Raw genomic sequence first — 461,373 nt, 5'->3', positions numbered from 1 at the left:
TGAGGTGGCGCCGTTGACGCCGGATACGCCGATCTCCTGGAGCGGCGGCATATACTCCTTGTCGTGATGCTCGGAGCCGTTGAACATCAGATGCTCGAACAGATGGGCGAAGCCCGACTTGCCGGCGGGCTCGTTCATCGAGCCGACGTGATACCAGACCGCAACCGCGACCTTGGGCGTCTTGTGGTCCTCATGGACGACGACGCGCAGGCCGTTGGGCAGCGTGAACTGCTGATAGGGAACGAGCTCCTGCGCGCTGGCGGGAAGCGCCGCGGCAATGGCGAACGTCGCCGCGGCAAGGAGCAACCTTGTGGCCTTCATGGGGATATCCTCGAGCAGAAGAGAGCCGGCTCCCCGCGCACGAGGGAGCCGGCAGGAGCGTGCAGTCGTCAGAAGATCGCGGCGGCGCCGATCTTGAACTTGCGGCCGCCCAGATAGGTGGCGCGGGTATAGGTGCCGTAGATCAGCTGCTGGACATCGGGAGTCTCGGTGCCCTTGAGCAGGTCCGAACCTTCGATGTAGATTCGGTACTTCCGGCCCTTGTCGATGTAATATTCGCCGCGCAGGTCGAGCGTCCGGACGCCCTGATTGTAGACCGACAGGCCGCGCGGGTAGAAATTGTCCAGCGACTTCGACTGGAAGCTATAGGCCAGCGTGCCGTCGAAGCCGTATTTCTGATAGGTCAGCGCGACGGTGCCCGAATGCTTGGGCTGCTGGTTGAACGGCAGGCCGCCGAATTCATAGACTGCGTCCTGGCCGGCCGGCGCATAGGCCCAGCTGTAGCGCTGATAGCGGCTGCTCTTGGTGTAGGTATAGTTGGCGATGATGCCGAGGCCGGCCAGTGCGCCGGGGAGGAATTCGAACTGCCGTTCGAAGCGGCCTTCCACGCCCCAGATAGTGGCGGCGTGGGGGCTGTTGATCGGCGATCCGCCGGTGATGAAGTAATTCTCCGGATGCGCCGGATCGAAATAGGGCGCGCCCTGGAAATAGGGGTGATTGGGCAGCGTGACATTGGCCAGGTTGGCCGGGCCATCGGTCCGGTTGGACTGGAGCAGGTTGTCGATCCGCTTGTAGAAGCCGCCCAGCTTGATGATGCCGATCTTGTGATAATATTCGGCGCTCAGGTCGAAGTTGTGCGTGGTCGCCTGCTTCAGGTTAGGATTGCCCGAATCGATCTGCAGTCGCGGCTGTATGCCATTGGGCCCCGGGATCGGCAGGTTGATGAAGGCGATCCGGGTCTGCGACGAGAGTTCGCCGATCTGCGGCCGTGCGACCGACAGGAAATAGCCGCCGCGGAAGATCAGATTGTCGCTCTGGCGGAAGTTGAACAGCACGCGCGGCAGGAAATCCTCGGACTTGGCCGTTTCCGTCACCAGCTTGCTGAACGCGTTCTGAAACGGAACGTCGGCGCCGATGATGCCGCTGTTCAGCAACGGGCCGACATAGGTCGGGAACACCAGGTTGCTGGCGCGCAGGTCGGTGCGATTGTAGCGCACGCCGCCGATCACCTCGAGCTTGCCGAACTGCAGCCGGCTCTGGACATAGGCGGCGTAATTGTCCTCGCGCGTGCCCTGCTTGTCCTGGCCGATCGCCGGGGCGATGGGCGCAAGGGTGAACTGCGGATATTTGGCGAGATAATCGCGCATGTTGTTGAAGAAGCCGATCGCCGTGCCTTCGCTCATCGCCGTGAAGTTGGCGCCGGTGACGCCCACCCGGGTCAGGTCGGTAGGCGAGAAGGGCAGGCCAAGGTCCTTGATCGACGCGCTGCCGCCGAACTGGGTGCGCAGCAGGTTGCTGCTGAACTCGGTGCGCTCGTAGCGGGCGCCTACCTGGACATATTTCAGGAAGCCCCAGTCCATGTCCCAGCGCAGGCTGACATCGCCGGTATAGCGATTGTTGCTGCCGGTGGTGGTGTCGATCCCCCCGGTCCCCACGGTGATGGTGTAGCGTGACGGATCGTTGATCAGCGCCCAGCCGGCGCTGCTCAGCAGCGGGATCGGGATGTCGCGGCCGCTGCGCCGGCCGAACGGCGTGACGATATAGCCGAGCTTGGCATCGGTGGCGCCGGGCTGGAACAGTGCCGCGGTCGCATCGCTGTCCGGCATGCGCAGGTCGAGCGTGGTGTTGCGCTCGTGGTTCTCGCTGCCATGGGCATAGCCGGCGAGATAATTGAAGGTCAGCTTGCCCGCCGTGCTCTTGCCCGAGAAGCTGTAGGTGTCGGTGATCGTCTTGGCGTTCGGGTCATAGCTGTACTGCTGCTCGCGCTGGATCGCGGCATTGCCGGGCGCGAGGCTCAGATTCAGCGCGGAGACGGCGTCGCCGCCGGGCACGTCGGAATATTTGCTGAGCCCGCCGAAGATGTCGGTTATCGAATAATAGGTGCGGTCGCTCTCGGCGTGCTGGAAGTCGAACTTCAGGTTGGTGTGGTTGCCGATGTTCCATTCGGCCGAGACCGTCGCCGCCAGCGTGGTCTGCTTCACGTGATTGAAGCTCGCGAAGAGCTGGGTGACATAGGCGCCGTCGTCGCCCGGCACGTAGGGAAAGCTGGTGTGCGGATCCACCGCGTCGGGCGAGGTCAGCGTCGGCGTGCCGTTGGCGGCGTTGGGCAGGAGCGCGCCGAACTTGGTCACCGTGTTGTACGAGATGTTGCGCACCGAGTTGCGGCGATACTGGACCGAGGCGCTCAGGCCGAAATTGTCCTGCGCGCCGAAACGCCCGGCGACGGTGCCGGAGACCAGAAAGTCCTTGCTGAAGTCCTTGCCGCTCAGTCCGCCTTCAACCTGGAGGCTGGCATAGCGATGCGGCCGGTTGAGCGGTGACAGCGTCTCGATTTCGATCAGGCCGCCGGTGCCGGCGCTGTCCTGGCTGGGGAGCAGGCTCTTGCTGATCGTGATCTTGCCGACCGAATCCGCGAGCAGGTTGCTGAGGTCGGCCGACCGGCCGGTGCCGTTGCCGACGGGCAGCTGCAGGCCGTTGAGCTTGACGTTGTTCATGTCCGGATCGAGGCCGCGGACGATCACGTTGGTGCCGTCGCCGGTCACGCTGTCGCGCTGGAACGAGACGCCGGCGGTGCGGCGCAGCGCATCGGAAAAGGTGGTGCCGGTGAAATTGCCGAGGTCGTCGGCGGAGACGACTTCGGTGTTGTTCTCGGCCGAGCGCTGCAGGTTGAGCGCATTGGCGCGGGCGCTGCGCGTGCCATAGACGACGATCGGCACGCCTTCCTCAGCGCCCTCGTTCAGCGCGAGGTCGACGGTCGATGCGTTTCCCGATCCGACCGCCACCAACTGGGTGCGGGTCTCGAAGCCGAGAAAGGAGATCTCCACTGTGTACTGGCCGGGCGCGATGCTCGGAAAGTTGAAGTCGCCATTGTCGTCGGCGGTGGTGGTTTGGCCGGTCTCGACGATGCGGACCAAGGCGCCGGCCAGGGCGCGTCCACCCTCGTCGCGGGTCAGGTGCCCGGAGATCGACCCTTTGTCGCCGCTGGTGCGGCTCTGCACGGCGGGTGCGACGACGATGTACGATCCGCCCTGGGTGACGTTGAGCGACAGGCCCGAGCCCTGGAGCAGCGCCTGGAAGGCGTCACGTGCGGTGAATTCCCCGTGCAGCGCCGGCGCGGCGCGGCCGCGCAGCGACGGGCCGTCGAAGATGATGTTGGTCGAGGTACGCGTGGCGACCGAGCGGAGCGCGGCTTCGAGCGGCTGTGCCGCCATGTCGAAGCTGTAGCGCGTCTGCGCCTGGGCGGCCGGGACGACGAAGACGCAGCTGCTGGCTGCGAGCATGGCAAGCGTGAGTTTGGACGGCATTGCTTTCCCCCCGGGAGCGCGACCCCTTCGCTTGCTCCCTCATGGGTCTAGACGATGCTGCGTTGCGAAACCGACATGGCAAAGAAACAAAAATGTCACTGCATGCGAAATCAGCGCACGATGTGCATAGTCTGGCCATTCTGCTCGACCCGCAGCCCGTGGAGCGCGGCGACGGCGCGGGCGAATTCCGCTGTGTCGTTGGTGGCGAACACGCCGGAGACGCGCAGCCCGGCAAGGCGGGGATCGTCGACGACGAGGCGCGGCCCGCCATAGCGGTTGAGCTCGGTCACCGCGTCTCCCAGCGGCGTGTCTGCGAACATCGCCTGGCCGCGGCGCCAGGCGGTGGCGGCGTCGGCGGTCTGCGCGTCGATCCGCGCCGGGCCTTCCACCGGTGCGCGCAGCCGGTCGCCGGGGTTGAGATAGGTGGGGGGCAGCTTGACCGGCGCGGGCCGGATGTCGGTCACCGCCACCTTGCCCTGGAGCAGGGTGACGATCACTTCGCCGCGGTCCCGCCGCACCACGAAGCTGGTGCCGACCGCGCGGATCTGCTTGTCGCCGGCGCGCACGATAAACGGGCGGGCGCTGTTGTGCGCGACCTCGAACATCGCCTCGCCGCGGTCCAGCTCGACGAGCCGCTGGGCGGGATCGTAGCGCACCTCGACGCTGCTGTCGGTATTGAGCGCGATGCGGCTGCCGTCCTCAAGCGTCGCGACCTTCTGCTCGCCCATGGTGGTGGAGTAAGCCGAGGGCTCGGACAGCCAGAAGAAGGAACCGATCCCGATCGCGAGCAGCAGCGAGGCGGCAAGGGCCAACTCGCGGATGGGCAGATGCCGCCGCGCGGGCAGGGGCCGAGGCGCGGGCCGTTCGTCGAGCAGCGCCGCGGCGCCGGGCAGGTCGGCCCAGATGTCGGTAGCCTGCTCGAACGCCTTCTGGTTCGCGGGGTCGGCGCGCAGCCAGTCCTTGAACGCCGCTTCGCGCGCGGCGGTGCGCGCATCGCCCTGAAGGCGGGCGAGCCAGGCGGCGGCTTCGGCCGAGGCACGGGGAGGGGACTGGCTCACCAGCCGTCCATCCATTGCATCAGCTGGAGCGTCGCACGCGCCACCTGCTTCTCCACCGCCGCCACACTCATCCCCTCGTCCGCCGCGATCTCGGCGTAGCTGCTTCCCTCGAGCCGCCGCCGCAGCAATATGCGGCGGGTTCGTTCCGGCAGTGTTTCCAGACCCGCCTTGGCATGCTCGAGCCGCTTTTGCTGCTCCATGATCTGCGCCGGGTTCGGTGTCGAGTCGGCAATGTTGGCGAGGTCGCTGACATCGGCGAAGGGCGCGCGCGCGTCGCGCCTCCGGCGGTCGATCGAGAGGTTGACCGCGGCCGTCACCAGCAGCGCCTCGCGTGAGCGGGCGGTCTGGTCGCGCTCGTAGCGCTCGATCCTTAGAAACGCCTCCTGCACCAGCTCGTCCGCATCCTGTTCGGCGATGCCACGCCGCACGACCGCGCGCTTTGCCTTGGCGAGCATGTTCGCAAGGTCCCGCACGGGCTTCCCGGCTAGCTAGACGTGTGAGAGGTGGAAACCCGACAAGGAGATCGGGCCAGATTGGGAGAATCCATCATTTTGCAATTTGTGGACCGGCGCCGCGCCGATGCCAAGTCCCGAACGCAAGCGGCGGCCGGCCACCCGGGGAGGGCGACCGGCCGTGCCGGATCAGAAGGCGAGGCGCAGGCCGCCGGTGCCCTTCAGGCTGTAGCTCTTGCCGAAGTCGCGCAGCGCGGTGTCCGCCGAGACCTGGCTGTACAGCGTCACCCTGCCGAGCTGCACGCTGCCGCCCAGCCCGAGCTCGCCCCATAGCCGTTCGTTGCTGCGCGCGATCGGCGTGCCGGAGACCTGGGTGACCGTGCCGTCCAGCCACTCATAGCTGAGGTTCGCCACGGCATAGAGATGGCTGCCGGCATCCTGGCGATCGAGCGAGATGCCCCAGCGCGTCTTCAGGCTGTCGCCGAGGCGCGAGGAGACTTCCGCCCCGTTCGGATCGGTGAAGCGATCGAAGCCGACGGTCGAATAGGCCATCTGGATCTGCGGCGTCACCGACAGCTTGCTCGAGAGCGGCGAACGCTTGCCGACCTCGACGCTATAGGCCTGGCCGGTGCCGTCATTGCCGTCGGCCAGCTTGCCGAGCACGCTCGACTTCAGCTTGCTGTCGAACCAGGTGAACTGCGCCCGGCTGTCGACATAGAAGCCCTGCCCGAACCAGCTGAGCGTCGCGCCCGCGCCATAGCCGCGCGTCCTGATGCTGCCATTGCCGAAGGGCGAGGCGATGCTCGCCCGCGCCTCGCCATAGCTGCCCAGCACGCCGACCACGAGCGTCGAGCCGTCGCTACGGGTGCTGACGGCCTGGTCGACGCCGAGTTCGACCTTCCAGCTGTCGACATTCACGTCGGACAGGCTGGTCGACTGGACGGCGTTGGGACGCGAGCGGGCGCTCTCCATCCGGCCCCAGATGCCCGAGATACCGTCGCTGCCCGAGGACCAGCGGCGATTGCCGACGCGCTCCTGCATCGTGCCGATCGCATTGAGCGTGGCCAGCGTCTGGCCATAGGCCTCATAGACCGGCACGCCCGGCTGGTAGAGCGGGGTGGCCGGCGGCGCGACCGGGCTGAGCAGGGCGGAGCGGAGATACCAGTCGCCATCGGTCGGGTTGGCGACGCCGTTCTTGTAAAGCCGGTAGCCATAGGCGCCGGCGATAAGCGCCGGGGCGCCTTCGAAGACATAGTCGCCTTCGAGCGTGAACACGCCGTTCGAGGCGCCCGCCACATCGACGATCTTGATGCCTTCCACGGTCGGCGCGCCGGTGCCGCCCAAGTTGGTCACCTTGACCAGCGTGGTGCCTGCCGTCGAACCGCCCACCACCAGCCGGTCGGAACGCGCACCGTCGCCGCCCAGCTCCGCCTCGATCTCCAGCGTACCGTTGGCGCCGGTATAGCTGCCGGTGAGGGTGAGCGTGCCGACCCCGGAGAGGCCGGGCGCGATCGTGCCGGAATTGGTGACATTGCCCACCGAGCCGGTGCCCTCGAGGAGGCCCGCCGTATCGACATTGACCGAGCCGCCCAGCACGCCGGTCACCGCCAGCGTGCCTGCCGCGATCCGGGCCACACCGGCATAGCCGGCGCTGGCACCGCTCAGCACCAGCGTGCCGGTGCCGGCCTTGGTGAGGTTGCCCGTGCCCGAAAGCACGCCGCCCAGCGTGAAGCTCGTGCCGGTTGCGGTCGAGAGGGTGCCCGCGCCCTGCAGGACCAGGTTCCGCGTGCTGGACAGCGTCGCGGTGGTGGTGAGGGTGCCCCCGTCGAGCGTGAGCCCGCCCGAAGCCGCACCCAGATTGGCGTCGCTCGCGATCTGCACCGTGCCGCCGGTAACCAGCGTGCCGCCGGTGTAGCTGTTGGTGCCGCCGAGGATCAGCGTGCCCGCATCGGTCTTGACCAGCTGGCTCGCACCGGTGAGCGCTGCGTTGATCGTCGCGGTATAGCCCGCGCCCGCGATGCTGCCGTCGCCGACCCGGATCACCGCCTGCGCGCCGGCAAGCGCGATCGACCCGCCGGTGACGGTGTAGCCGCCGACAGCGAACTGCATGCCCGAAGCGGCGACCTGGCCGGGACCGTTGTCGACCGTGACCGTGCCTGCCGTACCGCCGAACACTGCGAAGGCGCCGTCGCTATAGGCGGCGTTGATCGCCCCCGAGGCGTCGGACCAGTTGTCGTTGCCGGTGCCGTTCTGCCAGATGCCGGTGCCGCCGTTGATCGTGCCATTGTTCTTCGGGCCGGCGGCCCCGTCCCAGAAGTTCAGCGTGAGGCCGGCGAAGTTGACCAGGTTGACCTGGCCGGCGACCGAGGTCTGCACGGCCACGTTGCTTCCCGCCGGCAGCGCCCCGAGGGTCAGGCCATTGTCGGTGAGCGTGCCGCCATAGTTGAACACGCGGTAGATGCCGGCGCTGAAGGCGCCCCCGGCCGGTACCGACACGTTGATCGTGCCGTCCAGCACCAGGTTGCCGCCGACATTGACCAGGTCGTTGAGCGCGCCGCCGGCGACGTTCGCCGAGCCGAATTCATAGGCGAGCGTCGCACCCTGGGCGATCGACAGATTTCCGCCGATCGTCAGCGTGCCGGCGCCGCCGGCGCCCGGCGACAGCGTGCCGTTCAGCGTCACATTGCCGCCGATCGTGCCGGTGCCGCCAAGGGTCGCGCCCGCCGCGACGGTGGTGACGCCGGTGGCCGCGGCGAAGTTGCCGTTCACCAGCAGCGTGCCCTGGGCGACCTGGGTGCCGCCGGTGAAGCTGCCGGTGCCGCCGAGCGCCAGCGTGCCGGTGCCGGTCTTGGCGAGGTTGCCCGCGCCGGTGATCGCGCCGCTCAGGGTCAGCGTCGTCCCCGCATCGGTCGAGAACACGCCCTGGCCGTCGAGCGTGACGGCGCGTGCCGACCCGATGTCGGCGGTGGTGTTGAGCGTGCCGCCATTGAAGCTGAGGCCGCCCGCAGCGGCACCCAGATTGGCGTCGCTGGCGATCTGGACCACGCCGCCGTTGATCGCCGTGCCGCCGGTATAGCTGTTGGTGCCCGAAAGGATGAGGCGACCGATATCGGTCTTCACCAACTGGGTCGTGCCCGTGATCGCCGACTGGATGTCGGCGATATAGCCGGCGCCCGCGGCGCTGCCGTCACCGACGCGGATAACGGATTGCGGCCCCGTGAGCGTCAGCGCGCCGCCCTGGAGGACATAGGTGCCGTTGGCCGCGAACTGCAGGCCCGCAGCGGTCACCTGGCCCTGGCTGTTGTCGATCGTCACCGTCCCGGCCGAACCGGCGAAGATCGCGATGGCGCCATTGTCGAACGCCGAATTCACCGCGCCGCTGACGTCGGTCCAGTTGTCGGTGCCCGTCGCCTGCCACACGCCATTGCCGCCGGCGATCGCGCCGTCGAACTTCGGACCCGTGTTTCCGTCCCAGAAGTTGAGCACGGCCGAGCCGGTGTTGACCAGATTGACCTGGCCCGCGATCGAAGTCTGCACGGTCAGCTCGGCACCCGCCGGCATCGTGCCGATGGCGAGGCCGTTATTGGTGAGCGTGCCGCCATAATTGGCGATCCGGTACAGGCCGATGTCGAACGTGCCACCGGCCGAGACCGAGACGTTGATCGTGCCGTCGAGCACCAGGTTGCCGCCGACATTGACCAGGTCGTTGAGCGGGCTGCCGACCGAATTGGCCGCGCCGAACTCATAGGCGAGGGTCGAGCCAGCCGACAGGGTCAGCCCACCATTGATGGTGAGCGTGCCCGGGCTGTTGCCCGGCGACAGCGTGCCGCCATTCGCGATCAGCACGTCGCCACCGAGGATGCCCGATCCGCCCAGCGTCGCGCCGTTGCCGACGGTGGTGAGGCCGGTCGCCGCCGACTGGTCGCCATTGACCAGCAGCGTGCCGCCCGTGACGCTGGTCGTGCCGGTATAGCTGTTGGCGCCGGTCAGGGTGAAGCTGCCCGTGCCGGACTTCACCAGCCCGCCGCTGCCGGCGATCGTGCCGGTGAAGCTGGTGCTGTCGGCGGTGCCGAAGCTTAGCGTCTTGCCGCCCAGCGCGACCGCGCCGGCGCCCGACAAGTCTCCGATCGTGGTGCCGGAGCCGGCCAGGCCGCTGATGTCGAATACCGTGCCCGCATTCACCGTCACCGCGCCACCCGCATAGAGCGCACCATTGCCGACCAGCGCCAGCGTGCCGCCACTCACGGTGGTGCCGCCGGTGTAGCTCTGGGCCTCGAGGAAGCGCACCGCACCGCTCGGCGCCTGGATCACCACGCTGCCGCCGGTACCGCCGCCGATGCCACCATCGGCGATGCTGCCCGACCAGTCGGAGAAGGAGAGGGTGGCGCCCAGCGTCAGCACCTTCGAGCCGAGCGCGATCGTGCCCGCCGCGCCGCTGTTCAGCTGGATCACCCGTGCGCCGGCATTGGTCTGCGAGATGTCGAACACCGTACCCGCGCCGACGATCAGATTACCCGCGCCGATCGTGCCGTTGCCCGCCAGCGCGAGGGTGCCGGCGGCGATCAGGGTGCGGTTCGAATAGCTGTTGGCGCCGCTCAGAGTCAGCGTGCCGGTGCCGAGCTTGTCGAGGAAGTTCCCCGGCATGTTGCCCGCGCCGTTGCCGATCACGCCGCTGAGCGTGACGTCGAAGCCCTGGGTGTCGATGCGGTTCGAGGTGGCGCTGCCGAGCGTGATCGCACGGCTGGAGCTGAACGAGGCACCTGCCTGGAGCGTGCCGCCCTGGAGCGCCAGCACGCCGGCCGCGTTGCCGAGGTTGGCGTCGCTTGAGATCTGCAGGATGCTCGCGCCGGTGACGGTGGTGCCGCCGACATAGCTATTCGCCCCGCCCAGGATCAGCGTGCCGCCGCCCGCCTGGGTCAGCGTGCCGCTGCCCGAAATCGCGCCGCCCAGCGTCAGCGTGCCGGTGCGGTTCACCACCAGCGCGGCGTTGTTCACCACGTCGCCGATGATGCTGCCGCCATTGCCGATCTGGAGCGTGCCGCCCTCGATCCGCGTGCCGCCGGTATAGGCATTGGCGCCGGTCAGCACGAGCGTGCCGAGGTCGGTCTTCACCAGCTGGCTCGCGCCGGTCAGCGCGCTCGCGATGGTCGCGGTATAGCCTGCGCCTGCCGCGGTGCCGTCGCCGACGCGGATCACCGCCTGCGTACCGGTCAGCGTCACCGCGTCGCCGGTGATCGCATAGCCGTTGGTGGCGAACTGCATGCCCGACACGGTGACCGCACCCAGGCTGTTGTCGACCGTCACCGTGCCCGCAGCACCGGTGAAGATCGCGATCGCGCCGTCCGAGAAGCCTGCGTTGAGCGCGCCGCTCAGGTCGGTCCAATTGTCGTTGCCGGTGTGCGCCTGCCAGATGCCGGTGCCGCCGGCGATTGCGCCGTCGAACTTCGGTCCGGCGGCGCCGTCCCAGAAGTTCAGCGTCAGCCCGCCGATATTGACCAGGTTGACCTGCCCGGCGACCGAGGTCTGGACGAAGGCTTCCGCCCCCGCCGGCTGGGTGCCCACCACCAGCCCGTTGTTGGTGAGTGCGCCGGCATAGTTGAGCAGCCGGTAGATGCCGACATCGAAGCTGCCGCCCGCCGAGGTGGTCACGTCGACCGTGCCGTCGAGCGTGAGGTTGCCGCCGACATCGACCAGGTCGTTTAGCGGCCCGCCCACCGTATAGGCCTGGCCCAGTTCGAAGCCGAGATGCGAGCCAGCGCCGAGCGTCAGATTGCCGTTGATCGTCAGCGTGCCGACGCCGTTCGAGCCCGCCGCCAGCGTGCCGCCGGCGCTCATGTCGACATTGCCGCCGATGATGCCGGTGCCGCCGAGTGTGCCCGCCGCACCTATGGTGGTGAGCCCGGTCGCCGCCGACTGGTCGCCGTTGATCAGCAGCGTGCCGCCGGTGACGTTGGTGGCACCGCTATAGCTGTTCGCGGCGCTCAGGATCGTCGTGCCGGCGGTCTGGTTGAGGCTGCCCGTGCCGCTGATCAGCGCAGCGAAGGCATAGGCCGGGTTCGTATGGTTGAAGTTGATCCGCGAGGTCGCGCTGCCCAGGTTCAGCGCGGGCAGGGTGAACAGGCCGGCGGCTGCTGCCGCCGCGCCCTCGGCGCCACCGATGTTGAGCACGCCGGTCGCCCCGGCATTGTCGGCCAGGGTGAAGGTGCCGCCCACTGCGATGCTGCCGCCATCGGCCAAAGTGAGCACGCCGGTGCCTCCACCGGTGCCGATGGTCAGGTCGCCGCTCGTCGTGAAGACTGACGCCGGCCCCGAGACCAGCAGCGCGGCCGGCCGCGTGGTCGCCGATCCGATCACCGCCGAGGCGAAGCTCGCGCCGCCGCCATTAAGGAGCGAGAAGCTGCCATTGGTCATCGCCAGCGTGCCGGTGCTGGTCCAGTTCGAGCCTGCGCCGGTGATCGTCAGGGTGGGGGCGGTGACGTTGCCGACCGCGGCACCCATCTGGTTAGCGCCGGTCGAACGCAGCGTGCCGCCGCCGCTGATCGTGACGTTCGCGATCGACGTCCCAGCGGTGCTGGCGATGGCGAGCGGGCCGAGCAGGTCGGCCAGCGAGCCCGCGCCGGTCACGTTCAGGTTCGCCGCGGCGAGGGGCGCCGTGGGGCCGGAGCGGAGCGCCAGCCCGCTCGCCGTGGTTCGCAGCACGCCGCCATTCTCGACATTGATCGTCGCTGCCGCGCCGCTCGTGCCCGATGCGGTGATGAACCCGGTCGTGAAGGTCGATCCGATGCCGGAGACGGTCAGGGTGCCGCCATTGCTCAAGCTGGTCTGATTCGCCGCGGTGACCGTGTTGCCGCTGGCGATGCGAAGCTCACCCTGCTGGATCTGCGCCGAACCGGCCCAATTGCTGTTGCCGGTCAGGTTGAGCTGCCCGGCGCCCGCCTTGCTGAAACTGCCCGAGCCGCTGATCGAGCCGGCAAAGGTGGAGGCATCCGAGCGGTCGAAGCGGATATTGGCGTTGTTGACGATGTTGCCCGCGATCGTGCCGCTGGTGCCGCCATTGCCGATCAGCAGCGTGCCGATGCCGGTGATCGTGGTGCCGCCGCTGTGCGTGGCATCGCCGGTCAGCGTCACGGTGTTGCTGGTGTTGATCGTGAGCGCGCCGGCGCCGCCGATGTCGCCGCCCAGCACCCAGTCCGAGCCCGCGGTGGTGGTGACGGTGGCCGCGCCCGCCAGCACCATGTCGCGGTTCGAGGTCATGTCGCCGGTGATCCGCAGCGTGCCGTTGTTGAAGCTCAGCCCGCCCGCGGCGTCGCCCAGATTGGCGTCGCTCGCCACCTGCAGCACGCCGCCGTTGATCGCGGTGCCGCCGGTGTAGCTGTTGGTGCCGGTCAGCACGAGCGTGCCGAGATCGGTCTTCACCAGCTGGCCCGATCCGCCCAGCGCGCTGGCGATCGTCGCGCTGTAGCCGGCGCCCGCCGCGGTGCCGTCGCCCACGCGGATGATCGACTGCGGCGCGCTCAGCCCGATCGTGCCGCCGGTGATCACATAGCCGCTGCGCGCGAACTGCATGCCCGAGGCGTTGATCGCGCCCAGGCTGTTGTCGACCGTCACCGTGCCGGCCGCGCCCATGAAGATCGCGAAATTGCCGTCGGTGTAGGGGCTGTTGATCGAGCCGTCGAACAGCGTCCAGTTGTCGTTGCCCGTCGCTGCCTGCCAGGTACCGGTGCCGCCCGTGATCGTGCCGTCGCCGCGCCCGCCGTTGCCGTCCCAGAAATTGAGCGCCGCGCCGGCATAGTTGACCAGGTTGACCTGCCCGCCCACCGCGGTCTGGACCTGGACGATGCTCCCCGGCGTCGTGCCGAGCGCCAGGCCCTGGTCGTCCAGGGTCCCGCCATAGCTGAGCACCCTGTAGACACCGACGCCGAACTCGCCGCCCGGCGTGACGGTCACGTTGATCGTCCCGTCGAGCCGCAGGTCGCCGCCCACTTCGATCAGGTCGTTCATCGGGCCGCCGACCACGTCCGACTGGCCGAACTCATAGTCGAGCAGCGAATTGGTACCGAGCGTGAGATTGCCCGCGATGGTGAGCGTGCCCGGGCTGTTGCCCGGCGCGATGGTGCCGTCGGCGACGATCACGCTGCCGCCGATCGTGCCGGCGCCGCCCAGCCTGCCGCCGTTCAGCACATTGACCACGCTTGCAGCATTGCCCAGCGTGCCGTTCACCCGCAGCGTGCCGCCCGTGACGTTCGCCACGCCCGCGAAGGCGCTGCTGGTGCCGGTCAGGTTGGTGGTGCCCGCCACCTGGTTGATCGCCCCCGCGCCCGAGATCGCGGCGGCGAACAGATAGTCGCTGTCGGTATGGTTGAAGTTGAGGCGCGAGGTGCCGCTGCCCAGCGTGACCGTCGGCGCGGTGAACGCGCCCGTCGCGGCATCGGCCTGCCCCTCGGCACCGCCGATGCTGAGGATGCCGGTCGCGGTGCCGGCATCGGCCAGGACCAGCGATCCGGCAAGGTTCACCGCGCCGCCATTGCTGAGCACGAGCTCGCCGGTGCCCGCGCCGCTGCCGATCACCAGGTCGCCGCCGGTGGTGGCGAAGCGCGAGTCGGCGCCCGAGACGGACAGCACCGCCTTGAACGCTGGCGAGACGGTGCCGAAGATGGCGCTGGCGAAGCTCGCCGCGCCGCCCTGCTGCACGGTGAAATTGCCATTGGTCGCCAGCAGCGTGCTGGTGCTCGTCCAGTTGGAGCCGGCGCCGGTGATGGTCACGTCGAGCAGGCGGGTGGTGCCGTTCTGGGTATTGCCCGCCGCCGCGCCGATCGTGCTGGCGGCCGCGGTGCGGATCGCGCCGCCACCGCTGATCGTGAAGGCGCCGCCGGTATTGGCCGCGCCGGCGAGGGTCAGCCCGCCGGTCATGTCGAACAGCGAGCCCGCGCCGTCGATGTTGAGCCGCGCCGTGCCGAGCAGGGTGCGCAGCGAAAGGCCGCCCGCCGTCAGCCTGAGCAGGCCGCCATTGGTGACGTTGACGACCATCACCCGGCCGGTGCTTCCTGCCACGTTCATCGAGGCGGTAGTGAAGGCGGAGCCCGTGCCGTCGATGGTGAGCGTGGCGTTGTTCGACGTAATCGCCGTCGCGCCGCCGGAAGTCATCGTGCTGCCGGCGTTGACGAGAAGCTGGCCGGCCGAAACGGCCGTCGCGCCGCCATAGGCGATGTCGGCCCCGCCGGTTACGAGAAGCCCGCCGGTGCCGCTGACGGTGGTCGTCCCGCCATAATTGCTGTCCGCCGTCAGGGTCAGCAGGCCAGTGCCGGCGGCGTTGAGGCTGCCGGTGCCGGTGATCAGCCCGGCATAGCCATAGGTGGTGGAATTGCCGAAGATCAGCGTGCCGTTGTCCAGCACATCGCCCAGGATCGAGCCGTTGACCCGCAGCGTGCCGGCCGTGATCACCGTGCCGCCGGCATAGCTGTTGTCGCCGCTCAGGATGAGCGTACCTGTCCCCGACTTGGTCAGTGCACCGCCACCGAGCAGCGGCTGGGCTAGGGTCAGCGAGGTGCCGGTGACCTCGATCTCGGCGCCGCTCGCCGCCCAGTTGATCGAACGGGCGATGTTGCCGTTGCCGCTCCACTGGAACTTGCCGCCGGTGATCGTGAACGCGCCCGACCCGAGCGCTTGCTCGGTGCCGATCGAAAGCGTGCCGGAGGCGAGCGTCGTGCCCAGGCTATGATTGTTCGTCGTCAGGACAGTCGTGCCCAGCCCGTTCTGCAGGACCGATATGGCGCCGTTGAGGCTCCCGACCGACAGGGTGCTGTCCTGCCGGAAGATCAGCGCGGCATTGTCGCTGCCGCCGTTGATCATAGCCGGGATGGCGCCGGCAGCGGTGTTCCTGTCGAACAGCAGCGTGCCCTGCTGGAGGTTCCAGGGGCTCGTCGGCATGCCGGCGACATCACCCGTCAGGGTCCAAATGCTGGTGCCGGTCTTCAGGATGCGATTGAAGCCCCGATACTGCGCCGTCAGCCCGACCAGCGACATGTCGAAGCTGGTATCGGTATCGCCGCCAAACTGCAGCGTCTGGGCAAAGGTGGCACCGGCATTGGCGATCACCTGGCCGGTGATGCTGTACCCCGCCCGCAGCTCGACCACGGTGAGCTGCGACGTGCTCGCGTCGATCGCGACCGTGCCGCCGGCGCCGGCCCGGATGATGCCGTCGTTGACGATGCTGAGGTTCGGGCCGCTCTTGATCGCCATCGCGCCATTGCCGCCTTCGATCAGGCCGTGATTGACGATCGGCACGGAGATCGTCTTGACCTCGATGGCGACGCCGCCCAGCGCGCCGCCGGTGCCGTCGCCGCCCCGGACGACGCCCGTCGCATTGTTGGTGAAGGTCTGCGCGGCGCTGGGGCTGACGCCGATGAACGCGCCGGTGCCGCCGGTCACGCCCAGGCCGGTACCGCCCTGGATCGTGCCGTTGTTGATCACCGTGGCGGTGCGGGTGACCTGCATGCCATTGCCACCATGGGTGGACGCCGGCCCGCCGGAGCTTCCTCCGGTGATCGTGCCGTTGTTGGTCAGGGTTCCGTCCTGAAGATCTACCCCCAATCCCGTGTTGCTCGCGCCGGTGCCATCGCCGCCGGTGATGGTCGCGTTGTTGGTGACCGTCGTCGTCGCGATGCCGGTCATGGTCAGGCCGGCCTGCCCGTTGCCGCCCGCCACATCGTTGCTGCCCGTGATCGTGCCGGCCAGCGTCACGATACCCTGCGGGGTGACGCCGTTGGTCGCAAAGCCGGCGGTGTTGATGATCAGCGTCTTGGTGCTGGTCGGCAGCGCGGCGACGATGGCGATGTTGCCGGTCAGTGTGATCGTCGAGGTCGCATCGCCGTCCGCATTCGCGTCGAGGATCGCCTGGCGCAGCTCCGCCTCGGTGCTCACCGTATAGTCATGCGCCCAGGCGGCCGAGGGGAGGGCGAGCGCCAGTGCCAGCGCGGCGCCGCCCGCGCCAGCCCGCAGCTTGCGGCGGCGGCCAGCGGCGGCATGGTCGATCTCGTGGCCCGGCTTCGCGTTCGTGATCATGATAAGCTTACTCCCCGACGGCATGCGGACGTGACGAAACACCCCACCGAACGGCAGAGTGCGCAGGAATCTGACGAACCTATCGATGGTACGAAGTCGGATTGCGGCCCCTGGATACCGCCCCCTTGCACTCCTCGTGACTCAGGCGAAACGTTCGGGTCTCGCGGTGCAGCAGGGCGCGTTAACGATTCGTTACCGGGGCGTATCCAAAAGCATTTCCGCTACGTTTCCCGTGGTTTTTGGGCGGTATCTCATAGATTTGCGGCCGCCGGAAAATGCAACAAAGCCCCCGGCCCGCGGGCCAGGGGCTTTGCAATTGGTGTGTAGGAAGGGTGGGTTCAGCGACCGGTCGAGGGCGTAGCCTGGACGGCGCATTTCGCGCGCACGGGCAGCGCGGTCTTGCCGGCCTGGTGATGGCTCTGCACCGGCTGGCATGCCGGGCGGTCGCGCAGGCGCCAATGGGCGCCGGGCGTCTTGCCCGACGGCGCCCAGACGAGCTGGTGGGTCTCGTGCAGCGACTGGGCTTGGACGGCGGGGGCGGCGAGCAGGCAGGCGGCGGCTGCGATCGGGAGGATGAACTTCATGGGGAATCTCCTTTTGCAGCCCGAAATAAAGCGCGCGTCCGATCGGCGCTTTGCGCGGCTGTAAGGAAGCTTTTCCCGTGCGTTACGAAGCGCTGCTCTCGTGTGACAAAGCATTGCCCGACAGGGGCTCTCTTGAGCAGAAAGGGCAGGAGCCCTAAGTGCCAGCCATGAATGCATGCGAGACCATGAAATGACCGCGCCCGTCATCGTTCTGGTCGAGGACGACCCCGCGCTCCGCACCCTCACCGCCCGCGCCCTTCAGGAAAACGGCTATTCGGTCCGCCTGGCCTCGACTGCGCCCGAGATGTGGGTGGCGTTCGACAATGGTCCGGTCGACCTCGTCCTGCTCGACATCATGCTGCCCGGCACCAGCGGCATCGACCTTTGCCGCGAGGTGCGGCGCAAGAGCGACGTGCCGATCATCTTCATCAGCGCGCGCGGCAACGAGCATGATCGCGTGCTCGGCCTCGAGCTGGGCGCCGACGATTATCTCGCCAAGCCGTTCAGCACCCGGGAGCTGATCGCCCGGATCCGCGCGGTGCTCCGCCGCGGCGGGCTCGAGCGGATGGCGGGCGGCGACCGCGAGACCCAGGCGCATTTCGACGGCTGGACGGTCAATTTTCCCCGCCGCGAAGTGAAGTCGCCGAGCGGCGCGGTGGTCGAACTGACCGGCGCTGAGTTCGACCTGCTCGCCGCCTTTCTCGGCCAGCCCCAGCGGGTGATCGCCCGCGAGCGCCTCGTCGAGCTGTCCCGCGTCCGCCTCGGCGACAGCTCGGACCGCAGCGTCGACGTGCTGGTCAGCCGGTTGCGGCGCAAGATCTCCGCCGCCGGGCACGAGCCGCCGATCGGCACGGTGCGCGGCATCGGCTATATCTTCCGGGCGGAGGTAACCCGCTCCTGAGCCTGTTGCCGCGCCATCCATTGGGGCTGCTCGGCAGGATCCTGCTCATCCTGCTGCTCACCGTCGCGATCGAGTTCGGGGCGAGCACCTTCCTGTACGAGCGTGCCTCGCGCTACTCGATCGAGGAAAGCGACGCGCACCGGCTCGCCGAGCATCTGGTGATCGCCGAGAAGCTGCTCTCCGAACGCCCGCCCGCCGCCCGGGCCGAGGCGGCGCAGGAGCTGACCACCGACCGCTATATCGTCCGCTGGTCGCCCTCCATCCCCCAGCGTCCCGCCTTTCCGCCGCGCCAGAAGCGGATGGAGGCGCAGGTGACCAATTGGGAGAAGGCACTGAAGGAAGCGCATCTCCAGCTCCGCCTGGCGCCTAGCGCGCACGGCCAGGTCGTCGCCGGCGAGATGCGCATGCCCGATGGCAGCTGGATCGTGTTCAAGACGCGTGAGGCGGTGCAGGTCTGGCAGTTCGCGATCGAGCGCACCTTTGTCGCGCTCGTGCCGGCGCTGCTGCTGCTCACGCTCGGCGCGCTGCTGATCCGCAGCACGCTGTTGCCACTGCGCAAGCTGATCCATGCGATCGGCCATGTCGGCTCGGGCAAGCGCGTGACGGTGGAGGAAGAGGGGACCGCCGAGATCCGCGGGCTGATCCACGCCTTCAACGGCATGCAGCGCCGCATCCACGAGCTGATCGAGAACCGTACCCAGGCACTTGCCGCGGTGGGGCATGATCTGCGCACCCCGCTCGCGCGGCTCCAGCTGCGGCTCGAGGATGTGCGCGACGAGGAGAGCCGCCGCGCGATGCTCGACGATATCGGCGAGATGGACGACATGATCGCCTCGCTGCTCACCTTCCTCAAGGGGGAGGACGATCCCGAGCCGGCGGTGGCGGTGGACATCGCGGTGATGGCGGCGACTCTGGTCGAGGACGCGACCGATCGCGGGCGCGATGCGGCCTATACGGGGCCGCCCCATCTCGAATGGGTGGTGCGTCCCTCGATGCTCCGCCGGGCGCTGAGCAACCTGATCGAAAACGCGCTGCATTACGGCAAATCAGTGCAGGTCCATGTGGCGCAGGAGGAAGGCGAGCTGGTGCTCTGCGTGGCCGATGACGGCCCCGGCATTCCGCCCGGGAAGATCGAGGAGGCGCTGCAGCCTTTCGTCCGCCTCGACGTCGAACGGGGCCGCAATACCAAGGGCATGGGGCTTGGCCTTGCCATCGTTCAACAGGCCGTCGCGCTGGAGAAGGGGCGGCTCAGCCTCACCAATGCAAGCCCCCCGAACACGGGACTCATCGCGGAAATCCGTCTGCCCGGCTGACGGCAACACTTCCTCACAGTAGCGCTGCGCTGCGGCAAGATTGACCCATTAGGTTGCACTCCGAGTAAAAAGGAGTTGCAACCGTGAACGAGTTGATTGGCCGGGTCTTCAGCTTCGAGAAGACCGTCTTCCCGAACCAGAGCGACCTCTACGGCAAGCTCGCTACCCAGGGGCAGAGCCCCAAGGCGCTGATGATCTCCTGCGCCGATTCGCGCGTCGTGCCCGAGCACATCATGCAGGCACAGCCCGGCGACCTGTTCGTCTGCCGCAACGCCGGCAACATCGTGCCCCCCTTCGCGCAGAAGATCGGCGGCGTATCGGCGACGGTCGAATATGCCGTGATGGCGCTCGGCGTGCGCGACATCATCGTCTGCGGGCATTCGGACTGCGGCGCGATGAAGGCGGTCGCCCATCCCGAGATGGTCGCCGCCATGCCGAACGTCGCCGTGTGGCTGAACCATTCGGATGCCGCGCAGAAGGTCGTCGCCGACGCCTATCCGGGCCTCGACGAGAACGCCCGCGTCCGCGCGATCAGCCTTGAGAACGTCGTGGCGCAGCTCGCCCATCTCCGCACCCACCCCTCGGTCGCCTCGGGGATCGCGCGCGGCGAGATCGCGCTGCACGGCTGGTTCGTCGACATCCATGCCGGCCAGATCCTGGCGCTGGATGGCGAGACGAACCGCTTCGTCGTCGTCCGTGACGATACGCCGCTCCCCGTCGCGGTGAAGTCGGCCCAGCGCCGCGCTGCCGATTTCGAGCTGGTGGAAGCCGCCGAATGAGCACGTCCGCGCTCCCCAAGGGGTGGGTGGTCCGTGACTTCACGGCCTCCATCGTGGTCTTCCTCGTCGCGATGCCGCTCTGCATGGGCATCGCCGTCGCCTCGGGCATGCCGCCCGAAAAGGGCCTGCTGACCGGCATCATCGGTGGTGTCGTCGTCGGCCTGATCGCCGGCTCGCCGCTCCAGGTGAGCGGCCCGGCGGCAGGCCTCGCCGTGATCGTCTTCGAGCTGGTGCGCGAGCATGGCCTCGCCGCGCTCGGCGCGATCCTCGTGCTCGCCGGCGCCCTCCAGGTGCTGGCCGGCGTGGTCAAGGTCGGCGGCTGGTTCCGCGCGATCTCGCCCGCGGTAGTGCACGGCATGCTCGCGGGCATCGGCGCGCTGATCGTGGTCGGCCAGTTCCATACGTTGTTCGACGCCAAGCCGCTCTCCAGCGGCCTTGGGAACCTCGCGGCGCTGCCGGGCCGGCTGTTCGGCCTCGAGCCGACCAACATCGCAGGCACCGAGCTGGCGCTGGCGCTCGGCGTGCTGACGATCGTGCTGATGATCGGCTGGGACAAGCTCAAGCCCACTGCGCTCAAGTTGATCCCGGGCGCGCTGGTCGGCGTGGTCGGCGCGACCCTGGTCGCCTTCGGCTTCGGGCTCGACGTGGTCCGCGTCGCGGTGCCGGATTCGCTCGCCTCGGCGGTGACGCTGCCGGGCAACGACTTCCTGGGCTCGTTCCTCAGCCCGACGATCATCATTGCCGCGGTTGCGGTGGCGTTCATCGCCAGCGCCGAGACCTTGCTCTCGGCCGCCGCGGTCGACCGCATGCATGACGGCGTGCGCACCGACTACAACAAGGAACTGCGCGCGCAGGGCGTGGGCAATCTGCTCTGCGGCATCGCCGGCGCGCTGCCGATGACCGGCGTGATCGTCCGCAGCTCGGCCAACGTCCAGGCGGGTGCGATCACCCGCATGTCGGCGGTGCTGCACGGCGCCTGGCTGCTCGGCTTCGCCGCGCTGCTGCCCTGGCTGCTGCGCGAGATCCCGATGGCGGCACTGGGTGGGGTACTGGTCGTCACTGGCTGGAAGCTCGTCAGCGTGAGTCATGTTCGCCATCTTTTCCACCATTACGGCCTGCTGCCGGCGGCGATCTGGGCGGTGACCTTCGTGCTGGTGATCGCGACCGACCTGCTGACCGGCGTGCTGGTCGGCCTGGCGCTCTCGGTGCTGGAACTGCTGCCGCACTTCCGCCGCCTGCGCCTCAAGGTCGATGCCGAGCATGGCGAGGACGCGCACCGTATCAACCTCGACGGCGCGGCGACCTTCGTCACGCTGCCGAAGCTGAACAGCGCGCTCGACGCGGTGCCCGGCGACAAGCCGGTCCATCTCGACTTCGAGAAGGTGCCGGCGATCGACCACACCAGCGCCGAAACCCTCCGCGACTGGGTGCAGCGCCGCCGGGCACGGGGCCTCAAGGTGGAGCTGAGCGGGAACCCCGATCAGCTTCGCAAGCTCCAGCCGGCCTGACGTCCAGCAACACTTCCTTACGAAGGAGCAACCCGCCGGCCTGACTGGGCCGGCATGTTGAAGGTCGGAAAGCAGCGTCCCCCGTCCACTCCATCCCGGATGAGAGGGCCGCACTTTCCGACCGCAGGCGGGAACATTCTCAAGTTGAAGGGGAATGCCCGCATGAAACAGTACCTGATCGCGGCCGTGCTTTGCTGCACGGCCGCTCCGGCTTTCGCTCAGGAAGAAGCACCGCCCAAGCCGGTAACCGTTTCCGGAAACATCGCTCTCGTATCCGACTATCGCTTCCGCGGCGTCTCGCAGAGCGACAAGGGCATCGCCGTCCAAGGCGGAATCACCGTCAGCCATGAAAGCGGCCTCTATGGCGGCGTCTGGGCCTCCAACCTTGCCGGCTGGGGCACGTTCGGCGGCTCCAACACCGAGCTGGACCTGATCGCCGGCTACAAGAGGGAACTGACCGACGGCCTGACGGTCGATGTCGGCCTGACCTGGTACATGTACCCCTCGGGCGCGGACAAGACCGACTTCGCCGAGCCCTATGTGAAGCTCAGCAGCTCGCTCGGCCCGGTCTCGGTGCTCGCCGGCGTCGCCTATGCGCCCTCGCAGGAGGCGTTGGGTAACTGGAGCAACACGCCTGAGAGCAAGGCCGGCGACAAGGAGGACAATCTCTATCTCTGGGCCGACATCAGCAGCGGCATCCCGAAGACCCCGATCACGCTCAAGGCGCATCTGGGCTATTCGGAAGGCAATCCGGGCCTTGGCCCGAACGGCACCAGCGTCGCGCCCACCGGCAGGTATCTCGACTGGCTGATCGGCGCCGACGCCGCCGTCGGCCCGCTGACGCTCGGCATCGCCTATGTCGACACCGACATCAGCGCGGCCGATTCCGCCTATATCCAGCCGAACTTCTCGCGGGTGAAGGACGGCAAGTCGATTGCGGACGGCGCGGTGGTATTCTCGGTCAGCGCGGCTTTCTGAGGCAGGCGCAGACCTGCAGGAGGGGGTGATTTCACCGGAGCGGCTGGTCCGCTCCGGTGATCCCCTCGCGGAAGAAATGCATTTCAAGGATCGGCGCGGCGCGCTAATCCCGGGCTTCGAACCAAGCGAGAAGCCCGATGCCTGCACCCAGCGACGCGATTTCCTCCAAGGCAGGCGGCACACGGCGCGTCCGCTCCGTCGTCGTCCTGGGCGGCGGCACGGCAGGCTGGATGACCGCCACTGCGCTGGCCAGCCAGTTCGGGCGGACGCTGGACATCACGCTGCTCGAATCCGAGGAGATCGGCATCGTCGGCGTCGGCGAGGCGACGATCCCGACGATCCACTGGTTCAACCAGCTGATCGGCCTCGACGAAGGCGCCTTCCTCCGCGAGACCAAGGCGAGCTTCAAGCTGGGCATCGAGTTCGTCGATTGGGTTCGCCCGGGCTATCGCTATTTCCATCCGTTCGGCACGTTCGGCGTGCCCTTTCCGGGCGTCGCCTTCCATCATCGCTGGATCAAGGCGCGGGCCGAGGGGCTCGACCTGCCGCTCTCCGCCTTCTCGCTCGCCGAAGAACTGGCGAAGCAGGGCCGCTTCGCCATGCCGACGGGCGATGCCCGCTCGATCCTCTCGACGCTCGGCTATGCCTATCATTTCGACGCCAGCCTCTATGCCCGCCACCTGCGCCGGCTGGCCGAGGCGGCGGGCGTTACCCGCGTCGAGGGCAAGCTGCAGGATGTCGAGCGCGACGCCGCGACCGGCAACGTCACTGCGCTTACCACCCAGCGCGGCGACCGGCTGGAAGGCGACCTGTTCATCGACTGCTCGGGCTTCCGCGCGCTGTTGATCGACGGGGCGATGCAGAGTGGCTTCGAGGACTGGTCGCACTGGCTGCCTTGCGACCGCGCGGTGGCGGTGCCCTGCGAGAGGGTAGAGCATACCACGCCCTTCACCCGCTCCACCGCGCGCCCGGCGGGCTGGCAGTGGCGCATCCCCCTCCAGCACCGGATCGGCAACGGCCATGTCTTCTCCAGCCGCTTCATGAGCGAGGACGAGGCGACCGGCATCCTCATGGCCAATCTCGACGACGAGGCGCTGGCCGAGCCGCGCACGTTGCGCTTCAAGGCAGGCACGCGGCGCAAGGCGTGGGTGGGCAATGTCGTGGCGCTTGGCCTGTCCTCGGGCTTCCTCGAGCCGCTGGAATCGACTTCGATCCACCTGATCCAGAGTGGCATCGCCAAGCTGCTGACCCTGTTCCCGGACCGTGACATGGACCCCGCGCTGGCCGATCGGTACAACGCGCTCCTCAATGCCGACATGGACAACATCAAGGACTTCCTGATCCTGCATTATCACGCCAATCCCGGCCGGACGGAGCCGTTCTGGGTCGAGCGGCGCGAGATGGCACTGCCCGAGAGCCTGATGGCGCGCGAGGACCAGTATCGCCGATCGGGCCGGCTGATGCTGGGCAGCGAGGAGCTGTTCCGTGACGCGAGCTGGCTGGCGGTGCTCAATGGGCAGGAGATCGTGGCGGAGGACTACAACCCGCTCGCCGATGTGCTCGACGGCGCGGCCAGTGCCGCCCAACTCCGCCAGCTTGCCGAAGTGATCCAGCGCGCCGCGCCGACCCTGCCGCTGCACGACGCGGCATTGGCGGTGGCGATGGGGCAGGGGTGATCAAGCCCGACATCGTCGCGCGGCGGATCGGGGCGGAAGGCCAGCCGATCGCGATCGTCGACGGTTTCCATCCCGATCCGGATTCGCTGCGGGCAGCCGCGCTGGCGGCGGCGTTCGAGCCAGGGCGTCACCATTATCCGGGCATTCGTGCTGCTCTCCCCGCGGACTATTTCGCCAAGGTACGCCCGGCGCTGGCGCCGGTGCTGCGCGAGGTGCTGGGCGCGGCGAACCGAGTCGAGCTGCTCGACGCCAGCTTCTCGATCGTGACGACACCGCCGGCCGAGCTGGCCATTGAACAGCGCCTGCCGCATGTCGATGCGGTGCAGCCGGGGCGGATCGCCCTGGTCCATTATCTCTCGGAAGGCGACGGCACCGCCTTTTTCCGCCACCGCGCGACGGGCTTCGAGACAATCGATGCAGTGCGCTCGGCTGGCTATCTGGCGGCGCTGAATGCCGAGCTGCAGGCCGATCCGCCGGCGGCGGCCTATCCGTTCGGGGATACGGCACTGTTCGAGCGGATCGCCGGTGTCGAAGCGCGCTATAATCGCGCGGTGATCTATCGCAGCGCGCTGCTCCACAGCGGCGCGATATCGCCCGGGGCTGTGCTGGATAGCGATCCGGCGACCGGGCGGCTGACCGTGACGGCGTTTCTGTCGGCCAGCTGAAAAATTGCCCGCCATCCCGGGGAGGAATGGCGGGCGAGTGGGGTGTTGGGTTAGCGCTTACGCTTCGCCGGTGCCCCCTTTGGTGGCTGGACCGCGAGATAGACGGTGCTCCACAGCTGCGCGGCGTTGGACTCGTCGACGTCGGCCTTGCCGGCGCCGAAGGCGACGACCTTGTAGCGGCCATTCTCGAAGGCCCAGGACCAGAGCTCGGAGCTCTGCGTCGCCCGGGTCGCCTGGATGGCGCGCCACAGCTTCGCCTGCGCGTCCTTCAGCACCGCGCGGGTGGCGGGGGGCAGGTCGGTGCGGGCGAGCTGGCGCTCCAGGCCGGCGGCGAACAGGGCCTGTTGCCACGACCAGACCACCGCGCCGTGATAGGCGGCCGGGGTGAAGCGGTCCTGGACCTCGGTGCCGGCCAGCGCAGGATTGGCCACCAGCAGCCCGATATCGGTCATTAGCCCGGCCGGGAAGGGCCGCGCCAGCGCGCCGACATAGGCTTGGAGATCGGCCGGATCGGGATGGCCGAACAGCAGGCTAAACCCTTCATCCGAATTGATAATCGGTACCGGCTTGCCGTGATCGTCGAGTGCGATCGCATGGTAGCGCAGCGCCTGGCCCTTGAGCGCGGCAAGGGCCGGGGCGGCGGGGACGCCGACACGGGCGGCATAGGCGCGGACCTGGGCCGCGGCCTCGGGGCCGGGGGTCTCGACGGCGAACAGGCCGGGGGCCTTGCTGCGCCAGGTGGCGGCCATGGCGTGGGCACGCTCCAGCGCGGCACGGTCATCCGGGGTCAGGAAGCGGTCGAGCAGGCCGGCGCGGAGCAGCTTGTCGGCGGCCTCGAGCGCGGCGGGGACAAAAACCGCATTCACATCATAGGGATAGCGACCACGGCCAAGCCCTTCCTCGCTGTCGCGCCACTCGCCGGTGAGGCGGCCCTTGTGGATCGCGACGAGGTTGCTCCAGCGCGGATCCTCGGCGAACGGCCTCACTTGATCGATAACGTAGCGAAGGTTGCGCACCAGGAGCGTTCCGGCCGCCTCGGCTTCAGCCGGATTCGCTTCGCTGCGGATCCTTTTTGCCAGGAAAGTTTGCGCGTCCGCACGCGTGGCCGAACCGAGCAGATAATCGGCGGAGACGGGGCCGAGCATGTAATCGTCGTCGATCATACCATAATCGAGCGTCGCAGCGGCACCGCCCGGCTGCTTGTGCTGGGCATGGTCGATCAGCGCGAATTCGGAGAGCCCCTCCTCATGCGCGACTTCGCCATCGCGGTCGAGCCGGGCGAGCACCGCACCCAGGCCTGCTTCCACCGCAGCGCCCTTGAGCGCAGGCATCAGCAGGCGAACCGACATCAGCGTGTCGCGACCGAAATAGGTGTCGAAGCGCCACGAGCCGGCCAGGAACTTCTCGCGGTAGCTGAGGAAAGCGAGCGCGTTGCGCGCCGCCGGATCGGCGGCTGCTTTGCTATTGAGCAGCTCGGCCTTGCTGAGGCCGGTCAGCGGCGTGTCGCCGGTCGCTGCAACGATCCGCACCTGGATGCGTCCATTCGCGCCAGCGACGATCGCGCCATTGTCGATCCGGCCGCTCAGCACCTGGATCTCCAGGCTATAGCCCGGCGCGCCGTCTACCCGGTCGCGGGCGTAGAGGATGCGGTTGCCTTCGATGCGGACCGGGGCCGCCACTTCGGCCGGGAAGCGGCCGACCGACTGATGGTCGCGCAGGAAGCGGACATTGGAGAGCACGGCCTGTTTTGGTGTTAGCCGAGGCGCGTCGATCGTCGCGATGCTCTCGATGCCGTGGAGCGGGCGCCCCTTGCCGTCGGCGAAATTCACCGGGCGCGGCGCCTGGTCGAGCCGCCAGGTGGCGGGCCGTTCGAGAGGCTGGAACCACAGGCCGACGCCGCTGTTGCCGGCGGGGAAGGCGACGAGGATGCGCGGATCGCTGCCGTTGCGCAGCAGCAGATGCGCCGCGACCTTGCCCTCGCGCACGAACGCGTTGAGATTCTGCCCCTCGGTCAGGCTGTAGGCCAGCTCCGGCGCCCTGGTGGCGCGCTTCTGCGCCAGCGCTGCCGTGCTCGTGCCCGCGAGCAGCAGCCCGCCCACCAGCAGCAACCGCATCGAACCTCGCATCCGTCTCTCCTCTAGTCTTGGGCGAACCTATGTCCTCCCTCTCCCCATCGGGGAGAGGGCCGGGGAGAGGGGGCAGTCGCCGACTACCGCTTCTGCCCCTCTCCCTTCCGCCGACTTCGTCGGCTCCCTCCCTCTCCCCTGAGGGGAGAGGGACTGATTGATATGGAAAGGCGCGGCCAACCTTTCAGCTGCCGCGCCCTCCCTTTGCGACCCTTGCGGGGTATCAGAACTTGAACGTCACCGAGCCGCCATAGGTAGCGCCGACGATGCCGCGGGCATAGAAATAGCCGTCGGTGATCGCCTGCGTCTGGCCCTGGCGGGGATTACCCTCGGTCAGGCCGATGACGTTGAAGATGTTGTCCGCGTTCACGCTCACCTGCAGCTGCTTGCTGAGGTTGAACGAGGCACCCACGCTGGTCACGCCATAGCTGGGCAGCGCCACGCCGTTGCCGGCATCGGCGTAGATCTTGCCGATATATTTGTAGCGGCCATAGATCTCGCCGAGACCGTTCGGCAGCTTGTAGCTCGGCGTGATGGTGAACAGCCGCGCCGGGGTGCGCTCGGGGCGGTTGCCCTCGAAGCCGGCCTGGTTGGCGCCGTTGATCGCCAGGTTGACGAGCTTGGGATCCTGGAACACGCCCTGGAAGTCGATGCTGAAGGCATTGACCGGACGGAGGTTCAGGTTGAGCTCGACGCCGTTGGTGCGCAGGTCGGCATTGATGTTGCTCTGCACCGACGGGTTCACGGGATCGGCGAAATTGTAGTTCTGGTTGCGGAAGTTGGTGCGGAACACCGTTGCCGAAGCCGAGAGCAGGCGACCCATCTGGTAACGCAGGCCGGCTTCGTACAGCTCGATCCCAGTGATGGGATCGACATTGTTCATCTGGAAGCCGTTGGCGTAGCGCGCATAGATCGAGAAGTTCGGCGTGATCAGGTAGTTCGCGCCGACGGTGTAGGCCACCGCCTTCTTGTTCGCCTTGCGCACCGTGTAGGTGCCGTCCCAGGTCGAGCCGACCGTGGTGAGCACGCCGCCGGTGCCCGGCTGGACCGGCTGGTTCACCGCGGCCTGGTTGCCGTCCCACGCCGTCGCGCTGTCATGCTCCCAGCGCACGCCGGCGTCGACGTGCAGGTCGCCGATCGAGAATTCGTCGTTCACATAGAGCGACAGGCTCGAATCCTGGCGGCTGCGGATACCCGCACCCCAGTCGCCGTACGAGACCAGGCCGTTGTCCGACAGGGTGCCGATCACCTGGTTCGAGCCGTTGAGCGCGACGATGTCATAGACGTCGCTGTTGGTGCGCACGTCGTTGACCACGCTGGCGGTGGCCGACTGGTCCTGGTCGCGCTTGGTCTTGTAGTACATCACGCCCGCGGTGAGCGAGTTCTTGAAGCTGCCGCTCTCGAAGTTCCAGCGGCCGCCGACGTTGAAGCCCAGGTCATGGGCGTCGATGGCGTCGTGGTTGAGCGTGGTGCGCTGCAGGAAGCCGTTGCCGTTCAGCGCGTTGAGCAGCGCGGTCTGGTCCGCGCCGATCACCTGGCCGGTGCGCAGGTTCTTGATGCCGTAGCGCACGGTGGTCGGGAAGGCGGCCTGGCCGAGCGTCAGCAGGTCGTTGATCGGCGAAACGGCCGGCACCCCGTTGGGCGTGTAGGTCAGATAGTTCACCGCGCTGGTCAGGCCGGCATTGCCGGTACCCGAGCCCGGGAACAGGCCGTTGAAGTCGTAGCTATAGTCGAGATAGCGGCCATGGCCGAACAGCGTGACCGAGTCCGACACGGGCTTCTCGAAGTCGAGGCGGGCCTGCCAGGTCTTCGAGACGATGCCGTCGTCATAGTTGAATTCGCGGAAGCCGCTCGAATGCGCGAAGGTCGAAACCGGCACGGCGATGTTCGAGAAGCTGCGGCCGCCGACATTGCCGAACTGCGTGTCGAGGCTGGGAACGCTGCCCGGCTCGCCGTCGGTGAACTTGTACGGCTGGTCGGCATAATAGGCGTTCTTCAGGTTGCCGCCCTTGCCCGACAGGCGGATGTAACCGCCGTCGTCGAACTTGTACTCGAGCGCGCCCTTCAACCGCCAGCCGGTATAGTCGTTGGTGTTCTTGCGAACGCCCGGGCTCGACTGGAAATAGCCGCCGATGCTGAAGGCGAGCTTGTCGGTGATCGGCTGCGAATAATAGCCGTCGGCGCGCTTCAGGCCGTAGTTATAGCCGGTGAAGCGGACTGCGCCCTCGGCCTGCTCGTGGTTCACGGCCTTCGAGATGAAGTTGATCGTCGCACCCGCGCCGTTGACGGTGAGCACGCCCGACGAGCCGCCCTTGACCGCTTCGAGGCGATCGATGGTCAGGTCCTGGTCGAAGAAGAAGTCGGCGCCGCCGCCGCCATAGAGGATCGGCATGCCGTCCTCTTCGAGCTGGACGAAGCGCTGGCCGCCGCCCTGCAGGCCGCGGACCGAATAGTTGTTCGAGACCGCACCGGCGGTCGCCTCGACGAAGATGCCCGGGACCATCTCGAGCAGGTCGGCGGTCGAGCGCGGGGCCTTCTGGTCGATCAGCTCGCGATTGGCGAGCGTGATGTCGGCCGAGGCGGTGATCAGCGGGCGGTTCGGCGTGGTCTGGCCGGTGACGACGATCTGGCCTTCATCGGCGGCAGCATCGTCCTGCGCGGCCGGTGCGGGCGTTTCGGCGGCCGTGGTCTGCGCCTGGGCGGCGAACGGCAGCAGCGCGGCGCTGGCCAGAAGCGCGGCGCGAACGCCAGCGCGAGCGGAAAGCAACATATATCCTCCCCAACCGAGTTATGCCGGACTGTCCGGCGGGTTGATCCCGCTCGACTAGTCGCGACGGGGGCATAATGAAATCGTTTTCTGCAACTGTCACGAAAATTCTGTGGGGGCTGGTGCCAGGGCGCAACACTGCCTGATTCCGCGGTTTTCAGCGGGCCTTGCCATGTGTATCCGTTGAAAAGGATTGCATCAGCGGGTCGGCTTCGCCGGCGACGCATGAAAAGGCAGAGAGGATCCCTATGAAGCGCGCAGCCTGGGCGGTGCCCGCCCTGATCACCAGCTACGCCCTGCTCGGGCTGCTGATGAACAGCGTCGGCACGGTGATCCTCCAGTCGATCGCCCATTACGGCGTCACCAAGACGCATGCCGCGACGCTGGAGGCCTGCAAGGACCTCTCGGTCGTCCTCGCTTCCTTCCTGTTCGCGACCAATTTGCCGCGCTTCGGCTTCCGGCGCGCGCAGATCGGGGTGATGCTCGCGGTGGCGGCGGGCGCGCTTGCCATCTCCTTCGCCAACAGCTTCGTCGCGATGCAGGGTTTCTTCGTGCTGGTCGGCCTGTGCTTCGGCGTCGCCAAGGTGGCGACCTACAGCTCGATCGGCCTGGTCCGCCCCGATCCGGCGCGCCATGCCAGCCTGACCTCGCTGATCGAGGGCGTGTTCATGGTCGGCATCCTGGCCGGCATCTGGCTGTTCGGCTGGTTCATCGGCGAGGATGCGACGGGCCATGACTGGCTGGGCGTCTACCGCGTCGTCGCGGTGCTTGCACTGGCCACGGCCGTGCTCTGGTGGTTCGCCGATCTCGACGAGGGTGCGGCAAAGGCCGTCGAAGGTCGGCCGAGTGCCGGCTATCGCGACGCGCTGGCGCTGCTCGTGCTGCCCTCGACCATCGCCTTCCTCACCGCGATCTTCCTCTATGTGCTGATCGAGCAGGGCGTCGGCACCTGGCTGCCGACCTTCAACAACCAGGTGCTGCATCTGCCGGGCGCGATGAGCGTGCAGGCATCGAGCATCTTCATCGCGGCGCTGGCGGTGGGCCGGCTGAGCGCCAGTGGGCTGGTTGCCCGGCTCGGCTGGCTCAGGCTGCTGCTCGGCTGCCTGGCGCTGATCGCGGTGCTGGTGCTGCTCACCCTGCCGACCACCCGGGGGCTGCAGCCGCGCGCCGAGATGGGCTGGTTCGACGCGCCGATCGCCGCGTACATCTTCCCGCTGATCGGGGTGTTCATGGCGCCGATCTACCCGATCGTATCCTCGGTGGTGCTGAGCGCGCTGCCTCGCGAGCGCCATGCCTCGATGGTCGGGCTGATGGTGATCTTCTCGGCGCTGGGCGGCACGATCGGATCGTTCATCACCGGCTTCACCTTCGACCGCTTCTCGGGCCAGACGGCGTTCTATCTCGTGCTGGTGCCGCTGGTGCTGATCGCGGCGGCGCTGGTGCGGCTGGAGCGGCTGACGCGGGGGTGAGTCCCGTTCCCCTCCCTGGAAGGGAGGGGCTAGGGGTGGGTGGAGGCTTGGCGATACTGTAGCCGATGTTCCCAGTCTCACCGTATCGCGTGCAAGGACCCACCCCCAACCCCTCCCTTCCAGGGAGGGGAGCTAGAAGGGGTAGTTGCGTAGATCGAAATCCGCGATCGCCGGGATGATCCAGTCGGCATCGGGCAGCGCGGCGCGGTCGCCGACGCCGAGCGCCTTCATCCCGGCCGCATGGATCGCCTGCACGCCCGCAGGGGCATCCTCGACCCCCAGCATCGCCGACGGATCGACGTTCAGCGCCTTGGCGGCGGCGAGGAAGATGTCCGGCGCGGGCTTGCCGGCGGCGAGGCTGGCCGGGTCGATGATCGTGTCGAACAGCTCGGCCACCTGCATCCGCGCGATCAGCAGCGGGGCGTTGCGGCTGGCCGAGGCAAGCGCGATGCCCAGCCCGGCGGCGCGGCACTGCTCGAGCGCCTCGCGGGCGCCGGGGAACAGGTCGCGGGGGCCGAAATGGGCGATTTCCTCGAGATACCAGTCGTTCTTCAGCGTCGCGAGACGGATGCGCTCGGCATCGTCATAGCCGGGGCGGTCGCCGAGGATCAGCGCGAGGCTGCCCATCCGGTCGACGCCCTTCAGCGCCTCGTTTGCTGCCTCGTCGAACGGGATCGCGAGGCTGTCGGCGAGCTGCTTCCAGGCGCGGTAATGGGCGCGGGCGGTGTCGGTCAGCACCCCGTCGAGGTCGAAGGCGACGCCCCTGAAACTCATGCGGCCAGCGCTCCGGTCCAGCTTGCGCCGGGGGCGAGGCGGATCTCGCTGTCGTGGTGGCCGATCACGATGTCGGGCCCGGAGACGGCGCGATAGGTGACCTGGTCGCCCGCCACTTCGACGCGCACCAAAGTGCCGCGCCAGCTGAGGCCGAAGGCGTAGCCTTGCCAGTCGGCAGGGCGGGTCGGGCGGAAGCGGAGCTGCGGGCCATGAGGACGGAAACCCGCGAACCCCCAGACCAGTGCCAGCCAGGAGCCGGCGAGCGCCGCCATATGGACGCCGTGGCCGGTATTGCCGTGGCGGTCGTCGATGTCGACCAGGCTGGTCTCGGCGAAGAACTTCAGCGCCTGCGCCTCGTGCCCGACCTCGTTCGCCAGGATCGCGAAGGTCGAGGCGGAGAGGGTGGAATCGTGCGTGGTGATCGGCTCGTAATGGTCGAACACCCGGCGCTTGCGCTCCGGCGAGACCTCCTCGCCGCCCAGCACCATGGCAAGGACGATGTCGGCCTGCTTCGACACCTGGTGCCGGTAGAGCGTCATCGGGTGATAGTGGAGCAGCAGCGGGAATTCGCTGGCGGGCGTGCCGGCGACGTCCCAGCGCGGCTTGTCGAGGAAGCTGGCATCCTGCGCGTCGAGGTCGCGGGCGGCGTCGAAGGGCAGGTGCAGGGCGTCGGCGGTGCGGGCGAACTCGGCGAGCTCCGCCGGGGCGAGTTCCATTTCGGCAGCGAGCCAGCCCCAGGCCTCGGGGTCGATCCCGGCGACGCGCTCGGCGGCCGAGACGGCGAGGCGGAGATGCTTCTGCGCCATCCGGTTGGTGTACCAATTGTCGTCGACCAGCGCGGTATATTCGTCCGGGCCGGTGACGCCGCGCAGGTGGAACTGCCCGTCGGCCCAGTCGCCCAGCGCCAGCCAGATCCGCGCGGTCTCGACCAGCATGCGCGCACCATGCTCGACCAGGAAGCCCTCGTCGCCGGTGGCGTCGACATAGGCGCCGATCGCGAAGGCGATGGCCGAATTGATGTGGTACTGCGCCGAGCCGCTCGGATAATGGGCCGAGCATTCGCGGCCCTCGATCGTGCGCCAGGCGTAGAGCGCGCCCTGTTTGTGGTCGAGCGCGCGGGCATTGGCGAAGGCGGCGTCGAGCGTGCCGGCGCGGTAGACCAGCATCGCGCGGGCGATGTCGGGTGCCAGCACCGAGAGCACCGGCAGCATGAACGCCTCGGTGTCCCAGAAATAATGGCCCTCATAGCCTTCGCCGGTCAGCCCCTTGGCCGCGGCGCTCGATCGGCCGTCGCGGCCGGCCGAGGCGAAGAGGTGGAAGAGGTTGGCGCGCAGCGTCGCGGCGAGGCGCGGCTCGCCGGCGATGGTCAGGTCGGCAGCGGCCCAGAAGCGGTCGAGCAGGGTGCGCTGGGCGGTGGCGGCGGCATCGAAGCCTTCGGAGAGCGCGGTGCCGGCAAGGGCGCCGGCGTCGGCGGCCAGCGTCTCCGAAGCGTCGTGGCCCGCGGCATAGCCGGTCGCGACGAGCAGCCAGCCGTCTTCCTCGCGGGTGCGCTGGACGGCGGCGACGCCGATGCCGCTGCCCGGCAGGCGCTCGACGACCTGCGCGTCGCTTGCCTGCTCGGTGGCGAAGCCGCGCGAGGCGAGGTTCACGCCGATGCGCGGGTCGTCGGACTGGGTGGCGCCGCTCGGGGCGGGGGCGAGGCGGGGGTGGAGGGTGATGCTGCCCTCGCCGTCGAGTTCGGCCTGGAAGCGGCGGAGCAGCAGGGTGCTGCCGTCGAGCGGCACGATGCGCTCGCTGCGGATGCGGAGCAGGCGGCCGTCGGGGAAGGACCAGCGCGTCTCGCGGCGGAGCATCCCGGCGCGCAGGTCGAGCGTGCGGCGGGTGGCCGAGCGGAGCTGCGTGAAATCGATTGCTTCGCCGTCGAGGCGGACTTCCAGCCCCAAAGCCTCGGCCACCGGCACGCGCGAGTCGGAGCGGGTGGCGAAGCCCTTGAGCTTCTCGTGGTAATGGATCTCCGCCTGCTCATAGGTATGGGCGAGGAAGGTGCTGGCCTGGGCCCGCTCCTCGATCGCCCCGCGCACACCCAGCGCGCCGTTGGAGAGGGCGAGAATCGTCGCGGCCCAGCCTTCGCGCGCGGGGTCGTCGCCGATCACATCGAGCGACCAGCCATCCTCCGCGAAGAGCACCCCATCGTCCGCGCCGTTCAATAGTCGAGCCAACACCCGCTCCCCAAACTCATGGAAAGTTGCGTTACAGGCTCTTTGATATCGTTTTCAAGAACAAAGGCATCGACCCATCCCGTCATCCCGGCGAAAGCCGGGATCTCAGGCGGAGCCGCGGGGAAGGGGCCGCACGAGATCCCGACTTTCGTCGGGATGACGGGGAGGGACGGGATGGCGGCTTGGGGCGGGCGGATGCGCCTCAGGTATCCCGGACGACGATCTCGGTCGGCAGGGTAGTCGAGCGGGCGCGGCCGCCGTCGACCTGCTGCATCAGCTTCTCGACGAGCAGCGCGCCGGCGACGTCGGTCTTCTGGTTGATCGTGGTGATCGCCGGGCTGAAATGCGCGGCCGGCGGGATGTTGTTGTAGCCGACCAGCGCATAGTCGCGCGGGGCGGTGAGGCCGCGCTCCTTGAACGCGCCGGTCACCGCCATCGCCGCGGTGTCGGAGAAGGCGAAGACCGCATCCGGGAGTCGCCCGGCCGCGAGATAGGCGGTCACCGTGTCGGCAGTGGCGTGGAAGGCCATCGAGGCGATCGGCAGGAAGTCGACCGTGACGTCGTCCTGCTCTTTCGCCGCCGCGCACAGCCCCTCGTAGCGCAGGCGGAGCTCCTCGTGGCGGATGTCGCCGACGAACAGCCAGTGCTTGCGCTGCTTTGCCAGGAAGTGCCGCCCGGCCAGCTCGCCGCCGAGGAAATTGTCGCTGCCGATCGCACAATAGCCGGCGTCCGGGGCGACCGCACCCCACACCACGAGCGGTACATCAGCACGGCCCAGCTCGCGCAGCATCGCGTCGCGTGTGCCCTGGCCGAGCACGATGAATCCGTCCGCCCCGCGCGCCTGGTAGAAGTCGCGGAAGGCGCGGACGTCCTCCAGGCCGGGCGGAGACAGCAGCAGGTCCTGGTTGCGGATCGACAGCGCCTCGGACACGCCGGCGAGCAGCTCGAAGATGAACGGATCGCCGATCGCGCCATGCCGGTGCGAGCCGAAATCGAGCATCACCGCCACGGTATTGGTCCGCGTGTGGCGCAGCTTGGCGGCGTTGCGGTTGACCGCATAGCCATGCGCCTGCGCCACCGCCATCACCCGCTCGCGCGTCTCCTCGGTCACCAGCGGGCTGCCGTTCAGCACGCGCGACACGGTCGGCGTCGAGACCTGCGCCAGACGCGCGATGTCCTGCATGGTGAGCCGGGCACCGGGCTTGGGCGAGCGTTCCTTGGCGGTCTTCTTCGTCATCGGCTGCTTTATGGTCAGACAAGGGGGGCGCAGTAAACCGCAAGAGGCCCATGCGGCTCGCCTTTCTCACTCCCCTCCCTGAAAGGGAGGGGCCGGGGGTGGGTTGCGAGCGTAGCGAGCCCAACGAGCCGTTGGCCGAAAACAGAAAAGGCCGGGCATCGAGCCCGACCTTTTCTAACCCACCCCTAGCCCCTCCCTTGCAGGGAGGGGAACAGAGGCGCCTAGCTCGTCCTGCGCACAACCAACTTCGGCGGCAGCAGCTGGATCTCCGACGAATGGTTGCCGATCTCGCCGATCAGCGTGTCGACCAGCATCTCGCCCGCCGCGTTATAGTCCTGGGCGACGGTGGTGAGCGGCGGGTGGGTCAGGCTGGCGGCCGGGATGTCGTCGAAGCCGACCACCGAGACGTCGCCCGGCACCGACTTGCCCGCTTCCTGCAGCGCCCGCAGCGCGCCGATCGCGATCAGGTCCGATGCGGCGAAGATCGCGTCGAACGGCACGCCGCCCAACAGCAGCTCCTGCGCCGCGACATAGCCCGATTCCTCGATCGACAGCGCGCCGATCTGCAACCGCGGATCGGGCTCGATCCCGGCGGCGAGCTGGGTGTCGCAAAAGCCGTGATAGCGGTCGCGGAACTCGGGATAATGGCTGGTCGCGTCGCCGATGAACGCCAGCCGCCGCCGGCCGCGCTCGAGCAGATGCTCCGCCGCCAGCCGCCCGCCCAGCATGTTGTCACAGCCGATCGTGGTGCCGAGCCCGTTGAGCTCGACCGATCCCCAGCGGACGAAATGCGTGCCCTGGCGCACCAGATCCTGCAGCCGGGCGCGGTACAGCTCGTAATCGCCATAGCCGAGCAGGATCAGCCCGTCGGCCTTGCGCGCGTCCTCATAATCCTTGTGCCAGTTGGACGAGAGCTGCTGGAACGAGGTGAGCAGGTCGTAGCCGCGCTTGGCGCAGGTGCGCAGGATCGATCCGAGCATGGCGAGGAAGAAGGGGTTGATCGCGGTGCCGTCGGGCAGCGGATCCTCGAAGAACAGCAGGGCGAGCGTGCTGCTCTGCCCGCGCCGCAGCGACGATGCGTTCTTGTCGACCTTGTAGCCCAGCTGCGCGGCGATCGCTTCGATCCGCTTGCGCGTGCCTTCGTTGACGGTGGGGTCGCCGCGCAGGGCACGGCTCACCGTCGGCTGCGAGACTCCCGCCAGTGCCGCGATGTCGAACGATGTCGGCTTGTCCGGCGAGGCCATGCCGTTTCCGTCTCCCGTGCCGCGCAATGTCTGCGCGTTCCCCTGAACTACCCTGCCTGTCCCCAAATCGGAAGTCGCTGCTGAATACGTATGCGCTTGCCTTCCCTTGTCCGCCGCATGCGCCGAATTGGGGGAGGCTTAGAAAAACCGTCGCCAGTGAAGGCGATGCGGATATTGGGGAGGTTGAAGATGGCTTTGTCCAATCACGCAGCGATTCTGCGTATGCTTTCGATGGGTGCCAGCACCCGCACGCTCGGCGCCGCGCTGCTGATGCTGGGCGCGACCCCGGCTTTCGCGCAGGACGCCAATCCGGCGCCGGCCCCGGCCGACCAGCCGGCGGGCGACGAAGCCCAGCTGGTCGTCACCGGCATCCGCGCCTCGCTGGCCTCGTCGGCGAACATCAAGCGCAACAACGTCACCATCGTCGACTCGGTCTCCTCGGAAGACATCGGCAAGCTGCCCGACGTCTCGATCGCCGACTCGCTGGCCCGCATCCCGGGCGTCACCGCGCAGCGCCTCGAAGGGCGCGACCAGCGCCTGTCGATCCGCGGCCTGGGCCCCGACTTCTCGACCACGCTGCTCAACGGCCGCGAGCAGGTCACCGTCGGCGACAATCGGGGCGTCGAATATGACCAGTATCCGTCCGAGTTCTTCAAGAACGTCAATGTCTACAAGTCGGCCGACGCCTCGCTGATCGCCGCGGGCATCGCCGGCACCGTCGACCTGCGCATGCTGCGCCCGCTCGACCAGAAGAAGAACACCTTCGTCGTCTCCGCCCGCGGCCAGATGAACGAGACCGACAAGCTCAACCCGGACGGCACCCGCTTCGGCTATAAGGCTTCCGCTACGTACGTCGGCAAGTTCGCCAACGACACGCTGGGCATCGCCATTGGCCTGTCGGCGCAGAACACGCCCACCCAGATCGAGCGCTATGCCGCCTGGGGCTTCCCGAACGATCCGGCGGTCGGCGGCAACCTGCTGCTCGGCGGCGCCAAGCCCTATGTCCAGTCGAACCTGCTGAAGCGCTATGGCGGCGTCGCGACGATCGAATGGGCGCCGAGCGACAATTTCCACTCGACCTTCGACGCGCTCTATTCGAACTTCAAGGAAACCCAGCACCTGCGCGGCATCGAGTTCGGCATCGCGCCGACCTGGGGCTCGAGCGGCGTGATCGCGCCGGGCTATACCGTGCAGAACGGGCTGGTCACCGATGCGACGATCAGCAACCTGGTCAACGTCCAGCGCAACGACCTGAACGAGCGCAAGGCCGAGAACATCTCGCTCGGCTGGAACAACGACTTCAAGCTGAGCGACACGATCCACTTCAACGTGGACGCCAGCTGGAGCCGCGCCACCCGCACCGACTTCCTGCTCGAGACCTATTCGGGCACCGGCTACAATTCGTCCGGCGTCAAGGACACGGTGAAGATCCACCAGAACAGCGACGGCACCTTCAACATCGTGCCGACGCTCGACTATTCGAACACCAGCATCATCAGCCTGACCGATCCGCGCGGCTGGGGCTATAACGGCACCACCGCGGTGGTGCAGGCCGGCTTCCTCAACCGGCCCGACTTCACCGACGACCTCAAGTCGCTGCGCGCCAGCTTCAAGGGCGAGATCAGTGGCAGCGTGCTGAGCGCCTGGGAAGTCGGCGGCAATTTCAGCCGGCGCGAGAAGCAGAGCAAGTACACCAGCTATTTCCTCTGCCCCAAGGGCGGCGGCACGGGCTGCACCGTCGCCAGCGGCACGCCGACCAGCTTCGCGGTGCCCAACGACGTGCTGCTCGGCGAGAAGGTGAGCCTCGACTATCTGGGCGTTCCCCAGATGCTGACCGTCGATCCGATGAAGGTCTACGGCCTGCTCAACTCGGTGTTCGACAACCGTCCGGACTCGCTGGTCCGCGACAATACCGTCACCGAGGACGTGCTGACCGGCTATGCCAAGCTGACCATCGACGGCACGGTGGGCGGCAAGGCGCTGCGCGGCTCGCTCGGCCTGCAGGTGGTCCACACCAAGCAGGGCGGTGACGGCCAGATCGCCGCGCTGAACGGCGGCGTGGTGACGATCTCTCCGGTGAACAGCTCGGAGAGCTACACCAACTTCCTGCCCTCGGCCTCGTTCAGCCTCGAGCTCCAGCCGAACTTCTTCATCAAGCTGGGCGCCGCCCAGACGATGGTGCGCCCGCGTCTCGACCAGGAGCGCGTGACCCAGGCGGTGTCGATCGACATCTCGAAGATCGGCCAGGGCAGCCTGCCGCAGAACAGCCCGTTCAGCTCGAACGGCGGCAATGCGCGGCTGCGTCCCTATCAGTCGACCAATATCGACATCTCGTTCGAGAAGTATCTCGGCAACAGCGGCGGCTATCTGGCGCTGACCGGCTTCTTCAAGCACCTGACCGACTTCGTCGATCCGAACAACTCGGTGCTGTACGACTTCTCGGCGCTGCTCCCGGCGCTCACCCCGGCGCAGCAGGCGATCGTCCGCGGCCAGAACGCGCAGTTCGGCCTGGTCAGCTCGCCGGCGAACACCGGCCGGGGCGACATCCTGGGCGTGGAAGCCACGGCCTCGCTGCCCTTCACCGTGTTCAGCAGCGCGCTCGACGGCTTCGGCGTCTTCGCCAGCGGCACCTATGTCGACAGCAAGATCCGCTACGCCAACAACGTGAACCCGATCACGCTGCCCGGCCAGTCCAAGTGGGTTGCCACCGGTACGGCCTATTTCGAGAAGAACGGCTTCCAGGCGCGTGCCACCTATCGCTGGCGTGACAGCTTCCTGGCGGAACTGGCGGGTCTCTCGGCCAACCCGGAATATCGCCAGGGCCGTGCGGAAGGCGTGCTCGACGCGCAGATCGGCTATGAGTTCAAGAGCGGTCCTCTGGCCGGCCTCTCGATCCTCGCCCAGGCGAAGAACATCACCGATCAGCCCTTCGTCACCACCGAGGCGACCGATCCTCGCCTGGTGCGCGAATATCAGCGCTACGGCCGCGACTATTATCTCGGCCTGACCTACAAGTTCTGATCCCCCCGAGCTGTGGCCCGGCTTCCCGGCCGGGCCACCTGTTTTTTAGAGGGCGCCGACGTGCAGACTGAGCAGCCGATCCGGATCGTGATCGCCGGCGGCGGCACCGCGGGCTGGATGGCCGCGGCGGCCTTCGCGCGCTTCCTGGGCAAGAGCCACCGCATCACCCTGGTCGAATCCGAGGAGATCGGCACGGTCGGGGTGGGCGAGGCGACGATCCCCCAGCTCCGCCTGTTCAACGCTGGGCTCGGCATCGACGAGAACCGGTTCATGGCCGCCACCCAGGCGAGCTTCAAGCTGGCGATCGAGTTCGTCGGCTGGACGAAGGGCGGGCGCTACATGCATGCGTTCGGCGATGTCGGGCGCGAGAACGGCCTGCTCGCCTTCCAGCACAGCTGGCTGCGCGGGAAGGCGGAAGGCGTGGCCAAGCCGCTCGCTGCCTATTCGCTGAACAACCAGGCGGCGCTGGCCAACCGGATGCAGCGCGGCCCGGCGCGGACGGCGAAGCTGCTGCCCGAAATGCCCTATGCCTTTCACTTCGACGCCGGGCTCTATGCGCGCTTCCTGCGGGGGCTTGCCGAGAGTGGCGGCGTGGAGCGGATCGAGGGGCGGATCGTCTCGGTCGATCGCGACGGCGAGAGCGGGGACGTCACTGCGCTGAAGCTCGACGGCGAGCGGGAGGTGGCGGGCGACCTGTTCATCGACTGCACGGGCTTCCGCGCGCTGCTGCTCGGCGAGACGCTGGGCGCCGGGTTCGAGGCGTGGAGCGACCTGCTCCCCTGCGACCGTGCGATGGCGGTGCCGTCCGAGCGCGCCCGCGACTTCACCCCCTATACCCGCGCCACCGCGCACGGCGCCGGCTGGCAGTGGCGCATCCCGCTCCAGCACCGCACCGGCAACGGCATCGTCTATTCCAGCGCGCATCTGTCGGACGACGAGGCGGCGGCGCGGCTGCTCGCCGGGCTGGACGAGAAGCCGCTGGGCGATCCGCGACCGCTGCGCTTCACCGCGGGCAAGCGGACGGGCTTCTGGAAGCACAATGTCATCGCGCTGGGGCTCGCCAGCGGGTTCCTCGAGCCGCTGGAATCGACCAGCATCCACATGATCCAGTCGGGCATCGAGCGGATCCTCAAGCTGCTGCCTGGCCGGCATGTCTCGCAGGTCCAGCGCGACGAATATGATCGCCAGGCGCATCTCGAATATGACCGCATCCGCGACTTCCTGGTGCTGCATTACTGGGCGAACGACCGCGACGAGCCCTTCTGGGCCGAGCGGCGCACGGCAGCGCTGCCGGAGAGCCTGAAGCACAAGATCGCGCTGTGGCGCGCCTCGGGCGGGATCGTCCGTGGCGAGGCGGACCTGTTCAGCGAAGTTGCCTGGTTCCAGGTGCTGGCGGGGCAGGGGATTACGGCGGAGGGGTATCACCCGCTGGCCGATGCGCCTTCGCATGAAGAGATGGCGGAATATCTCGAGCTGATCGAGCTGCTTGGCGCCCGCGAAGTCGCGCAGATGCAGGATCACGCGGCGTTCATCGCCCAGCATTGCGCGGGGGCGGCGGCATGAAAACCCCATCGACTTCCCCCAAATTCCCATCGTCATCCCCGCGGAGGCGGGGATCCAGAGTCGCCAAGGGAAGCGCTCTGCCACCCTGGATCCCCGCCTTCGCGGGGATGACGGGGGTATGTGGAAAGCTGGGGGCCCTTGCCCTCCTCGCCGCAACTCCCGCTGCCGCGCAGGACTTCCGCGCCCGCCTGCCCCAGGACGAAGTGATATACTTCGTCCTCCCCGACCGCTTCGCCAATGGCGATCCCTCGAACGACCGTGGTGGCCTCACCGGCGACCGCAGCAGAACCGGCTTCGATCCCAGCGACGCCCGCTATTATCATGGCGGCGACCTCAAGGGCCTGACCCAGAAGCTCCCCTATCTCCAGAAGCTCGGCATCACTGCGATCTGGGTCGCGCCGATCTTCGTGAACAAGCCGGTGCAGGGCGGGCCGGGCCAGCAGAGCGCCGGCTATCACGGCTATTGGATCACCGACTTCACCCATGTCGATCCGCATCTCGGCACCGACGCGGATTTCGCCGCTCTGGTCGCAGCGGCGCATGCGAGGGGCATGAAAGTCTACATGGACATCGTCGTGAACCACACGGCCGACGTTATCCAGTATCGCGAATGCGGCACCTGCGCCTATCGCGGCCGGGCGGACTATCCGTACCAGCGCCGAGGCGGGATGGGCGGCGCACCGATCAACCCGGGCTTCGCCGGCGACGATGTCGCCACTGCGGAGAACTTCGCCAGGCTGACCGATCCGAGCTACGCCTACACCCCCTTCGTCCCCGAGGGCGAGAAGGCGATCAAGCACCCGGCCTGGCTCAACGACCCGATCTACTACCACAATCGCGGCGACTCGACCTTCGCCGGCGAGAGCTCGCTGATGGGCGATTTCGTCGGGCTCGACGACCTGATGACCGAGCATCCGCGCGTGCTCGAGGGGATGGTCGAGATCTATGGCGGCTGGATCGACCGGTTCAAGGTCGACGGCTTCCGTATCGACACCGCAAGGCACGTGAATCCGGAGTTCTGGGCCGCGTTCGTGCCCAAAATGCGCGAACGTGCCGAGGCGAACCGTATCCCGCATTTTCACATCTTCGGCGAAGTCGCCGATCCGGCCGCCCAGGCCGCGCACACGATCACCGCGAAACTGCCCTCGGTCCTCGACTTCGCCTTCCGCCAGGCGCTGCTCGACAGCGTCGCAGGGACCAGGGGCACCGACGTGTTCGAGAAGCTGTTCGACGGCGATGTGCTCTACGCGCAAGGCACTGATACGGCGGCGATTCTGCCGACCTTCTCGGGCAATCACGACAATGGCCGCTTCGCCTTCTTCGTGCGCAAGGCGTTCCCGGAGGCAAGCGAGGCGGAGGTATTGCGGCGCGTGCTGCTCTCCAACGCCCTGCTGCTGACCCTGCGCGGCGTGCCGACCATCTATGCCGGAGACGAGCAGGGATTTTCCGGCGGTTCCAATGACATAGATGCGCGCGAGGACCAGTTCGGCAGCAAGGTCGCGCAGTACAATGCTCGCAAGCTGGTCGGCAGCGACGCTACCACCGCCGCCCCGCGCTTCGACGAGAATGGGCCCATCTTCAAGGAGATAGCGGCACTCGCCCGGCTGCGCACCGCGACGCCCGCACTCACGCGTGGTCGCCAGCTGCTCCGCGCCCGCGAGGACAAGCCCGGCCTGCTCGCCTTCTCGCGCTTCGATCCCGCCACCGGCGCCGAAGTGCTGCTCGCCTTCAACACCTCGACCGAGCCGCTGACCCGTCAGGTGCAAGTCGAAGTGAAATCAATGAATTTCCGTTCCCTCGCCGGAAGCTGCGCGCCTCGCGCCAGCGCCCCCGGCTCCCTGACCATCACCCTGCCACCGCTCGGTTATGCGGTGTGCGCGGCGGAGACCCAGAAGTGACCCAGCTTGCCGCGAAAGCGGAACCCCGTGATGCCCAACCCTGGTGGAAGGGCGCCTCGATCTACCAGATCTACCCGCGCAGCTTCTTCGATTCCAACGGCGACGGCATCGGCGACCTGCCGGGGATTACCCAGCGTCTCGACTATGTCGCGAGCCTGGGCGTCGATGCGATCTGGCTTTCGCCTTTCTTCAAGTCGCCCATGGCCGATTTCGGCTATGACGTGGCGGACTATCGCGACGTCGATCCGATCTTCGGCACGCTCGCCGACTTCGACGCGCTGATCGCCCGCGCCCATGCGCTCGGGCTGCGGGTGCTGATCGACCAGGTCTGGGCCCACACCAGCGACCAGCATCCTTGGTTCGTCGAGAGCCGAGCCAGCCGCGACAATCCCAAGGCCGACTGGTATGTCTGGCACGACGCCAGGCCCGATGGCTCGCCGCCGACCAACTGGCAGTCGGTGTTCGGCGGCCCGGCCTGGACCTGGGACGCGCGCCGCGGCCAATATTACATGCACAATTTCCTCAAGGAGCAGCCGCAGCTCAACTGCCACCTGCCGGAAGTGCAGGAAGAGCTGCTCGCGATCACGCGCTTCTGGCTCGATCGCGGGGTGGACGGCTTCCGCATCGATGCGATCAACTTCTCGATGCACGACCCGGAATTTCGTGACAATCCGCCGGCGCCGGATTCGAACACGCCTCGTACGCGGCCGTTCGACTTCCAGTTGCATATCTACAACCAGAGCCATGCGGACATTCCGCCGTTCCTCGAGCGGCTGCGCGAGGTGTTCGACGAATATCCCGATCGCTTCACCGTCGCCGAAGTGGGCGGTGCGGATGCGGACCGCGAGATGAAGCTGTTCACCGCCGGCAACAACCGGCTCAACACCGCCTATGGCTTCGACTTCCTCTACGCGTCGCAACTGACTGGATCGGCGGTGCGCGAGGCACTGGAGAACTGGCCCTCGGGCGGCAGCTGGCCGAGCTGGGCGTTCGAGAACCATGACGCCCCGCGCGCCGTCTCGCGCTGGGCCGCGCCCGAGCAGGCCGATGCATTCGCGCGGATGAAGATGCTGCTGCTCGCGGCGCTGCGCGGCAATATCTTCCTCTACTATGGCGAGGAACTGGGCCTCGACCAGGTCGATATCCCGTTCGAGGACCTGCAGGATCCCGAGGCGATCGCCAACTGGCCGCGCACCCTCTCCCGCGACGGCGCCCGCACGCCGATGCCCTGGGAAGCGGACGCGCCGCAGCTCGGCTTCACCAGTGGCAAGCCCTGGCTGCCGGTCGGCCCCAACCACGCCCGGCTGGCGATCGATGCGCAGAATGCCGATGCCGGCTCGCTGCTCGCCTGGACCCGCCAGGTGCTGGCGCTCCGCAACGGCTCGCCCGCGCTGCGGACCGGCGACATCGCCTTTCTCGACACGCCGGGCGGACTGCTCGCCTTCGAGCGCGAAGGCGAGGGCGAGCGCTTGCTCTGCCTGTTCAATCTGGGCGACACTGCGCAGCAATTCACGCCGGCGGATGCCGGGCAGTGGCGCCCGCTGCTCTCGACCGGCGAGGTCTCCGACTGGACCTTCGCCCCCTATTCCGGGTTGATCGCCCGCACCGAAGCTTGAGGAGTACCCCATGAAACTCGCCCCCCTCGCGCTGGCGCTCGCCACCTTCAGCTTCGTACCGCCCGCGCTGGCGCAGGACGACCTGTCGCAGAAGCTGGAAGGCAATGCGGTTGCCCGTGCGGCGTCGCCCGACGGCAAGATCTCCGTCACGATCAGCATCGATGGCGAGGGCAGGGCGAGCTACGCCGTCCAGCGCGCGGGCAAGCCGCTGCTCACCGACAGCCGCCTCGGCTTCCTGTTCACCGATGCCCCGAAGCTGGACCGGGGCATGCGCGTGGTCGAAGTGAAGCGCGACAAGTCGGATACGACATGGGCGCAGCCCTTCGGTGAATGGTCGACGATCCGCGACAACCACACCGAGATGACGATCCGCCTGCAGGAGAAGTCCGATCTCAAGCGCGAGATGGACGTCACCTTCCGGATCTTCGACGACGGCGTCGGCTTCCGCTACACGCTGCCGGCCCAGGCCAATCTCAAGCACGCCAACATCGCCGACGAGCTGACCGAGTTCGCCTTTGCCGGGCCGGGCACCGCCTGGTGGAAGCCGGCCTATCTGTGGAACCGCGAGGAATATCTCTACAACAAGACCCCGCTCGACGCGGTCGGCACCGCGCAGACGGTGATGACGGTCAAGCTCGCCGACGGCACCCATGTCGCGCTGCACGAGGCGGCGCTGGTCGACTATGCCGCGATGAACCTGCAGCGGGCCGAGGGGAACAGCTTCAAGGCCTCGCTCACCCCGGGCGCCGGCGCTCCCAAGGTCTCGCGCGATGCAGGCTTCTCGACGCCGTGGCGCACCATCGCGATCGCCGATGACGCTGCTGGCCTCTACGCCGCCAGCCGGATGACACTGAACCTCAACGAGCCGAACAAGCTCGGCGATGTCTCCTGGATCAAGCCGGGCAAGTTCGTCGGCGTGTGGTGGAACATGATCAAGGGCGAATGGACCTGGTCGCGTGGGCCCAAGCACGGCGCCACCACCGCGCATGTGAAGCAGTATATCGATTTCGCCGCCGCCAATGGCATCCCCGGTGTGCTGGTCGAGGGCTGGAATGTCGGTTGGGACGGCAACTGGTTCGGCAACGGCAAGGACATGAACTTCGACCAGCCGACCGAGGATTTCGACGCCGCCGAGCTGGCGCGCTATTCCAAGGCCAAGGGCGTGTACCTGATCGGCCATAACGAGACCGGCGGCTCCGCCAGCCATTATGACGGCCAGCTCGACCGTGCGTTCAAATATGCGCAGGATCATGGAATCCCGGTGGTGAAGACCGGCTATGTCACCGATGCCGGCCAGATCGAGCGCGTCGACCCGGACGGCTCGCAGCACCGCGAATGGCATGAGAGCCAGTGGATGGTGAACCACCATCTGCGTGTGGTGGAGACCGCCGCCAAGTACCATGTCTCGATCGACAGCCACGAGCCGGTCAAGGACACGGGTCTCCGCCGCACCTACCCGAACTGGGTGGCACGCGAGGGCGGCCGCGGCATGGAATACAACGCCTGGGAGGGCGGCAAGAACCCGCCCGAGCATGAGGCCAACATGGTCTTCACCCAGTTGCTCGGCGGCCCGATGGACTTCACCCCGGGCGTGCTGAGCCTCAGCGGCTCGAACGGGTCGGCGATCAAGTCGACCATCGCCAAGCAGCTCGGCCTGTACGTCGTGCTCTACTCGCCAGTGGTGATGGCTGCCGATACGCCCGAGAACTACGCCAAGTATCCGCGCGAGATGAAGTTCATCCGCGACGTGCCGACCGACTGGAGCGACACCCGCGTGCTGAACGGCGAAGTCGGCGACTATGCGACGATCGTCCGCAAGGCCAAGGGCAGCGACGACTGGTATCTCGGCGCCGTCGGTGACGAGGAGGCACGCAGCTCGACCGTGACGCTCGACTTCCTCGACGCGGGCAAGACCTACACCGCCGAGATCTATCGCGACGGCCCGGGTGCCGATTACCGCACCGATGCGCGTCACTCGATCACGATCGAGACGAAGCAGGTGAAGAAAGGCGACACGCTCAGCATCGCGCTGGCGCCGGGTGGCGGCGAGGCGATCCGCTTCGTCGCCCCGGGCAAGAAGGCTCGCCGCCGGTGAGCAAGGCAGGGGGGCGACCACGCCAGGGATTTGCCGGGCTGTGGAACATCAGCTTCGGCTTCCTGGGCATCCAGATCGGTTTCGCGCTGCAGAACGCGAACATGAGCCGCGTCTTCCAGTCGCTGGGCGAGAGCATCGACAATCTCCCCCTGCTGTGGATCGCCGCCCCGCTGACCGGCCTGCTCGTCCAGCCGGTCATCGGCCATTATTCGGACCGGACCTGGGGCCGGTTCGGTAGGCGGCGCCCCTATTTCCTCGCCGGTGCGGTGCTGGCGACGCTGGCGCTGATCGGCATGCCCAATGCGCCGGTGCTGCTTGTCGCGGCGCTGCTGCTCTGGGTGCTCGACGCTTCGCTCAACGTCTCGATGGAGCCGTTCCGCGCATTCGTCGGCGACATGCTCGACAAGGAGCAGCACACGGCGGGCTATGCGATCCAGACCGCCTTCATCGGCGCGGGCGCGGTTATCGGGTCGGCGACGCCGTTCCTGCTCGACCATTTCGGCGTGTCGAACGTCGCGCCGAATGGCGGCCTGCCCGATACGGTGCGCTGGAGCTTCTACCTGGGCGGCGCGGCGCTGCTGCTGGCGGTGCTGTGGACGGTGTTCACCACCCGCGAATATTCGCCGGAGGAGATCGCGGCGTTCGATGGCCCTGTCGAAGCGCTGCCCCCGCCGCCGCCGGCCACCATCGGCGCGGGCGTGCCCTGGCTGATCGCCGGCATCGCACTCTGTACGCTGGTCTTCGCTACCGGGCTCGAGAAAGAGCTGTACCTGCTCGCCGGCCTGCTTGCCGCATTCGGTATTGCCCGGATGATCACGGCGGTGACCCATGCCGGCATCCTCGGCGACCTGATGGGCGATTTCTCCGGGATGCCGCCGCTGATGAAGCGGCTTGCGCTCGTCCAGTTCTTCAGCTGGTCGGCGCTGTTCATCATGTGGGTCTATACCACGCCGGTGGTCGCCCAATATGTCTTCCACGCGCCGGACACCACCGGTGCCCTTTACAATGAAGCCGGTAACTGGGTCGGCATCCTCCTCGCCGCCCAGAACGCCGTCGCGACCCTGGCGGCGCTGTTCCTGCTGCGCCCGCTCGCTCGCCGCTTCGGCAAGACGCGGACCCATGCGATTGCGCTGGGGCTCGGCGCGCTCGGCTATGCGAGCTTCCTGGTGATCCGTGACGCCAATGCGCTGCTGCTCGCCGAGATCGGCATCGGCATTGCCTGGGCCTCGATCCTCGCCATGCCCTATGCGATCCTCGCCTCGTCGCTGCCCCAGGCCAAGCTCGGCGTATATATGGGCCTGTTCAACGTCTTCATCGTCATCCCGCAGCTGCTGGTGGCGACGGTGATCGGCACGGTGATGCGGCACGTCTTCCCGGGCCAGCCGATCTGGACGATGGCGATTGCTGCGGCGGTGATGGCGCTGGCGGCGCTGGCTACGCTGCGGGTGCGGGAAGCTTAACTTAACATCCCCGCGAAGGCGGGGATCCAGAGTCAGGAAGGACGTCGCTCCGTTACCCTGGATCCCCGCCTTCGCGGGGATGACGGGAGTGTTTGGGGAGAGGGCTTTTAGTGCGGCTGCCGGTGCGTGAACTGGATCAGCACCGCCACCGCCGCGAACGCCGCGCCGAGCGCCGACACCGCGCTCCAGCCGCCGACCGACCAGGCCCAGGTCGCCGCGCCCGAGCCGGCCGCGCCGCCGACGAACATCGCGCCCATGAAGATGGTGTTGAGCCGGGCCCGCGCCTCGGGCCGCAGCGCGAAGACGATGTGCTGGTGCGAAACCAGCGCGCCCTGCACGCCGAAGTCGAGCAGGATCACGCCGATCACCATGCCGGCGATCGAGGCCCAGAGCCCGGTGAAGGCCCAGCCCACGAGGACGCAGACCGCGCCGAGCAGGATTACCGGCCGCGGTCCCTTTCGGTCGGCGATGCGGCCGGCAATGGGCGCGGCGAGCACGCCCACCGCGCCGATCACGCCGAACAGGCCGGCCACCTCGGAGCCGAGCCCGAAGGCCGGCTCCTGCAGCCGCAGCGCCAGGATCGTCCAGAAGCCGCTGAACGCCGCGAACAGCAGGCCCTGGGTGATCGCCGCGTGGCGGAGCGCGCCGAACTCGCGCCACAGCCCGCCGAGCGAGCGGAGCAGCTGGGGATAGCGCAGCTCCGAGTCCGGAGCGCTGTGCGGCAGCATCAGCGCCATTACGCCGCCCGCGGCGAGCGCCAGCGGCACGCCCAGCCAGAACATCTCGCGCCAGCCGGCATGGGCGGCGACGAAGCCCGCCAGCGTCCTGCTGAGCAGGATGCCGCAGAGCAGGCCGGCCATGACGGTGCCGACCACGGCGCCGCGCTTCTCGGGCGGGGCGAGGTGCGCGGCCAGCGGCACGATCTGCTGCGCCACCGTCGCGGCGAAGCCCACCGCGACCGATGCCGCGATGATCATCGCCGCGCTCGGCGCGATGGCGCCCAGCGCCAGCGCGCCTGCCAGCACGACGAACTGGATCGCGATCAGCCGCTTGCGTTCGACCAGGTCGCCGAGCGGCACCAGCAGGAACAGGCCCAGCGCATAGCCGATCTGGGTCGCGGTCGGCACCAGCACCGTGGCGTTGCCGGGCAGGTCGCGCTGCATCACGCCCAGCATCGGCTGGTTGTAGTAGATGTTGGCGACCGCGATGCCCGCCGCGGCGGCCATGGCGAAGATCAGCGGACGGCCGAGCGCGTCCGGTGCCGCGGTAGCGGCCTGGGGGGCGGTGCTGCTCATGAATGTCTCCGAGGGGATCAATAGTAGCGCGGGATCGGCCCCAGCTGGGGTGTCTGGTCGGGCAGATCAACCACCACTTCGTCGACATAGCACCAGCCCCAGCCCTCGGGCGGGTCATAGCCTTCGATGATCGGGTGGCGCGTCGCGTGGAAATGCGCGGTGGCATGGCGGTGCGGGCTCTGGTCGCAGCAGCCGACATGGCCGCAGGCGCGGCACAGGCGGAGGTGGAGCCATTCGCTGCCGATCTTCAGGCATTCCTCGCAGCCGCGGGCGCTGGGCGTGACTTCGTTGACGGTCATCACGTGCCGGCATTCCATGGTCGCGCCCTTTCGATATGTCCCACCGCTTTCTCGCAGCTGCGAAGGCGGCGGCCAATCATACGAAGATGTTGTGCCCAGGTCTGTCCCCAAGGGACCAAACCATGGTTTGGGTTGGCGCGCCCGCGGCACCTCCCGATCTCCCGCTCGACTTCCAAGGAGACCGGAAATGACCTTCATCACCGCCGCCGAGCGCAAGCTGGGCACGCTGACCGACCTCGGCGAGAGCGCCACCCGCGACATCTCGGCCGGGCTCAAGAAGCTGCTCGCCGACGTGTTCGCGCTCTATCTCAAGACCAAGAACTTCCACTGGCACATGAGCGGCCCGAACTTCCGCGACTATCACCTGATGCTCGACGAGCAGGGCGACCAGATCTTCGCGATGACCGATGTGATCGCCGAGCGTGCCCGCAAGATCGGCGGCACCACGATCCGCTCGATCTCGGACATCGCCGGCAACCAGCGGCTGCTCGACAACAACGAGGCCTATGTCGATCCGCAGGACATGCTCGCCGAGCTGCATGGCGACAACAAGCAGCTGGTCGCCGCGCTGCGCCGCGTGCACGAGCTGTGCGACGCCTATTCGGACGTCGCGACGACGAGCCTGCTCGAAGTGTGGATAGACGAGAGCGAACGCCGCGCCTGGTTCCTCTACGAGGCCTGCCGCACGCCCGAGATGGTGTAAGCGGCTTCGTTCGCCTCACGGCACGAAGGGCCGCCCGCGCAAGCCGGCGGCCTTTTGTGCGTGCGCATCAGAGCGGCTTGCCGTCCTTGTCGAGTATCTCCATCCGGTAGGAGCAGCCATAGAGCGTCTTGCCCGGATGGCTGGTCGCGTTGGAGATGCTGCGCGCCACCACCATGTGGGTGCCGAATTCCTCGCCCTTCGCGGGCTCGGTCTTCTCCGAAACGATCCGTTCGCCCAGGAACTTGCGGAACTTCATCTCCGCCGCGACCTCCGCATAGCGCTTGCCGCTCGTGCGGGCTAGGTCCTCGATCATCGGGTCGGGGTCCATCGCGTTCGGGACGTTCTCCCCGCGCGCGATAACCGCCGGGTCGGCGACGTCGAGGATCGCCAGGATCGCGTTGGCGGAAAAGGCGATCCGGGTGGTGCGATAGCTGCCGGCGACCGTGATCGGGCTGGGCAGTTCATACTCGCTCAGGAACGGATTGGCCGAATCGATCTTCTTCCAGTGGCGCGCCTGGGCGATGCCGTCCGCCTCGCCCAGCGACAGGGCGAAGCCGTTATAGTCGGGCACGGAGATGCGGCACTCGATCGCGTCCGTCTCGCTGATCCGGGCCGGATCGGGCGCCTCCTGGAGCGGGAGGAGGGCGAGGGCGGAAAGGGCAAGCAGGGGAACCATGCCGCCCGCATAGCAGCGATCGATCCGCCGGATAAGGAAAAGGGCCCGTCCCCGCAGGACGGACCCTTCCCATTGGAGCCCTGAGGAGCTTCAGGCCTTGATGAACGCCAGCAGGTCGGCGTTGATCACATCGGCATGGGTGGTCAGCATGCCGTGCGGATAGCCTTCGTAGATCTTGAGCTGGGCGTTCGGGATCAGCTCGGCCTGGACCAGCGCGGCTTCCTTGTAGGGCACGACCTGGTCGTCATCGCCCTGCAGCACCAAAGTCGGCACGGTGATCGCCTTCAGGTCCTCGGTCTGGTCGGTCTCCGAAAAGGCCTTGATGCCGAGATAATGGGCATTGGCCGCGCCCATCATGCCCTGGCGCCACCAGTTGCGGATCACGCCCTCCGAGACGGCCGCGCCCTCGCGGTTGAAGCCGTAGAAGGGGCCCGAGGCGAAATCGAGGAAGAACTGGGCGCGGTTGGCGGCGAGGCCGGCGCGGATCCCGTCGAACACTTCGATTGGCAGGCCGTTCGGATAGGCTTCGGTCTTGAGCATGATCGGCGGCACGGCACTGACCAGCACCGCCTTGGCGACGCGGCCCTGGGGCTGGCCGTGGCGCGCGACATAGGCCGCGACTTCGCCGCCGCCGGTCGAGTGGCCGATATGCACGGCACCCCGCAGGTCGAGATGCTCGGCGACGGCCGAGGCATCGGCGGCGTAGTGCGCCATGTCATGGCCCTCGCTCACCTGCGCCGAGCGGCCGTGGCCGCGGCGGTCATGCGCGACGACGCGGAAGCCCTGGGCGAGGAAGAACAGCATCTGGCCGTCCCAGTCGTCCGACGACAGCGGCCAGCCATGGTGGAAGACGATCGGCTGGGCGTCCTTGGGGCCCCAGTCCTTGTAGAAGATCTCGGTGCCGTCCTGGGTGGTGATGGTAGCCATGTCGAATACTCCAGCGTCAGAGATTGGGCGAAGCCGGGGCGGGGAACCCCGGCCGGCGCAATCGATATCGGACATGGCGAAAGTGACGGCCATCATACGCTAGTTTCGGTTGCGCGACGAGCAGACGCGAAAGCGCGCCGGAAGCCCTGGGCCGCCGGCGCGCCGCGCGTTCCGCCTGTGCGTCAGGTCACTGGCGCTGGCGGCAATTGTCCTCACGACCGGGCTTGCAGGCCGGATAGGCCTTGAGCGGCGCCGGTGCCGGATAGGCCTGGCTGGGGGTCAGCGCCTGCGGCACGAACACCACCTGGGTGGTCGGCGTGACGGGGCCCGAGAAGGGCGAGCTGGCCGGCTGGTAGCCACCCGGCGTCTCCTCGGCGCGGAAGCCGCTGGCGTCGGTGAAGATGCGGGCATCCTGGGGGGCGTTCTGCGGCACGTCCTGTGCCTGGGCAATGCCGGTGCCGAGCGCGAACAGGGCCGCGGCGATCATCATCTGCTTCATGGTTTGCTCCTTGCTTGGGGGATTGGGGAGGGGGTCAGAAGCGCAGGCCGACGCCGGCGAGCAGCTGGTTCTGGTGGATGCTGCTCGACCAGTGCGAGTAGCGATACTCGCCCGAGACATAGACGTTGCGGGTCACTGCATATTCGGCACCCGCGCCGATCCGGTAGCCGCTGCGGTTGTCGGCGCTGTCCATGTCGCCCGCGCCGGCATTCTCGATCCGGTCGGAGAAGCGGGCATTGGTATAGCCGCCCTTGCCGTAGAGGAGCAGCGAAGGAGCCGCGACATAGCCGATGCGCACGCCGGCATAGAGGTCGCGGTCCGAACGCTCGCAGTCCCTGCCGCCCGTGGTGATCGCGCGGCATTCCTTCTGGGTGGAGTCCGAGACTTCGATCTCGGGGCCGAAGCGGAGGTTTCCGGCGGCAACGTCATAGCCGAGCGTCGCGCCATAGGTGAAGCCGTCCCCACCCGCGCGGTGCTCGCCGCCGACCCGGCTCCAGCCGCCTTCGACGCCGATGCGCGGGCCCGTGAAGCGCGTCGAGTCCTGCGCCATCGCCGGCACCGCAAAGGCGGCCGAGGCGAGGATGGCGAGGGTGGCGTGCTTGATCATTCCCATTTCAAATTCCTCCAAAACCGTGGTTGGCACGGCGGAGATAGGGGAGCGAAACGCGGGTGTTCAGAAATACGATGGTTTGCATAAACCATTGTATTAATGAGTTTTGATGGCGGGGCGGCCCGCCGCCTGCCCCGATCCAAACCAAGGTTTGCCCTACCTTGATAGGGGGTGGGAGCCGGTGCCTCGCAGCCTAGCTCTGGCGCTCCGGTCGCGCGTGAGGCGCGGCCAATGTCCCAGGAGGAAGACCATGGCCGCATCCCGGCATGTCCGTTCGCTGCTCCACGCCGTCCCCGCCTATGAAGGCGATCTCGGCTCGGCCCGGCGCCTAACTGCCGACGAGTTCCCGCTGCTCAGGCGGATAGCGATGAAGCGGCTGGTGATCGCCCCCGGCGCGATCCGCGAGCCGCACTGGCACGCCAATGCCGACGAGCTGGCCTATTGCCTGTCCGGCGAGCTGCTCGTCTCGGTGTTCGACAATGCCGATGTCTTCGGCCGCTTCACCATCTCCGCCGGCGAGATGTTCCACATCGCCACCGGCTCGCTCCATACGATCGAGAATGTCGGCGACGCCGAGGCCGAGCTGATCATCGTGTTCAGCAACGAGCGACCCGAGGACTTCACCCTGCAGGCCGCGTTCGGCGCGATGAGCGACGCGGTGCTCGGCAACACCTTCACCCTGCCGGCCGCGGACTTCGCCCCGATCCGCCGCGACACGTCGAGCGCGCGCTATCTGGTCAAGCGCACCGGTCCGGTCGAAGTGCCGGAATCGGCCGCCTTCCCCGATCCGCACAAGTTCAGCGTCGCCACCCAGACCCCGCCGATCGACTTCCCCTATGGCACCGCCCAGCTCGCCCGCGCGCAATTCTGGCCGGCGCTGAAGCATTTGGCGATGTACTCGATCGACGTGCGCGAGAACGGCATGCGCGAGCCGCACTGGCATCCCAACACGGCCGAGATGGGCTATGTCCACAAGGGCCGCGCCCGCATGTCGATCCTCGACCCGGACGGCAGCGTCGACACCTATCTGCTCGAGCCCGGCGACGCCTATTTCATCCCGCGCTCCTATCCGCACCAGATCGAGGTGCTGGGCGAGGACGACATCCATTTCCTGGTGTTCTTCGACCAGCCCATGCCCGAGGATGTCGGCTATCGCGCGGCGGTCTCGTCCTTCTCGAGCGAAGTGCTGGCGGCGACCTTCGGCATGGGGCCGGACGCGATGCCGGCGCTGCCGGTCACGCCGGTCGATCCGCTGATCGTGTCGCGGGTGAATCCGCTCGATCCGGTGGAGTGAGGTGAATCTCCCTCTCCCCCTCGGGGGAGAGGGTCGGGGAGAGGGGAGTGTGTCCTGAATCGCAAGCGACGGGGAAGCGGCGAAGTCATGCCCCTCTCCCCAACCCTCTCCCCTGAAGGGGAGAGGGAGAAGATCGCTCCCGCCCAATTCCGTCATCCCGGTGAAAGCCGGGATCTCGGGAGATGGCGCGGGGAAGGAGCCGCATGAGATCCCGACTTTCGCCGGGATGACGGACGGGCTGTTGATGTGGGGAGGCGAGGTACTTGCACTCCCGCCCCTTTTTCAGCGCTCCTGCGAAAGCAGGAGCCCAGGGTAGCGAAGTACCGGACAACCCTGGGTTCCTGCTTTCGCAGGAACACGGCGTAGCGGGGTTAGGCCGCCCCCTCGATCGCTTCGAGCAGCAGGTCCGCGTCGATCGGCTTGGTCAGGAACGCCCGCGCCCCGGCGCCCAGCGCCTGGCTCTGCGAGGCGGGAGTAGGAAACGCGGTCATCACGATCATCTCGCAGGCGCAGCCGCGTCGGCCGATCTCGGCCTGCAGCTCGAGCCCGGTCATCCCCGGCATGTGCAGGTCGGTGATGATCCAGCCGAAGCGCGCGGGATCGTCGGCGAGCAGCGCCTCGGCGCTCTCGAACGACACGCTGGCAAGGCCCGCCGAACGCAGCAGGCTGTTGAGGCTTCCCCTTATGCCGGGGTCGTCATCGACGACCGCGACAAGCGGGGCGGGAGACAGGTCGGTCACGCTGGTTACTCGAATAGCTCTATGGACTACCCATTTGGGCTAGTCGGCCCACACACGCCATCATACTCAGATGTTAAACCGCTGGACCTTCGCGTCGCGCACGCCGAGCAGTTCGGCCATGCGGACCAGGTCGGCGAGCGACTGCGCCTCCATCTTGCGCATCACATTGCCGCGGTGGATCTTCACCGTGATCTCGGACAGTTCCATCTTAGCCGCGACCTGCTTGTTCATCAGCCCGGCGACGACCAGCCCCAGCACTTCCCGTTCCCGGGGCGTGAGCCGGGCATAGCAGTCCTTCAGCCTGGCATCGCTCTGCGCGCCCGCCTGGCGCTCGCGGTCCTTCGCCAGCGCGGTGGCGACGGCGGCGAGCATCTGGTCGTCGCTGAACGGCTTGGGCAGGAAGTCGACCGCGCCCATCTTCATGCCGCGCACCGTCATCGGGATGTCGCCATGCCCGGTGATCAGGATCACGGGGATGTCCTTGCCCTCGGCCGCCAGCCGCTCCTGGAAGTCGAGCCCGTTGGTGCCGGGCAGGCGCACGTCGAGCACCAGGCAGGCCGGGCCCTCGGGCGGGCCGGCGATCAGGAACGCCTCGGGGCTGTCGTGCAGCGCCACCGCCAGCCCCGCCGAGCGGAACAGGCTGTCGAGCGAGCCGCGGATCTCCGCATCGTCGTCGATCACGCAGACGCAGCCGTCGAGGATGGTCTCAAGCACATCGGTCATGCCGCACTCTCCAACTGGCCGGCCAGGGGCAGGCGGAAACTGAACACCGCGCCGCCTTCGGGATGATTGGCGGCCCCCAATGTACCGCCATGGCTCTCGATGATCGAGCGGCAGATCGACAGGCCCATGCCCATGCCGTCCGCCTTGGTGGTGAAGAAGGGGCTGAACAGGCTCTCGGGCTCCACCGCGATGCCGCTGCCGCTGTCGCGGACATGGACGGCGACGCCCCCGGCCTCGGTCACCACCTCGACGCGGAGGATCCGCGCGTCGGGCGCCACCTGGGCCATGGCCTGCTCGGCATTGAGCATCAGGTTCATCAGCACCTGCTGCATCTGCACCCGGTCGCCGGTCAGCGGGGGCAGGGCGTCGGGGATCGTCACCGCGACGGTGACGTCATGGGTATTGAGGTCGCGGCGAAGCAGCTCCACCGTCTCGGCGACCAGCGATCCCAGGTCGATCGCGTCCTGGCGCGGATCGGCGCGCCTTGCGAGCGCGCGGATGCGGGCGATGACATCGGCGGCGCGGGTGCCGTTCGACACGACATGGTCGAGGCAGTCGGCCACTTCCGCCGCATCGGGCGCCTCGCGCGCCAGCCAGCGCTTGCCCGACTTGGCATAGGTGATCAGCGCCGAGAGCGGCTGGTTGACCTCGTGCGCGATCGACGCGGCGAGCTGGCCGAGCGTGGTGATCCGCGAGACATGGGTGAGCTGCGCCTGGGCCTGGGCGAGCCGGGCATGGGTCTGGTTCCGCTCGGTCACGTCGAGCGCCATCACCAGCACCTGCTTCCATTCCTTGCGGTGCGGCGGGAGCGTCACGCGCAGCAGTACGTCGACCGGCTCGCCCTGGGCGGTGACGAAGCGGGTCTCCTCCTCGATCTCGGTCTGGCCGGCGATCATCGCCTGGAGGATGCGGCCCAGCGTCGCCTCGGCAGCCGGCGTGTGGAAGGGCAGCAGCGTGCCGCCGACCAGCTCCTCGCGCCGGGTGAGACCGAACAGCGCGGCGGCGGCGTTGTTGGCGTCGCCGATCACGGCGGTGCGCGCAGCCAGGTCGATCGCCTCGGCATCGGGGGTTCGCCCGTCCTGCAGCATCGCGAAGGCCTGCGACCAGTCACCTTCCCAGATCGGGAAGCCGGCGGCGTTGAAGATCGTGCGGTAGCGCTGGTCGGCGATGCGGCGATGCTCGGCCGCCACCTGGTGCCGCACCGAGACCAGGGTGGTGACCGCGATCGCGACCAGGCTCACCGCCAGCCGCACCGCGGGCGAACCGAGCGGCTCGCCGTCATGGCTGATGAAATAGCCGGCCACCGCCAGCAGCGCGCAGACGAACCCGGCGGACAGGGTCAGCTCGCGCGAATGCGCCCGCGTCGCGAGCAGCAGGACGGTGGTGTAGAGCACCGCCACCGCGCCCTGGAGCGGGCTCAGCACGTCGAGCGCGAAGATGCCGAGCGCGAGCAGCACCGTCGCCACCGACTGTGCCTGCGCCGCCAATCGCCGTCGCTCGGCTTCGTGTCCCATCTCGCCCTCTTGCATCGATCCGTCGGAATCGGACCAGTACAGAAGGCTGAACGACTTGCGTATGCCCTGCAACATGAAGCTCAACGGGCACCCACAAAGAGCAGGCAGCGGGTACCCGGCTGGGCATCGTGATAGCTGCAGCGGGCGCCGAGCCGCGTCGCCATCAGTTCGATCAGCCGGCTGCCGAAGCCGGTGCCGCGGATCGTGTCGGGCAGCCGCCCGCGCCCGCGGTCCGACACCTCGACCAGGTAGCCGCCCACCGGCAGGCTGCGCAGCATCACCCGCACCTTGCCCGGCGCGCCGGGGGCATAGGCATATTTGAACGCGTTGGTGACGAGCTCGGAGACGATGATCCCGATCGAGGTCGCCTCGTCCGAGCGGACCGAGACTGCGGTGGCATCGACCAGCACCGGCCGCCCGGTCGCGCTTGCCTCCAGGTCGGCGGCCAGGCTCTCGAGATAGGCGCGCAGGTCGACCGTCCGGCTCTCATGCGCCTGGTAGAGCTGGCGGTGGACGCTGGCGACCGCGGCGATGCGGCGCTGGGTCATGTCGAGCGCCGCCTGCGCCGCCGGGTCGGCGATGCCGCGCGCCTCGACCGAGACCATCGCCGAGAGCAGCTGCAGGCTGTTGGCGATGCGGTGGTTCATCTCGTCCGTCTCGCTCACCTGGCGGGCGGCGGGCAGGATTTCGATCGTCGTGCCGCTGTCGGCAACCGGGTTGGCCATGTCGAGCATCGGACCGTCCTCCGAGGGAATTTCTGCAAGGAGAAATCCCGCATCCGCCGGCCCGGCGGTATCATACGCTCGTTTAGGGTAGGCTGGCCGGGCAGCTGGAGAACATCATTGCCGGACGATGTGCACCCGGGTCCTGCGGATCGCCGCAAAGGCCGGATTGCCCTTCAGGAACTCGTCGACCGCCAGCTTGCATCCCGATTTGAAGTCGTAATCGTCCACCACCATCACGCCGCCCGAGGCCAGGCGCGGGGCGATCCGCTCGAGGCAGGTGCGCACCGATTCATAGCGGTCGCAGTCGATATGGGCGAGGGCGACCGGCTCGTCGCCGTCGAGCGTATCCTGCACCAGCCCCTTCACGAAGCGTATCCGGTTCCGCTCGGGCGGCAGGCCATAGCGGCGGAAGGTCGCGACGATCGTGTCGAGCAGGCCGTCGACATAGCCATAATAGGGCCGGGAGCCGATGCCGCCCGATCGGCCGCTGGCGATCTCGTCCCAGCGGCGATGCACGTCCGGGCCGTCCTTCGCGCTCGGACCCGGCGGCATGCCGAACACGTCGAAGACCAGCAGCTCGCGGTCCGGCGCCTTGGCCGCGGCCATCACCAGCGCGGAGCCGCCGCTGCCGCAGCCGGCCTCCAGGATCACGCCCGCCACGTCCTCGCGGTCAACCCGGCGGACTTCGTCGTGCAGCTCGGTCAGCGTGTCCCCGCCGCTATAGCTGAGCTGGTCCCACACCACCCGCCGCACCGCCGCCGGCTCGCGCCAGCCGCGCAGCACCAGCCGGGCACCGCGGCGCAGGCCATTCGGAAACTTCTCGCGAAATCGATCTAACACCTTGATCCTCGGCAGGTTGGGCCCGAAAGCAGCGGCGCGCCGGGCCGGCCGCCATGGCGCAATTGGGGGCATGATGGAATTCGGAATCTTGCAGCACGAAACCGATAACCTCGGGGACGAGATCCAGACGATCGCGGCGCGCCGGTTCATGCCGCGGGTCGATCACCTGGTGCCGCGCGAGGCGAGCGACCGTGCGATCGCCGGCAATGGGCCGATCCGGCTGATCCTCAACGGCTGGTTCATGCACCAGCCCCGCGCCTGGCCGCCCCACGCGCGGATTGAGCCGCTGTTCGTCTCCTTCCATGTCACCCATTCCGGCGGGCTGCGCCGCCTGCTCACCCGCACGCGTCCGCGCGACCTGATCCTCGGCCGCCATCTCGCCTATCTGAAGGCGCACGAGCCGATCGGCGCGCGCGACCGGGATACGCTGGCGGCGCTGCGGGCGAAGGGCGTCGATGCCTATTATTCCGGCTGCCTGACGCTCACCCTGCCGCCGCGCGACGTACCGAAGACGGGCGAGGTCATCGCGGTCGACCTTTCCGAGGCGATGCTCGCCGAGCTCGAGCGCCGGATCGGCCGCAAGCCTGTGATCGTCACGCACAATGCCGAAGGCGGCCTCGACCATGACGCGCGGGTGCAGCAGGCCGAGGCGCTGCTCGACCGCTACGCCGGCGCGGCCTGCGTCGTCACCACGCGCCTGCACTGCGCACTGCCCTGCCTGGCGCTCGGCACCCCGGTGCTGTTCGTCAACAAGGGCGATGCCAACAGCCGTGTCCAGCCCGCGCTCGACCTTGCCCGGAACTGCACCGCGGCCGAATTCCTGGCCGGGGAGGGTGGCTATGACCCGCTCGACCCGCCGCCCAATCCGGACGATTTCCGCCCGCTCGCCGCGGCGATGGAGGCGCAGTGCGAGGCGTTTATCGCTGGATCTGCCGCCTGACCGCCTTCTCGACGCGGTCCTGAAGCGCTTCCCAGCGCGTCGGCTGCGGCCCCGCGCCGCCCTGCCACAGGTCCCGCGTGCTCGACACGGTCACCTGCACGAAGTTGCGCGGCGCGCGCTGGCGGCGGATCGGCGACACCGAATGGACCGACGCCTCGTTGCACGGGAACACGACCATCCGGTTGTGCTTCGGGCGCACCGCCAGCGTCTCGTCCCCGGCGCCGTGCAGCACCAGGTCGCCGCCGGCCATGGCATTCTCCTCGGCGTCGCAGAAATAGATCAGCAGCGAGATCGCCCGGCGGCGATGGTCGAGGTGCGGGCGGCGGCGATAGCCGGCCAGGCCCTGCATGATGTCCAGCCGCACCCACAGCTTGTCGGCCTCCAGGTCATGGCCGGTCAGCTCGAGTTTCTGCTTGTCCTCGCGATTCTCGAGGAAGGGCACATAGCTGGCGTCCGACAGGTCGACGATCGTCTCGTCGCGGAACACTTCCGGGAACGCCGCGAGGCAGGCGCGGATGAATTCGTCCGAATGGAAGCGCTCGAACATGGCCCGCCAGCTCGGGTCGTTCTCGACCAGCTGGTCATATTCGGCATCGCCCCAGAACAGCGTGTAGCCGGTCGGGCCGGTATTGGCCGGGCATTTCGGGAAGGAATCGCGCAGGCGCGCATAGAGATCGGGCTCGAGCCAGTCGTCGACCAGGATATGGTCGAAGGGCGCCTTGCGGACCTGGTTGAACTGGAAGTCGAACACAATCGATGCCCCGTATCGTAAAGATGAACGTCCTCAACCCCGGAACCGAATCGATGTCAATTCGACAGGAGCGAGCTTGAGGCCGCTGGGCCTTCGTGCAATGTGAACATGGGGTTAGGCAATGGGGTTCCTGTGTCGGTCGAATGTGTTGCGCTGTGGGTCGGGGGGCATCTCGGCCCCGTCGAACGAGCCTGCCTGCGCTCGGCGCTGCGCCACGACCATGCTGTAACCCTCTATCATTACGAGCCCGTCACCGGCGTTCCGGAGGGCGTCGTGCTGCGTGACGGCGCCGCGATCGTCCCCGCCGAGCGGATGATCCGCCACCAGAGCGGCAGCCTCGCGCTCTTCTCCGACCTGTTCCGCTTCGAGCTTCAGCGCCGCGATCTCGGCACCTGGATCGATTGCGACATGTATTTCCTGGGCCCGCTCGACCCGGCACAGTCCTATGTGTTCGGCCGCGAGGACGACCGTTTCATCAACACCGGCGTGCTCCGAATCCCCGGCGATTCGCCGCTGCTCGCCGACCTGATCGGCATCTTCGACCAGCGCGAGATTCCCTTCTGGCTGCCGCTGCGCCACCGCGCGCTCGCCTGGCTGCGGCGCGCGCTGACCGGCCGCACCATGGTGGAGCGCATGCCCTGGGGCGCGGCCGGGCCCAAGGCGCTGACCGCGCTCGCCGCCCGGCACGGCGTCGCCAGGCTCGCCCTGCCGGTCCAAGCCTTCTGCCCGGTCAGCTACCGCGATGCGCGCTGGATCCTCGATCCGTCGGTTGCGTTGGAGGACAAGGTCGGGCCGGAGACGGTGGCGGTCCATCTGTGGAACGATCGCATCGCTGCCTTCAAGAACCTGCCCGCACCTCCGGGGAGCTTCCTTGCCCGGTTGCAGGAAGAGGGCAGCTAGTGTCGCGACCCAGTGTCAGTGTCGTGATGCCGGTGCACAACGCGCTCCCCTATCTGGACGAGAGCGTCGAGAGCATCCTCGCGCAGAGCTTCGCCGATTTCGAGTTCGTGATCGGCGACAATGGCTCGGTCGACGGCACGACCGAGCGGCTCGAATATTGGGCGCAGCGCGATCCGCGCATCCGGCTGTTCCACAATCCGCGCCGCCTCGGCCCCGCCGGCAGCTCGAACTGGGTGGTCGAGCAGTCCCGGGGCGAGCTCGTCGCGCGGATGGACGCCGACGACATCGCCCATCCCGAACGGCTGCTCCGCCAGGTCCGCGCGATGGAGCGCCGGCCCGATGCCTGCCTGATCGGCACGCTGTTCGACACGATCGACGAGGCCGGCCGCCCCGTGCGCCCGCCGGCCTATTTCCGCGTCGGCGGCATCTCGCCCACCCCGGCCTTCTGCCACCCGACGATCCTGCTGCGCCGCACCGCCTTCGATCGCGTCGGCGGTTACCGCGCCGAAGCCGATTATTGGGAGGACACCGATCTCTACTGGCGGCTGGCCGGCGAGGGGCGGCTCTTCGTCCTGCCCGAGAATCTGATGACCGTGCGCCACTCGACCAGCAGCAGCCGGGGCGAGGCGCGGCTGCGCGAAGTCGATGCGGCGGTCGACGATTTCTGCCGCTCGCTCATCGCCTATCGCGCGGGCAGCGACCCGGCCGAGCTGCCGCTGCCGGCGCCCCGCCAGGCAGGCGCACCGCGCAAGCTGCTGCCGCTCACCTTCGCCTATCGCGCCGCGGTGCCGGTCTGGGCGGGCAAGCGCCCCGATGTCGCGCGGCGCATGGCCGGCAGGATCGACCTGCGCTTCGATTTCCGGTCGCTGCTCGCGGGCGCCTCGATCCTGTGGGGCACGCTCGCGCCGCGATCGATGCGCTGGTTCCTGGTGACGATGATCCGGCTGCGCAACGCCCGCACCGGCAAGGTGCCGGCCGAGCTGGTCGAGTGGCAGCCCCGTCCGGCGCAGGGCGGGCGCGGGGAGGCGGCGTGAGCGGCGCGGGCGGGCGCTTCGATCCGCGGCGCCTGCTCCGCACCTCCGCGCTTCCCTTCGCAATCGCCAATTCGGTGGCGGGCGTCGCCGCGATCGGATCGGTCTTCCTCTTCACCCGCCTGCTCACCCCGCACGACTATGGCGTCTACGCCTCGGCCATCGCCGCGGTGCTGCTGCTCCAGAACCTCGCCTTCTTCTGGCTGCAGAGCGCCGCGCTCCGCCTCCACAGCCGGATCGGCATCGACCGGGACGCGGCGCAGTTCGGTTCGGCGATCCGCGCGAGCTACCTGCTCTGCGCCGGTTTCGCCTCGCTCGCCTGGATCTGTATCGCCGCCTGGCTGCTCGCCTCGGCCGGCGTGGCGGTGATGCTGCTCGGCTGGCTGCTGCTCGTGCTGCGCGGCTGGCTGACTCTCGCCAATGCCTGGAACCGCGGCCATCATCGCGACTGGCGCTATGCCGCCAGCGAAGTCGCCGCCTCGGGGGGAGGGCTGCTGCTCGGCGCCGCCGCGGTCTGGCTGCACCCGGCCGATCCCAGCGCGCCTTTGCTCGGCGCCGTGGCGGCGGCTGCGCTGGCTGCGCTGCTTACCCCCGGCCTCGCGTTCGGCCCGGTGCGGCTGCGTGCGTCGGCGGAGCAGGTCCGCGCCTTCTGGCGCTATGGCGCACCGCTCGCCCTGGTCTCGCTCACCGCGACGATGCTCGCGCTGTCCGACCGGTTGCTGCTCGCCGGCCTGCTGGGGCCGGTCGCGGTCGGCGCCTATAGCGTCGGCTATGCGCTGGCCGAGCGCCCGCTCAACCTGATCCTCCAGCCGATCGGGCTTGCCTCCAAGCCGAGGCTCTACAAGGCCTATGAGGCCGAGGGTTTCGCCGCCGCGCGCCCGCTGCTCGCGCGCGATGCCCGCTGGTTCATGCTGCTCGGCTTCCCGGTCACCGCCACGCTGATCGCGGCGCCGCACCGGATCGCCACGATTCTGGTCGGCCCGGCCCTGTCGGCGATGGCCGCCCAGGTCATGCCCTGGGTCGCGATCGGCTCGCTCCTCTCCTGCCTGACGGTGCTCCACTTCGCGCTCGCCTTCCAGCTCTCGAAGAAGACCGGCTGGACCATCGCCGCCATCGCCCCCGCCGCGCTGGTCAATCTGGTCGCCAACCTGGTCCTGATCCCGCGCTACGGCTTCATCGCCGCGGCCTGGACGACCGCCGGCTGCTATGCGCTCGCGCTGGTGCTGATGATCCTGCTCGGCCGGCGGCATCTGCAGGTGCCGTTCCCGCCGGGCACCTTGCTGTGCGCCGGCCTGTCGAGCCTGGCGCTTGCCGCGTTCCTGCGCAGCTCCGACTGGGCCGGGCTGCTCGGCCTGGTCGAGATGGTGGCCGGCGGCGCGGCCGTCTATGCGGCGTGCCTGGGGCTTACCCTCGGGGGCGGATCTTGGCTAAGGGGACGGACCCGTCCGGCTGCGGGGTAGGGCGTATCGACCTTCTTCTTCCGTTCCCCGGCGAAAGCCGGGGCCCAGGGTCACAAGCACATCGGCTCGAACATCTGCTGGACCTGTTCAATCTTGGCACTCGGCAGAGAAACCCTGGGCCCCGGCTTTCGCCGGGGAACAGCTAGTTACCCTCTGTATCCGGTACCGCCGACAGGGCGCGCCGCCCCAGCCGGAGCGGATCGCTCAACGCACCGCCGCTGCGACCGGCGCCTTGCCGGTGGCGGCCGCCACTTCGCGCTCGGCTTGGGTGAAGCCATAGGCAGGGACGATCTCGCCGGTCCGGTCAACGACGTCGGCCCAGCCCGCGACGACCTGCTCGCCGGCATCGGCCGCGCGGCCTATCTGGATGCCGTCGGTCAGCGTGATGTGCGCGGCGGCGAAATGCCCGGCGCCGGCGCAGAGGATCGCGCGGGTAGGGGCGTCGTCGCCGACCAGGGCGAGCAGGCCGGGACTCACAAGATCGGGTGCCAGCATCTCCAGGCTCTCCGTCGAGAGCACCCCCTCGGTCATGCCGGTCGCGGCGGTGGGGGCCAGGCTGTTGACCCGGATGCCGTATTTCTCGCCTTCGATCGCCAGCGTCTGCATCAGCCCGACCAGCGCCAGCTTGGCGGCGCCGTAATTCGCCTGGCCGAAATTGCCGTACAGGCCCGAGGAGGAGGTGGTCATCACGATCCGCCCGTAATTCTGCGCGCGCATCTGCTCCCACACCGCCTTGCAGCAGATCGCCGCGCCGATCAGGTGGACGTCCACCACCAGGCGGAAATCGTCGATGCTCATCTTGGCGAAGCTCTTGTCGCGCAGGATGCCGGCATTGTTGACCAGGATGTCGATCCGGCCCCAGCGGTCGACGGTCTCGGCGACCATCGCGGCGATGCGCGCCTCGTCGGTCACCGATGCGGCAAAGGCGAGGGCATCGCCCCCGGCGGCGCGAATCTCGGCAGCGACCGCGTCTGCAGCGGGCTGGGACAGGTCGTTGACCACGACCTTCGCGCCCTTGCTCGCCAGGTACAGCGCATGCGCGCGCCCCAGTCCCCCGCCCGAACCCGTCACTACTGCTACACGACCCGCCAGCGACATCCCGCTCTCCGTTCCTGATTTGACGGGAGGCTTCGTAGCGCTGCAATCATTCACTCGCAAGAGAGCGAAGCGGTTCGGGTTATTTCCCGCGCCTGCAGATCTCCAGGAAGCCGGCGGCCATGAACGAGGCCATCCGCTCCTTCACCGCGGCGAAGTCGTCCGAATGGCACAGGCCGTGAGAGAGCTTGTCGATGCGGCCCGTGCGGGCGAGGGTGAGCATCAGCGCGCCGGTGACGAAGTGATAGCCCCAGAAGATGTCCTCCTCGGCACAGTCGGGCAGGGCCTGTTTGAGCAGCCCGATCAGGCGGAGCACGACGGGGTCGAAATGCGCGTCCATCAGGTCGGCGCCCCAGGCCGGGGTGTTGGCGACCTGCGCGCCGAGCTTGGCATAGTTCTTCCAGCCCTCGCCACCCTGGATATAGGTGTCCAGGTCGGTGTCGAGGAACGCCCGCAGCGCCCCCTCGACGGTCGGCTTGCCCCTGGCCTCGGCCTCATAGGCGTCGAGCGCCTGCATCCGCCGCTCGCTGGTCACCACCGCCCGCCTGGCGAACACCGCGTCGAACAGCGCCTTCTTGTCGGCGAAATAGTAGTTGAGCAACGTGTGGTGGACGCCCACCTGCTTGGCGACGTCCTTCAGCGTGACGCCATAGAGCCCGTGCTGCGAGAACAACTCCTCGGCAGCGTCGTAGATCTGCTCCATCGTCTCGGCGCGCTGCTCGGCCTTGCGCGAGCGGCGAACGGGCTTGGCGGTTTCGGTCACCTCCCGTCCATCCCGTCTGGCGCGGCCATCGTCAAGCCTTCGTGCGGATATTCACACGCGTGATAGTGTATGTTGACAGCGTCGCGCGCTTGCCCGCATGATGCATCCAAGGCGGAAAACCCGCCAGGGAGAGAGGACGCGTGGAAACTCAGGCAGGCGGCGCCCGCCGCTGGATCGTGCTCGTCACGCTCACTTTCGTCTATGTCCTCAACTTTCTCGACCGGCAGCTGCTCGGCATTCTCGCCAAGCCGATCCAGGACTCGCTCCACGTCACCGACAGCCAGCTCGGACTGATCGGCGGGCTCTATTTCGCGATGTTCTACTGCTTCATCGCGATCCCCGTCGGCTGGCTTGCCGACCGTACCAGCCGCGTGACCATCCTGTCGCTCGCCTGCGCGATCTGGAGCGCCGCGACGATCGCCTGCGGCCTGGCGACCAGCTACACCCAGCTGGTCGTCGCGCGCATGACCGTCGGCTTCGGCGAGGCGGGCGGGGTGCCGCCCAGCTACGCGATCATCACCGACACCTTCCGGCCCGGCGAGCGCGGCACCGCCTTCGGCATCTTCAACCTCGGCCCGCCGATCGGCGCGGCATTGGGCATCGCGTTCGGCGCCTCGATCGCGGCTTTGCTCGACTGGCGCATCGCCTTCATCGCGATCGGCGCGGTCGGCGTGGTCACCGCGATCCTCGTGCCCCTGATCGTCCGCGAGCCGAAGCGCGGCGCGACCGACTTGGGCGCCCCCGTCCAGCCCGCTGCTGCCAAGGCGCCCTTCTGGGGCACCTGCACGATGTTCTTCCGCCACCCCGTGCTGATGCTCGCCGCCCTCGGCAGCGGCGCCACCCAGTTCGTCACCTATGGCCTGGGCAATTTCGCGGTGCTGTTCCTGATCCGCGAAAAGGGCATGACCCTGCCCGAGATCGCGATCTGGTACGCGCTGGTCGTCGCCATCGGCATGGGCGCCGCGATGCTGATCTCGGGCCGCGTGATCGACCGGCTGAGCCGCCGCAGCCGCACCGTCTATGCGCTCGGCCCGGCGATCTCGCTCGCCGTGGCGCTGCCTTTTTACCTGGCGTTCGTCTGGGCGCCGGCCTGGCCGCTCGCGCTGCTGCTGCTGACCATCGTCAACTGCTTCAACTATTTCTACCTCTCCGCCTCGGTCGCGCTGGTCCAGGAGGAAGTCCGCCCCGACCAGCGCGTGCTCTCGGGCGCGCTGCTGCTGCTGGTGATGAACTTCATCGGCCTCGGCCTCGGGCCCACTTATGTGGGCGCCGCCAGCGATTGGTTCAAAAACCACGGCCATGAACACGGCCTCCAGCTCGCCCTCTATACCCTGTCGCCCTTCTACCTGATCGCGATCGCGCTCTTCCTCACGCTCGCCCGGGTCCTCCGCGCCGAGCAGACCGCAAAGGTGCCTGCATGAAGCCGTTCCGCCACGCCGCCCTCGCCGCCGCGCTGCTGCTCTCGGGCACCGCGCTTGCCCAGGAGCCGGTGGTCGACGCACCCTCGGGATCGGTGAGCGGCACGCTCGAGGGCAGCATCCGCGCCTTCAAGGGCATTCCCTATGCCGTGCCCCCGGTCGGCGGCATGCGCTGGCGCCCGCCCGCGCCGATGCAGCCCTGGACCGGCACCCGCGCCGCGAAGGAGTTCGGCCCCGCCTGCGTCCAGCCCCAGGCCAAGACGCCGACCTCGGTCTATTCCCCGCCCGCCCCGATGCCGGTGAGCGAGGATTGTCTGACGCTCAACATCTGGGCACCGGCGAACGCGAAAAAGGCCCCGGTCTTCTTCTGGATCCATGGCGGCGCGCTCTCGGGCGGCTCCAGCCGCGAGCCGATGTATGACGGCCGCAAGCTCGCCGAGCAGGGCATGATCGTCGTCTCGATCAACTACCGCCTCGGCGTGCTCGGCTGGCTCGCCCATCCGCAGCTCTCGGCGGAATCCCCGCAAAAGGTCTCGGGCAATTACGGCCTGCTCGACCAGATGGCGGCGCTCGCCTGGGTGAAGCACAATATCGCGGCGTTCGGCGGCGATCCGGCCAAGGTCACGATCGCAGGCGAGTCCGCCGGCGGGCTCAGCGTGATGTTCCTGATGGAATCCCCGCTCGCCCGGGGCACCTTCCACCAGGCGATCGCCCAGAGCGCGTACATGGTGACGATGCCGAACCTCAGGAAGGAAGCGTACGGCACCCCCTCGGCCGAGGCGATCGGCACGATGCTCTCCGCCGGCCTCCAGGCGCCCAACCTCGCCGCGCTGCGCGGGATGGACGCCCAGGCGATCACCGACGGCGCCGCCAAGCTCGGCTTCTTTCCCTTCGGCGTGGTCGACGGCCTCGTCCTGCCCAGCCAGATGGTCGAGGCGTTCGACCAGGGCAAGCAGGCCCCGGTGCCGATCCTCACCGGCTTCAACCAGGGCGAGATCCGCTCGCTCCGCATGCTCGCGCCCAAGGCCCCGGCGACGCCCGAGGAGTATGAGCAGGCCATTCGCGAGAAGTACGGCGAGTTCGCCGACGCCTTCCTCAAGCTCTACCCGGCGGCGACCTACAGGGAGAGCATCCTCGCCACCACCCGCGACGCGCTCTATGGCTGGACCAGCGAGCGCCTCGCCCGCAGGCAGGCTGCGCTGGGCAAGCCGGCCTATGTGTACCTGTGGGACCACGGCTATCCGGCGATGGACGGCAAGGACCTCCACGCCTTCCACGCCAGCGAGCTGCCGTACGTCTTCGGCAACCTCACCCCGCTGCCGCCGCTCTGGCCGGAGATCCCCGAAAGCGACCGCCCGCTGTCCGACGCGATGCTCGGCCATTGGGCGAGCTTCGTGAAGAGTGGCAACCCGGGCACCGCCTGGCCCGCCTTCGGCAAGGACCGGGCCTATCTCCACATCACCGACGCGCCAAAGGCCGAGACCGGCCTGATGCCCGGCATGTACGACCAATACGAAGCCGTGGTCTGCCGCCGCCGCGCGGCCGGGGTGGCGTGGAACTGGAATGTCGGCCTGGCCTCGCCCAAGCTCCCGGCCAAGGCCAAGGGCTGCGATTGATCCTCAAAAAAAGCCCCTCCCCTTCAGGGGAGGGGTTGGGGTGGGGCATGTGTCTCACCGAGACTTTCGCCCGCGGACAGCCCCCACCCCAAACCCCTCCCCTGAAGGGGAGGGGCTTAAGGAGACAAGTAACGGACTTTCCCCGGCGAAGGCCGGGGCCCAGACTAAGCAGCGCGCGGCGAAGACGCGCCAAGGCGCGTGATTTCAAGGACTGGACCCAGGCCTTCGCCGGGGAAAGGGGAGGGGCTACCGCACCATCCAGCCTCAAGGCGTGGCGTACGACGCAACCGTCACTCCACCCAATAACCGTCATCCCGGCGAAAGCCGGGATCTCAGGCGATGGCGTGGGGACGGAGCCGCACGAGATCCCGGCTTTCGCCGGGATGACGGGAAGGGGCCAGCACCACCCATCGTCACCCCGGCCTTGTGCCGGGGTCCACTGTGCCGCAATTCCTGTCTGCGAGCCCCTTGTCCAGTGCTCGCCTCCCGGTGGACCCCGGAACAAGGCCGGGGTGACGGGTGGAGGGAACCTACCGCCCCACCTTCCGCCCAGCGATCCGCCCCTCCGCGAAATCCTCCCGCAGCCTTTTCTTGTCGATCTTCCCCGAAGCCGCCAGCGGCATCGCCGGCACCTCGGCGACCTCGCCCGGGATCCACCAGTCGGCGACCTTGCCTCGCAGCATCTCGAGCAGCGCGCGCGGATCCTCGCCCTGGCTCTCGACGATCAGCACCGGCCGCTCGCCCCATTTATCGTCGGTCCGGGCGATCACCGCGACATGCCGCACCGACGGATGCGTGCCGACGATCGCCTCGATCTCGTTGGGATTGATCCACTCGCCGCCCGACTTGATCAGGTCCTTGGCGCGCCCGCAGATCGTCAGGTTGCCGGCGGTGTCGATCATCGCCAGGTCGCCAGTGTCGAAATAGCCCTCGCCATCCAACGCGCTTTCCTCGGCGCGGAAATAGCGCTCGATCACGCTATGCCCCTTCACCTTGAGGTGCCCCAGCACGTTGCGCTGCGGCACGAGCGTGTTGCCTTCCGCATCGGTCAGCTTCAGGTCCAGCCCCATGATCGGCCGCCCCGAAGCGGGCGCCGCATCCTCGGGCAGATCCCTTGGCGCGATCGCGCCGACCGGCGAGAGCTCGGTCATCCCCCAGCTCGTCTGCACCCGCGCGCCAAGTTTCTCCTCCAGCCGGCGGAGCAGTGCATCGGGGCAGCTCGATCCGCCGATCAGCAACCGCTCCAGCGTCGGGAAGGCCTCGCCGCTCGCCTCGGCCCGGTCGGCCAGGGTCAACCAGACGGTCTGGACGCCGACAGCGACAGTCACGCCTTCGTCGCGGATCAGCCGCGCCAGGCTCGGCCCGTCGAGCGTCCGCCCGGGCAGCACCAGCCTGGCCCCCGCTGCCGGGGCGGCGAAGGGCATGCCCCAGCCATTGGCGTGGAACATCGGCACGCCGAGCAGCAACGTGTCGCGCGCGGTGATCGCCACCGCGTCGGCCTGCAGCGCGCGCAGCGTGTGGAGATAGTTGGAGCGGTGGGTATAGACGACGCCCTTGGGGCTGCCCGTCGTGCCGCTGGTATAGCAAAGGCCAGCGGGGGCGTTCTCGTCGAACGCCCCCCAGGCGGCCGCGGCACCATGCGCCTCCAGCAAGGCGTCATGATGCCAGACCTGCACCCGGTGCGACCCGAGGGTGCCGATATCCGCGGCCGGTGCGTCCAGAACGATCACATGCTCGATCGTCGGGCAGTGCGGGATCAGCTCGGCGGCGAGCGGCACCAGGTCGGCGGCCACCGCCAGCACCCGGTTCTCCGCCTCGTTCACCATCGCCGCCAGATGCGCCGCGGTCAGCCGCGGGTTGAGCGTGTGGCACACCAGCCCCATGCCCATCGCCGCATAATAGATCTCGAAATGGTGGATCGTGTTCCAGGCGAGCGTGCCGACCACCTCGCCCTGGCGCAGCCCCAGCGCGGCCAGCGCGCCCGACATAAGGTTGCTCCGCTCGCGCAGCGCCGCATAGGTCGAGCGCCTGACGACCGTGCCCGCATCGGCCTCGACGACCTCGCAGTCCTGGAACCACTTGGCGGCATGATCGAGGAACTTGTCTACTGTCAGGCCGAAGGGCTGCATGAAGTCTGGGACGCTTTCGACAGAAGGAAAGGCCGCCGGAGAGGCGCCGGCGGCCAGGGTGGGATCAGAAGGTCTTGAGCAGCTTGACGCCATACTGGCGGGGCGGGCCCGCGAAGTAGAGGCCGGAGTTCAGCGCCGCCGGATAATGCTGGTCGGTCAGGTTGGTGCCGTACAGGGTCACGGTCCAGCTCTTGTGCTGATAGGCGAGCTGCGCGTTCAGGATGTTGCGCGCCTCGAGATGGTCGCCGCGCGACACGTTCTGGAACAGCGTCGCCCACTGGTCGCCGACATGGCCGAAATTCGCCCGCGGGGTGATCTTGTCGCCATTGCCCAGCTCGACCTCGTACTGCGCCCCCAGGTTGAAGGTCAGGTTGGGCGCATAGGTCTGGCGGCGGCCGTTCAGGTTGATGCAGTTGGCCGCATTGGTCGGGCTGCCGGTGCGCGGATCGCAGGCGCCGGCGGCTGCGATCCGGGGATCGCTGGCATAGAAGGTGCCCAGCTCGCTCTTCAGCACGTTGACGCCGGCATCGAGCTGCAGCTTGCCGAAATGGAACTCGGCCTCGGCTTCGAAGCCATAGATCTTGGTGCTGTTCGGCACGTTCAGCTCGATCCCGAAGGTCGGGAAGGTCGGATAGCCGATGATGACCTGGAAGTTCTTGTAGTCGTTGTAGAAGCCGGTGATCGTCGTGCGGACCTTGCCGCCCGCCCAGTTCGCCTTCCAGCCGGCTTCGTAGGACGTCACTTCCTCCGGCTCGAACGGCGCCGGATTGCCCAGGCCCACCGGTACGTTGAGTCCGCCCGGGCGGAAGCCGGTGGCGACGAAGCCATAGAGATACTGGGTGTCGCTCGCCTTCCAGCCCAGCGAGACCTTGTACGAGACGTTGTCCGACTTCACCTGCTGGTCCTGCCGGATGTACGTGCCGTACTGCTGCACATCGACATGGTTGGTCGACTGGCTGGCGGTGTAGCGGATGCCCGCATCGATCTTCAGCCGCGGCGTGATCGCGAAGCCGATCTGGCCGAACGCGGCCAGCGAGCGGGTCGGGTTGGTGCCCTGCAGCTTGTACTGGAACTGCGGCAGGTTGAACGGATAGGCCGTGTCTATGATGAACTGGTACGGCCTGCGGAAATAATAGTCGTTCCACAGGCCGAAGGCGCCGAGCAGCCAGGTGACGCGGCCGGTATCGGGCGAGATCAGGTTGAGCTCGGTGGTCACCTGCTGCTCGTCGACGCTGTCATAGAAGGTGCTGATGCCGGTCGCGGTGCCGTCCAGGTCCGCGCGGTACATGGTGTTCGCCCATTGATAGCTCGAGACCGAGCGCAGCTTCATCCCACCGCCCAGCTCATATTCGGCCTTCAGCGTCGAGCGGACGAACTCGTCGCGCGCCGCCTGGGGCGCGTTGAACGACACGTCGAACAGGTCGCGGTGGTTCGGGTTGGGCGTCGAGGTGCCGGGCAGCGTCTCGAAATAGGTCGAGAAGGGCGTGGCCGGATAGGCGCCCATGTCGAGATGGCCGAGATCCGTCTTCCACAGGATCGACAGGCGGTCGGTCGGCTTCCACAGGAAGCTGATGCGGCCGGCCATGATGCCGACATTGCCCTTGTCGAACGGGTAGGGCGCGCCGTTCGGGCCGGTGATGTTGTAGAAGGTGTCGCGGCGCGAGGCGTAGAGCGCGACGCGCGCGGCCAGGGTGTCGCTCAGCGGCAGGTTGACCGCGCCCTGGAAGCCGGCGTCGTTGTAGTTGCCATAGTTCAGGTTGAAATAGCCGTGGATGCCGCCGCCGATGATCGGGTCATTGGTGTTGACGAACACCGCGCCGCCGGTGGCGTTCTGGCCGACGATCGTGCCTTGCGGTCCCCTCAGGACCTGGATGTTGGCGATGTCGTAGTAAGGCTCGCCCTGCACATAGCCCGGGAAGGTCGGTACCCCGTCGCGATAGGTGATCACGCCCGTGGTGGTCTGGGTGTTGTGCTCGGCCTTGCCGATGCCGCGGACGTTGAAGTCGTTGCCCTGGCCGAAATTATTGACGACGACGCTGGGCATCGCGAACTGCAGCGCGTCGACATTGGCGACGCCCTTGTTGTCCAGCTGGGTGCCCGAAAGGACCGAGGCGGAGACCGCGGTGGTCATCAGATTCTCGTTGCGGCGCTGCGCGGTGACGACGATCTCGCCATCTTCCGTGTCCGAAGTGTTCGCTTGTGCAGGGGCATCCTGCGGTTCGGGGGCAACGGTCTGCGCCGCGGCCGCGCCGCTCCAGACCAGGGCCAGCGCCGATGCGCCGGCCAGCAACGGGCGATAGTTCATTCGGGTCCCTCCCACATCCATCTCCAGACGCGCTCTTCGTCGCGATGGCGGGAAGGATGCCGCAAAGCCGAAGGGCTTGCAATACTAATTCACTCATGAGTGAATATGTGGGTCCAGACAGTCGACCGGCGCCAACTTAGCGCCCTTTGGTGTCCGCAATGTCCTGGAGCCCGGGCCCGGCTCCGGCCCCGCCCGATACGGGCAGCTAGAAGATCCGCCGCGCCGACAGCAGCAGGGTCCGCCCCTCGGGATCGAGATAGGCCCCCTGATAGGCGAGCGGGGTCGCCCCGCTGGCGTCGGTCACTTTCTGCCGCGTGTCCAGCAGGTTGGCGATCGACAGGCTCACCCTGGTGCCGCGCGCCCAGCCCTGCCCGTGGAAGCGGTTGGCCAGATTGGCGAACACCCTCAGCTCGAGGGTCGCCAGCGCCCCGAAGCGCAGGTCGCCGGCCGGCGAGGTGCCGGTCACCTCGGCCGCGCTCTTCCAGCTGCCCGACAGGCGCACGCCCAGCCCATTGTCGATCACCCCGGTGTTGAGCTGGACATTGTGCCGCGCCCGCGGGGTGCCGCCCAGCGTCCCGCCGTCCATCAGGTCGATCGGCGCAAGTCCTTCGCGCAGCACGATTTCATCCTTCAGGATGACGCTGTGATAGAGCGAGAATTGCAGCCGCGCGCCATTGTCGCTGCCCCCGCCCATCGGCCCGCCACGAAAGCCGCCCGGCGGCGGCCCGAACCCGCCCGGAGGCGGCCCAAATCCCTCGGGCGGCGGCCCTCCCGGGGGCGGCCCGAAGCCCTCCGGCGGCCCCTCGAAACCGCCCGGCCGGCCGGGGCCGGAGGGGTCGCGCAGCTCGCGGCCATTGACCACGATATCGCCATCCTCGGCGGGCGGGCGCCCGACATCGGGACCCAAGGGCGGGCCGTCGTAGCGGGTCTCCCCGTTCGGCCGTCCGCCCTCGGGCCGGTCGCGCATCCAGGGCGGCCGGAAGCCCGGAGGGGGCGTCGGTCGCCTGGGCGCGCGCAGGACCTGGGTGAAGGTGATGCCCCAGCGCAGCTGCTCGCGGTCCTCGCGAGCGATATTGACTGCGCGGGTGTCGATGCTGGTCAGCTGGCTGGCGGCATCCCGTTCGAAATGCTCGGGAAAAGCCTCCTCAAGCGCCGCGGACCCATCGGCGATGCTGATGATCGCATTCTCGGTACGGCTGCTGTTGTAGTTGGCGGTGAAGCTCAGGTTGAGCCTGGTCCAGGGCTTGGCGGTGAGCCCAAGCTTGACCACGTGCCGGTCATCGGCCTTGAGCAGCGGGTTGCCGCCCGAGATCCGGCTGACAGTCACCGTCTGGCCGGTGGCATAGTCATAGGCGCGGACATTGTCGGTGATCACCAACGCGTCGCCGCGCTGGGCGAGGGTGGGGGCCACCCGGTCCTCGTTGACCGCCGCGATCAGGCTGAGGCCGGTCACCGGGGTCCAGTTCAGCCCATAGCCGAAGGTGCCGAGCGTCCCATAGTCGGAGACCTGGGTGATCCCGCCGTTGAGGTTGGCGGTCAGCTTGCCGAGAAAGGGCAGCACGCCCCTGGCACGGCTGGCAAGCGGCAGGTCGAGGCTGATCTGGCCGCCCGCGTTGGTCCGGCTGCTATCCCCGGACGTGGCCATGCCGCCCAGCCTGCTGCGGGTGCTCAGTGCGCTGAAATCGCTGCTCAATCTCAGGCTCACTGCCGCATCGCCGGCGGGCAGGCCGAGCAGCTTGCCATTGACCAGCAGGCTGGCATCGCCGGTGTCGGTCAGCGTGCTGGCCCGGTCGGTGCCGATCAGCCCCGCATCCGCGCGGTCGGTATCCCGACGGGTATCGGCATGGCTGTAGCTCGCCACCGCCGACAGCCGCCAGCGCTTCGACAGGTCGTGGTTGAGTGTCACCCCGCCACCCACGGTCGTGGTGCGGCTGTCCTGACGCAGCGGATCGTCCGAGAGGAAGGTCGTGGCGCCAAGCGGGAGGCCGTTCAGCCCGTCGCTGGTCGAATAGTCGCCCCGCAGGTTCACCGAGAGATTGGTCCCGGCACTCAGCTGATGGGCCAGATTGGCGTTCAGCCCGTAGCTCCGCGTCGCCGGCTTGAGCGTGCGATAGCTCTGGTCGTCGGTGCCGTCGCCGGCCGTGGTTGCCGGCACCAGGTCGCGCTCGCTCTCGAGCAGCGACGCGCTCGACTTCGCCCGCGCGGCGATGTTCACCCGGTCATTGTCGCGGATGCGGGTATAAGTAAAGTCGCCGCTCTCGTTCTCGCCCTGACCCTCGGTGGCGAACCCACCGGCAAGGTTGGCGACACGCCCTTCGAAGCGCCGGCGCAGGATGATGTTCACCACCTTGCGCTGCGCGTCATAGCCGTACTTCAGCGCGACTTCCTCGGGCAGGATGTCGGCGCGGACGATCGATTCCGTCGGCAGGTCGGATACTTCGTTGATGCCCGAGATGCGCTTGCCGTTGACCAGCACCACCGGGCCCTCGTCCTCGCGACCCTGCGCGCTCGCGGTCTGCTCGGCGATCGCGTCGAGCAGCTCGCTCACCGTGCCGACGCCGTACGCGGCGATATCGGCCGGGCCGAGACGATTCTCCGGCGGGATGTCGCCGATCACCGATCCCGGCGGCGCCTTGCCGGTGACGACGATCTCGTCCTCCTGCGGCTTGGGCGCAGGCTTGTCCTGGGCGTGCGCCGCCGGGGCAAGCGCCACCAGGGCTGCGCCTGCGAGCAGCATGTTCCGGCAATGGGGCATGACGTCAGTCTTCGTCGCGTGGAGGACGTCCCATCGGGCCACCAGGCCCACCCGGACCACCGGGCCCGCGGTCGCGCGGCTCGAGGGCGCGCAGCTCCTCCATGGTCAGCATGCCGTCATGATCGGCATCGGCCGCGTCGAACTTCTTGCGCTCATAGGCGAGCAGCTCGTCGAGCGAGACGCCATTGTCGTAATTGGTATTGGCATTGACGATCACCATCGCGTTGAGCGGCTCGATCAGCCGGCGCAGCGCCATGTCGTCCTCGTCCAGGTCCGGCGCGATGCTCTCGGAGACCGGCCCGCCGATCTCGGCAACCGGCTGGTGCTCGGACGACGCGACCGATCCCATATCGTGCTGCCAGGCGAAGAACTCGGCGGCGCTGATGCTGCCATTGTGGTCGCTGTCGATCCGCTCGAACCGTGCCTTGATCCGCGCGTCGCGGCGCGTGTCGATCACCGACTTGAGCTCCTCGAAGGTGACCAGCCCGTCGCCATTCTTGTCGGCGATGCGGAACATCTCGGTAGTCACCTTGTCGAGCTTCTCGCGCTTGACCGGCTTCATCATCTTCGGGCGCCCGCCACCCGGGCCGCCCGGACCACCGGGAGGGCCGCCGCGGCCATGCCCGCCCGGGCCTCCGCCGCCACCGCCCGGAAAGCCGCCGCCACCGCCGCCCGGCCCCATCTGAGCGAAGGCCGGCGCCGCCATGGTCAGCGCCGCGCCGAACAGAAGGGCGCGCACCGCGCCGGGTTTCGAACCTCGCATCAAATCCCCCGTGAAAGCTCAGCGGCTGCTTTCGGGAAGCGGTCTCACGCGGGAATTTCGGTTTGTTGCAAGGTGGAGAAATCCAGGGTGGGCGGAGGGGCGCACCTCATTCCCTCCGCCCGAGCTGGTTACTTCTGGAGCGCCTTGAAGTCGTCGATCCAGGCATAATTGGGTTGTGCGCTGCCATCGGCATTCGGCTTGATCGTGCGCGGGGCGAACACGCTGTTGAGCAGCCAGGGCGTCTTCTGCGGCCCGAAGTCCGCCGACATCGAGCTGCCCTGCTTGAAGCCATAGGTGGCGACGGCAAGGCGGCCGGTGTCGCGGAACATCTTCACCTGGTTGCGCAGATAATGCTTCCGCCCCTCGAACCACGGGCTCATCGACAGGAAGTCGTCCCATTGCTGCCTGGGGAAGGGTGTCTCCAGCGCGGCCTTGATGATCTGCCAGTTCTGCGCGTTGCGCGGCGCCTGGTACTTGTCGGCAAAGGCCGGCGGGACCGGCTTCTGCATATTGGCCTGCCACCACCAGACCAGCGAGAACTCGGTCACCAGGAACTTCTGCTCGGGACGCATGCGCGGCAGGATATAGTCGAGGAAGGGCCTCGCCGCCTCGATCGCCGGCAGGTGCGGATGGATGTCGACGCCGTCGATCTCTGGCGTCGCCTTCACATATTCGAGCCAGCGCTCGACCGACTGGGTGCGGTTCTTCGCCAGGTCGAGCCGGGTGAGCGAGCCCATATAGAGCCTTGTCCTGCAGCCGCTCGCGCAGTGGGCTGTGCGCCAGGCGATCACATGTGCCGCCATGGCTTCGTAAAAGGCGTTGAGGTCGAGGTCGCGATCCTGCTCGCGGCTCTCGATATAGGGCTCGTTGCCGATCACCAGGATGTCGATCTTGCCCATCACGAGCGGCAGCAGCGCGTCGAGGCGCGCGATCTCGCGTTCGAACTCGGGTGTGCCCGCTCTGGGGAAGTCGCCACGCATATAGGGCCATTTGAGCGACAGGATGGTCTTGCGGCCATGCTGCCCGGCATCGAGTACCGCGCGCACCGCGCCGTGCTCGGCGGCACCCCGGTCGAGCTGCGGCATCGGCACGAACAGGCGCAGCCACCGGGCGTCGGCCTTGTCGAGGTCGCGATAGTCGATGTCCTCGAAATGCTCGTTGTAATTGGCACCGAGCGCACCCTGGGCCAGCGCCCCGCCGGGCAGGCTCAGCAGCGCAGCGGCACCCGCTGCCAGAAGCTTCCGCATCGTATCTCTCTCCCTGTATCAACTTTGCCGGTCTTGCGTTCGCTCAGGGCCGGCTGCGGCCCGTGCGTTCGATCCTGTCGAGCCAGGCGGCCATGCGCGCGGTGCGCCGCGGTTCCTTCGTCGCGAGGTCCACCCGCTCGCCCGGATCCTGCGCCAGATTGTAGAGCTGGTGGCGGGGCAGCGTGCCGATCGCATTGCCATGGAATTCGTGCGGCTCGACGCTGGCGCGGATCAGCTTCCAGTCGCCCGCCCGGATTGCCAGGATACGCGCGCCGCTGCTCGCCACCTTGGCGCCGGTGGTGACCATCAGCTTGGTATCCTCGATCACATGATCCCGGCCGCGATCGGTCTCGCCGAGCAGCGGCGCCAGCATGTCGAAGCTGTCGACTGCGGAATCCTGCGGCATCGATCCGCCGACCAGCCTGGCGAGCGAGGCGGTCAGGTCGACATGGTCGACGAGCGCGCTCGATACATGGCCGGCCCGCACATGTCCCGGCCACCAGCTGATCATCGGCACCCGCGTGCCGCCTTCATAGATGCTGTACTTGCCGCTGCTGAACGGTCCGGCGGGGCGGTGCTTGCCGGCGCGCTCGACCGCCTGATCCTGATAGCCGTCGAACAGGATCGGGCCATTGTCGCTGCTGAAGAGGATCATCGTGTCGTTGGCGATGCCCAGCTTGTCGAGGCTGCGGAGCAGCTCGCCCACCGTCCAGTCGAGCTGGACGATCGCGTCGCCGCGCGGGCCCATGCCGGACTTGCCGACGAAGCGGGGATGCGGCGCCCGCGGCACGTGCGGCTCGTTGACGGCGTAATAGAGGAAGAAGGGCTTGTCCTTCCGCGCCGCCATGAAGTCGATCGCCTTGCCGAGCAGCACGTCGCTCAGTTCCTCGTCCTTCCAGCGCGCCCGTTTGCCGCCGGTCATGTAGCCGATGCGGCTGATGCCGTTGACGATCGTGTTCGAATGCTCGGGATCGGCGCCGAACTTGAGCATTTCGGGGTGATCGAAGCCGGTGGGCTCGTCGCCGATCTTTTCGTGGTAATTGACCTGGATCGGATCGGCTGGGTCGAGATTCACCACGCGCCGGTTCTCGATCAGCACGGTCGGCACGCGGTCGAGCGTCGCCGGCATGAAGAAGCCATAGTCGAAGCCGATGTCGAGCGGGCTGGGGGCGATCTCGCCATTCCAGTCGACCTTGCCGTCGCCAAGGCCGAGATGCCATTTGCCGACGAGTCCGGTGGCGTAGCCCGTCTGGCGCAGCATGGTCGGCAGGGTGAATTTCCCCGGACGGATCAGCGCCGGTGCATCGCCCGGCAGGATCTGGATGCCCGAAGCGCGCCAGGCATAGTCGCCGGTCAGCAACGCATAGCGCGAGGGCGTGCAGGTGGCCGAGGGGGAGTGCGCGTTGGTGAAGCGCGTGCCGCCCGCCGCTAGGCGATCGATGTTCGGCGTGCGGATCGTGGTCGAGCCGTAGCAGCTCAGATCGCCATAGCCGAGATCGTCGGCATAGAGCATGATGATGTTCGGCTTGCGCGTGGCGGTGAACGCGGCACCGGGCAGGGCAACTGCCGCCGCGCTGGCGAGCAACATTCCGCGACGTGTCATCGCTGCCTTCACGATCCTCTCCCTCGTTTCCCACTATAAGCAAACGATACTATTTATAAGATCACAAGCAAATTATCATATCACGAAAGCAAAGCTTGTTTGAGGGGCATGCTCGTCAGGCGGCAAGGGTGGGCTCTTCGTCGCGGGTGCCGGAGTGCCTCACGTGCGGCGCAGTGGGGCATTGCCGTTTGGTACCCGCGCAATGTCCTCGCGCCTTTGGGCGTGGCTTCTGGAAGCGATGGGGACGTCACCTCTTTCAGGTGACTCCGACCAGCCAACGCAACCTCTTCATTGGACTTCTGTCCAGGCGATCGGTCCGGAATGGGCCAGCTTGTCAGAAGATTTGTGGTATGATAATTACGATAGATAAGTTTCAAGAAGAAGAATATATGGGGGAGGCTAAGTGACTAATCAGGCACGTTTTCTGCTCGCGACCACCTCGGCGCTGGGCTTGATGATCATTCCGAATATCGCTGTATCGCAGGAAGCGCCGGGGGCAGTGCCGGCCCAGCAGAACGGGGAATCGGGCGAGATCGTGGTCACCGCCATCCGTCGCAGCCTGGAGACGGCTGCGGCGATCAAGCAGAACTCCGACCAGATGATCGATTCGGTCGTCGCCGAGGATATCGGCAAGCTTCCCGACGTGACTGCGGCGGAATCGCTCGCGCGCATCACCGGGATCCAGGTCGATCGTGCGCAGGGCGAGGCTTCGGGCACCCGGTTGCGTGGTCTGCCGGACCTCACCACCACTTACAATGGCCGCGAGATCTTCACCGCCGAGGGCCGCGCCGTGGCGCTCCAGGACTTCCCGTCGGCGAGCATTGCACGGATCGACGTCTACAAGTCGGCCAGCGCCAATCTGATCGAGCCGGGCATCGCCGGCCTGATCGACGTACGCTCGCGCATGCCGTTCGACTTCAAGACCGGCCGCATCGCCGGCAGCGTCACGGGCGTGCACTGGTACCAGTCGCAGAAGCTCGGGCTCGACGCGAACCTGCTGGTCAGCCAGCGCTGGAACACCGGTCTGGGCGAGATGGGCCTGCTGATCGAAGGCTCCTATGCCGACGTCAACTTCCTCGATTCCTCGCGCAACGTCAGCCAGTCGATCCTGTATCGCACCACCACGCCGGGCTCGGTCGCCGCGCCGATCCGCTACCCGTCGTTCGTCAACATCGACTATGCCACTGCCAAGCGCTGGCGTCCGTCGGCGCATGCCTCGTACCAGTGGCGGCCCAGCAGCAATCTCGAGATCTATCTCGACGGCCTGTTCCAGGGGTTCCGCGGCCGGGGTTCGGGGCGCAACCTCACCATCGGCAGCGGTGTGGCGGCCAATCTCTCCAACGTCACCTATTTCCCGGGCACCAATCTGGTGCAGAGCATGACCGCGACCGCGGGCGCGCTGCCGACCGGGCAGCAGAATGCGATCGACGCCAACACCGACACCTATCAGTTCGGCGGCGGCTTCGTGTGGAAGGCGGACCGGCTGAAGGTCACCGGCGACGTGGCGTGGACCGATTCGACCTACACGCAGAACAATCTGAACTTCAATTACACGCTGACCACCCAGCCCACGCGCACCTTCAACTTCGACACCCCCGCCGGTGCCGGCGGCGGCGTGGTGACGCTCACCAATTTCGACCTGTTCAATCCTTCGCTCTATCGCCTGACCACCTTTACGGACTCGGGCACGCGCACGCATGGGCGCGACATCCAGGCGCGGCTGGACTTCGACTATGCGCTGGGGGATGAGGGCATCACCAACCTTCAGGCCGGCATCCGCTTCAACAGCCGGGACGCCGATTCCCGCGCCTATACGCGTACCGGCACGGCGCCTGCCAACCAGTTCTTCTCGGTGCTGCCGCTGGAATATAGCTCGGTGCCGGGCGGCTTCCGCGGCGACGAGGCGGAGACCGTCCGCTCCTGGCTGACGCCGACGCGCGACAGCATCATCGCGCAGGTCGACTATCTGCGTACCCTCACCGGCCTGACCAAGGGCCGCCCGGGCTGGAACGCGCCGACCTACACCGGCAATGAGAAAGCCTATGCAGGCTATGTCCAGGCGCGCTGCGCCTTCGACATCGGGGTGCCGGTCGACGGCCTCATCGGTTTGCGCGCCGTTCGTACCGAGGACCAGATCAACGGTACCGCCACGGTGACGACGGCGGGCGTGACGACCAACGCGCCGATTGCACGCGACAACAGCTACACCGACTTCCTGCCCAACGTCAGCGCGCGCCTGAAATTCTCGCGCGAACTGCAGCTTCGTGTCGCCTTTACCAAGACCCGCACGCGCCCCGGCTTCGGTAGCCTCAACCCTTCAGTCACCGTCGGTGCACCCTCGACGATCTGCGCTACCGAGCCGACCAGCGCCGATTGCCTTCGCACCGCGTCGGGCGGCAATCCGGACCTGAAGCCGATCGAATCGACCAACTATGACGCGTCGTGGGAATATTACTTCACCCGCGACGGCTCGATCACGCTGGGTGCGTTCCACCGCGACCTGACCGGCTTCATCAACAGCACCACCACGCAAGTCATCGACCCGACCTATGGCCGCCTGAACATCACCCGCCCGGAAAATGGGGGCAAGGGGCACATTCGCGGCATCGAGGCGGGCTTCCGTACCTTCTTCCGGGCGCCCTGGCTGCCGAAGTGGACGCGCGATTTCGGCGTGCTGGCGAACTATACCTATCTCGACCACAAGTCGGAGCTGGCGCCGACGCTGGCGAAGACCTTGCCCGGGATGCAGCCGCTTTCCGGCGTGTCGAAGCACCTCGCCAATGCCTCGATCTTCTACGAGAACCGCTTCCTGTCGCTGCGCGCCGCGTACAACTACCGGTCGGACTTCGTAGTGAGCTATGGCCAGGTCGCCGACCCGGCGCTGAACAACGCGCTCGGGCCGACGCTGCCGGTGAAGGAGAAGGGCCGTGGCACGCTCGACCTCTCCGCCACGCTCAATCCCACCAGCAAGATCGCGATCAACTTCAGCGTGTCGAACCTGCTGGGCACCGCGGCGACCAACAGCCGCCAGTTCGACTATAACAGCCCGGACGACGTCTATCCGTGGCAGACGCGCTTCCTCGAGAGCGTCTACCGCCTGGGCGTCCGCTTCCGGCTCTGAGCCGCATAACCGGCAATGGGCGGCGTCGCGAGGGAAGGCCTTTCCCGAGCGGCGCCGCCCCACGTTCGAACACCCATGAGGAAGCAAGCGTGAAGCATCTTCTGGCCGCGGCGCTGGCCGCCACTTCGCTGATCCCGGCACAGGCACTTGCCCAGCAGGCGGCGCCCGCGGCGCGGCCGCCCGCCGACGACATCTTCCTCGATCACCCTTCGCAGGACCGCAACGCGACGGTGATGCCGGCGCCCGACGCGATGCCGGTGCGGTCGTTCTTCAATGCCCACGCGATCACCGACGCCTCGGTCGCGCAGGCCGCTGACGGGCGCTGGTTCGTCACCGGCACGGTGATCCGCGACGGGCGGCGCGACGGCATCCAGCTCTGGTCCTCGCCCGATGACGGCAAGCACTGGACCGCGCTCGGCGTCGTCCATGGTGCCGGTCACCGCTATGTCGCGCCGGACATCCAGATCCGCGGTGATCTCGTCCAGCTCGCCTTTGCCGACGACAATGGCTGTGCGCACATCGCCCGCGGCTCGCTCGCCAACCTCAAGGGCGGGTTTGCCGAGAGCCCGTGCCTGGTGCCGGACGTGGCCGACGTCTCGTCGTTCATCGACGAGGATGGCGCCAATTACCTGCTCTGGGGCGGCGGCCATATCGCCAGGATCGCCCCCGACTTCTCGAAGCTTGCCGAGGCATCGCGCTTCCTCAAGCCCGATCCGGCGCTGTTCAAGGTCGATCCGCCGGCGGGCAAGGACTGGCCCGTGCGGCTGCGCATCGGCAAGGCCGGCGCCTCGATGTTCCGGGACGGCGACCAATATGTGATCACCGCCAGCGAAGTGACCGGCCGGATGCGCACCGCCACCGACGACCTCTACATGGCGACCGGCCCTTCTCCCTATGGCCCGTTCAGCAAACGCATGCTCGCCGTGCCGCATGCCGGGCAGAGCAACGTGATCCGCACGCGGGATGGCAAGCTGGTCGCCAGCTACAATCCGCGCTGCGAGGACGATTTCGCGATGTTCTGCGAGCAGATCGGCCTCGTGCCCCTGGAGCGCGCCGAGGATGGCCGCATCCGCCAGGCGGCCTCGGTGCTGACCGAGAACAGCGCGGTCGCCGATCGCCAGGCGCTGGTGACCGACGAGATGATGCGCGACCCCTCGGTCACGATGGGCGGGGACGGTGCCTATTATCTGGTCGGCACGCAAAAGGGCTTCGGCTTCCAATATCCGGACGGCGGGGTGAACCTCTATCGCTCGACCGACCTCAAGACCTGGGTCTCGCAGAAGAAGATGATCTTCGACTGGAAGGGCCTTGGCTATGACTTCAAGAACGTCGCCGAGCTCTGGGCGCCGGAGATCCACTGGTCGGCCCGGGACAAGACCTATTACCTCGCCTTCTCGGTGATGGAGCGCGGGGTAGGGGGCAAGTCCTGGCTGTTCCGATCGACCAGCGGCAAGGCGATCGGGCCCTATGTCAACACCCGTGCCAGCTACGCCGTGGAGGGCATCGACGCCTTCCCGTTCGAGGACGAGAGCGGCTTCTACCTGCTCTGGGGCGGCGGGCGGATCGGCAAGCTCAACGCGAAGCGCGACGGGTTCGAGGGCGAGGTGAAGCGCCTGGTCGACACGGACGGCGAGAATGTCGGCTATGAGGGCAACGGCCTGATCAAGGTGAAGGGCACCTATTTCCTCACCGGCGCCGAGTGGAACGGGCCGCTGCGCACCGACGGGACGTACGACATGATGTACGGCACGTCGAAGTCGCTGATGGGGCCGTACAGCAAGCGCCGGCTCGCCGTACCGCATGGCGGGCACGGCACTGCCTTCCGCGATGCCCAGGGCCATTTCTGGTACACGCTGTTCGGCAACGACACGACCGCGCCCTGGCGCCGCCACTTCGGCCTGGTGCCGATCGAAGTGAGCGAGGACGGCATCCGCGTCCCCCAGATCGAGCGCTGATCCCCGATACCGGACCGAGCCTCTCCGTCGGCTCCACACTCAGGCCCCGGCGCTTTGCCGGGGCCTTTTTGTTGTTCCTACGCCTGGCGCCCGGGCGACTCGCTAAAGGACACGAAGTACACGCCCAAAGCGGGTTTTCCCGGCGCCAAAGTTGACACAGTTCCCGCAGACGCGCCGCATCTCGCAAGATTCTTGCGTGGGCGGGATCCTATTGTTCCTACGGTTTGAAAGAGCGGTCGGGTGACGAGCCCGACCACGTGAGCCAAGCAGGCGAAATCCTACATTGCAACCCGGCCTGGCCCTTCCGTCATCCCGACGAAAGTCGGGATCTCAGGAGAGGACGCGGGGAAGGAGCCGCACGAGATCCCGGCTTTCGCCGGGATGACGATTGGTTCGCTCTAGAAGCTGAACGGCTCGGTCTCACGGCGTTCGGCGAGGAGGAAGGCGTCGGCGACGAGCCGCATCGGGCGGACGTCGACTTCGCTGGTGCCGTTGGCGATGAACTCGGCGAAGCGGGCATAGAGGCGCGGATATTCCTGGTCCGCCTCGGTGCATTCGGCCTCACCCGGCAGCTGGAGCACGCTGCCGCCGAGCGACAGGCGCAGCGTGCCGGCATCGGTGTCGACTTCGATGTCCCAGGTCTGCGGGCCGGTCTGGAGGAAGTCGAACGAGGCGCGGCCCTTCGCATCGCCGCAGCGCAGCTGCAGCTCGGCGGCGAGCGGGCCGGCGCGGCCCATCGGTACGTCCATCGTCGCAGCCTCGACGAACAGCGGGGCGGGGAGGATCGCCGTGGCGATCGACAGGGCGTTGATGCCCGGATCGAACACGCCGAAGCCGCCGGGCGCGAGGATCCATTCCTGGCCCGGATGCCAGCGGCGGATGTCCTCGCGCCAGTCGATCCGCACCGCTTTGATCTCGCGGCGCGACAGCCAGGCGCGCGCCGGGCCGACACCAGCTGCCTCGCGCGAATGCCAGCTGGTGAACAGCGTTACGTCCTTCTCGCGGGCGAACTCGGCCAGCGCCTCGATCTCCGAGAGTGTCGCGGCCGGCGGCTTTTCCAACATCACGTGCTTGCCGGCGGCGATGGCGATACGGGCAAGGTCGTGGCGGCCCTCGGGCGGGGTGCAGAAGGAGACGGCATCGAGCTCGGTGCCGGCGATCATCGCCGCGGTGTCGGGATAATTGGGCACGCCATCGACCCGGCCGTGGCGGCTGGCGATCGCCGCCAGCTCGAAGCGATCATTCCCGGAAATGGCCGGAAGATGCTGATCACGCGCGATTTTTCCGATGCCGACCAGGCCTAGGCGAAAGCGGTGCACCCTTAACTCCCTTTTATACGATATATATGCTTCCTATCCGCGGCGAACCACTCTATCAAGTGCGACACGCATTTGAACGAGCCGAGCGACGACGGCTGATTTGGGAAGAGGGTAGTATATGGCCGGGGCCGGTGGAGTCGAAGCGAAGCGCACCAATTTGCGGTCGCGCGCCTGGTTCGACGACCCCTCCAACCCCGACATGACAGCGCTGTACGTAGAGCGCTACCTCAACTTCGGCATCAGCCTGGAGGAGCTGCAGTCGGGCCGCCCGATCATCGGCATCGCCCAGACCGGCAGCGACCTGACCCCGTGCAACCGCCATCACCTCGAGCTGGCGAAGCGCGTGCGCGAGGGCATTCGTGATGCGGGCGGCATCGCGCTGGAGTTCCCGACCCACCCGATCCAGGAGACCGGCAAGCGCCCGACCGCGGGGCTCGATCGCAATCTCCAGTATCTGAGCCTGGTCGAGGCGATCTTCGGCTATCCGATGGACGGCGTCGTCATGACCATCGGCTGCGACAAGACCACGCCGGCCTGCCTGATGGCGGCGGCGACGGTGAACATTCCGGCGATCGCGCTCTCTGTGGGGCCAATGCTCAACGGCTGGTTCAAGGGCGAGCGTACCGGATCGGGCACGATCGTGTGGAAGGCGCGCGAGATGCTCGCGGCCGGCGAGATCGATTACAAGGGCTTCATCGAGCTGGTCGCCAGCTCGGCGCCATCGACCGGCTGGTGCAACACCATGGGCACCGCGACGACGATGAACTCGCTGACCGAGGCGCTCGGCATGTCGCTGCCGGGCTCGGCGGCGATCCCCGCGCCGTATCGCGACCGCGCCGAATGCGCCTATCACACCGGCGTGCAGATCGTCGAAATGGTGCATGCCGATCGCAAGCCCTCCGACATCCTCACCCGCGAAGCGTTCCTCAACGCGATCCGCGTCAACTCGGCGATCGGCGGATCGACCAATGCGCCGATCCACCTGAACGCCATTGCCCGCCATATCGGCGTCGAGCTGACGCTTGAGGACTGGGAGGCGCATGGCGCCGACGTGCCGCTGGTGGTGAATTTGCAGCCGGCGGGGAAGTATCTGGGCGAGGATTTCTACCGCGCCGGCGGCGTACCCGCCGTGATGGGGCAGCTGTTCCGCGCCGGAATGCTCGACGGCAGCGCACTGACCACCAACGGCAAGACGGTGGAAGAGAATATCGCCACCGCCACCGCGAGCGACCCCGATGTGATCTACCCGCTCGAGGCGCCGCTTAAGGAAGCAGCCGGCCTGACCGTGCTTTCGGGCAATCTGTTCGACAATGCGGTGATGAAGCTGAGCGTGCTCTCGGACGAGTTCCGCAACCGCTATCTGTCCGACCCCGAGAATCCCGATGCGTTCGAGGGCACCGCAATCGTGTTCGACGGGCCGGAGGATTATCACCGGCGCATCGACGATCCGGCGCTGGGTGCCGACGATCATTCGATCCTGATCATGCGCGGGGCGGGCCCGGTTGGCTATCCGGGCGGCGCCGAGGTGGTCAACATGCGCCCGCCGGTGGCGCTGATCCGCGCCGGCGTGCATGCGCTGCCCTGCCTGGGCGATGGGCGCCAGTCGGGCACGTCGGGTAGCCCTTCGATCCTCAACGCCGCGCCTGAGGCCGCGGTGGGCGGCGGGCTCGCGCTGGTGAAGACCGGCGACCGCATCCGCATCGACCTGAAGAACCGCACCGCCGACATGCTGGTCGATGACGCCGAACTGGCCGCCCGCCGCGCCGCGCTGGCGATCGACTATGTGCCCGAGGCGCAGACGCCCTGGCAGGAGATCCACCGCGACCTGGTCGGCCAGTTCGATGGCGGCGCGGTGTTCGAGAATGCCGTGAAGTACCAGCGCATCGCGCAGAAATACGGCGTGCCCCGGGACAGCCACTGATGTCGCTCCTCCGCATCGTCGAGCGCGACCGGCGCGACCGGCTGGGCGAGGGGCCGCTCTGGTCGGCCCGCGACAATGCGCTCTACTGGACCGACATCCTCTCGCATCGGCTCAACCGGCTGTCGCTCGACAGCGGGGTGGTGCGCAGCTGGGAGTTCGACGAATATCTCGGCTGGGCAGTCGAGCGCGAGAAGGGCGGACTGGTGCTCGGGCTCGGCCGCCGGTTCATGCGCTTCGATCCCGAGACCGGGGTGACCCGGGAAGTCGCCGCGCCCGAGCCGGACCGGTTCGGCAACCGGGTCAACGACGCCAAGGCCGATCCGCAGGGCCGGATCTGGGCCGGCACCATGTCGATCAACTGCGCGGACCCGACCGGCAGCTTCTACCGGCTCGACACCGACGGCACCGCGACGCGGGTCGATGGTCCCTATACGATCGCCAACGGCCCGGCGATCGCGGCGGACGGCAGCTTCCTGCTCCATACCGACACCGCGCTGGCCACGATCTTCCGCTTCGACATCAACGACAACGGCTCGCTGGGGCCGCGCACGCCGTTCATCGCGTTCGAGCCCGAATGGGGCAATCCCGACGGCATGACCTTCGATGCCGAGGGCTGTCTGTGGGTCGCCTGCTGGGGCGGCAGCTGCGTGACGCGCTTCTCGCCCGGGGGCGCGCGCGAGCGCAGCATCGCGCTGCCGGCGAGCCAGATCACCAGCTGCACCTTCGCCGGGCCGGCGCTCGACCGTATGTTCGTCACATCGGCGAGCGACGGGGTGGACGAGCCCCAGGGCGGCGCATTGTTCGAGGTCGACCCGGGCTGCCGCGGCCTGGCGACCCAACTCTATCGCGGTTGAGGAGGAAAGGGATGACCCTGCGGAAGAACGCATTGCTTGTGGGAGCGGCGCTCGCCTGCGCGCTCGCATCGAACGCCGAGGCAGCGACCGCGAAGCGCGGCAGCTTCGGCAAGCTGCCTGATGGACGTTCGGTCGAGGCGGTGACGCTGTCGAACGCCAAGGGCGTCTCGGCGAAGATCATCGCCTGGGGCGCGACGATCCAGTCGGTGATCATGCCCGACCGCAACGGCAAGAAGGCCGATGTCGCGCTGGGCTATGACAGCATCGACCAGTATCTGGCCAAGCCGCAATATTTCGGCCCGATCGTCGGCCGCTTCGGCAACCGCCTGGCGGCGGGCCGCTTCACGCTCGACGGCCAGACCTACCAGACCCCGGTGAACAACGGGAAGAACTCGCTGCATGGCGGCACCACCGGCTTCGACAAGGTGCTGTGGGACGTCGTCTCGGTGAAGAACGGCCCGACCGCTTCGGTGACCTTGCGCTATGTCAGTCCGGACGGCGACCAGGGCTATCCTGGCACGATGACCGTGGACGCGACCTATTCGCTGGACGAGCAGAACAACCTGACGATCGAGTACAGCGCGACCACCGACAAGCTGACGATCGCGAACCTGACCAACCATGCCTATTGGAACCTGTCGGGCGAGGGCTCGTCGAACGGGGCGATGGGGCATGTCGTGACGATCCCGGCGCAGACCTATCTGCCGACCGACGACGGCGCGATCCCGACCGGCGAGTTCAAGCCCGTCGCCGGCACCGTGTTCGACTTCCGCAAGCCGACTGCCGTGGGCCTGCGCGTCCGCGACGCCAGCGACCAGCAGATCGTCTGGGGCCGCGGCTACGACCATAATTGGGTGATCGGCCGCGAAGTCACCAAGACCCAGCATCTGATGGCCAAGGTCTACGACCCCGCCTCGGGCCGCGGCTTCGAGCTGTGGTCGAACCAGCCGGGCCTGCAATTCTATTCGGGCAACTTCCTCGACGGCACGTCCTACGGCAAGTCGAAGAAGGTCTATCGCGAAGGCGATGCCATCGTGATGGAGCCGCAGATATTCCCGGACTCGCCCAACCAGAAGGGGTTCCCGGACGCGCGCCTCGCGCCGGGCCAGACCTATCGCAACGTGATGACCTATCGCCTGACCACGGGTCAGGCGGCCAAGCGCTGAGAGAGGATGCAATGAAGACCAGAATCCTGTTCCTCGCCGCGACGATGCTCGCGGCGACCCCGGCCATTGCGCGTGACCAGTGGACTGCGGCCCAGGCCAATGCCTGGCACGCCAAGCAGCCCTGGCAGGTCGGTGCCAACTACACGCCGGCCACCGCGATCAACCAGCTCGAGATGTTCCAGGCCGAGACCTGGGATCCCAAGCGCATAGACCTGGAACTCGGCTGGGCCGAGGCAATGGGCATGAACGTGATGCGGGTGAACCTGCACCACCTGCTCTGGGAAACCGACGCCGCCGGCCTGAAGCGCCGGATGGACGAGTTCATGACGATCGCGGCGAAGCACAAGATCAAGACGCTGTGGATCTTCTTCGACAGCTGCTGGGATCCGAACCCGGTCGCCGGGCCGCAGCATCCGCCGATCCCGGGCGTGCACAATTCGGGCTCGGTCCAGTCGCCGGGCGAGGCTCGGCTCAAGGACGTGTCGCAGTACGGCAAGTTAGAGGCCTATGTGAAGGACCTGGTGACGACCTTCGCCAAGGACGAGCGCGTGATCGGCTGGGACGTCTGGAACGAGCCGAACAATGGCGGCGGCGGCAGCTACAAGCCGACCAAGGACAAGAACAAATACGTCGCGACGCTGCTCCCGCGGATGTTCGCGGCGGCGCGCTCGGCCGATCCGATCCAGCCGCTCACCTCGGGCGTGTGGATCGGCGAGAACTGGGACGACCAGAGCAAGCTCGACGCGGTCGAGAAGATCCAGATCGCCGAATCCGACGTGCTGAGCTTCCACGATTACAACTGGCCCGAGACCTTCGAGAAGCGGGCCAGGCAGATGCTCAGCTATGGCCGCCCGGTCTGGTGCACCGAATATATGGCGCGGGGCAACGGCTCGACATTCGACGGCTCGCTGCCGATCGCGAAGAAGCTCAACATCGCGATGTACAATTGGGGCTTCGTCGACGGGAAGATGCAGACGCGTCTGCCCTGGGACAGCTGGAAGAAGCCCTATACCTTCGACGAGCCGACCATCTGGTTCCACGACATCCTGTATTTCGACGGCAGGCCCTATCGCCAGGCCGAGGTCGATCTGATCAAGCGGATGTCGGCGGCGCCCAAGGGCGTGGTTCCGGCGGCTCCGGCCGCGAAGTAATGCGGCACCTGGTGAAGGCGGCGCTGGCGGGGCTCGTCCTCGCCGCGCTGCCCGCGCATGCCCAGGACGCGCCGTCCTTCTTCGACGGCGCCGATCCCGACTTCGAGGTCGCGGAGGGCCAGTACTGGCTCTACCCGACCTTTGGCGGGAAGACCCTGGTCGCCTGGCATTCGCTCGACATGCGGAAATGGGAGAAGGGGCCCGTCCTCCTCGACCATTCAATGATCCCCTGGATCAATGACGACAAGGCGCCCGAGCATCGGCTGTGGGCGCCGGACATGGTCCGCGCGAACGGGCGCTACTATTTCTACTATTCGATCGGCCCGCAGAACCCGACGCCGAGCCGCATCGGCGTGGCGACCTGTGAGGGGCCGGCGGGGCCGTGCAAGGACAGCGGCAAGCCGCTGGTGGGTGACGGCGGCCATGGCTTCGAGGCGATCGATCCGGCGGTGTTCACCGATCCCAAGAGCGGCAAGCGCTACCTCTATGCCGGCGGCAGCGCCGGCTCTACGCTGCGGGTGTGGTTGCTCAAGCCCGACATGGTCAGCATCGACCGCGAAGTGAAGGTGAAGACCCCGCCGCACTTCACCGAGGGTTCGTTCATGTTCGAGCGCAAGGGCACCTATTACCTGTCCTATTCCTCGGGCAATTTCCGCGACACGACCTATTCGGTGCACTACGCCACGGCGTCGACGCCGGTGGGGCCGTGGACATATCGCGGGGCGATCCTGGTGAGCGACGCCAAGTACAAGGGGCCGGGCCACCACGCCTTCCTGCGCGATCCCAAGGACGGGCGCTGGTACATCGCCTATCACCGCTGGGAAGGGCAGCCGCACGACGGCCCCTATACCGGCTCGCGCCGCGTCGCGATCACCTCGGTGACCTTCGGCAAGGACGGCTCGATCCTGCCGATCAAGATGGACTGAGATGGAGAAGGGGCGCCGGCCCCTCCTGCGTCACCCCGGCCTTGTGCCGGGGTCCACTAAGCCTCCCGTCACGCGGGTGAGCCTCTTGTCCATGACTCGCCTCCCGGTGGACCCCGGCACAAGGCCGGGGTGACGGATTTGGCGGGGGCCAGTCCTGGCCTGGAGAGTTCAGCCCGCGGTGTTCTCGTAGGTGTCGATCAGCTCGAGCACGTCGGAGATCAGCGCGCGCATGGCGATGCGGGCGGCATCGGGGTCGCGGGCCTTGATCGCCTCGAGCACGCGCCCGTGATCGGCGACATTGGCGGTGCGGCCCTTCACCCGGTTGGTGAAGCGGATCGAGGTGCGCAGCGCGGTGCCGACCACGTCGCGGAACTGGACGTAGAAGGGGTTGCCCGAGGCGCGCAGGATCGAGACGTGGAAGGCGATGTCCGCCTCCAGCGTGTCGTCCAGGCCCTTCTCGGCGGCTTCCATGCGGGCGAGGCCCTCGCCGATCACGGTGATGTCGCCATCATCGGCGAAGCGCGCGGCGAGCGCGGCGGCCTCGGGCTCGATCGCGACGCGGAGCTGGTTGAACTGCTTGAGCAGATCGACCGAGAATTGCCGCTCGAGCAGCCAGCGCAGCACATCGGTGTCGAACAGGTTCCAGGACGAGGTCGGCTCGACCACCGTGCCCTGGCGCGGTCGGGCGCTGAGCAGGCCCTTGGCAGTGAGCATCTTCACCGCCTCGCGCGTAACCGAACGGCTGACGCCGTGCTGCTTGGTCAGCTCGGCCTCGGTGGGGAAGGGCTGGCTCTCATACTGGCCGGTGACGATCGCCCGGCCCAGCCGGTCGAGCAGGCCATAGGTGAGGTTGCGGCCGAGCTGGGGCCGCATCTCGTCGCTGGACCTGGATAAAGACGTTGCCACGCGCGGGTTTTCCTTTTCTGTCGAGGCGACGATCGTCGCTTGCCCTCTGCTTCCTAGCTGTATCCCAAACTCGTAGCTAGACAAGACCAATTAATACGATAAATGAACCATCAAGGCCGCCCAATAGCGCGCGGCGCTGAGGGAGGGAGTGCCCGTGACGAGTCTGTCGCAAATCGACCTGATCGTGGTCGTCATCTACGCCATCGGAATCTTCGGCCTTGCGCAATGGGTTAGCCGCGAAAAGGCGGGCCATGCCAAGGATACGTCGGATTATTTCCTCGCCTCCAAGGCGCTGCCCTGGTGGGCGATCGGCGCATCGCTGATCGCAGCGAATATTTCTGCCGAGCAGATCGTCGGCATGGCCGGATCGGGCTACAAGATCGGCCTGGCGATCGCGTCGTACGAGTGGATGGCGGCGCTGACTTTGCTGATCGTCGGCAAATATTTCCTGCCGATCTTCCTCAAGAACCAGATCTACACCATGCCGCAGTTCCTCGAGCAGCGGTACGGCAAGGTGCTGCCGGTGCTGATGGCGGTGTTCTGGCTCGCGCTCTACGTGTTCGTGAACCTGACCTCGATCATCTGGCTCGGCTCGATCGCGGTGCACAAGGTGGCGGGCGTCGACCAGACCGCGGCGCTGATCGGGCTCGGGGGTTTCGCTTTGCTCTACCAGCTGTACGGCGGCCTCAAGGCGGTGGCGCTGACCGACATCGTCCAGGTGACGCTGCTGGTGATGGGCGGGCTGATCGTCTCGTACCTGACGCTCGACCAGATCGGCGGCGGGCAGGGCGTGTTCGCCGGCTTCCACACGCTGATGAACGCGCATCCCGAGAAGTTCGACATGATCCTCTCGCCCGACAATCCCTTCTACAAGGACCTGCCCGGCATCGCCGTGCTGGTCGGCGGCATGTGGATCGCGAACCTGAGCTATTGGGGCTTCAACCAGTATATCATCCAGCGTGCGCTGGCGGCGAAGAGCCTGGGCGAGGCGCAGAAGGGCATCACGCTCGCGGCGTACCTCAAGCTGCTGATGCCGGTGATCATCGTGCTGCCGGGCATCGCCGCGGTGATGCTCGCGCCGAACCTGGCGGTGGGCGACGAAGCCTATCCGACGATGCTCAAGCTGCTGCCGCCGGGCCTGCTCGGCCTGGTCTTCGCAGCGCTCGTCGCCGCGATCATCGCATCGACCGCCTCCAAGATCAATTCGATCGGCACGATCTTCACCCTCGACCTCTACGCCAAGGCCCGGGGGATCAACACGCGCGGCGAGAACGGCACCGGCAAGACCGGGCAGGAAAAGCATCTCGTGCTGGTCGGCCGCATCGTCGCCGCGGTCGCCGTGGTGATCGCGATCATCGCCGCCAAGCCGCTGATCGGCCAGTCGGACCAGGCCTTCCAGTTCATCCAGGAATTCTCGGGCTTCTTCACCCCGGGCATCACGGTGATCTTCCTGCTCGGCCTGTTCTGGAAGCGGGCGACCGAAGCGGGCGCGATCGTCGCGGCGGTGACGTCGGTGGCGCTCTCGTTCCTCCTCAAGAAGACGATTCCCTCGGCCTTTCTGCCCGATGCTTTCAACGATTGGCTGTTCCCGTTCATGAACCGCATGCTGTTCGTCTTCCTGGTCAGCCTGGCGCTGGCGATGATCGTGAGCCTTGCCTTCAAGGGGCGCGGCGACGCCAATCGCGTGACCATGGAGGGCGTCAGCTTCAAGACGCCGAACGTGTTCAACGTGGCGGGCGTGGGCGTGATCCTGATCCTCATCGCGCTGTACGCGGTGTGGTGGTGAGCTTCTCCGGCACCTTCCTTGCCGTCGACTGGGGGACGACCAACAGGCGCGTCTTCCTGGTCGAGGGCGGCCAGGTCGTCCGTACCGAGCGGGACGACCGCGGCGTCACCTCGGTAGGCGACTTCGCGGCCGAGGCGGCGGGAATCCGCGAGCGGTTCGGCGACCTGCCGATGCTGATGGCGGGCATGGTCGGATCGAATATCGGCTGGCAGGCGGCGCCCTATGTGCCGACGCCGGCCGGGATCGAGGACCTTGCCGCCAACCTGCTGCGGATCGACGACCGCACCGCGATCGTCCCCGGGGTCTCGGTCACCGGGCCGGCGGACGTGATGCGGGGCGAGGAGGTCCAGCTGCTCGGCGCGGTCGCGGCCGGGCTGGTGCCGGGGAATTCGCTGCTCGCCCAGCCGGGCACGCACTGCAAATGGGCGGAGATGGAGAGCGGGCGCATCGCCGGCTTCACCACCGCGATGACCGGCGAGCTGTTCGCGCTCCTGCGCAAATATGGCCTGCTTTCCTCGCAGCTTAGCGACGAGGTGACGCCGGGCCGGGCGTTCCTCGACGGGGTGGAGGAGGGGCGCAAGCGCGACCTCGCCGCCTCGCTGTTCGGCATCCGCGCCGCCAAGCTGCTGGGCGAGCGGGCCGATACCGACGCGGCGAGCTATGCCAGTGGGCTGCTGATCGGCAGCGACGTCGCCGCCCGGCTCGAGCGGGTGGGACATGACGAAGTCCATATCCTTGCCGACCGCATGCTCGGGGGTCTCTATGTCGCGGCGATCGAGGCGCATGGGCGCCGCGCCGTGCTGGTCGACAGCCACGCCGCCTTCATCGCCGGAATCATCGCAATCGGGAGCATGACATGAGCCATATCGCCGCCTTCGACACCGCCTTCGCCCGCTGCCCGCTGGTCGCCATCCTGCGCGGGGTGAAGCCGGACGAGGTCGAGGATATCGGCGAAGCGCTTGTTTCCGCTGGTTTTACCCTGATCGAAGTGCCGATGAACTCGCCCGATCCGCTCGACAGCATCGCCCGGCTGGCCAAGCGGTTCGCGGGGCGGGCCCAGATCGGCGCCGGCACAGTCCTGACCGTGGAGCAGGTCGCCGCGGTCGAGGCCGCCGGGGGCACGATGATCATCTCGCCCAACGCCAACCTCAAGGTCATCGCCGCCAGCGCCGCGCGGGGGCTGGTTTCGCTGCCCGGCATCTTCACGATGAGCGAGGCCTTCGCCGCGCTCGAGGCCGGCGCGACGGCGCTCAAGCTGTTCCCGGCCGAGGCGGCAAGTCCCAATGTTCTCAAGGCGATGCGCGCCGTCCTCCCCAGGGAGGCGCGGGTGCTGCCGGTGGGGGGCATCGCCCCCGACACCATGGCGCCCTGGCGGGCCGCCGGTGCGCCCGGCTTCGGGCTCGGTTCGGCGCTGTACAAGGTGGGGATGACCGCCGAGCAGGTGGGGACGAACGCCCGGGCCTTCGTGGCGGCGCTGGCGGACTGACGCGGACACCTAAGTTCGCCAAGGTGGCGCCGGCGGGTTGCTCCGGCGCCAATATTATATGATAAGTCATCTCAGATAATGGGAGAGACGAGATGACCAAGCGCAGCCTCTGGACCGGGGCGATGATCGGCGCGGCCCTGTGCCTTGGCACCGGGACCGTATCCGCGCAGGACGCTCCGGCCACGGAAGTTGGCACCACCTATACCAACCCGCTGCTCCCCTCGGGGCCCGACCCCTGGATCACCCAGGTCGACGGCACCTATTACTACATGCACACCCAGCGCGATGGCATCACGCTCCACCGGACGCGGAACATCGCGGACCTGGCCCATGCCGAGCGCAAGCTGGTGTGGACGCCCCCCAAGGAGGGGCCGAACGCGCATCTGGTGTGGGCGCCCGAGTTGCACCGCATCGGCAAGAGCTGGTTCCTCTACTATACCGCCACCGCAAGCGGTTTCAGCGACGACGCCCACCGGGCAGTGTTCGTGTTGGAGAACAAGGCGTCCGATCCGCTCAGCGGGACCTGGATCGACCGCGGCCGGATCAACACCGCCCATGCCGGGATCGACGGCACCAGCTTCGCCTACAGGGGCAAGCGCTATTTCGTCTATTCGCCCTATCTCGGCCCGGACTCGGGCCTTGCGATCGCCGAGATGGCGAACCCCTGGACGCTCAAGGGCAAGGAGCAGGTGATCGCCATGCCCGACCAGCCCTGGGAACGGCTCGACGGCCGCCAGATCCTGGAAGGGCCCGAATTCCTGCAGGGCCCCAAGGGCGACTTGTTCCTGACCTATTCGGCGAGCCCCTGCTGGTCCGACGACTATGCGCTGGGGCTGCTGCGTGCGGCGCCGGGCGCGAACCCGCTCGATCCCAAGGCCTGGAGCAAGTCGCCCGTGCCGGTGCTTCACAAGGGGAACGGAGTGTACGCGACCGGCCATAACGGCTTCTTCAAGTCGCCCGACGGCAAGGAGAACTGGATCATCTACCACGCCAATTCGGCGGCGGGGATGAAGTGTACGCTGAAGCGCGCACCGCACATCCAGAAGTTCGGCTGGACCGCGGACGGGCGGCCCGATTTCGGGCTGCCGGTGCCGGAGGGCGTACCGCAGAAGGTGCCTTCGGGGACGAAGTGAGGCTTGGCTAGCCCCTCCCCTTCAGGGGAGGGGTTGGGGGGGGGGCCTGTCAGCGGGCTTCCGGTCTCGGTGAGACACATGCCCCCCCCCAAACCCCTCCCCTGAAGGGGAGGGGCTTTAGACTGTGATACCGCCCTTACCGTCATCCCCGCGAAAGCCGGAATCTGGTGCGACTCCTGTCCCGCGTTCTGCGCCATCGCCTGAGATCCCGGCTTTCGCCGGGATGACGGAGTAGGGATGGGAGGGGTCCCCCGCTTCCCCAAACGAAAAGAGCCGGCAACCCCCTGGGGGCTGCCGGCTCTCTCGTTTTCCGTCCGGAGTGTCCGGATCAATCGATCGTCTTGGCGAGCTCGCGGTTGAACCACAGGGCGACCAGGGTGCCGATCGCACCCGAGAGGAGGTAGGCGCCGGCGGCGAGCAGGCCGAACTCGGCGCCTAGCCACAGCGCGATCAGCGGGGCGAAGGCGGCGCCGAACAGCCAGGCGAGGTCCGAGGTCAGCGACGAGCCGGTGTAGCGGTGCGACTTCTGGAACATCGACGACAGCGCGCCCGAGGACTGGCCGAACGAGATGCCGAGCAGCGCGAAGCCGAACAGCATGAACACGATCTCGCCCAGCTCGCCGGCGGAGAGCAGCTGCGGGGCGAAGCCGCTGAACACGGCGATCGCGACTGCCGAGCTGCCGAGCAGGGTACGGCGGCCGACGCGATCGGCCAGCGTGCCCGAGAGGACGATCGCGATCGTGCCGACCACGGCGGCCACCGCCTCGATCACCAGGAAGTCGACCGGGCTGTTCTGGGTGTAGAGGAACACCCAGGACAGCGGGAACACGGTGACCATGTGGAACATCGCGAAGCTGGCGAGCGGGGCGAAGGCGCCCATCACCACGATCCGCCAGTCGGCGCGCACCGTCTCCGAGATCGGCGCGGGCTGGAGCTCGCGATCCTCGAACAGGCGGGCATATTCCGGGGTCACCACGATGCGCAGGCGGGCGAACAGCGCCACCACGTTGATCGCGAAGGCGACGAAGAACGGATAGCGCCAGCCCCAGGCCAGGAAGTCCTCGGCCGGCAGGGCGCTGACGAAGAAGGCGAACAGCAGGCTGGCCACGAACAGGCCGAGCGGCGCGCCGAGCTGCGGGATCATCGCATACCAGCCGCGCTTGTTCTCCGGCGCGTTGAGCGCGAGCAGCGAGGCGAGGCCGTCCCACGAGCCGCCGAGCGCGACGCCCTGGCCCATGCGGAACAGCGCGAGCAGCAAGGCCGCCGTGATGCCGGCATCGGCATAGCTGGGGAGGAAGGCGATCGCCGCGGTCGAGCCGCCGAGCAGGAACAGCGCGATCGTCAGCTTGGCGCCGCGGCCATAGGCGCGGTCGACGGCAGTGAAGATCAGCGTGCCGAACGGACGGGCGATGAAGGCCAGCGCGAAGATCGCGAACGACCAGAGCGTGCCCTGCAGCGGATCGAGGAAGGGAAAGAACAGCTTCGGGAACACCAGCACAGAGGCTATGGCGTAGACGAAGAAGTCGAAGAATTCGGAGGTGCGGCCGATGATCACGCCGATCGCGATCTCGCCCGGATGGATTCCGTGGCCGTGCGAGGCGTTGAGGACGCGTGCATCCCGTTCGGCTTCAAGGGTGGGGACGGTATCGCCGCTCATCGAATTGGAACTTTCTGCAACACGCGCCGCGCAAGCGCGTTTCCTAATGCCATGGAGGGCCGGGTAGTTCCCGGCGCGGCGCATTTGCGTCATAGCAGACAAAGCGGGGATTGGACAAAATGTCCTATGTGCGCTGCAACATGAGACGCCTAGGCGCCCGCCATGCCTAGACCCCGTCCGCTCTCCGCACGCCTCCGTGCGCTGCTGACCCTGCCGGCTTTCGCGCTGTTGTGCGGATGCGACATGGTCGTGCTCAACCCCGCCGGCGACGTCGCCCGTCAACAGGGCGACCTGGTGATCGTCTCGACGCTGCTGATGCTGCTGATCATCGTGCCGGTGATGGCGCTGGTCGTCCTGTTCGCCTGGCGCTACCGCGAGTCGAACAAGGAAGCGACCTATTCGCCGGACTGGGATCACTCGACCAGCCTGGAGCTGGTGATCTGGTCGGCCCCGCTGCTGATCATCATCTGCCTGGGCGCGATCACCTGGGTGAGCACCCACCTGCTCGATCCGTACCGGCCGCTGTCGCGCACGGGCCCGAACCAGCCGGTGGCGGCCAATGTGAAGCCGCTCGAGGTGCAGGTCGTCGCGCTCGACTGGAAGTGGCTGTTCATCTATCCCGAGCAGGGCATCGCCACGGTGAACGAGATGGCGGCCCCGGTCGGCCGCCCGATCCGCTTCCGGATCTCGGCCTCGTCGGTGATGAACTCCTTCTACATCCCCGCGCTGGCCGGGCAGATCTACGCCATGCCGGCGATGGAGACGCCGATGAACGCGGTGTTCGACAAGACCGGCGTGTTCCAGGGCCTGTCGGCAAATTATAGCGGGCACGGCTTCTCGAAGATGCGCTTCAAGGCGCACAGCCTGGACCAGGCCGGCTTCGACGCCTGGGTGGCCGAGGCCAAGAAGGCGGGCGGCAATCTCGACCGCGCCGGCTATCTCCAGCTCGAGCGCCCGAGCGAAGGCGAGCCGGTCCGCCGCTTCGCCGGCGTCGAGGCGGGGCTGTTCGACCGGGTGGTCAACATGTGCGTGCAGCAGGGCAAGATGTGCATGCACCAGATGATGATGCTCGATGCTCAGGGCGGCACGGGCAAGGCCGGGCTGCACAATGTCCACCACACCGAGGACAAGACCAGCGCCACCGGCACGCACATGCATGGCGGCAAGAGCTTCGTCGGCGAGCTCTGCGCCGACCAGCAGGACGTCGCCGTCGGTGCCAAGCCCCAGACGGCCAAGCCGGTGAAGCAGGCAACGCTCACCGGCGCGGGCCTCAAGCAGCCCTCGGCCAAGCCTACTCCGATCGCTCCCAGCGTCGCGTCCGAAACCCGGCCGCGGCCCTTCTCCTGATTGCGAAGCAGATATGATCCCGCAACCCGCACCCGTTAGCCCGATCCTGGGCAAGCTGTCGCTCGACGCGCTGCCGCTGCACGAGCCGATCGTCGTCGCCACCTTCTGTGGCGTCGCGCTCGGCGGCATCGGCCTCGTCGCCGCGCTCACCTATTTCAAGCTCTGGGGCTATCTGTGGAAGAACTGGTTCACCAGTGTCGACCACAAGAAGATCGGGATCATGTACATGATCCTGGGCCTCGTGATGTTCCTGCGCGGCTTTGCCGACGCGCTGATGATGCGCCTCCAGCAGGCGCTCGCGTTCAACGGGTCCGAGGGATACCTGAACGCGCATCACTTCGACCAGGTTTTCACCGCCCACGGCGTGATCATGATCTTCTTCGTGGCGATGCCGTTCGTCACCGGCCTGATGAACTACATCGTGCCGCTGCAGATCGGCGCGCGCGACGTGTCGTTCCCGTTCCTCAACAACTTCAGCTTCTGGATGACGACGGGCGGCGCGGTGCTGGTGATGGCCTCGCTGTTCGTCGGCGAGTTCGCCCAGACCGGCTGGCTGGCCTATCCGCCGCTTTCGGGAATCCTCTACAGCCCCGGGGTCGGCGTCGACTATTATCTATGGGCGCTGCAGGTGGCGGGTGTCGGCACGACGCTCTCCGGCATCAACTTGATCGTGACGATCCTCAAGCTGCGCGCGCCCGGCATGTCGCTGATGAAGATGCCGGTGTTCACCTGGACCTCGCTCTGCACCAACGTGCTGATCGTCGCGTCCTTCCCGGTGCTGACCGCGGTGCTCGCGCTGCTCGGCCTCGACCGCTACGCCCACACCAACTTCTTCACGAACGACTTTGGCGGCAGCGCCATGATGTACGTGAACCTGATCTGGATCTGGGGCCACCCGGAGGTCTACATTCTGATCCTGCCGCTGTTCGGCGTGTTCTCGGAAGTCACCTCGACCTTCTCGGGCAAGAAGCTGTTCGGCTATTCGTCGATGGTCTACGCCACGATCGTCATCACGATCCTGTCGTACCTCGTCTGGCTGCACCACTTCTTCACCATGGGCTCGGGCGCCAGCGTCAACAGCTTCTTCGGCATCACGACGATGGTCATCTCGATCCCGACGGGCGCCAAGATCTTCAACTGGCTGTTCACGATGTATCGCGGCCGCATCCGCTTCGAGCTGCCGATGATGTGGACGATCGCGTTCATGCTGACCTTCGCGATCGGCGGCATGACCGGCGTGATGCTCGCCATCCCGCCTGCCGACTTCGTGCTGCACAACTCGCTGTTCCTGATCGCCCACTTCCACAACGTGATCATCGGCGGCGTGCTGTTCGGCCTGTTCGCGGCGATCAACTTCTGGTGGCCCAAGGCCTTCGGCTTCAAGCTGAACGAGTTCTGGGGCAAGGTGAGCTTCTGGTGCTGGGTCCCCGGCTTCTGGCTCGCCTTCCTGCCGCTCTACATCATGGGCCTGATGGGCGTGACCCGCCGCATGCGGGTGTTCGACGATCCCAGCCTGCAGATCTTCTTCGTCGTCGCGGCGCTCGGCGCTGCCCTGATCGCCGCCGGCATCGGCGCGATGCTGGTCCAGTTCGCGGTGAGCATCTGGAAGCGCGAGGAACTGAAGGACGTGACCGGCGACCCGTGGGGCGGCCGTACCCTGGAGTGGGCGACCTCGTCGCCGCCGCCAGAGTACAACTTCGCCTTCACCCCGGTCATCCACGACCTGGATGCCTGGTACGACATGAAGAGCCGCGGCTGCGAGCGTCCGCTCACCGGCTTCAAGGACATCCACATGCCGAGCAACACCGGCGCGGGCGTGATCCTGGCCGGCATCAGCACCCTGATCGGCTTCGCGCTGATCTGGCACATCTGGTGGCTGGTCGGGGTGAGCTTCGTCGCCCTGATCGGCGGCGCGATCTTCCACACCTTCAACTACAACCGCGATTTCGACATTCCCGCCGAAACCGTGGCCGAGACCGAGGCGGCGCGCACGCGCCAGCTTGCCGGAGCCTGATCGATGAGCACCACGACGATCCCCGCCGCGGACGAACCGGTCCGCTTCTACGACTTCGACGAGCATCCGCACCCGGAAGGCTACAGCACGATGCTGGGCTTCTGGATCTACCTGATGAGCGACTGCCTCATCTTCGCGATCCTGTTCGCCTGCTACGCCGTGCTCGGCGGCAATTTCGCCGGTGGCCCCGGCCCGAAGGACCTGTTCGACCTGCCGCTGGTCGCGCTGAACACGGCGATGCTGCTGTTCTCGTCGATCACCTATGGCTTCGCGATGCTGGGCATGGCGAAGGGCAACAAGACCCAGGTGCTGATCTGGCTGGCGATCACCCTGGTGTTCGGCGGCTGCTTCCTCGGCATCGAGCTCTACGAGTTCAGCGAGCTGATCCATGAGGGCGCCGGCCCCTGGCGCAGCGCGTTCCTGTCGAGCTTCTTCACCCTGGTCGGCACGCACGGGCTGCACGTCACCTTCGGCTCGATCTGGCTGATCACGCTGATGGTGCAGGTGAGCCGCTTCGGCCTGACCGCCGCCAACCAGCGCCGCCTGGCCTGCCTGAGCCTGTTCTGGCACTTCCTCGACGTCATCTGGATCGGCGTCTTCACCTTTGTCTATCTGATGGGAATGCTGCGATGAGCCACGATCCGCACGCGCACGACGCGCACGCACACGGGGATCATGGCGATCACGGCCATGGCGTCGAGATCCCGCACGGCTCGATGCGCGACTATGTCATCGGCTTCGTGCTGTCGGTGATCCTGACCGCGATCCCCTTCTACCTGGTGATGGAGCGTCCCTTCTCGAACGGCGTCACCGCCGCGGCGATCATGGGCTTCGCGGTGATCCAGATCCTGGTCCACATGGTCTATTTCCTCCACCTCAAGCCGAGCGCAGAGGGTGGCTGGACGATGACCGCTCTGGTGTTCACCATCATCGTGGTGGCGATCATGCTGTCGGGTTCGCTGTGGGTGATGTACCACCTGAACGCGAACATGATGCCGATGATGGACCCGAGCCAGCTTCCGTGACGGACGACCCGCGGCCCCGCGCGAGATGGGTGATCGCCACGGCGATGCTCGTCTGCGCGGGGCTGCTGGCCGGGCTCGGCATCTGGCAGCTCGAGCGCCGGGCCTGGAAGCATGAGCTGATCGCGGCGGTGGATGCCCGCATCCACGCCGCTCCGGCCGCCGCGCCGGGTCCCGATGCCTGGAGCGGGATCACCGCCAGGACCGACGCCTATCGCCGCGTCACCGCCACCGGCACCCTGCTCAACGACCGCGCCACGCTGGTGAAGGCGGTGACCGAACGCGGATCGGGCTATTGGGTGATGACCCCGCTCCGGACGCGCGACTTCACCCTGCTGGTCAATCGCGGCTTCATCCCCGACACCATGCGCCAGCGCATCCCCGCCGGGCCGGACTATATGCAGGTGACTGGCCTGCTGCGCGTCACCGAGCCGGGCGGCGGCTTCCTGCGCTCGAACGACCCCAAGGCCAATCGCTGGTATTCGCGTGACGTCGCGGCTATCGCCTCCGCCCATGGGCTCGGACAGGTCGCTCCCTATTTCATCGACGCGGACGCCACGCCCAATCCCGGCGGCTGGCCGGCGGGCGGGCTGACCGTGATACGCTTCAACGACAACCACCTGGTCTATGCGCTGACCTGGTTCGGCCTCGCCGCCATGGCGCTGTGGGGCGCCTGGTTCATCGGCTGGCGGCGCGGAGCCGCCGCATGATCCACGCCGGGGGGCTGGAGGACACCGACCCCGGACGGCGCAACATGTGGCTGCTCGTCCAGCTGCGCTGGATCGCCGTGGGCGGCCAGCTCGCCACGATCGGCTTCGTCCATTTCGTGATGGGCGTGCACCTGCCGCTGGTGCCGCTGTTCATCGCCCCGCTGCTGCTGGCGGGGATCAACCTGGCGACCTATCCGCTGCTCGACCGGCGCGCCGCGATCACCAACTGGGAGCTGACCGTGGCGATGCTCGCCGATGTCGGCGCGCTGGCCTGGCAGCTCCACTTCACCGGCGGCCTCGCCAATCCCTTCGCCTTCCTGTTCCTGCTCCAGGTGGTGACCGGGGCGATGCTGCTCCAGCCGGGATCGAGCTGGATGATCGTCGGCGCGGCGAGCCTCGCGCTGTTCACCATCGCGATCAACCCGGTGCCGCTCGACCTGCCGCCGAGCTCGCGCGACCCGTTCCGCCTCTACCTGGCCGGCAGCCTGATCTGCTTCGCGCTGATCGCGGTGCTGCTGGTGCTGCTGATCACCCGCATCGCCCGCAACCTGCGCGAAGGCGATGCCGAGCGCGCCGCGATCCGCCAGCGCGCGGCGGAGGAGGATCATATCGTCCGCATGGGTCTGCTCGCCACCGGTGCGGCGCACGAGCTGGGCACGCCGCTCTCCTCGCTGTCGGTGATCCTGGGCGACTGGCAGCACATGCCGCGCATCGCCGGCGACAAGGACCTGGCGCAGGACGTCGCCGACATGCAGGCCGAGGTGGCGCGCTGCAAGACGATCGTCAGCGGCATCCTGGCTTCGGCCGGCGAGGCGCGGGGTATCGCGTCGGAATTCACCACCGTGCGCCATTTCCTCGACGACCTGGTCGCCGACTGGCGCGACAGCCGGCTGACCGGCACGCTGGAATATGCCGACCGGTTCGGGCCGGACCTGGCGATCGTCTCCGACACCGCGCTGCGCCAGGTGCTGAGCAACGTGATCGACAATGCCGCCGAGGTCTCGCCCGAGTGGATCGGCATCACCTTGCTGCGCGACCGCGACGAGATGGTGATCGAAGTCGCCGACCGCGGCCCGGGCTTCGCGCCCGAGATGCTGGCGGGCTTCGGCCAGCCCTATCGATCGAGCAAGGGCAAGGCGGGCGGCGGGCTGGGCCTGTTCCTGCTGGTGAACGTGCTGCGCAAGCTGGGCGGCACCGCCGAGGCGGAGAACCGGGTGCCGCGCGGCGCGCTGGTGCGCATCCGCCTACCGCTTGACGCGATCGCCCGGGGCGGGGAGGAACAGGCATGAGCGCGGTTCGCAAGCTGCTGATCGTCGAGGACGACGAGTCCTTCGCCCGGACGCTGCGGCGCTCGTTCGAGCGGCGCGGATACATGGTCGAGGTGGCGGCGAGCCATGAGGACCTGACCGCGCTGATGGAGCAGTTCCACCCGGCCTATGCGGTGGTCGACCTGAAGCTGGGCGGCGCTTCGGGGCTGGTCTGCGTGCAGACGCTGCGCGCGGCCGATGCCGGGATGAAGATCGTCGTGCTCACCGGCTTTGCCAGCATCGCGACGGCGGTGGAGGCGATCAAGCTGGGCGCGTCCTATTATCTCGCCAAGCCGTCCAACACCGACGATATCGAGGCGGCGTTCGGGCGCGAGGAAGGCGATGTCGATGCGCCGCTCGCCAGCCGGCCTTCGTCGATCAAGACGGTGGAGTGGGAGCATATCCACCAGACCCTGGTGGAGACGGACTTCAACATCTCCGAGACCGCGCGGCGGCTGGGGATGCACCGGCGGACGCTGGCGCGGAAGCTGGAGAAAAGGCAGTTGCGGTAGCTTCTTGCTCCCCTCCCTGAAAGGGAGGGGTCGGGGGTGGGTTGCGAGCGCAGCGAGCCCGGCCAATCTGCAGTGAAGAAAGGAAAACCCGGGCATCGAGCCCGGCTTTTCCTAACCCACCCCTAGCCCCTCCCTTTCAGGGAGGGGAACTTGATCTCGCTTCCCATCCGCTGCGGCCGGGCGCAGCATGGCCGGCTCCGGGAGGGCTGTTTGAAGATTCGTGCCGACATCGTTGCGGGGCTTGCCATCTCGGGGCTGATGCTGCCCGAGGCGGTGGCCTATGCCTCGATCGCCGGCGTCGCGCCGGGGCATGCGATCCTTGCCGCGATTGCCGGGGCGCTGGTCTATGCGCTGGCCGGGCGCAGCCGCTTCGCGATCGTCTCCGCGACCTCCTCCTCCGCGGCGATCCTTGCCGCCTCGCTGGCGACGCTGCCGGCGGGGGAGGGGATGCGCACCTTGTTCATGGTGAGCGCGGTGGCGATCACGGGCCTGTTGTTCCTGGTGGCCTGGGCGGGCCGGCTGGGCGGGCTGACCGGCTTCATCTCGCACCCGGTGCTGCGCGGCTTCGCCTTTGGGCTGGCGATCACGATCAGCGTGAAGCAGCTGCCGGTGCTGACCGGCACGCACCCGCCCGCCGGCAACCTGATCGAGACGGGCATCGCGGTGCTGCGGGCCGCGCCGCACTGGCACTGGCTGAGCCTGGCGGTGGGGCTGGTCGCGCTGGCGATCTTGCTCGTGCTGCGCCGCCTGCCGATGGTGCCGGGCGCGCTGATCGTGCTGGTCTCGGGCGTCGGAGCATCGGGCCTGCTCGATCTTGCCGGGCACGGCGTGGCGGTGGTCGGGCCGATCGTGCTGACGCCGGAAGCGCTGGCGCTGCCGGCACTTTCCTATGCCCGGATGCTGGAGGCGGCGCAGCTTGCCGTGCCGCTGGCGCTGATCCTGCTCGCCGAGAGCTGGGGGACGATGCGCGCCTTGGCGCTCCGCCATGGCGACATGCTCGATCCCGGCCGCGAGCTGCGCGCACTCGGCCTCGCCAATCTCGGCGCGGCGCTGGTCCAGGGCATGCCGGTCGGTGCCGGGCTCTCGGCCAGCGCGGCGAACGAGGCAGCGGGAGCCGGATCGCGCGTGGCGGGCGCGATCGCGGCGGCGGCGCTGGGCGCGCTGGTGCTGTTCGCCATGCCGCTGGTCGCGTTGCTGCCCCAGCCGGTGCTGGCCGCGGTGGTGATCGCCGCGCTCGCCCATTCGCTCGACCCGCGCCCGCTGCGGCGGCTCTGGGCGCTCGACCGCGACCAATATATCGCGCTGGCAGCCGCGCTGGGCGTGCTGCTGCTCGGTGTGCTCGACGGGATGCTCTGCGCGATCCTGCTGTCGCTCGCGGCATTGGTGCAGCGCTTCGGCAATGCGCAGCTCGGGCGGCTCGGCCGGCTGGGCGACAGCCACAACTTCGTCGATGCCGATCGCCATCCCGAGGCCAGACCGATCCCCGGCATCGCGATCTGGCGGCCGGCGGCGCCGCTGTTCTTCGCCAATGCCGAGCGGATGTTCGCCGAGATCGCCGCGCGCACCCTCGCCCAGCCGGGCGTGCGGGCCGTGGTGATCAGCCTGGAGGAGAGCATCGACATCGACAGCACCGCGCTCGACGCATTGCTCGATTTCGACCGGGCGATGCAGGCCAAGGGCTTCCGCGTCCATTACGCCCGGATGCACGACCGGGTGCGCGACCTGCTCCATGCCGCCGGCGCGGCATCGGTGGCAGCGCGCAGCGACTATAGCGTGGCCGATGCGGCCGCCAGGCTGGAGAATGCCGAAGCGTGAGCGCGGATCGCGAGACGATTTCCGGCGCTCGCCCGATGATGTAGATACGGTTCGTGCCTATATACTCCGTCATCCCCCTGAAGGGGGATCGAAAGGACTGAGCCATGAACAGGATCTCGATGAGTCTGCTCGGCGCCTCGCTGCTCGCAGCGCTGGCCGTGCCGGCCGCCGCGGCGCCGCGTGACGGCGAGGCCGAGCTCGCCAAGGCGATTGCCGGCCGCACCGCCGGAAAGCCCGTGGATTGCATTCAGCTGCGCAACATCCGCTCCTCGCGGATCATCGACCGCACTGCGATCGTCTACGAGATGAACAACGGCACCATCTATGTGAACCGGCCCAGGAGCGGCGCGGAATCGCTCGACTGGACCGACGTGCTGGTGACCGAGACCTTCACCTCGCAGCTGTGCAGCATCGACGTGGTGAAGCTCTACGACACCGGCATCCGGATGACGACCGGCTGGGTCGGGCTGGACGCGTTCGTACCCTACGCCAAGCCGCCGCGGAGTTGAGCTGCACCCTCTCGATGTTACCGGTGTCATGCGCTAGGCTCGGCACCGATAGCGAGAGGAGAGGGCATGGAGCGGCGTGCGGTGTTGAAGCTGGCCGGCGGGCTGGGCGTGGCGGGCGCGGTGCCGCTGGCGCGGGCCGGGCGTGACGGTGCCCCGGCCACGGGCGTCTCGCTCGATGTGCGCGATTTCGGCGCGAAAGGCGATGGCGGCAAGGACACGCTGGCCTTCCAGCAGGCGCTAGACCGCTGCGCGATGCTCGGCGGGGGCGAGGTGGCGGTGCCGCCCGGGACCTGGCTGACCGGCGCGATCACGATCGGATCGAAGACGCTGCTGCGCGTACTGGAGGGGGCGACGATCCTCGGCTCGCCCGACCTGGCCGATTATCCGCTGCGCCAGGTGCGCTGGGAAGGCAAGTTCGTCCGGGGCCATATCGGCCTGATCTCCGCCGAGAATGCCGAGCATCTCGGCATCGCGGGCAAGGGGCGCATCCTCGGCAATCCGGCGATCGACACGCGGATCGACCGCGCCACCGGCAACCGCAACCCGGCGCTGATCGAGCTGGTCTCGTGCCGGCACGTCCACGTCCGCGAGGTCTTCACCCGGCAGAATGCGATGTGGTCGATCCACCCGATCTTCTGCAGCGATATCCGCTTCAGCGACATGGTGGTCGAGGGCGGGGCGGACGGGATCGACGTCGATTCCTGCGAGCGGGTGGTGATCGAGCGGTGCAGCTTCGACACCGGCGACGACTGCATCGCGATCAAGTCGGGCCGGGGCGAGGAGGGCAACCGCATCGCCCGGCCGACGCGCGACGTGCGCATCTCCGACTGCAGCTTCCGCGACGCGCACTGGGCATGCATCGGCATCGGCAGCGAGACCTCGGGCGGGATCGCCGGGGTGCTGGTCGAGCGCTGCCGCTTCCTGGGCGCGAAGACGCATGCGGTCTATGTCAAGAGCCGGCCGGGGCGCGGGGCTTTCATCACCGACATCGTCATGCGCGACCTCGAGGTGTCGGGCGTCGGCCAGGGCTTCCTGCGGCTCAATTTCCTGAGCAGCGGCAAGCAGGACGAATATCCGGTGCAGGGACTGGCGGGGCGGCCCAGGGTGGCGCGCTTCGCCTTTTCGGACGTGCGGGTGCACGGCGTGCCGATGCTGGTCGACGGCCGCGAGATCGATCCCGAGCGTCCGCTGGAGGGGCTGGTGCTGGCCGGCATCCGCGGCACCTGCGGCAAGGGGATCGCGCTGGCGCATGTCCGCGGCGCGAAGCTGCGCGACATCGCGGTGACCGGGCAAGAGGGGCCGCTGCTCAGCCTGTTCGACGTGAGCGGGACCGGCCTGGCAGGGGCGGTGCCGCTGGAGAAGCCGGCGCCGGGCGCGCCGGTGCCCGTGCCGGAGAGGCCCTATCGGCTGGGTTAGGGGCAGCCCAGGCCGCCCATCGTCCTGGCGACCCGTTTAGTCGCGTTCGCGTTGCGGAATCGCCGCCGGGGCTCCGTCACGACCTGCAGCCATTTATCGGGTCGTGAGTATGCAGCGTTCTCCAGCCCGGGCCTGGCCCGAGGCTTCTACCTTCCGCCAGCTTCGCCTGGTCGAGCCCGAGCACGTGCCGTGGACGGCACGGCTTGCCGCCGCGACGCGAGCCTGGGTGGGCAATCCCGCGCTGCTCGCCGCGCTGCTGCTCGTCGTCGCGGTGGCGGCGCGCGCGGCACAGTTCGGCAATCCGGTGGTGCAGGTCGATGACGAATTCTACCTGCTGACCGGCGACCGGATGCTGCAAGGCGCGCTGCCCTATGTCGATATCTGGGACCGCAAGCCGATCGGGCTGTTCCTGATCTATGCCGCGATCCGGCTGCTCGGCGGTGCCGGGGTGATCGAATATCAGATCGTCGCGACGCTGTTCGCGGTGGCGACCGCGCTGGTGGTCGCGCGGATAGCCCGCAACCTTGCCGGCCCGCACGGTGCGGCGGCGGCGGGCGTGGTCTATATCCTCTATCTCGGCATCTTCGGCGGGGAGGGCGGGCAGTCGCCGGTCTTCTACAACCTGTTCGTCGCGCTCGGCGCCTGGGCGATGGTCGGCGTGGTGCGGCGGCCGAACTTCGATGCGGTCTCCTTTGCGGGCGGGCTGCTCGTCATGCTGCTGGCCGGCGCGGCGATGCAGGTGAAATACACCGCGCTGTTCGAAGGCGTGTTCTTCGGGCTGGCGCTGCTCTGGCTGGGGCGCAAGCGCGGACTCGGCTGGACGATGCTGGGCGCGATGGCGCTGGCCTGGATCGCCGCGGCGCTGCTGCCGACGCTCGCCGCCTGGGGCTGGTATGCCTCGATCGGGCAGGGCGAAGCCTTCGTCCAGGCCAATTTCCTGTCGATCCTCGAGCGCAGCTCGGACGGGCTGGGCATCGCGCTCAAGCGGCTCGGCTGGATGATCGCCTGCCTGGTGCCGCTCGGGCTCGCCGCCTGGCTGGGGCGCGGCATGGCGCGCCCGGCGAGCGACGAGGTGCGGCGCTTCCTCGACGGCTGGGCGATCGCGGCGATCGTGGGGGTGCTGCTGTTCGGCACCTGGTTCGACCATTATGCCCTGCCGCTGATCGCACCGCTCTGCGTGCTCGCCGCGGCGTGGTTCGGCGACGGCGCAGCGGGGCTGGTGCTCGCCTCGGGCCGGACGCGCTGGCGGATCCCCGCCGGCATCGCGATGATGGCGCTGGTCACGCTGATCTCGCTGCAGATCGTCAACGAGAATCGCCGGTCCCGGGGCTGGGGGCCGCAGGTGGAGCAGATGGCCGACTTCATCCGGCCGCAGCTCAAGGACTGCCTGTACGTCTTCGACGGCGAGCCGGCGCTCTACCGGCTGACCGGCAGCTGCCTGCCGACACGCTGGCCGTTCCCGAGCCATCTGAGCCTGACCCGCGAATCGCGGGCGATCGGCGCCGATCCGATGGCCGAGGTGAAGCGGATCATGGCGGCGCGGCCCGAATTCGTCGTCGCCAACACCCGGCCCGACCGCGACCTCAATCCCGAGGTGCTGCACTACATGACCGGGCTGCTGGCACGCGATTATGCGCCCGCGCTGGAGGTGCCGGTGGGGGGGCGCAACCGAGTCGTCTATCGGCGGCGGCCGGGTGCCTGAGCTCCTTTCCGTCGCCGCAATTGCGCCATCTCTCAGCCAAGGCTTGGCAAGAGAAGCGCGCAATGCTTTGGCATCGGGCATGACCTCTCTCGCGTCGACCAGCGGCTTGCAGCGCGTGCTCGAGAGCGAGCGGCCGCGGCTGCTGCGCTTCCTTGCCGCGCGCGGGGCGGGGGACGACGCCGAGGACGTGCTGCAGGACCTGTGGCACAAGATCTCGGGCGCCGAGGCGCGGCCGGTCGCCGACCCGGTCTCCTACCTGTTCCGCGCCGCCGAGAATGTGCTGCGCGACCGCCAGCGTGCCTCGCTGAGCCGCGACCGGCGCCAGCATGAATGGCAGGACCTGGCCAACAGCGACGATGCGCCGCAGGGCGAGCGCGTGCTGATCGCGCGCCAGCGACTGCGCGAGGCCGAGCAGACGCTGCTTGCGCTCGGCCCGCGAGTCGATCAGATTTTCCGACGCTACCGGCTGGATGGGCTCGGCCAGGCAGCGATTGCTCGCGAACTGGGGATAAGCTTGAGCTCCGTGGAGAAGGATCTGCAGAAGGCCTATCGGGCCCTCGCGCAACTCAAGGACAAGTTCGATGCGGAATGAGCGCATCGTCTCCGTCGTTGATGCGAGGTGGGCATGAACGGGCAGGTTTCGGATATTCTGGCAGAGGACGCCCGGGGGTGGGTGATCCGGCTGCAGGACTCGGCTTTCGCCGATTGGGACGCTTTCGCGGACTGGCTGGAGCGCGATCCCGCGCACCTGGCCGCCTATAACACCGCGCTCGAGGCCGACGAGGCGATGGCCGGGCTGTTCAGCCTGCCGCCCGCGCCAGTGTCGGTGCCGGTGGTCGAGGCGGAACCGGTGACGGCGCGTCCGTCGCGGCGGCTGTTCCTGATCTCCGGCGGCGCCATCGCCGCCGCGGTGGCAGGCGTGATCGGCTGGACCAGCCTGGACAGCGGCCCGGGCGCGCGGATCGAATATGCCACGCGCGCCGGCGAGCGCCGCGAAGTCGCGCTGGCCGACGGATCGAAGATGGTGCTGAACGGCGCCACCCGTGTCGCGATGCTCGACAAGCGCCATGCCGAGCTGATCGAGGGCGAGGCGCTGTTCACCGTGCGCCACGACGCCGCCGATCCGTTCATCGTCAAGACCGGCGACGTGACGCTGGAGGATGCCGGCACCGTGTTCAACGTGGTGCGCGACGCGACCGGGCTGCGCGTATCGGTGGCCGAGGGTGCGGTGATCTACCAGCCCCAGGCCGATGCCGTGCGACTGACGCCGGGCGACGCGCTGAGCGTGTCCGGCGGCACCAAGCCGGAAGTGACGCGCACCGTCACCACCGATGTCGGTAGCTGGCGCGGCGGCCAGCTCGTCTATCGCAACGCGACGCTGGAACGCGTCGCGGCCGATGTGTCCCGCAACCTCGGCGTCCGGCTGCGGGTGGGCAAGGGGACGGAGGGCATTCCGTTCACCGGCACGATCTCGACCCAGGGCGGCCCCGGTGCCGTGATCGAGCGCATCGCTGCGCTCACCGGCACCCGGGCGACTCGCGCAGGCAATGGATGGATGCTGGACACGATCGACGGTGCGCCGCGCTGATCTGATCCTTCCGCTGGCGCTGCTGGCCGCTCCGCCCGCGCTGGCGCAGGAGAAGCGGCACAGCGTCTCCGTGCCTGCCGGCCGGCTCGACGCCGCGGTGTTCACGCTCGGCCGCCAGACCGGCAGCAGCATCGGGCTGCGCGAGCCCGGGCTCGGCGGGATCACCGTCCGCCCGGTCAAGGGCAAGCATACGATCGACGGCGCGCTCGTCGAGATGCTGAGGGGCAGCAATGCCCGCGCCCGGCGTGTCGCCCCCGGCACTTGGCTGATCGAACGCGCCCCGCCGATGCGTCCCAAGCCGCGCCCCGCGCCGCCGCCCGAGGAGCCCGACGCCCCGCCGGCCGAGATCCTGGTCACCGGCAGCAAGCGCGACATCCCGCTCAAGGCCTATCCGGGCGGCGTGCAGATCGTCGAGGGCGAGGATATTCCCGTCTCCGAAGGCGGGCAGGGCAGCGACGTGATCGCCAACCGGGTGGCGAGCCTCGCCTCCACCCATCTCGGGCCGGGGCGCAACAAGCTGTTCATCCGCGGCATTGCCGATTCGAGCTTCGTCGGCCCGACCCAGGCGACCGTCGGGCAGTATTGGGGCAACAGCCGGATCACCTACAGCGCGCCCGATCCGGACCTGAAGCTCTACGATATCGGCCGGGTCGAAGTGCTCGAGGGGCCACAGGGCACGCTCTATGGCGCCGGATCGCTGGGCGGCGTGGTCCGCGTGGTGCCGCGCGTGCCGGACCTGTTTGCCAGCGGCGGCCAGGTCTGGGGCGGCGGCTCGGTCACCGAGCATGGCGCGCCGGGCTGGGACGTCGGCGGCATCGTCAATTTGCCGATCAAGGAAGGCGATGTGGCGCTGCGTGCGCTCGTCTTCAGCGCGCTCGACGGCGGCTATATCGACGACCGCGAGCGCGGCCTCAACGACGTCAACCGCGTGCGCACCACCGGCGCCCGCGTGGCGCTGCGCTGGAACCTCGATGGCTGGACCTTCGACCTGGGCGGCGTCGGCCAGAGCATCGAGGGCCGGGACGCGCAATATTCGGACGGCGACGGCGACGGGCTCACCCGATCGAGCGCCATCGCCCAGCCCTTCCAGAACGACTTCTGGCTGGGCGAGCTCGTCGTCCGCAAGCGCTGGGGCGACCTGGAGCTGAGCTCGGCCGCGGCCTATGCCAGGCAATATGTGTCGGAGGTGTTCGCCGGCGCCTCGGTCGCCGACATCAGCCAGGGCTTTCCCCTGCCGGCGGTCGGCGCGCCGCTGATCGGCTATCGCCAGATCAACCGGGTCAGCATGCTGACCAGCGAGACGCGGCTGTCGCGCCGCGGGCCGCGCGGCACGGGCTGGCTGATCGGGGTGAGCTTCCTGCAGAATCGCGGCCGGGTAAACCGCAATTTCGGCGCGATGCGCGCGGCGCTGACCGGCGTGCGCAACAGCGTCGACGAGGCGACCCTCTATGGCGAGGGCACGATCGAGCCGGTGCGCGGCGTGACGATCACCGCGGGCGGGCGCCTGACCAATTCACACCTGACCGGCAATTCGGAGGATGTGGACCGCTATCTCGCCTTTCGCGAGGATCCGCGCGCCCGGGCGGCGCGCACCGAGACGCGCTTCCTGCCCTCCGCCGCGATCGCCTGGCGGCCCGCAGGCGGGCTGACCCTGTTCGGCCGGTTCGAGCAGGGCTTCCGCCCCGGCGGCCTGGCGGTGCGCCGCGACGTGATCCAGCGCTTCCAGGGCGACCGGCTTTCCACCGTCGAGGCGGGCGGGCGCTATACCGAGAGCGGGCTTTCGGTCTCCGCCAACGCCTCGATGACCTGGTGGACGAGCATCCAGGCCGATTTGATCGACGGCTTCGGCTTCCCGACCACCGCCAATATCGGCGACGGGCGGGTGCTGTCGCTCGGCGTGGCGGTGCGCTGGCAGCCGCTGCCCGGGCTCGACCTCGACGGCTCGCTCTATCTGAACGACAGCAAGGTCACCGATCCTTCCCAGGCGGTGTTTCCGCTGGCCGAGGGACCGTCGGACTTCAACCGGCTGCCCAATGTCGCCGATGCGAGCGGACGGCTTGGTGCAGCCTATCGCCACGCGCTGGGCGACGCGGTGGAGTTCTCCGCGAGCTCCTATCTCCGCTATGTCGGCCGCTCGACACTGGGCATCGGACCGGTGCTCGGCCGGCCGCAGGGCGATTATGTCGATACCGGAATGGAGCTTCGTCTGGAGCATGGGCGGCGGGCGATCACGCTGACCGCCACCAACCTGCTCGACACCCGCGGCAACCGCTTCGCCTTGGGCTCGCCGCTGCTGATCCGCGACGAGAAGCAGGTGACGCCGCTGCGCCCGCGCACCGTGCGGCTGGGCGTCGAAATCGGCTTCTGACCTTTTCCGAAATTTTTTCGCGCGGCGTTGCGGGATCGCCACACCTGCTCCGTCTCAACCATGCCCCCGAGGCAAGCCACGAGCGTCGTCCCCCGGCATCGATGGCCTGCTTCGACCCCCGGGAGGGCCGCGCCATGCGTATCTGTGCCCCGGCGCGTACCCCTCCCGGGGCCCATTCGGGACCCGATAGAACGGGCCCATAAAGGGATCGCATGAAGCTCTTCCTCGACAGCGAGATCGCACGGTTCGCTCGCGTCGCCCCCGGCACCGCCCTCGAACTCGCGGTCGTCATCCCCACCTTCAACGAACGCGCCAATGTGCCGCTGCTGATCGAGAAGCTCGATGCGGCGCTGGCCGGACGGCATTGGGAAGCGATCTTCGTCGATGATGACAGCCCCGACGGCACCGCCGATGCGGCGCGTGCGCTCGGCCTGCGCGACCCGCGCGTGCGGGTGATCCAGCGGATCGGCCGGCGGGGGCTGTCCTCGGCCTGTATCGAGGGCATGTGCGCCACCGCCGCGCCGATCGTTGCGGTGATCGACGGCGACCTGCAGCATGACGAGACGCTGCTGCCCAGGATGCTCGACGCGCTGGCGGGCGATGCGAGCCTCGACCTGGTGATCGGATCGCGCTTCGTCGCGGGTGGCGGCACCGGCGAATGGGACGACGACCGGGTGGCCAAGTCGGCGCTCGCGACCCGGCTCTCGCGCCATGTGCTCAAGGCCGACCTGTCCGACCCGATGAGCGGCTTCTTCATGATCCGCGCCGGCGTGGTGCGCGAACTGGTGCCCAGGCTCTCGGCGATCGGGTTCAAGATCCTGCTCGATATCATGACCGCCTCGCCGCGGCCGCTCAGGTTCCGCGAGCTGCCCTATGTGTTCCGCACCCGGGCACTGGGCGAGAGCAAGCTCGATCATGTCGTGGCGATGGAATATCTGATCGCGCTCTACGACCGGATGTTCGGCAAGGTCGTGCCGGTGCGCTTCGCGATGTTCTCAGCGATCGGCGGGCTGGGCGCAGCGGTGCATTTCGCGGTGCTGTCCGCGCTGTTCTGCGGGTTCGGCTGGACCTTTGTCGGCGCGACGATGCTCGCGGTGCTGGGGGCGATGACCTTCAACTTCCTGCTCAACAACGCGCTGACCTATCGCGAGCAAAGGCTGAAGGGTGCGGGCAAGCTGCTGCGCGGCTGGGCGCGCTTCTGCGTGGTGTGCGGCGCGGGAGCCGCCGCGAACGTCGGCGTCGCGGCGTTCCTGCACAATGTCCAGCATGGCGACTGGCGGGTGTCGGCGCTGGCCGGGATCGCAGTGGCGGCGGTGTGGAATTTCGCGCTGTCGTCGCGGTTCGTTTGGGGGCGGTACTGACCCTGTTCCCCTCCCTGGAAGGGAGGGCCTAGGGGTGGGTGGTGTCCTGGCGATACTGCCGTCGCTGGCCCTGGTCGTGCCGTAACGCGTACATCGACCCACCCCCGACCCCTCCCTTCCAGGGAGGGGAGTTTCATTACGCCACCAGCCGCAGCCGCCTCTTCAGCGCCGCGCTCCGCGAGCTTCCGCCGACCAGCGTCTGCAGGTCGATCATCCCGCGGGCCAGCCCCAGCCCCGGCGGCGCCGCGATGTATCGGGCGGTCCAGACCGGGGAGAACTTGTCTTTGTAGGCGCGCAGGCCCTCGAAGCCGTAGAAGGCGTCGCCGTGGCGGTAGAGCAGCGCCCCGATCCGCGCCCACATCGGCGCGAGGCGGCGCGATTCGATGCCCGACAGCGGCGCCATGCCGAGGTTGAACCAGCGATAGCCCTGGTCGTGGCCCCAGAGCATCAGCTGGACGAACAGATAGTCCATCGTGCCATAGGGCATCTCGGCGAGGTGGCGCATCAGGTCGACCGACAGCTCCTCGCGATTCTCGGTCGCCCAGACATTGGCGAAGGCGACGATCCGGCCCTGCTGGCGGACCAGCGCGCAATCGAAGCGGGCGAGATAGGCGGGGTCGAACCGGCCGACCGAGAAGGTCTTCTCGCCATGTCCCTTGTCGCTGAGCCAGGCGTCGGAGACGGCGCGCAGCTCGGGCATCAGCGCGGGCACTTCGGCGGCAGGGACGATCTCGAAGCTGGCGCCCTCGCGCGCGGCGCGGCGCTCGGAATGGCGCAGCGAGCGCTTCTCCGAGCCTTCCATCGAGAAGCCGGGCAGGGAGACGCGGGCTTCCTCGCCATATTTCACCAACTGGAGCCCGAGGTCGATCGCGATCGGCAGGGCCTCGGCCGAGATCTGGTAGAGGAGCAGCCGGCCCTGCGCGGCGTCCGCCATCTCGCGGATGCGCCAGAGCAGGTCGCCCCATTCCTCCTTGGGGCCTACCGGATCGCCCATCACGATCCAGCTCTGGCCCTGCACCTGGTACATCAGCAGCGTCTCGCCGCTCTCCGAGCGGAGGAAGCGCTTGTCGCCGGCATAGGCGAGCAAGGCGTCGGTGCGGTTGGCATGGACCAGGGCGGTGCGCGGCAGCTCGGTATCGGGGGCATGCTCCTCGCGCTTCGGCTGGGCATAGCCGAACCACTGGGTGACCGCGACGCAGGTCAGCGCGACCGCCGTGGCGAAGCTGGCGCGCAGGAAGCGCGAGGCGTCGCCGCGCCAGGCGAATTCCCACCAGAGATCGTCCTGATAGGGCACGTGCTTGAAGGCGAAGAAGCCGATCCAGGTGGCGAGGCCGGCGGCGACCGCGACCGAGACCAGGGCGCGGCCGGTGAGCGCGCTGGTCAGCGCGGTCTTGCGGTAGAAGGCGGTGCGCGAGAGCTGGAGCAGCCCGGCGATGACCAGCAGGATCGCCGCTTCCTCATAGTCGACGCCCTTGACCAGCGAGAACAGCGCGCCGGCCAGCAGGAGGGTGCGGCAGAGGTGGAAGGCTGCGTCGAGCCGGCGGTACAGCGCCGGGGCGATCAGCAGCAGCGCGGTGCCGGCCAGGCTGGCGGCGATGTGCGAGGCCTCGACGAAGGGCAGGGGGACGAAGGCGTGGAGGTCGCGCAGGCGGGCCGGGATCGCCGGGAGCGAGCCCGAGACGAGCAGGACGATGCCGCCGACGAAGACCAGAGCCGCCAGGAAGGTCGGGGCGAGCCCGTGCATCGCCAGACCGACCGCGCGGATCGCAGCGAGCGGCTTCCGCAGCTGGCGCCGCTCGTGCACCGCGAGCAGGGCGGCGGCGACGAGCAGCGGGAGGACGTAGTAGATCAGCCGGTAGAGGATCAGCGCCGCGAGGATGCGCGACGGATCGGCGCCGGGCAGCACCGCGAGCATCACTGCCTCGAACACGCCTACGCCGCCGGGGACATGGGTCACCAGCGCGGCGATGATCGCCAGGGCATAGCCGAGGAAGAAGGTGGGGAAGGCGTGGAGGCCGGCACCGGGGACGAGGACCAGCAGCGCGGCGCTGGCCAGAGCCAGGTCGACCGCCGAGGTGGCGATCATGCCCAGCGCCTGGGGCAGGCTGGGCGCGCGGAAGTGCCAGCGCCAGAGCTTCACTTCGCGGGCGGGGCCGCGCAGCAGCGCGAGGATGCCTAGGGTCGCGGCGAGGATGGCGATGCCGATCCCGCGCTGGACGCCGGCGGAGATGGTCATGCCGGCAAGCTCGAGCCCGCCGCCGTGCAGCGCCAGCGCGGCGCCGGCCATGACGACCACGCCCGACCAGAAGGTGATGCTGGCTGTCGCGATCACCTTGACGACCTCGGCGGTGTCGAGCCCGGCGGCGTGGTAGACGCGGTAGCGCGCCGATCCGCCGGTGAGCAGCGCGAAGCCGAGATTGTGGCTGAGCGTGTAGCTGGTGAACGAGGCGAGCGCGGCGGTGCGATAGGGGAGCGGCCGGCCGATGATGCGCAGCGCCAGCACGTCGTACAGGGTCAGCATCGCATAGCTGCCGGCGGTCAGCGCCAGCGCGGCGGCGACCTGCCAGGCGCCGATCGCGTGGAAGGCGATGCGGACGTCGTGCCAGCGGACTTCGTGGAGGAGGCCGCGCAAGGCCGCGAAGGCCAGCGCGACGATGCCGATCACCGCGCCGACTTGCAGCGCGGTCCTGTGGGCGGGGCGCAGGGTCACGGCGTTCAGCCGCGCTGCCAGACCTGCGACTTGCAGATCCAGCCGCCGAGGATGCACCCGCTGATCTTCAGGCTGTTCGGGCCCTGCTGCTCGATCTTCGAGTAGAAGGTCTGGCCCATGTCGGGGACGAAGACGCGGCCCTGCCACTTGCCGTTGCCGGTGGGATGATAGTCCTGGAGCAGCTCGGTGCCGATCAGCCTGGCGACGCCGCTGTCCTTGGCGTCCTGCTGCGCCTCGGCATTGGCCCAGACCACCCAGCCGCACAGCTTGTCGCCGCAGGCGCCGGTCTGCACCTTGACGGTGCCGCGCGGATTGACCCAGGTGCCGACCACGCCGGTCGAGGCTGCGGCGACCGGGGCCTGGGCGGAGGCCTGCACGGTGCCCAGCACCGTGGCGGCGAGGCCGATGCCGGCCAGGATCTTGCCGAAGCGCATGTCGAATTCCCTCTGTTTGTCCGTTGTCGCGGCCCGCTCTAGCTAGGCGCGGCTGTCCGCCGCGTGATCCCAAACCTAAATATTGGTAATGTTGGCGATGCCGGCGCGGAGCGTCTTGAACAGCGTCTCCGGATCATGGTGGAGCATGTGCCCGCCGGGCAGCGCGACGCGCCGGACATTGGGCTGAGTCAGCATCGGGCAGAGGCTGTCCTTCTCCTCCACGCCCTGGACGCAGAGCGTCGGCACCCAGGTGAGCTGGCGGCCGGTGGGCAGCGCCATCGCATCGGGCTTGGCCCAGTTGAACAGCTCGGACGGGCTGGCGCGGTAGAAGACGGTGTCGGTCGGCACCACCAAGGCGACCATCTTCACGTGCGCGCGCAGGTCGGCGGGCAGGCCGGTCAGCCCGACATGCATCATGTCCGCGCCGAAGGACTGGCCGATCAGCACCAGCCGGTCGGCGTGACCAAAAGCCAGCGCGCGGCGCGCCGCATCGGCGATCAGCGCCTGCACCTCGGCGGGGGTACGCTCCTGCCGGAAATAGGCGAGCGAGCTGACGCCCACCACCGGCACGCCCTCGTCGGCGAAGCGCCGGGCGATCTCCGGCCCCATGCCGATCCTGAAGCCCATGTCGCCCGAGACCAGCACTACCGCCAGCCCCTTGGCCGCGGGCGGCGTCGGCCGGGTGGGGGCGATGTCGAAATAGACCGGGCCGCCCAGATAGCCGATATAGCCGAGCCAGCCGGTGAACGCGGCGAGCAGCAGCGCCAGCGCGGCGAGCGTGACCTTCAATTTGCGATGGCGGCGCATGCGCGAACTCCTTGAAACTCCACGCCGTGTAGCTCGTCGCAGCTCGCGCTCCGGTGACCGGATCATGACCAAAGCTTAACGTGACTTGGCTCCGCCCCAGGGGCATCCCGACGCTGCAATGACGAGTACCGACATCCCGGAAAATGCCACGACGAAGGGCCGCGTGAGCCGCGGGACCGACGGGTTCGTGCTGATTCTGGTCCTATCCTTCGCGCTCAGCGCCATGGTGATCCTGGGCTGGGCCTGGCGATCGGGCGTCAACCACATCTTCGCCGCGCAGACCGGCGCCAGCCTGTTCCCCGGCTTCACCGCCGAGACGCCGGGCGACGCCGCGCACGGCCTGATCGTCACCAGCCTGCGCTCGGGCAGCGAGGCGGCGCTGGACGGCATGGAAGTGGGCGACGCGATCGTCGCGATCGACGGCCGCAACGTCGACACGCTCGACCAGGCCCGCCGCTACCTGCGCGACGACCATCATCCAGACGTATATCTCGACTTGGTCCACCAAAAGCAGCTACGCCATCTCAAGCTCTTGCGAACCGCAGGTGGAGAGAATGGGGCACAAGCTGCTGCTGGTGGAGGATGACGAGGCGACCGCCGCGTACATCGTCAAAGGAATGACCGAAGAGGGATTCACGGTCGACCGTGCCGACAATGGGCGCGATGGCCTGTTCCTCGCCAGCGACGGCAGCTACGACGCGATCGTGCTCGATCGCATGCTGCCCGGCATGGACGGCATGGCCGTGCTCGGTGCGCTGCGGGCGGCCAAGATCGAGACGCCGGTCATCATCCTCTCCGCGCTCGGCACGCCCGACGACCGGGTCGGCGGCCTGACCTCGGGCGCCGACGATTATCTGGTGAAGCCCTTCGCGTTTGCCGAGCTGCTCGCCCGCGTCCGGTTGCTGCTGCGCAAGCGCGGCGCCGCAGAAGGCGCGGTGACCAAGCTCACTTCCGCCGATCTCGAGATGGACCTGCTCTCGCGCCGGGTGAAGCGAGGCGCCCGGGTGATCGACCTGCAGCCGCGCGAATTCCGCCTGCTCGAATATTTCCTGCGCCATCCGGACCAGGTGATCACCCGCACCATGCTGCTCGAGGGCGTGTGGGACTATCATTTCGATCCCGGGACCAATGTGATCGACGTCCATATCAGCCGGCTGCGCAAGAAGCTGGACGATGGCGGCGAGCCGATCCTCCACACGATCCGCGGCGCCGGCTATCGCCTGGGCCCGGCGGCCTGACGTGACTCTCCGCTGGGGACAGCTTGCGCGCTCGGTGACTGCGCGCTTCGTGATCGTCGCCTTCCTGGTGCAGCTCACCGTCACCGGCGGCATCCTGCTGTTCGTCCAGCAATCGAGCGAGCGCGCGCTTGCCGCCGAGCAGAAGACCCTGGTCACCGAGCTGCGCGACGACCTGGTCTCGGCCTGGCATGCCGGCGGCGATGCCGGGCTGCGGCGGATCATCGACGTGCGGCTGGAGCAGGCGCACGCCAGCCCGCCGGTGATCCTGCTCGCCACCGCGAAGCAGGATCCGATCCGCGGCAATCTGGGCGACTGGCCGACGGTGATCCCGGCCGAGACCGACTGGCAGGCGATCGAGCTCTATCGCACCGGCAGCGACCGGCCCGAGCTGATGGGCGTATCCTCGACCACGCTGCCGAACGGCGAGCTGTTGCTGGCCGGCCATGTCATCAGCTCGAGCGTCCGCCTGGCGCGAGTGAACGAGGAGGCGATCACGGCGGCGCTGGTGATCGGCGTGATCTTCGCGCTGCTGAGCGCGCTGCTGATTGGCCGGGTGCTCTCCAACCAGATCCAGGGCGTGGTGACCACCGCGCGCGAAGTGGGCGAGGGGTGGCTCGGCCGCCGCGTGCCCACCGACGGCAGCGGCGATGCGTTCGATGCGCTGGGCGAGTCGGTCAACGCTATGCTCGACCGGATCGAGGCGCTGGTCTCGCAGCTGCGGATGATGACCGACGGGCTGGCGCACGACCTGCGCTCGCCGGTGACCCGCATCAAGGTGTCGCTGGAGCGCGCCATCATCGAGACCGAGGACGAGACCGCGCTGGCGGCGCTGGAGCGCGTCTCGGGCGAGGCGGAGACCTTGCTCGGCATGCTCTCCACCGCGCTGCTGATCAGCCGGGCCGAGGCGGGGATCGGGCGCGACCGCTTCGTCGATACCGACATCGCCGCGCTGCTCGGGGACCTGGCCGAGGTCTATGGCCCGCTGGCCGAGGATCGCGGCTTCGAGATCGCGGTGGAGGCCGAGCCCGGGCTGCACGCCCCGCTGCACCGCGAGCTGGTCGGCCAGGCGCTGGGCAACCTGATCGAGAATGCGACCAAATATGCCGAGGGCGGACACCATATCGTCGTGCGTGCCGTACGCGAGGGAGGGGGAATCGCGCTCTCGGTGGCCGATGACGGGCCGGGCATTCCCGAGGAACGCCGGGCCGAGGCGATGAGCCGGTTCGGCCGGCTCGATCCGGCGCGGCACGAGACGGGTTCCGGGCTGGGGCTGTCGCTGGTCGAGGCGGTGGCGCGGCTGCACCAGGGCAGCTTCGCGCTGGAGGACGCCGGGCCGGGGCTGCGGGCGGTGATCAGGTTCTAGGCTGTGTTTCTTCTTTCCCCGGCGAAGGCCGGGGCCCAGCCTTGAAAGTCACGCGCCTTGGCGCGTCTTCGCCGCGCACTATTTAGTCTGGGCCCCGGCCTTCGCCGAGGAAAATAGTAAGTCTACTTCTTTCCGCTACACCGCCAGCGCGTAGGTGATCACCAGCGCGGCCACCGTCATCAGCGACATCGCAGCAATGAAGGTGACGTCCGCCACCCGCTCCAGCTCGTGGAGCCGCTTGGCCGGGCCGTGGCGGATCGCGAAATAGCTGGTCAGCGTCGCGATCAGGAACAGCACCGCGTCGAGCGCCAGCATGTCGTCGGCCAGGGTGTTGGCCTTGCGCACCGCGATCACCACGCGGAGGATGCCGATCGCGGTGAGGCATACGCCGACCATCGCCGCCGCGATCGGGCAGATCATCCGGCAGGCACGCTCGTCGAGCGTGTAGGCGCTGCGATGCTCCTGCGGCGGTCCCTTCACTCGGCGGCGACCGGGACCCGGGTTTCCTCCTTGCCCTCGGGCGCGGCGACGGCCTGGGCCTCCACCCGGCCGCTGCGCTCGAGCTTGCCCCAGCCGACCCAGGGGCCGCGCAGCGCATTGGCGACGGCGCGGATCACCACCCAGTACATCAGCTGGCGATAGACGAAGCGCTGGGCGAGCAGCAGCAGCCCGGGATAGCGCTTCTCGCGCGCTTCCATGCGATAGGCGACCCAGCCGCACAGGAAATCGATCCCGGTGAAGGCGATCCAGTAGATGCCCATGCGGATCACGTCGCTCTCGGTCTGTGCCCAGCCATGCTGCCAGACGCGGAGCGCGGTGCCGAGGATCGAGGCGACCAGCGCCGCGTCGATCAGCGGCGAGATCAGCGCGAAGGCGATCTGGAACACCCAGGCCTGGGGGATGCCGACCAGCGCCAGCCCGGCGGGCTTGCGGGTGCGCAGGATCGCGCGGTGCTTCCACAGGCACTGCAGCGTGCCGAACGCCCAGCGGAAGCGCTGCTTGGCTAGCGCGCCGAAGCTCTCCGGCGCCTCGGTCCAGGCAACCGCCTCGATGTCGTAGCCGACGCGCCAGCCCTTGCGCTGGATCGCGATGGTCAGGTCCTGGTCCTCGGCCAGCGTGTCGACCGGATAGCCGCCGACATCGTCCAGCGCCGCCTTGCGCCAGGCACCGACCGCGCCGGGGACGACCATGATCGCATCAAGGCTGGCGAGCGCGCGCCGCTCGAGATTCTGCGAGGTGACGTACTCCACCGCCTGCCAGCGGGTGACCAGGTTGATCCGGTTGCCGACCTTGGCGTTGCCCGCGATCGCGCCGATCTCGTCATCCTCGAACCAGCGGGCGAGGCGGGCGATGGTCAGCGGCTCGAACTGGGTATCGGCATCGAGCGCGATGACGATGTCGCCCTTGGCGAACTTCAGCCCCTGGTTGAGCGCGCGCGCCTTGCCGCCATTCTCCAGCGTCAGCAGCGTGACCCGCGGCTCGCTCGCGAAGGCCACGCGGACGACGTCGCTGGTGCCGTCCTTCGAGCCGTCGTCGAGCACGATGACCTCGACATTGACCCGCTCGCTGGCGAGGACGCGGCGGATCGAGCTCTCGATCACCTTGGCCTCGTTATAGGCGGGGATCAGCACCGAGACGAAGCGGCCGGGGTCGATCGCCGGGGCGACCGGACGGTTCTTCCTGCGGTTGCCGTTCACCGCCAGCGCGGCGAGGACGATGGCGCGGGCGATGCCCAGCGCGATCGCGGCGAAGAACAGCCACTTGAGCGCGAAACCGATCATCGCGAGGACCAGGAAGATGCCGACATCGGTGCGCACGGCGACGAGGTCGGCGCCCTGCACCTTGGGCATGACCTGGTCGCGGCTGAGGCCGGCGAGCTGCGAGACGGGGACGAACTGATAGCCCTTCGCCTTCAGCGCATCGATGATCCGCGGCAGCGCGGCGATGGTCTGCGAGCGGTCGCCGCCGCCGTCGTGGAGCAGGATGATCTGGCCCGACTGCTCGTAGTTGCCGGCCTGCACCTCGCGCAGCACCGTGTCGACGATCGCGTCGACGCCCGGGCGCTGCCAGTCGTTCGGGTCCACGTGGAGGCCGACATTGGTATAGCCGGCGCGCTGGGCGGTGAGCGCGGGGATCAGCTCGTCCGCGGTGGTCGGCTCGGCGTCGCCGAAATAGGGCGCGCGGAACAGCCGGACCGAGCGGCCGGTATAGGCCTCGATCAGCCGCTGGGTGGCGTTGAGCTCGATCCGGGTGCCGCGCGCCGAGGCGAGCGCCAGGTTCGGGTGGGTGAAGGTGTGGCTGCCGATCTCGTTGCCCTCGTCGACGACGCGGTTGACGAGGAAGGGCTCCGCCATCGCATTCTCGCCGATCATGAAGAAGGTGCCGGTGACCTGCTTCGCCTTCAGGATGTCGAGGATCTTCGGCGTCCATTCGGGATCGGGGCCGTCGTCGAAGGTCAGCGCGACCTTGCCGGGCATGTAGCCGGTGCGGGTGACGACATAGGGGGTGGGCAGCGACTGGAAGATCTCGTCGACGATCAGGCCATTGGGGTTCTGGACGATCGTGCGCGTGCCGGTGCTCGGCGTGCTGGCGATGCGCAGAATCTCGCCCGATCCCTCGACATCGACGTCGCCGACCGCCTCGATCCGGCGCAGATCGGGGATCCTGCCCGAATGCGCGGCGGCCAGCGCCGGCCAGAAGTTCGAGTCTTCCGAGCCGAGGCGCCACAGCGCGACGCCGCCGACGCCCTTGATGTTGGCGGCGCGCAACTGGTTCCAGGCGGTGGTGGCGTCGGCCATCCACACGGTGTGGGAGACGCCATTCTCCTCATAGGCGAAGCTCTGGTTGCCGCTCGCCTTGTCGAAGGTGACGGTCGCTTCGCTGTCATGCGCGATCAGCCAGGCCTCTTCGATCGAGATCGGATCGGCCTTGCCGGGGGCGGTCCAGTTATAGCCATAGTTGGCGACGCCGACGATCAGCTTGTCGGCCGGCACCTGCTTCAGCGCGGCGTTCATCTGGTTGACGAACCAGGCCTGGCTGGCGATCGGGCCGGGCGCGGTGACCGGGGCATGCTCGTCATAGTCCATCAGGACGAGCTTGTCGGTAGCGGCGGCATAGGCCTTCATGTCCCAGTCGTCGTCCTGGGCCGGCACGGTGACCGAGACGCTCATCTTCGCCGCGGCGAAACGGGCATGGGCGTCGCGCAGCAACGCCAGATAGCCGGGCTGGGCGGCCGTTGGCAGCTCCTCGAAGTCGAACACCGCGCCATCGGCCTTGCGTGCTACCAGGGTGCGCTGGAGATCGTCGAGGAAGGCGGCGCGCGCCTTGGGATCGCGCAGCAGCGCGGCGGCGCCGGCGCTGTCCCAATTGTCGCCGGTGGCGTTCTGCACCATCGGCAGCACCTTGGGGCGCTTCGTCGCGGCGGCGATGATCGTGTCGAACTGCGGATCGGGGGTGACCGTGACAGCGTGCTTCGCGCCGGTGACGCTGTAGAGCGCGGGCACGACCCAATCGAGATCGTTGACATGGCGGCGCAGCGAGGCGCGGCTGGCATCGTCCCAGGGCACGTAGAAGCCGACCGAGAGCGGCGCGCTCGATGCGCTTGCCTTGCCGCGGGGCAGCCAGGAGGCGAAGCTGTGGCGCAGGTGATTGGCCTGCTGCTTCAGCGAGCGGGGCTGGGGATGCTCGCGCATCAGGGCGAGCGGGCCGGGGATCGGCACGCGCACGACCGTCATCGCAAAGGCGCCGGCCGCCAGTACGATCACCAGCAGCAGCGCGAAGAAGGCGCGCATCGTCCAGCGATTCCGCTTGCCGCTCGCATCGAAGAAGATCGGACGTTCCATCGCCTGTGCTGCCCTGGTTGCAATGTCTGGGTGGTGCGACGCCCGGCCCGAGGAGTGCAGGAGGGCCGGGCGCCGCTGGTTTGCCGGCCATGAACGCGATTATGGCCTGCCCTCCCCGGATAGCGCCGCCAGTCCTTCCCGGACCTGCCCGCGGCATTAACTTCCTGTCATGTCCGCTTTTCCGGAAAACAAAACGGCCGGCGCGAAGGGAGCGCGCCGGCCGTTCAGATGTTGCGGGTGCAGGCTAAAGAGGGTTGCCTGCACCCGCTGGCATCGCCCGGAACAGGGTAAGTCGGGCGATGCCGAATGCGGGGTCAGCGATGTGCGTGTGCCGCTGCCGAAACCTGCGCGATGCGGGCGTCGGCGGTGGACAGGGCGGCGGTACCGGAGACGAGCGTGGCCAGCGCCAGCAGCGCGATCGCAATGCGGGGATTGGCCATCTCTTGTCTCCTGTCTCGACGGTTCGCTTGCCGACCGTGAGACAGGAGATAGGCCCTGCAAGATGTAACGGCGCTGGCCGGCGGGTTACAATTTGGACAGGCGGAGACCCATCCAGCGGGAAAGCTCCGGCGCCGTCCGGCGCGCGATGACTTCGAAGGTCATCGCAAGGGCGAGGGTGATCCCGAACAGCGGCATCAGCACGCCCAGCGCCACGGTCAGCCCGACCAGCGCCCATCTGTGCCTTAGCGGGTCCTTCGCTGCCGGTGCGCCGAGCGCGCCTTCGGGGCGTCTCCGCCACCACAGCACCACGCTCGACACCGCCAGCGTCACCAATCCGATCAGCACGAGCAGATTGACCAGCTGGTTGAGCAGGCCCAGCCACGCGCCTTCATGCACCGCCACGCCGAAGCCCACCGCACGGTCGATCCAGTGGCGGTCGCCGAAGCTCTGCGATCCGATGACCGCGCCATCGTCGCCGATCTCGACCGAGACGCGCCGCGTGCGGTCCTCGGCCTGGGACTGGACGAGCCAACGGCCGCCGGCCTTGGTTGGCGGGCTGACCTCGGCCGGGGCGGCGAGGCCGAGCGTCATCGCCTTGTCGACCACCCGGTCGAGCGCCGGGCCCTTGGGGGCGACATGCGCCATGGTCATGCCCTTGTGCTCTGCATGCTCGTCGAGCATCGCGCGGACGCCCTTGTCGAGATCGGCGCGCGCCTGCGCATCGGCCACCGATCCCGCCGACCAGTCCTGCCGGACCGCGGCGGTACCGGTCACCACACGGACCTGCTTGAGGTAGTCGCCCCAGTTCTTCGCCCAAGGCAGGCCCGAAGCGATCAGGAACACCGCGCCGATCGACACCCACAGGCCGGTCACCGCGTGCATGTCGCGCCAGAAGACGCGCTTGCCGCCGCCCAGGCGGGGCCAGAGGATGCCGCCCAGGCCCTTGCCCCTGCGCCCGCGTGGCCACCAGAGGAACAGGCCGGTGACGATCATCACGATCGTCCAGCAGGCGGCGATCTCGACCAGCGCCGATCCCCAGTCGCCCGCGAGCAGCTCGCCGTGCAGGCGGAAGATCACCCGCATGAAGCGATCCTCCTCGGGCACCGCCTTGAGCACCGCGCCGGTCTGCGGATGGACCCAGACCCGGGTCTCCTCCGCACCCGCGCCGACGAGCAGCTGGACCGCATCCTCGGGCGCTTCGGGCAGGACATATTTGTGCAGCACTGACCCCGGCACCGCCGCGGTGCCCGCCGCGACGATCTTCTCGGGGGCGAGAATCGGCACGCCGGGTTGCGCGACATGGCGGTAGGGCGCGTAGAGCCAGCCCTCGATCTGCGGCTTGAACAGATAGATGCCGCCGGTCACCGACAGCCACAGGATGAAGGGCACGCAGAAGATGCCGGCATAGAAATGCCAGCGCCACACCGCGCGGAACCAGCGTTCGTGGCGGGTCGTCGTTTCGCTCACAGCATCCACCCCGCCTCGACCAGGAAGCTGCGCTGGGGATAGGGGTGATAGACCCAGGCGCGGTTGTTGGTGATGTTGTCCACGCCTGCGCTCAGCCGGAAATCGTCGGTCATCTTCCAGTTCACCTTGGCATCGAGCGCGAACAGCTCGGAGGTATAGCCAAAGGTATCGCCGCGCTGGAGCCCGAACAGATCGGTATTGGGCCGCGTGGCATAGCGCACGCCGATCGAGGTCAGCACGCGCGGGGTGACCTGATAGCGGAGGTTCGCGTTGAACCGCCAGCGCGGGATGCGCGGGAACTGCACGCCTTCCGCCGCGGGCGCGCTGTCGTTGCGCACCGTCTTCGAGTCGATCCAGGCGGCGTTGGCGTCGATGTCGAGTCCGCGAATGCCGACATCGCGGGCTTCGGCGATCAGCTCGAGCCCGACCTGCCGCGTCACATCGATATTCTTGTAGTTCGAGGTGGTGATGCCGTTCTGGTTGAACCCGACGAACGAGAAGATCGTGTCGTTCACCCGCTGCCAGAAGGCTGATCCGGTGAGCTTCAGCCGCCCGAAATCATGCGCCACCAGCAGGTTGGCGTCGCGCGAGCGCTCGGGCTTGAGGTTCGGATCGAAGCTGTTCGGGTTGAAGCTGCCATCGCCGTTCAGGCTGCCCTGGAACAGCTCGCCCACCGTCGGGAAGCGGGTCGCTTCGGCCAGGCTGAGCTGCGCGCTGGTCTGGCCGCGATGCCACTCGACCGAGAATTTCGGATCGAACGCCGTGTCGCTGCGGGCGGCATAGCGGTTGGTGACCGGCGTGCCGGAGGTGCCGACACGGCCAAGCCCGCCGTCGAATGCCCGCCAACTCTCGAACCGCGCGCCGAGCGTGAAGGTCACCGCATCGGCCCGCAGCCGGCCCTCGGCCCAGCCGGCGAGCAGCCGCGTCTTGCCGAAGGTGCGGGTGGAGAAGGCGCGGCCGCTATTGCCGCGCCAATTGGGTAGCGTGTAGTTGGTCAGGTCGGTCTGGTAGAGATTGGCGCTGGCGCCGGCGGCAAGGTCGAGCGGGCCGGTCTTCGCATCCAGCGAGAACTCCGCCGTGTACCAGCCGGTCGGCCCCTGCCGCGCCAATGTCCCGGCGCCATTCGACGCACCCGCCGCCCAGCTGCCCGAGGTGAACCCATCCGAGCGGGCGACCTGATAGGTCGAGACGTTGAGCTTCGCGGTCACGTCCGGCGCGATCGGCGCGGCGATCTTGCCGCCCGCCAGAACTTCGTCGCGCACCGTCCGCGACCAGCGGGCGCCCGAGGCGGTCCAGGTCTGGCCGAGCGTGGTCACCCGGCCTTCGCAGACCTTGTTGCCGCTCGCGTCGCGCAGATAGCAGTCGGGCGCGTATTGCGCGTCGAGATTGTGCCAATATGCGAACAACAGCTCGCCGGTGATGCCAGAGGCACCGTCATAGCCGATGCGCAGCTTGGCCTGGTCCTGTGTGGTAGCGGCGGGGCTCTGCGCGGCGAAGATCGGGTTGGTTGCGGTGCCGGGCGCATTGGGGATCGCCTGGCCCTTGTCGATCACCGCGCCGGTCACGACCGTTCCCGCCGCACCCGTCGCCGGGGTGAGCCCATACCAGCTCATCGGCTGGCCGGTGTTGCGGAAGTGCCGCCCGGAAATCCGCGCCGACCAGGGGCCATCCTTCTGCCGCCAGCCCAGGCCTGCCTCGCCCGACCAGCCCCAATAGGTGGCGTGGGTGCCGTATTGGTCGTAGGGCTGTGCCAGCCCCTGCACGGTGGCGAACGCTTCGGTCTTCTCGGGCGAGCGGGTGGTGATGTTGACGATCCCGCCCATCGAATTGCCCGGATAGCGCGCCGAATAGGGGCCGTAGACGATGTCGAACTGCTCGACCTCGCCCGGGCCGACCACGCCCCATTTGGGCGCGAAGGCGAAGCTGTTGCCGAGGAAGTTCGACACGACGAACCCGTCGACCATCACCAGCGACCGGGCGCTCTGCATCGAATGGGTGCCGCGGAATCCGGGTACGCCGTTGGAATCGCCGGCATAGCGTTTGCGCACGAAGAAATCGGGCGCGTATTTCATCAAATCCTCGACATTCTGGGCGTTGATGCCGGCGAATTGTTCGTCGCCCAGGCTCACCGAGAGCCCGCGCGGATCGATGCTGATCGGCGCATCCTTCTGGCCGATGACGAGGATGGAAGGTTCGTCCGTTTCCTGCGCGAGGGCGGGAACGGCAATGCAAAGCAGCGGCAGCGCGGCAATGCGCGCGCGGCGGTATGAAGACATGGGATTTCACCTGAACGAGGAAAGACGCGGTTCAGGTGCGGGCAGGCGGTCCTCTGAGCGGTGGCTGGGCGAAGGCGCGGCGGCGCACCACCGGCTGCGCGGCGGGCGCGAAGCCGAGGGCGAGGAGGAAGGCGATCGCGGCGAGCAGCAGCACCGGGTCGGTGCCGCCGAGCATGGCATGGCCCAGCCCGGAGTACGCGCAGTCCTGCTTGCCGCTGTCGGGGGCCTTGGCATGGTCTGGGTCCATCGGAATGTCGATGGTCATCGTCGCGGGGCCGTTGCCGTCGCAAATCGCCATGGTCAGCGTCTTGCCGCCGGTTTCGGCGAGCATGTAGCCGGCGGGCACAAGCGCCTTCACCGCCAGCGCCGCGGCGATCAGCCACAATGCCAGCCAGCGATGTTCTTTCAGGAAGACGCGCCATGCCCCCATGGACGGTCGGGCTACGCCGTTCTGGGCGAGCTGTCACGTCTGGAATGGGCTGGCGGCCATGGGCATTTTGTCCAAGCTCCCGCCGTCATCCCCGCGAAAGCGGGGACCCATCTCCCATGCTCTCGCCAATCACACCGGTCGTGCGTCGGGATAGTCTCGGAGATGGGCCTCCGCTTTCGCGGGGGTGACGGACTAGGGATGACGTTGCGGACGAACCGGCGTAAGGGGCCGCGCATGACCAGCACCCAGCCCATCCTCGTGCTCACCACCGGCGGCACGATCGACAAGCAATATTTCGACGCCTCGAGCCAGTACACGATCGTCGGCACCGTGGTGACGCGGCTGCTCGAGCTCGGCCGGGTGCTGCATCCCTTCCAGGTCGAGGAAGTGATGCGCAAGGACAGCCTGGAGATGGACGACGCCGACCGCGCGAAGATCGCCGCCCGCGTCGCCGCTTCGGATGCCGCGCGTATCGTCATCACCCATGGCACGGACACGATGACCGAGACTGCCAAGGCGCTGGCCGGGATCGAAGGCAAGACGATCGTGCTGGTCGGCGCGCTGGCGCCGGCGCGCTTCGCCGAGAGCGACGCGACCTTCAACCTGGGCATGGCCTTCGCCACGGTGCAGGTCGCGAAGCCTGGTGTTTACATCACGATGAACGGCACCGTGTTCGAGGCCGGCAAGGTAGTGAAGGACCGCGAGGCCGGCCGCTTCGTGGAGATCTAAGGCGTTGGCCTAAATTTAGGCGTCACCCCGGCCTTGTGCCGGGGTCCACTGTGCCGCGCGCATTGCCCCATGCGCCTCTTGCACATCGCTCGCCTCCCGGTGGACCCCGGCACAAGGCCGGGGTGACGGGTTAGGGTGGGGCGTTTGCCTGCGACCAAAACGCCAGAGGCGGGCTGTGGTTGCAGCACAGCCCGCCTCCAGTCTCTCGGTCTCCGGAAAGAAGGACTGCCTACAAGATACCGGGCAAGTTGAGCCTTTTCTCACGCGCACAGTCCAAGGCTTCGACGTAGCCCGCGTCCGCATGCCGCATCACCCCCGTCGCAGGATCGTTCCACAGCACCCGCTCGAGCCGCTTCGCCGCTTCCGGCGTGCCGTCGGCGACGATCACCATGCCGGCATGCTGCGAATAGCCCATGCCGACGCCGCCCCCATGGTGGAGCGACACCCAGGTCGCGCCCGATGCCGTGTTGAGCAGCGCGTTGAGCAGCGGCCAGTCGGACACTGCGTCCGACCCGTCCCGCATCGCCTCGGTCTCGCGATTGGGGCTGGCGACCGAGCCGCTGTCGAGATGATCGCGGCCGATCACGATCGGCGCCTTGAGCTCGCCCGATGCCACCATCTCGTTGAAGGCGAGGCCGAGCCGGTGGCGGTCGCCCAGGCCGACCCAGCAGATGCGCGCGGGCAGGCCCTGGAAGTGGATGCGCTCGGCGGCCATGTCGAGCCAGTTGTGGAGATGCGCGTTGTCGGGCAGCAGCTCCTTCACCTTGGCATCGGTCCTGGCGATATCCTCGGGATCGCCCGACAGCGCCGCCCAGCGGAACGGGCCGATCCCCCGGCAGAAGAGCGGGCGGATATAGGCGGGGACGAAGCCGGGGAAGTCGAAGGCATTCGAAACCCCCTCGTCGAGCGCGACCTGGCGGATGTTGTTGCCGTAATCGACCGTGGGCACGCCGGCTTTGTGGAAGTCGAGCATCGCCTTCACATGCTGCGCCATCGATGCCCTGGCGGCTTTCGCCACGCTTTCGGGATCGCGCTCGCGGGCGGAGAGCCATTCGTCGACGGTCCAGCCCACGGGCAGGTAGCCGTTGACGGGATCATGCGCGCTGGTCTGGTCGGTGAGCAGGTCGGGGCGGATGCCGCGGGCGAACATCTCGGGGAGCAGCTCGGCGGCATTGCCGAGCAGGCCGACCGATACGGGCTTGTCCGAATTCCGGATGATCTCCAGCGCCTCGTCGATGCTCTCGGCGGCGCGGTCGAGATAGCCGGTGCGCAGGCGCATCTCGATCCGGCTGGGCTGGCACTCGATGGCGAGGCACGAGGCGCCGGCCATCACCGCCGCCAGCGGCTGCGCGCCGCCCATGCCGCCCAGGCCGGCCGTGAGCAGCCAGCGGCCCTTCAGGTCGCCGCCATAATGCTGGCGGCCCATCTCGGCGAAGGTCTCGTAGGTGCCCTGCACGATGCCCTGGGTGCCGATATAGATCCACGAGCCGGCGGTCATCTGGCCGTACATCGCCAGCCCCTTGCGATCGAGCTCGTTGAAATGCTCCCAGGTCGCCCAGTGCGGCACCAGGTTGGAGTTGGCGAGCAGGACGCGGGGGGCGTCCGCATGGGTGCGGAACACGCCGACCGGCTTGCCCGACTGGATCAGCAGCGTCTCGTCGGCCTCGAGATCACGCAGCGCTGCGACGATCCGGTCATAACTCTCCCAGTCGCGCGCGGCGCGGCCGATGCCGCCATAGACGACCAGCTCCTCGGGCCGCTCGGCGACGTCGGGATGGAGGTTGTTCATCAGCATGCGCAGCGGCGCTTCGGTGAGCCAGCTCTTGGCGCTGAGCTCGGTGCCGGTGGCGGGCTTGATGATGCGGCTGTTGTCGAGGCGAGTCATTCCGGGGCTCCGGCGAAATTGAGGCAGGCGGTGAGGATCTGGGTGAGGGCATCGCGCATCGGGGCGGCGCGGGCTTCGGTGTAGGGCGTGGGCCAGTGCGCTTCGTCGAAGCTGGTGGGCTCGTCGATATAGCCGCGGCAGGCCAGCTCCATCTGGATGGCGTGGACACCCTGTTCGGGCCGGCCATAATGCCGCGTGGTCCAGCCGCCGCGGAAGCGACCGTCGGTCACCTGGCTCCACGGCGTGGCGGCGCAGACGGCTTCCACCGCGCGGGCAAGGGCGGGGGCACAGGTAGTGCCGCCATTGGTGCCGATGTTGAACTGGGGCAGCTCGCCGTCGAACAGCCGGGGGACATGGCTGCGGATCGAATGGGCGTCGTAGAGGACGATGCGGGGATGGATCGCGCGGAGGCGGGCGATCTCGACCTCGATCGCGGCATGATAGGGATCGAAATAATGCTCGCGCCGCCAGGCGATGTTCGCGGCGTCCGGCACGTCATCGCGGTACAGGGGGACACCGTCGAAGGTCGTCGTCGGGCAGAGTTCCGTCGTGGCCTGACCCGGGTAGAGCGAGGCGCCCGAGGGGTCGCGGTTTACATCGATGACGCTGCGGGAGATGCTGGTGCGGATGGTCGTCGCGCCCAGCCCGGCGGCGAAGTCGTAGAGCCGGTGGATCCACCAGTCCGCGTCCTTTGTCGCCAGCCAGGGCGAGACGAAACGGTTCTTCAGATCGTGAAGCAGGTCCGTCCCGGTGTGCGGGAAGGCGACGATCAGCGGCGCCTCGCCGCGATGGATCTCCAGCCAGCTCATGCGACGCCCGGCAGGGCGATCCCTGCAGCCTCGGCCACGGCGCCGGCGCGGACCAGCGCGGTCGCGGCTTCGATATCGGGGTGGAAATGCCGGTCATGGTCGAGCGTCGGCACATCCTGGCGCAGGCGGGCGCGGACGCGCTCCAGCGCTTCCGAGGAGGTGAGCCCGGCATGGAAATCGCAGCCCTGTGCCGCCGCCAGCAGCTCGATGCCGATCACGCCGGCGCAGTTCGCCGCCATGTCGAGCAGGCGCCGGGCGCCATGCGCGGCCATCGAGACATGGTCTTCCTGATTGGCCGAGGTCGGGATCGAGTCGACGCTGGCCGGGGTGGCGCGCTGCTTGTTCTCGGAGACGAGCGCGGCGGCGGTCACCTGGGGGATCATGAAGCCCGAGTTGAGGCCCGGCTGGGGAGTGAGGAAGGCGGGCAGGTTGGAGAGGGCGGGATCGACCAGCATCGCGACGCGGCGCTCGGCGATCGAGCCGATCTCGCAGATCGCCAGCGCGATCATGTCCGCCCCGAAGGCGACCGGCTCGGCGTGGAAATTGCCGCCCGACAGCGCCTCGTCGGTCTCGGGGAAGATCAGCGGGTTGTCGCTGACGCCGTTCGCCTCGGTCTCCAGCGTCGTGCCGGCCTGGCGGAGCAGGTCGAGCACCGCGCCCATCACCTGGGGCTGGCAGCGCAGGCAATAGGGATCCTGCACGCGCGGATCATTGTCGCGGTGCGAGGCGCGGATCGCGGAGCCCTGCATGAGCGTGCGCAGCGTCTCGCCGACGGCGATCTGGCCGGGGTGGCGGCGCAGCTGGTGGATACGCGGGTCGAAGGGGGCGTCGGTGCCCTTGGCCGCCTCGGTCGAGAGCGCACCGGTGACCAGCGCGGCCTGGAACAAAGTCTCGGTCTCGAACAGGGCGGCGAGCGCATTGGCGGTGGAGAATTGCGTGCCGTTGAGGAGCGCGAGGCCTTCCTTGGGGCCGAGCGTGACCGGGGCGAGGCCGGCTTCGGCCAGCGCCTGTTCGGCGGGAAGCACGCGGCCATCCACTTCGATCGAGCCGACGCCGATCATCGTCGCTGCCATGTGCGAGAGCGGGGCGAGATCGCCGCTGGCACCGACAGAACCCTGACTCGGTACCACTGGGGTAAGGCCCCTCGTCAGCATCGCCTCAAGCAGTTCCACGGTTGCCGGCTGCACGCCCGAGGCGCCCTGCGCCAGGCTGGCGAGCTTGAGCGCCATCATCAGCCGGACGACCGGCGCAGGCGAGGGGGCGCCGATGCCGGCGGCATGGCTCAGCACGATGTTGCGCTGGAGCGTGGCGAGGTCCTCGGCCTCGATCTTGACGCTGGCCAGTTTTCCGAAGCCGGTGTTGATCCCGTAGACCGGCTCGCCATGCGCGAGGATGCGGGCGACCGCGGCGGCGCTCTCGGCGATGCGCGGGGCGGAGGCGGGATCGAGCTTCGGCACCGCGCCGCGCCAGATCGCGCGCCACTCGGCCAGCGGCACGTCGCCGGGGATCAGCAGGATTTCGGTCATTCGCCCTTCCAGATGCGGGCATGGAGCGGATTGAACCCCATGCGGTAGACAAGCTCGGCCGGCCGCTCGATGTCCCAGATCGCGAGGTCGCAGCCCTTGCCGGGTTCGATGGTGCCGATTTCGGTGTGGAGGCCCAGCGCGCGCGCCGCTTCGCGGGTCACGCCGGCCAGGCATTCCTCGACAGTGAGGCGGAACAACGTCGCGCCCATGTTCATGACGAGCAGCAGGCTGGTCAGCGGCGAGGTGCCGGGGTTGCAGTCGGTGGCGAGCGCGATCGGCACGCCGGCGTCGCGCAGCGCCTGGATGGGCGGGAGCTTCGTCTCGCGGACGAAGTAATAGGCGCCGGGAAGCAGGGTGGCGACGGTGCCTGCTTCGGCCATCGCGGCGATGCCGGCCTCGTCGAGATATTCGAGATGGTCGGCGGAGAGCGCGCCATAGGAGGCTGCCAAGGCGGCGCCATGCTGGTTGGAGAGCTGCTCGGCGTGGAGCTTCACCCTCAGGCCATGCGCCTTCGCTGCTTCGAACACCCGCCGGGTCTCGTCAGGCGTGAAGCCGATCCCCTCGCAGAACGCATCGACGGCGTCGGCGAGGTCGCCCAGCGCCGGGATCATTTCCTCGCAGACCAGATCGACATAGCCCGCGCGGTCATCGGCATATTCGGGCGGCAGGGCGTGGGCGCCGAGGAAGGTGGTGGCGATCCGCACCGGGCGCTCGCGGCCCACGGCGCGGGCGGCGCGCAGCATCTTCAGCTCGTCGTCGAGCGACAGGCCATAGCCGGATTTCACTTCTACGGTGGTCGCGCCCTCCGCGATCAGCGCGTCGAGCCGGGGCAGGGCGCTGGCGACCAGATCGGCCTCGCTGGCGGCACGGGTGGCGCGCATCGTCGAAACGATGCCGCCGCCGGCCCGGGCGATCTCCTCATAGCTGGCACCCTGCAGCCGCAGCTCGAATTCGTGCGCGCGGTCGCCGCCATGGATGAGGTGGGTGTGGCAGTCGATCAGCCCGGGGGTGATCCAGCGGCCTTCGCAATCGATCGTCTCGGCGGCGGCAGGCGCTTCGTTGGCCGGGCCGACCCAGGCGATCCGCCCGTCCTTGGCCGCGACGGCGCCATGCTCGATCGTGCCGAGGCCAGGCCCCGCCATCGTCGCGATCCGTGCGTTGGTCCAGAGTCGGTCCATGCGCGCATCCTTGCCTGTGGGGCTGGTTATGTCTAGACATAATCAAAGGCGCGTCGCACACTTCAACCGTCATCCCGGCGAAAGCCGGGATCTGGTGCGGCTCTTTACCCGCCATCGCCTGAGATCCCGGCTTTCGCCGGGATGACGGAAATGGTGGCGGGGCGACGGCTATGAGGAAAGCTGGGCATGGATCTCTGGTTCGAAACCGCGTTACTCCCCACCGGCTGGGCGGAGCGCGTCACCGTGCGCATCGCGGACGGGCGGATTACGGAGATCCTCCCGAGCACCGACCCCACTCCCGAGGCCGAGCGCCACTGTGTCGCCATCCCCGGCCTCGGCAATGTCCATAGCCACGGCTTCCAGCGCGGCATGGCCGGGCTCAGCGAGCGGCGCGGGCGGCCCGATGACGATTTCTGGAGCTGGCGCGAGATCATGTACCGGTTCCTCGACCGGCTCACCCCCGACGACATCGCTGCGATCACCGCCCAGGCCTATGTCGAGATGCTCGAGACCGGCTATACCCGGGTCGGCGAGTTCCATTATCTCCACAATGACGTGGACGGCGCCCGCTATGCAGATCCGGCCGAGACCGCCGGCGCGATCGTGCACGCCGCCGAGCAGACCGGCATCGGCTTGACGCTGCTTCCGGTCTTCTACGCGCACAGCGATTTCGGCGGAAAGGACCCCAAGCCCGGCCAGCGCCGCTTCATTTCCGACATCGACGGTTTCGCCGCGCTGGTCGAGGCCAGCCGGACGAAGCTTCCCGCCGATGCCGTGCTCGGCGTCGCCCCGCACTCGCTGCGCGCCGTCACGCCCGAGGAGCTGGCGGCCGTCACCGCGCTCACCGACGGGCCGATCCACATCCACGCCGCCGAGCAGGTCAAGGAAGTCCAGGCCTGCGAGCAATGGAGTGGCGCGCGGCCGGTCGAGTGGCTGCTTCACAATGCCGGGGTCGACCGGCGCTGGACGCTGATCCACGCGACGCACCTCAACGCGTCCGAGACCGACCGGCTGGCCCGGTCGGGCGCGGTCGCCGGCCTGTGCCCGGTCACCGAGGCCAATCTCGGCGACGGCATCTTCCCCGCAGAGGCCTATCTCGCGGCGGGCGGGCGGATCGCCACCGGCACCGATTCCAACATCCAGATCGACGCCGCGTACGAGCTGCGTTCGATCGAATATTCGCAGCGGCTGTCGCTGCGCCGCCGCGCGATCCTTTCACCGGAGGGGGCATCGGTCGGCGAGACGCTGTTCGGCGCGGCGCTTGCCGGGGCGGGCCAGGCGCTGGGCGTCGCGACCGGTATTGCGCCCGGCGCGCCGGCCGATATCGTGAGCCTGAACATGGACCATCCGAGCTTCGCCGGCGCTTCCGCCGACACCATCCTCGATCGCTGGATCTTCGCCGGCCGCGCCGGTGCGATCGACTGCGTCTGGCGTGCCGGCCAGTTGCAAGTCGTTCGCGGCAGGCACCGCGCGGGCGAGGTTATTGCTAATCATTATCACAAAATCCTGGAGCGCCTGCTCGGGTGACGCTGCAGGAACGCATCCGCTCGGACATCGAGGAGCGCATCCGCTCGGGGGAATTGCGCCCCGGCGACCGCATCCCGTTCGAGCATGAGCTGGTCGCGCACTATGGCTGCGCGCGCGCCACGGTCAGCAAGGCGCTGGAACGGCTCGCCCATGCCGGGCTGATCGAGCGCCGCCGCAAGGTCGGCTCGTTCGTCGCGCATCCCCAGGTTCATGCCGCGGTGCTCGAAGTGCCCGACCTCGCCCAACTGATCGCGGCGCGCGGCGAGGCATATCGCTGGGAGCTCGACACCTGCCGGGTGGTCAATCGCGATGCCGATATCGAAGTCTCGGGCATCCCGGCGCCGGCGCTGCTGATCGAGGGCGTGCATTTCGCCGGCGGCCAGCCCTTCGCGATGGAGCGCCGGCTGATCGCGCTCGACACCGTGCCGGTGCCGCGCGCCGATACGTTCGAGAGCGAGGCGCCCGGCTCCTGGCTGCTCCACCATGTCCCCTGGACCGATGCGCGTCACCGCATCCGCGCGGTCCCGGCCGGCGGGCCGCTGGCCAAGCGGATGAAGCTCGACGCGCATGCCGCCTGCCTCCAGGTCGAGCGCTGGACCTGGCGGACCGGCAGGGCGGTGACCTTCGTCCGCCAGACCTTCCCGGGCGATCGCTACGACCTGGTCGCGGAGTTCACGCCGGGGGGATAGTTCTCGGCCGCCATCGCCGTTAACAACGACCGTCACCCCGGCCTTCGCGGGGATGACGAAGGCAATGGGACAATTGCCCCAATCCGGGTCTTTCGCTTTTCGCAAACCGCTATACTCTGCACGCGATGAACCTGCGGCACATCGAGATCTTCCACGCCGTCTATGTGAACGGCTCGGTGAGCGGGGCGGCGCGCGCGCTCAACGTGTCGCAGCCCTCGGTCTCCAAGATGCTGCGCCATGCCGAGAGCCTGCTCGGCTTCCAGCTGTTCCACCGCACCAATGGCCGGCTCGTCCCCACCGAGGACGCGCACACGCTGTTCACCGAAGTCTCGGAGATCCAGGACCGCGTCTATGCGCTGCGCGAGGCGGGGCGGAACCTGAAGCGCGGCGCCGGCGGCATGCTGCGCATCTCGGCGCTGCCGAGCCTGGCGCTCAACGCGCTGCCTACCGCCGTCTCGCGCTTCATGCGCAATCACGAGGGCGTGCGCTTCGACCTGCAGACCGTCCATCACGACGACCTGCTGCGGAAGCTCTATGAGCGCGAGACCGATGTCGCGATCGCGTACGAGGTGCCCCACGCCGCGCCGATCGGCCATCGCTGGCTGGGCGAGGGCGAGCTGGTGGTGCTCTACCGTGAGGAGGACATGCCCGACGCGCCGCCGCGCATCGAGCTGGACCGGCTGCGCGGCCGCCCGTTCATCAGCCTCGCCAATTCGGGCCCGATCGGCCAGCTGTTCAGCCAGGAATGCGCGCGGCTCGAGCTCGATCTCGACGAGGTGATCTCGGCGCGCACCTTCTACATCGCCACCGCGCTGGTCGCGCAGGGGGTGGGGATGACGGTGGTCGACAGCTTCACGGCGCAGGCCTCGCTCGTCCCCGGCCTGTCGATGCGGCCGCTCAAGCCGCAGCTCACCTTCGACGTCCATGCGATGTTCCTGCTCAACCGGCCGCCCACCGCGCTGGCCACCGATTTCCTCAAGACGCTCGCCAAGGTGATCGACGCCTGAGGGCGCGCAGGCACGTGCCATAACGACAGGCTATGCCGAGCGGCGCACTCGCTATGCGCGGTGCCGGTGGCGGGGCGATAGCGTTATCACCCAATGATACCGGCACCTTACCTCCTTTACCTCGGTCACAGCACCGATTTCGTGGGCATCAAGACGTCGCGCGGCCTCGCCGAGTTCCGGCGGGGTGATTGCGTGGGCGAGTTCCGCCACGACGATTCCACCCTCACGCTCGGCCTGCCGCGCATGACCATCGCGGAAGGCGCGGCGGCGGGGGCGAGGACGCTCGTGCTCGGCATCGCCAATTCGGGCGGCGTCATGGGCGGCGACCTGGTCCGCGATGCGATGGCCGCGCTCAATGCGGGGATGAACATCGCCGCCGGCCTGCACCAGCGGCTGCGCGACGTGCCCGAGCTGGCCGCGCTGGCCAGGGAGAAGAACCTGCAGCTGTTTGACGTGCGCGATCCGCCGGCGGACATGAAGGTCGGCAATGGCTATGCCCGGGCCGGCCGCCGCATCCTCACCGTCGGCACCGATTGCTCGGTCGGCAAGATGTACACCACCATCGCGCTCGCCGATGCGCTCAAGGCGCGGGGCGAGAAGGCCGATTTCCGCGCCACCGGCCAGACCGGCATCCTGATCGCCGGATCGGGCGTGCCGATCGACGCGGTCGTCGCCGATTTCATCTCGGGCGGGATCGAGGCGCTGGCGCCCGAGCGCACCGACGGCGGCTGGGACGTGATCGAAGGCCAGGGCTCGCTGTTCCACCCGAGCTTCGCCGGCGTCTCCACCGGCCTGCTCCACGGCGCCCAGCCCGAGGCGCTGGTGCTGTGCCATGATCCGAGCCGCAGCCATATGCGCGGCCTTCCGGGCCGGGCGCTGCCGGGGCTGAAGGAATGCCTGGAGGCCAACCTCCAGACCGCGCGCCTGACCAGCCCGAACGTCCGCGCCGTCGGCGTCTGCCTCAACACCTCCCGTATGGAGAAGGACGAGGCCCTGGCGCTGTGCCGCCAGATCGAGGCCGAGCTCGGCCTTCCCTGCACCGATCCGATCGCCTTCGGGGTCGAGGCGATCATCGACGAATTGCTATGCAGCGAACCCTCTCGGTCCGCCACGACCGCTTCGCGCTGACCAGGCCCTTCCGCATCTCGCGCGGGGTGAAGACCGAGGCCGATGTGGTCACGGTCACGATCCATGCGGGGGATGTCGAGGGCTGGGGCGAGGGTGTGCCCTATGCCCGTTATGGCGAGAGCGTGGAGAGCGCGCGCGCCGCGATCGAGGGCATCCGCCCGGCGATCGAAGCGGGGGCGGGGCGCGAGGAGCTGCTGGCGCTGCTGCCGGCCGGTGCCGCCCGCAACGCCATGGATTGCGCGCTCTGGGACCTGGAGGCGCGCCTGGCGGGCACCAGCGTGGCGGCGCTGATCGGGGCACCCGAGCCGGGCCCGATCGCCAGCGCGCTGACCATCGTGATCGACACGCCGATGATGATGGGCTGTGCCGCCCGCCGCCTCGCCCATGTGCCGTTGCTCAAGGTGAAGGTCGACGCGCGGTTGCCCGATGCCCAGATCCGCGCGGTCCGCACCGGCGCGCCCGATGCCAGGCTGATCGTCGATCCGAACGAAAGCTGGGACGCCACGCTGGTCGAGGCGATGCAGCCGGTGCTGGCCGAGCTGAAGGTCGACCTGCTCGAGCAGCCGGTCGCCGCCGAGATCGACGCCTGCCTCGAGACGTTCCGCCCGCTGGTGCCGATCGCGGCGGATGAATCGATCCACACCAGCGCGGAACTGGAGGTGATCGCACGCCGCTATCAGGTGGTGAACGTCAAGCTCGACAAGTCCGGCGGCCTCACCGAAGGCCTGAAGCTCGCGCAGGCCGCTCGCGAACGCGGGCTCGGGCTGATGACCGGTTGCATGGTCAGCTCGTCGCTGTCGATCGCCGCGGCGCTGCACATCGCCCGTATGTCCGATTTCGTCGATCTTGACGGTCCCATCTGGCTCGCCAAGGATCGCCCGGGCGGTATCGAGGATCGCGATGGCACGCTCTATCCGCCACTTCCGGGATTTTGGGGAACATGATGAAGACCGCGCTGCTGCTGGGGATCGCCGCCATCTCGCTGGGCGCCGCCGCGCCGGCCTCGCCGCAGAAGGTCGATCTGCTGATCCGTGGCGGCACGATCTACACCGGATCGGACGCGCCGTTCATCGGCGATGTCACGATCAGCGGCGATCACATCGTCTCGGTAAGCAAGCGCGCCAACGTGGTTGCCGCGCGGGTGATCGATGCGAAGGGCATGATCGTGGCTCCCGGCTTCATCGATCCGCACACGCATATGGGCGATGACCTTGCCTCGGACGACCAGGCCAGGCGGCTGGTCCCCGCCTTCCTGATGCAGGGCGTCACCACCGCCTTCATCGGCAATGACGGCGGCGGCGATCCCGATGTCGCCAAGGTGCTGGGCAGTGCGACGGCCAAGCCGGTGGGCATCAACTATGCGAGCTGGGTCGGCTTCGGCGCGATCCGCGAGAAGGTGGTGGGCGAGGACAATCGCGCGCCGACGCTGGGAGAGATGGCCAGGATGAAGGGGCTGGTCGCCGATGCGATGTGCCACGGCGCGCTCGGCCTCTCGACCGGCCTGTTCTATGCGCCGCAGAGCTTCGCCAAGACCGAGGAGGTCATCGAGCTTGCCAAGGAAGCCGGCAAGCGCGGCGGCAGCTATGACAGCCATATCCGTGACGAGAGCAGCTACACGGTCGGCCTGGTCGCCGCGATCGACGAGGCGATCCGCATCGGCCGCGAGGGCGGGCTGCCCGCGCATATCAGCCATATCAAGGCGCTCGGTGTCGACGTGCAGGGCCAGGCGCCCAGGATCATCGCGATGGTCGAGGCCGCGCGCGCCCGCGGCGAGAAGGTGACCGCCAACCAGTACCCCTGGTCGGCATCGGGCACGAGCCTGGTCGCTTCGCTGGTGCCGCTCTGGGCGCAGGACGGCGGCCGCCCGGCGCTGCTCAAGCGCTTCGACGATCCGTCGCTGACCCAGAAGATGCATGACGGCATGGTCGAGAACCTGCGCAAGCGGGGCGGTGCGGACAAGCTGCTGATCGTCGAGGGCAAGTACAAGAACCGCTATCTCGACGCCGTCGCCAAGGAGATGAACCTGGCGCCGGTCGATGCCGCGATCGCGGTGATCCGCATCGGCGATCCCGGCACCGTCTCGTTCAACCAGAGCGAGGCAGACATCGCCGCCTTCATGAAGCAGCCCTGGGTGATGACCGGATCGGACGCCTCGGGCGGCCATCCGCGCGTCTATGGCAGCTTCGCGCGCAAGTACGACAAGTACGTGAAGACCGATCACGTGATCACGCTGCGCCAGTTCATCGAGCGCAGCTCGTCGCTGACCGCCGACACCTTCGGGCTCACCGGGCGCGGGCATCTGCGCAGCGGCGCCTTTGCCGATGTCGTGGTGTTCGATCCCAGGACCTATGCCTCGCGCGCCACTTACGAGGATCCGGCGCAGCTGGCCGCGGGCGTGCGGACAGTGGTGGTCAACGGCGTGGTCGCAGTCGACAAGGGCGCGATGACCGGCAAGGCCGCAGGCCGCGCGCTGGCGCACAAGCCGACGCCGGGTACGTGCGGCTAACAGACAAGAGCCCGCCCGCGCTCCTGCGAAAGCAGGAGCCCAGGCCAACGGGCGGATCGTTTTGGGCTCTGGGCTCCTGCTTCCGCAGGAGCACGGTGGAGGGGTGGGTAGCATGAAAACTTGGTTCGCGATTGCTCTATGGAAGCGCGTCCTCGCCTTCCTCGCACTCGGCGTGGTCTTCGCGCTGGTGGCGCCCCAGGCGACGCCCTATGTGCAGTTCATCGGCGACCTATTCGTCCGCGCGATCCGCATGCTGGTGGCGCCGATCGTGCTGGTGACGATCGCCTCTGGCATCACCACGCTCGCCGATCCCAAGCGGCTCGGCAGCCTGGGCGGGCGCACCGTCGGCATGTTCGCGCTGACCACCTTCATCGCCGTCTCGATCGGCATGCTGGTCGCCGCGATCGTCCAGCCCGGCATCGGCGCGCCGCTCGGCACTGCCCAGGCGCATGTGCTCGGCAAGCCGGTCACGCCCTACGAGCAACTGATCAACATCATCCCCACCAACATCTTCGATGCGCTGGCCAAGGGCGACATGCTCGCGCTGATCTTCACCTCGATCCTGATCGGCTGCGGCACGGTGGTGGCGGGGGAGGCGGGCAAGCCCTTCGCCAATTTGCTGCAGTCCACCTCCGCTGTCCTTCTGCGCGTCGTCGGGCTGGTGATGGAAGCGACGCCCTTCGGCGTGTTCGCGCTGATCGCCAATGCGGTGGCGGCGAACGGCGCGGCGGTGTTCGTCCATGTCGGCTGGCTGGCACTGGCGGTGGTGCTCGGCTCGCTGCTGCAGATGCTGGTGGTGCATAGCCTGCTCCTGCGCTTCGTCGCCCGCCTGCCGCTGCTGCCCTTCTTCCGCGGCATCGTCGATGCGCTGGCGGTGGCCTTCTCGACCGCTTCGAGTGGCGCGACGCTGCCGGTGGCGATGCGCGTCTCCGAGCAGAATCTCGGCATCGGCCGGCCGGTCTTCTCGACCGTGCTGCCGCTCGGCGCGAGCATCGGCAAGGACGGCACCGCGATGTATGTCGGGCTGCTCTCGATGTTCGCCCTCCAGGCCTTCGGCGTGCACCTGACCCCGACCGTCTATGCGACCGTGCTGCTGACCGGCGCGCTCGCTGCCTTCGGCACGGCGCCGGTGCCTTCGGCCTCGCTGTTCATGCTGGCGGCGGTGCTGAGCGCGGTCGGCGTCTCGCCTGAACAGACCGCTCTGGTGGTCGGCTTCGTCCTGCCCTTCGACCGGTTGCTCGACATGACCCGCACGGTGCCCAGCGCGAGCGCGAACCTCACCGTCGCCACGCTGGTGGCGCGCTGGGAAGGGGAGCTGGACGAGGAAGTCTACAAGGCGGCGGATCTGGCGTGATCCATAAATCCTCCCCCGGAGGGGGAGGGGGACCGCCGAAGGCGGTGGAGGGGGCTTGCCACGGGCGACACCGCCTGCGGCGTTCCTCCACCACCGCCTTCGGCGGCGGTCCCCCTCTCCCTCCGGGAGAGGATTGAGTCAGTCCAGCGAAACCTCTTTGCCCGCCACCCACACCCGCTTCACCGAATACAGGTCCCGGAACCTCACGTCCGGCGTGCCGCCGGTCAGCACCAGGTCGGCCCGGGCGCCCTTGCGGATCACGCCTTCGTCCTTCCGTCCCATGATGCCCGCGCTCACCTTCGTTCCCGCCTCGATCGCCTCGGCCGGCGTGAAGCCCAGCTCGGTCAGGATGCGCATCTCGCGCAGCGCGCCGAAGCCCGGATAGACGCCCTCGATCCCGGTATCGGTGCCCACGCCGATGCGGATCCTGGCCGCCTTAAGCCGGCGGATATTGTCGCGCATGATCGACCAGCGCCTGCTGTCGTAAGGCGCGATCGCCTCGCTTTTGGCCCGCCGCGCCGCCTCGCGCGCCTGCTGCTCGGGGGTGAGCAAGGCGAGCTCCTCGGGCGCCAGCACCCGCGCCTCGAGCGGCTCATAGGTCGCCAGCGTGGCGACATAGGCCATGCGGTGCTTCTTCATCAGGCGGATCAGCTCGTCGTCGACCAGCGCGTCGCCCACCCCATGCGCCACCGAGTCGACGCCCGCCCGCGCAGCGATCTTGGCGCCCTCCAGCGTCACCGTGTGCGTCAGCACCTTGATGCCCGCCTTGTGCGCATCCGCGACGATCGCGGCCAGGGTCGGCTCGTCCATGCTCGGCCGGTCGGGCCGGTCCGGGTCGCCATAGCGCCAGCCGTCGTTGAACACCTTCACCATGTCGGGCTTGAACACCAGCGCCCCGGCCATCGCCGCATGCGCCTCGGCCGGCGTGGTGACCTGGATCGTGATCGAATTGGTGAACTGGCTCTCGGTGCCATGCCCGTCGGGCACGCCGAGCCGCACCGCCAGGGTGAGGCGCGGCGTATCGGCCTGCAGCGCCCGGATCCCGGCCATCATCGCGCCCGAGACCGAGAATTCGTTCACGCTGGTCACGCCCGCGCGCAGATAGGGCAGGTAGAAGCGATGGAGCGACGCCGCGTCGGTAAACGCCTCGCGCCGTGTATGGATGTGCAGGTCGTGCAGCCCGGGGATCAGCGTCATCCCGGTCGCGTCGATGACTTCGGTGCCCTCGGGCACGCGCAGCTTCCTGCCGACCCGCGCGACCTTGCCGTCTTCGATCAGCACGTCGGCGATCTTCGCCGGCTTGCCGGTGCCGTCGAACACCCGCGCCCCGTGGATCAGCGTCGCGCGCTCCTGCGCCTGTGCACTGCCCGCTCCGGCCATAGCCGCCACTGCCATCAGCCACCTCATTTCAGATGTCCGTCGAAGAAGGAGATGGTGCGGCGATAGGCGGTGAGCCAGTCGGCATAGCGGAAGAATTCGTGGCGCTCATTGGGGAAGACCAGCTCCTCATGCGGGATGCGGCGGGCCAACAGCTCGCGGGCGAGCAGCAGCGACTGGCCGAAGTCGACATTGCGGTCGTCGTCACCGTGCACGAGCAACACCGGCGAGCGCCAGGTCTCGATCGATCCCATCGGCGAGCTTTCCCACTGCTTCTGGCGCACCGCCGCCTGCCGGTCGGGCGCGACGCTGTTGTCGACATTGCGGAGCAGGGTGTGGACGCCGTGGAAGTCCGCGCCGGCCTTGAACAGGTCGCTGTTCCGCGCCAGCGCCAGCGCGGTCAGATATCCGCCCCAGCTGCCGCCCCAGATGCCGATCTTCTCCGGCGCCACGTCCTTCTGCGCCGCCAGCCAGCGCCCGCCGGCGAGCACGTCGCGATACTCGCTGGCGCCGTCGCGGGCGATCTCCGGGGCGTCGCGGAAGGCCTGTCCATAGCCGGTGCCGCTGCGGTAATTGACCGAGAGCACCGTATAGCCCTTCGCCGCCAGCGCCTGGTTCATCACATAGGCGTTCGAATAATATTGGCTGTGGTGGAAGCCGAGCACCATCTGGCGGCGCGGCCCGCCATGGACGAAGATCAGCGCCGGGCGCGGACCCTTGCCGCGCCCACGGAACAGCTGGCCATGGACGGTCACACCGTCCGCAGCGGCATAGGTCACCGCCTCGGGCTCGATCGCGCCCTTCAGCTCGGCGACTTCACCCAGCGGCGCCAGCGCCTTGGCCAGCACCGGATGCGCCGGGTGGCTGGCATCCGCGCCGATGCCGGCGAGCTGCCCGCCGGCGAAGAGCGGCAGGCTCTCGCTGCCCTTGCCATCGGTGATCCGCTTTGCCGCGCCGCCATTCGCCGGCACCTGCCAGAAATGCCGCCGGTCGGCCTCGTCGGCATTGGCGGCGAAGGTCACCACGTCGTCGGCGCCGAGGAGGAAGGTCTCGACCTCGAACTTGCCCGGAGTCAGCTCGCGCGGCTCGCCGCCCCTGGCCGCATCGATCGCATAGACATGGAGGAAGCCGGTCCGCTCCCAGGGGAAGAGCAGCTGGCCAGCCTTGCTCCAGTAGAGATTATGCTGGCGCGTGCCGTAATAACGCCCGCCCATGCCCTGCGGCGCGGTCCAGACCGTGTGCGCCTTGCCCGTCGCCGCATCGGCGACCCGGAGCGACCAATAGGGGCCGCCGTCCCGCGCCGCGCCCGAAGGTGGGTCGAGATACTGGATATAGGCAACCTGCGTGCCGTCGGGCGACAGTGCCGGCTCGACCGAATAGCCGAGCGCCGGCTCCATATAGGTCAGCTTGCCGCCGTCCACGTCGAGCAGCGCGACGAACGCATGGTCGTTGCGATTGTCGACGAAGAGCAGCTTGCGGCCGTCCGCCGTCCATTTCAGGTCGGTCACCTCGCCGGGCACCGTCGCGATCCGCGCCGCCTTGCCGCCCTGCCACAGCCACAGCTCGCCGCGCCGGGTGAAGGCGATGCGCTGCCCGTCGGGCGAGAAGATGGGCAGGTGTCCGTCTCCTACGGCCAAGGGATCTCCGCCCTCTTCAACGACGAACACCTGCTGCCCCGGCGTCGAGATTGCCGAGGCGGTATTGGGAATCTTGCCGTCGGGGAACTCGTCGTCCCCGCCGCGCACGAAGGCGATGCGCCGTCCGTCCGGGCTCAGCGCCAGGTCGTAGAGCATCATGCCGTCATCCTCGGCATAATGCGTCACCTGCCGGGCCTTTTGCCCCGTATCGGCCACCCAGAGGTTACGCGTGCCGGCGCGGTTCTCGACCCAGGCGAAGCGCGGCACGTCGCGCGCACCCGCCATCTGGCTGGCGGTGGGCAAGGCGAGCGCTGCCGCCAGGTCGTCGGTCTGGGCCAGCGCCGGCGCGGCAAGGGCCAGCGTCACGGTGCAGCTAAGGGTGAGGGCGGTCCGCATCATCTTCATTACGCCAGCGTGCCGGGCCTATGTTGCCCAAACAATGCTGGCATGCGCGGCGGTTATGCCCGGGCGACTCCTCTGAATGATCGCGGGTTTGCACTGCGTCCGGCGAGAGTTACGCTTGCGGCATGAAGCATATCGCCCTCGGCATCGCCCTTGTCCTCGCCACGCCGGCGCTCGCTCAGCAGACGCTGGAGCAGCGCGTCGCCGCCAAGCTCGCCGAGGCGCCCACCGGCACCCGCTTCGGGCTGGTGGTGGTCGACGATACGGGGAAGGAGATCGTCGCGATCAACCCGGACGGGCGCTTCATCCCCGCCTCGAACACCAAGATCTATACGACGGCGGCCGCCTTCGCGAACCTGCCCGGCATCAACCAGCCCGACACCATCGGCGGCGCCACCGTGGCGCTGCGGGGCGAGGACGTGGTGCTGCGCGGGCGGGGTGACGCCCGCCTGTCGAGCGCCGACGACTGCACCGTCGATTGCCTCGCCACGCTCGCCGATGCGATTGCCGCGAAGACAAAGCATGTCCGCAACGTCATCGGCGACGACACGCTCTTCCCCGATCAGCGCTGGGGCCCGGGGATGAGCTGGAACAACATCCCCAGCTCCTCGGGCACCGGCGCCTCGGCGCTCACCCTGGACGACAATGAGCTCAAGCTCACCATCACCCCGGCCAAGGCAGGCGAGCCCGCCAAGGTCGATCTCTGGCCCTATTTCACCGTCGACAACCAGGCCAGGACGGTGCCGGGCGCCGAGACCGAGCTGGGCTGGGACCGCGATCCCAACGGCAAGCAGCTCCGCATCACCGGCACGATCGGCGCCGATGCCAAGCCGAAGAGCTGGCAGCTCGGCATCGACGATCCCGCCGACTATGCCGCCTGGCGCCTCAAGGTGCTGCTCGAGGCGCGCGGGGTGAAGGTGAAGGGCCAGGTCCAGGTCCGCCACCGCGCGCTCACCCCGCAGGACGATCCCGATTATCGCGCCAAGAAGGGCCTGCCCGTGGTCCAGGCCGCGCCGGGCGAGCCGGTCCTTGCCGGCCTGACCCCGCCGCCGCTCGCCGAGGACCTCAAGCACGTCAACAAGGTCAGCCAGAACCTCCATGCCGAGCTGACCCTGCGCCGCGTTGCGTCGCTGCAGGGCAGCGGCTCGATCGCGGACGGCATCGCGCAGGTCGAGAAGATGCTCGGTGCCGCCGGCGTGCCGCGTACTGCCTGGGACTTTTCGGACGGCTCGGGCATGTCGAGCTACAACCGCGTCGCGCCGCGCGGCACGGTGAAGCTGCTGCGCTGGATCGCTGCCCAGCCCTGGGGCGCGCAATATCGCGAGACGCTGCCGATCGGCGGCGTCGACGGCACGCTGCGCAATCGCTTCAAGGGCACCCCGCTGGAGGGCAGGGTCTTCGCCAAGACCGGCACGCTCAACGCCACCAACGCGCTGGCCGGCTATTTCACCGGCGCGAGCGGCCGGACCTATACCTTCGCCTTCTATGCCAACGACGTGCCACGCGACGCGAGCGGGACGAAGTACATGGACGACGCGCTGAATTTGGTGGCGGCGGGGAATTGACCTAGCCGTCACCCCGGCGAAAGCCGGGGTCTCAGGCCGCATCGCGCCGCCGCATGAGATCCGGCTTTCGCCGGGATGACGGTTATTCTTTACTTCCCCTTCGTTGCCCAGTCCTCCGCCTGCTTCAGCACGCGCAGCACGTTGCCGCTCCAGATCTTCTCGATGTCTGCATCCGAGAAGCCCTCGCGGCGCAGCCGGGCGGTGATCTTGGGCAGCGCGGTGATGTCTTCCATACCGCGCACGCCGCCGCCGCCGTCCCAGTCGGCGCCGATGCCGACATGATCGACGCCCATCACGGCGATGCAGTGGAGCAGGCTCTTCATGAACAGCTCGAAATCGGCGCCCTGATAAGGGTTGGTCGCGTCCGCCTTTGCCTTGTCGGCGATCAGCTTCTTCTGCTCGGCATCCGAGAGCGCGTGCCAATTGTCCTGGCGGTCGGAGATCTTGTTGCGGGCATCGTCATGGTCGCCCTCGACCAGATAGACGCTGTTGACCTGCAGCACGCCGCCCGCCTTGGCGAGCTTGCGCATGCGCTCGTCGTCCAGGTTGCGCGGGTGGTTGAAGATCGCGCGCGGACCCGAGTGCGAGGCGATGATCGGCACCTTGGACAGTGCCAGCGCCTGGTCGAACACATCGTCCGACGAGTGGCTCACGTCGATCACCATGCCCAGCCGGTTCATCTCGGCGACCCATTGCTTGCCCAAGGGGCTCAGGCCGTTCCACTGCTTCACCTTGTCGGTGGCGCTGTCACCGAACTGGTTGTTGCGGAAATGGATCGGCCCGGCGAGCCGCACGCCCTGGTCGTGATACCATTTGAGCAGGGTCAGGTCGGTGCCCAGCGGATAGCTGTTCTCGATCGACTGGAAGACGACGCGCTTGCCGGCCCTGGCGATGCGATAGGCGTCCTCCGGCGTGGTCGCGAGCTCCATCTTGTCGCTGTTCGCCGCTACGACGCGCTGGATCCACATCTCGCGGGTCAGCGCGGCATCGCGCGCCTTGGCATAGCCTTCGGGGGTCAGCGGGCCCTGGCCGGTGTAGATCACGAAGAAGCCGCCATCGAGCCCGCCCTGCTCCATGCGCGGCAGGTCGATCTGGCTCTTGTCGAAGTCGCGGTCGTGCCACTCGTCGAACTTCCAGCCGGGATGCTCGAACAGCTCGGGGGTGTCGAGATGGGTGTCGAGCACCAGCATCTGCTGGTGCGCCAGCCGGTCGGCCGGGGAGGGGGTGTCGCCATCGGGCCCGGACAGGGCGATGGCGAGGGCGAGGAGAGACAGCATGATGGGAACTCCTGTTTTCCAAAAAGCTTAGTGCTGGATTCCGCGGCTTGCCATCGGCAGCCTGTATCCATGATCGTTCGTCTGATTCTCGCGCTTGCCGCGCCGCTCGCCATGGCGGTGCAGGACGTACCCCCCAGATCGGGGGAGGAGCCGACCGTTGGCACGGTCTGCCTTTGGGCGATCTACAATACGCTCGATCAGGTTGGTAAGCGCTGCCACTCTGGAGAGGATGCCGCGCTCCAGGCCTTCGTCGCGGAAGGCGCGGGCCGTCTCGATCGCGTCCTGATCGACAAGGGTGGCTTGACCGAAGCGCAGCTCGACAAGTTCAAGCGGGAGCAGACCGGTACCGACATGCCCGATGCGGAGTTCTGCAAGGCTGAGGGGCCGGGCGGCTTCTATGGGCCGGCCCGTAGCCAGGACATCGATGGCATGCGCCGGGACCTTGAAAAGGTCCTCGCCCGGCCGGGAAAGCCGGTCTGGGGGGATTGCCTCTAGCATGCGTCGAACGCTTCGATGACGGCATCCCCCGTCGCGGGGCGCAGCACGAAGATGCCGCTGTCGAAATGGCGCGTCGGGTGGACGCGGTTGGTGAGCAGGGTCCAGGCGAGCCCGCGCTCGAAGTCGATCCACAGCCCGGTGCCGGTGAAGCCCGTATGCCCGATCGTCTCGTCCGAGCAGGCCTGGCCGCCCGACCAGCCGGCGAACTTGCGCTCCCAGCCGCAGGTGCGGTGGCTGTATTGCGGGGTGCGGATCGCCGCGAGCATGGTGTCCGAGAAGCTGCCGCTCAGCACGCCCTGGGCGAAGTCGAGCACCCCGGCGACGGTGCCGAACAGCCCGGCATGGCCGGTCTGCCCGCCCATCGCCCGGCAATTCTCGTCATGCACCTCGCCCCTGAGCACGCGGTTCTGCCACATGCAGCGCTCGGTCGCGACGGCGGGGCCAGGGGGCGGGCCGTAGCTGAGGCCGGGGCCGAGTGGCCATTCGCTTAAGGGTGCGCCGGTCACCCGCTCGATCCCGATGCCGAGCAGCAGGAAGTTGATGTCCGAATAGACCGGCTCGGCAATGTGCTTCCATTCGCGCTGCAGCACGAAGGCGCGGAGGCGATCCGGATCGTCCCCATAAGTGTAGATCGGCTCGACCGCGGGGAAGAGCGTGCGGTGGGCCAGGCAATCCCTGAACGTGAGCGTGCGCTCATAGGCGCCGGCCACGTCGTACTGGCGCAGGTCCGGGATCGCCGTCGTCAGCGGCGCGTCGAGATCGATCCGCCCTTCCTCGGCGAGCCGCAGGATCATCGTCGTGGTCGCGATGACCTTGGAGACCGAGGCGAGGTCGAACCAATGGTCGAGCGTCAGCGGCTCGGGCTCGGGGACGAGCGCAGCCATGCCAGTGTGGGTCACCCAGCGCCGCCCGTCCGCGGCGACCACGCCCAGCGTCGCGCCCGGGATGCGGCCCGAGGCGACTGCGTCCGCGGCGGGTGCGAAAGCGGCCTCGATCATGCCGTCACCGCCTCGCCGTCCGGCCGCGCCTTCGCCCGCACGATGAACGGTACGAAGATCAGCGCCGCGACGCTCATCGTGCCGGCCATGATGAAGAAGCCGTCATAGCCGATCGCCTTCTGGAACACGCCCGAAAGCCCGGCGAGCAGCCTGGGGATCAGGAAGGCGAGCCCCGAGAGCAGCGCATATTGCGTACCCGGGAAACGCGGGTTCACCAGCATCGACAAATAGACCACGAACACCGCGCCTTCGAATCCATGCCCAAACTGATCCAGCGCCATCGCCAGATACAGGTCGAAATCGCCCGCGGTCACCTGCACGCCGAGCAGCGAGAACCATACCGGCCCGCCCGGCGCCTGATAGGCGAGCCAGGCGAAGATCCAGTTGCTCAGCGCCGACATGATCGCGCCGATCACCAGCGCCCAGCCCATCGGGGCCTTGGCTGCCAGCCAGCCGCCCAGCGCCACGCCGAGCATCGAGGAGAGCAACGCCACCGCGCCATCGGCGACGGCGATTGCCTCCAGGCTATAGCCCAGCGCGTTGAACAGCGGGTGGGAGAGGGTGAGCGCCATCACGTCACCCATCCGGTAGACCGAGACGAACAGCAGGATCGGGATCACCACCAGCCCGTAGCGCCAGGCGACGTTGAGATAGGGGGCCAGCGGCGAGGTGGTGAGCAGCCGGTGGTTGCCGGGCAAGCCCTTGATCCAGGGTACCGCAACGCCGAGCGCGACGAAGGGCAGCAGCGCCACCGCGAACACCCAATATTTGACGATGTCCGGGTTATCGAGCCCGACCGATCCCATCGCGGTGAGCAGCGTCCAGCCGACCAGCGCGGTAATCACCAGGCTGCCGGCGAGCACCACCGCGCTCGCCAGGATGCCGGTGACAAGCGCCGTCGCCCGGCCGCCGCCATGCCCGCCATCGGGGCGCATGCAGGCGAGGATCGGGAAGGGGAGGAAGGCAGCCGCCGCGATCACCAGATAGGCGGTGGTCCAGTCGCTCTTCGCGGCGATGTAGATCGCCCCGCTGCCCGCGGCGACCATCGCGCTGCGATAGCCCCACAGGTTCGCCGCCACCATTGGGCCCTGCTGCTCGGCGGTCGGCGCCAGCTCGATGCGCCAGGCGTCGGCGGCGACCTCCAGCGTGGTGGTCCAGAAGGCGAGCAGCACCGCGAACAGCGCGGTCACCTGCAGGTTGGCGTCGGACGAGGTGAACGCCATCGCCACGGTGGAGAGGAAGATGCCGAGCTGGGAGAGCATGATCCAGCCGCGGCGCTTGCCCCAGAAGCGCCCGAAGCCGGGCACGTCATACTTGTCGAGCAGCGGCGCCCAGGCGAATTTGAAGGTCGGCAGCAGCGCCACCCAGGCGAAGAAGCCCACTGTCACGATGTCCACGCCATGCTTGGCCAGCCGCAGCAGCAGCACCGCGTTGAACATGTAGAAGGGCAGGCCCGCGGCGAAGCCGAGCAGCAGGTACAGCGCGAGCCTTCCGAAGCCCGGGCGGATCGCCGGCGTGGCGGGACTCGGAGCTTCAGTCACGCGGCGTCACGGGGTGAAAACGGGTCATGAAGGGCCTTCCTCGTCCTGTTCGCCTAAGGCTCGGACGGGTCGGGCGCGCAGTCAATGGCGATGCTGGCAGGCTTGTGTTGCAGCCGTGTCACGCTTTGACGCGTATTCGTCACATTTGATGCCGTCGGGTTATGGCGCGGGGAAGAGAAACTATGGCGCGACGCAACATTATTGGTACCTAATGCCCTCTCAACCGCGCGGGATATTGCGGGATTCAGGGGGTTCGAGACATGATCGAAGCAAGGGCGTTCAAGAAGGTTCTGGCCAGCAGTTCGGCATTTGCGGCGATCGCGCTCGCAATGCCGGCCTGGGCACAGACCACCGCTCCGGCGACGCAGGAAGCGCCGGCACAGGCGGCACCGGCCGAGGAAGGCGAAATTCTCGTCACCGGCTCGCGCATTCGCCGCGACGGGTTCCAGAACCCGACGCCGCTCACCGTCCTCACCCAGCAGGACATCCAGAACACGTCGCCGACGAACAACATCGCCGACTTCGTCAACCAGCTGCCGCAGCTCGCCGGCTCGACCAAGCCGGCAAACTCGCGCCTCAACCTCTCGAACGGCTCGGCAGGCATCAACGCGCTCAACATGCGCAACCTCGGCGAAGGCCGGGTGCTGGTCCTGCTCGACGGTCGCCGCTCGGTCGGCTCGACCATCTATGGCTGGGTGGACATCAACACGATCCCGCAGGCGCTGGTCGATCGCGTCGAAGTCGTCACCGGCGGTGCCTCGTCGGCCTATGGTTCGGACGCCGTCTCGGGCGTGGTCAACTTCATCCTCAACAAGAAGCTGGAAGGCCTGAAGATCGAGGCCGATACCGGCGTCACCACCTATGGCGACGGCGGCAATTATTCGGGCAGCATCGCGGGCGGCAAGTCGTTCGCCGGCGGCCGCGGCCATGTCCTGCTCGCGGCGAACATCGATCACCAGGACGGCATCTTCGAAGTCGGGCGCGAGCGCGAGTGGAACCACACCGGCTATGTCCGCGCCGAGAATCCGGCCTGGGTGTCGGGCGTCAGCACGTTCAACCGCTATTTCACCACGCTGCGAAACGTCGGCGCGTCCAACTCGGCGCCGGGCGGCCTGATCACCGGTTCGGCCGGCACCACCGCCAATGCGCTTCGCGGCCTGTATTTCGGCCAGGGCGGCGCGGTGAACACCTTCGACTACGGTACCTTCACCTTCCCGGCGTTCACCCGGGCGGCCGGTTCCTCGGCGCCCAGCGTCACGCAGAACGGATCGTGGCAGGTCAATGATTCCGGCCGCCGCATCGGCCTGATGCCGAAGGACGATCGCTGGGGCGTCTTCGGCCGGCTGAGCTTCGAGGTCATGGACGGCGTCGAGCTGTTCGCCGAGGGCTCGTACAACAAGCAGAAGGTCTTCTTCAACGCGGGTCCGAACCTGTCGACCGGCATCACCTACAACACCACCGGCTGCACCACCGTGCCGGTGCCGGTGACCTGCAACGCCTTCGCGCTCCAGGCGCTCGGTGCGTCGCGCCTCGCCGGCGTCACCAGCGTCACGGTGGCGACCACCGCGGCCGACCTGCCCTTCCGCGCGATCGACAACGAGCGCAAGGTGCAGCGCTATGTCGTCGGCGCGAATGGCGATTTCGACGCGTTCGGCAAGGCGGCGCACTGGGAAGTCTATGCCCAATATGGCCGCTCCGACGTGCGCGAGCAGCTGCGCAACATCATGCACAATACGCGCATGGCCAACGCCACTGCCGCGGCTTTCGCGCCGGCCGGCAATGCCCGCGGCTATACCGTCGGCTCGATCCAGTGCCTGATCAACGTCGATGCCAGCACCACCAACGACGATCCGAACTGCGTGCCGCTGAACCGCCTCGGCGTCGGCGTCGCGGACCAGGCGGCGATCAACTATGTGCTCGGCAACCCGTATCGCGACCAGGTGCTCGAGCAATATGTCGCCGGCACCAACTGGTCGGTCACGCCGTTCGCCACCTGGGCCGGGGACGTCAGCGTCTCGGTCGGCGGCGAAGTCCGCAAGGAGAAGATCCGCGGCAGCGTGCCGAAGGAATACCAGCCGGTCATCACCACCACCGGCACCACCAATGCCTGGTCGGTCGGCAACTACCTGCCCTTCACCGGCGAATACAGCGTGAAGGAAGCCTATCTCGAGACGGTGGTTCCGCTCGGCCTGGGCCTGGAGTTCAACGGTGCGGTTCGCGCCACCGACTATTCGAACGCCGGCTACGTCACCACCTGGAAGCTGGGTGCGACCTGGGCGCCGATCCCGGACATCCGTTTCCGCGTGACGCGTTCGCGTGACATCCGCGCGCCCAACCTCAACGAGTTGTACCAGGCAGGCACCGCCAACAGCGACTCGGTGCGCAACCCGAAGTACACCGCGGACGGCCTGAACGGGCCGCAGACCTTCGGCTATTCGGGCCTGGTCACCGGCAATCCCAACCTGCGTCCGGAAATCGCCAATTCGTGGAATATCGGCGCCGTCGTCTCGCCGCGCTTCCTGCCGGGCTTCACCGCGTCGGCTGACTATTTCCGCATCGATCTCGAAGGCGCGATCGACTCGATCAGCGCCCAGGAGATCATGAACCGCTGCGCCGAGGGCATTGCCGAATATTGCGCCGCGATCAGCGATGATCCGGTCCGTTCGACGCCTGCAGCGCCGTACAAGCTGATCCGCAGCCAGCCGTTCAACTTCGTGCGCAAGCTGGTGCGCGGCATCGACTTCGACGCGGCCTATCGGATCCCGCTGGGCGGGGGGAGCGCCTTCACCCTCAAGGGCGTCGCGACGCGCTATATCGAGAACCTGTCGGATACCGGCATCGTCGGCCAGGTGGCGGTGAACACCGTCGGCGCCAATGGCGGCCAGGCCAGCACGCCGACCTGGATCTTCCGCGGCAGCGCCACCTATGAGAGCGAGACCTTCTCGGCCACCGTCACCGGCCGCGGCGTCAGTGCGGGCAAGTATTCGGCGACCGGCATCGAGTGCACCACCAGCTGCCCGGTCACCACCACTACCTCGACGTTCCAGACCTATGACAACAACCAGGTCTCGGGTCTGTTCTACGTCGATCTCAACCTGAGCCAGACCGTGCCTTTCGGCGGCAACAAGGCGCAGTTCTTCATCAACGTGACCAACCTGTTCAACCGCTGGCCGCTGCTGGTGCCGGAAACCGGCCTTGCCGCGAACAGCACCTATTCGGACATGCTCGGCCGTCAGTTCCGCGCCGGCATCCGCATCAGCCTGAAGTGATCCTCATGCCGGCTCCATCCCTTATGATGGAGCCGGCATGATCGCCGCCGCGCTCCTGCTTGCAGCGGCAGCGGACCCGGTCGCCGCGGTCCGCGTGACATTCGATAGGAGAGGAGAGACGTCGGTCAGCCTGAAGGGGTTGGCCGACGTCGCTTCGTCCAGGCCGGTCACCGCCGAAGATCCGGTGCGCATCGCCTCGATCTCGAAGCTCGTCGTCGCGATCGGGGTGCTGCGGCTGGTCGAGCAGGGCAGGCTCGATCTCGATGCCGACGTCTCGCGCTGGCTCGGCTGGAAGCTGCGCAATCCCGCCTTTCCGGACAGGCCGATCAGCCTGCGCCTGCTGCTCTCGCACCGCTCGAGCCTCACCGACCGGGTGGACTATGTCCTGCCGCTCGATGCAGACATGCGCGTGGTGCTCCAGGACCCCAGGGCATGGGATGCGGAGCACGCACCCGGCAGCTGGTGGGCCTATACCAATTTCAACTTCCCGGTGATCGCCGCGGTGATGGAGCGCGCCACCGGCGAGCGCTTCGACCGGTTGATGGACCGTCTCGTCCTCAGGCCGATGCAGCTCGATGCCTGCTACAATTGGGCCAGCTGCAAGCCGGAGACCGCAGCGCGTGCGATCGTCCAGTATCGCGAGGGCCAGCCGGTCAAGGACGACAATCGCAGCACCACGCCCGCCTGTGCTGTCACACCCGCCGGCAACGGTAGCTGCGACCTTTCGACCTGGCTGCCCGGCAGGAACGGCGCGATCTTCTCGCCCCAGGGCGGGCTGCGCATCTCCGCACGCGGGCTGGCGCGGGTCGGCCGGATGTTCCTCAACGACGGCCGGCTCGACGGGGTGCGGATCCTCCGCCCGTCCTCGGTCCGCATGCTGGAGACGCCACTCTGGACCTATGACGGGCATAACGGCGATATCGGCGGCGACATCTCGGTCGCGGTGCCGACGGGCGGGGCGACCTGCGGCTATGGCCTCGCCGTCATGTTCACCGCCACCGGCGCGCCGGGCTGTCGCGACGATCCGGTCGGCGACGGCCGCAGGCGCTTCGGCCATTCGGGCGACGCCTATGGGCTCAAGTCCGGCCTGTGGATCGATCGGGCGGCGGGGACGGGCATGGTTTATTTCGCCACCGATGTTCCGGATGTGCCCGGGAAACGATCGGCCTATACGCCGGTGGAGGAATCGCTCGCCCGACCGGAGTAGCAAGTTGCGCCACGACGCCAATATCACCGCCGACCGCCAGACCTTCGTCACCCATCTCGAATGCTCGATGACCGGAGAGCGCTACGAGGCGGACCAGCTTCATGGCCTGTCTCGGGTCGGGCGGCCGCTGCTGGTGCGCTACGATCTCGAAGGCGTGAAGGCCGCGCTGCCCCGCGACGAACTCGCCCGGCGCCCGGCCGACCTGTGGAAATATCGCGAGCTGCTCCCCGTGCGCCGCACGGAGAACATCGTCAGCCTGGGCGAGATCGCCACGCCGATCATCGCGCTCGACAAGCTGGCCGCCGAAGCCGGGGCGAAGCATCTCTGGGTCAAGGACGAGGGTCGGCTGCCCACCGGCTCGTTCAAGGCGCGCGGGCTGGTCATGGCGATCGCCATGGCCAAGGAGCTGGGTGTGAAGACGATCGCGATGCCGACCAACGGCAATGCCGGCGCCGCCGCGGCTGCCTATGCCAGCCGGGTCGGGATCGAGTCGGTGATCTTCTGCCCAGCCGACACGCCCGAGGTGAACGTCCGCGAGATCGCCGCCCAGGGCGCGCGCGTCTACCGGGTCAACGGCCTGATCGACGATTGCGGCAAACTTGTCGGCCAGGGCGCCAAGGAGCGCGGCTGGTTCGACCTGTCGACGCTCAAGGAGCCCTATCGGATCGAGGGCAAGAAGACGATGGGCCTGGAGCTCGCCGAGCAGCTCGGCTGGGAGCTGCCCGACGTGATCTTCTATCCCACCGGTGGTGGTACCGGGCTGATCGGCATGTGGAAGGCCTTTGCCGAGATGGAAGCCTTGGGCTGGATCGGCGCGAAGCGCCCGCGGATGATCGCGGTCCAGGCCGAAGGCTGCGCCCCGATGGTCCGCGCCTTCGAGGCCGGCGAGCGCCACGCGACCCGCTGGGAGGACGCCCACACGATCGCGATGGGCATCCGCGTGCCCCAGGCGGTCGGCGACTTCCTGATCCTCGATGCGGTGCGCGAGAGCGGCGGCGTGGCGATGGCGGTGAGCGACGAGAGCATCGCCCGGGCAGTCGACGATGCCGCCCGCCGGGACGGACTGCTGCTCTGCCCCGAGGGCGGCGCGACGCTGGCGGCCTGGCGCAAGGCGCTGGCCGAGGGGCTGGTCTCGCCCGAGGAGAAGGTGCTGCTGTTCAACTGCGCGACCGGGCTGAAATACCCGCTCGCCGACCAGTCCAAGACGCTCGACAAGGACGGACCGATCGATTTCAGCGCCCTTTGATTCCCCTCCCTCAAAGGGAGGGGCTAGGGGTGGGTGGAGGCCTGGCGATACTGTGGCCGATGTCCAGGCGCCGGCAGTATCGCGTATATCGACCCACCCCCAACCCCTCCCTTTCAGGGAGTGGAGCTAGCCCACCAAACTCCGGAACGTCACCGACCACCGCGGCGCGTCCATCGGCGCGATGCTGTGTTCCCACACATGCCGCGCCTCGCCGGAGAGGTGGTACGCCCCGCGCGGCTCCAGCGGCACTTCCGCCCGGTCGAACTTCCCGTCGTCCGCCCGCCGCCGGCGCAGCCGCAGCACTGCCGGCGCGCCCAGCGATACGCCGACGACATGCTCGAACACCGGCCGGTCGCGGTGCCAGCCGATGCCGGCGCCCGGATCGTAGCGGATCACCAGCGCCTGGACGAGCGCGTCCGCCGCCAGCCCGGCGAATTCCGCCGCCCGCGCACGCAGCGGCAACAGCCAGTCGGGAAGCGCCTCCGTCTCGCCAAAGCTTGAATCGGTGAAGTCGTAGCGCCAGCCGAAGCTGCGGGTCAGCCGCTTGCCCAGCCATTGCTGAAATCGGAACGGCTCGAGGTCCGCCGTGTCGATGGCCCGAATCAGTTCCGCTTCTTCCATAGGTGAAATGATATTCTTCACCTGTTCGACGCCGGCGGGCAGGGGCTCTTCGAAAAGTGTTGGAAACAATGTGGACACGAACCGGATATGGGGATCGCCTGCTTGCGCTGCCACAGATGAATATCTTCAACTTTATATAAAATTCCTTTGCATTTCCCGCGCGATACCGGTTGCAACCGGTGCCCTGGCACCCTAGCTGTCCGCCCCGTGAAGAATGAAATGATCGCAGTTGTCGATCGCGCCTCCGCGTTCCTGAAGGCGCTATCGGGTCGAAGCCGTTTTCTGCTGCTGTGCCACCTTCTCGATGGCGAGAAGTCGGTGGGTGAGCTCGCACGCCTCACGGGTGCGCGGGATACCGCCGTGTCGCAGCAGCTCGCGCTCCTGCGCCGCGAAGGGATGGTCGCCGCGCGCCGCGACGGCCAGATGATCTTCTACACGCTCGCCAGCGAAGAGGCGCGCCAGATGCTCGAGGCGATGTACGGCCTGTTCTACAAGCAGGACGCGGCAGAAGCAGAGCGCGTTCAGGAAGCCATTCCGGCGTAAAGCCGTTCGACATCCTCCTTGCGCGCCAGTTCGGTCGCGGGAGTCATCAGCGTCGCCGCGCCGGCGGCGATACCATAGCGCAACGAGTCCTCGATCCCCTTGCCCCGCGATGCGGCGAGGGTGATCGCGGCGACCATCGAGTCCCCGGCGCCCACCGTGCCCTTGGCCTCCACCGGCACCGCCGCCACGCGCAATTCCTTGTCCTTGCCGACCAGCAGCGCCCCACGCTCGGCGAGCGAGACCACCACCCATTCGGCAAAGCCGCGGTCGCACAGCTCCTTGGCGGCCGCCGCCTCGTCCGCCTCGCTCGCGATCTCGCGCCCGAGCAGGTCGGCGACTTCGCGCAGGCTCGGCTTGATCAGCCAGGCTTCCGCGCCCTCGCAGGCAGCCAGCGCCGGCCCCGAGGTGTCGATCACCAGATTCACGCCCGCGGCGCGGCAGCGCTCCGCGATGCGCTTGAGGATGGCGGGGTCGCAGCCCGGCGGCAGGCTGCCGCTCACCACGATGTGGTTGACGTCCGCCACGCCGAACAGCGCATCGAGCAGTGCCGCCTGCTCGTCCTCGCTCAGCTCCGGCCCGGGCAGCACGAAGCGATACTGGTCGCCCGGCCGGCCCTCATCCACGGTGAAGCTCTCGCGCACCGCGCCGGCGATCGGCACAGGCAGGATCGGTATCTTCTGCTCCTCGAGCAGCTTGACGATCGTCGCGCCTGCCGGCCCGCCATTGGGGAACACCGCGGTCGCCATGCCGCCCAGATGCGTCACCACCCGCGCCACGTTGATCCCGCCGCCGCCCGGATCGAAGCGCGGGGCGGAGCAGCGCAGCTTGTGCTGGGGCCGCACCTTCTCGGTGCAGGTCGTCACGTCGAGCGCCGGGTTGAGCGTCAGCGTGGCGATCGCCATCAGCGCGCCCGGTCCAGCGCGGCGCGCGCGGCGGCGACGATCAGCTCCTGCGGGCGGTTCACCCGGATGCGGTGCCAGTGGATCTCGCCGACCGAGCGGCGTGACTGCTCGCGCACCACTTTCTCGGTCGCGTCCGACGCATCGTTCTCGCGCGACTTTACCCGGGCGATGCGGTCCTTTTCGGGGGCCTCCAGCCAGATGCCGGTGAAGCTCGCACGGTAGCGGTCGGCCAGCGCCTCCACCACGTCGCGCTCGCTGCGCGCCATGAATACCGCGTCGAGGATCACGCTGTTGCCACAGGCCAGGTGATCGTCCGCGGATTCGAACAGCGCCTCATAGGTCTCGTCGTCATTGCGACGGGTATAATGCCTGGGCGGCAGCCGGGTTTCCGGGCTCACGCCGGCGAGGCGCTTGCGGAACACGTCGGAGCGCAGCACCCGCGCGCCGGGCAGGCGGCCGATCCGGCTCCCCAGCAGCCGCGCCAGCGTCGACTTGCCGGTGCCCGAGAGCCCGCCGATCACCACCAGCCGCGGCTGGGCCGGGGCGAGCAGGCTGTCGGCCAGCTCGGTATCGCCATCGGCACTGGCGCGCAGCGAGAGATAGAGCGGGAGCAGCGCCCAGCCGGTCGCGCCCTGCGGGGCGATGTCGAGATAGCGGTTGGCCAGCGTGTTCGCCTCGCCCGCCATGCCGCCCCGCATCACGTCGAGCACCGGCCGGGCAAGGTCGTAGAGCATGTCCATCGGCTCGCCCAACACCGCGCGCATCCGCCCGGTGGCGATGCGGCGGGCGATCGAGTCCTGGTGCGCGGCAAGCTCGGCCTTCTGCGCCTCGCTGGTCGCGGCAAGGGCGAGCATCTTGCGGAAGGACGCGCCGTCCCCTTTTGGCGCGGCGGCATGGAGCGCGGCGATACGATCGGCGAGGGCGTGCAGCTGGCCCGTGTCGAGGTCACCGGAAAGCAGCGCCTCGAAGCTCGGTTCCTGGCTCGCGGCTGCCGCCGCCATCGTTCCACTCCCGCAATAGGTTCGTCGAATCAGCCCCTAGCACGAGTTTTCTGAACGATCTTGAACAAGATCGACCTATCGCGCCGGCGCACTCGCAAAGGCATCCCGGATCACCCCGTAGAGCGCCTTGGGCTGGTACTTGTCATCATAGGGCGTCGCCCGCTGCAGCGTCTTGTCCTTGCGCGGGGTGAAGCCGTTGAGCCAGGTGAAGCGATCACACATGCCCCAGGCGAGCACGTCGCGCAGCTGCGGATAGGAGAACATGATCTCCAGATAGGCCGCGGCATAATTGGCGACGATCCCGTCGCGCAGCTTGGCGTCGGTCGGCAGCACCTTGTCGTTCACGTCGAACTCGGTGATCGCTAGGCGGTAGCCCAGCTGCACCGCGGTATCGAGGAAAGTCCGCCACGGCTTTTCCTGCCGGCCCACCAGCGCGCCGACGGTGCCGCCATCGGTCAGCCCAATATGCGATTGCACGCCCAGCGTGTCGCAGGGTACGCCGCGCTTGCGCAGACCTTCGAGCAGCTTGAGCACGCCGTAGCGGTGCCCTTCGTTGCCCGGCTCCCAGCTCATATAGTCGTTATAGGTCAGCTCCACGCCCGGGGCATGCTCGCGGGCGGTGTGATAGGCGAAGTCGAGCATCGCCTCGGTCCCGCCGAACGCCTTGGACAGCGACGAGGTGCGCAGCGCGCCGCTGCCTTCCTCCACCGTCTCGTTGACCACGTCGAAGCTGGTGATCCGCCCCGCATAGAGCTTGCACAGGGTGCGGATGTGCGTGCCGAGGATCTTCTCGGCCTCCTTCACCGGGCTGGCGCCGAAGTCATGCTCGTTCAGCCATTTCGGGAAATATTGCGTCTTGTGCCACAGCAGCGTGTGGCCGCGCATCGCCATGCCGTTCGCCTCGGCGAAATCGATCATGTCGGAGAAATGGTCGAGGTTGAAGGTCTTGGCATCGGGCCGGATCGCCTGCCACTTGAACTCGTTCTCCGCCACCAGCACGCCGCAATCGCGCTTGAGCAGCTCGGCATATTTCGGATTGGCGAAGGAGCCGCGATCCGCCCCCGGCGGGCCCCAAGCGACGCAGGAACCGAAGCGCATGCCCTTGGTCTTCGCCACGGCGTTCAGCCCCTCGGCGGCCTGGGCGATGGCGGGCAGGGGCAGGGCGGCCAGCGCCGCACCCGCACCCAGCAATCCACGGCGTGTAATCTCGGTCATGGCCAGCCTCTCCCCGCTTACCAGTTGAACAGCGTCCCGTCCTCGAGCCGCGCGACGGGGAGATAGGCGCGCTTGTACTCGTATTTCGCCGCCAGTTCCTCGTCGATCTCGACCCCCAGCCCCGGAGCATCACCCGGGTGCATCATTCCGTCCTTGAAGCCATAGGCGTGCGGGAAGACCGCGTCGGTCTTCGCCGTGTGCGGCATCAGTTCCTGGATGCCGAAATTGGGCACCGACAGGCCGAAGTGCAGCGCCGCGGCCATGCACACCGGCGACAGGTCGGTCGCGCCGTGGCAGCCGGTGCGCACCTGGTACAGATCGGCGAAGGACGCGATCCGGCGCATATGGGTGATGCCGCCTGCATGGACCATCGTCGCACGGACATAGTCGATCAGCTGCTCCTCGATCAGCTGCTTGGCGTCCCAGATCGTGTTGAAGATCTCGCCCACCGCCAGCGGGGTGGTGGTGTGCTGGCGGATCAGCCGGAAGCCGGCCTGGTTCTCGGCCGGCGTCGCATCCTCCAGCCAGAACAGCCGATAGGGCTCCAGCTCCTTGCCCAGTCGCCCGGCCTCGATCGGGGTCAGCCGGTGGTGGACGTCGTGGAGCAGGTGGACGTCCCAGCCCAGCACTTCGCGCGCCTTCTCGAACAGCGGCGCCACCGAGCGGAGATATTTCTCCGTCGACCACAGGCTTTCGGTCGGCAGGCTTCCGTCCGCCGGCTCGTAGCGCTGGCCCGGCTTGGCAACGCCATAGGTGGATTTGAGCCCCGGCACGCCCGCCTGGAGCCGCACCGCCTTGTAGCCCTCTTCCACGTGCCGGACGGCTTCCTCGATCGTCTCCTCGATCGTCGCGCCGTTTGCGTGGCCATAGACCATGCAGCCCTCGCGGCTCGCCCCGCCGAGAAGCTGGTAGAGCGGCAGGCCGGCGACCTTGGCCTTGATGTCCCACAGCGCCATGTCGACCGCGGCGATCGCGCACATCGTCACCGGGCCGCGCCGCCAGTACGCGCCCTTGTAGAGATACTGCCAGATATCCTCGATCCGGTGCGCGTCGCGCCCGATCAGGCAGGGGATGACGTGATCCTGCAGATAGGCGACCACTGCCATCTCACGCCCGTTCAGCGTCGCGTCGCCGATGCCGGTGACGCCGTCCGCAGTCTCGATCTTGAGTGTCACGAAATTGCGGTCGGGGCAGGTGACGATCACGCGCGCGGACAGGATCTCGGCCATGACGTCTCTGTTTCCCCTTCCTGTTCCGGCGCATCGCTCGGCGCGCCTATCTGCTTGGTAGCGCTACCATTGTTGCCCTGTTACAAGCTTGTCAACGGCGGCGTTTGACCGTTTGCAGGTAGGAAGAGCGATGCTTCGGAAATTGCTGACTATTTTGTCTGCGTTTATGTGTTTCGGCCTTGCGAATCAAGTGCATGCCGAGGACGGATATGACCTCTGGCTGCGCTATCAGCCGCTCGAATCCAGCGCGAAGGCGCGTGTCGCGCCGGCGGTTCGCTACTTCGTCGCGCCCACCGATCGCCCGGTCATCGCCGCGGCGGCGGACGAGCTGAAGCGCGGGCTCGGCGGGATGCTCGGTGCGGTTCCCGGCCAGCATGGAAGGATCGATGAAGCGGGGGGCATCCTCATCGCCACTTCCGACGCCGTGCCGCTCGACGTGGCCGCGCTCGATCTGCCGCGGAGCCTCGGCGACGAAGGCTATGCGATCCGCACCATGATGGTGGAGGGCAAGCGCACCATCCTCATCCTCGCCGACAAGGATGTGGGGGCGCTCTACGGCGTGTTCCGCCTGCTCAAGCTGCTCCAGACCGGCGCGGCCATCGACAAGCTCGACATCACCGATTCGCCCAAGCTCAAGGTCCGCGTCCTCAACCATTGGGACAATCTCGATCGCCATGTCGAGCGCGGCTATTCCGGCCTGTCGATCTGGGACTGGCAGAAGCTGCCGCTCCACAAGGACCCGCGCTATATCGACTATGCCCGGGCCAATGCCTCGATCGGCATTAACGGCACGGTGCTGACCAACGTCAACGCCAATGCCGATATCCTGCGTCCCGATTACCTCCAGAAGGTGAAGGCGCTCGCGGAAGTGTTCCGGCCGTACGGCATCAAGGTCTATCTCACCGCGCGCTTCTCGGCGCCGATCGAGCTCGGCAAGCTCAAGACCGCCGATCCGCTCGATCCGGCGGTCCGGGCCTGGTGGAAAGCCAAGATCGACGAGATCTATTCGGTGATCCCCGATTTCGGCGGGCTGCTGGTCAAGGCGAACTCAGAAGGCCAGCCCGGCCCGGCCGACTATCACCGCACCCATGCCGAGGGTGCCAACATGATGGCGGATGCGCTCGCCCCGCATCACGGCATCCTGATGTGGCGCGCCTTCGTCTATGCCGCCGAGAATGCCGAGGACCGGCACAAGCAGGCCTATACCGAGTTCCAGCCGCTCGACGGCAAGTTCCGCGACAATGTGCTGGTCCAGGTCAAGAACGGCGCGATCGACTTCCAGCCGCGCGAGCCCTTCCATCCGCTGTTCGGCGCGATGCCGAAGACGCCGCTGATGATGGAATTCCAGATCACCAAGGAATATCTCGGCTTCGCCACCCATCTCGCCTATCTGGGCACGATGTGGGAGGAGGCGCTCGAGGCCGATACCTTCCGGCCGGGCAAGGGCAGCACCGTCGCCAAGGTGATCGAGACGCCGATCGATGCCGGCGCCGCCACCGGCATGGCCGGGGTCGCCAATATCGGCAACGACCGCAACTGGTCGGGCTCGCAGTTCGACCAGGCCAACTGGTACGCGTTCGGCCGCTTCGCCTGGGATCCGGATGCCAAGGCCGAGGTCATAGCCCGGGACTGGGCGCGGATGACCTGGGGCAATGATCCCCGGGTGGTCGACACGGTGGTCTCGATGATGATGGGCTCGCGCGAGGCGGTGGTCGATTACATGACCCCGCTCGGCCTCGGCCATCTGATGGCGACCAGCCACCATTATGGCCCCGGCCCCTGGGTCTCGGATCTCGCCCGCCCAGAATGGAACCCGGTCTATTACCACAAGGCCGACGCCGCGGGCATCGGCTTCGACCGGACGAAGAGCGGCAGCGACGCGCTCGGCCAATATGCGCCCGAGATCGTCAAGGCCTGGGGCAGCACGAAGACGATCCCCGAGAAGCTGCTGCTCTGGTTCCACCATCTCCCCTGGGACTATCGCACCCGCTCGGGCCGCACCCTGTGGGACGAGCTGGTCACCCGCTATGATGCGGGCGTCGGCGCGGTCGGCAGGATGCAGGCCGATTGGGCCGGGCTGCGCGGCAAGGTCGACGAGCCCCGCTGGGCCGAGGTCCGCGATTTCCTGGCGATCCAGCATGCGGAAGCGACCTGGTGGCGCGATGCCTCGATCGCCTATTTCCAGTCGATCTCGAAGCGCCCGTTGCCGGCGGGACACGCCGCCCCGGCGCACGACCTCGACTGGTACAAGGCGATCACCAACCCCTACGCCCCCGGGCAGGGGAAGTAATAACTCCCTCTCCCCGCTCACGGGGAGAGGGCAGGGGAGAGGGGCTATCGATAAGGCCCCGCACTTCCCCTCTCCCCGACCCTCTCCCCTGAAGGGGAGAGGGAGTTACGGCCTCTGCAATCCCCGCATCAGATACTGCTTGATATATTGCCGCAGCTGCGGCGTCGGCTCGCCCAGCACGCTGCGATGCTCGGGGGCCATGTGCGCGGCGGGGTCGCCATGTTCCTGGAACACGAAGGCGTCGAAATATTCTGACCAGGCGCTACGCCGCTCGGCCGGCAGGCGGCTCAGCGTCAGCACTGCATAGATCATCGCGTCGAACCGCGCGTCCTGGTCGGGCGAGTCCGTCCACCAGAAGTTCACCAGCGCGTTGAAGTCCGACAGCGCCTCGACATGGTGCCACCAGAGCGCGGGGATGAAGATCGCGTCGCCCGGCTCCAGCTCCGCCACTTGCGCCACCGCCAGTGCGTCGCGGAAGCGCGGGAAGCGTTCGAAGTCGGGCTCGGCCAGATCGACCATGCTCAGCGGCTGGCCGGCGACCGTATGGTCGAGGGGGCCGATATGGAGGTTCGCGGTCTGGTCGGGCGGGAACAGGGTGAAGCGGCGCCGTCCTGCCGCGACCACGGCGATATTGTCCGATGCGTCGAAATGGGTGCTGATGCTGGTCCGGTTGCCCACCCAGATGCGCGGCTCCGCGCCCATGCCGAACAGGGCGGCGAGCTGGTTGGCCCCGGCAAAGCCCGGCAGTGCCTGCGCCGTCCCCACCGCGCCGGCATAGACGGCGGGCACCTCCTCGCGCCCCTGCAGCTGCAGCAGATATCTGAGCAGGTCGGCGAACCGCCCCTTGCGCCGCTCGAAGTTGAAGCCGCGCATGTCGTCCGAATAGAAGAAGCGGCCCTTGATCGCCGGCGGGCCGACGAACGCCTCGGCCGCCGCACCGTGATCGAAGCCGAGCAGATAGTCGCACGCCGCCTGGGCCGACACCGCGCCTGCCTCGACCAGCGGCCAGTCCTTCGCCACGCCGCGCAGCACCACCGGCACATAGCCCTGGATCAACGCGCGCAGCCCCGGTGCGTCGAGCGGCCCCTCCATCTCCCGCAGCGGCGTCATGCTTCCTGTCCCCGACAATGTTCGGGCATAGTCCCGGCGGTTCATGTCTCCCGCATGTCCATGATGTCGCATGACTTTCCGTACGCCGCACAAAAAAATGGCGCCGCCGGCGGGAACCGGCAGCGCCAGGCAGGGTGTGTCTCAGGTCAGAAGTTGAAGCGCATGATCGCGGCGAAGCGCCGGTCGTTCATGTACCAGCCGCGCGGCACCTCGACATTCTTGCCGGTCGCGTCGGTCACGATCGCAGTCGTGCGCACCACTTCGTTGAGCAGGTTCGACGCCTGCACGCCGATCTTCACCTGCGGCGAGAAGGAATAGAAGATCGACGCGTCGAGCTGGCCGGTCGCCTTGTTGATGATCGGGTCGTTCGGCACGATCACGTCGCGGATGGTCAGCAGGAAGTCGGAGCGCCACGAATAGGTCGCGCGCAGCGACAGCGGGCCATAGTCGAAGAACGGCGTGATGTTCACCTGGTGCTTCGACAGGCCCTGGAGCGGCAGGTCCTGCAGCCGCACCGTCGTCACCCGGCCCGCGCCCACGTCCGGATCGGTCTCGGACAGCGTGCTCTGCGGCACGCCGCTCGATTCGATATAGGTGTAGTTGGCCTGCAGGCCCAGGCCCTTGAGCGGCCCCGGCAGGAAGTTGAAGGTCTGCTGATAGGCGACCTCGACGCCCTTGATCGTGCCGGTCTCCGTGGCGTTGTCCGGCTTGGTGTAGACCGTGCTGAACGTCTGGCCGTTGTTGGTCAGGTTCAGGCGCTCGGTGTTGTTGGTCACCACGTTCTTCAGGCGCTTGTAGAAGCCCGAGACGGTCAGCTGGCCGACGCTGGAGAAATACCATTCCGCGGTCAGGTCGAAATTGTCGGCCTCGACTGGCTTGAGGAACGGGTTGCCGCGGTTGACCGTCGCCTGGAGGCGGAAGCTGCCGGGGATCACCGTGCCGTCGGCATTGGTGTTCTGCACCGCGTTGACGCGGATGTCGCCATAGTTGCGGATCAGGCCGGTCGCCGGCAGCGAGATGCCCTTGAAATAGGCCGCACGGAACTGCAGCCCGCCGCCCACTTCGAGCTTCAGGTTCAGGCTCGGCAGCCAGTAGCTGTACTTGGTCTTGCCCGGGGTCGGCACGAGCGCGCCGTTCTGGAAGGCACGCACCGAGTCCCGCGTCGCCTGGGGCATGGCGCAGAAGCCCTGGACCACCGCCGACGCGTCGGCCGGCGGCGCCAGGCAGGTCGCCTCGGTCGGCAGGTAGACGCTGCCATAGGTATATTGCTGCACGCCCTGCGAGTCGCGGTTGGTGGTGGTGTAGCGCACGCCGGCATTGCCGGTCAGGCGCAGCCCACCAAGCTGCGTGTCGAAGCGCGCCATCACATAGGCGGCCTTGTTGGTCTCGCGGATCGGGTTGATCTCGCTCGGCAGGAAGGGCGTGCCGGCGATCACGCCGCAGCGTGCGGCCAGCGCGTTCCAGCCGCCGTTGCGCACGACGGTGTCCGACGGGCAGTTCGCCACGCCCGGCTGCCACTCGCGGCCGACCATGTTCGCATAGGCGACATAGGCGGCATAATCGGCGGTCGAGTTGGGCGTGTAGAACATCCGGCCCTGGCCGGCGAGCGGGTTCGGCGCCTGGCCCTGGAAGAAGTTGCTGAAATAATAGGGCGCGTTGTAGTTGCCCAGCACCGCCGAGCCGCCATTGCCGCCGGTCGTGCCGTCGACATTGTCGCTCAGCCAGACCGGGCCGCCATTGCCCCACTGCTCGGAGAGCACGCCCCAGTTATAGGTCGAGAAGCGCGAGATCTGGTCGCGATCGGCCCAGCGTCCGCCGACGCGGATCGACTTGAGGAAGCCGTTCTCGGGCAGGGTATATTCCAGGTCGAGGCGGAAGGCGTCGGAATTGCCGTCGCTGTCCTCGATATGGTCCATCGCCGCGCGCGGGAAGCTGTTGTACGGATCGGTGAAGCTGGTGTGGCCCGCGCCATAGTAGTTGGGCGAATATTGCGAGCCCGGCGCGGCCGCGGGCCGGGCGCCGAAGCCGGCGCAGTCATTGTCGCCGCCCGGCGGGTCCTGCGAATTGGCGGCCGGGCCGCTGCACACCTGCGGCGGCAGGAACTGCACGATCGGATAGTCGCTGCCGCGCAGCTGGATCGAGGCGTTCTGATAGGTCGAGTTCCACAACCCGTTGTCCATCAGGTTGGTCTTCGAATTGACGTGCTGATAGTCGAGCACCACGCCAAGCCGCTCGTTCACGTCCCACTTGAAGTTGAAGCTGTAATCGTCGGTCACCAGCCGCTCGTCATGCGCGCGGGCGATGTTGTTCGATTGCAGGCCCAGCATCGGCACGCGGGCGTCGCCGCCGCTGTTCTGGTCGGCGCGCCAGCCGGTCGGGCCGGTGATCGTGCCGCTGGTGAACATGCCGTCGCTGTCGAAGTTGAGCGTGGTGCCCGGCACGCGCCGCGAATCGCCGTTCGACGATACGTTGTCGGTCGCGATCTCCATGGCGTGCTCGGTCCAGGCCTGGCGCGCGTCGGAACGCAGGAACTGCGCCACCGCTTCCATCGACCCGTCATTGCTGCGCCACTGCGCCGCGGCCGAATAGCCATAGCGGGTGCGGTCGAATTCCTGGCTGCCCATCGCCGCGCCGCGCGGGAACAGCACGCGCTTGTTCACCGTGGTGCCGCCATTGGCGTTCACGTCGCCGTCGGAATAGAGGTTGCGCAGGCGGAAGCTCGAGATCTGCAGGCGGTCCGCGCGGCTCTTCAGGTTCGAATAGGACGCGCTGGCGAGGAAGCCGAACTCGCCGATCGGGGTGTTCCAGCGGTTGCTGATCACGGCCGAGAGGTTGGCGCCCGGATTCTTGGCGAAGTCGCCATAGTTCACTTCGGTCGAGGCCGCGATCACCAGGCCCTTGGCGTCGAACGGCTTGCGGGTGCGCAGGTTGACCACGCCGGCGATGCCGCCCTCGATGCGGTCGGCCGAGGGCGATTTGAACACGTCGACGCCGCCCATCATCTCGGCGGGCACGTCGGCGAAGCTCAGCGAGCGGCCGTTATTGGCGCTGAACGCCTCGCGCCCGTTGAACTCGGAGCGGACATAGGTGAGGCCGCGGACCACCACGCCCGAGCCCTCGACCGAGAAGTGGTCGGGATCGACGCCGGCGGCGAAGCGGTTGATCGACACGCCCGGGATGCGCTGCAGCGTCTCGGTGACCGAGCGGTCGGGAAGCGCGCCGATGTCCTCGGCGGTCACCGAGTCGACGATCACGTCCGAATTCTTCTTCAGCGCCTGCGCGTTCTGCAGCGACTGGCGATAGCCCTGGACGACAATCGTATCCTCGGCCGGCGCATCCTGCGCGCCGCTCGCGGCAGGGGCGGTGTCCTGCGCCCAGGCCGGCGCTGCCACCGAAAAGCAGGCAAGCGCCGCTGCCGAGACGCCGGCGCGCAGCGCCCCCGTCCGGAACCGGCCGGCCATGTCCGCATGATGAATAGAATCGTGCTTTCGCATCGAGCTGTCCCCTCCCGTTGTTAGCGCTATCATTTCAATGCGCGTTTCTTGTTTGTGTCCAACCTAAAGTAGGAGTTATGAAAAGATCAAGCGCCTTGTTGCAGATTTGCGAAAACCGATGATTTCCTGTGCTTTGCAATGGCTTCGCTGCACTGCGGCGTGATTTTCGCAGGTGCGAAAGGGCCGATCCGGCCGCGAGTCGTGCCGTCTTCCGATTGACGATTTCGCGACGGGAGCGCTAACATTCACGCCGGAGAGGGGCATCGCAAGAATGCTGGTGGGGCGCATACTCGTGGTTGGCGGGGGCACTGCGGGGTGGATGGCCGCCGCCGCGCTCGCGCATAAGTTCGCCGGCATGAATCTGGCGATCACGCTGGTCGAATCGGCGGAGATCGGCACGGTCGGCGTGGGCGAGGCGACGATCCCGCACATCCGCCATTTCAACGCGACGCTCGGCATCGACGAGGCGGATTTCCTCGCCGCGACCAAGGGCACCTACAAGCTCGGCATCGAATTCGTCGACTGGGGCCGCAAGGGCGACAGCTATATCCACCCCTTCGCGCAGTTCGGCGAGTCCGTGGACGGCGTGCCCTTCCACCATCAATGGCTGGCGACGGAGGGGGCAGGGGCGTTCGAGGACTATTCGCTCCCGATCCAGGCCGCCCGCCGCGGTCGCTTCCGCCAGCCGGATGGCGATCCCTACAACTATGCCTATCAGTTCGATGCCGGGCTCTATGCCAAATATCTGCGCGCCTATGCCGAGGCGCGCGGCGTCGTCCGGCGCGAGGGCAAGGTGGTCGATGTCGCACTGGACGGCGAAAGCGGCTTCGTCCGCTCGGTCACGCTCGAAAGCGGAGAGACGCTGGAAGCCGAGTTGTTCGTCGATTGCTCGGGCTTTCGCGGCCTGCTGATCGAGCAGGCGCTCCACACCGGCTATGAGCAATGGACGCACTGGCTGCCCTGCGACCGTGCCATCGCCATTCCCTGCGCCAATAACGGGCCGCTCGCGCCGCTCACCCGCGCCGCCGCCAAGCAGTCCGGCTGGTGCTGGCGCATCCCGCTCCAGCACCGCACCGGCAACGGCCATGTCTATTCGAGCGGTTTCATCGATGATGACGCTGCGCTGGAGGTGCTGCTCGCCCAGCTTCCCGCAGAACCGCTCGCCGATCCCAACCGGCTCCGCTTCGTCACCGGCAAGCGCAAGCGCCAATGGGTCGGCAACACCGTGGCGATCGGCCTGTCTTCGGGGTTCCTCGAGCCGCTCGAATCCACCTCGATCCACCTGATCCAGGTCGCGATCGGCAAGCTGCTCGATCTGTTCCCCACCGGCGACTGGGATCCGCTCGACGCCGCCGAGTTCAACCGGGCGATGGCGCTCGAATATGAGCGCGTCCGCGACTTCCTGATCCTCCATTATCACGCCACGCAGCGCGACGATTCCGAATTCTGGCGCCACTGCCGCAACATGGCCCTGCCGGACTCGCTCGCATACAAGCTCCAGCTGTTCCGCGAGCGCGGCGTGGTGGTCCAGTATCGCGAGGGCACGTTCCTCGAGCCGAGCTGGCTCGCCGTCTATCTCGGCCAGCACGTCACCCCGCGCCATCCCGATCCGCGGGCGGGCGGGGAGGGCATCGCCACCGCGCTTGCCACGATGCGCGCCGAGATCGCCGCCGCTGCCGAGGCGATGCCCCGCCATGAGGCGGCGCTGGGGATGGGCGCATGATCCGCTGCATCGGCATCGTCGGCGCGGGTGTCGCCGGCTGGATGGCGGCGCTGGCGCTCCGTCGAGCGCTGCCTGGCGCCAGCATCTCGGTCGTCGAGACCGAAGGCCCGGACTGGAGCCTGGGGCCCTTCGGCCCCGGCGAGACCTGCCTGCCGGGCTTCGAAGCCTGGCTCGCCGACCACGGCATCGACGAAGGTGCGCTTCTTCGCGCCGCCCGGGGCAGCTTCTCGCTCGGCACGGCTTTTTCCGGCTGGGCGGGGCAGGAGACCGACTGGTTCCTGCCCTTCGGCACGATCGGCGCGCCGATCGGCACCATCGCCTTCCACCAGCTCGCCGCCCGCATGCGAGAGGGCGGCCAGGCGCTCCGCCTCGCCGATTTCTCGCTCGCCGCCATCGCCGCCGCCTCGGGCCGCTTCGCCCGGCCGAGCCTCGATCCGCGCTCGGTGCTGTCGAGCTATGGATACGGCCTCCATCTCGACCGCGCCGGCCTGGCCGAGACGCTGCGCCTCGCCTCGGGCCTCGCCTCCGCCGGCCGCTTCCGCGCCTTTGAAGACGATATCGTCACGCTGCAGGACGGCACTTGCCTGGCCGCCGATCTCTGGCTCGATTGCTCGGGCCCGGCCGGGCTGCTTGCTGGCGACAGCGGCTGGGAGAGCTGGGCCGAATGGCTCCCCGTCGACCGCGCGGTAGAGACCTGGAACACAGTCGAGGGCGTGCCACCACCCTATGCCCATGCCGGCGCCTTCGAGGCGGGCTGGCAGCGCACCGTGCCCTTGATCGGCGGGCAGGGTGGGGCGTTGTTCTACGCCTCGTCGTTCCTCCCGGACCAGCCCGGAGCCATTCCCTTCGCCCAGGGCCGCCGCACCCGCGCCTGGGCCGGCGATGTCGTCGCGCTTGGCGGCGCCGCCGTGCTGGTCGAGCCGCTCCACGGCTGGAACCTCGCCTTGCTCCAGAACGCGCTCACCCGTCTGGTCGCCCTGCTACCCGCCGCACCGGGCGGTTCCGAGCCGGCCGAGTATAACCGCCTCGCCGCCAGCGAGGCCGATCGCGTCCGCGACTTCGCGATCCTTCACTACAAGACCAATGGCCGCACCGGCGAGCCCCTCTGGGACCAGGCCCGCGCCGCGCCCGTCCCCGAGACGCTGGCCCATAAGCTCGACCTCTATGCCAGCCGCGGCCGCCTGCCGGTCTATGACGAGGAGCTGTTCGACCCCGAGGAGTGGATCGCGGTGCTCGACGGCCAGGGTGTCCGCCCCCGCCGCCACGATGCGCTCGCCGACGCGATCCCCGAGCCGCAACTCCGCGCCCATGCCGCGCGCATCCGCGAAGTCATCGTCGACGCGGTCCGCCGGATGCCGCACCATGGCGCGACGCTCCGCGAGGAAGGATTGCTGCCATGACCGCCCCCGCGCCGATCCGCAGCATCGTCATCGTCGGCGGCGGCACCGCCGGCTGGATGGCCGCCGCCGCGCTCACCCGGCTGGTCCCCTCCGGCGTCGCGGTCACGCTGGTGGAATCCGAGGAGATCGGCACGGTCGGCGTCGGCGAGGCGACGATCCCGCCGATCCGCAGCTTCAACGCACTGCTCGGCATCGACGAGGCCGATTTCCTCGCCGCCACGCAGGGCACGATCAAGCTCGGCATCGAGTTCGTGAACTGGACTCGCGACCAGCACCGCTATGTCCATCCCTTCGGCGAGTTCGGCTTCGATATCGAGGGCGTGAAGTTCCACCAGGTCTGGCGCAAGTTGCATGAAGCCGGACGGGCCGGTGGAATCGAGGATTACAATGTCTGCGCGCTGGCGATGCAGGCGGGGCGCTACCAGCCGCCGGTGACCGATCCCGGCTCGATCCTGTCGCGCATGGCCCATGCCTATCAGTTCGATGCCGGGCTCTACGCGAAATACCTCCGCACCTATGCCGAGGATCGCGGCGTCGTGCGCGTCGAGGGGAAGGTCGCCCATGTCCCGCTCCGCGCCGAGGACGGCTTCATCGAGGCGGTGGTCCTCGAAGGCGATCGCCGCATCGAGGGCGAGCTGTTCCTCGACTGCACCGGCTTCCGCGCCCTGCTCATCGAGCAGACCCTCCACACCGGCTGGGAGAGCTGGGCGCACTGGCTGCAATGCGACCGCGCCGTCGCCGTTCCGAGCGCAAGCCCGGGCCCCGAGATCACCCCCTTCACCCGCGCCACCGCGCACAAGGCCGGCTGGCAATGGCGCATCCCGCTCCAGCACCGCGTCGGCAACGGCCATGTCTATTGCAGCGCCGACCTCTCCGACGACCAGGCCCGCGAGACGCTCCTCGCCAATCTCGACGGCGCACCCCTGCGCGACCCCTTCCTCCTTCGCTTCGAGGCCGGCCGCCGCAAGCGCGCCTGGGACAGGAACTGCATCGCGCTCGGCCTGTCCTCGGGCTTTCTCGAGCCGCTCGAATCGACCAGCATCCACCTGATCCAGTCGGGCATCCACAAGCTGATGGCGCTGTTGCCGGACACCGGCTTCGGCCATGTCGAGCGCGACGAATATAACCGCCTGACCGACCTCCAGATGGAGCAGGTCCGCGACTTCATCATCCTCCACTACCACGCCAATGAGCGCCAAGACGGCGACCTCTGGCGCCGCATGCGCGAGATGGCGATCCCCGACACGCTCCGCCGCAAGCTCGATCTGTTCCGGGGGCGCGGCCGCTTCTTCCGCTACGAGGACGAGCTCTTCGCCGAATCGAGCTGGATCGCGGTGCTGCTCGGGCAGGGGATCGTCCCCCAGGGCTGGGACCCGCTCGCCGACGCGTTCGACGACGACAAGCTCGCCTTCAGCCTCTCCCGCATCCACGAGATGTTCGCCCGCGCCGCCCAGGCGATGCCCCGCCACGAGGACTGGCTCGCCCGCAACGCGCCCGCAAGGACCCCTGCATGACCGACAACCGCAACATCCGCTCGATCCTCATCGTCGGCGGCGGCACCGCCGGCTGGATGACCGCCGCCACGCTCTCGCGCATCCTCGGCCCCGACTATGCGAAGATCACCCTGGTCGAGAGCGACGAGATCGGCATCATCGGGGTCGGCGAGGCGACCATCCCCCAGATGGCCACCTTCAACCGCATGCTCGGTCTCGACGAGGACCAGTTCGTCCGTGAGACCAAGGGCAGCTTCAAGCTCGGCATCCAGTTCGTGAACTGGGGCCGCATCGGTCACCGCTATTTCCACCCCTTCGGCAAATACGGCCTCGACATGAAGGGGGTGTCCTTCCACGCCTATTATCTCCGCCTCCGCCAGCTGGGCGAGGCGCCGGACGTGGACGACTGGTCGCTCCAGGCGATGGCGGCGCGCGACGACAAGTTCATGCGCTCGATCGACGCGGGCAACTCCCCGCTCTCCGAAATCGCCTATGCCTATCATTTCGACGCCGGGCTCTACGCCAAGTTCCTCCGCCGCTATGCCGAGGACAAGGGTGTCACCCGCCGTGAAGGCAAGATCGTCGATGTGAAGCTGCGCGGTGAGGACGGCTTCGTCCAGTCGGTCCAGCTGGAGGACGGCAGCCAGCTGGAGGCCGACCTGTTCATCGACTGCTCGGGCTTTCGCGGCCTGATCATCGAGCAGGCGCTGAAGGCCGGCTACACCGACTGGTCGCAATATCTCCCCTGCAACCGCGCCATCGCCGTGCCCTGCGCCAGCGTCGACGCCTGGACGCCCTATACCCGCAGCACCGCCCACACCGCGGGCTGGCAATGGCGCATCCCGCTCCAGCACCGCATCGGCAACGGCCATGTCTTCTGCTCGGATTACATGTCCGACGACGAGGCGACCGCGATCCTGATGGCGAACCTCGACGGCGAGCCGCTCGCCGATCCGCGCACCGTCCCGTTCAAGACCGGCCACCGCAACAAGATGTGGGTCAAGAACTGCGTCGCCATGGGCCTGTCCGGCGGCTTCCTCGAGCCGCTGGAGAGCACCTCGATCTGGCTGATCCAGTCGGGTCTGTCGCGCTTCCTGACCATGTTCCCCGACCGCGACTTCAACCAGGCCGATATCGACCGGTACAACCGCATCATGCAGACCGACTATGAGGAGATCCGCGACTTCCTCGTCCTCCATTACCACGCCACCGAGCGCACCGATTCCCCCTTCTGGGACTATTGCCGCACGATGGAGATCCCCGAGCGGCTCGCCGAGAAGATGCGCGTGTTCCGCACCCATGGCCGCGCCTTTCGCGAGAATGAGGAGCTGTTCAACGACACCAGCTGGTTCGCGGTGATGCTCGGCCAGCTGATGGAGCCGGCCGGCCATGATCCGGTCGCCGATGTCATGTCGCTCGAAGAGACCCGCGACCGGCTCGCCCATATCCGCGAGGCGATCGCCAATAGCGCCGCCTACATGCCCAAACACCGCGACTTCATCCGGGACAATTGCGCAGCATGAGCATCTCTTTTTCTTCTTCGTCATCCCCGCGCAGGCGGGGATCCAGGGTTTCTCTGCTGCGGCGCCTGGGGCTCTGGATCCCCGCCTGCGCGGGGATGACGATAGGGGTGGCGGGAATGACGATGGCGATGGTGCCCCCCGCCATCGCCCAGCCGGTCGCGACCTTCTCCAGCTTCACCTATAGCGGCAAGGACGCCTCGGACCTGCTCACCGCCGGCCCGAACGACTATCGCAACCCGGTCCTCAAGGGCTTCTACCCCGATCCCAGCGTCACAAGGGTCGGCGACGACTTCTATCTCGTCAATTCCACCTTCAGCTGGTTCCCCGGCATCCCGGTCTTCCACAGCCGCGACCTCGTCCACTGGACGCAGATCGGCAACGCGATCGACCGGCCCGGCATGCTCGATTTCAAGCAGCTCGGCCTGTCGCGCGGCGTCTTCGCGCCGTCGATCCAGGCGAAGGACGGCATTTTCTACCTGCTCAACACCTGCGTCGATTGCGGCGGCAATTTCCTGCTCACCGCGAAGAACCCGGCAGGCCCCTGGTCCGACCCTGTCTGGCTGCCCGACATGGAAGGCGGCATCGATCCCTCGATGTTCTTCGATGACGACGGCCGGACCTGGGTGGTCAATAACGGCCCGCCCGAAGGCACGCCGCTCTACCAGGGCCACCGCGCCATCTGGGTCCAGGAGTTCGACCGCAAGGCGAACAGGACCTTCGGCCCGCGCAAGGTGCTGGTGAACGGTGGCATCGACCTCGCGAAGAAGCCGATCTGGATCGAGGGGCCGCACATCTTCAAGAAGGATGGCTGGTATTATCTCAGCTGCGCCGAGGGCGGCACTGCCGAGGGCCATAGCCAGGTGATCCTGCGCTCGAAGAACGTCACCGGCCCCTATGAGGCCTGGTCCGGCAACCCGATCCTCACCCAGCGCGACTTGGCCGCTGACCGGGCGATGCCGATCACCTCGGCCGGCCACGCCCAGCTCGTCACCACCCCCGACGGCAAATGGTGGGCGACCTTCCTCGCCGTGCGCCCCTATGCAGGCGATTTCTACACCACCGGCCGCGAGACCTTCCTGCTGCCGGTGGAATGGAAGGACGGCTGGCCAGTGATCCTCCCGCCGGCCACCGCGATCCCCTGGACGCACGTCAGGCCTGCATTGCCCCAGGGCAAGGCCCCGATCCCCACCACGGGCGCCTTCACCCTGCGCGACGATTTCCGCGGCAAGCTCCCGGCTTACTGGATGATGCTGCGCAATCCCCGCGACGACTGGTATCGCACCGGCGCCGCCGGCCTGATGCTCAAGGCGCGGCCGGTGGGTCTGGGCGACAATGCCAACCCAAGCTTCCTCGCCCGGCGCCAGCAGCACATCAATGCCGTGGCCGAGACCGCAGTGCAGTTCGCCCCCGAGAAGGAAGGCGACCGCGCCGGCCTCGCCGTGCTCCAGAACGACGACTACTGGTTCTTCGTCGGCCGCAAGCGGGTGAACGGCAAGGACGTGATCACGGTCGACCAGCGCGAAGGGCCGGACAGCCCCAGGCTCGGCAAGACCCTCTTCACCGCCGCCGCGCCCGTCGGCACGGTCAGGCTGCGCATCGCGGTGCAGGGCCGCAACTACGCCTTCAGCTATGCCGCGCCGGGCGCCCGACCGGCCTGGAAGCCGCTCGGCAAGGTCGAGACCGACGGCCTGACCACCAAGGTCGCCGGCGGTTTCGTCGGCTCGGTCTTCGGCCTGTTCGCCGGGGCAGGGGAGTGAGGAGCCTTTTAAATCCTCCCCCGCCAGGGGGAGGTGGCGCGCGCAGCGCGACGGAGGGGGAGGTAAGCAAATCGGGAGTTGGTTGCTTACCTCCCCCTCCACCAGCTTCGCTGGTCCCCCTCCCCCTGGCGGGGGAGGATTGAGGTGGCGCGCCGTCTCGATTTGGCGTTCGCTGTCGCCCCTTTGCTCCTCACCGCCGCCGCCGCACCCGGCCCGGTCATCAACCTCAACCAGCTCGGCTTCCGGCCCGGCGACCCCAAGACCGCTATCGTCGAGGCCGAAGGCGCCCCGCTCGACTGGCAGCTGATCGACGCCACCGGCAACCCCGTCGCCAGCGGCAAGGCGCAGCCCTTCGGCCCAGACGCCGCCTCGGGCGCCACCCTCCAGCGCATCGATTTCTCGAGCTTCGGCACCGCCGGCAGCGGCTACCGGATCCGCATCGGCGCCAGCGAAAGCGCGCCCTTCGACATCCGCCCCAATCTCTACCGCCCGCTCGCCCGCGACGCGCTCGCCTTTTTCTACCACCAGCGTGCCGGCATCCCGATCGAGGCGCGCATCGTCGGCGAGAAATGGGCGCGCCCCGCCGGCCATGTCCGCGAGGTCGCGAAATGCTTCGCCGGCAAGGACGGGCGCGGCACCGAATGGACCGGCTGCCCCTATAGCCTCGACGTGACCGGCGGCTGGTACGATGCCGGCGACCACGGCAAGTACGTCGTCAATGGCGGCATCTCGCTATGGACGCTGCTCAATGCCTATGAGGGCAATCCCCAGGCGCTGCGGCAGCCAGCCAATGGCGCCGCCGGCCTGCTCGCCGAAGCCCGCTACGAGATGGAATTCCTGCTCAGGATGCAGGTCCCCGAAGGCACCCGTTTGCGCGTGCCCGTCGGCAAGCCCCGGCCGGTGCCCGGCAAGCCCGCCTGGGAAACCGCGCCGCCGCCCTTTGCCGAGATCCAGGCCTCGGGCATGGCGCACCAGAAGGTCGCCGATCGCGCCTGGACCGCGCTGCCCACCCCGCCGCAAAGCGACACCCAGGAGCGGCTGCTCTATCCGCCCACCACCGCCGCGACGCTCAACCTCGCCGCCACCGCCGCGCAATGCGCCCGGGTCTGGCGGAAGGCGGATCCCGATTTCGCCGCGCGCTGCCTGATCGCCGCCGAGCGCGCCTTCGCCGCGGCGAAGCGCAACCCGGAAGTCTATGCCACCAACAGCTTCACCGGCTCGGGCGGCTATGGCGACAATGACGTGTCCGACGAATTCTACTGGGCCGCGGCCGAGCTGTTCGCCACCACCCGCAAGCCGGAGTACCGCGCGGTAGTCGAGGCCTCGCCCCATTTCCGCGGCGAAGCCGGCGAGCCCGGCTGGCCCCAGGTCGCGACGCTCGGCACGATCACCCTGGCGACCCAGCCCGACCTGCTGCCCGCTGCCGAGACCGATCGCCTGCGCGCCAGCCTGGTCGCCGCCGCCGATCGCTTCCTCGCCGACACGCGGGCCAGCGGCTACCGGATCCCGTTCCCCAATCGCTATGGCTGGGGTTCCAATTCGAACCTGCTCAACCGCGCGATGCTGCTCGGCCTGGCCTTCGACCTGACCGGCAACGCGAAATACCGGGCAGGGGTGATCGACGTTGCCGACTATCTGCTCGGCCGCAATCCGAACCGCGTCTCCTATGTCAGCGGCTATGGCAGCGTCTCGATGCGCAACCCGCATCACCGCTTCTGGGCACCGTCGCTCGATCCGAAACTTCCCGGCCCGCCGCCGGGCGTGCTCTCGGGCGGCCCCAATGCCACCGCCATGGCCGATCCGGTCGCGATGAAGCTCAAGGGCCGCTGCGCACCCCAGCGCTGCTGGGCGGACGACGTCCACGCCTATGCGCTCAACGAAGTCGCGATCAACTGGAACGCGCCGCTGGTATGGGTGGCGGCTTGGTTGGCTGAGTAAATCCTCCCTCGAGAAGCGGGGGAGGGGGACCGCCGCCAAAGGCGGTGGTGGAGGGGGCCTGGCCGCGAGCGCGTCGCCCGCTGAGATGCCCCCTCCGTCGCGCTACGCGCGCCACCTCCCCCGCTTGCGCGAGGGAGGATTTGCCTACTTCACCGTCAGCGTGACGCTCTTCAGATCCACCGAATTCGGCCCAGCCGAGATCGTGAACGTCCCCGGCTCGACAACCCGCTTCATCGCCACGTTCCACAGCGACAAATCCTTCGGCGTCAGCTCGAACGACACCGTCTTCTTCTCGCCGGGCTGCAGCGTGACTCGCTGGAAGCGCTTGAGCTCGATCAGCGGCCGGGTGACGCTCGCCTCGTCGTCCCGCACATAGAGCTGGACCACCTCGTCGCCGGCGCGCTTGCCGGTGTTGGTCACGTCCACGCTCACCTTCACATTGTCGGCGATCCCGATCGTGCCCGTGCCCAGCACCGGCGCACCCACCTCGAAGCTCGAATAGGACAGGCCATAGCCGAACGGGTAGAGCGGGCTGGTGTCGCCGAACAGGTATCCGCGCCGCGCGGTGGGCTTCCTGTTGTAGTAGATCGGCAGCTGGCCGACGCTGCGCGCGATCGACACGGGCAGCTTGCCGCCCGGGTTGAACCGGCCGAACACCACATCGGCCAGCGCGTTGCCGGTCTGCTCGCCCAGGTACCACCCCTCGATCAGCGCCGGCGCCTTCTCGGCGAGATAGTTGACGGCATAGGGCCGGCCGTTGAGCAGGATCACCACCACCGGCTTGCCCAGCGCGAAAATCTCCTTCGCCAGCTGGTCCTGCGGCCCGGGCAGGTCGAGCGTGTCGCTGTCGCCCAGATGCTCGTCGGCCCAGGCTTCGCGGCTCAGCGCCTCGTTGCCGCCCAGCACCATCACCACGACATCGGCGTCCTTCGCCGCCGCGACCGCGTCGGCGCGCAGCTTGTCGTTGGTCGCCGCGTCGGTCAGCACCACCTTGTCCTGCGCCCAGACATGGCCCTCGGTCAGGCGCACGCCTTCCGAATAGTCGACCTGGAACTTGCCCTTGCCCTCGGCCTGCATCGCCTCCAGCACCGAGACGACATGGTTCGGCACGTCCGAATAGCCGCCGATCGGCGTGTCCTTGGCGTGCGTGCCGATCACCGCCATCTTCCTTATGCCGGCAGCATCCAGCGGCAGCAGGCCATTGGCGTTCTTGAGCAGCACGACCGACTCCCGCGCCGCCTGGCGGGCGAGGGCGATCGCCTCGGGGGTGTTGGTCTTCTTCGCCGCGGTCTTCACATCCGCATAGGGGTTCTCGAACAGCCCGCCTTCGAACTTCATCTCGAGCACGCGGCGCACCGCATTGTCGATCTGGCCCTGGCTGACCTTGCCCTCGCGGACCAGCTGGATGAGGAAATTGAATCCTTCCCCGTCCGGCGTCTCGACATCGACGCCCGCATCGATCGCCCGCGCGCCGGCATCCTTGACGTCCTTGAACATCCGGTGCCGCGTCACGAGCTCGCGCACCGCGAAATAGTCGCTGACCACCGCGCCCTTGAAGCCCCATTCGCCGCGCAGCACGTCGTGGAGCAGCCACTTGTTGGCATGGCTCGGGATGCCGTCGATCTCGTTGTAGCTCGCCATCACCGCGCGCACCGGCAGCTGGGTCACCGCGCTCTCGAAGGGCGGGAAGAAGTCCTCGCGCAGCGTCCGCTCGCCGAGCGAGGCCGGGCCGATATTGGTGCCGTTCTCCGGCTGGCCGTGCCCGGTCATGTGCTTGAGCGTGACGAACACCTTGTCCTTGGCCAGCGGCAGCGTCGTGCCCTGGAAGCCGCGGATCGCCGCCAGCCCCATCTCGCTGACCAGGTACGGATCCTCGCCATAGGTCTCCTCGATCCGCCCCCAGCGCGGATCGCGCGCCACGTCGACCACCGGCGCCAGCACCAGGTTGGCGCCGCGCGCCCGCGCCTCGGACGCGGCGACGCTGAACACCTTCTCCAGCAGTGCCGGATCCCAGGTCGAGGCGAGGCCGATCGACTGCGGGAAGCTCGTCGCCCCCGGCGCGACCAGCCCGTGCAGCGCTTCCTCGTGCATGATCATCGGGATACCGAGCCGGGTCTTCTCCACCGCCCATTTCTGCGCGGCGTTGATATAGGTCGCGGTGTCCACCGCATTGCGGTTCGCCCCCGCCGCATCGGCACCGGCATTCACCGTGCCCGTCGCCACGCCCTTGCGGTCCGACGGGCGCGAGATCATGCCCAGGCCGTTGGGGAAGGACCGGCTCGCCTTCACCGGATCGAAATCGCCCGACGGCGTCTGGATCGCGTCCTTCTTCAGCCAGATCGCCACCAGCTGGGCGACCTTCTCCTCCAGCGTCATGCGCGCGAGCAGGTCGTCGACGCGCGCATCCACGCTCTGGCCGGCATCCTTGTAGAGCGGCTTCCCGGCCTGCGCGGTCTGCGCCTGGGCCGGGGCGGCAAGCACCGGGGTCAGCGCCGTGGCGGCGATGGCAAGCGCGGCGATGCGGCGGAAATTGCGCAAGGTCCTCTCCCTCTGGATTGCGGCGCTCGGGCGCCGGTCTGGTACATTATGGTAGCGCTATCAGTATCAGCGTAGATCCGCGGCGGTCAACCGGGCCATTCGAACCGTTTCCATGCCGATTGCATTTACCGTAACCGCAGCATATCCCCGAAACGATGAGCAGACCCAGCCGCAGAAGCCGAGGCACGGTCACCGTCCAGGATGTCGCACGCGCCGCCGGCGTGTCGGCCATGACGGTGTCTCGCGTGGTCAACGGCGGATCCAATGTCAGGGAAACAACCCGCGAGGCCGTCCTCGAGGCGATCGCCAAGCTCAACTATTCGCCCAACAGCGCGGCGCGCAGCCTCGCGGCGGGCGAGGCGACCCAGATCGGCCTGCTCTATTCGAACCCGTCGGCGGCCTATCTCTCGCAATTCCTGATCGGCGCGCTGGCCGCCGCCCGCCGCGCCGGCTGCCACCTGGTGCTCGAGGCCTGCGAAGGCGAGCGTGCCGACGAGCAGGCCGAGGCCACCCGCCAGTTCGCCGCCACCAGCGTCGAGGGCGTGATCCTGCCGCCGCCGCTGTCCGAGGCCGCGCCCGTCCGCGCCGAGCTCGAGACCGCCGGCATCCCCTGGGTCTCGGTCGCCATGGGCTTGCCGCCCGAGCGCAGCCTCAACGTCCGCATCGACGACGCCGCCGCGGCCGCGGCCATGACCAAGCATCTCATCGACCTCGGCCATCGCAGCATCGGCTTCATCCGCGGCAACCCCAACCAGACCTCGTCGGCCGAGCGCCATCGCGGTTTCGTCGAGGCGGTCGAGGCCGCCAGGCTCGACATCAAGGCGATGCCGGTCGAGCAGGGCTATTTCACTTTCCGCTCGGGCATCGTCGCTGCCGAGCGGCTGCTCGACCGCAAGGATCCGCCCACTGCGATCTTCGCCTCGAACGACGACATGGCCGCGGCTGCCGTAGGGGTCGCGCACCGCCGCGGGCTGCACGTGCCGCAGGACATCAGCATCGTCGGCTTCGACGATACCGCGCTCGCCACCACTATGTGGCCCGAGCTGACCACCGTCCGCCAGCCGATCGCCGCCATGGCCGAGAGCGCGCTCACCCTGCTCCTCGCTCGCCTGCGCGCCCACCGTGCCGGCACCACCGACAAGCTTGAGGAGCAGGTCCTCGATTTCGAGCTGATCCAGCGCGAATCCTGCGGCCCGCCCCCGGGCGCGGGCAGGCCGGCGCCGACCAAGCCGGTCCGGCGCTAAAAGTTCCCCTCCCTGCAAGGGAGGGGCTAGGGGTGGGTTAGAAAAGGCCGGGCTCGATGCCCGGCCTTTTCTGTTTAAGTCTGCCGTCCCGCCAGGCGCCTCCGGAAGCCTGAGGCGCAACCCACCCCATCATCAGGTGAACAGCGCCCCGCGCTGTTCAAGCCATGCCGGGGGCATGACCGGCCTGATGATCCTCCCTTCCAGGGAGGGGAGCATAAAGGCTTGGCCCCCGGCCCAAACAGGTCCAGCATGACAACGCGGGACAGAGTCGCTCCTCCGGTGTAACCCCACTTGCTTTTCCCGTCGGATCGAGCCACCGTTACCGCTAACAATGCCGCCCGGACGGGGCCGCGATGGAGGGGATAGAGCGAATGAATGATACGGCGCAGAAGGCCAATATCGGCCTGATCGGCGCCATCGTCGCGGTGGCGACGATCGGCGGCCTGCTTTTCGGCTATGACAGTGGCGCAGTGAACGGCACGCAGGACGGGCTCAAACACGCCTTCGCGCTCGACGAGGCCGGGCTCGGCTTCACCGTCGGCTCGCTGCTGATCGGCTGCGTGTTCGGCGCATTCTTCGCCGGCACGCTCGCCGATTCGATGGGCCGCCGCAACGTCATGCGCCTTGCCGCTTTGCTCTTCCTCGGCGGCGCGCTCGTCCAGGGCTTCGCGCACGATCACACGATCTTCGTCATCGCCCGCATCATCGGCGGCGTCGCGGTCGGCGCCGCCTCGGTGCTGTCGCCCGCCTATATCTCCGAAGTCGCCCCCGCGAACATCCGCGGCCGGATGACGACGGTGCAGCAGATCATGATCATCTCGGGCCTCACCGCCGCCTTCGTGGTCAATTATTACCTCGCCCAGGCCGCCGGCAGCTCGCTCGGCCAGCTCGGCGGGATCGAGGCATGGCGCTGGATGTACCTGATGCAGGCGATCCCCGCCGGCGTCTTCCTCATCGCTTTGTTCTTCATCCCGGAGAGCCCGCGCTACCTCGTCGCCAAGCAGCGCAACCCCGAAGCGCTGAAGGTGCTCACCAGCCTGTTCGGCGCGACCGAGGGCGGCCTCAAGCTCGCCGAGATCCAGGCCAGCTTCTCGACCGATCACCGTCCGCGCCTCGCCGACATCTTCGCGCCGGGCGGCTTCCTCGGCATCCGCGCGATCGTCTGGGCCGGCCTGCTGCTCGCGGTGTTCCAGCAGCTCGTCGGCATCAACGTGATCTTCTATTATGGCGCCACCCTGTGGCAGCTCGCCGGCTTCACCGAGAATGACGCGCTGCTGATCAACATCGTCTCGGGCGCCGTCTCGATCGCCGCCTGCTTCATCACCATCGCGGTGATCGACAGGATCGGGCGCAAGCCGCTCCTGCTGATCGGTTCGGCCGGCATGGCGATCACCCTGTTCGTAATGGTTTTTGCCTTCAGCCAGGGCACGCTGGTCGATGGGAAGCTCGTTCTCTCGAAGGAGATGGGCATGGTCGCGGTGATCGCCGCCAATCTCTATGTGGTCTTCTTCAACGTCAGCTGGGGGCCCGTGATGTGGGTGATGCTCGGCGAGATGTTCCCCAACCAGATCCGCGGCTCGGCGCTGGCGGTCTGCGGCTTCGCGCAGTGGGGCGCCAACTATGTCATCGCCCAGACCTTCCCGAGCATGGCCAAGTGGAGCCTCACCGGCGCCTACACCTTCTACGCCGTCTGCGCGGTGATCAGCTTCTTCCTCGTCCAGAAGTTCATCCACGAGACCAAGGGCAAGGAACTGGAGGCGATGGAGGGATAAGAGAGGGGAGGGGGAACCCTCCTTTCTCCTTCTTCGTCATCCCCGCGAAGGCGGGGATCCAGAGTAACGAAGCGACGTCGTTCTTGGCTCTGGATCCCCGCCTGCGCGGGGATGACGCGTATTTGACCTGGAGTGATTAGATGACCACCCGCCAACCCGTCCGTCCGTTCCGCTCGCGCGAATGGTTCGCCGCGCCCGGCCGCGCCGACATGGCCGCGCTCTATCTCGAGCGCTTCATGAACTACGGCATCACCCCGGAGGAGCTGACCAGCGGCAAGCCGATCATCGGCATCGCCCAGTCCGGGTCCGACATCGCCCCGTGCAACCGCATCCATCTCGAGACGGTGAAGCGCGCCCGCGCCGGCATCCTCGCGGCGGGCGGCGTGCCGATGGAGTTCCCGCTCCACCCGATCTTCGAGAATTGCCGTCGCCCCACCGCGGCGCTCGACCGCAATCTCGCCTATCTCGGCCTGGTCGAGATCCTCAACGGTTATCCGATCGACGCCGTCATCCTCACCACCGGCTGCGACAAGACCACGCCCAGCTCGCTGATGGCCGCTTCCACCGTCGATATCCCGGCGATCGTCCTGTCGGGCGGCCCGATGCTCGACGGCTGGCACGAAGGCGAGCTGGTCGGCTCGGGCACCGTCATCTGGCGCAGCCGCCGTAAGATGGCCGCGGGCGAGATCGACGAAGCAGAGTTCCTCAAGCGCGCGATGGAAAGCGCGCCCTCGTCGGGCCATTGCAACACCATGGGCACCGCCTCGACGATGAACAGCATCGCCGAGGGCCTCGGCATGTCGCTCCCCGGCTGCGCGATGATCCCCGCGCCCTATCGCGAGCGCGGCCAGATCGCCTATGAGACCGGCAAGCGCATCGTCGAGATGGCCTATGAGGACCTGCGCCCGTCGAAGATCCTGACCAAGGCGAACTTCCTCAACGCGATCAAGCTGCTCACCGCGATCGGCGGCTCGACCAACGCCCAGCCGCACCTCGTCGCCATGGCGCGCCATGCCGGCATCGAGATCACCCCGGATGACTGGCGCTCGGGCTATGACCTGCCGCTCGTCGTCAACATGCAGCCGGCGGGCGAATTCCTGTCGGAGCGCTTCCACCGCGCCGGCGGCATCCCCGCGGTCCTCACCGAGATGCTTGCCAATGGCGCGCTCGACGGCTCGGTGATGACCTGCACCGGCAGGACGCTGGCCGAGAACGTCTCCGGCCACGGCGTCACCGATCGCGCGGTGATCTTCGATTGGGACAAGCCGCTCAAGGATAAGGCCGGCTTCCTCGTCCTGTCGGGCAACCTCTTCGACATCGCGATCATGAAGACCAGCGTGATCGGCGAGGATTTCCGCGCCCGCTATCTCTCGCGCCCCGGCCATGAAGGCGTGTTCGAGGGGCGCGCGATCGTGTTCGACGGCTCGGACGACTATCACCACAACATCAACGATCCGGCGCTGAACATCGACGAGAACTGTATCCTCGTCATCCGCGGCTCGGGACCGATCGGCTGGCCCGGCTCGGCCGAGGTGGTCAACATGCAGCCGCCCGATCACCTGATCCAGAAGGGCATCATGTCGCTGCCGACGCTCGGCGACGGCCGCCAGTCGGGTACGTCGGACAGCCCCTCGATCCTCAACGCCTCGCCCGAGAGCGCGGCGGGCGGCGGCCTCGCCTGGCTGCGCACCGGCGACGTGATCCGCGTCGATCTCAACAACGGCACCTGCGATGCGCTGGTCGACGCCGAAGAGATCGCCCGCCGCAAGGCCGAGCCCGCCCCGCCGATCCCGGAGAGCAACACCCCCTGGGAAGAGCTCTACCGCGAAAAGGTCGGCCAGCTGGGCGAGGGCGGCGTCCTCGACTTCGCGCTCAAGTACCGCAAGACCAGCGAGAAGGTCCCCCGGCATAACCACTGACCCCCTCATAATTCCTCCCCCAGCTCGCTGGGGGAGGGGGACCGCCCGCGAAGCGGGTGGTGGAGGGGCCCGCCGCGAAGACGGCGTCCCGCCGCCCCCTCCCCGAGACAAGCTCGGGTAGGAATGGGTTCTCCTCCCCACCCAAACCATCATCCCATCCCCAATCGTGCCCCCAACCGTCATCCCGGCGAAAGCCGGGATCTCAGGCGAAGGCGCGCACCGCCACCCTAAAGCCGTCACCCCCGCCTTGTGCCGGGGTCCACGGTGCCGCACCGACAATCCGTCGAGCCTCCCGTCCACCGCTCGCCTCCCGGTGGACCCCGGAACAAGTCCGGGGTGACGAAGAAGGGGAGGGCGGTCGCCCCCCCAACCGCCATCCCACCCCTCAACCATCATCCCGCGCGCCCAAACCGTCATCCCGACGAAAGTCGGGATCTCAGGCGAAGGCGCGCAACCCTCACCCCAAACCGTCACCCCCGCCTCGTGCCGGGGTCCACGGTGCCGCACCGACAACCCTTCGAGCCTCCTGCCCACCGCCCGCCTACCGGTGGACCCCGGAACAAGTCCGGGGTGACGAAGTAGGGCATGACGCAAGCGTTTGCCCCCACGCCCCAACCGCGCCAAACACCGCCCATGCAACCCCTCGACAACCCCATCTGGACCGCGCTCACCACCAGCCAGCGCCACCTCGCTCGCGGCAAGCCCCCGGCGCTCCGCTACGACCAGGACCACGCCATCTTCGCCGCCACGCCGGACCATGGCCCGCAAGCCCTCGCCGCGCTGGCCGCGCTCATTTCCGAGACCGGACCGGCCATCATCGCCGAAGCCGCGCCGCTGCCGCCGGTCCCGGGCACGCTCGTCCAGAAGCACCGCATGGCCGTCCAGATGGTCGCAGAGCATCCGGCCCCAGCGGACGCCGATCTTGCCTTTCTCGATCTGGGCGATGCCGACGCGGCCGAAATGCTCGCGCTCGCCACCCTCACCGAGCCCGGTCCTTTCTTCACCCGCACCCACGCGCTCGGCCGTTTCATCGGAATCCGCCGCGCCGGCAGGCTGGTCGCGATGGCCGGCGAGCGCATGGCGGTCCCTGGATACGCGGAAGTGAGCGGTGTCTGCACGCACCCCGATTCCCGCGGCCAGGGCCTTGCCGGGCAGCTGATGCGCGTCGCCGCCGCCCGCATGGTCGCGCGCGGCGACACGCCGTTTCTCCACGCTTATGCCGACAATGCAGGCGCGATCGGGCTGTACGAGCGGCTCGGCTATCGCTGGCGCGCCGACATCCACATCACGGTGCTCGCGCCTGCCTGAGGCGGACACCTGCCAACTTCCGGGGCGGATTCAGTCCGCGGGCGCCTGCTCGCGTCCGATCTCGATCAGCTCGGCCAGCACTTCGCGGGCGTGCAGCAGCTTCTCGTCGCCCATCCGGGTCAGCAACTCGGCATCGATCGCCTCGCGCGCCGCCTTCTGGGTGTCCGCCGCGGCCTGGCCGCGTTCGGTGAGCGTCACGGTCAGCCGGCGCCGGTCCTCGGCATCGACCTGCCGCTCGAGATAGCCGCGCAGCACCAGCGCATCGACCAGCTGCCCCGCCGCCTGCTTGGAGACGCGCAGCTCGCGGATGATCTGGCTGAGCGGCGCCTCGCCCAGCGCCAGCGCGCCGATCACGTACAGGCCGTTGCCGGGGATGTCGTCATAGCCCCGCGCGGCCAGCGCCGCCCGCATCGCCGCGCCATAGGTGTGCCGGGCATGGCGGAGCAGCGCAGGCAGCGCGACTTCGAGGAGCGGAGAGGGGGTATCGTCGGACATGGGACAAGCTTCCTTTGGCCATCCCTGCGAAGGCGGGGATCACAAGGATCGCTTTACAGTCCAAAATATTGATAGTCAATTAAATTGACTAAATGCCCCGCCCAAATGCCCTTCCGGCGTAACCTTAGCCAACTTAACTGTCCGCTTCAGACCCCTTCGCGGACCAGCGTCCCCGCCACCCCGGGCACCGAGACCCGGAAGGAGAACAGGTCCCCCGCCCGCGGGTTCGCCGCCTTGGCCTCGGCGGAGAGGTGCTTGTTGGCGGTGGTGGCATAGACCGTCTTGAGCTCGGGCCCGCCAAAGGCGACCTTGGTGATCGCGTCGACGGGAAACTCCACGATCTCAAGCAGTTCGCCGGCCGGCGAATAGCGCCGCACCGCCGATCCCATGTACAGCCCGATCCACAGGCAGCCCTCGGAATCGACCGTCGGCCCGTCGGGATAGCCCTGGTCGTTGGGGATGCGGGCGAATTCGCGCCGGTTGGTCAGGCTGCGGTCCTCGGCGACGTCGCAGGCATGGATCACCCCGCCCAGCGTATCGACATGGTAGAGGGTGCGGCCGTCCGGGCTCAGCGCCGGGCCGTTGGTGATCGAATAGGGCGGGCTGGAGGGCACGCACAGCCCGTCCTCGCCCAGCCGGTGGATCATGCCGGTATCGGCCGCCTCGGCATCGTCCATCGTCCCGAACCACAGCCGGCCATCGGGGCAGACGGTGCCGTCGTTCAGCCGGTTGCCGGGCAGATGCGGCTCGGGGTCGGTGAGGGGGGTGAAGCTGCCGTCCACGGGGTCGAAATGGGCGAGTCCGGTCTGCAGCCCGGCGACGAAGCCGCCGCGCTCGGCCGGCAGCACGAAGCCCACCTGCGCCGGCGCGTCCCAGCTGCTTTTGTCCCCGGTTTCAGGGTCGTAGCGATAGACCTTGTGGCCCTTGATATCGACGAACCACAGCGCGGCGTCGCGCGCCACCCAGACCGGCCCTTCGAGCAGCGGCGCGGCAAGCGGCCAGACACTCTCCGGTGCCGACGTCACCACGCTCATCGCTTACCTCCAGCCTGCGTCGACGAAATACTCATGGCCCGTGATAAGCCGTGCGTCGTCGGAGGCAAGGAACAGCGCCATCGCCGCGATGTCGTCGGGCACCAGCCGGTCCTTGAGGCACTGCGCCTTGACGATCTGGGCCTCACCCTCGGGCGTGTACCACTTCATCTGGCGCGGGGTCCTCACATTGCCCGGCACGATGCAGACCGAGCGGATATTGTCCGGGCCCAGCTCGCGGGCGAAGCTGCGGGTCATGCCCTCGATGCCGGCCTTGGCGGTCTGGTAGAGCGTCAGCCCCTCCAGCGCGAGGTGCCAGGAGATCGAACCCAGGTTGATGATCACCCCGGCGCCCTTGGCCTTCATCCCCGGGATCACCGCCTGGGCGCAGAAGAACAGGTGGCGCAGGTTCACGTTGAGCCGGTTTTCCCAATAGTCTTCCGTCACTTCCTCGATGGTGTGGCGGTCGTCATTGGCGGCGTTGTTCACCAGGATGTCGAAGCTGCCGAAATCCTCGATCAGCTGGGCGATCTTCGCCTTGGCACCCTTGATGTCGGTCAGGTCGACATTCTCGTAGACCGGCGCCTGGCCGATCCCCGAAAGGCTGGCGACCAGCTGCTGCGAATCCGCATCGGCGATGTCGAAGAAGGTGACGTCGGCACCCTGGCGGACAAAGCCTTCGACCAGCCCCGCGCCGATCCCCGAGCCGCCGCCGGTGATCAGCACGCGCTTGCCCTTCAGGCTGGGATAGATGGCACGCTGATCGCGAGTCTGGGTCACGTGCATGGGATCAGCTTCCGACATGAGAATGAATTACCTTGGAAAAACATAAGGGGGTGGCCGCTCGCGGCGCTCACAGCAGGCCGCGGCCCGCCAGGTTGCGCATCAGCTCGCGAATGCCGAAGGTCCAGGGCGCTGCGGCCTTGGAGGTGGTGACCCGGTTGACCAGCGCGCCGAGCTTGGGGCTCGAGATGCGCACTACGTCGCCGTCCTTGTGGGTGAAGCCGCGGCCGACATGGTCGCGGTCCTGGATCGGCGCGAACAGCGTGCCGAGGAACAGCGCGAAGCCATCCGGATATTGATGCTCGCTCAGCGTCTGGCGGATCAGGTCCGTGGGATCGCGGCTGATCTGGCTCATCTTGTTGGTGCCCTCGAGCCGGTAGCCCTCGGGCCCGTCGATGACCAGGTCGACCTCGGCCGCGCGGACATCGTCCATCGTGAAGCCGGCGTCGAACAGGCGGATGAACGGCCCGATCGCGGTCGAGGCGTTGTTGTCCTTGGCCTTGCCGAGCAGCAGCGCACTGCGCCCCTCGAAGTCGCGCAGGTTGACGTCGTTGCCGAGCGTCGCGCCGCGCGGCGTGCCGGTCTTGTCGACGATCAGCACCACCTCGGGCTCGGGATTGTTCCAGTCGCTGTCCGAGCGCACGCCGATATCGGCGCCCGCGCCCACCGCAGAGAGGACCGGCGCCTTGGTAAACACCTCGGCATCGGGCCCGATCGCCACTTCGAGATATTGCGACCACATGCCCGCCTCGATCAGCGCGGCCTTGAGGTTCGCCGCCTCGGGCGTGCCCGGCACCACCGAGCGGATGCCCGATCCGACCTTGGCTTCCAGGTCGCCACGGATCTCGTTCGCCTTGTCGGCGTCGCCGCGCGCGCGCTCCTCGATCACCCGCTCGATCGCCGAAAGCGCGAAGGTCACGCCGCACGCCTTGACGCATTGCAGGTCGATCGGCGCGAGCAGGGCAAGGCCGTTATCGCTACCAAGTTCGGACACGGCACCGATGTCGGTGCCGGTCACGCTTGCGGGGTCGGCAAGGTCTAGCAGGTCGGACACGGTCGCAGCACTGGCCGAGACGTCATAGATTCGTCCGCCGCGGAGGATCACGGGGCTGGGGCCCGCTTCCGTCAGGACACGGCCAACCAGAATTGCCTGCTCATGATCGGCAGGCAGCATTTCCGCCGGGGACGCTTTCAAAATCCTCTCGCCTCGATATTAGCTTGTGATAGCGCTACCATGCCGGGGCGCGGGTAGCGCTGTCAAGCGTGTCGCGCGGCTTTAGGGGTTATTTCGGAACCGCTTCCAGCAGCGCGACGATCTCGCCGACGATCTCGGCGGGCGGGCGCATCGTCCCGCCCGTGCTGGCATGGACCATCTGCCAAGGTCCCAACAGCCCCGCCTCGACGATCGACTCGTAATTGCCGCGCACGCGCTGCTGGAGCGCGACATCGGCCTCATATTCGTCGAAGCTCTTGCTCGTGTAGCTGCGCTCGGCCTTTTGCAGGATCAGTGCGCGGGCCAGCTCCCAGGGCGTGTTGAGATAGATGGAGAGGGCCGGGACGGGCAGGGCGAACTGGCCGGTCTCCAGCGCCAGGATCCACTCCATCAGCGCGCGGCTCTCCTCCGCCGGCACGCGCGCACCCTGATAGGCCATGTTCGAGGCGACATAGCGGTCGAAGATCAGCACGTCATGGGCTGCGACGGCCTTCAATATCTCGGCGCGCCACTCGAAGCGGTCGAGCGCATAGAGGGTCGCGGCGGCATGCGGGCTCACCGGCACGGGCATGTCGCCCGCCAGATAGCGGCCGATCGTCACGCCGGCGACGGTCTCGCCATAGCGCGGGAAGCCGATCACCGTGGCGGTCTTGCCTGCGGCCTGGAGCGTCTCGCAGAGCAGCCTGGAGGTGGTGTTCTTGCCGACGCCGTCGGCGCCTTCGATCGCGACAATGATCCCCATGGGCCCGCGCCCTAGCACGGGCGCCGCGATCAGAGGAAGACGGCGGAGACGATCGCGGCGAGGCTCGACGGATCGCAATCGTCGAGCGGGATTTCCATGTCCGGATTGACGCTATAGCCGATCATCCGCCCGTCGCGGCCCGAAGCGACCGAGAGCAGCCGCCAGCCTTCGCCTTCGCGCAGCGCCGCAAGGCCGCCGGGGAGCGGCAGGCGATCGGGATCCGCGACCACCGTCGCCTGGGCGGGCAGCCCGCCGCCCAGCGTCGCGCGGCACACCTTGAGCCCAAAGGCGCGCGGCCCGGCGATATGCGGCGCCTCGACCGTCTCGCCGGTCGGCTGGTGGCCGATCAGCCCCTGGGGCAGCGGCATGCCGAAGATCGGCAGCAGGCGGATTGCGCTCACAGGCGTGCCCGGCAGGGGCAGCGGTACCGCCGCTGGAGCGGAAGCGACAGGCACCTCCTCGTTCAGTGCCGCGACCAGCTCCGCGATGCGCTCGCGGGTGCGCGCGATGCGCGTCTCCGGATTGGCGATGGTGGCGAGAAAGGCATCGAGCGTCCCCGCGGCGTGGCGCTGCTCCACTTCGGCGCGCAGTCCCGCTTCGTCGGCGACGTCGAACAGCGCGAACAGCGCGGTCTGTACCGCCATGTTCCAGCGGGCGAACGGCTTCTGCGCATTCTCGACCCGCGAGAGATTGACCGGCGGCAGGCCATAGTCGCGCTCGATCACCGCGATGGTCAGCGCCGGGTCGAGCGTGCGACGGGCACGCAGCGCGGCGCCGAGCAGCACTGCGAAGCGCTCCTCGTCCTGGTCGAGCGCGGCACCGTCGCTGAATGGCTCGGCCCAGGCGGCGATGTCGAAATCGGGCGCGTCGATGTCGATCAGCAGGTCGGTCGGTGCCAGATCGAGCGCGGCGGCGACGCGGCGCAGCTCGTCCGGGCGCGCCACGACTTCGCCGCGTTCGATCTTCGAAAGACGAATATAGGGAATCTCGGGGATCTTGGTCGAAAGGCGTAGCAGCTTGGCAAAGCCGCGCCACTGGCGCTGCTCGCGCACCCGGTTGGGGAAGACAATGGCACGATAGAAGTCGATCATGGGTTGGCCTGCGGATCCCGTCCGCATCTTACCCTTCCCGTTCGCGCTTGCCATGCCGATTCCCCAGAGACTCGGCGTACCTTGAAGCAATTCAAGGATAATACAAGGTAAACGGGGTTTCGTTAATGGAATGATCCGGCCGACTGGCTGCCGGAAAGCAGGCCGCAGGGACCCGTCGGATCGAGGTCCAGGATCATCGCCAGCGTGCTCTCGCCGATGGCGTGGCGCAGCAGCCAGCCTTCGGCCGAAGGAGCCGGATGATCGGGGGCGAAGGCCACGCCGGTGCCGTCGGTGATCACGCCGAGCGCGGCGGGCGGGCTCGGCCAGCGGCCGGCGAGATAGTCGAGCAGCGCGGCGGCGGCGTCCTGCAGCGCGCCCTCGTCGCTATCCTCGGGACAGAAGGCATCGGGCGCGGCCGAGATCGCCGCAACGCGCTTGAAGTCGTGCCGGCGCCACCAGATCAGGTGGATCTGGCCGTCGGCTGTCGCTTCCAGGCCCAGGATCAGGTCATTGCCGGCGGGCAACAGCGGCTGGGCCAGACGCGCCGCGTCCTGCGCGAGCGCGGTCAGGCGACGGTTGGGGCGCGGCAGGGATCCCTGTGCCTCTCCGCTGCCGTTCCAGTCGTAATTGCGATGCATCGGTTCCTCCTACCCTCTCAGGGGCATTATAGGATGGGGTTGGAAACGCCGGGCGTTCCGATGCGATCAGTGGAGCGAGGCGGTCGAGGGCGCCGGGGCGACGGTGAGCTGGACCGCTTCGACGCGCTCGCCCTGCTGGGCGGCGGTGGCGATGACCGGCGACAGCGTGGACGGGTCCACGGCGCGGACGCTCGCCAGGCGGTTGTGCGGCAGGCTGGCGTCCGGGAGGATCGGCGTGGTGCGCGCGGCCGGGGCCGGGCGACGCTTCGGGGTGCCGGGCTGGCCATATTCGGCCATCACGGCGAAGCGCGGATCCTTGGCTGCGATCTCGGCGATCGCCTTTGCGGCGCGCTTGGTGATCTGGCGGACGCGCTCCTTGGTCACGCCGGTGTCGAGTGACAGGTCGTCGAGCGTGGCGGTCTGGAACACGCGGCGCTCCACGATCTCGCGGTCACGGGCCAGCTTGGCCTCGAGCTTCTCCAGCTCGGCGGGATCGATGCCATGGGTGGCGGAGCGCAGGCGCGGACCCTCGGCGCGGCGCAGCGCGGCTTCGGCGCGCTTCGGGCGGGGACGGCGGCGAAGCGCCTCGACACCGACCTTGCGGAGCTGGTCGACATAGGCGTCGATGAGTTCGGAGACGGCACCCTCGGCGAGATAGTCCGATGCGGCGGCCTCGGTGCGGGCCAGGGCATCCTCGTCCTCGATCATCGCCTCGGGCGAGATCTCGTCGCCGTCCGGCGAGGTGGCAAGGGCGCTGAGCGAGACGGTAGTGGCTTCGACCTTCTTCGCCGACGGGCGCTGGTCGGTCATCAGGCGGAAGCGCAGGCTCTGCAGCTCGCCGCGGATCTGCCAGTTCACGAAGGTGGTGAACTGCGCCTTGGCCGGGTCATAGGCCTCGATGGCGCGGTGCACGGCGATGGCGCAGCACTGCTCGGCGTCTTCCCAGTGCGCGGTCAGGCCGTACTGGCGGACGAAGTGGCGGATGCGCGGGGCGATCAGCTTGAGGATCTGGGCGAAGGCACGATCGACATAGACACGCTGGCGGTTGCTGCGAGCGGCGCCGTCTTGCGGCGTATTCTCGATGACGGTGGCGACGGCTGCTTCCAGCGCGATCGTGATCTTCGACATTGCAAATCCCCTGTTTCGTCGACTGCCGGTTTCGGCCGCCGCTGACAGGGGCAACATGGTCTCTAATCCTTTAACAGAACCCTTAAATTCCTATATGTAGTCCTACCAATCGTGGAATCCCTCTAAGGCTCCACGTTAACCATAAAAGTCGGAAAATATGTGTTTTTATCCGGTTTTCCGCGCCTCGAAGGCTGCGGCAAAAACATTATAGGATAAAAAAATTTACCCTGCGAACTGTTCCGGACGGATTCTGCGATCAATGAATCCGAGCAGCCATTGGCGGTGCGCCTGAGTCGCGTTGCCCGCCGCGGCGATTCGTTGTTCGGCCGCGCCGCCGCCGATCTGGGCGGCCAGCAGCATGCGGGCGCGGCCCGGCTCGATCCCGCCGGCAAGGAACTTCCTGGCGTCGCCCAGGCCGAGGTGATGCGAGAGATAGGCCGACTTGGCCAGCGTCTCGGCATCGGTGTTCACGCGGATGCCCGATTGCTCGAGCCGGGTGAGGTTGACCTTGGCGAAGTCGGCGACCGCCAGGATCGAGGCCTGGCCGTCATAGCGCAGCGCCAGCAGCTCGCTGCGCGCGCCGGGCATCACCTTGCCGCGCCCGTCGAGCCAGCCGCGCTCGCCGGCGACCTGGTTGAGCCAGGTGCCCGAGGTCTCGGCGAGATGCTCCCAGGTGCCGCTCAGGAACTGGCCGAGGCCGGCAGCGCTCGAGCGCGGGTTGCGCGACATGGTGTTCCAGCTGCCGTCCCGGCCCTTGGCCGCCTCGGCATCGACGATCGCGGCGAGCGCGGTCGCGGGGATGCCGGTCCGCGCCTCGGCCATGGCGAGGGCAGGGGCGAAGCGGCTGTTGGCGCCGAGCGCGAGACCGGAGTCCACCGCGCCCTTGGCGGCCGAGACGGTCGCGTTGGTGCTCATCATCGCCGCCATCCGGCGGCTGCCCTGCTCGGCGGAATCGCCGATCGCGTCGCGCAAATCCTCGACGCAGTCACTGGCGAAGCTCGCGCTGGCGGGCTTCTGGTGGCACGAGCAGGCACAGGCGCAGTGGCAGCCCTGGGCGGCGCCCGGCTGCACGCCGTTCTGCTTGCCGAGCAGCTCGAGCAGCGAATCCCCGGCCAGGCCGTTCTGGCCGATGCCGCCATTCTTCTTGTCGTCGCGGTCGCCATCGCCGAGCGCGGCGCGCCACAACCGGCTGGCGAGCTCAGTCTGCGCCTCGCTATAGATCACCTTGGCGCGGTTGGCCGGGCTCAGCGATGCGAGTTCTGCGCGCGGGATCATGCGTTGCGCTCCGCAGCGCGGCGCGCGATGACCAGCTTGGCGGCGGCGATATCGTCGATCATCGCCTGCTCGGCGCCGGCGGCGACGCGCTCGGCTTCGTCCTTGAACCGGCCGGCGGCGCCTTCGATCGCGCGCATCGTGCCATAGACCTCGACGGCCTGGGCGCGCAGCGTGGTCAGCCGCACATTGGCAAGCTGGGACTGCTGGTCGAGCCGGGCGCGCTCCGCCTTCATCCGTAGCCGCCAGGCGTCGCTGGCGACCGGCACGGTGAGGGCGAGCGCGCGCTCCTCGCGCATGCGGATCTCGTGCGCCAGGGTCTGCTGGTCCAGCGTGGTGATCGTCTCGACCTCGACGCTGATCGATACCTTCACGGCATCGACCTCGCGGCGCTTGACGCGCAGCGCAGTATCGAACGGGGTCATTCGCCCATCTCCATGCTCAGCGCGACGACTTCGCCAAGCGCCGCGAAGGCGGCGTCGGCACTGCCCTGGTCGTTCTTGCCCTGGTTGAGCATCGCCTCGATGCGCGGGGCGAGCGCCACTGCGCGGTCGACCTCGGGCGAGGACCCGGCCTTGTAGGCGCCGAGCCGCACCATCTCTTCCATGTCGGAATAGGTGGAGAGCAGCTTGCGCGCGCCGACACGGATGTCGTTCTGCTCGTCGTTCATGCAGTGCGGCAGGGTGCGCGACACCGACTTGAGGATGTCGATCGCCGGATAGCGGCCGCGCTCGGCGATCGCGCGGCGCATCACGACGTGGCCGTCGAGGATGCCGCGCACCGCGTCGGCGACCGGCTCGTTATGGTCGTCGCCATCGACGAGCACGGTGAACAGCCCGGTGATCATGCCCTTGCCCGGCTCGCCGGGGCCGGCACGCTCGAGCAGCCGGGGCAGCTCGGCGAAGACGGTGGGGGTATAGCCCTTGGTCGCCGGCGGCTCGCCTGAAGCAAGGCCGATCTCGCGCTGCGCCATGGCGAAGCGGGTGACCGAGTCCATCAGGCACAGCACGTTGAGCCCCTGGTCGCGGAAATGCTCGGCGACGGCGAGGGTGGTCCAGGCGGCCTGGCGGCGCATCAGCGCCGGCTCGTCCGAGGTGGCGACGACGACGACCGAGCGGGCCATGCCCTCCGGCCCCAGATCGTCCTCGATGAATTCCTGCACTTCGCGGCCGCGCTCGCCGATCAGGCCGATGACGGCGACGTCGCACTGGGTCCAGCGCGCAAGCATCGAGAGCAGCACCGACTTGCCGACGCCCGAGCCCGCGAACAGGCCGAGGCGCTGGCCGCGGCACAAAGGCACGAACAGGTCGAGCGTGCGCACGCCCGTCTCGATCCGCTCGGCGACGCGGGCGCGGTTGGCGGCGGCGGGGGGAGGGGCCTTGATCGGCTGCGGGTCGGCGCCGTTGGGCAGCGGGCCGAGCCCGTCCACCGGCTGGCCGAGGCCGTTGATCATCCGGCCGAGCCAGGCCTGGGAGGGGCGGACGCTGAACTGGCCGGCACCGAGCTCGGCACGCGCGCCCAGGCCCACGCCCTGCGGGTCCACGAAAGGAAGGCACAGGGCGACTTCGCGGTCGAGCGCGGTCACTTCGGCCTGGACGATGCCATTGGGCGAGGTGATCTCGATGCGGCTGCCGATCTGCGCGGCACCGGCGAGCCCTTCCACTTCGATCAGCGCGCCGCGCACGGCGACGACCCGACCGAAGCGGCGGTCGGGGATCATGTCCCGGATCGCACGGGCTGCGCTGGCAAGCGTCTGCACCTTATAGGTCCTCAGGCCGCCTGCTGGGCGATGACGGCGTCCTCGAACGCGATCACTTCGCGCGCGCTGGCGAGCGCCTTGTAATATTCGCCCTGGGCGATCTCGCCGGCGAAGCGGATGCAGGCCGCCTTGGCCTCCTGCGTCTCGAACGCGCCGATCAGCGCGCCGACCAGGCCGACCACGGTGTCGTGGTGGCTGTCACGGCTGGCCGGGTCGATATAGGCGAGCATGGCGGAGAAATAGAGCTGGCGCGCCGGGGTGGTCGCTTCCTCGGGGCGCATGATCTCGCGGCCGCGCAGGATGGACACCTTGTTCTCCACGGCGATCTGGGTGCGGCCCACCGCACGGATCACCGCGCCGTTGACGATCGCCTTCTCGCCGTCGCGAAGGGTGATGCGGAGCATTGGGATACAGCCTTTCGTTCGTTTGGCTGCATTATAGGATGCCTTTCGCATCACCGGCGCCGCACCCGGCAATTTTTGCCCAGCACGATCTTTTTGCACGTCCTTCGGCGCTCTCCGCTTTCCTTATCCTACAATTGGGGCGTGGGCCTGCGCGCGTTTCGCGGGCATCGAGGGAGTATACGTCTTGAGCCTCTATTCCGCTCTCTACGCCGGCGTTTCCGGTCTCAACGCGCAGTCCAGCGCGATGGCAGCGGTTGCCGACAACATCACCAACATCAACACCATCGGCTACAAGGGCGTCGAAGCCCAGTTCAAGACGATGGTCACGGACGGCCGCGCCCGTTCCAGCTATTCCGCCGGCGGCGTCGTCGCCGCGCCGACCGCGATGATCTCGAAGCAGGGCATGATGCAGGCCTCGAGCAGCAGCACCGACATCGCCATCGACGGCAAGGGCTTCTTCGTCACCCGCACCGCCTCGGGCGGCCAGGGCGAAGTCGCCTTCACCCGCGCTGGCTCGTTCCGCGCCGACGAGGAAGGCTTCCTCAAGAACCCGGCGACCGGCCTGTACCTCTATGGCTATCGCCTCGATGCCGAGGGCAAGTACAACAACACCGGCAACATCGACGATCTCGAAGCGATCCGCGTCAGCGACCTGACCGGCACCGCCGCGGCGACGTCGCGCATCCAGGCCCGCATCAACCTCAACACCGCGACCGAGGTTTCGCCGGCCGCTGCCGGCTACACTAAGGGCGACCTGGCGAAGTATGCGGCGAACAGCAGCTACACGCCGAAGACCGAGAACCAGTTCCAGCGCTCGTTCACCGTCTATGACCAGCAGGGCGGTTCGCACACGCTGAACATGGCCTTCATCAAGACCGGCCCGAACGCGTGGAAGGCGGAAGTCTATTCGGTCCCGGCCAGCGACATCATGGACACCAGCGTGACGCCGGCGGTGCCCAGCACCAGCGGCCTCATCGCCGGCGGCGACGTCAACTTCAAGCCGGACGGCAGCCTCGACCTTCCGTCGGGTAGCTGGCTGAACAGCGCGCTGAACGTCACCTATGCCAACCAGGCATCCTCGGTGCCGATCAAGCTCGAACTTGGCAGCGACGGCAAGATCGACGGTCTCACCCAGTTCGGCCAGCCGAGCTCGCTGATCTCGGGCAATACCGATGGCGGCACGCTGGGCAACCTGTCGCAGATCGAGATCACCAAGGAAGGCGTGGTCAACGCGGTGTTCGACGACGGCACCACCCGTGCCGTGTTCCAGCTCCCGCTGGCGACCTTCCAGAACCCGGACGGTCTCACCCGCGTGTCGGGCAACGCCTATACGGCCAGCCGTACCTCGGGCGGCTTCACGCTGAACGAGCCGGGCGAGCTGGGCGCGGGCGCCATCGCGCCGAACTCGCTCGAAGCCTCGACGGTCGATCTCGCCAGCGAGTTCACCAACATGATCCGCTTCCAGCGTGCGTACAGCGCGTCGTCGAAGATCATCACGACGGTCGACGACATGCTGCGCGAAGTCAGCGACCTGAAGCGCTAAATATCGAAGCATTTTCCAGTCGGGCGGAATCGCCCGGCGGCTCGGAAAATGCGGAAGGCAAAATTGAGCGTGATCTGATCCCGGTCGGATCACGCTCAAGACTGAACGCAGGGGATCATGGGACTCAACGACATTCTCGGTACCGCGATCACCGGCCTGAACGCTGCTCAGGCCGGTCTTCGCTCGGTTTCCAACAACATCGCGAATGTCGGGGTGGCCGGCTATGCGCGCGAGCGCGTCAGCCTCACCACGGGCGTGGTCGGCGGACAGGTCAGCGGCGTGGTGGTGGGCGAGCCCACCCGCGTCGCCGACAAGTTCCTCGAAGCGACGGTCTATAGCCGCGCGGGCGATTTCGGCCGCTCGGAAGTGGTCTCCAACTATCTCGATCGCATGCAGGCGCTGCTCGGCCAGCCCGGCAGCAAGTCCGGCCTGTCCGCGCGCCTCGACGACGTCTCGGCCTCGGCCGTGGCGATGACGGGTTCGCTCGCCTCCACGCAGACGGTGGCACAGTTCACCAACGACGTGCAGGACGCGATCACCTCGATGCAGCAGATGGACAAGGACGTGTCCCAGCTGCGCTCCGACGTGGAGTCGGAAGTCGGCTATTCGGTCGACAAGATCAACACGCTGCTCCAGCGCATCCACGACCTGAACGGCACCATTGCCCAGGCGACCGGCCTCGGCCGCAGCGCCGGCGGTGCCGCCGACCAGCGGATGAGCGCGCTCGAGGAACTGAGCGGCATGATGCAGGTGAACATCCGCGAGCAGCCGGACGGCCGCGTCTCGATCGAGACCGCCAATGGCCAGACCCTGCTCGACAAGCGCCTGCGCCAGCTCAACTATCCGAGCAGCGGCTCGGTCTCGCAGGCCACCTATCCCCCGATCGAGATCCGCCTTGCCCAGCCCGATGCGGCGACGGGGGACAAGATCGATTCCGCCGCGATCGGCGGCAAGCTCGGCGGCCTGCTCGATCTGCGCGATCGTGCGCTGCCGGCGGTCCAGGAGCAGCTCGGCACGCTGTTCACCGGCCTGTCCCAGGCGCTTAACGCAGTTTCGAACGCCAGCAGCACCGTGCCGCCGCCCGCCAGCCTCACCGGCCGCAACAGCGGCCTGGTCGGCACCGACCGGCTGGGCTTCACCGGCGCGGCCACCTTCGCGGTGACCAAGGCCGACGGCACGCTCGTCGCCAGCACCAAGGTCGATTTCGACGCGCTCGGCCCGACCGCGACGGTCGATGACATGGTCAGCGCGATCAACTCGGGCCTGGGCGGCGCCGGCACGGCGAGCTTCGTCGACGGCAAGCTGACCATCACCGCGGCGGGCGCCGGCAACGGCGTGGCGATCGGGCAGGACGCGACCAAGCCCAGCGCGCGCGCCGGCCAGGGCGTCTCGCAATATTTCGGCCTCAACGATCTCGTCCGCAGCGATAGCAGTTCGCTGGTCCCCTCGGGTCTCGCAAGCAGCGACCCCCATGGCTTTGCTGCGGGCGAGACGGCGCAGATCGTCCTGCGCGACAGCTCGGGCCGGGCGCTGACCAGCTACACGCTGTCGCCCGCCGCCGGCGGCACCGTCGGCGATATGGTCAGCGATCTCAACGCCAGTCCGCTTGCCAATTTCGGCACCTTCTCGCTCGACGATGCCGGCCGCATGCGCTTCCAGCCTTCGGCGAACGTCGCGGGCGCGACGCTGTCGATCCCGGCGGACTCGACCAACCGCTTCGGCACCGGCCGTTCCTTCTCGCAGATGATGAACCTCACCGGCGCATCGAGCGGGCTCGGCATGGCGCAGGTGCGGCCGGAGATTCTCGCCGATCCGTCGAAGCTCGGGCTTGCCCAGCTGCAGGACGTCGCGGTCGGCGCCAAGGCGCTCGGCTCGGGCGACACGCGCGGCGCGACTGCCTTCGTCAACAAGCTCGGCAGCGCGATCGATCTCGGCAAGGACGGCAAGTCCACCGTCGATGCCTTTGCCAGCAACCTGATGGGCAAGATCGGCCTCGACGCCAACCAGGCCCAGGGACGGCTCGCCGATGCCTCGGCGCGCAGCGCCGATGCGATCAACCGCCGCGACAGCTTCGCGGGCGTCAATATCGACGAGGAACTCTCGCAGATGGTGGTGCTGCAGAACAGCTATTCGGCCGCTGCGCGGGTGATCTCCACCGCCAACGACATGTACGACACGCTCCTCGGCATGCTCCGCTAAGGGCCAGAAAGAAGGGAAGACCCATGACCCGCGTCGCCACCATTCCGCTCCAGAGCACCATGTCCAGCGCGATCATGCGCGCGCAGGAAAGGCTCGCCAACACCCAGACCCAGCTCTCGACCGGCAAGAAGGCCGCGACCTTCGCCGATCTCGGCACCGAGTCCGTGCGCAACCTGTCGGCCCATACGCTGCTCGCGCGCCAGGAAGCGCAGTCGACTGTCTCGAAGCGTGTCGGCACCACGCTCTCGCTCTACCAGGCGAACATGGAAGGCATCGAGGACGCTACCACGGACTTGCGCTCCAGCCTGATGAACGCCGTCGGCACCGGCGATGCCGCCGGCCTGCAGGAAGCGATCCAGCAGGCGTTCGACCAGTTCCGCACCTCGCTCAACGCCTCGGAGGGCGGCACGCCGCTGTTCGGCGGCAGCCAGATCGACCAGCCGCCCTTCTCGGTGGACACGCTCGCCGATGCGGTCGCCACCCCGGGTAGCGCCGCCTTCCACAACGACACGGTGCGCGCCAATGCCCGTGTCGGGGAAGGCGTGGACGTCAAGTACGGCGTCGGCGCCAGCGAGATCGGCGCCAATCTCTATGAGGCGTTCCGCACGCTCGGCGGTGCCGGCGCGATCGGCACCAAGCTCACCAGCACCCAGCTCGACGCGGTCAAGCAGGCGGTGAGCCAGCTTGATACCGGCCTGGGCGACCTGCGCGCCGTCAACGCGGAGAATGGTCGCAAGCAGAACCAGGTCGACACGCTGACCTCGCGCGGCGAGGAGCGCGGGCTGGTGCTCAAGAACGTGATCCAGGAGAATGAGGACGCCGATCTCGGCCAGGTCGCGATCGACCTTGCCCAGCAGAAGAGCGTGCTCGAGGCGAGCTATTCGGTCTTCGCCCAGCTCTCGGGCCTGAACCTCACCGCCTATCTGAAATAGGCCTCGCCTTCGAACGCAAGGATGGACCCCGGAGGACACTGTCTTCCGGGGTTTTTCTTTTCCCGGTGGCATGCCTAGAATACCGCCTCCTGGTTGGGGGGCTTCATGCTGCTGCTATCGTGGATACTGCTGGCACAGGATGCCCTCCCGCCGGTCAATCGCGCCAGGATATTCCCGCTCGAATGGGCGGATTCGTCCAAATTCGCCGATATGGCGCCATGCAGCTTGCGGCCGGTCGCGTTCGACTTCACCAAGTCGCGCACGTCTCTGAGCAAGGGCTATATTCGCGGCGATACCGATCTTCGCTATGCCTTATCTGGTCTCGGCCCGGATCCTTTCGGACCCCGTCATCACGCGCGAGGTGCATGAGGGGCTGTCGAACTACTCGACCTTTGCGGCATCCTTTCCACATGCGGCAAGCGAGGTCCGGCTTGGCACGGATCATATGGGCCTCGACCGCGAGAGCCGGAGCATCATCGTGCTGATGGTGTCGGAGAAACCGGTCGAGTCGATCGAATGCGATGCCTTTGCCACGCAATAGAGCGCCTCAGCGCCGCAGGGCGCTTGGAATGTAGGATCCTGCCTGATCGGCTCGAGCGGCCGGATTTGAACCCGGCCACTCTTTCCATGTGTTGGAAATATAGGATCGCGGCTGCGTAATAATAGTACGCGCCGCGTCCTCGCTGTGTACGACCTTCGCGATGTTTGGGGCGCGGAGGCTCAGCCCCCGGCGTCGAGCAGGTCGCCGATCGAGCCTGCCGGGCTCGCCTCGGGGATCGCGCCGATCGCGGCATCGAGCTTGGCCGGATCGATCTTGTCGATGCTCGCGGTCAGCATGTCGAAGGCGCCGGCGGTCGGCTGGCCCTTGAAGGCCGCGGCATAGCGGCCGTGCAGCCCGCGGAGCTTGTCCTCGCGGTTGAGCATCGCCAGTGCCACGGCATAGCGCAGCACCGCGGCCTGTTGCGGCGCGCCGAGCCCGGCCTTGGCGCCGGGCAGGCTCTTCTCGCTCTCGGTGACGAAGCTGCCCCAATCCTGGGTGCGCCAATGGATCTCGGCGCGCACCGCCGCGCCGTCCGGCACGCCGTCCAGCGCCGCCGCGGCGGCATCGTCCTTGCCGAGGCGATGGAGCGCCACGGCTTCCATCCGCTTGCGATCCCAGCGCATCTGCGGGGAATAGCTCGGCTGCTCGCTGCCCTGCAGCGCCTTGAGCGCCAGGTCCGGGCGGTTGGCGAGGATCTGGAGCATCGCGACGCGTACCGAGAGCGGGCCCTGCGCCACGTCCTGCGCGCGCTGGGTCAGCTGATAGGAGAGCAGCTCGGCGGCGCGGGCATAGAGGCCGGCGGCCTGGAGCCGGTCGGCCAGGCGATTGGCGAGCACGTCGCCGTCGCCGCCCGCCGGGGCCAGCTCGCGGAAATCCCAGTAGAGGCCGGCCGCCTGGGGCAGCGGCACGCCGCTCTCCGGCGCCAGCACCGCGCTCAGCGTCTGCTGGAGCTCGGCGAGCATCGGGCCCGCCTGGCCGCCCAGCTTGAAATAGCGCAGCAGCGTGGCGCCGCTCTTCAGCTCGGCGCGCAGGTCCTGCGCTTCCTTGGCCAGGCCATATTCGATGGTCAGCGCGCGCCGCTCGACCGCGCCGCCGCGCCAGCCGAAGCGCAGCCCGTCGAGCTGCTTGATCGCCTCGGACGGGGCGATCGAATGGCCGGCGATCGACACTTCGATCGCGCCGAGCCGTGCGCCGGCCTTGACTTCGGGCGAACCGGTGAGCGCGGCGCGCTCGAAGCGCAGGCGCGCACCGGGCAGGTCCTTCTGGGCGAGCAGGGCGCGGCCGCGCAGCAGGTTGGCGTCGGGATTGCGGTCGCTGAACAGCTGGAGCCATTGCAGCGCCGGCTGCGGCTGGCCGACATCGATCGCGGCGCCGGCGGCGGCGAGCATGAACGGTACCCGGTCGCGCGGCGCACGGGCATTGATCGCGCCGCGGGCGCATTCGATCTGGCCGACCGCCTCGGGCGCGGCACCCGAATGGGCCAGCGCGCGCATCCGCCAGGCACAGGCCTCGGCATTGCCGGCCAGTTCGGCCGAGCTGAGCGATTCCACTGCCTCGGCATCGCGGCCGAGCAGGGTCAGCGCCGCGCCGCGCGCGAGCTGGAAGGGGGCGACCAGCGCGAGGTCGGGATCGGCGAGGCGCATCGCCTCGAGCACGCCCATCGCCTCGCCGCCGCGGTCCGTGGCGATCAGGCCCTTGGCATAGTTCCAGCGGATCGACTGGCGCGTGTCCGGCGTCGCGGTGGCGAGCTGGTGCCAGGCCTCGGTGCCGGTCACGCCGCTCCAGCCGTCGCCGCCGGTGATCATCGGCATCTGGGCGAGGGTGGCGGCGAAGCGGGGCAGGGCGACGCTCGGGATCGTCGTGGCCGGCGCGGTGGCTGCGCTAGGCGTCGCGGCAGGCGCCGGCGTGCCGTGGGGCGGGACGGTCGGCGCGGTCGTGGTGGCGCCGGCGGCAAGCGCGAGGAACAGGGTACGCATCAGCCGAGCCCGAACGGCCGGATGATGATCACGGCGACGCTGCCGCCGATGCAGGCGAGCAGGAACAGGACGGCCTGCATCATCGGCAGCCCGGCCTTGGCCGCTGGTGCCGCGGCGGGTGCCGACGGGCGCACGACTTCGGCCGTGCCCTCGATGGTGGTCCGCACTTTGGGGCCCGCATCACGGACGACACGCATCTTTCCCGGGCGCTGATCGTGGCTCAACTCATCACCTGCTCGCTGATTCCATTCTATTATAGAGGGGTGGGCGCTGTTGCGGCGTCGGGTAACGGATTCGGAAGGACGAGATGTTGCGACGCGAAACGCTGGTTGCGCTGGGTCTGGCGGCATTGCCGCTGGGGGGCGGCGCGCAGGCTTCGGGCGGTGGCGGTGGCGCTGCCGGCGAAGGGCTGCATCTCGTGACGATGGACGAAGTCACCGTGCCGATCATCGATTCCGATCGGGTGAACGGTGCGCTGCGCTTCAAGCTGGTGATCGACGCCGGCTCGGCCGAGGTCGCGACGAAGCTGAACGGCGAGATGCCGGTGCTGCGCGCCGCGACGGTCGCCGCCGGGCTCGAGTTCGCGCGGCTCAACGCCTCGGCGCTGCGCGCGGTCGATGCCCAGCAGCTCGACCATGACCTCACCGCCGCGCTCAAGGTCGCCGAGCCCGGCCTGGTCCGCGTGCTGATCGTCGAGGTCGAAGCCCGCACCGGCTGAACCCTTTCCCCGACGGACATGAAAAAGCCCACCCCGGCACCGCGCCGGGGTGGGCTTTTTCTTGTCGTTCCTGCGCGCTCAGCGCCGGGCGGCAGGTGCTCCACCCTGGGGACGCGCCGCCGCGGTCTGGGGCTGGCCCGCCGGACGCGCGCCGGCATTGCGCCGCGCCATCGCCATGCTCAGCGCCGCCGCACCCTTGGGCGTCATCGCCGCCATGATCATCGCGGTCGAGCGCTCACGCATCCGCTGCGCGACCTTCATCTGGACTTCCATGTCGAGCTGCTCGAAGACCACTGCAGCGGCCTTGGGCTTCATCGCCTGATAGATGCGGGCGAGCTCGTCGAACTGCGAGTCCGCCGGATTGGCCGCGCCCGGGCCGCCCGCCATCTGCTGCTGCGCCTCGTCCTGCTTCTTGCGCGCCTCCGCATCGGCGGCGAGCCGGGCGGAGGCAGCCTTGGCCGCCTGCTCGCGCAGGTCGAGACCCCGCTTGCGGCGGGCGGCCGCGGCGTCGCGGGCGCTCATGTCCTGGGTGATCTCGTTGCCGAGCCGGGTCTGGCCGCCCGTGTCCTGCTGCCCGGTCGCGATCGTCGCCGCATTGGCGACCGCCGCTAGCCCGGCCACGCCAGCCGTGAGGAGAAGGAGCGAAGGGCGGGCCATCATGCGGCTTCCGCCATCTTCGCGTCGCCCTCGGCCTTGATCTCGCCGGTATCGTCGCGCTGAGCATTGGCCATGCCGACCGCATTGACGATCCGCTCGGCGGCGGCGTCGGCGATGCCGGTCATCAGGCTCAGCTCGTCGCGCAGCTCACGGGCGCGCTCGACCAGCTGGGCGTGGCGGGCGCAATCGGTGCCGAGCGTGTGCTTCATGTCCGACAGCACCGCGCGGGCCTGGACGGTGGCGACCTGCAGCGCCTCGACCACCTGGGTCAGCGCGCCGTCCTTCACGGTACGAAGGCTCTTCATCATCCGCACGCTCTGCACGAGCACGGCCATGCACAGGATGATCGTCAGCACATTGGCGAGTAGCGCGATGCTCATTGCTTCACCTTCTTGTCGGAGGAAACGTCGTTGACCAGGCGCACGGCGACCTTGCCGTTGCGCTGGCCGATCTGGCCCTGGGCGAGCTTCACGCCGCCACAGGCGATATCGAGGGAATCGTCGGGGCTCTTGTGGAGCGCGATGGTCTGGCCGATCTCGAGGTTGCGCAGCTCGGCGATCGACATCGCCTTCTCGCCGAGCAGCACGTTCATCGACACGCTGGTCTTGCGCACCTCGGCGGCCATGTGTGCCTCCCAGATGCTGTCGCGGCCGCTCTTCTCGCCCATGAAGCGCTGGAGCAGCTTGTCGCGCACCGGCTCGAGCGTCGCATAGGGGAACACCAGGGTGAAGCGCCCGCCGCGACCGTCCATGTCGACGCGGAAGGTCGCGGTGGCGCAGATGTTCGACACGCCGGCGATCGCCGCGAAGCGCGGATTGGTCTCGATACGCTCGAGGTTCATGTTGACCTCCTCGATCGGCGCGAACGCCTCCGAGAAGTCGTTCAGCGCCAGCGTCAGCATGCGCGAGACCAGGCCGGTCTCGATCGTGGTGAAGGCGCGGCCGTCGATCACCACCGGCGAACCGCCGCCGCGGCCGCCGAGCAGCGCATCGACCACCGAGTAGATCAGGCTGGAATCGACGGTGACGAGGCCGTAGCTCTCCCATTCCTCGATCTTGAACACGCCGACCATCGCCGGCAGCGCGACGCGGTTCATGAACTCGCCGAAGCGCGTGGAGGTCACTTCCTCCAGGCTGACGTCGACGCCGTCCGAGGTGAGGTTGCGCATCGAGCTGGCGAAGGTGCGCACCACCCGGTCGCAGACCACTTCGAGCATCGGCAGACGCTCATGGCTGATGACCTTGGATTCGATGACGGCGCGCAGGCCCTTCTTGCCCACCGTGGGCCCGAAATCGCCGAACAGCGCATCGATGTCCGCCTGGTCGAAGCTGCCGCCGACCAGGTCACCCGGAGGGGCAGGCGGATCCGGCAGGTCGAAATCCTCGAGATCGATCATTGCTGCACCAGATCCTGGATCAGAATGTCCTTCACCTTGCCATCGCCCAGCGTGGCGGTGGCGCGGACCATCATCTCTTCCTTGATGCGGAATACGGCGGCCGATCCGGCCAGGTCCTCGGGGCGCAGCTCGCGCAGGAAGGGTTGGAAGCTGTCGAGCACCAGCGGCAGCTTCTCCTTCAGCTCGTCCGCGGTGACGCCGTCGCCCGGCACGATCATGAAGTGCAGCTTCAGGAAGCGCGCCTGGCCGTCCGGCGAGCGCAGGTTGACCATCATCGCGGGGACGTCGACGAACGCGTCCTTGCCGCCGGCCTCGCCGCCTTCACCATGGCCGCCTTCGGCGCTCTTCTCTTCCTTCTTCTCCTCGCCATGCGCGTCCTTGGCCCCTTCGGCCTTGGCGCTGGGGCCGGAGAACAGGAAAGCGGCACCACCGCCACCGCCGAGCAGCAGCACGCCCGCCGCGGCACCGATGATGATGAGCTTCTTCTTCGACTTGGGCTTGGCTGCCTTCGCAGCCTCCGCGCCCTCCTCGATGATTTCCGGAGACGACATTCCCTGGTGACCTTCCGAAATCTGCACGCCGACACCGCGTCGGTGCATTTCCCTCTATTATAGGATCAGCGCCCGGCAATTGTTGCCTAGTGCGAATTTTTGAGGATCCGTCCGGTGGACATTTCTTCCTATGTGCTGCTCAGCCAGGAAACGGCGCTTCGCCGTCGTATGGACGTGGCGGCGAACAACCTCGCCAACATGAACACGGTTGGTTTCAAGCGCGAGCAGCCGGTCTTCCGCGAATATGTGGAGAAGACCGAGAGCGCGGTGAAGCCGGCGAACAAGACGGCGTTCGTGCTCGATTACGGCGCGGTCCATGATTTCAGCCAGGGCGGCTTCCAGCCGACCGGCAACCCGCTCGACGTGATGATCGAGGGGCAGGGCTATCTGTCGGTCGAGGCGCCGGACGGCTCGACTGCTTATACGCGCGCGGGCCAGCTCAAGATGCTGCCCTCGGGCGAGCTCGCCACCTCCAGCGGCAACCGCGTGCTGGGCGAGGGCGGCAAGCCCATCGTGATCCCGGCCGAGGCCGCGAACCAGGTGTCGATCGGCAAGGACGGCACGATCAACGGCCCCGGCGGGCCCTTTGGCCGCCTGACGGTGACCCAGTTCGACGAAGCCGGCGTGGATCCGCGCGGCGACGGCCTGTTTGCCGGCACCGGCGGCCGCGAGTTGCCCTCGGGCGAGACGCGCCTGATGGGTGGCGGCCTCGAAGGCTCGAACGTCAACGCGATCCAGGAAACCACCGACATGGTGGAGATCCTGCGCGCCTATCAGACCAGCCAGAACCTCTCACAGAGCATGAACGACATGCGCAAGTCGGCGATCGACAAGCTCAGTCGGGTCGGCTGACCCCCCGCCACAAGCATAAGGAACTGATCCATGCGTACGCTTTCCATCGCCGCGACGGGCATGCTCGCGCAGCAGACCAATGTCGATGTGATCTCGAACAACATCGCCAACATGAACACCACGGGCTTCAAGCGCCAGCGCGCCGAGTTCCAGGACCTTCTCTACGAGCAGGTCGTGCGTCCCGGCTCGTCGACCAGCGCCCAGACCCGCAGCCCCACCGGCATCCAGATCGGCTCGGGCGTGAAGACCGGCGCGATCTACCGGATCAACGAGCAGGGTTCGACCCAGCAGACCGACAACCAGTATGACCTGGCGATCCAGGGCCATGGCTATTTCCAGATCACGCTGCCCGACGGCTCGACCGGCTATACCCGCGACGGCTCGTTCGGCGTGTCGGACCAGGGCGAGCTGGTCAATTCGGACGGCTTCCCGGTCCAGCCGGGCATCACCGTGCCGCAGAACGCGGTGGGCGTCACCGTCTCGAAGACCGGCCAGGTCGATGTCGTCCTGGGCGGCGCCGATCCGACCCCGCAGACCATCGGCCAGCTCCAGCTCACCACCTTCGTCAACGAAGGCGGCCTGGAAGCCAAGGGCGGCAACCTGTTCCTCGAGACCGCGGCTTCCGGCGCGCCGATCACCGGCACCCCGGGCGATCCCGGCTTCGGCACGCTGATGCAGGGCTTCGTCGAGGCCTCGAACGTCAATCCGGTGGCCGAGATCACCGCGCTGATCACGGCGCAGCGCGCCTATGAGATGAACAGCCGCGTGGTGAAGACCGCTGACGAGATGCTGGCCACCACCAGCCAGCTGCGCTGATGATCAGCATCCTCGGCCTCGCGCTGCTCGCCTTCGGTACCCCCGAGGAAGTACCGGTCGCCGTACTCGGCCACGCCGTGCAGAAGGGCGACCGCATCGAGGCGGGCGATTTCTCGGTCGAGCCACGCCCCGCTGCTGCGGCGCGCGGTGCGCTCACCATCGATCAGGCTTCCGGCATGGAAGCCGCGCGCAACCTGCCCGCGGGCACGGTGGTGCGCCAGGCAGACCTGATGCGTCCGCAGATGGTCCGTCGGGGCGAGCCGGTGACGATACGGATCGTCAGCGGCCCGCTGATCATAACCGCGGCGGGCCGTGCGCTCGCCGGCGGCTCCAAGGGCGAGGCCGTGCGTGTCGTCGCCAATGCAACCAACCGCACGCTGGACGGGGTCATCGAGGCCTCGGGCATCGTGCGGATCGTCACGCCTTGAACTTGCAGCTTACAGGGAAAGTAGCATGCGTAAGATCATTCTGATTGCGGCGATGGCCGCCACGCTTTCGGGTTGCGGCGCCGTCGGGCGCCTGAAGCAGGTGGGCAAGGCCCCCAAGCTCTCCGAGATCCAGCCGGTCACTGCACCGGAGATCGAGCCGTCGCTGGCGATGCCGTCGGAGCGCGTCCGCGGCGCGACCGCCAACGGCACGGTGGCGATGCAGCAGCCCCAGCCGGGCAGCAGCGCCTCGCTGTTCCGCACCGGTGCCGGCGCGCTGTTCCGCGATCAGCGCGCGAACAAGCTCGGCGACATCCTGACGATCAAGATCAACATCGCCGACAAGGCGGACCTGGGCAACAACACCTCGCGCACCCGCGGCGGCAGCGAGAGCGGCGGCCTGGGCGGCCTGCTCAACATCAGCCCGGTCAAGAAGCTGCTCGGCGCCGACGCCAATGCCGCGCTCGAGACCAATTCGGGCTCGAAATATGCCGGCGGCGGCACCACTGCGCGTTCGGAGAACATCAACATGACGATGGCCGCCATCGTCACCCAGGTGCTCCCCAACGGCAATTTGATGATCAAGGGCCGCCAGGAGGTCCGCGTGAACTTCGAGATGCGCGAGCTGATCATCACCGGCCTGATCCGGCCCGAGGACATCGCCCGCGACAATTCGATCCGCCACTCGCAGATCGCCGAGGCGCGCGTGATCTATGGCGGCAAGGGCCAGCTCACCGACGCGCAGCAGGCGCGCTGGGGCCAGCAGATCTACGACGCGCTCTTCCCGTTCTGAGTTCGTCCACAAGCCTGACATGAGGATCGCCTCGCAGCCCGTGCTGCGGGGCGATTTTCGTTTCTCCCTCTCCTCGCTGGCGGGGAGAGGGAGATTTCGCATCTCCCCTTGCTCTCCCGCCTCCCCAGGCCGTCATCCCGACGAAAGTCGGGATCTCAGGCGAACGCGGGGAAGGAGCCGCATGAGATCCCGGCTTCCGCCGGGATGACGGTGGAGGCCAAAATCCCCGTTAACTATCTGTTAACCATTTAAATTCTCCGGATAATTTGGGTCATCCTATAATTTTTCCCACAATGAACATGCGGGACATACCGATCATGTCTCCGTCGCGAACCGGCGTCTCCGGTTCGGGCCGCAGAAGCAGCCCCTCGATCCAAGAAGGATAGTAACATGGCATTTTCGGTTAACACCAACGTCGGTGCGATGGCGGCTCTCCAGAGCCTCAACGAGACCAACAAGGGCCTGTCGCAGGTTCAGAGCCGCATCAACACCGGCCTGAAGGTTGCGTCGACCAAGGACGACTCGGCTTCGTACACCATTGCTCAGGGCCTGCGTGGCGACATGGGCGGCCTCGCTGCCGTGTCTTCGTCGCTGAGCCGCGCCAAGAGCGTGACCGACGTGGCGGTGGCTGGCGCCGAGCAGATCTCGGACGTCGTGAACCAGATGAAGGCGAAGGCCTACCAGGCTGCCGACTCCGGTATCGACACGGCGACCCGTGACGCGCTCAACGGGGACTTCGTTGCCCTGCGTGACCAGATCACCACGATCGTGAACTCGTCTGACTTCAACGGCACGAACCTGCTGAAGACCGGCGGTGGCACCGTTTCGGCCCTTCAGTCGCTGAAGGACTCGAACACCGGCTCCACCACCTGGGATCCGGACTCGCTCAGCGTTGCCAACCAGGCTCTTGACCTGGGCGGCGCGACCGTGACGATCGCTTCGGGCGCCACCATCAGCACCCAGGCGACTGCCCAGGCGATGATCGACACGATCACCACCACCCAGTCGAACCTGAAGACCAGCCTCAGCACCCTGGGCGCTGCCTCGCGCAAGATCGACGCGCAGTCGACCTTCACGAGCAAGCTCTCGGACGTGATCGAAGGCGGCATCGGCAACCTCGTCGACGCCGATCTGGCGAAGGAATCGGCGAAGCTGCAGGCCCTTCAGGTCAAGCAGCAGCTCGGCGTGCAGGCTCTGTCGATCGCCAACCAGGCGCCGTCGACCATCACGTCGCTGTTCCGTTAAGGCCAGACTTTTTCCCTGGAGTCTATGGCCCTGACGAGGAGGCCGGGACGCAAGCCCCGGCCTCCTTTTTTTGTGTCCTTTGGGTCGGTTTCGGCGCGTTCGCGCGTCTCTCTTGGTTGACGCCTCTATAATGATCCCAAGAGGAGAATAGGTCTTGTTTCCCAGGATCAGAGAAATCACCGATGCGTTCGGCGGCCGCCTGCAGGTGAGCGTCGAGGAGCATCCGTCGGGCGCGCTCGTCGTGCTCGAGCGTCCGGACATCACCGGCCGGCCGCGCATCATGCTCGACGGCTACGGCGTGGACGTGCTGTCGGGCTACATCATGTCGGCGCGCCTGGCCGTGCCGCACGGGCTTCCGGACGAGCATATCGACGGCGTCTTCGCCACGCGCTTCCGCCTGGGGCTCGATCCCTGCGCGCAGCTGGCGCTCGCCCAATCGGGCGGTCCGGCGCTGGATATCCCGGCGCCCTTCTGGGACCGGCTCTATGCCGAGCTGTGCCTGGTCGCGGCGCACGCCCGCGAGCTCGGCCGCCGCGCCGAGGCGCGGGTCCATTGATTCCGCAAAACCACATACGGGCTTGCCCGTACTTCGCCGGGGGCCGCATTTGCGGCATCTAGGACAAAATTCACACGAACGGGTCGGGGGCAGACAAATGGGCGTAAGTGAAATGGCGTATGGTTCCGTAGCTTCGGGTAGCTTCACGGTGTCGCTCACTCTCAAGGTCGAAGATGTTCGTGCCCTCTGGGCGGCCGCTGCCGATCGCGCGCTGGCCGCGCCGGGGATGACGCTGGCGGACGTGCTGGACACGATCGGCCCGCGCGAGGATCCGTCGATCGCCGAGTGCATCGCGATGCTCACCGCGCCGGCGGCGCTGCCGGGCTGCGCGCTCGACGCCTATGAAGTGATCGAGGCCGATCTCGAGCTGGCACCGGTGCAGATCATCCAGCTGCCCACCCAGCCGGTCCTGCGCGCCGCGCACGCCTGAACCATCCATCTTCCGGAACAGCGAACGGGGTCCTTCGGGGCCCCGTTTTCGGTTGCCCGGACGTGATGCCGCCCGCCGGTCGGCGCGTCTCGCGCGCACAAAAAAAGACGGGCCGGTGGAGGAGGAACCGGCCCGTCTCTTTTAAGCGAAAGGAAAACAGGGCGCCTGGGCGCCGGTGGAGAGGCGGACGGATCGCGAGGGGATTGATACGTCCGCCCGCCTCTCTTCTTTCATTATAGGAAGAGGGGAGGGGCGGCCCAAACGCCACCGCCTCCGGAAAAACCCTAGGCGCCGGTGCCCGTGTCGGTGCCGGTGCCGCCCGTGCCGCCGGTGGCGGGCGCGGCGCCGACGCGGATCAGCTTGCTCGCGTCCACTTCGTTGCCGTTCACCGTCACCAGGACCGAGCCGTTGGCGAGCTGCACGTCGTTCACCACGCCGATGCTGTGCACCGTGGTGTTGGTGATCTCGGTGCCCGAGGCGTCGAGCGCCTTGATCGACAGCGAATATTTGCCCGCGGGCATTTCCTTGCCGTCCGAGGTCAGGCCGTCCCAGGCGAGCGTGCCCTGGTCGCCCTTCACTTCCACCGTGCGGGTATCGACCACCTTGCCCGAGGAATCGGTGATCGTGGCAACGACCGAGGTGGCGGTGCGCGGGGTCGTCCAGCTCCACTGCGCGGCCTGGGTGTCGCTCAGGCCCGAGACCGGCGTGTCCACTTCCACCGCGCGGCCGATCAGCGACGAGGCCTGGGTCAGGTTCTGCGTGCCGAGCGTCGACAGGATGTCCTTCAGCGTCGAGGTCTGCGCCATCGACTGCTCGACCTGCGAATACTGCACCAGCTGCTGGGTGTACTGGCTGGTGTCCATCGGGCTCAGCGGGTCCTGGTTCTGCATCTGCGTGGTCAGCAGCTTCAGGAACATCGTGAAGTCGGCGTTCAGGCCAGTGCTGTTCGGATTGGCCGTGTTCGTCGTCGTGTTGGTGGTGTTGTTCGTATTGACGGTAGTCATGCTGAAGCGCTCCTAGGCGAGGAGATCGACCTGGCCGTCACCGCGGATTTCGCGATAGGCCGGCTGGGCGGTTTCGGATTCGTCATTGCCGGCGAATTGGCCGCCGCGATTGTTCTGGCCCTGCTGCTGCTGGGCCTGTGCGTTGCTGCCTTCGCCGCGGCTCTCGAAGCGGAAGCTCTGCGCGTCGGAGCGAATGCCCGCCTGGTCGAGCGCGCGGCCGAGATCGGGCGCGTCCTGGCGGAGCAGGTCGAGTGCGTGCTGGCTCTCCGCGCGCACCGTGGCGTGCATCTTGCCGCTGTCGTCGAACGACAGCGTCACTTCGACCTTGCCGAGATTGTCCGGGCTCAGGCGGACGCGCAGCGTATCTTCGCCGGCCTCCACCTTGCGCGCGATCTCGACGCCCATCTGCTGGCCGAGATGGCCCGGGCGCGCCGCGATCACCGGCTCGGCCGCGGCCACGGCAGGCGCGGCCTGGGTGCGGGCGGCCTCGGTGGCGTGATGGGTCGGCGTCGGCACGGCGGCGGAGTCCTGGCGCAGCGTGAACGCCGGCGCCTGGCCGCGCTCGTCGCCGGCGGCATTGTCGTTCTTCTGGCCGGACTTGCCGGCGATCGCCGAGGTCGCGGCCTCGAGCTTGTCGTTCACGGTGGGCTCAGCACCCTTTGCGTCGGCCGAAGCCAGTTTGGCATCGGCCTTGCGCGTACCGGTCGAGACGTCGCCGAACTGGCGCGTGGTCGAAGGCTGCGGCTTCACCGCGACTTCGGGCTGCACGGGCGCCTGGGTAACGGCGACCGCGACCATGTCGACGGCTGGCGTATCGGCCGGGATCATCGCAGTATCGGCCGGGGGCAATGCCGCGTCGTCGCCGGCGAGGCGCGGGCCGCGCTTGACCGGGGCCTTGGGCTCCTCGGCCGGCGCTTCGGCCTTCACCTCGGCTGCCGGTTCGGCAGGGGAGGGCAGGGTACCCTGCGTGGCGGGATCGGGTTGCACCGCTGCGGCGGGCTTGCCCGGCTTGGCGGGCTTGGCCTCGAAGGGCGGCGTCGCGACGACCGGCTTGTCCGGGGTCGCGGGCAGGGCAGCGGCGGGTTCTTCCGCCGTGACCGGCAATGCGTCTACCGGTGTCTGCGCCGTCGGTGCGGCCGGGACGAGGGTCTCGGGCAGCGCATCGGCGGCCGGCGCGGGCATTGCCGTCGCGGTCTCGGTCGCCGGAGCCGTCGCGATGGCGGCCGGGGCGGCAGTGGTGAGCAGCTGCGCCATGCTCAGCGAGGTCGCCGGAGCAAGCGCGTCATTGGCGGCCGTCGGGGTCGCGCCCGTGGCGGGCACGGCGAGCTTGGCCGGGGTTCCCATGGGCGACGGTGCGCCGAGCATCAGCCCGAGCGTCTGGGCGAAGCCGGTGCCGGCATCGCCGGGGTTGGCGCCCCCGGCGCCGAGCAGACCAGCGAACCCGATATTGTTTATCTGCATTCAGGCGCCTCATGGGCGGGCGTCTGGGCCCGCATTATTCCTTATAGGACGGTCGCGACCAACCGGGTCGGGACCCTATCCAATTGTCCCCAGCGCACGGATGCGGGCGCGGGCGTGGATCTCGTTCTGCGACAGCACCACCGTGGCCGGGCGCACGCGCTCGATGATCGAGCGGACGAACGGGCGGATCGCCGGGCTGGTCAGCATGCAGGGGATCTCGCCGTCCTGCGCCAGCCGGTCATAGGTCTCGCGGACATGCTGGATGAACTTGTGCAGCGAGCTGGGCGCCATGGCGAGCTGGCGGTCGTCGCCCTGGCCCAGGATGCTCTCGGCGAACTCCATGTCCCATTCGGGCGACAGGGTGACGACCGGGATCGCCTCGCCGCGCACCTGCGATGCGCTGATCTGCCGGGCCAGGCGCGAGCGGACATGCTCGGTCATCTGGGTCAGGTTGCTGGTCAGCGGCGCCGCCTCGGCGATCCCTTCCAGGATCGTCGGGATGTCGCGGATCGAGATGCTCTCCGAAAGCAGGTTCTGCAGGATGCGCTGCACGCTCGAGACCGAAACCTTGCTGGGGACGATGTCGGCGACCAGCTTCTCCGATTCCTTGTGGACTTCGGTGAGCAGCTTCTGCGTCTCGGTATAGGAGAGCAGGTCGGCGATGTTCTCCTTGACCAGCTCGGTCAGGTGGGTGGTGATGATCGTGCCGCACTCGACCACGGTCAGGCCGCGGAAGCCCGCCTCGTCGCGCAGCTCGCGATCGATCCACAGCGCGGGGAGGCCGAAGACCGGCTCGGTGGTCGGCTCGCCGGGCAGGCCGGCCGGGCCGCCGCCCGGATTGATCATCAGCAGCTTGTCGATGCGGATCTCGCCGCGCGCCGCCTCGGTCTCCTTGATCGTGATCACATACTCGTTGGGCTTCAAGCCCATATTGTCGATGATGCGGACCGAGGGGAGGACGAAGCCGAAATCGGTCGCCATCTGGCGGCGCAGCGCGCGTACCTGGTCGTCGAGGCGCGGCTCGCGCTCGGCCTCGTTGATCATCGGCAGCAGCGCATAGCCGATCTCGATGCGGACGGCGTCGATCGCCAGCGTCTGCGAGATCGGCTGCTCGACCACGGCGGTGGCGGCCTGCTCCTGTGCCTCGACGAGCTTCTCCATCGCGGCCTTGGCGGCGGCGTTGCGGCTCATCTTCCACGCGGCGAAGCCCGAGGCGGCCGAGAAGATGGCGAAGGGCAGGAAGGGCATGCCCGGCATGATCGCCAGCGCGCCCATCAGGAACGAGACCATCCCGAACGCCTTCGGGTAGCGGCCCATCTGCTCGCCCAGCGCGGTGCCGGTCTTGCCCTTCACGCCGCCCTTGGAGACGAGCAGGCCTGCGGCAATCGAGATGATCAGCGCCGGGATCTGGCTGACCAGGCCGTCGCCGGCGGTCAGCACGGTATAGGTGTGGAACGCCTCGCCGATCGGCACGCCGTGCGAGACGACGCCGATGGTCAGGCCGACGACGATGTTGACCGCGGTGATCAGCAGGCCGGCGATCGCGTCGCCCTTCACGAACTTCGAGGCACCGTCCATCGAGCCGTAGAAGCCGCTCTCGGCTTCCACTTCGGCGCGGCGGGCCTTGGCCTGGTCCTCGTTGATCATGCCGGCCGAAAGGTCGGCGTCGATCGCCATCTGCTTGCCGGGCATCGAGTCCAGGCTGAAGCGCGCGGCGACTTCGGCGATACGGCCGGCGCCCTTGGTGATGACGACGAAGTTGATGACGATCAGGATGATGAAGATGGTCAGGCCGATGATGACCTCGCCGCCCATCAGGAACTCGCCGAAGGCCCCGATCACGCCGCCCGCCGCATTGTGGCCCTCATGGCCGTGGGTCAGGATCAGGCGGGTCGAGGCGAGGTTGAGGCCCAGCCGCAGCATCGTCGCGACCAGCAGGATCGTCGGGAAGGCGCTGAGCTCCAGCGGCTTCTCGATGAACAGTGCGGTCATCAGGATCATCACCGACACGGTGATCGACAGGGCCAGGCCCAGGTCGAGCAGCCAGCCCGGGATCGGCAGGATGAGCATCGCGATGATCGCGATCACACCGACCGCGAGCGCCATGTCGCGGTTCGCACCGATCTTCTGCATGAAGTTGATGATCACGGGAGGCATCAGGGGCGAGCTTTCCAAACAGCCTTGGCCGGCGCCGAGGGCGACTGGCCGAGCGTGAAGCGATGGCAGAGCGCTGCGCTGGGCAGCACCTGCGGCAGGTCAGCCTCCGCCTGGGGCAGGCGGAGGCTCTGGATGGCGAAGAGCGGACGCGGGCTCATGCCGCGGGCGGCACGGCGATGCCGCCTTCGATGAAGGTGCGCAGCTTGTTGCGCATCGTGCGCACCGAGATGCCCAGGATGTTCGAGGCCGAGGTGCGGTTGCCCTGGCAGCGCTCCAGCGTGCCGAGGATCAGCTCGCGCTCCACCTCTTCCACGGTGCGGCCGATCAGGCTGTCGACTTCGATCCGGCCGTCCGCCGCGGGCAGCGACACGATCGCTTCCAGGGGCGAGCCGTCGGCGCGGGTCAGGTCCTCGGCTTCGATGCGGGTCCCGCGCGCCAGCAGTGCGGCGCGGTGGATGCATTCCTTGAGCTCGCGGATGTTGCCCGGCCAGCCATAGGCGCGCAGCACCGCCATCGCGGCCGGCGAGAGCGGGCGGGCGGGAAGCCCGTCGGCCTCGGCGAACTGCGCGACGAAATGCTCGGCCAGCGCGGCGATGTCGTCGCCATGCTCGGTGAGCGGCGGCACCTCGATGCGCGCCAGGCTCAGGCGGACGAGCAGGTCCTCGCGGAAGCTGCCGGCTTCCACCGCCAGCTCCAGGTCCATGCCGGTCGACGCGATCAGCCGCGCCTCGAAGGGCACGTCCTCGGTGCCGCCGAGGCGGCGGAAGCGCTTCTCGATCAGCGCGGCGAGCAGCCGGGCCTGGGTGGCCGGTGCCAGTGCGCCGACTTCGCGCAGGAAGATCGTGCCGGTGCGGGCGCTTTCGAGGCGGCCGACGCGGCGGGCGGCGGCGCCCGGAAAGGCATCCGCCTCGTGCCCGAACAGCTCGGACTCCAGCACGTCGGCGGCGACGCCGGCGCACTCGACCGAGACGAGCGGGTCCGCGCGGCCCGAGAGCCGGTGGATCTCGCGCGCCATCATCTCCTTGCCGCTGCCCTTGCCGCCGGTGACGAGCACCGGGGCGGGGCTCGGCGCGACCGCGGCGCCCAGCGCCATGGCCCGTTCGAGCACCGGGTGGCCGCCGATGCGTACCTGCGCCTGGCGTTCGACCACCGAAGCGATGGCGGCGGCGATCAGCTCGCGCTGCGGGGGCAGGGGCACATAGTCACGGGCGCCGGCACGGATCGCCGCCACCGCGCGCTCGGCCGGGGCGGAGATGCCGCAGGCCAGCACGGGAACGACGAAGCGCTCGCGGCGCAGGTCGCCCAGGAAGCCGACGGCGTCTTCCAGCACGTCGATCATCACCAGGTCAGCGCCCTGCTCGCGCAGCGTCTCGAGCGCGGGGGCGGGCGCGTCGGCCATGGTGACCTCGGCGCCGGCGCCCTGCGCCAGCTCGGCGGCGCGGCGAAATTCGCTGCCCGGCGCGCCGATCAGCAGCATCCGGATCGGTCCCATGCTCAATGCTCGGCCCGCACGATCTCGGTGAGCGTCACGCCCAGGGCATTGTCGATCAGGACGACTTCGCCGCGGGCGATCAGCCGGTCGTTGACGAAGATGTCCACCGGCTCGCCGACGCGGCGGTCGAGCTCGACCACGGTGCCGGCACCCAAATGCAGCAGCTCGCCGATCGGCATGCGGGCCCGGCCCAGCACTGCCTGCACCCGCACCGGCACGTCATGGACGGCCTCGAGGCCCTCGGTGCCCTGCGGGGCTTCGCCGCTCGGGTTGATGTCGAAATCCTCGAACACCGGCGCGGGCTGATCCGCGGTGGTTTCGGTCGGGATGATGTCGTGGGGTTCGATATCCATGGTCACAGTCCTATGCGTTCATCCACTGACGGATCACCGAGGCCGCCTCGGGCGGGCTGGCGGAGATCGCGTCCCCGATGCGCTTGAGCGCGGAGAGTTTGATGCGGCCGTCGACCTGGGCGAGCGCGATCTCCTGATCGAGCTGCGGCACGTCGGGGGTCATTGCCTCGAGCTGGGCCATCGCCTCGGTGTCGCCGTCCGCGGCGCGCTCGGCGAGCGCGAGCATCTCGGGCGAGTGCGTCGGCAGGGCAGGGGCGGCTTCGGCCATTTCCAGTGCGGGGACGGCCTTCGGCTTCAGCATGCGGATGGCGACCAGGCCGACCACGCCGATCACGACGAGCTGGAGCAGGCCCCAGATCCGGTCCATCGGCAGCGACGAGAGGAAGCTCGTGGTGGCGTCGGCAGGTGCCTCGCCGGTGTTGAACTTCATGCTCTCGACGACGACGCTGTCGCCCCGCTCGCTATCGGCGCCCACGGCGTTCTCGACCAGGCGCTGGAGGCGGTCGATCTGCGGCTGGGGCAGGCCCTTCTCGCCGCCATCGACCATCACCGCGACGCTGAGGCGGGTCACCTTGCCCGGGGTGCGGACGGTGACCGTCTTGGTCGAGCTGTTGTCGTAGGTCGTGTCTTCCGAGGTCTGGTTGCTGCCCGACTGGCGCGAGGCGCCCGGCGTGTTTGCGGCGGCGGTCTGCGCGGCGGGCAGCTGGTTGCCGACCGAGGCGGTCTGCTGACCGGCATCGGTCTCGCGGTTCTGCTCGCCGGTCTCCACGCTCACCTGGCGCGAGATGACCTGCTTGTCGGGGTCGAAGACGTTCGATTCCTCGCGCGACTGGTCGCGGTCGATCTGGGCCGAGACTTCGGCGCGGACCTTGCCCTGGCCGACGATCGGCTCGAGCAGCGATTCGATCTCGTCGCGCAGCTTGCCTTCGACCGCCTGCTGGCGCTGGTCGGCATCGCCGGCGCTGGCCGTGCTGGGGTCGCCGGCCCGGGCGAGCAGCGCGCCGGTCTGGTCGACGACCGAGACGGCATCGGGCGAAAGCTCGGGCACCGAGGAGGAGACGAGGTAGCGGATCGAGGCGACGGTCTCGCTCGGGATGCGGCCGCGCGTCTTGACGGTGACCGCCGCGGTGGCCTTGCGGCTCTCCTCGGCGAACATCGCGCGCTCGGGCATCACGATATGGACGCGCGCGGCGCTGACGTTCTGGATCGTCTGGATCGACTTGGCCAGCTCGCCCTCGACCGCGCGGGTCTCGTTCATCTTGGCGCGGCTGGCCGAGACGCCGAAGGGCTGCTCCTCGTCGAGCACCTCATAGCCGATCTTGCCGCCCAGCTTCTCGCCGGCCATGCTCATGCGCAGCTCGGCCAGCTTGTCCTGCGGCGCCATGATCGAGGTGCCGTCGGCCGAGAGCTGGAACTCGACATTCTGCGCCTTGAGCTTCTCGGTGATCGCCGCGGCGGCCGAGGGGTCGAGGTCGGTATAGAGGAAACCCATGCTCGGGTTCGAGCCGCGGGTGGCGACGAAGGCGAGGGCGGCGAGCAGCGCGAGCGCCACTCCCCCCATCAGCATCAGCCGCTTGGGGCCGATCTGGCCCACCAGGTTTTTGATCGCTTCCAATGTCGCCCCGTTGGGTAGAACTGGTGAGGCGGATGCCCCTTGCGATCATTATAGAGGGGTGGGGGAGGCGGCAGTTTTTGCCGGGGGAAATTTTTGCCTAGTGGGTTGTCCCCATGCGCTTTTCCCCAGAATCGTCATCCCCGCGAAGGCGGGGATCCAGGGTTACGGGCCGTGTCGCCCTTGGCTCTGGATCCCCGCCTTCGCGGGGATGACGTTGAAAGCAATGTGAAGCTTACGCCGCCTTCAGCAGCGTCTCGAGCTCGCTCAGCACCGCCTCGCGCCGTGCCGCGACATCCAGCGCCAGACCGCCTTCCTCCCAGCCGATACGGGCGTCGCCCACCGGGATGGTCTCGTCGGGCACCACGATCAGGTTGAGCTTGCGGCGGTCGCGCGACTGGCGGTCGGCGATGCGGCCCTCGATATCGTCGAGCAGGTCGGGATGGACGCGGATCTGCAGCTCGGTGCCGCGCGCGACCTGGCCGAGTGCCCGGCCGATCGCCTCGTCGATCGCCGCGCCCGGCGCCACTTCGAGCGCACGGCCGGCGATCAGCTCGGCGGCGGCGAGCGCCACTTCGGCGGCCTCGCCGGTCACCCGCTCGGAGACTTTGCCGAACTGCGCGTCGATGCCCTCGATGCCCGCCTGCAGCGCATCGACCGCGCTCAGCAGCGCGACCTCGCGCTCGGCCCGTGCCTGGGCGAGCCCGGCCTCATAGCCCTGGGCCCGGGCCAGCGCGAGCGCCGACTCCTGCTCGTTGCGCAGCAGCGCCAGCTCGGCGCGCAGCGTCGCGACCTCGAGCGTGGCGTCGGGACCGATCGGCCCGCTTTTGCCCGGCGGCACCGCGAAGATGCGATCGAAGCCGAAACGCTCGACATTCACATGGGCATGCATGCTCATCGCGCCTGTTCCTTAGATGATCATCGCGTCGTCGGACTTGGGGTCGACGAGCAGGATCTCGCCGCGGTCCGCCAGGTCCTTGGCCAGGCGCACCAGCGCCGACTGGGCTTCCTCGCAATCGCGGGCACGCACCGGGCCCATGCCCGCCATGTCCTCGCGCAGCAGCTTGGCCGCACGCTCGGTCATCGCACCGAAGAACAAGGTCTTCAGGCTCTCCGGAGCGCCCTTCAGCGCCAGCGCCATCTGGCGCTTGTCGGCGCTGCGGACGATCGCGGCGATCGCCGGTGGCAGCAGGTTGCCCAGGTCCTCGAAGGTGAACATCAGCGCGCGGATCCGCTCGGCGCTTTCCGGCGCCTTGTTGTCCAGCGCGTTGAGCATCGCTTCCTCGGTCGAGCGGTCGAGCGAGTTGAACAGCTCGGCCATCGATTCATGCGGATCGCGCTTCTGCGAACGCGACAGGTTGGTCATGAACTCGCTCTTCAGCGTCTGCTCGACCTGGTTGATCACGTCCTTCTGCACGGTCTCCATGCGCAGCATGCGCATCACCACGTCGACCGAGAATTCGCGCGGCAGCTCGGCGAGCACGCGCGCGGCATGGTCGGGGCGCAGCTTGGTGAGGATCACCGCCACGGTCTGCGGATATTCGTGCTTCAGCGCGCCGGCGAGCACGGTCTCGCTGACGTTGGACAGCTTGTCCCACATGGTGCGACCCGAGGGACCACGGATGTCCTCCATGATTTCCTTCACCTTCTCGCTCGGCAGTATGCCGGCGAGCAGGCGCTCGGTGGTCTCGTAGCTGCCGTGCATCGACGACATCGATGCGATCTCGCTGGTGAACTGGACGAGGAGATGCTCCACCACCGGGGCCGGAATGCGGCCCAGCCCGGCGATGGTCGACGACAATTCCTTCACCTCGTCGGTGGAGAGCTGTTCCCAGATCGGTGCGCCATGTTCCTTGCCCAGCGCGAGCATCAGGGCGGCGGCGCGCTGCGGGCCGCTGAAGCGCTTGAGTTCGGGCGGTTCGGCTACCGGGGCCATCATCGTCATTTTTTTCGTTTCCCTCGCGAAAAAATTGCGCCCGCACACACGGGTGGGAGCGGCTTTCCCTCTATTATAGGACCAAGCAAAGCGAGGCGGAGCGCGATGACGGTTAATTTGTCGGGTAGTCTGATCGGGTTAAGTATTCTGACGGGGTCGAGTTCGACGATGACCTCGGCGGTGTCGACGATCCCCTATGACAGCAAGGCCGTGCGCGCAGCCAAGGCGCAGTTCACGCTCGCCGCCACCGTCGCGCCGTGGAAGACCACCGACGAGCTGCCGGTCAACGCCAGCCAGGTCGCCAAGATCACCGCGCTGCGCTCGATCATCACGCCCTCGACCACCGACGCCAGCGGCAGCCTGTTGCCCAAGGACGTCCAGACCAGCTTCACTGCCTATCAGGCGCTCGAAAAGCTGCGCGTGCTGGCCGAGACGGCAGGCGCCAAGACCACGTCGGACGCGCAGCGTGCCGCGCTCCAGAAGACTTTCCTCAAGGGGATGGACGATCTCCAGACCTATCTGAGCACCTCTCCGTCGGACCTAGTGACGCTCGCCTATGGCAAGCCCGCCTCGACCGCATTGTCGAACAAGCTGGTCGCGACCAACGTCTTCGAGACCGAGGGCAAGGGTCTGGTCAAGACGCGCACCGAAGCGGTCCCGGGCCTCACCGGCAGCGAGCAATTCTCCATCACGCTGAGCAAGCCCGGCGTCGCTGCGCAGACGGTGACCGTCGATCTGTCGCAGGGCACCCAGCCGCCGACGCTGGACTCGGTCGCCGCGCAGTTCAACGCCGCGATCCAGGCGATCCCCAATCTCAATACCGACGGCACGCCGCAGCTCGACGCCAATGGCAATCAGGTTCCGCGCTGGAAGGCGAGCTTCAAGGTCACCAACGAGAACGGCAAATGGGGCTTCACCCTGTCGAACCCGACGGGGTTCGAGCAGGTCACGCTCGACCAGACCAACGCCAAGGACGCGATCGTCGTCGCGACCGGCCAGACCGCGCTCGATGCGCCCAGCTCGACCCAGCTCTTCCGCTTCGATGATCCCACCGGTGCCAACACGCGCACCGCGATGGGCACGATCCAGGCGCTCGATCGCCAGGCGACCGCGCAGAATGTCGCGGCCAAGAAGACGACCACGATCACCACGACCACGACCGATCTCGATGGCAAGGTGAAGACGGTCAAGACCGAGACGAGCAACGTCTACGCCAATACCGATGCCGCGCAGGTCGTCACCGACGCGCAGGGCAATTCCTATATCGTCGGCACCACCAAGGGCGATCTTGGCGCGAACCTGTCGGACGGCGACAACAACCTGTTCCTCACCAAGGTGGACGGATCGGGCAATGTCGTGTGGCAGCGCAGCCTGGGCGCCACCGGCTCCTCGACCGGCGCGGCGGTAAGCCTCGCTCCCGATGGGAGCATCGTCGTCGCCGGCACCGTCACCGGCAGCTTCGGCGGCGCCTCCACCGATGGCGACATGGTCGTCGCCAAATATGCCGCGAACGGCGACGAGAAATTCTCCACCGTGGTCCGCTCGACCGGCGCGACGCCGGACACCGCCAAGGCGGTCGCGGTCGGCGCGGACGGTTCGATCTATGTCGGCGGCCGCATCTCCAACGGCAGCGACGGCTTCATCGCGAAGATCGATACCAGCGGCAAGATCGCCGAGCGTCGCACCATCACCGGTGCCGGCAGCGACAGCGTCAATGCTCTTGCGGTCGACAATGACGGCAATCTCCTCGCGCTCGTCTCGCATGACGGCACCGCGGAACTGCGCAAGCTCGACGGCAATTCGCTGGCCACCGATCTCGGCAGCCTCAACCTCGGCACCGCCGATGCCCGCGTGCTCGCCGTGGCCGATGACGGCACGATCGGCGTCGGCGGCGCGACCTCGACGGCGATTGCCGGCAGCCAGGCCAATGCGATCAGCGGCGGCCGCGATGGCTTCGTCACGCGGATCGACGCCAATCTGTCCGGCGCCAGCACCACCTATATCGGCTCCTCGGCCGACGACCAGGTCGACAGCATCGCCTTCATGAACGGCGATCTCTATGCCGGCGGCCGCACCACCGGCGACCTGGCGGCGACCCGCCGTGGCCCGACCGACGGCTTCGTGTCGCGTATCGACGCCACCACCGGAGCGGTCGAGAACACCAGCCAGTTCGGCCAGGCGCAACTGCGCACCGAGCCCGTCCGCGTCTCGGCGGATACCGGCGGCGCCAGCGCCGTCGCGGCGCTCGGCTTCGGCCGCGGCACGATCAACGCGATCGCCTCGAACAAGGTGACCACCCAGACCGGGCTCAAGGCCGGCGACACCTTCTCGTTCAAGGCCGATGACGGGGCGCTCCGCAAGTTCACCATCCTTGCCGACGATACGCTCCAGTCGATCGCCACCCGCCTGCAGGGTAATATCGGCGCCTCGAAGGGCACCGTCACCGCCACCGTGGTCGATGGCGTCCAGCAGTTGCGCATCACGATGAAGTCCGGGCACGAGCTCCAGCTTCTTCCCGGCAGCGGCGATACCGATGCGCTCGCCAAGCTCGGTATCGAGCCGCAGCGCATCTCCAGCCCGGCGCCCGTGTCGAGCAGTGCGCCCAAGGTGCGCCCGGGCGGCAATTTCGGCCTCGATCTGGGCGAAGGGCTCAGCCTGGCCAATATCGACATGGCCAAGGTCGCGCTCGGCAAGATCAAGGATGCGATCTCGATGACGCAGACCGCCTATCGCTCGCTCTACTGGGACGATGGCAAGGCGACGATCGTCGACGGCACCAAGCGCAATTCCGCGACGGGCACCGAAAGCACCGCGATCGTGAACGCCCAGCTCGCCAATTACCAGGCGGCGCTCGATCGCCTGAACAGCTCCACTCCTTCCAGCTACGGATTCTGATCCATGGACATGCCCCCGATCCTCGCCGGCATCCGCCGCCAGATGGACAATCTCTCCGATCGCCAGCGCGTGATCGCCCAGAACATCGCCAATAGCGAGACGCCGGGCTTCAAGGCGCGCACGGTCGAGAACGCAGATTTCTCCGACCTGGTCGGCAGCAGCGGCGGCATCTCGATCGCCAAGCCGCGCGTCCAGCTGACCGCGGGGATGAAGGGCCTGGGCGCGATCCAGCCGGCCGGCGCCGGCATCGTGCTCGACAAGGACATCAGCGAGACCAAGCCCGACGGCAACAACGTCACGCTCGAAGACCAGCTGCTCAAGCTCGGCCAGGTCCAGGCGGACTTCACCGCGATGACCAACCTCTACCGCAAGCAGATCAACATGCTGAAGATCGCCGTGGGGAAGTAACCGCTTCTTTCCACGTCGGAATCGAAAAGGCCCGCGAGCGATCGCGGGCCTTTCTTGTTGGCGGGCCGGTCTTTATTTCGTCATCCCGGCCTTGTGCCGGGATCCACTGTGCCGCGAAGGCCGCGCTATCGCTTCTCGGTCTGCACTTGCCTCACGGTGGACCCCGGCACAGGGCCGGGGTGACGGATTGGGGCTACTCCTTTCTTTCCCCGGCGACGGCGGGGGCCCAGACTAAACAGTGCGCGGCGAAGACGCGCCAAGAGGCGCGCGACTTTCAAGTCTGGGCCCCCGCCATCGCCGGGGAAATGTGGGCGCAGCTCGGGTGAGACTCCCCTCGGCCGGTAGGAAATATAGGACATCCCCCCGCCCAAACTCCCGCAAGAACCAAACAAAAAGCCCGACCCCCACGCTGTCGTGGGTGCCGGGCCTTTGTGATTTTCCGCGCCGGCATCCCCCACGGCGTAGGACGAGCCCCAGCCGCGAGAAACGCGCTTTGGCGTGTACTTCGTGTACTTTGGGCGCCGCTTACAGCCGCGCGTTGATCGAGATCGGGGCCGGGGCCTCGCTCGCCGCCAGGGCGCCGCACGCGCCATAGACGGTGTTGCGGGTGCCGGTCAGGCGCTGCGCCTCGGCGGCGATCGCGCCCATCATCTCGGTCGAAAGCTCGATCTGGCGCTTGAGGATCTGGGCGTTGACGCTCGAGGCATCGCGCAGGCAGCGGCTCGCCTCGGCGAGCTGCTCGCGCGCCTCGGGGGCCAGCCGCTCGGCCCAGTCGTCCGGCGCCTCGCGCTTCATCCGCGCCACCTCGGCCTCGATCCGGCCGGTGAGGCGCAGCTTGACCGCGGCGATCTCGGGAAGCTCGGGGAAATAGGGGGCCTTGGCCAGCTGCTCGCTTTCCTCCTCCATGATGTGGGTGAGGGACACCATCGCGTCGATGAGCTGCTCGGTCATTATTTGTTACCCTGCTGGAGCTTGATGATCTGGTCGAGCACGACCGGCGCCAGGCCGATCCCGCCCCGGTCGGCGATCGAGGCGCCGAGCTTCTCGGCCATGATGCCGCGGAACATCTCCTCGCCATGGCCGCCGGAGAATTCGCCTTCGCCCTGCGGCACGCTCTCGAGCATGATCTGGGTCATCTGGCCGAGGAACACCGCCTCGAAATTCTTCGCGGTCTCGCGGTTCTTGGCGTCGAGCTTGGGATTGTTCGTGGTGGCCGGGACCTGGGGCCCCGGCGCATTGGTCACGTTCTGCATCACTGTACCTCGATGTCGGCCTGGAGGGCGCCGGCGGTCTTGATCGCCTGAAGGATGGTGATCAGGTCGCGCGGGCTGACGCCCAGCGTGTTGAGCCCGCTCACCAGCGTCTGCAGGCTGGCGCCGTCGATCATGGCGAGGCTGGCGCCGTTGCCGTCATCGACCTGCACATTGGTGCGCGGCACCACCGTGGTCTGGCCGTTGGAGAAGGGCGCGGGCTGCGAGACCTGCGGGCTCTCGGTCACCGTGATGGTCAGGCCGCCCTGGGCGATCGCCACCGGGGTGATGCGGACATCGGCGTTCATCACGACGGTGCCCGAGGCTTCGTTGATCACCACGCGGGCCGGCTGGTCGACCTTGATCTGCAGCTCGCCGATGCGGGTGACCAGGTCGATCACGTTGCCGACGAAGTTCTGGCCCGGGGTCAGTTGCACCGTCGCCGGGTCGAGCACCGTGGCGCTGCCGGGGTACCTGCCGTTGATCGCCGCGGCGATGCGGTCGGCGGTGGCGAAGTCGGGGTTCTTGAGGGCGAGCTTCAGGCTGTTGGCCGAGAGCAGCGAATAGGGAACCTCGCGCTCGATGATCGCGCCGCCGGCGATGCGCGCCGAGGTGGTCACGCCGCGGCTGACATTGGCCGCCGCGCCCTGCGCCTTGAACCCGGAAACGGCGACGTTGCCCTGGGCGACAGCGTAGATCTCGCCGTCGAGGCCGCGCAGCGAGGAGACGATCAGCGTCCCGCCCTGCAGGCTGGTCGCGTCGCCCAGCGCCGAGACCTGGACGTCGATCCGCGAGCCGGAGCGCGAGAAGGGCGGCATCGTCGCGGTGATCGAGACGGCCGCGACGTTCTGCGTCTTCATCTCGGTGCCACGGATGTTCACGCCCATGCGCTCAAGCATCGCCTGCATCGACTCTTCGGTGAACGGCGTGTTGCGTAGCCGGTCGCCCGTGCCGGCCAGGCCGACGACGAGGCCATAGCCTACGAGCTGGTTGTCGCGGACGTTCTCGACATTGATCACATCCTTGATCCGCGTCTGGGCCATTGCCGAGGGCGCTAGCCCCATGCTCAGGAGCAGGGCGATCATGGGAGCGGCGAAGCGCAGCATATAACCCCTGGAACTGGAAAATTTCCGATAATTCTCTTATAGAATGGAGGTAGGCAAAAAGTGCCCGAGGACGAGATTTCGTGCGTATCGAGAACCTGCAAGCGCCCCTGCTGCGTAGCCTGATGGCCGCGCTGCCCAAGGTCGCGTCCGGCTTCTCGGTGAAGGAGGGCGAGGCGCTCGCTGCACCTGCGCCCATGCCGCAGGGCACCGGCGCCGCCCAGGCGCTCAATCCCTCGGTCGCGATGCTCGTCACGCTCGCCGCCGCCGATCCTGCGATCGAGCGTCGCCGCAAGCAGGCAGTCGACGCCCAGCGCGGCATCGACATGCTCGACGGCCTCCACCGCGAGCTCGTCGCAGGCGTCGTCGCCCCCGAGCGGCTGCGCGAGATCGTCGAATGGTCGGAGACCTTCCAGCATTCCGACGACCCCGTGCTGGCCTCGATCCTGTCGGACATCGAGGTGCGCGTCCGAGTCGAGCTCGCCAAACTCGATCTTCGGGCCTGATTCGGGCTCCTGCCTGCCGTTACGGCATCCTCGGCTTTTCCGTTTCAAATCCGAACGTAATTGCATACCCGGTTTTTGGAACCTAGGGAGGCGACAGCGGTTTCGCGTTCGAAAGGGCGATACCGTTTCCCCCATGACCGCCCGGAAGAGCGCGGCATGGAGACCCCCTCGAGGAGAGTATGCCTATGTTGGCTTTGCTGTTGGGGCTCGCTGTCGCAGTCGCCCCTGCACCCCAGTCCGGCGACGCCGTGGTCGGCCGCTGGAAGACCCCGGTCCATAACGGTATCGTCGAGATCTCGCGCTGCGGCGCGTCGATCTGCGGCAAGATCGTCGGATCGGACAAGCTGCGCACCAATCCCAATCTCGCCGATGGCCGGAACAGCGACACCAAGCTGCGCAACCGCCGGCTGATGGGCCTCCAGATCCTGTCCGGCTTCAAGCTGCAGGGCGGCGGCTGGTATGGCGGCAAGATCTACAATGCCGAGGACGGCAAGACCTACAGCGCCGAGATCACCATGACCGGCAACGACCAGCTCAATCTGCGTGGCTGCGTGTTCAAGCCCTTCTGTCGTACCCAGACCTGGACCCGCGTGCGTTAATACGCGTTTCCGAGTTCCAGCGTTCGAGTTCAGTACCGCGTACAAGGATTACCCCATGTCCCCCATCAAGTTTTCGCTCGCCACCGGCAGCGCGCTGATCGCGCTTGCGGGCTTCTCCCAGGCTGCCCATGCCCAGGCCTTCTACCTCCAGGAACAGTCCGCCCGCGGCGCCGGCCGCGCCTTTTCGGGTGAGGCGGCCGACACCGGCTCCGCCTCGATCTGGTGGAACCCCGCCGCGATCGGCGGCATCGAGGACGGGGACGCGACGCTCTCCGCATCGCTGATCCTGCCCCGTGGCGAAGTGGTCGACAACGGCACGCTGATCGTCCGCCCGGGCCAGCCGGCCGCGCCGGTCGGCGGCAACGGCGTCACCCGCAATCCGATCAACAACGGCGTGCTTCCCTCGGGCGCGATCGCCATTCCGATCACCAATCGCATCGCCTTCGGTGTGTCGGTCACCTCGCCCTTCAGCTTCACCACCGACTATCCGGCCGACAGCTGGGCGCGCTACAGCGCCGACAAGACCCGGCTGCGCACGATCGACATCCAGCCGACCGTCGCGATCGCGCCGACCGACTGGCTGCGTCTCGGCATCGGCCTCAACGTCGAATATACCGAAGCGAGCCTCGGCAATGCGCTGCCCAACGTCCTGGCGACGCTGCCCGACGGGCATCAGGAACTGAAGGGCAAGGGTTGGGACACGGGCTGGAGCGCCGGCGCGCAGGTTCACACCGGCCCGATCACCCTCGGCCTGAGCTACAAGTCCTCGATCGAGCATAACCTGACGGGCGATCTCGCGATCACTGGCCTGGTCGGCCCGCTTGCCGGCTCGAACCTCCAGCTTTCGAACGTGACCGCGCGCTTCTTCACGCCGTCGCAGGCGATCGGCGCCGTGCGTTTCGCGGCGACGAGCAAGCTCACGCTCAACGCGCAGGTGGTCCGCTATGGCTGGGACAAGTTCGACGCGATCCGCCTCGGCGTGCCGCTCAACACCGCGATCCCGGAGAATTATCGGACCAGCTGGAGCTATGCCGGCGGCCTCGATTATGCGCTGAGCCCGAAGCTCACGGTCCGCGCCGGCGTCCAGCGCGCGCTCACCCCGACCCGCGACGGCGAGCGGGACGCCCGCGTGCCGGATTCGAACCGCTGGAACTTCGGCCTGGGCGGCAGCTACGCGGCCAGCAAGAAGCTCGCCTTCGATGTCGCCGCCAACTACGTCACCTTCGCCGACGCGCCGATCGACCGGGTGACGGCGGCCTATGCCGGCACTGCGGCGCAGACGCCGATCCTAACCGATGGCGAACTGCGCAATGCGAGCGCGGTGGTGCTCACCGCCGGGGCGCGGTTGAAGTTCTGATATCGTCTGAAGGATCGCGGGGAAGTCGCGCTCAGGCGCGCTTCCTCGAGATCTTCAGGACGTAGCTGATCACCTCGGCCACCGCGGCATAATGCTCCACCGGGATCGGGCGATCCAGGTCGGCGCTGGCATAGAGGGCGCGGGCGAGGGGACGGTTCTCGACGAGCGGGATGTTGTTGTCGGTCGCGATCTCGCGGATCTTGAGCGCGATCGCGTCCACACCCTTCGCAACCACCACCGGTGCGGCCATCTGGCCGTGATCATATTGCAGCGCGACGGCATAGTGGGTCGGGTTGGTGATCACCACGCTCGCCTTGGGCACGTTCTGCATCATGCGGTTGCGCGAGCGCTGCATCTGGATCTGGCGGATCTTGCCCTTGATGTGTGGATCGCCTTCGCTCTGCTTGTGCTCGTCCTTGATCTCCTGGAGGCTCATCCGCATCCGCTTCATGAAGGCGCGGCGCTGCCAGACGAAGTCGAACAGGGCGAGCGCACCCACCAGCATCGCGATCGGGCGCAGCATCGAATAGACGATGCCATGCGTTGCGCTGCCCACCTGCTGCAGGTCGGCGCCCACCATCGAATCCACCGTGGCGGCATGGGGCCATGCCAGATATGCCGCCACGCCGCCGATCAGGCAGAGCTTGGCCAGCGTCTTGGCGAACTCGACCATCGCCTGCTTGCCGAACAGCCGCTTGGCGCCGCTCATCGGATTGAGCTTCGACCATTTGGGCTTCACCCGGCTCCAGCTGAGCATCGGCCGGCCCTGCAGGATGCCGCCGAGCAGCGCGATGCCGAACAAGGTGGCGAGGATCGGGAGCAGGGCAGTGGCGACCGCGCTCATCACACCGGTCGCGAAGTCCTCAGCGCCGGTCGGCTCCATCCGGAAATCGTCGGCGCTACCCCATAGCCGGACGAACAGATTGCCCATCAGCTGCATCGTATAGGCGCCCATGCCCCCCATCACGACGAGCATGGCGATGAACATCGCGGCATGCTTCATCTCGGGGGCCATCGGCACGTCGCCCTTCGCGCGGGCATCCTCCAGCTTCTTGTCTGTAGGATCGTGTGTCTTGTCTTCCTGGTCGCTGTCGCCGGACATCACCAGCCTCCCTGCATCGCGTCACCCATCGCGCGGGCGAAGAAGGTGAGCATGGTGCCGAGCGTGGCGGCGGCCAGGCTGATGCCGAGCAGCAGGTTGAGCGGCTGGGCGATGAAGAAGACCTGGATCGCCGGGGCGACGCGGGCGGAGATGCCGAGCGCGACGTTGAAGACGATGCCGTAGATGAGCAAAGGCGCGGCCAGGCTGAGCCCAAGCGTCATCGAGCGAGTGATCGCCTCGACCGCGAGCATCGCGAAGTCGTGCGCCGGGGGGAGGCCGCCGACCGGGAAGCTCTGATAGCTGTGGACGATCGCGCCCAGCCAGAGATGGTGGACCTGCATGCCCATGCAGACCAGGGCCGCCGCCATGGCGACGAACTTGGAGAGCATCGGCGCGCTGCCGCTCTGCGCGGGATCGAAGATCACTGCGGAGGACAGGCCGATCTGGGTGGAGATCACCGAACCCGCCATCGAGACCGCGAAGAACAGGATCTTGACGATCATGCCCATCGCCAGTCCGGTCATCAGCTCGGCGACCAGCACCGCGGGCAGCGCCGCGCCGGATTCCACCGCCACGCGGGCAGGGGCGCCGACCAGGCCGTACATCGCCGCCGACAGACCGAAGGCGATCAGCAGCCGGACCCGGCCGGGGATCGCCTCGTCGCCGAAGACGGGGAGCAGCATGAGCACTGCGCCGACACGGGCGAAGACGATGAAGAAGGCCGAGGCCTGCAGGGCGAGATCGGGTGGAAGCGTCATCCGCCGGTCACGATCAGGCTGCTGATCTTGGTCATGAAATCGTTCAGGGCCGCGCCGATCGTCGGCAGCATCAGCAGCAGCACCAGCCCCATGGCGAGCAGCTTGGGGACGAAGGTGAGCGTGGTTTCCTGGATCTGCGTCAATGCCTGGAGCAGGCCGATGATGGTGCCCACGATCAGCGAGGTCAGCAGTAGCGGACCCGCGACGGTGAGCACCAGCATCAGCGCGCTCTGCGCCAACTGCATGACCTGTGACGGCAGCATCGTGACTAGGACCGATCCATGTTCGGAGAAAGGCTCGAACTGATCCCCGGCGAGCGCCAGGGACCAGGAGAAGCGGACAGCGCGGTCAGATCTGCATCCGCATGATGTCGGAATAGGCGTTCACCACGCGGTCGCGCACGGCGACCATCGTGTCGAGCGCGGTCTCGGCGGCGCCGATCGCGGTGACGACGTCGATCAGGTCGCCTTTGCCGGCAACCTGCTGGGCCGAGGCCTTTTCGGCGGTGCGAAGCTGGTCGGCGGTGCCGGTGACCATGTCCTCGACCATCGCGCCGAAGCCGCCGGCGCTGCCGCCCGACTTGATCGGGTCGGTCTTGCTGTTGGTACCGCCAATGCCGGCGACGCGGCCATAGGCCGACATCGCATCAAGTGCTCCGATGGACATTCTGTGTATCCCTTACTTGAGGAGGTCGATGGTGCGCATCGTCAGGCTCTTGGCAGCCTCGATGGCATTGAGATTGGCTTCGTAGCTGCGCTGCGCCGCCTTCATGTCGGCCGTCTCGATGAGGCCGTTCACATTGGGCTTGAGGACATAGCCGTCCTTGTCCGCGGCCGGGTGGCCGGGCTGATAGACCTTGGTGAAGTCCGACTTGTCGTTCTCGATCGCCTTGACCTTCACGCCCATGCCGCCGTTCGAGCGATCGACCTCGGCCTTGAAGCTCGCGACGCGGCGGCGATAGGGATCGCCGCCCGGCGTGTCCGAAACCGAGTCCTGGTTCGCCAGATTCTCCGCGATCACGCGCATGCGCAGCGACTGCGCGCGCAGGCCCGAGGCAGAGATGCCGAGCGAGGTCTTGAGGTCCATGATCGTCCTTCCAAGAGGGCCGCGAAGGCCGTTTCCTCCATTGTAGGCAAAAATTGCCGGGGTGGGCGCCGGGCACGGAAAAAAGGTTCCTATAAGTCCTCCTGAAAGGAACACGCATGTCAGTGCTCGAAGGAATTATGGTCGAGATGTCGATCGTGCTGGGCTCGGCCAATGTGCCGATCCGGCAGGTCCTGCAGATGAGCCGTGGCGCGATGATCCCGCTGGAAAGCAGCCAGGATGATCCCTCGCTCGTATATGTGAATGACGAACTGGTCGCGAAGGGCGTCGTCCTGGTCGACGGCGAAGTGATGTCGCTCGAGATCACCGAACTCGTGAAGAAGCAGCGCCACTGATGGATATCCTGTCGATGCTGCGCACCCTGGGTGCGCTGGGGATGGTGCTCGGCATGCTCGCCGGCGCGCTGTGGTTCGTGAAGCGCTATGACGTGAAGCTGCCCGGCCGGGTGTCCAGCACGCGCCGCAAGCGGATCGAGATCGTCGAGCGGCTGTCGGTCGACGCCAAGCGCTCGGTCGCGCTGATCCGTCGCGACGGCATGGAGCATCTCGTGATGTTCGGCCCCGAGGGCCAGTCGACGATCGAGACCGGCATCGCCGCGCCCGAGCCCGTCGAGCCCGAGCTGGTCAAGGCGCCGGAACCGGCCGCGAACCTGGCCGAGGATCTCGCCGCGCTGCGCGGCAACTTCGCCAAGCTGGTCGAGCTGCCCAAGAAGATCGACCTGCCCAAGATCGAGCTTCCGACCAAGTTCGAGCTGCCGGCAGCCGTGCGCCGTGCCGCCAAGACGTCGGCCACCGGCAATGCGCGCGTCACCACCGTGGTCGCCGCCGCTGCTGCCGCCCAGCAGCCGCCGCGTGCCCCGAAGCGGGTCCGCGAGCAGCGCAACACCACGCGGTGGAACCGCGCAGCGGTGCGGGCCGCGCTCGATGCGTAAGCTCCTCGCGGCGGCGGTCGCCGTCCTGATCCTCGCGCCGGCTGAGGCCTATGCCCAGTCCAAGGGCACGACGATCAACATCGGCGGAGCCACCGGTGCCGACGGCGCGCTGTCGGCCAAGGCCATCCAGCTGGTGCTGATGCTGACGGTGCTCAGCCTGGCCCCCGGCCTGCTGATGACCGTCACCAGCTTCACCCGCATGGTGGTGGCGCTGTCGCTGCTGCGCACCGGCATCGGCGCGCCCGGCGTGCCGCCCAACCCGGTGATCATCAGCCTGGCGCTGTTCCTCAGCTTCTTCGTGATGGCGCCGACCTTCAACAAGGCATGGGAACAGGGCGTCGATCCCTATACCAAGGGCAAGATCACCGAGCAGGTCGCCTTCGAGCGGACCGCCGAGCCCTTCAAGAAGTTCATGCTCAGCCAGGTGCGCGACAGCGATCTCAAGCTGTTCGCCGATCTGGGGGGCAAGCCGATCCAGAACCGTGCCGAGACGCCGCTGACCACGCTGGCGCCGGCCTTCATGATCTCGGAGCTGCGCCGCGCCTTCGAGATCGGCTTCCTGCTGCTGCTGCCGTTCCTGGTCATCGACCTGGCGGTGTCGGCGGTGCTGATGGCGATGGGCATGATGATGCTCCCGCCACCAACGATATCCCTGCCGATGAAGATTATCTTCTTCGTGCTGGTGGATGGCTGGGCGCTGGTCGCCGGGTCGCTGGTCAAGAGTTTCGCGACATAGCGCGGAGCGGCCAATGTTCAGGGAAGAAGGGCGGGTGCCGGGGGCGCCCGCCCTTTTTGTTGATGTCCGTCGCGTCATGTTTTTGGTACGGTGGCGGTATGAAGCCGGGACGTCGCATCTCGAAACCGCAAGGGGCCGGGCTGGCAATTCTGCTTCTATGGGGCGCAGCAGCCGCTCTGATTTTTGCGCAGTACCAGGTGCTGAGCAGTTTTGCCGAGGAGTTCAGAACCCAGGCCCGAAGCGGTCACGCCATATTGTACGTTCCCGCTGACAGATGGCGGGTACTCGGGGTGCTCGGACCGCTTGCCCTGATCGCGATCGGCCTCTTCATGCAGCGCAGCCTGCCGTCGGCCTTGCTGCGGAAACTAGGCGGGGTGGGCCTGATCGTCATGGTGCCGGTCACCTTGCTCGCAGTTCTGATCGCGAGCGCCGGGGGGCCGGCCGCCCTCGGAAGCGCCGGCCTGCCAAGCGGCACGCAATATGTGCTGGCCCTCGAGCCCATCCCCACGGATTCCGTGTATACCCTCTACCAGCCGTCCGGCTTCGGGGGCTTCTGGTGGCGGGAGGTCGCTCACCTCGACTATTCGGAAGACGGGCGTTTCATCGGTGGCGAGAAGATCGTCCTGTCGCCAGACGCCAGATGGCTCCTGGTCGCGCGGGCGGGGCTTTGGACCGACTGTTTTCGATTGATCCAAGAAAAGCCAGTCGATTGCGGGATCAGCATTCACCCCAGCTGGATAGATGCGAGCTACGAGACCGACATGCGGGCCCGGTCTCTCGAGATCCAGCGGTTGACCCGATTGGTGCCACCAAAGCCCATCTAGCTTCCGAACTGCACGGAGCGGTCAGCAAAAATGGGCGCCCGTGCCGCAACACGGACGCCCAGTCTGCGTTAAGGTCGAGAATCGCTCAGCCGCGCGCGGCGGGGCTGTCCAGCCAGGCGGAAAGCTCGGCGTAGGAAATCGGATCGTGGAAGGAGACGCCGGCGAATTCGTCGTTGCTCCAGCGCGTGGTGCAGCGGCGCGTCGGCAGGCCCGGGATCATCAGGATCACTTCGCTGTCGGCGCGCAGCGTGCGCTGCAGGCGCAGGCAGGCGCCGCCCTGGGAGAGATCGGCGACGACCACGTCGATCGAGCGGCCAAGCGAGCTGATCCGCGCCGGGATGTCGGCGGCGAAGCGCGGCGAGCGCGGGCGGACCGTCGCCGCCTCGATCTGCGGCTTGCCGAGGATGGCGTTGACGTCGGCGGGGGTATCGAAGCGCACCCCGGCGCGGCCGCCCTTGGTCCAGGCGATCGCCCCGGTCAGCGTCTGGCCGCCGCGCAGCTCCACGCTGATCCGCATCGCCGGCAGCAGCGAGGCGATCGTGTCGATCTGCATGCCGTGCTCGGAGATGTTGCGGACGCGGCAGAGCTGGCCGGGATTGCCCTCATGGCTGAGCTTGCCGACGAGGAGCGTGGCGACCGCCCGCGGGGCACGCTCGATCCACTCTTCGCGAGTCTCGGCTGCGCTGGCGGGGATGGCTTCCACTATGTCCTCGATGAGTAATTGGTCCTGCCTGTTTTATAGGGAGGACGAGCGCCCGGCCGGGCGTTAACCACATAAATTACGTAGTTTACGCAGATGCAGGATTTTAGGCGGGCGTAGCCTGGGTGATCGCGACCTTGCGCACCACGCCGGCGCCGAACGCCTCGGGCGCGGCGGCTTCGACGACCTTGCGGAACTGGTCGAGGCTGGGCAGCAGCCCGTCCTTGCCGGCCGCCAGCGGCGTCTTGAAGGTACGCATGTTGATCGCGTGCAGCAGCAACGGCAGGCGCTTGGTCACCTCCGGCGACTTGTCCCTGGGAACCTCGAGGTTGAACTGGAACTGGACATAGCCGGTCAGTCGCCCGTCCTCGGCCGAGACCAAGGGCGCGAGCAGCTTGTCGACCGGCACGAACGCCGTCTCCACTTCTTCTTCCGCCGATGCCTTGGCGGCCTGGGCGGGGCGGGGGCCGAGCACCACCAGCGTGGCGAGCGCGGCACCGCCGCCCAAGCCGAGACCGGCCAGCACCACGACGATCAGGAACAGCATCTTCTTCATGGTGCGATACTCAGAACTTGAAGCTGCTGTCGGTCGGGAGCGACGAGGCCTCCGCCTTCAGGACGATGGTGATCCGCCGGTTCTCCGGCCGATCGGGCTGGCCCGGGAAGACCGGGCGGGTGCCGCCCATGGCGACGATCTCGGCGAAGCGGTCGGGCGTCATGCCCGATGCGATCATCGCCTGGCGCGCGGCAAGGGCGCGGGCGCCCGAGAGCTGCCAGTTGGCATCGCTCTGGCCGCCGCCGGAGGCATCGGTATGCCCCTCGATCGCGATCTGGCCGCCCTGCTGGGCGAGCTTGGCCGCGGTCTTGGCGAGCAGCGAGCGGGCAAAGGGATTGAGCTCGGCGGTACCGGGACGGAACATCGACTGCTTGTCGGTGTCCATCAGCGTGATGCGCATGCCGCTGCGATCGGATTCGAGCTGCACGTTCTTGCGGCCCTGGTCCTGCGGCACGCTGTCGAGCGCGACCTGCAGCTCGCTGGCGAGGACGCGCATCGAGGTGTCGGGCACATTGGCGGTGCCGCCGCGCGAGGCGCCGTTGGTCGCCGCCTCGGTGGTCGGGGTGCCGTTGGCGCGGCTGCTGTCATTCGACGAGCGGCGGGCCTGGCCGCCGGCGCCTTCGGACGTGCCCATGACCGGGGTCGAGGGCGCGGTGTCCGAGATGGTCGGCGAGAAATAGGCGGCAAGGCCCTTCAGCCGCTGCTTGTCGGGGTTGGCGATCAGCCAGAGCAGCATGAAGAACGCCATCATCGCGGTCACGAAGTCGGCGTATGCGACCTTCCAGGCGCCGCCGTGATGGCCGCCGGCGACCTTCTTGACCCGCTTTATGACGATCGGGCGGTCATTTGGAATCGAAGCCATGCCACTTACCCCCGAAGCTTTCGTTCATCGACAGCGCGTCGCGCAGCCGTTCCTGCACCTCGGCGAGGCGGACGTGGTTGACGGCGCTCAGCGAGTCCTCGCCACCGGCGATCCGCTCGAGCAGATTCGCACACTCGTCGGTGTGCTGGATCAGATAGTCGAACGACTGGAGCTGCTCGATATGGTCGTGCGCGAACTGTTCGTCGGCGACGAGCACCTCGGCCAGCCGCTCGAGCATCTCGCGCATCTCGCGCAACTCGCTGGCGATCACGCTGTGGAGCATGCTCGCATGGGGGTCGTAGCCGGGCAGCGGCTCGGCCTGAAAGGGCTGGGCGGGCACGGGCATACACGACATCAGAAAAGCTCCAGGTCTCCGCCGGCGGGCGGCAGGTTGACGGGGACGGGCGGGCGATCGGGAACGCGGTCCGCCACCTTGGTGCAGCGGCTCTTGCCCTCGTGGGGCAGGAACTCGACCTTGCGCGCCGAAGTGCCGCCGAGATCGGTGTGCGCGACCTCGATGCCTTCGTCCGCCATGAAGCGGCGCGCGAACGCCGCGTTCGCGGTCCCGATGCCGCCCAGACCGGAAACGATGTTGCCGCCGCCATACAGATGAGCCTTCAGCCGGGTGCGCATCGCGCCCCGCGCCATCAGCCCATTGATGAGAAGCTCCATGGCATGAACGCCATAGCGCTGCATGTCTCCGGCGGAGACGCGCTGGTCCGCGCCCGGTTCGCCGAGGAGGAAGTGGTTCATCCCACCCACCTTGGCCACGGGATCGTAGAGACATGCGGCGACACAGCTGCCGAGCAGCGTCGAAACGACGACGCCTGGTTCGGCCACGATCGCATTCTCCCCCTGGACGATCGAGACGCGGCGCATCAGGTCAGCTCGCCGAAGACGCGCTCGATCTTCTCCTTCAGCGCCGCCGGCGCGAAGGGCTTCACGACATAGTTGTTCACGCCAAGGGCCGCGGCCTTCTGGACGATCTCCTTGTCCGACGAGCCGGTGAGCATGATGAACACCGTCTTGCCGATCACCGCGTCGGTGCGGACCGCTTCCAGGAACTGGAGGCCGTCCATTTCCGGCATGTTGTAATCGGAGATGATCAGATGGACGCGGTCAGCCTTGACCGCCGCCAGCGCTTCCGGGGCGCTGGGCTTGTCACGCACGTCCTTGAACCCGAGATCCTGTAGCGCGCGACGGATCATCGCGCGCATGCTGGTCTGGTCATCGACCACCATCACCTTGATCGCTGCAGCAGCAGGCATCAGACGCTCCCAATCTTCTCTCGGCAGGCCTTGAGGATCGCCTCAGGCATGCCCGACAAACCAACTTCATGTTCCACCGCACCCAGCTCCTTTGCCGAGCGCGGCATTCCCCAGACCACGCAGGTTTCCCTGCTCTGGCCCAAAGTGCGGGCCCCGGCCTGGCGCATGGCCAGCAGGCCCTGCGCACCATCGGCACCCATGCCGGTGAGGATCACGCCCACCGCGGCTTTGCCGAGCGGCGCCACCGAGTTGAACAGCGTGTCCACCGAGGGCCGGTGGCCGGAGACGGGGTCGCCGTCCCGCAGCTTGATATGGCCACGGATGCCGCCGCGCAGCTCCATGTGGCGCTGCCCCCCAGGAGCAATATAGACGGTTCCCGGCAGGACCGGCGCGCCATCCGTAGCTTCCACAACCTGGACCCGGCATTCGCCGTTCAGCCGCTCCGCGAAATTGCGGGTGAAAGCGGCCGGCATGTGCTGGACGATCAGCACCGGCGGGCAGTTCTCCGGCAGGGCCGGCAGCAGCGAGAACAGCGCCTCGACGCCGCCCGTGGACGAGCCGATCGCGATGATCCGCTCGCCGACCGCGCCGGCGGCGATGGTCGGCTGGACGGGCAGGCGCTGCGGCCCGGCGCGGGCGACCGAACGGGCAGCCGCCTTCACCTTCTCGCAGAGCAGCACCGCGTCGCGCTCGATGTCCTCGGGCGTGCCGCTGGGCTTGGTGACATAGTCGACCGCACCCAGGCGGAGCGCCTCGATCGTCACTTCCGCGCCGCGGGCGGTCAGCGTCGAGCACATTACCACCGGCATCGGCCGGAGGCGCATGATGCGCTCGAGGAACGACAGCCCGTCCATTCCCGGCATCTCGACGTCGAGCGTCAGCACGTCGGGGTTGAGCGTCTTGATCATCTCCCGCGCCGCGAACGGCTCGGGGGCCATGCCGACCACCTCGATCGCCGGATCGGCGGAGAGCATGCGGTTGAGCGTCGCGCGCATCGAGGCGCTGTCGTCGACGATCAGCGTGCGTACCGGCGCCATCAGTGTATCTCCGGCTTCTGGTAGATGGTGTGCCCGCAGGAACGCATGTGGCGTGCCGCCGGGCCAATCAGCCGCTCGGAATGACCGATGTACAGGTGCGCGCCCGGAGCCAGCTGGTTGACGAAGCCCGCCTCCAGCTCTTCCTTCGCGGGATCCCCGAAATAGATCATCACGTTGCGGCAGAAGATCACGTCGTACGCGGCCTTGAGCGGCCAGGGCTCGAAGAGGTTGAGCACCTTGGCCGTCACCAGCGAACGCGCCTCGTCGGCCATCTGGTAGCCGCCCTGCACGGGCTTCATCCAGGTGGAGCGATAGGGCTCGGGCACGGCTTCGGCGACGTTGTCGGCATAGAAGCCGCGACGCACCGATTCCACCACGTGCGGCGCGATGTCGGTCGCCAGCAGGCGGACATCGGCGTTGCGCAGCCAGGTGGCCGACGTGCGGTCCGTCCCCAGCAGGCACATGGCGATCGTGTAGACCTCCTCGCCCGACGAGCAGCCCGCCGACCAGATCCGGATCGGACCCTGCTTGCGCTTGAGCACGGGCAGGACGGTCTCGCGGAAATGATCGAAGTGATGCGGTTCGCGGAAGAAATGCGTGTGGTTCGTGGTCAGCGCCACCACCATCGCATGGCGTTCCACCGGGTCGCTCTGCACGAGCGCGACATATTCGGAGAACTTGGCCAGGCCATGCTCGCGCAGCCGGCGCCCAAGGCGCGACTGGACGAGCGTGGTCTTCGCCTCGCTCAACGCGATGCGCGCATCCTCGTGCATGATCGCGGCGATGGCGGCGAAGTCGCGGGGCGTGAGCTCCGCGTTGCTCGCTGCCGACATGGCCGATGCGACGCCGGCAGGCGCCAGGGCGCCCCCGGCGGCGGTCACGCTGCGAGATCCAGATGCTTGGTCAGGCTCAGCGCGTCGAGGTCGAGCAGCAGCACCATGGTGCCCTTCTCGTCCCGCGTGCCGTCCTTCTGGCGCGTGGCGATGCGGACCAGGCCGGCGATCACGCTCGGCTCGATCGTCTCGACCTCGGGGGCCGGCTGGATCTCGGTCTCGCCGATCGCGACGATGTCGTTGACTTCGTCGACCAGGAAGCCGGCCTGCTTGCCCGCGATGTTGACGACCAGCACGCACGAGCGGGCGTGGATCGCGCTCGGCTCCCAGCCCAGGCGTTCGGCAAGGCCGACCACCGGGATCACGTTGCCGCGCAGGTTGGTCACGCCCTTGATGAAGCCCGGAACGTTGGGGAGCGGCGTCGGCTCGTCCCATTCACGGATTTCGATCAGCGCGCGCATGTCGATCCCGAAGGTCTGCTGGGCGAGCGAGAAGGTAACGATCTTGCGGTCGGTACCGGCGTTGTCGTTGGTGGTGGTCATGCTGCCATTCCTTTGGGCGTGTAGCGGTTGGTGGAGGCGACGAGCGCCTCGATGTCGAGGATCAGTGCGATCGAGCCGTCACCCAGGATGGTGGCGCCGCCCAGGCCGCGGATCGGGTGCAGGTTCTGGTCGAGGCTCTTGATCACCACTTCGCGGCGGTCGTCGATCGTATCGACCACCAGGCCGACCTTGCCGTGCGCCTCGCTCTCGACGATCACGACGAGGCTGTCCTCGACCGCGCGGTCGTCGTTGAGGCCGAAGATCTCGGTCGCACGCTTCACCGGCACATATTCGCCGCGCATGTCGATCACTTCGCTGTCCGGCGAGGTGCGCTTCACCTGGCCCGGCTCGGGCTGGACCGTCTCGAGCACATGCGCGAGCGGCAGCACGAAGCGCTGGCCGGCGAGGCGGACGATCATGCCGTCCAGGATCGCCAGGGTGAGCGGCAGGATCATCGTGAAGGTGGTGCCTTCGCCCGGGACCGAGTGGATTTCCACGCGGCCGCCCAGCGCCTCGACGTTCGAGCGGACCACGTCCATGCCCACGCCGCGACCCGAGATGTTCGAGATCGTCTCCGCGGTCGAGAAGCCCGGCGCGCAGATCAGCTGGTCGATCTCTTCATTGGAGAGGACCGCATCGGCGCTGATGATGCCCTTCTCGATCGCCTTGGCCTTGACGCGCTCGCGGTTGATGCCGCGGCCATTGTCCTGGACGCGCACGAAGATGCGGGCGCCGCGCTGTTCGGCCGAGAGCTTGATCGTGCCGGCCGGATCCTTGCCCGCCGCGATGCGCTCTTCGGCGCTCTCGAGGCCATGGTCCGCGGCGTTGCGGATCATGTGGGTCAGCGGATCGCCGATCTTCTCGATCACGCCCTTGTCGACTTCGGTGGTCTCACCGTACGTCTCGAGGTTGATCGTCTTGCCGGTCTCGACCGAGAGGTCGCGCAGCATGCGCGGCACGCGGCTGAAGGCCTGCTTGATCGGCTGGGCGCGCAGCGACATGACATTGTCCTGGATCTGGCGCGTCAGGCGGGCCAGTTCCGGGAGTTCCACGCGCTGGCGATCGGCCGGCGACAGCCGGTCGGCCAGGATCGAGTTGCGGATCACCAGCTCGCCGACCAGGTTGAGCAGCAGGTCGAGCTTGCCGAGATCCACGCGGATCGTCTGCTGGGCCGCATCGCCGCCTGCCTTGGGGGCGATGGAGGGCGTCTCGACGCTGCCGATCGGCGGCGAGGCCGCGGCGATCGTCTCGACGACGCGCTGCATCTCGGCGGCGAAGTCCTCGATCGGAGCGCTCACCGGCACGAAGCCGAACTCGTCGGCGCCGGTGTCGGCGGCGGGCGCCTCGGCCACCGGCGCGACGGCCGGGGCAGGGGCCTCGTCACGGCGGACCTCGACGACCGAATCCGGTGCGACGAAGTCGAAGCAGTCGTTGATGTCGCCCTCGGAGATCTCGCCCGGAACGCGCAGCGTCCAGGTGAAATAGGCGTCCTCGGGATCGAGGTCGCGCAGCGGCGGCACCGTCTCGGTGTCGACCGAGAGGATCTCGGCACCGAGCGTCTCCAGCTCGCGGATGATCAGCAGCGGCTCGCCGGCATTGGCCAGCGCGGCGCGCGACGGCTTGAAGGTGACGATCCACGCGGCGTCCGCGGCCGGAGCCTCGGCGGGCGCGTCGAAATCGTCGAGCGAGACGGCCATCGGCACGAAGCCGAACTCGTCCGCTTCCTCGGCGGCGGCGGGTGCAGCCGGAGCCTCGACCGCTGCCGCTACGGGCGCAGGGGCCGGGGCAGCGGCGGGCGCGCCGTCATCGGCACCCTTGTTGGCGAGAACCTGCTCGAGCGCGGCCAGCGCGGCCTCGTCGGCCGGGCGCGGGGCCAGGCCCTTGGCGGATTCGACATGGTCCGTCAGGATGTCGAAGGCGCTCAGCATGACCTTGACCACGCCGGGGCTCGGCGGGATCTTGCCGCCGCGCACTTCGTCGAGGACATTCTCGAACTTGTGCGCGAAGGCGGTCAGGTCGGCATGGCCGAACGCGCCGGCGCCGCCCTTGATCGAGTGGACCGCGCGGAACACGCCCGCGATGACTTCGGCCGAGACGTCGCCGGCCTGCATGGCCGAAAGGCCCTGCTCGGCGGTCACCAGACCTTCGGCGCATTCTTCGAAGAAGATCGCCTGGATTTCGTCGAGTTCGTCGCTCACGGGCACACGCGGCGGATGGCCGCCCCCAGCTTGGTGGCTTCGAACGGCTTGGTGATCCAGCCGGTCGCGCCGGCCGAACGGGCACGCGACTTCTTCTCGTCCGAGAATTCGGTCGAAAGAACCAGGATCGGCGTGCCGCGGAACTCGTTCAGCGCACGCACCGCCTCGATCAGTTCGAATCCGTCCATCTTCGGCATGTTGATGTCGGTGATGAGCAGGTCGGGCTTCACCTCGTGCATGCGCTCGAGGCCGTGCTCGCCGTCATTGGCGCTCTCGATGCGAAAGCCCTGCGCGGTCAGCGACGTCTTGAGCAGCATGCGCATGCTCGCCGAATCGTCGACGGTAAGGATCAACTTGCTCACTGGACGTCTCCGGTATCGAGGCCGACCGCCGCAGCCAGCTGGCAGCGGTTCACGCGATCGACAAATGCAGGGCTGGGGTTGGCAATACGGAATAGCTGACCGTTGCTCGCGGCCTCGGCGCGCGCGGCGACGAGGAGCTGGAGGACGGCCTGGCCGACGCTCTCGACTTCCGACGCGTCGATTTCGATCGTGTCGTCGAGGTCCGCGGCGAGCACGAGGCGCACACGCAGATCTTCGGCCGTAACGGTGGTGCCATGGGCGGGAAGGCGCAGCGCGCGCTCCTCGGCGTCAGGCAGCTGCAGGGGCTGGTCCATTCTTGGCCTCGTCAAGTGCGGTTTCGAGTTGCTGGAAGGTCGGCGAATAGGCCGACGGGGTCATGCGGCGGGCGATCTCGATCGCCACCTGGACCGGCTGGTTCTGGGCGTAGGCGACGATCGCCGTCTTCACGACCTGGAAGGGCTTGTGGTCGGCATCGATTGTCTCGAGCAGCTTGGAGGCGAGAGGACCCACCACGCAGTAGCTCAGCAGAACGCCCAGGAAGGTACCGACGAGCGCGCCGCCGATCATCGCGCCGAGGATCTCGGTCGGCTGATCGATCGAGCCCATGGTCTTGATGACGCCCAGAACCGCGGCGACGATGCCGATCGCGGGCAGGCCGTCGGCCATGATCTGCAGCGCGTGCTGCGGGCCGGCCTCTTCGTGGTGATGCTTCTCGATGTCCGCGTCCATCGCGGCCTCGATCTGATGCGGATCCTCGAAGTTGACCGTCATCATGCGCAGATAGTCGCAGATGAACTCGATCAGGTGATGGTCCTTGAGCAGGCGCGGATAGGGTGTGAAGAGATTGCTCTCCTCGGGCTTGTCCAGATGCGGCTCGAGCGCCGTGGCACCACCCTTCTTGAAGGTGGAGAGCACGGTGAACATCAGGGTGAGCAGGTCCTTATAGTCCTGCGCCTTCCATTTGCCGCCCTTGAACGAGCGCATGATGCCCGCGCCGGCCTTCTTCACCGTCGACATCGAATTGGCGACGATGAAGGCCCCGATGGAGGCCCCAGCGATCGCCATCATCTCGTGCGGCAACGCATGCGAGATGATCTCGAACTTGCCGCCCGACATCATGAAGCTGCCGAACACGCAAACGAGAATGATGATGAAACCTACGCCGTTTAGCATGGCGGTTCGCCCGATGTCCCTGTTGTTTCCAGAATTATAGGAAGGATTTGCCGGTGCGGTGCGCCCGCACCGGCAAATTGGTTAAGCCGCGGCCGCGGTGCGGTCCTGCCAGTCGATGACGGCCAGGTAGTTGCGCAGCCGGTTGGTCTCGAGCGCGTCGAGCAGCTTGTTGTTGTGCCAGGGCACGATCATCTCGGCGAGCGCCGGCGCCCAGGGCGCCGAGCTGTCGAACAGGACGCCCAGGCCGAACACGGCGGGCACATGCGCCCAGGCGAGCGGACGCTCCTCGGTACGCGCCTCATCGAGGAAGTCCTCGACCGCGGTCAGCACGCCGTTACGGGGGCCGCCTTCGTGCAGTGCCCAGGCGAAGCTGCCGCAGCCGCGGAAGCCGCGATCCTTGTGCAGCTGCGGATCGCCGAGGGTCACGCCCGCTTCGTAGCTATAGGGGTGACGATGCTCGGCCGGAATACGGTCAGGCGCATAATAGCAGTCGCGGCGGGCGCAGGGCCAGGAGACGTCGTGCATGAGCGCGAACAGGTGCTTGCCGTCGCGGAGCGCCAGCCGGTTGGCGATGCGGAGCTCCTCGATCACGGTGTAGTAATTGTGATCGCCGTCGATCACCCAGGCGTCGATGTTCGACAGCTTGGGCATCGCGTCATGGCTGGCTTCCGGCATGTGGCGCACCTCGGGGGTCTGCGCCACCCAGGCGAGGAACTCGTTCTTGGGCGCCGGATCGATGCTGGTCAGGCTGCCGCCGGCCACGCGGGCATAGGCGGCGAGCTGCTGCGAGGTGCCACCGAACTCGGCGCCGACTTCGGCGATGTGGCGGACGCCGGCGATCTGCAGGGCGTGGAGGATGATGTCCGAGAATTCCGACATGGAATGGATCAGAAGGGTCATGCGTGGGCTCCTGCGAAGATGTGGGGGGCAGTCTGGGGCACCGCGGCCTGGCGCGCGGCAATCGGGCGGAACACGAGCGCGAGCATCATCGGCCGGTCCCCCTGCCGCGGCGGCGGCGGGACCATCATGAAGCCGAACTCGTTCTCGCAGCGGAAAAGATGCGGGGCGACCTGCTCCATGCCCTCGAGCGAGGGCAGGGCATCGATCTCCTGGTTGCCATCGGCGTGCTGCTTGTCGCTGAGGAAGCGATCGACCGGCATGAAGCTGGCGCTTTCGACCTGCACATAATCGTAAAGCTGGCCGAACTGGACGCCCACCGAGAAGCGGCTGTCGCCGATCGGGATAGGCGCCAGATAATAGCCGTCATGCGTCGGGGTGGCGGTGACCTTGCCCGTCGAGACCTGGTTGCCGTCGGCGACGATAAGCGGCAGCGCGATCGAATTGTCGACGAAGTCCTGGTATTTGAGCGGCATGGCGAAGCGGCGCTGGGCAAGCAGGCTGAGCTTCACAGCCAGGCCCTCGCCGTGCAACTCGGCCGGCAGGTACATCCGGTCCGCGCCCTTCATGTAGGACAGTCCGCGCTGGCGCAGGCTTTTCTTCGCGACGCTGGCGTCGAACAGCGAGACGGTGTTGTCCACGCCCAGGTTGATGTCGTGCTCGAACTCGCCGAGCACCGCGAGTTCGGCCTCCAGCGGCACGTACATCAGCCGGCCGAGCACCGCGGCGGCACCGCGGCGCCACATCATCGTCTCGTGTGGCGCCCGCGCGGCGCGGATCGTCACGCTGCCTTCGTCGCGCACGAAGCGAAGGCAGCCGGCCTGCACCGCCTCGCGGACCGTGGACTGGCGCGACTTGATCGAGTTGCCGCGGCGGATCGAGGTGCCGTCCTTCTCGTAATCGACGACCGAACCCTGGGCGGCGGTGCAGAGCTGCTCGAGCACCGCGACGTTCGCGCACAGCGATTCGAGCGCGGCGCAGTCATAATCGTCGTGGCCGATGAAGCCCTTCTTGTCCAAGCCGCTGCGCGACTGCTCGCGCAGCACCAGGTAGCGGCCGGCGATCTTCACCTCGAGGGCGCGGGCAAGCACCGCTTCGATGTCGTTCTGGACCGAGCCGTTATAGCCCAGGTCGACCAGCATGAGCGTGTCGCCCCTGGCCGGGTTAACCGCCTTGCGGACATGCGCGACCATGCGCTCCCCAAAGGCACGCGAGGCCGCGGTGATGCGGCGCATGCGCTGGGGATCCTGCACGGCCTTGAGAAAGGCGGGCGGGCGTCCATGATCCTTGACCAGCTTGGCGGCTTCTGCTGCCGGGAACAGCAGCTGTTTCGCGACCACGTTGAGATCGCTCATGATCTCGCGCTGGAGATAGTTCTCGACGGTCTTGGCATCGGTCAGCGAAGAGGCGGTGCCGGTGAAGCGGCTGATCTCCACGGCATGGCCAGTGCCGCCGCGCGCCTCGTGAACGAGCTGGGGCAGATAGCCGTCGCGCATCAGGAACACCGCATGGACCTTGCCGCCATTCTGTGCCTGGAGCGCGGCGGCCTCGTCGGCCAGCCAGCGATCGAAGCCGTGCAGCACCGGGCCGAGCGTGGTGTAGCCGAGCACTTCCGCCGCGTTGTCGAGCTGCGGCTCATGAGCCGCGATTGTCGCGCGGTGTGGCTGATGGGTGAGGGCGGTGCGCTCCTCGGTGGGGTGAAAGATCGCGCTGATCGCGCTTTCCAGGCGGATGCGCTGCTCGCTGCCTTCGGTGAACTGCTTGAGGTGCAGCGTGTTCACGCCGAAAGGGGCGACGCCGTCGACATCGGCCTTCTTGTTGTCGCCGATGTGCAGGATCTTCTCCGGCGCGATCTTGAGCGCCCTGAGCACCGGCTCGTACAGGCCCTCGCTCTTCGCCTTGCCATAGAAGGACGAGCAGAAGATGCGACTGATCAGGCCGGCGACTTCCTCGCCCGCCGCCGCAGCGATCAGGCCGCGCAGCTGCTTCTCGTCGAGATAGGTGTCGGAGACGATGATCGTCTCGATGCCGCGGGCCCTGGCTGCGCGCATCAGCTCGACCGTCGGCTGGAAGGCGAAGCAGTGCCGCGCCTCGGCATCGAGCTCGTCGCGCACCGCGACCGCGCGCTCGGCTGCGCTCGCGTTCGGCAGCAGCTCGGCATAGATTTCGTCGATATGGACTTCGTTGCGGCGGTGGCGGACCGCGGCGGTGCTCCGCGCGGTCTGCTCGGCCCAGCCGCGCTGAAGCAGATTGGCTTCGCCAAGCGCGCCGAACAGGTCGCGCGGGGCGTGCACGTCGCGCCACAGCAGCGTGTCGAAGCAGTCGAGCGAGAGCAAGGTCACGCCCGGATACGCATCGAGCGCGGTCGGTAGCGCGTGCGGAAGGATGGTGTTGGCCAATGATTTTCCCCGGATGCGCGCCCGCATTTCGGAGGGCGCACTAATCTTATAGGATGCGCGCGCCCGGAACGTTCGCAATCGTCCTAGAATGAAGGGTCAAGCAAATGGAGCGAGCATGACCCTTAGTGCCTATCAGGCGGCCCGTGCCCGGGCCGAAACGCCGCGCTCGGCAGAGCTCAGGCTGTTGGGTGAGATCACTGGCGAGATGATGGAAGCGGAAGAGCGGGGCGCGAAGGGCGCGCTGCTGATGCCGTCGCTGCATCGCAACCGTGAGATGTGGAACGCCTTCAGCAACGATTGCAACGATCCCAACAACGGCCTGCCGCGCGATTTGCGCGCGCAGATCGTCTCGCTCGGCCTCTGGGTCGATCGCTTCACCAGCGACGTGATCGCCGGTCGCGAGCGTATCCGCGAGCTGATCGAAGTGAACCGGATGATCATGGAAGGCCTGCGCGTTCCGCAACGCGTCGCCGCCTGATCCCGCGATCCGGCTGAAGAAAAAAGGGCGCCCGGCGAAAGCCGCGGCGCCCTTTTTCGTTGGCCCGGATTCCGGCTAGGCACGGCGGATGCACATCGCCGCCTTCACCTGGTTCCTTCTCGTCAATTTCTGGACGATCCTGCGGTTCTGGCAGGACAAAAGGCGTGCGATCGCCGGCGCGCGGCGCATTCCCGAAGCCGATCTGCTCGGCCTGGCCCTGATCGGCGGCTCGCCGGGCGCGTTCGCGGCGCGGCGGCTGTTCCGCCACAAGACCCGCAAGCAGCCCTTTACGACCCGGCTCTGGCTGATCGCGTTGGCGCAGCTTGGATTTGGAGCAGCTATCCTCGCCTGGGCTTTATCGAAATGATCAGGCGGCCTGGTCGTCGACTATCGCGCGAAGGATCCGGGCCGGGTTCCCCCCCGACCAGCACGTTCGGCGGCACGTCCCGCGTCACCACCGAGCCCGCGGCCACGACCGAATTCTCACCGATCGTCACGCCGCCCAGGATCGTCGCGCCGGTGGCGATCCAGACGTTCGATCCGATTGAAATCGGCTTCCCGATCGTGACCGAACGACGGGTGGCCGGATCGAGCGGATGGCCCGAGGTGATGATGCTCACATTCGGCCCGATCATCACCTTGTCGCCGATATCGATGCCGCCTAGATCGTAGAGCGTGCAGTTCTGATTGATGAAGACATTCCGGCCGATACGGGTCTCGCTGCCGCCCGAGGCGTAGAAGGGCGGGAGTAGCAGGAAGCCGTCGTCCAGCGATTGGCCGATGAGCTCGCCGAACAGCGCCCGCACCTCGGCAGCGTCGTCGAAGGTCAGGCGGTTGATCCGTGCGGCGAGGGCCATCGCCCGCTTGGTTGCCGCCACCATCGCGGCGGATTCGGGCGTCTTCGCAGCAATGACACGCGTGTGTTCCTCCTGCGACACGTGTTACCTCCTTCGATCCTGCGGCGCTGGCCCGGCTGGATAGACGCAGGCAGCGGATCGGCCTAGGCGGCACCCACAGAAAAGGGGCGCCCCGGCCGAAGCCGGGACGCCCCTTTTTCTTGCGTTGGGGGCAGGGCTCAGAAGCTGGCCCAGTCGTCCCCGCCATCCATCGCGGCGGCAGGAAGCGCCTTCACCGGCGAGACATAGCCGGCCTTCTTCGCGGCCGGCTTCGGCGCCCGGGTAGCGGGCGTCGGGGTCGGGCGCATCGCCGGGCGCACCGCAGTGGCGGCGCCGACGGTGAAGCGGCTGGCCTGCTCCGAAAGCGCATTCACTTCCGTGTTCAGGTTGCGCGCGGCGGCCGAGGTCTGCTCGACCATCGCGGCGTTCTGCTGGGTCGACTGATCCATCGTGCCGATCGCGGTGCTGATCTGGGTGATCGCAGCCGACTGGGCCTGGTTGTCCGCGGCCATCTCCGCGAGCAGCGTGTGCACTTCGCCCACGTCGCTCGAGATGTTGGCCAGGGCGCCATCGACCTTCTGCACCGCATCCACGGCCGAGACGATGTCGGTCTGGGTCGCAGTCAGCTGGTCGCGGGCGCGGCCGGCCTCTTCCTCGGCGCGCATCGCCAGGGCCGAGACGAGATCGGCGACCACGGCGAAGCCGCGGCCCGCCTCACCGGCGCGGCCTGCTTCGACGGCGGCGTTCATCGCGAGAACGCGCGTCTGGAAGGCGATCTTGTCGAGACCTTCGATGACGCTGTCGATGCCCTTGGCGCTGTCGCTGACGCGGGTCATCGCCTGCATCGCCTCGTCGGCGATCGCGCGGCCGCCCGAGACGGTGCTGATCGCGCCGTCCGCACGCTCCACGGTGCGGCCGGCCGAGCCCGCCATCACCTTCAGGCGCTGGTCCATCTGGCTGATCGCGGCCGAGGTCTCCTCGAGCGACGCAGCGTTGCTCTCGGTCCGGCGCGCCAGGTCTTCCGAGGCCTGGGCGATCTCGGTCGAGCCGGTGTTGATCGTCGCGGCCGATTCCATCACCGAGCCGATCAGCGTGCGCAGGCTGCTGACCGCTTCGTTGAAGTTGGTCTTGAGCTGGATGTACTCGCCCGGGAACTCGCGGGTGATCGAAGCGGTCAGGTCACCCTTGGCGAGGTCGCCGAGATTGTCACCGAGCGTCTCGACGACCATCTTCTGCTCCGCATCGGCCTTGGCCTTGGCGGCGGCGGCGGCTTCCTGGGCCTGGGCGGCGTCGCGGAAGACGAGGACGGTCTTGGCCATGTCGCCCAGCTCGTCGCCGCGATCGGTGCCCGGCACCTCGACGCGGTTGTTGCCGCCGGCAAGGGAGCGCATGGTGTCCTGCAGGCGTGCGAGCGGCTGGGTGATCCCGGCGCGCGAGACGATGAAGGCCACGCCCAGCGCGAGCAGGGTCGAGATGATGCTGATCGTCAGCATCAGCGTCGAGGTCGCGTCGGCCGAGTCCGAAAGCGTGTCCGATTCCTTCTTGCCGTCGGCGATGATCGCGTCGTTGAACTTGACCATGTCCGCCGCGAGCGCGTTCATCAGCGGGTCCATCTCGGCGAGCGTTGAGCGGGCACTGTCGTTGTCGTTGCGCAGGCCGAACTGGATGGCGCGGGCGGCCAGTTCATGGACCTTGGCCATCCGCGTGCGGAAGTCCTCGATCTGCGGCTTCAGTTCCGGCTGGAGCTGCACCGCGTTGTCGAACAGCTTGTTGGCCGAATCGAAGCTTGCCTGCTCCTTGCCGACCGTCTCGCGCGCTTCCCTGGAGGCGCCGTCATAAGCGAGCGCGCGATAGGCGGCGTAGGCGATGTCGGTGCCGCGGCGATTGGCGCGGGCCATCGCGGTGGAAACGGGCATCTGTTCTTCGACCAGCGTCGAATATTTCGCAGTGATCGAGTCGAGCGAATTGGTGCCGAACAGCGATACGGCGAAACCCACGCCCGCGATCATGATCACGAGCGCGAGGATCTTTGTTGGAATCTTGAACTTCGCGAGAAGGTTCATCTCTTTACTCCTGCGAAGAAGCGAGCCCCCCGGGGCTCGCTTCCTCAGTTTACTTTGAAAAGGATGCTTGCTGTCGTCAGAACGACGTCCAGTCGTCGTCGCCACCACTGGCAACAGCTGTGGTGATGGGCAGCGCCTTCACCGGGGAAACATAGGTCGCGTTCTTCTTGGCGACCGGCTTGGCCGGGCGCGAAGGGGTGGGAGTGGGGGCTGGGCGCATCGCCGGGCGGGCTGCAGTTGCGGCGCCGACGGTGAAGCGGCTGGCCTGCTCGGCGAGCGAGCTGACTTCCGAGCTCAGGTTGCGCGCGGCGGCGGAGGTCTGCTCGACCATCGCGGCATTCTGCTGCGTGCCCTGGTCCATCACGCCGATCGCGGCGCTGATCTGGGTGATCGCGGTCGACTGGGCCTGGTTGTCCGTCGCCATCTCCGCGAGCAGCGAGTGCACCTCGCTCACATCGCCCGAGATGTTGGCGAGCGCGCCATCGACCTTCTCGACCATCTCCACCGCGGCGACGATGTCGGTCTGGGTCGCGGTCAGCTGGTCGCGAGCGCGGCCGGCTTCCTCCTCGGCGCGCATCGCCAGGGCCGAGACGAGATCGGCGACCACGGCGAAGCCGCGGCCCGCCTCACCGGCACGGCCGGCTTCCACGGCCGCGTTCATCGCGAGGACGCGGGTCTGGAAGGCGATCTTGTCGAGACCTTCGATGACGCTGTCGATGCCCTTGGCGCTGTCCGCCACGCGGGTCATCGCCTGCACCGCTTCGTCGGCGATCGCGCGGCCGCCCGAGACGGTGGTGATCGCGCCGTCGGCACGTTCCACGGTGCGGCCGGCCGAGCCCGCCATCGCCTTCAGGCGCTCGTCCATCTGGGCGATCGCGGCCGAAGTCTCTTCGAGGCTCGCGGCATTGGCTTCGGTACGGCGTGCCAGATCTTCCGAGGCCGAGGCGATCTCGCTCGAGCCGGTGTTGATCGCGGCAGTCGATTCCATCACCGATCCGATCAGCGTGCGCAGGCTGGTCACCGCCTCGTTGAAGTTGGTCTTCAGTTCGGCATAGGCGGCCGGATAGGCGGCGGTGATCTCCGCGGTCAGGTCGCCGCGGCTCAGCGCCTGCAGCGTGTCGCGCAGCGTATCCATGACTTCGCGCAGTTCGGCAGCAGAGCGGGCATCGGCCTCGGCGCGGGCCTTGGTACCCAGGCGGAACTGCTCGACGGCATTGGCGATCTGGCCCAGCTCGTCCTTGCGGTCACGGCTCGGCACCTCGGCCTCGCCACCCTGGGCGAGCACGGTGGTCGCCTCGGTCAGCTTGGCCATCGGGTTGGCGACGGTGCGGTTGATCGCGAGCCAGATGCCGCCCAGGCCGGCGAAGGAGACCAGCGAGAGCAGGATCGTCATCACCAGCGCGAAGGTCGTCTGGCCCTCGCCATATTCATTGTCCTTGGCCGAGCGCTCGCGCGTCTTGGTCAGCAGGTTGTCGGCCGCCTCGATCGCGTCGTGCGACTTTTCCTTGCCGACGCCCTTGATCGCCTTGACCGCGCCTTCCAGGTCGTTCGCGGCACGCAGGTCGAAGATGATCTTGTTGGCCTCGATCAGCTCGGTCGCGCGGGCACGCAGCCCATCGACATCCGCGCTGAAGTCGCTGCCCGCGACCTTGCGATAGGCATCGATGTCCGCCAGCAGCTTGGCCTCGCCCTTGGCGCGGCGCTCGACCAGGCTCGCCTCGTCCTTCGGGGTCGCAGCGTTGTAATAGCTGTAGACGATGATGCGGAGCTCGCGGATGTCGGCGAGAACGTCGGTCAGGCCGGAAAGCCCGGTGATGCCATTCTCGACGTGACGGGTGGCGACGCCACTCAGCGTCTTGTTCGACACATAGCCGTTGATACCCAGGCCAAGGACCAGGGTGCCGATAAGGGCAAAGGCCACCAGCATCTTCTTTGCGAGGGGCCAGCTGTTGATTGTGCCGAGCATTCTTAATTCCACTAGCTTCCGGCACCCTTCGTGACGGGCACCGCGATTGACAGGGGAGCCCTGACGGGCGCGAAAATACCCTTCATTATAGGACCAAGTGGCGACCCGTTCCCGGACTGCGTAGTTTCCACAGGGTGGGGTCTGGAGTTTACGGATCATCCTATAATTCGACGGGTAACCATTTCCGGAGTTCCCCGTGTCCCGTTCTGCCCACCTCTCTCTCGCCTGCGCGGCGATCCTGCCTTTCGTTTCCGCTGCGCCGGCGCTTGCGCAGGACAAGGTCAAGCTCAGCGTCACCGGCAGTGTCCGCGTCCGTGCCGAGACGATCGGCGGCCAGTTCCGTCCGAACACGCCGGAGAGCGACAGCTTCCTCTCGTTCCGCACCATGGTGGCGGCGAAGGCGGAGATCGGCGCGTTCACGCTGGTCGGTGAAGTGGTCGATGCGCGCGGCTATGGCGAGAGCGAGCGTAGCTCGGTGCGCACCAGCGAGATCAACGACCTCGAACCGGTCCAGGCCTATCTCGGCTGGCGTCCGGTCAAGGGCGTGCAGGTCACCGGCGGCAAGTTCGCGATGGACATCGGCGCGAGCCGCCTGGTCGGCCGCACCGACTTCCCGAACGGCGTGCCCACCTATCTGGGCGCCAAGATCGAGGCGAAGGACAGGAACAAGAACCAGCTGGTCCTGTTCTGGACGCGCCCCTTCACCGCGCTGCCCGAAACCCCCGCGGATATCTACGACAACAAGGTCCAGCTCGACCGCGCGACGGAAAACATCGAGTTCTTCGGCGGAAATGCAACGCTGGCGAAGCTCTATGGCAACACCTCGCTCGAGACTTATGGCTTCCGCCTGATCGAGCATGACCGCACCACCCATCCGACGCGCAACCGCCGCCTGGTCACCTTCGGTGCGCGCCTGCGCCGGGCGCCGGCCAAGAATGCGCTCGATTATGAGGTGGAGGCGGCGCTGCAGCGCGGCCTCGCCCGCGCCACTGCCGCCGTCACCGATGTGCGCGATCTCAAGGTTCGCGCCGGCTTCGTCCATGCCGAGAGCGGCTGGACTTTCGATGGCAAATGGGCGCCGCGCGTCGCAGCGCTGTTCGACTATGCCAGCGGCGAGACGGCCAATCCGAACACCTTCACGCGCTTCGACACGCTGTACGGCGCGCGCCGTGCCGATTTCGGCCCGCTCTCGCTCTACGGCGCGTTCGGCCGCGCCAATATCGTCTCGCCGGGCGTCCGCTTCGAGGCGCGTCCGTCGAAGCGGCTCGACCTGATGGCGTCGGTGCGTGGCGCATGGCTCGCCTCGGCGGTCGACAGCTTCGCTTCGACTGGCGTGATCGACCGGACCGGCAAGACCGACACCTTCGGCGGCGTCCAGTTCGAGCTGCGCGCGCGCCGTTGGCTGGTTCCGCAGAAGCTGCGCTTCGAGCTCGGATCGGCCTGGCTTGCCAAGGGTGCCTTCCTGCACGACGCGCCCAATGCGCCGCGCACCAGCGACACCAAGTTCGTGCACGCCGATCTAACCCTCAGCTTCTGATTCGCGATTGCGGCGAGACCTTTAGGTAGAAGCCACGGATGGTGGGACCTGCATGATCCCGCATACATCCCGCCATCCGCGGACAGCAAGTCCGGGTCGCAAAATGCAGGAGGGCGAGGTGAGCCCGTCGTTTCCATTGCTGGTGCTGGTTGTGCGTGAGGCGGGGCTCCGCAGCACGCTGATCGCGCGTCTGTCGATGGCGGGCGCGGACCTCGTAACGATCCATGACATCGACGATCCGCGTGTCGAGCGCTGGCTGGCCAAGGGGCCGGTACTGATCATCGACGACCTCGCGCTTGCCGGGCGCGAAGGTGGGGAGGCAGCCCTGCGCGCCGACACGCGCTGGCGGGAAATCGCAGTAATCGGCGGTGTGGCCGCCGACGCGGCGCCGCGGCGGGTTGCCCGCGACGACGCAGCCCTTGCCATCGAGGCGATGCTGCCCGGCTGGGGCTATCCGGAGCGCTGAAGGCCAGGGTCCCTGCGGACCCCGGCTCCCTGTTCAGTTCTTGGGGAACATGCCCGCGGCAAAGGCGATGCGCAGCGCCTCGGAAAGGCTGCGCACTTCCAGCTTCTCCATCAGGTTGGCGCGGTAGATTTCCACCGTGCGCGGGCTGATGTCGAGCTCATAGGCGATGATCTTGTTCGATCGCCCTTCGATCAGGCCCTTCAGCACGTCCCTCTCGCGCGGCGATAGCTTGCCGATCTTCGTCTCGGCGAGGTTGACCCGCGACGCCGCCTCATTGCCTTCCTCGAGCCGCGAGAAGGCGAGGTCGATCGCCGTCATCAGGAACTCGGCTTCATAGGGCTTCTCGATGAAATCGAGCGCGCCCGCCTTCATCGCCTGCACCGCCAGCCCGACATTGCCCTGTCCGGTGAGGATGATCGCCACGAACTTCGGATCGTTGCCCACCGCCTGGAGCACGTCCAGGCCGGTCGATCCCGGCATGTGGAAATCGAGCAGGAGGACGCCCGGATCGAGGTCCGGCAGCGATTCCAGGAATATGTCTCCCGAGCGAAAGGCCCGGATCACCAGATCTGATCGGAGAGAAAGGAGGCTGTGCAGCGAGGCACGGACGGCATCGTCGTCGTCCACGATATAGACCGTTTTTGTCATCTACTCTCCACCCTGTTCCGTGGTCGGTAACGTGAACCGGAAGACCGCGCCACCCTCTGGCCGATTTTCCGCGCTCAGCGTCCCACCATGAGCCTCGATGATACGCTTGCTGATAGAAAGTCCAATACCCATTCCGGCACCCTCTTTCTTCGTCGTCGTGAAACGAGAAAAGAGTTGGTCGAGCATTGGTTCCGGTATGCCCGGGCCGCTATCGGCGATTTCTATTGCAATCATATCTTCGCTGGACTTGCGCGAACTTACCGTGATCCGACGATCGATCGCATCCTGTTTGCGAAGAACATCTATAGAATTGCGCAGAAGATTGACTACAACTTGCTGCACCTGCACACGATCCGCGAAGACGCAGGGTACGTCGGGGTCGAGATCGTAAGTCAGCCTTATATTGAACTGACTGGTTCCTATGAGGACCAGATCGGCCGCATCTCTGATCGTTGGCCCCAGCGGTGTCACCCGCAGATCGACGTCGCCCCGCATCGTGAAGCTGCGCAGTCGCCGGATGATTTCGCCTGCGCGCAACGTTTGCTCGTTGGCCATGCGGAGGAGTTCGCCTACGCGTTCGAAATCCTCTCCCTTGTCGAGCAGCATACGCGCTGCAGCGAGGAAATTGGACGTTGCGGCGAGCGGTTGGTTGAGTTCGTGCGCCATGTCGGCGGCCAGCTCGCTCATCGCCGACTGGCGCCCGACATGGGCCAGCTCCGCGTTCAGCTCGCTCAGCCGCTCCTCGGCCTCGAACTGCTTGGTCAGGTCGCGGGCGAACAGCGTGTAGAGCGAATGCCCGTCGATCTGCGCGACGCTGGCCCGGACCTCCATCGGGAAGCGATCGCCCTCGCGATGGAGGCCGGCGGCGGCGATGGTCTGGCCCGGTTCGAGCGGCTGGCCCCCCTTCAGGAAGGCGCTCAGCCGCGATTCCGCCTCAGCTTCCGCCTCGTCGTCGCGCGGATAGGGAGTGAGCATCGAGAAATTATGGCCGAGCACCTCATGCGCGCGATAGCCCCACAGCTCCTCTGCCGCGGTGCTGAACACCCGGATCGTGCCTTCCTCGTCCACCGCGAGCATCGCCTCGGGCACCGTCTCGATGATCGAGCGGAGCTGCGCCTCGCGGCGGCGCAGCGCGGCCTCGCGTTCCTCCCTCTCGGTGACATCGAGCATCGCGCCGATGGTGCGGGTCAGATTGCCCTCGGTATCGTAGAAGGCGCGCGACGAACCCTCGACGGCGCGGACCGAGCCGTTGCGCTCCTTGAACCGGTAGCGGAAGCTGAAGCGCGGGGCGCGATCGGCGACGGCCAGCTCGATCGTCTCGATCACCGCCTCCGCGTCCTCGGGCTCGATCTGGTCGCGCCAGCTGTCGAAGCTGGTAACCGAGCCGGGCACGAGCCCCAGCCGCTCCTCGGCACCAGGCGCCCAGCTCATGCGGCCTGTGGCAACGTCCCATTCGAACACGCCGACCTCGTGCGTGGCGGTGGCGATGGCCAGCCGCTCCTCGCTCTCGCGAAGCGCCGCCACGGTCTGGGCGCGGTCGGAGATGTCGGTCATCTTGTGGATGATCACCGGCTCGCGGCCCGCGATCTCCACCCGGTGGATGCGCTCGTGGATGGCGATCTCGCGGCCGTCGCGGGTGATCTCCACCAGTTCGAGCGCCTCGCCCTGGGGGCGACGGGGGAGGCTGGTCTCGGGGCTTTCGCAGCGCGAGCGGAGCAGCAGATATTTGTTCTGCCCGCATGCCTCCTCGGCGGTCCAGCCGAACAGCTCCGCCGCGCCTTCCGACCAGTGGACGATCCGTCCATCCGGCGCAGTGAGCGCCATGGTGGTGACGTCGATCGCCTCGCTGAGCTCGACCTGGGCGGATTGCTCGCGCGCGACGCGGGTGACGGCCCAATAGGCGATCGTGCCGACGATCAGCACATTGCCGAGCATCGCCAGCAGCTGTCCGGGCGCCGCCGCGAACACCATCCGCCGGGCCAGCACCAGCTCCAGCACCGCGGGCAGCACCGGCAGGATCAGCGCGGCGGGCAGCAGGATCCGCAGCACGCGCCGGTTGCTGGGGTCGCGCGCCAATGCGCGCATCCAGGTGAAGCCGCTGTTCCAGGCGATCGCCGCCAGCGCCAGCGAGATCGAGATGATCGCCGCGGGCAGCGAGGTGGTCAGCAGCGGCACGCTGGGGCTGGTGCCGGGATGCGAGAACAGGATGATGATCGCCGCCGCCGCGGCCAGGCCCAGTGCGATCATCGCCACCAGGCTGCGCATCTCCTTGGCCACCAGGTCGCGCACGCATTGCCCCAGCCCGGCCAGGCCGAGCACGAGGAACACCGCCGCCGGGTTGATCCCGACGCGGCCCGGAGACGGGAAGGCGAAATCGACGATCTGGTCGGGGAAGAGCAGCCGGTCGACCCCCAGGTCGATATCCGTCCAGCGCTCGAACAGCGAGACGAAGGCGATCACCAGCGGGATGGCGAGCAGGTTCATCGCCACGCGCCGGCGGTCGACGAAGGAAGCGAGGAAGCCCAGCGACAGGGCGGCATAGCCGATCGCGGTCCAGGGCCAGATCGGGAAGTCGTTGAAGCCGAAGCCGCGCAGATCGGGGGCGTCGAACACCCATCCCGCGAATGCGGTCAGGCTGCATGCCAGCCCGAAAGCGGCGAGCCCGATGGCGACCCGCCGGTTCACGGGGGCCGTCACGCGAGACGGCTCGGCAGGGTCAATTGCGACGCGCAACGATGCACCTTCCCCTTCCGGGAACTGTCAATAACACCAATCAAGCACAAGAGAAAATGGGGATAGTCCAGAGTGGTTCAGTCTCTTTGCGAAGAAGCATGGCTTGCCAAGTGCACGGTACCTGCGCGATCACCGCACCGTTACGCAAGGGGGAGAGAGTCGCTTGATCCGCTCGTTAATCATCTTTGGTGCGCTGGCAGGGCTCGCAGCCTGCGATTCGAGCAGCACCAGGGCGCAATCCGCATCGTCCGACCCCGCTCCGGCCGCCAGTGGCCCGGGCAAGGGCAAGGGGTATAATCACGATCCCTTCCCCTCGACCTATCACGCCTATCCGGGCGCGCCGACGCTGCTGACCAACGTCACGGTGCTCGATGGCGAGGGCGGGCGGATCGACAATGGCCAGGTGCTGTTCCGCAACGGCAAGATCGTCGCGGTCGGCCAGAACCTCGCCGCCGACGGTGCCACGGTGATCGACGGGCGCGGCAAGTACGTCACCCCCGGCGTGATCGACATCCACAGCCATATGGGCGACTATCCGGTACCCGGCGTGCAGGCCAATTCGGACGGCAACGAGATGACCGGCCCGGTCACCGCCGAGGCCTGGGCCGAGCACAGCGTCTGGCCGCAGGATCCCGCCTTCGGCCGCGCGCTCGCCAATGGCGGCGTCACCACGCTGCAGATCCTCCCCGGCTCGGCGAACCTGATGGGCGGCCGCTCGGTCGTCGTGAAGAACGTCTATGCGCGCACCATGCAGGGGATGAAGTTCCCCGGCGCGCCCTATGGCCTCAAGATGGCCTGCGGCGAGAACCCCAAGCGCGTCTATGGCTCGAAGGGCCGCATGCCCTCGACCCGGATGGGCAACATCGCGGTGGACCGCCAGACCTGGGCCCGCGCAGTCGAGTACAAGCGTCGCTGGGACAAATATGAGGAGAAGGGCGGGGAGGCGCCTTCGCGGGATCTGGCGATGGATACGCTTCGCGGTGTGCTGGAGGGCGAAATCCTCATCCAGAACCACTGCTACCGCGCCGACGAGATGGCCGTCGTCCTCGATATGGCCAAGGAGTTCGGCTACCACGTCTCGGCGTTCCACCACGCAGTGGAAGCCTACAAGATCGCCGACCTGCTCAAGGCCAACAACACCTGCGCCGCGGTCTGGGCCGACTGGTACGGCTTCAAGATGGAAGCCTATGACGCGGTGCCCGAGAACCTTGCCATCCTCGACAAGGAAGGCGCCTGCGCGATGATCCATTCGGACGACGGCAACGGCACCCAGCGCCTCAACCAGGAAGTCGCCAAGGCCCGCGCATCGGGCATCAAGGCGGGGATGAACATCAGCGAGGAACATGCCTGGACCTGGCTGGCGATCAACCCGGCCAAGGCACTGGGCATCGCCGACAAGACCGGCAGCCTCAAGCCCGGCAAGATGGCCGACGTCATCCTGTGGAACGGCAATCCGTTCAGCGTCTACACCCGCCCCGAGATGGTCTGGGTCGATGGCGCGCTGATGTACGATTCCAAGGATCCGAAGCGTCGCCCGGTTTCCGATTTCGAGCTCGGCCAGCCGGGCGAGGGGGATGTGAAGTGATGACGAAGAAGCTCCGCCATAGCCTCGTCGCAGATTCGGCGATCAGCCTTTCCCCGGCGAAGGCCGGGGTCCAGACTAAGCGTGCGCGCGAAGACGCGCCAAGGCTCGTGACTTTCAAGGACTGGGCCCCGGCCTTCTCCGGGGAAAAGGGAGTGCGCACTATCGCTGCTGCTCTCCTCGCGACTGTCGCGTTCGCCACCCCCGCCGCGGCCCAGACCGTGGCGATCACCAACGCCAAGCTCGTCATCGGCGACGGCGGCCAGCCGGTCGACGGCGGCACCGTCGTGATCCGCGACGGCAAGGTCGTCGCCGCCGGCCCCGGCGTCGCAGTGCCCGCCGGTATCCGCGTGATCGACGCGGGCGGCAAATGGGTCTCGCCCGGCATCTTCGCCGGCTTCACCCGTCTCGGCATCGTCGAGGTCGACGGCGTCGACGAGACCAACGACAGCGGTGCGAGCGGTACGCCCTTCCACGCGGCGATCGACGTGACCCCGGCGGTCAATCCCAAGTCGACCCCGATCGCGATCAACCGGGCCGAGGGCATCACCCGCGCCGTGGTCGCACCCGACAATCGCGGCTCGATCTTCGCCGGCCAGGGCGCGATCATCGACCTGGGATCGGACATGGACGCGGTCAGCAAGCCGCGCGCCTTCCAGTTCATGGAATGGGGCGAGGCCGGCGCGCGCGCCGCGGGCGGCAGCCGCCCGGCCGCCTATGCCGCGCTGAAGAACGTGCTGTTCGAGGTCCGCGACTATGTCCGCGCGCCCGGCAGCTATACCGATCGCGGCAAGGACGCCTTCCTCACCCGCGCCGATGCCGAGGCGCTGGTGCCGGTGGTGCAGGGCCGTATGCCGCTGCTCGTCCATGTCGAGCGTGCGTCGGACATCCTCGTCCTGCTGCAGCTCAAGAAGGAAATGCCGGCGCTCAAGCTGGTGTTCGTCGGTGCGACCGAGGGCTGGACCGTCGCGTCGCAGATCGCCGCCGCCGGCGTGCCGGTGATCGCCACCGCGCTCAACGACCTGCCCGAGAGCTTCGAGCAGCTTGCCGCCAGCCAGTCGAACATCGGCCGGATGACTGCGGCGGGCGTGCTGGTCGGTATCGGCACGATCAACCAGGACGAGGCCCGCCAGGCGCGCTGGGAGAAGCAATACGCCGGCAACCTGGTCGCGCTGACCAAGGTGCCCGGCGCGACCGGGCTCGACTGGGGCGCGGCCTTCGCAGCGATCACTTCGAAGCCGGCCGAGGCGCTGGGTCTTGGCGGCGAGTTCGGCTCGCTCAAGCCCGGCCGCCGCGGCGACGTGGTGATCTGGGACGGCGATCCGCTCGAGATCGGCACCTCGGCGGTCAACGTCTTCATCGACGGGGTCGAGCAGCCGCTCGAGAACCGCTGGACGCGCCTGCGCCAGCGCTATCTCGACCCGAAGGAAGGCGCGCTGCCCAAGGCCTATCAGCGCTGAGGGGAACAATGGTTACGGTCCCGCATTGATTGCGGGACCGTCTTTCTGGGGAGTATCAAGATGCGGATTGTCGTTCCGATGCTTGCCGCGCTTGCGCTCGCCGGTTGCGGGGGCGCCAGCAACACCAACCTGACCGCCAATGACGCCGTGACCGCCGAGCCGCTCAACGCCGCCGACGAGCCCGCCGCCGGCAACACGGCCGAGGTGAACTACAGCGCCGCCGTGCTTGCCCAGAACGATGCCCAGCGCGGCGCGACCTTCATCCGCGCGCTCCAGGACGCGCCCTTGCCCTGCGACCATGTCGACAGCTCGACCCGCATCGCCGACCAGGATGGCGTGCCGACCTGGCGCGTCACCTGCAAGGGCGGAACGAACTACATGATCGGCATTCCGAAGAACGGCGTGGCGAGGATCATCAGCCGCACGGATCGGTAGGCTCGGGCGGGTGACGACCGGTCAGTCCGCTTTCGCCGCGGGTGCCGCCGCCGATCGCACCACCTTCATAGGTGGACCGCCATCGATGAAGGTGAAGCTCGAAAAGTCGGGCGCGAACTCGACCGTGATGCCCAGCGATTCGGATCGAAAGCGCGTGGGCGAGAGGGCGATCAGGTGTTCGGCAGCCGAGGTGGGCGCGTCGACGAACCGCGCGAACAATCCCTCCGGCCGCACTTCCAGGTCGATGTCGAGCCCGGCCCCCTTGAAGCGCCCGGCGGCCTTGGACAGCTGGGCGAGGGACAAGGCCTTTTCCTCGGTCGCGGCTGTGGCGATGTCCGGCCAGCCATAGTCGGCTGCGACGGCACGGACGACTTCGTTGATCAGCCGTCGGCCATCGCCACCATTGGTCAGGATGACGATGCCCTCGCCCTTGTCGACATAGGCGGCCATGAAGGATTCGAAGCCCGGGTTGACGCCGTCATGGCCAAAGCGCGGGACGCCGTCCCGGTAGAGGGCGAGCCCGAGTCCCCAATTGTCCTTGACCGGCGTCATCATCGCGCGGGTCATCTCTGGCGACAGGCGGTGCCCCTTCTCGCCTGCGCCGGAAGCGTGAAGGTCGATCAGCAGGCGCGCGAGATCGCCGGCGCTGGCCCATAGCCCTCCTGCCGCAAGCTGGGGGACGACGACATAGTTGCCCGGCATCGGCTTCCCATCGGCGGAACCGGAGGCCATGTTCGCGCGGATCGCCGGGGATGGGGGCATCGCGAAGGCGCTGCGGGTCATGCCGAGCGGGCCCAGCACCTCGCGCTGCGCAAGGTCGGGGAAGGACAGGCCGCTCACATCGGAAAGCGCGAGTTGCGTGACCATGTAGCCGCCGCCGGAATATTGGAACCGGGCGCCGGCCGGCAATATGCTGCGCACCGGCTGGCTATTTGCGGGCGGCAGGCCGTCGAGGATCTGGACGGTCGTGGGCAGCGGCGCACCGGGCTGGAACCCCTGGTCGAAGCCATGGACACCGAGCCCGGCCGTATGGCTCAGCAACTGGCGAAGGGTGACGCCCTCCGGCGCCAGCTTCGCATCCCGGGGTAGCTGCCAGGAGTGCAACGCGTCGTTGATGTTCCGGTCCAGCCCGATCTTGCCCTGCTCGACCAGCCGCAGCGCGATCACCGCCGTCACCACCTTGCTGATCGAGGCGGCCTGGAAGGCCGTGTCGGGGGTGACGGGCGCGCAGCTGGTCAGGTCCCGCAAGCCCCATCCACGCGCCCAGTCGATCCGGCCTTGGTGGATGACCGCCACGCTGATGCCCGGCACGTCATAGGCGCGCATCCGCTCGGCAAGACTGAACGGCCGGGCGCCGGGTTTGAGGACCGCGGGATTGAGGTTAGCCTCGACATAGCGGGTATGCACGTTGCTCGGCCCGCCCGTGGCTGCAGGGGGTGCGGGGCAGGCGGGGGGAGCGGTCTGTGCCAGTGCGTGGTTGCCGGCGAGGGTGCCCAGCAACAGGGCGCAAAAGGTCATTCGTGCCTGGGGCATCGTTGTCTCTCCTTGCATTGGGGATATGCGACGAAGGGGCGCCGCCGGGGCGTCCTATGCGCCCTGGCGTTCGGGCGGCGGCAGGTTCAGCTCGGCATGCCAGCGGGAAAGGCCGGCGAGCACCGCCAGCTCGATCGCCAGCACCGCGCCCTGGGTGACGGTCTGGCCGGCATCGAGGAACACGCTGCCCATGAACAGGATCAGCGTCGCGACCGCCGCGAGGATGGCCATGCCTGTGGAAGTGACGCGCGACCAGTCGCGCTCGAGCATCAGCCAGGCGATGCGCAGCTGGCCGGCGCCGGACAGCAGCAGCAGGATGGTCAGCGACGGTATCGCCGCGCGATAGGCGCCGCCGAACAGCATCGCCTGCCCGGGCGCCAGGGTGCCCCGCAGGCCATCATGCCCGGCGAACAGATAGGGCAGGCTGAAGACCGCACAGCCGATCTGGACTGCCGCCATGGGTAGCATGATGCCGAGCGCCAGCGTGTAGTTGGTCAGGACGAACCGTCCCTCTTCGCGCAGGGGCAGCTCGCGCAGCGCGCCCCACAGGCATCCGATTGCAAAGGGCAGCGGGCGCCCGTCCTCGATCGCGGCGTCGAACTCGCCCTGCATGGCCTGCGCCCATTCGCGCCGGCCTTCGCCCAGGCAGTGGCAGGCGAGCGCCATCAGGGCGCGGGAGAGCGCGAGCATCATGGCCGGACGGCCTTTGCTGCCAGCGCGCTGTCCTGCAGCGCGATGTCACGGGCCAGGGCATAGCCGTTGGCGGTCAACCGATAGGCGTGGCGTGGCGGGCGGCCGGCCTGGGCAGGCTCGCGCCATTCCGCCTCGACCAGTCCCTGTTCGGTCATCCGCATCAGCAGCGGATAGAGCGTGCCCGAGAGCAGTCCCGTCGCCTTCATCAGATCATAGCCGTGCCGCCACTGCCGATCGGACAGGACGCCGAGGAGGGAGATCATCTGTTTCGAGGGGCGCCGCTTCCGGATCATGACGCGTTTTCAACATATGTAGATTTAAGAGTCAATCGCCTCGCGAACCCGTGCGGCGCGCATCGGATCGCATTGATCCCAAACGAAAAGGAGGCTCCCTTGCGGGAGCCTCCCTCTCTGTTTCACCGATCCTGGAAGATCAGAGTCCGACGATACCGCCGTCGTTCTTGGTGATGATCACGATCGCCGAGCGCGGGCGGACCGTGGCACCGGCGGTGCCGGTCGCCTGGCTGTCCGGCCAGTGGCTGGTCGGGGCGTTCGGGTTGCCGGCGGGGAAGCTGGCAGCGCCTTCGCCCGGGTGCTGGATGCCGACGAACAGCGTGCGGCCGTCCGGCGTCGAGTCCACGCCGGTGATCTCGCACTCGACCGGGCCGACCAGGAAGCGCTTCAGGTTCGCGCCCGGCGCCGCGCCGATGCGGGTCGCCTGGGTCGCGGTCGCGCCGCCCGTGCCGGTGTTGGTGATCGTCCGCGCGCCGCCGTCGCCCACGCCGCCCGGCTGGCCGACCAGCATCATGCAGTTGGTGACGTCGGTATAGGCGCCGTCGTCGGTCTGGATCCACAGCAGCGGCTTGACCAGGCCCGAGGCGTTGCTCGAGCGGCCGAACCACAGGCCGTCGGGCGACGAGAAGTCGTTGTCCGCGGTCAGGCCCGACAGGTTGATGTTGGTAGCGTCGAGGTCCGCACCCGCGCCGAACGCGTAGATGTCCCAGGTGAAGGTGAGCGACTCGGTGCTGGTTTCCTTGATGCGGATGATATGGCCGTTCGGATTGCCATACTGCGCCGTGGCGGCAGCGCCGAACGGATCGTTATAGTGGCGCGGGTTGGCCGCATCGGTGCCGTTCAGCGGGCGCAGCGAGGCGTTGTTGTTGGTGAGGGTGAGGTAGACCTCGCCGGTCACCGGGTTCACCGCGGTCCACTCCGGACGGTCCATCGGGGTCGCGCCGACCACGTCCGCGGCGAGGCGGGCGTTGACGAGCACGTCCGCCTGGTCGGCGAACGGGTAGATCGCGCTGGCGGCGGTGATGCCGTTCTGGCCGAACACCAGCGGCAGCCAGGTGCCGGTGCCGTCGGCGTTGAACTTGGCGACATAGAGCGTGCCGGCGTCGAGATACTTGTCGCCGATCGCCAGGCGGTCGGCCGCGGTTGCATCCGCGGCGGCCCAGGCGGTGTTCGAGATGAACTTGTACATGTACTCGCGGCGCGAATCGTCGCCCATGTACCAGGCGGGCTTGGTGCCGGCGACGAACTTGCCCGGCCAGCAGCCCTCATGGCCGAGGCGGCCGAGCGCGGTGCGCTTGCGCGGGGTCGAAGTGGGGGCATAGGGGTCGATCTCGACCACCCAGCCGAACTGGTTCGGCTCGTTGCGCCAGTCGGAGAGCGCGTCCGCGCCGGTAGCGCGAGCGTCCCAGCGGCGGAACGTGGTGTTGGTGCCGCTGGCGGGAACCACGGTCGACCAGCCATAGCTGCCCGAGCTGCTCGTCACGCCGTAGCGGGCGAGCGAGGTCAGTTCCTTGGCGGTGCGGGCGGCGTTGTCGCCCGAGCGGCGGAAATAGCCGGCCCAATTCTCTTCGCAGGTCAGCAGCGTGCCCCAGGGGGTATAGCCATTGGCGCAGTTGTTGATCGTGCCGCGGCCGGCGACGCCGGTCGTCGAGTAGGGAGTCTTGAGCAGGTCCGAACCGCGGGCCGGGCCGTTGAACGCCATCGGGGTGTTCGGGGTGATGCGGCGGTTGAAGGTCGAGGTCGCGGAGAAGGTCCAGGCGCGGTTGGCGCCTTCCGAATATTCGACGACCGAGACGCCGTGGCACTCGATCTCCTTCAGCGCTTCCGCCTCGGGGCGGACGCCGCCGGGCTGGCTGGCGCCGGTGGCGTGGAGATACTGCTGGTTGATGTTCTCATGGTTCTGCACGATCAGGCCGCGGGTCGAGCTGGTCTCGTCGCGGGCGCCGGCGCTGCTCAGGCCGAACCAGTAGAGCGCATCGCCATGGTCGCCGATGCGGTTGGCGAAGCCGGTGTCGGTGCCGTCATTCTTGTAGGCCGCGGCGCCGCCGGTGATCGGGTCGCCGAGGCGGGCGCCGATCTGCACGGTGTAGCCGGTCGGCACGGTCACGACGTCGCTCTTGTTCTTGGCGACGGCAGTGAAGCCGATCGCGGCCGGGCTGACGGTGATCGTGGTCTGCGCGACCGAGGGCTTGCCCGCGGCATCGGCGGCGGCGAACTGGAACACCAGCGCGGTGGCGGTGCTCACGCTCGGGGCGAGGAAGCTGGCGGTGGTGCTGGAAGCGCTGTTCAGCGTCACGGCCGGGCCGCTGACCTGGCTCCAGGCGGTGGCCAGGCCGGTGCCGCCGGTGGCGGTGCCGGTGAGGGTGACGATACGGCCCGAATTGGTGGCCGCATTCGCGCCGGCGCTCACGGTCGGGCCGGCGCCGGTATCCTCGACCTTGCTGTCACAGGCCGCGAGAACCGAGCCGCCCATGGTCGCCGCGACGATCGCCGCGCCGCCGCGCTGCAGCGTCTGGCGACGCGAATAGCGCAGGTCGGCCAGCTCGTTCAGCGACGGGCCGGTGTTGTGGATGTTCTGGTCGACGTCGCCGTCGGTATAGCCGAAGCCCGTCTCGGTGAGATTGGTCATGGAAACCCCCAAGCAGCCGAGTCACTGGCGACCCGGTCGCCCGGTCCTTGGAAGCGGGACATGACGCGCACATGCGATTGTCGTTTCGTTAACGTGACTTTTGTGTTTCCGCCGCGTGACGCTTTGCGCGGAGCGGCCGCAGCGGCTAGGCAGGCGCGCGATGGACGCCGGCAAGCCCGATACCGACCCGCCCGAACCCCGGGCGGACAGCCTGTCGCACCGCCTGGCCGCGGCGCTTGCCGGGGCGCGTCTGCCCGGTGGAAGGCGGGGCACGGCAGTCGCGTTCGGCATGCTGCTCGCGGCCGGGCCGCTGCTCACCCTGGCCGGGGCGACCTTGCTTGCCCGACATGAAAAACGCGCGACACTGAGGTTGCAGGAACAGGTCGCGCCGCGCCTCCAGACCGAGAATGCCGCGCGCGAGGCGCGTGCCGCGCTCGCCAATGCCGCGGGCCGCGCCGCGCCGGGGGTGGTGCTGGAACTGCTCGCCGGCACGCTGCCCCCCGAGGCAAAGCTCACTCGGGTCGAGCGCACCGGCGATGGCGGGCTGGAGCTCGACGTGACCGGCGGCGACCCGGACGCCTTGCGCGCCGCGATCCGCCGCGCGCCCGAATTCGCCGGCATGCGCAACACCAGCCAGCGCCGCACCGACGCGGCGATGATCGTCTCGATGCGCGAGGACGCCCAGTGAAGCTGCCCCCAATGCTGATCGGCGGACTCGCCGGGCTCGCCGTGGCGCTGCTGCTGGCGCCCGCCACCGGCACTGCGCTGGGCGATCTCGCCGCGGCGCGCGCCGAGCATGCCAGGCTCGCCGCGCTTGCGGCCAGGCCCGCTTCCCCACCGCCCTTGCTCGCTCCCGGGCTTGGGCTGCATGTCGCGGATCCGGTGGCGGGCCGGGCGGCGATCATGCAGCGCGTCCACGGCCTTGCCCGGCAGGGCGGGGTGCTGGTCGAGGATATCGCGACCGCCCCGGCACCCGCCGGCGTGGTGGCGCTGCGCATCCGCGTCTCGGGCGCGGAGAAGGCGGTGGTCGCGCTCACCGACGCGCTGGAGCGCGGCAGGCCGCTGATGCGCATGCGCAGCTGGCGGATCGAGCCGATCCCCGAGGGCGGTGGCGTGCGGCTGATCGGCGAGGTGGTCGCGGCATGGCAGTGAAGCCCCGCCCCGAATGGATCGCGCTGGGCGTCGCGGGTGCCCTGGCCATCGGCATGCCGCTCACGCTGCTGCTGCCCGGCAAGGCGGGGAAGGGCGCCGCACCGCCGCCCGTGCCCGCTCCGATCGGCGCCGGCTCGATGCCCGCGCTCGCCCGCGCCTATGAGCGCCCGCTGTTCGGCGGCACCGAACCCGCCGAGGCGCCTGCCGACGCTCCGCAGCTGGTCGGCATCGTCGGCCGGCTGAACGTCGATGCGGTCGCGCTGGTCAAGGCGAGCGACGGCGCGACCCGCACGCTCCGGATAGGGGAAAGCGTCGACGGCTGGAGTCTCGCCAGCCTGGCGATCGATGCCGCCTTCTTCACCCGCAGCGCAGAACGGGTGCGCGTGCCCCTGCCGATCGGGCCGGATGGGGGCGAGACGAACACGGGCAACACTGCCCAGTAGAGCTCCGCACGCCTAGTTCCTGCGATCGACTTCCTCCGGCACACGGCCGGCCAAATTCTTCGCGACTTTGACGAAACGCCAAATCAAAGCGCCGAGCAGCCAGGCCAGTACAGCGCCCGCCAGCAATCGCCCTCCAAATTCGGGGAGTGCGTTACCGAGGAGAACATATGCAATGGCGCATGCCACCGCGAGCAGCTGAAGGGCGATATGGGTGGCGAGGGAGCGGATGAGGCGGAGTGCGATCATCGGATGAATATGCTTCCGTAGATGGCCAGCAGACCGCGCATTGCCCCTCCGCTCAATAGATCCCGTCGATCTCCACCGTAAGCCGCGGCGTCGGCGGGGCGAGGAGCAGGCTGCCGCGCTTGGTGTTGGCGATCTCGTCGGCGCGCAGGCGGTTGTAGCGGTCCTGCGACGCTGCCGCCGCGTCGGCGCCGTCGCGCAGGATCGTCGGCTTGAGGAAGATGAACAGCGTGCGCTTCTGGTGCTGCTCGCGCCGGCTCTTGAACAGCTCGCCGACGATCGGGATGTCGCCCAGGATCGGCACCTGCTGGCGCGTGTCGATATAGTCGTCCGCGGTCAGGCCGCCGAGCACGATCGTCTGGCCATTGTCGGCCAGTACCGTGGTGGTGATCGCGCGGCGATTGGTGACCAAGTCCGATGCCGCGGCGGTCTGCGCGGCGGCGATCGACGAGGCCTCCTGGTTGACCTGCAGCCGGATCGTGTCGCCCGCATTGATCCGCGGCAGCACGCGCAGGGTGATGCCCACGTCCTTGCGCTCGATCGTCGTATAGGGGTTCACCGTCGAGCTGTCGGTCAGGATCGATCCGGTCAGGAACGGCACGTTCTGGCCCGAGACGAACTCGCCCGCGACATTGTCGAGCACGGTGATCTGCGGAGTGGAGAGCAGGTTGGCCCGGGTCGAGCTGCCCAGCGCCTGCACCAGGATCGAGAAATCGTCGCCGATAGCCACATTGGCGCTGAGGCCGGTGCCGAGCACCTTGCCGGCCGGCACGCCCAGCGCGGTCAGGATCGTGCCGAGCGACGGCCCTCCGGTCGCGTCGAACGAGGTCGCGCCGCCCTTCACCTGGTCGAGCACCGCGCCGCTGGTGCCCAACTGCACGCCCAGCGCCTCGGCATCGTCGCCGGTGATCTCGGCGATCGCCGCCTCAATCAGCACCTGCGGGCGGCGCACGTCGAGATCGGTGATCAGCGGCTCGATCGCGGCGATGGCGGCGGGGGTGCCGCGCACCACCACCGCGTTCAGCTCCGGCGCTGGCTGCACGTTCAGATCGGGGGTCGAGAAGCCCCTGGGCGTCTGGGTCTGCACGCTCTGCATCGTCGCGCCGTTGGTGTTGGCGCTCTGCATCGCGCTGCCGATGCCGCCGCTGGTCGAGGCCGAGCTGTTGGGCAGGGCGGAGAGGTTCTGGTTGCCCTGGCTCAGCCGGGCGAAGGGGTTGGAGCTGCCCGAGCCCAGGCTCTTCGCCACGGGATTGTCGGCGCTCTCGCCCTGGCCGAGCACGCCGCGCAGCACGTCGGTCACCGTCTCGGCATCGGCATAGTTGAGGCGGAACATGCGGGTGATCGGCGTCGCGCCGCCCGGCTGGTCGAGCGAGACGAGCATCTTGCGCGCCTCGGCGACCGAGGCCGGGGTGCCGCGCACGATCACCGTGTTGCTGCGCGCATCGGCGGCGACGCGGGTGCCTTCGCCCAGCACGCCCTGCAGCGCCTGGGCGACGTCGGTGGCATTGCCGTTCTTCAGCGAGAAGGTGACGAAGGTCGCGCCGCTGCCGCCGTCGAGCTGGCGGGCGATCGCCTCCACCCGGCGGACATTGTCGGCATAATCGGTGATGACGACGGCGTTGGGCGTGCTCAGCGGCTCGACGCTGCCGAAGGTTGCGACCAGCGGGCGCACCACCCGTGCGACATCGGCGGCCGGCACGTTCTGGAGGCGGACCATCCGCGTCACCAGCTCCTGGCCCGATGCGCCGCGGCTCGGGATGCCGCCGTCGCGCACTGCATTGGCCGCCGGCACGATCCGCCAGGCCCGGCCCGAGCGCACCGCCGCGAAGCCGTTGGCGCGCAGCACCGACTGGAACAGCTCCCACACGCCCTGCGGCGACAGCGGTGTCGAGGAGGTGACGGTCACCACGCCCTTCACCGCCGGATCGAGGATCAGCGTGCGCCCGGTGATGCGCGAGATCTGGTCGGACACGTCGGAAATCTCGACGCCGCGCATGTTCACCACCACGTCGCCGGTGCCGGCATCCTGCGGGGCAGGGGCGGTCTGGGCGATGGCAACCGTGTCCAGGGCAATCCCGGCGAGCGCGAGGGCGGCGATGGCGGAGCGAATCTTCACGGGAGCACTTTCTAACGGAGCGGCACGGTAAGCGTGATACGCTTCCCGTCGCGCAGGATCTGGATCTGGGCATTGCCGTTCGCCTGGGCGGCCGCGAAGGCGCCCTGGGCAGCGGCGGGGTCGGACAGCGAGGTGCCGTTGACCGACTGGATCACGTCGCCCGCCACCATGCCGGGCGGGCCGTTGTCGCCGATCCGATAGCCGCCCTGGACGGGGCTGGCATCGAAGCGCTGGAGGATGCCGGCCACGGTCGCGGCGGGCGGCGCCGGAGCGGGAGCGGGCGGGGCGCCCGGCGTGCGCGCGGGCGGCGTGCCGGGGCCGGTCGTCACCGGATTGGCCGGCGCTACCACCGGCTGCCCCGCGGCGGCGGCCTGGCGCTGCTCGGGCGTCAGCGTCGGATCGGGGAAGGCGAGGAACTCGTTGCGGCCCCCGTTCGCCAGGATCACCCGGTCGCGCAGGATCGCCTGGATCGTCGCGCCGTTGATATTGTCGCCGACCTTGTAGGCCTTGGCCGGCTGGCCGCTGATCGAGATGAACGCGCTGGAGAGGTCGCCCGGGCCGGCGGCGATCACGCCCTTCAGCTCCAGGGGAAGCGCGGTCGCCTGGCCCGCTTCGGAGACCGAGGGCTTGCCGAACGGGGCCAGCGCCACCGCCGCACCGATATCGGGCGTCACGGCCGGGCCGCTGGCGCCCGAGGGGACGGTGATCGCGCCGGTGCCGGCATGGCCGGCGATCCGCCAGGTGAGTCCGGCGAGCGCCACCGCCACCGACACGACGACCGCGCCGGTGAACAGGTTGAGCCCGATGCGCGCCTGGCGCGGCGTGAGGGTGAGCGCGGTCATTACAGCTTCCGTCCGTCCACGAAGCCGTCGAGCGATGCAAGCGCGCTCTTCTCTTGCCCGGCGAACACCTGGATGCGGACACGCTCGATCTCGGGATCGTCGGTCCGCCGTTTCTCGACCGCGACGCGCCATTGCTGGCCCATCATCTCGACCTGGTCGCGGCCCGGCGCATTGGCCTGCAGCTCGGCCATCCGGTTCTCGGCGACCCACATGGCGGTGGTCCGGCGTTCCATGGCGCGGGTCGAATCGATATGCGATTCGACCGTGCGCATCAGCCCGACGGTGGCGATGGCGAGCACGGCGAGCGCGACGAGCGCTTCGATCAGGGAGAAGCCCGCTTCCTCTTCAGTGCTCCTGCGAAAGCAGGAGCCCAGGGTTACGGGCGGCGCGCTTGTGGCTCTGGGCTCCTGCTTTCGCAGGAGCACGGAAGGGCTGATACGAATCACAGCTTGAGCGCCCCAACCGGGAACGCCCGCACCGTCATCCCGTCATAGACGACCGTCCAGCGCCTGGGCCCGCTCTCGATCACCGCCTGCATCGGCCGGCCCGCGCCGTCCACGCCCAGCACCACCGGTGGCTTGACGCTCAGCGTCATCACCATGCCGCCGGGCAGCTTGTGGAAGCCGAACGCGTCGTCGGTGCGGGGCAGGGCCTTGCCGTCGGCGGCGATCGTCGCGAAGCCATAGCCGTTCTTCTGCACGGTGAAGGCGATCGTCCGGTCGCCGAGCATCGCGTCGTCGGCGGCGGCCTGGAGCCGGGTCGCGAGGCGCCGCGCCTCGGTCTCCACGCTCGGCGCACGCGTCACCGATCCCATGCCGAGCGCCACCGCGCCCGCCATCACGCCGATGATGACCAGCACGATCATCATCTCGATCAGCGTCATGCCCGCTTCGGAATCAGAAATCCTCCCCCGCCAGGGGGAGGTGGCGCGCGTAGCGCGACGGAGGGGGAGGAAGCACGACGATAGTTGGAAGCCGACCGCCCCCTCCGTCAGCCGTGGGCTGACACCTCCCCCTGGCGGGGGAGGATTGATGGCGATGTCGGCCCCCCGCATGGGGATCAGCCCTTGCCTTCGATATCGGCGTCCACGCCTTCGCCGCCGACCTTGCCGTCCTTGCCGAGCGAGCGAATCGTGAAGCTGCCGCCTTCGGAAGTATATTCGTAGGGCTTGCCCCAGCCGTCCAGCGCCGGCTTCGAGATATAGCCGCCCTGCGGGAAGGTGGACGGCAGCGGCGGAACGCTCGTCTTCTCCGAAAGCGCCTTCAGGCCCTGCGCGGTGGTGGGATAGTCCCCATTGTCGAGCCGGTACATCTTCAGTGCGCTGCCGATGGTCGCCAGGTCCGCCTTGGTGGTGGTTGCCTTCGCCTGGTCGGGGCGGCTGAGGATTCCACTCGCCACCACCATTCCGGCGACAACGGCGATGATCACCAGCACGATCATCATTTCGATGAGCGTCAAGCCGGCCTCGCCCTCGGGAACGGCGTGCTTGCGGTCCTGCACCTTAGGTGCAATGTCAGTACGCACCCGCGGTGCGATGTCATGGAACTGTTTCAAAACTATGCGCATCCCCGCCCCATGCGTCCTGCCCATGAAGCAAATGTGACAATGAGCCCAAACGCCCCGGGTGCGCCCGACCCAAATTTACCGCCCGCCGCGGGCGTATGGACGCTGGCGGGTGACCGCCTGATCATAACCGTGCGCGAGTGGCCCGCAACCATTCTCGTCCCCACCGGACAGGTGCGGCTGCTGGCGGTCGACCTGCCGCTGCCCAGCCACGCGAAACGCGTTGCGGCGCTGCCCTTCGCGATCGAGGACCGAATCGCCGAGCCGGTCGATTCGGTGCATCTCGCGCTCGGCGAGCAGGTCGCACCCAACCGCTATCTAGTCGGAATCGTCCGGCACGAGGTGATGGCCCGCTGGGTCGCCCAGGCCGAGGAGGCCGGGATCGGCCATGCCGCGATGGTCCCCGACGTGCTGACCATGCCGCGCCCGGCCCAGGGCTGGGCGGTGTCGCAGTCCGGCGGCCGTGCTGCGGTCCGCGATGCAGAAGGGACCGGCTTCGAAGTCCCCGCCGCGCTGCTGCGCCCTGCCTGGGAAGCCGCCGGGCGGCCGGCGATCACCAGCTATGGCGAGCGCCTGCCCGACGACATGCAGAAGGACGCGGCATCGCTCGATCCCGCTGCCTTCGGCCCCGCCGCCGGCGCCGCAGTCGCCACCCTGAACCTCCGCCAGGGCGCCTATGCCGTCCGCAAGACCGGCGGTTCCAACCTGTGGCGGAAGTTCGCCTGGATCGCCGCGATCGGTGCTGCCGCGCATGTCGTGATCGCGCTCGGCGATGTGATAATGCTGCGCAATATCGCCGATCGGCGCGAGGCGGAGACCCGGGCTACAGCGGCGCTCGCCGCCCCCGGCGTCACGCTGGGCGACGATCTCGCCAATTCGATCACCGGCATGCTGCCGAGCGGCGGCGGCGGCCGGGTGCCGCAGCCCTTCCTGCCGCTGGCCAACCGCGTCTCGGGCGCACTCGGGCCGCTCTCGGGCGCGATCACGGTCCGCGCGATGACCTTCGAAGGCAAGCTGCTCACCCTCGATCTCGACGCCTCGCCCGATGCCGGCCTGCCCGGCCAGATCGAGGCGGCCCTGAAGGGTGCCGGGGTAGGGGCGCAGGTCGTCCGCTCGCCCGAAGGCGCGATCCGTATTACGGCGAGCGCCGCATGAGACTGATTCTCGCCCGCATGCCGGCGCTCGACGCCGCGCTGATCCGCTTCGACGCCTGGTGGAGCGGCCGCAGTCGCCGCGAGCAGGTCATGCTCGGCGGCCTTGCCCTGTTCCTCGGGGCGCTGGTGCTGATCTTCGGGGTGGTGAAGCCGCTCCAGTCGGCCCGTGCCTCGGCGCTGCAGGACATCCGCACCTATGAGACCTACACCGCGCGCATCCGCGCCGCGGGCACGCTCTCGGCCGGCCAGCCCCAGCGCCGCCAGGGCTCGCCGGCGGACGTGATCAACGGCTCGACGGGCAGCTTCGGCCTCACCGCTACCGTCGCCTCGATCACCGGCGGCGCCCGCGCGACGATCGCGGACGGCAGCTATGACAGCCTGATGGCCTGGCTCGCCGATCTCTCGGCGACCTCCAGCCTGCGCATCCGGCGCGTGGACATCCAGCGCACCGCCACGCCCGGCCGGGTCAGCGCCACCGTGGACTTCGGCGCATGAACGAGATGCTGATCCTCACCGACGATACGCCGACCACGCTGCCCTACGGCTTCGCGCGCAGGAACGGCGTGCTGCTGCGCGTCACCGATGCCGGGCTTGAATGCGTCCACAAGGCCGGTGCCGCGCTCGACGGACTGCTCGAGGTCCAGCGCCTCGCCCCCGCCGCGCGCTTCGTCACGCTGCCCGACGACCAGTTCGACGCCGCGCTCAGCGCCGCCTATTCGGGTGCCGGCGCCGCCGCCGACATCGACCTGGGCGACATGGACCTCGCCGCGCTCGCCGACAGCGCCGCCAGCGTGGACGACCTGCTCGACACCCGCGACGACGCCCCCGTCATCCGCCTGATCAACGCGTTGCTGCTCGAAGCCGTGCGCGAAGGCGCGTCGGACGTGCATATCGAGACGCAGGAGAAGCGCCTCGTCGTCCGCTTCCGCATCGACGGTGTGCTGCGCGACATGATCGAGCCGCCCCGCGCGCTCGCGCCCTTGCTGGTCAGCCGCATCAAGGTGATGGCCAAGCTCGACATCGCCGAGCGCCGCATCCCGCAGGACGGCCGCGTCACGCTCCGCATCGGCGGCCATGACGTGGACGCCCGCGTCTCGACCATCCCGACCCAGCATGGCGAGCGCGTGGTGATGCGCCTGCTCGAAAAGGGTTCGCTGCGCCTAGACATGGAAGTGCTCGGCATGTCCGAGCGCGACCGCAATGTCTTCACCCGCTTGCTCGAGCGCCCGCACGGCATGCTGCTCGTCACCGGCCCCACCGGCTCGGGCAAGACGACCACGCTCTACGCCGCGCTCAACAAGCTCAACGATCGCAAGCGCAACATCATGACGGTCGAGGATCCGATCGAGTATGAAATGGCCGGCATCGGCCAGACCCAGGTCAATCCGCGCACCGACATGACGTTCGCGAGGGGGCTTCGCGCGATTCTTCGCCAGGATCCCGACGTGATCATGGTCGGCGAGATCCGCGACCAGGAGACCGCCCAGGTCGCCGTCCGCTCGTCGATGACCGGGCACTTCGTCCTCTCGACGCTCCACACCAACAGTGCGGTCGGCGCCGTGACGCGCCTGATCGACATGGGCGTCGAGCGCTACCTGCTCGCCCCGATGGTCGTCGGCCTTTGCGCCCAGCGCCTCGTCCGCAAGCTCTGCCAGAATTGCGCGGCGCAGGACGAGGCTACCGAAGCGGATTCGCTCCTGCTCGGCGGCGCGATCAAGCCGGGCAAAAAGGTCTGGCGCGCGGTCGGCTGTGCGGAGTGCCATGGCGAAGGCTATCGCGGCCGCGCCGGCCTCTACGAAGTCGTCGCGGTCGACGACAGGTTCCAGAAGCTGATCCATGACGGCGCGTCCGAGGCCGAGCTCGAGGCCCATGCCCGCAAGGAGAATCCCAGCCTGCTCGACGACGGCATCGCCAAGGTGAAGGCCGGGGTGACGACGGTGGAGGAAGTGGCGCGGGTGGTGAGGGACGAAGCATGAAATTCCTCCCCGGAACGGGGAGGGGGACCGCTCGCGCAGCGAGTGGTGGAGGGGGGCCGCGTGCCACCAGCCTTTTAATGCGTGGAGGGCGGGACCCCTCCACCAAGCCGCTTCGCGTCTTGGTCCCCCTCCCCGTTCCGGGGAGGATTTAGAGAATGCCCGCCTACGCCTACCGCGCTGCCGACAAGGCCGGCGCCGCGAAGAAGGGCATCATCGAGGCCTCCAGCCCCGCCGCCGCCCGCGCGCTGCTGCGCGAGCAGGCGCTGCTGCCGCTCTCGGTCGAAGTCGCCGCCGAGAAGGGCGCGCGGCTCGGCAGCATCCAGCTCCCCAAATTCCGCCGCGGCACCATCTCGTCCAAGGCGCTCGCCACCGTCACCCGCCAGATCGCCACGCTCGTCGGCTCGGACATCGCGATCGAGGAGGCACTCCGCCTCGTCGCCACCCAGTCCGAACAGGCGGCGACCAGCTCGCTGCTGCTCGACGTCCGCGCCGCGATCCTCGACGGCCGCAGCTTCGCCGCCGCGCTGGCCCAGCACCCCAAGGCCTTCCCCGAATTCTACCGCGCCTCGGTCGCCGCCGGCGAGGCCTCAGGCAAGCTGCCGAGCGTGCTCGAGCACCTCGCCGAGTTCGTCGAGAACCGCCAGGCGAACGGCCAGAAGCTCCAGCTCGCCCTGATGTACCCCGGGCTGCTCGCGCTGGTCTCCTTCGGCATGATGGCGCTGCTGCTCGTCTATATCGTGCCGGACATCGTGAAGGTGTTCGTCTCGCGCGGCGCCGACCTGCCGTTCCTCACCCGCGCGCTGATCGCGCTGAGCTGGTTCCTCCAGAATTTCGGACTCTACCTGCTGCTCGGCTTCGCGGTGGTCGCGCTCGTCTTCTTCCGTTGGGCCCGCGTGCCGGCCAACCGGTTGCGTATCGACCGCTTCTTCTCCGAGCATCGCCCGTTCCGCCGCTTCAGCCGCCAGCTCAGCGCTGCCCGCTTCGCCGGCAGCCTGGCCACGCTGGTCGGAAGCGCCGTGCCCTTGGTCGACGCGCTCCACGCCGCCGCCGCGGTCACGCCCAATCGCTGGGTCCGCGAAAAGGCGCTCGGCGTCGCGACGCGGGTTCGGGAGGGCATCAGCCTGCGCGCCGCGATGAGCGAGGCCGGTGTCTTCCCCTCGATGCTGGTCGCGATCGTCGCCTCGGGCGAGAGCTCGGGCCGCCTGGCGCCCGCGCTCGGCCGCGCCTCGGACGAGCTTCAGCGCGAGCTGGACGCGCTCGTCTCCACCCTGGTCGCGCTGGTCGAGCCGCTGGTCCTGCTGGTGATGGGCGGTCTGGTGCTGATGATGGTGCTGGCGATCCTGCTGCCGATCATCAATCTGAACAACCTGGTGGGGCTCTGAACTAGAGCATCATTCCGGCGGACCTTGCCTTTCCCCGGCGAAGGCCGGGGCCCAGCCCTATTCAAAAATCGCGCGGGGTCGCGCGCCTGCGCCGCGCACTGTCAAGACTGGGCCCCGGCCTTCGCCGGGGAAAGAAGAAGGGGATGACGCTTCGCGTCACATCTGCCCCTGCACCGTAGCCCCGCCCGGCAGCCCAACGAACGGCAGCACCGCCGCACCTTCCTGCGTCATCGAGATGTCCAGCGCGCCATCTTCGCGCAGCACCGCGGTCATCAGCGTCTTCAGCCGCTGGGCCGAGGGCGCCACCCGGATCGTCGTGCGGTCGCCGACATGCTCGGCGGTGATCAGCAGGGCAGGGACCGCCACCGGCCCGCCGCCGCTCTTCGCCCGGCAGCTGCCCGGATCGGTCGTCACCTTGCCGTCCGCCATCCGCGCGCCGCTTCCGGTCGCGATCCGCTGCATCTCGATCTGCATCGTCAGGTTGCAGGTGAAGGGCAGGTTCGGCTGCAGCGCCTTGAGCAGGCTCGCATCCGCCGATCCGCTGACATGGTCGAGCACCGTCCGCCCGCCCAGGTGCTGGAGCATCTGCCCGCCCAGGTCGGTGTCCGGCCCCGTCGCCTTCCAGTCCGCGGCAAAGGCCAGGCTGGTCAGCGCGCGCAGCGGCGCCATGTGCCAGGCGAAGGTCGCGCCGCCCGCGACGCCGACTTCGCCGTTCCACACCGTTCCCGCCACGCCGGTGCGCCAGCCGGTATTCTTGAAGATCACGCTCGCCGGCATCGTCACCAGCAGCGCGAGCAGATAGGCCCCTATGCCGATCAGGGCGAAGAGGATAATAGACCGCCGTGCCCCGCTACCCTCTCCCAGAGTCGGCAATGGATCGACGGACCCTGCTGAAGTCGCTGCAATCAGGCCTGGTCGCGTCAGCGGCATCGGTCGTGCTTCCCTCTGTCGTGTTCGCAGCCGACAAGAAGAAGGACAAGCGCCCGATCGCCCTGCTGCTGCCGCTCACGGGCCCGCGAGCGCGGCTGGGGCTTAGCATGCGACAGGCCGCCTTGCTCGCGGAAAACAACGCCTTTGTGCAGAGCTTCGACACCGCGGGCACCGCCGCCGGTGCCGCCGCTGCCGCTGCCCAGGCATTGAAGCTCAAGCCGGCGCTGATCCTCGGCCCGCTTTCGGCGGAGGAAGTGCCCGCCGTCTCCAGCACCGTCGCCGGCCGCATCCCCGTCATCGCCTTCAGCAACGATTCGGTCCTGCGCGCGCCCGGCACCTGGATCTTCGGGATCACCGCCGGCCAGGTGACCACCGCGGTCCTGCGCTATGCCCGCACCCGCGGAGTGAAGACCGTCACGATGATCGACGACGGCTCGCCGTGGAGCGCCGCCGCCGCGATCGCCGCCGGCAAGAGCGAGGCCGAGATCGGCATCACCGTCAACATCCTCCAGGTGAAGCCGGGCCAGCCGCTGCCCAATCCGGGCGAGGCGCCCGACGCGGTGCTGCTCCCCGGTGCCGGCGAGACGGTCCTTGCCGCCGCCCGTGCGCTCAAGCAGACCGGCGTCCAGCTGCTCGGCACCTTCCAGGCACTCGACAGCCGCCCCCAGGCGCTTGCCGCGCTCGAAGGCGCCTGGCTCGCCAGCCCGGACCCCAACGCCTTCGGCACCTTCGCCAGCGCCTTCCAGGCGCGCAACGGCGGCGAGCCCGGCACGATCGCCGCGCTCGCCTATGACGCCGCCGGCATCGCCAACACGCTGCGCGCCGACAACCGGCTCGGCGTCGAGGGGCTGATGGACGCCAAGGGTTTCCACGGCGTCACCGGCCCGGTCCGCTTCCGCACCGACGGCTCGGTCGCCCGCGACTTCGCCATCCTGGTCGCCGGCCCCACCGGTTATACCCCCGTGGCGTCGAGCTCAGGGTCGTGAGGCCAAGGTGCTTCGCCCGGTCCTTTTCCGTCATCCCCGCGCAGGCGGGGATCCAGAGCCAAGCAGGGCGTCGCTCGTGACACCGGATCCCCGCCTGCGCGGGGATGACGAAGGTTGGGGGGAGCACGGCTTCACCCTGATCGAGCTGATGATCTCGATGGGCCTGTTCGCGCTGATCGCGGTGGCGGGGCTCGCGCTGGTCGACGGCATCATCAAGGTGCAGGGGCGCACCGAGAAGCGGATGGACCGGCTCGCCGATCTCCAGCGCGCGATGTTCGTGGTGTCGAGCGACATCGACCAGATCTCGTTCGGCGCCGTCTCGGGTGGCGGCGAGAAGCTGAACTTCACCCGCGCAGCGCCCGGCTTCGGCGGGCCGGCGGTGCCGCTGCAATATTCGGTCGCCAACGGCAACCTGGTCCGCGGATCGGGTCCGATGGTGCAGACCGTGGTCGGCGGCGTCGCCGATGTACGCTGGCGCTTCTTCGACGGCAGCGCCTGGACCAATCGCTGGCCGATGCGCGAGGAAGACAAGGACAAATGGCCCCGCGCGATCGAGATCGACCTCCAGGCGGTCGGCCCGGGCGGTACGCCGGGCGCCCTGCGCCGCGTCGTCACACTGCCCGACCAGGCGGAGTATCCCAAGCAATGAGCCGCCGCGAAGACGAAGCCGGGATGATCCTCGTCAACGTGCTGATGTTCGTCGCGATCGCGTCCGGACTTGTGCTATTGCTAATCAATCGCGAGGAATTGGCGCTCGATCGGGCCCTGCGCACCCGCGAGGCGGCACGTGCCCTGTCGGTGGTCCGCGGCGGTGAATTGTCGGCAGTGGTCGCGCTCCGCCGCGACATGATCGCCGCGCCGAACGAGGACAACCAGACCGAGCCCTGGGCCAAGCTGTCGGAGAATGGCGCACCGATCGAGGGCGGCACCTTCGATCTCGCCATCGCCGATGCCGAGGGCCGCTTCAACCTCAACAGCCTGCGCGCGGGCGATGCCGGCGCGATCGTGCTGTTCCAGACGATCGCCAAGGATGTCGGCCTGTCGACCGAGGATGCGGTCAAGGCGGTCAGCTATGTCCGCCTCTACGGGCCGCTCACCGACGTCCGCCCGATCCGTCTCGCCGGGTTCGAGCCCGAGGCGGCGGCGCGGATGGAGCGGCTGGTGACGGCGCTACCCGGCACCACCACGATCAACCTCAATGCCGCCGATCCCAAGATGCTGCGCGTGCTGTTCCGCGACCCGCTCGCCGCCCAGCGCCTTGCCGAGATCCGCCAGCGCAACGGCAAGCTGACGCTCAAGGACCTGTCGGACCTCAACCTGTCGCTGCCCTGGGGCGCCGGCTTCCGCTCGGGCACCTTTTGGGTCCGCACCCGCGTGACGATCGGCCGCACCAGCCAGCAGGCCGCAGTGCTGATCCAGCGCGTCCAGCGCCCCGACGGCAAGATCGCGGTGGGGGTGGTGGAGCGCTGGCGGGGGGCGAGCGTGCCGCCCGAGGCGCCGGCATTTCCCGCGGGGCGGTAGGGGTATCGCCCCGTTCAGCCCGTTGCTGCCGTCCTGGCGTATCGCATCGGCGGCATCCCGACATGGCGTGTGAAGGCGGTGCTGAACGTGCTCGCCGAGCCATAGCCGACGCGTGCAGCGATATGCTCGATCGCCAGTTCGCGGCTGCGCAACAGGCGCTTGGCGAGCGCCATCCGCCAGGTCAGCAGATATTCCATCGGCGGCATCCCGACGATGCGGCTGAACCGCGCAAAGAATGCCGAGCGCGACATTGCCGTCTCGGCTGCAAGTGCGGCGATGGTCCAGCCATGCGCCGGTCGTGCGTGCATGGCCCGCAAGGCGGCCATCAGCCGATCGTCGGATAGCCCGCGCGCGACGCTCGGCACGGATGCGATGTCGGTGCCGCACCGTAGGGCCTCGATCAGCAGCACCTCGAGCAGGCGCTCGAGCACCAGTTCACGTCCCGGCCGCGATTGACGTGTCTCATCGCCGACTAGGTGAAGCAACTGCGCCAGCCGGGGCTCGCCCCGCGCAACCACCATCGACGGCAGCAGCGAGACGAGCAGCGCCGCATCGGGAGAGGCGAAGCTGCACAGCCCAACCTGCATGCGGAGATTTACCTGCGCATGCGTGGGTCCCACCCGGAACCGGCCTTCGCCGATCTCGACCGGCATCATGTCGATCCCGTGCGGCGGCGCATCGATGCTTTCGACCACCTGGGCATTGGTAAAGGGCGACAGGACGAAATCTCCGGCACGCACGATCAGGGGCGGGCGGCCCGCAGCGACAACCCTGCACGCGCCCTCCAGCACCGCGAAGAAGACTGGCTTGCCCTCGACGTCGCGATTGATGCGCCAGCGCCCGGCATATTCGACCAGCTTTGAGAAGCTTGCCGAAGGCTGGAGCAGCGTCACGATCTCGGCAAGCGGATCAATCGTCATATCAGGACTATTGCAAATTGATTCGAGACTTTCACGCATAGAGGGTCTTGCTGTCGCTGCCTATCTCCCGTGCACCAACAATGATCTGGGAGTTTCACGTGCCCACTGTCCTCATCACCGGCTGTTCCTCGGGCTTCGGCCTCGAAACCGCGAAGCTGTTCCTCGATCGCGGCTGGAAGGTCGTCGCTACGATGCGCAACCCCAAGGACGGTATCCTGCCGGAGTCCGGCAATCTTACCATCCTGCCGCTCGACGTCACCGATCCCGCGAGCGTCGCCAACGCCTTCGATAAGGCCGGCGACATCGATGTGCTGGTCAACAATGCGGGGTTCGGTGCCGCGGTCCCGATCGAGCTGATCGAACCCGAGACGGCGCGCCAGCTGTTCGAAACCAACATGCTCGGCACGCTGGCGACGATGCAGGCGGTCCTCCCCCAGTTCCGCGCGCGTCGCAGCGGCACGATCATCAACGTCACCTCCACTGCCACGCTTAAGCCGCTTCCCCTGGTCAGCGTCTATCGGGCGAGCAAGGCGGCGGTTAACGCGCTCACCGAGAGCCTTGTGGTGGAGATGGAGCCGTTCGGCGTGCGCGTGCACATCGTCCTTCCCGGCCGCTCGCCGGAAACCAGCTTCGGCAACAATGCGATGCCGCATCTGCGCGGGCTGGATAACCCGGACTACAAGCCGTTGATCGAGGGCATGATCGCGAATTTCCGCGATGATACCGGCCCCGTGACCCATGCCGGGGATGTGGCGGAGGCGGTCTGGCATGCGGCCACCGATCCGGCCGCGCCCCTCTGGATTCCGGCGGGTGCGGATGCGGTGCAATGGATGGCCGAAACCCGCTGAACGACCAGGGACGAACGCGGTTCGCGTCTGAAGGCGCGGACCGCCAATCCGCCTGAAGGCCTAAATCAATATCCGGAACACCGCCCCGCCGCCGGGCGCATCGTCCACATCGATGCTCCCGCCATGCGCCACCACGATCTGCCGCGCGAGGTTCAGGCCCACGCCGGTGCCCGTCGCGCGGGTGGTGAAGAAGGGCAGGAACACGTCTTGGCGCAGCCCCTCGGGCACGCCGGGGCCATTGTCCTCCACTTCAATGACCAGCGCCTCGCGGTCCTCGAACAGCCGCAGCGCCAGCGCCGGCGGGCGTTCCTGCCCGGCCATGGCTTGCGCGGCGTTCTGGAGCAGGTTGATCAGCACCTGGGCGAGCAGGTCGGGATCGGCGTCGATCGCCAGCCGGGCCGGTGCCACGTCGATCGTCAGCGGCACCATGGGTTCGCGCGCGGCGAAGATGCGGCCCAGTTCCTCGGCCCAGGGCTGGGCGGCAAAGGCCTGGCGCTGGATCTCGGGGGTATGCGCCACCGCGCGATAGGCCTCGATGAAATGCCCCAGCCCATGCGCGCGCCGGGCGAGGGTGGAGACCGCCGCGCGCGCATCGCCGATCCGCGGATTGCCGGCCAGTTCGGGATCGTCGAGCAGGTCCGCCGCGGTCGCCGCCAGCGAGGTCACCGGGGTCAGCGAGTTGAGGATCTCATGGGTCAGCACGCGGACCAGGTCGGTCTGCGCGGCCATCTCGACGGCATCGAGCGTGCCCTGGATCGGTTGCACCGTCACCGCGCGGATGCTGCGCCCGAGCCGCTCCAGCGTGCCCGAGCGGACCAGCACGCGCTGCGTCCGGCCCTCGATCGCCAGCAGCAGGATCTCCTCGGCCGCGTCGCCCCCCACCAGCCTCTTGGCCAGCGTCGCGCCATAGACGGCATAGTCCTCGGCCCGCGCGCCGCCGACGCCGCGGAACAGTCGCCGTGCGGCCTTGTTGGCCGGCTCGACATGGCCTTCGCCGTCGATGGTCAGCAGCGCGACCGGCATGTCGTCGACCAGCGCCTCGAGGAAGCGCGTCTCGGCCGCGGCCCGGGCCTGGCGCTCGCGCAGCCGGTCCATCGCGCCGTCCAGCGCGGTGCCCAGCGCCTCGAACCCGCCGCCGCTCGCGCCGCCGAAGCGGGCCGAAGTGTCGCCGAAGTGCAGCGCCTCGACGAAGCGGGCGACCGCGGCATTGGTGCGCGAGACATGCTGCCACAGCCCCCAGATCGCCCCGGCGACGAGCAGCAGCGCGACGATCCGCGCCGCGCCGAGCCCGGGAGTAAGGAAGGCCAGCACCGTGGCCGCCAGGGCGAGCGCGAGCGCGGCCACCCAGGCGATCAGGCCCGTCGTGAAGCGCCGGTCAAAGCCCATGCTTCTCCATCCGGCGATAGAGCGCGGCGCGCGAGAGGCCGAGTTCGCTGGCGGCCAGCGAGATATTGTAGCCGTGCTTCTTCAGCGCCTCCTCGACCAGCCGGCGCTCGACCCGCTCGAGGTTGAGGTCCTCGCCCTGGCGCGGCGGCGGGGGCGTCACCGCGGCGACGGGCACGATCCGCGGCATCGCCTGGACCAGCGCGAAGTCCTCGGGCTCCAGCGCCGCCTCGCGCGCCAGGATCACCGCGCGTTCCAGGGCGTGGCGCAGCGCGCGGACATTGCCCGGCCAGTCATGGTCGAGCAGCGCCATCCGCGCGGCCGGGCTGAGGGCGGGCACCGGCCGGCCATAGCGCTTGGCGTAATGCTCCAGATAATGCTCGATCAGCTGCGGCACGTCCTCGCGGCGGTCCCGGAGCGGCGGCAGGTCGATCTCCACCGTGTTGAGGCGGAAGAGCAGGTCCTGCCGGAAGTGCCCTTCGTCGCGCAGCTTCTCGGGGGGAAGATTGGTCGCGGCGATCACCCGGATGTTGACCGGCACCGGCTTGTTGGCCCCCACCGGTGTCACCTGGCGCTGCTCGAGCACGGTGAGCAATTTGGGCTGGAGCCGGAGCGGCAGGTTGCCGATCTCGTCGAGGAACAAGGTCCCCCCGTCCGCCGCCTGGATGCGGCCGACCCGGTCGGTCCGTGCATCGGTGAAGGCGCCCTTCACATGGCCGAACAGCTCCGAATCGATCAGCTCCTCGCTCACCGCGCCCAGGTCGACGGTCAGCATCACCTGGTTGGCCCTGAGCGATTGCCGGTGCAGCTCGCGCGCGACCAGCTCCTTGCCGGTGCCGTTCTCGCCGAGCACCAGCACGTTCGCATCGGTCGGCGCCGCGCGGCTGATCAGCGAGTGCACCCGCGCCATCACCGGCGAGCTGCCGAGCAGCGGCGAGGCGCCGGCCTGCTGCGCCGGGGCGGGGACCGTGCCGCCACCGCTCACTGCTTTCCGGGAACGCCGCAGCGACGCGGCGGTGCGCACCGTCGCCAGCAGTTTCTCGTTCGACCAGGGCTTGGAGACGAAGTCGGTCGCCCCGCGCTTCATCGCCGAAACGGCGACCTGCACGCCGCCATGCGCGGTGATCATCACCACCACCATCTCGGGATCGATGCCGAGCAGCTTGTCGAGCCAGGCCAGCCCCTCCGCCGCATTGGTCGCCCCGCGCGCGAAATTGGCGTCGAGCAGCACCACGTCGGGCGTGCGCGCCTGGATCAGCGGCAGCGCCTCCTCCGGGCTGCGCACCGCTTCCACATCCTTGAACAGCCGTCGCAGCAGCAGCCGCGAGGCCATCAATATGTCGTCGTCGTCGTCGATCACGACGCAGAAATCGAATTCCGGATCCCCCATGATGGCCACTCCCGTACATCTACTGTGCGGAACCGGACAATCAATTTGCGTGCCAAGCCCTGGTCCCCCTGTGGACGCAATTGGCACGGCTCATGCTGACACTCCGATGAACGGCGCGCGTGCCGGAGGAGGAAATCGTGCAGCTTCGGGGGAGTCTGGTTCGGAAGGGAGCGGTCGTCGTAGTGGCGATTCTCCTCCTGTGCCTGCCCCGCGGCCCTGTCGGCTTCGACCTGCGGATGGATGCCGCCGGCAGCCAGGCCGTGCTCCGGCTCGGCATCATATCGTTACGGGTGGCGTTCGATTCCGGACGCTCCTGTCCGAAATCGAACACTTGCCACGCCGCCAATGCAGCATCGCCCGAGGCGGAGCGGCTGGCACGGCAATTGCGAGGATAGGGGGCATGACAGTGCTACGGATGCAGAAGGACAGGGGGGCAGGGGCCGTCTCGGGCAGCGGGATGGACCAGGTCGTCGAGAAACGCAGCCTGTCGCTGCGCGTGAAGATCGCGCTCGGCGCGGTCGCCGCGCTGCTCGCCGCATTCGGCTTCTGGTGGTTCGCCCCCTCGGGCGCCAGCCAGACGGTCGGCATGGACCGGCTGACCATCTCCACCGTCAGCAAGGGCACGTTCGACGATTTCATGCCGCTGCGCGCCCGCGTCACGCCCTTGCTCACCGTCTATATCGACGCGGTCGAGGGCGGCCGGGTCGAGAAGATGCTGGTCGAGGACGGCGCCACCGTCGCCGCCGGCCAGCCGATCGCCCTGCTTTCCAACGCCGAGCTCCAGCTCTCCACGCTCGCCCGCCAGACCGAGGTCGAGCAGCAGATCAACAACATGCGCAGCCAGGAGCTGGCGCTCGCCCAGACCCGCCTCTCCAATGAGCGCGCCGTGCTCGCCGCCGAGACCGTCTACGACAAGGCCCGCCGCCAATATGAGCGCGAGAAGCCGCTCGCCGGGCGCGGGTTCGTCTCGGGCAAGCAGTTCGCCGACACGGAGGCCGATTACGAGCTGAGCCAGCGCAACCTTGCCGCCTTGAAGCGCAGCCAGAGCACCGACGCCCGCCTCCAGGGCAGCCAGCTCTCGCAGCAGCAGGCGGCGGCCAAGTCGATGCAGTCGGGCCTCGCCATCGCCCGCGCCAATCTCGATGCGCTCCAGCTCCGCGCGCCGGTCGCCGGCCAGCTCTCGGGCTTCTCGGTCCAGGTCGGCCAGTCGCTCGGCCGCGGCGAGCGCGTCGGCCAGATCGACAGCCCGGGCCGCAACAAGCTGATCGCCGGGGTGGACGAATTCTATCTCGGCCGCGTCCAGCTCGGCCAGCAGGCGGCGCTCGACTGGGGCGGCAAGCGCTACGGCGCCAAGGTCACCAAGATCTATCCGCAGGTCCAGAACGGCCAGTTCCAGGTCGACCTGCAATTCACCGGCACCGAGCCGCCCCAGCTCCAGCGCGGCCAGACCATGCAGGCGCGCCTCACCCTCGGCGATCCGGCGCCCGCTTTGCTGATCCCGAACGGCGCCTTCTACAACGACACCGGCGGCGCCTGGGTATTCGTCGTCGCCCCCGGCGGCGGCAGCGCCGAGAAGCGCAACGTCCGCCTCGGCCGCCGCAACACCGATTTCGTCGAGGTGCTCGAAGGGCTCGAGCCCGGCGAGAAGGTGATCACCTCGCCCTATACCGGCCTCACCGACAAGACGCGCCTGGACCTGACCAAGTGACCGAAAAGAAAGGGAATCCGATGCTGCACATGCGCGAACTCTCCAAGGTCTACCGCACCGACACGGTGCAGACGACGGCGCTCGACGCGATCGACCTCGAAATCGCCCAGGGCGAGTTCGTCGCGATCATGGGCCCCTCGGGCTGCGGCAAGTCGACCCTGCTCAACATGATCGGCATGCTCGATAGCCCGTCCTCGGGATCGTACATGTTCAACGGCCAGGAAGTCGCCGGGCTCAGCGAGAGCAGGCTCGCCGATGTCCGCAAGGAGAATATCGGCTTCATCTTCCAGAGCTTCAACCTGGTCGACGAGCTGAGCGTCCGCGACAATGTCGAACTCGCGCTGCTCTACCACAATGTCCCCGCCGCCGAGCGCAAGCGCCGCGTCGACGAGGTGATGGACCGCACCGGCATCGCCCACCGCGCCCGCCACCGGCCGAGCCAGCTCTCGGGCGGCCAGCAGCAGCGCGTCGCGGTCGCCCGCGCGCTCGTCGCCTCTCCGAAGCTGATCCTCGCCGACGAGCCGACCGGCAATCTCGACACCCAGCATGGCGAGGAGGTCATGCACATGCTGCAGACCCTGAACGCCGAGGGCTCGACGATCGTGATGGTCACCCACTCGCCCGCGCACGCCGACTACGCCGGCCGCATCGTCTCGATGCTCGACGGCCGCGTCCTCCAGGAACGCCGCCGCGCGGCATGATGCAACGCCTTCTCCCCCTCGGGGGAGAGGGCAGGGGAGAGGGGGAGTGATCCCTAGCACCCCTCTCCCCGATCCTCTTCCCGCCAGCCGGGAGAGGGAGAACGAGAAGGAAGAAGCCCCATGTGGCGCAACTATCTCACGGTCGGCCTGCGCGCGCTCGCGAAGAACCGCACCTATGCCTTCATCAACCTGTTCGGCCTGGCGATCGGCCTCGCGGCCTGCCTGCTGATCCTGCTCTACGTCCAGTACGAGCGCAGCTATGACCGCTGGCTGCCGGACAGCGACCGCACCTATCAGCTCCAGGTCTATTATCAGAGCAAGACCAACGGCGATAAGTACGACAACCAGGGCGCGCCCTATGTGACCAAGGCGGCTTTGCTCAAGGACTTCCCGCAGATCGAGAGCGCCACCTATACCGGCGGCCCGCGCATCACCCTGCTCAAGGACGGCCAGGCCACCGAGGTCGAGGATGGCCGGCTGGTCGACAGCGCCTTTCTCGACACGATCGCGCTGCCGATGGTGCAGGGCGACAACAAGGCGCTCTCGGCCCCCGGCACGGTGGCGCTGAGCGAGGCCGAGGCGACCCGGCTGTTCGGCACCACCAGCGTGGTCGGCCGCACCCTGACGCTGCTCGTCGCGGGGAAGAAGGCCGATTACCGCATCACCGGCGTGTTCAAGGACCTGCCGAAGAACTCGCACATGACCGCGCGCCTGCTCGCCCGCGCCGACTTCCCCAGCCTGTTCCCGGGAGACGATGGCTATCTCACCAGCTGGGGTTGGACCTCGGGCTATGTCTATGTGAAGCTGCGCCCCGGCGTCGATGTGAAGACGATCAATGCCCAGATGCCGGCCTGGGAAAAGCGCAACATCCCCGACGAGAATTTCAACGGCAACCGCTACAATGCGGGCGACGAACGTACCTTCAAGCTGGTCGCCGCGCCCGATATCCATCTCGGCATCGCCAGCAACACGGGGATGACGCCGGGCAACGACGTGCAGACGATCACCACCTTCGCGGTGATCGCGCTGCTGATCCTCGCCATGGCCTGCATCAACTTCACCAACCTCGCCACCGCCCGTGCCAGCCAGCGCGCCCGCGAAGTGGCGCTGCGCAAGGTGCTCGGCGCCACCCGCCGCCAGCTGATGACCCAGTTCCTGGGGGAATCGGTGCTGCTCGCCACGATCGCGATGCTCCTCGCGCTCGCGGTGGTCGAGATCGTGCTGCCCTGGTTCGGCAACTTCCTCGATGCCGATCTGCAGCTCCGCTATTTCGGCCATGACGGGCTGTTCCTGCCGATGATCGCGCTGGTGCTGCTCGTCGGCGCGGCGGGCGGCCTCTATCCCGCCTTCTACCTGTCGCGCTTCCAGCCCGCCCGCGTGCTCAAGGCGAACAAGTCGGCGGCGGATGCCGAAGGCTCGGGGCATCTGCGCAGCGCGCTCGTCGTCATCCAGTTCGCGGTGTCGATCGGGCTGATCATCTGCACCGCGGTGGTCTGGTCGCAGAACATCTACGCCCGCACGGTCGATCCGGGATACAAGCGCGCCGGGCTGCTCCAGCTCCAGGGCATCGGCTCGAAGACGCTCGAGCCCCAGGCCGATGCGCTGACCCGCGAGATCGCCAAGGTGCCGGGCGTCGAATCCGCCGGCCGCACGATGATCGGCGTCATTACCGGCCAGACCTCGACCACTTCGGTGGTGGTGCCCGGCCGGGCCGATCCGGTGGACCTCGGCATCTATTCGGTCGATGCCGGCTTCTTCCCCACCATGGGCATCCGCACCATGGCCGGCCGGGTGTTCGACGAGCGCGCCGCCGACGACATGACCACCCCGCGTCCCGAGGATGCGGCGGCGGAGCGGGCGCTGGTCGCGCGCGGCGCCCATGTCGTGCTGAACGCCGCGGGCGTGAAGCGCCTCGGCTTCAAGACCGCGCAGGAGGCGATCGGCAAGACGATCCGCTACGGCGTGAAGGAGGAATATGGGGGGATGATGAATCTCACCATCATCGGTGTCGTCGCCGATGCGCGCTTCCGCACCGTCCGCACCGCGATCGAGCCGACGATGTTCCTGCTCGACAAGCACAACGTCAACTGGTTGGTCGCCCGCTTCCACGGCGATCCGCGCCCGGTGCGCGAGGGGATCGAGCGGGTCTGGCGCCGCCACGCGCCCGACGTGCCGTTCGACGCGATCCTCGCCGACGAGGTGATCGCCAAGGCCTATGAGCGGCTCGACGCCCGGGCGCAGATGTTCGGCATGTTCGCGGTGCTCGCGGTGGTGATCGGTTGCCTCGGCCTGTTCGGCCTCGCCGCCTTCACGGCGGAGCGGCGGACCAAGGAGATCGGCATCCGCAAGGTGCTGGGCGCCCGCACGATCGACATCGCCCGGCTGCTGGTCTGGCAGTTCACGCGCCCGGTGGTGCTCGCCAACATCATCGCCTGGCCGGTCGCCTGGTGGCTGATGCGCGAGTTCCTCAACGCCTATGACGCGCGCATCGCGCTCACCCCGGTGCCGTTCATCGCCGCGAGCCTGCTCGCGCTGGCGATTGCCGTCCTCACCATCGGCGCCCACGCCTTCCGCGTCGCGCGCACCAATCCGGTTCATGCCCTGCGCTACGAGTAGGCGCGTCAGCCCAGGGCATGAGACGGGCGGGGAGGCAACTCCCCGCCCGTTTTTCGTTCCCCGTCCTGCACCCAATCGTCATCCCGGCGAAAGCCGGGATCTCAGGCAGGAGCGCATCCGCCAGGAGAAGGCGGTTTACGCGGAGACGCGGAGACGCGGAGAAGAGAGAAAGAAGAATGTTCGCGCAGAGGCGCAGAGGACGCAGAGGTGTCTCGCGTCGCGCCAGCGGCGCCCTCCATTACTAGGTCTCCGCGATTCCTGCCGCCAAAGCGGCACCTGCGCTGGCCACGGGGACAGCCCTCTGCGTCCTCTGCGCCTCTGCGCGAACCATTTCTTCTCTTCTTCTTTGCGTCGTCGCGTCATCGCGTGGATCATCTTCGTCATCCCGGCGAAAGCCGGGATCTCGTGCGGCTCTTTCCCCGCGCCTTCGCCTGAGATCCCGACTTTCGTCGGGATGACGGACGTACGGATCAGGGGTATTTACCCAAACCCACACCGCGCTATCCTCCCCCGACACCAAAATCGGGAGGGGGACATGATTCGTATCGCAAAGATCGCGCTATTCGCAGCAATAGCGATGACACCGGTGGCATATGCGGCGGTCGAAGTGATCGGCCAGATGACCCCCGCCGAGCCGATCACGCACGCCCGGATTTCCAAGCTTCCCATCGGCCAGCAGCGTGCCTGGAACGTCTATCTCGACAAGTCGGTCGGGCTGATGGAAGCCGACAAGGCCGCGCTCGCCGCCGAGCGGGCCGACGGCACCTTGCCCACGCCGGTAGCCCCCCCAACCGGCCCCTCGGGCGGCAGCGGCATGCCCGACAACAAGCCCGCCGCCTGGTATGCCGGCGCCGAGGCGCGTCATGTCGCCGACAATATCGTCAGCTTCCAGACCCCGGCAGGCGGCTGGGGCAAGAATGTGGACCGTACCGGTCCCGTACGTGCGCGCGGCGAGCATTATGTCCCGATCGAGAAGCTCCCCGCCTATGCCAAGACGGACATGGCGGACGAGAATTGGAGCTATGTCGGCACGATCGACAACAATGCCACCACCGCCGAGCTGCGCTTCCTCGCCCGCGCCCAGGCCGCGGCGCCGGGTCCCGAGGGCAATGCCTATCGTGAGAGCTTCCTCAAGGGCATCCGCTACCTTCTGAATGCGCAGTTTCCGAACGGCGGCTGGCCGCAGATCTACCCGCTCCAGGGCGGCTATCACGATGCGCTCACCTTCAACGACGATGCGCTCTCCTCGGTCGTCACCGTGCTGGCGGAGGTCGCCCGCCGCCAGGGGGACTATGCCTTCGTATCCGAAGCGCTCGCTGCGGAAGCGAAGATTGCCTGCAACCGCGCGATCCAGCTGATCCTCAAGACCCAGGTCGTCGTCGACGGCAAGCGCACCATCTGGGGCCAGCAGCACGACGCGCTCACCTTGGCCCCGGCGGGCGCCCGCAACTTCGAACCGGCCGCTCTGTCCTCGGATGAGAGCGCCGACCTACTGATCTTCCTGATGAAGCAGGCGGGCCATTCGCCCACGGTCGATGCGGCGGTGGCGGACGGGGTGGCCTGGCTCAGGGCGCATGCCGTGCACGGCGTCGCCTTCGAGAAGGGACCCGACGGCCGCAAGCTGATCGACAAGCCCGGCGCCGGCCCGATCTGGTCGCGCTATTACGACATCAAGACGGGCAAACCCATCTTCGGCGACCGCGACCGCTCGATCCGCACGGATGTGAACGAACTCAGCCTGGAGCGCCGCAACGGCTATAGCTGGTACAATGCCGGCCCGGCGAAGGCGCTGGCGACGTATGATAAGTGGGTGGCCGCCAGATAACCGTTACCCCGCGCCTCAAGCCGTCATCCCGGCGAAAGCCGGGATCTCAGGCGAAGGCGCGGGGAAGGAGCCGCACGAGATCCCGACTTTCGTCGGGATGACGGAGGTGGCGGCTTTCCTACACCCAAATGTTCCTGTAATGTTCTAAAGATCGCCGCAAGGCCGCTCTTTGAACCGTCAACCCAGCGCACTCGTGCGAACATCCGCGCGCGAAAGCGTCCGCGCGCGTCTCCGTCCGTTCTCCCACAGCGTATCGCGGAGCGCCCCGGCGGGAGGGCGTTCCGCGTAAACCACGCCAACTTCCGCGTCCAAAGCGTCCGCGTCAGTCCGCTGCTTCCAGTGCCTCGCTAGCCTGGAGCCAGGCCGCCTCGGCCGCCTCCAGCCGCGCCTCGACCTCGCCGCGCCGCTTCATCAGCTCGCCCATCGAGAGGTTCTTCAGCGCAGGCGAGGCGATCCCGGCCAGCGCCCCATCGACCTCGGCCAGCGCCCGCTGCGCCTTGGCGATCTCGCCCTCGGCGTCCTTCACCGCCTTGCGCAGCCCGGCCGAGGCCTCGCGCGCCTGGGCGGCGGCACGGCGCTCCTCCTTCTTGTCGACCGGCGGGGCAGGGGCGGCGACCGCCGCGGCCGAAGGCGCCGGTTCCTTGCCCGAGACGACGAAGGCGGCATATTCCTCGATCGTCCCGTCGAACTCGCGGGCGGTGCCGCCATCGACCAGGAACAGCCGGTCGGCGACCAGCTCGAGCATGTGTCGGTCGTGGCTGACCAGCACCACCGCGCCCTTGAACTCGGCCAGCGCCTGGACCAGCGCCTCGCGGGTATCGACGTCGAGGTGGTTGGTCGGCTCGTCGAGGATCAGCAGGTGCGGCGCGTTGTGCGTCACCAGCGCCAGCGCCAGCCGCGCCCGCTCGCCACCCGAAAGCTTGCCGACCGCGGTGATCGCCTTGTCGCCCGAAAAGCCGAACCGGCCCAGCTGGCTGCGCACCTGCACCGGCGTCGCGCCCTTCATCACCCGGCCCATCGTCTCGACGGCGGTGGCGGTCGGGTCGAGCTCCTCGACCTGATACTGGGTGAAATAGCCGACCGTCAGCTTGGTGGCGGTGGTCATCTCGCCTTCCATCACCGGCAGCTCGCCGGCGATCATCCGGGCCAGCGTGGTCTTGCCGTTGCCGTTGCGGCCGAGCAGCGCGATCCGGTCATCGGGATCGAGCCGCAGCCCCAGCCGCGAGAGGATCGGCTTGCCGGCCTCATAGCCCACCGCCGCCTTGTCGAGCGTCAGCAGCGGCGGACGCAGGCCCTGCGGATTGGGGAAGTCGAAGCGCATGCTCGGATCCTCGGCCACCGCCGCGATCGGCTGCATCCGCTCCAGCGCCTTGACGCGGCTCTGCGCCTGCTTGGCCTTGCTCGCCTTGGCCCGCCAGCGATCGACGAACGCCTGCAGCTTCTCGCGCTCGGCGACCTGCTTCTCGCGCGCCGCCGCCTGCTGGGCGAGCCGCTCGGCCCGCTGCCGCTCGAACGCGTCATAGCCGCCCGGATAGAGCGTGGTCTGGCCGCGATCGAGGTGGAGGATATGGTCGGCGACGTTGTTGAGCAGGTCGCGCTCGTGGCTGATCAGCAGGATCGTGCCCCGGTACGCGCGCAGGAAGCCCTCGAGCCACATGACGGCTTCCAGGTCGAGGTGGTTCGAAGGTTCGTCGAGCAGCAGGATGTCCGGGTTGAGGAACAGCAGGCTCGCCAGCGCGACACGCATCCGCCAGCCGCCCGAGAAGCTGTCCATCGGCCGGGCCTGCATCGCCTCGTCGAAGCCCAGGCCCTTCAGGATCCGTCCGGCGCGGGAAGGGGCCTCGTATGCGTCGATCTGGTCGAGCCGCTCATAGATGTCGCCCAGCCGGTCGGGATCGGTCTGCGTCTCGGCCTCGGCAAGCAGCGCGGCGCGCTCGACATCGGCTTCCAGCACCGTGTCGAAGGCGCTGGTCTGGCCGCCCGGGGCGTCCTGGCGGAGATAGCCGAAGCGGGCAGCGCGGGGGATGTCGACCGAGCCGGTATCGGGCTCGATCATCCCGGCGATCGCCTTCATCAGGGTCGATTTGCCGGCGCCGTTGCGCCCGATGAAGCCGACGCGGGCGCGGGGCGGGATCGCCGCTGAGGCACCCTCGATGATCGCACGGCCGCCAAGCCGGATGGTGATGTCGCGGAAGGAAAGCATGATGGGGCGCCTAGCAGCACTCAGGCGGGCACCCAAGTGCCCTGTGACCCCTGGTGGTCACTTTACCTAAAGTGTTGAAATAAGCGGGAATAAATTGGTCGGGGAAAGAGGATTCGAACCTCCGGCCCCTGCCTCCCGAAGACAGTGCTCTACCAGGCTGAGCTATTCCCCGACCGGCGCCTCCGGGGCGAACCCCGACTGCGAGGGGGCGCCTATAACCACGCTATTTGAGTCACGCAAGCCACTGAATCAGCTTTTCGTGGCCCCCAGCATCGCATCGACCGAAACGAACTTCTCGCGGGGCGCCCCGATGCGGGCCGCGGCGATCTCGGCGGCGTCGATCTTCTGCCATTCGCGGAAGGTGACGGGATCGACTCCGCGCTCTCCCAGCAGCGCGTCGAGCCCCGGCCGCCCGGGCTTGCCGGCGCCCTCGGCAATGTCCTCGGCGATCTTCTCGGCAATGGCGAATCCGTCGGGCCGGTTGGTGCCGATCGTCCCTGTCGGCCCGCGCCGCGCCCAGCCGACCGCATAGAGGCCGGGTAGCACCCGCCCGTCGACATTGGCGAATCGGCCCGCCTTGTCGTCATAGGGCACGCCTTCGATCGGCGGCGTGCGATAGCCGATGCAGCTCACTACGAGGGAAGCCGGCACCGCATAGGTCTCGCCCGTGCCATGCGCGACGCCGTCGAAGCCCAGGGCGGTGCGCTCGACGATGACCCGCTCGACCTTGCCGTCGCCCTCGATCGCCACGGGCATGGCGAAGAAGTCGAACACGATGCGGATCGGCTTGTCGGGCATGCCCTGGGCATAGCGGCGCAAATGGCCGATCGACTTGCGCTGGCCGGGATCGAGCGCGGCATCGTCCTCCACCGGCGGGAAATCATGCGGATCGACCACCGGAGTAGCATGGCCCAGCTCGCCCAGCTCGCCCAGTTCCTTGGGCGTCATCGCAATCTGGTGCGGCCCGCGCCGGCCGAGCAGGGTGATGCTGTGGACCTTCGAGCCGTGCAGCGAATCGAGCGCATGGGCGACGACGTCCGACGCCTCGAGCTCGTCCTCCGCCTTGGCGAGCACCCGCGCCACGTCGAGCGCGACATTGCCGTTGCCGATCACCACCGCCGGCCCGTCGAGCGGCGGGTTGAGGTTCGCATAGTCGGGATGGCCATTGTACCAACCGACGAACGCGGCCGAGCCGACCACCCCGGGCAGTTCGGCCCCGGGGATCTCCAGCTTGCGGTCGTGCGGCGCGCCGGTGGCGAGGACGACTGCGTCGTACAGCTCGCGCAGCTCGTCGATCGACACGTCCTGGCCGAGGGTGACATTGCCGACGAAGCGGACATTGTCGGTCAGCGCCACCGCCTCGTAGCGGCGCGATACGCCCTTGATCGACTGGTGGTCGGGCGCGACGCCGGTGCGGATCAGCCCGAAGGGCACCGGCAGCCGGTCGATGATGTCGACCCGAACCTGATCGCCGAACACCTTCTGGCACGCTTCGGCAGTGTAATATCCCGCCGGACCCGAACCGATCACCGCGACATGACGCATGGGCCTCTCCTCCCGCGATCCTAGGCCGTTACCGTAGCGGCAAGCCGGGGGAGGGCAAGCCTCTCGACGGCCCGGCCAAGTTGTTGCTAGGCCGTAACCGTGAGCCCGATCGAAGCGACCGCCAGCCTGCTCGGCCTGATCAACGTCCTGCTGGTGGTCCGGCGCAGCATCTGGAACTACCCGTTCGCGCTGGCGATGGTCTCGCTCTACGCCTGGATTTTCTTCCACGAGAAGCTCTACAGCGACGCGCTGCTCCAGCTCTTCTTTCTGGCGGTCAATCTTTATGGCTGGTGGAACTGGACGCGCTCGCGGGCCGAGAGCGGCGAGGTGCGCGTCCTGGCGCTGGACCGTGGCGAGCGCGCCGGCTGGGTGGCGGGCAGCGTCATGGTGATCCTGCTCTGGGGCTATGCGATGCACCGGCTGACCGATGCGAGCTATCCCTGGTGGGACGGCAGCATCGCGGTGCTCAGCATCGCCGCGCAGATCCTCCAGTCGCGGCGCAACTGGGAGTGCTGGCTGCTGTGGATCCTGGTCGATCTGCTCGCAATCCCCCTGTTCGCCGTGAAGGAATTGTGGCTTACGGCGGGCCTGTACTGCGTATTCCTTGCCCTTTCGATCTGGGGGCTGTTCGATTGGCTGAAGGCACGGGAATGAAGCTGCGCACCATCTGTCTCCACGGCCCTGAAAGCACCGGCAAGTCGACTCTGGCGCCACGCATCGCCGAATATCTCGGCGGTGAGGTGGTGGACGAATATGGCCGCGAATATGCCGAGGCGCGCGGCATCGACTTCACGATGCGCGACCTGCTCGAGATCGCCAAGACGCATGATGCGGGTACTCGCACGATGGTCGCTGCCGGGCTCAAGCCCCTGGTGCTCGATACCGATCCGCTGATGACCGCGGTCTGGGCCGACATGCTGTTCGGCGACCGCGATCCCTGGTTCGACGAGTGGCAGGGCTATGCGGATTTCTACCTGCTGTTCGACATCGACATGGCCTGGCGTGCGGACGGCACGCGGATGTTCGGCACGCCCGAGCTGCGGCAGCGGTTCTTCGATCTCAGCAAGGCCGAGCTGAAGCGCCGCGGGGTGCGCTGGGCACTGGTCTCGGGGCAGGGCGAGGATCGCTACGCCAATGCCATCGCCGCGATCGAGGCTGTGCAGGCGAGCTGACATTTGCGGCTTAGCGCGATTGCGTGGCGGGTATGCTGCATTGCAAAAATTTAATGTTCCTTGTCACAGTTCGTACACAATCCGATCCTAACCGCCCCTTCGCAGGGGGCAGCAAAGCTCCCCGATAACAAGAATGTCCGGCGTGCCGACGGCGCGATTCCGCGGGGCGGAGTCGTGGCCGAAGTCGCGCGTTGGGCGCATTTCAGGGAACAACCTCATGAAGATCGGCATCACCAAGACTGCCCTTTTCCTGGGCGCCGCGTTCAGCGCGCTCGCGATCGGCGGCACCGCCCAGGCACAGGACAGCACCGCTCCCGCCGCCGATGACGGCGCGGAAACCGAGATCGTCGTCACCGCCGAGCGCCGCCCGGAAACGCTGCAGAACACCCCGGTCTCGGTCGCGGTGATCGGTGGCCAGGACGCACGTGACTTCACCGCCTCGGGCGACGACACGCTGCTCTCGCTCTCGGGCAAGGTGCCGAGCTTCTACGCCGAGACGACCACCGGCCGCATCTTCCCGCGCTTCTACATCCGCGGCCTCGGCAACATCGACTTCTACCTCGGCGCCTCGCAGCCCGTGTCGATCATCCAGGACGACGTGGTCCTCGAGCATGTCGTGCTCAAGTCGAACCCGGTCTATGACCTCGACCATGTCGAAGTGCTGCGCGGTCCGCAGGGCTCGCTGTTCGGCCGCAACACCACCGCCGGCATCGTCAAGTTCGACACCGTCCGCCCGACGCTGGACGGTCTCGATGCGCGCGGCACGCTGAGCTATGGCAGCTACAACAGCATCAACCTCGACGCCGGCATCGGCGGTCCGCTGGCCGACAATGTCGCGGTCCGCGTCTCGGGCCTGATCCAGCACCGCGACAACTATGTCGACAACGCCTATGCCGGCGTGAGCCAGGACGGTACCAACGGCCCGCGCAAGAACGCGATGGGCGGTTTCGACGAGCGCGATGCCCGCATCCAGGTGCTGGTGAAGCCGACCGAGAGCTGGACCTCGCTCTTCTCGGCGCACATGCGCAACTATAACGGTACCTCGACCCTGTTCCTGCGCCAGGCGCTGAAGAAGGGCTCGAACGACGTCAGCAACGTCTCGCGCACCACGGTCCGCTACGACGAAGCGATGGACAATCCGCAGGACTACGACACCTACGGCATGTCGTGGAACAACAGCTTCGACTTCGGCCCGGTCACGCTGACCTCGATCACTGCGTACGAGACCTCGTCGGGCTATAGCCGCGGTGACACCGACGGCGGTGCTGCGGCCGACTATCCGGTCGGTGGCGTGCCCAACGGCTTCGGCCAGTCGATGGGCCGTCTGGCCGATCTCGACCAGTGGACTCAGGAAGTCCGCCTTGCCAGCAACGGCGACGGCCCGTTCAAGTGGCAGGTCGGCGGCATGTACTTCGACAGCCGCGACATCACCGAGTTCTACCAGCGCGCCTGGTTCCTGACGACCTCGGCCCGCAACCCGAACAACTGGGTGCGCCTGCACGACGTCAACACCAGCTGGGCGCTGTTCGGCCAGGCGAGCTACCAGCTCACCCCGAAGTTCCGCCTCACCGCCGGCGTGCGCGTGACCGAGGACACCAAGACCACCGACCTGCTCAAGACCGCCGACACGGTCGCCGGCGCCTCGACCTATACCGGCCGCCGTCACGTCCGCATGTCGGACACCCAGCCCAGCTGGGACGTGAGCGCGCTCTATGAAGTGAACGACGATCTGAGCGTGTATGCCCGTGTCGCCCGCGGCTTCCGCGGCCCGACCATCCAGGGCCGTTCGGCGGTGTTCAACTCGGACTTCACCACCGCCAACTCGGAGACGATCCTGTCGTACGAGGCCGGCCTCAAGTCGAGCCTGTTCGACAACAAGGTCCGCTTCAACCTGACCGGCTTCTACTACACGGTCGACGACATCCAGCTGAACGGCAATGACTCGAACGGCAACGGCGTCCTGTTCAACGCCGACAAGGCCGAGGCCTATGGCATCGAAGCCGAGCTGAACGTGCGTCCGGTGCGCAACCTTGCGCTCTCCTTCGGCGCCAGCTGGCTCCACAGCGAGATCAAGGACAAGCGCGTCTATGCCCAGGCCTGCGCGCTCAACGGCGTGCTCGTCTGCACGGTCAACGATCCGATCGTGACCCGCACCGTGTTCGGCGCCCCGGCCTATTTCGCCCAGATCGACGGCAACCCGCTGCCGAATGCGCCGGAATACAACCTGAGCGCAGTCGCGCGCTATGACATCCCGGTCAGCGACAGCGGCAAGGCGTTCATCTCGACCGACTGGAACATCCAGGGCTACACCAACTACGTCCTCTACAAGACCGACGAGTTCTACTCGAAGGGCAATTTCGAGGGCGGCCTGAAGATCGGTTACACCGGGGGCAACGGCACCTGGGAAATCGCGGCGTTCGCCCGCAACATCACGAACGAGAAGAACCTCAAGGGCGTGATCGAGAACTACATGGCCGCAGTGCTCAACGAGCCGCGCGTCATCGGCATCTCGCTGACGGGCCGCACCCGCTAAGCGATACTGCCTGTAGACAAGGTCGGGCCCGGTGGAGTTCAGCTCCGCCGGGCCCGTTGCTTTTGGGCGCGATGCGGGGACTTCCTGCGCTGCCCCGCGCCTGCTAACGCGCGCGGATCATGGCAACCGAACTTTCCAAGATCCGCAACTTTTCGATCATCGCGCATATCGACCATGGCAAGTCGACCCTGGCCGATCGGCTGATCCAGCGCACCGGGGGGCTCTCCGACCGCGAGATGTCCGCCCAGGTCCTCGACAACATGGACATCGAGAAGGAGCGCGGCATCACCATCAAGGCGCAGACCGTGCGCCTGGAGTGGAAGGGCCATATCCTCAACCTGATGGACACGCCGGGCCATGTCGACTTCGCCTATGAGGTGAGCCGCAGCCTCGCCGCCTGCGAAGGCGCGCTGCTGGTGGTGGATGCGGCGCAGGGCGTGGAAGCCCAGACGCTGGCGAACGTCTACCAGTCGATCGAGCACGACCACGAGATCATCCCGGTCATCAACAAGATCGATCTCCCCTCGGCCGAGCCCGAGAAGGTGAAGAACGAGATCGAGGAGATCATCGGCATCGACGCATCGAACGCGGTGCTCGCCAGCGCCAAGTCGGGCATCGGCATCGAGGAGATCCTGGACGCCGTGGTCGAGCGCATCCCGGCGCCCAAGGGCGATGCCGAGGCCCCGCTCAAGGCGATGCTGGTCGACAGCTGGTACGACCCCTATCTCGGCGTGGTGATCCTGGTCCGCGTGATCGACGGCACGATCAAGAAGGGTCAGCAGATCAAGTTCATGGCCGCCGGCACGACCCATCTGGTCGACCGCGTCGGCGCGTTCACGCCCAAGATCGAGCAGCTGCCCGATCTGGGGCCGGGCGAGATCGGCTTCATTACCGCGCAGATCAAGGAAGTCGCCCAGGCCCGCGTCGGCGACACGCTGACCGACGCCAAGCGGCCTGCCGCCGAGCCGCTGCCGGGCTTCAAGGAAGTCCAGTCGGTGGTGTTCTGCGGCCTGTTCCCGGTCGATGCCAACGACTTCGAGAAGCTGCGCGAGAGCATCTCGAAGCTGCGCCTCAACGACGCCAGCTTCTCGTTCGAGATGGAGACGTCGGCGGCGCTCGGCTTCGGCTTCCGCTGCGGCTTCCTCGGCCTGCTGCACCTGGAGATCATCCAGGAGCGTCTGATGCGTGAATATGACCTCGATCTCATCACTACCGCGCCGTCGGTGGTCTACCAGATCGAGCTGACGCATGGCGGCGGGCATATCGAGCTGCACAATCCGGCCGACATGCCGGATCCGAACAAGATCGAGAGCATCGCGGAGCCCTGGATCCAGGCCGTGATCTATGTGCCGGACGAGTATCTCGGCTCGGTGCTGAAGCTGTGCCAGGACCGGCGCGGCATCCAGAAGAACCTGACCTATGTCGGAGGCCGTGCGCAGGCGACCTATGAGCTGCCGCTCAACGAAGTCGTGTTCGATTTCTACGACCGGCTGAAGTCGCTGTCGAAGGGCTATGCCAGCTTCGACTATGAGCAGATCGGCTATCGCGAAGGTGATCTGGTCAAGATGGGCATCCTGGTCAACGAGGAGCCGGTCGACGCGCTCAGCATGATCGTCCACCGCTCCACTGCCGAGGTGCGGGGCCGCGGCATGGTCGAGCGGCTCAAGGAACTCATCCCGAGGCACCTGTTCAAGATCCCGATCCAGGCGGCGATCGGCGGCAAGGTGATCGCCCGCGAGACGATCAGCGCGATGCGCAAGGACGTGACTGCCAAATGCTATGGCGGCGACGCGACGCGTAAGCGCAAGCTTCTGGAGAAGCAGAAGAAGGGCAAGGCGAAGATGCGCGAGTACGGCTCGGTGCAGATCCCGCAGGAAGCCTTTATCGCCGCGCTGCGGATGGGCGAGGAATAGGGTCGGGAGCGGCTGGACCGCTCCCGACCCGATTTCGCCGGCCAATCTGGCGCGGATCGGGGCGTGCCAGGCACGCCCCCGGCGGCTCACAGGCCGTCGACGCTCTTGCTGACCAGGATGTTCACCGCGACACGGCGGTTCTGCGCCTTGCCCTCGGGCGTGTCGTTGCTGGCCAGCGGATCGGCCTTGGCCATGCCGGTGGGGGTGAGCATGCGATACGGTTTCCACCCGCAGACCTGCTGCAGATAGTTGATGACGCGCGCCGCGCGCTTCTCGCTGAGCTCCTGGTTGAGATCGTCGCTGCCGGTCGAGTCGGTATAGCCGACCACCAGCATCAGCGCGTTCTCGGTCTGCTGGGCCTCGTTCGCCGCCGTGCAGAGCTGCGACTTGTCCTGCGCCGAGATATCCGTCCTGCCGATATCGAAGTGCACGTTGGTCGTGCTCTTGACGTTGTACTTGTCGATGTCGGCCATGCGCCCGCGCAGTGCCTCGGTGGCCGCGGTCTGCTCCTCGAAGCGCTGCGACGTGCCGCTCTGGATCATCGTCGCGGTCCGCAGGTCATTCTTCCGCAGATTGATCTGGCTCGCATAGAGTTCACCGCCCGGCTGGGCGCCCCGCGGCTGCAGCGTCTTGATGGTGACCGGCAGGCCGTTGAGCAGCGAGTCCGCAGCAAGCTTCTGGCCACCGCCGAGGAAGCCGCCGCCGCTCTTGATCCGCGTCGTGTCGGTGAGGGCGACGATCGTGGTGCCGTCGGCGGTCGCGATCTTCATCCGGTCGCCGTGGCGCGCGGTGATCACGCCCTTGATCTCGGGGCCTTCGGTCAGATCCGCGGGCGCCGGACCGTTCACGACGATGTTGGGATCGGGCGTGCTCTGCTGGTCCTGCGCATAGGCAGCGCCCGACGCAGACACGGCCAGCATGGCAGCCAGGAAGCGAACCCCCGACCTTTTGGAAATGATACGCATTGAGGCAACCTCCTTCAAAACTGCCCCCGCCGGCCTTCCTTGCGTGTTCGGAGGAAGCTGTCCGCCAGATGAACGCCCCCGGCAAGGCCCGTGCCGGAGCGGGTGGTTCGGGCGAGACCTGCGACGAACCGAGGCGGGCGGGGCTCGCCGGACCGGCGATATCCGCCCTCGAATCCTGCGAAAGGCGTCGCCGAATTGTCATCGATACGTCGCACTGCGTTTATAGAGCCCGGCTTCGTAACCAAGGGGGACCCGATGCTGCTTGCCACGATGATGCTGCTCCAGGCCGTGCCCGCCGCCGCCGCGCAGGAGGTGCCGACGGCCGAGGTGAAGGCGATCGGTGAGACGGCGGCCGTGGCGAGCCTGGAGGATGCGGCGGACGATCCCGCGATCTGGCGCAACCCGCGCGATCCCCGGCACAGCCTGATCGTCGCTACCGACAAGAAGGCCGGGCTCAACGTCTATGACCTGTCGGGCAAGCTGCGCTCGACGCTGCCGGCGGGCCGGGTGAACAATGTCGACCTGCGCGTGTGGGGCGGGCAGGTGATCGTCGCGGCGAGCGACCGCAACGACAAGACGGCGGCCAAGCTGGCGCTCTATGCGCTGGACACCAGGGCGGCGACGCTGCGCGAGATCGGGCGCTTCGATGCCGGGGCGGGCGAGGCCTATGGTCTGTGCATGTATGCGCCGCGCAGGGGCAGGCTTTATGCGTTCGTCGTGCACAAGGCGGGCACGATCGTGCAGATGGAAGTGCTGCGCGGGGGCGGCGCGATCAAGGCGGACCGGGTGCGGACGATGAAGCTCGCCACCCAGTCCGAGGGCTGCGTGGCGGATGATCGCACCGGCCAGCTGTTCGTCGGTGAGGAAGATGCCGGCGTGTGGCGCTTCGGGGCGAACGCCAAGGACCCGGTTGCCGGCGAGAAGGTGATCGCGGCCGACGGCAAGCATCTGGTGGCCGATGTCGAGGGTGTGGCGATCGCGGCGGAAGGCGCGCGCGGTGGCTATCTGGTCGTGTCGAGCCAGGGCGACAACGCCTATGCGCTGTGGCGTCTCAAGGACATGGCCTATGCCGGGCGCTTCCGGATCGCGGCGGGCAAGTTCGGCGCGACGAGCGAGACCGACGGGATCGAGGTTTCGACCGCGGGCTTCGGGCCGGGGCTCGCGGGCGGGCTGATGCTGGCGCAGGACGGCGACAACGCGCCGGCCGCGCAGAACTTCAAGCTGGTCCGCTGGGCGGACGTGCGCAGGGCGCTGCGGCTGAAGTGAGGGCCTTGTCTCGCCGGCCGCGGGCTGTCAGGCAGGGGGCATGACGATCGAGCGAAGGATCGACCGGCGGGCGTTGCTCGCCGGCATGGGCGTGGCGGCGCTGGCCGGGCCGCGCATGGCGCTGGCGAGCGCGAAGGCGCCGCTGGTGCTGGCGGCGGCGAGCCTGCAGGAATCGATGACCGCGGCGGCGGATGCCTGGGCGGCGAAGGGCCGTGCCCGGCCGGTCTGCTCGTTCGCGGCGTCTTCGGCGTTGGCGCGGCAGATCGCCGCAGGGGCGGCAGCGGACCTGTTCGTCTCGGCTGACGAGCCCTGGATGGACGATATCGAGAAGCGCGGGCTGATCGTGCCGGGCACGCGCGCGCCGTTCCTCGGCAACCGGCTGGTGATCGTCGCGCCGGCGGGCACGCCGCGCGCGCGGCCCTATGACGTGTTCCGCGGGCTGGGGCGGACGAAGCTGGCGCTGGCCGATCCGGATTCGGTGCCGGCGGGCCGCTACGCCAAGGCAGCGATCGAATATGGCGGGAGCTGGGAGGCGGTGGCGCCGCAGGTCGTGCGGGCGGAAAGCGTGCGTGCGGCGCTGGCGCTGGTCGAGCGCGGCGTGGTGCCGCTGGGCGTCGTCTATGCGACCGATGCCATGGCATCGAAGCGGGTGCAGGTGATGGCGGTGTTCTCCGAGGAGAGCCATCCGCCGATCCGCTATCCGCTCGCCCGGCTCAAGGCGTCGACCAGCCCCGATGCCGAGCCGTTCCGCCGCTTCCTGCTGAGCGGCGAGGGCAAGGCGATCTTCCGGCGCTTCGGCTTCCGACCGCTCTAGAAATACCGTGCGGCGGCGCAGTTGACCCGAGCGCCTGCACAGCCTCTAGTGCGGCATCTTCGGCGCGAAGCCGATATTCGGGGGCATTGCATGAACAAGAACGGTGCGATCGGGTTCGCCATGGGCGTGTCTGGCGGGATCATCCTTGGCGCGCTGATCGACAATATGGCGATCGGTCTGCTGATCGGCTTCGCGGTCGGTTTCGGCCTGCTGAAGTTCCCGGTGAAGCGCGGCGGGGCCTGATCGGGTGAGATCGTGACGCCCGAGCTCTGGGGCATCGTCTGGCTGTCGCTCAAGGTGGGCGGGGTGGCGGTGCTCGGTTGCCTGCCGGTGGCCTTCGCGCTTGCCTGGCTGCTGGCGCGCGGACGGTTTCCGGGCAAGCTGCTGCTCGACGGGTTGGTGCACCTGCCGCTGGTGGTGCCGCCGGTGGTGACCGGCTGGCTGCTGCTGCTCGCCTTCGCGCCGGCCGGGCCTATCGGGAGCTGGCTGCAGGAGTGGTTCGGCGTGAGCGTGCTGTTCCGCTGGACCGGCGCAGCGATCGCCAGCGCGGTGATGGCGCTGCCACTGATGGCACGCGCGATGCGGCTGTCGATCGAGGCGGTCGACCGGCGGCTCGAACAGGCAGCGGCGACGTTGGGGGCGGGGCGCTGGCGGGTATTCGCGAGCGTGACCCTGCCGCTCAGCCTGCCGGGCGTGCTTGCCGGCGCGGTTCTGGGCTTCGCGCGGGCGCTGGGCGAGTTCGGCGCGACGATCACCTTTGTGTCGAGCGTGCCGGGCGAGACGCAGACGCTGCCGCTCGCCATCTATGCCGCGCTGCAGATGCCGGACGGCGAGGCGCAGGTGCTGCGGCTGGCGGGCATCTCGGTGCTGCTCTCGCTGGCGGCGCTGCTCGTCTCCGAACTGATCGCGCGGCGCGCGGGCAGGGGGCTGCATGTCCTTTGACCTCGATCTGACCAAGCGCCTCGGCGAGACGGAGATCGCCTGCCGGATCGAGGCGGGCGAGGGGCTCACCGTGCTGTTCGGTCCCTCCGGCGCCGGCAAGACCAGCGTGCTCAACATGGTCGCCGGGCTGCTCGAGCCCGATGCCGGCCATGTCCGGGTGGCGAGCGAGATGCTGTTCGATGCGGACGCCGGGATCGATGTGCCGGTGGCGGAGCGCAGGGCCGGCTATGTCTTCCAGGAGCCGCGGCTGTTCCCGCATCTGCGGGTGCGGGCGAACCTGCTCTATGGCCGGCGCGACGGCGCCGGGCTCGATGTGGACGAGACGATCGCGCTGCTCGGCATCGTCCATCTGCTCGACCGCTGGCCGCGCACGCTCTCGGGCGGCGAGGCGCGGCGGGTGGCGATCGGGCGGGCCTTGCTCTCCGATCCGCGCTTCCTGCTGCTCGACGAACCGCTGTCCTCGCTAGACCGGGCGCGGCGCGAGGAGATCATGACGCTGATCGAGCGGCTGCGCGACGAAGTGCAGCTGCCGATCCTGATGGTCACGCACGACCGCGCCGAGGCCGAGCGGCTGGGCACGCGGATCGTGGAGATTTAGGGGATCGCTTTGAAGAGCAGACGGTCAGAAACGCCCCACTTGCGGACATTGAGCGGTTCTGTGACCATGCCCAAATGCGGTCATTGCCTTCCTTGCTGATATGCGCTTTCGTGCTTGCGTCATGCGCTTCTCAGCCGGTCCAAATCAGCGCGAATAAGTGCTGGTCTGTCTCTGCTGGCGAGAAGGTCGAGGGCACCGCTGTCCTCTTCGCGAACGCACAAAATGACGCCTGCATTGAGTGTGGGGCATCGGTGTCCGGGCGCGACTGCCCAGGAGTCGGGTTTGCAGCAGGCAATAACAGTGTCGATCAGGCCTACGATCATATTGTTCAATCTGCGCGCGCGGATGGATTCGGCTTCGTCCAGCCCGTTGTTTACCTATCGGGCGAAGTCATTCCCAACGGCGCAACTGGCAAGCCAATGATCCGGGCTAACCAGCTGCGTCTTATAGAAGCTGGCCAACAGAACGGCAGCTAATCGCGATTGCTTGCCATAAAGCTGTCTGTCTGAAATCACCCAATTTGCCGTTGGGCCGAGGCTAGATCGCGATCCGCGCCGGGGCAGCTAGCGCGAAGCTTCCTACACCGTCATCCCGCGAAGGCGGGGATCCAGGGTAGCCCGGGGCAAGTGCAGCGATCGGGCTTATGCTTGCCGGAGATGCCAAAGCAGGCGGTGCCTTCTCCACTCCTGGCTCTCGATCCCTGCCTTCGCGGGGATGACGGAGTATGGCGGGGAGGGCGGTGTAAGTAAGACGCCCGTTCTGGCCTTCGCCCTCAGCCCTCCAGCTCAGGTCCGTAGACGCGGAAGGACACGCCCTCGCTGCGCTTGGCGGCGTAGAGCGCCAGGTCGGCGCGGCGGGTGAGTTCCTGGGGGGCGAGCTTTTCGGCGCGCGACAGGGCGATGCCGATGCCGGTGCCGACATGCAGTGTGCGGCCCTCGACGAAGACCGGCCGGGCGATGCTCTCCGCGAGGCGCCCGGCGACAAGCTTGGCGATCTCGGGATTGGCGAGGCCAGGGGTGATTACCGCGAATTCGTCGCCGCCCAGCCGCGCGGCGGTGTCGCCTTCGCGCACCGCGCCGGCGATGCGGTCGGCGACCACGCGCAGCAGCGCGTCGCCCATGCCGTGGCCATGGGTGTCGTTGATCGCCTTGAAGCCGTTGAGATCGAGCATCAGCACGGCATGGAGGCCGCTCGGGCTGAGCTTGGCCAGCGCCTCGTCGAAGGCGCGGCGATTGGGCATGCCGGTGAGCGCGTCGTGATAGCCGAGGTCGCGGGCGCTGCGCTCCGCCGCGATGCGCCGGTCGCGCTCGCGCCCGCGGGCGCGCTGCTGGTTCAGGCCATAGCTGAACAGCAGCAGGATCAGCGCCGAGGCGAAGAGCAGGAACTCGTCCAGCTCGATGCGCAGCTTGCGGTCGGCGACCGACGAGGTCTCGTCGCGGATGATGTCGAATGCGAAGATCGCGTAGAGCCCGGCCATCGCCAGCAGGACGACGAACCAGATGCTGCGATTGAACAGCAAGGTGCGAATTCCGGCCTCCATGGCGACGATCCTGCGCGCGTGACGGTTAATTCCGTGTGGACGCTGCACTCAGTATAGACGCGAGGGCACGGTTCATCGGTGCGTCGATGCCATGTTTTTCGCCGAGCCGGACGATCACGCGGTTGCGGGCATCGACTTCAGTCTGGCGGCCGGCAAGGAAATCGGCGTGGAGCGAGTTGACCGACTGGGGATGGGCGAGGGTGGTCCATTTCACCACCTGGTCGGCGAGCTTGTCGGGCAGGTCGGCCCCCTCGGCGCGGCCCACCGCGATGCATTCGCGGACCAGCGCGCGCATTACCTCGGCGACGCCTTCGTCATTGGCGACTTCGGCCGGGCGCCGGGTGAGCGCGCTGACGATGCCCGAGCAGTTGATCGCCAGCTTGCGCCAGGCGGCGGTGACGAAGTCGGGCGTCGTCTGCGCGTCGATCGGGGTATCGGCGAACAGCGCGACCAGCGCTTCGCCCGCCTCGCCCTCGGGCACATGGATGGTGCCGTTGCGGCGCTGGACGATGCGGCCGGGCGCGGTGCGCTCGGCGGGCAGGTCGATGATCACCGGCACGGTGCGCTGGGCCGGCACCTGCGGGAAGCGGTCGCGCTGCTCGACGCCGTTCTGGATCACCGCCAGCCGGGTGGTGGCGCCCATCAGCCCGGGCAGCCAGGCGGCCGCGGCGGCGCAGTCATAGGTCTTGGTGGTGCAGAGTATCCAGTCGACTTCGGTCGCCTCGGCGGGGTCGGTGAGGATGCGTGGGGTGGCGCGGATCGGCCCCTCGGGCGTCTCGACCTCGAGATCCTCGAGCGGCGAGCGCGCGCAGACGGTCACCTCATGACTCTGGGCCAGCCAGGCGGCGAGGGTGCCGCCGATGGCACCCGCGCCGATCACCGCGATGCGGACCATCAGATGCCGCCCAGATAGTCCATCTTGCCCAGCGGTGCGCCCTTGTGGCGCAGGATCGCGTAGGCGGTGGTCATGTGGAAATAGAAATTCGGCAGGGCGAAAGTGGTGACGTAGGGCAGGCCCTTGAAGTGGAAGCTGCGGTTCGGCGTCTTCACTTCGATATCGGCATCCTCGCGGCCGTCGATCGCTTCGCGCGGGACCGACTTGAGGAAGTCGACGGTCGCGGCGATGCGCGCCTGGAGCTCGTCGAAGCTGGTCTCGGTATCGGCCATCGCCGGGGCCTCGAGCTGGCCGAGCCGGGCCAGCGCGAATTTGGCGCCGTCGCTGACGCGCTGGATCTGTGCGCTGAGCGGGGCCATGTCGTCGGCCAGCCGCGCTTCGAGCAGCTCGGCATGCGGGACGCCATTCTCGTCGGCCCAGGCACGCGCCTTGTCGAGGAAGGTCGCCATGGCCTTGAAGCCGCGGAGGAAGACGGGGACGGTGAGGTCGTAGAGTTCAGTCGCCATGGCCGCGGAGATAGGCCTGGCGGGACGGCTGCGCAACGGTCACTTCTCCCTCTCCCCACCGGGGAGAGGGAGAGGGGATATCAGAACGCCGCGCGGATGGTGAACTGGACCAGCGGGCCCGAATGCTCGCGCTCGATCTCGTACTCGTCGAGATCGCCGGCGGCGCGGTTCTGGAGGATCTCCTCGAGCGAGTCGCCGTCATATTTGCGGAACTCTTCGTACTTCACGCGGTCGAGCAGGTTCTGTGCCGAGACGCGGAGCACAATGTGCTTGCCGATGCGCTTCTCGACGAACGCCTCGAGGTCCGGATCGTAGCGCAGCTCCACCGTCTCGTCGAAGTTCGATTCGAGCGACTTGGAGCGGCCCGAGATCGTCGCGCCGAAGCTGACGTCCGCCGCCTTCACCGTCTGGATGAAGCCGACATTGTAGACATGGTGCGGCTGGGCATTGAAGCGGCGCTTCTCGCCGGTGAACGGATCGGTCGTCGAGCTGTCGAGATAGGTGTAGTTGGCGAAGACACCGGTGTCGGGCATGCCGAGGAAGGTCAGCGGCGCCGACAGGTCGAACTCCACGCCCCAGGCCTGGCCGTCGCCGATGTTCTGCGGGCGGAAATCCTGGCCCGCGCCATTGTCGCGGGTCGCGACCAGCTCGATCAGGTCGGTGATGTCGCGGTAGAAGAAGTTCACGCCGGCGATGCCGCTGCCGCCGATGCGGCGCTCATAGCCGATGTCCACGCCCCAGGCGCTCTGGTTGCGGAGGTCCGGGTTGCCGGTGGTGGTGTCGTCGTCGCCCGGCGTCTCGTCATATTCGATCGGCGAGAGCAGGTCATAGTCCGGCCGGCGGATGGTGCGGGCGACCGAGGCGCGGAACTGGTCGGCGCTGGTCGGCGACCAGCGGACGCTCAGCGACGGGTTGAGGATGCCGTTGTTGAAGCCGCCCGAAGTGGTGGTCGCGGTCACCTTGCGATCGGCGATCTCGTAGCGCGCGCCGCCGTCGATGGTGAGCGAGCTGCCCAGGTCGTAGGTCAGACGGACATAGGGCGAATAGCGGTTCTCGCGGATGCGGAAGATGTCGGTCAGGACACCGTCGTTGAGGCCATCGCGCGTCTTGAACAGGAAGTCCGAGCCGATCTTCAGCTTGAACGCGCCGCCATCATAGCTGCCCGACAGCGTGCCGCTGAACTCGGTATCCTTGATGTGGAGCGTTTCCTCCTCGTCCAGGTCGACATCGCTAAAGTCGTTCTCGTTGTCGCCCTCGAACACCGAGGTCCGGGTGTTCTCGCGATACTGGTTCCAGCCCCCGGCCAGGCCCAGCTCGAAGCTGTCGCTCACCGGCAGCTTGGCATCGGCGGTGACAGCATAGGTCTGCTGCTTGATGCGCTCCTTCTGGAGCTCGACGCCGTCGAAATCGAGATCGGCATCCTCGAGCGTCACCGATTGCTCGTCCTCGTCGCGATGCGTGTCGACGAAGAAGCCGTTGAGGCGCAGCCGGCCGCCATCGCCGAAGCGCGTGGTGATCTCGGCGCTGCCCGACAGGTCGCTGCCGTCGCGCGTGTCGCTCTGGGCCTCGAAATCATGGAATTCGGGGTCGGTGACATAGTTGCTCTTCGCCGGATCGCCCGGGAAGCGCTTGTCGTCGGTCACCGGCACGTCGTCGAACCGGTACGAGACCTTGCTCTTCGGGTTGCGGCGCTTCTGATAGTTGAGCGCGATCCAGTAATCGGTGCTCTCGCTGAGCCTGCCGGCGAACGCCGCGGCGGCCGAGGGGCGGAACACGCCGTCGCGGGTATTGAGCAGCGCGCCGATCTTGCCGAAACCGCCCTTGAAGCTGGTCGATTCCTTGGTGACGACGTTGAGCGTGCCGGCGACGCCGTCGCTGGGCTGGTCCGGACGCGGCGCGCGGACGATCTCGATGCGCTCGACCAGCTCGGCCGGGATGCGATCGACGAAGAAGGTGCCGTCGGCCTCGCCGCCGGGCGCGCGGCGGCCGTTGATCAGCACGTTGGTGAAGCCGCCGGGCAGGCCGCGGAACTGGACCTGGTCATATTCGAGCACGTCCGAGGTGAAGGTGGCACCCGGCACGCGCTTCAGCATTTCGCCGACCGAGATGGGCTCGAACTTCTGGAAATATTCGAGGTCGTAGGAGAGGATCGGGTTCGGGTCCGCAGTGCGGTTGCGGAAGAAGATCTGGCCGGTGACCAGGATCTCGTTGGCGCGCTGTTCCTCGGTCGTGGACGCATCGGCCGGGGCCGCGCTGTCCTGAGCCTGCGCCGTTCCGGCGGCGAGGGTAGTGGCGAGCACGGCGATGGCTGCGCCGCCTAGTAGGCGCGAAACGTTCATGTCCTGGTTCCCCTTTCGCAAGGGGCGACCCGCCCCCGCTCTCAGCGGGCGCTCAACAGGACATAGATGAACCGTACACGGCGGTTTGGAGTCGTTTCAGTTACGGTTATGTTTCTTTTCGGAGACTGTGCCGCCCGCGCAACATTTGTTGCGCCTGTGTGTCCGCTCAGTGCATCGTGGCGCCGTTCAACGCCTGACGCTGCGCGGCGGGACGATGGCCGCCCTGCGGCGCGTCGATGGTGAAGCTCGCGGCGCTGTCGGCGAGCGAATCCACTTCCTGGGTGAGGTTGCGCGCGGCGGCCGAAGTCTCCTCGACCATCGCGGCGTTCTGCTGGGTGCCGCGATCCATGTCGCCGATCGCCTCGCTGACCTGGCTGATCGCGTGGCTCTGGGCGTTGTTGTCCTCGGCCATGGTGCCGATCAGGGCATGGACCTGGCCGACATCACCCGAGATATCGGCAAGCGCGCCATCGACCTTCATCACGGCTTCCACCGCGGTGACGACTTCGGCCTGGGTGTGGGTGAGCTGATCGCGGGCACGGCCGGCTTCTTCCTCGGCGCGCATGGCGAGCGCGGAGACGAGATCGGCGACCACCGCGAAGCCGCGGCCCGCTTCGCCGGCGCGACCGGCCTCGACGGCGGCGTTCATCGCGAGAACGCGGGTCTGGAAGGCGATCTTGTCCAGGCCCTCGATGACCGAGTCGATGCCCTTGGCGGATTCGCTGACTCGGCCCATGGCCTGCACCGCCTCATCGGCGATCGCGCGGCCATTGCCGACCACGGCGATGGCACCGTCGGCGCGCGACAGCGTCTCGTTGGCCGAGAGCGCGATCGACTTGAGGCGATGGTCGATGGCGTTGACCGCCGCGTTGGTCTCCTCGAGCGTCGCGGCGTTGCGTTCGGTGCGGCGAGCGAGGTCCTCGGAGGCCGAGGCGATCTCGTTGGCGCCGGTGCGGATATTCTCGGTGCCGGTGACGACATTGCCGATCAGCGCGCGCAGGCCGTGCGCGGCGTCGTTGAAGCTGCGCTTGAGCGCGGCGAACGGGCCGGTCAGCGCGGCGCTGATCTCGACGCTCAGATCGCCGCGCGCCATCGCGTCGAGGCTGGTGCCGATCGTATCGACGATCAGGCGCGTCTGCGCTTCCTTGGCCTCCTCGGCGGCCTTGAGCTTGTCGCGGAAGGCGTCGATCGCCTGGGCCATGCCGCCCAGTTCGTCCTCGCGGTCCGCATGCGGCACCTTGACCGACAGGTCACCGCCGTCGAGCGCACGCATCGTGCCGGCAAGATCGAGCAGCGGGCGGATGAGCAGGCGGCGCGCGGTCTGGGCGAGCAGCAGCGCGGCGGCCATGCCGGCGAGCAGGGTGATGAACAGGATCACCATTGCGACGGTGCCCAGCGTCGCCGAGCTGGCGGCGACCTGCTTGGCGTGATTCTCGATCGCGTCGGAGGCGGCGGCCATCGATTCCTCGAGGGCGCGGAACTGCTGGAGGAAATTGGGAAGCTGGGTGCGCGCGGCGACCGGATCGGTGCCGGCGGCATCGACGATCTTCTGCGCGGCCGCGGCATAGGCGTCCATCGGCGCCTTGAGCTTGCCGGTCGCCGCGACGATGCTATCGACGCCTTGGAAGGCTGCGTCCTCGTTGATCGTCTTCGACAGCGTATCGAGATGGTCCTTGAGGTCGGCGAGCGTCTCGCGGCGCGCGGCATCGTCCCCGCCGACCAGCGCGGCGAGCACGTCGGCGCGGACCGCGTCGTGCATCATGTCCGCTTCCATGTGGTTCTGGAGCAGGCTGGCTGCGGCGGCTTGCTCGGCGATCGCGGCATTTTCCTTGGCGACGATGAACAGCCCGGTGCCGCCCGAAAGCGCGGTGATGCCGATCAGGATGGCTGCCGCCTGCGTCGTGGCCTTGTTGAGCGAAGTGATCTTCACGAAAGTCTCCCGCGCCGAAGCCGTTTCGACGTCCAGTTCCAGCACGAATTATAGGCGGAAAGACCGTTCGGGGTTCGGAGCCTCTACAAATGTTTCCGGGGGATGTCGTGAACTGGGGCTTTTGGACATGCGTGGGATTTTTGGCGGGGCCTCGACGGTGCTCGCCCTGCTTTTCTCGACTTCGGCTGCTGCGCAGGAATCCGAGGAACCGGCGCTCGACTTCGGTGCGACCTATCGCGCCGACCTGGTCGGCGTGGGCGCCGATGGCCGCAAGATGCGCAGCTTCGGTCTCGACGACCTGAACATCGAGGCGAATGGCGATCTCGAGCGACTGATCGGCTGGAAGGGCGCGAGCTTTCATATCGACGTGCTCAACAATCTGGGCGACCGGCCCAACGATGTGGCGGGCACGCTGCAGGGCGTCGACAATATCGAAGTCGCCTCGCCCAAGCTGCGCCTCTACGAATTCTGGCTCGAGCAGAAGATCGGTACCGCGACCACCGTGCGCGCCGGCCTCTACGACCTCAACAGCGAATTCTATGCCAGCGATGCGTCCGGCCTGCTGCTCGCCCCGGCGTTCGGCGTGGGTTCGGAGATCGCCGCGACCGGCCCGAACGGCCCCTCGATCTTCCCGACCACCGCGCTTGCGGTCCGCATCGAGCAGCGTTTCGGTGGCGTCGGCTTTGCGCGCGTCGCGCTGCTCAACGCCACGGCGGGTGCGCTCGGCGACGATCGCGGCTCGGCGCTCGATTTCCATCACGGCGCGCTGCTGATCGGCGAGGCGGGGCTGGAGAAGGACGGCAACAAGCTGGCCGTCGGCGCCTGGGGCTATAGCCAGAAGCAGGACGACATCGTCGAGACCGACGGTGCCGGCGACCCGATCCGCCGCAAGGCGCGCGGTGCCTATGTGCTCGCCGAGAAGACGCTGGGCGGCCAGGACGGACCGTTCGCCACCAGCCTGTTCGTCCGTGCCGGCATCTCCGATGGCAAGACCACGCCCTACAAGGGCGGCTGGCAGGCGGGCGTGCTCGCCACCCATGTCGTGCCCGGGCGCGACGACAGCCAGGTCTCGATCGGCGTGAACCAGGCCTATCTGTCGAAAGGCTATCGCGACCTGCTGCGCGGGGATGGCATCAACACCGCCGCGGCGGAGAATGCGGTGGAGTTCACCTTCTCCGACAAGCTCACCAAGTTCCTGACTTTGCAGCCGGATCTGCAATTCATCTGGAATCGTGGCGGCGACCGGGATGCACAGCGGGTCACCGTCGCCACGTTGCGGGCGACGCTGGAATTCTGATCGTTGGATTGCGCCAATATGGTGCGAGTATATCCGTAAAAGTGAGGAATTGAGCGGAGGGGATGATCTCCATAGGATTTGGCAGGTATTGAGGGATGCAGGGCATTACACTTGGTTATGCCTTGCATCCATCTCGATAAGACTTGGCGTGATTTGACAATTGACGCTGGTGTGTTGCGTTCATAGTTCACCTCGCCTCGGCCATGTAGGACCTGTCGAAATGCCCGTTACGTTTGCGCCGGCGCGTGTTCCGGCGACGTCCCCGCGCAAGCTGCGCGAAGTGCACAATCATCACTTCGATTCGACCGTGTGGAACGACCTGGTCTTTCGCCGCGACGATGTCGTGGTCGCGACCTATGCCAAGGCGGGCACGACCTGGACGCAGCAGATCGTCGCCCAGCTGATCTTCAACGGCGATCCCGAAGTGTCGGTCGCCGAGATTTCGCCCTGGGTCGATCTGCGCGTGCCGCCGGCGCTGGCCAAGCTCGCCGCGCTGGAGGAGCAGACGCACCGGCGGATCCTGAAGACGCATCTGCCGGTCGACGCGCTGCGCTTCAGCCCCAAGGCGAAATATCTCTATGTCGCGCGCGACGGGCGTGACGTGGCCTGGAGCCTGCACAACCATCATCTCCACGCGACCGACGCCTGGTATGCCGCGCTCAACGACACGCCGGGCCGGGTCGGCCCGCCGATCCCGCGCGCGAACCCGGATGTGGCCGCCTATTTCCGCGAATGGCTCGAGGCCGATGGCGCGCCCTTCTGGCCGTTCTGGGAGCATGTCCGCAGCTGGTGGGCGATCCGCGACCTGCCCAATGTCCATCTCGTCCATTTCGAGGCGCTGAAGCGCGACATGGCCGGCGAGATCCGCCGGATCGCCGAGTTCCTGGAGATCGACGTCGCGGCCAAGAGCTGGCCGCGCGTGCTGCGCCATTGCAGCTTCGACTGGATGAAGGCCAATGCCGGCCAGGTCGCGCCGCTGGGCGGCGTGTTCTGGGATGGCGGTGCCGAGACCTTCATCAACAAGGGCATCAGCGGCCGCTGGCGCGATGTCCTCACCGCCGAGGACATCGCGCGCTACGAGGCGGCCGCGCTGGCCGAGCTCGGTCCCGAATGCGCCGCATGGCTTGCGAGCGGTAGGGCGGCGTAACTGCCCCGCTTGCAGATCGAGGTCCGTGCGCCGAAGTAGGGCGCATGGACCTCGATGCACTGCTCACCCATTATTTCGGCACCGACGAACCCGAGGCGCTGGACGATGCCGTCCGCGAACGCGGCGAGGAGCGGCTGCGGATCGATTTCGGGGTGGAGCAGGAACCCTCGCGCAAGTTCGCGCTCTGGGTGGTGATGGAAGGGCTGGGCATCGCCCCGCTGCCCGCCGAGGCGTTCGACGAGGAGCCCGCGCTCAAGGCGGCGGCCGAGAGATATCTAGATGCCGCCTGGAGGCTGGATCGGGACTAGCACCCCCGGGGTCAGCTATTCTCCGCCTGCGCGCGCAGGCGAGCCTCGCGCTCGACGATCTCCGGGGTGAGCTCGGCGCCGAAATCGGCCATCTCGTAGAAGGGACGGATCTCCAGCTCGCTCGGGCCGGGCATCGGATTGGGGCAGCGCTTCGCCCAGGAAACCGCTTCGTCCATGTCCGCGACTTCCCACAGCCAATAGCCGGCGACCAGCTCGCGCGTCTCGGCGAAGGGGCCGTCGATCACAGTGCGGCCCGGGCCGTCGAACGCGATCCGCTTGCCGGCGGAGGATGGCTTGAGCCCGTCGCCGCCCTTCATGATCCCGGCCTGCACCAGCTCCTCATTGTACTTCATCATCGCATCGAGCAGCTCGGTCGAGGGCATCAGGCCCGCTTCGCTGTCCGCGGTCGCCTTGACCAGCACCATCACCCGCATCGTTCATCTCCTCATGGTTCGCACGAAGCGCCATTGCCTCGCATCCTGACGACGAACGGGCCGGATGGAAATCGACAGCGGGCGAGAAAAATTTCTCGCGGCGGGCTCAGCAGCCTTCGGTCAGCGTGACATGAAGCGTGACCGTGCGCCGGACCGTCGAGTCGAGCGACGACCCGACGGGCACCTCCGCTGTCCGTCCACCGAACAATCCGCTGATCGCGACCATGCCGATCGCGGTCCCGGCGGGAAGGCCGCCGTCGCGGCTCACCCGGCCATCGAGCCGGACGATGGTCTCTCCCAGCTGCAGGTAGAGCGGCCGCAATGCCAGCTTGCCCGAGGTGCCGAGCGCGCCGGTGCCGCTCGCATCGGTGATCTGCCCCTTGGCGGGCGTGCCTGCCGGGATCGCGACGACGCCGTCGATCTTCACGTCCTCGGCAACAGTGAGCGCCACCATGTCGCCGGTCGCGGCGCGCTTGCTCGACAGCCGCTCCGCAGTGAGCAGCCGGATCGCGGTGCCCTCTGCCAGCGTAAGGTCGCGCTCGCACTGCGCGACCGGTGCGGACCCGAGCAACGGGGCGAGCAGCAGCGCGGCGATCATCGCGTGCCGGCCGCCGGGGCGGGCGTCGCGACCGCTCCCGGCGCGCGGCGCCCCCCGGCGCCCGAGTAATCGAGAACGACCTCCTCCGCGACGAAGCTGCTGACGACTTCGCCGGCCTTGATCTTGGCGTTGTTGCCGCGGTGGAACAGGCCCATCAGGCCGCCGCTGAGCACGGCGCCGGCCACCGAGCCCTTGCGGCCCTTGCTGCTGATCTCGCCGTCGAGCGGGATCTCCACCTCGCCGAGCTGGACGTGCTTCAGCCGGGCGGTCATCTTCCCCGACTTGCCGAGGCCGCCGGCGTCGCTCGCGGTGACCACCTCGCCCCAGGCCGGCGTTCCCGCCGGGATCACCGTCCGGCCGCCGATCAGCACCGCGCTGCGCACCTGGAGCTTGATCGGCGTACCCGGCTTGGCATTCGCCGTGCTGACTTCGCGCGTCGCGATCAGCTCCACCGGCGTGTCGCGCGGCAGCGTCACCAGCAAGGCCGCCGGCGCGGTCACTGCCGCCACCGGAGTTGGTGTGGCCGTTGCTGCCGGAACATCCTGCGCAGCGGTATTGAAGGCCGCAAAGGCCATCAGGCTAAAGATCATGACAAGTCCCCCTCCGGGAAATATTCCCTTTGCCAAAGCATTTGGCAAGCGCTTGTCGAATTCCCAAGCTTGAGGCAGGTTCGCGTTACCCGAACGGGATTCGGGTTACCAAGGGGGACAATCATGAAGTTCACGCGTCTCGCGGCGCTCGCTGCCGTTTCGATTCTGGTGGCATCGCCGTCGCTGGTCTCGGCACAGGACAAGCAGGACAAGAAGGGCCAGAAGCACTATGTCGTCGTCAACGAGGACGTCGGCGTGCCGGTGTTCGCGACCGACCTTCCGGACCGCCCCTACAAGGTGATCGGCGAAGTGAAGGCCGGCGTCCGCAAGGCGACGATCTTCAGCAAGGAAGCGTCGCAGAGCAAGATCTACCGCGAGCTCTGGGAGCGCGCCGAGAAGCTGGGCGCCGATGCAGTGATCAACGCCAAGTACGGCGATTCGCACGTCAGCGCGTTCAGCTGGGGCAAGACCAACGCCACCGGCACCGCGATCAAGTTCCTGGCGCCCGGCGAGGCTCCGGCCCCGACTCCGGCAGCCGCCACGAACTAAGCGCCTCGTCGCTCCGACACGAGAAGCAGCCGCCGTCCGTTATGCCGGGCGGCGGCTTTTCGTGAGCGGCCCGCGCCGCGTCAGTCCTTGCAGACCTGGACCAGCGCCAGCCGCATCGGTTCGCCGCCAAAGCCGGGGAAGACCTGGTTCTCCACCGTGATGTTGCGGCACGGCTTGCCCTGCTTGTTGAGGATCGTCTTGCCGGGCTTGCGGGGAAGGGGCGTGGCCGCCCGGGCCGGACCGCGATCGGCGGGGCAGGCGCCCTGGGCGACCAGCTGCTTGTAGATCGCATCTTCCTGCGCCTTGGCCCAGGCATCGGCGCTCGCCTTTCCCTGGGCCTTGTGGCGGGCGACATAGCCATCGACCAGTTGCTTCTTCTGCGGGGCAGGCAGCGCATCGATCGAGCATTGGCCGCTACGCTGCGCGGCCGGCACGGCGCTTGCCTCCGCCAGCGGGGCGGGGCCGAGGATCAGCAGGGCGGCGGCAGGCAGATGGCGAAGCATGCATCTCTCCAACTCCCCGCCCGCACGCATGTCGCCAGAGACCCGTGACATCGGCAACCGCATACGGCCCGGATGGCCGCGCAAACCGCCCGGCTTGCCCCAAAGGAAGCCGCCGCCCGGACTGGCCGGACGGCGGTTGCAGGGTAGCAGGAAGCTATCGCGGACGCCGGATGGGCAGCCGGCGGATCGGCCGAATGCGTGCGTTGGTGACGGCGCCGAAACTGCGCAGATCCTTGAGGAAGGCGGCCGACAGGCTCCTGCCGGCATAGACGGGAAGCCGCTTGTTGGCGCTTGGGGAATAATAGGTGCCCGCCACCCATTCGATCTGGTCGGTGAAGCTCTTGGGCCCCTTCTTCAGGATCAGGAATTGCTGCTCGACCTTGCTGGGCTTCACGCCGATCGTATAGGCGACGATCTTGGCGGGTGAGGACACGCCGTGGTCCTTCGATGCGACGCGCCAGCCATTGCCTTCGGGAAAGGAGGCCGTGAGCAGATTGCCCGCGCCGCTCCACAGCACCTCGGCCCCGCCGCCGGACAGGGCGAAGCCGGGCGCGACATCGGCCCGCTCGGTCGGGTGCGCCGCGACCGCGCTTTGCTGTGACGTGAGCATCACCGTCGGCGCCGCGGCATTGTTGCGCGGACGGATGCCGATCGCATAGCCGGTCAGGACCGAGGTTTCGGCCACCGAATGATCCTTGCTCCGCGTCATCCAGGTGTTTTCCGAGACGGGATAGCTCGCGGTGAGCAGGCTGCCGTTCACGGTCCAGTTGGCGACCGCGCCGCCTCCAGTCATGGCGAAGCCGCTGGGCACTTTCACCTTCACCTCGGGATGCGCGGCCGGATCCGAATTCTCCTTGAAGATCTGGACGTCCCATTCGTCCTTGGGATCGCTCAGCCCGATCGCCCAGGCCTGGATCGTTGCAGGAGAAGCGACCGAGTGATCCTTGGCGCGTGCTCTCCAGGTGCGGCCGTCGGCGGGCCAGGAGGCCGTCAGCAGATTGCCTGCGCCGTTCCAGTTGACCCGGGCGCCGCCGCCGATGAGCTTGAAGCCGGCGGGCACCTGGGCGCTCGCCTCCGGATGGGCGGCGCTGGCCGAGACCGGGCCCGGGAAGATCTGGATGTTGAGCGGAGGGGAGGTGGGCGTCAGGTCGAAGGCCGGCACCGACTTGGAGGCGCCGCCCGTCGGCGTCGTGTTGATCGTGAAGGTGACACCCGGATAGCGGGCGGGCGGGCCTTCGACCTTGTTGCGCTTCACATTGGCGGTAAGCGGCTGGACCTTGATCGCCGCGCCCGGCACGAAGGGATTGGGGGCGACGACCTGCGCATCGCCATTTATGACGAAGCTTGTGACGGTCGGCCATTTGGTGGTTTCGTCGAAGGGAATGAAGGTCGCGGCGACGCTGATCTGCGACGGTTCGGTGGGATTGACCGTGGCGCTCAGATGCACGCCGGGAACATGCGCCTGCACGCAGGCGACCCAGGCATCGACGATGAGCGGGCTGGCGTTCTTCTCGACGAATTCCTGGCTGGATTTCTGATCGAAGCCAGTGATCTTTCCCTCTTTCAGATCCAGCTGAAATTTCTCGAAACTCTGTTTGTTGAAATTGGCGCCGACCGGGAAGCCCTGGATCGGGAAGGTCACGCCGGCACTGACCATCGAATTGACTTCCTCGAAGCTTCTGGTCTCCAGCCATTCGTTGAGCTGCTGCCAGGTCGAGCTGTCTTCCTTCTTGAAGATCGTGTTGAAGGCGCCGTCGCGCAATATTTCCGAGCATTCGTCGGCGTGGGCGGATTGAATCGCGGCAAGAAAAGTACCGGCCGCGAGCAGCATGTGCAAGCTTGAACCCATGGTTTTCTCCCAAGATCGAGAAGCTGTGAAGGTGATGTCAGACAAGCGAAATCGTACGCGAGATAATCATCTTCGCGCTTCGAAAGAGCAATTTCGACAATCAGGCTACGCTACGAGGAGAAGTCCGTGGCGACCTTGGAGACTCCGGCTTCACTGCGGATATCATCATGGCGAACCATTAAAGGCAAGCGTCGCGCGCACATAAAAAGACCGCCGCCCGGTTGCCCGGACGGCGGTCTTTTCTAGTCAGCGCTGGGAGCGGCTGAACTCAGGCGATTACTCGCCCTGGTTCAGATACTCGCCGGCGTCGGCATCGGTGCCATGGCCCGAGGGCACGACCGAGGCGAGCGGATCGCTGCCGGTGCCTTCGGCGTCACGCGCCGAGCGGGCGTGCTCGGCGGCGCGCTCCTCGGCGGCCGAGTTCGGCGCCACCAGCGCGTTCTGCAGCGCACGCTGCTGGACGCGGAGGGCAGCGTCGCGGCTCGTCGCGGCGACACGCAGGCGGTTCATGCCCGCGCCGGTGCCGGCCGGGATGAGACGGCCCACGATCACGTTCTCCTTGAGGCCGATCAGCGTGTCCTGCTTGCCCTGGACCGCTGCCTCGGTGAGGACGCGGGTGGTCTCCTGGAACGACGCCGCCGAGATGAAGCTGCGGGTCTGCAGCGACGCCTTGGTGATGCCGAGCAGGATCGGCTTGCCCTGTGCGGGGGCCTGACCCGGAGCCAGCTTCTCGTTGGTCTCGTCCATCTCCGAACGGTCCACCTGCTCGCCGGGGAGCAGGGTGGTGTCGCCGGCTTCGGTGATCTCAACCTTCTGCAGCATCTGGCGAACGATCACCTCGATGTGCTTGTCGTTGATCTTCACGCCCTGCAGTCGATAGACTTCCTGGATTTCCGACACGAGATATTCCGCGAGCGGCTCGATGCCGAGCACCTCGAGAATGTCGTGCGGATCGGGCGAGCCGCCGATCAGGTTGTCGCCACGCTTGACGTAGTCGCCTTCCTGAACGTCGATCACCTTCGACTTCGGAACCAGATACTCGACCACATCGCCGCCGTCCTCGGGCATGATGCCGATCTTGCGCTTGGCCTTGTAGTCCTTGCCGAACACGACGCGGCCCGAGACCTTCGCGATGATCGCGTTTTCCTTGGGCTTGCGGGCTTCGAACAGCTCGGCGACGCGCGGCAGACCGCCGGTGATGTCGCGGGTCTTGGCAGACTCGCGAGCGACACGGGCGAGAACGTCACCGGCCTGCACGGTCGCACCGTCCTCGACCGAGAGCACCGCGCCCGGCGCCAGCATGTAGCGGGCGGCTTCGGCAGCACCTTCGCCGGTCAGGGTCAGGCGAGGACGCAGATCCTCCTTCGACTTGCTGGCCGCGCGATACTCGGTGACGACGCGCTGGGCGATGCCCGTCGCTTCGTCGACCTGCTCGGTCAGCGTCTTGTTGTCGAGCAGGTCCTGGTACTTCACGACACCGCCGGTTTCCGTGATCACCGGCATGGTGAACGGATCCCACTCGGCCATGCGATCGCCCTTCGAGACGATATGGCCGTCGTCGAACATCACATACGCACCGTAGGGGATGCGATCGACTGCCAGCTCGCGGCCTTCCATGTCGAGGATCGCGATCTCGCCCGAGCGGCTCAGAACCACGCGGCGGCCACGCTGGTCCTCGATCAGGCGCAGGTCACGGAACTCGACAGTACCATCGACAGCTGCCTCGAGGTTCGAGGTTTCGTTCAGCTGCGCCGCACCACCGATGTGGAAGGTACGCATGGTCAGCTGCGTGCCCGGCTCACCGATCGACTGTGCCGCGATGACGCCGACGGCCTCGCCGATGTTCACCGGGGTACCGCGGGCAAGGTCACGCCCGTAGCACTTGCCGCAGACACCGATCTTGGCTTCGCAGACCAGCGGCGAACGGATCTTCATGCCCGGAATGTTCAGGGCTTCGATCTTCGCCACGGCCGGCTCGTCGAGCAGGGTGCCGGTCGGGATCACGACATTGCCGTCCTTGTCGACCACGTCCTCCGCGGTCGTACGACCGAGGATGCGCTCGCCAAGCGAAGCGATGGTCGAGCCGCCCTGCACGATCGCGCGCATTTCCAGCGCCCGCTCGGTGCCGCAGTCCAGCTCCATGATCACGCAGTCCTGCGACACGTCGACCAGACGGCGGGTCAGGTAACCCGAGTTCGCCGTCTTGAGTGCGGTGTCGGCAAGGCCCTTACGGGCGCCGTGGGTGGAGTTGAAGTACTCGAGGACGGTCAGGCCTTCCTTGAAGTTGGAGATGATCGGCGTTTCGATGATCTCGCCCGACGGCTTGGCCATGAGGCCGCGCATGCCGGCGAGCTGCTTGATCTGCGCCTGCGAACCACGCGCACCCGAATGGGCCATCATGTAGATCGCGTTGATCGGCTTCTCGCGGCCCTTGTTGGGGCCATCCTCGAAGCGCTTCACAGCCTTGATCTCGTCCATCATGGCGCCCGCCACCTGGTCGCCGCAACGGCTCCAGGCGTCGATCACCTTGTTGTACTTCTCCTGCTGCGTGATCAGGCCGTCCTGATACTGCTGCTCATAGTCCTTCACGAGGGCGCGGGTCTCGTCGACCATCGCTTCCTTGCTCGCCGGGATGATCATGTCGTCCTTGCCGAACGAGATGCCCGCCTTGAAGGCGTGACGGAAGCCCAGCGCCATGATCGCGTCGGCGAACAGCACGGTCTCCTTCTGGCCGGTGTGGCGATACACCTCGTCGATCACGTCGCCCACGTCCTTCTTGGTGAGGAGGCGGTTGACGGTGTCGAACGGCACCTTGTGCGACTTCGGGAGGCACTCGCCGAGCAGCATGCGGCCCGGGGTGGTCTCGAAGCGCTTGAGGTACTGGTTGCCCTCTTCGTCGGTCTGCGGGACGCGGCTGATCACCTTGGTGTGCAGGGTGACGGCACCGGCCTCGAGTGCCTGGTGCACTTCGGCCATGTCGCCGAGCAGCATGCCTTCGCCCGGCTCGCCTTCCTTGAGCATCGACAGGTAATAGAGACCCAGCACCATGTCCTGCGACGGCACGATGATCGGCTTGCCGTTCGCGGGCGACAGGATGTTGTTGGTCGACATCATCAGGACGCGCGCTTCCAGCTGGGCCTCGAGGCTCAGCGGAACGTGGACGGCCATCTGGTCACCGTCGAAGTCGGCGTTGAAGGCCGAGCAGACCAGCGGGTGCAGCTGGATCGCCTTGCCCTCGATCAGCACCGGCTCGAACGCCTGGATGCCCAGACGGTGGAGCGTGGGCGCGCGGTTGAGCAGGACCGGGTGCTCGCGAATGACTTCGTCGAGGATGTCCCAGACTTCCTTGCGCTCCTTCTCGACCCACTTCTTGGCCTGCTTGAGGGTCATCGAGAGACCCTTGGCGTCCAGGCGGGCGTAGATGAACGGCTTGAACAGCTCGAGCGCCATCTTCTTCGGCAGGCCGCACTGGTGCAGCTTGAGCTCCGGACCGGTCACGATGACCGAGCGGCCCGAATAGTCGACGCGCTTGCCGAGCAGGTTCTGACGGAAGCGGCCCTGCTTGCCCTTGAGCATGTCGGACAGCGACTTGAGCGGACGCTTGTTCGCACCGGTGATGGTGCGGCCACGGCGGCCGTTGTCGAACAGCGCGTCGACGGCTTCCTGCAGCATGCGCTTTTCGTTGCGGACGATGATGTCCGGCGCGCGCAGCTCCATCAGGCGCTTCAGGCGGTTGTTACGGTTGATCACGCGGCGATACAGATCGTTGAGATCCGAGGTCGCGAAGCGGCCACCGTCCAGCGGCACCAGCGGACGCAGTTCGGGCGGGATGACCGGAACGACGTCGAGGATCATCCACTCGGGGCGGTTGCCCGAATCGATGAAGCTCTCGACGACCTTCAGGCGCTTGATGATCTTCTTCGGCTTCAGTTCCGACTTGGTGACCGCGAGCTCCTCAAGGAGCTCCTTGCGCTCGCCTTCCAGGTCGAGATCCATGAGCATGATCTTGACCGCCTCGGCGCCGATGCCGGCCGAGAACGCGTCTTCGCCATACTCATCCTGCGCGTCGAGCAGCTCGTCCTCGGTGAGGAGCTGGAACTTCTCGAGCGGGGTGAGGCCCGGCTCGGTGACGATGTAGCTCTCGAAGTACAGGACGCGCTCGAGCTGCTTCAGCTGCATGTCGAGCAGCAGGCCGATGCGCGACGGCAGCGACTTCAGGAACCAGATGTGCGCGACCGGTGCGGCCAGCTCGATATGGCCCATGCGCTCGCGGCGGACCTTCGAGACGGTCACTTCCACGCCGCACTTTTCGCAGACGATGCCCTTGTACTTCATGCGCTTGTACTTGCCGCACAGGCACTCGTAATCCTTGATCGGACCGAAGATGCGCGCGCAGAACAGGCCGTCACGCTCGGGCTTGAACGTGCGGTAGTTGATCGTCTCGGGCTTCTTGATCTCGCCGAACGACCAGCTGCGGATACGGTCCGGCGACGCGATCCCGATCTGGATCTGGTCGAAGGTCTCCGGCTTGGCGAGCGGGTTCGCGAAGTTGGTAAGTTCGTTCATATTCTTTCGTCCCTCAGGAGGGTCAAATCTTCTGGGCGGGGAGGGGAGGGGGCACCCGGTTTTGTAAACCGATGCTCCCGGGTTCCCTTTACTCCGCCGCCTCGGCCAGGCCGTCTTCCTCGGAGGCTTCGTCGATAGCCTTGAGTTCGACGTTGAGGCCCAGCGAGCGCATTTCCTTGACGAGCACGTTGAAGCTCTCGGGGATGCCGGCCTCGAAGGTGTCGTCGCCCTTGACGATCGCTTCGTAGACCTTGGTGCGGCCGACCACGTCGTCCGACTTCACCGTCAGCATTTCCTGCAGCGTATAGGCAGCGCCGTACGCCTGCAGGGCCCAGACCTCCATTTCGCCGAAGCGCTGGCCACCGAACTGCGCCTTGCCGCCCAGCGGCTGCTGGGTGACGAGCGAGTACGGGCCGATCGAACGCGCGTGGATCTTGTCGTCCACGAGGTGGTGGAGCTTCAGCATGTAGATGATGCCCACGGTGACCTTGCGGTCGAACGCGTCGCCGGTGCGGCCGTCGAACAGGGTCGACTGACCCGAGGTGTCGAGACCTGCCAGCTCCAGCATGTCCGAAACGTCGGCCTCACGCGCGCCGTCGAACACCGGAGTGCCCATCGGAATGCCCGTGCGGACGTTCTGGATCAGCTCGTTGACCTGCTCGGGGCTGCGCGCCTCGATCTCGTCGGCATAGTGATCGCCATAGACCACCTTGAGCCGGTCCTTGACGGCATCGGGCATGGCGCCCGCAACCGCGTCCGGATTCTGCTCACGCCACTCTTCGAGCTGCCTGGCGACCTGCATGCCCAGGTTACGGGCAGCCCAGCCAAGATGGGTCTCGAAGATCTGACCGACGTTCATGCGCGAAGGCACGCCGAGCGGGTTCAGCACCAGGTCGACCGGGGTACCGTCCTCGAGGAACGGCATGTCTTCCTGCGGCAGGATCCGCGAGATGACGCCCTTGTTGCCGTGACGGCCGGCCATCTTGTCGCCCGGCTGCAGCTTGCGCTTCACCGCGACGAAGACCTTGACCATCTTGAGCACGCCCGGCGGCAGCTCGTCACCGCGCTCCAGTTTCTCGCGGCGGTCCTCGAACTTGTCCTTGATGCGCTTCACGGCCTCGTCATACTGGCCCTTCACCGCCTCGAGGTCGCCTTGGACCTTGTCGTCAGCGACGGCGAACTTCCACCATTCGTGACGATCCACGCTGTCGAGCAGATCGGCGTCGATCTCGGCGCCCTTCTTCAGGCCCTTCGGCGTCGCCGTGGCGACCTGGCCCAGCAGCATCTCGCGCAGACGCGACCAGGTCGCGCGGTTGAGGATGTTGCGCTCGTCGTCGCTGTCCTTCTTCAGGCGCTCGATTTCCTCGCGCTCGATGGCCAGGGCACGCTCGTCCTTGTCGATGCCGTGACGGTTGAACACGCGCACATCGACGATCGTGCCGGCCACGCCCGGGGGCAGGCGGAGCGAGGTATCGCGGACGTCCGAGGCCTTCTCGCCGAAGATGGCGCGGAGGAGCTTCTCTTCCGGCGTCATCGGCGATTCACCCTTCGGGGTGATCTTGCCGACCAGGATGTCGCCCGGCTCCACTTCGGCGCCGACGTACACGATGCCGGCCTCGTCGAGGTTGCGCAGTGCTTCCTCGCCGACGTTCGGGATGTCGCGGGTGATGTCCTCCGGCCCGAGCTTGGTGTCGCGGGCCATCACTTCGAACTCGTCGATGTGGATCGACGTGAACACGTCGTCCTTCACGATCCGCTCGGAGATCAGGATCGAGTCCTCATAGTTGTAGCCGTTCCAGGGCATGAACGCGACGAGCGCGTTGCGGCCCAGGGCCAGCTCGCCGAACTCGGTCGACGGACCGTCGGCGATGGTGTCGCCGGCGTTCACGATCTCGCCGACCTTCACCAGCGGACGCTGGTTGATGCAGGTCGACTGGTTCGAGCGCTCGAACTTCATCAGCGTGTAGATGTCGACGCCGCTCTCTTCCGCCGAGACCTCGCCGGTCGCGCGGATGACGATACGGGTCGCATCGACCTGGTCGACGATGCCCGCGCGCTTGGCGGCGATCGCCGCACCCGAGTCACGCGCAACCGTCTCTTCCATGCCGGTGCCGACGAAGGGCGCTTCCGCCTTCACCAGCGGCACGGCCTGGCGCTGCATGTTCGAGCCCATCAGTGCGCGGTTCGCGTCGTCGTTTTCCAGGAACGGAATGAGCGACGCTGCGACCGAGACCAGCTGCTTGGGGCTGACGTCCATCAGCGTCACCGTCTCCGGCAGCGCCATCAGGAATTCGCCGGCCTGGCGGGCCGAGATCAGGTCCTCGGTGAAGCGGTGATCGGCATCGACCTCGGCCGAGGCCTGCGCGATCGTGTGCTTCGCCTCTTCCATCGCCGACAGATAGACCACGTCATTGGTCACCTGGCCGTTGTCCACCTTGCGGTACGGCGTCTCGATGAAGCCGTACTTGTTCACCCGGCTGAACGACGCGAGCGAGTTGATCAGACCGATGTTCGGGCCTTCCGGCGTCTCGATCGGGCAGATACGGCCATAGTGGGTCGGGTGAACGTCGCGGACTTCGAAGCCTGCGCGCTCACGGGTGAGACCGCCCGGCCCGAGCGCCGAGACGCGACGCTTGTGCGTCACTTCGGAGAGCGGGTTGGTCTGGTCCATGAACTGCGAGAGCTGCGACGAGCCGAAGAATTCGCGAACCGCGGCAACCGCCGGCTTCGCGTTGATCAGGTCGTTCGGCATCACGGTCGACACGTCGACCGAGCTCATGCGCTCCTTCACGGCGCGCTCCATGCGGAGCAGGCCGACGCGGTACTGGTTCTCGAGCAGCTCGCCCACCGAACGCACGCGACGGTTGCCGAGGTTGTCGATGTCGTCGACTTCGCCCTTGCCGTCCTTCAGGTCGACCAGGGTCTTGACCACGGCGAGGATGTCCTCGGTGCGCAGCGTCGTGACAGTGTCCTCGGCGTCGAGGTCGAGGCGCATGTTGAGCTTCACGCGGCCGACGGCCGAGAGGTCATAGCGCTCCGGATCGAAGAACAGGCCGGCGAACAGCGACTCTGCCGTCTCGAGCGTCGGCGGCTCGCCGGGGCGCATGACGCGGTAGATGTCGGCGAGCGCCTGCTGACGCTCCTCGGCCTTGTCGGCGGCGAGGGTGTTGCGGATCCACGGACCCGTCGAGATATGGTCGATGTCGAGCAGCTCGACGCGGTCGATGCCGGCCTTGTCCAGCTTCTCCAGGTTCTCGGCCGAGACTTCGTCGCCGGCTTCGATGTAGATCTCGCCGGTCGCCTCGTTGATGAGGTCATAGGCCGAATAGCGGCCGAAGATCTCGTCGGTCGGGATCAGCAGGGTCTCGAGACCGTCCTTCTGCGCCTTGTTGGCGGCGCGCGGGCTGATCTTCTGGCCAGCCGGGAAGATCACTTCGCCCGACTTGGCGTCGACGATGTCGAACGACGGCTTGGCGCCGCGCCAGTTGGTCGGGTCGAACGGAATCTGCCAGCCGTTCGGGCCGCGGACGAAGGTCACGCGGTTGTAGAAATAGTTGAGGATGTCCTCGCCGTTCAGGCCGAGGGCATAGAGCAGCGTCGTCACCGGAAGCTTGCGCTTGCGGTCGATACGGACGTTGACGATGTCCTTGGCGTCGAACTCGAAGTCCAGCCACGAGCCGCGATACGGGATCACGCGCGCGGCGAAGAGATACTTGCCCGAGGCATGGGTCTTGCCGCGGTCATGGTCGAACAGCACGCCCGGCGAACGGTGCATCTGCGATACGATGACGCGCTCGGTGCCGTTGATGAAGAAGGTGCCGTTGCCCGTCATCAGGGGCATGTCGCCCATGTAGACGTCCTGCTCCTTGATATCGAGCACCGAGCGGGCTTCGGTATCGGGATCCACCTCGAACACGATCAGGCGTAGCGTGACGCGCATCGGCGCCGCATAGGTGATGCCGCGCTGGCGGCACTCTTCCACGTCGAACTTCGGATTCTCGAGCTCGTAGTTCACGAAGTCGAGCTCGGCGGTGCCGGCGAAGTCGCGGATCGGGAAGACCGAGCGCAGGGTCTTCTCGAGGCCGGAGACATAGCCGATCGAGGGATTGGACCGCAGGAACTGCTCGTAGGATTCGCGCTGAACCTCAATCAGGTTCGGCATCTGCACCACTTCGTGGATGTCGCCGAACACCTTGCGGATGCGGCGCTTGAACGTGCCGCCCTCGATTGCCTTGGTTGCCATGGGTGTTTTTGCCTCGTCAGCAGTAAATTCGGTGCCCCTGATCCGGGGCCGGGACGTGCCATGAGACGCGAAAAAGCCGCGCGACTCCCTGTTCGGGCATCGGCAGCTTCAAGCGTCTTATGAGACCACGACCCCAATTCGCCCGATGCGTTGCGCGACGACGCATCATTTCCCGGGGCCGTGGTGAGGAGCGCGATATAGGGGCTGGGTTGCCTTCTGTCAAAGGGGCGGGGCTCGACAGGATTCACGCGTTCCCGCCGCACTCCAAAAAACGTTTTGCATTGCAACGAAATTGATGCCGCAGTGCAGCGTGAGCGTAACATTCCGCCGCCACTGGCCTCGCTTCGGGTAAACAAAGAAGGGGGTTGGTTTCCATGGCTAACAAGATGAAATTGCTCGCGGTGCTGCTGGCGTCGACGGCAACGGGCGTGGCGCACGCGCAGCAGGAGCAGGCGAAGCCGGAGGCATCGCAGGAGGCCGCGGGCGGCAACGAGATCGTCGTCACCGCGCAGAAGATCGAGCAGCGCGCGATCGACGTGCCGATCACCATCTCGGCGCTCACCGAAGCGCGCATGAACGAGCTCGGCGTCTCCGATCTTGACGAGCTGTCGGCCTATGTTCCCGGCCTCAACATCCAGGAGCAGAGCGCCAACAATCCCGGCATCGTCATTCGCGGCATCACGTCGGACAGCGGCTCGGCGCAGCAGGCGGCACGCGTCACCCTCTATTACAACGGCATCGACATCTCGCGGTCGCGCGGCGCCTATCAGGCGGTCTATGACCTCGATCGCGTCGAGGTGATCAAGGGCCCGCAGGCGACGCTGTTCGGCACGGCATCGGCAGTGGGCGCTATCAGCATGATCTCGGCCCGGCCGCGCGCCGGCTTCTCCGGCGAGCTGTACGGCGGCATCGGCAATTACGACCAGAAGCAGCTGGGCGGCCATCTGAACCTGGGTTCGGACGTGATCGCCGGCCGTGTCGCCTTCGAATGGAAGAAGCGCGACGGCTATGTCCACAATCTCTCGACGACGCAGGGCGATCTCTATGCCCAGAACTAGCTCGGCGTCCGCGCCTCGCTGCGCTTCACGCCGAGTGATGCGCTGACGGTGGACCTGATCGGCACCTATGACCGCCAGCGCAACAGCGGCACGCCGTTCATCTCGAAGCTCTATCCGACCTCCAAGGGCCCGGGCAATCCGTTCGGCGACGCCAACCTGTCGGGCTCGCCGGTTTCGAAGGCGGCGCTCGGCGCCGACAAGCTGGGGCTGAACCGCAATGTCTATGACGGCAACCTGACGATCAGCTATGATTTCGCCGATGGCTGGAACTTCACCAGCGTCAATGGCTATCGCAGCTTCGACTCGCTCGAGATCTTCGACGCCGACGGTTCGGCTGCCTGGTATCTCGAATTCGCCGAAGGCGCCTATGGCTCGCAGATCAGCCATGAATCGCGCTTCGCATATAGCGACGATCATTTCCGCACGAGCTTCGGCTGGAACGTCTTCCACGAGAACAACCGCCAGGAAGTGCCGTTCTCGACCGAAGAGGGCATCTATCTCCAGTGCGCCGCCAATGTGATCAAGGGCCTGGGCTGCATCGCGCCCAACGGCACCGTCACGGCCGCGCAGGCGACCGGCCTGCTCACCGGCGGCAAGGCGACCGTCATTCCCTATCGCTCGATCTTCACCAACAAGGGCATCAACGACAGCTATTCGATGTTCGGCGAAGTCACCTGGATGCCGACCCAGCGGCTGGAACTGACCGCCGGCATCCGTGCCCTGATCGAGCAGCGCAAGTCGGGCTATTATGCGGTGGCGCCGAAGTCGGTGCTTTCCGGCGCCGCGCTGATCCCGGGCCAGGTGACGACCAACGGCACGATCTGGTCGCAGGACAGCTTCCAGGCGTTCCTGCCGCGCTTCAATGTCCTCTATCGCCTGAGCGACGGGCTGAACCTGTACGGCACCGTTTCGAAGGGGCGCCGTTCGCCGACGGTCAACCAGGGTGCCGGCACCACCTCGCTGATCCCCGAGGAGACCGTCTGGAACTATGAGGGCGGCATCAAGGCGTCCAAGGGCATCGTCTCGGGCTCGCTCGGCGTCTATTACCAGAAGTACAAGAACTTCCAGGTCTCGCGCGTGGTCACGGATGCGAACGATCCCTCGGGCCGCCCGGTCGGGTCGAGCGTCACCGAAAGCGCCGGCAGCGCGAGCAATCTCGGTGTCGAGGCCGAGCTGCTGGTGCGTCCGACGTCCTGGTTCAGCATGTTCGGCAACATCGGCTATATCGATGGCGGCATCGACAAGACCAAGGCGAACGGCGTCTATGCCGGCAACAAGTTCCGCCTCCAGCCCGAGGTCCAGGCGGCAGCCGGCTTCACGGTCGACGCGCAGCTTGGTGATGGCATCCGCTTCTTCGCGACGACGAGCGTGACCTATCGCAGCAAAATCTATTTCGAAGTGCCCAACAAGGAAGCGATCTCGCAGGACGGCGTGGTGCTGGTGAATGCGAAGGCGGGCGTCAGCTTCGCAGAGCGCCGCTACGAGATCGCCGCCTATGTCCGCAACGCGACGAACAAGCGCTATCTGCTCGATGCCGGCAACACCGGCGGCGGCTTCGGCAATCCGACCTTCATCCCTGCCGAGCCGCGCTTCTATGGCGTGCAGCTGACCGGACGCTTCTAAGCATCCGTCCATTCGCCTGGCGGAGGGGTAGGGTTCGGCCCCATCTCTCCGCCAGCGTGAACTTCAGGTGTGGGAACGGCGGAACCTTTTGCCTGCCCATAAGTGCTGCGTGAATCTGCAATTAACCCCAGATGAATGCGGTTGTTCGTCGTTCATGACGCGCAGTTCACCGCAGTTTCGAGCCTCCTTCGCGACGGAATCCGGGTTCCATTCATTGAACCTGCGACATGAAGGAGAGACTTGTAATGCGTACCACCCGTGCCGCGCTGTTTCTCGGCGCCGCCTTCCTCGCTCTGCCCGCCCAGGCGCAGGACACCCCCCAGCAGGTCACCCCGCCGCCGATCATGACGACTCCGGCGCCTGCACCCGCCCCGGCGCCCGCGCCTCAGCCGCAGGTGGTGATCCAGCCCTCCGCCCCGGTGGTCCAGTCGGTCCCCTCGGTCGAGGAGCAGCAGCGCGGTGCCGCCGCCGCGGATGCGCCGGCCCCGGCCGAGCGCCGCACCACCGCCACTCGCACCACGACGACGAGGACCACTACCACCACTCGCGCAGCCCCGGCTCCCGCACGCCAGGCCGCCCCGGCGCCAACCGCCGAGACGCCGACAGCGCCGCCGTCGCCGCCGATCGATCCGTCGGCCGTGCCCGCGCCGCTGCCGCCCCAGGCGGAGACCGCGCCTGCTCCGGCGCCTGACACTGCTGCGCCGGTAGCGTCCGACACCACCACGACCCAGACCAGCAGCACCGCCATCGCCTGGCCGTGGCTGATCGGCGGCCTCGCGCTGCTGGGCCTTGGCATCATCGCGTTCCTGTTCACGCGCCGCCGCCGCAATGACGAGGCGGTGACCACCGAGACGGCCTATGTCGAGCCCGCCTACGTCGCGCCCGTCGCCGCCGCGCCGGTGGTGGTCGAGCCGGTCGCCGCGCCCGATGCCGCCGTCATCGCCCAGGTGCCGCCCGCCGACGAGCGGAACGTCCGCCGCGAGCCCAGCCCGGCGATCGTCCCCGAAGTCGCCGCCGAGCAGGTCGAGGAAGCCGAGATCGCCGATGCCAGCAAGGACGACCTTGCCGGTGTCGCCGATGCCGCCGCGCCGGTGTCGCACCGCCCGTGGATCGAGCTCGGCCTGCGTCCGGTGAGCGCCGGCACCACCGAGGAAGAGGCGATGGTCGATTTCGAGCTGACCGTCGGCAACTCGGGCGACACCCAGGCGCGCAACGTCCGCATCTCGAGCTTCATGCTCGCTGACGAGGCCGAGAGCACCGAGATGGAGCGCATGCTCACCGAGCGCCGCGCCGACACCATCGTCCCGCCGGTCTCGATCGAGCCGGGCGACGGCACCCGCGTCGATGCCCATCTCGCGGTGCCCAAGGGCGACCTGGGCCGCGTGTTCAACCCCGTCGTCGTCGCCGAGGCGCGCTACACCCTGCCGGACGGTAGCGAGGCGCGCACCGCCGCGGCGTTCCGGATCGGCCGCCCGGCCTATGAAGGCGGGATCGGTGCGATCGGTGCCTCGCGCCCGCACGTGACCGACGATCTCGCCGCCGAGCTCTACGGCCAGCCCGAGCACGTCTGATCCCTGACATATCGGGGACACAGGAGCCCGCTTCTTCCGAAAGGGAGGAGCGGGCTCTTTCCTTGCGGAGGGATTTGGGCCTATCGAACGCCATCCTCAGGGAGATACTATCACATGAACAAGTCGCTGCTCGCCCTGGCCGCCGGAACGGCCATCCTCGCTGCCACGGCCGCCCAGGCGCAGGAAAGCCCCGCACCCGCCCAGGCGCCGGCCGCGTTCAACGACATTCCGCCGAACTTCAATCCGCCTGCGCTTCCCGCCGATTACATCAAGCGTGAAGTGATGATCCCGATGCGCGACGGGGTGAAGCTCTACACCGTCTTCATCATCCCCAAGGGCACGAAGAACGCGCCGATCCTGTTCACCCGCACGCCCTACAACGCCGCCGGCCGCGTCGTCCGCACCGAGAGCGGCAAGATGATCAACACCCTGCCCGAAGGCGACGAGGTGTTCGTCAAGGCGGGCTATATCCGCGTGTTCCAGGACATTCGCGGCAAGTACAAATCGGAGGGCGACTATGTCATCACCCGCCCGCCGGTCGGCCCGCTCAACCCGACCAAGGTTGATCACATCACCGACGCCTATGATTCGATCGACTGGATGGTGAAGAACATCCCCGAGACCAACGGCAAGGTCGGCATGCTCGGCTCGTCGTACGAGGGCTTCACCGTGGTGATGGCGCTGATGGGGCCGCACCCGGCGCTCAAGGTTGCAGCACCCGAGAGCCCGATGATCGACGGCTGGATGGGCGACGACTGGTTCCACCACGGCGCCTTCCGCCTGGCGAACATCGGCTGGATCGGCTCGCAGACCGGCTACAAGGGCGCCGGCAAGGCCCCGCCGCGCCCCGACTGGGACGATTACGAGACCTTCCGCAAGGTCGGTTCGGCCGGCGACTGGGCCAAGCAGTTCGGCTATGACCAGCTGCCCGCCTGGAACAAGATGAGCCAGCACGTCGCCTACGACAAGTTCTGGCAGGGCCAGGCGCTCGACAAGCTGCTCGCCGCCAATCCCTCGAATATCCCGACGCTCTGGGAACAGGGCATCTGGGATCACGAGGACATGTACGGCGCGATCCATGCCTGGGAGGAACTGCAGAAGACCCCGCAGGCCAGCAGGAACTATCTGCTGATGGGCCCGTGGCGCCATTCGGGCTTCAACTATAACGGCTCGAGCCTCGGCCAGCTGAACTTCGAGGGCGACACCGCGCTCCAGGCCCGCCGCGACATCCTGCTGCCCTTCTTCAACGCTTATCTGAAGGACGGGGCACCGGCGTTCACCCCGGCCAAGGCGAGTTTCTACAACACCGGCGAGAACCGCTGGGAGTTTCTCAGCAAGTGGCCGCTCGCCTGCGAGACCGGCTGCGACGCCAAGCTCACCCCGATCTACCTCAAGCCCGCCGAAGGCCTCGGCTTCGACAAGCCCGGCGCCGGGTCGGACAGCTACGTTTCCGATCCCGCCAAGCCGGTGCCGCACCTGCCGCGGCCGGTGAACTTCCAGGACGGCCGCTGGTCGACCTATCTCGTCACCGATCAGCGCTTCGTCGATGGCCGTCCGGACGTGATGACCTATGTCACCGATCCGCTGACCGCCCCGGTCCGCGTCTCCGGCGCGCCGCTGGCGGACATCTTCGCGAAGACGACGGGCACGGACGGCGACTTCGTCGTCAAGGTGATCGACGTCTATCCGGACGACTATGTCACCAAGAAGGAGATGGGCGGGTTCCAGCTGCCGATCAGCATGGACATCTTCCGCGGCCGCTATCGCGACTCGTTCGAGCATCCGACGGCGATCCCGGCGAACAAGGTGCAGGAGTACAAGTTCCGCCTGCCGACGGTGAACCATGTCTTCCAGCCGGGCCACCGGATCATGGTCCAGGTCCAGTCGAGCCTGTTCCCGGTCTATGACCGCAACCCGCAGAAGTTCGTCCCCAACATCTTCTTCGCCAAGCCCGAGGACTATCAGAAGGCGACGGTGACTTTGATGTACGGCGGTGCCCAGTCGAGCAACGTGCTGCTGCCGGTGGTGCCGCTCGATCAGTCGGCGAATGAACAGAAGTAATTGTAGGCTTTCCATCGGGAATTCGGGACGGGCCGGGGCGATGCTCCGGCCCGTTTCATTTGGCTGTTAACCAGCTCGTGCGAGATGTTCGTAACATCGCCGATCTAGCCTTGCGCGATATCGGAGGGGTGCATGCGGACGACTTGGGCGATTCTGGCATCGTTGGGCTTGGCCGGCGGCGCGATAGCGATGATCCGGCCAGCCTCGCCCGATAGCAACGTGCCCGACATCCTGATCGAGGGGCTGAGCACCGGCACGGTGGTCGAGCAATATGTCGCGCAGCTCGCCGGCCGCCTGCGCAGCGCCGACCGCGCAGGCGATGGCCTCGACGCCGCCGATGTCGCCCTGGCGCGCGACCTGCGGCGCGCGAGCACCCGCGGGAGCCGCATCGGCCAGATGCTTGCGCGCGACCTGAACGGTGACCTCAAGGTAACCCGCGACGAACTGGTGCGCAGCGCACCGACCGTAGCGCCGTATCGCGACCGGCAGGTCGAGAACGAGCTCTCCGAATATGACGGCGACCGCGACGGCGTCATCACCGTGGCGGAGATGGCGGCAGCGGCCGAGGAGTCCGATCGCAGCGACGATCGCCTGGAGGAATTGCTCGCCCTCGATCCGAACCATGACGGCAAGCTCACTGTCCGGGAACTGCGCGAACGCGCGGAGCAGGCGTTCGCCCAGATCGATACCGATGGCGACGGCAAGCTGTCGCAGCCGGAATATGCCGCGATCATGCCGCGCGTTCGCGCGATATCCGTCGCTCGCAGCATACCGAAATGCTCGCTGCCGGCAGTTCCCGCCGGCGCGAAGCTGCTGGTGTTCGGCGCCTATGAGGGGCAGGCCATCTCGTCGGCCGCGATCGGCGGCGCGGATCAGGAAACCAACCTGATCGACGTCGATATCGAGCCCGGTAGCGCGCCGCTCTATCTGGTGCTCACTTCCTATGAATCGATGGCCTGGCGGCTGAACGGTGCGACCAATCGCGTGGCCTGGGTCGTCGTCTCTTCCTACCACGCGCCGGAGGCTGCCGACGGCTTTCCGGGCAAGCCCGCCGCCGGCGCGCCCCGCGGCATGGTGGTGATTCCGCCGCCCCGCGCCCGGCGCGAGATATCGGCATCGGGGGTGATCGGCATCCCGTCGGATCGCGTGACGATCGCCGGCACGCGCTGCCCGGGTTACATGTCCGAGCCCGGCCAGGCCGAGGCGAACGGCATGCTCACGGCGCTCCGGACCTCGCTCGGGCGCGCGCCGGACGGCGTCTTCGGCAAATATGCGGTGCGCCGGGTGGCGCTGCCCTCGGGCAGGATGGAAGTGAGGCAGCGGGGCGAGCCCGAAACGCCCAGCGGGTTCGATCCGGCGGCATGGCGCGAGGCATCACGCTACTGGCCGGCGGGCCTGGTCAAGGTCGATCCGCGCCAGGTGGTGGCGCAGGCATCGGTCGCGCCCTACGCCGTGCTTCCCAGCCAGATGGGCCTGGCGCAGCTGGTCGGATCAGGCGCCCTGCAGCAGGTCGACAGCAGCACCTTCCGCGTGGTGCGGCCGATCGCGCATATGCCGCCGGGGATGGGCGGGGCGCATTCGGTGACCCTGCTCTTCGCCAAGGGGGTGCCGCTCCCGCCCGGCAATCCCGTCCATAGCTGCATCGTCATGGAAGGGACTGGGGAGACGGTCGGCGCTACCTGCGACATGCGTGGGCGGCGGCCACCCCAGTCGCCGCAATAAAGCCCCTGTACAGCGGCGCTGCGGAGTGTGACGGTGGGTTAGATCACCGACTCACCCGAGGGGAGAATAGATGAGGAAGTGGAGTCTCGCGCTCGCCTTGGCGGCGACCGCAGTTCCGGCGCTCGCGCACGCCCAGGCCGGCGCACCTGCGCCGGCGAGCAAGCTGCATGTCGACACGCAATATTTCACGCTGCCCAATGGCCTGCGCGTCGTTCTGACCAGGGACACGATCGCGCCGACGGTGACGGTCGGTGTCTATTACGGCATCGGCTTCCGCGTGGAGCCCAAGGACCGCACCGGCTTCGCCCATCTGTTCGAGCATCTGATGTTCCAGGGATCGAAGCATGCGCCGAAGGGCGTGTTCGACACCACGATCACCAATTCGGGCGGCGTCAACAACGGCTCGACCCGGTTCGACTTCACCAATTATTTCGAGATCGTCCCGTCGGGCGCGCTTGAGCGCATGCTGTGGCTCGAGGCCGATCGCATGGCCAATCCGGTGATCGACGACGTCGTGCTGAAGAACCAGCAGGGCGTAGTCGGCAACGAGGTCAAGGTCAACGTCCTCAACCAGCCCTACAGCACCTGGCCGTGGATCGACCTGCCGATGCTGGCCAACACCAACTGGTACAACAGCCATAATTTCTACGGCGATCTGAAGGAGATCGAGGCGGCGACGGTGCCCGACGCCCAGGCCTTCTCCAAGGAGTTCTACCGGCCGAACAATGCGGTGCTCGTGATCGCCGGAGACCTGGATTACGCCGCGACCAGGGCGATGGTGGAGAAATATTTCACCCCGATCGCCTCGGCCGCGCCGGTCAAGCAGCCCGACATCTCCGAGCCGCGCCAGACCGCCGAGAAGTTCAAGAGCCGCGTCGACGCGCTCGCGCCCAAGCCCGGCTATGCCGCCGGCTATCACGTGCCCGATCGTGGCACCCCCGAATGGTATGCGATGGGGCTGATCGACCAGATCCTGCTCCAGGGCGATGACAGCCGGCTGTTCAAGAAGCTGGTGTCCGACACCGGCATCGCCGGCGAGCTTTCGGGCGGGATCAATGGCGATCTCGGCAACATGTTCAACTATCGCGGACCGATGCTGTGGAGCTTCAGCTTCACCCATGATCCGACGCACACCACCGCCCAGATCACCAAGGCGGTGGACGAGGTGATCGAGGAGCTGCGGACGAAGCCGGTGACCGCCGCCGAGCTGCAGCGTGCCCGTACCAAGATGCGCTCCGACCTGTACGGTACGATCGACGGGGGCGGCCGGGTCGGCCTGATCGACCTGCTCGCCGTCTATGCGCTGTTCGACAATGATCCCGCCGCGGTGAACAAGATCGAGGAGGGCTTCGCCAAGGTGACGCCCGCGCTGATCCAGAAGACCGCGCAGGAATATCTTCGCAAGACCAACCGCTCGGTCTACGTCATCGAGCCCGGCGCCCAGCCCAAGGGAGGCAAGTGATGAAGCGCGCGCTCCTCGCATTCACGGCGCTGGTCGCCGTCACCACCCCGGCGCTGGCCCAGGACAATTTCCCGCCTGCGCCGCCGATCGCCGATCCCAAGCCATTCACGCTGCCGGCGACCGAGACCTATACGCTGCCCAATGGGCTGCAGGTCACGCTGATCCCCTATGGCATCGCTCCCAAGACGGTCGTGTCGCTGCGCGTGCGCGCCGGCGCGGTCAATGAAGGCGATGCGGTGTGGCTCTCCGAAGTCACCGGCGCGCTGATGAAGGAAGGTGCGGCCGGCAAGACCGCCGCCGATCTCGCGGCCACGGCGGCGGGGATGGGCGGGCAGCTCAACGTCAGCGCCGGCATGCAGTCGACTTCGGTCGGCGTGAACGTCCTGTCCGAATATGCCCCGGCCGCGATCCAGCTGGTCAGCGACGTGGCGATCCGCCCGACGCTGCCGGCGAGCGAGTTGGCCCGGGTGAAGGCGAATCTCGGCCGCCAGCTCTCGGTCGCCCTGTCGCAGCCGGGCACGCTGGCGGACGTGGCGCTGGGCCGCACCGTCTATGGCGCCAGCCATCCCTATGGCCGGATCATCCCCAGCGCGGCGCAGCTCCAGGGCTATACGATCACCCAGGTGCAGGGCTTCCATGCCGGCCAGTTCGGCGCGAAGCGCGCGCATCTCTATGTCGCCGGGCGTTTCGACGCGGCGGCGGTGAAGGCGGCGATCGACAAGGCCTTTGCGGGCTGGAAGGCCGGTCCCGATCCGGTGACGCTGCAAAGCCCGCACAAGCCGGGCCCGCAGATCGTGCTGGTCGATCGTCCGGGGGCGCCCCAGGCGACGCTGCGGCTCAGCTTCGATGCCAGCCGTGCCGGCACCGAAGGGGACATCCCGCAGCGGGTGACCAATGCGCTGCTCGGCGGCGCGTTCAGCTCGCGCATCACCCGCAACATCCGCGAGGACAAGGGCTATACCTATTCGCCGGATTCCGACGTGGGCTTCACCCCCGAACAGGCGCTGTGGACCTTCCAGGCGGACGTCACCACCGAGCATACCGGGGATTCGCTGAAGGAGGTCTTCAAGGAGATCCGCCGGATGCAGACCGAGCCGGTTCCGGCCGAAGAAGCCAAGGGAATCCGCACCTATCTCGCCGGCCTCTTCGCCATCTCGAACTCGACCTCGGGCTCCGTTATCGGCACCCTGGCGACGCGCGATCTGCTCGGTCTGCCGGGCGACTGGACCGAGCGGTACGTGCCTGCGGTGCTGGCGGTGACGCCGGAGCAGATGCAGGCCTCGGCGAACAGCGGCTATCCGCTGGGCAAGCTCACTCTGGTGGTGGTCGGCGACCTCAAGACCGTCGTCCCCCAGCTTAAGGCCCAGCCCGAGCTGGCCAATGTCCCGACGACCACGGTAACGGTGCCGTGAGCTAGAAATTCCCCTCCCTCGAAGGGAGGGGAGCCACGTCTTGCAATGTAGGATTTCGCCTGCTTGGCTGGAGCGGTCGGACCCCGGTGTCCGGCCGCTCTTTGTCTTGTTGGAAGAATAGGATCACGCGCTCGCAAGGATATTGCGAGATGCGGTGCGTTTGCGGGAACTTGGTCAACTTAAGACGCGGCGAAATCCGTGCTGGGCACGAACTTAGTGAACTTCCGCGAGTCGCCCGCCGCGGCGCTGTTGGAGCGGCGGGTCAGCGAACGCCCAATATCGTCCGCTTCAGGTCCGCATAGATCAGGTCGTTGCCCAGGCCGCTCGGATGGTCGCCGTCGAAGAACAGCGGCCGGCCGCCGGGCAGCGCCTCGCAGGTCTGGCCGGGGCAGAAGATCGGCAGCGGGTCCCACAGGATCGTCGAGCGCCGGCTGGCGACGAGCTGGCTCATCGCCCGCATCACGTCGCGGCGGCGCTCGAGCATGCGTTCGCGCCCGATCGTCAGGCCGTGGCAGGCGGGATTGGCGCGGTTGAACCAGTCGGCGCAGCGGAAGACCGGGCTGGGGAAGACCGGCTTGGGCGCCTCGAGCACGATCCGCGCGCCTTTTGCCTCGAGCCGCTGCGAAATAGCCTGCGCTTCGTCCAGTGCCCCTTGGGAAACCGTATCGGGGTGCGCGCCGATCAGGTCGCGATCATTCTCGAACTGGTTGGCGAGCCGGGTGACGCGCAGGCCGGGAAGGAACACGACGTCGCCTGGTTTCGACCGCGCGGCGATGTCGTTCTCAACCCCTTGATACCAGCCGGTGCAGCGCGGGCGCGAGGCGTGGGTCTGGATCAGCTTGAAATAGGGGCAGCCGGGCCGGAAATAGAGGCGCACGCTGGCGCCGGTCTCGGCCGCCAGCCGGCGCAGCGCCGGAGTGTAGGCGAGGCCGTGCGAGTCCGCCGGCACGAACAGCGTGAAGCCCTCCGGCCGGGCGCAGCGCGGGGTCCAGAGCTTGACCCTGCCGCCCGCGAGCCACTCCTCGCCATCGAGTGGCGCGCAGCCGGTCAGGTCGAGCGGCAGCGGCCGGCCGGGCTCGGCATACCAGGCGAAGCGGTCGCGGGTGACGCTGAGCGTGAGCCGGTTGTGCGCCGCGATCAGCAGCTGCCCGCCGAGCGCGGCGACTAGTACCCCTGCCAGTGCCGCCGTGACGACACGGCCCCGCGGCCAACCGGCGATGATGCGGCCCGAGCGCAGCGGCTTCTCGATGAGGAAGTAGGAGAAGATCGCCAGCGCAATGGCGATGACCAGCGCGGCCAGCTGGTGCTTCAGCGTGTGAAGGCCAACGGTCCAGCGGAACAGCACGAAGACCGGCCAGTGCCAGAGGTAGAGCGAGTAGGAGAGCAGCCCTACCGCCACCATCGGCCGGCTGCCCAGCGCCCGCGGTGCGGTGCCGCCGAGGATCGCCATGATGACCAGCGCGGTGCCCGCCACCGGCAGCAGCGCGCCGGGGAAGGGGAAGAGCGGCCCTTCGGGCAAGGCGAAGCCGGCGGCGACCAGCAGCGCGCCGAGCGGGGCCAGCCATTTGCGCCCCGCTGCCCAGGGCTGCCAGCGCTCGCGGGTCAGGCAGAGCAGCATGCCTGCGCCCAGCTCCCAGAAGCGGGGGAAGATCAGGTAGAAGGCGAATTTCTGGGCGAACAGGCTGAGCACCGCGCAGAGCAGCAGCGAGAGCCCCGACAGGATCGCGATCCAGCGCACTGCCTTGGCCCCGGAATGGAGGCGGTGATGCCACCAGAGGAGGAAGGGGAAGAACAGGTAGAACTGCTCCTCCACGCCCAGCGACCAGGTGTGGGTGAAGGGATTGTACGCCGCCTGGGGGCCGAAATAGCTGTCGGTATCGATTGCCAGCACCAGGTTGCTCAGCCCGAAAAAGGCGAACCGGCCGACCTGGGGGAGGCTGTTGCTCAGCCAGGAATCGGGGATGAACAGCTGGGCGGCGAGCAGGGTGGCAAGCAGCATCGCCACCAGCGCCGGCATGATCCGCATCAGCCGGCGGGCATAGAAATAGCCGGCGAGTTGGCCGAGGCTGCTGAACTCGCGGCCGATCAGCGATCCGGTCACCACGAAGCCCGAGATGACGAAGAAGATGTCCACCCCGGTGAAGCCGCCCGGCAGCGTCCAGGGCCAGAGATGGAAGAGGATGACCGAGGTGACGGCAATGGCGCGCAGCCCGTCGATCGCCGGTATATAGTCGGGGCCGGGCCCCGCTCGCTCGCCAGTCACCAATGTCTCCCCAGTGTTTCGTCGCTGTAAGGGACGGAGACCCGAGGGACAATCCGCCCTCGACATGCGGCGAACGGCGCGCGATGTGCAGCCATTGTTCAGCTTCGGAGCGCCAGGAAAAGGCCGTGAACGCAGGGAGGCTCAAGACTGGCTGGCTGTGCGGCCTGGCCGCGGCGACGCTAGCCGCGCCGCTGGCGCATGCGCAGGACACGCCGACGCCGAGCCCGAGCCCGGTGGTCGTGCCGACACAGCGCCTCCAGTCGCTGCCGGGCGTGATCCCCGAGCGTTTCAGCCTGGCGCCCGCACCGAGCCCGACGCCCGCGCCGCTTTCCCCGCCGACTCCGAAAACGACCGCGCGGGCGACCCCCGCAGCGCCGCGGGCCGCGCCGGTCGCGCGTGCGACGGCCGAGCAGCGCGGTACTGCGCCCCTGCCGACGCCCTCGGCTTCCCCGGCCACCGCGCCGGTCGCCGTACCTTCGTCCGCACCGGTCGTTCAGGCGACGACCGTCCCGCAGCCAGTCGCGACCGCTGCGCCGGTTGCCGTACCCGGATCGTCCACGCCGCCCTGGATCTGGGCAGCGGGCGGTGCCGGCGCGGTCGCGCTGCTCGGGCTGGGGGGCTGGCTGCTGCTCCGCCGCCGCCGCGAAGAGGACGAGGAGGAGATATTCGAGAGCGCGCCGGTCGCCGCTCCGCCGCCGCCACGACCTGTCCAGCCGCCGCCCTGCCTGGCGCCTCCCGCCCCGGTACCGGCGCCAGTGCCCGCGCCCATGCCGGCCGCGCAGGGTGGCGAGCCGTTCGAGCTGGCGCTCCGGCCGCACCGCATCGCCTTTGGCGAGAACGAGGTGGTGCTCGAGTTCGAGCTGCTCATCGGCAATCTCTCGGGTGCATCGGCGGACAATATCCGTATCGCCTTCGCGGCGATGAGCGCGCATGCCCAGCAGGATGCGGTGATCGCCGGCTTCCATGGCGGGCCGCCGGGCGAGCCGGGCGGGGCGCCCTTCGACCTGCCCGCAGGCGGTGGCGGGCGCATGCCGATACGCCTGGCGATCCCGCGCAGCGGCGTGAACGTGGTCGAGGTCTCCGGCCGGCCGATGTTCGTGCCGATCGTGCTGATCGACCTGCGCTGGCGCGGCGGGCTGAGCGTCCGCCGGTTCGGCGCGGACTTCATGCTGGGCACGGCGGGGCAGGGCGACAAGCTCGGCCCGATCTGGCTCGACCGGCCGGCGCCGGGCGGGCCGCTGGCGGCGCATCGCTATGTCGCCCGGCAGGTGGCGGCGGCCTGAGGCTTCCTATAGCAGCGGCAAGTGCCGTCTCGCCAAAGTCCACGAAGTTCACGCCTGGAGCGGGTTTTCGCGGGCGGAATGTCGCGAACATCGTGCACGGCGCAGATGGCGAGTAGCATTCCGCGCAACATCCTTGCGCGCGCGTGATCCTATTTCTCCAACAGCGTCAAAGAGCGGCCGGGTGTCGGGCCGGCCGGGTGAGTCCAGCAGGTGAAATCCTATTTGCAAGGAGAGGCCAGTGGCACCGGCTCCCGGCACGTTGCGCTTGCCCCTCCACCACGCGACTGCGTCGCGCGGTCCCCCTCCCCGAGACAAGCTCGGGGAGGATTTGGATGGCCAAAAGAAAAGGGCGGCCCGTTGCCGGACCGCCCTGATCTGTTTCGCTGAGTAGCGAGAAGCTAAGAAGCTTACTTGACCTCGACGGTCGCGCCAGCCTCTTCGAGCTGCTTCTTGATCTTCTCGGCCTCGTCCTTGTTGACGCCTTCCTTGACAGCCTTCGGAGCCGACTCGACGAGAGTCTTGGCTTCGGTCAGGCCCAGGCCGGTGATGGCGCGGACTTCCTTGATGACGTTGATCTTCTTGCCACCGTCGCCGGTGAGGATCACGTCGAACTCGGTCTTCTCTTCGACAGCCGGGCCGGCGCCAGCGCCGCCAGCCGGAGCTGCAACGGCGACGGCAGCGGCGGCCGAGACGCCCCACTTCTCTTCGAGAAGCTTCGAGAGCTCAGCGGCCTCGAGGACGGTCAGTTCCGAAAGCTGGTCAACAAGCGCGTTAAGGTCAGCCATGATAAACTCCAATCAGTTCAGATGTTTAGGGATAAAATAAGCTTGCAAGGTCCGCTTATGCGGCGTCCTTGGCCGCATAGGCGCCGAAAACGCGCGCGAGCTGCGCGGCCGGTGCCTGGGTGACGGTCGCGAGCTTGGTCGCCGGAGCGACGATAAGGCCCACGAGCTTGCCACGCAGTTCGTCCAGCGACGGCAGCGAGGCGAGAGCCTTGATGCCTTCCTGGTCGAGAACCTGCGTGCCCATTGCGCCGCCGACGATTTCGAGCTTGTCGTTCGTCTTGGCGAACTCGACCGCCACCTTGGCCGCAGCCACGGGGTCGATCGAGGTGGCGAGCGCCGTCGGACCCGTAAGCAGGTCGGCGATCGCCGCGTAATCGGTGCCAGCGGCAGCGATCTTGGCAAGCTTGTTCTTCGAGACCTTGTAGCTCGCGCCGGCCTCACGCATCTTGTTACGGAGGTCCGTCGACTGCTTGACGGTCATCCCGAGGTTGCGGGTGATAACCACCACGCCAACCTCGCCAAAGGTGCGGTTCAGCTCGGCAACGGCGTCAGCCTTCTGGGAACGATCCATGCCGGTCTCCTCGTTATGAGCGTCTCCCTTGCGGGAAGCGCCCGGTTACAAAATGTCCGAGGGGAAGGATCGTCGTGCCCGGTTATCCCTGGGCATGACCCGAGCGCTCCGCTTGCGGACCGCCGGTGAAAATCTGTCCCCGTCTAGGCGAGAGATTAAGCAGGGCAAATTCCCTGCACTCGCTGTCTCGGACGGTCTCCTCCCGAAGGAGGAAGGCGCGCCAATAGCGATATTTGTGGATAAGTCAATCGGCGCGAGCAGCCCCGCGGAGGAAGAGGCGCTGCGGTGTCTTCAAGGTTTCACACTTGTTTCGCCGAGGTTTCGCACAAGCGCAGCGAGACTGCCACATCCGCCTCCTAGGGGCCCGTGCTGCGGCGCAACGAAGCCGCGATCCCAGGGGGAAATAATGACCGTTCGTCACGCGCTTCGCGCAACCGTTTGTGCCGCCGTTCTCGCCGCCGCCATGCTGGCGACGCCGGCGCTGGCCCAGGACCAGACCCAGGCCGCGCCTGCCGCCGAAGAAGGCGCGCCGGAGAATGCCGGGGACGGCGCGATCCTGGTCACCGCGAAGCAGACCCGCTCGGCCACGGCGATCTCGCAGAGCGAAATCCAGAAGATCCTGCCCGGTGTCTCGCCGCTCAAGGCGATCCAGACCCTGCCCGGCGTACTCTATGTCACCGCCGATCCCTGGGGCAACAACGAGCAGAACGCCCAGATCTTCATCCACGGTTTCGCCGGCAACCAGCTCGGCTACACGATGGACGGCATCCCGCTCGGCGACCAGAGCTATGGCAATTACAACGGCCTGTCGCCGCAGCGCGCGGTGATCTCCGAGAATGTCGGCCGCGTCATCGTGGCGACCGGCGCCGGCGACCTCGCCACCGCGTCGAACAGCAACCTGGGCGGCACGATCGAGACCTATTCGTCCGACCCGGCCCAGGCGTTCGGCCTGACCGCCAACCAGACGATCGGCAGCTACAACACCTCGCGCACCTTCCTGCGCGTCGACACCGGCAATCTGGGCGGCGGCGGCACCAATGCCGGCTATCTCTCGGTTGCCCGCCAGAAGGCCAAGGCCTGGGACTTCAACGGCTGGCAGGGTGGCTGGCAGGCCAATGCCAAGTTCGTCCATGACGATTCGGTCGGGAAGCTGACGCTGTATTTCGACTATAACGACATGACTCAACCGAACGAGGACGCCACCGTCTTCTTCAAGCCCTCGGCCGGGCAGACCGCCAGCGCGGTGCAGCTCTACACGCCCTATACCAAGCCGTTCTTCTATTCCGATCTCGCCGGCTATCGCAGCTATATCAACGCGCTGGGCAATTCGCCGGCGGCGCAGGGCGGCAACTACCGCAACTATTATTCGGACGCGCAGCGCACCGACTATCTCACCTATGCGCGCTATGACGCGAAGATCGCCGACAACATCACGCTGTCGAACACGATCTACTATCACCACAATGACGGCGCCGGCGTCGTCGCCGGCCCGCTCGGCCAGTCGATCACGACCGCGCAGCCCTATCTCGATCCGAACTATGCGAGCCTCGATCCCCGTTGCCGCTTCGGTGCGAACGGCAATGGCGTATTGCCAGGTGCATGCGCGGCGCTGCCGGCGGGCCCGGGAGTCATCAACGCTGCCCAGGCGGCGGCGGCCGGTGCGGCGCTGGTCGCGGCGACCGGCGGCTCGGGCCTGATCACCCGCACCACCGAATATCGCATCGACCGCGGCGGCGCGATCACCGCGCTCAACATCGACCTGGGCAACCACAAGATCGAGCTGGGCGGCTGGTTCGAGCACAACAGCACCACCCAGTGGCGCCGCTGGTACGCCGTGCCCGTCGGCAATCCCGGCCTGAGCACCCCGTACATCCGCCCGCTCGAGGCGATGCAGCCGCTGTTCACCCAGTATCAGGGCGAGGCGCGGATCAACAATCTGCAGCTCCATGTCCAGGACACCTGGCAGGTGTTCGAGCCGCTGCTCGTCCAGTTCGGCTTCAAGACCAGCGCGCAATGGGCCAATGGCTGGTATCCGGTGCAGCCCAAGCTCGGCTCGCTCTCGGGCCTGACCGGCGGCCTGCCCCAGGGCAAGATCGACACGCTGAAGTGGTTCCTGCCGGCGATCGGCGCGACCTGGGACTTCAACGGGCATGAGGAAGCCTATTTCAACGTCCAGAAGAACCTGCGCCAGTACCAGGCATATCTGGCTGGTGGCGGCGGCCCATGGTTCACCGGCAGCCAGACGGCGTTCAATGCCTTCGCCACCGACGGCAAGCCCGAGAGCAGCTGGACCTATGAGGCGGGCCTGCGCACGCACCGCAACTTCGGTGGCGGCATCGGGCTCGACGCGCAGGTCAACTATTACCATGTCGACTTCAGCGACCGCCTGCTGGCGATCTCGACCAATCCGGGCGGTATCGCGGGCGGCCAGATCGCCGGCGGCACCTCGGTGCTGGTGAATGTCGGCGACGTGAAGACCAATGGCGTCGATGCCGCCTTCACGCTGCGCTTCGGCCGCGCCTTCTCGTTCTACAACGCGCTCTCGTACAACCTCTCCAAGTACCAGAGCGACTATCGTTCGGCGGCGACCGGCATCGGCGCGGCCACCGATACCTGCATCGGCGGCTATACCGTGGCGACCAGCAGCACCAATGCCGGCATCGTCCCCACCTGCGGCAAGCAGCTGCCGGGCACGCCGAAATGGATGAGCAAGAGCGTCGCGACGCTCAATATTGGCCCGGTCGAGGCGCAGCTGGTCGGCGACTATGTCGGCAAGCGCTATGCGACCTTCTCGAACGACGCCAGCGTCGGCTCCTACTTCCTCGCCTCGCTGAGCCTGGGCGTGGACCTGCCGGCGGACAAGATCGGGATGCAGAAGGCGAAGCTGAGCCTGAACGTCACCAATCTGGGCGACATCAAGGGCGTGTCGACGCTCTCGGTGGGCTCGGCGACCAACAACTACTCGGCCTATCCGATCCCGCCGCGGCAGTGGTTCCTGACCTATTCGTCGCAGTTCTGATCTACGGTTGATACCAAAGGGAAAGGGGCCGGGGGCATTGCTCCCCGGCTCCTTCTCTATGGGTTGAGGCCGGCGAGTAGCGCGCGGGCCGGCACCGCTTCGGGGGTGTCATAGGGGCCGTCCGCCACCGGGAGCAGCGCGGCTCGGGCCGCCACGGCGTTGCCGCGCTTCGCCAGTGCCTGGCCGAGCAGCAGCCGGGAGGCTGGGGCGGAGGGGACGGTGTCCGCCGCCTTCATCAGCCCCTCGATCGCCACGTCCGGCGCCGCCTCGCCGGCATCGGCGAAGCTGCGATAATAGGCGAGCAGCGGCAGCGGGTTCTCGCTGTCGGTGCGGTTGGCGCGGGCGATCGTCACGCGCGCGGCCTTGAGCTTCGTGGCGCGCTCGCCGGCCGGGGCGGCGAGGGCGAGCTCGGCCTGCGCGATGCCCTGCCAGGCCAGCGCGTTGCTGTCGCCCGGGGCGATGGCGAGTGCCCTGGCGGCAGCGGCCGCGCATTCCGGACCATTGTCGCTACGGCATTCGGCTTCGGCGAGCAGCAGCTGCGCATCGAGATTGGCGGGGTAGCGCGCGGCATCGCGGCGCAGGCCCCTGAGCCAGTCGTCGCGGCGGGCGATCGAGTCGCTGCGCTGCTTCTGGTTCTTCAGGTCGGTGGAGGCGGGGGGAATCGCGATCCGCGCGCCGAGCTCTAGCCGGCCCTTGACGAACGCGGCCTCTCCCTCGCTCAGCCGCCGCACGATCGGCTCGGCGGCGCGGTCGGCGGGATAGGACATCTGCTCATAGGGCAGCTTGCCGCGGTCATAGGCAGTGAGCTCGGCCTGCAGCTTGCCCAGGTCGCCGAACGCGGCGGCGGCCTGCTCCATCGATCCGCCCGCTGCGATCGTGGCGAGATAGGCGTGGAGCTGGCCCCGTCGCGTGTTCGAGAAGAACAGCATATGGGTGAGCGCCCAGGCGTGGAAGGGTGTCCACCGCTCGCCGGCCTTGCGATCCGCGAGGCTGCGGCCGGTGAGGATGTCGGCGACCGGGGTGCGCGCATATTTGTCGAGTATCTTGCGATAGCCCTCGGGCGCCCGGCCATATTCGATCCGGGCATCGCCCTCGACCGCCAGGGTGGCGAAGACCTCGCCGAAGCCGTCGACATACCAGCGCGGATAGGCGTGCGGGAAATAGGTGACGAGGAAATGGCGCGCATAGCCGGCATAGATGCGCCCTTCCGCCGACAGCGGCACCGCCAGCTCGTTGACCGACAGGGCCATGGGATCGCCGCGGCCGAACCGGGCGATCGAGCCGGCATAGCTGGAGGCGAGCGCGGTGCTCGTGCCGGGATTCTCGCCGGAGACGCCGGGCGTGCCGACCGCCTCGGGCGTGGTGGCACGGATCAGGTCGGGGAGGATGCCGGCGAGCGACTGGCCGCGCTCGAGCTGGACCTTCTGGTCGAAGCGACTCGCGGCGAACACGGCGCCGTCCTCGCGCGGGTCGTAATAAGCGGGCTCGGGGAAGGCGCGGGCATAGGGGCCGGGCGAGTAACGCAGGTTGCGCAGGTCCATCGCGTCGAACTCGGCGCCGTCGCCGACCAGGGTGATGCGCAGCTTGAGCGTGTTGTCGGGCTTGTCGACTCGGTTGAGCAGCACCGAGAGCAGGAAATGGAGGCGCTCGAGATTATGGGCGATCCGGGTCAGCTCCTTCTCGCTGCCGTCGCTGATCACCACGACATGGTCGGTCTCGGCCTGGCGCCAGTTGCTGGGCCGGTCGCGCATGCCCTGGACGACGATCGCCGACTCCGGCGCGGGGAGATTCGACTCCTGCGCCTGGGCGGCTGCGGGAAGCCCGAACAGGGCAAGTGCCAAAAACATCCGGGCCCTATGCATATCGCCTATCCCCCTTCGTTGTCCGTGCGTTACTATGCGCGTTACGTCGGGGGGAAGGAAGCGCGCTATGGCGGTTCGGCTGCGCCCGGAATCGCGAATGGTCGAAGAGTGGGAGGGCATGCCATTTTGGCTGGATTCTCATCCGCCTGTGGCCATTTTCTCCTATGCCCGGCCAATGACCCCGCTGGCTGAAAATAACACCAACTCGGTTGGATTCGCGCGCGCGTCAGCTAAAAGCAGACGGCGATGGTGACCGGGACGATCGAGCAACTAACAGCACGCGAACGCGACTGCCTGCGGCTGGTCGCGCGCGGCATGTCGTCCAAGGAAATCGCCCTGGCGCTCGGCCTCTCCCCGCTCACCGTCGACGGCTATCTCAAGGAAGCAGTGCGCACGCTCGGCGTTTCGACCCGGCGCGAGGCCGCGCGCGTCCTTGCATCGCACGAGTCTTCCCCTCCGGCGGCGGCTGTTCAGGTGGAAGAAATGCCCCCCCAAAAATTGGGGGGCGAGCCGGCAGACCTTGCCGAAACGGTGCATTCGGAGGTTCCATTGCCACCGAAACGGTCCGAAGCCGAACATCGCTTTCGGGTGCCGTTTCTGAGGCAAGGGAGGCAAATCAATGATCTGGACCCGCTCAACCGACTGATGTGGATAATCGGCCTCGCGCTGCTGATGCTGATCGCGGTGGCCAATTTCCTCAACGGTCTTGGTGCGCTCTGGCACATTACCGGCTGACCTGAGTCTCTTCCAAAGCCCAACCATCAATCCCGTCGCAGCAGTGGCTGCGCGAAGGAGGACCCATGCCTTCTGCCAAGAAGATCGCTTCTGTGCGCATCGCCCGCTCGCTCCAGCCCGCGGAGGTCGCCGTAAACGAAGCTGCCCTCAAGATCCTCGCCATGGGTACCGCGGTGCTCACCGCGCGGGCCGACGGCACCTTTCACCCGCTCGAGGCGCAGGACGCCGTCGATTTCGTCGGTGCCGCCACGGCCAAGATGTTCGGTGCGCTTTCGGACATCAAGAAGGCACATGGCGAGCTGCGCAGTGCCGGCATCCGTCACGAGGTGATCGGTGAGGGCGACATCTACGAGACGCCCGGGCATGACGACCCGAAACCGGGTCTGGTGCACAAGATCGCAGTCGCGGCATGAGGGGGGCATTGACTTGGCGCACTTTCACTGGTGCGGTCATGCCGCATGAACGTGATCGTCTATCTGGGCCTGCTGGTGACATGCTGCCTCTACGCGCTTGCGCGGGGCGGTACACCCGAGCGGGTAGGCGTAGCCTTGCTGCTGTCGGCAGTGGGCGTCTCGTTCCTGGTGCCCTCGATGGGGGTGCATCGCTTCTTCCAGCTCGAGATCGGCATGCTGATGGTCGATTCGTGCCTGTTCCTCTCGGTCACGGCGCTCGCGCTTCGCGCACAACGCTACTGGCCGATGTGGCTGGCGGCCGTGAAGCTCAACACGGTGATCACCCATCTGCTCAACATGTCGCCGGCGCTGATGCCCTGGTCCTATGCGATCGCGAACGCGGCATGGAGCTATCCCAGCCCGTTGCTGATCGCGATCGGCGCGGTGCGGCATCGCCAGCGGCTGAAGCGCTACGGAGCCGATCCTTCCTGGTCCTGACAAGGGAGGCACATCATGGCTGAGGCGGACAACTCCATGTATCGCCTGCGCGAACGTCCGGCGCTTCCGCCCCGGGCGGCGGCGGGCGGCGTGAGCTTCACGGGCAAGGCGGCGGACCTGGTCGAGGGCATCTACCGCTCCCGCAGGCTGCGCGACGATGCGTTCGGGGAGATCGCGGGCCAGTTCCGCGAGCCGACCTGGGACATCTTGCTCGACCTCTATCTGGCAGCCGCCAAGGGGCGCCCGGTATCGGTGAGCAGTGCCTGTATCGGCAGCGGTGCGCCGCAGACCACGGCGATCCGCCATCTCGCCCTGCTCGAAAGCGCCGGGCTTGTGGTCCGCTCGCCCAATCCGATGGACAACCGAGCAGGCATCGTCACGCTGACCGAGGACGCGATCCGCAAGGTCGATGACTGGGCGCGGCGCGTGCGCAGCGTGTGGAAGGCGGAAACGCCCCTGCCAGGCGATCCGACAGTCTAGCCGGCCCCTTTCGAAGGGGGAGGCGAAAAGGGGCCGGAGGCAAGTCTTCGGCCCTTTTTTCATGCCCGCCGTACGCGGGAGAAAGAATGCGCGGGCAAAAGAAAAGGGCCGGAAGGATCCGCTCCCCCGGCCCCTGTTCTTTCAGCGGTAACGCTGGATCAGACGGTCGCGACTTCGGCGACGTCGACCTTCACGCCTGGGCCCATCGACGAGCTCAGGGCGACCTTCTTCAGGTACTTGCCCTTGGCGCCCGACGGCTTGGCCTTGACCACTGCGTCGACCAGCGCGTCGAAGTTCGCGCGCAGGTCTTCCGCCGGAAACGACGCCTTGCCGATGCCCGAGTGGATGATGCCGGCCTTCTCGACGCGGTACTCGACCTGACCGCCCTTGGCAGCCTTGACGGCCTCGGCGACGTTCATGGTGACGGTGCCGAGCTTCGGGTTCGGCATCAGGCCCTTCGGACCCAGCACCTTGCCGAGACGGCCGACCAGGCCCATCATGTCCGGGGTCGCGATGCAGCGATCGAACTCGATCTTGCCGCCCTGGACGATCTCGAGCAGGTCCTCGGCGCCAACGACGTCGGCACCAGCCTCGCGAGCCTCATCGGCCTTCGCGCCCTTGGCGAACACGCCGACGCGCACGGTCTTGCCGGTGCCCTTCGGGAGCGTGACGACGCCGCGGACCATCTGGTCGGCGTGACGCGGATCGACGCCCAGGTTCAGCGCGACTTCGATCGACTCGTCGAACTTGGCGGTGGCGTTGGCCTTCACCAGCGCGATCGCCTCGTCCACACCGTGCAGCTTCTCGCTGTCGATGGTCCAGCTCTTCTGCTTCTTGGTCAGCTTTGCCATGATGTTAGCCCTCCACAACCTGGAGGCCCATCGCGCGGGCCGAGCCCTCGATGATGCGGGTGGCCGCCTCGATATCGTTAGCGTTGAGGTCTTTCATCTTGACCTCGGCGATCTTGCTCAGCTCCGAACGGGCGATCTTGCCCGCCGAGACCTTGCCCGGCTCCTTCGAGCCCGACTTCAGGTTCGCGGCCTTCTTGATCAGATAGGTCGCCGGCGGGGTCTTGGTCTCGAACGAGAACGAACGGTCCGCATAGACGGTGATGACGGTGGGGAGCGGGGTGCCCTTTTCCACGTCGCCGGTCTGGGCGTTGAACGCCTTGCAGAATTCCATGATGTTCACGCCGCGCTGACCCAGGGCAGGGCCGATCGGAGGCGAGGGGTTTGCAGAGCCGGCCGGCACCTGCAGCTTGATATAGCCGGTAATCTTCTTTGCCATGTCACTCTCTTTCGCGGGGCCTTTGCGCGAAGGCTCTGGCCCCTGATCAAGTCGAGCGGTGTAGCGGCCGTGCGAACACGACCTCCCGCGGATTTCCGTAGCTGTTGCTTTGGAAGGGCGCGCCCCTAGCGCAATCTGCGTTCCAGTGCAATTGCTTCCATGCGGAAGAGGTGCGAACCGGCGTCGGTGTCATCAAACTGACTTGATTAACTTTTGGTAATGACGCCGAACTGTCATCGCTCCGGCGCACCGGCCCCCCGTTCAACTCCCCGGGGGGATCTCCAAAATGCGCACCGCCAAGACCCGTTTCCTCGCGCGCCCGGCACTTGCCGCGCTGGCGCTGAGCATCGCCGCGCCTGCCTTCGCGCAGGAGCAGGCCGCACCCGCAGCCGGGGCCCAGGACGCGCCGCAGGACATCGTCGTCACCGGCCAGCGTGCTGCCCAGCGCGCCGCGAACCTGGAGAAGCGCGATGCCGACAACACGGTCGAGACGCTGCACGCCAATGACGTGGGCAAGCTGCCCGACCAGAATGTCGCCGAGGCGATCAAGCGCCTGCCGGGCCTGTCGGTCGCCAACGACCAGGGCGAGGGCCGCTACGTCATCATCCGCGGCATCGATCCCAACCTGATCAACGTCACGCTGAACGGCCAGACGCTGCCGGCGCCCGAGCCCGCGGGCCGCCAGGTCAAGCTCGACGACCTGCCCTCGGGCATGATCCAGTCGGTCACCGTCAGCAAGTCGCTGCTGGCCAGCCAGGACGCCAATGCAGTGGGCGGCGAGGTCAATATCCGGACGAAGACCGGCTTCGACAGCCGCACCCCCTTCTTCTTCGACGCGCGCGGCGCCATCGGCCGCTACGACATGAACCACAAGGCGCCGTGGGAGCTCGACGCCACGCTGGGCGGCCATACGGACACGCTGGGCGCGGTGGTCTCGGTCAATTATTCGCGCCGCCCGATCGAGACGGAGAATTACCAGGGCTCCGCGGCGTGGAACAGCGCCGGCACGCCTGACGGCAACGGCCTGCGCGACTATAATCTCACCCGCACCCGGCTGGGCGTGGTCGGCAATTTCGACTGGCACCCGAGCGACGGCGTGAAGCTGTACCTGCGCACCAGCTATTCGAAGTTCCAGGATCACGAGACCCGCGACCAGAACCGCCTGGCGATCACCACCTTCACTCCCGGCACGCTGAAGGCGACCGGCACGATCCTGGTCCGCCGCCGCGAGGAGGACGACAACACCAAGTCGGCCACGCTGGGCGGCGAGTTCGACCTGGGCGGCGGCAAGCTCGAGGCTTCGGGCGGCTGGACCCGTGCGGTGAAGATCGATCCGATCCGCAGCGAGTTCACCTTCGGCACCAGCAAGGGCGGGGTGTCCGCGAGCTTCGACAACAGCACCGATCCCTATACGCTGGCGCCCGGCGGCACCTCGGCCGGGGTGTTCGACGATCCGAGCCAGTTCAAGCTGACCAAGTTCAACTACGAGACCCGCCAAGCCAGCGAGGACCTGTGGCAGGGCCGGCTCGACTATACGCTGCCGATCTCGGTGGGCGAGGACAGCGCGATCAAGGTCGGCTTCAAATATCTCGACCGCCGCAAGAAGAACAACCAGGACAAGCGGAACTACAAGAACGGCGCCACGGCCTGGACGATGACCAATGTCGCCTATGCCGCCGATCCGAGCTTCTATGACGGCCAGTTCCATTTCGGCGACCGGATCGATTATGCCGCTGCGCTGGCCTATACCAACGCCAATCCCGGCGTCCTGGCGATCGACAATGCCGGCACGCTCGCGGACTCGCTGTCGAGTGACTATGACGTGCGCGAGAAGATCACCGCCGGCTATGCGATGGCGACGCTGCGCTTCGGCGCGCTGACCCTGATCCCGGGCGTGCGGGTGGAGCATACCGACGACGATATCAGGGCGAAGATCGTCCAGAGCGGATCGACGCTGGCCGATGGCTACAGCAGCCATGGCGAGAACGGCTATACCGACTTCTTCCCGGGCCTGAACGCCAAGTTCGAGATGGCGCACAACCTGTTCCTGCGCGGCGCGCTGACGACGGCGATCGGCCGGCCCAACTATGCCGATCTCGCGCCGTACATCACCGTCGACAGCGGTGCCGCGCCGACGGCGATCGCGCTCGGCAATCCTGACCTGAAGCCCTATCGCGCGGTGAACTACGACGCCTCGATCGAATATTATCCGACCCCGGACAGCCTGTTCGTCGCAGGCTTCTTCCACAAGGACATCGACAACCCGATCTACAAGAGCGGCAGCCTGGTCACCAACGGCGTCTATGGCGGCGTGACCTATGCCAGCGCGCTCGTCACCAAGCCGATCAACGTCGACAGCGAGACGCTGAGCGGCGTCGAGTTCAACCTCCAGACCCAGTTCACCTTCCTGCCGGGTCCGCTGAGCGGCTTCGGTGTCTCGGCGAACTTCACCCATGTCTGGGGCCATGCGAACGGCATCGGCAATCGCGGCGACCTGCCGCTCGCCTTCCAGTCGAAGAATGTCGGCAACGTCCAGCTGTTCTACGAGAAGTACGGCATCGCCGCGCGGCTGGCCTTCAACTATCGCTCGTCCTATCTCGACACACTCAACCTGCCTGCCGCCTCGGGCGACCAGTTCACCGACGGCAATGGCCAGCTCGACCTGCATGTCAGCTACCAAGTCATGCCGGAAGTGACGGTGTTCGGCGACGCGGTGAACCTGACCAACGCGCCGTGGCGCCGCTATATCGGCTCCAAGCAGTTCCTGGTCGAGCGCGAGCAATATGGCGCGCTGCTGCGCGGCGGCGTGCAGCTGCACTTCTAGGCGGAGGGGAAAGGATGATGCGCAAGGCGATGACGTTCCGCACTCTGCTGGGCGGCGTCGCCCTGATGCTCAGCCTGGGTGGCAACGGGCCTGCGGGACCCGCTGCCGACGCCCCGCCGGTGGGGCTGACCGTGGACCGCGTGGTGCTGCTGATGCGGCATGGCGTGCGCCCGCCGACCAAGGCGCCGCCGATGCCCGCGGGCATGGCGGCCGACCCCTGGCCGAGCTGGCCGGTCGCGCCCGGCTGGCTCACTCCGCACGGGGCGGAGGCGGTCGGCCGGCTTGGTGGATGGGACGGTGCGCGGTTGCGCCGGCTTGGGGTGCTTCCCGCTACCGGCTGCCCGGCAAAAGGCGCGGTTACCGTGGTCGCCGACAGCGACCAGCGCACCATTGCCACCGCCGATGCCTGGCTCGCGGCGCTCGCGCCGGGCTGCGCCATCCCCAGCCGGCACCGGCCGCAGGGCGAGGACGACCCGATCTTCTCGGGCGACGGCAGCGTCGATCCCGTCATTGCGAATGCGGAGCTCGCCGCGGCGATCGGGCCGGGTGGCATCGCCGCAGTGGAGGCGCGCTTCCATCCACTACTCACCCGGCTCGACAAGATCTTCTGTGGTGTGGCCACAAGCGGGTGCGGTGTCTCCGCCTCGCCCTCGCGCATCCTTCCCGCCGGTGCCGGCAGGCGTCCCAAGCTGGAGGGCGGGCTCGACCGCGCCTCGACCGCGGCGCAGATCCTGTTGCTCGAATATGGCGAGGGCAAGCCGATGGCCGAGGTCGGCTGGGGCCGGGCGACTGCCGGGGATGTCGCTGCGCTGTCCGCGTTCCACGCGCTCGAGTTTCGCCTGCTCGCCCGTCCGCCGCACGTCGCTGCGGCGCACCTCGCCGGCATCGCGCCGATTCTGGTCGAGGGACTGACCGGTGGTGCGGCGGTGACGCTCGTGTCGGGGCACGACACCAATGTCGCCAATCTGGGTGGGCTGCTCGACATGCACTGGCAGGTGCCGGGGATCGCCGCCGACGATCCCGCGCCGGGCGGGGCGATCGTGCTGGAGCGGCTGCGCGATGCCAAGGGCGCGCTCTATGTCCGTGCGCTCTACCGGTCGCAGACGCTCGGCCAGATCCGCAGCGCCGGGCCACTCGGGGCCGATGCACCCTATCGTGCGGTGCTGGCGCTCCCGGGATGCGCGGCGCGGGGCGTCCGGGGCCTGTGCACGCTCGCCCAGTTCGAGGCGAAGCTGGCGCCCGCGCTGCGCTGACACCCTTTCCGATCAATCATGGCTTGCCAATCGGTCCGGCCATGACCAGTCTGGCCGGACCGGCGGCACGAGCGAAGCTCCCATGAGACTGCCGGGGCAATCCAGGAGGCGCCTGGAGAAGATGCCATGTTCAAGCATAATCGTACGGCTGCACTCGCGGCCACCGGCCTGATCCTCGCTACCGCGGGGGTCGCCTGGGCCTATACCACTGACGTCGATGCCCGCGGCAGCATCACCAATATCAGCAACGGCAAGCGCTTCACTATCCAGCAGCGGACCGACAGCACGCCCGGACGGGCGGAGCTGCGCGGTACGTCCAGCACCACCGGCGTCTCGGCGAGCGGGCGGTTCAAGCTGGTGAGCGGCGGGAAGTATGTGAGCGTGATGCAGGTGCTCAACGTCGTTGCGGCGGGAAGCACTTCAGGTCCGTCCGAACCGATCACCCAGCTCGCGGTGCGGCCCAAGTCGGGCGGCAATTTCGAGTTCTACGTGGTGCAGGGCGGGCAGGTCTGCAGTGGTGCGCCGACCGTGGTGATCGGCAGCTCCTATGACGTCAGCGTGTCGGTGAGCACCGGGCAGACGCCGGAATACCGGATCAACGGCGTGGTCTGCAAGAAGTCGAACCCGGACGGGGACAAGGCGGGGACCGTCTTCGACGGCAGCCTGAAGAGTGGGCGCCATTTCTACCCGAAGATGGGCGCCTACAACACGAGCAGCAACCAGTCCCAGAGCGGTGGCGGCTCGACGATCGAGTGGACCGAGATCGCGATCTAATTCCCTTCTCCCATTGGGAGAAGATCGTTGGGTGAACAGCGCCCCGCGCTGTTCAGGCCATGCTGGGAGCATGGCCGGCCCAACGATGGCCCGCCGCCGATAGGCGGTGGGAGGGATGAGGGCAGGCGCGCCTCAGGCGAAAGCACTCGCGGACGAGCTGCCCTCACCCAACCCTCTCCCAGGGGGAGAGGGCTTTCAGTGCCCGCCCATGTCCTGCGGCATCGGCATCATGTTGGCGTTGAGGTGGTACATCACCCACACCGAGCCGCCGATCGTCAGGATCACGATCACCGCGGTGAACAGGAAGGCGAGCAGCGTCCATCCGCCCTCTGACCGCGTGTCGAGGTGCAGGAAGAAGACGACATGGACGATGATCTGGACGATCGCGAAGGCGAAGATCGCCGCCACGGTCCAGCCGGGCGAGAGCGGCGAGCCGCTCATCACCAGCCAGAACGGGATCACCGTCAGGACGATGGCGAGCAGCGAGCCGATGCGGTGGCCATTGCCGTGCCCGTGCGTGCCGGGCGTTTCGTGCGGGGTGCTCAACGGACCACTCCATAGAGATAGACGAAGGTGAAGACGCCGATCCAGATGATGTCGAGGAAGTGCCAGAACATCGACAGGCAGATCAGTCGGCGTTTGGTCGCGGCGTTGAGGCCGTGCTGGCCGAGCTGGATCAGCATGGTGACGATCCACACTAGGCCGACGGTGACGTGCGCGCCGTGGGTGCCGACCAGGGTGAAGAAGGCCGAGAGGAAGGCACTGCGGTCCGGTCCGGCATTCTCCGCGATCAGGTGCGAGAACTCATAGAGCTCGATTCCCACAAAGCCTGCGCCGAGCAGGCCGGTGAGCGCCAGCCAAAAGCGGACGGGGCCGACCCGGCCCGCTTCCATGTGCGGCATCGCTTCCCCGAAGGTGATCGACGAGGCGAGCAGCAGGCCGGTGTTGAGCGCGACGAGCTTGAGGTCGAAGATCTCGCGCGGGACCGGGCCGCCGGCATAGGCGCTCGCCACTACCCCGAACATCGCGAACAGCGAGGCGAAGATGAGCGCGTCGCTCATCAGGTAGATCCAGAAGCCCAGGATCGTGGGGCCGCTGGCCCCGTGATCGTGATGCTCCTCTTCCTCGGTCAGGTGCCAGACCGGCTCGGCCTGGGGTTCCAGTGCGTGGTCGGTCATGTCAGGCCCCCTGTGCAAGCAGCTTGGTGCGCTTGTCCTCGGTTGCGGCGACTTCCTCGGCCGGGATGTAATAGTCGCGCTTGAAGTTGAAGGTATGGCCCACCGCGACCGCGAACAGCCCGGCGAAGCTGAGGGCGGCGAGCCACCAGATGTACCAGATCATCGCGAAGCCGAAGACCAGCGCCAGCGCCGAGAGGATGACGCCCGCGCCGGTGTTCTTCGGCATGTGGATCGGACGGAAGCCGGTGGTCGGGCGCGTATATCCGCGGCTCTTCATGTCGTACCAGGCATCCAGGTCGTGGATGACCGGCGTGAACGCGAAGTTGTAGGCGGGCGGGGGCGAGGCGGTCGACCATTCGAGCGTGCGGCCCTCCCAGGGATCGCCCGTGACGTCCTTGTGCTGCTCGCGCTTAAGCCAGCCGACCAAGATGCTCATCACGAAGCCGAGGATGCCGACCAGGATGATCACCGCGCCGATCATCGCGATGACGAAATAGGGCTGGAAGCTGGGGTCGTCGAAATGGTTCACGCGGCGCGTGGTGCCCATCAGGCCGACAATGTAGATCGGCGTCCAGGCGACCCAATAGCCGATCACCCAGCCCCAGAAGGCGACCTTGCCCCAGAAGTCGTCGAGCTTGAAGCCGAAGGCCTTGGGGAACCAGTAGACCATGCCGGCGAACAGCGCGAACACGACGCCGCCGATGATCACATTGTGGAAGTGCGCCACCAGGAACAGCGAGTTGTGCAGCACGAAGTCGGCCGGCGGGATGGCGAGCAGCACGCCGGTCATGCCGCCCACGGTGAAAGTGAGCATGAAGGCGACCACCCACATCATCGGCAGCTCGAAGCGGATGTTGCCGCGGTACATCGTGAACAGCCAGTTGAAGATCTTCGCGCCCGTCGGGATCGAGATCACCATGGTGGCGATGCCGAAGAAGCTGTTGACCGTAGGGCCGGCGCCCATGGTGAAGAAATGGTGCAGCCAGACGAGGTACGACAGGATCGTGATGACCACCGTGGCGTAGACCATCGACGAATAGCCGAACAGCCGCTTGCCGGTGAAGGTCGAGGTGATCTCGGAATAGATGCCGAAGGCCGGGAGCACGAGGACATAGACCTCGGGGTGACCCCAGATCCACACCATGTTCCAGTACATCATCGGCGCGCCGCCGAGCTCGTTGGTGAAGAAGTGCGTGCCCGCGTAGCGATCGAGCAGCAACAGGAAGAAGGCTGCGGTCAGCGCCGGGAAGATGGCGATGGCGAGGACGTTCGAGCAGAGCGCGGTCCAGGTGAAGACCGGCATCTTCATCATCGTCATGCCGGGCGCGCGCATCTTGATCACGGTGGCGACCATGTTGATCGCCGAGAGGGTGGTGCCGACGCCGGCTATCTGGAGGGACCATAGGTAATAGTCGACGCCCGTGTCGGGGCTGTACTGCAACCCGGCCAGCGGCGCGTAGCTGAGCCAGCCGGTGCGGGCGAACTCGCCGACGAACAGCGAGAGCATCACCAGCACCGCGCCCGCCACCGTCAGCCAGAAGCTGAGATTGTTGAGGAACGGGAAGGCGACGTCGCGCGCGCCGATCTGGAGCGGCATCACGAAATTGACGATGCCGACGATCAGCGGGATCGCCACGAAGAAGATCATGATCGTCCCGTGGGCGGTGAAGATCTGATCATAATGGTGCGGCGGCAAATAGCCCGGATTGTCGCCGAAGGCGATCGCCTGCTGCGCGCGCATCATCAGCGCATCGGAGAAGCCGCGCAGCAGCATCACGATGCCCAGGATGATGTACATGATGCCGATCTTCTTGTGATCGACGCTGGTGAACCATTCCTTCCAGAGATAGCCCCAGAGCTTGTACTTGGTCACCACGCCGACCAGGCCGAGGCCGAGCAGCGCGACGACGACGAAGGTGCCGAGCAGGATCGGCTCGTGCAGGAAGGGCAGGGACTCCCAGCGCAGGCGTCCGAACACTGTCTGGATCAGATTGTCGGTCATGGCGGTTCCGTTGGCTCAGGCCTGGGCGGCGCGCGGGGCGCCGGGCATGCGGAGGGGAGGGAGGGCGGACATGTTCATGCCCTCGTGATGCGGCTCGGCCGGTTCTGATGTGGGCTTGCTGGGCGGCGGCTCCTTCCCGGGATTCCGCCGGGCACGCATCATGTCGTCGCGCATCACGTCGACCATGCAGGGCTTGCCGGGCTTGGCGCACTGGTTGACGATCCTGTCGAACAGGCCCGGCACCACGGTGGAGAAGTGCATCACCGGCACCTTCGCGCTCGGCCTGGCGAGTTGGAGATAGCTCGCGGTGTCGAGCGCGCCGCCCGCCTTCACCCCGGCGACCCACTGGTCGAAACCGGCCTTGTCCATCCCGCGCAGCTTGAAGCGCATGTCCGAATAGCCGGCACCGGTATAGTTGCCCGAATAGCCCCAGCTGTCGCCGCCCTTGTTGAGCACCGCGTGCAGCTCCGACTTCATCGTCGGCATCGCATAGATCATGCCGGCAAGGGTGGGGGCGTAGAAGGTGTTGAACTGGTCGGTCGAGGTGATCGAGAAATGCACCGGCTGATCGACTGGCAGCGCCAGCTCGTTGACCGTGGCGATGCCGAGGTCCGGATAGATGAACAGCCATTTCCAATCGAGCCCGATCGCCTGCACCTTGAGCGGCTTGGCGCCGGCGGGGATCGGCTTGCCGGGCGCGATGCGCTCGAGCGGGCGGAAGGGATCGAGCAGATGGGTGCTGGTCCAGGTGACTGCGCTCAGCGCGATGATGATCAGCAGCGGGCAGGTCCAGATGATCAGCTCGAGCGTGGTCGAGTGATCGAAATCGGGGTCATAGGTCTTGTTCGGGTTGCTGCGCCGGTATTTCCAGGCGAACCAGATGGTCAGCGCCATCACCGGCACGATGATCAGCAGCATCACCCCGGTAGAGAACAGGATGAGATTGCGCTGTTGCACGGCGATGTCGCCGGTCGGGTTCATGACGACCATCTTGTCGCAGCCGCCCAGAAGCAGGGGCAGGGCAAGTATGGAAAGGCCCCCAAAGGCCCGGCGAAGCAGCTTGGATCCTGGTCTCAGCATGCGCCCCAGCTATCCCCCTAATGCTCTTCTGCCTTTGACCGATGTCAAAGGCACGCGACTGACGATAGACTAGGCGGGAAACTATCATGGAACTGGGTCGTTGCGCATCCGTGCCTGTGCATGCGCGGCGAGTGGAAGAGGACCGAAGGATGGTGGCCACGCTGAGCACGACGAATTCGACGCAGCTCGAGCGCGACGCCCGGCTGATCAATGCGCGGGGGCATGACGTGCGCCCGTCCGACATCGCCGTCGGCGTCATCATCGGCCGCGCTTCGGAATTCTTCGACTTCTTCGTCTACGCCATCGCATCGGTGATCGTCTTCCCGGCGGTGATCTTCCCCTATGTCGATGCGCTGACCGGCACGCTCTATTCCTTCGCGGTGTTCGCGCTGGCCTTCATCGCCCGGCCGTTCGGCGCGCTGCTGTTCATCTGGCTCGACCGCAAGCATGGCCGCGGGGTCAAGCTGACCATCGCGATGTTCCTACTCGGCGGCTCGACCGCGGCGATGGCCTTCCTGCCGGCCTATGGCCAGGCGGGCGGGGTGGCGGTGGCGCTGCTCGCATTGTTCCGGCTCGGCCAGGGCTTCGCGCAGGGCGGCACCTGGGACGGATTGCCCTCACTGCTCTCGCTCAACGCCCCGCACGAGAAGCGCGGCTTCTATGCGATGATCCCGCAGCTCGGCGCGCCGATCGGCCTGTTCGTAGCCGCCGCCGTCTTCGCCTTCCTGCTGACCGCGCTGAGCTCGGCCGACTTCCTCGACTGGGGCTGGCGCTATCCGTTCTTCGTCGCCTTCGTGATCAACGTGGTCGCGCTGTTCGCCCGGCTGCGCCTGATCTCGACCCCCGAGTTCGAGCGTCTCTACGAGAGCCAGGAGCTGCAGCCGACACCGGTGGGCGAGCTGTTCCGCGAGGAGGGACGCACCGTGATCCTGGGCGCTTTCGCCCCGCTCGCCAGCTTCGCGCTGTTCCACCTCGTCACCGTCTTCCCGCTCTCCTGGGTGGTGCTGAAGGGCGAGCCGGCCGAGCATTTCCTGGTGATCGAGCTGGTCGGCGCCGCGGTGGGGCTGATCGCGGTGGTCCTGTCGGGCTATATCGCAGACCGGATCGGCCGCCGCACCCTGCTCGGCGTCTCGGCCGCCTTCATCGCCGCCTATAGCGGCTTCGCGCCGCAGCTGCTCGGCACCGGATCGACCGGCGAGTGGGTGTACATGATCCTTGGCTTCATCCTGCTCGGCCTGTCGTTCGGGCAGAGCTCGGGCGCGGTGAATTCGAGCTTCTCGGCCAAGCGCCGCTACACCGGCGCGGGCACGACGGCGACCGCGTCCTGGTTCATCGGCGCCGGTTTCGCGCCACTGGCCGCACTGTTCCTGGCGAGCAGTTTCGGGCTGCTGGCGGTCGGCGCCTACCTCCTCTCGGGCGCGGTCTGCACGTTGGCGGCGCTGGGGCTCAACCGCGAATGGGGCAGCAAGGAAGCCTGATCCGGATACAAAGCGACCGCCGCGCATTGTCCTGAGCGATGAGCGCATATGACGAGCTGCAGCGGCTGCACGCAGAGATAGGGACCAAGCTCGACGAGCTGGAAGCGCTGGCGGCACGCCCGGAGCCGCCCATGCAGGCGCTTTCCGCCGTCCGCCTCGCGCTCACCCGCGCCAGCCGGGCACGGAGCGCGCTTCTCGAACGGCTCTATCCCGACCTTATCGCCCGGGCCGGCGACCAGGGCAGGGCCGATATCGAGGCGCTGCGGGCAGGGGCGCAGCACGATCGCTTCGCCTCGACCACGCATATCTCCAGCTGGACGATCCGCGAGATCACCACCCGGTGGGACGAATATCGCGACGCCTCCCACGCCATGCGCGCGGCGATGCGCGAGCGGATCGGGCGGGAGATCGCGCTGGTCTATCCGCTGCTTGCGGATGCGGACGCCGGCGCCATATCCTCGAACTGATCATCCCACTAACATGCTGGGTTGACGGTGGCGGCTTGGCCTAGCGGTAGCGCCGCGTCGCCGTCGCTTCCCGCCGTCAACGAAAAAGGCCGGAGCTTTCGCCCCGGCCCTTTCGTGATCCCAGGATCGCGCGCGCTTACTTGATGCGCTCGACGTCCTCGAAGCCCAGCTCCAGCGGCGTGGCGCGGCCGAAGATCGAGATCGAGACCTTAACCCGGCTCTTGTCGTAATCGAGCTCCTCGACCACGCCCGAGAAGGTCGCGAAGTTGCCGCTGGTGACCTTGACGGTGTCGCCGATGTCGTAGTCGACCTTGACCTTCGCCTTGGGCGCGGCGGTGGCCGCCTCGTCCTTGGTGTTGAGGATGCGCGCGGCCTCGGCCTCGCTGATCGGCTGGGGCTTGCCCGACGAGCCGAGGAAGCCGGTCACCTTCGGGGTGTTCTTCACCAGGTGATAGACGTCGTCGTTCATCTCGAGCTTGGCGAGGACATAGCCCGGGAAGAACTTCCGCTCGGACTGGATCTTCTTGCCGCGGCGAACCTCGGTGACGGTCTCGGTCGGCACCTCGACGGATTCGACCAGGCGGTCGAGGCCCATGCGGGCGGCGTCGGCCAGGATCTGGTCGCGGACCTTGCCCTCGAAGCCCGAATAGGCGTGGATGATGTACCAGCGCGCCATGCGTTCGTTTTTCCCTTTGGTTCTTCGGTGCGGCTTACTGCGCTAGGCGCAGCAGCGAATTGACGATGAAGTCGAAGACGGAGTCGATGCCGAAGAAGAACACGCCGAGCAGCGTGGTCATGATCATGACCATCACGCCGGTCATGAACGTCTCGCGCCACGACGGCCACACGACCTTGCGGGCCTCGGTCTGCACCTGCTTCACGAATTCGGTCGGACTGGTCTTCGCCACTGGGGCCATCCTCGCTTCAAAGTTCGCCGCCTGCGGGGCACGGGTCCGCTGCCCGGTCCTTCCTGAAGGAACCGGTGCTTTCCCACCCACGCTGTCGGATTGGGTGCTGTATCTAGCGAGTCGCGAGCAAGGGTGCAAGCTGGCGGCGCGAGGAAAAGAAACGGAGCGTTTGACCGAGCCCGGAACGTCTATTTCACCGTCATCCCCGCGAAGGCGGGGATCCAGGGCCACGGGCTGGGAGCGGGCGGCCCGCTCCGGTGTTTCCGGTTAGCCGATGCTCGATTGCATCCACCGTCCTTCGCTACCCTGGATCCCCGCCTTCGCGGGGATGACGAGGTAGGGATTGCGAGGGCGGTTAGAACAGCGCGACCGCGACGAAGCCCAGCACGATGAGCGCCAGGAAGCCCCAGGCGAACAGGTCCAGCCGCTTTTCGACGAACTCCTGCACCGGCGCGCCATAGATCTTGAGCAGCGTCGCGACGAGGAAGAAGCGGGCGCTGCGGGTGATCGTGGCGAGCAACACGAAAAGTGCGAAGGGATAGTGCGACAGGCCGCTGGCAATGGTCACCAGCTTGAACGGGATTGGCGTCAGGCCCTTCACCAGGATGATCGCCCAGCCGTACTTGTTGTACTGCTCGGTGAATTCATGGAACGCGTTGTGCTTGAAGAATTCGAGCACCTGGTTCGCGAAGTCGGTCAGGAAATAGCCGATCGCATAGCCGAAAATGCCGCCCAGCACCGAGCCGAGCGTGCAGATGCCGGCGATCAGGAACGCACGGTCGCGGCGCGCGAGCACCATCGGCATCATCATCGCGTCGGGCGGGATCGGGAAGAAGCTGGCCTCGGCGAACGAAACGGTGAACAGCGCCGGCAGCGCATGGCGGTGATGCGCCATGCGCAGCACCCAGTCGTACAGAGGTCGGAACATCGGGACCGGGCAACTTTCCGTGCGGGAAGGGAGAGCCGTCCTTTATGGGTGGCGCCGGGACTTGTCCATGCCGCGCCCGCTCCCTGCGCCGCATTGGGCCTTTTCGGAGGCAATTCGCCTTGCGGGTGCCGGGCCCCAATCCTAGCCTCCGGGCCATGGCGACGAGCGCACCCGCAAGCCCGAGTTCCCCGGCGGCACCGGCGACCCCGTCGCAGCCGCCCGTGGAGATTCTCTACGCCGCGCCCGTCGGCACGGTGCTCTTCTGGTATCCGCCGCCCACCGCGTTCAAGACCAATCCGAACGACCAGAACGGGCCGCTCGTGCTGGTCTTTCCGCCGGGCTTCGTGCTGTGCGACGGACAGCTGGTGAGCGACAAGGACAGCCCGTTCGACGGGACGCGCCTGCCGAGCCTGATCGATCGCTTCATCCTGGGTGCCGGCACGATCCCTTATGGGAATGCGGGGGGATACAGCGTCAATGGCTGGCAGAATGGCAGCTTCGGCACCGGATCGACGACTTCCTCATCGGCCGATAACCAGTCCCCCGGCATCATCCAGGACAATGCCCCGCACACGGACTGGCGCTACAACCTGACCAAGAATGGCGACGGCAAGAACGACGGCAATCATCATCACACCATCGGCGACGGAGCCTTCACCGTGCCGCTGCCGCCGTATTTGACGCTGATCCCGATCATGCGGATCAAATAGGCGCAGACAATGCGCCTATTGCACGCGCCCGGTCGCAGTCCATCTGCTGCAAGCCAAAGAGCGCCGGGGCGTCCTGCGGAAGCGCCGGTGTCGTTGCACCAGCCGCCAGGGGCGGCGCCGATGCCGGTCCACGACATCGCCCGGGTGCCGATCGCGAGCCCGGTGCCGTCCGGCGGAGTCGTCCAGCGCGTGCTCAAGATTTCGGCGGGGAAGCACAAGGGCTATTACAACACCACCGGCGGCATGGCGACCACGAAGCTTATCGAGGACACCGAAAAGGCGATCGGCGACGATCTCAAGCGCGGATGGAAGAAGCATGTCGGCGAGTTGGCCGCGAGAACCGCACCGACCACCACCTTCGCGAACGACCAGGACTATTATCAGCACCTCACCGACAATTATGCCCTGGTCGCGAAGAGCGGCGGCAAGACGCGTCCCAATTTCTCGAGCACCGCCTATGCGCTCGCCAAGGTCACCTATGGGCTGCAGACCGGCACGGATCAGTCGGGCCTCAAGCCTTCGGAAGAAGACCTCGCGATGCCGCATCGCTTTCCTTATTCGGCGATCGAGCGGAGTGTGGGCTTCTATCTCAACGGGACGGACGACAACGCGGCACTCGAACGCTGGACCAAACGGCTCCATGACGCGACGGTCGAGCGCGCCCAGTTGAACGTTCCGCACATCAGCGACCCGGACGAGCTCGACTGGTACAAGAAGGCGGTGAAAGCCCAGCTGGACGAACTTCGCGCCGCCGTGGGGGCTCTGGAGACATCGAAGGGCAAGGGCGATACTCTCGACCTCCATTCGCCGGTCGTGCAGCGGCTGCTCAAGGCGGCCAACAACATGCACGGCAACATCCCCGATTACGGGCCGCACACCACGATCAACATCCCGGTCTCCGACCGCCTCCACGTCCATGTCGAGAAGCCCGACGACTGGGATGAGGACGATGACGAGATGCAGGTGCCGATGACGCCCGGTTCCTACTATGCCATGACGATGTCGCCGCCCCGCGTGCCGAGGGGCGTCGCCGTCGATGACGATGACGAATATCTGGTCGGCACCGACGGGCGGCGCATCGATCCGGACAGGGTCGAGGATTTCGAGGACCTGGTCGACGGGCACAAACGGAGCAGGACCACCATCTCTTCCTCCGCCATGGACGAATTCTGAGCCGCCGGGCCGCGCTCAGCTCTCGAAATTCAGGTCCAGCGTGAAGCCTTCGAGCAGCGCATCCTCCAGCGCGACGGCGAGCTCGGCACGCCGCCCGGAGGGCACGGCGAGGTTGTAGGCGCCGAGCTGGTCGCGGTTGGTCGCGCCCGTATCGATGATCCGCGGGTTCGCCGGATAGGGCTCGAGCCGGGCGAAATCGGGGAGCGGATAGGCGTTGTCGGGGAAGAAGACCGGCGGCGCGGTGCCGAACTGGAAACTGGTCCCCGTCGCGCGCACCGGGCAGGTGAGGGCGCAATTCGGATCGGTGCAGGTGGTGCAGGCGGTGACCGTCGAGTCCGAGGGCGTGGTGCAGCTGCAGTAGTTGGCGGCGGGCGTGCCGAGCACGAGGTGGCGCAGCAGGACGTTGCTGCCGCCCACGCCGCTGGTTTTCCCGCAGCTCTTGCAGCGCGCCACCATCAGGCTGGGCGGTGCGGGTGCGGGTATTGGGGTCGCTGTGGGCGTGGGTGTTGGTGCCGGCGCGGGCACCGACGCAGCGTCGAGCGCCGCCTCGGCCCCGGCTGCCCCGGCACCGGCGACGAGATAGCGCAGCTCGGTGACGTAGCAGTTCGAGAAGGTCATGCTGCCCGAGCAGTGGAGCGGCCCGGCGAACAGCGAGTCGAGCGCGTCGCCGCCTGCGCTGATCTCGGCGGCTCCCATCAAGGTGGTGCGGGCGATATGGGCGGTGGCGAGGGGCAAATAGAGCACCGGCCGGGTCATGTCGTCCGGCGGCACGTGCAGCGGGCTCAGCACGCAGCTTTCGAGAGTGACCGTGCCCTCCACCCGGCTGAAATCGAGCGGGGCGGCGATCGTCCGCTCCAGGGTGATCACCGCCTTGCCGTTGAAGGGCGGCGGTGGTGGTGGGGGAGGGACGGCGCCGGTGCGGGCGTCGGCGTCGGTGAAGCAGCCGGAGTCGGGGCCGGTGTCGGCGAGGGGGAAGGCGCGGGCGGCGGTGGTGGTGGGGGTGGCGGAGGCGGCGGCGGGGCGGGCATGATCGCGCTGCCGCTGGGCGGGAGCAGCGTCATGTCGAGCAGGTTGAGCTCGAGATTGCCGCCATTGAGCCAGATCGCGCCCTGGAACAGGATCCCCGACATGCCGAAGCTGCCCAGCGTGCCCGAGCTGGGGCCGGTCAGGGAGAAGGAGGTCGGATTCGAAACGTTGAGGAGCGCCTGGCTGCCGGCGGCCGAGACGACCCATAATTTGTCGCCCGGTGGCGGGGCGATCTTCTGGGCGTTGATGTAGCGGGTCGCGCTTGATTGCAGCACCAGCACCGTGAAGGGCTTGGGGTTGCTTTCCCACAGGCTCAGCTGGTTGACGATCCAGCCGGTGTTGCCGGCGTCATAGAGCGTCACGGCATTGGCCGGGGTGGGAAGCGCGGGGCGCAGGCCGATCCCGCCGATCGCGCCGGGCATGGCGATACCATAGTCGACGCTGAGCGCGGCAGGCCCGCCCCAGGCTGAGGGCCAGCTGAAGAGCCCCTGCTCGGGATCGATCGTCGCGGCGGGGACCAGGCCCAGCTCCCAGGCGGGCGGCGTGGGGGCCATCGGCGTCTGCGTCGAGGCCGGGGCGACGATCACCACCCGGTCGCCCACCAAAGTGACGAAGCAGTTGGTGAGCTTCGCCGCGAACGCTGCCTCCGCCTCGGCCGGCGTGGTCACCGGCGTGGAGAAGGGCAGGTTGAGGTTGAGCACCTTCTTGGTCGGTGCGGTGAAGGTCATCACCGTGCCGGGCGCGGCACCGTTGACCACGTCGAGCAGGTGCTGGTCGAGCGGCAGGGTCGCCGCGGCGATGCCGGTGCGGGCGCTGCCGGTGAGCAGCAGCGGGTCCTGGCTGCCGGGTGCGGGCAGCAGCGACAGCGATGCGGTGGGCACCGTCGGCACGATCAGCAGCGCATTGCCGAGCACGCCGCAGATCAGCGCGCGGACGTCCGCCTCGGTCACCTGGGTGCCGGGAGTGACGGTACAGCTGGCGATCGCCTGCTGGAGCAGGGCGAGCAGCTGGCTCATCGACGGCGCGGCGGGCACATCGATCGCCAGCACCGCATGCGCATCGCCATAGTTCATGTTGAGCGTTGTCGTCTGCGCGGTGACCGATTGCAGGTTTATCGCGCCGCCCTGGAGCAGCGGATAGTCCGGCGCCGGAGGCTGGACGGAGTCGGTGCCGAGCGGCATCGCCCGCACGCCATCGGCGCCGAGCGTAGTCCAGTCCGAGGTGCTGGTCTGCTTGTAGCGGATCACCAGTCCGCGCTCACTGCCATAGAGCATCGAGCTGCCGGGGCCGGTGCCGGGCGTCGTCCAGACGCGGTTGTACTGGGCGAGGTCGGCGGCGAGCATCGCGGTGGTGAGCTTCACCGGCAGCGCGGTGACCGGCGGCGCGGCGACCCATTCGAGCGGCGTGTTGGCGAGGTTGTAGAGCGGCTGCGTCAGGCCGAGCGGATTGAAATGGTAGAGGTGCGGGGTCGAGGCGCCGAACGGCGTGACGCTGGTCATCGCGAAGCTGGGCAGGCGCCATACGCGGAGCAGGCCGACGGACTCGCCGGTGGGATCGACGGGCGGGTCGTCGGGCTGGGTCGGCGCGGGCGCGGACGTAGTGTCGGCGAGCGGCTGGGGCTCGGCGTCGGGCAGCGGCCAGGTGGCGAAGGGCGTCGTCGTGCCGGGCGCGTAGAGCGAATACCAGCCGCTGCCGTCGCGCACGCGGCGCGGGATGGCGGCGGCGATGCCCTTGCGCCGCCGGAAGCCGAGTGCATCGGCGACGAGCGCGCGGTGCTCGGGCCGTACCGGCTGCGCCACCTCCAGCCCGAGCTGCGCGGCGATATAGGGGATTAGCTGGAGCGGGCAGGTCTGGATGAACCAGGCGTCCTCGAGCTCGCGGATCGAATCCCCGATCTCCTCGCGGACATGATCGAACACCTTGCACAGGGCGAGCAGCGGATAGCCCTGGGGGATGTCCGCCATCCGGAATATCGGCGGCAGCAGCTCGTAGAGCGGATCGGGAAGTGGCGTGCCGGGGGGCGTTTCGGTCATTGCGTCGGCTCCCCGGTGTCCGATTCGGTGAAGGTTACGGCGTCGGCATCGGCACTGACATAGAGGATCTGCGCGCCGGTCGCCGGGACGAGCTGGGCACGCTTCGGTGCCAGCACCTGCTGGTGGTGGACGGGAGGGCCGCCGCTCGACTGGGTCGGTGCCCAGAGATCGGTGATCCCGCTCGCCGTCACCCCTGCGATGCCGTTGACGATGCGGGAGATCTCGCTGGCGCGGACCAGTTCGTCGAACGCCATCGCCGGCAGCGCATAGGCGGCGCGGATCGCGTCGGTGATAGACTGCTGGATCGCATGGACGTCGGCGCCCTTGTCGGCGGTGAACCAGCCCGAGACCTTGAACGGCACCGGCTCGAAGGGGAGCAGGAAGATGTTCAGCCGGGTCGCTTGTGCCGCATCGACCGCGGCTTCGAGCGACTTGAAGGCGGGCGAGGCCATGTCGGGCACGCCGTTCTGCGGCGCGGCGAGGGTGAGCAGGAAGGCGTTGCGGCGTTCCTGGGCGACGGTGTCGTCGTCCACCACGACATCGAGCACCGCCGCGCCGACCTCGGGCCGGTTGAGCACGAAGCTGACCATGTCCTGCCGGTTGATGATCCGCCCGAGATCTGCGACGCCGATGGGGATCTGGTCGCGAAGCCCGCCGCGTAGCGGCGCTCCGATGCCGCCGCTCGCCGGCACCGGATTGAGCACGCCCCTGACCCCGCCGACGCCCATCGGCGCGCGAGTGATGCTGCCGGCGGCGACGTTGCCGTTGGTCCCCGCGCCGACCCGGTAGGTGGCCGTGATATTGTCGGTACCGGTCGGCGGGCGAAGGCCGTGCACGCCGTCGCCAAAGGTGACCTGGGCGCGGCCCTGGGCATCCTGAGTGAGCTGATAGGCGCGCGCGTCCGGCCCCATGCTGCCCAGCGCCTGCACGCATTGCCATACCGCGCCGTTGACCGTGACGCTGAGCTGCGGCGCGATCGAGCCATCCGCATCCTCGAGCCACGTCAGCGGCGCCTGCTTGAGCATGAACTGCTGGAAGGGCTTCTGGCCGTCGCCGCTGCCCAGCACCTCGTTCGGGACGGTGCTGCCCTGGGTCACCTCGACGACGTTGCCGTACACCGTCGTAGTCGTGCGGTCATAGAGATAGCGCAGCGGCTGCTGCAGGGTCAGTGTCGTCGTATTGTCCTGCGACGACCGGGCGATCGCCTTGACCGTCACCGCCTCGCTCTGGACCGGGCGGGTGAACAGCGCGAGCTCGTCCGAGGTGACGTTGCCGATGGTGGTGCCGTTGCCCGACAGGTAGACGAAGTCCGACGGCGGTTCGCCCTTGGGATCGGTCTCCAGCGAGAGATTGCCGGTATCGGGCAGGTTGGCCCACCACCAGCTCTCGTCGCGCTGGGGGATCGGCGAATAGACCATTACCAGCGTGTCCTCGGGCAGCTTGGCGCCGCCGACGAGGGAGACGCCGCCCACCGTGCGTGCCAGTGGCGGATTGCCGGCGAGGAGCAGCGCCTGGCCGACGACAATCTGGTCGATCAGGCCGGTCAGGACGAGCGTGTCGTCGGTTATCGCCAGCTGGCCGATCGGCGTGTTGCCGGGCAGCGGCGCATCGTCGATCGGTGGTGCGAGATAGAGCCGGGCGCTCTGGGTGTAGACCAGCGCCTGGCGGCGTGCGTCGGAGTCTGCGGGCGGCGGCGCCTCGACATAGAGCACGGCGGTGCAGGTGGAGCTGCCGTCCTCGCCGACCTGGCCGCCAAAGGCGTAGACGCCGTGCCCGGCGAGCGGGATCAGGTTCACGCCCTCGGTGAGCGACACCAGATTGGGATAGTCGGGCGAGGGTAGCGAGATCGGCAGCGGATAGGCTGGCTCGCCGGCGACGCCGCTCGGCGGCACGATCTCATAGGTCGAGTCGGTGTCGCCCCCCATCATCAGCACGCCCTCGTCGACGAGCACCGCGCCCTGCGAGCGGCGCGCGGCGGAGAGGCTGGGGCCAGTCGCGAAGGCGAAGCTGCTGGGATCGAAGACCACGGTGCCGGTGGTCGGCGCCATGGTCCAGTCGGTCGCGCCGCCGGCGAGCAGCACCCGGGCATCGGGCAGCAAGGTCGCAGAATGCATCGCGCGCGGCACCGGCATGGCGGCGATGGTGGCGAAGGCCTGGGCGGCGATGTTGAACACCGCTGCCTGGGCGGTCGGCCAGATCTCGATCCGCTCGAAATGCGCGACCGACTGGAAGGCGCTGAACCCGCCGGCGATCAGCACGTCGCCATTGGCGAGCAGCGTCGCCGAATGCAGCGCGAAGCCGTCGTTCAAGACCGTGGTGATCGCGGTGAAGGCCTGGGTAGCGGTGGCGAAGGTCTCGGCCGTGGCGAGCGAGGGAACGTAGATCGCCTCGACGCCGGGCGGGTCGTAGACGATCGGGGGAACCGCGAAGCCGCCGGCGAGCAGCACCGATCCATCGGTCAGCACTGTCGCAGTGTGGCCGCAGCGCGGCGTGGTCATCTTGTTGCCGACCTTGCGGAAGGTGCGGCTCTTGGGATCATAGACTTCGGCGGTGTCGAGCACCGCATAGCCATTGTCGCCGATCCCGTAGCCGCCGGCATAGAGGACCGTGCCGTTGGCGAGCAGCGACAGGGTCGCGCCGATGCGCGGAGTGAGCGGGGCACCCGCCGCGGTCGAGAGGCCGGTGCCGGGATCGAAGGTCCAGGAGAAGCCGCTCATACTCGTCGTCGGCGTGGGGAAGGGCTCGGGCTGGGTCGCGCCGACGATCAGGATCGTGCCGTCGGCGAGCAGGATGGTCCCGGTCGGCGCGAGGGTGAAGGGCGTGGTCAGCACCGGCCCGGGCAGCGTCTGCATCGTGCCGACATCGGCATCGAGCGCGACCACCGCGCCGGTATAGGTGGGCGGCGTGCTGGCATCGGGCGACAGCGCGGTGAGGCCGCCGGCGAGAAGGAGATAATCCTGCGCCAGCGCGGCGAAGGCGGGATAGCCCTGCTGGGTAGGCAGCGGGGCGCCGACGATGCCGGGGGCGAGCACTTCGGTGCCGTCGAAGGGAATGCTGACCCCCGCGCTGACCGCGAAGGTCTCGACCGTGGCAAGCACGGTCGTGCCCGAGACGCCGCCGGCCACCGCGACCTTGTTGCCCGGGAGCAGCGCCGCGGCGTGGTTCGAGCGAGGGCCGGCCAGGGCCGGTGCGGGGATGAACGTCGGAACCGCCGACGGACCGCCGTCGACCGGGTTCTGATAATCGGCGAACGCGCCGATCAGCCAGTCGTCGCCGACCGGCCCGGTGGCCGACTGACCGCCGGTGAGCAGGAAGCCCATATTGTTCGGCAGTGCCACCGCGACCTGGGCATACCGGGCGCTGCCGGTGGCGCCATTCGCTGCTATTGCGTAGCATTTGCCGGTTGGCTGCCAGGCAACCGTGTCGGTGACCTCGACATCGTCCCACACCGTGCCGACGGCCTTGCCGCTGTCCGGAAAGCCCGGCGGGGCGGCGCCACCGTCATGGCCGCCGGCGAAGATCACTGTGCTGGCGACGGGCGGCGTCGCCGAGGTACCACCATCGGCCTGGCTCTTGACCACCGGGCAGAGCGTGGCGCTGTGGCCGGCGCGGGCGCGGGCGAGATTGATGCTGGTCTGCCACGCGGGCGCCGCGGGGTTGTAGACCATCACCGAGCTGGTCGCCTTGAGGTCGGCGAACAGGTCCTGGATCTTGTCATAGGACTGGTTGGTGGAGAGCGTAAGGCCGCCGCTCAGCATGATCTGGTTGTTCGGGAGCAAGGTGGCGGCATGACCGACGCGCGGCACTTCGAGCGCCGCATCCTGCACCAGGCTGAAGCGCATGGTCGAGGGATCGAACACCATCACCGTTTCCGCCAGCGACCAGTCCTGCTTCACGCCGCCGGTGAGATAGACCTTGCCGTCGACCATCGTGGCAGTGTGCAGCGCGCGCGGTTCCGGCAGCTTGTCGATCTGGCTGACGAGCTGGCTGGTGGGATCGTAGATTTCGACGCTGTCGAGCACGCCCTGCACGCCGATGCCGCCGACGAGCAGCACCCGGCCGTCGCTGAGCGTGGTGGCGCTGTGCCCCATGCGCGAGGGGATCAGCGCGGATCCGGTCGGCAGGGTCGCCGGATCGGGCTTCAATACCACTTCGGTGACCTGGCCCGACATGTTGAATTCGGAGATGTTCTGGCGCGACACCGCTTCGATGATGCCCAGCGTCTTGTCCTCGGGCGTCTCGAGCAGGAACTGGCTGCCGGGGAGGACTTTGGGATAGACCGCCTGGAGATCGAGCTGGTTCAGGTCGATCGCATAGCCGGGCCATTCGGAATATTCGGAGGGGACCTTGCCGGTCGGCGTGTTGGCACGCTGGACCGCGGCGGACTGGGACGACCAGGACGCCGCGTTGTAGCCGAACAGCCGGCAGGTTAGATCGAAGGCGTAGAGTTCGAGCCCATTGGCTTCGTTGGGCGGCAGCGGATCGGTCGCGCCGCTGGCGCCCCATTGCTGGCCGATCGGCGCGCCGATCCCCACGGTGGTGGTCGACAGCGTGTGGTTCTCGCTGACCGAGAACACGGTCAGCCGCACCCATTGGATCGGCGCGGGCGTGACGCGCTTGTAGAGCAGGAAGTCGCCGACCTGGAGACCGAGCCCGGTGCCGGCGAGCAGCAGCTCGGTCGCGTCGGCAGTGACCCAGGCCGGACGCGTCTGCTGCGGGGTGAGCTGGTTGAGCGACGGGACGGCGGAGAGCGAGGTGGCGGTCTCGAACACCGGTGCGGAGGCGACCGCCGCTGCGGTGCTGGCGCTGACGCTCGTCGGGGCGGTGGACGTGCTCTGGGTGGACGACGATGACGTGGTGGTGATGTTGCTGCTGGCCGTGCTTCCGGTCGGGCTACTGCCGGCGGCGCTGCTCGATCCGCGCGACGTGGGCGGGGTCGCCTGGATCGCCGCGCCCTGGGGCACCATCACCGGGTCGCCCGGCTGGGCGAAGACCGCGATCTCGGCCGTCGCGCCGATGAAGGTGCCGGGGCTCTCGCCCAGGCCTCGGCCGATCAGCGCGAGGCTGCGATATTCGATCGCCGTCGACAGATAGCCTTCGTTGAGCACCCGGTCCTGATAGAAGGACAGCACGTCGGCGACCTCGGCAAAGGCATCGATCATCGCGAGCGTCGGATCGCTCGGGACGTTGCGGTTGAGGCGCGCGAGCGGATGGATGATGCCGCTGCCCTTGGTGTCCACCACCACGCGCGGGATCAGGTCGAGCATCTCCTGCTTGAAGCGCGTATAGTCGCCGAGCCCGGCCGAGATCTCGTCATCGGGGCCGTTGCTGCTCATTTCGACACCGCCACATAGAGGCGGACGCTCCCCATCGTTGGATCGAGCCGGTCATTCTCGGCGCGGGCGCGCTGGGTGGCGGTGATACGGATCAGGCCGGCGCGGATATTGTCCTCGGTGGTGTCGCCGCCGCTTACCGTGCGGAACACCACGCGCGGATCCATGTCCGGATCGCTGACCACCAGCGAGACCGCGGGGTCCGCGTGCAGCAATTGCATCAGGTCGGAGAGCAGGACGGAGCGGCCGAGCGGCCAGGCGGTCGGGTGGAAATGGGCGGGGCCGCCATCGGAGCGGGCGCCCGCGCCGATCCGCTGGAGCAGCCGCTCGCGCGCTGCGGTGATGTTGGTGCCCTGGGTGCAATAGACGACCAGCGCGATGTCGACCGGCACGTCGGTGCCCTGCTCGATCACCGGCGGGGCGCCGAGCACGGCATAATCCGCCAGCCGTGCCTTCGCGATCTTGTAGGTGGCATCCTGCGAAGGCGGGTTGCCCAGCATCACCGTGTCGACGGTGGCGATGCCGACGGTGCAGGGGGCGTAGCCGTTGTTCAGATGCGCCTCGACCTCGGTGACCAGCGGATCGGTGCGGGCGATGCGGTCCCAGTCGGTCGGCTCGATGCCGCGCAGATTGGTGCGGAAGCTGGTCGTCGCGAACAGGCGGACGCTCTCGTTCCGCTCCGGCTCGCCCGGCGAGGCGGGCAGGGGGTTGGTCACCCAGCCGATCAGTGCGTTCGATCCGACGATCTGGACCAGCGCATTGGCGCGTACCCGGCCGCTCTGCCCGTCGCCGACGCGCACGGTGGCGGTGAACGCCGTGCCGGGTGGCGGCGCTTCGCCGAGCGCGCCGTCGCCGAAGCGCAGGAACAGATGCCGCCGGTTGCCGCCGATACCGTCCTCGGGCGCCGCCGCGAAGGCTCGGCCTGCTGCCGGCGTGCTCATCAGGTCTGCACGCGCGGTCCAGATATCGGCGACCTTGGCCATGCCCGGTCGGACGCCGGCCATGCGCACGCACAGGTTCGCCGCAGCCGGCTGGGGGGTGAGGCTCGCCTTGGCCGAGGGCACGAACAGCGCCGATTCCGTGATGTCCTGCGACCCGTCGAACGCCGCGGCGAAGCCGGGAGGCGGGGCGGCGGATACCGGGTCCTCCACTTCGATCATCGGGCGATAGGCGCGGCCGGCCGGCACCGTATCCGGGACCGGCGTCGCCGCCTGGGTACGGCCATGATCGGCGAGCCCGACATTGCCGTAGAGCTGCACCATGCCGGGCTGGTTCTGCACGGCGATGGTCATCGGCCGGGTCAGCGCATCCTCGGGGTGCCAGGTGATCACCGTGGCATAGGGCGGGTTGTTGCCATTGGGCAGCAGCTCGACCTTGAGCAGACGCACCACCTGCGCGCCGAAGGGCTGGGCGACGCCGGCAGGGGGAATCGTCTGGACGAAAGCGATCAGCTGGCCGGGAACGAGGCCGGTCTGGGGGGTGTTGAGCTGGGCCTGGATCGCCCCTTCCGGCAGCGTATAGGTCGTGGAGCGGGCGAGCGGGAAGCTCAGGTCGTTGCGCAGGATCGAGACCGGGATGTCGGTCATCGTCTCGAACACGGTGGTGCTTGCGGCGAGCTGCTGGTTCACCGGCAGATTCATCTTCACCACGCCGGGCTGCTGCGTCACCACCTGCAGCCCGCGTGGGATCACGCCATTACCCTTGACCGTGAAGACCAGGGCGGTGCGCGCGTTGCACCCGTCATTGACCGCATAGTCGCGCAGCCGGGCATGGCGGCGCAGCGAGAGGCGGTGGCGGGCGGTGGGGAGGTAGGATTCGGTTCCCGCAGCGTCCTGGCGGAAAGAGAGGTGATCGCCGGCATATGCGAGCGCTTCGATGATCGTCGTCATCGGATCGGCGGGATGATCGAGCGCCCAGGCGGAATCGTCGCGGACGATCTGCGCGACGCGCGAGCGCATCAGCGCAGTGAAGGCGGCATAGTCGCGGCCGAGATAGTTGATCGCGGCCTGGCCGGGCGGAGGCTGCACCGGCGTCTTCGGCGTGGCGATGTTCGCCCGGGACTCGGGCGCGAACCAGGTCGAGATGTCGCCGATGGTGAGCCGATAGGCCGGCGCGTCGGCGGCGGGATCGGCGGGCGGCGGGATCGCCTGGATGTGGAGCAGGCCGGAATCCGCGTCGAGCGTGTGGATGTGCACCACGTCGGCCGGCGTGCCGAACAGGTCCGCGATCGAGACGGTCAGGAGATCGAGCGCCGGTATCGGTGTGGTGACGGCGGCAGCGGACGGCGGCGGGGTAGGGGACGCGGCTTCGTCGGCGCCGGCATCGGGAACCACGTTTATGGCGATGTCCGGCAGCGCGGGCGGCGCGGGGAGCACCACCGCCTGGGGCACCTGCACGACCAGCTGAAGCGAGCCTGCGCTCTGCACCGAATGGACGACGGTGGGCCTGGTATCGTCCGCCATGGCTCAGGCGCCCGAGATCGAGACGCTGGGGCTGCCGCTGCTGCCCTGCGGGTTCAGGCTGTGGCCGGGCAACGGCACGGTGACCGAGGTGGCCGCCGCCGTCTGGCTGTGGGTGACGAAATAGGTGAGATCGACGGTCACCGACTCCCGGCCCATCGTCACGGTGAGCGTGTTGATCGAGATCGCGTCGCCGAGGAACTGGAGCAGCTTGCTGCGCACCAGCGTCTCCGCCGCGCTCGCCAGCGCCGCATCCATCCCGCCGAAGACGAGCTGCTTGAGCCCGCCGCCGAAATCGGGGCGGTTGACCCGCTCGCCCGGATTGGTCTCCAGCACGAGCAGGATCAGGTTCTGCACATAGACCGAGAGATCGGTCGTGGCGGTCTGGCCCGATCCGTCGATCTGATAGGGGAAGCTCAGATAGCCGGTCACCGTACGGCCTCCCGGACGCGCGCGCGGGCCGCTACAGCACCGTCAGGCCGCCCTCGTTGATCGTCACCTCGGGCTCGACGCCGTTCACCATCGCCGAGCCATGGGCGATGGTGAAGCCCTCCATCGTCACCGCCAGCGTGCCCGGCTCGGCGAGGATGTTGACCCCGGATTCGTTCATCGTGATGCGGATCTCGGCGAGGCTGATCACCACCCCGGTGCTCGATCCGCTGACCACCACCGGCACCGCCACGGCGGGATCGGTCACCGTCAGGGTGAAGCCGCCCTCGCCCGGCAGGTCGTTGAACAGCAGCTTGCCCGAGCTGGTCTGGATCATCCGCATCGTCGGCAGCTCGGCCTCGATCGGGCGTTCGCCCTCGCGCCAGAAGCAGCCCGACCAGATCGGATAGTCCGGGTCGCCGCCCTCGAACTCCACCCACAGGGCCGCGCCGACCGGGGGCATCATGTAGAAGCCCACCTGCATCCCGGCATAGGGGACGCAGGGCATCGCCCAGGCGCTCACCACCTCGCCCAGCACCATCGGCACCATCACCTGCAGCCGGCCGAGCATCAGCGGATCCTCGTTGTCCACGACGATCCCGCGATACTTGCCCCAGAACTGCTTCATCCATGCCTCCCCGGCTGCGCCCCGTGCTCATGGCACCACCACCGGAAGCAGTGGGTCGGTGCCGTCTCGCTCGAGCTTGAACGCCTGCTTGTACTCGTTCCGCTTGAGCTTGTGATGTACTTCCGAGACGCTCCAGTTGCCATCGAAGGTCGTGCCCGCGCCACGCACGCCGACCAGCCCGCCGGCCCGCAGGATCGAGCCATATTTCTCGACATTGAGCACGCCCTCCGCCTTGGCGACGGCGGTGGAGGACTTGTTCACCCGGCCCTGGGCAAAGCCCATCGCGCGGATCTCGTCAAAGCCGTCCGACCCGGTCGGCAGCTTCATGCCGAGCAGCGAGGAGATCGGGAACGGGCTCTTGAGCGCCAGCGGCGGGAGCAGCGTGGGTTCGAGCGCCATCACCGGCAGCGCCGGCGTTGCCTCGAGCGGGCCGGGGATCAGCCCGGAGACCTGGAAGGCGGCGCGCCCGTCCTGGGTGAAGGTCATCTGGTCGACATTGTTGAAGGTGTTGTTGCCGATGGTGAGTGCGGGCGCGGGGACGCCGACGCGCTTGGGCGGCCCCCAATAGGCGGTGTTGGTCATGGGCACCGCGCCCGGGCGCAGCGTGAAGACATAGCCGTAGCGGTTGGCCAGGTCGTAGAGATATTCGAGGTCGGTGCCGTGCTGGATCGGGGTGCGCTGGACGATCGTCGGGAAATCGGACTCCACCGGCGGGATCGTCTCGGGCACGATCGCGAAGCGCTCATACTCGGCGAGAATCTCGAGCACGATCATCTCGTCGTCCATGTCGGGATAGCCGCGGATCTTCTCGGTAAGGTCCATCGCGACGCTGAGATCCGCGCCGCTGATCACGATGCGGCTCTGGCTCGGGTCCCGGGCCGGATCGAGCCAGATGTCGGTGATCAGCCCGTCGATCAGCACCGTCGGCAGCGCCGCCTGCATCGCCATGATCAGCACGCGATTGCCCGGCGAGAAACGCCCGTCGGACAGCACCGAGACCTGCGTCCCGCTGCCATTGTCGGTGCGCTGCGCCCCGAAGCTGAGGCGGAACGCGGCCTGGCCGTCGGCGACTTCGGTCACCTCCGCATCGATCAGCAGATCGGCCATGGCCGGGCCGATCGGGGTCGGCTCCTCCTGGTTGCCCGCCATCACCGCAAGCTGGATGCCGACGGGGAAGCTCATGCGCTTTCCTCGAGATCGTCGGTCTGGTCGGTCGGCGCGGCGGCGGTGCCGCGGCGCGAGGCCTGGGGCTGGTCGAATGGATCGCCGCTCTGGCCGACCAGCGCAGGGACGATGATCTTGCGGCCCGGCGACGCGCAGAGCATCGCCGGATCACTCACATTGTTCGCCTCGAGCAGCATCCAGTAGAGCATCGGATCGCCGAGCAGCCGGGCCGAGACGTTGTCGAGCCGGTCGCCGGCCTGGATCGTGTAGGTGGTCTGCCGGTTGAAGCTGCTCGCCAGCGGAAGGAGCGTGCGCGCCAGATAGGGCACCGCGTCCTTGGCATCGGCCAGGCTCGGCTGGCCCGGCGTAGGGGTAGGCGACGGCGTGGGCGCGCTCGCCGCCGGGACGTGGCGGGTACGGGTGCGCACCAGCTTGCCCGGCGCCGCCTGGTCGATCTGCAGCGGATAGCGGGTGAGCCGGCGCCCAATCATGCAGACAGGGCTCCCGAGATGATGCTCGCGCCGCTCTGCACCGTGCCCAGCGCCGACATCAGCTCGCGCTCGGCGAGATTGGCGAGATAGAGGTAGAATCCGGTCTGGCTGGGCGAGAAATCCTGATAGGTCAGCACCTTCATGTCCATCGTCACATTGGCGTCGATCGGATTGAGGCGCGTGTCGTGCATCGTCTCGGTGACGCTGTAGCTGGTGATCTGGACGGGCAGCACGCGCTGCGGTCCCCAGACGAACACGGTGAGCGGCGATTCCGGCGGCACGATCTCGAGCATGCCGAGCGCCATCTGGGCGAGCCCCTGGACGATCGAGCTGGTCGTCGGGAACAGCATCATCTCCAGCGTGGCGAGCTGGGGATGGATGCCGAACATCATCGCGGTCGCGTCGTTGCTTTCCAGCTGATCGACCGCGCTGATCCGCGCGGTCATCTGGATCGTCTCCTTGGCGGGGCCGGCAAGCAAATTGGTGCCGGTGGGCGTGTCTCCGGTCTTCTCGAAGTCGGGGGCGAGCTGGCGGGTCAGCTCGGCGGGATTGTATTGCAGCACGATCAGCCGGGGCACGGGAATGGTGCCGCCCATGCTGATCAGCCCGGCCTTCAGGACATGGGGACTATTGGGATAGGGCGTCATTGCGTGCCTCCGCCGGCCCGCAGCTTCGCCTGGATCGCCTCGGCGATGGTGCGGCGGACATGGTCGCGCTGGGCGGCGTCGAGCCCGGCGAGCCGGTTGCGGATGCGCGGATCGCGGGCGATCGCGGCGTCCACCGCGGCGGCGAGATTGGCGGGCAGGCGGTTCATGCCGGCCAGTCCGCAAGCTCGCCGGCAGGCACGCGTCGGCGCTGCTTGGCATATTCGCTTTCGAGCGCGCGGGCGATGTGGCGCATCGATATGTCGCTTTCCTCCTCCGATGCGAGCATCGCGGCGTTGATCGAGACGACGCGGATCTGGCCGCCGGTGAGCGTCAGCCGCGCCAGCCGGTCCCAGTCGAGCGCGGATGCCGGTGCCGCGGCGGGGAAGGCGCCGCGCCAGATGCGCTGGCGCTCCTCGACCGAGGGAAATTCGAAGTGCAGGCTGAAGGCGAAGCGGCGGGCAAAGGCGTCGTCGATCGCATTGGCCAGGTTGGTGGTGAGGACGGCGATGCCGCGGAACGCCTCGATCCGCTGGAGCAGATAGCCGACCTCGAGATTGGCATAATGGTCGTGCGAATCCCGCACCTCGGTGCGGCGGCCAAACAGCACGTCCGCTTCGTCGAACAGCAGGATCGCGTCGGTCATGTCGGCGGCGTCGAACAGCGCGGCGAGGCGCTTCTCGGTCTCGCCGATATATTTGTCGACGATCCGCGACAGATCGACGCGGAACAGGTCGAGCGACAGGGTGTGGGCAAGCGCTTCCGCTGCCATCGTCTTGCCGGTGCCGCTGGGGCCGGCGAACAGCACGCTCATCCCCTGCGCGCCGCCGCCGGCGCCGGCAAAGCCCCATTCCTCCATCACCCTGGCGCGATTGCGCTGGCGGGCGATGATCTGGCCGAGCACCGCGCGGGCATTCTCGGGCAGGACGAGATTGTCCATGGTCATCCGCACCGGCACCGGATCGGCGAGGCCGCTCATCGCGTCGCGTACCTGATCGCGGAGCAGCGGCAGCATCTCGGCGAGGATCGCTTCCTGCGGGGCGGGGGCGGCGGTCTCCTCGGCCTTGGCGCGGGCGACGGCGGCGCAGCTCTCCAGCGTCGGCAGCGGCAGGCGGAAGCGCGCGGCGACGTCGCGCAGCTGCGGCGTGGCGTCCTGGCCCAGACCGGTGGCGAGATGGTCGGCGACCTCTTCGGGATCTGGCTTGGGCAGCGACACGCGGATCACGGCGCCGGGCGCGCGATCGGCGATCGACTGGCCGGCCGCGCCGATCAGGAACAGCGGCCCGCCGCCTTCGCCGATCAGCCGCGAGATCGCGCTGAGCTGGAACTCGCCGGGCGGCTCCTCGAACGAGACGAGCAGCGCGCCGCGCAGGGCGAGCCGGTCGCGCTGCCACAGGCGGAAGAAGCCGTCGCGCTCGGCCTCGGCGGTGAGGCGGGCGAGGGGAGGTGGAAGGGCAGGTAGCCGAGCGCCAGGGCGGCGCCCGCCGCGACGCCGAGCGCGCGCCGGCCGGGCTCGGCGGCGAGGTGGAGCGTGGCGTCGGTGCCCGAGGCATGGACCGTCCGCGCGAGCCGGCGGGCCAGCGCGGCATCGGCGGGCAGCTGCGGCGCGAGGTCGAGCGGGCGGACGATGTCGGCCAGCGCATCGTCGAGCACCGGCTGGCCGACGAGGAAGGACAGCACCGCATCGGGCATGGCGAAGCGCAGCTGGAGCCGGCTGCCGGGCTGGCTGCGCTCGACGGCGATCAGGTTCCAGAAGCGCAGCGGCGCGGAAGGGGCGAATGCCGCCTGGGACGCGCCTTCGAGATCGGCGAACACCGCGAGGGCGAGCAGCGAGGTGGGATAGGTGACCGCGGGGTCGCCCTGGGCGAGCGCGCAGAGATTGGCCATGTCCGGCGAGATCTCGAAGCCGGCGGCGAGCGCGACCACCGCCAGCTCGAACGGGGTGAGCGAGAACCAGCCGCCAAGCGCGTCGAGCGCCGAGCCTTCCGCCGGGGCGCCGAGCCCGGCCGCATGTGGCGCGGGCTGCTCGTAGCGCAGGCCGGTGCGCGAGCGCGAGCGGGCATAGTCCTCGAGCATCCGCTCGACTGCGGTGACGGCCTCCTGGAGGCGCGTGACGTGGAGCGTGGGGTCGGCCATCAGCTCGCCTTCACGGTGACGAGAGGGCCGGTATAGAGGCCGTCCTTCCAGTCGAGCAGGCTGGCGACGCCGTCGATCTCGACGCTGACCAGATAGTCGCCTGCCGCCACCCCGGCGAGAGGTGCTGCCAGTGCCGTGCCGGGCGCGGTGCGCGGCAGGCAGGGGAGTTTGTAGGAGGTCGCCTTGGCCCCCCGGGCGAAGAGCAGGGCGATGGCGCTCGCTTGGGCGGGCACCGGCAGCGCCATGGCGAGATCGAGCTGCTTGCCGTCGGTGCTGACGGCCGGCGCGGTGGCGAAGCCGGGGACGATGTTGGTGGCGAAGACGGGCGATTCCGCAGTGATGCTCTTGTCCGGCCCGAGCTTGACCAGCTTGACGGTGAGGCTCCCGGTGGCGAGCGGCGCGGCCTGGGCGCTGGTCAGCGGCACGAGCAAGGCGGCATAGCCTTGGGCGTCGAAGCCCCGGGCCACCTCGGTCGCTGGGATGCCGTTGAGCAGCACCGACAGGCCCGGCTGGGCGGGATCGGGGATGCGCACGGCCAGCGTGCCGCCGCCGGTGATCGGCAGGTCGGGATCGGCGGCATTGACGACATCGGTGATCGCGATCGCGCGGGAAGGGATCGCGCGCAGCCCGATGCGGCGCACAGGCAGCACCGGCTCGACCTGGAGCTTGTACTCGATCGCGATCGGGGTGGCGGTGTAGAGCTGGGTGAGCTGATAGGGGACGTTGACGAACTCGGACCAGAGCCGCGCCATCGCGTCCGGCGCCATGTTGAGCGGAGTGACGACGATCTCCTCGCGCGGCAGCTCCTGGTCGCCGCTGCCGGCCAGCCAGGGGGTGGTCGCCACCGCCGAGCGCAGCATGTCGCGCGGAACATAGGGCTCGGCATTCAGGCCGCCGGCGACAAGCCCGAGCAGGCGCTGGGGATCGAGCCGGCTGTCGTCGCCGAAGAAGGTGATCATGTAATCGAGGTCGAGCTTGAGCACCGGCGAGTTCCTCGCCTGGCCGAGGGGGCCGCGGGTCGGCAGGTCGTTGTTCGAGACGAAACCGTTGCGAGTGGTGCGGAACAGATAGAGGTTCACGAACGGATCGCCGGTGCGCAGCGCGTCCGAGCCGGGGTTGAGCGTGGTCACGCGCGCGCCGGGGACGGCGTCGCCGATGAACATGTGCAGCCGGTCCGCGATCGCGACGGTGCAGGCGGCGATCGAGAAGCTCGAATTCATGCGTCCGGCCCCCCGCGCGGCTTGGCCTTGAGCGGCGGCGGTTGCGGGCGCGACGACGAAGTGCGCGGACGCGGCAGGTCGATCTGGATGCGGCCGATATCGATGCGGATGTCGCCCGAGGGCTGGGCGGGGCGCCTGGGCTCTGGGGCGGGGGTGCGGGCGGGGGTGACCTCCGCCGCTACCGGGCGGGGAGTGAAGGCGGGGGCGGCTGTAGGCTGGGCGGGCGTCGTGCGAGTTGGTGCGGGATCGGCCGAGGCGGCGGCGCTGTGCCGCGCCGTGCGGGTTTCGGGCGAGCGGGAGGCGGTGATGCGAGGCGGGATGCCGGGCTCACCGCTCCTGAGGGGGGATGGACTTGCTGGCCGAGCGCTTGGTCCTTGCGCCGACGCCGCCATGGGTGTGGTGGCAGGGCGCGTGGAGGCGGCCGTGGCGACCGAAACAGGCAGCGTTGAGGATGGCGCCGGCGCGATGGGTGCGGGCCGTGTCGAGGCCGTAGGCGAAGCAATCGGCGAGGGCTGTGGGGAGGACCTTGCCGGCGAGGCGGTTTCGGACCGCTCCGTGGCGTGTGGGGGCCGGGTTGGCGAAGCTTGTCCTGGGGCATCGATCGGTGCCGCGGGCATCGGTGAGGCTACTACTGGTGATGCTGCCAGCGGGGTTGTCCGGGCCTGGGGGCTGGGAACGGCAGTCGCGCGGCGCTGCGTGACCGGCGCGGGTGCTGCTGCCGCGCCGGTTTCGGGGGCGCCCGCGATGCCGATCTCCCGGGACCTGAGGGGCGGCTGCGCGGTATGCGGAGCTGTGGCGCGGGCGGCGACTGGCGTTTCGGCCGTCCGTGCGGCGGTTTCGGTTCGGGGGAACGCGAGAGGGGCAGACGCCGGCGGGGAGGAGATGGGGGCCTGCCGTTCGGTTTCGCTCCGGCTGACAAGGGTTTCTGCACGGGCAGGCGTGGGGGCCGGCTGTTGCGCGACTTCTCCTCGCGCTGGGGGCAGCGAGGTCCGGTGAGGCTCGGTTGTCGGGGCGGGTTCCACCTGGCTTTCGATCCCTGTTGGCGGGATCATGGCTTCCAGCCCTCGCTCGCGCCGGTTCGGCCTTGCAGAAGGCGGCTGCGGCGGGGAGGAATCGAGCAAGGCCGACACAGGCGGCGGCACCGGGGCTGCCGCCTCGATGCTCGGCTGCGTCTCCGGCACCCGGTTGGCGGATAAAGGCGCGCGCGCTTCGGGCGCGTGGGACGATGCTGGGGCGGAGGGCTGAACCGCGAGTGGCGAGGCCGGCGTGGCGCGCACCTCCTGTGGCCTAGCCATGCGGCCCGCAAGGGAAGCCGCGGCACGGGCTTCTGCTGCGGGGCCCGTTGCCGAGATTGCCTTGCGCTGCACTACGGGGGTGCTCGTGGCTCGGGAGGAGATGCCGGCGATGGGTGCCGGTGCGGGATTGAGGGGGGCTGGTGTGCCCGTGCGCGGCCCTCCTTCGGCTTGGGGTGAGGCAGGAGCAGGGGGAAGTGGGGACACCGTGCCGTTACCGCCGTCGCCGGAGGACAAGTCGCTGGTGGGGGCGGTAGCCAGTGGTTGCTGGTTCGCCATCTCCGCCTGAGCGGACGGCGGGCCGAGCTGTGTCTCCGCGCCTGCGCTTCCGCGTGGCCGATTTTCTCGTGCTTCGTTCCGCCGCCGCGAAGGGCGGGGTGCAGGCGCGGAAATGCTATCGACCGGAGGCTTATCGTCCGACGGATCGATGGCCGACACCTGCTCCACCGGCGCCGGCTCGCGCTGGGCGACTACTTCCGTGCGCGCCGAAGCGACTGCCGCGGGCCCTGCCGCTGCAGTCGGTCTCGGACTGCGTGCCTGGGGCGGAGCAGGCGTGGACGGAGGCGATGCTTCCACGGCATCTCTCGCCATGGCATCGGATACCTCCGGCAGGGCACCCGGATCCGCGAACCCCGCTCCATCCCGAGCGACGGCGCCAGCAACCGGTGGCGACCGGTGTGCGTCCGGTCGGGCAAGCGCCTCCGCCAGCGGATCGCCGGCATGGGCGGGAGGTGCGGCGGGGCTGGTGACCAGTTCCTCGCCCGGCCAGGCCTCCTGATAGTCCGCGACCGGCGCGAAGCGGTAGCCGATGCGGCGGCCGAGCACGACCGGGCTCTCCTGCGCACGCGCCGCCAGCCGGGCGAGCATGTCGCTCATTGCTGGAGCCGCGCGAGATAGGCCCGGCGGCGTTCCTGGCCGAGCGCGAGGATCGCGTCCTCGCTCCAGTGATAGGCCTGGGCCAGCAGGTGGATCTCGTCGAGCAGCGCGTCCGCCGCGCCCTCGATCTCGCCGGCCAGCACGCCGGCGATGTCGACCGGCGCGTCCCATTCGAGTTCGCATTCGGGGCAGTGGAGCGCGACGAACGGATCGCCCGCCGGATCGATCTCGGCCATCGCCGCCGCGACGGCGTCGATCTCCGCTTCCTCGAGCCAGGGCGGCACTTCGGCGCCGGCCAGCGGCACCAGGCAACGGCGGGCGAGCTCGGCGCGCGCCTCTTCCATGTCGGGGATCCAGCCGATCGCGACCAGGTCGGCGCTGTCCGCGGGGCGCACCGCGAAGCGCTCGCCATCGATCGCGATCTCCTGCAGGCGGGCCGGCGCCTGCGCCTGGATCGCCAGTAGCGCGTCGGAGGTCGTCTCGACGTCGAGCCGTGCCTCGCAGCGCGGGCATTTCGCGCTGAGCTCGATCCGCTCGCCGAACATCGTCCGGCGCAGCGCGACGATCGCCGCGTCGCGCGCGCCGATGGGCAGAGTCGCACAGTCGCCGAAAGACTGGCCCGGCATGCCGAGCGCCGCCAGGTACACACCCTTCTCGGCCGCCGAACGGCCTCGGCAGGCCGAGGCGGCGTCCAGCAGCTCTCCGGCGGTCAGCGGATGCAGCGCCATGATCAATAGCTGGGCGGCGGCGGGACCTTGACGCTGGCATCACGCTCCCAGCCCTCGTTCTGCAGAACGAGCGTCTGGATCGCCACGGCGTTCGAGCTCGAATCGAGCTCGGGCATCGCGGTGTATTCAGAGGGCCAGCAATTGTAGATGTTGTACGCGTACACCAGCTGCCCCGCAGCGTTGTAGAATTCGAGCGTGATGTTCCGGCGGAAATTGGCGAGCGAGCTCTCCATTCCCTGGCCGGCGCGATAGTTCCACACCTGGCTCGCCCAGGTCTCGAACTCGAGGTCCTGGGTCATGCCGCGCTCGAGCGTGATCGGTTCGAACTTGGTTTGGCCGGGGAGGATACGGTTCGTGCTCGGGTCGCCGCCCTCGCGGAAGGGAGTCGCCTCGGTACTGCGCTTCAACGCGCTGCACTTGCTCAGGCCGGCGACATACTTGCCCTGCCATTTGATGCGGAACTTGAAATTGAGATACGGGTCGGGCGACTGGCTTGTCGACGAGACGCTGGGCATGGGTCGCTATCCTAGCTCGAAGACTGTCCGGCCATCTGCTGCAAGCTGATGACGACGAATTCCGCGGGTCTGACCGGGGCGAACAGGATCAGGACGTTGACGATCCCGTTGTCCATGTCCTCCGGGGTCGTGGTCGATTCATCGCAGATCACCTGATAGGCCTGCGAAGGCGTGGCGCCGACAAAGGCGCCCTGCAGGTAGAGCGGATGCAGGAAGGCATTCACGCTCAGCCGGATCTGCGCCCAGAGCGCCGCGTCGTTGGGCTCGAACACTACCCATTGCAGCCCCTGGATCAGGCTCTGCTCGAGATAGAGGGTCAGCCGGCGGACCGAGATGTACTTCCAGTCATCGTCCGCGACATTCGCGGCGGCGAGCGTGCGCGCGCCCCAGGAGATGTTGTCGTAGATCGGGAAGGTGCGCAGCGCGTTGATGCCCAGCGGATTGAGCTGGCCATTCTCCTGGTCGTTCATGACGTAGGAGAGCTGCTGCACCCCGGCGAGCGGTGCGGTGATCCCGGCCGGCGCCTTCCACACCCCGCGATTGACGTCGGTGAGCGCATAGACGCCCGCCATCGTGCCGCTGCCGCCCAGGTTGAGCAGCTGGGTGGAGAAGGGCGTGGGGATCTGGATCGACGGCCAATAGGTGGAGGCGCTGATGATGCCCGTGCCGAAGGTGCCTGGCGTGCTCGTCGCCCATTGCACCGCGCTCGGCGTGCTGTTCACCGTCAGCGGCATGTCGAGGATCGCGAACGCCTTGCGCTGGAGCGCATAGTTGAGCGTCGACGTCGCCGAGGTGAGATAGTCCGACGTGGTCATGTTGGCCATGTCGGGCACCAGGATCAGATTCACGATCTGCATCGCGTCGAGCGAGAAGATGCCGGAGCGGTTGGTCGAGTTGCCGGCGATGTCGAAGCCGCTGGGCGGCTGGCCGTCGGGATATTTGGGCGGGGTCGTCGTCGCCGGCGGAACCAGCTGCTGGGCCTGGTAATTGACCGACTGGACGGTGAACAGCGTGGTCGGATTGCTCGACACGCTGACCAGATAATTGGCGAAGCCCGGATCGGGCACCCAGACCTGGATGAGCTGCGCCTGCGCCCCGGTCGCCGAGGCGAAGGGGGAGAGGCAGGCGCGGACCTGGGCGCTGGCCAGGCTCGGATAACCCATTGTGCCCGCCGCGCTCGCCAGGGCGCTCTGGATCGCCGCGATCATGTCGCCGACGGTCTGGACCGAGAAGTTCGCGGTCAGCGTGAAGGTCTGGGGCGCCGGCGGCTTGGTCGGATCCGATCCCGGCGCCTGCACCGTCACGGTCAGCCCGGTGACGGTGACCGTGCTCTTGGGCGCGGTGAAGTTGAGGATCGTGCCGCTGGCGAACGGTACCAGCACCGAGGGCGTCGCGGTGAGCGCGGGCACCGCCAGCAGCGCGCTGTTCTGATTGCCCGACTGCATCACCTCGACCAGCGAGTTGGTCTGGTTGATGTCGAGCGTGACCGCGGGCAGGCTCTGCGTCTGGACGACGCTGTAGCTGCTGCTCGACGAATTGCTGTTGCTGGTGATCGAGTAGAGCGTTGCCGCCATGTTGAACGTGTTCGGCCGGTTGGTCATGTAATCGACCGTGACGAACACGTTCTCGCCCCAGGTGCCCGGGTTCTGCGAGTCGATCGCTACCAGATTGGTGCCAGTTGTCGGGGTGAGCCCTTTGCCGCCACCGCCGCCACCGCTACTACCGGAGGGAGGAAGCGCACCCACAAGCTCGGTCTGCGGCTGCACCGGTGGTGAAGAACTGGCGCAGACACGGCTGATCCAGGCTTCGGTGCCGCCATTTAGAAAGAATTGCGATACCTGGAAGCTGGTGGTGCTGCTGGCGTCAAGGCCACCAAAAACGCGCTGGAAATCGCCAAAGTTCAAGCATTGAACCGGAGTATTCATGGGTCCGCGAGTCAAATAGCCGACAAAAGCCGTTACTGATGTCGCTACCCCCGAAATGGTGTGAGTTCCGCTTGGGAGTTCTTGGACGTATACGCCGGGATACGTTAGCTGAAGCGCCATTTGACTCTCCGTCCCGGACGATGGGTTCGTCGGGGATTCCCCGTGTCGAAGTTTAGGTCTTGCTGATGTCCAACGTTGTGCTTGACGATGCGCGGGTGCGTCAATAGCATAATTTTATATCGACTCCATTTGCTTGATCTCGTTTCTTGACAGAAACAGGGATTACGTTCGGCTAACCATTTTCTGTAGGGTGGGGAGGGCGTTGACCATGGCGGCCGAGAACAGCGCTTCGTTGCAGCACGCACTCGATCTCACCTTTTACGACCTGCCTTCCTCCGCCTCGATCCGGCTCGAATTTCCGATCGAGACCGGGGCGGTGATCCCGGTGCTGGTGGCGACCCCGTCGGTGCGCCTGGGGGCGAGCTATGGCGGCGGGGAGATGGTGATCCGCGGCCTGTCGATCCAGCCGCGCCGGATCGAGTTCGACATCGAGAATGCACCCGCCACGCTGCCGCTGCTCGTCCACGTGCTGTGCAGCGCCCCGTTCCTCCATGGCTGGCTGCAGGTGCCGGGCAATGTGCAGGCCTCGATCGCAACCGCTGCCCAGCGCATCCGCTTCGTCGGCCCAGGCTATTGGGCGGTGCCGCTGATCCAGCCCGAAGGCGACGGCAAGCCGGCGGCCAAGCCTGCCGCGCCGGCACCGGCGCCTGCGCCTGCGCCTTCGTCCGCCCCGACCCCGACGCCTTCGACCAGCAAGCCGAGCCCCAGCCCGAGCCCGAAACCGTCGCCCACGCCGGCCCCCGAGCCCAAGGCCGCGACGCCGACCCCGACGCCCGATGCGAGGTCTCCCACGCCTACGCCGGCGAGGTGAGCGCGGCCGCTACCCAGGATCCCTGAACAGACTCCGCGGGGGGGCGATCCGTGGACCGAAGTCTCAAAACCATCGCCACATCATTTGAAAAGGAACGTGTCATGACGAGCCCGATCACGATCAATTTCCAGAACGCCACCCTGACGACGACGACCTCGCAGATCATCGTCGGCGCCGGCACCTTCGCGCTCGACACCAGCAGCGCGCTGTCGATGTCGGGCACGATCAGCTTCTCGTCGCTCTACATCACGTCGGGCGCGATCAACTTCAACGTCGAGTCGGGCACGCAGTTCACCGCTGCGATCGTGGCGCCGGTCACCGCGCCGGGCGGCGCGCCGACGCTGGAGGTCACCAACTTCGCCGGCACCGTCACCGTGACCTGGCCGACCTCGACCGGCCTGCAGACCCAGACGATGATGTCGGGCGACCAGATCACGCTGAACGGCTTCACCGGCTAAGCCTCGGCCTGACCTCGAATCCAGGAGACCCCCCGGTGTTTGCGCTAGTGACGATAGACTTCGCCGGGGGTGTCGCCATGAACAACCTGGTCCAGATCCAGATCGGCAAGGCGCTGATCGCGCTCGAGGCCAGCCGGGGCGTGACGACCACGGTCGCCGCCTTTCCCAACCTGTCCGTCTCCGGCGAGGAGGTGGGCGTCGCCACGGTGAGCGGCGGCGTGTTCGAGGGCACGCTGGCGCTGGTGCTGGCCTGTGACGGGCAGACCGATCCGGTGGTCACGCTCAAGAATCTCGTGCCCGGGCCGGGCGGCAACCCGACGACGATCACCTGGCCCTGCGCGACGATGCCGCAGACCCAGGTGCTGATGCCCGACAATCCGCTGACGCTCAGCGGCATCGTCGCCAACTAGGCGCGGCCGCGATGCCGCAACTCGTCAGCCTGGGCGCCGTGCTTTCCTGCGACTTCGGCGCCGCGCCGATGCCGATGATCGTCCCGCCCGAAGTGCCGGTGCTCACCGACATGCTGCCCGCGGCGACGATCATGGACTTCGTGCCGCTCGAGAACATCCCCAGCTTCGGCCTGTGCTCGAGCTTGGCCAATCCGGAGGTCGCGGCGGCGACCATATTGGCGGAAGGCGTGCTGACGCCGATGCCCTGCATCCCTGTGACGACCTCGCCCTGGTTCCCTGGTGCGCCGGAAGTGCTGCTGGAGGGCATGCCGGCGCTGTGCATGGGCTCGATGTGCCTGTGCGACTGGCTGGGCGAGATCACCATCGACGAGCCCGGCCAGGAAAGCGCGATGACCGACATCTGAGTGCGACGCCTTTCTCGACGTCTATTCTTATTTATCTTATGAATGCGGTGGGGCGTGAAATGTCACCCCCATGGTTCAGCAAGGATGGGAAGGATCATGATGCCGAGAAACCAAGGGCGCAGGGCCGCGCGCCGGCTCGTGCTGGCGAGTCTGTTGATGGGGGCGGGGCTGGGCGGGATGCCTGCGCTGGCCCAGACCAAGGCGACGCCGCCGGCCGCAGTGCCGCCAGGCGCGCCCGAGACCCCCTATGTCGATCCCGACAAGGCCTATCTGTTCGCCCATATGACCAGCGAGCATTACGGCGTGCTCTATTATGCGGTGAGCATCGACGGGCTGCACTGGCGCGCGCTCAACGGTGGCCAGCCGGTGTCGCAAGACTATCACGGCCATGCCTCGATCGCGAAGGGGCCGGACGGGCGCTACTATCTGGTCGGCAACAAGAGCGACGGCGACAGGCTGATCCGCTTCTGGAGCTCGACCGACCTGATCCACTGGACGCCCTACGGCACCTATGAGCCCAAGCTGTCCAACATTCCGGGCCTGCCCAATGCGCTGCAGCGGATCGGCGCGCCCAAGCTCTATTTCGATGCGCCTTCGGGCAATTTCCTGCTGACCTGGCACACGCCGACCGTGCCAGGCGTGCCCGACGATCCCGAGCGCTACTGGGCGAGCCAGCGGACGCTCTATGTCCAGTCCAAGGACCTGAAGACCTTCGCCGCGCCGCCCAAACGGCTGTTCAACTGGGATATGGCGACAATCGACACGTTCGTGCGGCCCAATGACGACGGCAAGGGCTATTGCGCGATCATCAAGGACGAGCGCTATCCCTCGTACAACTGGACGACGGGCAAGACGGTGCGGATCAGCTGCGGGCCCACGCTGCTCGGGCCGTATCCCGAGCCGGGCGCGCCGATCAGCCCGAACTTCCGCGAGGCGCCTACGCTGATCCGCGCGCCGAACGGGCAGGACTGGCTGATGTATTACGAGCAATATGCCGGGGCGAGCTATGGCCTGTCCAAGGCGCCGCGGCTCGAGGGACCGTGGTACCAGGTCTCTGGCAACAGCCGCGTGCCCGAATGGGATCGTTTCTCGATGCCCGAGGGGTTCCGCCACGGCTCGATGATCGAGATCAGCCGCAAGGAATATGACGCGATCGTCGCGGCTTTTCCCGAACGCAAATAGATAAAAAAACACCCCCGGGCGGCGGTGCCGTCCGGGGGTAGTCAGGGATCGGTTTCCCCGGATCAGTTGTAGAGCGTCACCTGGGTGGTGACGGTCGACTTGATCGCAGCATTGGTGGTGTCGGTCGCCGTGATCGTCGCGGTGTACTTGGTCGGGAGCGGCGGCGAGACGATCGCGCCGGCGCTGTCCCCTCTGCTGGCATTGCCGCACCCGGTCAGTGCCAGGATCGCAGCGAGCGACAGCACGCCGACCGCACTGCGAAGCGCCGAGAAGAGCAGCATCAGCGGCGCGGCGCCGACAAGCGCCAGGGCAGGCAGGCTGGCGAAGCCGAAGCCCGAGCCGCCGCCCGAGGACGATGCCGAGGCCGTGCTGGTGCCCGAGCGCAGCGTCAGCTTCGCCGTCTGCGCCGCCGTGCCGGTGAAGGTCAGCGTGTCGCGGTCGAAGCTCGCGCTGCCGTTGAAGCCCGGGATCGAGACGGTGAGCTTCAGCGTGCCGAGATAGCCGCCATTGGGGCTGACGGTGACGTTGCCGCTCGCGCTCTGGTTGAGCGAGACGCCGATCGCGTCGGCGCTCAGCGCCAGGGTCGGCGAGGAGGCATAGGTCGGCACCTTGCCGAAATAGACGCGGCAGACATTGGATGCGTCATAGTCGGTGGTCAGGCCGAACAGCGTCGTGCCGCCGGCGAGCGGCAGGAGCGGCGGTGAATAGTTCTGGCAGACATTGCTGGTGCCGGTGAGCCCAGCGATGGGGGCGGGGGCCGTCATCGTCTTCCACTTGCCGCTGCCATCGGCGGTGTCGTTGTAGAACACGACATTGCCGTTGCCCGAGCCGATGCCGGTGGCGCCGCTCTCGATCTGTCCGATCAGGAAGATACGGCCGTTGGGCAGGCCGGGGACGGGCGCCCAGGCGACGGTGGGCGTGTGGAGGAACCAGTGGCCGTCCTCGCTCTCGACCCGGGCGCCGACGCTGCCGGCCGGGGTCCAGTCGATGCCGTTGGGCGAGGTCTTGTAGAAGACGGTGCAGCCGGCGGGGCCGCACAGCTCGAAGGTCATGAAATAGCGGCCGCTGGGCAGCTTGCGGACCACGGCCATGCCCGGGCGATCGGCCTGGAGGCCGCTGGCCACGGTGCGGACCGGGGCGCTCCAGTTGATCCCGTCGGTCGAGGTGACCTGCTGGAGCATCTGCGAGAAGCCGGGGATGGTCTCGTCCGAATAGAAGCAGACCAGCGCGCCATTGGCGGCGATGGTGAATTCGGGCTCCCACAGGCCGCCGGCCGAACGGTTCACCGTGCCGGTGGCGCAGTTGGAGAGATAGGACCAGGTCGCGCCGCGATCGGTGCTCTTGTAGATGCGGAGCTGCATCGGCTGGGCCGGGGTGTCACCGCCCACCGAGCCGGCCCAGAGCAGGGTGCCGGCCGAGAGCGCGCCGACCGTCTGGGGCAGCTCGTAGAGCGTGCCGCAGCACAGGCCGCGGCCGAAGAGCGGGTCGGTGATCGTGCCGATCTGGCTGAACGTCGTGCCATTGTCGTCGCTGGCGTAGATCGGCTGGATGCCGCTGCCGCCGGTGAACGTGGTGAAGCTGACGACGATGCGGCCGTTGTTCGCCGGAGTCGCATTGTGACTGAGCTGGACGGCGCGCGGGTACATGCCCTGGGCGAGCATGGTGCGCTGGGCAAGCGCGGGCGTGGCCCAGCCGGCGGTAAGGAACGCGAATATACACAGGAGTCGCGGCAGCAAGCCGCGCAGCAATGACCTCATCGGTTTTCTCCCCTTCTACCCGGCTTGGGCCGGCGCTGTTGGTTCCGCGCATCGGGGTGGAGGTCGGCCGCCCTGGATCGCGCGGCCGACTAACTGCGCCACATTCCTGCAGGCGTCAATAAATATGATGAATAGGATATAACGGTGTAATCCGTTCTTTAGCCCATTTATCACCCTGTAGCCGGTCGCGAGGGAGTGTGGCGGCGGCGCCACAGGTGAGCGGGTCGTCCACCACGTCCTTCAAAAGGGGCTTGTGGGGCGTCCATTGGTCCGCTAGTTCTGAATGATAATATTAATGAGGGCACGCTGCGCTAGTGCCCGCCAATCGGGAGGGAGATCTGATGAAGCGTCGTTCTATTGCCCTGAAGTCCGCCACTGCGATCGCGCTGATCCTGTGCGCCGCGCCTGCCTTTGCGCAGGACACGGCCGGCCAGGCCGCGCCGCAGGCGGATGCATCGCAGGATGAGGGTGAGATCATCGTCACCGGCCAGCGCGCCAGCCTGGGCGCCGCCGCGAAGATCAAGCAGAACTCGGCCAATGTGGTCGACTCGATCGTCGCTGACGATATCGGCAAGTTCCCCGACCGCACCGTCGCGGGCGCGCTGCAGCGCGTGCCGGGCGTGCAGGTCACCGTGGGCGACAACAACGAGATCGTCGCGCCGATCATCCGCGGCCTGGGCGACATCCTCACCACGCTCGACGGCCGCGAGATCTTCACCGGCGTCGGCCGCGGCTTCGCCTATCAGGACCTGCCGGCCGAAGCGCTGGCCGGCGCCGATGTCTACAAGACCAGCTCGGCAAACCTGATCGAGGGCGGCGTGGTCGGCGTGATCGACCTGCGCCTGCACAAGCCGTTCGACTTCAACGGCTTCACCGTCGCTGCCAATGCTCGCGGCATCTATTCGAAGAACACCAACGAAGTCACGCCGATCGCCGGCCTGCTCGTCTCGGATCGCTGGGACACCGGCATCGGGGAGATCGGCGCGCTGCTCGACGTTTCCTATGCGAGCACCGACTTCAACCGGCCGATCGCGTTCAACTGCGACTATCGCAGCGGCAATCACGGGCCGAACCCGGTTGCCGGCGGCTCTGGCGGCCTGGCGGCACCGACCTGCGTCGGCGGCCTGAACAGCGAAGGCAATTATCGCCGCATCCAGACCAACGCCGCGGTGCAGTGGAAGGTCTCGCCGGAGTTCCAGCTCGACCTGACCGGCCTCTACACCAGCTATGTCTCGAAATGGGCGAGCATCTTCCTGATCGACGACCTGTTCGGCGGGCCGTTCAGCAACGTCCAGGCGACGGGCGACTGCAACGCCTATGACGTGGGCGCCGACGGTTTTTACGCCAATCCCTATCAGGCGAATGGCACCCCCAATCCGGCCGTGCATCGCGAGACCCTGTGCACCGCCAAGAGCTTCACGGTGGGCAGCCATGGCGGCTTCACCAGCACCCAGGCGCATAACGACCGCACCGACCTCTACCTGATCGCGGTTGGCGGTAAGTACCGGACCGGCGCGCTCACGCTGAATGCCGACATCTCGTACCAGAGCTCGAACATCCGCAAGCAGAACTTCATCCTGGACACGCTGAAGGTTGGCGGCGGCATGGTCAGCACCGTTACCAATCTCAATGACGATGGCGGCACCGTCTATTCGTCGCCGGGGCTGAGCAACCCGACCAATTTCGGTCTTTCGCCGCTCAACCAGGATACGATTCGCGACAAGGGCAGCGCATTCGCCGCCAAGTTCGACGGCAAGTACGAGGTCGGCTCGATCCTCAAGGAGATTCAGTTCGGCGCTCGCTATGCAGATCACAAGGCCGACCACCAGCAGGCCGTGCTCGGCACCTGCGGCACGGTCTGCGGGACACTGATCACCGCCGTTCCGTTCCTGCCGGCCGGATTCATGATCCACAGCTCGGGCATTCCGACCGTGAACAACGGCCTGGGCGTCGTCGCGCCGGACCAGGACATGCTGCGCGATCCGACCATCCAGAACCAGCTGCGCAAGCTCTATGGCCTGGCTGAGGGTTGGCCCGCCTTCCAGCCGGAACGCGCCTTCGGCGCCCAGGAGAAGACGCTCTCCGGCTATGTCCAGCTGGCCTATGACATCCCGCTCGGCGGCGCGCTGTCGATCGACGGTCTCGTCGGTGCGCGCTACACCCACACCAGCCGCGACATCAACGGCGCTGCGCTGGTGACGCCGGCGGCAACGCCGGCCAACCCGACGCCGGCACCGGTGCTGACGCCGTACAGCGCCTCGACCGACGACAACGACTTCATGCCCAATGCCAGCGCCCGCATCCGCTTCGGCGGCGGCCTGCAGGCGCGCTTCAGCTACGCCAAAGCCATTTCACGTCCGGACTTCGGCTCGCTCAATCCGGGCCTGAGCTACCTGATCTCGACCAACATCCTGATCCTGCCGGCAGGCAGCGGCGGCAATCCGAATCTGAAGCCGCAAAAGTCTGACAGCTTCGATGCCACGCTCGAATATTATTTCGGCCGCGACAGCTATGTCTCGGTGGCGGGTTATTACAAGAACATCACCGATCGCGTGATCAGCCAGAGCCAGGTCGAGACGATCAACGGCTTCGACTACAATATCACCCGTCCGCGCAACGTCGGCGAGGTGACCTTGAAGGGCATCGAGGTCGCTGGCCAGGCGTTCTTCGACTTCCTGCCAGGCCCGCTCAGCGGCCTGGGCATGATGGCGAATTTCACGCTCGCCGACAGCGAGGTCAAGGAGGACGACAATTCGCTCCTGCTCGGCCAGGCGATCGGTGGCGTGTCGAAGTACAACTATACGGTCGGCGCGCTCTACGAGAAGTACGGCGTCACCGGTCGCGTGGTCTACACCCACCGCTCGAGCTACTATGATGCGATCTATGGCGGCACCACGATCCGCCCGGCCACCGGCCCGGTCACGTCGCTTCAGTCCGATCCGCTGGTGCTCAACATGGTGCGTCCGGGCGGCCGCCTCGACGCCAGCCTGGGCTTCGAGGTCGCCAAGGGCATCACGCTGAGCGTGGACGCCACCAACATCACCAAGAACAATTATCGCAGCTATTATGGCCGCCCGGAATTCCCGCGCGACCGTCGCTTCGACGACACCACCTATTCGGTGGGCGTCTCGGCGAAGTTCTGATCCTGGTCGAAGCCGGCCCCGTGCCGGCTTCCCTGAGCAAGAGGCCGCATCCGCCATGCGCGGGTGCGGCCTCTTTGCGTCGTCCGCAGTGATCCCGGCAATATGGTGGAACTTCCCGTTGCGCCGGATTTTGAAGTGCGAGAGATTGCGCGCGGCTATTGGGGCGCGGCTGCGGGATTCCCGCCATCCAGAACAAATGTCACGGCAATGTCCGGTGCAGCGTAAATGGCAATTTGCGTGCAGGGCCATGGACTTGCCAGGAGGATCTTCGTTTCGGGCGCTGCCTCGCGTCCGTGCGTCGGTGTGCATCTGAACGGCTGGAGCCGGCCATTCGGCTCGACCATCGAGGGGGACGGACATGGCAGAGATCAGGCTGAAGGTTTGCTCCAATGCGGACGATGTGCATCTCGTCTGGAACCATGACGACGATATCCCGGGCTGCCTGGGCTTCGCGATCCAGTGCAGGCGCGGCGACGGCGATCCGGCCTATCTCTCCAACCGTGTCGGCTTCGAGGATGACGAGGAGACGGGTGACGATGGCGAGCAGCTGGTCTCCAGGTCGTCACGGATCTGGCCGTTCCAGCGCTATGACTGGACCGATCATGCCGCGGATCTCGGCGATACCATCGCCTATCGTGTCGTCGCGCGTGTGCTGGGCGATGACGGCAAGCTGCATGACGGCCCCGCCAGCGAATGGTCGCCCATGCTGACCCTGAGCGCGGATTGCGGCGACGGCGTCAGCGTCCATTTCAACCGCGGCTATGTGCTGTCGCAGTTCATGGCGCGCTACATGAAGCGCAAGCACATCACGCTGGCCCAGCTCAAGGCGACTGCGGTGGTGGTCAGCGCCAATGTCGATCGCGAGGCGCGGGCGTTTCTGGGCGGCACGCTGCGCGAATGCATGCTGGCGATGATGAAGGCGGTGGAGGACGATCCCACGCTCGAGCTCCATGCCGCGCTCTACGAACTCGGCGACGCCGAGCTGATCGACGGGCTGGTCGCGATCGGGGGCCGTGCGCATGTGGTGCTGGCCAATGGCAGCGTCGACGTGCAGGGCGACGACCAGAACGAGAAGGGGCGCAAGCGGCTCAAGGACGCGCACTGCGTGGTCCATGACCGGTTCCTGTCGCCGGCGGCGCTCGGCCACAACAAGTTCGTCGTCATCGGGCAGCGGACGGGCACCGCATTCGCGCCGCAAAAGGCCTGGACGGGCAGCACCAACTGGACGCCGACGGGCCTGTGCACCCAGCTCAACAACGGCATCATGATCGAGAATGCCGAAGTCGCCGAGCATTACGAGGCCCAGTTCCAGCTGCTTGCCGAGGCGGGGGACGGCGTGACGCCTGCGCTGCTCGAGTCGAACAACCATCCGAAGCGCGGCATCGCGCTGGGCAGCGCCATGCTCGACAGCTGGTTCAGCCGGTTGAGCGGCGAGATCGACATCGACGAGCTGGTCGCGCTGGTGAAGGGCGCGAAGCAGGGCGTGTTCTTCGTCATGTTCCAGCCTGGCAACGAGCCGGTGAGGACACTGCTCGAGATGCAGCGGGAGAAGGATCTCTATGTCCGCGGCGTGGCGACGCAGTTCACGGGAGCCGGGGCAGAGACCTTCAAGCTGCTGAAACGCGACCCGCAGGAATATTTCCTCGACGCGACGCAGACTACGGGCGTCGGCAGGACGGTGGGCGAATGGGCGGTCGAGGGCACCGCCGCCGAGTTCCGGGCGAACATCGGCAACGCGATCACCCATTCGAAGGTGCTGGTGATCGATCCCTTTGGCGACGATCCGATCGTGGTCACCGGCTCGCACAATTTCTCCAAGTCCGCGAGCAGCAAGAATGACGAGAATTTCGTCGTCATCCGTGGCCATCCGGGGATCGCGATGCACTATGCGATCAACGCGATGCAGACCTACAGCCATTATCGCTGGCGGGCCTATCTGGAGGAATCGGCGCGCGAGCATCGCGATCCGTTCCAGTTCCTGTCGCGCGATCCGGACTGGCAGCGCCGGCGCAAGTCCGGCGAGACCAGGCGGATGCTGGCATTCTGGCGACCGTGAGGGCTGGCCCCCGCTAGGCGCTGGCTGGCTGGGGTTGCCGCTCTGCCTTGTCGAAGGCGAAGGCCGGCAGCGCATAATGGACCACCCAGCCGATGCTGACGGCGTAGAGCACGGTGCCCAGACCGACGGTGCCGCCGAGCAGCCAGCCGATGGCGAGCACAGCCAGCTCGATCGCGGTGCGCACCGCCTTCACCGGCAGGCCGGTGCGGCGGCAGAAGCCGGTCATCAGCCCGTCGCGCGGACCCGGGCCAAGGCCTGCGCCGATATAGGCGCCGCCGGCGATGCCATTGAGCACGATGCCGAAGCCGAGCAGCGCGAAGCGGGGGACATAGCCTTCGGGCGCCGGGATCACCGCGAGCGCGATATCGGTGACGGTGCCGATCACCATGATGTTGAGCACGGTGCCGAGGCCCGGCCGCTGGCGCAGTGGCAGCCACAGCGCCAGCACGACGAGGCCGACCAGGTTGACGGTCCAGCCGAAGCTGAGGCCGAGCCGGGGCGCCAGCCCCTGGTGGAGCACGTCCCAAGGATCGAGGCCGAGATTGGCCTGTACCATCATCGCCATGGAGATGCCGTAGAGGCACAGGCCGGCAAGGAGCTGGGTACGGCGGGCGGGGAGGCGGTCATGGCGAAGCATGATGTCCAGATGGATTGAATTGGCTCTATCTGAAATATCCAATTTTATGATAGTGGCATTGCATGGATGCGATATCGCTCAAGGCTGGCTCGCTCTCCCGTTTGCTCGGGCAATGGCGCGGTGCGGACAGCGCGGATGCCGCGTACCGACTGCTCGCCCGCGCGCTGCGGCTGCTGATCCTGGACGGCCGGGTGGGGCTGGGCGTGCGGCTGCCGGGCGAGCGCGAGCTGGCCGAGGTGCTGGGGGTCAGCCGGACGACGCTGACCGCCGCCTATGGGCAGCTGCGCGACGAAGGCTATCTGCTGAGCCGGCGGGGATCGGGGAGCGTCACGCACCTGCCCGGCGGTCGCGCGGCGGCGAGCGAGGTCGCCGATATGGGCGAGGGCGATTCCTTCATCGACTGGACAGCGGCGGCGCTGCCGGCGCCGGCGGGGCTGTGGCAGGCCTATGAGGAGGCGCTGCAGCGGCTGCCGGCCTGGCTCTCGGGCATCGGCTATGATGCGCTGGGCCTGCCCGAGCTGCGCGAGGCGATCGCGCGCGACTATGCCCGGCGCGGCTGCCCGACCCGGCCCGAGCAGATCATCGTGACGAGCGGCGCGCAGAACGGGCTCACGCTCGCCTTGCGCGCCCTGACCGGACCAGGCGACCGGGTCGCGGTCGATCATCCGACCTATCACAACGCGCTGGGCGCGATCCTGCGCAACAGCTGCCAGCCGGTGCCGATAAGCCTGCCGGAAACCGGCTGGGACCTCGAGGCGATGGAGGCGGTGTTCCGCCAGACCGGGCCGCGCCTCGCCTATCTGCTGCCCGATTTCCACAATCCCACCGGCCGGCTGATGGACGCGGCGAGCCGGCAAGCGCTGGTGGCGATCGCCGCGCGGACGCGCACACCGCTGCTGATCGACGAGACGATGGCCGGGACCGGGTTCGGATCGCCAATGCCGGCGCCGGTCGCCGCCCACGATCCCGAGGGGCATCTGGTGCTGAGCCTCGGCTCGGTCGCCAAGCGCCATTGGGGCGGGCTGCGCGTCGGCTGGATCCGCGCCAGCGAGCAACGCATCGCCGAACTCGGCCGCCTGCGCGCGATCCTCGACATGGCGACCCCGGTGCTCGAGCAGCTTGCCGTCACGGTGCTGTTCGAGCGCGAGAGCGGCATGGGCGACCGGCCGGCGATGCTGCGGGCGCGCTGCGAGAAGCTGATCGCCCTGCTCGGCGCGGCGCTGCCGCACTGGCGCGTGCCGATGCCCGAGGGCGGGCTGGCGCTCTGGGCCGAGCTGCCGCATCCCGAGGCCTCGGCGCTGGCGGCGATGGCGCAGACCCTCGGCCTGCGCGTCGCGCCCGGTCCCCGCTTCGCCGCCGATGGCGGGTTCGAACGCTTCCTGCGCCTGCCCTTCACCCTGCCCGAGCCCGACCTCGCCCGCGCGGTCGAGCGGCTCGCCCAGGCCGAGGCGCGGCTCCACCGCCGGCCCTTCCGCGACAGCGAGAGCCCGCTGCGGCTGATCGAGGCCGAGCGCGTCATCTAGCGCTTTTGCGCTTCGTCTCCTCCCAGGCCGGGGTCGGCTTGCGATAGTCGAGCGCGGGCGTGCGGGTGCCGAGCAGCGCGTCATATTTGAAGTCGGGGCCGCGCGCCTTGTCGAGCTCGGCCCGGGCTGCCTTCAGCACCTCCGGCGAGAGGAACAGGTCGGCCCCGGTCAGCGCGATCGTCTTGGCGGCGACGGTGGCGCCCTTGAAGCCGATCGAGGAGCCCGAAGCGGCGACCGCCTGCCAGCTGTGCGCGGGGGTGCCGGGCACCCAGGTCGCGGTGCCGAGGCCGATCGTCGGCACGGTCCAGCTGATGTCGGCCACGTCGGTCGAGCCGCCCCCGTCGGGGCCGCGCTCGCGCGAGCTGGTCTGCTTCACGGAGTCGAGCGGCTTATGCGTCGGCAGGCTCTTCTGCAGCTCGGTCGCCCAGGCGATCTCCTCGGGCGTCCAGGTCTCGCCGCCGACCGCGTTGAGGTTGCTGCTCATCACCTTGGCGAGCGTCTCGCTGGCGAGCATCGAATAGACGCCGCCGGTGATCTCGTAGTCGACGCTGGTGCCCGTCGCCATCGCCGAGCCCTGCGCGGCCTTGACCACGTGCGCCCATACGTCGCGGACGATCAGCGGATCGACGTTGCGGACGTAATAATAGCTTTCGGCGAAGTCGGGCACGACATTCGGTGCCTCGCCGCCTGCGGTGATGATGTTGTGGATGCGCGTCGAGGACGGAACATGCTCGCGCATGAAGTTCACCGCGACGTCCATCACCTCGACGCCGTCGAGCGCCGAGCGGCCCTTGTCGGGCGAGGCGGCCGCATGGGCGCTGACCCCGTGGAAGCGGAACTTGCCCGAGATGTTGGCCATGCTCTTGCCGGTCGAGACGCCATTGGCGTCGCTCGGGTGCCAGTGGAGCACGGCGGAGACATCGTCGAACAGGCCGGCGCGGACGAGATAGACCTTGCCCGAGCCGCCTTCCTCGGCGGGGGAGCCATAGACGCGCAGCTCGCCCTGGACCTTGTTGGCGATCATCCACTCCCGGATCGCGATTGCCGCCTCGACGCTCGCCGCGCCGAACAGGTTGTGGCCGCAGCCATGGCCGGCAGCCTTGCCGGCGATCGCGGTCTTGGTCGGCTCGGTCGTCTGGGCGAGGCCGGGCAGGGCGTCATATTCGGCAAGGATGCCGATCACCGGGCCGCTGCCCTGCTTGAAGCTGGCGACAAAGGCGGTGGGCATGCCGGCGACGCCGGGGGTGACGGTGAAGCCGGCCTTCTTGAGCTGGGCTTGGAGCAGCCCGGAGGACTTGTTCTCCTGATAGCCGACTTCGGACCAGCCCCAGATTGCCCTGGCGGTGCTTTCCAGCTCGGGCGTGCGCTTGTCGATGCCCGCCAGGATCGCGCCGCGCTGCGCCTCGGGCACAGCCTGGGCCTGGGCGGAAGGCGGCGCGAACATGCTGGCCAGCAGCAGCGCGGTCCTGATCCTCATATCCTGCATTCTCCCCTTACTTCGCGCCGACAGCCGCGGCATCGGGCCGGCGCGTGTCGGCCGACCCCAGGAACTTGTCGCCTTCGACCATGATCGACTGGACCGATCCCATGGTGTTCGAGCTGCGCACCTTGTGCCCCTTTGCCTCGAGCAGGGGAATGATATCCGGCGAGAAACCTTCCTCCAGCTCGATCGGGCCGTCGCCGCCCGACTGGTTGATGCGCGGACGCTCGGCGGCTTCGGCGACGTTGAGGCGGTGATCGATGACGTTGGACAGCATCTGCACCATCGTCGCGATGATATAGCCCCCGCCGGGCGTGCCGGTGACCAGCCAGGGCTTGTCGTCCCGGAACACGATCATCGGCGTGATCGTCGAGCCGACGCGCTTACCCGGCACCGGCTGGGTCGCCTTGCTGTCCGAGCCGCTGCGGCCCCAGGCGAGGTTGCCGAGCGAGTTGTTGAGCAGGATGCCGGTGCCCGGCGCCACCACATGCGCGCCATAGGATGCGGAGAGGGTGTAGGTGTTGCTCACCGCATTGCCGGCGGCATCGACCACCGAGAAGTGCGTCGTGTCCTTGCTCTCCCATGGATAGGGGTTGCCGTCCGGAAGGGTCTTCGCGTCAAGCGAGGTGGCCGGCTGGATCAGCTTCGCGCGCTCCGCCGCATATTCCTTGCTCGCCAAGCCCTTGGCGGGCGTACGCCAGTCCGGGCCGCCGCCGATCAGCTTGCGGTCCGACCAGACGATCTTGAGCGTCTCGGCGAGGAGATGGAGGTTGGCGACGCTGCCCCAGCGCTGCTCGCGCACCGGGAAGCGCTCGAGGATGTTCATCGCCTCGGCGACGCTCACGCCCGAGGCGGTGGGCGGCATGTAGGCGATCGGCATGCCGCGATAGCTCGACCAGATCGGCTCGGAGATCACCGGTTGGTAGGCGGCGAGGTCATTCTCGTCGATCACGCCGCCGCCGGCCTTCATGCCTGCGGCGATCTTCCGGGCGATGGCGCCGGTATAGAAGCCGTCGCGCCCCTTGGCGGCGATCAGCTGCAGCGTCGCGGCGAGCTCGGGCTGTTTCCAGCGCTCGCCGGGGGCATAGGCGCTGCCGTCGGGCTTGAAGAACACGGCGAGGGCCGCAGCGTCGTCATGCATCGCCTTCTTTTGATCGGCGTTCGCCTGGGCCTCGTCGTCGGACAGGATCACGCCGTCGCGGGCCATGGCGATGGCGGGGGCGATCAGCGTGCCCCAGGGCAGCGCGCCGAAGCGCTTGTGCGCTTCCCACAGGCCCGCGACCGTGCCGGGGATGGCCACGCCTTTCATCGAATAGCCCTTGGCCGCATCGAACTTGCCGTTCGCTCCAATCAGCAGGTCGGGCGTCGTGTTGCGCGAAGCCTGGCCATAATAGTCGATCGCGATCGTCTGGGCGGGCTTGCCGTCCTTCGCCGCCATGTGGATCAGCATATAGCCGCCGCCGCCGACATTGCCGGCGCGGGGCAGGGTGACGGCGAGCGCGAAGGCGGTGGCGACCGCGGCATCGACTGCGTTGCCGCCCTTGCGCAGGATCGCCGCGCCGACATCGGCGGCGATCCGGTTCTGGCTGACGACCATGCCGCCGCGCCCGATTATCGGTTTGTGGATCTGGTCATAGGCGACGATGTCGCCGCCGGAGACGCGCTGGGTGGCGGGCGCCTCCGGGGCTTCCTGGGCGAAGGCCGGCGGTGCGAGCGACGCCAGCGCGAGGATCAGGGCGATCCGCATCAGAAGCTCGCCCGCATATTGGCGTACCAGTAGCGGCCATAGGGGCTGTAGAGCGAGCCGAGGAAGCCGCTGGAGCTGAGCGGCGGCCCTTCGTTGGTGAGGTTGCGCACGCCGATGCGCAGGCGGTAGCGGCCGCCATTGTCACGCTTGCCGACGGTGACCTGGCCATAGAGGTTGAAGGTCATCCGGTCCTCGATCAGCCAGGCGGCGCCGGCGGAATCGAGCAGGCCGGTATCGTCGACATCGCTAGTGTACTGGGTGAAGCCGCCGATCTGGAACGCGCCCTTCTCCCAGGTGATCGAGCCGGTGACCTTCCAGCGCGGCTTGCCGTTCTGGCGGACGAGGTCGCCGGCGTCCGCGATGTTGGTGCCGGCGTTGATCGTCCCCGCATCGCGCGCGGCGATCAGCTTCTGGATCGGCGGCGAGGGCTCGAGGAAGAACTTGTCGAGATAGGCGGCATTGGCGTTGAGGCTGATCTTGCCTGCGCCGAAGTCCGGCAGGCGCCAGTTGAGGCCCAGATCGACGCCTGCGACTTCCTGCGGCAGCAGGTTGACGTACTTGTCGTTGACGTAGAGCACGCGACCGACGGGGGTGAGGCCCGTTCCGGCGAACAGCGCATTGTCCTCCGCAGTGGGTGCGGCGCGGATCACGTTCGGGTCGCTAGACCCCTGCACGCGCAGCAGATAGTCGTTGATCAGCGCATTGCCCTCACCGAACAGGCCGACGATCCCCTTCTGGTCGACATGCCAGTAATCGGCGGTGAAGGTGATCCGGCCGATCGCGGAATCGAGGAAGTGCGGCTCCAGCACCACGCCGACGGTCCACGTCTTGGACTGTTCGGGCTTCAGGTCCGGATTGCCCGAGCGCCGCGCGGTGGTGGCGAAGCCCTGCGAGCAATTGGCAAAGCTGGTGATCGCGCCGGTGCGCAGCTGCGCCTCGCAGCGGACATAGTCGGTGCGGGTGTTCGAGCGGGTGACCAAAGTGGCGTTGATCTGCTCGAGGTTCGGCGCCTTGAAGCCCTCGGCATAGGAACCACGCACGCGGATGCCGCGGACGATGTCCCAGGCGGCGGCGACCTTCGGCTTGGCCACCGAGCCGACGTCCGAATAATGCTCGAAGCGGCCGGCGAGCTGCAGCTCGATGTTGCGGACCAGCGGGATGTGCATCTCTGGCGAGACGACCGGGACGGCGAATTCGAGATAGGCGGCGGCGACGGTGCGGCGGCCGCTGGTGTCGGGCGAGGGGCTGGTGCCGATCAGGTCCGATCCGTTGACCGCGCCGGTGATCGAGTCGGTGAACTGGATCGTGCCGTCGACCCGGGCATCGCGATCGTCATTCTGCGTCTCGCGGCGCACTTCGCCGCCGATTGCCATGCCGACATTGCCGCCGGGCAGGCTGAACAGCTGGGTGGTCGAGCCCTTGATGTCCCACATCGCCAGCGTCGATTTGCTGACCCGGGTGGTCTTCACCTTGACCGCGTTGATCGCGGCCAGGCTGCTCGGCGTGTTGTCGCCGCCGCTCGGCGGGGTGATGCCGCTGCCGTTGAACGGGTTGTACGCGTCCGGCGTGGTCAGGTTGATCTGGCGCTGGAGCAGCGTCTGGCTGATGCCGTCCGACGTGTCGCGCACCCGCGCTTCCGAATAGAGCGCGGCGCTTTCCCACTGCAGGCCCAGCAGGTTGAAGCGCAGGCCGGCGAGCAGGCGGTACTGGGTGTTGAGCACATCGACATGGTTGGGGCCGACATCGGCGAAATTGTAGCTCGACAGGGTGATCGCCTGGCCAGCCGCGGCGGCGTTGATGCCGGGCAGGCGGTTCGGGCTGCCGGTCGGGCCGAACGGATTGTAATAGGCGTTGGCCGCGATGGTCAGCGGGCCGGAGGATAGCGTGCCGGTCGAGGCCTGCAGGCTGTCGCTCTTGCCGTTGTAATAGCCGGCTTCGCCGAACAGCTCGACGCCGCCGCCCAGCTCGTAATGGCCGTTCAGGAACAGGTTGATGCGGCGGATGTTCGGCGTGACGTTGGTGTTGAAGGCGAGCGGCGCATCGAAGCGCAGGTCGCGGATGCCAGCTGCCGAGCTGGTGCCGGTGGCGACGCAATTGGTGCCGTTTATGATGCCGGCACTACCCGCCGGACAGCCGGTGAAGCTGGTCGGCTGGATGTGGAACTGGCCCGAGGTGTTGGTGAGCGCGGTCGTGCCCTGGCGGACGACGACATTGCCGACCGTCTGGAACGAACCCCAGGGAGTGATCGTGGAGCGGCCGTCGAGCGAGGTCGAGCCGTCGAAGCGGGTACCGGCGAACAGCGAGCGCAGGTCGTTGGTGCGGGTATAGTCGAAGTCGCTGGCCATCACGCCGTCGCGCTTGTCGTAGCTGGCGAACAAAGTGATGTTGCCGCGGTCGCCCAGATTGCGGCCGGCGAGCAGGTGGGTGTTGGTCTCGAACAAGCTCGAGCCTTCGCCCCAGCCGACCTGGCCTTCGAGCTCGACGCCGTTGTAATCGGTCTTCAGCACGGTGTTGACCACGCCGGCGACTGCGTCCGAGCCATAGATGGCGGCGGCGCCGTCGCGCAGCACTTCCATGCGCTCAAGGCCGAAGACGGGGATGGCGTTGGTGTTGACCGTCAGTACCGGCACCAGATTGTCGTCGGCGCGGCTGGTCGGGTGGTTGACCACGCGGCGGCCATTGAGCAGCACCAGCGTGTTGCCGACGCCGAGGTTGCGCAGGTTGATCGAGCCGACATCGCCGCGCGCCGAGTTCGAGCTGTTGGGCAGATAGGAGCTGTTGAAGCTGACATCGCCGAGCTGCGGGATCGAGCGGAACAGCTCGTCGCCCGAAGTCGCGCCCGTGGCGCCGATCTGGGCCTCGTCGACCACGGTGACGGGAAGGGCGGCGGTCACCTTGCTGCCGCGGATCTGCGAGCCGACCACGACGATTTCCGCCGGCGCCGATTCGTCGCCGTTCACTGCCTGCTCGACGGCGGCAGTCTCGGCTGCGGCCTGCTGGTCGCCGGTCGGCGTGGAGGCGGGCGCCTCCTGGTAGAGCGCGACGGGGCGGACGCCCGGCTGGGCGTCGCTCTTCGGCATCACGCGCACGCTGTTCGGGCCGGTGAAGCGATAGGTGTAGCGGCTGTTGGCGAGCAGCAGGTCGAGCGCGTCGCGGATCGTGTAGCGGCCCTCGAGCTTCGGCGCCTTGAGCCGGGCGATCGCAGGGTCGGTGAAGACCAGCTGGACGCCCGTCTGCTGGGCGACCTGCATCAGCGCGGTGTCGAGGCGCCCGCCCGGCAGGTGGATCTCGTGGCGTACGGTCTCACGGGCCTGGGCGGCGGCCGGGACCGCGGCGAAGGCGGCGACGGTAACGAGAAGAAGCTGGCGTTTTTTCATGGAAATCGATCCCCCTGAATCGATGCCTGGACGCGGCAATCACGGTTTATGACGCGGGCAAGTCACAACCGCGAACCGAAGCGGATCAAATTTTTTCGGGTGTTGCACGATTGCACGGTTCGCCTTTGCCATTGTTGCGCGTCATGGCAGGAGGAAATTGCGCAGGGCGCGCGACGGGGGAGATGCGGGCTTTGGCCGCCGGACGACCTGGAATGCTACAGGCTCCCGATGACGGGCACGGCGCGTTCGATGCCTATCGGGCGGCGTTGCGTGCGTTCGTCGCGCGCCGGGTCGACGATGCGGCCGAGGTCGAGGATTTGGTGCAGGAGGCGTGCGCCCGGCTGGTCGCCAGCGCGCGCGAGCGCACCGTCGACGAGCCCCGGGCCTATCTCTTCCGCATCGCCGCGAACCTGATCGCGGATCGGCACCGCCGGGCGCTGCCGGTGGTGCCGCTCAGCCCCGAGATCGATCCGCCGGTACGCCCGGCACAGGAGGATCGGCGGCGGGTGGCGGATCTTCAGGCTGCGCTCGAGGCTGCGCTCGACGAACTGTCGCCGCGCTGCCGCGAGGTGTTCGTGATGCGTCGCTTCGACGAGCGCGGCACCGGCGAGATCGCCCGCGCGCTCGGCATCTCGCCGCGCATGGTGCAGAAGCACCTGACCCACGCGGTCGCGCATCTCTACGACCGGCTTGCGCATCTCATGGAGCGCGGCGCATGAGCAAGCGCGATCTCGGCAAGCGCGCGCCTGCGGTGTTCGAGACTTTCCTCGATGGCCGAGATGCGCACCTGCATCCGGACGACCGTGCGGAGGCATCCGAATTCTGGAACTGGCTCGGCGAGTTCGAGCGTCCGGGGCGGGCGCCGGTGCGGCAGCGGCGGGCCTGGGCGGGCCCGGCGCTCGCTGCGTCAGTTGCGGCACTGGCGGTGTTCGGCGGGGCAGTGTGGATGACGCACCCGCAGCCCGCGCACGAGGCGGTGCAGAGCGTCGCGACCGGCCATGCCGAGCGCCGCCGCATCGCGTTCAGCGACGGATCGGTGGTGACGCTGGCGGCCGACAGCCGGGTGGACGTCGCCTATGTCGCGAAGGAGCGCCGCCTGCGGCTCGTCTCGGGCGAGGCGCTGTTCAAGGTCGCGCATGACAAGAGCCGGCCCTTCGTGGTCGAGACCCGCCATGGCGAGGTCGTCGCGGTCGGCACGATGTTCGATGTCAGCGTCGGCAAGGGCGAGGCGGAGGTCACGGTCGTCGAGGGGGTGGTACGCGTCGCCCTGTCCGAATCCGGCCGGCCGGGCGCCGCCGAGCCGATCGAGAAGCTCGCGCGCAAGGGCGAGCGGCTGTCTTTCGGTGTCGCCATGGGCGCGCGCGGCAATACCGGCTTCATCCGCCAGGCCGCGGATATCGACGCCGACAGCGCGGTCGCCTGGACGCGTGGCCGCCTCGTCTTCCAAGGCGAGCCGCTGAGCGAGGTCATCGCCGAGGTGAACCGCTATGCGAAGGATCGGCTGGTGCTGACCGATCCGCGCGCCGCCGACATCCCGGTCTATGGCGTGGTGAACCAGGGGGATACCGCGGCGATCCGCGACCTCATTGCCAATCCGCGCGCCGTGGCGGTCGAATCGCGCACGCCCTGACGCGTATCCGAAAATAGAGGTTCCTCACGCGGATCGTGCTGCGATGCGAGGCTAGTCGTGCGCGGCAGGAGGAAGCGTTCGGCCATCAAAGTCCGGTATATGTGGGGAAATGTTCGCTGATTGCGGGAATTTGTGAATTTATTGCCCGATTGTCACAAAAACTCCACGGCGCCGGCATAGTGCCCCGGCTGCGGCACGGTAACCCGCCGGTCGCGGCTATTTCGATCACCATTGGGGGTTCCAATGCTCCGCCACACGCGACTTTCGTCGCGCGCAGCCCTGCGCGCGCTGTTGATGCTCAGCACCACGGTTCCGGCCGTGATCCTCACCGCCCCGTCCGCGCACGCGCAGGACTATACCAACATCGCGGCCTCGGGCCGGGTGACCGCCGAGGACGGCACGCCGCTCGCCGGCGCCGAGGTGAAGATCACTTCGTCCGACAAGGGCGTAAGCCGTTCGGTGATGACCGATTCCAGCGGCGCCTATACCTTCCCGCAGCTCACCCCCGGCAATTATGATTTCACCGTCTCCGCGGACGGCTACACCACCTATAGCGAGAGCGCGATCGCGCTGACCCGCGAGACCGGCGGCGCCAATAGCTTCCGCCTGGCACCGGCTGCGCAAGGCAACGAGATCGTCGTCACCGGTTCGCGCCAGCGCACCGCGGACTTCCAGGACACCACCGTCGGCGCGACGATCAACCTCGCCTCGCTCACCCAGCGCGTGCCGATCGGCCGCTCGCTGCGCGACGTGATGCTGCTGACCCCGGGCACGGTGCAGGGCAGCTCGCCCTCGAACGGCGGCTTCGCCAACCAGGTCTCTGTCGCCGGCGCGGCCTTCACCGAGAACGCCTTCTTCATCAACGGCCTGAATGTCACCGACTTCGTCTCGGGCGGCCAGCCGACCGAAGTGCCGTTCGACTTCTACGAGACCGTCGAAGTGAAGACCGGCGGCGCCCCCGCCGAGTTCGGCCGCGCGACCGGCGGCTATGTCGTCGCCACCACCAAGTCGGGCTCGAACCAATATCATGCCAGCGTCACCGGCCTGTGGGAGCCGAACGACCTTCGCAGCACCTCGCCCTCGACCCGCACCACGGACTATCGCCATGCCACGGCGAGCCGGCAGGAGCTGATCCTCCAGGCGAGCGGCCCGATCATCAAGGATCACCTGTTCGTCTACGGCCTCTACAATTTCCGCAACATCCGCTCGATGACGCCGTCGGCGAACCAGAACAACGCGACCAGCTCGGTCAACACCAGCCCGTTCTGGGGCGGCAAGGTGGACGCCTATATCACCGGCGATCATCACCTCGAATTCACCTATTTCGACACCACCAACGAAACCCGCAACCGCAGCCAGAACTGGGACCGCACCAATTTCACGCTGGGCGGCAAGACCGGCGGCACCGATGCCCGCTCGGGCGGCGCCAACTATGTCGGCCGCTATACCGGCACCATCACGCCCTGGCTTACCGTGTCTGGCGCGTACGGCGTCAACAAGCTGCGCTCGGGCAATGTGCCGCTCGACATCACCAACCCGCAGGTGACCGATTACCGGACCGATCCGGCCGGCATCCAGATCGGCCTGAACAAGGTGACCGACGCGTACAGCAAGACCGACAACGAGCGCGAATTCTATCGCGGCGATGTCGACCTGCAGTTCCACCTGCTCGGCAGCCACCATGTCCGCGTCGGCTACGACCATGAGAAGGACACGCAGGTCCAGAATTTCGAGACGATCGGCGGCGGCGCGTTCAAGATCTACACCGTCACCGCGGAATCGGCGGCGCGGATCGGCCAGGCGGTCGGCACGCAATATTACACCACCCGCGTCTATGCCCAGAACGGCACCGCGCACGTCCGCAACGAAGCCTTCTACATCCAGGACCAGTGGTCGCTGTTCGACAACCGGCTGCGCCTCGACCTTGGCCTGCGCAACGACCGCTTCAGCAACCAGGGCGTGAACGGCAAGTCCTTCTTCGAATCGGGCAACCTCTGGGCACCGCGCGTCGGCGCCTCGTTCGATCCGCTGGGCGACGGGCGCACCAAGATCTTCGGATCCTATGCGCAATATTACCTGCCCATGGCCGGCGACATCAACCTGAACGTCGCGGGCAGCCTGGTGACCTATACCCGGTACAACTTCTTCACCGGCACCAGCGGCGCGGGCAACATCCCGACCAGCGGCGCGCCGATCCTGACAGTGGCCAACACCACGGCCTGCCCGGACACCAAGGTGAACAATTGCGAGGTCTCGGCCGACGGTTCGGCGTTCAACCCCTCGGGCGCGATCGCCAGCAACATCAAGCCGCAGTCGGACAATGAGTTCATCTTCGGCGCCGAGCACCAGTTCGCCGACCATGTCCGCATCGGCGCCTATTTCACCCATCGCCGGCTCAAGGACGTGATCGAGGACATCTCGGTCGACATCGGCGCCCGCGCCTATTGCATGAGTAAGGGTTTCACGGCGGCGCAGTGCCAGGCGTCGTTCCCGGGCGGCCGCCAGTTCGTCATCGCCAATCCGGGCCGCGACGTGACCGTGCAGCTCGCTTCGCTGCCGGATGGCTCGACTCCGACGGTGACGCTGAAGGCGTCCGACCTCGGCTATCCCAAGCCGAGCCGCAACTATGACGCGGTGACGCTCACCTTCGATCGCACCTTCGACCAGAAGTGGAGCCTTTCGGCTTCGTACACGCTCGCGTTCAACAAGGGCAATTACGAGGGTGGCGTCCGCTCGGAGAACGGCCAGCTCGCGATCAACCGCACCGCGGACTTCGACTCGCCGGGCTTCGTCAACGGCGCCTATGGCTATCTGCCCAGCGATCGCCGGCACAACTTCAAGGCCTATGGCAGCTATCGCCTGAACGACATCCTCGATCTGGGTGCCAATGCCGTGGTCCAGTCGCCGCAGCATTACAGCTGCATCGGCGCAGTGCCGCTCACTGTCGATCCCTATGCCAACACCTATCACGGCTATGGCTATTATTGTCAGGGCAAGCTGATCCCGCGCGGCACCGCGTTCAACGGCGACTGGCGTACCCAGATCGACGTCAGCGCGTCGCTCCGCCTGCCGCTGCCGTACAGCGTGGATGCTTCGATCCGCGTCGACATCTTCAACCTGCTGAACAGCAAGTCGGTGACGTCGTACAACAATTTCGGCGAGCAGGGGGATGGCTCGACCAACCCCGATTACCGTTCGCCGGTCAATTACCAGGCGCCGCGCTCGATGCGGCTCACCGCCCGCCTCGGCTTTTGAGGCTGGTTCGCGGGGGCGGGTTCCCGCCGGCCCCGGCACATCCTGCTTGCAAAATCACCGGCGACCAGCATGTCTCGCGGCGGAGCCGGTGGAGACCCGCCATGGAGGGGACGATAGAGAAGAGATCACAGCGCCAGCGCGAGATCATGTCGCGACTGCGCAGCGGACGGACATTGTCGGTGACTGCGCTCGCGACGGACCTTGCCGTTTCGGACGAGACGATCCGCCGCGAGTTGCGCGCGCTCGAGGATCACGGCGTGATCATCCGCGAGCATGGCGGCGCGCGCATCGCCACGCCGGTGCTCGAGGGGCCCCTCCACCAGCGCATGGAGGAGAATGCGGACGCCAAGCTGCGCATCGCCCGCGCGGCGGCCGAGCTGGTGCCCGATGGCGGCATCGTGTTCATCGATTCCGGCACGACGAGCTGCTTCATAGCCCGCCAGCTGGTCGAGCGGCGCTCGCTGACCGTCATCACCAACTCGCTGCGCGTGGCGAGCGACCTGGGCGGCATCAACAACAACCGCCTGTTCCTCGCCGCCGGGCAGATGGACTATGACTATCGTGCCTTTTCCGATCACACGGCGCAGGACTATGTCCGCGGCTTCACCCCGCATCTCTCCATCCTCTCGGTGGGCGGGATCAGCCTCGATCGCGGGCTGATGGACTTCCATCCGGGCGAGGCGGAGATGAGCCGGATCGCCTATGCCACCTCGAAGCAGGTGCTGCTGGCGGCGGACTCGTCGAAGTTCGGGCGCTATGCCCTGATCCAGACGGCGGCGCTGAGCGATGTCGATATCCTCGTCACCGACAAGCCGCTCGACGCGGATTTCGCCAGCGCCTTCGCTCACGCCGAGGTGGTTGTCGCCTGACGGCTGCGGGCGGCGCGCAGCAAGGGCAGGCCGGCGGCCAGCATCAGCAGCCCGCCGGCCCCCGCGACGCCGGCGTGGAGCAGCCAGAACTGGTCGATCGCCATGCGCTCGTAGAAGACGCCGCTGAAGCCGACCCACAGGCTGGCGAAGAAGCCGTGCAGGTAGAACAGCCCCATCCACAGGCCGACCAGCCGGCCGGGGGCGATGCCGGCGATGAGGCTGAGGCCCGAAGGCCAGATCAGCACGATCGCCGCGTCGATCAGCAACAGGTAGCAGAGCGCCCAGGGCAGGCTCAGTGCCGCGCCGCCGCTGGTCGCCACGCCGAATGCGAGGACCAGATAGCCGGCAGCGCAGAACAGGCAGCCGAGCAGGATCTGCGTCACCGCGCTGATCGCGATGCCGCGCCGCTCGAGCGCGCGCATCGCCCATTGCGACAGTGCGATCAGCGCCAGGGTGAGAGCGCCATCTAGCGAGAGGAACCAGGCGACCGGCATCGCCCATCCGCCCAGCTTCAGGTCGACATGGCCGCGCGCCCAGACGAGGAAGATGTTGCTGAGCTGGTCATAGGCCGAATAGCAGAAATAGACCGCGACCAGTGCGACGATCAGCAGGGCCGTGGCGATCAGCGGATCGGTCCGCGCGCCGGACCGGTCGGTCGCCTTGTCCGCCGGGTCCGGCTCGGTAGCGCTTCGTGCGTAGAAGATCAGACCGATCATCAAGGCGAGCGCGGCGGCGGCGATCGCATAGGCGGGGCCGGCAAACATGGCTATCGTGCCACACACCAGCGGTCCACAGATGATGCCGGCATTGAGGAAGCCGAGATAGAGCGCATAGCCGCGCCGCCGCTGCGCCTCGTCCCGGAACAGCAGCCCGACCTGTGCCGAGAGGTTGCCCTTGAGCAGGCCGGTGCCGATCGCGAAGGGGATCAGGCCGAGGAGAAAACTGCTATCGATTAGCATTAGTATAAGGCCGAGCAGCATCAGGGCGCCGCCGATGCCCACCATCCGCCGCCGGCTGCCGACCAGGTCGCCGACCAGCCCGCCGATCGGGACGGCCAGATAGATCAGCGCATTGGCGTAGCCATAGAGCTGCGAGGCGAGGCCGGTGGTGGAGACCTGCCCGAACAATGCCGCGCTCGCATCGCGGATGGCGGTCGCGCCGAGCACGCGCGACAGGTCGCCGGCGAGCACGTGGTCGACCAGGATCAGCACGAGGAGCGACTTCATGCCGGACATGGCGAAGCGCTCCCAGAACTCCATCGCCGCCAGGGCGAGGAAGCGCGCGCTGAATAGGTTTTCGTCCGTCGCCGCGCCCGATTCCATCACGCCCGCCCTTGTCGAGCGGTGCCCCTAGGCGCGCTTCGCAACAGGCGTATGACAATGGGATGGCACCGCATGAGATCCCGGCTTTCGCCGGGATGACGGTTTTTGTCAGGCCGGATGCGGGAAGGGGGCGGCGGGCTCGCTGGTGCCGGGCTGGCCGGTCTCGACATGGCCGGCCAGCCGCAGCCGGGTCTCTGCGGGACCGGTGACCAGCAGGTCGTACCAGCGATGCTCGGGCAGGGTGACCGGCAGCTGCGCCTCGGCACCGACCGCGACGGTCGCCTGCTGGCGGGTGCCGCTATGCGCGCAGTGGCTCGCGAGCGTCACCGGCTCGCTGCCGCGGTTCGCCAGGTGCAGCGTGCCGGCATTGCCCTGCCAGGCGACCGCCGCCTCGATCCGCGACGTGCCGTCTCCGCGAAGCTCGCGCTGGAAGCCGTTGGGGCCGCGCACCACCAGCGCGTGCGGCCGGTCGCGGCGAAGCGGCCAGGTCTCTTCCAGCCGCGAGTTCGCCGCGACGGTGAAATAGCGCCAGCCAGGGAAGGCGGTTTCGTCCTGCACGCCGAAGACGATGCCGGTCGGGCTGTCATTGACGAAGCGCAGCGTGAGGCCGGTGTCGGTCCAGACCGGCTCGACGTCCAGGCGATAGGGCAGGGCGCGGGCGGGGCGGGTGCCCGGCTCCTGCACGGGCACGCTCTTGCTGGTGGCGATCTTGGGCGGCGGCGCCGTCTTGCAGAGCTTCTCGGTCTCTTCGACATAGCTCGCGACCGAGGGCAGCGCTGCTGCCCAGCGCGTGTCGAGCCGGGCCTTGAGCGGCACGTCGAAGTCGAACATCGTGGTCAGGTCGCCGCATACCGAGCGGCGCCAGGGCGAGATATTGGGCTCGGCCACGCCGAAGCGCTTCTCGAGGAAGCGCAGCACCGAAGTATGGTCGAACAGCTGCGAATTGACCCAGCCGCCGCGCGTCCAGGGCGAGATCACCATCATCGGTACGCGCGGCCCGAGGCCGACCGGCTCGCCCTGATAGGTCTCGCTGCGCACATCGACATTGCTCGCGCCATATTGCGGTGCGATCGCCGGCATCGGCGCGGGGATATGGTCGAAGAAGCCGTCATTCTCGTCATAGTTGAGGATGAAGGCGGTCTTGGCCCAGACCTTGGGATTGGCGGCGAGCGCGGCGATCAGGCTCGAGACCAGCACTTCGCCGAACGGCACCGGCGCGTCGGGATGCTCGCTCATCTCCATCATGGGGACGATCCACGAGACGGCGGGCAGGCGATCGGCGGCAACGTCCGCGGCGAAGGCGGCGATCAGGTGCTTCGCCTGGGTCTTTTCGGGGTTCTTCGGCGCGACGCCGTCGATCCAGTCGACATAGGCGCGACCGCGCTTGTACAGCGACGAGGCGCGGTCGAGCTTGCGGAACTCCTTGAAATAGCCGAGCGGATTGTCCGAATAATTGGCGATCTCCTGATAGAGCTTCCAGGAGATGCCCGCCTCTTCAAGACGGCCGGCATAGCTGCGCCAGGGCAGGCCCTCACTGTCGTCGTCCTTGGCCATGTCGGCGCCCGGATTGGGATCGGTGCCGCCATTGGTGACGCAATATTCGCCTTCCTGGCCGACGCTCAGGCCGTTGGTGCCGCTGAAATGATAGAGGCGGTTCGGGCCGGTCGGGCCCTGCAGCGAGCAGTGATAGCTGTCGCAGATGGTGAACTGGTCGGCGAGGGCATAATAATAGGGGATGTCCTCGCGGGTCAGGTGCGCCATGGTCAGCGGGCCCTTCTGGTCCGCCCAGACGTCCCAGTTGCGCCAGCGCGCCTGGCTGTCCTTCCAGCTATGGTCGAGCCCGGTGAAGCAGCGCGCGTTGCTGCTGGTATAGTCGAGCCGGAAGGGCCAGGCGATCTGGCCGCCATCGCGATCGGTGCGGCGCTGCGCCCAGACCGGCTTGCCGCCGGGCAGCGAGACCGGGCGCGGATCGGCAAAGCCGCGGACGCCGCGCAGCGTGCCGAAATAATGGTCGAAGGAGCGGTTCTCCTGCATCAGGATCACGACATGCTCGATGTCCTGGATCGATCCGCCCTTGGCCGAACGCGCCAGGCCGTTCGCGGCGACGCCTTCCGCGGCTGCGACGCCCGAGGCACCCAGGATGAAGCTCCTGCGATCGATCGCCATGTTCCCGCTCCCACTCCATTTCGACTACGCGCTACGCGACTTGCCGGCGGCAAGCGCGGTCGTCGCTAGGCGCGCTATGTGCAAGAGATGTGACGAAAAGCGAAGTCCGACTAATTTTTGAGTAATGCGGTCAGAATTTCCACATTCCTGGGCTCAGGCCTGGCCAGGCGCGGGATGGAGCCAGGCCGGATTGCGGATCCATTCGCGGCGGGGCATGCCCGAGAACTCGCGCAGCCGCTCCGGATCAAATGTATAGTCATATTGGCGGCGGACGATCAGCCCGGCCGACAGGAGCTGCCGCAGGATCCGATTCACATGCACCGAGGTGATGCCGAGCAGGTCGGCGAAGTCCTCCTGGGTAAGCGGCACATGCAGCGAGACGGTGCCGGTAGCGGGACCGGCGAGGCGATCGTGCAGCTGGAGCAGCAGCGCGGCGAAGCGCTGCGCGGCGGGGGTGCGGCCGACGGCGGCAAGGCGGTCCGAGAGCATCACCCGTTCCTGCTGCGAGCTCAGGAACAACGACGCCATCAGCCGCGGCGCCTCCGCCTGCAGCACGCCGAATGCCGAGAGCGGCACCGGCGCCACCGTGACCGGCGTGGCCGCGCTGAGCGTCTCCATCGCGCGCGGCAGCACGATGCTGGGCGCGCCGAGGATATCGCCGGGCAGGTGCACCTTCAGGATCTGGCGCTGGCCGTTCGGCAGCTCGACACTGCTGAACGCCCAGCCGCGCAGGAGCACGAACACGCCCTGCACCTTGTCCCCGCTCCGGCGTATCCGGGCATGGCGCGACAGGTCCTGCACCGGGCCGCGCAGTTGCTCGAACATTGCGAGCTCTTCTTCCGACAGGTCGAAAAATTCCAGAAGACGCCCCCGCGGCACGCTATTCAAACAGCCTTCCCCCCAAGCATCGGCGCGCGCCCAATAGGTGCCGCATTCGATTACGCCTGGCGCAATAACCAACTCAACGGGGCTAACCCCAACATATGTAAGGGTTTTGTTGGATTTCACGCGCGTTGGCCGGTCGGCGCGGGGCAATGTGCCTAACCTATGTTTTGCCTTGCCGGCGGGCGGGGCTGGCCGCGCGGCGGTTCGCGCCCGGACACGAACGAAGGGCTGAGAGTCGTTCGCAGCAGGAACCGGGGTAAAATGCGGCGCTTTGCAGCCATGGAGCAAACACGGAGAATTTCCATGGCCGACCAGGAGTTTACCGATGCGATCGCGTTGCTGAAGGCCGATCACCGCACGGTCGAGACGCTGTTCGAGCAATATGAGAAGACCACTGGATCGGCGGCGAAGAAGAAGCTCGCGCACCGGATCTGCGTGGAGCTCAAGATCCATACGACGCTCGAGGAGGAGATCTTCTACCCTGCGTATCGCGGCAAGATCGAGGACGACCTGCTCGACGAAGCCTATGTCGAGCATGACGGCGCGAAGGTGCTGATCAATGATATCGAGGCGGGCAGCCCCGAGGAGGATTTCTACGACGCCAAGGTCAAGGTGCTGTCGGAGGAGATCACGCATCACGTCCATGAGGAGGAGATGCGCGGCGAGGGCATGTTCGCCCAGTGCCGCAAGGGCGAGGAGGTCGATCTGGTGGCGCTGCGCGACCAGATGCTCGCGCGCAAGCAGGAGTTGATGGCCCAGGAGGAAGCGGGCGGGCTGCCGCCGGCCGAGCCCAAGGCGGTCCGGCTGCAACCGGCCTGACCGAAAGCGTTTCAGCAGGCAAAGAAAAGGGCCCGCTTTCAGGAGAAAGCGGGCCCAGTTTTTCTGAGGAAGTGTGGGATCAGAAGTTGATGGTCGTGCCGAACGCGACCTGGCGGCCGAGCGAGTCGTAGCGCGCGGAGATCGTGTTCGCGCGCGACAGGCCGATGTCATACGAGTTCGGCATCACCGGCGGCGTCTTGTCGAGGATGTTGTTCGCCGCAATGCGGAACGAGAAGCCCTTCTGCACGCGGAAGTTCAGCGCCAGATCGAAATAGTCATAGGCGTCGATCCGGTAGAAGGTCGAGCGGACATCCGCGGGCGTCGCACCGAGGACCGTCTCGCCCGAGTTGGACGTGCGGGTCAGCGGACCCAGGTGGCGCCAGTTCAGCGAGGCGCTGAAGAACTGGTCCGCCGTGGTCCAGGTGCCGCGCAGGTTGTGCGTCCACTTGGCGATGAACTGGCTGCAGCCGGCACCGCCATAATAGCCCACGCAGTTGCGCTCGGCGAGGAACGACGCGTCCTGCGCGCCGGCCAGGGTGGTCAGCGTGCCGGCGAAGTCGAAGTCGAGGCGGCCGGCGCCGCCGAGCGGCAGCGCGTACTGGGCCTGGAAGTCCCAGCCATGCGCCTTGCTCTTGTAGTAGTTGGTCGTGCCCTGGCGGATATAACCGGTGGCCGGGTTGCTCGTCGGATTGCTGAAGAGCGTGCCGTCCGCGTTGCGCACGAACATGCTGCAGAAGAACTTGTCCGCAGTCGCCAGGCAGCCCTGCGAGAAGTAGCTGTAGTCATTGTAGCCGATCGACTGGTTGAGATCGATCAGATAGCGGTCGGCCGATACGACCAAGCCCGGCAGGAACCGCGGCTTCAGCACGACGCCGAAGGTCTTGGTGTAGGCCGTTTCCGGATCGACGGTGAAGCCGCCGGCACGATAGGTGCAGCCCACATCGGTCGGGCAGAGCAGGGTCGTGCTGTTGTAGAGGTTGCTGGCAAGGCCGGTGGCCGAGCAGGCCTCACGCGATGCCCGGGGCGGGCCGTAGACCGGAACCGGCTGGCCGGAGACCGGATCGATATCGGTGCGGATCAGGGTCGGCGCACACGGATCGCCATAGGCGGTGGTGATCCGGCCATAGCTGACGTTCGAGCCCTGGAAGCTCTCGACCACGGTCGGCGCGCGCTGGGCGCGGTTGATCGAGGCGCGGAAGGTGATGTCCCGGATCGGCGCCCAGACCGCCTCGGCCTTCCAGGTCGAGAAGGTGTCCGGATTGCTGCTGTACTTCGACACGCGGTACGCGCCATTGAACTGGAGCAGGTTGGCGAAGGGCTTGTGCTCGATGATCGGCGCCTGGAGCTCGACATTGCCCTCCCAGACATGCTGGGCGAGGAAGCGGTCGGCATCGTTGCTGACCGTCTGACGCCAGATGTCGTCGGCATGGCTCTTGAGCTGGTCCTCGCGATATTCGACGCCGAACGCGATCGCCAGGCCCTGGTCCGCCCAGGGGCTCTTGATGCCATAGGTGCCGAGATCGCCCTGGACGGTCGCAATGCCGTTGTAGAGCGTGTTGGTCGTGGTCGAGGTGCCGTAGGTGCCGGCGATCAGATAGTTGAACAGCGTCGAGTTGTTGGTCGCCGAATTGGCGCTGAACGGATCGAAGGGCACGCAGCCGTTCGCGGCATCGTTGGCGCAGCTGATCACGCCGTTGTTGCTGACCACGTCGAGCGCGTTGTTGACCCGGCTGTAGAGCGGGCCGGCCCAGCTGATGGCTTGCTCGTTGCGGGAATAGACGCCGCCGATGTCGTAGCTCCAGCCCTGGGCGAAGGTGCCGCGGAGGCCGCCGGTGATGCGCAGGCCCTCATTGGCGTAGCGATCCTCGAGATCGGGCACGCCGGTCATGCGGTAGCGCAGCTCGATCGGCACGAAGGTGCTGGTGCCAGCCGAGGCGCCGCAGATCGCGGTGGCCTGGGCGGCCGACATGTACGGGTTGTTGCAGCGGACCTGATAGGGGCCGTCGTCATAGGCAGTCGAGCTGTAGACGCGGGCCGGGAAGACGTTGGCCGACTTGTCGCGGAACCACATCGCGTTGGCATAGACTTCGACCGCGTCCGAGATCTCGAACGACGCGAAGCCGCCGGCGTTCCAGCGCTCGCTGCGGCGCTGGAAGGAATAGCCGTCATACGGGTTCGCGGCGAGCGCCGTCGAATAGGGCACGAAGGTGCGGGTGCCGTTCGGGTTGTTCAGATAGGCGTTGCCGGCGTTCGGGCCGCTCTGCGGCGAGACATAGCCATAGCCGGTGTAGCTCGAGATCGAGCAGGTGAGCGGGCCGTCCTTGGTGCCTTCGACCAGCTGGCAGCCCGAGGTCTCGCGGGCGCTGTAGGGGACGAGGTCCGCCTTGCGATAATCGACATAGGCCGAGACGTGCATGCGGCCGTCGAAGAACTTCTTGCCGGCGGTGAGCGACAGGTCGACACGGCCGCCATCGGTGGTCAGGCCCTGGGCGGGCTGGGCGAAGCCGTAATTCTTGGCGACCTGCGAGACGAGGCCCGCCTTGTTCTCGTGCGCGTAGAAATTATAGTTGGCGTTTGCCTGGATGCCCTCGAAGTTGTTGTCGAGGATGAAGTTGACGACGCCGGCGACGGCGTCCGAGCCATAGACGGCCGAGGCGCCGCCGGTCAGTACGTCGACGCGCGAGACCAGCGCGGTCGGGATCATGTTGGCGTCGAGGCCGTTCATCGTGCCGAGGCGCTTGCCGTCGACCAGGATCAGGGTGCGCTCGAAGCCGAGGTTGCGCAGCTTGATGCGCTGGCGGCCATCCGAATCCTGATAGTTCTGCTGGCTGTCCGGCGCGACCGAGGGGATGCGGTTCAGCACTTCCTCGATGTTCACCGCCGCTTGGGCGCGGATCGCTTCCGAGGTGACCGAGGTGATCGGCGAGGCGGCGGCCGCGTTCGGACGGGTGATGCGGCTGCCGGTGACGATGATCGCGCCGCTGTCCTGCGAGGCGGTGGTGGTCGCCTCGGCGCCGGTGTCCTGCTGTGCTTCCTGCGCCATGGCCGGCGTCGCGAGCAGCACTGCGAAACAGGTCGAACTCAGCAGCAGTGCATTGAACTTCTTCATTACTTCCCCCTAGAAATCAGGAAATGGGTTAGGGTCACTTGGCGGCCGCGGGCTTTTTTAAGCTCTCGCAGGCCCGGATTTGCGTTCGTCCCGCAAGGTCGGTCACGGCAAAGGTGAAGCCGGGCTGGAGCGCGAAGGCGCCGACCTGGCCATGATGGTCGATGGCGAGGAAGCCGACCTGCGCATCGCGCACGGCGTCTCCGCGGAGCTTGGCGATGTGCAGCACGGCCTCGCGGCAGGCGGCCTGGGGCGACATGCCGGCGCGCATCGAGGAGACCACGCGGGCCGAGCCGGCGATGCGGGTGACTTCCTCGCCGACGCCGGTGGCGGTTGCCGCGCCGATACCTGCCTCGACGAACAGGCCCGAGCCCGATTGCGGGGAATCGCCGACCCGGCCGCGCAGCTTGAACGCCATGCCCGAGGTGGTGCAGGCACCGGCCAGACGCCCGTCGGGGCCGCAGGCGACGATGCCGATCGTGTCATGGTCGAGCGCGGTCCCGCGCATGTTCTCGCTATTGGCGACCGGCTTGTACTTCGCCGTCTTCAGCCATTCGCGCCACGCTGCCTCGGCCTCGGGGGTGAGCAGCTTGGTCTGTTCGAATCCTTCGGAGATCGCGAACTGGCGGGCGCCCTCGCCGACCAGGAAGGTGTGGGGGGTCTTCTCCATCACCCGGCGCGCGACCGAGATCGGGTGCATGAAATCCTCGAGCGCGGCGACCGCGCCGACGTTGCCGCGATCGTCCATCAGGATCGCGTCGAGCGTCACATGGCCGTCGCGATCCGGATAGCCGCCATAGCCGACCGAGTGATTCTCGGGATCCGCCTCGGGAACGCGGGCGCCGGCCTCGACCGCGTCTAGCAGGCTGCCGGTCTTCTTCCACTGGGCGAAGGCGGCCTTATTGGCTGCGGCGCCGAAGTCCCAGGTCGAGAGGATCAGGGCGCGTTCGCCTGGTCGGGCGAGGGCCGAGGGAGTCGCGGCAAGGGCTGCGCCGCCCATGCCCAGTGCCATTGCTCTCCGACGCGAAGTTTCCATCACAGCCAACCCCGAATGCGAGCGCCGAAGGGCGCCTGCGGATGGTTCGGATCGTCACGGAGACGTCCTTGCCTTGTCGTAGGATTGTCATAGGTGAAATATCACTTCAATACCAAAATCGTACTTGGTGTTATCGTTTCCGGATAATTCGCATACCAGTTGCATAATTACGTCACCGGCAACGGGAGCGCAGGGCGAACGCCTCCCTCGCCGCCAACGGGCGACGGGGGAATTTGTTGCGATGAGGGGCGACGTGGCCTGGGGCCGTGGCGTCAGGCGACCCCACCCCGGCACCTTGCCGGAGTGGGATCGAGAGCGCGCGATCAGCGCGCGGGCAGGAAGCCGCCGATGCCGGCGATGGCCAGCCGCCCGGCGGGGACGGCGGTTTCCGCGAAGGTCAGGCGCAGATAGCGCGCAGTGCGGGTCCGGGTGAAGGCGATGCGCTGGGTCGAGAGCGCATAGGCGATGTTGGAGAACTCCCCGGTGGCCGCCGGTTCCCAATTGGTCCCATCGACGCTGGTCTCGGCGGCATAGCCGCGGGGCGGTGCCGCGCCGGTCATCACCTGGCGCGACGGGGTGAGGCTGAAGCCGGCCAGCGCGGTCGGCGCGCCGAGGTCGAGGGTGACGCGCGCCGGAGCGGCCGGCGTCGGGCTGGGCTGCACCCAGATCGTGCCCGCTTCATTGTCGAGCAGCTTCCCGGCACCGGGGGCGCTCGCCTCGACGACCTTCCACTTGGTGACGTCGAGTACGGTCGGGTCGGTCGAGACGATCGCGGGCACGGACACCGGCGCGACCGAGGCGAACAGTGCGAACTCGCTGATCGCCGGGCAGGCGGGCGCCTCGAGGATGCGCAGGCGCACGCGGCGCGGGGCGATCGGGGCGGGGAGACGGATCACCCGCTGGGCCGAGATGCACTCGTGCTCGGCCAGCGTCTTCCACGTGCCATCCAACTCGGCATCGACCGCGAAACGCGTCACCCGCACGCCGAGCGGAAGATACTCGCGTAGCCGGATCACGTCGAAGCGCGTGCCGGGCTTGAGGTCGAGCGTCAGGACCGGCGTGGTCGCCCGGTCGGGCGTGGTCCAATAGGTCTCGCGATTGCCGTCGAGCACGCGCGCCGCCGCGAAACCCGGACGGGTGTGACTGGCATGCGCCACCGCGCCGCGAGCCAGGTCCTTCGCGAAGGTCGCGCGGATCGCGTCGCCATAGGACTTCAGGATCTTGAAGTCCTGGTCGGGAATGCGGCCGCGGCGATCGGGCGGTACGTTGAGGTTGAGGTTGGTCCCGCGTCCGACCGACTCGTCATAGAGGCGGATCAGCCGTTCCGGGCTCTTCACCTTGGAGTCCTCGTCCGAATGGTAGAACCAGCCCGGGCGGATCGAGACGTCCGTCTCGGCCGGCCACCAGATCGCGCCGCCGCGCACCCCGGCATTGCCGTTCTTCTGGTCATAGGGCTCGTTGGGCATGGTCGGCCAGCAGGGATCGCCGGCGACGCCGTCCTCATTGCCCACCCAGCGGATGTCGGCGCCGAGCGGATCGAAGGTGCAGGCATTGGGCTGCAGCTTGTGGACCAATGCGACGATCGACGGCCAGTCATAGTAACGCGGCGCATCGATCTTCCGCGCCTCGCGCGCGCCGCCATAATAGCCGTCGCCGCCATTGGCGCCGTCGAACCAGACCTCGAACAGGTCGCCATAGCGGGTGCACAGCTCGGTCAGCTGCGCGCGGTAATAGGTGACATAGGCCGGGCGGCCATATTCGGCGTGGTTACGGTCCCAGGGCGACAGATATAGGCCGAAGGGCAGCTTCGCGCGGCGGCAGGCATCGGCCATCTCGCGGACGATGTCGCCCTTGCCATTCTTGTAGGGGCTGTTGCGGATGCAATGCTCGGTGAGCAGGGTCGGCCAGAGGCAGAAGCCGTCATGATGCTTGGCGGTGAGGATCAGCCCCTCGAGCCCGCCGGCCTTGACCGCCGCGACGATCTGGTCGGCGTCGAAGTCGCTCGGATTGAACAGCGTCGGGCTCTCGTCGCCGAAACCCCATTCCTTGTCGGTGAAGGTGTTGATCGAGAAATGGACGAAGGCGTACTGCTCGCGCCCGTGCCAGCGCCACTGGCGCGGGCTGGGCGTGGCGCCGAAGGGCTTCGGCGTGTTGGCCGGCGCGGCGGCCTGGACGGGGACGGCGGGCAGCGCGCCGGCGGCAAGGCCGGTGGCGAGCAGGGTGCGCCGGGACAGATCGGTCATCATTCTCTCCGGGATCAGGCGGGGCTGCGGCCGAAGGACGGCGGCCGGTCAGCGGGCGCGCGGCCAAAGGCGGGGTTCGGATTTGCGGACATGGTGAAGCGCAGCGTGCCGCCGGCGGCCAGCTCGCGGTGCGAGATCCAGCTCTTGCTCCACGGGCGCCCGTTCCAGCTCACCGCGGCGACATAGGGCGTATCGGGGCGGTTGCCCGGCGCCTCGACCACCAGCTTGCGGCCACGGCCCAGCTGCATCTCGGCACGCTCGAACAGCGGCGAGCCAAAGACATAGGCGGCCTCGACCGGATCGACCGGATAGAAGCCGAGCGCCGACAGCACGAACCAGGCGCTCATCTGGCCGCAATCGTCGTTGCCGATGATGCCGTCGGGGTCGTTCTTGTACATCTCGGTACACAGCCGGCGGATCATCGCCTGCGTCTTCCACGGCGCGCCGACATAGCTGTAGAGGTACGCGGCGTGCTGGTCCGGCTCATTGCCATGGGCGTACTGGCCGACCAGTCCCGAAATGTCGGGCGGCGCATTGTCGGGCAGCGTCGAGGGCGCCGTGAACAGCGAGTCGAGCTTGGTCTCGAACGCAGCATCGCCGCCCATGTGCGCGATCAGGCCATAGATGTCGTGCTGGTTGAGGAACGTGGCCTGCCAGCCATTGGCCTCGGTATAGTCGCGCCACCAGGGCTTGGGCATGTGGCCGAGCTGGATCGGGTCATAGTCCTTCCACCACTGGCCATTCTCGAAGCGGGGGCGGGCGAAGCCGATCTGCCCGTCGATGACGTTGCGCCAGTTGCCCGAGCGTTTGTGCAGCCGCTCGGCATCTTCGACAGCACCTGCGGCGCGGGCGAGCCGGGCCGAGGCCCAGTCGTCATAGGCATATTCCTGCGTCCGGCTGACGCTCTCGAACACCTTGTCTGCCGGGACGTAGCCGAGCTTGTCATACAGGTCGCGGCCAAGGCTGTTGTCCTTGTCCGGCGCGGTGAAATCGAAGCTGCGCTTGCGGATCGCCGGCCAGGCCGCGGCATAGTCGGCAGGGATACCTTTGGCATGCGCCTCGGCAAGCGGGACGACGCCGTGCCAGCCGATCATCGTGCCGGTTTCCTTGCCCTGCAGCGGCCAGACCAGCGGGCCGAAGCGCGACTGGGCGGTCTGGCGGATCATGTCGTCGACGAGCAGCTTGGTCTGATCCGGCGCGACGAGGGTGAGAAGCGGATGCAGCGCGCGATAGGTGTCCCACAGCGAATAGGTGCTGAACGCGGCACCGCCCCTGGGCACGGTCTGCGTCTTGCCGTCCATGCCGGGATAGCGGCCATCGACGTCCGATACGAGCGTGGGCGCGAGTTGCGCGTGGTAGAGCGCGGAGGAGAGGATCGTGCGCTGGTCGGGCGTGCCGCCCTCGACCTTCACGCTGCCGAGCGATTTGCCCCACAGGGCAGCGGCGTCGCGGCGGATGCGGTCGAAATCCCAATGCTTCGCCTCGGCGGCGAGATTGGCGCGGGCGCCCGCGGCGTCGACTGCCGAGATGCCGCAGCGGATCACCAGCGGCGCGCTGCCGGCGTCGTCATAATGGAGCACGGCCTTGAGCCGCTTGCCCGCGACGCGAGTCGCGCCCGCCGGCTGCTCGACATCACTGTCGCCGATGAAGGTGATGCGGTCCGGGCGGCGCGACAGCTGCATCGCGAAGAAGATCCGCCGGCCCTTGGCCCAGCGGAACACGCGGCGCGTGCCGCTGAGGGTGCCGTCCGCTGCAATCTCCAGCAGTGCCTCATCGACCAGCGGCGGTGAGTCCGACTTGTCGAGGATCAGATGCGACAGGTCGACCAGCACATGCCCCTTGCCCGCAGGGAAGCGATAGCGGTGCCAGCCGGTGCGCTCGGTCACGGTCAGCTCGGCCTGGACGCCCGTTTCCAGCGCGACGCGGTAATAGCCGGGCTCGGCATGCTCACTGGAGAAGCGTTGGCGATAGCCGGCATCGGGATTCTCGATCGTGCCCGGCTGGAGTTGCACCGGACCTGCCGACGGCACCACCAGCACGTCGAGCATGTCGCCGATGCCGGTGCCCGAAAGATGGGTGTGCGAGAAGCCGAGGATCGAGGTGTCGGTCTTGTGATAGCCCGAGCAGGTCTCCCAGCGCTCGACCCCGGTGTCGGGGCTGAGCTGGACCATGCCGAAGGGCAGGGTGGCGCCGGGATAGGTGTGGCCGGTGCCGCCGGTGCCGATGAACAGATTGGGCGCAGTGGCCTGTCGGCCGCGCGGGCTGGCGATGGCGGGAAGCGTGGACGCGGCGAGGCCTAAGGCGCTCGAGGCGAGGAGTTGGCGACGGGTAGGGGTCAAAGCGTCTCAGCCAGAAGATTGGGCCGGGTATCGGCCAGGTGGACGATCAGCTCGCCGAACAGGCCATTGGCCCAGGCGAACCATTCACGGGTGAACTTCGCGGGATTGTCGTCATCCACGGCCTCGTGGATGAAGCCGGTGCCGCCGTCGCTGTCGCGGATCATGCGCAGGCACTGGCGGATCGTCGCGTCGTCGCTGGACGAAAGCGCGCGCATCACCAGCGACATCGGCCAGACCTGGCCGAGCCCGACATGCGGGCCGCCAATGCCTTCGACGACCTTGCCGCGCGACCAATAGGGGTTGTTCTCGCTCCATGCCGCATCGGCGGTGCGGTGCCATAGCGGGTCGGTCGCCTCGAAGCAGCCGAGATAGGCGAGGCTGGAAAGCGATGGCACGTTGGCGTCGTCCATGAAGATCGCATTGCCGAAGCCGTCGACTTCGAACGGGATCACCTCGCGCCCGTCGGGCAGGCGCATGCGGGCATATTGGCGCAGCGCCGCATCGACTTCATCGGCCAGCGCCACCGCGTCGGTGGCAAGCGCCGTGTCGCCGCGTGCGGCATTGGCGACCACGGCGAGTTCCCGCAGCGCGGTCACCGCGAAATAGTTGGACGGGATCAGGAAGGGATAGACGCAGGCATCGTCCGAGGGGCGGAAGCCGCAATGGATCAGCCCGACCGAACGCGAGGGCGCGCCATAGCCGTCGAGCATCAGCGATTCGGTCGGGTTGTTGCTCTTGCGCTGGAAGCGGTACGGGCCTTTGCCGGTTTTCCGCTGCTGCTCGCGGAAGGTCGCGATGCTCAGCCGCGCGGCTTCGGCCCAGCGGGCGTCGAACGGAGTCTTGTCGCCGGTCGCCTGCCAGTATCCGTGCGCGAGGCGCATCGGATAGCAGAGCGAGTCGATCTCCCATTTGCGCTCCGCTACGCCGGGCTTGAGCGGGAAACGATCGTCGAGCGACCAGCTCAGATTGGTGCGGGCGGTGGGATCCTCCATGAACGCATTGGCATAGGGATCGAGCAGGATCGAGCGCGACTGGCGGGCGATCAGCCCGTGATAGAGGCGGCGGAGATCGGCATCCTCTTTCGCCAGATGCAGATACGGCTTCACCTGGGCCGAGCTGTCACGCAGCCACAGCGCGTTGATGTCGCCGGTGCGGACGAACGCGTCGGGCGCGCCGTCGATCGTGCGCATCGCCACGGTGGTGTCGAGCGTGTTCGGATAGCAATTGCCGAACATCCAGCGCAGCTTGGCGTCGCCGATCTTCTTCGAGACGCGGACGATCTCGCGCTCGACCGACTTGCTGACGAACTTGCGGTCGGCGGGGGCGGGGCGGTGGCTGGTGAAGCCGGTCGCCTTCTGGGCGAGAGCGGGCGTGGCGGCGAGCGCGAGGCCGGCGCCGATCATCGTGCGGCGGTCCATCACTTGGGCAGCTCCTGCGCTTCGCCGGTCAGGGTGAAGTCGGTCCATTGCCCCGGCGCGGTGCCCGGCTGGCCGCCGCCGATCCACAGGCGATAGGCGCCCGGGACGACCTGGCGGGTGCCGTCGCGCGCCACCGTGCTGATGCTGCGCGGATCGAGGCTGAAGCGCAGCGTGCCTGCCTTGCCCGGCTTGAGCGCGATGCGCTGGAAGCCGACCAGCGCGCGCTGGAGTACCGGGGTGGTCATGCCGTTGCCGCGTGCCTTGCTCGCCGGTGGGACGAGATAGGCCTGGACCACTTCCTCGCCCGACCGCGCGCCGCTGTTGCGCACGCGCACGGTGACGTCGACCGGAGCCGCGGTGCTGCCTGCTTTCGTGCTCAGCTGGTCATAGGCGAAGCTGGTGTAGCTCAGCCCGTGGCCGAAGCCCCAGAGCGGCGTGCCGGTGAAGAAGCGATAGGTGCGCTCCTTCATGCCGTAGTCGATGAAGGCAGGCAGGTCGTTGGTCGATTTGTAGAAGGTGACCGGCAGGCGGCCCGAGGGGTTGTTGAGGCCCGCGAGCGTCTCGGCGATCGCGGTGCCGCCGCTCTCGCCGGGATACCAGGCGGCGAGGATCGCATCGGCCAGCGACGGATCGACCGAGACCGCGCTGCCGCTGGTCAGTACCACCACCACCGGCTTGCCGGTGTCGCGCAGCGCCTGGAGCAGGCGCTGCTGGGCGAAGGGCAGGGCGATGTCGGTACGGTCGCCGCCGACGAAACCGGGCACGGTCACCTGCAGCGCTTCGCCCTCGAGGTCGGGCGACAGGCCGAGCACCGCAACCACGACGTCGGAGTCCTTCGCGGCAGTCACTGCCTGGGCGAGCAGCGGCTCGGCGGGCGGGAGCCACAGCAGGCGCAGCCCTTCGTCCTCGCCGGCATGGTCCATCTCCATGCGGAAGGCGTGGCGGTTGCCGTCGCTGGCGAAGGGCAGCTCCACGCGGCCCTTGCCGAGCAGGCCCTGGTGCAGCGGCTTGCCGTCGATCCACAGCCGCACGCTGTCATGCGTCTTGCAGTCCTTCCAGCAGGCAGGGATGTCTATCGCCAGCGTGTAGCGGCCCGGGCCCGGCGGCACGATCTCGCCCGACCAGCGGACGGCGAAGCCCTTGGGGTCGAGCTCGGGCAGCGGCGCGACGCGGGTGTAGTTGAAGTCGATCCGGCGATCCTGGCGGGTGACGACGGGCGTGCCGGTGACGGTCGGGCTGGCGAAATACTCGGCCTTGAGCCCCGGCTTGCCATCGGCTTCGAATGCGGTCTCGGGCATCACCACGGGTGCGCCGTCGGCGAGGACCGAGCCCTGGGCATAGACGACATTGGCGGCGCCGAACTGGCGGCGGATGCCGTCGAGCGGGGTGACCGGCGTCCGGGCGGTGCCATGGTAATTGCCCTCGATCACGCCGAGATCGTCGGCATCGGCGCCGATCACCGCGATGCGGCTGCCCGGCTTGAGCGGCAGGCGGCCGGCATCGTTCTTGAGCAGCACGATCGCCTTGCGGGCGGCGTCGAGCGCAAGCGCGCGGTGCGCGGGCGTACCGACTTCGCTCGGCTTGATGCTGTTCCACGGGCTGGTTGCACCGAAGAGCGTGCCCAGCGCCTGGCGGGCCGAGAGGGCACGGGTCAGGGCGGTGTCGATCTCGGCTTCGCTGACCAGGCCGCGCTTCAGTGCCTGAGGCAGCGCGGCATAGGTGTTGCCGCAGTTGAAGTCGTTGCCGCCCTTGATCGCCGCCGCCGAAGCCGCCGCCGCGTCGAGCTTGTAGTGATGGAACATGTGGATGTTGGCGACAGCGTCGCAGTCCGAGACGGTGAAGCCGTTGAAGCCCCAGTCGGTGCGCAGCCGGGTGTTCATCAGGTCGGACAATGCGCAGGCCGGGGTACCGTGGATCGAGTTGTATGCGCACATCAGCGAGCGTGCCTTGCCCTCGGTCACTGCCAGCCGGAACGCGGGGAGATAGGTCGATTCCAGGTCCTGGGGGCTCGGATCGACATCGAAGCCGTCGCGCCCCGCCTCGGGGCCGCTATGCACCGCGAAATGCTTCGGAGTGGCGATCACCTTGGGATATCTGGGATCCGGACCCTGCAGCCCCTTGATGAAGGCGACGCCGAGATGGCCCGTGAGGTACGGGTCCTCGCCATAGGTCTCCTGGCCGCGGCCCCAGCGCGGATCGCGGAAGATGTTGATGTTGGGCGACCAGATGGTCAGCCCCTCATAGATGCGGCGGTCGGCGCCGATCGGACGGGCGTTGAACTTGGCGCGCGCCTCGGTCGCGACGACGTCGCCGACCTGGTTCATCAGCGTGACGTCCCAGGTCGCGGCGAGGCCGATCGCCTGGGGGAACACCGTCGCATAGCCGTTGCGGGCCAGGCCGTGCAGGCCTTCGTTCCACCAGTCATAGGCGGGGATCCCCGCCCCGGCGTCGGCCGGCGCGGTGCTCTGGAGCTGCGCGGCCTTTTCCTCGACCGTCATGGTCGCGATCGCGCGGGCGACGGCATCGGGGTCTGGGTCGGCGGCGGCGAGAAGCAGGAACGGGATCATTTACTGGGGTCCTAAGGTACGCAAGGTCAGGGCGTTCTGCAGCGTCTGGGCCGAGGAATCGGAGCGAACCTCCACCATCACGCTTTCGCCGGGGAGAAGATCGAATCCGTCATCGGCGGGCTGTGCCGCGATGCTGCCGAAATCGAGCATGACCGCGCGGGCGAGTGCGGTGGCGGTGATCGTCACGCGCTTGCCCTCCCACTTCGTCGTCAGGCCGGGTGCGGGATAGGCCATGTCCTTGGGCAGCGCCCGCTCGACGATCGTGCGCGAGACGCTGCGGCCATCGACTAGCAGCTCGGCCACGGCATAGCTCGCCGATGGCGCGGCACCGGCGAACAGGTCGGCATCGGCGATACTGGCGGCTTCCTGGGCGCCGAGCGGGGCGAGGGTGACCTTGCCGCCCTTCTCGCCGAGCGGCTTACCGGCCATGTCGAAGGCACGGATGCGCCATTCGGCAGCGATTGGCCGGGTCGAGTCGGAGACCAGCGCGACGCGGGTGGCGCCGTCCTTGTGCTCGGTGACGATCGCCTGGGGCGCGAAGAAGCGCCTGGCGGCGTACTGGAGCAGCTTCCACTGGCCGTCATAGGAGATGCTGGCCCAGGAGATGGCGGGCCAGGTATCGTTGAGCTGCCAGTAGAGCGAGCCCATCGTCACCGGGCGGCAGGCGCGGTGATGGCGCGCGGCCATGTCGATCGCCTGGGCCTGGTTGACCTGGGTCAGATAGACCAGGTCGGCAAAGTCCTTTGCCGGACGCAGCCGCTGGTCGAGATAGAGCTGGAGCCGGGCATTGCCTTCGCCGGCAAGGAAGCGCTGGTGCGCCTTGAGCACCGGGCTGTCGATCGCAAGCGGCCCGTCGCCCGCGAAGTCGCGGATCGTCGACAGGTCGGGCATGGCCTGGAAGCCATATTCGGACATGAAGCGCGGGCAGCTGTCGAGATAGCGCTCGACCGGCTTGGAGCCCGACCAGACGTCCCAGAAATGGCGGTCGCCATCCTTGTCGGTATCGGTCGGCGCTTCATAGTCGGTGGCGGGCGAGTTGTTCCAATAGGGCGTGCCGGGCGAGCGGGTGATCACCGCGTCGCGCAGCACGCGATCGAACAGCACCGCCATGCCCACGCCGATCCGCTCCTGCTCGTCGGCGCCGACGCGCTTCTTGAATGCCTTGCGATCGGACCAGTTATCCCAGCCGGCCAGGATCTCGTTGCCGCCCGACCAGGCGATCACCGAGGGGTGCGGCTGGAGCCGCTCGACCTGCTCCTCAGCCTCGACGCGGACATTGTCGCGGAATTCGGCATCGGGGGGCGTGATCGAGCCGCCGAACATGAAGTCCTGCCAGATCATCAGGCCGAGCTCGTCGGCGATCTCGTAGAAACCGTCGTCGAGATAATAGCCGCCGCCCCAGACGCGGATCATGTTCATGTTGGTGTCGCGCGCGCTCTGCAGGACGTGCAGCATCTCGGCGCGCGGCACGCGGCTCGGGAAATTGTCGAACGGGATCAGGTTGGCGCCCTTGGCGAAGATCGGCACGCCATTGACCTTGAAGCCGAAGCTGCCGTCCTTGCGGATCAGCTCGACGGTTCGCAGGCCGGTCTTTCGGGTCACGCTGTCGGCCTTGCCGGCGCGATCGGAGAGCTGGCCCGACACGTCGTACATCGGCTGCGCGCCATAGCCGACCGGCCACCAGCGGCGCGGGGACGCGACGGTGAGCGGCACGCTTACTTCGTTGACGCCAGGGGCCACCGCGAAGCTGCGCGACACCGTCTGCGTCTTGCCGTCCGGGCCGGTGAGGGTGGTGCGCAGCGTGAGCCGGGTGCTGGCTCCGGCAATGATGCGATAGCGCGCGACCAACCGCGCCTCGGCATCGTTCAGCGCTTCTTGGTCGACGCGCATATTGTCGATCCGGGCATTGTCCCAGGCCTCGAGCCGGGCAGGGCGCCAGATGCCGATATTGACCAGGCGGGGACCCCAGTCCCAGCTATACTGGTATTTCGGCTTCCGGATGTAGGGCGAGGTCTGCTTGCCCTTGGGCTCGTCGCCGAACTCCGAATCATATTCGCCGGGCAACGGATTCGCCTGGGCGAGCACCATCGGCTGGAGCGTGCGGATCGGCGAGGCGATCGCGATGACCAGCTCGTTGCGCCCGAGCCTGAGCGCAGACTTGGCGTCGATCCGCCAGCGGCGATGCGCGTTGGCGGTGGTGAGCAGCTTCTGCCCGTTGAGCGAGACAGTGGCGAAGGTGTCGAGGCCGTCGAACACCAGGTCGACATGATCGCGCTTGAGCATTTCCGGGGTGACTTCGATCACCTTGCGGAACTGCCAGTTGGTGAGGCCGGCCCATTGGATCGGCGCCTGGTTGATCCCCTTGAACGGATCGGGCGCGCGGCCCGAGGCGATCAGATCCTGCTGGACGCTGCCCGGCACGCGCGCGGCGAACCAACTCGCTTCCCTGGGATGCGTCTTCGCAGCGTCCGCATCGGCGGGATCGATGCGGACTTCCCAGGCACCGTCGAGCGAGACGGTGTCGCGTGGGCCGGCCCAGGCGGCGGTGCCGGCGAGGAGCACGGGGAGCAGGGCAAGGGTACGCATCTTTACACCAATCTTCACTTGCCGGCCTCCTCGCGCAGCGTCACGCGCTCGACCGCGTAGAAGGGATCGCTCAGCGGCGAAGTGAACTGGAAGCACAAATCCTCGTCTCCTGGCATTGCCGGCAGCATGCCCGAGAAAGTGAAGCGCGTCGGCGCCGTCGCAGGATCGGGTAGCGGGAAGGTCGCCACCACCACCGGCTTGACCGTCTTGTCCGCGGTGTTGCAGCGCGCGCTGATCACCAGTTCGCCATATCGGCTCACTGCGAACTGGCCGATCTGCGAGCTATATTCATGCGCCAGGGCCCAGAGCCGGGGCAGCCGGGCGACCTCGACGGTGAAGCCCTTCGCCACGTCGAGCGGCGCGGCCGGGTAGCTGTAGCAGGTGTCGAACGGGTTGACGTTGAACGCCGGGGCGTTGGCGGTCGCCTCGGCCGTCAGCGGCACGCGCAGCCAGGGCTTGCGGCCAGCGCAGCCGGTCAGGTCCGAAGCGGTGCGGGTGAGCAGCGCGGCGCGGCTGCTGTCATAGGTCCGCGGCGCGGCGGTCGCGTTGCCGGCCTTGTCGAATGCCGCCGCACGGATCGTGGCGCCGGGGGCGAGCGTCAGCGGCCCCTTATAGGCCGGCGACTTGGCGGTCGGCGTCGTGCCGTCGAGGGTGTAGCGGATCGTGCCATAGGACGCCTGGGTCGCCAGCGCGACGCTTGCCTTGTTTGCGCGCAGCACCTCGCCACGCGTGCCCGAAAGCGTGAACTCGACCGCGAAGGCGCCGTCGGCGACTTCCATTCCCGAGCGGCGCCAGCGCTCCAGCTGCGGCCCGACCCGATCGAGGAAGCCGGCAAAGTCGCGCTTGTCCTTGGCCGACCATGTGATCTCGGCGATCGCCGCGGCGCGCGGGAACAGCACATGCTGCAGCTGGCCGGGCGTGACGATATACTCGCTCCACGCATTGCCCTGCGCGCCCAGCACATGCTTTGCCTTCTCGGCATCGATCCCGGCGGGCACCGGGTCATAGGCATAGACCTTGGCGAGCGTCTGGACCGGGAACTGGCCCGGCGGCTCGTCGGCATGGTTGCTCTGCAGGCGATTGAGATAGAGGACCGGATCGGGGCTCAGCACCACGTCGTGGTTCTGGTTCGCGGCCTCGACGGCGCCCTTCTCCCCGCGCCACGACATCACCGATGCGGAGGCGGGCAGACCGCCTTCGAGGATCTCGTCCCAGCCGATAAGCCGGCGGCCCTTGCTGCCCAGATAGGTAGCGAACTGCTCGATCAGCCAGCTCTGGAGATGGTTCTCGTCGCGCAGCCCGAGCGCCTTGATCTGTGCCTGCACCTCGGGCGAGCGCTGCCACTGGTCCTTGATCGCCTCATCGCCGCCGAGATGGATATAGGTGCCGGGGAACACGTCCATCAGCTCGTCGAGCAGCTGCTTGACGAACGCCACGCCCTTCGGGCCCGGATTGAACAGATAGGGATTGATGCCCCATTGGTTGGAAACCGCCGGCGTGTCGCCGAGGATGCCCAGCTCGGGATAGGCGGCGACCAGCGCCTGGGCATGGCCCGGCAGGTCGATCTCGGGGACGATCGTCACCCCGCGCTCGCTGGCATAGGCGACCAGCGCCTTGAGCTGCGCCTGGGTGTAGAAACCGCCGACCCGCGGCCCCGGCGCGCCGCCGGACGAGGGACCGGTGCGCCAGGCGCCGACCTCGGTGAGCCGGGGATAGGCCTTTACCTCGAAGCGCCAGCCCTGGTCGTCGGTGAGGTGCAGGTGCAGCGTGTTGAGCTTCACCGACGCCATCTGGTCGATGATCGCCTGGACCTGCTCGATCGGCTGGAAGTTGCGCGACACGTCGAGCATCAGCCCGCGCCAGCCGAAGCGCGGTGCGTCCTCGATTGTCACGGCGGGCACCTTGACCGGCTTGCCATGGGCGCGGTCCGGGCTGAGCAGCTGGGAGAGCGTCATCGCGCCGTAGAGCAGGCCGCGGTCGCCGGAGGCGGCGATACGGATTCCCTTGGCATCTACGGTCAGGCGATAGGCTTCGGCGCCGGTGACCGAGGTGTCGCGAACCAGTTGGATCGCGGCCTGGCTGGCGCCGGGGGCGAGTGTGATGCCGCGTTCGACCTTCACATGCGCCGCGAGAAGACGGGCAGCGGCGGCCGCGCCGGCATCGCCCTCGGGGAAGCCGATCGGGGCCTCGTCGCGCACCGTATAGCCGCCGGCACCGGGCGTGACCGATGCGGGGAGGGGGGTGACCGGAAGTTGCTGGGCGAAAGACGCCGGGCTCGCAAGCAGCATTGCCCAGGCCAGATGTCGCGCCTGCCGCACCCCAGATTTGCCCATCCATTCCTCCCGTTCATGTCATTTGGCTGAGCGGGCGGTGTAACCAATATAAGTCCTGTGGCACAATAGGGTCGTGCCCTGGCTTCGCCTTGCAAGCGCGTTGCGTGGGCGGACAAGCGTGCGAAATATTGATATTATAAGAGCTACCAATATAAATCCACCGCATGCCGTTGCCGCGGCAGGGCTGGTGCATTAGCTTCGTGGTCAACGGAGTGCGCAGGGGGCACGCCCGGGGAGGATTGATGGGATTTTCGGACCAGTTAGGACGTTTTCGCGAGGACAATCCGTCCCCGCTCTACCTCCAGCTGCAGCAGCTCATTCGCGACGGGATCGGCTCGAACGTGCTCGGACAGGGGGACGCGATCCCGCCCGAGCGCGACCTGGCGGCCGAGTATGACGTGTCGCGCATCACCGTGCGCAAGGCGATCGGCGGGCTGGTCGAGGAAGGGCTGCTCACCCGGCGCCGCGGCGCGGGCACCTTTGTCGCCGGGCGCGTCGAGAAGAGCTTCTCCAAGCTCTCGTCCTTCACCGAGGACATGGCGGCGCGCGGCCGCAAGGCGAGCAGCAGCTGGATCTCGCGCGCGCCGGGCCAGGTGAACCCCGAGGAAGCGATGATGCTGGGACTGTCGCCGGGCGCCCCGGTGCTCCGCTTCGCACGCATCCGCTATGCCGATGACGAGCCGATGGCGCTCGAATTCTCGACCATCGCGGGCTATTGCCTGGCCTCGGTCGATGCGGTCGAGGACTCGCTCTACGGTGCGCTCGACAAGGTCGGCAATCGCCCCGTGCGCGCGCTCCAGCGGCTGCGCGCTGTGCCCTTCGGTACCGAGCATGCCAAGATGCTGGGCGTCGATCCGGGCCATGCCGGGCTGCTGATCGAGCGCCGCGCCTTTCTGCGCGACGGCCGGGCCGCCGAAGTCACGCGTTCCTATTATCGGGGCGACGCCTATGACTTCGTCGCCGAGCTGAGCGACATCTGACCCTTTCTTCCAATTGCCATCGGGCCGCGCAGCGCGCCGGCCCCAGTCGGAGTTTCGCCATGGATCGTCGTCAACTCCTGCGCGGGAGCGTCGGCGTCGGCGCGCTGCTGGCGGCGCCGATCGCCACGGCGGAAGCGGCTGCGAAGGGCGCGGGCGATGGCGACGGCTTCCCGATGCCGCGCTCGCTCGCCACGCTGGCGCCACGGTTGCCCGAGGGCGATCCCTCGCGCACCCTGCTCGAGCTCGGCTGGCGCTTCCACGAGGGCGATATCCCAACGCCGGAGCCGCAGGGGCATCACGAGACCTATCTGAGCGTCAAGGCCGGCAATGCGCTCGGCGCCGCCTCGATCGCTTATGACGACAGCGACTGGCGCGAAGTCCGGCTGCCGCACGACTGGGCGGCGGCCCAGCCTTTCGTCGAGACCGCCAATGTCTCGCAGGGCTATCGTCCGCGCGGGATCGGCTGGTACCGCCGCACGCTGCGGCTCGACGCGGCGGACCAGGGCAAGACGCTCGAGCTGCATTTCGACGGCATCGCCACCAACGCGACGATCTGGATCAACGGCAGCATCGTCGCGCACAACTGGTCGGCCTATAACAGCGTCCATGTCGACCTGACGCCGTTCGCCCGCTTCGGCGACGAGACCAATGTGATCGCGATCCGCGTCGATGCGGATGCCAAGGAAGGCTGGTGGTACGAAGGCGCGGGGCTCTATCGCCATGCCTGGCTGGTGCGGCGCGCGCCGGTGGCGATCGTCAGCGACGGGGTGCACTGCGACCCGCGCAAGGTCGACGGGCGCTGGCAGGTGCCGGTGACCGCGACGTTGCGCAATGTCGCGCGCACCGCGGCGGCGGTGACGGTCGAGGCGGTGCTGCTCGATCCCGAGGGGCGCGAAGTCGCGCGGGGCGAGGTGCAGGCGAGCGTGCCGGTGCTCGACAGCGCCGATGCCGTGCTGCGGCTCGATGTGGAGGCACCGCGGCTGTGGTCGGTCGAGGAACCGGCGCTCTACACGGTGCGAACGCGGGTGCTGCAGGGCGGAGCGGCGATCGACGAGCGGCGCACCGCGATCGGCTTCCGCACGATCCGCTTCGATGCCGACCAGGGGCTGTTCGTCAACGAGAAGCACGTCAAGTTGAAGGGCGTCTGCCTGCACCAGGACCATGCCGGGGTCGGCGTGGCGGTGCCGGATTCGCTGCACCGCTGGCGGCTCGAGCGGCTGAAGGAGATGGGCTGCAACGCGATCCGCATGTCGCACAACGCGCCGACCGCGGAGCTGCTCGACTGGTGCGACCGGATGGGCTTCCTCGTCATGGACGAGAACCGGCTGTTCAACCCGGCACCCGATTACATGGCGCAGCTCGAATGGCTGGTCCGCCGCGACCGCAACCACCCGAGCGTCATCCTGTGGTCGGTGTTCAACGAGGAGCCGATGCAGGGCACCGGCGCCGGCGTCGAGATGGTCCGGCGGATGATCGCGGCGGTGAAGAAGCTCGACGACAGCCGCTCGGTGACCGGCGCGATGAACGGGTCCTTCTACAACGAGGTCAGCGTCGCCGGCGAGTTCGACGTGATGGGCTTCAACTATTACCAGGCCGATTACGACAAGTACCACAAGCTGCACCCGAACCAGCCGATCACCAGTTCGGAAGACACCAGCGCCTATGAGACGCGCGGTGCCTTTGCGAGCGATCCGGCCAGGCACGTCCTCACCTCCTACGACACCGAGGCGACGAGCTGGGGGGCGACGCACCGCGATACCTGGAAGAACATCGCCGAGCGGCCGTTCGTCGCGGGCGGGTTCGTGTGGACCGGGTTCGACTATCATGGCGAGCCGACGCCCTATGCCTGGCCGACCATCGCCAGCTTCTTCGGCATCCTCGACCTGTGCGGCTTCCCCAAGACCGCGTTCGACATCCACCGGGCGCACTGGACCGACGACAGGGACGTCGTCGCGATCGCGCCGCACTGGACCTGGCCGGGCCGCGAGGGCGAGCCGGTCAAGGTCTTCGTCAGCTGCAATGCCGAGACCGTCGCGCTGCGGCTGAACGGGCGCGAACTGGGCGTGCAGAAGGTCGACCGCATCATGGGCAACGAGTGGACCGTGGCCTATGCGCCGGGCCGGATCGAGGCGCTGGCGATGCGCGGCGGCAAGGTCGTCGCGCGGGCGGTGCACGAGACGGCGGGCGCGCCGGTCGCGCTGCGGCTGACCCCGGCGCGCAGCGTGATGGCGGGCGACGACGAGGAATGCCAGGCGATCACCCTCGACGCGGTCGATGCCAAGGGGCGGCACGTGCCGACTGCGAACCTGATGACGCGCTTCGCTGTCGAGGGTGCGGTGATCCTGGGCGTCGGCAATGGCGACCCGAACAGCCATGAGCCCGAGCAGGTCGCGCCGGGCGCGGGATCGCGCTCGCTGTTCAACGGGCTGGCGCAGCTGCTGGTCCGCGCCGGCACCGGCCGCGGGCGGATCACCGTGCGGGCACAGGCCGAGGGGCTGGCGCCGGCGGTGCTGACGATCGCCCGGGCCGAGGTGGCGCCGCGCCTACAGGTGGCGGTGGTGCCGCAGGTCCTGGACCTGCGCGAGTGGCGGCGCTCGCCGGTGCTGGCGGAGAAGCCGGCGGCGACGCTGGCGCCGGCGGACGGCGACAACAACAGCTGGGACTTCGTCCGCAGCGGGGTGCCGACACCGGCCGAGGCGCAGCCGGGCTGGCGGGTCTATCGCACCCGGGCGACGCCGTGGAAGCGGGTGGCGGCCGAGGGCGGCGTGATCGCCTTCGAGACGATCGGCGGCAAGGCCGAGCTTTGGGTCGACGGCACGCTGCTGGCGACCAAGGCCGGCGCTGCGCCGGGGCCGCTCAGCGCGGCGCTGCCGCCGGGGAAGGGGCCGCGGGCGGTGGTGCTGCTGGTCGAGGCCGCGGCTGGCGCGGCGTCGGGGCTGCTCGGCACGGTGGCGATCACGCCGCGCTGAGGCGCCAAACATTGCTAAGGTCGTGCACTGTGCGTGTTGCTGCGCGCTTTCCTATCGTGCGCGCCGGGGCGACTCGGCAAAGTTCACTAAGTTCATGCCAGGAGCGGGTTTCCGCTGCGGCTATTTTCCCTTTTTTCCCGGAAATGCGGCGCATCTCGCAACATCCTTGCGAGGGGCTGATCCTATCTTTCCTACGCGGTCAAAGAGCGGCCGGGCGGTAGCCTGGCGGCGGGAGCCGAGCAGGTGGAATCCTATTTTGCAAGCAGGTGATGGGCAGAGAAACCCTGGGCCCCGGCTTTCGCCGGGGAACGAAGGGTTCGGGGAACGAAGGGGCTTCAGGCGGTGAGCAGACCCTCGGCGCCATTCGAGGCGAGGAGCAGGTGGACCACGCCCTCCGAGGGATGGGCGACGGTGCGGACGCCGAGCGCCACCAGCGCCGGTTCCGCCGCCTTGACGGGCTCGCACAGCTCGACGCGCAGGCGGTTGCCGAGGAGGCGGGCGCCGAGGACATTGTCGGCGCCGCCCAGCGCGGCCAGCGCGGCCGGAGTGAGCGTCGCCTGTTCGGCGGGCGCTGCGACCGGCGCCGGGGCGAGGGCGGTGCCGCCCAGCGCCAGCGCGTCGCGGATCTCGACCGCGACCGAGTCCGCGATCGGGCCGAGCACGACCTGGAGGGCGTTGGCCGAGGGGCGGATGACGCCGCGGGCGCCGAGCGCCTTGAGCATGGGCTCGTCGACCTGGGCCTGGTCCTTGACCATCAGGCGCAGGCGGGTGGTGCAGGCATCGATACTGGTGATGTTCGCCGCGCCGCCGAGCGCGCGGGCAAAGGCAGGGCCGCGCTCGCCGGCGATGGCGGTCGAGGATGCCGGCACCGCCGCCTCGGGCTCGCGGCCGGGGGTCTGGAGGTCGAAGCGGCGGATGACGAAGGAGAAGATGCCGTAATAGAGCCCGAAATAGACGATGCCGACCGGGATCAGCAGCAGCGGCCGGGTCGCCTTGCCGAAGTTCAGGACATAGTCGAACAGGCCGGCGGAGAAGCCGAAGCCGAGCTTCACGCCGAGCAGGTCCATCACCACCATCGCGATGCCGGTCAGCACCGCGTGCACCGCGAACAGCGCGGGGGCGAGGAACATGAAGCTGAACTCGATCGGCTCGGTGACGCCGGTGAGGGCCGAGGTGAGCGCCAGGCTGAAGAGCATGCCGCCGACAGCCTTGCGGCGCTCGGGCCGCGCGGCGCGGTACATGGCGAGGCAGGCGGCGGGCAGGCCGAACATCATCACCGGGAAGAAGCCGGCCATGAAGGCTCCCGCGCTGGGATCGCCGGCGAAGAAGCGGCGGAGATCGCCATTGGCGCCGTGATAGTCGCCCTGCACGAACCAGAAGACGTTGTTGAAGATGTGGTGGAGGCCGGTGACGAGCAGCAGCCGGTTGATCAGGCCGAACAGGAACAGGCCGATCTCGCCCGCGCCGGTGATGCCATGGCCAAGCCCGTCGATCCCGGCGCTCAGCTGGGCGAAGCACAGGCCGATCAGGCCGGCGATGAGCACGCCGGCAAACCCGCTGACGATCGGCACGAAGCGGCGCCCGCCGAAAAAGGCGAGATATTCGGGCAGCTTGATCGTCGAGAAGCGGTTGTAGAAGATGCCGCCGATCAGGCCGGAGAGGATGCCGATCGGCACGTCGAGCCGGGCGATCGCCTTGGCCTTCCAGGCGGCGGTGGTCAGCTCGAGCAGCGGGCCTTCCATGCCGGCGGTGACGTCCACGGGCACGGTGAGCAGCACCTTGGCGGACTCGGTCGCGACGAGGAAGCAGGTGATGCCGGCAAGCGGCGCGGCGCCGTTGCCGTCCCTGGCATAGCCGGTGGCGACGCCGATCGCGAAGAGCAGGCCGAGATGCGAGAAGAGCGCGTCGCCCGCGGCGCTGATGAAGGCGATGTCCAGCAGGTCGGGCTGGCCGAGGCGGAGCAGCAGGCCGGCGACCGGCAGCACCGCGATCGGCAGCATCAGCGCGCGGCCCAGCGGCTGGAGCAGTTCCAGGATCGACTTCATGCGGTGAACTCCCGGGCAAGAGCGCGGACATCGGCGGCGGTCGCGCAGGCGAGCGCGGCCTGGGCATGGGCACGGACGGCGTCGAGGGTGAGGCCGGAGACCAAAGCCTTGATCTCGGGGACCATTGCAGCGGTGGAGGACAGCTCGGTCACGCCCAGGCCGATCAGGATCGGCACGGCGAGCGGATCGGAAGCGAGGCCGCCGCAGACGCCGGTCCAGCGGCCCTTGCTGGCTGCACCCCGGCAGGTGTCGGCGATCAGGCGCAGCACGGCGGGGTGGAGCCCGTCGATCGCGCTCGCCACGCTCGCATTGCCGCGGTCCATCGCCAGGGCATATTGGGTGAGGTCGTTGGTGCCGACCGAGAGGAAATCGGCCTCGGCGGCGAGCAGATCGGCGGTCACCGCGGCTGCGGGGGTCTCGACCATCACGCCGAGCTCGACCGCTTCTGTGATGCCGAGATCGGCGCGGACCTTGTCGAGCATTTCGCGAACCCGGCGCAGTTCGTCGATCCCGGCGATCATCGGCACCATGATGCGGCACTGGCCGATCGGCTGGACGCGCAGGATCGCGCGGATCTGGTCCTCGAGCAGCTGCGGATGGGCGAGGCCGACACGGATGCCGCGCAGGCCCAGCGCCGGGTTTTCCTCGGCCGGGATCGGCAGATAGGAGGCGGGCTTGTCGCCGCCGATATCGAGCAGGCGGACGATCAGCGGGCGGCCGGCAAGCGTGTCAGCGATCGCCTGGTAATCGGCGGCCTGCTCGTCGATGCTGGGTGCGGTGTCGCGGTCGAGGAACAGGAATTCGGTGCGCAGCAGGCCCGAGCCTTCGGCGCCATTGGCGATGGCCAGCTCGGCATCGGCGCGCGAGCCGAGATTGGCGAAGACTTCGATGCGGGTGCCGTCGGCCATGTGGCAGGGCTGGGCCGCAGCGGCGAGCGCGGCGGCGCGGCGCTCGGTACGTTCGGCCACGGCTTGGTGCGCTTCGGCGAGTGCGGCTGCGTCCGGCGCGACCTGGAGCCGGGCGAGGCCGGCGTCGAGGATCAGCGGGGTTTCCTCGCCGATCTGGCGCAGCACCGGGCCGAGCGAGACGAGCATCGGCAGGCCGAGGCCGGCGGCGAGGATCGCGGCATGCGAGGTCGGGCCGCCGCGCTCGACGCAGAGGCCGACGACCTGCGCCGGATCGAGCGCCGTCACCTGCGACGGGAGCAGATCCTCCGCGAGCAGGATGGTGTTCGGCGGGAAGGCGAGCGGCGCTTCGTCGGTGCCGGCGAGGACCAGCAGGACGCGGCGTTCGAGGTCGCGCAGATCGTCGGCGCGCTCGGCGAGGCGGGCGTCGCCCGAAGCGGTGAGCGCCTCGGCCTGGGGCGCGATCGCGGCGCGCCAGGCCTGGCCGGCGCTGGCGCCGCCCCGGATGGCTTCGGCGGCGTCGGCGAGGATGCCGTCATCGTCGAGCATCGCGCGGTGCGCCTCGGCGATGGCGCGCTGGGCGCCATGGGCATGGCCGATCTCGCTGTCGAGCCGGGCGGAGAGGGTGGTGCGGGCGGCGTCGAGCCGGGCCTGTTCCTCGGCAGCGCCTTTGCTGGCCGTGTCGATCTGCACTTCGGGCAGGCGGAAGCGGCGGGCCTGGCCGACCGCGAGGCCGGGGGCGGCGGTGACGCCGCTGAGCTTGCCGTCGGCGGGGAGGGCGGAGACCTGCGATGCGGCGGCGATGGGGGCTGCGGGCTTGGGGGCGGCGGCATGGCCCTTCTCGCCCATGCCGCTCTCGATCAGCGCGGCAAGCGCAGTGGCGGCCTGCTCGGCATCGGGGCCGGTGGCGGCGATGCGGACCTCGTCGCCGAAGGCAATCGCGAGCGTCAGCAGTCCGACCGGGCTGCGCGCGCTGGCGGTACGGTCCTGCCTGGTCAGGGTGACGTCGGCAGTGAGGCCGGCGAGCAGGTCGCGGATGCGCGCGGCGGGGCGGGCATGGATGCCGTGGACGAGCGGCACGGTGACGATGCGCTCGACCGTCTCGCCGGTGAGCGGCGTGGTGGCGGGCGTATCGGCGGCGAGGCGGGGCTCGAGCGCCAGGATCGCGTCGCCGACCTGGACCGGGCCGTCCGCGCGGGTGCGGACCAGCGCATGGCAGGGCGTCTCGAGCAGCAGCACCGGGGTGACTGCCGAGGGAGCGGCGCAGACGATCGTGTCGAGATCGAAGCGAATCAGCGGATCGCCCGCGGCGACGCGGTCGCCGACCGCCACGCAGGGGGTGAAGCCCTCGCCCTTCAGCGCCACCGTATCGAGGCCGACATGCATCAGGATCTCGACGCCATCGGCGGCGCGGATGGTGATCGCATGGCCGCTCGGCTGGAGCACGGCGACTTCGCCGTCGCACGGGGCGTGCAGGCAATCGCCGGTCGGGTCTATCGCGATGCCGTCCCCCAGCATGCGCTGGGCGAAGACGGGGTCCGGAACCTCGTCGAGACCGGAGAGCCAGCCGGCGAGCGGGGACGCGAGCGTGATCCGCGCCCCGGGCGTGTCGTCGAGCGGCGGCAGCGATTGCGTGGGCAGGGCGTGTCTCCCGAGAGTCAGGCGATGCGGGTGCCGGCGATCCAGGTGCCCGCGGGCTCCAGATCGCGGGTCAGCTGGACCCAGTCGGCGACGAGGCCGGGCGCGAGCGCGCCGCGCTCGTCGCCGAGGCCCAGAAAGGCGGCGGGGCTGGTCGCGGCCATCATGGCGGCGTCGGCATGCGACAGGCCGATCCGGTTGACCGCGTTGCGGAAGGCGCCGGCCATGTCGAGCGCCGAGCCGGCCAGCGTGCCGTCCTCGCCCAGGCAGCGCCCGCCATCGACGAGGATGCGGCGGCCGTGCAGGTCGAACTCAGCGACCTCTGCACCGACGCAGGGCATCGCATCGGTAACGAGCATGAAGCGATCGTGCGGCCGGGCGCGCATCGCGATGCGGACCGGCGCGTCATGGACGTGGAAGCCGTCGAGGATCAGCCCGCAATAGATGCTCTGGTCCTCCAGCGCCGCGCCGACCACGCCGGGCGCGCGGTGGAGCAGGGGGGACATGGCGTTGAACAGGTGGGTGACCCCGGTCATGCCGGCGGCGATGGCGGCCTTGACGACGTCATAGCTCGCATCGCTGTGGCCGATGCTGAGGATCACGCCGGCATCGTGAAGCCGGCGGATGTCTTCCAGCGAGACCATCTCGGGTGCGAGGGTGAGCATCACCTTGCCGCGGCGCGGGCGGGTGAGCAGCGCGAGCAGGTCCGCGTCGAGCAGGCGGAACTTGTCGGCGTCGTGGATGCCCTTGCGGGTGACGCTGATGATCGGGCCTTCGATATGGACGCCGATGCAGCCGGGCACGCCGGCCTCGATCGCGGCCTCGGCGGCATCGAGCGCGCGGGCGATCACCTCGGGCACGTCGCTGATCAGGGTCGGCAGGAAGCCGGTGGTGCCGAAGCGGGCATGCGCCCGGCCGATCGCCGCGATGCCTTCGACATCGGGCGCATCGTTGAACAGCACGCCGGCGCCGCCATTGACCTGGGTATCGATGAAGCCCGGGACGAGCCAGCCGCCGTCGAGGTCGATGGTCTCGTCCGCCGGCGCATCGGGAAGGATCGCGGCGATGCGGCCATCGGCGACCTGGATGGTCGCCTGGTCCAGCACGCCGCCGGGCGTGACGATCTGCCCGTTGGTAAAGGCGTGGGCAGTCATCGCGTCTCGGTCACCTTCTTGAGGTAGAGCGGGCGATCGGGATCGTGGCCGCGCGCGAGCGAGAGCGCATTGGCCATGTGATAGAAGCTCTGGACCATCAGGATCGGCTCGATCGCGGGATGGTCGGTGAGCGCGGGCAGGCTGCCGTTCCCCTTGGCGTCGGCAACGCAGGGCCGGGCACCGCGCTCGGCGAACTCGGCGGCGGCTTCGCGGACGCTGTCGCCGGCTGGGTCCGAGGTGGCGAAGGCGAGGATCGGGAAACCCTGGCCGACGATCGCCATCGGGCCGTGGCGGACCTCGGCGGCGCTGAACGCCTCGGCATGGAGCCCGCAGGTCTCCTTGAACTTGAGCGCGGCTTCCTGGGCGATGCCGAAGCTGTAGCCGCGGCCGATCACGAACAGATTGGTCGCGTCGCGCAGCGCGGTGACGGCGTCGCTCCAGTCGAGCGTGCGCGCGGCCTCGAGCTGCTCGGGCAGGCGGGTGAGGGCGGCGGCGAGGGCATCGTCGCGCGCCCATTCGGCGACCAGCGCGACGAAGGCGGCGAGCGCGGTGATATAGGATTTGGTCGCGGCGACCGAGCGCTCGGGGCCGGCCTTGAGGCCGATCAGCGTGTCGGCGAGCAGGGCGAGCGGCGAGCTCTCGTCATTGACGAAGGCGACGACGTGCGCGCCGGCTTCCTGGTGCGCGCGGACGGTGGCGAGCAGATCGGGGCTGCGGCCGCTCTGCGAGATGGCGATGCACAGCGCCGAGCCGGGGGCGACCGGCGCGGCGAACACCGACGCCACCGACGGGGCGGCGGAGGCGACGGGGATGCCGATGAAGGTCTCGATCAGGTACTTGCCATAGCTCGCGGCATGGTCCGACGAGCCGCGGGCGCAGGTGACGATGCGCGCGGGCGGGTTGGCGCGGAGCCGCGTCGCCAGCGCCGTGAGGGCAGGCTCGTTCGCATCGACCAGACGGCGCACCGCCTCCGCGGCTTCCGCCGCCTCGGTCTCCATGAGCGTGGCGGTCACCCCCGCCTGCTGCTCGTCAGCCCCCATCTGTACACCCCGTGTTACTATCGAAGCGGACGGGAATAAGTCATATATTGGTACTGTTCAAGGTTCTATGCTCGTCGAGAATGCGCCGCATTGTGGATACTTTTGCGGGGTCGGTCTGGAGGCTTGGGCCGGTCTGGAAGCCGAAGCGCTGCTCGGCCTCGCCGGGGGTGCCGGAAGGGCTGCGGCACGAGGCATGGACCTCGGGCACGCCGGTGGCGAGGATCGCGGGCAGGTTGGCCGCGTCGATGCCGCTGCCGGCGAGGATCAGGATGCGGCCCTCGGCGCGGCGGACCAGCGCGGCGAGCATGTCGAGCGCGTCGGCGGCGCGGGGCTGGCCGCCGGAGGTGAGGATCCGGTCGAAGCCGAGCGCGATCGCGGTGTCGAGCGCCTCGAGCGGATCGGGGCAGAGATCGAAGGCGCGGTGGAGGGTGAGCGACAGCGGCTGGCCGGCTTTGGCGCCCTCGGCCCGGGCATGCGCGACCCAGGCGGCGAGGAGGCCCGCATCGAGCTTTCCGGCCGCGTCGCTCGCGCCGATCACCACGCCGGCAAGGCCCGCCTCGGCGGCGAGGCCGATGTCGTCGGCGACCATTGCGGCCTCATCCGGGCTGTAGCGGAAGTCGCCGTCGCGGGGCCGGGAAAGGAGATGGGCGGGGATCGGCGCGGCGGCGGCGCGCACGACCAGCGAGCGCGGTGGGGTGAGCCCGCCGACCGACAGCGCGGCGCAGAGTTCGAGCCGGTCGGCACCGCCGGCGATGGCGGCGTCGATCCCGGCAAGCGTGTCGATGCAGATTTCGAGCATTGGGGCTCCAGGTCAGGGGTCGGGCAGCGTCATAGCCGCGGCTTGGGCGGATGCCCAAGGGGTTGCGGGAATCCTGGGCCCGCTAAGGGCAAATGCGCTACGCGCAATCTCGGGATGGTGGCGCAGACCAGGCCATGGTCTTGGTTCCAACTGGAGGCCTGGATGCTCGATACGCGCTGCGCTCGTTTTCTGGTTGTCGATGATTCGCGCATGATGCGCCGGATCGTGGCGAGCATGATCCACGACTTCGGCGTGGGGCATGTCGACCAGGCTTGCGACGGCACCGAAGCGCTGGGCCTGCTCCGGCGGCAACATTACGACCTCGTCATCTCCGACTGGTGGATGGAGCCGATCAGCGGCTTCGAGCTCCTGCTCGCGGTGCGGATGCATCCGGCGCTGGCGAAGATCCCGTTCCTGATGATCACCGCCGAACGCGACTTTGGCGAAGTGCTCAACGCCAAGAGCGCGGGCGCCACCGACTATCTGCTGAAGCCGTTCACCGCCGAGACGCTCAACCGGAAACTCGGCCGCTTCGTGTCGATCGATGCCGACGAACTGATCGCGCAGGTCGCCCAGGCGCGCCGTGCCGGGGTGAACCAGGACGTGGACGAGATGTTCTGAGCGCCTGAAGCGCCTGCGCTTCGTGCCCATGCGGGTTTAATCCAGCCAGCTCCGCCCACTGCGCCGCGCTTCACGGCCGCGGCACCGGCGGCGCGCGCGATCGGATACCCTCCTGCCTTCCCTCTTATCGGCAGCGCGCGATCACTCGGTTGAGAGTGCGGGGCGACCCGCACGGGTGTCGATGTCTTTTCGATTTAATGGAACAATTGGAACGATCTTATCCGGCTGCATCGCAGTTCTTCGGCCGCCTAGACCCTGTGCATCCGGAAACGATCCGGGCCGCCGAACCACCAAAAGAGGGAAACCACCATGACCGCCACCGCCACCCCGACCCCGGGCAAGACGCTGCTTTCGCCGACCGATCACGCGCTGGTGCTGATCGATTTCCAGTCGCAGATGGCCTTCGCCACCAAGTCGATCGCCCCGGAGCTTCTCCGCAACAACGCCGCGCTGGTCGCCAATGCCGCCGCCGGCTTCAACGTCCCCACCATCCTCACCACCGTCGCCGAGAAGAGCTTCTCGGGCCCGATGTTCAGCGAAGTCACCGATCCCTTCCCGGGCCAGAAGCTGCTCGACCGCACCTCGATGAACACCTGGGAAGACGCCGCGGTGATCGAAGAGGTCAACCGCATCGGCAAGCAGCGGCTGGTGTTCGCCGGCCTGTGGACCTCGGTCTGCATCGTCGGCCCGGTGCTCTCGGCGATTGACCAGGGCTTCGAGGCCTATGTCATCACTGACGCGAGCGGCGACATCTCGGAGGAAGCGCATGAGCGCGCCGTCGCCCGGATGATCCAGGCGGGCGCCAAGCCGATCACGTCGCTCCAGTACCTGCTCGAGCTGCAGCGCGACTGGGCGCGGACCGGGACCTACGACATGACCACAGGCGTCGCCCGCAAGTGGGGCGGTGCGTACGGCATCGGCATCACCTACGCCAAGACCATGTTCGGCGCCTCCGAAGGCGGTCACTGATCCCCGCGCGGCCGGGTCGTGCCCCCTTGGCCCGGCCGCACCCTCCAAGCCTTTCCCACCTTCCCGAAATCCCAAGGACATTCCCATGAGCACCATCACCACCCAGGACGGCACCGAGATCTTCTTCAAGGACTGGGGACCCAAGGACGCCCAGCCGATCATGTTCCATCACGGCTGGCCGCTGTCGTCGGACGACTGGGACGCGCAGATGCTGTTCTTCCTGTCCAAGGGCTACCGTGTCGTGGCGCATGACCGCCGTGGCCATGGCCGCTCGGCCCAGGTCCCGACCGGGCACGACATGGCGCATTATGCCGCCGATGCCGCCGCGGTCGCCGAGCATCTCGACCTGCGTAATGCGATCCATATCGGCCACTCGACCGGCGGCGGCGAAGTCGCGGCCTATGTCGCCCGGCACGGCCAGCCCCAGGGCCGTGTCGCCAAGGCCGTGCTGGTCAGCGCCGTCCCGCCGATCATGCTCAAGACCGAAGCCTATCCGAACGGCCTGCCGATCGAGGTGTTCGACGGCCTGCGCAGCGCGCTGGCGGCGAACCGCGCCCAGTTCTTCCGCGATCTGCCCGCCGGCCCGTTCTACGGCTTCAACCGCCCCGGCGTGGCGACGATCGAAGGCACGGTCGATAATTGGTGGCGCCAGGGCATGATGGGCAGCGCACTTGCCCATTATGAAGGCATCAAGGCCTTTTCCGAGACCGACCAGACCGACGACCTCAAGGCGATCACCGTGCCCACGCTCGTGCTGCACGGCGAGGACGACCAGATCGTACCCTACAAGAATGCCGGCGTGCTCCAGGCCGAGATCCTGCCGAACGCCACGCTGAAGACCTATCCGGGCTTTTCACACGGCATGCTGACGGTCAATGCCGACGTGCTGAATACCGACATCCTCGCGTTCATCCGCGGCTGATCGAAGGGAGCGGACATCATGAAGCCCTATCTCCTTTCGCTGGGTGCCGGTTTGCTGGTCGGCGTGGTCTACAGCCTGCTTGGTGTCCGTTCCCCCGCACCGCCGATGATCGCCCTGCTCGGGCTCGCCGGCATCCTCGCCGGCGAGCAGATCGTCCCGCTGGCCAGGAAAGTGACGGCGATGGTCGCCGTCACCCGGCCGGTCGAACGGCCATGACCCCGATCACCCGCCGCCAGGCGCTCGCCGGCGCCGCCACCACTGCCCTGCTTACCGCCACCGAAAGCTTCGCCATGACCGCCCCGCAAGACCTGATCCTCGTCAACGCCAAGGTGACCACGCTCGATCGCGAGAACCCGGTCGCCGATGCGGTCGCCATCCGCGACGGCAAGTTCCTCGCGGTCGGCACCGAGGGTGAGGTCCGCGCCGCCGCCGCGCCGAACGCCCAGGTGATCGACGCCAGGGGCCGCCGCCTGATCCCCGGCCTGATCGACAGCCACATCCACGTCATCCGCGGCGGGCTGAACTACAACATGGAGCTGCGCTGGGAAGGCGTGCCGACGCTGGCCGATGCGATGGCGATGCTCAGGAAGCAGGCCGAGAACACCCCGCCGCCG

Annotated in this window: 367 protein-coding genes, 1 tRNA gene and 2 pseudogenes (2 of these 370 running past the window's edge); 174 read left to right on the top strand and 196 right to left on the bottom strand. The window is 67.7% G+C overall.

Translation table 11 applies throughout. The annotated features are described in order from the left end of the window. The 6 genes from ACEN8G_RS14620 to ACEN8G_RS14595 form a co-directional block, all read right to left on the bottom strand. Positions 1-321 carry the start of a M16 family metallopeptidase gene (locus ACEN8G_RS14620; RefSeq protein WP_413414613.1) on the bottom strand. The gene continues 2,397 nt to the left of window position 1, outside the view, so only the first 321 of its 2,718 coding nucleotides appear in the window; its start codon is at positions 319-321; its stop codon lies beyond the left edge, outside the window. A gap of 68 nt (positions 322-389) precedes the next feature. Then, positions 390-3,803 (bottom strand): TonB-dependent receptor, encoded by a 3,414-nt coding sequence (locus ACEN8G_RS14615; RefSeq protein ID WP_413414614.1) that lies wholly within the window; start codon positions 3,801-3,803, stop codon positions 390-392. Positions 3,804-3,913: 110 nt separating this feature from the next. After that, positions 3,914-4,861, bottom strand: a complete 948-nt coding sequence (locus ACEN8G_RS14610; RefSeq protein ID WP_413414615.1) for a FecR family protein — start codon at positions 4,859-4,861, stop codon at positions 3,914-3,916. Then, entirely contained in the window at positions 4,858-5,316 is a 459-nt protein-coding gene (locus ACEN8G_RS14605; RefSeq protein WP_413740603.1) for an RNA polymerase sigma factor, read from the bottom strand. The genes ACEN8G_RS14610 and ACEN8G_RS14605 overlap by 4 nt, the downstream gene beginning before the upstream one ends. Before the next feature lie 186 nt (positions 5,317-5,502). Beyond that, the gene (locus tag ACEN8G_RS14600; protein ID WP_413740602.1) at positions 5,503-16,374 is read right to left on the bottom strand and encodes an autotransporter outer membrane beta-barrel domain-containing protein; all 10,872 of its coding nucleotides are present in this window, start codon (positions 16,372-16,374) and stop codon (positions 5,503-5,505) included. A 338-nt stretch (positions 16,375-16,712) separates the two neighbouring features. Then, positions 16,713-16,958 (bottom strand): hypothetical protein, encoded by a 246-nt coding sequence (locus ACEN8G_RS14595; protein ID WP_413414618.1) that lies wholly within the window; start codon positions 16,956-16,958, stop codon positions 16,713-16,715. A gap of 190 nt (positions 16,959-17,148) precedes the next feature. Between ACEN8G_RS14595 and ACEN8G_RS14590 the strand changes: the two genes are divergently transcribed. The 7 genes from ACEN8G_RS14590 to ACEN8G_RS14560 all read left to right on the top strand — a co-directional run bounded on the left by ACEN8G_RS14590 (position 17,149) and on the right by ACEN8G_RS14560 (position 24,778). Then, positions 17,149-17,859 carry a response regulator transcription factor gene (locus tag ACEN8G_RS14590; RefSeq protein WP_307120040.1) on the top strand — a complete coding sequence of 237 codons (711 nt, stop codon included), beginning with the start codon at positions 17,149-17,151 and terminating at the stop codon, positions 17,857-17,859. A gap of 5 nt (positions 17,860-17,864) precedes the next feature. Next, positions 17,865-19,172: an ATP-binding protein gene (locus ACEN8G_RS14585; RefSeq protein ID WP_413414619.1), complete on the top strand. Its 1,308-nt coding sequence runs from the start codon at positions 17,865-17,867 to the stop codon at positions 19,170-19,172. Positions 19,173-19,255: 83 nt separating this feature from the next. Then, entirely contained in the window at positions 19,256-19,951 is a 696-nt protein-coding gene (locus ACEN8G_RS14580) for a carbonic anhydrase (protein WP_413414620.1), read from the top strand. Further along, positions 19,948-21,459, top strand: coding sequence for a SulP family inorganic anion transporter (locus ACEN8G_RS14575; RefSeq protein WP_413414621.1), 1,512 nt, complete (start codon positions 19,948-19,950; stop codon positions 21,457-21,459). The genes ACEN8G_RS14580 and ACEN8G_RS14575 overlap by 4 nt, the downstream gene beginning before the upstream one ends. A gap of 162 nt (positions 21,460-21,621) precedes the next feature. Continuing rightward, positions 21,622-22,437 (top strand): TorF family putative porin, encoded by an 816-nt coding sequence (locus ACEN8G_RS14570; RefSeq protein WP_413740601.1) that lies wholly within the window; start codon positions 21,622-21,624, stop codon positions 22,435-22,437. A gap of 137 nt (positions 22,438-22,574) precedes the next feature. Then, a complete protein-coding gene (locus ACEN8G_RS14565) occupies positions 22,575-24,113 on the top strand; it encodes a tryptophan halogenase family protein (protein WP_413418974.1) in 1,539 nt (512 codons plus the stop codon). Next, positions 24,110-24,778, top strand: a complete 669-nt coding sequence (locus ACEN8G_RS14560; protein WP_413418976.1) for a DUF6445 family protein — start codon at positions 24,110-24,112, stop codon at positions 24,776-24,778. Before ACEN8G_RS14565 ends, ACEN8G_RS14560 begins: the two co-directional genes overlap by 4 nt. Before the next feature lie 50 nt (positions 24,779-24,828). Here ACEN8G_RS14560 and ACEN8G_RS14555 read toward each other — a convergent pair whose 3' ends face one another. After that, entirely contained in the window at positions 24,829-26,904 is a 2,076-nt protein-coding gene (locus ACEN8G_RS14555) for a hypothetical protein (RefSeq protein ID WP_413418978.1), read from the bottom strand. 223 nt (positions 26,905-27,127) lie between these two features. Next, positions 27,128-29,674 carry a TonB-dependent receptor gene (locus tag ACEN8G_RS14550; protein ID WP_413418839.1) on the bottom strand — a complete coding sequence of 849 codons (2,547 nt, stop codon included), beginning with the start codon at positions 29,672-29,674 and terminating at the stop codon, positions 27,128-27,130. A gap of 245 nt (positions 29,675-29,919) precedes the next feature. Here ACEN8G_RS14550 and ACEN8G_RS14545 point away from each other — a divergent pair, with 245 nt between their 5' ends. Then, positions 29,920-31,140 (top strand): MFS transporter, encoded by a 1,221-nt coding sequence (locus ACEN8G_RS14545; RefSeq protein WP_413418837.1) that lies wholly within the window; start codon positions 29,920-29,922, stop codon positions 31,138-31,140. 132 nt (positions 31,141-31,272) lie between these two features. Here ACEN8G_RS14545 and pgmB read toward each other — a convergent pair whose 3' ends face one another. The 4 genes from pgmB to ACEN8G_RS14525 form a co-directional block, all read right to left on the bottom strand. Beyond that, on the bottom strand, positions 31,273-31,914 hold the full coding sequence (gene pgmB, locus ACEN8G_RS14540; protein WP_413418835.1) for a beta-phosphoglucomutase: 642 nt from the start codon (positions 31,912-31,914) through the stop codon (positions 31,273-31,275). Continuing rightward, on the bottom strand, positions 31,911-34,133 hold the full coding sequence (locus ACEN8G_RS14535; protein ID WP_413740600.1) for a glycoside hydrolase family 65 protein: 2,223 nt from the start codon (positions 34,131-34,133) through the stop codon (positions 31,911-31,913). Before ACEN8G_RS14535 ends, pgmB begins: the two co-directional genes overlap by 4 nt. A gap of 202 nt (positions 34,134-34,335) precedes the next feature. Further along, entirely contained in the window at positions 34,336-35,370 is a 1,035-nt protein-coding gene (locus ACEN8G_RS14530; protein ID WP_413419418.1) for a LacI family DNA-binding transcriptional regulator, read from the bottom strand. Positions 35,371-35,591: 221 nt separating this feature from the next. After that, positions 35,592-36,614: a LacI family DNA-binding transcriptional regulator gene (locus ACEN8G_RS14525; RefSeq protein ID WP_413418924.1), complete on the bottom strand. Its 1,023-nt coding sequence runs from the start codon at positions 36,612-36,614 to the stop codon at positions 35,592-35,594. Positions 36,615-36,836: 222 nt separating this feature from the next. Here ACEN8G_RS14525 and ACEN8G_RS14520 point away from each other — a divergent pair, with 222 nt between their 5' ends. The 6 genes from ACEN8G_RS14520 to ACEN8G_RS14495 all read left to right on the top strand — a co-directional run bounded on the left by ACEN8G_RS14520 (position 36,837) and on the right by ACEN8G_RS14495 (position 48,267). After that, positions 36,837-39,635 carry a TonB-dependent receptor gene (locus ACEN8G_RS14520; protein WP_413418926.1) on the top strand — a complete coding sequence of 933 codons (2,799 nt, stop codon included), beginning with the start codon at positions 36,837-36,839 and terminating at the stop codon, positions 39,633-39,635. A gap of 60 nt (positions 39,636-39,695) precedes the next feature. Beyond that, entirely contained in the window at positions 39,696-41,198 is a 1,503-nt protein-coding gene (locus ACEN8G_RS14515; protein ID WP_413418922.1) for a tryptophan halogenase family protein, read from the top strand. 107 nt (positions 41,199-41,305) lie between these two features. Further along, positions 41,306-43,096: an alpha-amylase family glycosyl hydrolase gene (locus ACEN8G_RS14510; protein ID WP_413740598.1), complete on the top strand. Its 1,791-nt coding sequence runs from the start codon at positions 41,306-41,308 to the stop codon at positions 43,094-43,096. After that, on the top strand, positions 43,093-44,712 hold the full coding sequence (locus ACEN8G_RS14505; RefSeq protein WP_413417521.1) for an alpha-amylase family glycosyl hydrolase: 1,620 nt from the start codon (positions 43,093-43,095) through the stop codon (positions 44,710-44,712). The genes ACEN8G_RS14510 and ACEN8G_RS14505 overlap by 4 nt, the downstream gene beginning before the upstream one ends. 10 nt (positions 44,713-44,722) lie before the next feature. Continuing rightward, a complete protein-coding gene (locus ACEN8G_RS14500; RefSeq protein WP_413417519.1) occupies positions 44,723-46,807 on the top strand; it encodes a glycoside hydrolase family 97 protein in 2,085 nt (694 codons plus the stop codon). Then, on the top strand, positions 46,804-48,267 hold the full coding sequence (locus ACEN8G_RS14495) for an MFS transporter (RefSeq protein WP_413417517.1): 1,464 nt from the start codon (positions 46,804-46,806) through the stop codon (positions 48,265-48,267). The genes ACEN8G_RS14500 and ACEN8G_RS14495 overlap by 4 nt, the downstream gene beginning before the upstream one ends. A gap of 107 nt (positions 48,268-48,374) precedes the next feature. Here ACEN8G_RS14495 and ACEN8G_RS14490 read toward each other — a convergent pair whose 3' ends face one another. Together ACEN8G_RS14490 and ACEN8G_RS14485 are read right to left on the bottom strand one after the other, a co-directional pair. Continuing rightward, positions 48,375-49,562 carry an MFS transporter gene (locus ACEN8G_RS14490; protein WP_413417515.1) on the bottom strand — a complete coding sequence of 396 codons (1,188 nt, stop codon included), beginning with the start codon at positions 49,560-49,562 and terminating at the stop codon, positions 48,375-48,377. Positions 49,563-49,579: 17 nt separating this feature from the next. Beyond that, on the bottom strand, positions 49,580-49,861 hold the full coding sequence (locus ACEN8G_RS14485; RefSeq protein WP_246426039.1) for a UBP-type zinc finger domain-containing protein: 282 nt from the start codon (positions 49,859-49,861) through the stop codon (positions 49,580-49,582). Positions 49,862-50,048: 187 nt separating this feature from the next. On the opposite strand from ACEN8G_RS14485, the gene ACEN8G_RS14480 reads away from it, so the two are divergent. Then, entirely contained in the window at positions 50,049-50,564 is a 516-nt protein-coding gene (locus ACEN8G_RS14480; protein WP_413417513.1) for a Dps family protein, read from the top strand. Between the two features lie 67 nt (positions 50,565-50,631). Here ACEN8G_RS14480 and ACEN8G_RS14475 read toward each other — a convergent pair whose 3' ends face one another. The 4 genes from ACEN8G_RS14475 to ACEN8G_RS14460 form a co-directional block, all read right to left on the bottom strand. After that, positions 50,632-51,240 carry a hypothetical protein gene (locus ACEN8G_RS14475; protein ID WP_413417511.1) on the bottom strand — a complete coding sequence of 203 codons (609 nt, stop codon included), beginning with the start codon at positions 51,238-51,240 and terminating at the stop codon, positions 50,632-50,634. A gap of 90 nt (positions 51,241-51,330) precedes the next feature. Continuing rightward, positions 51,331-52,167, bottom strand: coding sequence for an alpha/beta fold hydrolase (locus tag ACEN8G_RS14470; protein WP_413417509.1), 837 nt, complete (start codon positions 52,165-52,167; stop codon positions 51,331-51,333). A gap of 187 nt (positions 52,168-52,354) precedes the next feature. Beyond that, positions 52,355-52,666 carry a hypothetical protein gene (locus ACEN8G_RS14465; protein ID WP_413417507.1) on the bottom strand — a complete coding sequence of 104 codons (312 nt, stop codon included), beginning with the start codon at positions 52,664-52,666 and terminating at the stop codon, positions 52,355-52,357. A 34-nt stretch (positions 52,667-52,700) separates the two neighbouring features. Further along, positions 52,701-53,279: an outer membrane protein gene (locus tag ACEN8G_RS14460; RefSeq protein ID WP_413417505.1), complete on the bottom strand. Its 579-nt coding sequence runs from the start codon at positions 53,277-53,279 to the stop codon at positions 52,701-52,703. A 247-nt stretch (positions 53,280-53,526) separates the two neighbouring features. On the opposite strand from ACEN8G_RS14460, the gene ACEN8G_RS14455 reads away from it, so the two are divergent. Further along, positions 53,527-54,570 carry a cupin domain-containing protein gene (locus ACEN8G_RS14455; protein ID WP_413417503.1) on the top strand — a complete coding sequence of 348 codons (1,044 nt, stop codon included), beginning with the start codon at positions 53,527-53,529 and terminating at the stop codon, positions 54,568-54,570. Between the two features lie 371 nt (positions 54,571-54,941). Here the strand turns inward: ACEN8G_RS14455 and ACEN8G_RS14450 are convergent, their stop codons facing one another. The 5 genes from ACEN8G_RS14450 to ACEN8G_RS14430 form a co-directional block, all read right to left on the bottom strand. Then, the gene (locus tag ACEN8G_RS14450; RefSeq protein WP_413417339.1) at positions 54,942-55,310 is read right to left on the bottom strand and encodes a response regulator transcription factor; all 369 of its coding nucleotides are present in this window, start codon (positions 55,308-55,310) and stop codon (positions 54,942-54,944) included. A 66-nt stretch (positions 55,311-55,376) separates the two neighbouring features. Next, positions 55,377-56,033 (bottom strand): response regulator transcription factor, encoded by a 657-nt coding sequence (locus tag ACEN8G_RS14445; protein ID WP_413417341.1) that lies wholly within the window; start codon positions 56,031-56,033, stop codon positions 55,377-55,379. Then, positions 56,030-57,547: a sensor histidine kinase gene (locus tag ACEN8G_RS14440; RefSeq protein ID WP_413740597.1), complete on the bottom strand. Its 1,518-nt coding sequence runs from the start codon at positions 57,545-57,547 to the stop codon at positions 56,030-56,032. Before ACEN8G_RS14440 ends, ACEN8G_RS14445 begins: the two co-directional genes overlap by 4 nt. Positions 57,548-57,627: 80 nt before the next feature. Further along, entirely contained in the window at positions 57,628-58,281 is a 654-nt protein-coding gene (locus tag ACEN8G_RS14435; protein ID WP_413417343.1) for a sensor histidine kinase, read from the bottom strand. 105 nt (positions 58,282-58,386) lie between these two features. Next, entirely contained in the window at positions 58,387-59,112 is a 726-nt protein-coding gene (locus tag ACEN8G_RS14430) for a TylF/MycF/NovP-related O-methyltransferase (protein WP_413417345.1), read from the bottom strand. A gap of 88 nt (positions 59,113-59,200) precedes the next feature. Between ACEN8G_RS14430 and ACEN8G_RS14425 the strand changes: the two genes are divergently transcribed. Then, the gene (locus ACEN8G_RS14425; RefSeq protein ID WP_413417347.1) at positions 59,201-60,052 is read left to right on the top strand and encodes a polysaccharide pyruvyl transferase family protein; all 852 of its coding nucleotides are present in this window, start codon (positions 59,201-59,203) and stop codon (positions 60,050-60,052) included. On the opposite strand, the gene ACEN8G_RS14420 is transcribed toward ACEN8G_RS14425, so the two are convergent. Further along, positions 60,030-60,803 carry a 2OG-Fe(II) oxygenase gene (locus ACEN8G_RS14420; protein ID WP_413417349.1) on the bottom strand — a complete coding sequence of 258 codons (774 nt, stop codon included), beginning with the start codon at positions 60,801-60,803 and terminating at the stop codon, positions 60,030-60,032. The genes ACEN8G_RS14425 and ACEN8G_RS14420 overlap by 23 nt on opposite strands. Before the next feature lie 132 nt (positions 60,804-60,935). Here ACEN8G_RS14420 and ACEN8G_RS14415 point away from each other — a divergent pair, with 132 nt between their 5' ends. The 3 genes from ACEN8G_RS14415 to ACEN8G_RS14405 are packed head-to-tail and all read left to right on the top strand — an operon-like array spanning position 60,936 to position 64,194. After that, complete coding sequence (locus ACEN8G_RS14415; protein ID WP_413417351.1) at positions 60,936-61,703, top strand: hypothetical protein; 768 nt, start codon at positions 60,936-60,938, stop codon at positions 61,701-61,703. Then, positions 61,703-62,737, top strand: coding sequence for a glycosyltransferase family 2 protein (locus tag ACEN8G_RS14410; RefSeq protein ID WP_413417353.1), 1,035 nt, complete (start codon positions 61,703-61,705; stop codon positions 62,735-62,737). The genes ACEN8G_RS14415 and ACEN8G_RS14410 overlap by 1 nt, the downstream gene beginning before the upstream one ends. Continuing rightward, the gene (locus ACEN8G_RS14405) at positions 62,734-64,194 is read left to right on the top strand and encodes a lipopolysaccharide biosynthesis protein (protein ID WP_413417355.1); all 1,461 of its coding nucleotides are present in this window, start codon (positions 62,734-62,736) and stop codon (positions 64,192-64,194) included. The genes ACEN8G_RS14410 and ACEN8G_RS14405 overlap by 4 nt, the downstream gene beginning before the upstream one ends. Positions 64,195-64,398: 204 nt before the next feature. On the opposite strand, the gene ACEN8G_RS14400 is transcribed toward ACEN8G_RS14405, so the two are convergent. Both ACEN8G_RS14400 and ACEN8G_RS14395 read right to left on the bottom strand, forming a co-directional pair. Then, complete coding sequence (locus tag ACEN8G_RS14400; protein ID WP_413417357.1) at positions 64,399-65,292, bottom strand: SDR family NAD(P)-dependent oxidoreductase; 894 nt, start codon at positions 65,290-65,292, stop codon at positions 64,399-64,401. A 79-nt stretch (positions 65,293-65,371) separates the two neighbouring features. Then, positions 65,372-66,052 carry a TetR/AcrR family transcriptional regulator gene (locus ACEN8G_RS14395; RefSeq protein WP_413417359.1) on the bottom strand — a complete coding sequence of 227 codons (681 nt, stop codon included), beginning with the start codon at positions 66,050-66,052 and terminating at the stop codon, positions 65,372-65,374. Positions 66,053-66,192: 140 nt separating this feature from the next. On the opposite strand from ACEN8G_RS14395, the gene ACEN8G_RS14390 reads away from it, so the two are divergent. After that, positions 66,193-67,473 carry a spinster family MFS transporter gene (locus tag ACEN8G_RS14390; protein ID WP_413417361.1) on the top strand — a complete coding sequence of 427 codons (1,281 nt, stop codon included), beginning with the start codon at positions 66,193-66,195 and terminating at the stop codon, positions 67,471-67,473. Further along, complete coding sequence (locus ACEN8G_RS14385; RefSeq protein WP_413417363.1) at positions 67,470-69,086, top strand: carboxylesterase/lipase family protein; 1,617 nt, start codon at positions 67,470-67,472, stop codon at positions 69,084-69,086. The genes ACEN8G_RS14390 and ACEN8G_RS14385 overlap by 4 nt, the downstream gene beginning before the upstream one ends. A gap of 530 nt (positions 69,087-69,616) precedes the next feature. Here ACEN8G_RS14385 and ACEN8G_RS14380 read toward each other — a convergent pair. The 6 genes from ACEN8G_RS14380 to ACEN8G_RS14355 all read right to left on the bottom strand — a co-directional run bounded on the left by ACEN8G_RS14380 (position 69,617) and on the right by ACEN8G_RS14355 (position 79,888). After that, positions 69,617-71,215, bottom strand: coding sequence for an AMP-binding protein (locus tag ACEN8G_RS14380; RefSeq protein ID WP_413415941.1), 1,599 nt, complete (start codon positions 71,213-71,215; stop codon positions 69,617-69,619). A gap of 64 nt (positions 71,216-71,279) precedes the next feature. Further along, positions 71,280-73,520: a TonB-dependent receptor gene (locus ACEN8G_RS14375; RefSeq protein WP_413415939.1), complete on the bottom strand. Its 2,241-nt coding sequence runs from the start codon at positions 73,518-73,520 to the stop codon at positions 71,280-71,282. Between the two features lie 205 nt (positions 73,521-73,725). Further along, entirely contained in the window at positions 73,726-76,257 is a 2,532-nt protein-coding gene (locus ACEN8G_RS14370) for a TonB-dependent receptor (RefSeq protein WP_413740596.1), read from the bottom strand. A 22-nt stretch (positions 76,258-76,279) separates the two neighbouring features. Next, positions 76,280-77,038, bottom strand: coding sequence for an EF-hand domain-containing protein (locus tag ACEN8G_RS14365; protein WP_413415937.1), 759 nt, complete (start codon positions 77,036-77,038; stop codon positions 76,280-76,282). Positions 77,039-77,166: 128 nt separating this feature from the next. Continuing rightward, positions 77,167-78,285, bottom strand: a complete 1,119-nt coding sequence (locus ACEN8G_RS14360; RefSeq protein ID WP_413415936.1) for a hypothetical protein — start codon at positions 78,283-78,285, stop codon at positions 77,167-77,169. A 43-nt stretch (positions 78,286-78,328) separates the two neighbouring features. Next, positions 78,329-79,888, bottom strand: a complete 1,560-nt coding sequence (locus tag ACEN8G_RS14355; RefSeq protein WP_413740595.1) for a sulfatase family protein — start codon at positions 79,886-79,888, stop codon at positions 78,329-78,331. A gap of 403 nt (positions 79,889-80,291) precedes the next feature. On the opposite strand from ACEN8G_RS14355, the gene ACEN8G_RS14350 reads away from it, so the two are divergent. Beyond that, the gene (locus ACEN8G_RS14350) at positions 80,292-83,009 is read left to right on the top strand and encodes a TonB-dependent receptor (RefSeq protein ID WP_413415934.1); all 2,718 of its coding nucleotides are present in this window, start codon (positions 80,292-80,294) and stop codon (positions 83,007-83,009) included. An 89-nt stretch (positions 83,010-83,098) separates the two neighbouring features. Continuing rightward, entirely contained in the window at positions 83,099-84,964 is a 1,866-nt protein-coding gene (locus ACEN8G_RS14345) for a family 43 glycosylhydrolase (RefSeq protein WP_413415933.1), read from the top strand. 398 nt (positions 84,965-85,362) lie between these two features. Here ACEN8G_RS14345 and ACEN8G_RS14340 read toward each other — a convergent pair whose 3' ends face one another. Then, positions 85,363-86,283: a Gfo/Idh/MocA family protein gene (locus tag ACEN8G_RS14340; protein ID WP_413415932.1), complete on the bottom strand. Its 921-nt coding sequence runs from the start codon at positions 86,281-86,283 to the stop codon at positions 85,363-85,365. A gap of 118 nt (positions 86,284-86,401) precedes the next feature. Here ACEN8G_RS14340 and ACEN8G_RS14335 point away from each other — a divergent pair, with 118 nt between their 5' ends. Genes ACEN8G_RS14335 through ACEN8G_RS14315 form a run of 5 tightly spaced genes read left to right on the top strand, consistent with a single transcriptional unit; the run spans position 86,402 to position 92,301 of the window. Continuing rightward, entirely contained in the window at positions 86,402-88,204 is a 1,803-nt protein-coding gene (locus tag ACEN8G_RS14335; RefSeq protein ID WP_413415931.1) for an IlvD/Edd family dehydratase, read from the top strand. Beyond that, positions 88,204-89,058 (top strand): SMP-30/gluconolactonase/LRE family protein, encoded by an 855-nt coding sequence (locus tag ACEN8G_RS14330; RefSeq protein WP_413415930.1) that lies wholly within the window; start codon positions 88,204-88,206, stop codon positions 89,056-89,058. The genes ACEN8G_RS14335 and ACEN8G_RS14330 overlap by 1 nt, the downstream gene beginning before the upstream one ends. 11 nt (positions 89,059-89,069) lie before the next feature. Beyond that, complete coding sequence (locus ACEN8G_RS14325; protein ID WP_413415929.1) at positions 89,070-90,224, top strand: aldose epimerase family protein; 1,155 nt, start codon at positions 89,070-89,072, stop codon at positions 90,222-90,224. An 11-nt stretch (positions 90,225-90,235) separates the two neighbouring features. Next, entirely contained in the window at positions 90,236-91,375 is a 1,140-nt protein-coding gene (locus tag ACEN8G_RS14320; protein ID WP_413415928.1) for a cellulase family glycosylhydrolase, read from the top strand. Beyond that, on the top strand, positions 91,375-92,301 hold the full coding sequence (locus ACEN8G_RS14315) for a family 43 glycosylhydrolase (protein ID WP_413415927.1): 927 nt from the start codon (positions 91,375-91,377) through the stop codon (positions 92,299-92,301). Before ACEN8G_RS14320 ends, ACEN8G_RS14315 begins: the two co-directional genes overlap by 1 nt. Positions 92,302-92,469: 168 nt before the next feature. Here ACEN8G_RS14315 and ACEN8G_RS14310 read toward each other — a convergent pair whose 3' ends face one another. Next, positions 92,470-93,174, bottom strand: coding sequence for a FadR/GntR family transcriptional regulator (locus ACEN8G_RS14310; RefSeq protein WP_307120092.1), 705 nt, complete (start codon positions 93,172-93,174; stop codon positions 92,470-92,472). Positions 93,175-93,361: 187 nt separating this feature from the next. On the opposite strand from ACEN8G_RS14310, the gene ACEN8G_RS14305 reads away from it, so the two are divergent. The 4 genes from ACEN8G_RS14305 to ACEN8G_RS14290 all read left to right on the top strand — a co-directional run bounded on the left by ACEN8G_RS14305 (position 93,362) and on the right by ACEN8G_RS14290 (position 97,612). Beyond that, positions 93,362-94,993 (top strand): sodium/sugar symporter, encoded by a 1,632-nt coding sequence (locus ACEN8G_RS14305; protein WP_413415926.1) that lies wholly within the window; start codon positions 93,362-93,364, stop codon positions 94,991-94,993. After that, positions 94,990-95,853 carry a 2-dehydro-3-deoxygalactonokinase gene (locus tag ACEN8G_RS14300; protein ID WP_413740593.1) on the top strand — a complete coding sequence of 288 codons (864 nt, stop codon included), beginning with the start codon at positions 94,990-94,992 and terminating at the stop codon, positions 95,851-95,853. Before ACEN8G_RS14305 ends, ACEN8G_RS14300 begins: the two co-directional genes overlap by 4 nt. Continuing rightward, on the top strand, positions 95,850-96,479 hold the full coding sequence (locus tag ACEN8G_RS14295) for a 2-dehydro-3-deoxy-6-phosphogalactonate aldolase (protein WP_413415924.1): 630 nt from the start codon (positions 95,850-95,852) through the stop codon (positions 96,477-96,479). The genes ACEN8G_RS14300 and ACEN8G_RS14295 overlap by 4 nt, the downstream gene beginning before the upstream one ends. 92 nt (positions 96,480-96,571) lie before the next feature. Further along, positions 96,572-97,612: a family 43 glycosylhydrolase gene (locus ACEN8G_RS14290; RefSeq protein WP_413415923.1), complete on the top strand. Its 1,041-nt coding sequence runs from the start codon at positions 96,572-96,574 to the stop codon at positions 97,610-97,612. Between the two features lie 328 nt (positions 97,613-97,940). Here ACEN8G_RS14290 and ACEN8G_RS14285 read toward each other — a convergent pair whose 3' ends face one another. Next, positions 97,941-99,269 (bottom strand): MFS transporter, encoded by a 1,329-nt coding sequence (locus ACEN8G_RS14285; RefSeq protein ID WP_413418469.1) that lies wholly within the window; start codon positions 99,267-99,269, stop codon positions 97,941-97,943. 162 nt (positions 99,270-99,431) lie between these two features. On the opposite strand from ACEN8G_RS14285, the gene cyoA (ACEN8G_RS14280) reads away from it, so the two are divergent. From cyoA (ACEN8G_RS14280) to ACEN8G_RS14210, 15 genes are all read left to right on the top strand, one after another. Continuing rightward, positions 99,432-100,616, top strand: coding sequence for a ubiquinol oxidase subunit II (cyoA, locus tag ACEN8G_RS14280; protein ID WP_413418471.1), 1,185 nt, complete (start codon positions 99,432-99,434; stop codon positions 100,614-100,616). A 13-nt stretch (positions 100,617-100,629) separates the two neighbouring features. Next, positions 100,630-102,630 (top strand): cytochrome o ubiquinol oxidase subunit I, encoded by a 2,001-nt coding sequence (gene cyoB / locus ACEN8G_RS14275; RefSeq protein WP_413418473.1) that lies wholly within the window; start codon positions 100,630-100,632, stop codon positions 102,628-102,630. 3 nt (positions 102,631-102,633) lie between these two features. Then, the gene (gene cyoC, locus ACEN8G_RS14270; RefSeq protein WP_307120100.1) at positions 102,634-103,263 is read left to right on the top strand and encodes a cytochrome o ubiquinol oxidase subunit III; all 630 of its coding nucleotides are present in this window, start codon (positions 102,634-102,636) and stop codon (positions 103,261-103,263) included. Next, complete coding sequence (gene cyoD / locus ACEN8G_RS14265; RefSeq protein ID WP_413418476.1) at positions 103,260-103,655, top strand: cytochrome o ubiquinol oxidase subunit IV; 396 nt, start codon at positions 103,260-103,262, stop codon at positions 103,653-103,655. Before cyoC (ACEN8G_RS14270) ends, cyoD (ACEN8G_RS14265) begins: the two co-directional genes overlap by 4 nt. A gap of 44 nt (positions 103,656-103,699) precedes the next feature. Further along, the gene (locus ACEN8G_RS14260; protein ID WP_413418482.1) at positions 103,700-104,362 is read left to right on the top strand and encodes an SURF1 family protein; all 663 of its coding nucleotides are present in this window, start codon (positions 103,700-103,702) and stop codon (positions 104,360-104,362) included. Next, entirely contained in the window at positions 104,359-105,651 is a 1,293-nt protein-coding gene (locus ACEN8G_RS14255) for an ATP-binding protein (protein ID WP_413418478.1), read from the top strand. Before ACEN8G_RS14260 ends, ACEN8G_RS14255 begins: the two co-directional genes overlap by 4 nt. Next, positions 105,648-106,181, top strand: coding sequence for a response regulator transcription factor (locus ACEN8G_RS14250; RefSeq protein WP_413418480.1), 534 nt, complete (start codon positions 105,648-105,650; stop codon positions 106,179-106,181). Before ACEN8G_RS14255 ends, ACEN8G_RS14250 begins: the two co-directional genes overlap by 4 nt. 210 nt (positions 106,182-106,391) lie before the next feature. After that, positions 106,392-107,996 carry a SulP family inorganic anion transporter gene (locus ACEN8G_RS14245; protein WP_413416333.1) on the top strand — a complete coding sequence of 535 codons (1,605 nt, stop codon included), beginning with the start codon at positions 106,392-106,394 and terminating at the stop codon, positions 107,994-107,996. 104 nt (positions 107,997-108,100) lie between these two features. After that, entirely contained in the window at positions 108,101-108,505 is a 405-nt protein-coding gene (locus tag ACEN8G_RS14240; RefSeq protein ID WP_413416334.1) for a hypothetical protein, read from the top strand. Positions 108,506-108,571: 66 nt separating this feature from the next. Further along, positions 108,572-109,921 (top strand): glycoside hydrolase family 28 protein, encoded by a 1,350-nt coding sequence (locus ACEN8G_RS14235; protein WP_413416335.1) that lies wholly within the window; start codon positions 108,572-108,574, stop codon positions 109,919-109,921. Positions 109,922-110,030: 109 nt separating this feature from the next. Continuing rightward, entirely contained in the window at positions 110,031-111,623 is a 1,593-nt protein-coding gene (locus ACEN8G_RS14230; protein ID WP_413416336.1) for an ArnT family glycosyltransferase, read from the top strand. A gap of 79 nt (positions 111,624-111,702) precedes the next feature. Beyond that, the gene (locus ACEN8G_RS14225; RefSeq protein ID WP_413416337.1) at positions 111,703-112,215 is read left to right on the top strand and encodes an RNA polymerase sigma factor; all 513 of its coding nucleotides are present in this window, start codon (positions 111,703-111,705) and stop codon (positions 112,213-112,215) included. 33 nt (positions 112,216-112,248) lie between these two features. Continuing rightward, complete coding sequence (locus tag ACEN8G_RS14220) at positions 112,249-113,211, top strand: FecR family protein (RefSeq protein ID WP_413416338.1); 963 nt, start codon at positions 112,249-112,251, stop codon at positions 113,209-113,211. Continuing rightward, on the top strand, positions 113,198-115,579 hold the full coding sequence (locus tag ACEN8G_RS14215; protein ID WP_413416339.1) for a TonB-dependent receptor: 2,382 nt from the start codon (positions 113,198-113,200) through the stop codon (positions 115,577-115,579). Before ACEN8G_RS14220 ends, ACEN8G_RS14215 begins: the two co-directional genes overlap by 14 nt. 212 nt (positions 115,580-115,791) lie before the next feature. After that, positions 115,792-116,940: a glycosyltransferase family 2 protein gene (locus tag ACEN8G_RS14210; RefSeq protein WP_413416340.1), complete on the top strand. Its 1,149-nt coding sequence runs from the start codon at positions 115,792-115,794 to the stop codon at positions 116,938-116,940. Between the two features lie 136 nt (positions 116,941-117,076). On the opposite strand, the gene mprF is transcribed toward ACEN8G_RS14210, so the two are convergent. From mprF to ACEN8G_RS14195, 3 genes are all read right to left on the bottom strand, one after another. After that, the gene (gene mprF / locus ACEN8G_RS14205) at positions 117,077-119,650 is read right to left on the bottom strand and encodes a bifunctional lysylphosphatidylglycerol flippase/synthetase MprF (protein ID WP_413416341.1); all 2,574 of its coding nucleotides are present in this window, start codon (positions 119,648-119,650) and stop codon (positions 117,077-117,079) included. Positions 119,651-119,655: 5 nt separating this feature from the next. Beyond that, positions 119,656-120,084 (bottom strand): DUF2147 domain-containing protein, encoded by a 429-nt coding sequence (locus ACEN8G_RS14200; RefSeq protein WP_413416342.1) that lies wholly within the window; start codon positions 120,082-120,084, stop codon positions 119,656-119,658. Positions 120,085-120,159: 75 nt separating this feature from the next. Next, positions 120,160-120,891: an AcvB/VirJ family lysyl-phosphatidylglycerol hydrolase gene (locus ACEN8G_RS14195; protein WP_413416343.1), complete on the bottom strand. Its 732-nt coding sequence runs from the start codon at positions 120,889-120,891 to the stop codon at positions 120,160-120,162. 118 nt (positions 120,892-121,009) lie between these two features. Here ACEN8G_RS14195 and ACEN8G_RS14190 point away from each other — a divergent pair, with 118 nt between their 5' ends. Genes ACEN8G_RS14190 through ACEN8G_RS14180 form a run of 3 tightly spaced genes read left to right on the top strand, consistent with a single transcriptional unit; the run spans position 121,010 to position 123,492 of the window. Continuing rightward, the gene (locus ACEN8G_RS14190; protein WP_413416344.1) at positions 121,010-121,477 is read left to right on the top strand and encodes a PDZ domain-containing protein; all 468 of its coding nucleotides are present in this window, start codon (positions 121,010-121,012) and stop codon (positions 121,475-121,477) included. Next, positions 121,446-122,129, top strand: a complete 684-nt coding sequence (locus ACEN8G_RS14185; RefSeq protein WP_413416345.1) for a winged helix-turn-helix domain-containing protein — start codon at positions 121,446-121,448, stop codon at positions 122,127-122,129. The genes ACEN8G_RS14190 and ACEN8G_RS14185 overlap by 32 nt, the downstream gene beginning before the upstream one ends. Before the next feature lie 34 nt (positions 122,130-122,163). Next, entirely contained in the window at positions 122,164-123,492 is a 1,329-nt protein-coding gene (locus ACEN8G_RS14180; protein ID WP_413416346.1) for a sensor histidine kinase, read from the top strand. 135 nt (positions 123,493-123,627) lie between these two features. Here the strand turns inward: ACEN8G_RS14180 and ACEN8G_RS14175 are convergent, their stop codons facing one another. The 6 genes from ACEN8G_RS14175 to ACEN8G_RS14150 all read right to left on the bottom strand — a co-directional run bounded on the left by ACEN8G_RS14175 (position 123,628) and on the right by ACEN8G_RS14150 (position 131,948). Continuing rightward, entirely contained in the window at positions 123,628-123,972 is a 345-nt protein-coding gene (locus ACEN8G_RS14175; RefSeq protein ID WP_413416347.1) for a hypothetical protein, read from the bottom strand. Beyond that, positions 123,969-127,334: a glycosyltransferase gene (locus ACEN8G_RS14170; protein ID WP_413740592.1), complete on the bottom strand. Its 3,366-nt coding sequence runs from the start codon at positions 127,332-127,334 to the stop codon at positions 123,969-123,971. The genes ACEN8G_RS14175 and ACEN8G_RS14170 overlap by 4 nt, the downstream gene beginning before the upstream one ends. Positions 127,335-127,648: 314 nt before the next feature. Further along, positions 127,649-127,774 carry a hypothetical protein gene (locus tag ACEN8G_RS14165; protein ID WP_413418988.1) on the bottom strand — a complete coding sequence of 42 codons (126 nt, stop codon included), beginning with the start codon at positions 127,772-127,774 and terminating at the stop codon, positions 127,649-127,651. Between the two features lie 85 nt (positions 127,775-127,859). Then, the gene (locus tag ACEN8G_RS14160) at positions 127,860-129,242 is read right to left on the bottom strand and encodes a PepSY-associated TM helix domain-containing protein (RefSeq protein WP_413418986.1); all 1,383 of its coding nucleotides are present in this window, start codon (positions 129,240-129,242) and stop codon (positions 127,860-127,862) included. Continuing rightward, positions 129,239-131,518: a TonB-dependent receptor gene (locus tag ACEN8G_RS14155; protein WP_413418984.1), complete on the bottom strand. Its 2,280-nt coding sequence runs from the start codon at positions 131,516-131,518 to the stop codon at positions 129,239-129,241. The genes ACEN8G_RS14160 and ACEN8G_RS14155 overlap by 4 nt, the downstream gene beginning before the upstream one ends. Positions 131,519-131,549: 31 nt before the next feature. After that, positions 131,550-131,948, bottom strand: a complete 399-nt coding sequence (locus ACEN8G_RS14150) for a DUF2946 family protein (RefSeq protein WP_413418982.1) — start codon at positions 131,946-131,948, stop codon at positions 131,550-131,552. 234 nt (positions 131,949-132,182) lie between these two features. Here ACEN8G_RS14150 and ACEN8G_RS14145 point away from each other — a divergent pair, with 234 nt between their 5' ends. Continuing rightward, the gene (locus tag ACEN8G_RS14145; RefSeq protein WP_413418980.1) at positions 132,183-132,677 is read left to right on the top strand and encodes an asparaginase domain-containing protein; all 495 of its coding nucleotides are present in this window, start codon (positions 132,183-132,185) and stop codon (positions 132,675-132,677) included. A 229-nt stretch (positions 132,678-132,906) separates the two neighbouring features. On the opposite strand, the gene hutU is transcribed toward ACEN8G_RS14145, so the two are convergent. Genes hutU through hutI form a run of 4 tightly spaced genes read right to left on the bottom strand, consistent with a single transcriptional unit; the run spans position 132,907 to position 138,075 of the window. Continuing rightward, positions 132,907-134,562, bottom strand: a complete 1,656-nt coding sequence (hutU, locus tag ACEN8G_RS14140; RefSeq protein ID WP_413415877.1) for a urocanate hydratase — start codon at positions 134,560-134,562, stop codon at positions 132,907-132,909. Next, on the bottom strand, positions 134,559-135,371 hold the full coding sequence (gene hutG, locus ACEN8G_RS14135) for an N-formylglutamate deformylase (RefSeq protein ID WP_413415876.1): 813 nt from the start codon (positions 135,369-135,371) through the stop codon (positions 134,559-134,561). The genes hutU and hutG overlap by 4 nt, the downstream gene beginning before the upstream one ends. After that, entirely contained in the window at positions 135,368-136,897 is a 1,530-nt protein-coding gene (gene hutH / locus ACEN8G_RS14130) for a histidine ammonia-lyase (protein WP_413415875.1), read from the bottom strand. The genes hutG and hutH overlap by 4 nt, the downstream gene beginning before the upstream one ends. After that, on the bottom strand, positions 136,894-138,075 hold the full coding sequence (gene hutI / locus ACEN8G_RS14125) for an imidazolonepropionase (protein ID WP_413415874.1): 1,182 nt from the start codon (positions 138,073-138,075) through the stop codon (positions 136,894-136,896). Before hutI ends, hutH begins: the two co-directional genes overlap by 4 nt. Positions 138,076-138,261: 186 nt before the next feature. Here hutI and ACEN8G_RS14120 point away from each other — a divergent pair, with 186 nt between their 5' ends. From ACEN8G_RS14120 to ACEN8G_RS14090, 7 genes are all read left to right on the top strand, one after another. Beyond that, positions 138,262-139,602 (top strand): formimidoylglutamate deiminase, encoded by a 1,341-nt coding sequence (locus ACEN8G_RS14120; RefSeq protein WP_413415873.1) that lies wholly within the window; start codon positions 138,262-138,264, stop codon positions 139,600-139,602. Continuing rightward, entirely contained in the window at positions 139,599-140,291 is a 693-nt protein-coding gene (locus ACEN8G_RS14115) for a UTRA domain-containing protein (RefSeq protein WP_413415871.1), read from the top strand. The genes ACEN8G_RS14120 and ACEN8G_RS14115 overlap by 4 nt, the downstream gene beginning before the upstream one ends. Before the next feature lie 125 nt (positions 140,292-140,416). After that, positions 140,417-141,298, top strand: coding sequence for a LysR family transcriptional regulator (locus ACEN8G_RS14110; RefSeq protein WP_413415870.1), 882 nt, complete (start codon positions 140,417-140,419; stop codon positions 141,296-141,298). 93 nt (positions 141,299-141,391) lie between these two features. Beyond that, a complete protein-coding gene (gene dgcN, locus ACEN8G_RS14105) occupies positions 141,392-142,426 on the top strand; it encodes an N-acetyltransferase DgcN (protein ID WP_413415869.1) in 1,035 nt (344 codons plus the stop codon). After that, complete coding sequence (gene dgcA, locus ACEN8G_RS14100) at positions 142,384-143,370, top strand: N-acetyl-D-Glu racemase DgcA (protein ID WP_413415868.1); 987 nt, start codon at positions 142,384-142,386, stop codon at positions 143,368-143,370. The genes dgcN and dgcA overlap by 43 nt, the downstream gene beginning before the upstream one ends. Next, positions 143,367-144,932 (top strand): N-acyl-D-amino-acid deacylase family protein, encoded by a 1,566-nt coding sequence (locus ACEN8G_RS14095; RefSeq protein ID WP_413415867.1) that lies wholly within the window; start codon positions 143,367-143,369, stop codon positions 144,930-144,932. Before dgcA ends, ACEN8G_RS14095 begins: the two co-directional genes overlap by 4 nt. 112 nt (positions 144,933-145,044) lie before the next feature. Next, positions 145,045-146,286, top strand: coding sequence for a dicarboxylate/amino acid:cation symporter (locus ACEN8G_RS14090; protein ID WP_413415866.1), 1,242 nt, complete (start codon positions 145,045-145,047; stop codon positions 146,284-146,286). A gap of 138 nt (positions 146,287-146,424) precedes the next feature. Here the strand turns inward: ACEN8G_RS14090 and ACEN8G_RS14085 are convergent, their stop codons facing one another. Together ACEN8G_RS14085 and ACEN8G_RS14080 are read right to left on the bottom strand one after the other, a co-directional pair. Then, on the bottom strand, positions 146,425-147,681 hold the full coding sequence (locus tag ACEN8G_RS14085) for an amidohydrolase family protein (protein WP_413415865.1): 1,257 nt from the start codon (positions 147,679-147,681) through the stop codon (positions 146,425-146,427). An 8-nt stretch (positions 147,682-147,689) separates the two neighbouring features. Next, entirely contained in the window at positions 147,690-149,705 is a 2,016-nt protein-coding gene (locus tag ACEN8G_RS14080; RefSeq protein WP_413415864.1) for an alpha/beta fold hydrolase, read from the bottom strand. Between the two features lie 122 nt (positions 149,706-149,827). Here ACEN8G_RS14080 and dacB point away from each other — a divergent pair, with 122 nt between their 5' ends. Next, the gene (dacB, locus tag ACEN8G_RS14075) at positions 149,828-151,267 is read left to right on the top strand and encodes a D-alanyl-D-alanine carboxypeptidase/D-alanyl-D-alanine-endopeptidase (RefSeq protein WP_413415863.1); all 1,440 of its coding nucleotides are present in this window, start codon (positions 149,828-149,830) and stop codon (positions 151,265-151,267) included. 89 nt (positions 151,268-151,356) lie between these two features. Here the strand turns inward: dacB and ACEN8G_RS14070 are convergent, their stop codons facing one another. Continuing rightward, positions 151,357-152,544 (bottom strand): dipeptidase, encoded by a 1,188-nt coding sequence (locus tag ACEN8G_RS14070; protein WP_413415862.1) that lies wholly within the window; start codon positions 152,542-152,544, stop codon positions 151,357-151,359. Between the two features lie 69 nt (positions 152,545-152,613). Here ACEN8G_RS14070 and ACEN8G_RS14065 point away from each other — a divergent pair, with 69 nt between their 5' ends. Then, positions 152,614-153,039 carry a hypothetical protein gene (locus tag ACEN8G_RS14065; protein ID WP_413415861.1) on the top strand — a complete coding sequence of 142 codons (426 nt, stop codon included), beginning with the start codon at positions 152,614-152,616 and terminating at the stop codon, positions 153,037-153,039. Here the strand turns inward: ACEN8G_RS14065 and ACEN8G_RS14060 are convergent. Both ACEN8G_RS14060 and ACEN8G_RS14055 read right to left on the bottom strand, forming a co-directional pair. Continuing rightward, positions 153,036-154,040, bottom strand: coding sequence for a serine hydrolase domain-containing protein (locus tag ACEN8G_RS14060; RefSeq protein WP_413415860.1), 1,005 nt, complete (start codon positions 154,038-154,040; stop codon positions 153,036-153,038). The genes ACEN8G_RS14065 and ACEN8G_RS14060 overlap by 4 nt on opposite strands. Then, a complete protein-coding gene (locus ACEN8G_RS14055) occupies positions 154,037-155,581 on the bottom strand; it encodes a permease (protein WP_413415859.1) in 1,545 nt (514 codons plus the stop codon). Before ACEN8G_RS14055 ends, ACEN8G_RS14060 begins: the two co-directional genes overlap by 4 nt. A 260-nt stretch (positions 155,582-155,841) precedes the next feature. Between ACEN8G_RS14055 and ACEN8G_RS14050 the strand changes: the two genes are divergently transcribed. The 3 genes from ACEN8G_RS14050 to ACEN8G_RS14040 are packed head-to-tail and all read left to right on the top strand — an operon-like array spanning position 155,842 to position 161,303. Continuing rightward, positions 155,842-158,850, top strand: coding sequence for a TonB-dependent receptor plug domain-containing protein (locus ACEN8G_RS14050; RefSeq protein WP_413415858.1), 3,009 nt, complete (start codon positions 155,842-155,844; stop codon positions 158,848-158,850). Between the two features lie 37 nt (positions 158,851-158,887). Further along, positions 158,888-160,057 carry a serine hydrolase domain-containing protein gene (locus ACEN8G_RS14045; protein ID WP_413415857.1) on the top strand — a complete coding sequence of 390 codons (1,170 nt, stop codon included), beginning with the start codon at positions 158,888-158,890 and terminating at the stop codon, positions 160,055-160,057. Positions 160,058-160,061: 4 nt separating this feature from the next. Further along, on the top strand, positions 160,062-161,303 hold the full coding sequence (locus ACEN8G_RS14040; protein ID WP_413415856.1) for a threonine synthase: 1,242 nt from the start codon (positions 160,062-160,064) through the stop codon (positions 161,301-161,303). 126 nt (positions 161,304-161,429) lie between these two features. On the opposite strand, the gene ACEN8G_RS14035 is transcribed toward ACEN8G_RS14040, so the two are convergent. Beyond that, positions 161,430-162,002, bottom strand: coding sequence for an alpha-ketoglutarate-dependent dioxygenase AlkB (locus tag ACEN8G_RS14035; protein ID WP_413740591.1), 573 nt, complete (start codon positions 162,000-162,002; stop codon positions 161,430-161,432). A gap of 129 nt (positions 162,003-162,131) precedes the next feature. On the opposite strand from ACEN8G_RS14035, the gene ACEN8G_RS14030 reads away from it, so the two are divergent. After that, positions 162,132-162,467 carry an ArsR/SmtB family transcription factor gene (locus ACEN8G_RS14030; RefSeq protein ID WP_413418595.1) on the top strand — a complete coding sequence of 112 codons (336 nt, stop codon included), beginning with the start codon at positions 162,132-162,134 and terminating at the stop codon, positions 162,465-162,467. On the opposite strand, the gene ACEN8G_RS14025 is transcribed toward ACEN8G_RS14030, so the two are convergent. From ACEN8G_RS14025 to manD, 4 genes are all read right to left on the bottom strand, one after another. Beyond that, the gene (locus tag ACEN8G_RS14025; protein WP_413418593.1) at positions 162,446-163,369 is read right to left on the bottom strand and encodes a 1-phosphofructokinase family hexose kinase; all 924 of its coding nucleotides are present in this window, start codon (positions 163,367-163,369) and stop codon (positions 162,446-162,448) included. The genes ACEN8G_RS14030 and ACEN8G_RS14025 overlap by 22 nt on opposite strands. After that, on the bottom strand, positions 163,369-164,370 hold the full coding sequence (locus ACEN8G_RS14020; RefSeq protein WP_413418591.1) for an AAA family ATPase: 1,002 nt from the start codon (positions 164,368-164,370) through the stop codon (positions 163,369-163,371). Before ACEN8G_RS14020 ends, ACEN8G_RS14025 begins: the two co-directional genes overlap by 1 nt. A 75-nt stretch (positions 164,371-164,445) precedes the next feature. Further along, a complete protein-coding gene (locus ACEN8G_RS14015) occupies positions 164,446-165,585 on the bottom strand; it encodes an endo-1,4-beta-xylanase (RefSeq protein WP_413418589.1) in 1,140 nt (379 codons plus the stop codon). Between the two features lie 17 nt (positions 165,586-165,602). Further along, positions 165,603-166,814, bottom strand: a complete 1,212-nt coding sequence (manD, locus tag ACEN8G_RS14010) for a D-mannonate dehydratase ManD (RefSeq protein ID WP_413418587.1) — start codon at positions 166,812-166,814, stop codon at positions 165,603-165,605. Between the two features lie 166 nt (positions 166,815-166,980). On the opposite strand from manD, the gene ACEN8G_RS14005 reads away from it, so the two are divergent. Beyond that, positions 166,981-169,104 (top strand): alpha-glucuronidase family glycosyl hydrolase, encoded by a 2,124-nt coding sequence (locus ACEN8G_RS14005; protein WP_413418585.1) that lies wholly within the window; start codon positions 166,981-166,983, stop codon positions 169,102-169,104. A 105-nt stretch (positions 169,105-169,209) separates the two neighbouring features. On the opposite strand, the gene ACEN8G_RS14000 is transcribed toward ACEN8G_RS14005, so the two are convergent. After that, entirely contained in the window at positions 169,210-170,214 is a 1,005-nt protein-coding gene (locus ACEN8G_RS14000; RefSeq protein ID WP_413416267.1) for a cupin-like domain-containing protein, read from the bottom strand. Between the two features lie 146 nt (positions 170,215-170,360). Beyond that, positions 170,361-173,675 carry a TonB-dependent receptor gene (locus ACEN8G_RS13995; protein ID WP_413416266.1) on the bottom strand — a complete coding sequence of 1,105 codons (3,315 nt, stop codon included), beginning with the start codon at positions 173,673-173,675 and terminating at the stop codon, positions 170,361-170,363. A gap of 304 nt (positions 173,676-173,979) precedes the next feature. Here ACEN8G_RS13995 and ACEN8G_RS13990 point away from each other — a divergent pair, with 304 nt between their 5' ends. The 6 genes from ACEN8G_RS13990 to ACEN8G_RS13965 all read left to right on the top strand — a co-directional run bounded on the left by ACEN8G_RS13990 (position 173,980) and on the right by ACEN8G_RS13965 (position 183,542). Next, positions 173,980-175,431, top strand: a complete 1,452-nt coding sequence (locus tag ACEN8G_RS13990; RefSeq protein ID WP_413416265.1) for a tryptophan halogenase family protein — start codon at positions 173,980-173,982, stop codon at positions 175,429-175,431. Continuing rightward, complete coding sequence (locus ACEN8G_RS13985) at positions 175,428-176,831, top strand: tryptophan halogenase family protein (RefSeq protein ID WP_413416264.1); 1,404 nt, start codon at positions 175,428-175,430, stop codon at positions 176,829-176,831. Before ACEN8G_RS13990 ends, ACEN8G_RS13985 begins: the two co-directional genes overlap by 4 nt. After that, on the top strand, positions 176,828-178,345 hold the full coding sequence (locus tag ACEN8G_RS13980) for a tryptophan halogenase family protein (protein ID WP_413416263.1): 1,518 nt from the start codon (positions 176,828-176,830) through the stop codon (positions 178,343-178,345). The genes ACEN8G_RS13985 and ACEN8G_RS13980 overlap by 4 nt, the downstream gene beginning before the upstream one ends. Then, positions 178,342-179,847: a tryptophan halogenase family protein gene (locus ACEN8G_RS13975; protein ID WP_413416262.1), complete on the top strand. Its 1,506-nt coding sequence runs from the start codon at positions 178,342-178,344 to the stop codon at positions 179,845-179,847. The genes ACEN8G_RS13980 and ACEN8G_RS13975 overlap by 4 nt, the downstream gene beginning before the upstream one ends. A gap of 116 nt (positions 179,848-179,963) precedes the next feature. Next, positions 179,964-181,604 (top strand): glycoside hydrolase family 43 protein, encoded by a 1,641-nt coding sequence (locus ACEN8G_RS13970; protein WP_413416261.1) that lies wholly within the window; start codon positions 179,964-179,966, stop codon positions 181,602-181,604. Between the two features lie 162 nt (positions 181,605-181,766). Next, positions 181,767-183,542, top strand: a complete 1,776-nt coding sequence (locus tag ACEN8G_RS13965) for a glycoside hydrolase family 9 protein (RefSeq protein WP_413416260.1) — start codon at positions 181,767-181,769, stop codon at positions 183,540-183,542. A 144-nt stretch (positions 183,543-183,686) separates the two neighbouring features. Here the strand turns inward: ACEN8G_RS13965 and ACEN8G_RS13960 are convergent, their stop codons facing one another. Beyond that, positions 183,687-186,080 (bottom strand): glycoside hydrolase family 3 N-terminal domain-containing protein, encoded by a 2,394-nt coding sequence (locus tag ACEN8G_RS13960; protein ID WP_413416259.1) that lies wholly within the window; start codon positions 186,078-186,080, stop codon positions 183,687-183,689. 155 nt (positions 186,081-186,235) lie between these two features. Here ACEN8G_RS13960 and ACEN8G_RS13955 point away from each other — a divergent pair, with 155 nt between their 5' ends. The 4 genes from ACEN8G_RS13955 to ACEN8G_RS13940 all read left to right on the top strand — a co-directional run bounded on the left by ACEN8G_RS13955 (position 186,236) and on the right by ACEN8G_RS13940 (position 192,323). Further along, entirely contained in the window at positions 186,236-187,324 is a 1,089-nt protein-coding gene (locus ACEN8G_RS13955; RefSeq protein ID WP_413416258.1) for a LacI family DNA-binding transcriptional regulator, read from the top strand. 371 nt (positions 187,325-187,695) lie between these two features. Further along, complete coding sequence (locus ACEN8G_RS13950; protein WP_413416257.1) at positions 187,696-189,096, top strand: sugar porter family MFS transporter; 1,401 nt, start codon at positions 187,696-187,698, stop codon at positions 189,094-189,096. A gap of 140 nt (positions 189,097-189,236) precedes the next feature. Beyond that, a complete protein-coding gene (locus ACEN8G_RS13945; protein ID WP_413416256.1) occupies positions 189,237-191,015 on the top strand; it encodes an IlvD/Edd family dehydratase in 1,779 nt (592 codons plus the stop codon). Between the two features lie 633 nt (positions 191,016-191,648). Continuing rightward, positions 191,649-192,323 (top strand): GNAT family N-acetyltransferase, encoded by a 675-nt coding sequence (locus ACEN8G_RS13940; RefSeq protein WP_413416007.1) that lies wholly within the window; start codon positions 191,649-191,651, stop codon positions 192,321-192,323. Between the two features lie 30 nt (positions 192,324-192,353). Here ACEN8G_RS13940 and ACEN8G_RS13935 read toward each other — a convergent pair whose 3' ends face one another. The 12 genes from ACEN8G_RS13935 to ACEN8G_RS13880 form a co-directional block, all read right to left on the bottom strand. Next, the gene (locus ACEN8G_RS13935; RefSeq protein WP_413416006.1) at positions 192,354-192,818 is read right to left on the bottom strand and encodes a MarR family winged helix-turn-helix transcriptional regulator; all 465 of its coding nucleotides are present in this window, start codon (positions 192,816-192,818) and stop codon (positions 192,354-192,356) included. A 146-nt stretch (positions 192,819-192,964) separates the two neighbouring features. Beyond that, positions 192,965-193,852, bottom strand: a complete 888-nt coding sequence (locus ACEN8G_RS13930; RefSeq protein ID WP_413416005.1) for an SMP-30/gluconolactonase/LRE family protein — start codon at positions 193,850-193,852, stop codon at positions 192,965-192,967. 3 nt (positions 193,853-193,855) lie between these two features. Next, entirely contained in the window at positions 193,856-194,635 is a 780-nt protein-coding gene (locus ACEN8G_RS13925) for an SDR family NAD(P)-dependent oxidoreductase (protein WP_413416004.1), read from the bottom strand. A 67-nt stretch (positions 194,636-194,702) separates the two neighbouring features. Beyond that, on the bottom strand, positions 194,703-195,806 hold the full coding sequence (locus ACEN8G_RS13920; RefSeq protein ID WP_413416003.1) for a fumarylacetoacetate hydrolase family protein: 1,104 nt from the start codon (positions 195,804-195,806) through the stop codon (positions 194,703-194,705). A gap of 109 nt (positions 195,807-195,915) precedes the next feature. Next, positions 195,916-196,587, bottom strand: coding sequence for a dTMP kinase (locus ACEN8G_RS13915; RefSeq protein ID WP_413416002.1), 672 nt, complete (start codon positions 196,585-196,587; stop codon positions 195,916-195,918). Positions 196,588-196,616: 29 nt separating this feature from the next. After that, on the bottom strand, positions 196,617-197,678 hold the full coding sequence (locus ACEN8G_RS13910) for a helix-turn-helix domain-containing protein (RefSeq protein ID WP_413416001.1): 1,062 nt from the start codon (positions 197,676-197,678) through the stop codon (positions 196,617-196,619). A 122-nt stretch (positions 197,679-197,800) separates the two neighbouring features. Next, on the bottom strand, positions 197,801-198,316 hold the full coding sequence (locus ACEN8G_RS13905; RefSeq protein ID WP_413416000.1) for a hypothetical protein: 516 nt from the start codon (positions 198,314-198,316) through the stop codon (positions 197,801-197,803). Positions 198,317-198,382: 66 nt separating this feature from the next. Next, entirely contained in the window at positions 198,383-199,444 is a 1,062-nt protein-coding gene (locus ACEN8G_RS13900; protein ID WP_413415999.1) for a sigma factor-like helix-turn-helix DNA-binding protein, read from the bottom strand. Between the two features lie 222 nt (positions 199,445-199,666). After that, a complete protein-coding gene (locus tag ACEN8G_RS13895) occupies positions 199,667-200,719 on the bottom strand; it encodes a peptidoglycan-binding protein (protein WP_413415998.1) in 1,053 nt (350 codons plus the stop codon). Beyond that, positions 200,716-201,141, bottom strand: a complete 426-nt coding sequence (locus tag ACEN8G_RS13890) for a hypothetical protein (protein WP_413415997.1) — start codon at positions 201,139-201,141, stop codon at positions 200,716-200,718. The genes ACEN8G_RS13895 and ACEN8G_RS13890 overlap by 4 nt, the downstream gene beginning before the upstream one ends. Then, entirely contained in the window at positions 201,138-202,475 is a 1,338-nt protein-coding gene (fliI, locus tag ACEN8G_RS13885) for a flagellar protein export ATPase FliI (protein WP_307120175.1), read from the bottom strand. Before fliI ends, ACEN8G_RS13890 begins: the two co-directional genes overlap by 4 nt. Positions 202,476-202,486: 11 nt before the next feature. After that, complete coding sequence (locus ACEN8G_RS13880) at positions 202,487-202,879, bottom strand: flagellar biosynthesis repressor FlbT (protein WP_307120176.1); 393 nt, start codon at positions 202,877-202,879, stop codon at positions 202,487-202,489. Between the two features lie 184 nt (positions 202,880-203,063). Here ACEN8G_RS13880 and ACEN8G_RS13875 point away from each other — a divergent pair, with 184 nt between their 5' ends. From ACEN8G_RS13875 to ACEN8G_RS13860, 4 genes are all read left to right on the top strand, one after another. Beyond that, the gene (locus ACEN8G_RS13875; protein WP_413415996.1) at positions 203,064-204,422 is read left to right on the top strand and encodes a flagellar hook protein FlgE; all 1,359 of its coding nucleotides are present in this window, start codon (positions 203,064-203,066) and stop codon (positions 204,420-204,422) included. 117 nt (positions 204,423-204,539) lie between these two features. Next, a complete protein-coding gene (gene flgK, locus ACEN8G_RS13870) occupies positions 204,540-206,621 on the top strand; it encodes a flagellar hook-associated protein FlgK (protein ID WP_413415995.1) in 2,082 nt (693 codons plus the stop codon). Positions 206,622-206,644: 23 nt separating this feature from the next. Next, positions 206,645-207,553 carry a flagellin gene (locus ACEN8G_RS13865; RefSeq protein WP_413415993.1) on the top strand — a complete coding sequence of 303 codons (909 nt, stop codon included), beginning with the start codon at positions 206,645-206,647 and terminating at the stop codon, positions 207,551-207,553. A 307-nt stretch (positions 207,554-207,860) separates the two neighbouring features. Further along, positions 207,861-208,094, top strand: coding sequence for a hypothetical protein (locus tag ACEN8G_RS13860; RefSeq protein ID WP_413415992.1), 234 nt, complete (start codon positions 207,861-207,863; stop codon positions 208,092-208,094). Between the two features lie 179 nt (positions 208,095-208,273). On the opposite strand, the gene ACEN8G_RS13855 is transcribed toward ACEN8G_RS13860, so the two are convergent. Next, positions 208,274-210,070, bottom strand: coding sequence for a hypothetical protein (locus ACEN8G_RS13855; RefSeq protein ID WP_413415991.1), 1,797 nt, complete (start codon positions 210,068-210,070; stop codon positions 208,274-208,276). Further along, the gene (locus ACEN8G_RS13850) at positions 210,070-210,237 is read right to left on the bottom strand and encodes a hypothetical protein (RefSeq protein WP_413415990.1); all 168 of its coding nucleotides are present in this window, start codon (positions 210,235-210,237) and stop codon (positions 210,070-210,072) included. Before ACEN8G_RS13850 ends, ACEN8G_RS13855 begins: the two co-directional genes overlap by 1 nt. 140 nt (positions 210,238-210,377) lie before the next feature. Between ACEN8G_RS13850 and ACEN8G_RS13845 the strand changes: the two genes are divergently transcribed. Then, positions 210,378-210,788 (top strand): hypothetical protein, encoded by a 411-nt coding sequence (locus ACEN8G_RS13845; protein ID WP_413415989.1) that lies wholly within the window; start codon positions 210,378-210,380, stop codon positions 210,786-210,788. A gap of 78 nt (positions 210,789-210,866) precedes the next feature. Here the strand turns inward: ACEN8G_RS13845 and ACEN8G_RS13840 are convergent, their stop codons facing one another. From ACEN8G_RS13840 to ACEN8G_RS13825, 4 genes are read right to left on the bottom strand one after another with little or no spacing between them, the layout of a single operon-like run. After that, on the bottom strand, positions 210,867-211,409 hold the full coding sequence (locus ACEN8G_RS13840; RefSeq protein ID WP_413740590.1) for a MotE family protein: 543 nt from the start codon (positions 211,407-211,409) through the stop codon (positions 210,867-210,869). Positions 211,410-211,444: 35 nt separating this feature from the next. Continuing rightward, complete coding sequence (locus ACEN8G_RS13835) at positions 211,445-211,825, bottom strand: DUF6468 domain-containing protein (RefSeq protein ID WP_413415987.1); 381 nt, start codon at positions 211,823-211,825, stop codon at positions 211,445-211,447. Beyond that, positions 211,822-212,841: a flagellar motor switch protein FliM gene (gene fliM / locus ACEN8G_RS13830; protein ID WP_413415986.1), complete on the bottom strand. Its 1,020-nt coding sequence runs from the start codon at positions 212,839-212,841 to the stop codon at positions 211,822-211,824. Before fliM ends, ACEN8G_RS13835 begins: the two co-directional genes overlap by 4 nt. Then, positions 212,838-213,392 (bottom strand): flagellar basal body-associated FliL family protein, encoded by a 555-nt coding sequence (locus ACEN8G_RS13825; protein ID WP_413415985.1) that lies wholly within the window; start codon positions 213,390-213,392, stop codon positions 212,838-212,840. The genes fliM and ACEN8G_RS13825 overlap by 4 nt, the downstream gene beginning before the upstream one ends. A 114-nt stretch (positions 213,393-213,506) precedes the next feature. Between ACEN8G_RS13825 and ACEN8G_RS13820 the strand changes: the two genes are divergently transcribed. The 7 genes from ACEN8G_RS13820 (at position 213,507) to ACEN8G_RS13790 (ending at position 218,509) form a co-directional block, all read left to right on the top strand. Beyond that, positions 213,507-214,244 (top strand): flagellar hook-basal body protein, encoded by a 738-nt coding sequence (locus ACEN8G_RS13820; RefSeq protein ID WP_307120187.1) that lies wholly within the window; start codon positions 213,507-213,509, stop codon positions 214,242-214,244. 30 nt (positions 214,245-214,274) lie between these two features. Beyond that, complete coding sequence (flgG, locus tag ACEN8G_RS13815; protein WP_307120188.1) at positions 214,275-215,060, top strand: flagellar basal-body rod protein FlgG; 786 nt, start codon at positions 214,275-214,277, stop codon at positions 215,058-215,060. Then, positions 215,060-215,488 (top strand): flagellar basal body P-ring formation chaperone FlgA, encoded by a 429-nt coding sequence (flgA, locus tag ACEN8G_RS13810; protein WP_307120189.1) that lies wholly within the window; start codon positions 215,060-215,062, stop codon positions 215,486-215,488. Before flgG ends, flgA begins: the two co-directional genes overlap by 1 nt. Positions 215,489-215,513: 25 nt before the next feature. Continuing rightward, positions 215,514-216,278 (top strand): flagellar basal body L-ring protein FlgH, encoded by a 765-nt coding sequence (gene flgH / locus ACEN8G_RS13805; RefSeq protein WP_413415984.1) that lies wholly within the window; start codon positions 215,514-215,516, stop codon positions 216,276-216,278. Positions 216,279-216,668: 390 nt separating this feature from the next. Beyond that, positions 216,669-217,523: a flagellin gene (locus tag ACEN8G_RS13800; protein ID WP_307120191.1), complete on the top strand. Its 855-nt coding sequence runs from the start codon at positions 216,669-216,671 to the stop codon at positions 217,521-217,523. 154 nt (positions 217,524-217,677) lie between these two features. Then, positions 217,678-218,079 carry a hypothetical protein gene (locus tag ACEN8G_RS13795; protein WP_307120192.1) on the top strand — a complete coding sequence of 134 codons (402 nt, stop codon included), beginning with the start codon at positions 217,678-217,680 and terminating at the stop codon, positions 218,077-218,079. A gap of 148 nt (positions 218,080-218,227) precedes the next feature. After that, positions 218,228-218,509, top strand: a complete 282-nt coding sequence (locus tag ACEN8G_RS13790) for a hypothetical protein (RefSeq protein WP_413417309.1) — start codon at positions 218,228-218,230, stop codon at positions 218,507-218,509. Positions 218,510-218,793: 284 nt separating this feature from the next. Here the strand turns inward: ACEN8G_RS13790 and ACEN8G_RS13785 are convergent, their stop codons facing one another. The 9 genes from ACEN8G_RS13785 to ACEN8G_RS13745 form a co-directional block, all read right to left on the bottom strand. After that, complete coding sequence (locus tag ACEN8G_RS13785) at positions 218,794-219,513, bottom strand: flagellar hook assembly protein FlgD (RefSeq protein WP_413417307.1); 720 nt, start codon at positions 219,511-219,513, stop codon at positions 218,794-218,796. A gap of 12 nt (positions 219,514-219,525) precedes the next feature. Next, positions 219,526-220,974 (bottom strand): flagellar hook-length control protein FliK, encoded by a 1,449-nt coding sequence (locus ACEN8G_RS13780; protein ID WP_413417305.1) that lies wholly within the window; start codon positions 220,972-220,974, stop codon positions 219,526-219,528. 75 nt (positions 220,975-221,049) lie between these two features. Beyond that, positions 221,050-223,131 carry a flagellar biosynthesis protein FlhA gene (flhA, locus tag ACEN8G_RS13775; protein ID WP_413417303.1) on the bottom strand — a complete coding sequence of 694 codons (2,082 nt, stop codon included), beginning with the start codon at positions 223,129-223,131 and terminating at the stop codon, positions 221,050-221,052. Next, complete coding sequence (locus ACEN8G_RS13770) at positions 223,131-223,289, bottom strand: hypothetical protein (RefSeq protein ID WP_307120197.1); 159 nt, start codon at positions 223,287-223,289, stop codon at positions 223,131-223,133. Before ACEN8G_RS13770 ends, flhA begins: the two co-directional genes overlap by 1 nt. After that, a complete protein-coding gene (locus ACEN8G_RS13765; protein ID WP_413417301.1) occupies positions 223,286-224,623 on the bottom strand; it encodes a sigma-54-dependent transcriptional regulator in 1,338 nt (445 codons plus the stop codon). The genes ACEN8G_RS13770 and ACEN8G_RS13765 overlap by 4 nt, the downstream gene beginning before the upstream one ends. Positions 224,624-224,625: 2 nt before the next feature. After that, complete coding sequence (gene fliN / locus ACEN8G_RS13760) at positions 224,626-224,976, bottom strand: flagellar motor switch protein FliN (protein WP_307120199.1); 351 nt, start codon at positions 224,974-224,976, stop codon at positions 224,626-224,628. Positions 224,977-224,986: 10 nt separating this feature from the next. Then, the gene (gene fliF, locus ACEN8G_RS13755; protein ID WP_413417299.1) at positions 224,987-226,591 is read right to left on the bottom strand and encodes a flagellar basal-body MS-ring/collar protein FliF; all 1,605 of its coding nucleotides are present in this window, start codon (positions 226,589-226,591) and stop codon (positions 224,987-224,989) included. Positions 226,592-226,823: 232 nt separating this feature from the next. Next, a complete protein-coding gene (locus tag ACEN8G_RS13750) occupies positions 226,824-227,486 on the bottom strand; it encodes a flagellar assembly protein FliH (RefSeq protein ID WP_413417297.1) in 663 nt (220 codons plus the stop codon). Between the two features lie 12 nt (positions 227,487-227,498). After that, positions 227,499-228,533: a flagellar motor switch protein FliG gene (locus ACEN8G_RS13745; protein ID WP_413417295.1), complete on the bottom strand. Its 1,035-nt coding sequence runs from the start codon at positions 228,531-228,533 to the stop codon at positions 227,499-227,501. A gap of 159 nt (positions 228,534-228,692) precedes the next feature. Here ACEN8G_RS13745 and ACEN8G_RS13740 point away from each other — a divergent pair, with 159 nt between their 5' ends. Both ACEN8G_RS13740 and ACEN8G_RS13735 read left to right on the top strand, forming a co-directional pair. Beyond that, positions 228,693-231,419 carry a hypothetical protein gene (locus ACEN8G_RS13740; RefSeq protein ID WP_413417293.1) on the top strand — a complete coding sequence of 909 codons (2,727 nt, stop codon included), beginning with the start codon at positions 228,693-228,695 and terminating at the stop codon, positions 231,417-231,419. Between the two features lie 3 nt (positions 231,420-231,422). Then, a complete protein-coding gene (locus tag ACEN8G_RS13735) occupies positions 231,423-231,827 on the top strand; it encodes a flagellar basal body protein (protein ID WP_413417291.1) in 405 nt (134 codons plus the stop codon). Positions 231,828-232,352: 525 nt separating this feature from the next. Here the strand turns inward: ACEN8G_RS13735 and ACEN8G_RS13730 are convergent. Genes ACEN8G_RS13730 through ACEN8G_RS13720 form a run of 3 tightly spaced genes read right to left on the bottom strand, consistent with a single transcriptional unit; the run spans position 232,353 to position 234,162 of the window. Continuing rightward, a complete protein-coding gene (locus ACEN8G_RS13730; RefSeq protein ID WP_307120205.1) occupies positions 232,353-232,778 on the bottom strand; it encodes a flagellar protein FlgN in 426 nt (141 codons plus the stop codon). Next, the gene (locus ACEN8G_RS13725) at positions 232,778-233,080 is read right to left on the bottom strand and encodes a rod-binding protein (RefSeq protein WP_413415107.1); all 303 of its coding nucleotides are present in this window, start codon (positions 233,078-233,080) and stop codon (positions 232,778-232,780) included. The genes ACEN8G_RS13730 and ACEN8G_RS13725 overlap by 1 nt, the downstream gene beginning before the upstream one ends. Beyond that, the gene (locus ACEN8G_RS13720) at positions 233,080-234,162 is read right to left on the bottom strand and encodes a flagellar basal body P-ring protein FlgI (protein WP_307120206.1); all 1,083 of its coding nucleotides are present in this window, start codon (positions 234,160-234,162) and stop codon (positions 233,080-233,082) included. Before ACEN8G_RS13720 ends, ACEN8G_RS13725 begins: the two co-directional genes overlap by 1 nt. A 101-nt stretch (positions 234,163-234,263) precedes the next feature. Between ACEN8G_RS13720 and ACEN8G_RS13715 the strand changes: the two genes are divergently transcribed. From ACEN8G_RS13715 to ACEN8G_RS13705, 3 genes are all read left to right on the top strand, one after another. Beyond that, complete coding sequence (locus tag ACEN8G_RS13715) at positions 234,264-234,686, top strand: flagellar assembly protein FliX (protein WP_413415106.1); 423 nt, start codon at positions 234,264-234,266, stop codon at positions 234,684-234,686. Positions 234,687-234,871: 185 nt separating this feature from the next. Then, positions 234,872-235,285 (top strand): DUF2147 domain-containing protein, encoded by a 414-nt coding sequence (locus tag ACEN8G_RS13710; RefSeq protein WP_413415105.1) that lies wholly within the window; start codon positions 234,872-234,874, stop codon positions 235,283-235,285. 55 nt (positions 235,286-235,340) lie between these two features. Continuing rightward, complete coding sequence (locus tag ACEN8G_RS13705) at positions 235,341-236,642, top strand: OmpP1/FadL family transporter (protein ID WP_413415104.1); 1,302 nt, start codon at positions 235,341-235,343, stop codon at positions 236,640-236,642. A gap of 31 nt (positions 236,643-236,673) precedes the next feature. On the opposite strand, the gene flhB is transcribed toward ACEN8G_RS13705, so the two are convergent. The 5 genes from flhB to flgC form a co-directional block, all read right to left on the bottom strand. Next, a complete protein-coding gene (gene flhB / locus ACEN8G_RS13700; RefSeq protein WP_413415103.1) occupies positions 236,674-237,744 on the bottom strand; it encodes a flagellar biosynthesis protein FlhB in 1,071 nt (356 codons plus the stop codon). Further along, the gene (fliR, locus tag ACEN8G_RS13695; protein ID WP_413415101.1) at positions 237,744-238,502 is read right to left on the bottom strand and encodes a flagellar biosynthetic protein FliR; all 759 of its coding nucleotides are present in this window, start codon (positions 238,500-238,502) and stop codon (positions 237,744-237,746) included. The genes flhB and fliR overlap by 1 nt, the downstream gene beginning before the upstream one ends. Beyond that, the gene (locus tag ACEN8G_RS13690; protein WP_413415100.1) at positions 238,499-238,747 is read right to left on the bottom strand and encodes a flagellar biosynthetic protein FliQ; all 249 of its coding nucleotides are present in this window, start codon (positions 238,745-238,747) and stop codon (positions 238,499-238,501) included. The genes fliR and ACEN8G_RS13690 overlap by 4 nt, the downstream gene beginning before the upstream one ends. Before the next feature lie 103 nt (positions 238,748-238,850). Further along, positions 238,851-239,168 (bottom strand): flagellar hook-basal body complex protein FliE, encoded by a 318-nt coding sequence (locus tag ACEN8G_RS13685; protein ID WP_183998021.1) that lies wholly within the window; start codon positions 239,166-239,168, stop codon positions 238,851-238,853. A 12-nt stretch (positions 239,169-239,180) separates the two neighbouring features. After that, positions 239,181-239,588: a flagellar basal body rod protein FlgC gene (gene flgC, locus ACEN8G_RS13680; RefSeq protein ID WP_307120213.1), complete on the bottom strand. Its 408-nt coding sequence runs from the start codon at positions 239,586-239,588 to the stop codon at positions 239,181-239,183. A 116-nt stretch (positions 239,589-239,704) separates the two neighbouring features. Here flgC and ACEN8G_RS13675 point away from each other — a divergent pair, with 116 nt between their 5' ends. From ACEN8G_RS13675 to ACEN8G_RS13660, 4 genes are all read left to right on the top strand, one after another. Continuing rightward, positions 239,705-239,941, top strand: a complete 237-nt coding sequence (locus tag ACEN8G_RS13675) for a FliM/FliN family flagellar motor switch protein (RefSeq protein WP_183998025.1) — start codon at positions 239,705-239,707, stop codon at positions 239,939-239,941. Beyond that, entirely contained in the window at positions 239,941-240,537 is a 597-nt protein-coding gene (locus ACEN8G_RS13670) for a FliO/MopB family protein (protein WP_413415099.1), read from the top strand. The genes ACEN8G_RS13675 and ACEN8G_RS13670 overlap by 1 nt, the downstream gene beginning before the upstream one ends. Continuing rightward, entirely contained in the window at positions 240,530-241,273 is a 744-nt protein-coding gene (fliP, locus tag ACEN8G_RS13665) for a flagellar type III secretion system pore protein FliP (RefSeq protein WP_307120215.1), read from the top strand. Before ACEN8G_RS13670 ends, fliP begins: the two co-directional genes overlap by 8 nt. A 98-nt stretch (positions 241,274-241,371) precedes the next feature. Then, positions 241,372-242,097 carry a hypothetical protein gene (locus ACEN8G_RS13660; RefSeq protein WP_413415098.1) on the top strand — a complete coding sequence of 242 codons (726 nt, stop codon included), beginning with the start codon at positions 241,372-241,374 and terminating at the stop codon, positions 242,095-242,097. An 85-nt stretch (positions 242,098-242,182) separates the two neighbouring features. Here ACEN8G_RS13660 and ACEN8G_RS13655 read toward each other — a convergent pair whose 3' ends face one another. From ACEN8G_RS13655 to ACEN8G_RS13585, 15 genes are all read right to left on the bottom strand, one after another. Next, entirely contained in the window at positions 242,183-242,800 is a 618-nt protein-coding gene (locus ACEN8G_RS13655; RefSeq protein WP_413415097.1) for a PilZ domain-containing protein, read from the bottom strand. 103 nt (positions 242,801-242,903) lie between these two features. Further along, on the bottom strand, positions 242,904-243,353 hold the full coding sequence (locus tag ACEN8G_RS13650; protein WP_413415096.1) for a hypothetical protein: 450 nt from the start codon (positions 243,351-243,353) through the stop codon (positions 242,904-242,906). A gap of 10 nt (positions 243,354-243,363) precedes the next feature. Then, positions 243,364-244,215 carry a flagellar motor protein MotB gene (locus ACEN8G_RS13645; RefSeq protein WP_413415095.1) on the bottom strand — a complete coding sequence of 284 codons (852 nt, stop codon included), beginning with the start codon at positions 244,213-244,215 and terminating at the stop codon, positions 243,364-243,366. Further along, positions 244,196-244,570 (bottom strand): hypothetical protein, encoded by a 375-nt coding sequence (locus ACEN8G_RS13640; RefSeq protein WP_413415094.1) that lies wholly within the window; start codon positions 244,568-244,570, stop codon positions 244,196-244,198. Before ACEN8G_RS13640 ends, ACEN8G_RS13645 begins: the two co-directional genes overlap by 20 nt. Continuing rightward, positions 244,570-245,094 (bottom strand): chemotaxis protein CheD, encoded by a 525-nt coding sequence (locus ACEN8G_RS13635; protein WP_307120222.1) that lies wholly within the window; start codon positions 245,092-245,094, stop codon positions 244,570-244,572. The genes ACEN8G_RS13640 and ACEN8G_RS13635 overlap by 1 nt, the downstream gene beginning before the upstream one ends. Further along, positions 245,094-245,483, bottom strand: coding sequence for a response regulator (locus tag ACEN8G_RS13630; RefSeq protein ID WP_183998045.1), 390 nt, complete (start codon positions 245,481-245,483; stop codon positions 245,094-245,096). The genes ACEN8G_RS13635 and ACEN8G_RS13630 overlap by 1 nt, the downstream gene beginning before the upstream one ends. Beyond that, the gene (locus ACEN8G_RS13625; protein ID WP_307120223.1) at positions 245,483-246,520 is read right to left on the bottom strand and encodes a protein-glutamate methylesterase/protein-glutamine glutaminase; all 1,038 of its coding nucleotides are present in this window, start codon (positions 246,518-246,520) and stop codon (positions 245,483-245,485) included. Before ACEN8G_RS13625 ends, ACEN8G_RS13630 begins: the two co-directional genes overlap by 1 nt. Beyond that, the gene (locus ACEN8G_RS13620) at positions 246,520-247,401 is read right to left on the bottom strand and encodes a CheR family methyltransferase (RefSeq protein WP_413415093.1); all 882 of its coding nucleotides are present in this window, start codon (positions 247,399-247,401) and stop codon (positions 246,520-246,522) included. Before ACEN8G_RS13620 ends, ACEN8G_RS13625 begins: the two co-directional genes overlap by 1 nt. Continuing rightward, positions 247,398-247,895 (bottom strand): chemotaxis protein CheW, encoded by a 498-nt coding sequence (locus tag ACEN8G_RS13615; RefSeq protein ID WP_413415092.1) that lies wholly within the window; start codon positions 247,893-247,895, stop codon positions 247,398-247,400. The genes ACEN8G_RS13620 and ACEN8G_RS13615 overlap by 4 nt, the downstream gene beginning before the upstream one ends. Then, positions 247,892-250,093 (bottom strand): chemotaxis protein CheA, encoded by a 2,202-nt coding sequence (locus ACEN8G_RS13610; protein WP_413415091.1) that lies wholly within the window; start codon positions 250,091-250,093, stop codon positions 247,892-247,894. The genes ACEN8G_RS13615 and ACEN8G_RS13610 overlap by 4 nt, the downstream gene beginning before the upstream one ends. Continuing rightward, entirely contained in the window at positions 250,090-250,455 is a 366-nt protein-coding gene (locus tag ACEN8G_RS13605) for a response regulator (protein WP_183998053.1), read from the bottom strand. The genes ACEN8G_RS13610 and ACEN8G_RS13605 overlap by 4 nt, the downstream gene beginning before the upstream one ends. Continuing rightward, positions 250,452-250,769, bottom strand: coding sequence for an STAS domain-containing protein (locus ACEN8G_RS13600; protein WP_307120227.1), 318 nt, complete (start codon positions 250,767-250,769; stop codon positions 250,452-250,454). Before ACEN8G_RS13600 ends, ACEN8G_RS13605 begins: the two co-directional genes overlap by 4 nt. Continuing rightward, complete coding sequence (gene motA / locus ACEN8G_RS13595) at positions 250,744-251,628, bottom strand: flagellar motor stator protein MotA (protein ID WP_413415090.1); 885 nt, start codon at positions 251,626-251,628, stop codon at positions 250,744-250,746. Before motA ends, ACEN8G_RS13600 begins: the two co-directional genes overlap by 26 nt. A gap of 81 nt (positions 251,629-251,709) precedes the next feature. Further along, positions 251,710-252,528: a class I SAM-dependent methyltransferase gene (locus ACEN8G_RS13590; RefSeq protein ID WP_413415089.1), complete on the bottom strand. Its 819-nt coding sequence runs from the start codon at positions 252,526-252,528 to the stop codon at positions 251,710-251,712. After that, positions 252,525-254,924, bottom strand: coding sequence for an HAD family hydrolase (locus ACEN8G_RS13585; RefSeq protein WP_413415088.1), 2,400 nt, complete (start codon positions 254,922-254,924; stop codon positions 252,525-252,527). The genes ACEN8G_RS13590 and ACEN8G_RS13585 overlap by 4 nt, the downstream gene beginning before the upstream one ends. A 115-nt stretch (positions 254,925-255,039) precedes the next feature. Here ACEN8G_RS13585 and flaF point away from each other — a divergent pair, with 115 nt between their 5' ends. Then, on the top strand, positions 255,040-255,402 hold the full coding sequence (gene flaF, locus ACEN8G_RS13580; RefSeq protein ID WP_307120231.1) for a flagellar biosynthesis regulator FlaF: 363 nt from the start codon (positions 255,040-255,042) through the stop codon (positions 255,400-255,402). Between the two features lie 88 nt (positions 255,403-255,490). Then, positions 255,491-255,769 (top strand): DUF1294 domain-containing protein, encoded by a 279-nt coding sequence (locus ACEN8G_RS13575; RefSeq protein WP_413415087.1) that lies wholly within the window; start codon positions 255,491-255,493, stop codon positions 255,767-255,769. Here the strand turns inward: ACEN8G_RS13575 and ACEN8G_RS13570 are convergent. The 3 genes from ACEN8G_RS13570 to ACEN8G_RS13560 form a co-directional block, all read right to left on the bottom strand. Further along, complete coding sequence (locus ACEN8G_RS13570) at positions 255,741-256,340, bottom strand: sugar O-acetyltransferase (protein ID WP_413415086.1); 600 nt, start codon at positions 256,338-256,340, stop codon at positions 255,741-255,743. The two genes, ACEN8G_RS13575 and ACEN8G_RS13570, sit on opposite strands and share 29 nt — an antisense overlap. A 137-nt stretch (positions 256,341-256,477) precedes the next feature. After that, positions 256,478-258,361 (bottom strand): methyl-accepting chemotaxis protein, encoded by a 1,884-nt coding sequence (locus ACEN8G_RS13565; RefSeq protein ID WP_413415085.1) that lies wholly within the window; start codon positions 258,359-258,361, stop codon positions 256,478-256,480. Between the two features lie 76 nt (positions 258,362-258,437). Continuing rightward, positions 258,438-260,327 carry a methyl-accepting chemotaxis protein gene (locus ACEN8G_RS13560; protein WP_413415083.1) on the bottom strand — a complete coding sequence of 630 codons (1,890 nt, stop codon included), beginning with the start codon at positions 260,325-260,327 and terminating at the stop codon, positions 258,438-258,440. A gap of 196 nt (positions 260,328-260,523) precedes the next feature. Here ACEN8G_RS13560 and ACEN8G_RS13555 point away from each other — a divergent pair, with 196 nt between their 5' ends. After that, positions 260,524-261,864 (top strand): alginate export family protein, encoded by a 1,341-nt coding sequence (locus tag ACEN8G_RS13555; RefSeq protein ID WP_413415082.1) that lies wholly within the window; start codon positions 260,524-260,526, stop codon positions 261,862-261,864. A 103-nt stretch (positions 261,865-261,967) separates the two neighbouring features. Next, entirely contained in the window at positions 261,968-262,330 is a 363-nt protein-coding gene (locus ACEN8G_RS13550; protein WP_413415080.1) for a hypothetical protein, read from the top strand. A gap of 33 nt (positions 262,331-262,363) precedes the next feature. Here the strand turns inward: ACEN8G_RS13550 and ACEN8G_RS13545 are convergent, their stop codons facing one another. Beyond that, positions 262,364-262,978: a response regulator transcription factor gene (locus tag ACEN8G_RS13545; RefSeq protein ID WP_413415078.1), complete on the bottom strand. Its 615-nt coding sequence runs from the start codon at positions 262,976-262,978 to the stop codon at positions 262,364-262,366. Beyond that, positions 262,979-265,663 carry a PAS domain S-box protein gene (locus tag ACEN8G_RS13540; protein WP_413415076.1) on the bottom strand — a complete coding sequence of 895 codons (2,685 nt, stop codon included), beginning with the start codon at positions 265,661-265,663 and terminating at the stop codon, positions 262,979-262,981. Positions 265,664-265,874: 211 nt separating this feature from the next. Here ACEN8G_RS13540 and ACEN8G_RS13535 point away from each other — a divergent pair, with 211 nt between their 5' ends. Genes ACEN8G_RS13535 through ACEN8G_RS13525 form a run of 3 tightly spaced genes read left to right on the top strand, consistent with a single transcriptional unit; the run spans position 265,875 to position 269,188 of the window. Next, positions 265,875-267,296 carry an amidohydrolase gene (locus tag ACEN8G_RS13535; protein ID WP_413415074.1) on the top strand — a complete coding sequence of 474 codons (1,422 nt, stop codon included), beginning with the start codon at positions 265,875-265,877 and terminating at the stop codon, positions 267,294-267,296. Then, the gene (locus tag ACEN8G_RS13530) at positions 267,296-268,753 is read left to right on the top strand and encodes an amidohydrolase family protein (RefSeq protein ID WP_413415073.1); all 1,458 of its coding nucleotides are present in this window, start codon (positions 267,296-267,298) and stop codon (positions 268,751-268,753) included. Before ACEN8G_RS13535 ends, ACEN8G_RS13530 begins: the two co-directional genes overlap by 1 nt. A 60-nt stretch (positions 268,754-268,813) precedes the next feature. Beyond that, a complete protein-coding gene (locus ACEN8G_RS13525) occupies positions 268,814-269,188 on the top strand; it encodes a hypothetical protein (protein WP_413415071.1) in 375 nt (124 codons plus the stop codon). 21 nt (positions 269,189-269,209) lie between these two features. On the opposite strand, the gene ACEN8G_RS13520 is transcribed toward ACEN8G_RS13525, so the two are convergent. The 4 genes from ACEN8G_RS13520 to ACEN8G_RS13505 form a co-directional block, all read right to left on the bottom strand. Then, positions 269,210-270,721, bottom strand: a complete 1,512-nt coding sequence (locus tag ACEN8G_RS13520; protein ID WP_413415070.1) for a serine hydrolase domain-containing protein — start codon at positions 270,719-270,721, stop codon at positions 269,210-269,212. Positions 270,722-270,775: 54 nt separating this feature from the next. Continuing rightward, a complete protein-coding gene (locus ACEN8G_RS13515) occupies positions 270,776-271,414 on the bottom strand; it encodes a hypothetical protein (protein WP_413415069.1) in 639 nt (212 codons plus the stop codon). Beyond that, positions 271,411-271,707: a PadR family transcriptional regulator gene (locus ACEN8G_RS13510; RefSeq protein ID WP_413415067.1), complete on the bottom strand. Its 297-nt coding sequence runs from the start codon at positions 271,705-271,707 to the stop codon at positions 271,411-271,413. Before ACEN8G_RS13510 ends, ACEN8G_RS13515 begins: the two co-directional genes overlap by 4 nt. A 139-nt stretch (positions 271,708-271,846) precedes the next feature. Then, positions 271,847-274,336 carry a PhoX family protein gene (locus ACEN8G_RS13505; RefSeq protein ID WP_413415066.1) on the bottom strand — a complete coding sequence of 830 codons (2,490 nt, stop codon included), beginning with the start codon at positions 274,334-274,336 and terminating at the stop codon, positions 271,847-271,849. Positions 274,337-274,496: 160 nt separating this feature from the next. Between ACEN8G_RS13505 and ACEN8G_RS13500 the strand changes: the two genes are divergently transcribed. From ACEN8G_RS13500 to ACEN8G_RS13490, 3 genes are read left to right on the top strand one after another with little or no spacing between them, the layout of a single operon-like run. Further along, positions 274,497-275,024: a hypothetical protein gene (locus tag ACEN8G_RS13500; RefSeq protein ID WP_413740589.1), complete on the top strand. Its 528-nt coding sequence runs from the start codon at positions 274,497-274,499 to the stop codon at positions 275,022-275,024. Continuing rightward, positions 275,021-275,488, top strand: a complete 468-nt coding sequence (locus ACEN8G_RS13495) for a hypothetical protein (RefSeq protein WP_413415064.1) — start codon at positions 275,021-275,023, stop codon at positions 275,486-275,488. Before ACEN8G_RS13500 ends, ACEN8G_RS13495 begins: the two co-directional genes overlap by 4 nt. Then, entirely contained in the window at positions 275,479-275,931 is a 453-nt protein-coding gene (locus tag ACEN8G_RS13490; protein ID WP_413415063.1) for a hypothetical protein, read from the top strand. The genes ACEN8G_RS13495 and ACEN8G_RS13490 overlap by 10 nt, the downstream gene beginning before the upstream one ends. 12 nt (positions 275,932-275,943) lie before the next feature. Here ACEN8G_RS13490 and ACEN8G_RS13485 read toward each other — a convergent pair whose 3' ends face one another. From ACEN8G_RS13485 to gspG, 6 genes are all read right to left on the bottom strand, one after another. Continuing rightward, on the bottom strand, positions 275,944-276,177 hold the full coding sequence (locus ACEN8G_RS13485) for a hypothetical protein (protein WP_413415061.1): 234 nt from the start codon (positions 276,175-276,177) through the stop codon (positions 275,944-275,946). 52 nt (positions 276,178-276,229) lie between these two features. Further along, positions 276,230-278,290, bottom strand: coding sequence for a type II secretion system secretin GspD (gene gspD, locus ACEN8G_RS13480; RefSeq protein ID WP_413415059.1), 2,061 nt, complete (start codon positions 278,288-278,290; stop codon positions 276,230-276,232). A gap of 11 nt (positions 278,291-278,301) precedes the next feature. Then, positions 278,302-279,132 (bottom strand): type II secretion system protein N, encoded by an 831-nt coding sequence (locus tag ACEN8G_RS13475; RefSeq protein WP_413740588.1) that lies wholly within the window; start codon positions 279,130-279,132, stop codon positions 278,302-278,304. After that, positions 279,132-279,557: a type II secretion system minor pseudopilin GspI gene (gene gspI, locus ACEN8G_RS13470; RefSeq protein WP_413740587.1), complete on the bottom strand. Its 426-nt coding sequence runs from the start codon at positions 279,555-279,557 to the stop codon at positions 279,132-279,134. Before gspI ends, ACEN8G_RS13475 begins: the two co-directional genes overlap by 1 nt. A 17-nt stretch (positions 279,558-279,574) precedes the next feature. Further along, entirely contained in the window at positions 279,575-280,036 is a 462-nt protein-coding gene (locus ACEN8G_RS13465) for a prepilin-type N-terminal cleavage/methylation domain-containing protein (RefSeq protein WP_413414122.1), read from the bottom strand. A gap of 155 nt (positions 280,037-280,191) precedes the next feature. Continuing rightward, the gene (gspG, locus tag ACEN8G_RS13460) at positions 280,192-280,698 is read right to left on the bottom strand and encodes a type II secretion system major pseudopilin GspG (RefSeq protein ID WP_413740586.1); all 507 of its coding nucleotides are present in this window, start codon (positions 280,696-280,698) and stop codon (positions 280,192-280,194) included. Between the two features lie 129 nt (positions 280,699-280,827). Here gspG and gspL point away from each other — a divergent pair, with 129 nt between their 5' ends. The 4 genes from gspL to ACEN8G_RS13440 all read left to right on the top strand — a co-directional run bounded on the left by gspL (position 280,828) and on the right by ACEN8G_RS13440 (position 285,207). Next, the gene (gene gspL / locus ACEN8G_RS13455) at positions 280,828-281,850 is read left to right on the top strand and encodes a type II secretion system protein GspL (protein ID WP_413414050.1); all 1,023 of its coding nucleotides are present in this window, start codon (positions 280,828-280,830) and stop codon (positions 281,848-281,850) included. After that, complete coding sequence (gene gspM, locus ACEN8G_RS13450) at positions 281,847-282,344, top strand: type II secretion system protein GspM (protein WP_413414051.1); 498 nt, start codon at positions 281,847-281,849, stop codon at positions 282,342-282,344. Before gspL ends, gspM begins: the two co-directional genes overlap by 4 nt. Further along, complete coding sequence (gene gspE / locus ACEN8G_RS13445) at positions 282,341-283,825, top strand: type II secretion system ATPase GspE (RefSeq protein WP_413414052.1); 1,485 nt, start codon at positions 282,341-282,343, stop codon at positions 283,823-283,825. The genes gspM and gspE overlap by 4 nt, the downstream gene beginning before the upstream one ends. A 155-nt stretch (positions 283,826-283,980) precedes the next feature. Continuing rightward, positions 283,981-285,207 (top strand): type II secretion system F family protein, encoded by a 1,227-nt coding sequence (locus ACEN8G_RS13440; protein ID WP_413414053.1) that lies wholly within the window; start codon positions 283,981-283,983, stop codon positions 285,205-285,207. A gap of 156 nt (positions 285,208-285,363) precedes the next feature. Here ACEN8G_RS13440 and gspN read toward each other — a convergent pair whose 3' ends face one another. After that, a complete protein-coding gene (gene gspN / locus ACEN8G_RS13435) occupies positions 285,364-286,080 on the bottom strand; it encodes a type II secretion system protein N (protein WP_413414054.1) in 717 nt (238 codons plus the stop codon). On the opposite strand from gspN, the gene ACEN8G_RS13430 reads away from it, so the two are divergent. From ACEN8G_RS13430 to ACEN8G_RS13420, 3 genes are all read left to right on the top strand, one after another. Further along, positions 286,080-287,123, top strand: a complete 1,044-nt coding sequence (locus ACEN8G_RS13430; RefSeq protein WP_413414055.1) for an ABC transporter substrate-binding protein — start codon at positions 286,080-286,082, stop codon at positions 287,121-287,123. The genes gspN and ACEN8G_RS13430 overlap by 1 nt on opposite strands. 76 nt (positions 287,124-287,199) lie before the next feature. After that, positions 287,200-287,772, top strand: coding sequence for a type II secretion system protein J (locus tag ACEN8G_RS13425; protein ID WP_413414056.1), 573 nt, complete (start codon positions 287,200-287,202; stop codon positions 287,770-287,772). After that, positions 287,769-288,644 carry a general secretion pathway protein GspK gene (locus ACEN8G_RS13420; RefSeq protein WP_413414057.1) on the top strand — a complete coding sequence of 292 codons (876 nt, stop codon included), beginning with the start codon at positions 287,769-287,771 and terminating at the stop codon, positions 288,642-288,644. The genes ACEN8G_RS13425 and ACEN8G_RS13420 overlap by 4 nt, the downstream gene beginning before the upstream one ends. A 14-nt stretch (positions 288,645-288,658) precedes the next feature. Here ACEN8G_RS13420 and ACEN8G_RS13415 read toward each other — a convergent pair whose 3' ends face one another. After that, positions 288,659-289,564 (bottom strand): AraC family transcriptional regulator, encoded by a 906-nt coding sequence (locus tag ACEN8G_RS13415; RefSeq protein WP_413414058.1) that lies wholly within the window; start codon positions 289,562-289,564, stop codon positions 288,659-288,661. A 98-nt stretch (positions 289,565-289,662) separates the two neighbouring features. Here ACEN8G_RS13415 and ACEN8G_RS13410 point away from each other — a divergent pair, with 98 nt between their 5' ends. Beyond that, complete coding sequence (locus ACEN8G_RS13410) at positions 289,663-290,412, top strand: SDR family oxidoreductase (protein ID WP_413414059.1); 750 nt, start codon at positions 289,663-289,665, stop codon at positions 290,410-290,412. A gap of 60 nt (positions 290,413-290,472) precedes the next feature. Here ACEN8G_RS13410 and ACEN8G_RS13405 read toward each other — a convergent pair whose 3' ends face one another. Together ACEN8G_RS13405 and ACEN8G_RS13400 are read right to left on the bottom strand one after the other, a co-directional pair. Next, positions 290,473-291,798, bottom strand: coding sequence for a sensor histidine kinase (locus ACEN8G_RS13405; protein WP_413414060.1), 1,326 nt, complete (start codon positions 291,796-291,798; stop codon positions 290,473-290,475). After that, positions 291,788-293,185, bottom strand: a complete 1,398-nt coding sequence (locus tag ACEN8G_RS13400) for a sigma-54-dependent transcriptional regulator (protein WP_413414123.1) — start codon at positions 293,183-293,185, stop codon at positions 291,788-291,790. The genes ACEN8G_RS13405 and ACEN8G_RS13400 overlap by 11 nt, the downstream gene beginning before the upstream one ends. 182 nt (positions 293,186-293,367) lie before the next feature. Here ACEN8G_RS13400 and ACEN8G_RS13395 point away from each other — a divergent pair, with 182 nt between their 5' ends. The 5 genes from ACEN8G_RS13395 (at position 293,368) to pelA (ending at position 300,035) form a co-directional block, all read left to right on the top strand. Beyond that, positions 293,368-293,580 carry a hypothetical protein gene (locus tag ACEN8G_RS13395; protein WP_413414061.1) on the top strand — a complete coding sequence of 71 codons (213 nt, stop codon included), beginning with the start codon at positions 293,368-293,370 and terminating at the stop codon, positions 293,578-293,580. A 5-nt stretch (positions 293,581-293,585) separates the two neighbouring features. After that, positions 293,586-294,893: an efflux RND transporter periplasmic adaptor subunit gene (locus tag ACEN8G_RS13390; RefSeq protein WP_413414062.1), complete on the top strand. Its 1,308-nt coding sequence runs from the start codon at positions 293,586-293,588 to the stop codon at positions 294,891-294,893. A 20-nt stretch (positions 294,894-294,913) separates the two neighbouring features. Further along, positions 294,914-295,594, top strand: coding sequence for an ABC transporter ATP-binding protein (locus ACEN8G_RS13385; RefSeq protein WP_183998125.1), 681 nt, complete (start codon positions 294,914-294,916; stop codon positions 295,592-295,594). Between the two features lie 120 nt (positions 295,595-295,714). Continuing rightward, the gene (locus ACEN8G_RS13380) at positions 295,715-298,210 is read left to right on the top strand and encodes an ABC transporter permease (RefSeq protein ID WP_413414063.1); all 2,496 of its coding nucleotides are present in this window, start codon (positions 295,715-295,717) and stop codon (positions 298,208-298,210) included. A gap of 535 nt (positions 298,211-298,745) precedes the next feature. Next, complete coding sequence (gene pelA, locus ACEN8G_RS13375) at positions 298,746-300,035, top strand: pectate lyase (protein WP_413414064.1); 1,290 nt, start codon at positions 298,746-298,748, stop codon at positions 300,033-300,035. A 322-nt stretch (positions 300,036-300,357) separates the two neighbouring features. Here the strand turns inward: pelA and ACEN8G_RS13370 are convergent, their stop codons facing one another. The 3 genes from ACEN8G_RS13370 to ACEN8G_RS13360 form a co-directional block, all read right to left on the bottom strand. After that, a complete protein-coding gene (locus ACEN8G_RS13370) occupies positions 300,358-302,238 on the bottom strand; it encodes an ABC-F family ATP-binding cassette domain-containing protein (protein ID WP_413414065.1) in 1,881 nt (626 codons plus the stop codon). A gap of 95 nt (positions 302,239-302,333) precedes the next feature. Beyond that, a tRNA-Pro gene (locus ACEN8G_RS13365) sits at positions 302,334-302,410 on the bottom strand. 77 nt (positions 302,411-302,487) lie between these two features. Further along, positions 302,488-303,783, bottom strand: coding sequence for an FAD-dependent oxidoreductase (locus ACEN8G_RS13360; RefSeq protein WP_413414066.1), 1,296 nt, complete (start codon positions 303,781-303,783; stop codon positions 302,488-302,490). 99 nt (positions 303,784-303,882) lie between these two features. Between ACEN8G_RS13360 and pnuC the strand changes: the two genes are divergently transcribed. The 4 genes from pnuC (at position 303,883) to lepA (ending at position 309,401) form a co-directional block, all read left to right on the top strand. After that, positions 303,883-304,437: a nicotinamide riboside transporter PnuC gene (gene pnuC, locus ACEN8G_RS13355; RefSeq protein ID WP_413414067.1), complete on the top strand. Its 555-nt coding sequence runs from the start codon at positions 303,883-303,885 to the stop codon at positions 304,435-304,437. Continuing rightward, positions 304,434-304,955: an AAA family ATPase gene (locus ACEN8G_RS13350; protein ID WP_413414068.1), complete on the top strand. Its 522-nt coding sequence runs from the start codon at positions 304,434-304,436 to the stop codon at positions 304,953-304,955. Before pnuC ends, ACEN8G_RS13350 begins: the two co-directional genes overlap by 4 nt. A 217-nt stretch (positions 304,956-305,172) precedes the next feature. Beyond that, a complete protein-coding gene (locus ACEN8G_RS13345) occupies positions 305,173-307,488 on the top strand; it encodes a TonB-dependent receptor (protein ID WP_413414069.1) in 2,316 nt (771 codons plus the stop codon). Between the two features lie 119 nt (positions 307,489-307,607). Further along, positions 307,608-309,401 carry a translation elongation factor 4 gene (lepA, locus tag ACEN8G_RS13340; protein ID WP_413414070.1) on the top strand — a complete coding sequence of 598 codons (1,794 nt, stop codon included), beginning with the start codon at positions 307,608-307,610 and terminating at the stop codon, positions 309,399-309,401. Positions 309,402-309,487: 86 nt separating this feature from the next. Here lepA and ACEN8G_RS13335 read toward each other — a convergent pair whose 3' ends face one another. Beyond that, on the bottom strand, positions 309,488-310,366 hold the full coding sequence (locus ACEN8G_RS13335; RefSeq protein WP_413414071.1) for an OmpA family protein: 879 nt from the start codon (positions 310,364-310,366) through the stop codon (positions 309,488-309,490). Positions 310,367-310,621: 255 nt separating this feature from the next. Here ACEN8G_RS13335 and ACEN8G_RS13330 point away from each other — a divergent pair, with 255 nt between their 5' ends. The 6 genes from ACEN8G_RS13330 to ACEN8G_RS13305 all read left to right on the top strand — a co-directional run bounded on the left by ACEN8G_RS13330 (position 310,622) and on the right by ACEN8G_RS13305 (position 314,462). Further along, positions 310,622-311,632: a phytase gene (locus tag ACEN8G_RS13330; protein ID WP_413414072.1), complete on the top strand. Its 1,011-nt coding sequence runs from the start codon at positions 310,622-310,624 to the stop codon at positions 311,630-311,632. Between the two features lie 40 nt (positions 311,633-311,672). Beyond that, entirely contained in the window at positions 311,673-312,446 is a 774-nt protein-coding gene (modA, locus tag ACEN8G_RS13325) for a molybdate ABC transporter substrate-binding protein (RefSeq protein WP_413414073.1), read from the top strand. Between the two features lie 90 nt (positions 312,447-312,536). Further along, entirely contained in the window at positions 312,537-312,689 is a 153-nt protein-coding gene (locus ACEN8G_RS13320) for a hypothetical protein (protein ID WP_413414074.1), read from the top strand. A 9-nt stretch (positions 312,690-312,698) separates the two neighbouring features. Continuing rightward, positions 312,699-313,388: a molybdate ABC transporter permease subunit gene (modB, locus tag ACEN8G_RS13315; RefSeq protein ID WP_413414125.1), complete on the top strand. Its 690-nt coding sequence runs from the start codon at positions 312,699-312,701 to the stop codon at positions 313,386-313,388. After that, the gene (locus tag ACEN8G_RS13310; protein WP_413414075.1) at positions 313,378-313,986 is read left to right on the top strand and encodes an ATP-binding cassette domain-containing protein; all 609 of its coding nucleotides are present in this window, start codon (positions 313,378-313,380) and stop codon (positions 313,984-313,986) included. Before modB ends, ACEN8G_RS13310 begins: the two co-directional genes overlap by 11 nt. 74 nt (positions 313,987-314,060) lie before the next feature. Continuing rightward, positions 314,061-314,462 carry a hypothetical protein gene (locus ACEN8G_RS13305; RefSeq protein ID WP_413414076.1) on the top strand — a complete coding sequence of 134 codons (402 nt, stop codon included), beginning with the start codon at positions 314,061-314,063 and terminating at the stop codon, positions 314,460-314,462. Positions 314,463-314,758: 296 nt separating this feature from the next. Here the strand turns inward: ACEN8G_RS13305 and ACEN8G_RS13300 are convergent, their stop codons facing one another. The 5 genes from ACEN8G_RS13300 to ACEN8G_RS13280 all read right to left on the bottom strand — a co-directional run bounded on the left by ACEN8G_RS13300 (position 314,759) and on the right by ACEN8G_RS13280 (position 321,196). Further along, complete coding sequence (locus ACEN8G_RS13300; RefSeq protein ID WP_413414077.1) at positions 314,759-315,526, bottom strand: diguanylate cyclase domain-containing protein; 768 nt, start codon at positions 315,524-315,526, stop codon at positions 314,759-314,761. Between the two features lie 25 nt (positions 315,527-315,551). Continuing rightward, a complete protein-coding gene (locus ACEN8G_RS13295; protein WP_413414078.1) occupies positions 315,552-316,421 on the bottom strand; it encodes a 2-dehydropantoate 2-reductase in 870 nt (289 codons plus the stop codon). Then, a complete protein-coding gene (locus ACEN8G_RS13290) occupies positions 316,421-316,927 on the bottom strand; it encodes a DUF1993 domain-containing protein (RefSeq protein ID WP_413414079.1) in 507 nt (168 codons plus the stop codon). Before ACEN8G_RS13290 ends, ACEN8G_RS13295 begins: the two co-directional genes overlap by 1 nt. Positions 316,928-317,007: 80 nt before the next feature. Continuing rightward, positions 317,008-319,266 carry a TonB-dependent receptor plug domain-containing protein gene (locus ACEN8G_RS13285; protein ID WP_413414081.1) on the bottom strand — a complete coding sequence of 753 codons (2,259 nt, stop codon included), beginning with the start codon at positions 319,264-319,266 and terminating at the stop codon, positions 317,008-317,010. Between the two features lie 166 nt (positions 319,267-319,432). Continuing rightward, positions 319,433-321,196 (bottom strand): methyl-accepting chemotaxis protein, encoded by a 1,764-nt coding sequence (locus tag ACEN8G_RS13280; RefSeq protein ID WP_413414082.1) that lies wholly within the window; start codon positions 321,194-321,196, stop codon positions 319,433-319,435. 127 nt (positions 321,197-321,323) lie between these two features. Here ACEN8G_RS13280 and ACEN8G_RS13275 point away from each other — a divergent pair, with 127 nt between their 5' ends. The 3 genes from ACEN8G_RS13275 to ACEN8G_RS13265 all read left to right on the top strand — a co-directional run bounded on the left by ACEN8G_RS13275 (position 321,324) and on the right by ACEN8G_RS13265 (position 323,948). Next, on the top strand, positions 321,324-322,493 hold the full coding sequence (locus ACEN8G_RS13275; RefSeq protein ID WP_413414083.1) for a carbohydrate porin: 1,170 nt from the start codon (positions 321,324-321,326) through the stop codon (positions 322,491-322,493). A 220-nt stretch (positions 322,494-322,713) separates the two neighbouring features. Beyond that, positions 322,714-323,640: a sulfotransferase domain-containing protein gene (locus ACEN8G_RS13270; protein WP_413414084.1), complete on the top strand. Its 927-nt coding sequence runs from the start codon at positions 322,714-322,716 to the stop codon at positions 323,638-323,640. A 44-nt stretch (positions 323,641-323,684) separates the two neighbouring features. Continuing rightward, positions 323,685-323,948 carry a hypothetical protein gene (locus tag ACEN8G_RS13265; protein ID WP_413414085.1) on the top strand — a complete coding sequence of 88 codons (264 nt, stop codon included), beginning with the start codon at positions 323,685-323,687 and terminating at the stop codon, positions 323,946-323,948. Positions 323,949-324,034: 86 nt separating this feature from the next. Here ACEN8G_RS13265 and ACEN8G_RS13260 read toward each other — a convergent pair. The 3 genes and pseudogenes from ACEN8G_RS13260 to ACEN8G_RS13250 form a co-directional block, all read right to left on the bottom strand. Further along, positions 324,035-324,382: pseudogene (locus ACEN8G_RS13260) on the bottom strand (YciI family protein); the annotation flags it as partial. Positions 324,383-324,488: 106 nt separating this feature from the next. Continuing rightward, a complete protein-coding gene (locus ACEN8G_RS13255; RefSeq protein WP_413414086.1) occupies positions 324,489-324,980 on the bottom strand; it encodes a hypothetical protein in 492 nt (163 codons plus the stop codon). Beyond that, positions 324,977-325,570 carry a hypothetical protein gene (locus ACEN8G_RS13250; protein ID WP_413740585.1) on the bottom strand — a complete coding sequence of 198 codons (594 nt, stop codon included), beginning with the start codon at positions 325,568-325,570 and terminating at the stop codon, positions 324,977-324,979. Before ACEN8G_RS13250 ends, ACEN8G_RS13255 begins: the two co-directional genes overlap by 4 nt. Before the next feature lie 123 nt (positions 325,571-325,693). Here ACEN8G_RS13250 and ACEN8G_RS13245 point away from each other — a divergent pair, with 123 nt between their 5' ends. Next, on the top strand, positions 325,694-326,119 hold the full coding sequence (locus ACEN8G_RS13245; protein WP_413414088.1) for a heavy metal-binding domain-containing protein: 426 nt from the start codon (positions 325,694-325,696) through the stop codon (positions 326,117-326,119). A gap of 80 nt (positions 326,120-326,199) precedes the next feature. On the opposite strand, the gene ACEN8G_RS13240 is transcribed toward ACEN8G_RS13245, so the two are convergent. The 4 genes from ACEN8G_RS13240 to rpoB all read right to left on the bottom strand — a co-directional run bounded on the left by ACEN8G_RS13240 (position 326,200) and on the right by rpoB (position 337,280). Continuing rightward, entirely contained in the window at positions 326,200-326,622 is a 423-nt protein-coding gene (locus ACEN8G_RS13240) for a hypothetical protein (RefSeq protein ID WP_413414089.1), read from the bottom strand. A 154-nt stretch (positions 326,623-326,776) separates the two neighbouring features. Next, positions 326,777-328,471: a hypothetical protein gene (locus tag ACEN8G_RS13235; protein WP_413414091.1), complete on the bottom strand. Its 1,695-nt coding sequence runs from the start codon at positions 328,469-328,471 to the stop codon at positions 326,777-326,779. A 276-nt stretch (positions 328,472-328,747) separates the two neighbouring features. Further along, positions 328,748-333,037, bottom strand: a complete 4,290-nt coding sequence (gene rpoC, locus ACEN8G_RS13230) for a DNA-directed RNA polymerase subunit beta' (protein WP_413414092.1) — start codon at positions 333,035-333,037, stop codon at positions 328,748-328,750. Between the two features lie 88 nt (positions 333,038-333,125). Then, complete coding sequence (gene rpoB, locus ACEN8G_RS13225) at positions 333,126-337,280, bottom strand: DNA-directed RNA polymerase subunit beta (protein WP_413414093.1); 4,155 nt, start codon at positions 337,278-337,280, stop codon at positions 333,126-333,128. A 386-nt stretch (positions 337,281-337,666) separates the two neighbouring features. On the opposite strand from rpoB, the pseudogene ACEN8G_RS13220 reads away from it, so the two are divergent. The 6 genes and pseudogenes from ACEN8G_RS13220 (at position 337,667) to ACEN8G_RS13195 (ending at position 348,189) form a co-directional block, all read left to right on the top strand. Further along, a pseudogene (locus tag ACEN8G_RS13220) lies at positions 337,667-339,961 on the top strand (TonB-dependent receptor). Between the two features lie 245 nt (positions 339,962-340,206). Continuing rightward, positions 340,207-341,532, top strand: coding sequence for a hypothetical protein (locus ACEN8G_RS13215; protein ID WP_413414095.1), 1,326 nt, complete (start codon positions 340,207-340,209; stop codon positions 341,530-341,532). Between the two features lie 114 nt (positions 341,533-341,646). Next, complete coding sequence (locus tag ACEN8G_RS13210; RefSeq protein WP_413414096.1) at positions 341,647-343,593, top strand: CocE/NonD family hydrolase; 1,947 nt, start codon at positions 341,647-341,649, stop codon at positions 343,591-343,593. A gap of 189 nt (positions 343,594-343,782) precedes the next feature. Beyond that, positions 343,783-345,315, top strand: coding sequence for an EF-hand domain-containing protein (locus ACEN8G_RS13205; RefSeq protein ID WP_413414097.1), 1,533 nt, complete (start codon positions 343,783-343,785; stop codon positions 345,313-345,315). 70 nt (positions 345,316-345,385) lie between these two features. Beyond that, positions 345,386-346,777: a M16 family metallopeptidase gene (locus ACEN8G_RS13200; RefSeq protein WP_413414098.1), complete on the top strand. Its 1,392-nt coding sequence runs from the start codon at positions 345,386-345,388 to the stop codon at positions 346,775-346,777. Beyond that, entirely contained in the window at positions 346,777-348,189 is a 1,413-nt protein-coding gene (locus tag ACEN8G_RS13195) for a M16 family metallopeptidase (RefSeq protein ID WP_413414099.1), read from the top strand. Before ACEN8G_RS13200 ends, ACEN8G_RS13195 begins: the two co-directional genes overlap by 1 nt. Before the next feature lie 262 nt (positions 348,190-348,451). Here the strand turns inward: ACEN8G_RS13195 and ACEN8G_RS13190 are convergent, their stop codons facing one another. Continuing rightward, positions 348,452-350,452, bottom strand: a complete 2,001-nt coding sequence (locus tag ACEN8G_RS13190) for an acyltransferase family protein (RefSeq protein ID WP_413414100.1) — start codon at positions 350,450-350,452, stop codon at positions 348,452-348,454. Positions 350,453-350,577: 125 nt separating this feature from the next. Between ACEN8G_RS13190 and ACEN8G_RS13185 the strand changes: the two genes are divergently transcribed. Continuing rightward, complete coding sequence (locus ACEN8G_RS13185) at positions 350,578-351,735, top strand: hypothetical protein (RefSeq protein WP_413740584.1); 1,158 nt, start codon at positions 350,578-350,580, stop codon at positions 351,733-351,735. Between the two features lie 407 nt (positions 351,736-352,142). Here the strand turns inward: ACEN8G_RS13185 and rplL are convergent, their stop codons facing one another. Together rplL and rplJ are read right to left on the bottom strand one after the other, a co-directional pair. After that, positions 352,143-352,520: a 50S ribosomal protein L7/L12 gene (gene rplL / locus ACEN8G_RS13180; protein ID WP_116842077.1), complete on the bottom strand. Its 378-nt coding sequence runs from the start codon at positions 352,518-352,520 to the stop codon at positions 352,143-352,145. Positions 352,521-352,575: 55 nt separating this feature from the next. After that, positions 352,576-353,091 (bottom strand): 50S ribosomal protein L10, encoded by a 516-nt coding sequence (rplJ, locus tag ACEN8G_RS13175; RefSeq protein WP_307120305.1) that lies wholly within the window; start codon positions 353,089-353,091, stop codon positions 352,576-352,578. Between the two features lie 406 nt (positions 353,092-353,497). Here rplJ and ACEN8G_RS13170 point away from each other — a divergent pair, with 406 nt between their 5' ends. Beyond that, entirely contained in the window at positions 353,498-356,110 is a 2,613-nt protein-coding gene (locus ACEN8G_RS13170; RefSeq protein WP_413414102.1) for a TonB-dependent receptor, read from the top strand. A 56-nt stretch (positions 356,111-356,166) separates the two neighbouring features. On the opposite strand, the gene ACEN8G_RS13165 is transcribed toward ACEN8G_RS13170, so the two are convergent. After that, complete coding sequence (locus ACEN8G_RS13165) at positions 356,167-357,957, bottom strand: hypothetical protein (RefSeq protein WP_413414103.1); 1,791 nt, start codon at positions 357,955-357,957, stop codon at positions 356,167-356,169. A 261-nt stretch (positions 357,958-358,218) separates the two neighbouring features. On the opposite strand from ACEN8G_RS13165, the gene ACEN8G_RS13160 reads away from it, so the two are divergent. The 4 genes from ACEN8G_RS13160 to ACEN8G_RS13145 all read left to right on the top strand — a co-directional run bounded on the left by ACEN8G_RS13160 (position 358,219) and on the right by ACEN8G_RS13145 (position 360,077). After that, positions 358,219-358,707 (top strand): helix-turn-helix domain-containing protein, encoded by a 489-nt coding sequence (locus ACEN8G_RS13160; RefSeq protein ID WP_413414104.1) that lies wholly within the window; start codon positions 358,219-358,221, stop codon positions 358,705-358,707. A 65-nt stretch (positions 358,708-358,772) separates the two neighbouring features. Further along, complete coding sequence (locus tag ACEN8G_RS13155) at positions 358,773-359,120, top strand: hypothetical protein (RefSeq protein WP_413414105.1); 348 nt, start codon at positions 358,773-358,775, stop codon at positions 359,118-359,120. 45 nt (positions 359,121-359,165) lie between these two features. Further along, positions 359,166-359,597, top strand: a complete 432-nt coding sequence (locus ACEN8G_RS13150; RefSeq protein ID WP_413414106.1) for a hypothetical protein — start codon at positions 359,166-359,168, stop codon at positions 359,595-359,597. A gap of 15 nt (positions 359,598-359,612) precedes the next feature. Then, on the top strand, positions 359,613-360,077 hold the full coding sequence (locus ACEN8G_RS13145; RefSeq protein ID WP_413414107.1) for a hypothetical protein: 465 nt from the start codon (positions 359,613-359,615) through the stop codon (positions 360,075-360,077). A 158-nt stretch (positions 360,078-360,235) separates the two neighbouring features. On the opposite strand, the gene rplA is transcribed toward ACEN8G_RS13145, so the two are convergent. Together rplA and rplK are read right to left on the bottom strand one after the other, a co-directional pair. Next, positions 360,236-360,928, bottom strand: coding sequence for a 50S ribosomal protein L1 (gene rplA, locus ACEN8G_RS13140; RefSeq protein ID WP_413414108.1), 693 nt, complete (start codon positions 360,926-360,928; stop codon positions 360,236-360,238). A 4-nt stretch (positions 360,929-360,932) separates the two neighbouring features. Further along, positions 360,933-361,364 carry a 50S ribosomal protein L11 gene (rplK, locus tag ACEN8G_RS13135; RefSeq protein ID WP_183998219.1) on the bottom strand — a complete coding sequence of 144 codons (432 nt, stop codon included), beginning with the start codon at positions 361,362-361,364 and terminating at the stop codon, positions 360,933-360,935. A gap of 286 nt (positions 361,365-361,650) precedes the next feature. Between rplK and ACEN8G_RS13130 the strand changes: the two genes are divergently transcribed. The 3 genes from ACEN8G_RS13130 (at position 361,651) to ACEN8G_RS13120 (ending at position 366,215) form a co-directional block, all read left to right on the top strand. Continuing rightward, positions 361,651-364,188, top strand: coding sequence for a TonB-dependent receptor (locus ACEN8G_RS13130; protein ID WP_413414109.1), 2,538 nt, complete (start codon positions 361,651-361,653; stop codon positions 364,186-364,188). 29 nt (positions 364,189-364,217) lie between these two features. Further along, a complete protein-coding gene (locus ACEN8G_RS13125; RefSeq protein WP_413414110.1) occupies positions 364,218-365,441 on the top strand; it encodes a histidine-type phosphatase in 1,224 nt (407 codons plus the stop codon). A gap of 126 nt (positions 365,442-365,567) precedes the next feature. After that, the gene (locus ACEN8G_RS13120; protein WP_413414111.1) at positions 365,568-366,215 is read left to right on the top strand and encodes a hypothetical protein; all 648 of its coding nucleotides are present in this window, start codon (positions 365,568-365,570) and stop codon (positions 366,213-366,215) included. 195 nt (positions 366,216-366,410) lie between these two features. Here ACEN8G_RS13120 and cyoD (ACEN8G_RS13115) read toward each other — a convergent pair whose 3' ends face one another. Genes cyoD (ACEN8G_RS13115) through cyoA (ACEN8G_RS13100) form a run of 4 tightly spaced genes read right to left on the bottom strand, consistent with a single transcriptional unit; the run spans position 366,411 to position 370,385 of the window. Continuing rightward, positions 366,411-366,761, bottom strand: a complete 351-nt coding sequence (gene cyoD / locus ACEN8G_RS13115) for a cytochrome o ubiquinol oxidase subunit IV (RefSeq protein ID WP_413414112.1) — start codon at positions 366,759-366,761, stop codon at positions 366,411-366,413. Next, a complete protein-coding gene (gene cyoC / locus ACEN8G_RS13110) occupies positions 366,758-367,393 on the bottom strand; it encodes a cytochrome o ubiquinol oxidase subunit III (protein ID WP_413414113.1) in 636 nt (211 codons plus the stop codon). Before cyoC (ACEN8G_RS13110) ends, cyoD (ACEN8G_RS13115) begins: the two co-directional genes overlap by 4 nt. Before the next feature lies 1 nt (position 367,394). Continuing rightward, positions 367,395-369,395 (bottom strand): cytochrome o ubiquinol oxidase subunit I, encoded by a 2,001-nt coding sequence (gene cyoB / locus ACEN8G_RS13105; protein WP_413414114.1) that lies wholly within the window; start codon positions 369,393-369,395, stop codon positions 367,395-367,397. Between the two features lie 15 nt (positions 369,396-369,410). Then, a complete protein-coding gene (gene cyoA / locus ACEN8G_RS13100; RefSeq protein WP_413414115.1) occupies positions 369,411-370,385 on the bottom strand; it encodes a ubiquinol oxidase subunit II in 975 nt (324 codons plus the stop codon). Positions 370,386-370,624: 239 nt separating this feature from the next. Here cyoA (ACEN8G_RS13100) and ACEN8G_RS13095 point away from each other — a divergent pair, with 239 nt between their 5' ends. Both ACEN8G_RS13095 and ACEN8G_RS13090 read left to right on the top strand, forming a co-directional pair. Further along, positions 370,625-371,953, top strand: a complete 1,329-nt coding sequence (locus tag ACEN8G_RS13095) for an MFS transporter (protein ID WP_413414116.1) — start codon at positions 370,625-370,627, stop codon at positions 371,951-371,953. A 38-nt stretch (positions 371,954-371,991) separates the two neighbouring features. After that, a complete protein-coding gene (locus tag ACEN8G_RS13090) occupies positions 371,992-372,420 on the top strand; it encodes a hypothetical protein (protein ID WP_413414117.1) in 429 nt (142 codons plus the stop codon). A gap of 136 nt (positions 372,421-372,556) precedes the next feature. On the opposite strand, the gene nusG is transcribed toward ACEN8G_RS13090, so the two are convergent. From nusG to ACEN8G_RS13075, 3 genes are all read right to left on the bottom strand, one after another. Continuing rightward, positions 372,557-373,096: a transcription termination/antitermination protein NusG gene (gene nusG / locus ACEN8G_RS13085; protein ID WP_307120322.1), complete on the bottom strand. Its 540-nt coding sequence runs from the start codon at positions 373,094-373,096 to the stop codon at positions 372,557-372,559. Between the two features lie 34 nt (positions 373,097-373,130). Further along, positions 373,131-373,328 carry a preprotein translocase subunit SecE gene (gene secE / locus ACEN8G_RS13080; protein ID WP_413414118.1) on the bottom strand — a complete coding sequence of 66 codons (198 nt, stop codon included), beginning with the start codon at positions 373,326-373,328 and terminating at the stop codon, positions 373,131-373,133. A 355-nt stretch (positions 373,329-373,683) separates the two neighbouring features. Continuing rightward, the gene (locus ACEN8G_RS13075; RefSeq protein WP_307120324.1) at positions 373,684-374,256 is read right to left on the bottom strand and encodes a YqaA family protein; all 573 of its coding nucleotides are present in this window, start codon (positions 374,254-374,256) and stop codon (positions 373,684-373,686) included. A 155-nt stretch (positions 374,257-374,411) separates the two neighbouring features. Between ACEN8G_RS13075 and ACEN8G_RS13070 the strand changes: the two genes are divergently transcribed. Further along, the gene (locus ACEN8G_RS13070) at positions 374,412-374,966 is read left to right on the top strand and encodes a hypothetical protein (protein WP_413414119.1); all 555 of its coding nucleotides are present in this window, start codon (positions 374,412-374,414) and stop codon (positions 374,964-374,966) included. 120 nt (positions 374,967-375,086) lie between these two features. Next, complete coding sequence (locus ACEN8G_RS13065; protein WP_413414120.1) at positions 375,087-376,139, top strand: hypothetical protein; 1,053 nt, start codon at positions 375,087-375,089, stop codon at positions 376,137-376,139. A 15-nt stretch (positions 376,140-376,154) separates the two neighbouring features. Here ACEN8G_RS13065 and ACEN8G_RS13060 read toward each other — a convergent pair whose 3' ends face one another. The 13 genes from ACEN8G_RS13060 to ACEN8G_RS13000 all read right to left on the bottom strand — a co-directional run bounded on the left by ACEN8G_RS13060 (position 376,155) and on the right by ACEN8G_RS13000 (position 393,702). Then, on the bottom strand, positions 376,155-377,006 hold the full coding sequence (locus ACEN8G_RS13060) for a hypothetical protein (protein ID WP_413740583.1): 852 nt from the start codon (positions 377,004-377,006) through the stop codon (positions 376,155-376,157). After that, positions 377,003-379,198: a phage tail protein gene (locus tag ACEN8G_RS13055; protein WP_413740582.1), complete on the bottom strand. Its 2,196-nt coding sequence runs from the start codon at positions 379,196-379,198 to the stop codon at positions 377,003-377,005. Before ACEN8G_RS13055 ends, ACEN8G_RS13060 begins: the two co-directional genes overlap by 4 nt. Beyond that, positions 379,195-384,534 (bottom strand): kelch repeat-containing protein, encoded by a 5,340-nt coding sequence (locus ACEN8G_RS13050; RefSeq protein WP_413417002.1) that lies wholly within the window; start codon positions 384,532-384,534, stop codon positions 379,195-379,197. Before ACEN8G_RS13050 ends, ACEN8G_RS13055 begins: the two co-directional genes overlap by 4 nt. Next, a complete protein-coding gene (locus tag ACEN8G_RS13045) occupies positions 384,531-386,993 on the bottom strand; it encodes a hypothetical protein (protein ID WP_413417000.1) in 2,463 nt (820 codons plus the stop codon). The genes ACEN8G_RS13050 and ACEN8G_RS13045 overlap by 4 nt, the downstream gene beginning before the upstream one ends. A gap of 3 nt (positions 386,994-386,996) precedes the next feature. Continuing rightward, positions 386,997-387,422 carry a GPW/gp25 family protein gene (locus ACEN8G_RS13040; protein WP_307120330.1) on the bottom strand — a complete coding sequence of 142 codons (426 nt, stop codon included), beginning with the start codon at positions 387,420-387,422 and terminating at the stop codon, positions 386,997-386,999. 31 nt (positions 387,423-387,453) lie between these two features. Next, the gene (locus ACEN8G_RS13035; RefSeq protein ID WP_307120331.1) at positions 387,454-388,047 is read right to left on the bottom strand and encodes a phage baseplate assembly protein V; all 594 of its coding nucleotides are present in this window, start codon (positions 388,045-388,047) and stop codon (positions 387,454-387,456) included. A 27-nt stretch (positions 388,048-388,074) separates the two neighbouring features. Next, a complete protein-coding gene (locus tag ACEN8G_RS13030) occupies positions 388,075-389,229 on the bottom strand; it encodes a phage late control D family protein (protein WP_413416997.1) in 1,155 nt (384 codons plus the stop codon). Then, positions 389,226-389,702 carry a LysM peptidoglycan-binding domain-containing protein gene (locus ACEN8G_RS13025; protein ID WP_413416995.1) on the bottom strand — a complete coding sequence of 159 codons (477 nt, stop codon included), beginning with the start codon at positions 389,700-389,702 and terminating at the stop codon, positions 389,226-389,228. Before ACEN8G_RS13025 ends, ACEN8G_RS13030 begins: the two co-directional genes overlap by 4 nt. Further along, positions 389,699-390,349, bottom strand: a complete 651-nt coding sequence (locus ACEN8G_RS13020; RefSeq protein WP_307120334.1) for a hypothetical protein — start codon at positions 390,347-390,349, stop codon at positions 389,699-389,701. Before ACEN8G_RS13020 ends, ACEN8G_RS13025 begins: the two co-directional genes overlap by 4 nt. Next, the gene (locus ACEN8G_RS13015) at positions 390,346-390,516 is read right to left on the bottom strand and encodes a hypothetical protein (protein ID WP_307120335.1); all 171 of its coding nucleotides are present in this window, start codon (positions 390,514-390,516) and stop codon (positions 390,346-390,348) included. Before ACEN8G_RS13015 ends, ACEN8G_RS13020 begins: the two co-directional genes overlap by 4 nt. Beyond that, positions 390,513-391,571, bottom strand: a complete 1,059-nt coding sequence (locus ACEN8G_RS13010; RefSeq protein ID WP_413740581.1) for an ATP-binding protein — start codon at positions 391,569-391,571, stop codon at positions 390,513-390,515. The genes ACEN8G_RS13015 and ACEN8G_RS13010 overlap by 4 nt, the downstream gene beginning before the upstream one ends. Positions 391,572-391,645: 74 nt before the next feature. After that, a complete protein-coding gene (locus ACEN8G_RS13005; protein ID WP_413740580.1) occupies positions 391,646-392,482 on the bottom strand; it encodes a hypothetical protein in 837 nt (278 codons plus the stop codon). Beyond that, positions 392,482-393,702 (bottom strand): Pvc16 family protein, encoded by a 1,221-nt coding sequence (locus ACEN8G_RS13000; protein WP_413416991.1) that lies wholly within the window; start codon positions 393,700-393,702, stop codon positions 392,482-392,484. Before ACEN8G_RS13000 ends, ACEN8G_RS13005 begins: the two co-directional genes overlap by 1 nt. Positions 393,703-394,752: 1,050 nt before the next feature. Between ACEN8G_RS13000 and ACEN8G_RS12995 the strand changes: the two genes are divergently transcribed. Beyond that, positions 394,753-394,947, top strand: coding sequence for a hypothetical protein (locus ACEN8G_RS12995; RefSeq protein WP_413415855.1), 195 nt, complete (start codon positions 394,753-394,755; stop codon positions 394,945-394,947). 919 nt (positions 394,948-395,866) lie between these two features. Here ACEN8G_RS12995 and ACEN8G_RS12990 read toward each other — a convergent pair. The 3 genes from ACEN8G_RS12990 to ACEN8G_RS12980 are packed head-to-tail and all read right to left on the bottom strand — an operon-like array spanning position 395,867 to position 399,017. Further along, positions 395,867-396,598 (bottom strand): hypothetical protein, encoded by a 732-nt coding sequence (locus tag ACEN8G_RS12990; protein WP_413415854.1) that lies wholly within the window; start codon positions 396,596-396,598, stop codon positions 395,867-395,869. A 2-nt stretch (positions 396,599-396,600) separates the two neighbouring features. Beyond that, positions 396,601-397,113, bottom strand: a complete 513-nt coding sequence (locus ACEN8G_RS12985; RefSeq protein WP_413415853.1) for a phage tail protein — start codon at positions 397,111-397,113, stop codon at positions 396,601-396,603. Positions 397,114-397,124: 11 nt separating this feature from the next. Then, positions 397,125-399,017 (bottom strand): phage tail sheath family protein, encoded by a 1,893-nt coding sequence (locus tag ACEN8G_RS12980; protein WP_413415852.1) that lies wholly within the window; start codon positions 399,015-399,017, stop codon positions 397,125-397,127. A 349-nt stretch (positions 399,018-399,366) separates the two neighbouring features. On the opposite strand from ACEN8G_RS12980, the gene ACEN8G_RS12975 reads away from it, so the two are divergent. The 5 genes from ACEN8G_RS12975 (at position 399,367) to ACEN8G_RS12955 (ending at position 402,423) form a co-directional block, all read left to right on the top strand. Further along, positions 399,367-399,969, top strand: a complete 603-nt coding sequence (locus ACEN8G_RS12975; protein ID WP_413415851.1) for a hypothetical protein — start codon at positions 399,367-399,369, stop codon at positions 399,967-399,969. Between the two features lie 101 nt (positions 399,970-400,070). Further along, on the top strand, positions 400,071-400,427 hold the full coding sequence (locus ACEN8G_RS12970) for a hypothetical protein (protein ID WP_413415849.1): 357 nt from the start codon (positions 400,071-400,073) through the stop codon (positions 400,425-400,427). Positions 400,428-400,462: 35 nt separating this feature from the next. Beyond that, positions 400,463-400,837, top strand: coding sequence for a hypothetical protein (locus ACEN8G_RS12965; RefSeq protein WP_413415847.1), 375 nt, complete (start codon positions 400,463-400,465; stop codon positions 400,835-400,837). A gap of 11 nt (positions 400,838-400,848) precedes the next feature. Beyond that, on the top strand, positions 400,849-401,241 hold the full coding sequence (locus tag ACEN8G_RS12960; protein ID WP_307120344.1) for a DUF4280 domain-containing protein: 393 nt from the start codon (positions 400,849-400,851) through the stop codon (positions 401,239-401,241). A 177-nt stretch (positions 401,242-401,418) separates the two neighbouring features. Continuing rightward, entirely contained in the window at positions 401,419-402,423 is a 1,005-nt protein-coding gene (locus ACEN8G_RS12955) for a family 43 glycosylhydrolase (protein WP_413415846.1), read from the top strand. A 62-nt stretch (positions 402,424-402,485) separates the two neighbouring features. Here ACEN8G_RS12955 and ACEN8G_RS12950 read toward each other — a convergent pair whose 3' ends face one another. After that, positions 402,486-404,180 carry a sialidase family protein gene (locus ACEN8G_RS12950; protein ID WP_413415844.1) on the bottom strand — a complete coding sequence of 565 codons (1,695 nt, stop codon included), beginning with the start codon at positions 404,178-404,180 and terminating at the stop codon, positions 402,486-402,488. Between the two features lie 341 nt (positions 404,181-404,521). Between ACEN8G_RS12950 and ACEN8G_RS12945 the strand changes: the two genes are divergently transcribed. Together ACEN8G_RS12945 and ACEN8G_RS12940 are read left to right on the top strand one after the other, a co-directional pair. Next, positions 404,522-407,323, top strand: coding sequence for a TonB-dependent receptor (locus tag ACEN8G_RS12945; protein ID WP_413415843.1), 2,802 nt, complete (start codon positions 404,522-404,524; stop codon positions 407,321-407,323). A 358-nt stretch (positions 407,324-407,681) separates the two neighbouring features. Continuing rightward, complete coding sequence (locus ACEN8G_RS12940; protein ID WP_413415842.1) at positions 407,682-409,379, top strand: phospholipase D-like domain-containing protein; 1,698 nt, start codon at positions 407,682-407,684, stop codon at positions 409,377-409,379. A gap of 13 nt (positions 409,380-409,392) precedes the next feature. Here the strand turns inward: ACEN8G_RS12940 and ACEN8G_RS12935 are convergent, their stop codons facing one another. Beyond that, complete coding sequence (locus ACEN8G_RS12935; protein WP_413415841.1) at positions 409,393-410,016, bottom strand: YczE/YyaS/YitT family protein; 624 nt, start codon at positions 410,014-410,016, stop codon at positions 409,393-409,395. Positions 410,017-410,078: 62 nt separating this feature from the next. On the opposite strand from ACEN8G_RS12935, the gene ACEN8G_RS12930 reads away from it, so the two are divergent. Further along, entirely contained in the window at positions 410,079-411,539 is a 1,461-nt protein-coding gene (locus tag ACEN8G_RS12930) for a PLP-dependent aminotransferase family protein (protein WP_413415840.1), read from the top strand. Here ACEN8G_RS12930 and ACEN8G_RS12925 read toward each other — a convergent pair. From ACEN8G_RS12925 to ACEN8G_RS12915, 3 genes are read right to left on the bottom strand one after another with little or no spacing between them, the layout of a single operon-like run. Further along, on the bottom strand, positions 411,532-413,016 hold the full coding sequence (locus ACEN8G_RS12925; RefSeq protein ID WP_413415839.1) for an amidohydrolase: 1,485 nt from the start codon (positions 413,014-413,016) through the stop codon (positions 411,532-411,534). The genes ACEN8G_RS12930 and ACEN8G_RS12925 overlap by 8 nt on opposite strands. Positions 413,017-413,032: 16 nt before the next feature. Beyond that, positions 413,033-414,766: a gamma-glutamyltransferase gene (gene ggt, locus ACEN8G_RS12920; RefSeq protein ID WP_413415838.1), complete on the bottom strand. Its 1,734-nt coding sequence runs from the start codon at positions 414,764-414,766 to the stop codon at positions 413,033-413,035. Beyond that, positions 414,766-418,143: a TonB-dependent receptor gene (locus tag ACEN8G_RS12915; protein WP_413415837.1), complete on the bottom strand. Its 3,378-nt coding sequence runs from the start codon at positions 418,141-418,143 to the stop codon at positions 414,766-414,768. The genes ggt and ACEN8G_RS12915 overlap by 1 nt, the downstream gene beginning before the upstream one ends. A gap of 212 nt (positions 418,144-418,355) precedes the next feature. Between ACEN8G_RS12915 and ACEN8G_RS12910 the strand changes: the two genes are divergently transcribed. The 4 genes from ACEN8G_RS12910 (at position 418,356) to ACEN8G_RS12895 (ending at position 423,897) form a co-directional block, all read left to right on the top strand. Then, positions 418,356-418,862 (top strand): RNA polymerase sigma factor, encoded by a 507-nt coding sequence (locus ACEN8G_RS12910; RefSeq protein ID WP_413415836.1) that lies wholly within the window; start codon positions 418,356-418,358, stop codon positions 418,860-418,862. Continuing rightward, complete coding sequence (locus ACEN8G_RS12905; protein ID WP_413415835.1) at positions 418,859-419,773, top strand: FecR family protein; 915 nt, start codon at positions 418,859-418,861, stop codon at positions 419,771-419,773. Before ACEN8G_RS12910 ends, ACEN8G_RS12905 begins: the two co-directional genes overlap by 4 nt. Positions 419,774-420,016: 243 nt before the next feature. Next, positions 420,017-423,028 carry a carboxypeptidase regulatory-like domain-containing protein gene (locus ACEN8G_RS12900; protein ID WP_413415834.1) on the top strand — a complete coding sequence of 1,004 codons (3,012 nt, stop codon included), beginning with the start codon at positions 420,017-420,019 and terminating at the stop codon, positions 423,026-423,028. 101 nt (positions 423,029-423,129) lie between these two features. Further along, positions 423,130-423,897: a DeoR/GlpR family DNA-binding transcription regulator gene (locus ACEN8G_RS12895; RefSeq protein ID WP_413415241.1), complete on the top strand. Its 768-nt coding sequence runs from the start codon at positions 423,130-423,132 to the stop codon at positions 423,895-423,897. On the opposite strand, the gene ACEN8G_RS12890 is transcribed toward ACEN8G_RS12895, so the two are convergent. The 3 genes from ACEN8G_RS12890 to ACEN8G_RS12880 all read right to left on the bottom strand — a co-directional run bounded on the left by ACEN8G_RS12890 (position 423,873) and on the right by ACEN8G_RS12880 (position 428,210). After that, positions 423,873-425,219, bottom strand: coding sequence for an MFS transporter (locus ACEN8G_RS12890; RefSeq protein WP_413415240.1), 1,347 nt, complete (start codon positions 425,217-425,219; stop codon positions 423,873-423,875). The genes ACEN8G_RS12895 and ACEN8G_RS12890 overlap by 25 nt on opposite strands. A 108-nt stretch (positions 425,220-425,327) precedes the next feature. Further along, the gene (locus tag ACEN8G_RS12885) at positions 425,328-427,385 is read right to left on the bottom strand and encodes a phosphocholine-specific phospholipase C (RefSeq protein WP_413415239.1); all 2,058 of its coding nucleotides are present in this window, start codon (positions 427,383-427,385) and stop codon (positions 425,328-425,330) included. A gap of 153 nt (positions 427,386-427,538) precedes the next feature. After that, positions 427,539-428,210: a Crp/Fnr family transcriptional regulator gene (locus tag ACEN8G_RS12880; RefSeq protein WP_413415238.1), complete on the bottom strand. Its 672-nt coding sequence runs from the start codon at positions 428,208-428,210 to the stop codon at positions 427,539-427,541. A 363-nt stretch (positions 428,211-428,573) separates the two neighbouring features. Here ACEN8G_RS12880 and ACEN8G_RS12875 point away from each other — a divergent pair, with 363 nt between their 5' ends. Beyond that, positions 428,574-429,089 carry a hemerythrin domain-containing protein gene (locus tag ACEN8G_RS12875; RefSeq protein ID WP_413415237.1) on the top strand — a complete coding sequence of 172 codons (516 nt, stop codon included), beginning with the start codon at positions 428,574-428,576 and terminating at the stop codon, positions 429,087-429,089. 79 nt (positions 429,090-429,168) lie between these two features. On the opposite strand, the gene ACEN8G_RS12870 is transcribed toward ACEN8G_RS12875, so the two are convergent. The 8 genes from ACEN8G_RS12870 to ACEN8G_RS12835 form a co-directional block, all read right to left on the bottom strand. Next, positions 429,169-432,198 (bottom strand): TonB-dependent receptor domain-containing protein, encoded by a 3,030-nt coding sequence (locus tag ACEN8G_RS12870; RefSeq protein WP_413415236.1) that lies wholly within the window; start codon positions 432,196-432,198, stop codon positions 429,169-429,171. Positions 432,199-432,232: 34 nt separating this feature from the next. Then, positions 432,233-433,195 carry a N(4)-(beta-N-acetylglucosaminyl)-L-asparaginase gene (locus tag ACEN8G_RS12865; protein ID WP_413415235.1) on the bottom strand — a complete coding sequence of 321 codons (963 nt, stop codon included), beginning with the start codon at positions 433,193-433,195 and terminating at the stop codon, positions 432,233-432,235. A gap of 359 nt (positions 433,196-433,554) precedes the next feature. Then, positions 433,555-435,474 carry an alpha-L-fucosidase gene (locus ACEN8G_RS12860; RefSeq protein ID WP_413415234.1) on the bottom strand — a complete coding sequence of 640 codons (1,920 nt, stop codon included), beginning with the start codon at positions 435,472-435,474 and terminating at the stop codon, positions 433,555-433,557. Positions 435,475-435,488: 14 nt separating this feature from the next. Next, positions 435,489-437,813, bottom strand: coding sequence for a GH92 family glycosyl hydrolase (locus tag ACEN8G_RS12855; RefSeq protein WP_413415233.1), 2,325 nt, complete (start codon positions 437,811-437,813; stop codon positions 435,489-435,491). After that, complete coding sequence (locus ACEN8G_RS12850; protein WP_413415232.1) at positions 437,810-439,231, bottom strand: glycoside hydrolase family 125 protein; 1,422 nt, start codon at positions 439,229-439,231, stop codon at positions 437,810-437,812. The genes ACEN8G_RS12855 and ACEN8G_RS12850 overlap by 4 nt, the downstream gene beginning before the upstream one ends. After that, positions 439,231-441,798, bottom strand: coding sequence for a glycoside hydrolase family 3 C-terminal domain-containing protein (locus ACEN8G_RS12845; protein ID WP_413415231.1), 2,568 nt, complete (start codon positions 441,796-441,798; stop codon positions 439,231-439,233). Before ACEN8G_RS12845 ends, ACEN8G_RS12850 begins: the two co-directional genes overlap by 1 nt. Further along, a complete protein-coding gene (locus tag ACEN8G_RS12840) occupies positions 441,799-444,384 on the bottom strand; it encodes a beta-mannosidase (RefSeq protein ID WP_413415229.1) in 2,586 nt (861 codons plus the stop codon). Between the two features lie 14 nt (positions 444,385-444,398). Further along, positions 444,399-446,672, bottom strand: a complete 2,274-nt coding sequence (locus ACEN8G_RS12835; RefSeq protein WP_413415228.1) for a beta-N-acetylhexosaminidase — start codon at positions 446,670-446,672, stop codon at positions 444,399-444,401. A 287-nt stretch (positions 446,673-446,959) separates the two neighbouring features. Between ACEN8G_RS12835 and ACEN8G_RS12830 the strand changes: the two genes are divergently transcribed. Continuing rightward, positions 446,960-447,697, top strand: coding sequence for a GntR family transcriptional regulator (locus ACEN8G_RS12830; RefSeq protein WP_413415227.1), 738 nt, complete (start codon positions 446,960-446,962; stop codon positions 447,695-447,697). A gap of 59 nt (positions 447,698-447,756) precedes the next feature. Continuing rightward, on the top strand, positions 447,757-450,666 hold the full coding sequence (gene galA, locus ACEN8G_RS12825) for a beta-galactosidase GalA (RefSeq protein ID WP_413415226.1): 2,910 nt from the start codon (positions 447,757-447,759) through the stop codon (positions 450,664-450,666). A 335-nt stretch (positions 450,667-451,001) separates the two neighbouring features. Here the strand turns inward: galA and nagE are convergent, their stop codons facing one another. Genes nagE through ACEN8G_RS12800 form a run of 5 tightly spaced genes read right to left on the bottom strand, consistent with a single transcriptional unit; the run spans position 451,002 to position 458,247 of the window. Further along, a complete protein-coding gene (nagE, locus tag ACEN8G_RS12820) occupies positions 451,002-452,711 on the bottom strand; it encodes an N-acetylglucosamine-specific PTS transporter subunit IIBC (protein ID WP_413415225.1) in 1,710 nt (569 codons plus the stop codon). Continuing rightward, positions 452,708-455,242 carry a phosphoenolpyruvate--protein phosphotransferase gene (gene ptsP, locus ACEN8G_RS12815; RefSeq protein WP_413415242.1) on the bottom strand — a complete coding sequence of 845 codons (2,535 nt, stop codon included), beginning with the start codon at positions 455,240-455,242 and terminating at the stop codon, positions 452,708-452,710. The genes nagE and ptsP overlap by 4 nt, the downstream gene beginning before the upstream one ends. A 32-nt stretch (positions 455,243-455,274) precedes the next feature. Then, complete coding sequence (gene nagA / locus ACEN8G_RS12810; protein ID WP_413415224.1) at positions 455,275-456,408, bottom strand: N-acetylglucosamine-6-phosphate deacetylase; 1,134 nt, start codon at positions 456,406-456,408, stop codon at positions 455,275-455,277. Continuing rightward, positions 456,405-457,448, bottom strand: a complete 1,044-nt coding sequence (locus tag ACEN8G_RS12805) for an SIS domain-containing protein (RefSeq protein ID WP_413415223.1) — start codon at positions 457,446-457,448, stop codon at positions 456,405-456,407. The genes nagA and ACEN8G_RS12805 overlap by 4 nt, the downstream gene beginning before the upstream one ends. 40 nt (positions 457,449-457,488) lie before the next feature. Further along, the gene (locus ACEN8G_RS12800) at positions 457,489-458,247 is read right to left on the bottom strand and encodes a copper homeostasis protein CutC (protein ID WP_413415222.1); all 759 of its coding nucleotides are present in this window, start codon (positions 458,245-458,247) and stop codon (positions 457,489-457,491) included. A 114-nt stretch (positions 458,248-458,361) separates the two neighbouring features. Here ACEN8G_RS12800 and ACEN8G_RS12795 point away from each other — a divergent pair, with 114 nt between their 5' ends. The 5 genes from ACEN8G_RS12795 to ACEN8G_RS12775 all read left to right on the top strand — a co-directional run. Continuing rightward, positions 458,362-458,868 (top strand): response regulator, encoded by a 507-nt coding sequence (locus tag ACEN8G_RS12795; protein WP_413415221.1) that lies wholly within the window; start codon positions 458,362-458,364, stop codon positions 458,866-458,868. A 309-nt stretch (positions 458,869-459,177) separates the two neighbouring features. After that, positions 459,178-459,837, top strand: coding sequence for a hydrolase (locus ACEN8G_RS12790; RefSeq protein WP_413415220.1), 660 nt, complete (start codon positions 459,178-459,180; stop codon positions 459,835-459,837). 85 nt (positions 459,838-459,922) lie between these two features. Next, entirely contained in the window at positions 459,923-460,759 is an 837-nt protein-coding gene (locus ACEN8G_RS12785) for an alpha/beta fold hydrolase (protein ID WP_413415219.1), read from the top strand. Positions 460,760-460,777: 18 nt separating this feature from the next. After that, the gene (locus ACEN8G_RS12780; protein WP_413415218.1) at positions 460,778-460,975 is read left to right on the top strand and encodes a DUF1427 family protein; all 198 of its coding nucleotides are present in this window, start codon (positions 460,778-460,780) and stop codon (positions 460,973-460,975) included. Beyond that, a protein-coding gene (locus ACEN8G_RS12775) for an amidohydrolase (RefSeq protein WP_413415217.1) crosses the window boundary here: on the top strand, positions 460,972-461,373 show its 5' portion. It continues 1,533 nt past the right edge of the window; 402 of the gene's 1,935 nt are visible here — the first part of the coding sequence; it begins with the start codon at positions 460,972-460,974; the stop codon falls past the right edge of the window. Before ACEN8G_RS12780 ends, ACEN8G_RS12775 begins: the two co-directional genes overlap by 4 nt.

Origin of the sequence: Sphingomonas sp. Sphisp66, assembly GCF_047324325.1 — a bacterium.
Taxonomy (GTDB): domain Bacteria; phylum Pseudomonadota; class Alphaproteobacteria; order Sphingomonadales; family Sphingomonadaceae; genus Sphingomonas.
Note: the sequence above shows the minus strand (reverse complement) of the source record. Positions and strands in the feature narration are given on the sequence as shown.

Coding starts and splice junctions, on each gene's coding strand:
- ACEN8G_RS14615 (WP_413414614.1), bottom strand. CDS start 3,803: ATGCCGTCCAAACTCACGCTTGCCATGCTCGCAGCCAGCAGCTGCGTC.
- ACEN8G_RS14605 (WP_413740603.1), bottom strand. CDS start 5,316: ATGCTCGCCAAGGCAAAGCGCGCGGTCGTGCGGCGTGGCATCGCCGAA.
- ACEN8G_RS14600 (WP_413740602.1), bottom strand. CDS start 16,374: ATGATCACGAACGCGAAGCCGGGCCACGAGATCGACCATGCCGCCGCT.
- ACEN8G_RS14595 (WP_413414618.1), bottom strand. CDS start 16,958: ATGAAGTTCATCCTCCCGATCGCAGCCGCCGCCTGCCTGCTCGCCGCC.
- ACEN8G_RS14590 (WP_307120040.1), top strand. CDS start 17,149: ATGACCGCGCCCGTCATCGTTCTGGTCGAGGACGACCCCGCGCTCCGC.
- ACEN8G_RS14575 (WP_413414621.1), top strand. CDS start 19,948: ATGAGCACGTCCGCGCTCCCCAAGGGGTGGGTGGTCCGTGACTTCACG.
- ACEN8G_RS14570 (WP_413740601.1), top strand. CDS start 21,622: ATGAAACAGTACCTGATCGCGGCCGTGCTTTGCTGCACGGCCGCTCCG.
- ACEN8G_RS14565 (WP_413418974.1), top strand. CDS start 22,575: ATGCCTGCACCCAGCGACGCGATTTCCTCCAAGGCAGGCGGCACACGG.
- ACEN8G_RS14555 (WP_413418978.1), bottom strand. CDS start 26,904: ATGCGAGGTTCGATGCGGTTGCTGCTGGTGGGCGGGCTGCTGCTCGCG.
- ACEN8G_RS14550 (WP_413418839.1), bottom strand. CDS start 29,674: ATGTTGCTTTCCGCTCGCGCTGGCGTTCGCGCCGCGCTTCTGGCCAGC.
- ACEN8G_RS14545 (WP_413418837.1), top strand. CDS start 29,920: ATGAAGCGCGCAGCCTGGGCGGTGCCCGCCCTGATCACCAGCTACGCC.
- pgmB (WP_413418835.1), bottom strand. CDS start 31,914: ATGAGTTTCAGGGGCGTCGCCTTCGACCTCGACGGGGTGCTGACCGAC.
- ACEN8G_RS14530 (WP_413419418.1), bottom strand. CDS start 35,370: ATGACGAAGAAGACCGCCAAGGAACGCTCGCCCAAGCCCGGTGCCCGG.
- ACEN8G_RS14525 (WP_413418924.1), bottom strand. CDS start 36,614: ATGGCCTCGCCGGACAAGCCGACATCGTTCGACATCGCGGCACTGGCG.
- ACEN8G_RS14520 (WP_413418926.1), top strand. CDS start 36,837: ATGCTTTCGATGGGTGCCAGCACCCGCACGCTCGGCGCCGCGCTGCTG.
- ACEN8G_RS14510 (WP_413740598.1), top strand. CDS start 41,306: ATGACGGGGGTATGTGGAAAGCTGGGGGCCCTTGCCCTCCTCGCCGCA.
- ACEN8G_RS14500 (WP_413417519.1), top strand. CDS start 44,723: ATGAAACTCGCCCCCCTCGCGCTGGCGCTCGCCACCTTCAGCTTCGTA.
- ACEN8G_RS14490 (WP_413417515.1), bottom strand. CDS start 49,562: ATGAGCAGCACCGCCCCCCAGGCCGCTACCGCGGCACCGGACGCGCTC.
- ACEN8G_RS14485 (WP_246426039.1), bottom strand. CDS start 49,861: ATGACCGTCAACGAAGTCACGCCCAGCGCCCGCGGCTGCGAGGAATGC.
- ACEN8G_RS14480 (WP_413417513.1), top strand. CDS start 50,049: ATGACCTTCATCACCGCCGCCGAGCGCAAGCTGGGCACGCTGACCGAC.
- ACEN8G_RS14475 (WP_413417511.1), bottom strand. CDS start 51,240: ATGGTTCCCCTGCTTGCCCTTTCCGCCCTCGCCCTCCTCCCGCTCCAG.
- ACEN8G_RS14470 (WP_413417509.1), bottom strand. CDS start 52,167: ATGGCTACCATCACCACCCAGGACGGCACCGAGATCTTCTACAAGGAC.
- ACEN8G_RS14465 (WP_413417507.1), bottom strand. CDS start 52,666: ATGAAGCAGATGATGATCGCCGCGGCCCTGTTCGCGCTCGGCACCGGC.
- ACEN8G_RS14460 (WP_413417505.1), bottom strand. CDS start 53,279: ATGGGAATGATCAAGCACGCCACCCTCGCCATCCTCGCCTCGGCCGCC.
- ACEN8G_RS14455 (WP_413417503.1), top strand. CDS start 53,527: ATGGCCGCATCCCGGCATGTCCGTTCGCTGCTCCACGCCGTCCCCGCC.
- ACEN8G_RS14445 (WP_413417341.1), bottom strand. CDS start 56,033: ATGACCGATGTGCTTGAGACCATCCTCGACGGCTGCGTCTGCGTGATC.
- ACEN8G_RS14440 (WP_413740597.1), bottom strand. CDS start 57,547: ATGGGACACGAAGCCGAGCGACGGCGATTGGCGGCGCAGGCACAGTCG.
- ACEN8G_RS14435 (WP_413417343.1), bottom strand. CDS start 58,281: ATGCTCGACATGGCCAACCCGGTTGCCGACAGCGGCACGACGATCGAA.
- ACEN8G_RS14400 (WP_413417357.1), bottom strand. CDS start 65,292: ATGTCGCTGGCGGGTCGTGTAGCAGTAGTGACGGGTTCGGGCGGGGGA.
- ACEN8G_RS14385 (WP_413417363.1), top strand. CDS start 67,470: ATGAAGCCGTTCCGCCACGCCGCCCTCGCCGCCGCGCTGCTGCTCTCG.
- ACEN8G_RS14380 (WP_413415941.1), bottom strand. CDS start 71,215: ATGCAGCCCTTCGGCCTGACAGTAGACAAGTTCCTCGATCATGCCGCC.
- ACEN8G_RS14375 (WP_413415939.1), bottom strand. CDS start 73,520: ATGAACTATCGCCCGTTGCTGGCCGGCGCATCGGCGCTGGCCCTGGTC.
- ACEN8G_RS14370 (WP_413740596.1), bottom strand. CDS start 76,257: ATGCTGCTCGCAGGCGCAGCCCTGGTGGCGCTTGCCCCGGCGGCGCAC.
- ACEN8G_RS14365 (WP_413415937.1), bottom strand. CDS start 77,038: ATGCGAGGTTCGAAACCCGGCGCGGTGCGCGCCCTTCTGTTCGGCGCG.
- ACEN8G_RS14360 (WP_413415936.1), bottom strand. CDS start 78,285: ATGCGGAAGCTTCTGGCAGCGGGTGCCGCTGCGCTGCTGAGCCTGCCC.
- ACEN8G_RS14355 (WP_413740595.1), bottom strand. CDS start 79,888: ATGACACGTCGCGGAATGTTGCTCGCCAGCGCGGCGGCAGTTGCCCTG.
- ACEN8G_RS14335 (WP_413415931.1), top strand. CDS start 86,402: ATGGCCGGGGCCGGTGGAGTCGAAGCGAAGCGCACCAATTTGCGGTCG.
- ACEN8G_RS14330 (WP_413415930.1), top strand. CDS start 88,204: ATGTCGCTCCTCCGCATCGTCGAGCGCGACCGGCGCGACCGGCTGGGC.
- ACEN8G_RS14325 (WP_413415929.1), top strand. CDS start 89,070: ATGACCCTGCGGAAGAACGCATTGCTTGTGGGAGCGGCGCTCGCCTGC.
- ACEN8G_RS14320 (WP_413415928.1), top strand. CDS start 90,236: ATGAAGACCAGAATCCTGTTCCTCGCCGCGACGATGCTCGCGGCGACC.
- ACEN8G_RS14315 (WP_413415927.1), top strand. CDS start 91,375: ATGCGGCACCTGGTGAAGGCGGCGCTGGCGGGGCTCGTCCTCGCCGCG.
- ACEN8G_RS14310 (WP_307120092.1), bottom strand. CDS start 93,174: ATGCGGCCCCAGCTCGGCCGCAACCTCACCTATGGCCTGCTCGACCGG.
- ACEN8G_RS14295 (WP_413415924.1), top strand. CDS start 95,850: ATGAGCCATATCGCCGCCTTCGACACCGCCTTCGCCCGCTGCCCGCTG.
- ACEN8G_RS14290 (WP_413415923.1), top strand. CDS start 96,572: ATGACCAAGCGCAGCCTCTGGACCGGGGCGATGATCGGCGCGGCCCTG.
- ACEN8G_RS14285 (WP_413418469.1), bottom strand. CDS start 99,269: ATGAGCGGCGATACCGTCCCCACCCTTGAAGCCGAACGGGATGCACGC.
- cyoA (WP_413418471.1), top strand. CDS start 99,432: ATGCCTAGACCCCGTCCGCTCTCCGCACGCCTCCGTGCGCTGCTGACC.
- cyoB (WP_413418473.1), top strand. CDS start 100,630: ATGATCCCGCAACCCGCACCCGTTAGCCCGATCCTGGGCAAGCTGTCG.
- cyoC (WP_307120100.1), top strand. CDS start 102,634: ATGAGCACCACGACGATCCCCGCCGCGGACGAACCGGTCCGCTTCTAC.
- cyoD (WP_413418476.1), top strand. CDS start 103,260: ATGAGCCACGATCCGCACGCGCACGACGCGCACGCACACGGGGATCAT.
- ACEN8G_RS14260 (WP_413418482.1), top strand. CDS start 103,700: ATGCTCGTCTGCGCGGGGCTGCTGGCCGGGCTCGGCATCTGGCAGCTC.
- ACEN8G_RS14255 (WP_413418478.1), top strand. CDS start 104,359: ATGATCCACGCCGGGGGGCTGGAGGACACCGACCCCGGACGGCGCAAC.
- ACEN8G_RS14250 (WP_413418480.1), top strand. CDS start 105,648: ATGAGCGCGGTTCGCAAGCTGCTGATCGTCGAGGACGACGAGTCCTTC.
- ACEN8G_RS14240 (WP_413416334.1), top strand. CDS start 108,101: ATGAACAGGATCTCGATGAGTCTGCTCGGCGCCTCGCTGCTCGCAGCG.
- ACEN8G_RS14235 (WP_413416335.1), top strand. CDS start 108,572: ATGGAGCGGCGTGCGGTGTTGAAGCTGGCCGGCGGGCTGGGCGTGGCG.
- ACEN8G_RS14230 (WP_413416336.1), top strand. CDS start 110,031: ATGCAGCGTTCTCCAGCCCGGGCCTGGCCCGAGGCTTCTACCTTCCGC.
- ACEN8G_RS14225 (WP_413416337.1), top strand. CDS start 111,703: ATGACCTCTCTCGCGTCGACCAGCGGCTTGCAGCGCGTGCTCGAGAGC.
- ACEN8G_RS14220 (WP_413416338.1), top strand. CDS start 112,249: ATGAACGGGCAGGTTTCGGATATTCTGGCAGAGGACGCCCGGGGGTGG.
- ACEN8G_RS14210 (WP_413416340.1), top strand. CDS start 115,792: ATGAAGCTCTTCCTCGACAGCGAGATCGCACGGTTCGCTCGCGTCGCC.
- ACEN8G_RS14200 (WP_413416342.1), bottom strand. CDS start 120,084: ATGCGCTTCGGCAAGATCCTGGCCGGCATCGGCCTCGCCGCCACGGTG.
- ACEN8G_RS14195 (WP_413416343.1), bottom strand. CDS start 120,891: ATGCGCCGCCATCGCAAATTGAAGGTCACGCTCGCCGCGCTGGCGCTG.
- ACEN8G_RS14190 (WP_413416344.1), top strand. CDS start 121,010: ATGACGAGTACCGACATCCCGGAAAATGCCACGACGAAGGGCCGCGTG.
- ACEN8G_RS14185 (WP_413416345.1), top strand. CDS start 121,446: ATGGGGCACAAGCTGCTGCTGGTGGAGGATGACGAGGCGACCGCCGCG.
- ACEN8G_RS14170 (WP_413740592.1), bottom strand. CDS start 127,334: ATGGAACGTCCGATCTTCTTCGATGCGAGCGGCAAGCGGAATCGCTGG.
- ACEN8G_RS14165 (WP_413418988.1), bottom strand. CDS start 127,774: ATGGCCAATCCCCGCATTGCGATCGCGCTGCTGGCGCTGGCCACGCTC.
- ACEN8G_RS14155 (WP_413418984.1), bottom strand. CDS start 131,518: ATGTCTTCATACCGCCGCGCGCGCATTGCCGCGCTGCCGCTGCTTTGC.
- ACEN8G_RS14150 (WP_413418982.1), bottom strand. CDS start 131,948: ATGGGGGCATGGCGCGTCTTCCTGAAAGAACATCGCTGGCTGGCATTG.
- ACEN8G_RS14145 (WP_413418980.1), top strand. CDS start 132,183: ATGACCAGCACCCAGCCCATCCTCGTGCTCACCACCGGCGGCACGATC.
- hutU (WP_413415877.1), bottom strand. CDS start 134,562: ATGACTCGCCTCGACAACAGCCGCATCATCAAGCCCGCCACCGGCACC.
- hutG (WP_413415876.1), bottom strand. CDS start 135,371: ATGAGCTGGCTGGAGATCCATCGCGGCGAGGCGCCGCTGATCGTCGCC.
- hutH (WP_413415875.1), bottom strand. CDS start 136,897: ATGACCGAAATCCTGCTGATCCCCGGCGACGTGCCGCTGGCCGAGTGG.
- hutI (WP_413415874.1), bottom strand. CDS start 138,075: ATGGACCGACTCTGGACCAACGCACGGATCGCGACGATGGCGGGGCCT.
- ACEN8G_RS14120 (WP_413415873.1), top strand. CDS start 138,262: ATGGATCTCTGGTTCGAAACCGCGTTACTCCCCACCGGCTGGGCGGAG.
- ACEN8G_RS14110 (WP_413415870.1), top strand. CDS start 140,417: ATGAACCTGCGGCACATCGAGATCTTCCACGCCGTCTATGTGAACGGC.
- dgcN (WP_413415869.1), top strand. CDS start 141,392: ATGATACCGGCACCTTACCTCCTTTACCTCGGTCACAGCACCGATTTC.
- dgcA (WP_413415868.1), top strand. CDS start 142,384: ATGCAGCGAACCCTCTCGGTCCGCCACGACCGCTTCGCGCTGACCAGG.
- ACEN8G_RS14095 (WP_413415867.1), top strand. CDS start 143,367: ATGATGAAGACCGCGCTGCTGCTGGGGATCGCCGCCATCTCGCTGGGC.
- ACEN8G_RS14090 (WP_413415866.1), top strand. CDS start 145,045: ATGAAAACTTGGTTCGCGATTGCTCTATGGAAGCGCGTCCTCGCCTTC.
- ACEN8G_RS14085 (WP_413415865.1), bottom strand. CDS start 147,681: ATGGCAGTGGCGGCTATGGCCGGAGCGGGCAGTGCACAGGCGCAGGAG.
- ACEN8G_RS14080 (WP_413415864.1), bottom strand. CDS start 149,705: ATGAAGATGATGCGGACCGCCCTCACCCTTAGCTGCACCGTGACGCTG.
- dacB (WP_413415863.1), top strand. CDS start 149,828: ATGAAGCATATCGCCCTCGGCATCGCCCTTGTCCTCGCCACGCCGGCG.
- ACEN8G_RS14070 (WP_413415862.1), bottom strand. CDS start 152,544: ATGCTGTCTCTCCTCGCCCTCGCCATCGCCCTGTCCGGGCCCGATGGC.
- ACEN8G_RS14065 (WP_413415861.1), top strand. CDS start 152,614: ATGATCGTTCGTCTGATTCTCGCGCTTGCCGCGCCGCTCGCCATGGCG.
- ACEN8G_RS14060 (WP_413415860.1), bottom strand. CDS start 154,040: ATGATCGAGGCCGCTTTCGCACCCGCCGCGGACGCAGTCGCCTCGGGC.
- ACEN8G_RS14050 (WP_413415858.1), top strand. CDS start 155,842: ATGATCGAAGCAAGGGCGTTCAAGAAGGTTCTGGCCAGCAGTTCGGCA.
- ACEN8G_RS14045 (WP_413415857.1), top strand. CDS start 158,888: ATGATCGCCGCCGCGCTCCTGCTTGCAGCGGCAGCGGACCCGGTCGCC.
- ACEN8G_RS14025 (WP_413418593.1), bottom strand. CDS start 163,369: ATGGCGATCGCCACGCTGACGCTCAACCCGGCGCTCGACGTGACGACC.
- ACEN8G_RS14020 (WP_413418591.1), bottom strand. CDS start 164,370: ATGGCGGCGGCAGCCGCGAGCCAGGAACCGAGCTTCGAGGCGCTGCTT.
- ACEN8G_RS14015 (WP_413418589.1), bottom strand. CDS start 165,585: ATGACCGAGATTACACGCCGTGGATTGCTGGGTGCGGGTGCGGCGCTG.
- manD (WP_413418587.1), bottom strand. CDS start 166,814: ATGGCCGAGATCCTGTCCGCGCGCGTGATCGTCACCTGCCCCGACCGC.
- ACEN8G_RS14005 (WP_413418585.1), top strand. CDS start 166,981: ATGTGTTTCGGCCTTGCGAATCAAGTGCATGCCGAGGACGGATATGAC.
- ACEN8G_RS14000 (WP_413416267.1), bottom strand. CDS start 170,214: ATGACGCCGCTGCGGGAGATGGAGGGGCCGCTCGACGCACCGGGGCTG.
- ACEN8G_RS13995 (WP_413416266.1), bottom strand. CDS start 173,675: ATGGCCGGCCGGTTCCGGACGGGGGCGCTGCGCGCCGGCGTCTCGGCA.
- ACEN8G_RS13990 (WP_413416265.1), top strand. CDS start 173,980: ATGCTGGTGGGGCGCATACTCGTGGTTGGCGGGGGCACTGCGGGGTGG.
- ACEN8G_RS13985 (WP_413416264.1), top strand. CDS start 175,428: ATGATCCGCTGCATCGGCATCGTCGGCGCGGGTGTCGCCGGCTGGATG.
- ACEN8G_RS13980 (WP_413416263.1), top strand. CDS start 176,828: ATGACCGCCCCCGCGCCGATCCGCAGCATCGTCATCGTCGGCGGCGGC.
- ACEN8G_RS13975 (WP_413416262.1), top strand. CDS start 178,342: ATGACCGACAACCGCAACATCCGCTCGATCCTCATCGTCGGCGGCGGC.
- ACEN8G_RS13970 (WP_413416261.1), top strand. CDS start 179,964: ATGACGATGGCGATGGTGCCCCCCGCCATCGCCCAGCCGGTCGCGACC.
- ACEN8G_RS13955 (WP_413416258.1), top strand. CDS start 186,236: ATGAGCAGACCCAGCCGCAGAAGCCGAGGCACGGTCACCGTCCAGGAT.
- ACEN8G_RS13950 (WP_413416257.1), top strand. CDS start 187,696: ATGAATGATACGGCGCAGAAGGCCAATATCGGCCTGATCGGCGCCATC.
- ACEN8G_RS13945 (WP_413416256.1), top strand. CDS start 189,237: ATGACCACCCGCCAACCCGTCCGTCCGTTCCGCTCGCGCGAATGGTTC.
- ACEN8G_RS13940 (WP_413416007.1), top strand. CDS start 191,649: ATGCAACCCCTCGACAACCCCATCTGGACCGCGCTCACCACCAGCCAG.
- ACEN8G_RS13935 (WP_413416006.1), bottom strand. CDS start 192,818: ATGTCCGACGATACCCCCTCTCCGCTCCTCGAAGTCGCGCTGCCTGCG.
- ACEN8G_RS13930 (WP_413416005.1), bottom strand. CDS start 193,852: ATGAGCGTGGTGACGTCGGCACCGGAGAGTGTCTGGCCGCTTGCCGCG.
- ACEN8G_RS13925 (WP_413416004.1), bottom strand. CDS start 194,635: ATGCACGTGACCCAGACTCGCGATCAGCGTGCCATCTATCCCAGCCTG.
- ACEN8G_RS13920 (WP_413416003.1), bottom strand. CDS start 195,806: ATGCTGCCTGCCGATCATGAGCAGGCAATTCTGGTTGGCCGTGTCCTG.
- ACEN8G_RS13915 (WP_413416002.1), bottom strand. CDS start 196,587: ATGGGGATCATTGTCGCGATCGAAGGCGCCGACGGCGTCGGCAAGAAC.
- ACEN8G_RS13910 (WP_413416001.1), bottom strand. CDS start 197,678: ATGATCGACTTCTATCGTGCCATTGTCTTCCCCAACCGGGTGCGCGAG.
- ACEN8G_RS13905 (WP_413416000.1), bottom strand. CDS start 198,316: ATGCATCGCAATTACGACTGGAACGGCAGCGGAGAGGCACAGGGATCC.
- ACEN8G_RS13900 (WP_413415999.1), bottom strand. CDS start 199,444: ATGTCGAAGATCACGATCGCGCTGGAAGCAGCCGTCGCCACCGTCATC.
- ACEN8G_RS13895 (WP_413415998.1), bottom strand. CDS start 200,719: ATGATCCCGCGCGCAGAACTCGCATCGCTGAGCCCGGCCAACCGCGCC.
- ACEN8G_RS13890 (WP_413415997.1), bottom strand. CDS start 201,141: ATGACCCCGTTCGATACTGCGCTGCGCGTCAAGCGCCGCGAGGTCGAT.
- ACEN8G_RS13880 (WP_307120176.1), bottom strand. CDS start 202,879: ATGCTCCGCATCACCCTTCGCGACGGCGAGAAGGCGATCGTCAACGGC.
- flgK (WP_413415995.1), top strand. CDS start 204,540: ATGGGACTCAACGACATTCTCGGTACCGCGATCACCGGCCTGAACGCT.
- ACEN8G_RS13865 (WP_413415993.1), top strand. CDS start 206,645: ATGACCCGCGTCGCCACCATTCCGCTCCAGAGCACCATGTCCAGCGCG.
- ACEN8G_RS13860 (WP_413415992.1), top strand. CDS start 207,861: ATGCCTTATCTGGTCTCGGCCCGGATCCTTTCGGACCCCGTCATCACG.
- ACEN8G_RS13855 (WP_413415991.1), bottom strand. CDS start 210,070: ATGCGTACCCTGTTCCTCGCGCTTGCCGCCGGCGCCACCACGACCGCG.
- ACEN8G_RS13845 (WP_413415989.1), top strand. CDS start 210,378: ATGTTGCGACGCGAAACGCTGGTTGCGCTGGGTCTGGCGGCATTGCCG.
- ACEN8G_RS13835 (WP_413415987.1), bottom strand. CDS start 211,825: ATGAGCATCGCGCTACTCGCCAATGTGCTGACGATCATCCTGTGCATG.
- fliM (WP_413415986.1), bottom strand. CDS start 212,841: ATGATCGATCTCGAGGATTTCGACCTGCCGGATCCGCCTGCCCCTCCG.
- ACEN8G_RS13825 (WP_413415985.1), bottom strand. CDS start 213,392: ATGTCGTCTCCGGAAATCATCGAGGAGGGCGCGGAGGCTGCGAAGGCA.
- flgG (WP_307120188.1), top strand. CDS start 214,275: ATGCGTACGCTTTCCATCGCCGCGACGGGCATGCTCGCGCAGCAGACC.
- flgA (WP_307120189.1), top strand. CDS start 215,060: ATGATCAGCATCCTCGGCCTCGCGCTGCTCGCCTTCGGTACCCCCGAG.
- flgH (WP_413415984.1), top strand. CDS start 215,514: ATGCGTAAGATCATTCTGATTGCGGCGATGGCCGCCACGCTTTCGGGT.
- ACEN8G_RS13800 (WP_307120191.1), top strand. CDS start 216,669: ATGGCATTTTCGGTTAACACCAACGTCGGTGCGATGGCGGCTCTCCAG.
- ACEN8G_RS13785 (WP_413417307.1), bottom strand. CDS start 219,513: ATGACTACCGTCAATACGAACAACACCACCAACACGACGACGAACACG.
- ACEN8G_RS13780 (WP_413417305.1), bottom strand. CDS start 220,974: ATGCAGATAAACAATATCGGGTTCGCTGGTCTGCTCGGCGCCGGGGGC.
- flhA (WP_413417303.1), bottom strand. CDS start 223,131: ATGCCTCCCGTGATCATCAACTTCATGCAGAAGATCGGTGCGAACCGC.
- ACEN8G_RS13770 (WP_307120197.1), bottom strand. CDS start 223,289: ATGAGCCCGCGTCCGCTCTTCGCCATCCAGAGCCTCCGCCTGCCCCAG.
- ACEN8G_RS13765 (WP_413417301.1), bottom strand. CDS start 224,623: ATGGGACCGATCCGGATGCTGCTGATCGGCGCGCCGGGCAGCGAATTT.
- fliN (WP_307120199.1), bottom strand. CDS start 224,976: ATGGATATCGAACCCCACGACATCATCCCGACCGAAACCACCGCGGAT.
- ACEN8G_RS13750 (WP_413417297.1), bottom strand. CDS start 227,486: ATGAGCATGCATGCCCATGTGAATGTCGAGCGTTTCGGCTTCGATCGC.
- ACEN8G_RS13745 (WP_413417295.1), bottom strand. CDS start 228,533: ATGACGATGATGGCCCCGGTAGCCGAACCGCCCGAACTCAAGCGCTTC.
- ACEN8G_RS13740 (WP_413417293.1), top strand. CDS start 228,693: ATGACCTCGGCGGTGTCGACGATCCCCTATGACAGCAAGGCCGTGCGC.
- ACEN8G_RS13735 (WP_413417291.1), top strand. CDS start 231,423: ATGGACATGCCCCCGATCCTCGCCGGCATCCGCCGCCAGATGGACAAT.
- ACEN8G_RS13730 (WP_307120205.1), bottom strand. CDS start 232,778: ATGACCGAGCAGCTCATCGACGCGATGGTGTCCCTCACCCACATCATG.
- ACEN8G_RS13725 (WP_413415107.1), bottom strand. CDS start 233,080: ATGCAGAACGTGACCAATGCGCCGGGGCCCCAGGTCCCGGCCACCACG.
- ACEN8G_RS13720 (WP_307120206.1), bottom strand. CDS start 234,162: ATGATCGCCCTGCTCCTGAGCATGGGGCTAGCGCCCTCGGCAATGGCC.
- ACEN8G_RS13710 (WP_413415105.1), top strand. CDS start 234,872: ATGTTGGCTTTGCTGTTGGGGCTCGCTGTCGCAGTCGCCCCTGCACCC.
- ACEN8G_RS13705 (WP_413415104.1), top strand. CDS start 235,341: ATGTCCCCCATCAAGTTTTCGCTCGCCACCGGCAGCGCGCTGATCGCG.
- flhB (WP_413415103.1), bottom strand. CDS start 237,744: ATGTCCGGCGACAGCGACCAGGAAGACAAGACACACGATCCTACAGAC.
- fliR (WP_413415101.1), bottom strand. CDS start 238,502: ATGACGCTTCCACCCGATCTCGCCCTGCAGGCCTCGGCCTTCTTCATC.
- ACEN8G_RS13690 (WP_413415100.1), bottom strand. CDS start 238,747: ATGCAGTTGGCGCAGAGCGCGCTGATGCTGGTGCTCACCGTCGCGGGT.
- ACEN8G_RS13685 (WP_183998021.1), bottom strand. CDS start 239,168: ATGTCCATCGGAGCACTTGATGCGATGTCGGCCTATGGCCGCGTCGCC.
- flgC (WP_307120213.1), bottom strand. CDS start 239,588: ATGGACCTCAAGACCTCGCTCGGCATCTCTGCCTCGGGCCTGCGCGCG.
- ACEN8G_RS13675 (WP_183998025.1), top strand. CDS start 239,705: ATGTCAGTGCTCGAAGGAATTATGGTCGAGATGTCGATCGTGCTGGGC.
- ACEN8G_RS13670 (WP_413415099.1), top strand. CDS start 239,941: ATGGATATCCTGTCGATGCTGCGCACCCTGGGTGCGCTGGGGATGGTG.
- fliP (WP_307120215.1), top strand. CDS start 240,530: ATGCGTAAGCTCCTCGCGGCGGCGGTCGCCGTCCTGATCCTCGCGCCG.
- ACEN8G_RS13660 (WP_413415098.1), top strand. CDS start 241,372: ATGAAGCCGGGACGTCGCATCTCGAAACCGCAAGGGGCCGGGCTGGCA.
- ACEN8G_RS13650 (WP_413415096.1), bottom strand. CDS start 243,353: ATGAAGAAGATGCTGTTCCTGATCGTCGTGGTGCTGGCCGGTCTCGGC.
- ACEN8G_RS13645 (WP_413415095.1), bottom strand. CDS start 244,215: ATGGCTTCGATTCCAAATGACCGCCCGATCGTCATAAAGCGGGTCAAG.
- ACEN8G_RS13640 (WP_413415094.1), bottom strand. CDS start 244,570: ATGTCGTGTATGCCCGTGCCCGCCCAGCCCTTTCAGGCCGAGCCGCTG.
- ACEN8G_RS13635 (WP_307120222.1), bottom strand. CDS start 245,094: ATGCGCCGCGTCTCGATCGTCCAGGGGGAGAATGCGATCGTGGCCGAA.
- ACEN8G_RS13630 (WP_183998045.1), bottom strand. CDS start 245,483: ATGCCTGCTGCTGCAGCGATCAAGGTGATGGTGGTCGATGACCAGACC.
- ACEN8G_RS13625 (WP_307120223.1), bottom strand. CDS start 246,520: ATGGCGCCGGTACGCACGCTGATCGTCGACGACAGCGCCTCGATGCGC.
- ACEN8G_RS13615 (WP_413415092.1), bottom strand. CDS start 247,895: ATGACCACCACCAACGACAACGCCGGTACCGACCGCAAGATCGTTACC.
- ACEN8G_RS13600 (WP_307120227.1), bottom strand. CDS start 250,769: ATGGACCAGCCCCTGCAGCTGCCTGACGCCGAGGAGCGCGCGCTGCGC.
- motA (WP_413415090.1), bottom strand. CDS start 251,628: ATGCTAAACGGCGTAGGTTTCATCATCATTCTCGTTTGCGTGTTCGGC.
- ACEN8G_RS13590 (WP_413415089.1), bottom strand. CDS start 252,528: ATGACCCTTCTGATCCATTCCATGTCGGAATTCTCGGACATCATCCTC.
- flaF (WP_307120231.1), top strand. CDS start 255,040: ATGACCCTTAGTGCCTATCAGGCGGCCCGTGCCCGGGCCGAAACGCCG.
- ACEN8G_RS13575 (WP_413415087.1), top strand. CDS start 255,491: ATGCACATCGCCGCCTTCACCTGGTTCCTTCTCGTCAATTTCTGGACG.
- ACEN8G_RS13565 (WP_413415085.1), bottom strand. CDS start 258,361: ATGAACCTTCTCGCGAAGTTCAAGATTCCAACAAAGATCCTCGCGCTC.
- ACEN8G_RS13560 (WP_413415083.1), bottom strand. CDS start 260,327: ATGCTCGGCACAATCAACAGCTGGCCCCTCGCAAAGAAGATGCTGGTG.
- ACEN8G_RS13550 (WP_413415080.1), top strand. CDS start 261,968: ATGCAGGAGGGCGAGGTGAGCCCGTCGTTTCCATTGCTGGTGCTGGTT.
- ACEN8G_RS13545 (WP_413415078.1), bottom strand. CDS start 262,978: ATGACAAAAACGGTCTATATCGTGGACGACGACGATGCCGTCCGTGCC.
- ACEN8G_RS13530 (WP_413415073.1), top strand. CDS start 267,296: ATGACGAAGAAGCTCCGCCATAGCCTCGTCGCAGATTCGGCGATCAGC.
- ACEN8G_RS13525 (WP_413415071.1), top strand. CDS start 268,814: ATGCGGATTGTCGTTCCGATGCTTGCCGCGCTTGCGCTCGCCGGTTGC.
- ACEN8G_RS13520 (WP_413415070.1), bottom strand. CDS start 270,721: ATGCCCCAGGCACGAATGACCTTTTGCGCCCTGTTGCTGGGCACCCTC.
- ACEN8G_RS13515 (WP_413415069.1), bottom strand. CDS start 271,414: ATGATGCTCGCGCTCTCCCGCGCCCTGATGGCGCTCGCCTGCCACTGC.
- ACEN8G_RS13510 (WP_413415067.1), bottom strand. CDS start 271,707: ATGATCCGGAAGCGGCGCCCCTCGAAACAGATGATCTCCCTCCTCGGC.
- ACEN8G_RS13505 (WP_413415066.1), bottom strand. CDS start 274,336: ATGACCAATCTCACCGAGACGGGCTTCGGCTATACCGACGGCGACGTC.
- ACEN8G_RS13500 (WP_413740589.1), top strand. CDS start 274,497: ATGGACGCCGGCAAGCCCGATACCGACCCGCCCGAACCCCGGGCGGAC.
- ACEN8G_RS13490 (WP_413415063.1), top strand. CDS start 275,479: ATGGCAGTGAAGCCCCGCCCCGAATGGATCGCGCTGGGCGTCGCGGGT.
- ACEN8G_RS13485 (WP_413415061.1), bottom strand. CDS start 276,177: ATGATCGCACTCCGCCTCATCCGCTCCCTCGCCACCCATATCGCCCTT.
- ACEN8G_RS13475 (WP_413740588.1), bottom strand. CDS start 279,132: ATGACCGCGCTCACCCTCACGCCGCGCCAGGCGCGCATCGGGCTCAAC.
- gspG (WP_413740586.1), bottom strand. CDS start 280,698: ATGCGCATAGTTTTGAAACAGTTCCATGACATCGCACCGCGGGTGCGT.
- gspM (WP_413414051.1), top strand. CDS start 281,847: ATGAGACTGATTCTCGCCCGCATGCCGGCGCTCGACGCCGCGCTGATC.
- gspE (WP_413414052.1), top strand. CDS start 282,341: ATGAACGAGATGCTGATCCTCACCGACGATACGCCGACCACGCTGCCC.
- ACEN8G_RS13440 (WP_413414053.1), top strand. CDS start 283,981: ATGCCCGCCTACGCCTACCGCGCTGCCGACAAGGCCGGCGCCGCGAAG.
- ACEN8G_RS13430 (WP_413414055.1), top strand. CDS start 286,080: ATGGATCGACGGACCCTGCTGAAGTCGCTGCAATCAGGCCTGGTCGCG.
- ACEN8G_RS13420 (WP_413414057.1), top strand. CDS start 287,769: ATGAGCCGCCGCGAAGACGAAGCCGGGATGATCCTCGTCAACGTGCTG.
- ACEN8G_RS13415 (WP_413414058.1), bottom strand. CDS start 289,564: ATGACGATTGATCCGCTTGCCGAGATCGTGACGCTGCTCCAGCCTTCG.
- ACEN8G_RS13405 (WP_413414060.1), bottom strand. CDS start 291,798: ATGGGCTTTGACCGGCGCTTCACGACGGGCCTGATCGCCTGGGTGGCC.
- ACEN8G_RS13400 (WP_413414123.1), bottom strand. CDS start 293,185: ATGGGGGATCCGGAATTCGATTTCTGCGTCGTGATCGACGACGACGAC.
- ACEN8G_RS13390 (WP_413414062.1), top strand. CDS start 293,586: ATGACAGTGCTACGGATGCAGAAGGACAGGGGGGCAGGGGCCGTCTCG.
- ACEN8G_RS13385 (WP_183998125.1), top strand. CDS start 294,914: ATGCTGCACATGCGCGAACTCTCCAAGGTCTACCGCACCGACACGGTG.
- ACEN8G_RS13380 (WP_413414063.1), top strand. CDS start 295,715: ATGTGGCGCAACTATCTCACGGTCGGCCTGCGCGCGCTCGCGAAGAAC.
- pelA (WP_413414064.1), top strand. CDS start 298,746: ATGATTCGTATCGCAAAGATCGCGCTATTCGCAGCAATAGCGATGACA.
- ACEN8G_RS13370 (WP_413414065.1), bottom strand. CDS start 302,238: ATGCTTTCCTTCCGCGACATCACCATCCGGCTTGGCGGCCGTGCGATC.
- ACEN8G_RS13360 (WP_413414066.1), bottom strand. CDS start 303,783: ATGCGTCATGTCGCGGTGATCGGTTCGGGTCCGGCGGGATATTACACT.
- ACEN8G_RS13350 (WP_413414068.1), top strand. CDS start 304,434: ATGAAGCTGCGCACCATCTGTCTCCACGGCCCTGAAAGCACCGGCAAG.
- ACEN8G_RS13345 (WP_413414069.1), top strand. CDS start 305,173: ATGAAGATCGGCATCACCAAGACTGCCCTTTTCCTGGGCGCCGCGTTC.
- lepA (WP_413414070.1), top strand. CDS start 307,608: ATGGCAACCGAACTTTCCAAGATCCGCAACTTTTCGATCATCGCGCAT.
- ACEN8G_RS13335 (WP_413414071.1), bottom strand. CDS start 310,366: ATGCGTATCATTTCCAAAAGGTCGGGGGTTCGCTTCCTGGCTGCCATG.
- ACEN8G_RS13330 (WP_413414072.1), top strand. CDS start 310,622: ATGCTGCTTGCCACGATGATGCTGCTCCAGGCCGTGCCCGCCGCCGCC.
- modA (WP_413414073.1), top strand. CDS start 311,673: ATGACGATCGAGCGAAGGATCGACCGGCGGGCGTTGCTCGCCGGCATG.
- ACEN8G_RS13320 (WP_413414074.1), top strand. CDS start 312,537: ATGAACAAGAACGGTGCGATCGGGTTCGCCATGGGCGTGTCTGGCGGG.
- ACEN8G_RS13310 (WP_413414075.1), top strand. CDS start 313,378: ATGTCCTTTGACCTCGATCTGACCAAGCGCCTCGGCGAGACGGAGATC.
- ACEN8G_RS13305 (WP_413414076.1), top strand. CDS start 314,061: ATGCGGTCATTGCCTTCCTTGCTGATATGCGCTTTCGTGCTTGCGTCA.
- ACEN8G_RS13300 (WP_413414077.1), bottom strand. CDS start 315,526: ATGGAGGCCGGAATTCGCACCTTGCTGTTCAATCGCAGCATCTGGTTC.
- ACEN8G_RS13295 (WP_413414078.1), bottom strand. CDS start 316,421: ATGGTCCGCATCGCGGTGATCGGCGCGGGTGCCATCGGCGGCACCCTC.
- ACEN8G_RS13290 (WP_413414079.1), bottom strand. CDS start 316,927: ATGGCGACTGAACTCTACGACCTCACCGTCCCCGTCTTCCTCCGCGGC.
- ACEN8G_RS13285 (WP_413414081.1), bottom strand. CDS start 319,266: ATGAACGTTTCGCGCCTACTAGGCGGCGCAGCCATCGCCGTGCTCGCC.
- ACEN8G_RS13275 (WP_413414083.1), top strand. CDS start 321,324: ATGCGTGGGATTTTTGGCGGGGCCTCGACGGTGCTCGCCCTGCTTTTC.
- ACEN8G_RS13270 (WP_413414084.1), top strand. CDS start 322,714: ATGCCCGTTACGTTTGCGCCGGCGCGTGTTCCGGCGACGTCCCCGCGC.
- ACEN8G_RS13265 (WP_413414085.1), top strand. CDS start 323,685: ATGGACCTCGATGCACTGCTCACCCATTATTTCGGCACCGACGAACCC.
- ACEN8G_RS13255 (WP_413414086.1), bottom strand. CDS start 324,980: ATGATCGCCGCGCTGCTGCTCGCCCCGTTGCTCGGGTCCGCACCGGTC.
- ACEN8G_RS13250 (WP_413740585.1), bottom strand. CDS start 325,570: ATGATCTTTAGCCTGATGGCCTTTGCGGCCTTCAATACCGCTGCGCAG.
- ACEN8G_RS13245 (WP_413414088.1), top strand. CDS start 325,694: ATGAAGTTCACGCGTCTCGCGGCGCTCGCTGCCGTTTCGATTCTGGTG.
- ACEN8G_RS13240 (WP_413414089.1), bottom strand. CDS start 326,622: ATGCTTCGCCATCTGCCTGCCGCCGCCCTGCTGATCCTCGGCCCCGCC.
- ACEN8G_RS13235 (WP_413414091.1), bottom strand. CDS start 328,471: ATGGGTTCAAGCTTGCACATGCTGCTCGCGGCCGGTACTTTTCTTGCC.
- rpoC (WP_413414092.1), bottom strand. CDS start 333,037: ATGAACGAACTTACCAACTTCGCGAACCCGCTCGCCAAGCCGGAGACC.
- rpoB (WP_413414093.1), bottom strand. CDS start 337,280: ATGGCAACCAAGGCAATCGAGGGCGGCACGTTCAAGCGCCGCATCCGC.
- ACEN8G_RS13215 (WP_413414095.1), top strand. CDS start 340,207: ATGCGTACCACCCGTGCCGCGCTGTTTCTCGGCGCCGCCTTCCTCGCT.
- ACEN8G_RS13210 (WP_413414096.1), top strand. CDS start 341,647: ATGAACAAGTCGCTGCTCGCCCTGGCCGCCGGAACGGCCATCCTCGCT.
- ACEN8G_RS13205 (WP_413414097.1), top strand. CDS start 343,783: ATGATCCGGCCAGCCTCGCCCGATAGCAACGTGCCCGACATCCTGATC.
- ACEN8G_RS13200 (WP_413414098.1), top strand. CDS start 345,386: ATGAGGAAGTGGAGTCTCGCGCTCGCCTTGGCGGCGACCGCAGTTCCG.
- ACEN8G_RS13195 (WP_413414099.1), top strand. CDS start 346,777: ATGAAGCGCGCGCTCCTCGCATTCACGGCGCTGGTCGCCGTCACCACC.
- rplL (WP_116842077.1), bottom strand. CDS start 352,520: ATGGCTGACCTTAACGCGCTTGTTGACCAGCTTTCGGAACTGACCGTC.
- rplJ (WP_307120305.1), bottom strand. CDS start 353,091: ATGGATCGTTCCCAGAAGGCTGACGCCGTTGCCGAGCTGAACCGCACC.
- ACEN8G_RS13170 (WP_413414102.1), top strand. CDS start 353,498: ATGACCGTTCGTCACGCGCTTCGCGCAACCGTTTGTGCCGCCGTTCTC.
- ACEN8G_RS13165 (WP_413414103.1), bottom strand. CDS start 357,957: ATGTTTTTGGCACTTGCCCTGTTCGGGCTTCCCGCAGCCGCCCAGGCG.
- ACEN8G_RS13160 (WP_413414104.1), top strand. CDS start 358,219: ATGGTGACCGGGACGATCGAGCAACTAACAGCACGCGAACGCGACTGC.
- ACEN8G_RS13155 (WP_413414105.1), top strand. CDS start 358,773: ATGCCTTCTGCCAAGAAGATCGCTTCTGTGCGCATCGCCCGCTCGCTC.
- ACEN8G_RS13150 (WP_413414106.1), top strand. CDS start 359,166: ATGAACGTGATCGTCTATCTGGGCCTGCTGGTGACATGCTGCCTCTAC.
- ACEN8G_RS13145 (WP_413414107.1), top strand. CDS start 359,613: ATGGCTGAGGCGGACAACTCCATGTATCGCCTGCGCGAACGTCCGGCG.
- rplA (WP_413414108.1), bottom strand. CDS start 360,928: ATGGCAAAGCTGACCAAGAAGCAGAAGAGCTGGACCATCGACAGCGAG.
- rplK (WP_183998219.1), bottom strand. CDS start 361,364: ATGGCAAAGAAGATTACCGGCTATATCAAGCTGCAGGTGCCGGCCGGC.
- ACEN8G_RS13130 (WP_413414109.1), top strand. CDS start 361,651: ATGCGCACCGCCAAGACCCGTTTCCTCGCGCGCCCGGCACTTGCCGCG.
- ACEN8G_RS13125 (WP_413414110.1), top strand. CDS start 364,218: ATGACGTTCCGCACTCTGCTGGGCGGCGTCGCCCTGATGCTCAGCCTG.
- ACEN8G_RS13120 (WP_413414111.1), top strand. CDS start 365,568: ATGTTCAAGCATAATCGTACGGCTGCACTCGCGGCCACCGGCCTGATC.
- cyoC (WP_413414113.1), bottom strand. CDS start 367,393: ATGACCGACCACGCACTGGAACCCCAGGCCGAGCCGGTCTGGCACCTG.
- cyoB (WP_413414114.1), bottom strand. CDS start 369,395: ATGACCGACAATCTGATCCAGACAGTGTTCGGACGCCTGCGCTGGGAG.
- cyoA (WP_413414115.1), bottom strand. CDS start 370,385: ATGGTCGTCATGAACCCGACCGGCGACATCGCCGTGCAACAGCGCAAT.
- ACEN8G_RS13095 (WP_413414116.1), top strand. CDS start 370,625: ATGGTGGCCACGCTGAGCACGACGAATTCGACGCAGCTCGAGCGCGAC.
- ACEN8G_RS13090 (WP_413414117.1), top strand. CDS start 371,992: ATGAGCGCATATGACGAGCTGCAGCGGCTGCACGCAGAGATAGGGACC.
- nusG (WP_307120322.1), bottom strand. CDS start 373,096: ATGGCGCGCTGGTACATCATCCACGCCTATTCGGGCTTCGAGGGCAAG.
- ACEN8G_RS13075 (WP_307120324.1), bottom strand. CDS start 374,256: ATGTTCCGACCTCTGTACGACTGGGTGCTGCGCATGGCGCATCACCGC.
- ACEN8G_RS13070 (WP_413414119.1), top strand. CDS start 374,412: ATGGCGACGAGCGCACCCGCAAGCCCGAGTTCCCCGGCGGCACCGGCG.
- ACEN8G_RS13065 (WP_413414120.1), top strand. CDS start 375,087: ATGCCGGTCCACGACATCGCCCGGGTGCCGATCGCGAGCCCGGTGCCG.
- ACEN8G_RS13055 (WP_413740582.1), bottom strand. CDS start 379,198: ATGACCGAAACGCCCCCCGGCACGCCACTTCCCGATCCGCTCTACGAG.
- ACEN8G_RS13050 (WP_413417002.1), bottom strand. CDS start 384,534: ATGAGCAGCAACGGCCCCGATGACGAGATCTCGGCCGGGCTCGGCGAC.
- ACEN8G_RS13045 (WP_413417000.1), bottom strand. CDS start 386,993: ATGGCGGACGATACCAGGCCCACCGTCGTCCATTCGGTGCAGAGCGCA.
- ACEN8G_RS13035 (WP_307120331.1), bottom strand. CDS start 388,047: ATGAAGCAGTTCTGGGGCAAGTATCGCGGGATCGTCGTGGACAACGAG.
- ACEN8G_RS13030 (WP_413416997.1), bottom strand. CDS start 389,229: ATGAGCTTCCCCGTCGGCATCCAGCTTGCGGTGATGGCGGGCAACCAG.
- ACEN8G_RS13025 (WP_413416995.1), bottom strand. CDS start 389,702: ATGATTGGGCGCCGGCTCACCCGCTATCCGCTGCAGATCGACCAGGCG.
- ACEN8G_RS13020 (WP_307120334.1), bottom strand. CDS start 390,349: ATGACGCCCTATCCCAATAGTCCCCATGTCCTGAAGGCCGGGCTGATC.
- ACEN8G_RS13015 (WP_307120335.1), bottom strand. CDS start 390,516: ATGAACCGCCTGCCCGCCAATCTCGCCGCCGCGGTGGACGCCGCGATC.
- ACEN8G_RS13005 (WP_413740580.1), bottom strand. CDS start 392,482: ATGGCCGACCCCACGCTCCACGTCACGCGCCTCCAGGAGGCCGTCACC.
- ACEN8G_RS13000 (WP_413416991.1), bottom strand. CDS start 393,702: ATGAATTCGAGCTTCTCGATCGCCGCCTGCACCGTCGCGATCGCGGAC.
- ACEN8G_RS12995 (WP_413415855.1), top strand. CDS start 394,753: ATGGCTTCCAGCCCTCGCTCGCGCCGGTTCGGCCTTGCAGAAGGCGGC.
- ACEN8G_RS12990 (WP_413415854.1), bottom strand. CDS start 396,598: ATGGCGCTGCATCCGCTGACCGCCGGAGAGCTGCTGGACGCCGCCTCG.
- ACEN8G_RS12985 (WP_413415853.1), bottom strand. CDS start 397,113: ATGCCCAGCGTCTCGTCGACAAGCCAGTCGCCCGACCCGTATCTCAAT.
- ACEN8G_RS12975 (WP_413415851.1), top strand. CDS start 399,367: ATGGCGGCCGAGAACAGCGCTTCGTTGCAGCACGCACTCGATCTCACC.
- ACEN8G_RS12970 (WP_413415849.1), top strand. CDS start 400,071: ATGACGAGCCCGATCACGATCAATTTCCAGAACGCCACCCTGACGACG.
- ACEN8G_RS12960 (WP_307120344.1), top strand. CDS start 400,849: ATGCCGCAACTCGTCAGCCTGGGCGCCGTGCTTTCCTGCGACTTCGGC.
- ACEN8G_RS12955 (WP_413415846.1), top strand. CDS start 401,419: ATGCCTGCGCTGGCCCAGACCAAGGCGACGCCGCCGGCCGCAGTGCCG.
- ACEN8G_RS12950 (WP_413415844.1), bottom strand. CDS start 404,180: ATGAGGTCATTGCTGCGCGGCTTGCTGCCGCGACTCCTGTGTATATTC.
- ACEN8G_RS12945 (WP_413415843.1), top strand. CDS start 404,522: ATGAAGCGTCGTTCTATTGCCCTGAAGTCCGCCACTGCGATCGCGCTG.
- ACEN8G_RS12940 (WP_413415842.1), top strand. CDS start 407,682: ATGGCAGAGATCAGGCTGAAGGTTTGCTCCAATGCGGACGATGTGCAT.
- ACEN8G_RS12935 (WP_413415841.1), bottom strand. CDS start 410,016: ATGCTTCGCCATGACCGCCTCCCCGCCCGCCGTACCCAGCTCCTTGCC.
- ACEN8G_RS12930 (WP_413415840.1), top strand. CDS start 410,079: ATGGATGCGATATCGCTCAAGGCTGGCTCGCTCTCCCGTTTGCTCGGG.
- ACEN8G_RS12925 (WP_413415839.1), bottom strand. CDS start 413,016: ATGAGGATCAGGACCGCGCTGCTGCTGGCCAGCATGTTCGCGCCGCCT.
- ggt (WP_413415838.1), bottom strand. CDS start 414,766: ATGCGGATCGCCCTGATCCTCGCGCTGGCGTCGCTCGCACCGCCGGCC.
- ACEN8G_RS12915 (WP_413415837.1), bottom strand. CDS start 418,143: ATGAAAAAACGCCAGCTTCTTCTCGTTACCGTCGCCGCCTTCGCCGCG.
- ACEN8G_RS12910 (WP_413415836.1), top strand. CDS start 418,356: ATGCTACAGGCTCCCGATGACGGGCACGGCGCGTTCGATGCCTATCGG.
- ACEN8G_RS12905 (WP_413415835.1), top strand. CDS start 418,859: ATGAGCAAGCGCGATCTCGGCAAGCGCGCGCCTGCGGTGTTCGAGACT.
- ACEN8G_RS12900 (WP_413415834.1), top strand. CDS start 420,017: ATGCTCCGCCACACGCGACTTTCGTCGCGCGCAGCCCTGCGCGCGCTG.
- ACEN8G_RS12895 (WP_413415241.1), top strand. CDS start 423,130: ATGGAGGGGACGATAGAGAAGAGATCACAGCGCCAGCGCGAGATCATG.
- ACEN8G_RS12890 (WP_413415240.1), bottom strand. CDS start 425,219: ATGGAATCGGGCGCGGCGACGGACGAAAACCTATTCAGCGCGCGCTTC.
- ACEN8G_RS12885 (WP_413415239.1), bottom strand. CDS start 427,385: ATGGCGATCGATCGCAGGAGCTTCATCCTGGGTGCCTCGGGCGTCGCA.
- ACEN8G_RS12880 (WP_413415238.1), bottom strand. CDS start 428,210: ATGTTCGAGCAACTGCGCGGCCCGGTGCAGGACCTGTCGCGCCATGCC.
- ACEN8G_RS12875 (WP_413415237.1), top strand. CDS start 428,574: ATGGCCGACCAGGAGTTTACCGATGCGATCGCGTTGCTGAAGGCCGAT.
- ACEN8G_RS12870 (WP_413415236.1), bottom strand. CDS start 432,198: ATGAAGAAGTTCAATGCACTGCTGCTGAGTTCGACCTGTTTCGCAGTG.
- ACEN8G_RS12865 (WP_413415235.1), bottom strand. CDS start 433,195: ATGGGCGGCGCAGCCCTTGCCGCGACTCCCTCGGCCCTCGCCCGACCA.
- ACEN8G_RS12860 (WP_413415234.1), bottom strand. CDS start 435,474: ATGACCGATCTGTCCCGGCGCACCCTGCTCGCCACCGGCCTTGCCGCC.
- ACEN8G_RS12850 (WP_413415232.1), bottom strand. CDS start 439,231: ATGGACCGCCGCACGATGATCGGCGCCGGCCTCGCGCTCGCCGCCACG.
- ACEN8G_RS12845 (WP_413415231.1), bottom strand. CDS start 441,798: ATGATCCCGTTCCTGCTTCTCGCCGCCGCCGACCCAGACCCCGATGCC.
- ACEN8G_RS12840 (WP_413415229.1), bottom strand. CDS start 444,384: ATGCGTACCCTTGCCCTGCTCCCCGTGCTCCTCGCCGGCACCGCCGCC.
- ACEN8G_RS12835 (WP_413415228.1), bottom strand. CDS start 446,672: ATGCTGCTTGCGAGCCCGGCGTCTTTCGCCCAGCAACTTCCGGTCACC.
- ACEN8G_RS12830 (WP_413415227.1), top strand. CDS start 446,960: ATGGGATTTTCGGACCAGTTAGGACGTTTTCGCGAGGACAATCCGTCC.
- galA (WP_413415226.1), top strand. CDS start 447,757: ATGGATCGTCGTCAACTCCTGCGCGGGAGCGTCGGCGTCGGCGCGCTG.
- nagE (WP_413415225.1), bottom strand. CDS start 452,711: ATGAAGTCGATCCTGGAACTGCTCCAGCCGCTGGGCCGCGCGCTGATG.
- nagA (WP_413415224.1), bottom strand. CDS start 456,408: ATGACTGCCCACGCCTTTACCAACGGGCAGATCGTCACGCCCGGCGGC.
- ACEN8G_RS12805 (WP_413415223.1), bottom strand. CDS start 457,448: ATGGGGGCTGACGAGCAGCAGGCGGGGGTGACCGCCACGCTCATGGAG.
- ACEN8G_RS12800 (WP_413415222.1), bottom strand. CDS start 458,247: ATGCTCGAAATCTGCATCGACACGCTTGCCGGGATCGACGCCGCCATC.
- ACEN8G_RS12795 (WP_413415221.1), top strand. CDS start 458,362: ATGGTGGCGCAGACCAGGCCATGGTCTTGGTTCCAACTGGAGGCCTGG.
- ACEN8G_RS12790 (WP_413415220.1), top strand. CDS start 459,178: ATGACCGCCACCGCCACCCCGACCCCGGGCAAGACGCTGCTTTCGCCG.
- ACEN8G_RS12785 (WP_413415219.1), top strand. CDS start 459,923: ATGAGCACCATCACCACCCAGGACGGCACCGAGATCTTCTTCAAGGAC.
- ACEN8G_RS12780 (WP_413415218.1), top strand. CDS start 460,778: ATGAAGCCCTATCTCCTTTCGCTGGGTGCCGGTTTGCTGGTCGGCGTG.